463 protein-coding genes, 1 other RNA gene, 7 pseudogenes and 4 riboswitches (1 of these 475 cut by a window edge) are annotated in these 461,373 nt (G+C 38.9%); of the genes and pseudogenes, 344 read left to right on the forward strand and 127 right to left on the reverse strand.

The genetic code is table 11. The annotated features are described in order from the left end of the window. The 3 genes in view from AC6BKE_RS15020 to AC6BKE_RS15030 are tightly spaced (at most 25 nt apart) and all read left to right on the forward strand, a layout consistent with a single transcriptional unit that may run on beyond the window. On the forward strand, positions 1–1,172 hold the 3' portion of the coding sequence (locus tag AC6BKE_RS15020) for a spore germination protein (protein ID WP_499857126.1). The gene continues 223 nt to the left of window position 1, outside the view; 1,172 of the gene's 1,395 nt are visible here — the last part of the coding sequence; its start codon lies off the left edge, out of view; its stop codon occupies positions 1,170–1,172. Between the two features lie 25 nt (positions 1,173–1,197). Then, positions 1,198–2,286 (forward strand): GerAB/ArcD/ProY family transporter, encoded by a 1,089-nt coding sequence (locus tag AC6BKE_RS15025; protein ID WP_499857127.1) that lies wholly within the window; start codon positions 1,198–1,200, stop codon positions 2,284–2,286. Continuing rightward, positions 2,283–3,392, forward strand: a complete 1,110-nt coding sequence (locus AC6BKE_RS15030) for a Ger(x)C family spore germination protein (protein ID WP_036118653.1) — start codon at positions 2,283–2,285, stop codon at positions 3,390–3,392. The genes AC6BKE_RS15025 and AC6BKE_RS15030 overlap by 4 nt, the downstream gene beginning before the upstream one ends. Positions 3,393–3,427: 35 nt before the next feature. Here AC6BKE_RS15030 and pgeF read toward each other — a convergent pair whose 3' ends face one another. Then, on the reverse strand, positions 3,428–4,192 hold the full coding sequence (gene pgeF / locus AC6BKE_RS15035) for a peptidoglycan editing factor PgeF (RefSeq protein WP_271912818.1): 765 nt from the start codon (positions 4,190–4,192) through the stop codon (positions 3,428–3,430). Positions 4,193–4,354: 162 nt separating this feature from the next. On the opposite strand from pgeF, the gene AC6BKE_RS15040 reads away from it, so the two are divergent. Beyond that, positions 4,355–4,981, forward strand: a complete 627-nt coding sequence (locus tag AC6BKE_RS15040) for a transmembrane-type terpene cyclase (protein ID WP_271912819.1) — start codon at positions 4,355–4,357, stop codon at positions 4,979–4,981. A gap of 231 nt (positions 4,982–5,212) precedes the next feature. Beyond that, entirely contained in the window at positions 5,213–5,821 is a 609-nt protein-coding gene (gene safA, locus AC6BKE_RS15045; protein WP_342535479.1) for a SafA/ExsA family spore coat assembly protein, read from the forward strand. 383 nt (positions 5,822–6,204) lie between these two features. On the opposite strand, the gene AC6BKE_RS15050 is transcribed toward safA, so the two are convergent. Then, entirely contained in the window at positions 6,205–7,161 is a 957-nt protein-coding gene (locus AC6BKE_RS15050) for a TRM11 family SAM-dependent methyltransferase (protein WP_445668805.1), read from the reverse strand. 421 nt (positions 7,162–7,582) lie between these two features. Between AC6BKE_RS15050 and AC6BKE_RS15055 the strand changes: the two genes are divergently transcribed. Together AC6BKE_RS15055 and AC6BKE_RS15060 are read left to right on the forward strand one after the other, a co-directional pair. Beyond that, entirely contained in the window at positions 7,583–8,563 is a 981-nt protein-coding gene (locus AC6BKE_RS15055) for a VanW family protein (protein WP_340810791.1), read from the forward strand. Positions 8,564–8,665: 102 nt separating this feature from the next. Beyond that, entirely contained in the window at positions 8,666–9,490 is an 825-nt protein-coding gene (locus tag AC6BKE_RS15060; RefSeq protein ID WP_058844608.1) for a methyl-accepting chemotaxis protein, read from the forward strand. A 53-nt stretch (positions 9,491–9,543) separates the two neighbouring features. Here the strand turns inward: AC6BKE_RS15060 and AC6BKE_RS15065 are convergent, their stop codons facing one another. The 4 genes from AC6BKE_RS15065 to AC6BKE_RS15080 form a co-directional block, all read right to left on the reverse strand. After that, on the reverse strand, positions 9,544–10,161 hold the full coding sequence (locus AC6BKE_RS15065; RefSeq protein WP_499857130.1) for an HAD-IA family hydrolase: 618 nt from the start codon (positions 10,159–10,161) through the stop codon (positions 9,544–9,546). Positions 10,162–10,739: 578 nt separating this feature from the next. Continuing rightward, complete coding sequence (locus AC6BKE_RS15070; RefSeq protein ID WP_499857132.1) at positions 10,740–12,125, reverse strand: DHA2 family efflux MFS transporter permease subunit; 1,386 nt, start codon at positions 12,123–12,125, stop codon at positions 10,740–10,742. Positions 12,126–12,487: 362 nt separating this feature from the next. Then, complete coding sequence (locus AC6BKE_RS15075; RefSeq protein WP_342544900.1) at positions 12,488–13,264, reverse strand: YibE/F family protein; 777 nt, start codon at positions 13,262–13,264, stop codon at positions 12,488–12,490. After that, positions 13,261–14,331 (reverse strand): YibE/F family protein, encoded by a 1,071-nt coding sequence (locus AC6BKE_RS15080; RefSeq protein ID WP_180957774.1) that lies wholly within the window; start codon positions 14,329–14,331, stop codon positions 13,261–13,263. Before AC6BKE_RS15080 ends, AC6BKE_RS15075 begins: the two co-directional genes overlap by 4 nt. 417 nt (positions 14,332–14,748) lie before the next feature. Further along, positions 14,749–14,874: riboswitch (FMN riboswitch) on the forward strand. A 115-nt stretch (positions 14,875–14,989) separates the two neighbouring features. Beyond that, positions 14,990–15,115, forward strand: a riboswitch (FMN riboswitch). 224 nt (positions 15,116–15,339) lie between these two features. On the opposite strand from AC6BKE_RS15080, the gene ribE reads away from it, so the two are divergent. The 10 genes and pseudogenes from ribE to AC6BKE_RS15130 all read left to right on the forward strand — a co-directional run bounded on the left by ribE (position 15,340) and on the right by AC6BKE_RS15130 (position 23,592). Continuing rightward, a complete protein-coding gene (gene ribE / locus AC6BKE_RS15085) occupies positions 15,340–15,978 on the forward strand; it encodes a riboflavin synthase (protein ID WP_499857133.1) in 639 nt (212 codons plus the stop codon). 25 nt (positions 15,979–16,003) lie between these two features. Beyond that, positions 16,004–16,630, forward strand: a pseudogene (gene ribB / locus AC6BKE_RS15090) (3,4-dihydroxy-2-butanone-4-phosphate synthase); the annotation flags it as partial. A gap of 18 nt (positions 16,631–16,648) precedes the next feature. Beyond that, the gene (gene ribH, locus AC6BKE_RS15095; protein WP_036118550.1) at positions 16,649–17,116 is read left to right on the forward strand and encodes a 6,7-dimethyl-8-ribityllumazine synthase; all 468 of its coding nucleotides are present in this window, start codon (positions 16,649–16,651) and stop codon (positions 17,114–17,116) included. 134 nt (positions 17,117–17,250) lie between these two features. Further along, the gene (locus tag AC6BKE_RS15100) at positions 17,251–18,693 is read left to right on the forward strand and encodes a spore germination protein (protein ID WP_080717029.1); all 1,443 of its coding nucleotides are present in this window, start codon (positions 17,251–17,253) and stop codon (positions 18,691–18,693) included. Positions 18,694–19,015: 322 nt separating this feature from the next. Beyond that, on the forward strand, positions 19,016–20,323 hold the full coding sequence (locus tag AC6BKE_RS15105; RefSeq protein ID WP_036118547.1) for an ATP-binding protein: 1,308 nt from the start codon (positions 19,016–19,018) through the stop codon (positions 20,321–20,323). Positions 20,324–20,419: 96 nt separating this feature from the next. Continuing rightward, positions 20,420–20,968 (forward strand): histidine phosphatase family protein, encoded by a 549-nt coding sequence (locus AC6BKE_RS15110; protein ID WP_342503990.1) that lies wholly within the window; start codon positions 20,420–20,422, stop codon positions 20,966–20,968. Positions 20,969–20,981: 13 nt separating this feature from the next. Next, positions 20,982–21,827 (forward strand): GNAT family N-acetyltransferase, encoded by an 846-nt coding sequence (locus AC6BKE_RS15115; protein WP_499857135.1) that lies wholly within the window; start codon positions 20,982–20,984, stop codon positions 21,825–21,827. A gap of 70 nt (positions 21,828–21,897) precedes the next feature. Beyond that, the gene (locus AC6BKE_RS15120) at positions 21,898–22,122 is read left to right on the forward strand and encodes a DUF2829 domain-containing protein (protein WP_036118538.1); all 225 of its coding nucleotides are present in this window, start codon (positions 21,898–21,900) and stop codon (positions 22,120–22,122) included. Between the two features lie 54 nt (positions 22,123–22,176). After that, on the forward strand, positions 22,177–22,932 hold the full coding sequence (locus AC6BKE_RS15125) for a 3-oxoacyl-ACP reductase (protein WP_330493888.1): 756 nt from the start codon (positions 22,177–22,179) through the stop codon (positions 22,930–22,932). Between the two features lie 150 nt (positions 22,933–23,082). After that, a complete protein-coding gene (locus tag AC6BKE_RS15130; protein ID WP_058845069.1) occupies positions 23,083–23,592 on the forward strand; it encodes a QueT transporter family protein in 510 nt (169 codons plus the stop codon). 554 nt (positions 23,593–24,146) lie between these two features. Here the strand turns inward: AC6BKE_RS15130 and AC6BKE_RS15135 are convergent. The 4 genes from AC6BKE_RS15135 to AC6BKE_RS15150 form a co-directional block, all read right to left on the reverse strand. Then, complete coding sequence (locus AC6BKE_RS15135; protein ID WP_499857138.1) at positions 24,147–27,266, reverse strand: stalk domain-containing protein; 3,120 nt, start codon at positions 27,264–27,266, stop codon at positions 24,147–24,149. 416 nt (positions 27,267–27,682) lie between these two features. After that, complete coding sequence (locus AC6BKE_RS15140; RefSeq protein ID WP_342545252.1) at positions 27,683–28,804, reverse strand: TldD/PmbA family protein; 1,122 nt, start codon at positions 28,802–28,804, stop codon at positions 27,683–27,685. Positions 28,805–28,808: 4 nt separating this feature from the next. Beyond that, the gene (locus tag AC6BKE_RS15145) at positions 28,809–28,928 is read right to left on the reverse strand and encodes a PmbA/TldA family metallopeptidase (RefSeq protein ID WP_499858311.1); all 120 of its coding nucleotides are present in this window, start codon (positions 28,926–28,928) and stop codon (positions 28,809–28,811) included. Between the two features lie 67 nt (positions 28,929–28,995). After that, on the reverse strand, positions 28,996–30,369 hold the full coding sequence (locus AC6BKE_RS15150; protein ID WP_499857140.1) for a TldD/PmbA family protein: 1,374 nt from the start codon (positions 30,367–30,369) through the stop codon (positions 28,996–28,998). Positions 30,370–30,546: 177 nt separating this feature from the next. Here AC6BKE_RS15150 and AC6BKE_RS15155 point away from each other — a divergent pair, with 177 nt between their 5' ends. The 4 genes from AC6BKE_RS15155 to AC6BKE_RS15170 all read left to right on the forward strand — a co-directional run bounded on the left by AC6BKE_RS15155 (position 30,547) and on the right by AC6BKE_RS15170 (position 34,573). Continuing rightward, a complete protein-coding gene (locus tag AC6BKE_RS15155) occupies positions 30,547–30,771 on the forward strand; it encodes a transcriptional regulator SplA domain-containing protein (protein WP_036118524.1) in 225 nt (74 codons plus the stop codon). A 12-nt stretch (positions 30,772–30,783) separates the two neighbouring features. After that, entirely contained in the window at positions 30,784–31,812 is a 1,029-nt protein-coding gene (splB, locus tag AC6BKE_RS15160; RefSeq protein ID WP_058845073.1) for a spore photoproduct lyase, read from the forward strand. A gap of 495 nt (positions 31,813–32,307) precedes the next feature. Continuing rightward, positions 32,308–33,243 (forward strand): arginine deiminase family protein, encoded by a 936-nt coding sequence (locus AC6BKE_RS15165; RefSeq protein WP_036118518.1) that lies wholly within the window; start codon positions 32,308–32,310, stop codon positions 33,241–33,243. Positions 33,244–33,259: 16 nt separating this feature from the next. Further along, a complete protein-coding gene (locus tag AC6BKE_RS15170; protein WP_036118515.1) occupies positions 33,260–34,573 on the forward strand; it encodes an amino acid permease in 1,314 nt (437 codons plus the stop codon). Here AC6BKE_RS15170 and AC6BKE_RS15175 read toward each other — a convergent pair. Together AC6BKE_RS15175 and AC6BKE_RS15180 are read right to left on the reverse strand one after the other, a co-directional pair. Then, positions 34,520–35,326 carry a YqcI/YcgG family protein gene (locus AC6BKE_RS15175; RefSeq protein ID WP_089933212.1) on the reverse strand — a complete coding sequence of 269 codons (807 nt, stop codon included), beginning with the start codon at positions 35,324–35,326 and terminating at the stop codon, positions 34,520–34,522. The two genes, AC6BKE_RS15170 and AC6BKE_RS15175, sit on opposite strands and share 54 nt — an antisense overlap. Before the next feature lie 446 nt (positions 35,327–35,772). Further along, positions 35,773–36,210, reverse strand: coding sequence for a MarR family winged helix-turn-helix transcriptional regulator (locus AC6BKE_RS15180; RefSeq protein WP_036118507.1), 438 nt, complete (start codon positions 36,208–36,210; stop codon positions 35,773–35,775). Between the two features lie 120 nt (positions 36,211–36,330). Between AC6BKE_RS15180 and AC6BKE_RS15185 the strand changes: the two genes are divergently transcribed. Further along, positions 36,331–36,918, forward strand: a complete 588-nt coding sequence (locus AC6BKE_RS15185) for an NAD(P)H-dependent oxidoreductase (protein WP_036118504.1) — start codon at positions 36,331–36,333, stop codon at positions 36,916–36,918. A gap of 26 nt (positions 36,919–36,944) precedes the next feature. On the opposite strand, the gene AC6BKE_RS15190 is transcribed toward AC6BKE_RS15185, so the two are convergent. The 4 genes from AC6BKE_RS15190 to AC6BKE_RS15205 all read right to left on the reverse strand — a co-directional run bounded on the left by AC6BKE_RS15190 (position 36,945) and on the right by AC6BKE_RS15205 (position 42,038). Beyond that, positions 36,945–38,018 carry a sensor histidine kinase gene (locus AC6BKE_RS15190; RefSeq protein WP_499857143.1) on the reverse strand — a complete coding sequence of 358 codons (1,074 nt, stop codon included), beginning with the start codon at positions 38,016–38,018 and terminating at the stop codon, positions 36,945–36,947. After that, positions 38,015–38,692 carry a response regulator transcription factor gene (locus AC6BKE_RS15195; protein ID WP_089933202.1) on the reverse strand — a complete coding sequence of 226 codons (678 nt, stop codon included), beginning with the start codon at positions 38,690–38,692 and terminating at the stop codon, positions 38,015–38,017. The genes AC6BKE_RS15190 and AC6BKE_RS15195 overlap by 4 nt, the downstream gene beginning before the upstream one ends. Positions 38,693–38,706: 14 nt before the next feature. After that, a complete protein-coding gene (locus AC6BKE_RS15200) occupies positions 38,707–40,464 on the reverse strand; it encodes an ABC transporter ATP-binding protein (RefSeq protein WP_058845078.1) in 1,758 nt (585 codons plus the stop codon). A 389-nt stretch (positions 40,465–40,853) separates the two neighbouring features. Further along, the gene (locus AC6BKE_RS15205) at positions 40,854–42,038 is read right to left on the reverse strand and encodes an MFS transporter (RefSeq protein WP_058845079.1); all 1,185 of its coding nucleotides are present in this window, start codon (positions 42,036–42,038) and stop codon (positions 40,854–40,856) included. Between the two features lie 125 nt (positions 42,039–42,163). On the opposite strand from AC6BKE_RS15205, the gene AC6BKE_RS15210 reads away from it, so the two are divergent. Together AC6BKE_RS15210 and AC6BKE_RS15215 are read left to right on the forward strand one after the other, a co-directional pair. Continuing rightward, positions 42,164–43,042, forward strand: coding sequence for a LysR family transcriptional regulator (locus AC6BKE_RS15210; RefSeq protein ID WP_340810803.1), 879 nt, complete (start codon positions 42,164–42,166; stop codon positions 43,040–43,042). 198 nt (positions 43,043–43,240) lie between these two features. Then, positions 43,241–44,491, forward strand: a complete 1,251-nt coding sequence (locus AC6BKE_RS15215; RefSeq protein WP_101966311.1) for an MFS transporter — start codon at positions 43,241–43,243, stop codon at positions 44,489–44,491. A 52-nt stretch (positions 44,492–44,543) separates the two neighbouring features. Here AC6BKE_RS15215 and AC6BKE_RS15220 read toward each other — a convergent pair whose 3' ends face one another. Further along, positions 44,544–46,379 (reverse strand): multicopper oxidase family protein, encoded by a 1,836-nt coding sequence (locus AC6BKE_RS15220; RefSeq protein WP_499858313.1) that lies wholly within the window; start codon positions 46,377–46,379, stop codon positions 44,544–44,546. A gap of 312 nt (positions 46,380–46,691) precedes the next feature. Here AC6BKE_RS15220 and AC6BKE_RS15225 point away from each other — a divergent pair, with 312 nt between their 5' ends. The 7 genes from AC6BKE_RS15225 (at position 46,692) to AC6BKE_RS15255 (ending at position 53,202) form a co-directional block, all read left to right on the forward strand. Next, the gene (locus AC6BKE_RS15225; protein WP_499857145.1) at positions 46,692–48,116 is read left to right on the forward strand and encodes a tetratricopeptide repeat-containing diguanylate cyclase; all 1,425 of its coding nucleotides are present in this window, start codon (positions 46,692–46,694) and stop codon (positions 48,114–48,116) included. 274 nt (positions 48,117–48,390) lie between these two features. Then, positions 48,391–48,873, forward strand: a complete 483-nt coding sequence (locus AC6BKE_RS15230; RefSeq protein ID WP_036118471.1) for a cell wall elongation regulator TseB-like domain-containing protein — start codon at positions 48,391–48,393, stop codon at positions 48,871–48,873. Positions 48,874–48,889: 16 nt separating this feature from the next. After that, positions 48,890–50,083 (forward strand): pyridoxal phosphate-dependent aminotransferase, encoded by a 1,194-nt coding sequence (locus AC6BKE_RS15235; protein WP_036118468.1) that lies wholly within the window; start codon positions 48,890–48,892, stop codon positions 50,081–50,083. 28 nt (positions 50,084–50,111) lie between these two features. After that, positions 50,112–51,407, forward strand: a complete 1,296-nt coding sequence (asnS, locus tag AC6BKE_RS15240; protein ID WP_499857147.1) for an asparagine--tRNA ligase — start codon at positions 50,112–50,114, stop codon at positions 51,405–51,407. Positions 51,408–51,483: 76 nt separating this feature from the next. Next, a complete protein-coding gene (locus tag AC6BKE_RS15245) occupies positions 51,484–52,215 on the forward strand; it encodes a DnaD domain-containing protein (protein ID WP_036118461.1) in 732 nt (243 codons plus the stop codon). 13 nt (positions 52,216–52,228) lie between these two features. After that, positions 52,229–52,891, forward strand: coding sequence for an endonuclease III (gene nth / locus AC6BKE_RS15250; RefSeq protein ID WP_036118459.1), 663 nt, complete (start codon positions 52,229–52,231; stop codon positions 52,889–52,891). Beyond that, entirely contained in the window at positions 52,888–53,202 is a 315-nt protein-coding gene (locus AC6BKE_RS15255; protein WP_036118455.1) for a YpoC family protein, read from the forward strand. Before nth ends, AC6BKE_RS15255 begins: the two co-directional genes overlap by 4 nt. Before the next feature lie 182 nt (positions 53,203–53,384). Here the strand turns inward: AC6BKE_RS15255 and AC6BKE_RS15260 are convergent, their stop codons facing one another. After that, positions 53,385–56,033, reverse strand: coding sequence for a penicillin-binding protein 1A (locus tag AC6BKE_RS15260; protein ID WP_089933188.1), 2,649 nt, complete (start codon positions 56,031–56,033; stop codon positions 53,385–53,387). Between the two features lie 2 nt (positions 56,034–56,035). After that, positions 56,036–56,680 (reverse strand): Holliday junction resolvase RecU, encoded by a 645-nt coding sequence (recU, locus tag AC6BKE_RS15265; protein ID WP_058845086.1) that lies wholly within the window; start codon positions 56,678–56,680, stop codon positions 56,036–56,038. A gap of 379 nt (positions 56,681–57,059) precedes the next feature. Between recU and AC6BKE_RS15270 the strand changes: the two genes are divergently transcribed. The 30 genes from AC6BKE_RS15270 (at position 57,060) to AC6BKE_RS15415 (ending at position 88,538) form a co-directional block, all read left to right on the forward strand. Then, the gene (locus AC6BKE_RS15270) at positions 57,060–57,254 is read left to right on the forward strand and encodes a hypothetical protein (protein WP_036118439.1); all 195 of its coding nucleotides are present in this window, start codon (positions 57,060–57,062) and stop codon (positions 57,252–57,254) included. A 217-nt stretch (positions 57,255–57,471) separates the two neighbouring features. Then, positions 57,472–57,849, forward strand: coding sequence for a YppE family protein (locus AC6BKE_RS15275; protein WP_230593757.1), 378 nt, complete (start codon positions 57,472–57,474; stop codon positions 57,847–57,849). After that, on the forward strand, positions 57,824–60,088 hold the full coding sequence (locus AC6BKE_RS15280; protein WP_089933185.1) for a DEAD/DEAH box helicase: 2,265 nt from the start codon (positions 57,824–57,826) through the stop codon (positions 60,086–60,088). The genes AC6BKE_RS15275 and AC6BKE_RS15280 overlap by 26 nt, the downstream gene beginning before the upstream one ends. Before the next feature lie 123 nt (positions 60,089–60,211). Next, positions 60,212–61,786 carry a helix-turn-helix domain-containing protein gene (locus tag AC6BKE_RS15285; protein ID WP_499857150.1) on the forward strand — a complete coding sequence of 525 codons (1,575 nt, stop codon included), beginning with the start codon at positions 60,212–60,214 and terminating at the stop codon, positions 61,784–61,786. 98 nt (positions 61,787–61,884) lie between these two features. Beyond that, positions 61,885–62,853 (forward strand): ABC transporter substrate-binding protein, encoded by a 969-nt coding sequence (locus tag AC6BKE_RS15290; protein ID WP_271912849.1) that lies wholly within the window; start codon positions 61,885–61,887, stop codon positions 62,851–62,853. A 29-nt stretch (positions 62,854–62,882) separates the two neighbouring features. Next, positions 62,883–63,941: a serine hydrolase domain-containing protein gene (locus AC6BKE_RS15295; RefSeq protein ID WP_499857152.1), complete on the forward strand. Its 1,059-nt coding sequence runs from the start codon at positions 62,883–62,885 to the stop codon at positions 63,939–63,941. A gap of 209 nt (positions 63,942–64,150) precedes the next feature. Then, positions 64,151–65,401 carry a ribonuclease H-like domain-containing protein gene (locus AC6BKE_RS15300; protein ID WP_036118422.1) on the forward strand — a complete coding sequence of 417 codons (1,251 nt, stop codon included), beginning with the start codon at positions 64,151–64,153 and terminating at the stop codon, positions 65,399–65,401. A 121-nt stretch (positions 65,402–65,522) separates the two neighbouring features. After that, positions 65,523–65,819, forward strand: coding sequence for a cell division regulator GpsB (gene gpsB / locus AC6BKE_RS15305; protein ID WP_036118417.1), 297 nt, complete (start codon positions 65,523–65,525; stop codon positions 65,817–65,819). Between the two features lie 61 nt (positions 65,820–65,880). Further along, positions 65,881–66,260, forward strand: an RNA gene (gene rnpB / locus AC6BKE_RS15310) — RNase P RNA component class B. Between the two features lie 404 nt (positions 66,261–66,664). Next, positions 66,665–68,410 carry a putative bifunctional diguanylate cyclase/phosphodiesterase gene (locus AC6BKE_RS15315; RefSeq protein WP_036118414.1) on the forward strand — a complete coding sequence of 582 codons (1,746 nt, stop codon included), beginning with the start codon at positions 66,665–66,667 and terminating at the stop codon, positions 68,408–68,410. Positions 68,411–68,413: 3 nt separating this feature from the next. Beyond that, positions 68,414–69,550, forward strand: a complete 1,137-nt coding sequence (locus AC6BKE_RS15320; protein WP_036118413.1) for a THUMP domain-containing class I SAM-dependent RNA methyltransferase — start codon at positions 68,414–68,416, stop codon at positions 69,548–69,550. Positions 69,551–69,635: 85 nt separating this feature from the next. After that, positions 69,636–71,543, forward strand: coding sequence for an ATP-dependent DNA helicase (locus AC6BKE_RS15325; protein WP_058845093.1), 1,908 nt, complete (start codon positions 69,636–69,638; stop codon positions 71,541–71,543). A gap of 227 nt (positions 71,544–71,770) precedes the next feature. Continuing rightward, positions 71,771–73,231, forward strand: coding sequence for a sensor histidine kinase (locus tag AC6BKE_RS15330; RefSeq protein ID WP_051891581.1), 1,461 nt, complete (start codon positions 71,771–71,773; stop codon positions 73,229–73,231). Next, positions 73,224–73,802, forward strand: a complete 579-nt coding sequence (locus tag AC6BKE_RS15335; RefSeq protein WP_036118407.1) for an ANTAR domain-containing response regulator — start codon at positions 73,224–73,226, stop codon at positions 73,800–73,802. Before AC6BKE_RS15330 ends, AC6BKE_RS15335 begins: the two co-directional genes overlap by 8 nt. An 83-nt stretch (positions 73,803–73,885) precedes the next feature. Next, positions 73,886–75,130 (forward strand): ethanolamine utilization protein EutH, encoded by a 1,245-nt coding sequence (gene eutH / locus AC6BKE_RS15340; RefSeq protein WP_036118404.1) that lies wholly within the window; start codon positions 73,886–73,888, stop codon positions 75,128–75,130. A 26-nt stretch (positions 75,131–75,156) separates the two neighbouring features. Next, positions 75,157–75,498 (forward strand): ethanolamine utilization microcompartment protein EutS, encoded by a 342-nt coding sequence (gene eutS / locus AC6BKE_RS15345; RefSeq protein WP_036118401.1) that lies wholly within the window; start codon positions 75,157–75,159, stop codon positions 75,496–75,498. 10 nt (positions 75,499–75,508) lie between these two features. Next, positions 75,509–76,009, forward strand: a complete 501-nt coding sequence (locus AC6BKE_RS15350) for a EutP/PduV family microcompartment system protein (protein WP_036118397.1) — start codon at positions 75,509–75,511, stop codon at positions 76,007–76,009. A 17-nt stretch (positions 76,010–76,026) separates the two neighbouring features. Beyond that, positions 76,027–77,448 (forward strand): ethanolamine ammonia-lyase reactivating factor EutA, encoded by a 1,422-nt coding sequence (locus tag AC6BKE_RS15355; RefSeq protein ID WP_036118394.1) that lies wholly within the window; start codon positions 76,027–76,029, stop codon positions 77,446–77,448. Positions 77,449–77,453: 5 nt separating this feature from the next. Continuing rightward, on the forward strand, positions 77,454–78,824 hold the full coding sequence (locus tag AC6BKE_RS15360; protein ID WP_051891580.1) for an ethanolamine ammonia-lyase subunit EutB: 1,371 nt from the start codon (positions 77,454–77,456) through the stop codon (positions 78,822–78,824). Positions 78,825–78,833: 9 nt separating this feature from the next. Next, positions 78,834–79,844 carry an ethanolamine ammonia-lyase subunit EutC gene (gene eutC / locus AC6BKE_RS15365; RefSeq protein WP_499857157.1) on the forward strand — a complete coding sequence of 337 codons (1,011 nt, stop codon included), beginning with the start codon at positions 78,834–78,836 and terminating at the stop codon, positions 79,842–79,844. An 11-nt stretch (positions 79,845–79,855) separates the two neighbouring features. Next, a complete protein-coding gene (eutL, locus tag AC6BKE_RS15370) occupies positions 79,856–80,506 on the forward strand; it encodes an ethanolamine utilization microcompartment protein EutL (RefSeq protein ID WP_036118375.1) in 651 nt (216 codons plus the stop codon). 15 nt (positions 80,507–80,521) lie between these two features. After that, a complete protein-coding gene (locus AC6BKE_RS15375; protein ID WP_051891579.1) occupies positions 80,522–82,012 on the forward strand; it encodes an aldehyde dehydrogenase family protein in 1,491 nt (496 codons plus the stop codon). 16 nt (positions 82,013–82,028) lie between these two features. Further along, positions 82,029–82,307 (forward strand): BMC domain-containing protein, encoded by a 279-nt coding sequence (locus tag AC6BKE_RS15380; protein ID WP_004269321.1) that lies wholly within the window; start codon positions 82,029–82,031, stop codon positions 82,305–82,307. 202 nt (positions 82,308–82,509) lie between these two features. Beyond that, a complete protein-coding gene (locus AC6BKE_RS15385) occupies positions 82,510–83,100 on the forward strand; it encodes a phosphate propanoyltransferase (protein ID WP_058845096.1) in 591 nt (196 codons plus the stop codon). Positions 83,101–83,112: 12 nt separating this feature from the next. Beyond that, entirely contained in the window at positions 83,113–83,982 is an 870-nt protein-coding gene (locus AC6BKE_RS15390) for a phosphate propanoyltransferase (protein ID WP_058845097.1), read from the forward strand. Positions 83,983–84,018: 36 nt separating this feature from the next. Next, complete coding sequence (locus AC6BKE_RS15395) at positions 84,019–84,303, forward strand: EutN/CcmL family microcompartment protein (protein WP_036118365.1); 285 nt, start codon at positions 84,019–84,021, stop codon at positions 84,301–84,303. Continuing rightward, a complete protein-coding gene (locus tag AC6BKE_RS15400) occupies positions 84,296–84,664 on the forward strand; it encodes a BMC domain-containing protein (protein ID WP_058845098.1) in 369 nt (122 codons plus the stop codon). The genes AC6BKE_RS15395 and AC6BKE_RS15400 overlap by 8 nt, the downstream gene beginning before the upstream one ends. After that, positions 84,664–85,611: a malate dehydrogenase gene (gene mdh, locus AC6BKE_RS15405; protein WP_058845099.1), complete on the forward strand. Its 948-nt coding sequence runs from the start codon at positions 84,664–84,666 to the stop codon at positions 85,609–85,611. Before AC6BKE_RS15400 ends, mdh begins: the two co-directional genes overlap by 1 nt. 260 nt (positions 85,612–85,871) lie before the next feature. After that, positions 85,872–86,966, forward strand: coding sequence for a helix-turn-helix transcriptional regulator (locus AC6BKE_RS15410; protein ID WP_271912863.1), 1,095 nt, complete (start codon positions 85,872–85,874; stop codon positions 86,964–86,966). Positions 86,967–87,041: 75 nt separating this feature from the next. Then, complete coding sequence (locus AC6BKE_RS15415) at positions 87,042–88,538, forward strand: carboxypeptidase M32 (RefSeq protein WP_340833918.1); 1,497 nt, start codon at positions 87,042–87,044, stop codon at positions 88,536–88,538. A 53-nt stretch (positions 88,539–88,591) separates the two neighbouring features. Here AC6BKE_RS15415 and AC6BKE_RS15420 read toward each other — a convergent pair whose 3' ends face one another. The 4 genes from AC6BKE_RS15420 to AC6BKE_RS15435 form a co-directional block, all read right to left on the reverse strand. After that, complete coding sequence (locus AC6BKE_RS15420) at positions 88,592–90,253, reverse strand: b(o/a)3-type cytochrome-c oxidase subunit 1 (RefSeq protein WP_058845107.1); 1,662 nt, start codon at positions 90,251–90,253, stop codon at positions 88,592–88,594. Next, positions 90,240–90,731 carry a cupredoxin domain-containing protein gene (locus AC6BKE_RS15425; RefSeq protein WP_036118325.1) on the reverse strand — a complete coding sequence of 164 codons (492 nt, stop codon included), beginning with the start codon at positions 90,729–90,731 and terminating at the stop codon, positions 90,240–90,242. The genes AC6BKE_RS15420 and AC6BKE_RS15425 overlap by 14 nt, the downstream gene beginning before the upstream one ends. 24 nt (positions 90,732–90,755) lie before the next feature. Continuing rightward, positions 90,756–90,881, reverse strand: coding sequence for a hypothetical protein (locus AC6BKE_RS15430; RefSeq protein ID WP_255358839.1), 126 nt, complete (start codon positions 90,879–90,881; stop codon positions 90,756–90,758). 300 nt (positions 90,882–91,181) lie between these two features. After that, a complete protein-coding gene (locus AC6BKE_RS15435) occupies positions 91,182–91,640 on the reverse strand; it encodes a chemotaxis protein CheX (protein WP_036118321.1) in 459 nt (152 codons plus the stop codon). A 418-nt stretch (positions 91,641–92,058) separates the two neighbouring features. On the opposite strand from AC6BKE_RS15435, the gene pcp reads away from it, so the two are divergent. The 5 genes from pcp (at position 92,059) to tnpA (AC6BKE_RS15460) (ending at position 95,600) form a co-directional block, all read left to right on the forward strand. After that, positions 92,059–92,673: a pyroglutamyl-peptidase I gene (gene pcp / locus AC6BKE_RS15440; RefSeq protein WP_499857162.1), complete on the forward strand. Its 615-nt coding sequence runs from the start codon at positions 92,059–92,061 to the stop codon at positions 92,671–92,673. Continuing rightward, positions 92,657–93,352 (forward strand): 5-oxoprolinase subunit PxpB, encoded by a 696-nt coding sequence (gene pxpB / locus AC6BKE_RS15445; protein WP_340833919.1) that lies wholly within the window; start codon positions 92,657–92,659, stop codon positions 93,350–93,352. Before pcp ends, pxpB begins: the two co-directional genes overlap by 17 nt. Positions 93,353–93,355: 3 nt before the next feature. Continuing rightward, the gene (locus tag AC6BKE_RS15450; RefSeq protein ID WP_058845110.1) at positions 93,356–94,228 is read left to right on the forward strand and encodes a 5-oxoprolinase subunit C family protein; all 873 of its coding nucleotides are present in this window, start codon (positions 93,356–93,358) and stop codon (positions 94,226–94,228) included. Then, complete coding sequence (locus AC6BKE_RS15455; RefSeq protein ID WP_499857165.1) at positions 94,219–94,950, forward strand: 5-oxoprolinase subunit PxpA; 732 nt, start codon at positions 94,219–94,221, stop codon at positions 94,948–94,950. Before AC6BKE_RS15450 ends, AC6BKE_RS15455 begins: the two co-directional genes overlap by 10 nt. Before the next feature lie 176 nt (positions 94,951–95,126). Continuing rightward, on the forward strand, positions 95,127–95,600 hold the full coding sequence (gene tnpA, locus AC6BKE_RS15460; RefSeq protein ID WP_036129052.1) for an IS200/IS605 family transposase: 474 nt from the start codon (positions 95,127–95,129) through the stop codon (positions 95,598–95,600). Between the two features lie 245 nt (positions 95,601–95,845). On the opposite strand, the gene AC6BKE_RS15465 is transcribed toward tnpA (AC6BKE_RS15460), so the two are convergent. From AC6BKE_RS15465 to AC6BKE_RS15490, 6 genes are all read right to left on the reverse strand, one after another. Next, complete coding sequence (locus tag AC6BKE_RS15465) at positions 95,846–96,400, reverse strand: phosphatase PAP2 family protein (RefSeq protein WP_058845111.1); 555 nt, start codon at positions 96,398–96,400, stop codon at positions 95,846–95,848. A 7-nt stretch (positions 96,401–96,407) separates the two neighbouring features. Next, positions 96,408–97,367, reverse strand: a complete 960-nt coding sequence (locus AC6BKE_RS15470) for an LCP family protein (RefSeq protein ID WP_338653553.1) — start codon at positions 97,365–97,367, stop codon at positions 96,408–96,410. Between the two features lie 19 nt (positions 97,368–97,386). After that, positions 97,387–98,034 (reverse strand): helix-turn-helix domain-containing protein, encoded by a 648-nt coding sequence (locus AC6BKE_RS15475; RefSeq protein ID WP_036118291.1) that lies wholly within the window; start codon positions 98,032–98,034, stop codon positions 97,387–97,389. A gap of 99 nt (positions 98,035–98,133) precedes the next feature. Beyond that, positions 98,134–98,754 carry a sporulation membrane protein YtaF gene (gene ytaF, locus AC6BKE_RS15480; RefSeq protein ID WP_499857168.1) on the reverse strand — a complete coding sequence of 207 codons (621 nt, stop codon included), beginning with the start codon at positions 98,752–98,754 and terminating at the stop codon, positions 98,134–98,136. A 636-nt stretch (positions 98,755–99,390) separates the two neighbouring features. Beyond that, positions 99,391–99,711: a DUF4183 domain-containing protein gene (locus AC6BKE_RS15485; protein WP_036118284.1), complete on the reverse strand. Its 321-nt coding sequence runs from the start codon at positions 99,709–99,711 to the stop codon at positions 99,391–99,393. Positions 99,712–99,735: 24 nt separating this feature from the next. Next, on the reverse strand, positions 99,736–100,020 hold the full coding sequence (locus AC6BKE_RS15490; protein ID WP_230593753.1) for a DUF4183 domain-containing protein: 285 nt from the start codon (positions 100,018–100,020) through the stop codon (positions 99,736–99,738). Positions 100,021–100,421: 401 nt separating this feature from the next. Between AC6BKE_RS15490 and AC6BKE_RS15495 the strand changes: the two genes are divergently transcribed. The 5 genes from AC6BKE_RS15495 to menE all read left to right on the forward strand — a co-directional run bounded on the left by AC6BKE_RS15495 (position 100,422) and on the right by menE (position 108,565). Further along, complete coding sequence (locus AC6BKE_RS15495; RefSeq protein WP_499857171.1) at positions 100,422–104,033, forward strand: dynamin family protein; 3,612 nt, start codon at positions 100,422–100,424, stop codon at positions 104,031–104,033. Between the two features lie 10 nt (positions 104,034–104,043). Further along, positions 104,044–104,853, forward strand: coding sequence for a sulfurtransferase (locus tag AC6BKE_RS15500; RefSeq protein ID WP_340810819.1), 810 nt, complete (start codon positions 104,044–104,046; stop codon positions 104,851–104,853). 386 nt (positions 104,854–105,239) lie between these two features. After that, entirely contained in the window at positions 105,240–105,371 is a 132-nt protein-coding gene (locus tag AC6BKE_RS15505) for a hypothetical protein (protein ID WP_342535501.1), read from the forward strand. Positions 105,372–105,454: 83 nt separating this feature from the next. Next, on the forward strand, positions 105,455–107,029 hold the full coding sequence (locus AC6BKE_RS15510; RefSeq protein ID WP_499858314.1) for an acyl-CoA dehydrogenase family protein: 1,575 nt from the start codon (positions 105,455–105,457) through the stop codon (positions 107,027–107,029). Positions 107,030–107,062: 33 nt separating this feature from the next. Beyond that, positions 107,063–108,565, forward strand: coding sequence for an o-succinylbenzoate--CoA ligase (gene menE / locus AC6BKE_RS15515; protein WP_249646000.1), 1,503 nt, complete (start codon positions 107,063–107,065; stop codon positions 108,563–108,565). Positions 108,566–108,583: 18 nt separating this feature from the next. Here menE and AC6BKE_RS15520 read toward each other — a convergent pair whose 3' ends face one another. Further along, positions 108,584–109,195, reverse strand: a complete 612-nt coding sequence (locus AC6BKE_RS15520; protein WP_499857174.1) for a TetR/AcrR family transcriptional regulator — start codon at positions 109,193–109,195, stop codon at positions 108,584–108,586. Positions 109,196–109,587: 392 nt separating this feature from the next. Here AC6BKE_RS15520 and AC6BKE_RS15525 point away from each other — a divergent pair, with 392 nt between their 5' ends. From AC6BKE_RS15525 to AC6BKE_RS15540, 4 genes are all read left to right on the forward strand, one after another. Further along, the gene (locus AC6BKE_RS15525; RefSeq protein ID WP_058844659.1) at positions 109,588–110,421 is read left to right on the forward strand and encodes an MBL fold metallo-hydrolase; all 834 of its coding nucleotides are present in this window, start codon (positions 109,588–109,590) and stop codon (positions 110,419–110,421) included. A 410-nt stretch (positions 110,422–110,831) separates the two neighbouring features. Further along, positions 110,832–112,034 (forward strand): NAD(P)-dependent malic enzyme, encoded by a 1,203-nt coding sequence (locus tag AC6BKE_RS15530; protein WP_342503973.1) that lies wholly within the window; start codon positions 110,832–110,834, stop codon positions 112,032–112,034. 191 nt (positions 112,035–112,225) lie between these two features. Continuing rightward, positions 112,226–112,699, forward strand: coding sequence for an IS200/IS605 family transposase (gene tnpA / locus AC6BKE_RS15535; RefSeq protein ID WP_036129052.1), 474 nt, complete (start codon positions 112,226–112,228; stop codon positions 112,697–112,699). 313 nt (positions 112,700–113,012) lie between these two features. Further along, positions 113,013–114,761 carry a methyl-accepting chemotaxis protein gene (locus tag AC6BKE_RS15540; RefSeq protein WP_036118264.1) on the forward strand — a complete coding sequence of 583 codons (1,749 nt, stop codon included), beginning with the start codon at positions 113,013–113,015 and terminating at the stop codon, positions 114,759–114,761. A gap of 39 nt (positions 114,762–114,800) precedes the next feature. On the opposite strand, the gene AC6BKE_RS15545 is transcribed toward AC6BKE_RS15540, so the two are convergent. The 3 genes from AC6BKE_RS15545 to gdhA form a co-directional block, all read right to left on the reverse strand. After that, positions 114,801–115,454, reverse strand: a complete 654-nt coding sequence (locus AC6BKE_RS15545; RefSeq protein ID WP_036118261.1) for a Yip1 family protein — start codon at positions 115,452–115,454, stop codon at positions 114,801–114,803. A gap of 125 nt (positions 115,455–115,579) precedes the next feature. Further along, the gene (locus AC6BKE_RS15550) at positions 115,580–116,266 is read right to left on the reverse strand and encodes a phosphoribosylaminoimidazolesuccinocarboxamide synthase (RefSeq protein WP_340808760.1); all 687 of its coding nucleotides are present in this window, start codon (positions 116,264–116,266) and stop codon (positions 115,580–115,582) included. Between the two features lie 215 nt (positions 116,267–116,481). Further along, positions 116,482–117,855, reverse strand: coding sequence for an NADP-specific glutamate dehydrogenase (gene gdhA, locus AC6BKE_RS15555; RefSeq protein WP_036118256.1), 1,374 nt, complete (start codon positions 117,853–117,855; stop codon positions 116,482–116,484). 175 nt (positions 117,856–118,030) lie between these two features. On the opposite strand from gdhA, the gene AC6BKE_RS15560 reads away from it, so the two are divergent. Further along, positions 118,031–118,504 (forward strand): YaiI/YqxD family protein, encoded by a 474-nt coding sequence (locus tag AC6BKE_RS15560; RefSeq protein ID WP_036118254.1) that lies wholly within the window; start codon positions 118,031–118,033, stop codon positions 118,502–118,504. After that, a complete protein-coding gene (dsdA, locus tag AC6BKE_RS15565; protein ID WP_342544942.1) occupies positions 118,494–119,822 on the forward strand; it encodes a D-serine ammonia-lyase in 1,329 nt (442 codons plus the stop codon). The genes AC6BKE_RS15560 and dsdA overlap by 11 nt, the downstream gene beginning before the upstream one ends. A 286-nt stretch (positions 119,823–120,108) precedes the next feature. On the opposite strand, the gene AC6BKE_RS15570 is transcribed toward dsdA, so the two are convergent. Further along, positions 120,109–121,278, reverse strand: coding sequence for a pyridoxal-phosphate-dependent aminotransferase family protein (locus tag AC6BKE_RS15570; protein ID WP_499857180.1), 1,170 nt, complete (start codon positions 121,276–121,278; stop codon positions 120,109–120,111). Positions 121,279–121,416: 138 nt separating this feature from the next. On the opposite strand from AC6BKE_RS15570, the gene AC6BKE_RS15575 reads away from it, so the two are divergent. The 3 genes from AC6BKE_RS15575 to AC6BKE_RS15585 all read left to right on the forward strand — a co-directional run bounded on the left by AC6BKE_RS15575 (position 121,417) and on the right by AC6BKE_RS15585 (position 122,041). Then, positions 121,417–121,653 carry a hypothetical protein gene (locus tag AC6BKE_RS15575; RefSeq protein WP_499857183.1) on the forward strand — a complete coding sequence of 79 codons (237 nt, stop codon included), beginning with the start codon at positions 121,417–121,419 and terminating at the stop codon, positions 121,651–121,653. A gap of 14 nt (positions 121,654–121,667) precedes the next feature. Then, the gene (locus tag AC6BKE_RS15580) at positions 121,668–121,751 is read left to right on the forward strand and encodes a hypothetical protein (protein ID WP_499858315.1); all 84 of its coding nucleotides are present in this window, start codon (positions 121,668–121,670) and stop codon (positions 121,749–121,751) included. Between the two features lie 71 nt (positions 121,752–121,822). Continuing rightward, positions 121,823–122,041, forward strand: coding sequence for a hypothetical protein (locus AC6BKE_RS15585; protein WP_499857185.1), 219 nt, complete (start codon positions 121,823–121,825; stop codon positions 122,039–122,041). Positions 122,042–122,395: 354 nt separating this feature from the next. Here AC6BKE_RS15585 and AC6BKE_RS15590 read toward each other — a convergent pair whose 3' ends face one another. After that, positions 122,396–123,658 (reverse strand): hypothetical protein, encoded by a 1,263-nt coding sequence (locus AC6BKE_RS15590; protein ID WP_499857186.1) that lies wholly within the window; start codon positions 123,656–123,658, stop codon positions 122,396–122,398. 107 nt (positions 123,659–123,765) lie between these two features. Here AC6BKE_RS15590 and AC6BKE_RS15595 point away from each other — a divergent pair, with 107 nt between their 5' ends. Beyond that, positions 123,766–123,987, forward strand: coding sequence for a DUF3658 domain-containing protein (locus AC6BKE_RS15595; protein ID WP_499857189.1), 222 nt, complete (start codon positions 123,766–123,768; stop codon positions 123,985–123,987). Positions 123,988–124,014: 27 nt separating this feature from the next. Here AC6BKE_RS15595 and AC6BKE_RS15600 read toward each other — a convergent pair whose 3' ends face one another. Continuing rightward, entirely contained in the window at positions 124,015–124,512 is a 498-nt protein-coding gene (locus AC6BKE_RS15600; protein ID WP_230593752.1) for a hypothetical protein, read from the reverse strand. A gap of 342 nt (positions 124,513–124,854) precedes the next feature. Beyond that, entirely contained in the window at positions 124,855–125,481 is a 627-nt protein-coding gene (locus AC6BKE_RS15605) for a nitroreductase family protein (protein WP_036118238.1), read from the reverse strand. Positions 125,482–125,697: 216 nt separating this feature from the next. On the opposite strand from AC6BKE_RS15605, the gene AC6BKE_RS15610 reads away from it, so the two are divergent. After that, positions 125,698–127,728 (forward strand): methyl-accepting chemotaxis protein, encoded by a 2,031-nt coding sequence (locus tag AC6BKE_RS15610; protein WP_499857192.1) that lies wholly within the window; start codon positions 125,698–125,700, stop codon positions 127,726–127,728. A gap of 37 nt (positions 127,729–127,765) precedes the next feature. On the opposite strand, the gene AC6BKE_RS15615 is transcribed toward AC6BKE_RS15610, so the two are convergent. After that, entirely contained in the window at positions 127,766–128,866 is a 1,101-nt protein-coding gene (locus tag AC6BKE_RS15615; RefSeq protein ID WP_257982916.1) for a ferredoxin reductase family protein, read from the reverse strand. 294 nt (positions 128,867–129,160) lie between these two features. Between AC6BKE_RS15615 and AC6BKE_RS15620 the strand changes: the two genes are divergently transcribed. Then, complete coding sequence (locus AC6BKE_RS15620) at positions 129,161–129,649, forward strand: metal-dependent hydrolase (protein ID WP_101966840.1); 489 nt, start codon at positions 129,161–129,163, stop codon at positions 129,647–129,649. 42 nt (positions 129,650–129,691) lie between these two features. Here AC6BKE_RS15620 and AC6BKE_RS15625 read toward each other — a convergent pair whose 3' ends face one another. After that, the gene (locus AC6BKE_RS15625) at positions 129,692–130,513 is read right to left on the reverse strand and encodes a squalene/phytoene synthase family protein (protein ID WP_089932545.1); all 822 of its coding nucleotides are present in this window, start codon (positions 130,511–130,513) and stop codon (positions 129,692–129,694) included. 229 nt (positions 130,514–130,742) lie between these two features. On the opposite strand from AC6BKE_RS15625, the gene AC6BKE_RS15630 reads away from it, so the two are divergent. Then, a complete protein-coding gene (locus tag AC6BKE_RS15630; RefSeq protein ID WP_036118224.1) occupies positions 130,743–131,477 on the forward strand; it encodes an SDR family NAD(P)-dependent oxidoreductase in 735 nt (244 codons plus the stop codon). Positions 131,478–131,892: 415 nt separating this feature from the next. After that, positions 131,893–132,729, forward strand: a complete 837-nt coding sequence (coaW, locus tag AC6BKE_RS15635) for a type II pantothenate kinase (protein WP_036118221.1) — start codon at positions 131,893–131,895, stop codon at positions 132,727–132,729. A gap of 68 nt (positions 132,730–132,797) precedes the next feature. Here coaW and AC6BKE_RS15640 read toward each other — a convergent pair whose 3' ends face one another. Together AC6BKE_RS15640 and AC6BKE_RS15645 are read right to left on the reverse strand one after the other, a co-directional pair. Continuing rightward, a complete protein-coding gene (locus tag AC6BKE_RS15640; RefSeq protein ID WP_058844673.1) occupies positions 132,798–133,439 on the reverse strand; it encodes a DUF3885 domain-containing protein in 642 nt (213 codons plus the stop codon). A 95-nt stretch (positions 133,440–133,534) separates the two neighbouring features. Next, positions 133,535–133,744: a hypothetical protein gene (locus AC6BKE_RS15645; RefSeq protein ID WP_101966839.1), complete on the reverse strand. Its 210-nt coding sequence runs from the start codon at positions 133,742–133,744 to the stop codon at positions 133,535–133,537. A 315-nt stretch (positions 133,745–134,059) separates the two neighbouring features. On the opposite strand from AC6BKE_RS15645, the gene AC6BKE_RS15650 reads away from it, so the two are divergent. The 3 genes from AC6BKE_RS15650 (at position 134,060) to AC6BKE_RS15660 (ending at position 134,840) form a co-directional block, all read left to right on the forward strand. Next, entirely contained in the window at positions 134,060–134,284 is a 225-nt protein-coding gene (locus tag AC6BKE_RS15650) for a hypothetical protein (RefSeq protein ID WP_004269369.1), read from the forward strand. A 14-nt stretch (positions 134,285–134,298) separates the two neighbouring features. Next, entirely contained in the window at positions 134,299–134,430 is a 132-nt protein-coding gene (locus AC6BKE_RS15655) for a hypothetical protein (protein ID WP_255358822.1), read from the forward strand. A gap of 83 nt (positions 134,431–134,513) precedes the next feature. Beyond that, positions 134,514–134,840, forward strand: coding sequence for a DUF3889 domain-containing protein (locus AC6BKE_RS15660; RefSeq protein ID WP_036118210.1), 327 nt, complete (start codon positions 134,514–134,516; stop codon positions 134,838–134,840). A 34-nt stretch (positions 134,841–134,874) separates the two neighbouring features. Here the strand turns inward: AC6BKE_RS15660 and AC6BKE_RS15665 are convergent, their stop codons facing one another. Further along, positions 134,875–135,429, reverse strand: a complete 555-nt coding sequence (locus tag AC6BKE_RS15665; RefSeq protein ID WP_499857198.1) for a DJ-1/PfpI family protein — start codon at positions 135,427–135,429, stop codon at positions 134,875–134,877. 168 nt (positions 135,430–135,597) lie between these two features. Between AC6BKE_RS15665 and AC6BKE_RS15670 the strand changes: the two genes are divergently transcribed. From AC6BKE_RS15670 to AC6BKE_RS15700, 7 genes and pseudogenes are all read left to right on the forward strand, one after another. Continuing rightward, complete coding sequence (locus AC6BKE_RS15670; protein ID WP_036118202.1) at positions 135,598–135,996, forward strand: MarR family winged helix-turn-helix transcriptional regulator; 399 nt, start codon at positions 135,598–135,600, stop codon at positions 135,994–135,996. A gap of 5 nt (positions 135,997–136,001) precedes the next feature. Then, positions 136,002–137,192, forward strand: a complete 1,191-nt coding sequence (locus tag AC6BKE_RS15675) for an MFS transporter (protein ID WP_499857201.1) — start codon at positions 136,002–136,004, stop codon at positions 137,190–137,192. Between the two features lie 530 nt (positions 137,193–137,722). Next, a complete protein-coding gene (locus AC6BKE_RS15680; RefSeq protein ID WP_036118196.1) occupies positions 137,723–138,418 on the forward strand; it encodes a response regulator transcription factor in 696 nt (231 codons plus the stop codon). Then, positions 138,396–140,456 carry a sensor histidine kinase gene (locus AC6BKE_RS15685; protein ID WP_089932544.1) on the forward strand — a complete coding sequence of 687 codons (2,061 nt, stop codon included), beginning with the start codon at positions 138,396–138,398 and terminating at the stop codon, positions 140,454–140,456. Before AC6BKE_RS15680 ends, AC6BKE_RS15685 begins: the two co-directional genes overlap by 23 nt. A 189-nt stretch (positions 140,457–140,645) precedes the next feature. Next, positions 140,646–140,951, forward strand: a pseudogene (locus tag AC6BKE_RS15690) (IS5/IS1182 family transposase); the annotation flags it as partial. Between the two features lie 99 nt (positions 140,952–141,050). Further along, positions 141,051–141,815 (forward strand): SDR family oxidoreductase, encoded by a 765-nt coding sequence (locus tag AC6BKE_RS15695; protein ID WP_499857204.1) that lies wholly within the window; start codon positions 141,051–141,053, stop codon positions 141,813–141,815. 772 nt (positions 141,816–142,587) lie between these two features. Next, positions 142,588–143,841: an S-layer homology domain-containing protein gene (locus tag AC6BKE_RS15700; protein ID WP_499857206.1), complete on the forward strand. Its 1,254-nt coding sequence runs from the start codon at positions 142,588–142,590 to the stop codon at positions 143,839–143,841. A gap of 184 nt (positions 143,842–144,025) precedes the next feature. Here the strand turns inward: AC6BKE_RS15700 and AC6BKE_RS15705 are convergent, their stop codons facing one another. The 4 genes from AC6BKE_RS15705 to AC6BKE_RS15720 form a co-directional block, all read right to left on the reverse strand. Continuing rightward, the gene (locus AC6BKE_RS15705; protein ID WP_036127795.1) at positions 144,026–144,769 is read right to left on the reverse strand and encodes an amino acid ABC transporter ATP-binding protein; all 744 of its coding nucleotides are present in this window, start codon (positions 144,767–144,769) and stop codon (positions 144,026–144,028) included. Between the two features lie 11 nt (positions 144,770–144,780). Continuing rightward, positions 144,781–145,437, reverse strand: coding sequence for an amino acid ABC transporter permease (locus AC6BKE_RS15710; protein ID WP_036127793.1), 657 nt, complete (start codon positions 145,435–145,437; stop codon positions 144,781–144,783). 67 nt (positions 145,438–145,504) lie between these two features. Beyond that, positions 145,505–146,302: an amino acid ABC transporter substrate-binding protein gene (locus tag AC6BKE_RS15715; RefSeq protein WP_271912904.1), complete on the reverse strand. Its 798-nt coding sequence runs from the start codon at positions 146,300–146,302 to the stop codon at positions 145,505–145,507. Positions 146,303–146,544: 242 nt separating this feature from the next. Continuing rightward, positions 146,545–146,937, reverse strand: coding sequence for a ribonuclease HI family protein (locus tag AC6BKE_RS15720; RefSeq protein WP_271912905.1), 393 nt, complete (start codon positions 146,935–146,937; stop codon positions 146,545–146,547). A gap of 160 nt (positions 146,938–147,097) precedes the next feature. Here AC6BKE_RS15720 and AC6BKE_RS15725 point away from each other — a divergent pair, with 160 nt between their 5' ends. Continuing rightward, positions 147,098–147,289 carry a zinc-finger domain-containing protein gene (locus tag AC6BKE_RS15725; protein ID WP_036127782.1) on the forward strand — a complete coding sequence of 64 codons (192 nt, stop codon included), beginning with the start codon at positions 147,098–147,100 and terminating at the stop codon, positions 147,287–147,289. A 74-nt stretch (positions 147,290–147,363) separates the two neighbouring features. On the opposite strand, the gene AC6BKE_RS15730 is transcribed toward AC6BKE_RS15725, so the two are convergent. Next, the gene (locus AC6BKE_RS15730) at positions 147,364–148,347 is read right to left on the reverse strand and encodes an SEC-C domain-containing protein (RefSeq protein WP_058844684.1); all 984 of its coding nucleotides are present in this window, start codon (positions 148,345–148,347) and stop codon (positions 147,364–147,366) included. Positions 148,348–148,574: 227 nt separating this feature from the next. Next, positions 148,575–150,389: an oligoendopeptidase F gene (gene pepF / locus AC6BKE_RS15735; protein ID WP_340808767.1), complete on the reverse strand. Its 1,815-nt coding sequence runs from the start codon at positions 150,387–150,389 to the stop codon at positions 148,575–148,577. Positions 150,390–150,605: 216 nt separating this feature from the next. On the opposite strand from pepF, the gene AC6BKE_RS15740 reads away from it, so the two are divergent. Both AC6BKE_RS15740 and AC6BKE_RS15745 read left to right on the forward strand, forming a co-directional pair. After that, positions 150,606–151,046, forward strand: coding sequence for a Dps family protein (locus tag AC6BKE_RS15740; protein ID WP_036122990.1), 441 nt, complete (start codon positions 150,606–150,608; stop codon positions 151,044–151,046). Between the two features lie 191 nt (positions 151,047–151,237). Next, positions 151,238–151,675 carry a general stress protein gene (locus AC6BKE_RS15745; RefSeq protein WP_101966836.1) on the forward strand — a complete coding sequence of 146 codons (438 nt, stop codon included), beginning with the start codon at positions 151,238–151,240 and terminating at the stop codon, positions 151,673–151,675. 100 nt (positions 151,676–151,775) lie between these two features. Here the strand turns inward: AC6BKE_RS15745 and AC6BKE_RS15750 are convergent, their stop codons facing one another. Both AC6BKE_RS15750 and AC6BKE_RS15755 read right to left on the reverse strand, forming a co-directional pair. Then, positions 151,776–152,144, reverse strand: a complete 369-nt coding sequence (locus AC6BKE_RS15750) for a hypothetical protein (RefSeq protein WP_036122996.1) — start codon at positions 152,142–152,144, stop codon at positions 151,776–151,778. A gap of 162 nt (positions 152,145–152,306) precedes the next feature. Next, positions 152,307–153,206, reverse strand: coding sequence for a DMT family transporter (locus AC6BKE_RS15755; RefSeq protein WP_036122999.1), 900 nt, complete (start codon positions 153,204–153,206; stop codon positions 152,307–152,309). A 134-nt stretch (positions 153,207–153,340) separates the two neighbouring features. Here AC6BKE_RS15755 and AC6BKE_RS15760 point away from each other — a divergent pair, with 134 nt between their 5' ends. From AC6BKE_RS15760 to AC6BKE_RS15770, 3 genes are all read left to right on the forward strand, one after another. Next, a complete protein-coding gene (locus AC6BKE_RS15760) occupies positions 153,341–154,219 on the forward strand; it encodes a LysR family transcriptional regulator (protein ID WP_036123002.1) in 879 nt (292 codons plus the stop codon). A gap of 74 nt (positions 154,220–154,293) precedes the next feature. After that, positions 154,294–154,968, forward strand: a complete 675-nt coding sequence (locus AC6BKE_RS15765; RefSeq protein WP_141903010.1) for a phosphopantothenoylcysteine decarboxylase domain-containing protein — start codon at positions 154,294–154,296, stop codon at positions 154,966–154,968. A 210-nt stretch (positions 154,969–155,178) separates the two neighbouring features. Further along, a riboswitch (SAM riboswitch) is annotated at positions 155,179–155,275 on the forward strand. A 69-nt stretch (positions 155,276–155,344) separates the two neighbouring features. Beyond that, positions 155,345–155,500, forward strand: coding sequence for a YezD family protein (locus AC6BKE_RS15770; RefSeq protein ID WP_080717081.1), 156 nt, complete (start codon positions 155,345–155,347; stop codon positions 155,498–155,500). Positions 155,501–155,582: 82 nt separating this feature from the next. Here AC6BKE_RS15770 and AC6BKE_RS15775 read toward each other — a convergent pair whose 3' ends face one another. Then, positions 155,583–156,068 (reverse strand): flavin reductase family protein, encoded by a 486-nt coding sequence (locus AC6BKE_RS15775; RefSeq protein ID WP_036123007.1) that lies wholly within the window; start codon positions 156,066–156,068, stop codon positions 155,583–155,585. 158 nt (positions 156,069–156,226) lie between these two features. Here AC6BKE_RS15775 and AC6BKE_RS15780 point away from each other — a divergent pair, with 158 nt between their 5' ends. Beyond that, on the forward strand, positions 156,227–157,012 hold the full coding sequence (locus AC6BKE_RS15780) for a VOC family protein (RefSeq protein ID WP_036123010.1): 786 nt from the start codon (positions 156,227–156,229) through the stop codon (positions 157,010–157,012). 104 nt (positions 157,013–157,116) lie between these two features. Here the strand turns inward: AC6BKE_RS15780 and AC6BKE_RS15785 are convergent, their stop codons facing one another. After that, positions 157,117–157,317, reverse strand: coding sequence for a cold-shock protein (locus AC6BKE_RS15785; protein ID WP_004269397.1), 201 nt, complete (start codon positions 157,315–157,317; stop codon positions 157,117–157,119). 212 nt (positions 157,318–157,529) lie between these two features. Here AC6BKE_RS15785 and AC6BKE_RS15790 point away from each other — a divergent pair, with 212 nt between their 5' ends. The 7 genes from AC6BKE_RS15790 to AC6BKE_RS15820 all read left to right on the forward strand — a co-directional run bounded on the left by AC6BKE_RS15790 (position 157,530) and on the right by AC6BKE_RS15820 (position 168,155). Further along, positions 157,530–159,209 carry a formate--tetrahydrofolate ligase gene (locus AC6BKE_RS15790; RefSeq protein ID WP_089932530.1) on the forward strand — a complete coding sequence of 560 codons (1,680 nt, stop codon included), beginning with the start codon at positions 157,530–157,532 and terminating at the stop codon, positions 159,207–159,209. A 490-nt stretch (positions 159,210–159,699) separates the two neighbouring features. Further along, complete coding sequence (locus AC6BKE_RS15795; RefSeq protein ID WP_089932528.1) at positions 159,700–161,736, forward strand: hydantoinase/oxoprolinase family protein; 2,037 nt, start codon at positions 159,700–159,702, stop codon at positions 161,734–161,736. Between the two features lie 3 nt (positions 161,737–161,739). Then, positions 161,740–163,416, forward strand: coding sequence for a hydantoinase B/oxoprolinase family protein (locus AC6BKE_RS15800; RefSeq protein WP_058844691.1), 1,677 nt, complete (start codon positions 161,740–161,742; stop codon positions 163,414–163,416). Positions 163,417–163,427: 11 nt separating this feature from the next. Then, on the forward strand, positions 163,428–164,180 hold the full coding sequence (locus AC6BKE_RS15805; RefSeq protein ID WP_036123024.1) for an IclR family transcriptional regulator: 753 nt from the start codon (positions 163,428–163,430) through the stop codon (positions 164,178–164,180). A gap of 22 nt (positions 164,181–164,202) precedes the next feature. Continuing rightward, on the forward strand, positions 164,203–165,777 hold the full coding sequence (locus AC6BKE_RS15810; protein ID WP_036123027.1) for an OPT/YSL family transporter: 1,575 nt from the start codon (positions 164,203–164,205) through the stop codon (positions 165,775–165,777). Positions 165,778–165,791: 14 nt separating this feature from the next. Next, positions 165,792–166,835 carry an S-methyl thiohydantoin desulfurase domain-containing protein gene (locus AC6BKE_RS15815; protein ID WP_330493839.1) on the forward strand — a complete coding sequence of 348 codons (1,044 nt, stop codon included), beginning with the start codon at positions 165,792–165,794 and terminating at the stop codon, positions 166,833–166,835. A 705-nt stretch (positions 166,836–167,540) separates the two neighbouring features. Then, on the forward strand, positions 167,541–168,155 hold the full coding sequence (locus tag AC6BKE_RS15820) for an HD domain-containing protein (protein WP_036121558.1): 615 nt from the start codon (positions 167,541–167,543) through the stop codon (positions 168,153–168,155). Positions 168,156–168,174: 19 nt separating this feature from the next. Here the strand turns inward: AC6BKE_RS15820 and AC6BKE_RS15825 are convergent, their stop codons facing one another. Continuing rightward, positions 168,175–168,504 (reverse strand): hypothetical protein, encoded by a 330-nt coding sequence (locus tag AC6BKE_RS15825; RefSeq protein WP_058844693.1) that lies wholly within the window; start codon positions 168,502–168,504, stop codon positions 168,175–168,177. A 784-nt stretch (positions 168,505–169,288) separates the two neighbouring features. On the opposite strand from AC6BKE_RS15825, the gene AC6BKE_RS15830 reads away from it, so the two are divergent. The 12 genes from AC6BKE_RS15830 (at position 169,289) to AC6BKE_RS15885 (ending at position 183,607) form a co-directional block, all read left to right on the forward strand. After that, positions 169,289–171,175, forward strand: a complete 1,887-nt coding sequence (locus tag AC6BKE_RS15830) for an ABC-F family ATP-binding cassette domain-containing protein (RefSeq protein WP_058844694.1) — start codon at positions 169,289–169,291, stop codon at positions 171,173–171,175. 12 nt (positions 171,176–171,187) lie between these two features. After that, positions 171,188–172,315 (forward strand): conserved virulence factor C family protein, encoded by a 1,128-nt coding sequence (locus AC6BKE_RS15835; RefSeq protein ID WP_058844695.1) that lies wholly within the window; start codon positions 171,188–171,190, stop codon positions 172,313–172,315. Between the two features lie 383 nt (positions 172,316–172,698). After that, complete coding sequence (locus tag AC6BKE_RS15840; protein WP_036121552.1) at positions 172,699–173,931, forward strand: M20 family metallopeptidase; 1,233 nt, start codon at positions 172,699–172,701, stop codon at positions 173,929–173,931. Further along, the gene (locus AC6BKE_RS15845; protein ID WP_058844696.1) at positions 173,928–175,016 is read left to right on the forward strand and encodes a tartrate dehydrogenase; all 1,089 of its coding nucleotides are present in this window, start codon (positions 173,928–173,930) and stop codon (positions 175,014–175,016) included. The genes AC6BKE_RS15840 and AC6BKE_RS15845 overlap by 4 nt, the downstream gene beginning before the upstream one ends. Before the next feature lies 1 nt (position 175,017). Further along, on the forward strand, positions 175,018–175,764 hold the full coding sequence (locus AC6BKE_RS15850) for an SDR family NAD(P)-dependent oxidoreductase (RefSeq protein ID WP_036127354.1): 747 nt from the start codon (positions 175,018–175,020) through the stop codon (positions 175,762–175,764). Between the two features lie 10 nt (positions 175,765–175,774). Beyond that, entirely contained in the window at positions 175,775–177,229 is a 1,455-nt protein-coding gene (locus tag AC6BKE_RS15855; RefSeq protein WP_058844697.1) for an aldehyde dehydrogenase family protein, read from the forward strand. A gap of 15 nt (positions 177,230–177,244) precedes the next feature. Then, a complete protein-coding gene (locus AC6BKE_RS15860; protein WP_036123040.1) occupies positions 177,245–178,279 on the forward strand; it encodes an ABC transporter ATP-binding protein in 1,035 nt (344 codons plus the stop codon). Then, complete coding sequence (locus AC6BKE_RS15865; protein WP_036123042.1) at positions 178,248–179,225, forward strand: ABC transporter ATP-binding protein; 978 nt, start codon at positions 178,248–178,250, stop codon at positions 179,223–179,225. The genes AC6BKE_RS15860 and AC6BKE_RS15865 overlap by 32 nt, the downstream gene beginning before the upstream one ends. A 39-nt stretch (positions 179,226–179,264) precedes the next feature. Continuing rightward, the gene (locus tag AC6BKE_RS15870; RefSeq protein ID WP_036123045.1) at positions 179,265–180,227 is read left to right on the forward strand and encodes a P1 family peptidase; all 963 of its coding nucleotides are present in this window, start codon (positions 179,265–179,267) and stop codon (positions 180,225–180,227) included. Positions 180,228–180,252: 25 nt separating this feature from the next. After that, a complete protein-coding gene (locus tag AC6BKE_RS15875; RefSeq protein ID WP_058844698.1) occupies positions 180,253–181,809 on the forward strand; it encodes an ABC transporter substrate-binding protein in 1,557 nt (518 codons plus the stop codon). Positions 181,810–181,825: 16 nt separating this feature from the next. Further along, positions 181,826–182,767, forward strand: a complete 942-nt coding sequence (locus AC6BKE_RS15880) for an ABC transporter permease (RefSeq protein WP_036123050.1) — start codon at positions 181,826–181,828, stop codon at positions 182,765–182,767. A 12-nt stretch (positions 182,768–182,779) separates the two neighbouring features. Further along, entirely contained in the window at positions 182,780–183,607 is an 828-nt protein-coding gene (locus AC6BKE_RS15885) for an ABC transporter permease (RefSeq protein ID WP_249646014.1), read from the forward strand. On the opposite strand, the gene AC6BKE_RS15890 is transcribed toward AC6BKE_RS15885, so the two are convergent. Beyond that, on the reverse strand, positions 183,596–185,233 hold the full coding sequence (locus tag AC6BKE_RS15890) for a PucR family transcriptional regulator (protein ID WP_058844699.1): 1,638 nt from the start codon (positions 185,231–185,233) through the stop codon (positions 183,596–183,598). The two genes, AC6BKE_RS15885 and AC6BKE_RS15890, sit on opposite strands and share 12 nt — an antisense overlap. Before the next feature lie 139 nt (positions 185,234–185,372). On the opposite strand from AC6BKE_RS15890, the gene AC6BKE_RS15895 reads away from it, so the two are divergent. Continuing rightward, positions 185,373–186,728 carry an aspartate aminotransferase family protein gene (locus AC6BKE_RS15895; RefSeq protein WP_249646016.1) on the forward strand — a complete coding sequence of 452 codons (1,356 nt, stop codon included), beginning with the start codon at positions 185,373–185,375 and terminating at the stop codon, positions 186,726–186,728. Between the two features lie 42 nt (positions 186,729–186,770). Here the strand turns inward: AC6BKE_RS15895 and AC6BKE_RS15900 are convergent, their stop codons facing one another. Then, the gene (locus AC6BKE_RS15900; RefSeq protein WP_271912938.1) at positions 186,771–187,223 is read right to left on the reverse strand and encodes a MarR family winged helix-turn-helix transcriptional regulator; all 453 of its coding nucleotides are present in this window, start codon (positions 187,221–187,223) and stop codon (positions 186,771–186,773) included. Positions 187,224–187,347: 124 nt separating this feature from the next. Between AC6BKE_RS15900 and AC6BKE_RS15905 the strand changes: the two genes are divergently transcribed. Beyond that, positions 187,348–187,779 carry a GNAT family N-acetyltransferase gene (locus AC6BKE_RS15905; protein WP_058844702.1) on the forward strand — a complete coding sequence of 144 codons (432 nt, stop codon included), beginning with the start codon at positions 187,348–187,350 and terminating at the stop codon, positions 187,777–187,779. Between the two features lie 241 nt (positions 187,780–188,020). Here the strand turns inward: AC6BKE_RS15905 and AC6BKE_RS15910 are convergent, their stop codons facing one another. The 6 genes from AC6BKE_RS15910 to AC6BKE_RS15935 all read right to left on the reverse strand — a co-directional run bounded on the left by AC6BKE_RS15910 (position 188,021) and on the right by AC6BKE_RS15935 (position 193,592). Further along, the gene (locus AC6BKE_RS15910) at positions 188,021–188,410 is read right to left on the reverse strand and encodes an RDD family protein (protein WP_499857228.1); all 390 of its coding nucleotides are present in this window, start codon (positions 188,408–188,410) and stop codon (positions 188,021–188,023) included. A 63-nt stretch (positions 188,411–188,473) separates the two neighbouring features. Continuing rightward, complete coding sequence (locus AC6BKE_RS15915) at positions 188,474–189,436, reverse strand: carbohydrate kinase family protein (RefSeq protein ID WP_499857230.1); 963 nt, start codon at positions 189,434–189,436, stop codon at positions 188,474–188,476. After that, on the reverse strand, positions 189,433–190,320 hold the full coding sequence (locus AC6BKE_RS15920) for a DMT family transporter (protein ID WP_058844704.1): 888 nt from the start codon (positions 190,318–190,320) through the stop codon (positions 189,433–189,435). Before AC6BKE_RS15920 ends, AC6BKE_RS15915 begins: the two co-directional genes overlap by 4 nt. 63 nt (positions 190,321–190,383) lie before the next feature. Beyond that, positions 190,384–191,634, reverse strand: coding sequence for a glutamate-5-semialdehyde dehydrogenase (locus AC6BKE_RS15925; protein ID WP_101966826.1), 1,251 nt, complete (start codon positions 191,632–191,634; stop codon positions 190,384–190,386). Continuing rightward, complete coding sequence (gene proB / locus AC6BKE_RS15930) at positions 191,624–192,742, reverse strand: glutamate 5-kinase (protein WP_330493833.1); 1,119 nt, start codon at positions 192,740–192,742, stop codon at positions 191,624–191,626. Before proB ends, AC6BKE_RS15925 begins: the two co-directional genes overlap by 11 nt. 466 nt (positions 192,743–193,208) lie before the next feature. Beyond that, a complete protein-coding gene (locus AC6BKE_RS15935) occupies positions 193,209–193,592 on the reverse strand; it encodes a hypothetical protein (protein WP_036126554.1) in 384 nt (127 codons plus the stop codon). 215 nt (positions 193,593–193,807) lie between these two features. Between AC6BKE_RS15935 and AC6BKE_RS15940 the strand changes: the two genes are divergently transcribed. Together AC6BKE_RS15940 and AC6BKE_RS15945 are read left to right on the forward strand one after the other, a co-directional pair. Continuing rightward, positions 193,808–194,431, forward strand: coding sequence for a LysE family translocator (locus tag AC6BKE_RS15940; RefSeq protein ID WP_249646018.1), 624 nt, complete (start codon positions 193,808–193,810; stop codon positions 194,429–194,431). Positions 194,432–194,442: 11 nt separating this feature from the next. Continuing rightward, positions 194,443–195,234 (forward strand): DUF1835 domain-containing protein, encoded by a 792-nt coding sequence (locus tag AC6BKE_RS15945; RefSeq protein WP_499857235.1) that lies wholly within the window; start codon positions 194,443–194,445, stop codon positions 195,232–195,234. Between the two features lie 132 nt (positions 195,235–195,366). On the opposite strand, the gene AC6BKE_RS15950 is transcribed toward AC6BKE_RS15945, so the two are convergent. Together AC6BKE_RS15950 and AC6BKE_RS15955 are read right to left on the reverse strand one after the other, a co-directional pair. Next, a complete protein-coding gene (locus AC6BKE_RS15950) occupies positions 195,367–195,816 on the reverse strand; it encodes a DUF5412 family protein (protein WP_499857237.1) in 450 nt (149 codons plus the stop codon). A gap of 301 nt (positions 195,817–196,117) precedes the next feature. Next, positions 196,118–196,999 (reverse strand): LysR family transcriptional regulator, encoded by an 882-nt coding sequence (locus AC6BKE_RS15955; RefSeq protein ID WP_089932495.1) that lies wholly within the window; start codon positions 196,997–196,999, stop codon positions 196,118–196,120. 283 nt (positions 197,000–197,282) lie between these two features. Between AC6BKE_RS15955 and AC6BKE_RS15960 the strand changes: the two genes are divergently transcribed. Then, positions 197,283–198,035: an alpha/beta hydrolase gene (locus tag AC6BKE_RS15960; RefSeq protein WP_036129148.1), complete on the forward strand. Its 753-nt coding sequence runs from the start codon at positions 197,283–197,285 to the stop codon at positions 198,033–198,035. Positions 198,036–198,220: 185 nt separating this feature from the next. After that, entirely contained in the window at positions 198,221–199,561 is a 1,341-nt protein-coding gene (gene brnQ, locus AC6BKE_RS15965) for a branched-chain amino acid transport system II carrier protein (RefSeq protein WP_499857240.1), read from the forward strand. A 49-nt stretch (positions 199,562–199,610) separates the two neighbouring features. On the opposite strand, the gene AC6BKE_RS15970 is transcribed toward brnQ, so the two are convergent. Next, positions 199,611–200,369, reverse strand: a complete 759-nt coding sequence (locus AC6BKE_RS15970; protein WP_089932493.1) for an SDR family oxidoreductase — start codon at positions 200,367–200,369, stop codon at positions 199,611–199,613. Positions 200,370–200,522: 153 nt separating this feature from the next. Between AC6BKE_RS15970 and AC6BKE_RS15975 the strand changes: the two genes are divergently transcribed. The 10 genes from AC6BKE_RS15975 to AC6BKE_RS16020 all read left to right on the forward strand — a co-directional run bounded on the left by AC6BKE_RS15975 (position 200,523) and on the right by AC6BKE_RS16020 (position 211,454). Beyond that, positions 200,523–201,104 (forward strand): TetR/AcrR family transcriptional regulator, encoded by a 582-nt coding sequence (locus tag AC6BKE_RS15975; protein WP_499857242.1) that lies wholly within the window; start codon positions 200,523–200,525, stop codon positions 201,102–201,104. 796 nt (positions 201,105–201,900) lie between these two features. Then, positions 201,901–202,215: a PadR family transcriptional regulator gene (locus AC6BKE_RS15980; RefSeq protein ID WP_036129164.1), complete on the forward strand. Its 315-nt coding sequence runs from the start codon at positions 201,901–201,903 to the stop codon at positions 202,213–202,215. Position 202,216: 1 nt separating this feature from the next. Continuing rightward, positions 202,217–202,753 (forward strand): DUF2812 domain-containing protein, encoded by a 537-nt coding sequence (locus AC6BKE_RS15985; protein WP_499857244.1) that lies wholly within the window; start codon positions 202,217–202,219, stop codon positions 202,751–202,753. A gap of 76 nt (positions 202,754–202,829) precedes the next feature. Next, positions 202,830–203,360: a DUF2812 domain-containing protein gene (locus AC6BKE_RS15990; RefSeq protein ID WP_036129170.1), complete on the forward strand. Its 531-nt coding sequence runs from the start codon at positions 202,830–202,832 to the stop codon at positions 203,358–203,360. 13 nt (positions 203,361–203,373) lie between these two features. Further along, positions 203,374–204,279, forward strand: a complete 906-nt coding sequence (locus tag AC6BKE_RS15995; protein ID WP_141903045.1) for an ATP-binding cassette domain-containing protein — start codon at positions 203,374–203,376, stop codon at positions 204,277–204,279. Beyond that, positions 204,263–205,507 (forward strand): ABC transporter permease, encoded by a 1,245-nt coding sequence (locus tag AC6BKE_RS16000; protein ID WP_499857247.1) that lies wholly within the window; start codon positions 204,263–204,265, stop codon positions 205,505–205,507. Before AC6BKE_RS15995 ends, AC6BKE_RS16000 begins: the two co-directional genes overlap by 17 nt. 469 nt (positions 205,508–205,976) lie before the next feature. Then, complete coding sequence (locus AC6BKE_RS16005) at positions 205,977–207,146, forward strand: toxic anion resistance protein (RefSeq protein WP_036129184.1); 1,170 nt, start codon at positions 205,977–205,979, stop codon at positions 207,144–207,146. A gap of 232 nt (positions 207,147–207,378) precedes the next feature. Next, entirely contained in the window at positions 207,379–207,915 is a 537-nt protein-coding gene (locus AC6BKE_RS16010) for a hypothetical protein (protein WP_036129188.1), read from the forward strand. 135 nt (positions 207,916–208,050) lie between these two features. After that, positions 208,051–208,959: an EamA family transporter RarD gene (gene rarD, locus AC6BKE_RS16015; RefSeq protein WP_058844716.1), complete on the forward strand. Its 909-nt coding sequence runs from the start codon at positions 208,051–208,053 to the stop codon at positions 208,957–208,959. Between the two features lie 590 nt (positions 208,960–209,549). Next, positions 209,550–211,454 carry an endonuclease MutS2 gene (locus AC6BKE_RS16020; protein ID WP_499857250.1) on the forward strand — a complete coding sequence of 635 codons (1,905 nt, stop codon included), beginning with the start codon at positions 209,550–209,552 and terminating at the stop codon, positions 211,452–211,454. 38 nt (positions 211,455–211,492) lie between these two features. Here AC6BKE_RS16020 and AC6BKE_RS16025 read toward each other — a convergent pair whose 3' ends face one another. Then, a complete protein-coding gene (locus AC6BKE_RS16025; protein WP_058844718.1) occupies positions 211,493–212,743 on the reverse strand; it encodes a helix-turn-helix domain-containing protein in 1,251 nt (416 codons plus the stop codon). Positions 212,744–212,866: 123 nt separating this feature from the next. On the opposite strand from AC6BKE_RS16025, the gene AC6BKE_RS16030 reads away from it, so the two are divergent. Continuing rightward, a complete protein-coding gene (locus AC6BKE_RS16030) occupies positions 212,867–214,162 on the forward strand; it encodes an MFS transporter (RefSeq protein ID WP_036129204.1) in 1,296 nt (431 codons plus the stop codon). A gap of 78 nt (positions 214,163–214,240) precedes the next feature. Here AC6BKE_RS16030 and AC6BKE_RS16035 read toward each other — a convergent pair whose 3' ends face one another. The 4 genes from AC6BKE_RS16035 to AC6BKE_RS16050 form a co-directional block, all read right to left on the reverse strand. Next, positions 214,241–214,957, reverse strand: a complete 717-nt coding sequence (locus AC6BKE_RS16035; protein ID WP_058844719.1) for a LutC/YkgG family protein — start codon at positions 214,955–214,957, stop codon at positions 214,241–214,243. After that, on the reverse strand, positions 214,954–216,384 hold the full coding sequence (locus AC6BKE_RS16040) for a LutB/LldF family L-lactate oxidation iron-sulfur protein (protein ID WP_036129209.1): 1,431 nt from the start codon (positions 216,382–216,384) through the stop codon (positions 214,954–214,956). Before AC6BKE_RS16040 ends, AC6BKE_RS16035 begins: the two co-directional genes overlap by 4 nt. 15 nt (positions 216,385–216,399) lie before the next feature. Beyond that, positions 216,400–217,116, reverse strand: a complete 717-nt coding sequence (locus AC6BKE_RS16045; RefSeq protein ID WP_058844720.1) for a (Fe-S)-binding protein — start codon at positions 217,114–217,116, stop codon at positions 216,400–216,402. 145 nt (positions 217,117–217,261) lie between these two features. After that, positions 217,262–217,990 carry a FadR/GntR family transcriptional regulator gene (locus AC6BKE_RS16050; protein WP_036129236.1) on the reverse strand — a complete coding sequence of 243 codons (729 nt, stop codon included), beginning with the start codon at positions 217,988–217,990 and terminating at the stop codon, positions 217,262–217,264. Between the two features lie 499 nt (positions 217,991–218,489). Between AC6BKE_RS16050 and AC6BKE_RS16055 the strand changes: the two genes are divergently transcribed. From AC6BKE_RS16055 to AC6BKE_RS16065, 3 genes are read left to right on the forward strand one after another with little or no spacing between them, the layout of a single operon-like run. Further along, positions 218,490–219,200, forward strand: a complete 711-nt coding sequence (locus AC6BKE_RS16055) for a cytochrome c biogenesis CcdA family protein (protein WP_058844721.1) — start codon at positions 218,490–218,492, stop codon at positions 219,198–219,200. 51 nt (positions 219,201–219,251) lie between these two features. Beyond that, the gene (locus AC6BKE_RS16060) at positions 219,252–219,620 is read left to right on the forward strand and encodes a response regulator (RefSeq protein WP_036129242.1); all 369 of its coding nucleotides are present in this window, start codon (positions 219,252–219,254) and stop codon (positions 219,618–219,620) included. Positions 219,621–219,643: 23 nt separating this feature from the next. Beyond that, a complete protein-coding gene (locus AC6BKE_RS16065; protein ID WP_036129247.1) occupies positions 219,644–220,138 on the forward strand; it encodes a CcdC family protein in 495 nt (164 codons plus the stop codon). A 360-nt stretch (positions 220,139–220,498) separates the two neighbouring features. On the opposite strand, the gene AC6BKE_RS16070 is transcribed toward AC6BKE_RS16065, so the two are convergent. Then, positions 220,499–220,927 carry a DUF2621 domain-containing protein gene (locus AC6BKE_RS16070; RefSeq protein ID WP_141903346.1) on the reverse strand — a complete coding sequence of 143 codons (429 nt, stop codon included), beginning with the start codon at positions 220,925–220,927 and terminating at the stop codon, positions 220,499–220,501. 122 nt (positions 220,928–221,049) lie between these two features. On the opposite strand from AC6BKE_RS16070, the gene AC6BKE_RS16075 reads away from it, so the two are divergent. The 7 genes from AC6BKE_RS16075 to AC6BKE_RS16105 all read left to right on the forward strand — a co-directional run bounded on the left by AC6BKE_RS16075 (position 221,050) and on the right by AC6BKE_RS16105 (position 224,520). Continuing rightward, positions 221,050–221,265 carry a DUF1659 domain-containing protein gene (locus tag AC6BKE_RS16075; protein WP_499857255.1) on the forward strand — a complete coding sequence of 72 codons (216 nt, stop codon included), beginning with the start codon at positions 221,050–221,052 and terminating at the stop codon, positions 221,263–221,265. A gap of 13 nt (positions 221,266–221,278) precedes the next feature. Then, a complete protein-coding gene (locus tag AC6BKE_RS16080) occupies positions 221,279–221,503 on the forward strand; it encodes a DUF2922 domain-containing protein (RefSeq protein WP_141903056.1) in 225 nt (74 codons plus the stop codon). A 66-nt stretch (positions 221,504–221,569) separates the two neighbouring features. Further along, positions 221,570–221,692: a YvrJ family protein gene (locus AC6BKE_RS16085; RefSeq protein WP_080717186.1), complete on the forward strand. Its 123-nt coding sequence runs from the start codon at positions 221,570–221,572 to the stop codon at positions 221,690–221,692. Between the two features lie 104 nt (positions 221,693–221,796). Beyond that, positions 221,797–222,405, forward strand: coding sequence for an SCO family protein (locus tag AC6BKE_RS16090; RefSeq protein WP_036129262.1), 609 nt, complete (start codon positions 221,797–221,799; stop codon positions 222,403–222,405). Between the two features lie 114 nt (positions 222,406–222,519). After that, positions 222,520–223,035: an RNA polymerase sigma factor gene (locus tag AC6BKE_RS16095; protein ID WP_036129265.1), complete on the forward strand. Its 516-nt coding sequence runs from the start codon at positions 222,520–222,522 to the stop codon at positions 223,033–223,035. Continuing rightward, complete coding sequence (locus AC6BKE_RS16100) at positions 223,028–223,915, forward strand: hypothetical protein (RefSeq protein ID WP_058844043.1); 888 nt, start codon at positions 223,028–223,030, stop codon at positions 223,913–223,915. Before AC6BKE_RS16095 ends, AC6BKE_RS16100 begins: the two co-directional genes overlap by 8 nt. A 68-nt stretch (positions 223,916–223,983) precedes the next feature. Beyond that, positions 223,984–224,520: a DUF1572 family protein gene (locus AC6BKE_RS16105; RefSeq protein WP_036129271.1), complete on the forward strand. Its 537-nt coding sequence runs from the start codon at positions 223,984–223,986 to the stop codon at positions 224,518–224,520. A 41-nt stretch (positions 224,521–224,561) separates the two neighbouring features. Here AC6BKE_RS16105 and AC6BKE_RS16110 read toward each other — a convergent pair whose 3' ends face one another. Then, positions 224,562–225,116 (reverse strand): hypothetical protein, encoded by a 555-nt coding sequence (locus AC6BKE_RS16110; RefSeq protein WP_036129275.1) that lies wholly within the window; start codon positions 225,114–225,116, stop codon positions 224,562–224,564. Between the two features lie 103 nt (positions 225,117–225,219). Here AC6BKE_RS16110 and AC6BKE_RS16115 point away from each other — a divergent pair, with 103 nt between their 5' ends. The 3 genes from AC6BKE_RS16115 to AC6BKE_RS16125 all read left to right on the forward strand — a co-directional run bounded on the left by AC6BKE_RS16115 (position 225,220) and on the right by AC6BKE_RS16125 (position 230,052). Further along, a complete protein-coding gene (locus AC6BKE_RS16115) occupies positions 225,220–226,053 on the forward strand; it encodes a hypothetical protein (RefSeq protein WP_058844045.1) in 834 nt (277 codons plus the stop codon). Between the two features lie 155 nt (positions 226,054–226,208). Then, a complete protein-coding gene (locus AC6BKE_RS16120) occupies positions 226,209–227,888 on the forward strand; it encodes a methyl-accepting chemotaxis protein (protein ID WP_249646024.1) in 1,680 nt (559 codons plus the stop codon). A 202-nt stretch (positions 227,889–228,090) separates the two neighbouring features. After that, positions 228,091–230,052, forward strand: a complete 1,962-nt coding sequence (locus tag AC6BKE_RS16125) for a methyl-accepting chemotaxis protein (RefSeq protein ID WP_036129282.1) — start codon at positions 228,091–228,093, stop codon at positions 230,050–230,052. A 612-nt stretch (positions 230,053–230,664) separates the two neighbouring features. Here the strand turns inward: AC6BKE_RS16125 and AC6BKE_RS16130 are convergent. Then, entirely contained in the window at positions 230,665–232,059 is a 1,395-nt protein-coding gene (locus AC6BKE_RS16130) for an alanine/glycine:cation symporter family protein (protein WP_499857261.1), read from the reverse strand. A 240-nt stretch (positions 232,060–232,299) separates the two neighbouring features. Between AC6BKE_RS16130 and AC6BKE_RS16135 the strand changes: the two genes are divergently transcribed. The 12 genes from AC6BKE_RS16135 (at position 232,300) to AC6BKE_RS16190 (ending at position 244,673) form a co-directional block, all read left to right on the forward strand. Further along, entirely contained in the window at positions 232,300–232,998 is a 699-nt protein-coding gene (locus tag AC6BKE_RS16135) for an aspartate/glutamate racemase family protein (RefSeq protein WP_058844955.1), read from the forward strand. A 1-nt stretch (position 232,999) separates the two neighbouring features. Then, the gene (locus AC6BKE_RS16140; RefSeq protein ID WP_499857263.1) at positions 233,000–234,058 is read left to right on the forward strand and encodes a DmpA family aminopeptidase; all 1,059 of its coding nucleotides are present in this window, start codon (positions 233,000–233,002) and stop codon (positions 234,056–234,058) included. Positions 234,059–234,441: 383 nt separating this feature from the next. After that, positions 234,442–235,056 carry a M15 family metallopeptidase gene (locus AC6BKE_RS16145; protein WP_499857265.1) on the forward strand — a complete coding sequence of 205 codons (615 nt, stop codon included), beginning with the start codon at positions 234,442–234,444 and terminating at the stop codon, positions 235,054–235,056. Next, positions 235,053–235,847 (forward strand): M55 family metallopeptidase, encoded by a 795-nt coding sequence (locus AC6BKE_RS16150; protein WP_058844953.1) that lies wholly within the window; start codon positions 235,053–235,055, stop codon positions 235,845–235,847. Before AC6BKE_RS16145 ends, AC6BKE_RS16150 begins: the two co-directional genes overlap by 4 nt. A gap of 447 nt (positions 235,848–236,294) precedes the next feature. Then, complete coding sequence (locus tag AC6BKE_RS16155; RefSeq protein ID WP_499857268.1) at positions 236,295–238,118, forward strand: peptide ABC transporter substrate-binding protein; 1,824 nt, start codon at positions 236,295–236,297, stop codon at positions 238,116–238,118. An 81-nt stretch (positions 238,119–238,199) separates the two neighbouring features. After that, the gene (locus AC6BKE_RS16160; RefSeq protein WP_342503945.1) at positions 238,200–239,144 is read left to right on the forward strand and encodes an ABC transporter permease; all 945 of its coding nucleotides are present in this window, start codon (positions 238,200–238,202) and stop codon (positions 239,142–239,144) included. Further along, positions 239,144–240,118: an ABC transporter permease gene (locus AC6BKE_RS16165; protein WP_499857270.1), complete on the forward strand. Its 975-nt coding sequence runs from the start codon at positions 239,144–239,146 to the stop codon at positions 240,116–240,118. The genes AC6BKE_RS16160 and AC6BKE_RS16165 overlap by 1 nt, the downstream gene beginning before the upstream one ends. 13 nt (positions 240,119–240,131) lie before the next feature. Next, positions 240,132–241,187: an ABC transporter ATP-binding protein gene (locus AC6BKE_RS16170; RefSeq protein WP_499857271.1), complete on the forward strand. Its 1,056-nt coding sequence runs from the start codon at positions 240,132–240,134 to the stop codon at positions 241,185–241,187. Further along, entirely contained in the window at positions 241,177–242,124 is a 948-nt protein-coding gene (locus tag AC6BKE_RS16175; protein ID WP_499857273.1) for an ATP-binding cassette domain-containing protein, read from the forward strand. The genes AC6BKE_RS16170 and AC6BKE_RS16175 overlap by 11 nt, the downstream gene beginning before the upstream one ends. Beyond that, positions 242,121–243,053: a S66 peptidase family protein gene (locus AC6BKE_RS16180; RefSeq protein WP_330494048.1), complete on the forward strand. Its 933-nt coding sequence runs from the start codon at positions 242,121–242,123 to the stop codon at positions 243,051–243,053. The genes AC6BKE_RS16175 and AC6BKE_RS16180 overlap by 4 nt, the downstream gene beginning before the upstream one ends. Before the next feature lie 7 nt (positions 243,054–243,060). After that, positions 243,061–243,846: a serine hydrolase gene (locus AC6BKE_RS16185; RefSeq protein ID WP_036116855.1), complete on the forward strand. Its 786-nt coding sequence runs from the start codon at positions 243,061–243,063 to the stop codon at positions 243,844–243,846. Beyond that, positions 243,843–244,673 carry a C40 family peptidase gene (locus AC6BKE_RS16190; RefSeq protein WP_058844947.1) on the forward strand — a complete coding sequence of 277 codons (831 nt, stop codon included), beginning with the start codon at positions 243,843–243,845 and terminating at the stop codon, positions 244,671–244,673. Before AC6BKE_RS16185 ends, AC6BKE_RS16190 begins: the two co-directional genes overlap by 4 nt. 50 nt (positions 244,674–244,723) lie before the next feature. Here the strand turns inward: AC6BKE_RS16190 and AC6BKE_RS16195 are convergent, their stop codons facing one another. The 3 genes from AC6BKE_RS16195 to AC6BKE_RS16205 all read right to left on the reverse strand — a co-directional run bounded on the left by AC6BKE_RS16195 (position 244,724) and on the right by AC6BKE_RS16205 (position 247,584). Further along, positions 244,724–245,161 carry a hypothetical protein gene (locus AC6BKE_RS16195; RefSeq protein WP_058844946.1) on the reverse strand — a complete coding sequence of 146 codons (438 nt, stop codon included), beginning with the start codon at positions 245,159–245,161 and terminating at the stop codon, positions 244,724–244,726. A gap of 118 nt (positions 245,162–245,279) precedes the next feature. Continuing rightward, complete coding sequence (locus AC6BKE_RS16200; protein ID WP_230593731.1) at positions 245,280–246,005, reverse strand: glucosaminidase domain-containing protein; 726 nt, start codon at positions 246,003–246,005, stop codon at positions 245,280–245,282. A 199-nt stretch (positions 246,006–246,204) separates the two neighbouring features. Then, positions 246,205–247,584, reverse strand: coding sequence for a hypothetical protein (locus AC6BKE_RS16205; RefSeq protein WP_499857277.1), 1,380 nt, complete (start codon positions 247,582–247,584; stop codon positions 246,205–246,207). 144 nt (positions 247,585–247,728) lie between these two features. Between AC6BKE_RS16205 and AC6BKE_RS16210 the strand changes: the two genes are divergently transcribed. From AC6BKE_RS16210 to AC6BKE_RS16255, 10 genes are all read left to right on the forward strand, one after another. After that, on the forward strand, positions 247,729–248,787 hold the full coding sequence (locus tag AC6BKE_RS16210; RefSeq protein WP_340810871.1) for an AAA family ATPase: 1,059 nt from the start codon (positions 247,729–247,731) through the stop codon (positions 248,785–248,787). Positions 248,788–248,790: 3 nt separating this feature from the next. Next, positions 248,791–250,587 carry a vWA domain-containing protein gene (locus tag AC6BKE_RS16215; protein ID WP_499857280.1) on the forward strand — a complete coding sequence of 599 codons (1,797 nt, stop codon included), beginning with the start codon at positions 248,791–248,793 and terminating at the stop codon, positions 250,585–250,587. Between the two features lie 97 nt (positions 250,588–250,684). Further along, the gene (locus AC6BKE_RS16220) at positions 250,685–251,641 is read left to right on the forward strand and encodes an ABC transporter ATP-binding protein (protein WP_036116868.1); all 957 of its coding nucleotides are present in this window, start codon (positions 250,685–250,687) and stop codon (positions 251,639–251,641) included. Then, positions 251,634–253,151, forward strand: a complete 1,518-nt coding sequence (gene opuFB / locus AC6BKE_RS16225; RefSeq protein ID WP_499857282.1) for an osmoprotectant update ABC transporter permease/substrate-binding subunit OpuFB — start codon at positions 251,634–251,636, stop codon at positions 253,149–253,151. Before AC6BKE_RS16220 ends, opuFB begins: the two co-directional genes overlap by 8 nt. A 77-nt stretch (positions 253,152–253,228) precedes the next feature. Continuing rightward, entirely contained in the window at positions 253,229–253,363 is a 135-nt protein-coding gene (locus AC6BKE_RS16230) for a hypothetical protein (RefSeq protein WP_499857284.1), read from the forward strand. 417 nt (positions 253,364–253,780) lie between these two features. Further along, positions 253,781–254,104, forward strand: coding sequence for a DMT family transporter (locus AC6BKE_RS16235; RefSeq protein ID WP_499857286.1), 324 nt, complete (start codon positions 253,781–253,783; stop codon positions 254,102–254,104). A 13-nt stretch (positions 254,105–254,117) separates the two neighbouring features. Next, a complete protein-coding gene (locus tag AC6BKE_RS16240) occupies positions 254,118–254,468 on the forward strand; it encodes a DMT family transporter (RefSeq protein ID WP_036116874.1) in 351 nt (116 codons plus the stop codon). Between the two features lie 305 nt (positions 254,469–254,773). Then, positions 254,774–255,433 carry an HAD family hydrolase gene (locus AC6BKE_RS16245; protein ID WP_499857288.1) on the forward strand — a complete coding sequence of 220 codons (660 nt, stop codon included), beginning with the start codon at positions 254,774–254,776 and terminating at the stop codon, positions 255,431–255,433. A 150-nt stretch (positions 255,434–255,583) separates the two neighbouring features. Beyond that, complete coding sequence (locus AC6BKE_RS16250) at positions 255,584–256,015, forward strand: hypothetical protein (protein ID WP_036116879.1); 432 nt, start codon at positions 255,584–255,586, stop codon at positions 256,013–256,015. Between the two features lie 97 nt (positions 256,016–256,112). Further along, on the forward strand, positions 256,113–258,287 hold the full coding sequence (locus tag AC6BKE_RS16255; RefSeq protein WP_499857292.1) for a YheC/YheD family protein: 2,175 nt from the start codon (positions 256,113–256,115) through the stop codon (positions 258,285–258,287). Positions 258,288–258,475: 188 nt separating this feature from the next. Here the strand turns inward: AC6BKE_RS16255 and AC6BKE_RS16260 are convergent, their stop codons facing one another. Beyond that, positions 258,476–259,687, reverse strand: a complete 1,212-nt coding sequence (locus AC6BKE_RS16260) for an ATP-grasp domain-containing protein (protein WP_036116881.1) — start codon at positions 259,685–259,687, stop codon at positions 258,476–258,478. A gap of 140 nt (positions 259,688–259,827) precedes the next feature. Here AC6BKE_RS16260 and AC6BKE_RS16265 point away from each other — a divergent pair, with 140 nt between their 5' ends. After that, positions 259,828–261,222, forward strand: coding sequence for a Mur ligase family protein (locus AC6BKE_RS16265; protein WP_036116883.1), 1,395 nt, complete (start codon positions 259,828–259,830; stop codon positions 261,220–261,222). Positions 261,223–261,368: 146 nt separating this feature from the next. Next, positions 261,369–262,757, forward strand: a complete 1,389-nt coding sequence (locus tag AC6BKE_RS16270; RefSeq protein WP_036116886.1) for a Mur ligase family protein — start codon at positions 261,369–261,371, stop codon at positions 262,755–262,757. Between the two features lie 42 nt (positions 262,758–262,799). On the opposite strand, the gene AC6BKE_RS16275 is transcribed toward AC6BKE_RS16270, so the two are convergent. The 3 genes from AC6BKE_RS16275 to AC6BKE_RS16285 form a co-directional block, all read right to left on the reverse strand. After that, positions 262,800–264,155 (reverse strand): C40 family peptidase, encoded by a 1,356-nt coding sequence (locus AC6BKE_RS16275; protein ID WP_058844939.1) that lies wholly within the window; start codon positions 264,153–264,155, stop codon positions 262,800–262,802. A gap of 242 nt (positions 264,156–264,397) precedes the next feature. Further along, entirely contained in the window at positions 264,398–264,763 is a 366-nt protein-coding gene (locus tag AC6BKE_RS16280) for a VOC family protein (RefSeq protein WP_036117818.1), read from the reverse strand. Positions 264,764–265,179: 416 nt separating this feature from the next. After that, positions 265,180–266,403 (reverse strand): hypothetical protein, encoded by a 1,224-nt coding sequence (locus tag AC6BKE_RS16285; RefSeq protein WP_499857295.1) that lies wholly within the window; start codon positions 266,401–266,403, stop codon positions 265,180–265,182. A 398-nt stretch (positions 266,404–266,801) separates the two neighbouring features. Next, positions 266,802–266,993: riboswitch (cobalamin riboswitch) on the forward strand. 30 nt (positions 266,994–267,023) lie between these two features. On the opposite strand from AC6BKE_RS16285, the gene AC6BKE_RS16290 reads away from it, so the two are divergent. The 9 genes from AC6BKE_RS16290 (at position 267,024) to AC6BKE_RS16330 (ending at position 274,529) form a co-directional block, all read left to right on the forward strand. Continuing rightward, complete coding sequence (locus AC6BKE_RS16290; RefSeq protein WP_338653742.1) at positions 267,024–267,146, forward strand: hypothetical protein; 123 nt, start codon at positions 267,024–267,026, stop codon at positions 267,144–267,146. Positions 267,147–267,209: 63 nt separating this feature from the next. Further along, complete coding sequence (locus AC6BKE_RS16295; protein ID WP_170829809.1) at positions 267,210–267,386, forward strand: hypothetical protein; 177 nt, start codon at positions 267,210–267,212, stop codon at positions 267,384–267,386. A gap of 87 nt (positions 267,387–267,473) precedes the next feature. Then, complete coding sequence (locus AC6BKE_RS16300; protein WP_231745154.1) at positions 267,474–268,118, forward strand: TetR/AcrR family transcriptional regulator; 645 nt, start codon at positions 267,474–267,476, stop codon at positions 268,116–268,118. Between the two features lie 16 nt (positions 268,119–268,134). After that, entirely contained in the window at positions 268,135–269,154 is a 1,020-nt protein-coding gene (locus AC6BKE_RS16305; RefSeq protein ID WP_342545015.1) for a 2,3-butanediol dehydrogenase, read from the forward strand. Positions 269,155–269,345: 191 nt separating this feature from the next. After that, entirely contained in the window at positions 269,346–270,707 is a 1,362-nt protein-coding gene (locus AC6BKE_RS16310) for a PepSY-associated TM helix domain-containing protein (RefSeq protein ID WP_499857298.1), read from the forward strand. Positions 270,708–270,885: 178 nt separating this feature from the next. Then, on the forward strand, positions 270,886–272,364 hold the full coding sequence (locus AC6BKE_RS16315) for a sensor histidine kinase (protein WP_036117805.1): 1,479 nt from the start codon (positions 270,886–270,888) through the stop codon (positions 272,362–272,364). After that, positions 272,342–273,028, forward strand: coding sequence for a response regulator transcription factor (locus AC6BKE_RS16320; protein WP_499857299.1), 687 nt, complete (start codon positions 272,342–272,344; stop codon positions 273,026–273,028). Before AC6BKE_RS16315 ends, AC6BKE_RS16320 begins: the two co-directional genes overlap by 23 nt. Before the next feature lie 144 nt (positions 273,029–273,172). Then, complete coding sequence (locus AC6BKE_RS16325; RefSeq protein ID WP_082673785.1) at positions 273,173–273,883, forward strand: ankyrin repeat domain-containing protein; 711 nt, start codon at positions 273,173–273,175, stop codon at positions 273,881–273,883. A 181-nt stretch (positions 273,884–274,064) separates the two neighbouring features. Further along, positions 274,065–274,529, forward strand: a complete 465-nt coding sequence (locus AC6BKE_RS16330; RefSeq protein ID WP_499857300.1) for a hypothetical protein — start codon at positions 274,065–274,067, stop codon at positions 274,527–274,529. A 162-nt stretch (positions 274,530–274,691) separates the two neighbouring features. Here AC6BKE_RS16330 and AC6BKE_RS16335 read toward each other — a convergent pair whose 3' ends face one another. The 5 genes from AC6BKE_RS16335 to AC6BKE_RS16355 form a co-directional block, all read right to left on the reverse strand. Then, positions 274,692–275,297 carry a response regulator transcription factor gene (locus tag AC6BKE_RS16335; RefSeq protein WP_058845269.1) on the reverse strand — a complete coding sequence of 202 codons (606 nt, stop codon included), beginning with the start codon at positions 275,295–275,297 and terminating at the stop codon, positions 274,692–274,694. Beyond that, positions 275,294–276,286 (reverse strand): sensor histidine kinase, encoded by a 993-nt coding sequence (locus AC6BKE_RS16340; RefSeq protein WP_499857302.1) that lies wholly within the window; start codon positions 276,284–276,286, stop codon positions 275,294–275,296. The genes AC6BKE_RS16335 and AC6BKE_RS16340 overlap by 4 nt, the downstream gene beginning before the upstream one ends. Positions 276,287–276,377: 91 nt before the next feature. After that, positions 276,378–277,547 (reverse strand): DUF418 domain-containing protein, encoded by a 1,170-nt coding sequence (locus tag AC6BKE_RS16345; RefSeq protein WP_499857304.1) that lies wholly within the window; start codon positions 277,545–277,547, stop codon positions 276,378–276,380. A 153-nt stretch (positions 277,548–277,700) separates the two neighbouring features. Then, on the reverse strand, positions 277,701–278,408 hold the full coding sequence (locus AC6BKE_RS16350; protein ID WP_082673783.1) for a class I SAM-dependent methyltransferase: 708 nt from the start codon (positions 278,406–278,408) through the stop codon (positions 277,701–277,703). Positions 278,409–278,857: 449 nt separating this feature from the next. Then, complete coding sequence (locus AC6BKE_RS16355; RefSeq protein ID WP_330494060.1) at positions 278,858–279,907, reverse strand: NAD(P)/FAD-dependent oxidoreductase; 1,050 nt, start codon at positions 279,905–279,907, stop codon at positions 278,858–278,860. A gap of 447 nt (positions 279,908–280,354) precedes the next feature. Here AC6BKE_RS16355 and AC6BKE_RS16360 point away from each other — a divergent pair, with 447 nt between their 5' ends. The 6 genes from AC6BKE_RS16360 to AC6BKE_RS16385 all read left to right on the forward strand — a co-directional run bounded on the left by AC6BKE_RS16360 (position 280,355) and on the right by AC6BKE_RS16385 (position 288,432). Continuing rightward, the gene (locus tag AC6BKE_RS16360; RefSeq protein WP_499857305.1) at positions 280,355–281,296 is read left to right on the forward strand and encodes an NERD domain-containing protein; all 942 of its coding nucleotides are present in this window, start codon (positions 280,355–280,357) and stop codon (positions 281,294–281,296) included. Between the two features lie 1,517 nt (positions 281,297–282,813). Then, on the forward strand, positions 282,814–283,230 hold the full coding sequence (locus tag AC6BKE_RS16365) for a MarR family winged helix-turn-helix transcriptional regulator (RefSeq protein WP_338653760.1): 417 nt from the start codon (positions 282,814–282,816) through the stop codon (positions 283,228–283,230). Between the two features lie 14 nt (positions 283,231–283,244). Continuing rightward, on the forward strand, positions 283,245–284,444 hold the full coding sequence (locus tag AC6BKE_RS16370) for an MFS transporter (RefSeq protein ID WP_271913012.1): 1,200 nt from the start codon (positions 283,245–283,247) through the stop codon (positions 284,442–284,444). A 163-nt stretch (positions 284,445–284,607) separates the two neighbouring features. Further along, on the forward strand, positions 284,608–285,477 hold the full coding sequence (efeO, locus tag AC6BKE_RS16375; protein ID WP_036117171.1) for an iron uptake system protein EfeO: 870 nt from the start codon (positions 284,608–284,610) through the stop codon (positions 285,475–285,477). Positions 285,478–285,482: 5 nt separating this feature from the next. Then, a complete protein-coding gene (efeB, locus tag AC6BKE_RS16380) occupies positions 285,483–286,742 on the forward strand; it encodes an iron uptake transporter deferrochelatase/peroxidase subunit (RefSeq protein WP_036117173.1) in 1,260 nt (419 codons plus the stop codon). Further along, the gene (locus AC6BKE_RS16385) at positions 286,717–288,432 is read left to right on the forward strand and encodes an FTR1 family iron permease (RefSeq protein ID WP_036117175.1); all 1,716 of its coding nucleotides are present in this window, start codon (positions 286,717–286,719) and stop codon (positions 288,430–288,432) included. Before efeB ends, AC6BKE_RS16385 begins: the two co-directional genes overlap by 26 nt. A 35-nt stretch (positions 288,433–288,467) precedes the next feature. Here the strand turns inward: AC6BKE_RS16385 and AC6BKE_RS16390 are convergent, their stop codons facing one another. Next, a complete protein-coding gene (locus AC6BKE_RS16390; RefSeq protein ID WP_155273166.1) occupies positions 288,468–289,358 on the reverse strand; it encodes a pentapeptide repeat-containing protein in 891 nt (296 codons plus the stop codon). Positions 289,359–289,471: 113 nt separating this feature from the next. Between AC6BKE_RS16390 and AC6BKE_RS16395 the strand changes: the two genes are divergently transcribed. The 4 genes from AC6BKE_RS16395 (at position 289,472) to AC6BKE_RS16410 (ending at position 295,124) form a co-directional block, all read left to right on the forward strand. Further along, positions 289,472–291,076, forward strand: coding sequence for a PucR family transcriptional regulator (locus AC6BKE_RS16395; protein ID WP_036117176.1), 1,605 nt, complete (start codon positions 289,472–289,474; stop codon positions 291,074–291,076). A gap of 136 nt (positions 291,077–291,212) precedes the next feature. Beyond that, entirely contained in the window at positions 291,213–292,481 is a 1,269-nt protein-coding gene (locus AC6BKE_RS16400) for a cytosine permease (RefSeq protein ID WP_499857308.1), read from the forward strand. Continuing rightward, complete coding sequence (locus tag AC6BKE_RS16405; protein ID WP_036117181.1) at positions 292,478–293,581, forward strand: S-methyl thiohydantoin desulfurase family protein; 1,104 nt, start codon at positions 292,478–292,480, stop codon at positions 293,579–293,581. The genes AC6BKE_RS16400 and AC6BKE_RS16405 overlap by 4 nt, the downstream gene beginning before the upstream one ends. Then, entirely contained in the window at positions 293,574–295,124 is a 1,551-nt protein-coding gene (locus AC6BKE_RS16410; protein ID WP_330494062.1) for a hydantoinase/oxoprolinase N-terminal domain-containing protein, read from the forward strand. Before AC6BKE_RS16405 ends, AC6BKE_RS16410 begins: the two co-directional genes overlap by 8 nt. 17 nt (positions 295,125–295,141) lie before the next feature. Here AC6BKE_RS16410 and AC6BKE_RS16415 read toward each other — a convergent pair. Then, positions 295,142–295,576 (reverse strand): annotated as a pseudogene (locus AC6BKE_RS16415) (HAD family hydrolase); the annotation flags it as partial. A 497-nt stretch (positions 295,577–296,073) separates the two neighbouring features. Here AC6BKE_RS16415 and AC6BKE_RS16420 point away from each other — a divergent pair. From AC6BKE_RS16420 to AC6BKE_RS16435, 4 genes are all read left to right on the forward strand, one after another. Next, on the forward strand, positions 296,074–296,469 hold the full coding sequence (locus AC6BKE_RS16420; RefSeq protein ID WP_051891561.1) for a hypothetical protein: 396 nt from the start codon (positions 296,074–296,076) through the stop codon (positions 296,467–296,469). A gap of 230 nt (positions 296,470–296,699) precedes the next feature. After that, positions 296,700–297,482 carry a hypothetical protein gene (locus AC6BKE_RS16425; RefSeq protein ID WP_036117185.1) on the forward strand — a complete coding sequence of 261 codons (783 nt, stop codon included), beginning with the start codon at positions 296,700–296,702 and terminating at the stop codon, positions 297,480–297,482. A gap of 41 nt (positions 297,483–297,523) precedes the next feature. Further along, entirely contained in the window at positions 297,524–298,939 is a 1,416-nt protein-coding gene (locus AC6BKE_RS16430) for a hypothetical protein (protein WP_340808799.1), read from the forward strand. Between the two features lie 6 nt (positions 298,940–298,945). Continuing rightward, positions 298,946–299,581, forward strand: a complete 636-nt coding sequence (locus tag AC6BKE_RS16435; protein ID WP_089932440.1) for an ABC transporter ATP-binding protein — start codon at positions 298,946–298,948, stop codon at positions 299,579–299,581. Between the two features lie 337 nt (positions 299,582–299,918). Here the strand turns inward: AC6BKE_RS16435 and AC6BKE_RS16440 are convergent, their stop codons facing one another. Next, positions 299,919–300,140, reverse strand: a complete 222-nt coding sequence (locus tag AC6BKE_RS16440) for a hypothetical protein (protein WP_036117191.1) — start codon at positions 300,138–300,140, stop codon at positions 299,919–299,921. A 282-nt stretch (positions 300,141–300,422) separates the two neighbouring features. Between AC6BKE_RS16440 and AC6BKE_RS16445 the strand changes: the two genes are divergently transcribed. The 11 genes from AC6BKE_RS16445 to ptsP all read left to right on the forward strand — a co-directional run bounded on the left by AC6BKE_RS16445 (position 300,423) and on the right by ptsP (position 311,157). After that, on the forward strand, positions 300,423–301,208 hold the full coding sequence (locus AC6BKE_RS16445; protein ID WP_499857310.1) for a hypothetical protein: 786 nt from the start codon (positions 300,423–300,425) through the stop codon (positions 301,206–301,208). Further along, positions 301,205–301,561 (forward strand): GntR family transcriptional regulator, encoded by a 357-nt coding sequence (locus AC6BKE_RS16450; protein WP_036117195.1) that lies wholly within the window; start codon positions 301,205–301,207, stop codon positions 301,559–301,561. Before AC6BKE_RS16445 ends, AC6BKE_RS16450 begins: the two co-directional genes overlap by 4 nt. A 10-nt stretch (positions 301,562–301,571) precedes the next feature. After that, entirely contained in the window at positions 301,572–302,264 is a 693-nt protein-coding gene (locus AC6BKE_RS16455; protein WP_036117197.1) for an ABC transporter ATP-binding protein, read from the forward strand. A gap of 193 nt (positions 302,265–302,457) precedes the next feature. Then, complete coding sequence (locus tag AC6BKE_RS16460; protein WP_036117199.1) at positions 302,458–303,378, forward strand: ABC transporter ATP-binding protein; 921 nt, start codon at positions 302,458–302,460, stop codon at positions 303,376–303,378. Further along, positions 303,356–304,297 (forward strand): ABC transporter permease, encoded by a 942-nt coding sequence (locus AC6BKE_RS16465; RefSeq protein ID WP_342545031.1) that lies wholly within the window; start codon positions 303,356–303,358, stop codon positions 304,295–304,297. Before AC6BKE_RS16460 ends, AC6BKE_RS16465 begins: the two co-directional genes overlap by 23 nt. A 177-nt stretch (positions 304,298–304,474) precedes the next feature. Next, on the forward strand, positions 304,475–306,421 hold the full coding sequence (gene nagE, locus AC6BKE_RS16470) for an N-acetylglucosamine-specific PTS transporter subunit IIBC (RefSeq protein ID WP_340808802.1): 1,947 nt from the start codon (positions 304,475–304,477) through the stop codon (positions 306,419–306,421). A gap of 100 nt (positions 306,422–306,521) precedes the next feature. Continuing rightward, positions 306,522–307,673, forward strand: a complete 1,152-nt coding sequence (nagA, locus tag AC6BKE_RS16475; protein ID WP_499857313.1) for an N-acetylglucosamine-6-phosphate deacetylase — start codon at positions 306,522–306,524, stop codon at positions 307,671–307,673. A 72-nt stretch (positions 307,674–307,745) separates the two neighbouring features. After that, a complete protein-coding gene (locus tag AC6BKE_RS16480; protein ID WP_058843733.1) occupies positions 307,746–308,456 on the forward strand; it encodes a sugar isomerase domain-containing protein in 711 nt (236 codons plus the stop codon). A gap of 24 nt (positions 308,457–308,480) precedes the next feature. Continuing rightward, positions 308,481–309,182, forward strand: coding sequence for a glucosamine-6-phosphate deaminase (locus tag AC6BKE_RS16485; protein WP_342503918.1), 702 nt, complete (start codon positions 308,481–308,483; stop codon positions 309,180–309,182). Continuing rightward, positions 309,182–309,448, forward strand: a complete 267-nt coding sequence (locus AC6BKE_RS16490; protein ID WP_036117208.1) for an HPr family phosphocarrier protein — start codon at positions 309,182–309,184, stop codon at positions 309,446–309,448. The genes AC6BKE_RS16485 and AC6BKE_RS16490 overlap by 1 nt, the downstream gene beginning before the upstream one ends. Then, entirely contained in the window at positions 309,445–311,157 is a 1,713-nt protein-coding gene (gene ptsP, locus AC6BKE_RS16495; RefSeq protein ID WP_499857314.1) for a phosphoenolpyruvate--protein phosphotransferase, read from the forward strand. The genes AC6BKE_RS16490 and ptsP overlap by 4 nt, the downstream gene beginning before the upstream one ends. Before the next feature lie 302 nt (positions 311,158–311,459). On the opposite strand, the gene AC6BKE_RS16500 is transcribed toward ptsP, so the two are convergent. After that, the gene (locus AC6BKE_RS16500) at positions 311,460–312,227 is read right to left on the reverse strand and encodes a sporulation protein (RefSeq protein ID WP_036117212.1); all 768 of its coding nucleotides are present in this window, start codon (positions 312,225–312,227) and stop codon (positions 311,460–311,462) included. Between the two features lie 230 nt (positions 312,228–312,457). Here AC6BKE_RS16500 and AC6BKE_RS16505 point away from each other — a divergent pair, with 230 nt between their 5' ends. Together AC6BKE_RS16505 and AC6BKE_RS16510 are read left to right on the forward strand one after the other, a co-directional pair. Continuing rightward, positions 312,458–313,192, forward strand: a complete 735-nt coding sequence (locus tag AC6BKE_RS16505; protein ID WP_499857315.1) for an urease accessory protein UreH domain-containing protein — start codon at positions 312,458–312,460, stop codon at positions 313,190–313,192. 258 nt (positions 313,193–313,450) lie between these two features. Next, positions 313,451–313,891, forward strand: coding sequence for a PH domain-containing protein (locus AC6BKE_RS16510; RefSeq protein WP_089932432.1), 441 nt, complete (start codon positions 313,451–313,453; stop codon positions 313,889–313,891). 50 nt (positions 313,892–313,941) lie between these two features. Here the strand turns inward: AC6BKE_RS16510 and nhaC are convergent, their stop codons facing one another. Next, entirely contained in the window at positions 313,942–315,324 is a 1,383-nt protein-coding gene (gene nhaC, locus AC6BKE_RS16515) for a Na+/H+ antiporter NhaC (RefSeq protein ID WP_089932430.1), read from the reverse strand. Between the two features lie 528 nt (positions 315,325–315,852). Between nhaC and AC6BKE_RS16520 the strand changes: the two genes are divergently transcribed. The 7 genes from AC6BKE_RS16520 (at position 315,853) to AC6BKE_RS16550 (ending at position 321,494) form a co-directional block, all read left to right on the forward strand. After that, entirely contained in the window at positions 315,853–316,473 is a 621-nt protein-coding gene (locus AC6BKE_RS16520) for a DUF47 domain-containing protein (protein WP_004229078.1), read from the forward strand. Positions 316,474–316,488: 15 nt separating this feature from the next. Beyond that, on the forward strand, positions 316,489–317,505 hold the full coding sequence (locus AC6BKE_RS16525; protein ID WP_058843727.1) for an inorganic phosphate transporter: 1,017 nt from the start codon (positions 316,489–316,491) through the stop codon (positions 317,503–317,505). Between the two features lie 115 nt (positions 317,506–317,620). Next, on the forward strand, positions 317,621–317,974 hold the full coding sequence (locus AC6BKE_RS16530; RefSeq protein WP_499857317.1) for a hypothetical protein: 354 nt from the start codon (positions 317,621–317,623) through the stop codon (positions 317,972–317,974). A 76-nt stretch (positions 317,975–318,050) separates the two neighbouring features. Further along, positions 318,051–318,749: a response regulator transcription factor gene (locus tag AC6BKE_RS16535; protein ID WP_499857318.1), complete on the forward strand. Its 699-nt coding sequence runs from the start codon at positions 318,051–318,053 to the stop codon at positions 318,747–318,749. Then, complete coding sequence (locus AC6BKE_RS16540; RefSeq protein ID WP_499857320.1) at positions 318,746–320,248, forward strand: HAMP domain-containing sensor histidine kinase; 1,503 nt, start codon at positions 318,746–318,748, stop codon at positions 320,246–320,248. The genes AC6BKE_RS16535 and AC6BKE_RS16540 overlap by 4 nt, the downstream gene beginning before the upstream one ends. Next, positions 320,193–321,263, forward strand: a complete 1,071-nt coding sequence (locus AC6BKE_RS16545; RefSeq protein WP_036117258.1) for a LolA family protein — start codon at positions 320,193–320,195, stop codon at positions 321,261–321,263. Before AC6BKE_RS16540 ends, AC6BKE_RS16545 begins: the two co-directional genes overlap by 56 nt. 9 nt (positions 321,264–321,272) lie before the next feature. Beyond that, positions 321,273–321,494 carry a hypothetical protein gene (locus AC6BKE_RS16550; protein ID WP_036117260.1) on the forward strand — a complete coding sequence of 74 codons (222 nt, stop codon included), beginning with the start codon at positions 321,273–321,275 and terminating at the stop codon, positions 321,492–321,494. 410 nt (positions 321,495–321,904) lie between these two features. On the opposite strand, the gene AC6BKE_RS16555 is transcribed toward AC6BKE_RS16550, so the two are convergent. Further along, positions 321,905–322,261 (reverse strand): DUF4260 domain-containing protein, encoded by a 357-nt coding sequence (locus AC6BKE_RS16555; protein WP_230593744.1) that lies wholly within the window; start codon positions 322,259–322,261, stop codon positions 321,905–321,907. Beyond that, positions 322,258–322,686 (reverse strand): MerR family transcriptional regulator, encoded by a 429-nt coding sequence (locus AC6BKE_RS16560; RefSeq protein ID WP_499857321.1) that lies wholly within the window; start codon positions 322,684–322,686, stop codon positions 322,258–322,260. The genes AC6BKE_RS16555 and AC6BKE_RS16560 overlap by 4 nt, the downstream gene beginning before the upstream one ends. A 124-nt stretch (positions 322,687–322,810) precedes the next feature. Here AC6BKE_RS16560 and AC6BKE_RS16565 point away from each other — a divergent pair, with 124 nt between their 5' ends. The 3 genes from AC6BKE_RS16565 (at position 322,811) to AC6BKE_RS16575 (ending at position 326,171) form a co-directional block, all read left to right on the forward strand. Then, on the forward strand, positions 322,811–323,317 hold the full coding sequence (locus tag AC6BKE_RS16565) for a sigma-70 family RNA polymerase sigma factor (RefSeq protein WP_141903131.1): 507 nt from the start codon (positions 322,811–322,813) through the stop codon (positions 323,315–323,317). Then, positions 323,310–324,500 carry a hypothetical protein gene (locus tag AC6BKE_RS16570; protein WP_499857323.1) on the forward strand — a complete coding sequence of 397 codons (1,191 nt, stop codon included), beginning with the start codon at positions 323,310–323,312 and terminating at the stop codon, positions 324,498–324,500. The genes AC6BKE_RS16565 and AC6BKE_RS16570 overlap by 8 nt, the downstream gene beginning before the upstream one ends. A gap of 222 nt (positions 324,501–324,722) precedes the next feature. Further along, entirely contained in the window at positions 324,723–326,171 is a 1,449-nt protein-coding gene (locus AC6BKE_RS16575; RefSeq protein WP_036117270.1) for a tetratricopeptide repeat-containing diguanylate cyclase, read from the forward strand. A gap of 53 nt (positions 326,172–326,224) precedes the next feature. Here AC6BKE_RS16575 and AC6BKE_RS16580 read toward each other — a convergent pair whose 3' ends face one another. Further along, positions 326,225–326,773: a GNAT family N-acetyltransferase gene (locus tag AC6BKE_RS16580; RefSeq protein ID WP_036117273.1), complete on the reverse strand. Its 549-nt coding sequence runs from the start codon at positions 326,771–326,773 to the stop codon at positions 326,225–326,227. 188 nt (positions 326,774–326,961) lie between these two features. Between AC6BKE_RS16580 and AC6BKE_RS16585 the strand changes: the two genes are divergently transcribed. The 9 genes from AC6BKE_RS16585 to AC6BKE_RS16625 all read left to right on the forward strand — a co-directional run bounded on the left by AC6BKE_RS16585 (position 326,962) and on the right by AC6BKE_RS16625 (position 335,133). Then, positions 326,962–327,432 carry a DUF2975 domain-containing protein gene (locus tag AC6BKE_RS16585; protein WP_036117275.1) on the forward strand — a complete coding sequence of 157 codons (471 nt, stop codon included), beginning with the start codon at positions 326,962–326,964 and terminating at the stop codon, positions 327,430–327,432. A 10-nt stretch (positions 327,433–327,442) separates the two neighbouring features. Further along, positions 327,443–327,664 (forward strand): helix-turn-helix domain-containing protein, encoded by a 222-nt coding sequence (locus AC6BKE_RS16590; RefSeq protein ID WP_036117277.1) that lies wholly within the window; start codon positions 327,443–327,445, stop codon positions 327,662–327,664. Between the two features lie 119 nt (positions 327,665–327,783). Beyond that, complete coding sequence (locus AC6BKE_RS16595) at positions 327,784–328,434, forward strand: TetR/AcrR family transcriptional regulator (RefSeq protein ID WP_058843719.1); 651 nt, start codon at positions 327,784–327,786, stop codon at positions 328,432–328,434. Between the two features lie 59 nt (positions 328,435–328,493). Continuing rightward, complete coding sequence (locus tag AC6BKE_RS16600; RefSeq protein WP_499857325.1) at positions 328,494–330,812, forward strand: ABC transporter permease; 2,319 nt, start codon at positions 328,494–328,496, stop codon at positions 330,810–330,812. Positions 330,813–330,818: 6 nt separating this feature from the next. Beyond that, complete coding sequence (locus AC6BKE_RS16605) at positions 330,819–331,574, forward strand: ABC transporter ATP-binding protein (RefSeq protein WP_089932414.1); 756 nt, start codon at positions 330,819–330,821, stop codon at positions 331,572–331,574. Between the two features lie 105 nt (positions 331,575–331,679). Next, positions 331,680–332,198: a sigma-70 family RNA polymerase sigma factor gene (locus AC6BKE_RS16610; RefSeq protein ID WP_036117292.1), complete on the forward strand. Its 519-nt coding sequence runs from the start codon at positions 331,680–331,682 to the stop codon at positions 332,196–332,198. After that, positions 332,185–332,847, forward strand: coding sequence for a TIGR04104 family putative zinc finger protein (locus tag AC6BKE_RS16615; protein ID WP_036117294.1), 663 nt, complete (start codon positions 332,185–332,187; stop codon positions 332,845–332,847). Before AC6BKE_RS16610 ends, AC6BKE_RS16615 begins: the two co-directional genes overlap by 14 nt. 141 nt (positions 332,848–332,988) lie before the next feature. Further along, on the forward strand, positions 332,989–333,540 hold the full coding sequence (locus AC6BKE_RS16620) for a biotin transporter BioY (protein ID WP_036117296.1): 552 nt from the start codon (positions 332,989–332,991) through the stop codon (positions 333,538–333,540). A gap of 18 nt (positions 333,541–333,558) precedes the next feature. Beyond that, positions 333,559–335,133: an amidohydrolase gene (locus AC6BKE_RS16625; RefSeq protein WP_499857328.1), complete on the forward strand. Its 1,575-nt coding sequence runs from the start codon at positions 333,559–333,561 to the stop codon at positions 335,131–335,133. A 24-nt stretch (positions 335,134–335,157) separates the two neighbouring features. Here the strand turns inward: AC6BKE_RS16625 and AC6BKE_RS16630 are convergent, their stop codons facing one another. After that, positions 335,158–335,367: a hypothetical protein gene (locus tag AC6BKE_RS16630; protein WP_036117306.1), complete on the reverse strand. Its 210-nt coding sequence runs from the start codon at positions 335,365–335,367 to the stop codon at positions 335,158–335,160. Between the two features lie 224 nt (positions 335,368–335,591). Between AC6BKE_RS16630 and AC6BKE_RS16635 the strand changes: the two genes are divergently transcribed. From AC6BKE_RS16635 to AC6BKE_RS16660, 6 genes are all read left to right on the forward strand, one after another. Next, positions 335,592–337,361 carry a glycerophosphoryl diester phosphodiesterase membrane domain-containing protein gene (locus AC6BKE_RS16635; RefSeq protein WP_036117309.1) on the forward strand — a complete coding sequence of 590 codons (1,770 nt, stop codon included), beginning with the start codon at positions 335,592–335,594 and terminating at the stop codon, positions 337,359–337,361. Positions 337,362–337,857: 496 nt separating this feature from the next. Next, positions 337,858–338,808 (forward strand): stalk domain-containing protein, encoded by a 951-nt coding sequence (locus AC6BKE_RS16640; RefSeq protein WP_058844959.1) that lies wholly within the window; start codon positions 337,858–337,860, stop codon positions 338,806–338,808. 107 nt (positions 338,809–338,915) lie between these two features. Then, a complete protein-coding gene (locus AC6BKE_RS16645) occupies positions 338,916–339,449 on the forward strand; it encodes a cysteine hydrolase family protein (protein ID WP_499857330.1) in 534 nt (177 codons plus the stop codon). Continuing rightward, the gene (locus AC6BKE_RS16650) at positions 339,439–339,984 is read left to right on the forward strand and encodes a GNAT family N-acetyltransferase (RefSeq protein ID WP_271913064.1); all 546 of its coding nucleotides are present in this window, start codon (positions 339,439–339,441) and stop codon (positions 339,982–339,984) included. The genes AC6BKE_RS16645 and AC6BKE_RS16650 overlap by 11 nt, the downstream gene beginning before the upstream one ends. Before the next feature lie 16 nt (positions 339,985–340,000). Further along, positions 340,001–340,906: a DMT family transporter gene (locus tag AC6BKE_RS16655; RefSeq protein ID WP_340834004.1), complete on the forward strand. Its 906-nt coding sequence runs from the start codon at positions 340,001–340,003 to the stop codon at positions 340,904–340,906. 612 nt (positions 340,907–341,518) lie between these two features. Next, positions 341,519–341,947, forward strand: a complete 429-nt coding sequence (locus AC6BKE_RS16660) for a hypothetical protein (protein WP_499857331.1) — start codon at positions 341,519–341,521, stop codon at positions 341,945–341,947. Positions 341,948–342,149: 202 nt separating this feature from the next. Here AC6BKE_RS16660 and AC6BKE_RS16665 read toward each other — a convergent pair whose 3' ends face one another. Beyond that, on the reverse strand, positions 342,150–342,338 hold the full coding sequence (locus tag AC6BKE_RS16665; RefSeq protein WP_499857333.1) for a hypothetical protein: 189 nt from the start codon (positions 342,336–342,338) through the stop codon (positions 342,150–342,152). A gap of 229 nt (positions 342,339–342,567) precedes the next feature. Between AC6BKE_RS16665 and AC6BKE_RS16670 the strand changes: the two genes are divergently transcribed. Then, entirely contained in the window at positions 342,568–342,753 is a 186-nt protein-coding gene (locus tag AC6BKE_RS16670; protein ID WP_499857334.1) for a hypothetical protein, read from the forward strand. A gap of 372 nt (positions 342,754–343,125) precedes the next feature. Here AC6BKE_RS16670 and AC6BKE_RS16675 read toward each other — a convergent pair whose 3' ends face one another. Next, positions 343,126–343,617, reverse strand: a complete 492-nt coding sequence (locus tag AC6BKE_RS16675) for a DinB family protein (protein ID WP_499857335.1) — start codon at positions 343,615–343,617, stop codon at positions 343,126–343,128. A gap of 272 nt (positions 343,618–343,889) precedes the next feature. Here AC6BKE_RS16675 and AC6BKE_RS16680 point away from each other — a divergent pair, with 272 nt between their 5' ends. From AC6BKE_RS16680 to AC6BKE_RS16695, 4 genes are all read left to right on the forward strand, one after another. Continuing rightward, on the forward strand, positions 343,890–344,339 hold the full coding sequence (locus tag AC6BKE_RS16680; RefSeq protein ID WP_499857336.1) for a hypothetical protein: 450 nt from the start codon (positions 343,890–343,892) through the stop codon (positions 344,337–344,339). A 33-nt stretch (positions 344,340–344,372) separates the two neighbouring features. Further along, positions 344,373–344,666, forward strand: a complete 294-nt coding sequence (locus AC6BKE_RS16685) for a hypothetical protein (protein ID WP_342503901.1) — start codon at positions 344,373–344,375, stop codon at positions 344,664–344,666. Positions 344,667–344,719: 53 nt separating this feature from the next. After that, complete coding sequence (locus AC6BKE_RS16690; protein WP_340810925.1) at positions 344,720–344,953, forward strand: hypothetical protein; 234 nt, start codon at positions 344,720–344,722, stop codon at positions 344,951–344,953. A 515-nt stretch (positions 344,954–345,468) separates the two neighbouring features. Beyond that, on the forward strand, positions 345,469–345,663 hold the full coding sequence (locus AC6BKE_RS16695; RefSeq protein ID WP_089932390.1) for a hypothetical protein: 195 nt from the start codon (positions 345,469–345,471) through the stop codon (positions 345,661–345,663). A gap of 137 nt (positions 345,664–345,800) precedes the next feature. On the opposite strand, the gene fumC is transcribed toward AC6BKE_RS16695, so the two are convergent. After that, positions 345,801–347,192 (reverse strand): class II fumarate hydratase, encoded by a 1,392-nt coding sequence (fumC, locus tag AC6BKE_RS16700; RefSeq protein WP_058844968.1) that lies wholly within the window; start codon positions 347,190–347,192, stop codon positions 345,801–345,803. 282 nt (positions 347,193–347,474) lie between these two features. Next, positions 347,475–347,690, reverse strand: coding sequence for a hypothetical protein (locus tag AC6BKE_RS16705; RefSeq protein ID WP_141903153.1), 216 nt, complete (start codon positions 347,688–347,690; stop codon positions 347,475–347,477). 604 nt (positions 347,691–348,294) lie between these two features. Between AC6BKE_RS16705 and AC6BKE_RS16710 the strand changes: the two genes are divergently transcribed. Next, positions 348,295–349,023 (forward strand): AAA family ATPase, encoded by a 729-nt coding sequence (locus AC6BKE_RS16710; protein ID WP_036127582.1) that lies wholly within the window; start codon positions 348,295–348,297, stop codon positions 349,021–349,023. After that, the gene (locus AC6BKE_RS16715; RefSeq protein ID WP_340808821.1) at positions 349,020–350,243 is read left to right on the forward strand and encodes a GNAT family N-acetyltransferase; all 1,224 of its coding nucleotides are present in this window, start codon (positions 349,020–349,022) and stop codon (positions 350,241–350,243) included. The genes AC6BKE_RS16710 and AC6BKE_RS16715 overlap by 4 nt, the downstream gene beginning before the upstream one ends. Positions 350,244–350,283: 40 nt before the next feature. Here the strand turns inward: AC6BKE_RS16715 and pdxR are convergent, their stop codons facing one another. Next, on the reverse strand, positions 350,284–351,672 hold the full coding sequence (gene pdxR / locus AC6BKE_RS16720; protein WP_089932380.1) for a MocR-like pyridoxine biosynthesis transcription factor PdxR: 1,389 nt from the start codon (positions 351,670–351,672) through the stop codon (positions 350,284–350,286). Positions 351,673–351,783: 111 nt separating this feature from the next. Here pdxR and AC6BKE_RS16725 point away from each other — a divergent pair, with 111 nt between their 5' ends. Beyond that, complete coding sequence (locus AC6BKE_RS16725; RefSeq protein ID WP_340809792.1) at positions 351,784–352,224, forward strand: GNAT family N-acetyltransferase; 441 nt, start codon at positions 351,784–351,786, stop codon at positions 352,222–352,224. Between the two features lie 115 nt (positions 352,225–352,339). On the opposite strand, the gene AC6BKE_RS16730 is transcribed toward AC6BKE_RS16725, so the two are convergent. Next, entirely contained in the window at positions 352,340–353,032 is a 693-nt protein-coding gene (locus AC6BKE_RS16730; RefSeq protein ID WP_271913074.1) for a class I SAM-dependent methyltransferase, read from the reverse strand. A gap of 70 nt (positions 353,033–353,102) precedes the next feature. Between AC6BKE_RS16730 and AC6BKE_RS16735 the strand changes: the two genes are divergently transcribed. From AC6BKE_RS16735 to AC6BKE_RS16760, 6 genes are all read left to right on the forward strand, one after another. Further along, positions 353,103–353,282 (forward strand): hypothetical protein, encoded by a 180-nt coding sequence (locus tag AC6BKE_RS16735; RefSeq protein ID WP_271913075.1) that lies wholly within the window; start codon positions 353,103–353,105, stop codon positions 353,280–353,282. 169 nt (positions 353,283–353,451) lie between these two features. Then, a complete protein-coding gene (locus AC6BKE_RS16740; protein ID WP_036127572.1) occupies positions 353,452–353,637 on the forward strand; it encodes a helix-hairpin-helix domain-containing protein in 186 nt (61 codons plus the stop codon). Then, entirely contained in the window at positions 353,630–353,797 is a 168-nt protein-coding gene (locus tag AC6BKE_RS16745; protein WP_170829807.1) for a hypothetical protein, read from the forward strand. The genes AC6BKE_RS16740 and AC6BKE_RS16745 overlap by 8 nt, the downstream gene beginning before the upstream one ends. Before the next feature lie 8 nt (positions 353,798–353,805). Next, positions 353,806–354,438 (forward strand): hypothetical protein, encoded by a 633-nt coding sequence (locus AC6BKE_RS16750; protein WP_058844974.1) that lies wholly within the window; start codon positions 353,806–353,808, stop codon positions 354,436–354,438. 98 nt (positions 354,439–354,536) lie between these two features. Continuing rightward, a complete protein-coding gene (locus AC6BKE_RS16755) occupies positions 354,537–355,526 on the forward strand; it encodes a helix-turn-helix transcriptional regulator (RefSeq protein WP_499857341.1) in 990 nt (329 codons plus the stop codon). A gap of 45 nt (positions 355,527–355,571) precedes the next feature. After that, complete coding sequence (locus tag AC6BKE_RS16760; protein WP_499857343.1) at positions 355,572–356,201, forward strand: type 1 glutamine amidotransferase family protein; 630 nt, start codon at positions 355,572–355,574, stop codon at positions 356,199–356,201. Positions 356,202–356,266: 65 nt separating this feature from the next. On the opposite strand, the gene AC6BKE_RS16765 is transcribed toward AC6BKE_RS16760, so the two are convergent. Then, positions 356,267–356,767 (reverse strand): DUF1648 domain-containing protein, encoded by a 501-nt coding sequence (locus AC6BKE_RS16765; RefSeq protein ID WP_271913078.1) that lies wholly within the window; start codon positions 356,765–356,767, stop codon positions 356,267–356,269. 91 nt (positions 356,768–356,858) lie between these two features. Between AC6BKE_RS16765 and AC6BKE_RS16770 the strand changes: the two genes are divergently transcribed. Then, complete coding sequence (locus AC6BKE_RS16770; RefSeq protein ID WP_058844977.1) at positions 356,859–357,599, forward strand: sulfite exporter TauE/SafE family protein; 741 nt, start codon at positions 356,859–356,861, stop codon at positions 357,597–357,599. A 21-nt stretch (positions 357,600–357,620) separates the two neighbouring features. Then, on the forward strand, positions 357,621–358,547 hold the full coding sequence (locus AC6BKE_RS16775) for a PD-(D/E)XK nuclease family protein (protein WP_499858316.1): 927 nt from the start codon (positions 357,621–357,623) through the stop codon (positions 358,545–358,547). Positions 358,548–358,624: 77 nt separating this feature from the next. Here the strand turns inward: AC6BKE_RS16775 and AC6BKE_RS16780 are convergent, their stop codons facing one another. After that, on the reverse strand, positions 358,625–358,852 hold the full coding sequence (locus AC6BKE_RS16780; protein WP_499857344.1) for a DUF3923 family protein: 228 nt from the start codon (positions 358,850–358,852) through the stop codon (positions 358,625–358,627). A gap of 360 nt (positions 358,853–359,212) precedes the next feature. Between AC6BKE_RS16780 and AC6BKE_RS16785 the strand changes: the two genes are divergently transcribed. From AC6BKE_RS16785 to AC6BKE_RS16805, 5 genes and pseudogenes are all read left to right on the forward strand, one after another. Next, entirely contained in the window at positions 359,213–359,866 is a 654-nt protein-coding gene (locus AC6BKE_RS16785) for a hypothetical protein (RefSeq protein ID WP_499857346.1), read from the forward strand. Between the two features lie 22 nt (positions 359,867–359,888). Then, positions 359,889–360,368: a hypothetical protein gene (locus AC6BKE_RS16790; protein ID WP_499857347.1), complete on the forward strand. Its 480-nt coding sequence runs from the start codon at positions 359,889–359,891 to the stop codon at positions 360,366–360,368. A gap of 209 nt (positions 360,369–360,577) precedes the next feature. Beyond that, entirely contained in the window at positions 360,578–360,703 is a 126-nt protein-coding gene (locus tag AC6BKE_RS16795; protein WP_268987993.1) for a hypothetical protein, read from the forward strand. A 443-nt stretch (positions 360,704–361,146) separates the two neighbouring features. Continuing rightward, positions 361,147–362,307: an MFS transporter gene (locus AC6BKE_RS16800; RefSeq protein WP_499857349.1), complete on the forward strand. Its 1,161-nt coding sequence runs from the start codon at positions 361,147–361,149 to the stop codon at positions 362,305–362,307. A 155-nt stretch (positions 362,308–362,462) separates the two neighbouring features. Further along, positions 362,463–363,122, forward strand: a pseudogene (locus AC6BKE_RS16805) (MBL fold metallo-hydrolase). Between the two features lie 35 nt (positions 363,123–363,157). Here AC6BKE_RS16805 and AC6BKE_RS16810 read toward each other — a convergent pair. From AC6BKE_RS16810 to AC6BKE_RS16820, 3 genes are all read right to left on the reverse strand, one after another. Then, entirely contained in the window at positions 363,158–364,324 is a 1,167-nt protein-coding gene (locus tag AC6BKE_RS16810) for a Ger(x)C family spore germination protein (protein WP_499857351.1), read from the reverse strand. 136 nt (positions 364,325–364,460) lie between these two features. Next, positions 364,461–364,706: a YkuS family protein gene (locus AC6BKE_RS16815; protein WP_036127519.1), complete on the reverse strand. Its 246-nt coding sequence runs from the start codon at positions 364,704–364,706 to the stop codon at positions 364,461–364,463. A gap of 82 nt (positions 364,707–364,788) precedes the next feature. Then, positions 364,789–365,766 (reverse strand): dimethylarginine dimethylaminohydrolase family protein, encoded by a 978-nt coding sequence (locus AC6BKE_RS16820; protein ID WP_499857353.1) that lies wholly within the window; start codon positions 365,764–365,766, stop codon positions 364,789–364,791. A gap of 117 nt (positions 365,767–365,883) precedes the next feature. Here AC6BKE_RS16820 and AC6BKE_RS16825 point away from each other — a divergent pair, with 117 nt between their 5' ends. Beyond that, a complete protein-coding gene (locus tag AC6BKE_RS16825) occupies positions 365,884–366,081 on the forward strand; it encodes a Fragile-X-F protein (protein WP_036127503.1) in 198 nt (65 codons plus the stop codon). Positions 366,082–366,534: 453 nt separating this feature from the next. On the opposite strand, the gene AC6BKE_RS16830 is transcribed toward AC6BKE_RS16825, so the two are convergent. Then, a complete protein-coding gene (locus AC6BKE_RS16830) occupies positions 366,535–367,110 on the reverse strand; it encodes an LOG family protein (RefSeq protein ID WP_271913091.1) in 576 nt (191 codons plus the stop codon). Between the two features lie 224 nt (positions 367,111–367,334). On the opposite strand from AC6BKE_RS16830, the gene AC6BKE_RS16835 reads away from it, so the two are divergent. Both AC6BKE_RS16835 and AC6BKE_RS16840 read left to right on the forward strand, forming a co-directional pair. Then, the gene (locus AC6BKE_RS16835; RefSeq protein WP_036127510.1) at positions 367,335–367,652 is read left to right on the forward strand and encodes a MazG nucleotide pyrophosphohydrolase domain-containing protein; all 318 of its coding nucleotides are present in this window, start codon (positions 367,335–367,337) and stop codon (positions 367,650–367,652) included. Positions 367,653–367,662: 10 nt separating this feature from the next. After that, positions 367,663–368,106, forward strand: a complete 444-nt coding sequence (locus AC6BKE_RS16840; protein WP_082673767.1) for a GNAT family N-acetyltransferase — start codon at positions 367,663–367,665, stop codon at positions 368,104–368,106. A gap of 28 nt (positions 368,107–368,134) precedes the next feature. Here AC6BKE_RS16840 and AC6BKE_RS16845 read toward each other — a convergent pair whose 3' ends face one another. After that, positions 368,135–368,587 (reverse strand): NUDIX domain-containing protein, encoded by a 453-nt coding sequence (locus AC6BKE_RS16845; protein ID WP_499857355.1) that lies wholly within the window; start codon positions 368,585–368,587, stop codon positions 368,135–368,137. 95 nt (positions 368,588–368,682) lie between these two features. On the opposite strand from AC6BKE_RS16845, the gene AC6BKE_RS16850 reads away from it, so the two are divergent. After that, on the forward strand, positions 368,683–369,180 hold the full coding sequence (locus tag AC6BKE_RS16850; protein ID WP_230593953.1) for a hypothetical protein: 498 nt from the start codon (positions 368,683–368,685) through the stop codon (positions 369,178–369,180). An 80-nt stretch (positions 369,181–369,260) separates the two neighbouring features. On the opposite strand, the gene AC6BKE_RS16855 is transcribed toward AC6BKE_RS16850, so the two are convergent. Both AC6BKE_RS16855 and AC6BKE_RS16860 read right to left on the reverse strand, forming a co-directional pair. Continuing rightward, complete coding sequence (locus AC6BKE_RS16855; RefSeq protein ID WP_499858317.1) at positions 369,261–370,433, reverse strand: multidrug effflux MFS transporter; 1,173 nt, start codon at positions 370,431–370,433, stop codon at positions 369,261–369,263. 542 nt (positions 370,434–370,975) lie between these two features. After that, the gene (locus AC6BKE_RS16860; RefSeq protein ID WP_089932353.1) at positions 370,976–371,209 is read right to left on the reverse strand and encodes a hypothetical protein; all 234 of its coding nucleotides are present in this window, start codon (positions 371,207–371,209) and stop codon (positions 370,976–370,978) included. Positions 371,210–371,778: 569 nt separating this feature from the next. Between AC6BKE_RS16860 and AC6BKE_RS16865 the strand changes: the two genes are divergently transcribed. From AC6BKE_RS16865 to AC6BKE_RS16875, 3 genes are all read left to right on the forward strand, one after another. After that, on the forward strand, positions 371,779–373,017 hold the full coding sequence (locus tag AC6BKE_RS16865) for a hypothetical protein (RefSeq protein WP_089932351.1): 1,239 nt from the start codon (positions 371,779–371,781) through the stop codon (positions 373,015–373,017). 178 nt (positions 373,018–373,195) lie between these two features. After that, positions 373,196–374,017 carry a DUF2785 domain-containing protein gene (locus tag AC6BKE_RS16870; RefSeq protein WP_089932349.1) on the forward strand — a complete coding sequence of 274 codons (822 nt, stop codon included), beginning with the start codon at positions 373,196–373,198 and terminating at the stop codon, positions 374,015–374,017. Between the two features lie 14 nt (positions 374,018–374,031). Further along, entirely contained in the window at positions 374,032–375,141 is a 1,110-nt protein-coding gene (locus AC6BKE_RS16875; protein WP_499857358.1) for a HesA/MoeB/ThiF family protein, read from the forward strand. 135 nt (positions 375,142–375,276) lie between these two features. Here the strand turns inward: AC6BKE_RS16875 and AC6BKE_RS16880 are convergent, their stop codons facing one another. Next, on the reverse strand, positions 375,277–375,396 hold the full coding sequence (locus AC6BKE_RS16880; protein ID WP_371327979.1) for a transposase: 120 nt from the start codon (positions 375,394–375,396) through the stop codon (positions 375,277–375,279). 561 nt (positions 375,397–375,957) lie between these two features. Here AC6BKE_RS16880 and AC6BKE_RS16885 point away from each other — a divergent pair. The 12 genes from AC6BKE_RS16885 (at position 375,958) to AC6BKE_RS16940 (ending at position 384,298) form a co-directional block, all read left to right on the forward strand. Then, a complete protein-coding gene (locus AC6BKE_RS16885) occupies positions 375,958–376,491 on the forward strand; it encodes a GNAT family N-acetyltransferase (RefSeq protein WP_499857359.1) in 534 nt (177 codons plus the stop codon). Positions 376,492–376,649: 158 nt separating this feature from the next. Next, the gene (locus AC6BKE_RS16890; protein WP_271913097.1) at positions 376,650–376,856 is read left to right on the forward strand and encodes a hypothetical protein; all 207 of its coding nucleotides are present in this window, start codon (positions 376,650–376,652) and stop codon (positions 376,854–376,856) included. A 243-nt stretch (positions 376,857–377,099) separates the two neighbouring features. Continuing rightward, complete coding sequence (locus AC6BKE_RS16895) at positions 377,100–377,321, forward strand: methyltransferase domain-containing protein (protein ID WP_499858318.1); 222 nt, start codon at positions 377,100–377,102, stop codon at positions 377,319–377,321. A 636-nt stretch (positions 377,322–377,957) separates the two neighbouring features. Further along, positions 377,958–378,356 (forward strand): hypothetical protein, encoded by a 399-nt coding sequence (locus tag AC6BKE_RS16900; RefSeq protein ID WP_036127472.1) that lies wholly within the window; start codon positions 377,958–377,960, stop codon positions 378,354–378,356. A gap of 85 nt (positions 378,357–378,441) precedes the next feature. Further along, positions 378,442–379,251, forward strand: coding sequence for a hypothetical protein (locus AC6BKE_RS16905; protein WP_499857360.1), 810 nt, complete (start codon positions 378,442–378,444; stop codon positions 379,249–379,251). 12 nt (positions 379,252–379,263) lie between these two features. Next, positions 379,264–379,998, forward strand: coding sequence for a hypothetical protein (locus AC6BKE_RS16910; protein ID WP_036127466.1), 735 nt, complete (start codon positions 379,264–379,266; stop codon positions 379,996–379,998). Positions 379,999–380,010: 12 nt separating this feature from the next. After that, a complete protein-coding gene (locus tag AC6BKE_RS16915) occupies positions 380,011–380,637 on the forward strand; it encodes an ABC transporter ATP-binding protein (RefSeq protein ID WP_340810936.1) in 627 nt (208 codons plus the stop codon). Then, complete coding sequence (locus AC6BKE_RS16920; RefSeq protein ID WP_036127458.1) at positions 380,630–381,160, forward strand: hypothetical protein; 531 nt, start codon at positions 380,630–380,632, stop codon at positions 381,158–381,160. Before AC6BKE_RS16915 ends, AC6BKE_RS16920 begins: the two co-directional genes overlap by 8 nt. A 136-nt stretch (positions 381,161–381,296) precedes the next feature. Beyond that, a complete protein-coding gene (locus tag AC6BKE_RS16925; protein WP_499857362.1) occupies positions 381,297–381,725 on the forward strand; it encodes an accessory gene regulator B family protein in 429 nt (142 codons plus the stop codon). A gap of 129 nt (positions 381,726–381,854) precedes the next feature. Continuing rightward, complete coding sequence (locus tag AC6BKE_RS16930; protein WP_499857364.1) at positions 381,855–382,001, forward strand: cyclic lactone autoinducer peptide; 147 nt, start codon at positions 381,855–381,857, stop codon at positions 381,999–382,001. Positions 382,002–382,044: 43 nt separating this feature from the next. Then, complete coding sequence (locus tag AC6BKE_RS16935; RefSeq protein WP_036127453.1) at positions 382,045–383,358, forward strand: sensor histidine kinase; 1,314 nt, start codon at positions 382,045–382,047, stop codon at positions 383,356–383,358. A gap of 190 nt (positions 383,359–383,548) precedes the next feature. Then, positions 383,549–384,298 (forward strand): LytR/AlgR family response regulator transcription factor, encoded by a 750-nt coding sequence (locus AC6BKE_RS16940; protein ID WP_036127449.1) that lies wholly within the window; start codon positions 383,549–383,551, stop codon positions 384,296–384,298. 185 nt (positions 384,299–384,483) lie between these two features. Here AC6BKE_RS16940 and AC6BKE_RS16945 read toward each other — a convergent pair whose 3' ends face one another. Beyond that, positions 384,484–384,882 carry a glucosamine 6-phosphate synthetase gene (locus tag AC6BKE_RS16945; protein WP_499857366.1) on the reverse strand — a complete coding sequence of 133 codons (399 nt, stop codon included), beginning with the start codon at positions 384,880–384,882 and terminating at the stop codon, positions 384,484–384,486. Between the two features lie 192 nt (positions 384,883–385,074). Between AC6BKE_RS16945 and nagZ the strand changes: the two genes are divergently transcribed. From nagZ to AC6BKE_RS17010, 13 genes are all read left to right on the forward strand, one after another. Next, positions 385,075–386,760: a beta-N-acetylhexosaminidase gene (nagZ, locus tag AC6BKE_RS16950; protein ID WP_036127443.1), complete on the forward strand. Its 1,686-nt coding sequence runs from the start codon at positions 385,075–385,077 to the stop codon at positions 386,758–386,760. A gap of 67 nt (positions 386,761–386,827) precedes the next feature. After that, positions 386,828–388,264, forward strand: a complete 1,437-nt coding sequence (locus AC6BKE_RS16955; RefSeq protein WP_499857368.1) for an AcpB/EbpR/MafR family transcriptional regulator — start codon at positions 386,828–386,830, stop codon at positions 388,262–388,264. A 195-nt stretch (positions 388,265–388,459) separates the two neighbouring features. After that, the gene (gene deoD / locus AC6BKE_RS16960) at positions 388,460–389,167 is read left to right on the forward strand and encodes a purine-nucleoside phosphorylase (RefSeq protein ID WP_249645794.1); all 708 of its coding nucleotides are present in this window, start codon (positions 388,460–388,462) and stop codon (positions 389,165–389,167) included. Between the two features lie 35 nt (positions 389,168–389,202). Continuing rightward, on the forward strand, positions 389,203–390,498 hold the full coding sequence (locus AC6BKE_RS16965; RefSeq protein ID WP_499857370.1) for a purine/pyrimidine permease: 1,296 nt from the start codon (positions 389,203–389,205) through the stop codon (positions 390,496–390,498). Positions 390,499–390,524: 26 nt separating this feature from the next. Next, a complete protein-coding gene (locus tag AC6BKE_RS16970; protein ID WP_499857372.1) occupies positions 390,525–391,706 on the forward strand; it encodes a NupC/NupG family nucleoside CNT transporter in 1,182 nt (393 codons plus the stop codon). A gap of 549 nt (positions 391,707–392,255) precedes the next feature. Continuing rightward, entirely contained in the window at positions 392,256–394,079 is a 1,824-nt protein-coding gene (locus AC6BKE_RS16975; RefSeq protein ID WP_499857374.1) for an IucA/IucC family protein, read from the forward strand. After that, the gene (locus tag AC6BKE_RS16980) at positions 394,051–395,802 is read left to right on the forward strand and encodes an IucA/IucC family protein (protein WP_089932331.1); all 1,752 of its coding nucleotides are present in this window, start codon (positions 394,051–394,053) and stop codon (positions 395,800–395,802) included. Before AC6BKE_RS16975 ends, AC6BKE_RS16980 begins: the two co-directional genes overlap by 29 nt. 2 nt (positions 395,803–395,804) lie before the next feature. Beyond that, positions 395,805–397,037 carry an AMP-binding protein gene (locus tag AC6BKE_RS16985; protein ID WP_499857375.1) on the forward strand — a complete coding sequence of 411 codons (1,233 nt, stop codon included), beginning with the start codon at positions 395,805–395,807 and terminating at the stop codon, positions 397,035–397,037. Continuing rightward, on the forward strand, positions 397,034–397,291 hold the full coding sequence (gene asbD, locus AC6BKE_RS16990; RefSeq protein ID WP_036127419.1) for a petrobactin biosynthesis protein AsbD: 258 nt from the start codon (positions 397,034–397,036) through the stop codon (positions 397,289–397,291). Before AC6BKE_RS16985 ends, asbD begins: the two co-directional genes overlap by 4 nt. Positions 397,292–397,304: 13 nt before the next feature. Then, positions 397,305–398,273 carry a DUF6005 family protein gene (locus tag AC6BKE_RS16995; protein WP_089932327.1) on the forward strand — a complete coding sequence of 323 codons (969 nt, stop codon included), beginning with the start codon at positions 397,305–397,307 and terminating at the stop codon, positions 398,271–398,273. Continuing rightward, positions 398,270–399,094 carry a sugar phosphate isomerase/epimerase family protein gene (locus AC6BKE_RS17000; protein ID WP_499857377.1) on the forward strand — a complete coding sequence of 275 codons (825 nt, stop codon included), beginning with the start codon at positions 398,270–398,272 and terminating at the stop codon, positions 399,092–399,094. Before AC6BKE_RS16995 ends, AC6BKE_RS17000 begins: the two co-directional genes overlap by 4 nt. A gap of 317 nt (positions 399,095–399,411) precedes the next feature. Next, positions 399,412–399,918, forward strand: a complete 507-nt coding sequence (locus AC6BKE_RS17005) for a helix-turn-helix domain-containing protein (protein WP_180957841.1) — start codon at positions 399,412–399,414, stop codon at positions 399,916–399,918. Next, positions 399,903–400,757 (forward strand): IS3 family transposase, encoded by an 855-nt coding sequence (locus tag AC6BKE_RS17010; RefSeq protein ID WP_499856447.1) that lies wholly within the window; start codon positions 399,903–399,905, stop codon positions 400,755–400,757. The genes AC6BKE_RS17005 and AC6BKE_RS17010 overlap by 16 nt, the downstream gene beginning before the upstream one ends. A gap of 429 nt (positions 400,758–401,186) precedes the next feature. On the opposite strand, the pseudogene AC6BKE_RS17015 reads toward AC6BKE_RS17010, so the two are convergent. Next, a pseudogene (locus AC6BKE_RS17015) lies at positions 401,187–401,393 on the reverse strand (hypothetical protein); the annotation flags it as partial. A gap of 180 nt (positions 401,394–401,573) precedes the next feature. Then, positions 401,574–402,686 (reverse strand): TolB-like translocation protein, encoded by a 1,113-nt coding sequence (locus AC6BKE_RS17020; RefSeq protein WP_499857378.1) that lies wholly within the window; start codon positions 402,684–402,686, stop codon positions 401,574–401,576. Between the two features lie 365 nt (positions 402,687–403,051). On the opposite strand from AC6BKE_RS17020, the gene AC6BKE_RS17025 reads away from it, so the two are divergent. Further along, complete coding sequence (locus tag AC6BKE_RS17025) at positions 403,052–405,181, forward strand: type IA DNA topoisomerase (RefSeq protein WP_499857380.1); 2,130 nt, start codon at positions 403,052–403,054, stop codon at positions 405,179–405,181. Positions 405,182–405,327: 146 nt separating this feature from the next. On the opposite strand, the gene AC6BKE_RS17030 is transcribed toward AC6BKE_RS17025, so the two are convergent. Then, positions 405,328–406,275: a helix-turn-helix transcriptional regulator gene (locus AC6BKE_RS17030; RefSeq protein ID WP_499857381.1), complete on the reverse strand. Its 948-nt coding sequence runs from the start codon at positions 406,273–406,275 to the stop codon at positions 405,328–405,330. A gap of 111 nt (positions 406,276–406,386) precedes the next feature. Between AC6BKE_RS17030 and AC6BKE_RS17035 the strand changes: the two genes are divergently transcribed. Continuing rightward, positions 406,387–406,845, forward strand: a complete 459-nt coding sequence (locus AC6BKE_RS17035; protein WP_499857383.1) for a VOC family protein — start codon at positions 406,387–406,389, stop codon at positions 406,843–406,845. A gap of 43 nt (positions 406,846–406,888) precedes the next feature. Here the strand turns inward: AC6BKE_RS17035 and AC6BKE_RS17040 are convergent, their stop codons facing one another. Then, positions 406,889–407,500, reverse strand: coding sequence for a TetR/AcrR family transcriptional regulator (locus tag AC6BKE_RS17040; protein WP_036117321.1), 612 nt, complete (start codon positions 407,498–407,500; stop codon positions 406,889–406,891). Positions 407,501–407,703: 203 nt separating this feature from the next. Between AC6BKE_RS17040 and AC6BKE_RS17045 the strand changes: the two genes are divergently transcribed. From AC6BKE_RS17045 to AC6BKE_RS17110, 14 genes are all read left to right on the forward strand, one after another. After that, positions 407,704–408,456 carry a glucose 1-dehydrogenase gene (locus AC6BKE_RS17045; RefSeq protein WP_036117323.1) on the forward strand — a complete coding sequence of 251 codons (753 nt, stop codon included), beginning with the start codon at positions 407,704–407,706 and terminating at the stop codon, positions 408,454–408,456. A gap of 115 nt (positions 408,457–408,571) precedes the next feature. Continuing rightward, positions 408,572–409,033 (forward strand): hypothetical protein, encoded by a 462-nt coding sequence (locus tag AC6BKE_RS17050; RefSeq protein ID WP_499857385.1) that lies wholly within the window; start codon positions 408,572–408,574, stop codon positions 409,031–409,033. 379 nt (positions 409,034–409,412) lie between these two features. Continuing rightward, on the forward strand, positions 409,413–410,774 hold the full coding sequence (locus AC6BKE_RS17055) for an aspartate kinase (protein ID WP_036117325.1): 1,362 nt from the start codon (positions 409,413–409,415) through the stop codon (positions 410,772–410,774). 102 nt (positions 410,775–410,876) lie between these two features. Continuing rightward, the gene (locus AC6BKE_RS17060; protein ID WP_036117327.1) at positions 410,877–411,062 is read left to right on the forward strand and encodes a hypothetical protein; all 186 of its coding nucleotides are present in this window, start codon (positions 410,877–410,879) and stop codon (positions 411,060–411,062) included. A 203-nt stretch (positions 411,063–411,265) separates the two neighbouring features. After that, complete coding sequence (locus AC6BKE_RS17065; RefSeq protein ID WP_249645788.1) at positions 411,266–411,946, forward strand: adenosylcobinamide amidohydrolase; 681 nt, start codon at positions 411,266–411,268, stop codon at positions 411,944–411,946. Further along, the gene (gene cbiB, locus AC6BKE_RS17070) at positions 411,946–412,902 is read left to right on the forward strand and encodes an adenosylcobinamide-phosphate synthase CbiB (RefSeq protein ID WP_499857387.1); all 957 of its coding nucleotides are present in this window, start codon (positions 411,946–411,948) and stop codon (positions 412,900–412,902) included. The genes AC6BKE_RS17065 and cbiB overlap by 1 nt, the downstream gene beginning before the upstream one ends. Next, a complete protein-coding gene (locus AC6BKE_RS17075) occupies positions 412,889–413,983 on the forward strand; it encodes a pyridoxal phosphate-dependent aminotransferase (RefSeq protein WP_342545085.1) in 1,095 nt (364 codons plus the stop codon). The genes cbiB and AC6BKE_RS17075 overlap by 14 nt, the downstream gene beginning before the upstream one ends. Beyond that, positions 413,980–414,588 carry a histidine phosphatase family protein gene (locus AC6BKE_RS17080; protein WP_499857389.1) on the forward strand — a complete coding sequence of 203 codons (609 nt, stop codon included), beginning with the start codon at positions 413,980–413,982 and terminating at the stop codon, positions 414,586–414,588. Before AC6BKE_RS17075 ends, AC6BKE_RS17080 begins: the two co-directional genes overlap by 4 nt. Before the next feature lie 13 nt (positions 414,589–414,601). After that, positions 414,602–415,177 carry a bifunctional adenosylcobinamide kinase/adenosylcobinamide-phosphate guanylyltransferase gene (locus tag AC6BKE_RS17085; RefSeq protein ID WP_342545087.1) on the forward strand — a complete coding sequence of 192 codons (576 nt, stop codon included), beginning with the start codon at positions 414,602–414,604 and terminating at the stop codon, positions 415,175–415,177. A gap of 21 nt (positions 415,178–415,198) precedes the next feature. Then, a complete protein-coding gene (gene cobS / locus AC6BKE_RS17090) occupies positions 415,199–415,975 on the forward strand; it encodes an adenosylcobinamide-GDP ribazoletransferase (RefSeq protein WP_499857391.1) in 777 nt (258 codons plus the stop codon). Next, a complete protein-coding gene (locus AC6BKE_RS17095; RefSeq protein ID WP_089932309.1) occupies positions 415,948–416,544 on the forward strand; it encodes a histidine phosphatase family protein in 597 nt (198 codons plus the stop codon). The genes cobS and AC6BKE_RS17095 overlap by 28 nt, the downstream gene beginning before the upstream one ends. After that, positions 416,496–416,888 (forward strand): bifunctional adenosylcobinamide kinase/adenosylcobinamide-phosphate guanylyltransferase, encoded by a 393-nt coding sequence (locus AC6BKE_RS17100; RefSeq protein WP_036129029.1) that lies wholly within the window; start codon positions 416,496–416,498, stop codon positions 416,886–416,888. The genes AC6BKE_RS17095 and AC6BKE_RS17100 overlap by 49 nt, the downstream gene beginning before the upstream one ends. Before the next feature lie 32 nt (positions 416,889–416,920). Then, a complete protein-coding gene (locus AC6BKE_RS17105; protein WP_499857394.1) occupies positions 416,921–417,415 on the forward strand; it encodes an ECF transporter S component in 495 nt (164 codons plus the stop codon). After that, positions 417,412–418,095, forward strand: coding sequence for a hypothetical protein (locus AC6BKE_RS17110; RefSeq protein ID WP_231745128.1), 684 nt, complete (start codon positions 417,412–417,414; stop codon positions 418,093–418,095). The genes AC6BKE_RS17105 and AC6BKE_RS17110 overlap by 4 nt, the downstream gene beginning before the upstream one ends. A gap of 198 nt (positions 418,096–418,293) precedes the next feature. On the opposite strand, the pseudogene AC6BKE_RS17115 reads toward AC6BKE_RS17110, so the two are convergent. After that, a pseudogene (locus tag AC6BKE_RS17115) lies at positions 418,294–418,422 on the reverse strand (daunorubicin/doxorubicin resistance ABC transporter ATP-binding protein DrrA); the annotation flags it as partial. Between the two features lie 206 nt (positions 418,423–418,628). Here AC6BKE_RS17115 and AC6BKE_RS17120 point away from each other — a divergent pair. The 6 genes from AC6BKE_RS17120 to AC6BKE_RS17145 all read left to right on the forward strand — a co-directional run bounded on the left by AC6BKE_RS17120 (position 418,629) and on the right by AC6BKE_RS17145 (position 425,765). Beyond that, complete coding sequence (locus AC6BKE_RS17120; protein WP_499857398.1) at positions 418,629–420,362, forward strand: ABC transporter ATP-binding protein; 1,734 nt, start codon at positions 418,629–418,631, stop codon at positions 420,360–420,362. Then, positions 420,359–422,170 carry an ABC transporter ATP-binding protein gene (locus AC6BKE_RS17125; protein ID WP_058845019.1) on the forward strand — a complete coding sequence of 604 codons (1,812 nt, stop codon included), beginning with the start codon at positions 420,359–420,361 and terminating at the stop codon, positions 422,168–422,170. The genes AC6BKE_RS17120 and AC6BKE_RS17125 overlap by 4 nt, the downstream gene beginning before the upstream one ends. A 41-nt stretch (positions 422,171–422,211) precedes the next feature. Next, positions 422,212–422,631, forward strand: a complete 420-nt coding sequence (locus AC6BKE_RS17130; RefSeq protein ID WP_036129019.1) for a DUF1801 domain-containing protein — start codon at positions 422,212–422,214, stop codon at positions 422,629–422,631. A 485-nt stretch (positions 422,632–423,116) separates the two neighbouring features. Beyond that, positions 423,117–424,097 carry an alpha/beta hydrolase gene (locus tag AC6BKE_RS17135; protein ID WP_499857401.1) on the forward strand — a complete coding sequence of 327 codons (981 nt, stop codon included), beginning with the start codon at positions 423,117–423,119 and terminating at the stop codon, positions 424,095–424,097. A gap of 1 nt (position 424,098) precedes the next feature. After that, positions 424,099–424,770, forward strand: coding sequence for a response regulator transcription factor (locus tag AC6BKE_RS17140; protein WP_342535597.1), 672 nt, complete (start codon positions 424,099–424,101; stop codon positions 424,768–424,770). Continuing rightward, on the forward strand, positions 424,767–425,765 hold the full coding sequence (locus AC6BKE_RS17145; RefSeq protein ID WP_499857403.1) for a sensor histidine kinase: 999 nt from the start codon (positions 424,767–424,769) through the stop codon (positions 425,763–425,765). The genes AC6BKE_RS17140 and AC6BKE_RS17145 overlap by 4 nt, the downstream gene beginning before the upstream one ends. Before the next feature lie 33 nt (positions 425,766–425,798). On the opposite strand, the gene AC6BKE_RS17150 is transcribed toward AC6BKE_RS17145, so the two are convergent. Next, the gene (locus tag AC6BKE_RS17150; RefSeq protein ID WP_101966597.1) at positions 425,799–426,668 is read right to left on the reverse strand and encodes a DMT family transporter; all 870 of its coding nucleotides are present in this window, start codon (positions 426,666–426,668) and stop codon (positions 425,799–425,801) included. 151 nt (positions 426,669–426,819) lie between these two features. Here AC6BKE_RS17150 and AC6BKE_RS17155 point away from each other — a divergent pair, with 151 nt between their 5' ends. Continuing rightward, entirely contained in the window at positions 426,820–427,380 is a 561-nt protein-coding gene (locus AC6BKE_RS17155) for an XRE family transcriptional regulator (protein WP_036128998.1), read from the forward strand. A 38-nt stretch (positions 427,381–427,418) separates the two neighbouring features. On the opposite strand, the gene AC6BKE_RS17160 is transcribed toward AC6BKE_RS17155, so the two are convergent. Further along, positions 427,419–428,276 (reverse strand): LysR family transcriptional regulator, encoded by an 858-nt coding sequence (locus AC6BKE_RS17160; protein WP_036129007.1) that lies wholly within the window; start codon positions 428,274–428,276, stop codon positions 427,419–427,421. Positions 428,277–428,420: 144 nt separating this feature from the next. Between AC6BKE_RS17160 and AC6BKE_RS17165 the strand changes: the two genes are divergently transcribed. The 5 genes from AC6BKE_RS17165 (at position 428,421) to AC6BKE_RS17185 (ending at position 432,551) form a co-directional block, all read left to right on the forward strand. Then, entirely contained in the window at positions 428,421–429,629 is a 1,209-nt protein-coding gene (locus AC6BKE_RS17165; RefSeq protein WP_036128996.1) for an MFS transporter, read from the forward strand. 29 nt (positions 429,630–429,658) lie between these two features. Continuing rightward, positions 429,659–430,039, forward strand: a complete 381-nt coding sequence (locus AC6BKE_RS17170) for an SRPBCC family protein (RefSeq protein ID WP_342535601.1) — start codon at positions 429,659–429,661, stop codon at positions 430,037–430,039. A 109-nt stretch (positions 430,040–430,148) separates the two neighbouring features. Then, positions 430,149–430,871 (forward strand): toast rack family protein, encoded by a 723-nt coding sequence (locus tag AC6BKE_RS17175; RefSeq protein WP_230594005.1) that lies wholly within the window; start codon positions 430,149–430,151, stop codon positions 430,869–430,871. A gap of 400 nt (positions 430,872–431,271) precedes the next feature. Further along, positions 431,272–431,796 (forward strand): tubby C-terminal domain-like protein, encoded by a 525-nt coding sequence (locus tag AC6BKE_RS17180; RefSeq protein WP_036128993.1) that lies wholly within the window; start codon positions 431,272–431,274, stop codon positions 431,794–431,796. A gap of 26 nt (positions 431,797–431,822) precedes the next feature. Beyond that, positions 431,823–432,551 (forward strand): alpha/beta hydrolase, encoded by a 729-nt coding sequence (locus AC6BKE_RS17185; protein ID WP_231745129.1) that lies wholly within the window; start codon positions 431,823–431,825, stop codon positions 432,549–432,551. A 196-nt stretch (positions 432,552–432,747) separates the two neighbouring features. On the opposite strand, the gene AC6BKE_RS17190 is transcribed toward AC6BKE_RS17185, so the two are convergent. Beyond that, a complete protein-coding gene (locus AC6BKE_RS17190) occupies positions 432,748–433,218 on the reverse strand; it encodes a hypothetical protein (protein WP_036129003.1) in 471 nt (156 codons plus the stop codon). Positions 433,219–434,278: 1,060 nt separating this feature from the next. On the opposite strand from AC6BKE_RS17190, the gene AC6BKE_RS17195 reads away from it, so the two are divergent. The 3 genes from AC6BKE_RS17195 (at position 434,279) to AC6BKE_RS17205 (ending at position 436,493) form a co-directional block, all read left to right on the forward strand. Beyond that, the gene (locus AC6BKE_RS17195; RefSeq protein ID WP_230594003.1) at positions 434,279–434,677 is read left to right on the forward strand and encodes a hypothetical protein; all 399 of its coding nucleotides are present in this window, start codon (positions 434,279–434,281) and stop codon (positions 434,675–434,677) included. A 215-nt stretch (positions 434,678–434,892) separates the two neighbouring features. Then, positions 434,893–435,438 carry a histidine phosphatase family protein gene (locus AC6BKE_RS17200; protein ID WP_089932291.1) on the forward strand — a complete coding sequence of 182 codons (546 nt, stop codon included), beginning with the start codon at positions 434,893–434,895 and terminating at the stop codon, positions 435,436–435,438. A 488-nt stretch (positions 435,439–435,926) separates the two neighbouring features. Further along, positions 435,927–436,493, forward strand: coding sequence for a hypothetical protein (locus AC6BKE_RS17205; protein ID WP_089932289.1), 567 nt, complete (start codon positions 435,927–435,929; stop codon positions 436,491–436,493). An 860-nt stretch (positions 436,494–437,353) separates the two neighbouring features. Here the strand turns inward: AC6BKE_RS17205 and AC6BKE_RS17210 are convergent. From AC6BKE_RS17210 to AC6BKE_RS17220, 3 genes are read right to left on the reverse strand one after another with little or no spacing between them, the layout of a single operon-like run. After that, positions 437,354–439,825 (reverse strand): ABC transporter permease, encoded by a 2,472-nt coding sequence (locus AC6BKE_RS17210; RefSeq protein WP_499857407.1) that lies wholly within the window; start codon positions 439,823–439,825, stop codon positions 437,354–437,356. Next, on the reverse strand, positions 439,825–440,553 hold the full coding sequence (locus AC6BKE_RS17215; protein ID WP_445299961.1) for an ABC transporter ATP-binding protein: 729 nt from the start codon (positions 440,551–440,553) through the stop codon (positions 439,825–439,827). The genes AC6BKE_RS17210 and AC6BKE_RS17215 overlap by 1 nt, the downstream gene beginning before the upstream one ends. Before the next feature lie 52 nt (positions 440,554–440,605). Then, positions 440,606–441,220 carry a sigma-70 family RNA polymerase sigma factor gene (locus AC6BKE_RS17220; RefSeq protein WP_283778132.1) on the reverse strand — a complete coding sequence of 205 codons (615 nt, stop codon included), beginning with the start codon at positions 441,218–441,220 and terminating at the stop codon, positions 440,606–440,608. Between the two features lie 106 nt (positions 441,221–441,326). Between AC6BKE_RS17220 and AC6BKE_RS17225 the strand changes: the two are divergent. The 6 genes and pseudogenes from AC6BKE_RS17225 to AC6BKE_RS17250 all read left to right on the forward strand — a co-directional run. Further along, positions 441,327–441,566, forward strand: a pseudogene (locus AC6BKE_RS17225) (DoxX-like family protein); the annotation flags it as partial. A 149-nt stretch (positions 441,567–441,715) separates the two neighbouring features. Continuing rightward, positions 441,716–442,153, forward strand: coding sequence for a hypothetical protein (locus tag AC6BKE_RS17230; protein ID WP_036128969.1), 438 nt, complete (start codon positions 441,716–441,718; stop codon positions 442,151–442,153). A gap of 162 nt (positions 442,154–442,315) precedes the next feature. Beyond that, positions 442,316–443,998 carry a methyl-accepting chemotaxis protein gene (locus AC6BKE_RS17235; RefSeq protein WP_499857409.1) on the forward strand — a complete coding sequence of 561 codons (1,683 nt, stop codon included), beginning with the start codon at positions 442,316–442,318 and terminating at the stop codon, positions 443,996–443,998. Positions 443,999–444,069: 71 nt separating this feature from the next. Then, positions 444,070–445,026, forward strand: coding sequence for a hypothetical protein (locus AC6BKE_RS17240; protein ID WP_499857410.1), 957 nt, complete (start codon positions 444,070–444,072; stop codon positions 445,024–445,026). 608 nt (positions 445,027–445,634) lie between these two features. Further along, positions 445,635–447,164 carry a right-handed parallel beta-helix repeat-containing protein gene (locus AC6BKE_RS17245; RefSeq protein ID WP_499857412.1) on the forward strand — a complete coding sequence of 510 codons (1,530 nt, stop codon included), beginning with the start codon at positions 445,635–445,637 and terminating at the stop codon, positions 447,162–447,164. A gap of 458 nt (positions 447,165–447,622) precedes the next feature. Then, positions 447,623–447,814, forward strand: coding sequence for a hypothetical protein (locus tag AC6BKE_RS17250; protein ID WP_036128950.1), 192 nt, complete (start codon positions 447,623–447,625; stop codon positions 447,812–447,814). Positions 447,815–447,876: 62 nt separating this feature from the next. Here AC6BKE_RS17250 and aac(6') read toward each other — a convergent pair whose 3' ends face one another. Beyond that, positions 447,877–448,311 carry an aminoglycoside 6'-N-acetyltransferase gene (aac(6'), locus tag AC6BKE_RS17255; RefSeq protein ID WP_499857414.1) on the reverse strand — a complete coding sequence of 145 codons (435 nt, stop codon included), beginning with the start codon at positions 448,309–448,311 and terminating at the stop codon, positions 447,877–447,879. A gap of 122 nt (positions 448,312–448,433) precedes the next feature. Here aac(6') and AC6BKE_RS17260 point away from each other — a divergent pair, with 122 nt between their 5' ends. From AC6BKE_RS17260 to AC6BKE_RS17270, 3 genes are read left to right on the forward strand one after another with little or no spacing between them, the layout of a single operon-like run. Further along, the gene (locus AC6BKE_RS17260; RefSeq protein WP_499857415.1) at positions 448,434–449,030 is read left to right on the forward strand and encodes a class I SAM-dependent methyltransferase; all 597 of its coding nucleotides are present in this window, start codon (positions 448,434–448,436) and stop codon (positions 449,028–449,030) included. 26 nt (positions 449,031–449,056) lie between these two features. Beyond that, complete coding sequence (locus tag AC6BKE_RS17265; RefSeq protein ID WP_036128944.1) at positions 449,057–449,632, forward strand: DNA-3-methyladenine glycosylase I; 576 nt, start codon at positions 449,057–449,059, stop codon at positions 449,630–449,632. After that, positions 449,622–450,308: a DUF1963 domain-containing protein gene (locus AC6BKE_RS17270; RefSeq protein WP_340808874.1), complete on the forward strand. Its 687-nt coding sequence runs from the start codon at positions 449,622–449,624 to the stop codon at positions 450,306–450,308. Before AC6BKE_RS17265 ends, AC6BKE_RS17270 begins: the two co-directional genes overlap by 11 nt. Here AC6BKE_RS17270 and AC6BKE_RS17275 read toward each other — a convergent pair. Next, a complete protein-coding gene (locus tag AC6BKE_RS17275; RefSeq protein WP_036128940.1) occupies positions 450,302–450,610 on the reverse strand; it encodes a hypothetical protein in 309 nt (102 codons plus the stop codon). The genes AC6BKE_RS17270 and AC6BKE_RS17275 overlap by 7 nt on opposite strands. Positions 450,611–450,682: 72 nt before the next feature. Here AC6BKE_RS17275 and AC6BKE_RS17280 point away from each other — a divergent pair, with 72 nt between their 5' ends. Together AC6BKE_RS17280 and AC6BKE_RS17285 are read left to right on the forward strand one after the other, a co-directional pair. Next, complete coding sequence (locus AC6BKE_RS17280; protein WP_170829805.1) at positions 450,683–450,886, forward strand: hypothetical protein; 204 nt, start codon at positions 450,683–450,685, stop codon at positions 450,884–450,886. 161 nt (positions 450,887–451,047) lie between these two features. Continuing rightward, on the forward strand, positions 451,048–451,347 hold the full coding sequence (locus AC6BKE_RS17285; RefSeq protein ID WP_036128937.1) for a hypothetical protein: 300 nt from the start codon (positions 451,048–451,050) through the stop codon (positions 451,345–451,347). Between the two features lie 116 nt (positions 451,348–451,463). On the opposite strand, the gene AC6BKE_RS17290 is transcribed toward AC6BKE_RS17285, so the two are convergent. Continuing rightward, positions 451,464–451,988, reverse strand: a complete 525-nt coding sequence (locus AC6BKE_RS17290; protein ID WP_036128935.1) for a hypothetical protein — start codon at positions 451,986–451,988, stop codon at positions 451,464–451,466. 237 nt (positions 451,989–452,225) lie between these two features. Between AC6BKE_RS17290 and AC6BKE_RS17295 the strand changes: the two genes are divergently transcribed. The 4 genes from AC6BKE_RS17295 (at position 452,226) to AC6BKE_RS17310 (ending at position 453,814) form a co-directional block, all read left to right on the forward strand. Further along, positions 452,226–452,612 (forward strand): hypothetical protein, encoded by a 387-nt coding sequence (locus AC6BKE_RS17295; RefSeq protein WP_036128933.1) that lies wholly within the window; start codon positions 452,226–452,228, stop codon positions 452,610–452,612. Positions 452,613–452,699: 87 nt separating this feature from the next. After that, positions 452,700–453,320, forward strand: a complete 621-nt coding sequence (locus tag AC6BKE_RS17300; RefSeq protein WP_101966603.1) for an NAD(P)-dependent oxidoreductase — start codon at positions 452,700–452,702, stop codon at positions 453,318–453,320. Between the two features lie 15 nt (positions 453,321–453,335). Beyond that, complete coding sequence (locus AC6BKE_RS17305; RefSeq protein ID WP_036128929.1) at positions 453,336–453,518, forward strand: hypothetical protein; 183 nt, start codon at positions 453,336–453,338, stop codon at positions 453,516–453,518. A gap of 140 nt (positions 453,519–453,658) precedes the next feature. Then, complete coding sequence (locus AC6BKE_RS17310; protein WP_170829804.1) at positions 453,659–453,814, forward strand: hypothetical protein; 156 nt, start codon at positions 453,659–453,661, stop codon at positions 453,812–453,814. Between the two features lie 193 nt (positions 453,815–454,007). Here AC6BKE_RS17310 and AC6BKE_RS17315 read toward each other — a convergent pair whose 3' ends face one another. Then, positions 454,008–454,208: a hypothetical protein gene (locus AC6BKE_RS17315; protein WP_036128927.1), complete on the reverse strand. Its 201-nt coding sequence runs from the start codon at positions 454,206–454,208 to the stop codon at positions 454,008–454,010. A 144-nt stretch (positions 454,209–454,352) separates the two neighbouring features. Here AC6BKE_RS17315 and AC6BKE_RS17320 point away from each other — a divergent pair, with 144 nt between their 5' ends. The 4 genes from AC6BKE_RS17320 to AC6BKE_RS17335 all read left to right on the forward strand — a co-directional run bounded on the left by AC6BKE_RS17320 (position 454,353) and on the right by AC6BKE_RS17335 (position 457,319). Further along, on the forward strand, positions 454,353–454,688 hold the full coding sequence (locus AC6BKE_RS17320) for a hypothetical protein (protein WP_036128925.1): 336 nt from the start codon (positions 454,353–454,355) through the stop codon (positions 454,686–454,688). Continuing rightward, complete coding sequence (locus tag AC6BKE_RS17325; protein ID WP_499857417.1) at positions 454,672–455,310, forward strand: O-methyltransferase; 639 nt, start codon at positions 454,672–454,674, stop codon at positions 455,308–455,310. Before AC6BKE_RS17320 ends, AC6BKE_RS17325 begins: the two co-directional genes overlap by 17 nt. Before the next feature lie 60 nt (positions 455,311–455,370). Further along, the gene (locus tag AC6BKE_RS17330) at positions 455,371–455,928 is read left to right on the forward strand and encodes an isochorismatase family protein (RefSeq protein ID WP_271913169.1); all 558 of its coding nucleotides are present in this window, start codon (positions 455,371–455,373) and stop codon (positions 455,926–455,928) included. Between the two features lie 506 nt (positions 455,929–456,434). Then, complete coding sequence (locus tag AC6BKE_RS17335) at positions 456,435–457,319, forward strand: AraC family transcriptional regulator (RefSeq protein WP_036128919.1); 885 nt, start codon at positions 456,435–456,437, stop codon at positions 457,317–457,319. A 12-nt stretch (positions 457,320–457,331) separates the two neighbouring features. Here AC6BKE_RS17335 and csaA read toward each other — a convergent pair whose 3' ends face one another. Together csaA and AC6BKE_RS17345 are read right to left on the reverse strand one after the other, a co-directional pair. Continuing rightward, complete coding sequence (gene csaA, locus AC6BKE_RS17340) at positions 457,332–457,664, reverse strand: chaperone CsaA (protein ID WP_340808876.1); 333 nt, start codon at positions 457,662–457,664, stop codon at positions 457,332–457,334. Positions 457,665–457,753: 89 nt separating this feature from the next. Further along, positions 457,754–457,930, reverse strand: coding sequence for a hypothetical protein (locus tag AC6BKE_RS17345; protein ID WP_036128914.1), 177 nt, complete (start codon positions 457,928–457,930; stop codon positions 457,754–457,756). Positions 457,931–458,170: 240 nt separating this feature from the next. Between AC6BKE_RS17345 and AC6BKE_RS17350 the strand changes: the two genes are divergently transcribed. From AC6BKE_RS17350 to AC6BKE_RS17370, 5 genes are all read left to right on the forward strand, one after another. After that, positions 458,171–458,455, forward strand: coding sequence for a DUF5316 domain-containing protein (locus tag AC6BKE_RS17350; RefSeq protein ID WP_271913176.1), 285 nt, complete (start codon positions 458,171–458,173; stop codon positions 458,453–458,455). A 714-nt stretch (positions 458,456–459,169) separates the two neighbouring features. Then, a complete protein-coding gene (locus tag AC6BKE_RS17355; RefSeq protein WP_230593831.1) occupies positions 459,170–459,379 on the forward strand; it encodes a hypothetical protein in 210 nt (69 codons plus the stop codon). 105 nt (positions 459,380–459,484) lie between these two features. After that, complete coding sequence (locus tag AC6BKE_RS17360) at positions 459,485–459,793, forward strand: hypothetical protein (protein ID WP_036122729.1); 309 nt, start codon at positions 459,485–459,487, stop codon at positions 459,791–459,793. A gap of 103 nt (positions 459,794–459,896) precedes the next feature. Next, complete coding sequence (locus AC6BKE_RS17365) at positions 459,897–460,316, forward strand: hypothetical protein (protein ID WP_051891658.1); 420 nt, start codon at positions 459,897–459,899, stop codon at positions 460,314–460,316. 103 nt (positions 460,317–460,419) lie between these two features. Then, on the forward strand, positions 460,420–461,241 hold the full coding sequence (locus tag AC6BKE_RS17370; RefSeq protein ID WP_499857420.1) for a DnaD domain protein: 822 nt from the start codon (positions 460,420–460,422) through the stop codon (positions 461,239–461,241). Positions 461,242–461,373 lie beyond the last annotated feature (132 nt).

Consider the following 461,373-nt stretch of genomic DNA (forward strand, 5'->3'; position numbering starts at 1 on the left):
TCCAGGGAGCCGTTAAAAAATTGAATGCTGGGCAAACCCTCCTTTTTTTTCATGAAACGAATGCGTTGTTAAGCGTGGATACGTATAGTGCACCGACAAGGGCCATTACAGATACTGAAACGGAGTCCACAGTAATCGGTCCACAGGATGCATTTACAGAATCATTAGAAACAAATATTTCATTGGTGAGAAGACGCATACAAAGCGCTATGCTTAAAAACGAAAACCGTGTTGTCGGGTCTGAAGCCAATATTAAAATCTCGATTATGTATATGGATAATATTGTGAGTCATAAAAATTTAGAGGATTTAAGAAATCGGATAGATCAAGTGGATTATCCATTATTTACGGATATATCTGTGCTGAAGCAATTAATTGAGGATAATCCGTTATCACCCTTTCCGCAATATTATATGACAGTTCGTCCAGATAGTATTTGCCGTTATCTCCTAGATGGTAGAATCGTCGTTTTTATGGATAATAGTCAGTTAGCAATTGTTTGTCCTACATCTTTTTTTGAAATGTTTGTGTCGATTGAAGATTATTACAACCGATGGACAACGGCAACTTTACTAAGGATGTTACGCTTTTTTGGTTTTTTCCTAACGATCATGATTACCCCAATGTATATATCAGCTCTAACCTTTCATCCAGAAATATTGCCCTATGAATTATTATTAGATCTTCAAGAGTCGAGGAGTAAAGTACCATTTCCACCGCTGATTGAAGTGCTATTTATCGAGCTGATTATTGAAGTGTTACGAGAAGCGGGTTCTCGAATGCCTGCCAAAGTCGGTCAAACAATTGGTATCGTAGGAGGTATTGTTATTGGGACCGCTGCTGTAGAAGCGGGGTTACTCAGTAATATTCTCATCGTGTTAGTTGCGACATCTGCCTTATTATCGTTCCTACCGCCGATTTTCTTAATGAGTAATACTAGCCGTTTTGTGCGCTATATTTTTATCTTATCAGCAGGACTCTTTGGCTTATTTGGCCAGATGCTCGCCTTTGCCTGGTTAATTCATCATTTATTAAGTTTAAAATCTTTAGGAACGCATTATATGACACCCGCTATTCCTAGAAAGCCAAGCGATTTATTGGATGGTGTCATCCGATTTCCAACTAAATACCTAAAAAGTAAATCAGGTCTTTCAAAAGCACAGAAAAAATAGAACTAGAAGAATGAGGTGGTCAACTTTGAGTACAACGAAAGGCAAAGTATTAAATCGCTATCATGTCATTTTTTTAGCTCAAAGTGTAATGCTTGGTACGGGTATCCTTTCACTACCTCAAAAATTAAGTTCTATGGGATATTCTCAAACATTTATGCCGCTTTTATATGGTCTGATAGCGACTCTTACACTGTTTGCAATGGTATGGCTGTGTTCGAAATTTCCTAATGATGATTTATTTAAGATGAACGAAATACTTTTAGGCAAATATATTGGGAAAGCTATCAATTTTTTCATCATTTTACAATGTACTGTTTTTAGTGCAGGGATTATAAGTAACTATATGCATTTAATACAAAGTACAGCGTTACAGGAACAAACGATTACATTACCTGTACTTTGCTTTTTACTTTTGCTTATTTACATCGTAAATGGCGGTATAAAATCAATTGCAAGATTTTGTATCATGACATTTTTTATTACGATTTGGATGTTCTATTTTACACGGTGGGCGATTGAAAAAGGGAGTGTAAGTCATCTTCTACCTCTCTTTAATTTTACGACTAAAGAGTTTTATGCAGCATTCAAGCAAGGCTATTTTTCATTTCTTGGATATGAATTAATTGTATTTTATTTTCCTTTTATCATTGATAAAAAGAAGGCTTTTCGTCATTCCTTATTAGGCGTTTGGATTAGTGTTTTTTTATGTTTTATCACAACGCTTATTAGTGTGATGTATTATTCGGAATGGCAATTGAAAAATGTAGAGTTTTCGGTGTTGAATTTATTTAAAGCAGGGGAATTTACCTTTATAGAGCGTATTGATATTATTGGCATTACACTTTGGGTATTTCTGATTTTAACTTCTATGACTGCTTATGTATGGTGTGCGAAACAAGGTGCCCATGCATTATTTCCGTTACCTAAAAAAAAGAAGAATTATTACTTATATATGATTACCTGTCTGATTTTTGTCATTATTAAAATGCCTGTTTCGCGAGAGGTTCAGGATAAATTATTTATGGCAAGTAACTATATAGGGTATATCTTAATTATTTGGCCACTATTTTTAATCATGATCTACTTATTTAGGAAAAAGCAGGTGCAAGTATGAAAACACGTCTATGTATACTCAGTTTGATTGTTTTAATTTTACTTGTGGGCTGTTCTCGAAAAGAACTAAAAGTGCCATTAGAGGATATTGGCATGGTTGATTCGATGGCATTTGATTACATTGATGAAAATGAGATGAGGCTTACAGTGGCTATTCCTCAATACTCTCCAGAGGCAGAGCAGGATACGCAAAATTTTTCCATTACGACAGATCTAGTGTCCAGTGGCATAGTCAAAATAGAAAAACAATCAGATAAAAAGATTGTTTTCAATCAATTACGTGTGGTATTAGTCAATGAGGATTTTGCACGAAAAGGAAATGTCAGAAAGATTATTCAGCATTTATATCGCAATGCAGAGGTGGGAAATAAAGTGCTCATCGCTGTTGTAAAAGATAACGCAGAAGCTATTCTAAAGGGAGATTATCCTGATAAACCTAATATTAACTTTTATTTAAATGATCTATTAGAACCTAGTATTAATACAGCCTTTAATCCAAACACCAATATCCATGATTTTATGTATACAATTACGAATCCAGTAATTGATACCATTTTACCTTATATTGAAAAGCGAGGAGATAAATTAGAGGTGGAAGGTGTTGCAATTTTCAAAGGAAATCATATGCATGAACTGATTAAACCAGAGGAAGCACTGGTGATTCAAGCTTTGAATGGACGGAAAAATCTTGCTCCGTTACACTTAGACTTAAACGCAGGGCATGGGGAAGAGAAACTCATGATTGATTTAATTGAGAGCAGTGTAAAAAAAGAGAGTAATCAAAACGTGAATTCACCAAAATTAACGATTTTCTTAACAATCAAGGGTACATTAAGCGAGTATAAGGGTAAAAGAGAATCTCATTTGTTTACAGTTGAAAGCATTAGTAATTTAGAAAAAGATGTGAATAAACAGCTTGAACAGGATATTGGTGATTTTTTAGAGCGATTAAATAAAGCAGAGGTGGACCCAGCTGGCTTAAGTGAGGAATTTAGAATGTACTATCATGGGAAATGGACGACGAAAAAAACGAGGGCGCTTATTAGTAAATTAGACGTTAAAGTCCATGTAGAAACGTCCATTATTAGTACAGGTACATTAAAATAAATGGAGGCCAATTCGTCAAGAATTGGCCTTTGCTATTAGGATGTTTTCCGCATAATAAAGCTTAAATGTCTTCCTGCCTGTTTGTCCTGACGGTAGGAAAAGCCATTTGGGCTAAGGAACGTACAAGTTTCATCAATTTGAATTTTGTCAGCTGGAATACCAGCAAGCTCACATTGTTTTTTTACTGTTTGCTGATTATCAATATGATATTTATTCGTTTCTGCATTGTAGTACATAAAGTCTTCCGCATAACCAAGGCTGTGAAACTTTTCGTAGACATCTGCGTCCACCTCAAACTTTTGCTGACTCAGTGCCATACCAATTTGGACATGAAAATCCTCTGGTCGACATTGTTCTTCATTCATCAGATGCTCAAACAATTTGGGCGTTATTTCTTTGACAGTTCCTTGCCAACCTGAATGAATAACGCCAACTAGTCCGTTCACAGCATTATAAAAAATAACGGGAACGCAATCAGCCGTAAAACTACATAATAATAAATTCGGCTCTATGGTATAAAGGGCATCGGTATTTTTAACTGCTGTATCGATTTGCTCAGCACCTCGCCCTTTATCAGCTAATGTGACTTTATGAAAGTTCGCACTATGTGTTTGCTCGGTGCAAATAAAATGCTGCAAATCACAGTTCAACGTAGCGGCTAAATGCTGCCGATTGTCGATGATAGCTTGAACATTATCACAAATATGCAAAGCCATATTGTTTTGCTCTAGTTCCATGTCATCTTTCAAGGTAGTCCCAGCGATAAATTGTTCATTATCCACATAAATTTTTGTTTTCATTCAATCACCTCGTTTTACTATATAAGATTACTTATGGAATGTATAGGTTGCATCTATTTGATATTTAGCTACCCCTTTACCCTTCTATTAAACTTTTAGACATAATGAATCGTTTTCCTCACATATAGTAGGAGGAATGCTATATAGGGGAGAGAGCGAACATTGACTGAACTAAACCTATTATTAATTTGCCAATTAGGAATGGGTCTGTTTTGGATAATTACATACATACTCGTGATTTATAAAGGGTGGCAAGATAAAAAATATGGAATGCCTATGGCCGCTATTTGTGCCAATATTTCATGGGAGTTTATCTTTGCTTTTATTTACCCACAAAATGATCTCCAACGATACATTACACTCATTTGGCTTGTATTGGATATCTTTATTTTAACGCAGTTTTTACGCTATGCGCCAAGTGAATATCGTAGGATACTTACTAAAAAAATATTGTATGGCTCCTTTTTGGTTACGTTTCTTTTCAGCATGTTGATGATTTTTGGCATCGTCTATGAGTTTCAGGATTTTGAAGGGAAGTACACAGCATTTTTCCAAAATCTTATGATGTCAGGGTTATTTATCGCTTTATTGTTGCAAAGAGGGAACTTAGCCGGTCAATCAATGGGAATTGCCGTCTGTAAAATGGTAGGTACATTGTTTGCTGCGGTTGGCTTTTATCTCTACTTCCGTACGCCATTGATTACCATTATTTCCATGGCAACGCTCTTTTATGATGGGCTCTATATTCTACTAATTTATCGATTAAAACGTAAACAATTAGCAAAATAGGCTATTTTGAGTCATTTTAAATAGCTGAATGTATTAGTAATGTATGCCAATTACAAAAAGATTGCAACTTGATGACAAAGCATATGATGAAAAATAGCGTAATAAAGGGTTTTGTTCGTTTGTGTTGTGTCGATGTCATACAATTGTAAAAATCCTTCCAAATATTTTGTGATGATTATGGCTCTGAAACTATTTACGATAATAGTAGAGCAAACAGGAAGGATGATGAACATGTTCAAAAAAATAAAAAAAGCAACACTCTCTTCAGTAATCGCAGCTTCATTATTAGTACCAGCAGCGGCAATGGCAGCCGAATCCTATACAGTGACATCTGGTGACACACTTTGGAAAATAGCGTTGAAAACTGAGACAGGCGTACAAGAATTAATAGATGCCAATCCACAGCTTGCCAATCCGAATCAAATTTCCCCTGGGCAAAAAATCAATATCCCTGTAAAGGAACAGGCCACGGTTGAGCAAGAGGTTGTTAAACTTGTTAATGCAGAACGCGCCAAAGCAGGTCTGCCAGCATTACAGGAAAATTGGGAGCTATCCCGAGTAGCCAAATATAAATCTCAAGATATGCATGATAAACAGTACTTTGACCATACAAGCCCAACATATGGTACACCTTTTACCATGATGAAAAACTTTGGTATTACGTACAAAGCTGCTGGTGAAAATATTGCAAAAGGTCAACGCTCAGCTCAAGAAGTTGTAACAGCTTGGATGAACAGTGCAGGACATCGTGCCAATATTCTCAATAAAAGCTATACCCATATCGGTGTAGGCTATGTGCAGGATGGTCATTATTGGACACAAATGTTTATTCAAAAATAAAATAGGACACTGTTCTGTACTTGAGCTTTTTTACAAGAGTTAAAAATGATAGAGCATCTACTGGCTCATTTGATAGCTAGTAGATGCTCTTTTTTACGTAAACTTTGAACGTCATTTCTGTTGCTTCGCGAGTAATCCTCTTTCTTCACGGGAATTCATCTTGCTTATAGACAATAAGGCGTGCTAATTAGTAGAAATAACTTTTCATGCGATACGGCTGAAAGTTAGTAATTAAAATTCCGATGATTTCTCTATAAATTAGAATGGACGAGGGTTTTCAGTTAAGATTCTATATTAAAAGTTGCACAACAATATATTAACCCTGTTCTAAAATTAGGACAGGGTTAACATTATTTTATTGTCCTTCACCATATAGGTGTTTCTCATTTACATAAAATAATTTGACGTAAAAAAGACTGTTTTTTAGCAATACATCGGTCAACTATCTCGAATCCAGCTTCTTCAATTAAGTCATCAATCGTATCAATTGTGGCAATAATAATTTTATCTGAAATTCGTCGGGCGTGCTTTAGTATCTCACTTTGTTCTTCCCTTGATGCGTGAGTAAATAAGTTATATGGTAAATCAACAATCGCTACATCATAGTGCTCCGTTACCTCTGAAATCGGTCCTAGTGTAATTTTACCTTCTAGTCCGAAATAAGTGATATTACTTCTGGAACCCTGACATACATGATAATTAATGTCTCGACCTTCAATATCAATTCCCATTGAAAGTCCCTCTATTATGACAGTTCCTATTCCACAACAGGGATCGATAGCACGTACATTTTCTATATGTGGAACTGCAATATTAGTAATAGCACGAGCAACTCTTGTGCTCAATGCGGTTGAATAATTGTGTGGCTTCTGTTTATGTTTAAGCCAAATGGGTTCACTTTTTGTATAGTTGCCAAAATACCAACGACCGTCTAACGTAATAATCCCCAAGATAATTTCTGGATTGTCTAAATCTGGTTCTCCGTTAATCGACAATCCAATTTCTCTTTCAATTTTACGACGCTCTGCATGGTTTATCTTATTAGTAGTATTTATGACCATTTTATTTAAACTAATTACTTTGTAAGTGTTTTCTCCTACATTGAAATGCTTAAGACGATCCTTTAATACGTCTAAATCATTCTCTTCATATAATATCTCAAGTCTCTCTTCAATAAATGGGCTACGGCTTGGATCAATTTTAACATCGCTAATTAAATAGTTTGAGTCAGAATCTTTTCCAAAAAATGAGCGCATCTCCATTCTACATAAATCATATTCATCAATATGATGAATATAAGTGTAGATATACTTATCACGTATTTTTAAATCATTAGTCAATTTATTTTTCTTCCTTTAAATTCCAGATTTTATTTATGGGAAATGTAGTTATAAGTAGTGTTTTAATATAAAACAAAATTTAGTCATTTATTTTAATCTAAAGAATCATTCTACTAAACTTTAGCCTTATTTGCCATTTTATTTCTTTGAGAAATAATGTTTTTAGGCTGTATAAATGATTCATGCGGAATAATCTTATCTAAATTAAGATAGCGAAGAGAAAATAGCTGCACCAAATAGTACTTACAATCCTCTATCGTCTAAAGGTTTATTCAATCATAAAATTTCACAGGTAATGGTGGCCTTCATATAGTGTGTTTTTGCAGTATTGACAAATAAAAATCATCAAAAAACAACACACTATGAGCAATCTACGAATAAGATGTCTCTGTAGTATGAAGATAGAGGTAGGTGTTCATGGTTGAGAAAGAAGTGGCTGGCTCTATGCGGCATTATCTGTACGCTTGGGCTAGTAGGATGTCAGGACAAAGCGGCAAACGATAACAAGCTAGAACAAGAAATTCAACAACATGAAGAAGCTCAGCAGTCTGTTACGTATGAACAAGAGCACCCAATTGAGCCTATTGTAGAGCTTATTGATCCCGTAACACAGCAGATGGTTCAAACAATCTCTCCTAAGGAATTTGGCTTTGACACAGATCCGCAAGCTTATTACCAGCAGCTAGAACAATTAGCAAAGGAATTGGCGAGAGGAACAGACACAATGACTGGCTATGATCAACGAATGGTGCTCGATCGATTGGGAGAAGAAGGGCAAGTAATCAAAGGAAGACCGCAAACTATTTTAAAAGAAAGCGAATTAGTAGAGCGAATTCTAGAGGCTTCAACGACGGGTGGTCAAGTGGAAATGCCGCTCTATGTAACAGAAAGTGGCTATTATTTAGAGGATCTTCCTTTATTAGAGGAAATCGTTGTTGCATCCTATACGACATATTTCAATAGCACAGATAGTGGAAGAAATAAAAACATCGAGCTGTCGGCTAGGGCGATCAATAATGTCATTGTAGGTAGTGGGGATTATTTTTCTTTTAATACGATTGTGGGTCCGAGGGATGAAGCGAATGGCTATCAACCTGCACCGGAAATTATTAATAAGAAGGTAGTCATGGGGATTGGCGGTGGAATCTGTCAAACGTCTTCAACACTGTTTAATGCTGTCGATCAAATTTCAATTAACTATGTGGAGCGTCATCACCATTCCTTAGATGTGGGGTATGTACCTAAAGGAAGAGATGCTACTGTTTCCTACGGCAGTTTAGACTTTAGGTTCCAAAACACGAATGATGTACCATTTTTAATAAAGGCTACCTATGGCAATGATTTTCTAACAATTGAAATCAGAACGGCAGCGAAATATGTAGAAAAATTGACAAAGTCATAATGGCATGACAAGACACCACTGGACGTTGGTGTCTTTTTTTAAGTGACATGATATAGTTAAATTGAGATATTTTACAAAAGCTTTGGGAGAAGGGGGAAGACAATGCATCCAAAACTACAGGCAGCGATTGATTCGATTGATTTATACCAAGCAACTTATCCAGAGGATGCTTGTGTCATCGTGGCAGATAGAGAGAAAGTTCTTGCCTATAAACCGGGGAAACGTGTTGATTTAAAAGTAGGGGTTGGTGAACCAGTACATAAATATCGAGGGACTGCAACGGAAATAGCCTTAAGCTCAGGCCGCTTTGTGAAAGAAGAGCGCGGGGCGGAAGGGTTTGGCATGGCATACATTGCCTCTGCACAGCCTATTTTTGACGGAGGTCAGGTAATTGGTGTAGTAAGTGCCATTATTTCCAATGAAAAAATGGATAGTATGCGCTTGTTGGCAACTGAGCTTTCAAGTGCTGTTGAAGAAATGACGACTACCAATGAAGGATTAGCTACTTCCAGTATGGATGTGTCCAATCGTTTAGAGGAATTATCGAACTTCTCGGAATCGATGGCAAGTGATATTAAGCAGATTAATGACATTGTGAATTTAGTAAAGGATTTGGCTATGAAATCCAAAATTCTCGGCTTGAATGCATCCATTGAAGCAGCACGTTCAGGTGAGCATGGTCGTGGCTTTGCCGTGGTTGCTTCAGAAATACAAAAAATGTCCCAAAGCAGTACAGAAAGTGCTGATAGCATTACAGTGCAACTAGAAAATATTAAACAATCCATCGATCAAGTCAATGCGTCAGCAAATCAAATTTCTGCGTTTACACAGCAATTTGCTGCGAGTATGCATGAATTAACAGATGCCTATAAAGGGGTTAATAGCACGGCAGAAAAGCTCATGCAGATTAGTGAGATGAAAGGATAATAATATAAAAAAAGGATAATAGACAGGTAACATGCTATTATCCTTCCCCATAATTAAATAATCTCTAAAATTTCCTGTGGTGTAGCGACCTTATATTCAGGATTTTCGTTTTGCACGACCTCTATGGCATCATAGCCCCATTCTACCCATACAATCGGGACACCTGCTTTCTTACAAGCCACGATATCCCTTTGTTCATCCCCAATATATAACACGTCAGCTGAGTTGACATTTGAGTCCTTTAAAAACTTTTTCATCACTTTATCCTTGCCAAAAATTCGATTGGAGCAAAGAACATCTGCTACACAGTGAATACCGTTCATTTTAAGAAATGCTAAAATATTTTCCTTAGAATTAGAGGAAATAATAATGATTTTATAGCCTCTCTTATCAATTTCCATCAGGACTTCCTTCATTCCATCAAAAAGATGAACATCATTTAATGATTGATGATACAATTTATAAAATTGCGGTAAAATCATGGGCAATTTATACATTGGGAAATCAAATAATTTACTGCGTTCAGAAATCGATAATTTTTTCAGTGTATCAATTTCCTTTAATTCGATGCCTTTAAATTTATATTTTTGCGCTAATGTATTCCATGCTGATGCAAACACTGCGGTTGAATCTGCCAGTGTTCCATCAAAATCAAAGATAATATGCTTCATTGCCAATTTTCTCCTTTTCCATCTCGTTGTAATTGACGTTTTATCTTAATTCAGCAAGTGTTTTTTGTACCAAAAGTGAAGCAGTACTTTAGAGAAAGAAAAATATTTGTGTTGTTTTCTCCAATGGGTGTTCAAATGCCCGCTAAAAAAGCTGAACTCAGGCTAAGAATGCCACATCTTGTGCCATATCTGAGTAATCATCATCATGTTAACCCGAAGCCTCGGCGGAAGTCACTGATTTTGAAGTTGACCTGCACGATGCAAGTCAGTTAACTGTCACAGGACGTGATGGTCTGAGGTTAACATTCTACTCATCAGCTCGAAAAAACGGGGCGCAAAGTTGATCTGCGCGAAAATGCAGAATCAGCGGCAATTACGTCAAAGGCGTAATTGATGTTTAAAGATATGACATAGGATGGGCGACCTAGTGTAGTGCATCATGAAACAACAACTATTTTGAGCGTACGTAAACATCTTATGGTAAATATTATCAGAAAATACTGCGATTGCAACGGAAATGACATAACAAAAGGAGGTGCCTTAAAATTCCTTCGAGACACCTCCCTTCTATACTAAAATTATTGAGTTTTTTTCAAAAAGAAAGAGAGTATGACATTGATGATTGCCAGAGCAAAACTGATTGCAAAGACAAATGCAGAGCCTGAAGCCGCCGCCTCTTGAGCATTAGTTGTACTGTCAGTTAAGAATTGCTGTTGCTTAGCTGAGAACAACGAGACCATTACAGCAATGCCTATGGCACCTGATACTTGTTGAGAGGTTTGTGTAATCGCAATACCATCAGGAAAATATTGTCTTGGCAAAGCATTGAGCGTATTCGTTTGGACAGAGGCTAATACCATACCAACCCCAAGCATCATGATGATATGTGTTAACACTAATGCCCAAGTAGCTGTTTCGGTACCATTTAAAGCATAAAGTCCATAGCCAATCACAACAAGTATGGTTCCGGGGGTAATGATTGCACGTGGTCCGTATTTATCGAAGTATTTACCGATGGTTGGTGCTAATAGGCAGTTTAGTAGACTACCAGGGAGCATCATTAAACCTGTTACAAAGGCCGATACCAAAAGTGCCGTTTGCATATAAATCGGGAGCACCACTAGCATAGACAGCATATTGAAGAAGGTAATCATATTCATCAGAAGACCCAATACGAACATTGGATACTGGAAAGCTCTCAAATTTAACATAGGATGGTCCATTTTTGATTGACGCAACACAAATAAACATAAGGCAATTACACCTAGTAAAATGGTGCTAAGTACGTTGATGCTTGTCCAACCCAATTCTCCACCGCTACTTACACCATAGACGATGCCACCAAAGCCAATCGTAGATAAGATAATAGACCATATATCTATAGCAAGCTGCTTTCTTTCATTCACATTGGGAATAAAGATAAAACCAAAAATGATCGAGAATAATAAGAAGGGGACAGTAACCCAAAATATCCAGTGCCAGGATAGCGTATCTAAAATCATCCCTGCTAATGTCGGGCCGAAAGCGGGTCCTGCTAAAATGACGAGACCCATCATCCCCATAGCACTACCACGTTTATTAGCTGGAAAAATCGTGAAAATCACATTTTGCGTTAATGGTAATATAATCGCTAAACCTGCAGCTTGAATAACACGTGCTATAAGTAAGACAGCAAAGATTGGTGCAACAGCGGCAAGTATGGTACCAATTATGGAAAAGAGTAAAGAGATTATAAACATTTGGCGAGTGGTAAATTTTTGCATTAAAATGCCTGTAACAGGTACTAAAATGCCTAATGTGAGAAAATAGCCTGTTGCTAGCCATTGGATAGTTGTGGCATCCACGCTGAAAAGTTGGCTAAGTTCCCCTAGTGCAATATTTAATGCTGTCTCACTAAATAGCCCTACAAAGCCGGCTACTAAGAGAGCAGCCATAATTGGACCTGTTTTTATTTCCTTATTCACTGTAAAAACTCCTTCAAAAATGTTCAACTTTCATAGAATATATAAAAACAGAATATTCGGAAAAATAAAGTTGCGATGCTTCTACTATTTCATGTTCTGCATTATAAAAAAGTCTATGAAGATATAATCGTGATGTCGATTATCAGCGATCATGATTCCTTTTAGCTAGTACACCTCCGCGATACTAACTGCTCTGTTTTTTACTATAGCAAAAAAAAATTCTCAAATGTAAGTACTAATTTGAGCGATTACTATACGATTTCATCATTTAGACACATTTTTTTGAGATAGCATTCATTTTTTGAAGGAGAGGAGGAGATTTGTCCAGACCTCTCACAAACGAGTGATAGGTCTGAACTCTTTTATGAGAGCTTTTCGGTTTTTTCACGTGTTCGAATTAAGTAATAGGCATTGACGGAGGAGGCGATCGGAATAATCAGTGCAATACCGATGCCAGCACAAAAAATAGTCGTCAATTCAGCACTAAAAACCTTGGAGTTGACGATTTCACCAATCGAATAGGAGAGATCTTTGAACCATATTAATAAGCTTAAATAGCCACCAAAGAAAGCGAAGAATAACGTATTCGTATCGGTTCCTAAAATATCTCTCCCGATATTTAAGCCGGATGTAAATAATTTCTTTCTACTAATCGAAGGGTTACGATAAAAAATCTCATGCATGGAAGTAGCAATGGAAATAGCGACATCCATAATTGCTCCAATCGTACTCATAATAATGACGGAGGCACCAATCTGCACAAAATCAACACCAATATAAAGGGAAAAGATGCTTATTTCTTCTGTTGATTCTTCACCAAATCCTTGAATCATCAACTTTTTCGTTACAAATGTAATAAAAAGAAGTAAGACAACAATCGTCACCATAGTGGAGATAAATGCTGTAATGGTTTTACTGTTTGTTTTATTGATATAGAAAAGGCTAATACAACTAATAATTGTACAGGCAACGAACGTTAAGATGATGGGGCTATTTTTAGGGTTGGTCATTAAAAAGATCGTCACAAAGAGCACACCGAAATTTAGGAATAAAGAAAGAAACGAACGTACACCTTGCTTCCCGCCAATTGCGACCATCAATAGACATAAAATAAAAGCTAATAACACAATTACATTCATTCTTGAACCCTCTTTCGATTAATGAAAAATAGAGCAGTATACTGACTGATCGGAATCGTGAGGACAACCCCAATACCACCTGCTAAGGCGCGAGCTAATTCTAAAGAAAGATTCAAGGACAGCGTGAGTCCTAAAGTAGAAGAATTTTTCAAATAGAGAATAACCATCGGTATGGAGCCACAAAGGTAGGCAAAGAACAAAATACTCGTAATGGTGCCCATAATATCTTTCCCGATTTCATGCCCTGAAGATTTAAGTGCCTTCACAGAAATAGTAGGGTCTTGTTCATATAAAGCAAAGATTGAAGAAGCCATCGTAATAGAGACATCCATGACAGCCCCAAGTGAGCCAATAAATAAGCCAGCCATAAAGACTGTACGATAGGGGCGTGTTAAAAATTGCATTTCTTCATAGCGAAGACCGTTTTCACCAGTTAACCACATCACGACAGAGCTAATGATGAGTGCCATAACGGTTCCTAAAAGTGTAGACACAATAGCTGCATACGTTTTCGTGTTCAAGCCGCTAATCAGTAACAACGAAATGATCGTAAATAGAAGAGCGCAAATACCACTGATGACTAACAAGCTCAGGTTACCATGTTTCACATATAAATCTAACGCGAATGATAAAATCAATGCATTGACAATTAAACTAATGATGGAAAACAAGCCTTGTCTTTTTCCTATAAGGAGTAAGACAAAAATAAAAATCCACGCAATCATGAGAAGGGTTTGATCTCGTTTTAAATCGAGAATGGTCCCAGTTAGCCCTGACTGTGATGCGTGATTATCTATGGAGACAAAGATTTCATTGCCCACACGGTATTCTTGATCGAAAGCTCCAGAGGCGGAATAGTCATTCGTCAAATGGATGGATTGCCCTTTATGTGGTCCATTTTGTATCACGGCTGTAATATGCTGTGTAAATAAATAATCATCATTATCATACATATCTGTCATTGGTTCTGATTCTGCTACATCAGCTTTTATCACCTCAGCAATCGGTCGATCATAAAATGATTCATTATGATGAACGAACACAATCGAAAGCACGCAGCAGAGCATTAATAAGGCATAGAAAATACCTTGCTTCAATGGGATGTTTTTAAAAAATAGCAAGTAAATGACCTCCAAAGTGCTGGACTGAATTGTCACTTGTAAAGGAACGTTTTAGTGAAAGGGAAGTTCCATGCACAGTTTAAATGTTATCAGTTTAATGATTTCGTTTACATTTATCAAGTCATTGTTATATTAAGCTGAAGACTCCCTTGCTGACGAGTGATTAAACACCTGATAACACCATCAAAAAACGCCGCCTCCTGTGGCAATAATATTGCATGTTGCCTCAATGCCTCAGGCGGACGTCACAAACGCGAAAAACCTGGATGCATTGTTGATCTGCTATAATTCTTTTTGAAAAATTTTTAAAAAGAAGGATGGATAATAGAATAAAATAGTGTTATCGTAATATTAGCTAAATAAAAAATCCTTCAGGGTAGGGTGAAATTCCCGATCGGCGGTGATGAAGTAATTCAAAGTCCGTGAGCGCAAGCTGATTTGGTGCAAATCCAAAACCGACAGTTATAGTCTGGATGGGAGAAGGGTAAAAATGCGAGCTTTTTAAATTGATTGTAATTTAGAAGGTTTATTTGCCTATGCATTTATTACACTACTTCCCACAAGCTTGTTGGGAAGTTTTTTATTTAGTGCCAATCGAATAGAAGATGTTCTTCGGGGTAGGGTGAAATTCCCAATCGGCGGTGATGAAGTAATTCAAAGTCCGTGAGCGCAAGCTGATTTGGTGCAAATCCAAAACCGACAGTTATAGTCTGGATGGGAGAAGAACAAATGAGATGACAGTCTATGGAAAAAATAGTTTTCAATTAGGCTTATTTGTTGATGTCTTATTACTCCCAAACCCCTTTGCTGAAAGGGGTTTTTGTTTTTTATCGATAGCTAGAGAAGGAGGAGACGGATAAAACTAGAGAAGTGACGGATAGACCTTCGAAACTGATGGATAAGACTTCAAAAGTGAAGGATAGAAACCTAAATCAATGAAAAGTAGGTGATGGAATGTTTACAGGGCTTGTAGAGGATATTGGCATTTTAAAAGCCATGCAAAGCGATAGGGACAGTATGAAAATAACAGTTCAATCAGCCAAAATAGCAGAAGATGTCAAGCTTGGAGATAGTATCGCGGTTAATGGTGTTTGTTTAACGGTGACATATTTTACGGAACAGATGCTTACGATGGATGTGATGCCTGAAACAGTCAACGCAACCAATTTACAGCAGCTCGTGGTAGGGGATTCCGTGAATTTAGAGCGTGCCATGCCTGCTAATGGGCGATTTGGCGGTCATTTTGTTGCTGGACATGTGGATGGGGTCGGTAAAATTTTGCGAAAACGTCCAGTAGCCAACGCAGTCTATATCGATATCGAATTGTCAGAGGAACTAACCAAATTTTGCATTCCAAAGGGTTCTATTACGATTGATGGCACAAGCTTAACCCTTTTCCATGTTGACACGAACAGTGTCACGATTTCACTAATTCCCCATACGTACAAAGAAACCGTATTAGGCATGAAGAAGGCTGGAGCGATTGTGAATATCGAAACAGATTTAGTTGGTAAATATATTGTACAGCACCTGAAAAAAGGGCAAGCAACACCAATCATTACGAGAGATTACTTAGCACAACATGGTTTTTAACAAACTGAACGAGGAGATGACAAAAGTGCTATATGCAATTGAAGAGGCCATTGAGGATTTAAAGCAAGGCAAAATGATTGTAGTGGTTGATGACGAGGATCGGGAAAATGAAGGAGATCTTCTGGCACTCGCTGAATTCATGACACCAGCAACTATAAACTTTATGGCAACCTATGGTAGAGGATTAATTTGTACACCGATTTCACAGCAGCTTGCACAACAGCTAGATTTACATCCGATGGTTCAGCACAATACGGATAATCACCAAACAGCGTTTACCGTAAGTATCGACCATGAGGATACAACGACAGGAATTAGTGCCTATGAACGAGCATTTACGATACAAAAAATGATTGAAAAGCAAGCAAAGCCGATTGAGTTTCGTCGACCTGGTCATGTTTTTCCGCTCATTGCCAAAGATAATGGTGTTTTAGAGCGAAGAGGGCATACGGAGGCGACTGTCGATTTGGCAAAGCTTTGTCATAGTGTGCCAGTGGGTGTTATTTGCGAGATCATGGGCGATGATGGTCATATGCTACGCTTTGAGGAATTGATAAAGTACGCAGCACAGCATGACTTGAAAATGATATCAATAGAGGCACTTGTAGCATACCGCAGTCAATTGCTGACAACTGAAAATAAAATTTCTATTTAAAAAGGAGAAAGAACAATGGGTCAAACATTTGAAGCACAATTAATTGGAACGGGTTTAAAAATTGCAGTTGTGGTAGGTCGATTTAATGAATTCATCACAAGCAAATTATTGGACGGTGCAATGGACGGCTTAACACGACATGGTGTTGATGAAGCGTCTATTGATGTTGCTTGGGTTCCAGGAGCTTTTGAAGTTCCTTTTATTGCGAAACAACTAGCAGAAACAAAGAACTATGATGCCATTATTGGTTTAGGTACGGTTATTCGCGGCTCCACAACACACTATGATTATGTTTGTAATGAGTCAGCAAAAGGTATTGCCAATGTATCGTTATCAACCAATGTACCTGTTATTTTCGGTATTGTGACGACGGAAAATATTGAGCAGGCGATTGAACGTGCTGGTACAAAATCTGGTAATAAAGGATACGATGCTGCCATGTCTGCCATTGAGATGGCTAATCTAAAGAAAATGATTGGATAATGACCAAATGTTTCTTTGAATATTTTGCACATCCATGGGAAAAATATGCTTAAGTGTATTTATTGAAGGTAATCGTTTTTCATAAATGTACTAATCTGGAGATGGCTCAGTAGGAGATGAGAAGTATTTCATCAATGGAACAAATGATCAATTTGAAAATGTTGAAATCACTATTTCAACGCTCTGCTGATGTGATTTTTCAACAATATAAATTTCAGCAATATACAGTACATTTGATAACTTGTGATGCAATGATCAACGAACAAATACTTCAGACGGTAGTTGTTCAGCGAGTCCAATCCTTATTAAGTGATGTCGCTGATGACATGTTAGAGGAACAAATCGACCAGCATTTACACATTCCCTATTTACAAAAGGTTTTAACGCAAGAGGATGCCATAACAAGAGTCTATAAAGGGCATGTATTATTGTATTTTGAAGAAAATCAATTACTATTTTCTAGTGATATTTCTAAAAAACCGAATCGAGAGCCCGGAGAAACATCGCTAGAATTAGTGGTCAAAGGGCCAAGAGATGACTTTATAGAAGATGTTTTTATTAATATTGCTTTATTAAGAAAGCGGTTGCCCACTAATTCTTTTAGTGTAGAAACATTAGAAATTGGGAGACGTTCCAAAACCACTGTAGCGGTACTCTATATGGATGACATTGTGAATTTAAATATGCTAGAACAAATCCGTCTACAATTACAAAAGATTGATACGGATATTGTTGTCAATGGTGATTTATTGATGGAAGCAATTGAACAAACAGCCAAAGTACTGCCCAGGCATGATTATACCGGGAGACCGGATTTTGCTATGCAGGCATTAATTAGGGGAAGAATACTAATAATGATTGATGGTGTTTCCTACGCATTGATCACACCTACGAATATAATGTTGCTCTTTAAATCGGGTGAGGATAATGATTTTCCTGTCATTGTCAGTTCAATGGAAAGATTGCTTCGTATTGTTGGGATATTAATTAGTATGCTAACACCAGGCTTTTGGCTTGCGCTGACTACGTATCATCAAGAACAACTTCCTTTTCTTCTTCTAGCAACAGTTGTTGAGTCGAGAACGGGACTGCCATTCCCAACGATTCTTGAAATACTAATGATGCTATTTATGTTTGAATTGTTTCGTGAAGCCAACTTACGTCTTCCGAGTGCAATTAGTGGATCAATTAGTGTTGTGGGAGGTTTAATTATCGGAGATGCAGCGATAAAAGCTGGCGTTACGAGCCCTTCAATGATTGTTGTCATTGCAATTTCGAGTATTGCGGCTTTTACATTGGTTAACCAATCATTTGTAACAGCCATGAGTATTTTTCGATTAATCATTATTATAGCCTCTGCCTTTTTTGGATTATTTGGTTTTTTTATTGCAGTATTTTTCATCATCTTATACGCAGCGAATATGCGTGTGCTAGGTGTACCCTATTTAAATTTTAGTGCACATTTGAAGAAGGAAAATCTAAAAAAATCATTATTAAGACTTTCATCAAAGGGCTACAGTAGACGACCTTCCTTTTTAAAGCCACAGGATCGAACACGTACTTCGAATAAAAAATAAACAAATTTCATTGAAGATCAGGTATTGTAGTAGGTACCTGATCTTTTTTGTGACTTTTGCTTTAGGAAGGTATTACATTAGCCTGTAGGATAGGAAATGAGACATAAAATGTTATTAGTTACCTTTTTAGTTTACTTTCTTGTAAAGGATTATTAAACTATTGGTTACGGTGTGTAATTTTAGTAGAGTTCAAGTAAAATGGATTTTCTGTTTTCATTTCTGTAGGATAATCAAGAAATGTTCACTTTACAAACAAAAAATAGAGTTAATTATTATATAATGATATTCCAGAATATTTATAGGTGAGGAAGTCCCGTTTTATATGAAAAATCGAAAAATAAAACTAATATTAATTCTATCAACGCTTTTATTATGTTTGTTTACAAGTTTAAACATCATTACATCCTATGTGAAAATTAAAAAGACCGTTGAAGAGTCAATTGCCAATCAAAGCTTAGAGGCTGCCAATTCCATTGCTTCTTCTATTGATACAGCTGCTTATCAGCAGTTTTTGAAGAATCCACAGAAGAATGATTATTATTGGGAAGTAAGAAGCTATTTAAATGATGCCAGAGTAAAACTAGGTGCATTGTTTGTTTATACGTTGAAGGTGGATAATCCAGAAGTATCAAGTGCGATGATTATGGGGCTGCCAAATGAACTGAAAAAAGGCTTTGATATAGGAGAGGTTTGTACTGTCCCAGCAAAGCAAGTGGCAAAAGCCTACAAAGGTGAAACCTATGTTACAGAGGTGATTCATGATTCTGTACATGGTTCTTATTTATCGGTTGGTACACCTATCAAAGATGAGAATGGTAAAATTATTGGGTATCTAGGCATTGATATCAGCGCAGACACATTAAATGGCATTAAGGGAAAAGTCATTGAAGACAATTTATTTATTTTTATTTTTAATGGTGTATTTATTTTAATTGTCATTGGTTCTTTTTTATTTTTACAACGATGGTATCAAAAAGAGGTAGCGAAAGAAGTCGGCGCTACAGAGGACACATATCAAGCAGAAATTAAAACTTTGATTACTTCGGTATCATCATTACGTCATGATTTCACTAATCATATTCAAGTGTTACATGGTCTTTTACAATTAGAAAAAACAGAGCAAGCAAAACAATATTTGTCTTCACTATCTAAAGAAGTTCAAGCGATTAAGTCTTTAAAATTAAATATTGACCACCCAGGTCTGTCCATCTTATTACAAACGAAAAAATTAACCGCTCAAAATCATAATATTGATATGGACTTTACCATTTCTCAAAATGACTTTAATAAGATTAAAACGACAGATTTAATCAAGATTCTATCCAATTTAATTGATAATGCCATTGATGCTGCGGTTGAATTACCTGAAGGACAACGTAAAATTATGATTTGCTGTACAGCTGATGAAGTACAGTATGAATTTAAAATTACTAATACAGGGCCAAATATTGTGGATGCTGACCACATATTTAAGCAAGGGTTTTCAACGAAAAGGCATGAGCAGGGTCGCATAAGAGGACAAGGGTTATTTATTGTGAAAGAAATTGTCCATAAATACAATGGTCATATTTCAATCGACTCATCGAAACATTTAGAAACAACTGCTATTGTCCATATTCCCATTAAATAACTGAAAATAGCTTCCTACAAATTGTAGGGAGCTTTTTTCTATTTGTTAGACATACATTACAAAATAGAAAGTGTTATGATGAAGGGGATGAAAAAAATGGAAAAGGATCTCCTGACGTTATTGAGAAAGGGTGGGCTTCATTTATATGCAAGGCATGGAACGGCCACAGTTGGTGTAGATCAGGCATATGGCACGTTTCACAGTTGCCGCTATCAAAGAAACCTATCAGAGCATGGTCGTAGGGAGGCTGTTTACTATGGTCAAATGCTGCGTTATTGGCAAATTCCCATCCTTTCGCCCATTACAGCAAGTCCGTTCTGTCGAACAAAGGAAACGGCTCTACTTGCATTTCCAACTAACGGTGTACAAATTGACCCTTTTTTGTTTGAGATCTTCATGTTAGGTGGCAATCTTACCAGTGCTGAGCAAACTAGCATTTTAACGACACTGACATCCAAGCTGGAAATAAAACCATCACAAGGCATGAATAATGTAATGATTGGTCATAGCTTTCCGAGAGACATGGGCCTTGGCATCCTTTCGAATATGGGGACGGTTGTCATCAAGCCTAAAGGTCCAGGGCGTGGGTATGATATCGTGAAAAAACTAACCTTAGAAGATTTAGCGACATTAGATTCCATTTGAGAAGAGGGAAAATATGAAGGTCAAAACAGTTGAACAATGCACATTAGAGGAAGTATTGAAAGCATGGAACAAAGGCTTCGAAGGCTATTTTGTGGATATCCATATGACGGCCGAAATGTTTTTACATCGACTGGTTGGGGAGGGGCTGTCTCCTAAACATTCCATTGTCATTTTTGACCAAGATGAACCGATTGCGATTGTTATGAACGGTTTCCGTATCATAAATGGCAAGAAAACAGCTTGGAACGGTGGTACAGGTATTTTCCCAGCCTATCGTGGTAAAGGCATCTCACGTTTATTAATAGAGGAAACCTTAGCTATCTATAAAAGAGAACATGTAGAAATCGCTACGCTGGAGGCAATTAAAGAAAATCAGGTAGCTATTGCTTTGTATGAAAAATATGGCTATGAGGTTGCTTCTTCATTATTATTTTTAAGTGGCGAATATGGAGCGAACGTAGAGCCTACAGCCGCCATTCACGTTGCAACCATTCGCCCTGAGCAGCTAGCATATCTCTCTTTTTATCAGGAAGATGTTCCTTGGCAGTGTGGCTGGCAGAGTGTGAAGCAGGGGGAAGCCAAGGTTTTCTATAATGACAACAATGAAGCCCTAGGCTATATGCTATACAAAACCGTGTGGAATGACAGCGGTGAGATGGAACGTATTCTACTCTATCAATTGGTGATCCTAGCAGAAAGTCATATAGATTTAATACCGCAATTTTTAGCCAGCGTCACAACACATAAAGTTCAGATAACGACAGTGAACTTTTTAGCAAGCAATCCAGCAACAAGCTATTTATTAAAGAATGGGCTTAAGGTGACAACAGAGCAGGTACAGATGACAAGGAGATTCTAGGCATGGTTGCCAACCTCCTAAAAATCCAGTATACTAATGCGATAAAGAATGGAAATAAAGGATGAATGAGATGACTTTTGAAGAAGTATTACCACGCTTAAAAGCAGGAGAAAAAGTAATTCGCAATGGCTGGGGTGGTGCTGAGCTATATGTGAAGCTGGTTGGTCAAAGCCAGCATGATGGCGAGACATTGAATCCTTATTTTTTAATTAACGTTCGTGGTGAGGGCTATACAATGTTCACACCTACAGTATGTGATCTATTAGCGGAAGATTGGATAATCGTAGAATCGTAATGAGTGAAGTCATCTCTTCTAGTGAGATGACTTCTTTCTGTAAGGAGACACAATATGAAGTTTGATGAATATAGAGAAAAGACGGTTTTTATTACGGGGGCCGCTTCAGGCATTGGACATGCTCAAGTTATTGCATTTTTAGAAAATGGAGCAACTGTTTTCGGATTGGATATAGAGGAGCAGGGGTTAATACAGTTACAGCAGCAATATCCTGATCGTTTTGCCTATAAGGTTGGCTCTGTAAGTAGCCAACAAGATGTGGAGCAGTCGTACAAAGAAGCTATTTCACTATTTGGGCAAATTGATATTTTATGTAATACTGCTGGGATTTTAGATGGTTTTGCGAAAACTTTGGATACAGACGAAGCGCTGTGGGATAAAATTATGAACACGAATGTGAAGGGCACGTTTTTTGTGACGAACACGATCTTACCACATATGGTAGAACGTGGCACTGGTACAATCGTCAATATGGCGTCGATTGCTGGACTTGTTGCTGGTGGTGGCGGTGCAGCCTACACAGCTTCTAAGCATGCCATTGTCGGTTATACGAAGCAGCTAGACTTAGATTATTGTCGAGCGGGTATTCGTGCGAATGCGATTGCGCCTGGAGCCATTCAAACACCGATGAATAAGGCTGATTTTGAAGGGGACGGGGAAATGGCTGAATGGGTAGCTGAAGAAACGCCAGCAGGTCGATGGGCACAGCCTTATGAGGTGGCGAATTTGACTTTATTTTTAGCAAGCTCGGCTGCCGATTATATTCATGGGGCAGTGATGCCGATTGATGGTGGTTGGCTGACAAAATAGCATTGTTCAATTCGATATTCTTCTGCTATAATACGCAGGTAAGCAAAAACGGCTTGCACTACGGCACTTCAGATAGGGCGTGAAGCTCTCTTCCTTTGGTCGTAGTTATTACTAAAATAGCAACTAGCTATTTTACAAAGGAGAATAAAATTGAATACATCTATTGTAAAAGATTCTAGCCGTGTTTCTGTAAGTGAACTTACAAAAACGGCACTTGTTGCAGCCCTTTACGTCGCTGTAACGGTTTTGTTGTCAGTCATTAGCTTTGGCGCTGTTCAGCTACGTTTGTCAGAAATGTTTAATTATCTGGCACTGTACAATAAGCGCTATGTGGTAGCGGTGACGATTGGCGTCATACTTGCAAACTTCATGTCACCAACATGGATTTTAGATGTGCCAATCGGTGGAATTGCGACCTTTCTTGTCCTATTACTTTGTAGAAGCGTCACAAAACATATGACAAATGACATTGCAAAAATGGTTGTTACTGCTTTGATTTTTGCTGTCTCCATGTTTACGGTGGCTGGTCAATTAACTATCCTTTACGATCTACCATTTTGGGCGACCTGGTTCACAGTGGGCGTTGGGGAATTATTGTCTATGACTGTTGGTGGACTGACTATTTACTTATTAAATAAAAAAATTGATTTATCTAAATAAATTCGATGAATAAAAAAGACATTATCATCGTAAGGGTGAGAGTATCAAGTTTAGAATAACTCTAACACTTCGGCTGAGTTATCCGTTTAAACTACCACTTTAGCTATTACTTCATCTACTTAATATAGTATTTTTCACTGAATATCAAAAAAGCCTCTTTGCCCGGATTCTGTCTAGCATTTTTCAGAACAAAATCCGGGCTTTTATTTATTTCCTCACGACCTAGCCAGATAGCAACAAGGCATCCCAAATCGCAAACCAATAGCTAACTCCCCATAAGCCGATTTTAGCTCACTTCCAAGCTACTTATGCCAAACAACATATCCAACTGCTAGAGCACAATTACCTTATTTCTATGATCCTTAAGCGGATAAGCGCATTTTACATATTATTAAACTGACTTTCACAACGACTTGATTGCTATCGATGCTTGTCAGACCAATCATTTGTGGGAGGGTCTAGAGACAATGTATTGCGCAGCACACAAAAAGAAAGGACTCCCGATGATCCATAAAGGAGCATTGGGAGTCCCTACTATAAAGAAATTCTTTGTCCTATTGATTAATTGGAGTGTCTTGGGACGGCTCAACATTGATATTATCAGGCTTTGCCAGAAGCTGCACCGAATTAATAGACGAGTTTGATAGTATATAATTTCCATTTACCACAGCTAAAACCTTAGCAACGTATTCTGTGGAGGAAGTGAGTGGGTTACCAAATGCATCCAATTCTATGCTTAGATCTTGACTTACATTGGAGAGCCCATTTTGATAAATTCTAGTACTATTATCATTATTCATTGCATTACTTTCTTTGAAACCATCTGCTGCATCTTTAGGTAACATAAACACTCTATACTCCGTTACGTTTTGTCCGTTTTTGACATCGAAGCTAATTTTAATATCGGAATATTTATTTTTGTCCCCTTGAACACTCAGTTTCACATTCTCCACCGCTACAGGTGCTGAATGATCCACTAAAGTAATAGCAGAAGATGCGAACGATAAGTTATACATTGCCTTGGAATTTCCATTACCTATGGACAATATATACACGCGATATTCTTGGCCATTTGTTATAAGTTTTCCATCCGTATCTTTACTACCAGTTCCCAAACTCATACTATATTGGCCTTTATTTATATCTGTATAATCAGTGACTTTAAGAGCTGCGTTCACATCAAAGCCATTTGCTTTTGATGCGGGTACGACAAGAATACGGTAATTACCTATATTGGATTCATCAGAAGGCTTCGAGAATGATATTTGTAAATCTCGACCATCTCCATAATCCCCAATATCGCTTACATTAATATTACTTACCGCCTGAACAGCTTTACTTTTACTAAGTGTAATCACAGGCGAAGCAGAGGATAGGGCATAAGTATTTGGAGTATTTCCATTGGCTACAGTTAGTACATAGACGCGATAGCTAGTTCCTTCCGTAATAAAATTACCGCGCACATCCCTAACTCCATCCAACGTTCTAGTTGCAGCTATATTCCCACCTTTGCCTTCTGTAATGTAATAATTGCTACTATTGGCTTGTGAAAGATTAAAGCTGCTGTAATAAGCTGTAGGTACGATTAGAATTCGATAATGATTGACATTTGCTTCATTAGAGGGCTTCGTGAACGTTACTTGCACATCACGCCCATCTCCATTATCAGCTATATCCGCCACATTCAGATTGGTTACAGCTTGCACATTAAAATTCTTATTTAGCGTAATCGTAGACGTCGGTGCAGATAGTGCATTGCTTCCTATTCCATTCGCTACAGTTAAAACATAGATACGGTAGCTAGTACCTTCTTTGATCGTATTACCGCGCACATCCCGAGTATTTTCAGCTAACGCCTGCTCATATGTGGACTTTCCAGATTTGTAGACAGTCGTGTAATTGTTGCTGGATACATTATTTGCTTCCGTCAGACTGAAGTTATTGTAATAAGCTGTAGGTACAACTAGAATCCGATAGTGACTAATAATTGACTCATCTACGGCCTTATTGAAAGAAACAAAGAGGTCACGCCCGTTGCCATAATCACTTACATCGCTTGCATTGAGATTCGATACTGCACCCGCATTGCTGCTAAATAGCGTAATCGTATTGGAGGCTGAAGACAACACGTTATTCGCTGAGTTATTTGCTACAGCCATAACGAATACACGATAGCTAACTCCATTCTGAATGGGATAACCATCAGTATCTCTTGCCCCTGAAGAGAGCACCTGCGTAATATTGTAGCCTGTCTTGTTCACTTGTGTGTAATAAGTGTTAGATAAACTGTTCGCCTTCGTCAATGTAAAGTTCGAATAGTTGTTAGCTCTTACAACAAAAATTCGGTAAGCGTTGATATTAGATTCATTGGACACATTATTGAAGCTAACTCTCAGGTCTCGACCATCCCCAAAGTCATTGACATCACTCACTTGTGTAATAATCGGAGTAGACATTGTATTTTGACTAAGTGTTACTGATGATGAGGCAGACGACAGTTTATTGCCTACTGAATTCGTATTACTTACAGACAGAACGACCGCTGTATAAGGTATGTTATTTCTAATGAACTCACCAGAGGTATCACGTGCTGAGGAAGACAAAGTTCCTACCAACGTACTGCCGTTACTTCCCGATTTATTCACTGTTGTATAGTAGCTGCTTGATAAATTATTCGCAGTAGTAAGACTAAAATTGCTAGCATCCTTGGTTTTTACGATAAACACACGATAATTGGAAATATTGTTATCATTCTGCGGACGAGTGAAGCTAACTGAGACATCGCGTCCATCGCCAAAATCGTTAATATCGTTAATCTTTACATTTGTTACCTCTGTAACAGAAGACAAATTGGTTAAGGTCATCTTCGGAGAAGAAGTCGATAAAACGCTAGAATAAGAACCTTTCCCAACAGCAAGTATACGAACCACATAAGGCTGATCATTTCTAATGTAGTCTCCGTCCACATCTCGTGAATTCTGCGATAAATTGATGGTACGGTTCGAACTTGAAGTAGTTACCACTGTATAATTAGAAGGGGAGACTTTCAAGGCAGATGCTAAATTAAAGCTTTTTGAAGCCTTCACAACCATAATGCGATAATGATCGACGTATGATTCTGTAGACGATCTGGAAAAGCTAACCTCCATGTCACGTCCATCTCCCTGATCATTAACATCGCGAACGGATACATGGCTCGCAGGAGCAATACTGATATTGCCTGGAATGTTTGGATTGCTTGGAGTGTCAGATTGAATCGTTACGGTCTGATTTACTGAGTTCCAGTCAACATCCTGACCAAGCGCTTCACTAACGAAGCGGACTGGTACCATTGTTCTGCCTCTTAAAATTTGTGCTGGTACATCAAGCGTAACTGACTTGCCATTAATAGTAGCTACCTTCGATTTCATCTTGAGCACTACTGTTGTATCTTCTTTATACCCTGTTACCGTTTGATTCTTTGAATCCCAATTTACACTGGCACCTAATGCCTCAAAGATTGCTCTAAGTGGCAGCATAACACGCCCTTGAATCATCGCTGGCGGTTGATCGGTCTTCAATTGAACCCCGTCCACAGTAATTGTGATGGCTTTTGCCGCTTGTGCGGTTGCCGGTTGCAGCAATAGCGGTACAATAAGCATTGCTGCGAAAAATAAAGTCCATATTTTTTTCATAAATTCCACCCTTCTTCATGCCATATGACTGACGCAGCATGACAATTAATTTAACGTATCAAAGGGATAAAAGTTTCATCCTTTTACCTCGTAAAGAAAATTTAACCATTTTAGGCTATATCGATGCTATTTTCTGATTCACTTACCGTAACAAAGATTGAGAATTTTGAGGGGAGGTACCCAACTATTCGGTGCAGGAGGATCGGTTAATAACGAGGATTATACTTAGAGTCTTTACGAAACAAAGGAAGCAACTCCCTTGCCCATAGTCGTTTCCACTAAAGGTTGTGGATTTCTATCATCAGTTTCATTTTGCCAACTGAATCAGAGGTGTTTGACGTGACTATAGACAATAGAATTGCCGAGAAATATCATATACTATGGCTTGAACTATAGAAGTGTTTACTTTTTAGTTTTTATTCCACTGTCACTGAAAGTTCCTTGACAAGTAGCGAAGAGGAGCCATAGCCTTTTGGCAGGAAGTAAAGCTCAGAGCTAGTTTCTTTGATATCTTTTAAGAACTCGAAAAAATTTCCGGCTATTGTCATTTGCTTAACAGGGGAGGCAATTTTTCCATTTTGAATATGAAACCCTTTTGCAGCGACTGAAAAATCACCTGTAACCGTATTCGTACCAGAGTGAAGCCCAGATAATTCAGTAATAAATACCCCGTTACTAACCGAGTGAATTAACTCATCAAGAGATTTCTCGCCAGTTGAAATATATAAAATTTGGGGCGCAATCGTTAACGTTCCTTTGTAAGAATCTTTATGGGCATGCCCTGTTGTTTCACAGTTATCCTTTTTAGCTGTTTTCCTGTTATGCAAAAGTGTTTGGAGTGTACCCTCTAAAATAATTTCCTGCTCTTTTGTTGCAACACCTTCACCATCAAAGTTTGCTCCAGACAATGCGGCAGGATGGAATGGCGTACTCAGCAATGTAACTGCTTCTGATGCCACTTTTTGTCCGACTTTTCCTTTTAATAGAGATTGATCTTTTTGAGCATTTTCAGCTGATAGTATTGGCATAAAAGTGTCTAATAAAGAGGCTGATGCATCAGAGCGGAAAACGATTGGATATTTTCCACCTGGAATCGATTTTTCACCTAAATTGGCAAGGGCTTCCTCAGCTGCTTCTTTTGCAATATCATCAACATGAAGAGAATGGAAATCACGTGTCATTTTCAAATAACGGCCTGTTTTCATTTCTTCACCCTCCTTTACAACTGTGGAGAGGAAAATCACTAAGCCGTTCTCTTTATGTGATAAGTCAAGATTTTTACTATTTACTAATGAACGTTCAGCTGTATATTCTTGCAGTAAACAATAATCAAGAGCAATGATGCGTGAATCGTATGCACGAATCTTTTCTTCGATGGAACGAAGAAGCTCTATTTTTTCTGGAATTCCGATAGTCTCTAATTCTTCATTGTAATATTCATAAGATGGGTATTCAGAGCTACCATCAAAAATAGCTATGCCCTCATCCTCATCAAGTATGTTTGCATTTGCTTTGGCGCTATTGATTAAAAAGGAAATCGAATCATCGTCTAACTTTTCCGTTGTAAAGTCCTCGTAGACTTAGACCTCCGTCTTCAGATGTTTCGTAGCTATCAATCTCGCCCTTGTAGAGCGTGCATCCAATAGATTTATTTAACCTCAGCTTCTATAAAGCCGGCTTCTAGCGCCTTGTCTAATAGTTTTTCTTGAAATTTAGCAATGTTCATCAATTATTCCCCCTTCGTTCCACCAACTGTTATTTCACTTACGCGTATCATTGGCTGACCTACATTGACAGGAAGGCTCCCGCTAAGTGAACCACACATACCTGCTCCATGGGCGAGATTATTACCTACTCGATCAACAAGCTGCAATGTTTTTGCGCCATTGCCTATGAGTGTCGCGCCACGTACAGGGCGTTCAATTTTTCCGTCTTTGATGATATAGGCCTCCATTACCGCAAAATTATAATCGCCAGTAGCAGGGGAAACTTGTCCACCTCCCATATATTTTGCATATATACCATACTCTGTCGATGAGATAATATCGGCTGGTGTCGATGTGCCTGGTGCGATATACGTATTTGTCATACGTGATGTAGGATTAAATCGATAGGATTGTCGACGAGAAGAGCCTGTGGGCTGAGCATTAAATTTATCGATTAAGTAGCCCTTTAAAATACCATTTTCAATTAAAACATTCTTCCTTGTTTTTTCTCCTTCATCATCAATATTTAGAGAGCCCCACTCGTTCGGTAGTGTGCCATCATCGATATATGTAACAATTTCAGGGGCGACTCTTTCACCGATACGATTGGCGAAGACTGAATTGTTTTTGGCAACAGCAGTTGCTTCTAAGCCATGTCCACAAGCCTCATGGAAAATGACACCACCAAATTCATTATCAATAATGACAGGGAATTTACCGCTTGGACATTCATCTGCGTGAAGCATTGTGACAGCGATACGTGTAGCTTCTCCTGCATAATGGTTAAGGTCTAGCTTTTCAATAAATTCAAAGCCTGCATGTGCACCTGGGCCATAGAATCCTGTTTGTACTTCAGTCCCTTCTGTAGCCGTAGCTTGCATACTAAGTCTACTGTGAACTCGCGTATCCTCTACAAATTTACCCTCTGAATTTGCGATCAGGACGTTTTGTTGCTCATCAAGATATCGAACTTTTACTTGGTGAATCCGAGGATCATAATGTCTTGCAATAGCGTCTGCTTGTCGCATGACCGCTGTTTTTCTTGTGTGCTCCACTGTACGAGGCATGTGGAGAATTTGATGAATAGGCGTGATGATTTCTTTGTGAAGAGGGTGAATGGTACCCGATCCACCACCTTTGATGGCTAGGGCTGCACGTTCTGCTGCTGCTAGTAAACCTTCCTCAGAAAAATCATTGGTGTAAGTATAGATGCTTTGAAGTCCTGAAAAAACACGGATGCCGATTCCAAAATCACGCCCAGAAATACTTTGTTCAATCTTGCCACTTTGTAAGACAAAGTCATTTACATATTTATCTTCAATAAAAATTTCAGAAAAATCCCCACCAGTTGCTAGCGCGGCTTCAAGTACATTTTCAATAATGGATTGTTTAATCATATATCTTCCTCCTTTTCTTGTTTGTACCAAATAGTTAAAAAATTCTGTATTATATTATTTTCTCAGATTTGAAGTTATGGTCACATAAAATTATGTATAGTACTTAAAAAATTTTTTTATGACATATTTCTCTAATCATTTCACCACACTAACGGAAAGAAAGAGGAAGGTGAAGAAATGCAACAACCATATAATGTCGGTGATATCGTTTATATTTTTTATCGGAATCCTCATATTCAGGATGTAGCGAATATACAGGAAGCCGCAGTAGTTTATCATCCAGAGCAACCAGAGGAGCTGGCTCTATTTTTATTTGAAACATATTATCCAATTTCAAATGATATGTTAATTTTTTCAAGCGAGATGGCGGCTGAGCAAGCCTATCATCAGTATTTTCATTGAGGGAGGGCTACTATGATCAAACCGTTTATCCCTCAGCTTGTCTATTTTGAGCCTGATGCGCTCCAGTATCCATTAGGTCAGGAGCTAAAAGAAAAATTTGAACAAATGGGGATTGAAATTCGCTATACGACTTCGCACAATCAAGTAAGAAATCTTCCTGGCGACAATGATTTTCAAAAGTATCGAGTAGCGAAATCGACATTAGTAGTAGGTATTCGAAAAACGTTAAAGTTTGATACATCTAAGCCCTCAGCAGAGTATGCGATTCCGTTTGCAACAGGCTGCATGGGGCATTGTCATTATTGTTATTTACAAACAACAATGGGCAGCAAACCTTATATTCGTACGTATGTGAATGTTGATGAAATTTTAGAGCAAGCAGATCTTTATATGGCAGAACGAGCTCCTGATATCACACGCTTTGAGGCATCCTGTACTTCAGATATTGTAGGGATTGATCATTTAACACATACGTTGAAGCGCGCTATTGAACATTTTGGACAAAGTGAGTTAGGCCAATTACGATTTGTGACGAAGTTCCATCACGTAGATCACCTATTGGATGCCAAACATAATGGTAAAACGAGGTTCCGCTTTAGCGTCAATGCTGATTATGTCATTAAACATTTTGAGCCAGGAACATCACCATTAGTGAAGCGTATAGAGGCTGCGGGGAAAGTGGCAAGGGCTGGATATCCGCTTGGATTTATTGTTGCCCCAATCTATCTTCATGAGGGCTGGCAGGAGGGCTACTATGAGATGTTTGAGCGTTTGGATGCGGAATTGCCAAAGGATGTACGTGACGACATCACATTTGAGTTTATTCAACATCGTTTTACAAAGCCTGCCAAACGCGTAATTGAAAAAAATTATCCCATGACGAAGCTAGAACTTGACGAAACAGTGAGAAGGTATAAATGGGGGAAATATGGGATTGGTAAATATATTTATCAAAAAGAAGAAGAGGAAGATATAAAGGAACACTTGTATGGCTATATGCAAAAATTCTTTCCTCAAGCAAAATTAGAATATTTTACATGACAATAAGAGGGAACAATGTGTTCTCTCTAACTTATTATTTGTGTATGTTAAATCATCTGATAAATCCAATAATGAAAAAATACCACATTGTCTCTGATTCACGGTAATTAATGACTAAATCATCTGTAGTATTCTTGTAAACTAAACGGCAGTTACAGGGTAAAGTTCATCGCCATTAGATAGTAATCAGGTCCAGAAAAAATTAAGATTAACTGTAAATCTGTGCTGGCTAGTCCTGTTTCTTCTGGTCTCTCTCCTTTGTTAAGCTATCCACTAATTCCATCAAGTCACCTGGAAGCCCCAACCACCATTATATCTCTCTTGCCATAACACTACGTTTTCACTATTTAACATGATGATAACGGAACTAAGTAAAAAAGATTGGTTGATGCCCTCTATATTTATTTAGAAAATCCTTCTTATTTATTGTGTTTGTATAATCTAAATGTCAATGGTAACGCTAACAGAGATTGAATAAGAAGGGGAGAGTACTGGATGGATTCATTTCAAGTAAATTGTTGGTCTGAATATGACGAACTGAAGGTTGTGATGCTTTGTGCACCTTCGATAGTAGATGTAACAGATAGCACAATAGCGGAGCAGGTTGGATGGAGTGATACAGTCAACCATAATAAGGCGATGGACAATTTCCTAGCACTCAAAACAATTTTAGAAAACGCTGGAGTAAAGGTTCTAGATTATGCAAATGAGCTAGCCCATGAGCAGCAATTGTTAAGTGAACAGCTTATAAATCGTTATTTTGTGCGTGATCTTGCCTGTGTCATTGGTAATCGACTTTTACCTGGAAGGGCTGGGAGCTCATTAAGGAGACCAGAATATCCTCTAGCCCATGCCCTTTTAGAGAAATGGTTTCCTCAACAATTTACGGCACAGTCGCAAGCACTTCATTCATTTGAGTGTGGTGATCTGTTGATTTTAAACAAGGATGCTGTGCTCATTAATCTCGGAATGAGAACGACATTAGAGGCCATCGACAAGATAAAAGAAAGCATTTTTCAAGAGGGATTTTCGGAAATTGCCGTTATTGATTTACCGAAAAGTAATGACACACTGCATTTAGATATGAATTGTAATGTTGTGAACGTTAATTTGGTCATCGCTAAAAGCTTTGTGCGCCTTTTTCCTGTACAGGTATTGACAGCACAAAGCAGCCGTTTCGACATGATTGAGCCATTTTTAAAGCGTCATGGTTTTGATGTTTACTGGCGTGACACCTATAAGACAATACCAGATATTAATTTCATCAACCTTAATCCAGAAACACTATTGATTAGCAAGCAGGCGACGAAACAGCAATTCTTGGCGCATCCACTTCTAAAGAAAAAGAACGTGCTTGAAGTCGACGTCACAGAGCTTGAAAAGGGTGGCGGTGGCATTCGTTGTATGACATTGCCATTGGTAAGAACGTAACGAAGGACTGATAAACATGACTTCTACTTCAAATAAAGGAAGGTTGTCTTGGTGGCAACTTTCGCTTCTCGGTATCGGTTGTACACTGGGAACAGGCTTTTTTCTTGGGACAAGTATGGCCATCCATAAAAGTGGACCGGCTGTGCTCATTCCTTTTTTGTTAGCAGCTATATGTACGTATATTGTGTATGAGGCACTTGTCAAAATGTCTGTGGAAAACCCTGATAAAGGCTCCTTCCGTACTTATGCCAAGCAGGCTTTTGGGCGATGGGCAGGATTTAGTAATGGCTGGGTGTACTTAATTTCCGAGCTATTAATCATGGGTAGCCAGCTGATGGCACTCGGTATATTTACGAAGTTTTGGTTCCCAGCGTTGCCACTCTGGGTTGCTGCATCGATTTATGCTGTCCTTGGCTTAGTCGTCATTCTTACTGGCATGAAGGGCTTTGAAAACTTTCAAAATATTTTTGGGGCATTAAAAGCCGCTGCGATTGTCATGTTTATTATCGTAGCGATCATCATCATCATAAGAGCTACACAATCAGCTCCAATCGAATCATTACAGTCAAATTATGAAGGATTTTTCTCACAAGGAATCAAAGGAATTTGGCTTGGCCTGCTCTATGCATTTTATGCCTATGGTGGAATTGAGGTGATGGGTTTAATGGTCATCGATTTAAAAAATCCAAAAGAGGCGCCAAAAGCAGGGAGAATTATGCTCATTGTCATTACTATTATTTTTATCATGGCTATTGCGCTTGCGTTGGCACTTGTTTCCTGGAAAGACTTTTCGATAGATGAAAGTCCTTTTATTACAGCGCTTCAAGGTTATCATATCCCTTTTGTGGCAGATATTTTTAACGGTGTTTTAATCATTGCTGGTTTTTCAACCATGGTTGCTTCGCTTTACGCGGTCATAACCATTCTCACTACACTTGCCGAGGATCATGATGCGCCTGCCATCTTAGCAAAAAAGGGGAAGATGAAAATTCCTTTTCCTGCCTTTTTATTTTTAACAAGTGGCTTAGTAATTACGATTGTCATTGGTTTTTTGATGCCCGAAAAAATCTTTGAATATTTGATAACGGCAGCAGGTTTAATGTTGATCTATAATTGGCTCTTTATTTTAATAACATATAGAAAGCTAATGGAGCTATCGAGGTGGGAGCAAATTAAGAACAGTCTTGGCATGTTGCTTATTGCTGTAACCGTGTCTGGTACTTTAGGCGAAAAAACGAGCAGACTCGGTTTTTGCGTGAGCCTGCTCTTTATTGTCCTAATCGGTGTGGCGACCTGGATCGTTGTGAAAAGGCAAAAAAACATTGCGTAATGTCCTATTTTCCTGTGACATCCGTAAAAAAGGGCATTCGGATGGACTATGATTGTCATCACTTAAAAAATATTGCTTCCATTCATAGCTATCCTCTTGACCATACCATTTTAAATCTGGATGCCCTGGAATCTCGTCATATTCTGCGATGCGCTGGCGGATAAGTTTTTTGATTTTTCGTCCAAATGCAGTAGCGTCGTTTATATCGTCAAATATCCAACGTGGCTGAATAGCCATTAGCAAAGTAGAAAAGTGACGACTCTTCCGCAATTGATGAGCTGGTGTTGCACAAGAAATAAAATAGGGTTCTCCATTAAAGCAAAACTCCCATTCATGATGGTCTGGATTTGTCGGTATTGCCTCAGGCCAATCCAACTCATCCATATTGGTTAAATTGTTTAAAATGGACCAAAATAATTGCTGGTAATCCGCCACCTTATAGCTATCAAGCATATCATGAGGGGTATGAAAGAACACCGTGAGCGTTGTATATTTTCCAAAAGATCTTGCTGTGTTCCCATATTCCTTTAAGCATTCAGCTAACATCTGAATCGATTGCTCCTCCCGTGGATCCCCTATAAAGCTATAGCGTAAATGGTTCGATAAAAACCCCATTCTGGCTGGTACACAAGGAAACGTATTCCCTTCATCGGCAATTGTGGCAGCAAAGTCAGTATAGGCTGACTGTTGCCACAACGGCAATGTCTCCAAATGTTCCTCAATCCACTTCCGATCAAACACGACTACTTCCACTGGAAACTCCTCCTTTTACTCACATTTATTCTATTAAAGAAAAAGCAAATGGGTTACGACTCTGTGCAGTGTGCAAGGATGTTCTTTTTAAGGAGATTTTTAAAGATTTAAGGTAAATCATCAATAATCAATTTTTAGTTAAGGGATTGCTTTGATTAAGGAAATAGCTAAAAATCATCGTTTTTTGCAGAGGTTTGGGCTGTTGCGAGCGCTTCGGGCAAAGGAAAGAACGATTTTGAAGCAAAAGAGAGCACTTCGAGCAAAGATATGAGTGGAATTGAGCCAAAAGAGAGCGCCTCGAGTAAAGGGATGAGCGGTGTTGAGTCCAGGGTGAGCGCTTTGAGTCAAAGAATGGGCAGTATGAGCCAAGAGAGCGCTTAAATCAACGTTAAGAGCGACTCTAACCTCAGAAAGAGTGATTCAAGCCGCTAACACACAATCGAGGCTTAGTCTTTTTGTTGAAAGACCTTTTGCTCAAGGATGGTTAGGGCATGCTGGATGTCCTTTAAATCATCCGATGTGGCATGCTGAATAAGCGCTAAAAAGCGTTCCTCAATACAGGCGAATGCCTCTGCCATCATTTTTTCACCTTCGGGTGACAGGCGTACATATTGCTTTCTTCGATCCTCTGTGTCGCTAAATTTTTCAATTAATTGGCGTTCTTGTAGTTTTCGTAATTCACGGCTTGTATTCGGTAAGGACATGTGCTGACATTCACTGATTTCGGTTGGTGTGACAGGTTGGCTTACTTTAATATATTCAAGAATTTTATAGTGAAGCGGTGTGATATTAGCTGTGGTTACATTTTGTGTGAGATCATGTGTCACTTGATGGATTGTGGCTGTGAATGATACAAACTGATGAAATAAAGTGCTTTTATTCAATGGGATCACCTCTACTGACAAGATAACAAATAACTTGTCCTAAAACAATTATCATTTGACAACTAAAAAGGGATGGTTTATTATTTTGTTATCAAATGATAAGTAATTGGAGGGCACATGATGAAAACGTTAATTATTTATACATATCCAAATCATAAAAGTTTAAATTATGCTTTTTTACAGGAAGTATTAAAGGGTTGTCAAGAGAATCCTGCCATCGAAGAAATACAGATACTAGATTTATATGAAGAGGAATTTGATCCACGTTTAATTTTCCATGAGCATAAACGACGTCGTGATATGTATCAGGATCCGAAATTGGAAAAATATCGACAACAGCTTTCCTGGGCGGATCAGCTTGTATTTGTTTATCCGATTTGGTGGGGAAGACCGCCAGCAATGTTGTTAGGTTATATTGATCAATTGTTTGCAGCTAACTTTGCTTATCGGGATACAAAGGGGTTATTTCCAGAGGGACTTTTAAAAGGGAAGTCGGTTGTTTGTGTGTCGACGATGAAGGGACCAACCAATTATCCGTTTTTATGGTTGAATAATGCGCATAAAATTTTAATGAAGAGAGCATTGTTTAAGTTTGTTGGGATGAAAAAAGTAAAGTTTTTTGAGTTTGGAAATATGGAAAGTAAAAAGGGGAAACAGCAGCAAAAATTGGATAAAGTATATCACTATTTTAGAAAAGTTGCTTACTAGTTAAAAATAACTCGTGCAGACCGCTTTTAGTCGTTTGCACGAGCTGATGTACTATCGATGGGCACTGTAACCAAAAAGCTTGTAAATTCAGCGAGCTTGCTCTCCACAGCAATAGTTCCATGGTGCATATCAATAATTTTTTTGACAATGGCTAATCCTAAGCCACTGCCACCATTAGCCGATGTTCGTGATTGATCAGCCTTATAAAACCTTTCAAAAATATGCATTTGTTGTTCTTCTGTTAGACCAATGCCAGAATCTTGAATAATGACAGAGATCGAATCTAATTGCTTCTTCATAGACAATGTGATGGTCCCTTTAGCAGGTGTAAATTTAATGCTATTCGTTAGCAAATTCATCCAGACTTGATTCATTAAATCCTCATCTGCTGTGATGCTTATATTGTCAAGATGGAGGTCAAAGTCAAGCTGTTTGGCTAGCCAATTCGGTTCAAGAGCTAGGACAACAGTGCGTAATTGTTTATCAAGCCGATAATTTTTAGGTTCAAAGGGATGGTGATGTGATTCTAAGGATGTTAGTTTGAGTAAGTTATCGCTGATTTTTGATAAACGATTACTTTCCAATTCAATAATGTCTAAATAATGCTGACGCTTTTCTTCGGGCAAATTAATATTTTTAAGTGCCTTCGCAAAGCCATTAATAGACGTTAAAGGTGACTGAATTTCATGAGAGACATTTGAAATAAACTCTTGACGCATTCTTTCAAGTTCACCTAATTCAACGGCCATATGATTGATGCCATGGATTAATTGTCCAAATTGGTCTTTTTCATCTGCTTTCAAGTCTAACTGGACATCAAAATCACCTTTTGCCATGCGACTTAATGCATCAACGATTTTATCCCAGTAGTTACGTTGTCGGTTCAGTCCAATTAAAAAGATAATTGCTGCAGAACAGGCAAAGAGTACAAATACACCAATTACCGTGCCTAATTGTAGCCAGAAACCATGGGGCTCTGTCCCTAATCGAGCATACAGCCAAGTGGTTGCGTGATAGGCAATAAAAGCAAATACAGTATTGGCAATGAGGAACAGGCAAAAGACCATTGCCAATCTTACAAGGAATCTTCGTTTTCTCATAACATTAATTCCAAACGATAGCCAAGACCACGAATAGTGCGAATGACAAAGCCACTCAGCTCTTGTGGAAAACGCTCGCGTATTCTTTTAATATGAACATCGATTGTTCGCTCATCTCCCTCATAGTCATAGCCCCATATTTCTTCAATTAATTGTTCTCTTGAAAAGGTTTTACCAACATAACTGGCTAGGGTAAATAAAAGCTCGAACTCCTTTAAGCGAAGTAGAATAGTCTGTCCATTCATATCTACTTCATGTGTATGGCGATTGAGTTTGACGTTACCTGCTTCGACAACCTGAGAGAGAGAAATGCGATATCTTTTTAAAATCGATTTTACACGCACGATTAGCTCGGCTGGCTCGAATGGCTTCACGAGATAATCATCTGTCCCTAAATGAAAGCCTTTGACCTTTTGAGAAGTTTCGCCCTTCGCTGTCAGCATCAGGATAGGGAGGTCTGTATCGAATGAACGTATTTCCTCACATAATGCCCAGCCATCCATATTGGGCATCATAATATCCATTATGACCATATCCACTTTTTCAGTGGCTAATTGGGACAGTGCATCCACACCGTCCATAGCCTCGATCACCTCTAAGCCTTCATTTTGTAGAAAGACTTTTACTAATTCTCGAATATGTGCATCATCATCCACCACTAATAGTTTTGTCATCTCAACAAACCCCTTTATTCATCCTCTTTAATACGTAATTGTTGCATCGCAAACTCACGGTACATAGCATGTGTTTCAAAGAGCGTTTCGTGTGTACCACATCCTGTAATATGCCCTTTCTCAATAAATAGTATTTGATCGGCATCTACTACTGTTGATAGACGGTGCGCAATAACCAATGTTGTGCGACCTTCCATTAAGTTGTCTAATGCTTTTTGTACATAAATTTCTGACTTACTATCTAAACTCGATGTTGCTTCATCTAACATTAATATTTGTGGATTACGTAAAAGCGCTCTTGCAATAGAGATACGTTGACGCTGTCCTCCTGAAAGCTTAATGCCTCGTTCTCCAACTTCTGTATCAAACTTATCTGGCAGCTCGTTAATAAATTGATCGGCATAGGCCATTTTGGCTACCTTTTCTAGCTCATCATCTTGCACATCTCGCTCAATACCATAGCAAATATTTTCTCGAATCGTTCCTGATAATAGGGCACTTTCCTGCGCCACATAGCCAATTTGACTGCGCCAAGAATGGAGTGAGAATGTTTCTATTGGTATATCTCCTAGCGTAATACTACCGCTCGTCGGCTGATAATATCTTTCTAACAGTGAAAATGTAGTTGTTTTACCACCACCACTTGGCCCGACGATGGCTGTTACTTTGCCTGGTTCAATCGTGAAGTTTATATCAGATAAAATAGGTTCTTCCCCATAAGAGAAATCGACATTTTTAACATAAATGGGTTGATTTACTTTTTCAACTGTTAAGCCTTCTTCAATATGTTCCTCTTCATGTTCAAGCAATGCACTAATACGTTCTGTTGCACCCATTGCTTTTTGCAGTTGAGTAAAGAACATTGTCAATTGCGTCATTGGCATAATGATTTGGATTAAATATAAAATAAATGCCACCATATCGCCAGCCGTCAGCTCCCCAGAGGAAACACGGACACCGCCATAGCCAATAATAGCTACAAGCACAGACATCAGCACAAATGAAATAAGCGGTGAAATCAATGCATGGATTTTTGCTTCTTTTAAGCCAAATGTAAAGAGATTAGAAATACCTTTTTTTCCACGCGCATATTCAATTTGTTCAGCATTGGAAGCCTTGACTAGACGTGTTTCGGGTAAAACTTGATTCAATACAGACGTAAATTTCGCTGTCTCATCTTGCATACCTTTTGAAATGACAAACATGCGTCGACCAAGCAACATTAAAATGACCATTGCCAGTGGTACAGCAATCAGCATCACTAACGTCATTTTCCAATCTAAAAATAACAGAATGATGATCGAACCAATAATCGAAATAACACCAGATAAACAATTTGCTAAATGCTCTGTAATCAGTTCTTTCACAACAGCTGTGTCATTTGTAACACGGCTCAAGGTTTCCCCTGTATCATGTTCATCATAATAGGGGATTGGTAAGTGTAGCAGTTTTCTCCATAATTGATCGCGTAATTTTGCTACAACATGATGACCAACTCGATTTAAATAGTAAATAGATAAGCCACTCGCAACAGCTTGTGCGATAAAGGCAATACCTAGCACAATGATTTGCCAATAATTAAGTGATTCTAAAGAAAAGCCATCCACTAATTGTTTTGTAAATAATGGAACAATAAAACCTACACCCGTTGTCGCTAAACTCATCACTAAAGCGATGACGAGTAGCCAAATCGGCGGCTCAGCCCGTTTTATTAATTGTATAAAGCGTCGCCAATCTTTTTGTTTTGTCGTATCTTTTGATGTCTCTTGCAAAGAAATAAGCCTCCTTCATTGTTCGAAAACAATGTTTTTCGTTTCTATGGCTTTACTATAGCATGCGATTATGAACTGAATATGAAATGAATCGTCATTAAAAAAGGTGATGTCACCATCATCTTTTGCTATTAGTCTGCGCATTCATCATGGTAGCAAGACTTCCCAAGCAAGCGATAGGTTCTAAGCTTTAGTTGAATTTGTAAAAGTTCCTCATAGCTTTTTAAATCAGTTTATAAAATTTCTTTAATCTATTCGATACGATAAATCAACATTTCCTTGGCGGTTTCGCTAATTTTCATATTTATGTAGATGCAATATGAATTGCAGAGGTACCCATTTAATGAAGGCCAACAAACGATTCAAAAATAAAAAGACGACCTACCTTGCTAGGAAGTCGTCTTTTTCATATGGATATGAGGTTGATTCTGATTGCCAATTTTTAGTTGAATTAGGACCATAGCTAGAACGATGATAATCATGCCAATAATCGCAACTGAAAAATTGCCTGTGAAGTCTCGTACTAGACCAACAAAAAATGGACCCAGGGCAGCGAATACGAAACCAACTGATTGTGTCATGGCTGCCAGGAAGCTTGCCTCGCTCATATCCTTGGCCTCATCGATAGGTAATGTTAATCCTAATGAGAATAGCCCACCTGCACCAATGCCAATCAACATACTACTTAACCAAGGATTATAAGAAAACAGTAGCATCAATAACCCAATTAATTCTAATGATGAACTGCTGATTAGCCATACAGCTCGATGCTGAAAACGATTATTTAAGATAGGCACTAAAAACGTGGCAGGCATTTGGGCGACGGTTAATAGTGTCAGCATCATGCCAGCATCGTGTTTGCTGTAGCCCATATTTTCAGCGATTGGTGGTAACCAAGCCATTATGGTATAAAACATGAAGGCCATTAAACCAAAAAAGCCTGTTAAAAGCCAAGCCTTTTGATTCGTTAGCATGTGCTTCACATTTATACCAGTACTAGATGGTTTAGCAGCGCCTGATTTTTGTTCGACTGGTTTCCACCAAAAGACTAAAGCAATCAGGGCAAGTATAGCCCATGAAGCGGCAGAAGCTTGCCATGAATGAAAGAGATTGCTCAATGGTATGGAAAGCCCTGAACCAAGTCCAGCGCCTACAACAAGTGCTAACGAGTAAAGACCGATTACACGAGACGGATTCGAAAACTTCTCCTTAATATAGCCCGATAATAAAGGACCCGCTATAGCAATACCAATGCCTGATAAAAAAGCCGTAACTAGCATCACCCAGGCAGAATAAGCAAAAAATCTTGCAGCTGTTGCTAGTCCAATAAGAATAAGGGAGTAAGCAATGGCTCTCTCAATGCTCCAACGATTGGCTAGTTGTATCGCAAAAGGAGCAAACAAGCCCATACATAGCACAGCTAAAGATGTTAATAAACTTGCAGTAGCCGCACTCATATGTAAAGATTCGCGGATGATGCCTAACAAAGGTGAGACCGAAGTAATCACAGGACGTAAATTAAATGAAGCTAAAATAATAGCGATAATGGGTATAATTGTTTGCTTTGCATTCATGTTATTTCAACTCCGATACAATTCATAGTAAGTTCAAATTGAAGTCTATACCAACCAAGATGATTGAACAATACTATTATTACTATTACAATAATAGATAAAAACTATGATTGGGTGTGATCGGTGTGGAAATACGTCATTTACACTATTTTATGGCAGTCTGTGAGGAGTTACATTTTACAAAAGCTGCTGAGAAACTTGGCATTTCTCAGCCAACATTAAGTCAGCAAATACGCGTGCTTGAGGACGAGTTAGGTATGCCATTGTTTGATCGGATTGGAAAAAAGATTGTTGTAACAGAGGCTGGCTCTCTATTATTTAGCTATGCTACGGAAATGCTCACAACATTACAAAATGTTAAAGATGCTATCAATGATTTACAGGAGCTGCAAAGAGGACAAATAAGTGTTGGCATTATGCCATCTGATTTAGATTATCGGATTACACAGCTTGTCATTGACTTTCATCAAAAATTTCCGAAAGTAAAATTGAAGATACTGGCTTCTATTGATATTATGCGGCAGGTTCTTGAAAATGAAGTGGATATTGGCATTGGGACGAATGTGGAGCCAGATGATCGTTTGGTAATCATTCCTTTACGTAGAGAGGAGTATGTGCTGACCGTTTCACAGGAGCACCCATTGGCGAATCAAACCGCTATCACCATTGCTGAATTGAAAGGCCTGCCTATGGTGATGTATCCAGAAGGCTTCTTTGGCAGAGAGATTGTAGAGGAGGCTGTAAAAAAACATGGTTTTCAGCTTCATTCTATTCTTGAAACAAGCTCTGTCACGTCGATTATGAATCTTGTCCGTGCCAATATTGGTGCGACAGTGCAACCATACCATCTAATCCAACAAATAAATGATCCTACTTTGTGTAGTATATGTATTTCAGATGGAGCACCTAGCCGTAGCTTGTCTATCATTTACCGAGTAGATCGCTATGTCAGCCAAGCAACAACAGCATTTATTAAACAAATTAAAGAATATTTCAAGGCTTGAAGCAAACGGTTAAGAAGATAAATTGCCAAATAAAGTTCCTTTTTTTGGTGAGATTACATATACTATTTATAAACCGACAGTCAGTCTAATTTGTGTAGGGCAAGATATGAAGCGTGTAAAGTTTCACTTGTGCCTACACTTTTTTTACACAAATAATGACCGACAGTCGGTCTAATAAATTGAAGAGGTGGTCATTAAATGGAAATAACAATAACAGAAAAGGGCTATTCGAAAGATTTTTTTATAATGGTAGTTGGGCAAATTATTTCTATTTTGGGCTCTGCACTTTTAAGATTTGCTTTGTCACTTTTTGTGTTAGATATGACAGGACGCGCAGATCTTTTCGCTTTGCTTTTTGCTATTTCATGCCTACCTATTTTACTTACGCCATTTGGTGGTGCTATAGCAGATCGATTCAATCGACGTAATTTAATGGTCCTATTTGATTTTATCAGTAGTGCTATTGTCTTTATTTTCTTTTTCGTGTTACTGACAGACAATCATTCCGTGTTATCGATAGGGTTTGTTATGGTACTGTTATCACTTGTCAGTGCAATGTATACACCAGCCGTAATGGCTAGTATCCCTATATTGGTTAGTGAACAGAAACTAGAACAAGCCAATGGCATTGTCAACGGAGTGCAGGCTTTGGCAGGTGTGACTGCACCTGTACTAGGGGGAATTTTATATGGTGTGCTCGGCCTAAAAATGCTGGTCATTGTAAGTGGTTTTTTATTCTTCTTTACAGCTATTGTAGAAATGTTTATGACGATTCCCTTTATAAAGCGAGACTACGATGGGCATTTGGTGCAAATATTAATGAAGGATATGAAAGAAGGCTTTACCTATGTCGTGAAGCAAACATTTATTTTAAAATGCACGCTACTAGCTGCTTTATTGAATTTATTATTGACACCGCTTTTTGTTGTGGGCGTGCCGATTATCCTTCGCGTCACAATGGAAAGTAGTGATGCATTATATGGAATAGGTATGGGTATCATTGATTTGGCAACCATTTTAGGAGCATTAACGATGGGCTATTTTGCACAAAAGCTTCGTATTCACAACCTCTACATTTGGGTGTTGCTGTCGGCATTATTAGTCATTCCTATGGCGATGGCTGTGTTGCCTCGAATGTTGCTAGTAGGCTATTATCCTTCATACGGCATCTTTATTGGGTGTGCCGTTGTGATTGCGATGATGATGACGATCATTTCCATTTACGTGATGACCCTTGTCCAAAAGCAAACACCAAATGATAAATTAGGGAAGGTCATGGCAATTATGATGGCAGTATCACAATGTATGGCTCCACTTGGGCAAATAGGGTATGGTATGTTGTTCGAGGTCTTTCAAGGTAGGATTTATATACCTGTTCTCATGATAGCTGTATGTGTACTATTGTTAGCGTTCATAACGAACAGAGTATGGCGATTTGAGACTAAATGATTTGTTATAACAAAGAAAACCACCTTTTTAATGGTAGTTTTCTTTGTAAAGCTTAAAATCTTCTCGCTCTATGACGCCTCTGCCTGTTAGTAGGAGCCTGCGTAGGCAAGAATGGGAAGAGAAGTGGTGGACTAAACTGTGCATTATTGCCTACATGGACAGCCAGCGATTCCTTTTCACTCGTAGGAGCCGCACTCTCTTCCTCCTGTGCTATGGCGTTTAATAGCGGTGCTGGAGACTCGTTATGATGTGTAGTATTGGTAGTTTCAGTAGGATTTGTTGTAGCAGTCGCTTCTTGATGTTGTGCTGGATGTTCGATGGCAGCATGTGGCTGCTGGACTGCATGGACGTCTTTCATGACGAGGATTGGCCGCATCATATCATGGTCCTCGTGCTCAAGGAAGTGACAATGCCACATATAATGACCAATATGATCTTTCCAATGCATAATAATTTTCGTTACCTTACCTGCATCAGCTTTCACTGTATCCTTCCAGCCTCGCTCATAGTCACGTGGCTCCTCAGGTGGCCCTGTGAATTCTATAATGCCTTCATTTTGATAAAGTTCCAGATTAAAGGGTCTTCGCTCCAAAATTTTAAATTGAATGAGATGTAAGTGAATAGGGTGAAGAAAAGGTGTAGCATTAATAAAATTCCATATTTCCACACTATCTAAAGATGGTTTTTCTGTTGCTGGGTCATGGTACATACGGTCATTTAATAATAACATAGGGCGTCCAAATTCATCAGTTGTAGCTGTCAAGGGCAGTTGTCTTTCAATATGTGCATGGTGTGTATGGAGATCCATCGTAACGGCTAGCCTTTCAGGAATATCACTTGTATCTTCACATTTTAAAGGTACTGTGACTCTAAACTGCATAATGACATTTGTGTGTTCATTACTGAAATCTGTATCCGCATTGATTAAGGTGATTTCCTGTCCCGCACAGTTTGAAAAATCGATAATCACATCTGTACGTTCTGCTGGCAACAACTCGACAGATTGGATCAGTTGGGGGGCGGATAAGAAACCGCCATCTGTACCAATTTGAAACATTGGCTGACCATTTGACAGGCTGATAACATAGCCCCTCCGATTGGAACCATTAAGAAAACGAAATCTATATTTACGTGGCTCTACATCTAAGTAAGGCCATAATTTTCCGTTCACTACGATTGTATTACCAACAAAACCAGGTGTAATAGAGGGGTGAACGGGGACTGGGAATGGTGGTTCATCAGGATAAAACAACGAACCATCCTCATTAAAGGATTTATCTTGTATTAAAACCGGATATTCGTAGTCTCCACATGGTAAATTAGCGCGTTCCTCAAGTGCATCTCTCAGTAAATAAAAGCCTGCTAATCCTGCATAGACATTTAAACGTGTTAAGGCCATTGCATGGTCATGATACCACATGGTAGTGCCAGGCTGATGATTTGTATATTCATGTATTTCCTTATTAAATTTTGGCCCAGTATGCCGATAGTCTCTTGTGTACCATGCTTCTGGATGACCATCACTCTCCCAATCCACATTGGCGCCATGTAAGTGAGTGACGGTTCTTACCTCTTGAGAATCGTTGGCGGCATGAAGTGTAAAATCTACGGGCAAAAAGTGCTGTAAGGGTAGCTGATTTTTATATTTCACATAAATGGTTTTGTCTTTAGTAGCTTCAATGGTCGGTCCTGGATAAAGCCCGTTATAGCCCCAAATGTATGTTTTGGGGAAATACTTATGAAAACGGTGCTCGCCTTCCATCATGACTAATTCGTAATAATCATTTTTTTGTTGCCCTCTACTATATTTGGGTTTAGCTGTCATTGGTTTTGGAAGTTCATCTACAAATTTTGGAATAGTTGCTGGATCAGAAGGGTTAATTTGCATACTCACAACATCACGTCCTTTTTCAATACTTAAAATGGCTAATTATTTCATCATATGGGTAAAAACAATAGGTAACGGGGACAATGATGGAGAAAAGTGTGTGAAGGCATAAAAATTTAACGACAACTATGAATGGAAAGCGATGATTCATTTTGAAGGTGTAGCACAAGAAAAAGATGGTTGGACCTAGTAAGAGATTTTGAAATGCAGGAAATAGTTGGTTATCTAATGAAAAGGGCGGACGGAGTGAATAAATATACCTTATAATTGAGAAAGCACAAAGTGTATAGGGCTTGGAGAAGTGGTGAAACGGTGAAATTAACATTAGAAGAGTTAAATAAAACGATTATGGAAATGCGCACGAAGGGGTTTTTAACGGAAGCACTAAAACTAGCGGATCAAGGTCTTTTAGTCGCATTAGAGAGCAAAAATTATGCATATGTATTGGATTTGTACTATCAAAAAATACTAGTTCACCATTCTTTAGGTGACACCTTAAGCATGGTCAGTCTTATGCATGATTATGAGGCGATTTGTCAAAAATATGGTTCTAGCAAAGATTTAATGCATTATCATTTAATCATGTCTTTAATCTATGACTTGGTAGGCATACGTGAAAAAACAGTAGAGATGACGAAGAAATCGATCGCCTATGCACAAGAGTTGCAGGACGCCATCATGCTTGTTCGGTGTCATAATAATTTATGTTATTTAGAGGTGGAGAAGGGCTGTACGAAGGAAGCACTTCAAGCAGGGCTTTTAGCTAGAACATATAATCAGTCCTTATCTAAGACAATGCCCGATCTTGCAAAATTACATGATATTCGTATTAATAATAATTTAGCAGATGTTTATATTTTAGAAGGGGATTTTAAAACGGGGAAGGCCTTGCTGGACAATACGTTATCCTCTGACATTATTCATCAGCATAAACGCGAAAAAGTAGCTGCGTTGTTTGGCTATGGCTTTTTATATGAAAAGCAGCAAAAGTTTGAAGAAGCCGTCCCCTATTATAAAAAGGCTGTAGAGCTTGCTAAATCCTACGGGGATAAACCGACAACGAAAAAAGTCATGCGTTTACTGTTAGATGTATTGTATCAATTGAATTGGCGGGATGAAATTTTTGATGTACAGCGTGAATATATTGATCTTACAGAAAAAATGAGTGTTGCGAATTTACTACAGCAAGTCATGAATTTGGAATTTAAGCGTCAAAAGGAGAAGCTTGAGAAAAAAGCCCATTATGATCCATTAACAGGCGTGTTAAATCGTCATTTTTTGGATCATGAGCTACATGAATGGTTAAACATAGCCGAAATGACGCAATCATATGTGTGTATTACGGTACTAGATATTGATCATTTTAAATTGTTTAATGATATGCATGGTCATCTGTTTGGGGATATGGCTTTACAGCTTTTAGCCAAGGGCTTGAAGAACTTTTTACAGAAGGAAGATGTGAAAATTATTCGGTATGGCGGAGATGAATTTATCCTTTGTATCAAGCATCAACAAAAGGACTATATCAAAACACTTGTCAACAACACGCATGCTTATTTACTCACTTTAAAGCTAGAACAAGAGCATCAAAGCTATCCGTTAAAGGTGAGTATGGGTGCTTGTGTCAACGATCAGCAAAATTATCAGTATAAAGAGTTGTTTGAGCGAGCAGATAGCTGTTTGTACGAAGCGAAAGATAATGGCCGTGCCAGCTATGTTCTGTGCGAACTATCATAAATTTACGCATTCCTATTTACTTGGTTGAATAGGAATTTTTCAATGGAAAAAAATTCGCTATACCAATCATTTGAAAACGTTATTCTAGCAACGTACAATATATGAAATTAGGAAACACGACAGTACAAAATTGTTGTATAATGTTGTGGTATGAGGAAAGAAAGCAGGTTGACAAAATGGAAAGCAAAATGAATGGTTATACAGTGATAGACATACACAAGCTTCAGCTATGTGTTATGCCAAAACAGCTCGATAGGAAACATAAGGTGAATAGATGAAAAACTGGTTAATTTTCATTTCTGTCTTTATTGTTTCATTGTCACTTGTCATTAGCATTTTAGTACTCTGGAAAGCCGAGGCTCCGTTCCGTTCAATTGAAGAGAAGGCTGAACAGTTGGCACTCGATGCCAAAGCCCTCGCAATTGTCTCGGAGTCCTACACATATAATGGCAAACATTCGTATGTTACTGTGTTCGGGGTAGACGAATACGGTGATAAAAAAGCTGTCTTTGTTCCAACGAATCTAGATGAGGATTCCATTCAGGAAGTGTTATTAGAAGATGGTATTACGGAAAAGCAAGCATTATCGGTTTTTAAAAATGAAGGAAATGTACAAAAAGTCCTCCACATGAAATTAGGTTATGAGGAACCTGGCGCTGTTTGGGAGATTACCTATCTAAACAACCATGATCAGCTCAACTATGTCTATATCATGTTTAAGGATGGCGACTGGTGGAAGCGCATTACGAATTTATAAGAGGAGTAGATCCCGGATGAAAAATTTATTAGCAACACGTGTAAAAACTTTAACACCATCTTCAACATTAGCTATTACTGCGAAAGCAAAAGCATTGAAAGAGCAAGGTATTGATGTTATTGGTCTTGGGGCTGGTGAACCAGACTTTAACACACCTCAAAATATTTTAAATGCAGCCATTGATTCAATGGAAAAAGGATTAACAAAATATACACCTGCTGGCGGACTTCCAGTTTTGAAAAAAGCTATTATTGATAAGCTTCAACGCGATAATAATCTTGCCTATCAATCAAATGAAGTCATTGTCGGCGTAGGGGCAAAGCATATTTTATATACGCTATTCCAAGTTATTTTAAACGAGGGCGATGAGGTTATCATTCCAATTCCTTATTGGGTGTCTTATCCAGAACAAGTGAAATTAGCTGGTGGCGTACCTGTATATGTTGAAGGTACACGTGAACAAAGCTATAAAATTACAGCGGATCAACTAAGAGCAGCTGTGACAGATAAAACGAAAGCTGTTATTATCAATTCACCTAGCAACCCATCAGGCATGATTTATTCTCGTGAGGAGCTAGCAGAGCTTGCAGCTGTTGCAGAAGAAAAAGATATTTTAATCGTGTCAGATGAAATTTATGAAAAGCTTGTATACAATGGTATTGAGCATTTTTCAATTGCACAACTTTCTGATGCAGTGAAAGCACGTACAATCGTTGTAAATGGTGTGGCAAAATCTCACTCTATGACAGGCTGGCGTATTGGGTATGCTGCAGGTGACGCAGACATTGTTAAAGCAATGACTGACCTTGCATCACATTCAACATCAAATGCGACAACAACAGCACAATATGCAACTGTGGAGGCGTATAATGGCCCTCAGGACGCAGTAGAAGAAATGCGTCAAGCATTTGAATCTCGTCTTGAAAAAATTTATCCACAGTTAAGTGCAATTCCTGGCTTCCATGTCTTAAAACCACAGGGTGCATTCTACTTATTACCAGACGTAGCAGAAGCTATGGCTCACACTGGCTATGATTCAGTAGATACATTCGCTGCGGATATTTTAACAGAAGCAAACGTAGCAGTGATTCCAGGCTCTGGCTTTGGTGCACCAACTACAATGCGATTATCCTATGCTACATCTTTAGAATTATTAGAAGAGGCAGTCCGTCGTATTGATGCATTTGTAAAATCAAAATGGCAAGACTAATCCCTCTAGTCGACTTTGGAGGATTTCTATGAAAAAAATTATGATTAAAGATATGCCACAGCATATCGGTGAAACAGTCAAAATTGGCGTTTGGTTAGCTAACAAACGTTCAAGCGGAAAAATCGCGTTCTTACAGCTACGTGATGGTTCTGGCTTTGTACAGGGCGTTGTCGTGAAAGAAGAAGTAGGCGAAGCAATTTTTGCTACGGCAAAAGGAATGACGCAAGAAACGTCTATGTACGTTACGGGCGAAGTGAAAGCTGACGAACGCTCAAGCTTTGGCTGTGAGCTTGCTGTAACAGGTATTGAGGTACTACATGCAGCAACAGATTTCCCAATTACACCAAAAGAACATGGTCCTGAATTTTTAATGGATAACCGTCATTTATGGCTACGCTCTCGTAAACAGCATGCCATAATGAAAATCCGTAACGAAATTATTCGTGCCACATATGAATTTTTCAACAATAATGGTTTTACAAAAATGGACCCACCAATTTTAACAGGATCTGCACCTGAAGGTACTTCAGAGCTATTCCATACAAAATATTTTGATGAAGATGCTTATCTATCTCAATCTGGTCAGCTTTACATGGAAGCGGCTGCAATGGCGTTAGGAAAAGTATTCTCATTCGGTCCAACTTTCCGTGCTGAAAAATCTAAAACACGTCGTCACCTAATCGAGTTTTGGATGATTGAGCCTGAGATGGCATTTGTAGAATTTGAAGAAAACTTAGAAGTACAAGAGCAATATGTAGCGCACATCGTACAATCCGTACTGGCAAACTGCAAATTAGAATTAGAGCGACTTGGCCGTGATACATCGACACTTGAAAACATCAAAGCGCCATTCCCTCGTATTTCGTATGATGATGCGATCAAACTTTTACATGAACAAGGCTTCGACGATATCGAATGGGGCGATGATTTTGGTGCGCCACATGAAACAGCTATTGCGAATTCATTTGACAAACCAGTATTTATTACTTGTTACCCAGTAGGCATTAAACCATTCTATATGCAACCACATCCAGAGCGTGATGATGTTGTCTTATGTGCTGATTTAATCGCACCAGAGGGTTACGGTGAAATTATTGGTGGTTCTGAGCGTATTCATGACTATGAATTATTAAAATCACGTTTGGAAGAGCATAATCTATCATTAGATGCTTATGCATGGTATTTAGAGCTTCGCAAACATGGTTCTATCCCACATTCAGGCTTTGGTCTTGGATTAGAGCGAACTGTAGCATGGATTTCTGGCACAGAGCATATCCGTGAAACGATTCCATTCCCACGTTTACTGAACCGCTTATATCCATAAGCTAATCAATTTAAAAGTCGCGTAGTGAAATATCTACGCGGCTTTTCTACTTACTAAAGAAGGAGTCTGGAGAAACATGAACGTAAATAATCATCGACTCCGTACATGGACTGAGCAGAGAATGATTCCCATTCCTCAGCTTTTTTTTCAGTTTTATAAGGAGTTAAATATGGAAGATGAAGAGGCACTCATTGTCATGCACTTATTAGCCTTTCATATGGAAGGGAATGATTTCCCAACACCTAATGATCTCAAAAATCGCCTCACAATGTCTGACCATGACATCACATCACGTTTACAACGCTTAATGCAAAAAGGTTTTCTTGAAATTTCACGCGATGTTGATGCGGGAGGCAAGCTATATGAAAAATATTCCGTGTACCCACTATGGGAGCGCATTGTGCAGATGATGGATATGAAAGAGCAGCAAAAAACGGCAGTGACACTTCGACAAGAAGAAGGCGAGCTATTCCGTCTATTTGAAGAGGAAATGGGGCGTCTTTTATCTCCTTTAGAGCTTGAAAAAATAGGATGTTGGCTTGATGAGGACAAGCATAGTCCAGCGCTCATTAAGGAAGCACTAAAGGAGGCTGTCTTTGCTGGGAAACTGAGTATTCGTTATATTGATCGCATTTTATTAGAGTGGAAAAAGAAAAATATTACGACACCACAAGCCGCACAAAAGCAAAGCGAGCAGTTCCGTGAGAAACAGACATTTAACAGAGCACCAGCGCGGACAGCTCAACAAGAAACAACGCAACCAACGAATAAAGTACCATTTTATAATTGGTTAGAGGAAAGAGAATAGGGGGGCATCTGGTTTGTTAACAAAAAAACAGTGGGAGCATTGTCTAGAAGAGATGGATCGAATGTTTCCAGATGCACATTGTGAGCTCGTGCATGACAATGCCTTTGAGCTGACGATTGCTACATTATTATCCGCACAATGTACAGATGTACTAGTCAATAAAGTAACGAAAACATTATTTCAAAAATATAAAACGCCAGAAGATTATTTAGCGGTATCCTTAGAGGAGTTACAGCAGGATATTCGTTCTATCGGTCTTTATCGTAATAAGGCAAAGAACATTCAGGCATTATGTCAACGATTGCTCACTGAGTATGGTGGTGAAATACCTGCAACACGTGAAGCACTTGTGACATTACCAGGCGTAGGGCGAAAAACAGCCAATGTCGTGCTTTCCGTTGCCTTTGATATTCCAGCACTTGCAGTAGATACGCATGTGGAGCGAGTTTCAAAACGGCTAGGGCTCTGTCGATGGAAAGATTCGGTGCTTGAAGTAGAAGAAACGATTATGAAAAAAACACCTATGGACAAATGGTCGAAAACACATCACCAGTTAATTTTCTTTGGACGTTATCATTGCAAGGCACAAAATCCCGGGTGTCATGCCTGCCCTTTACTCGCTGATTGTCGTGAAGGTCAAAAACGCTTAAAGAAAGGCTTGGTGAAGGAAGCGTGAACAATGAGGCTATCGCAAAAGATAAAGTAGATGCATGGTTTGCTCAATGGTCAACCTTGCAAGCAGCGATCCATACAGCCCACGATGCGAGAAACGGTACAGCTAAAGGGCTAATGGAACAAGCCATCGAGCTATTTGAACAACTTGTACAGGCAGCAGGCGATGAGGTGCTACCGATCAATGGTGTTGAAAGACTTTCCTTTATTAAAGCCAAGCCAGGCCAATACGCATGCTACCGTCAGCTAGATGAATTATTCAAAGAAACCAAAAAGCGCACAGCTCGATTGCGAATTCAAGCTAGCAAAAGCTAGGAGTCGATAGAGCACCAAGATGCGGATAAAGTGCAAGAAGTGGTGGATAGAAAGTCAAAAGTAGCGGATAGAATGAGCAAAGTGATGGATAGAGCGCCAGAATTGATCGATAGAGCACTAACAAAGTGTTAAGAACGAATTTAAAAAGCCGAGAAGCAAATTGCTGCTTCTCGGCTTTGTGTTTATTCTGAGCTTTGGTCTTCTTCTATTGGGTTGGTTGGTTCGGTAGGAGGGGTTGGCTGTTGATTGCCATCATTGTTACCACTGTTGCTACCGTTACCGTTATTACCTTGCCCATTGCCATTATTATTGTTGTTATTGCCATTGTCGTCATTCCCGTTGTCATTGTCTTCTTGACCAGGATCTGTTGGTAAATCGATTTCTGGCTCATCTGGGTCTTCTGTTTCTAAATCTTCCTCAGGCGTACTTGTGATTTGGAAGGTAGTTGTGCCAGGTTCACTGCGTGTGCCATCTACAATGGCTACGACAGAGATTGTGTAATTACCATCTTCAAGCGTGTTGCCAACAGTTAAGCCTTTGCTGTCTGTTGTACCAAGCGTTATTGATTCTCCGCCATCACGTTTGGCAGTTACTTCAAATGAAGTTGGTAATGGTTCATCTGTTTTTGGATCTAGGATCGCATCATGTTCCCAAGAGATATTAATAGACTGTGCTCCTAAATCTAGGCTTGCTGATACATTGTAAGGTGTAGATAATTCTGGAGCCTCGTACACACTCGACACCTCTGTTGGTTCAGTACCACGAACGAATAGTTCTGTTTGACGTAGTTCGCTAGGTGTATAATCACTTGCTAATTTAAGTGGTTTAGAGCCGACTTCAATCGTTGCTTCTACAACGGTATTTGGCTTTTTAAAGCTTGTATTTTCAACATTTGATGAAATATCTTGCATAATTGATTTAAATAAATTTTGTGGTAATCGACGTTCTTCCCACGTTGTAATTGGATCAAAGTGTTTTTCATAACCACTCCAGATAGCAATGGAGTAGTTTGTTGTGTAACCCGCAAACCATGAGTCTGGTACACTTGTATTTGGTAAATTATATTTGCTAAAATCTTCTGCTGAGTAGTTGGTTGTACCTGTTTTACCTGCGATATCTAAGCCAGGTACATTGGCAGCAGTACCAGATGCATCTGGTTTATTGCCAACTACATCACGTAGCATATCTGTCACCATATAAGCTGTGTAATCGCTCATAGCCACTTTAGGCTCAGGTGTGTAATTTTTAGATGTTTTACCGTCACGGTAGACGATTTTTGTAATGGCATGTGGATCTGTATAGACCCCGTTATTGCCGAAAGCAGCATAGGAAGCAGCCATTTGGATAGGGGAGATTGTAATGGCACCTCCACCAATCGCATCTGACTCATATAGATTTTCCGTTTCAATTCCTAAACGCCCTACAAATTCTTTTGCTTTGTCAGTACCAACTTCTTGTAATGCTTTGACAGCTGGTACGTTACGTGATGCATATAACGCTTTACGTGCCGTCATGGCCCCCATATATCTGCCATCCCAGTTTGTGATTGTTTGTTTTGAATTTGTATAGTTCATTGGTTCATCGACAAGTGTTTGACCTGTAGACCATTTTAAATATTCAATTGCTGGACCGTAGTCAACTAATGGTTTCATTGTGGAACCAGGTTGATTTTTTGTTAGGTCATCTGCATAGTTGAAACCACGCTCAGCACCGTAATGACGACCACCACCAACGGCTTGAATGGCACCAGTCTTTGTATCGATGACAGCTACACCTGACTGAATTTCTTCAGTAGGGAAATTACTGTCGTCGTTCATTACGTTTTCTACAACTTGTTGGGCATTCGGATCAAGTGTTGTATAAACTTTAATTCCTTCTGCCATCGCTGTTCCATCACCATTATTTTCTAATTCATTAATCACAATATCGAGGAAGGCATCATATTTCGAACCTGCAAATGATTGACGTGTTGCATCATCCGCTAGACCTGATTGGACTTCCATTTGTTTTGCTTCTTCCATCTCAGCTTTTGTAATTTTTCCATGTTGATGCATTAAGCCTAAAACCGTATTACGACGTTTTTTTGCAAGCTCAGGGTTTTTTAATGGATTATAAGCATTTGGTCGTTGGACTAATCCTGCTAATAATGCTTCTTCATCTAATGTTAAATCTTTTAATTCTTTACCATAGAAATATTGTGCTGCTGTTCCGAACCCGTAAATACGACCCGACATGAGCATTTTATTGAAGTACATTTCAAAAATCTCTTCTTTTGAATACTTACGTTCTAGTTGGAAGGCTAGCCAAGCTTCTTGTGCCTTACGCTTTAGTTTTTTCTCGTTTTGTAAAAATGAGTTTTTGACAACTTGCTGTGTCAGGGTAGACGCACCTTGTGCACCAAAGCCATCACGGAAGTTTGCCAAAATAGCACCGCCTAGACGATAAAAGTCCATGCCGTGGTGCTCAAAAAAGCGCACATCTTCCGTTGCGAGAATAGCATTGACCATATCTTCAGGTATATCTTCATACTTTATATATTTACGGTTTTCAGCACCGATTGTAGCAAATAGTTCACCGTTTTTATCGTAGAACTCTGAAGAAACAGGGTCCTTTAATAATTCTTCATCAAGCTCTGGAGCTGTGCTTGCATAGTAGGCAAACAATCCAGCGCCTCCAATGAAGCCCGCCACACCGATTGCTAAGAGTGTTAAGAAAATACGTTTAAACCACGTCTTAGCAGGTGAAGATGATGTTGTTTTTTTCTTACCTTTTTTATTTTTTTCAGCGAGAGCTTTTTGGTGCTCCCCACGTGTTCGACGACGTTCAGTCATTCTTATTTCTCCTCACTTTCAGACCTGAAGCATGTTGCATCGATCCATTGTTGGATAATGGGTAAATAATCGATACGTGGATAATAACTTGTAGGAATTTCATATGCCTCTTCTTCAATCGTTGAAAAGGGTATCGATTTACGATCGCCATTCTCCATTGCTTGCCAGGCCTTTTGTAAAACTTCGTAGGGCACAATAAAATATCGTTCAAAGGCAGAAAAGCGAACGATAATAAAAGCCATACCATTTTGTTCCGTCACTTGCTGCATATGGATCATTTGATGCTCATGAATATTTTTTAAGGGGAAGCTCGTTTTGGAAGCCGTTTCCTTTGCATCAAAATCTATATAATGCCCATTCCAAACACCATTGTAGTCGGTTGTAGAGGGTGTTCGAAAATATGCTTCACGAATAACAGCAGCACTTCGTGAAGGGTACTCTACTTTGACGATTTGCACAGGAACAGGTTTCTTATGAATGATAGCAAGTCGCCTTTTTATATAATAGTCGTTTGCTTCATTAATTTCATCTTCTAGAGTCTTGCCACGATTACTAAAAGACAAATCTTTGCTATTCCTTTTTTTTTCTGTTTTCTGTACAGACACATTCGGCGTATACAATTTTCCGTTTGGATAACGAATTGTCATTCAACTCACCCTTTATCATACTGCTTTTCTATACACTAGTTTACCATGTTTTAGCGGCTATTCTCTACCTCCATCAGTCATGTTATTGCTAATAGAATCGTAGAGAACAGATGGGAAGTAGAAACAAATTACGTCGAAAAATCACTAGCTTCTATTTTACTCGAATCGTCAAAATAACTGATTAATTTTAGTCATGAATTGGCTGAAAATATGTCCCTTTCAGATCTTTCATAGAAGACGTTTTTTTTAGGTTGAAGGTTCATTTTTAAAAATTTATCGAAAATCTTCTTCTTTCAGCTAACTTACGCTTATTTTGTCACGCTTGAAGGTAATTCTATACATACGAGGAATACTAAAGTAAAGCAAAGGAGGCGTTATATTGAACAAGTTAGAACAATTAGTTGCGCAGTTAGATCTGGTCAATCAATTACTTTTCACGAGAGTGTCCCTGGAAAACAATGCACATAGTTTGCACTTTTTTATGCAGCTTCAAGCGGTTAGCCAGAAAGTAAGCTTAGCAGAAAAGAACTGGCAAGTAAAGAATGCTTGTTCGCCTATTAGTAGTGAAAAATGATAGACTTTGGTACACTTATCTCATAAGCAATTGAACTAACACAATAGCATTAAAATTGATACATTATTTACCATGAAATAGCGGTGAATAAAGATCAAGAGCAGTGATATTTCCATAGTTGCTTTGTTGGACAAAATATACTCACCATGTATATGCAGTGACTACGAAATATATTTGCTTATGCGTAATTGATGAGAGATGAGGTGTAAAATTGTTAGTGATTCAGCAAACATCCCAATTAATAGATGAATGTGAACAATGTGTTTTACGATTCTGGCAAATGCGTGAGGAAGACCGGACACCTGATTTTTTCCAAGAGGTGAAACCACACGCTGATGAAATTCATCAACTATTGAAGGAATGGCAGCAAGAGGCCAATACATGGATTCAAAAAAATAAACCGAAATATATGCATACGCAGCAAATTGCTTCAGTGGTAGAATCGATGGAGCAATTTGTTGTGCAATCTTTTTATAAAGAAACTAGTAAAAAACGTTTTTTAGATGCGACCCATTCTACCTCCTATACTTTAAAAACCTTTGAACGATTACTAAAGGAGGAGGAATCGAATGCTATCGAAGAAACGAACGATTAGTGAGCTTTTACAGGAATGGAGATACGATGAAGAATTAAAAGAGCGTATTTTACATTGGCAAACACTAGAAAGTCGACCAGCCAAATATGCACCTTTCCCAGGAAATTTACACCCATCCCTAGTGAAAGCACTACAGGCAAGGGGTATCGAGCAACTATATACACACCAGCGAGAAGCCTTTGATTTGGCGCAGCATGGTACATCTTTTACAGCGGTTACGCCAACTGCTTCGGGTAAATCCTATTGCTATCATCTACCAGTGCTGCAAAAAATAATAGAAGATAAAAATGCGCGGGCCATTTATTTATTTCCAACAAAGGCATTAGCACAGGATCAAAAAAATGATTTAAATGAACTCATTGAGCAAAGTGGCGAGGAAATTTTAAGTTATACGTATGATGGAGATACGGCGCCAGGCATTCGCCAAAAAGTTCGAAAGGCAGGGCATATCGTTATGACGAACCCCGATATGCTGCATTCCGGAATTTTGCCACATCATACTAAATGGGTCTCACTCTTTGAAAATTTGCAGTATATCGTTATTGATGAATTGCATACATATAAAGGGGTATTTGGTTCGCATGTTGCCCACGTTATTCGAAGACTAAAGCGTATTTGTGAGTTTTATGGTAGTAAGCCGGTGTTTATTTGTACATCAGCTACCATTAAAAACCCGAAAGAACTTGCTGAGCTTCTGACGAATGAATCACATGCACTAATTGCTGATTCAGGCGCACCTGTTGGCAAAAAAACCTTCCTTTTTTATAATCCACCAATTATTCATAAAACATTTGGGGTGCGTAGAAGTGCCGTGTTAGAGGTTAGTGATTTAGCCAAAAGGTTGTACATAGCTGGCATTCAATCCATCATTTTTGCCAAAAGTCGAGTACGAGTCGAGATGATTGTCACATACTTAAAGGAGCTCACTCGCAATAAGCTACTCGATGAATCTGTGCGTGGCTATCGAGGTGGATACTTGCCCTCTGAGCGACGTGTCATCGAAAAAGGCTTGCGTGAGGGTACGATTCAAACAGTGGTTAGCACCAATGCATTAGAACTAGGTGTTGATATCGGTCAATTACAAGCTTGTATTATGACAGGTTACCCGGGAAATATTGCGAGTGCTTGGCAGCAAGCAGGACGTGCGGGAAGACGTCAGGATGAGGCATTGATTATATATGTTGCACAATCTTCTGCATTGGATCAGTATGTGGTCAATCATCCTTTGTTTTTGCTTGGTAGTACGCCAGAGGAAGCGCGTATCTATCCAGAAAATATGTTGATTTTAATGGATCATTTGAAATGTGCCGCCTTCGAGCTACCCTTTTCAATAGGCGATTCGTATGGAGAATATGACATACAGGAATTGTTGGATTACTTGGCGGAGGAAGGGGTTGTCTTTAAGACGAGTGACAAATGGCATTGGATGAGTGATCGTTTCCCTGCGCATGATATTAGCCTGCGTTCTGCGTCACAGGAAAATGTGGTCATAATTGATCTGTCCGTCCCTGCACAGACAAAGGTGATTGGAGAAATGGATCGTCATAGTGCCATGACCCTTTTACATGAAGAAGCCATTTACCTACACCAAGGTATTCAATTTCAAGTGGAGAAGCTCGATTGGGAAGAAAAAAAAGCCTTTGTACGTGAAGTAGATGTGGATTACTATACAGATGCCAATCTAGCAGTCGAAATGAAGGTGCTAGAGGAGGATCGTAGCCGTCCCTATGGAGGCGGTACAATTAGCTTTGGCGATGTTGGCTTAGTCGCACAAGCAACGATCTTTAAGAAAATCCGCTTCGGCACACATGACAATATCGGTTCAGGGCCTATCCACCTCCCGCCAGATGAAATGCATACAAGTGCTTCGTGGCTTTCGTTCAATAGGGTGTCTCAATGGTCAGAGGCAGAATTAACGGATGCTATGGTAGGAGCTGCTTATGCGATGAACGCTTTTATCCCGATTTTTATCCAGTGTGATAGTAGTGATGTAGCAGTTGTGCCGCAAGTAAAGGCATCACACAATGAGTTACCAACGTTCTTTGTTTATGATAAGTATCCAGGTGGGATCGGTTTAAGTGAGAGAGTATTTGCACTATGGGAAGAACTGTTAAACAAAACGCTACAACATGTATCGAGCTGTCCTTGTGAATCAGGTTGTCCGTCTTGTATTGGGGCGCAAGATAGTTTAGAGCAAGGGAAGAAAAGAGTGATAGATCTTCTTCGAATGTTAAATTAAATAAAAAGGGCTTAGGGAATAAGCAAGTTCGTTCCTCAAGCCCTTTTATATTTTATAAATAGTATCATCTTATTTGTTAAAACGAGGGTTACCTACTACGCTTGTGGGAAGGAGGAAGTCGATTTGCTATTCGACCAAATGACACATTTTCTTTTTCATTTTCTTGATATTAAAATTTTATCAAGCAAGACGAAACGGCATTATCAACAAAGACTTGAGAGCCATTGCTTACTGTTTACCACAAAGGGGACTGCTAATTTGGCTTTTGGAAATCACCAACACAGGCTGCTTAAAGATAGTGTCTACCTTTGCCCTGCTCAGAGCGAGCTTATCTTAAAGGTGGATTTAGAGAAGTTAACTACCGTTTACCTTATTACCTTTAATGCTCTCCCACAGATGGAGGCGAAGACTGATAGAGGAGAAGAGATAAATCTTGAACAAACAGAAGAAATCATCCGTCTTTGTAACAGTCTAATGGCATTGGTTGAGAATCCTATCAAAGAGGACATTTTATTAAGCCAAGCACATTTTTACTTGCTTTTACATACCATCACTCAGCATCGTAAAACCTCTAATAGAGACTTGCAACATATGTTAGAAAAAACAAAACAACATATGGAGTATCATTTTCAAGAAGCTATTCAAGTGAAAGATTTAGCCCAAATGATGAATATAAGTGCAAAATATTATATGGAACTATTTCGAAAACAGTTTGGTATTAGTGCCATCCAGTATTTAATGAATATAAGAATGGAAGCGTCTAAATGGCTTTTAATAAAAGGAGGTAAAACCCTTCGAGAAATTGCAAGTGAGGTTGGGTATAAAGACGAGTTTTACTTCAGTCGTCGATTCAAACAACAAATGGGTATGTCTCCCTCTCTATTTATGAAAAGTCGTAGAAAAAACATCGCTGTTTTAGATAGTTCTTTTTTTGGCTTGCTTGCACCACTACATTATATCCCCATTGCAGCACCGCTCCATCCAACATGGCGATTTCATTACTATAAGACTTTTGGCAATCATGTACCTATTCAGCTAGCTGTGGGCAGAACGCCAGCCGTTTTAAATGAAAATATCGCGTTACTTCTACAAGAAAATCTGCAATATGATTATATATTTTGCTTAGATAATGTGACGGATGAGCAGTTGACGATATTACAAAAGAGAGGCCATGTTTATCGACTTGCGTGGAGCAGTTTATCATGGCGTGAACAGTTGCTAGAGGTTGCAAAAATCCTAGATGCAGAGATGGAAGCAAGGAAATGGCTTATAGAATACGAACAAACTGTACAAGAGGCGGTTGCTAGCTTAGCGTACATTTGCCATGAGCGAAGTATGTTATTTTTGTTAGTGAGAGAGGATGAATGCTATCTGTATCAGGATAGAAGTATTCAAGAAGTTTTGCTGGAGGACCTAGGACTAAATGTGATGATCTCTGACACACAAGAACCTATTACAATTGGGCAATTATCTGAAATGAATCCAGATTTCATCATGGTACTTGTTTATGAAGACGAAGAATCGATGATGAAATGGGACGAGCTTCAATCAGATGAGCTGTGGCTTGAATTGAAATCAGTGCGAAATGATTCCGTCTATACACTTACTCATTTTCCATGGGTCGACTATGCTCCGTTGCCACATTTACTGATTGTAAAAGAAGTCATGCAATTGTTAACCGCAGATAGTTCATTATAAAATCCGCCTTTTCTACATGGACGCCAAAAGAACGCTTGTTTATTATTGATAATAGTTTTCATTCTCAATTGAGATTAGCGTAAAAGGAGGCGTTCTTGATGAAAAAAACTATGGTCATTTTAAGCATCATAGTATTAACTTTAACTTTATCTGCATGTACAAAAGATAAGGAAGAATCAACATCATCTGTCTTGCAAAAAAAGGAAAGTGAAGAACAGACAACAAAAATTACTTATTTAAATAATCATTACAGCGTTCCAGTAAAACCAGAGAAAATTCTCTTTTTAAATGCCTTTGAATCCATTGAGGATGCTGTGATTTTGGGCATAGAACCCTATGCAGCAAGTGCAATTGGTAGTGATGAGGAGCCATTCCCCAGTTTTTTTGGCGACGTTACGGCGAATACAATTCCTTTATTAACAACGAGTGGGGACAGTTTGGAGTACGTTTTGCAACTTGCACCAGATTTAATTATCAGTACAGATATGGAAGATCCAAAAGTTTTAGAACAGTTAGAGAAAATCGCACCAGTAATTCCAACCTCTCATTATGGACCAGATTGGCAGGAGAATCTTGAAATGCTAGCTGAGATTACTGGAAAGGCTGAAAAAGCAAAAACACTTATTGATAAATACCATCAGGATAAGCAAAATGCTATCCATTATCTCGATTCATTCCAAGACAAGGATATAGTAGCCATACGTATTCGAGGTGGCGAAATGATGATTTACCCTAAAGACGTATTTCTCAATGATGTACTATACGGTGAATTGAATCTCCCTGTGCCAGAAGCTATTAACAAGGTGAATCAGCAAACCGTTATTACTTTGGAGGGCCTCTATCAAGCCAATCCAGATTATATTTTTATCCAGTATGATCTTTATGAAAATGATATGGATGGAAGTATACTTGAGGAGCTTCAACAAAGCCCAGTTTGGAAAGGATTAAAGGCAGTCGAAAGCAATCAAGTTTTTATTAATGCCGTAGATCCATTGGTAATGGGTGGAGGGACATTGAATGGTCGAATTCGTATTTTAGAAGCAACTATGGAAGCATTAAGTAACTAAAATACGTAAAGGTGATAAGGAGCGATTGTGTGAAATTATCAGAGGAACTTGAGCAACTATTTATGTCAAAATTTGAACAAGGGCTTTTCTCAGGCAATATTTTAGTAGCGAAGGAAGGTAAACCTATTTATATAGGTACTTTTGGCTTATCAAATTACCATAGTGGCAAGAAGCTTTCCGAAAATTCCTTATTTGAGTTAGCTTCAGTAACGAAGCCTATGACAGCCATGGGCATTATGATTCTCGAGGAACAAGGGAAACTTAATTATGATGACGCTATCAAGAAATGGATTCCCTCATTTCCATACGAAACCATTACTTTACGACATGCATTAACACATACATCTGGATTGCCGGATTATATGGAATTATTCGAAAGCCACTGGGATCATCATTGTATTGCGACGAATAGAGATGTACTACGTTTACTAACGGAACATAGACCACCGCTCTATTTTGACTCAGGTGAAAAGTATCAATATAGTAATACAGGTTATGTTTGCCTGGCAATGATAATTGAAAAAGTATCAGATATGTCCTATGCCATGTTCATGTTACAGCATATATTTAAACCGTCAGCAATGCAACGAACAAGGGTCATGAATCGCAGGTATCATCCTGAAGATGTTGAGGATTTTGCTTTTGGCTATATCCGTGATGAGAATAGTGCATTAATCTCCTTGCCTGACGACCTTCCAGGTTATGAGTTTGTGAACTATTTAGACGGAATCCAAGGAGATGGAATGATTCATTCAACCATAATGGACTTACTTTCGTTGGATAGAGCACTAAAAAGGGGGGATTTGCTTTGTGCATCATCTCTTGAATTGGCTCTGTCCTCAATTGTGACAAAGGATGGTCAAAAGACACCATGTGGCTTTGGTTGGTTCATTGATCAATCACCAAAAACAGGGAAAAAGGTATTCCATAGTGGTGGTTGGCCAGGTTATACCACGATGTTATGCCGTTATATAGAGACTGATTACACCATTATTATCCTCAATAATGTAGAATGCCATACAGAAGATAACCTGCATGAAAGCGTATCAGATTGGTTACAGCAAATTGAAACATATATATTTCATTGAATGTGATACAGATAGAAACTCAGTGGGACTTTTTCCATTGAGTTTTTTTATCTTAATTCTGTGGATAGTATGCTATAGGTCGTGATAGTTTTAGGTTAACTTCTGCTCGTCAGTTTGAAAAACTAGACGAAATGACTTTGAATGAGTCTAACAATCATGGTAATCTTGCAAGAGAGTCTTATACTATAAGCAGAAAATGAGTGAAATGCATGTCTTACGAAAATAAAATACTACAAATGAAAAAAATGCTTGGTAAAAAACCAACAGCAGCTCAACAAAAGGTAGAAGAACCAGCTTATCAAAAGCCAACTAAGCCGAGCTATACCGAGCGCTGGGAAAAGGCGGGGCTTACGGTTGTAGAAAATGATTTTGGGATTGTGTTTAAGCGCCATGTGCAGTATCCGTTTTCTTATCAGCATGGTCATTATCAGCTACAGTCATTCTTTGATGCCTTGAAAAAATGGCAGGGTGCCGAGTTTGACCATCCTTATGCACTTGATTTACAGGAGCCTGTATTATTTTTTGATACGGAAACGACGGGCTTAAAAGGTGTTGGTACGCATATTTTTTTGCTTGGGTTTTTAGAGGTAGACGAAGAATGTTTTAAATTGACTCAATATATTCTTGCAGATCCTGCACATGAGGCAGCTTTCTTGTTTGAATCAAAGCTTTGGCAAAAATCAGCGACTGTGATTACCTACAATGGGAAAAGCTTTGATTGGCCGCAACTTGAAACGAGATGGACGCTCCATCAAAAAACATTACCAAAATTACGAGCGCAGCGACAGATTGATTTGTTGCATAGTTCGAAGCGTTTATGGAAAAATGATATGGAGCGCTTAAAATTAAAATCTGTGGAGGAAGAGAAACTTGGTTTTTCTCGTATAGGAGATATTCCAGGCCATCTTGCACCAATTATTTATTTAGATGCTGTGAAAAGTGGCATACCTGACGCTCTTATGAAGGTGCTGCTTCATAATGAGTGGGATTTACTGTCCCTCATCACACTTTATAGTCATTCAACGCAATTATTGTTTGAAGAGGAGCATGAGGAATCAGCAAAAACCTTCACCAATATTGGGAAATGGTATGGCGATTTAAAAGAAAGCACACAAAGCGTAAGGGTTTTAGAAAAGGTGACAATGCAATTTGATGCACTAGAAGCGGGGAATGCTCAATATTATTTAGCGTTACAGCATAAAAAGGGAAAACGTTATAATGAAGCTATTGACTCATTTGTAGCCTCTCTCCATTTTGTTGAACCAAGGACAAAGTTACATGCCCTTGAGCAGTTAGCCATACTTTATGAGCATCAAATGAAAGACTATGACCAGGCCCTTTATTATACGCAAGAAGGCATACGTCTTATTCAAAATCATGAGCAATGGAGAATAGAACAAAAACAAAAATGGGAAATTTCGTGGGAAAAGCGATTACACAGATTAGGAAATAAGAAATAATTTCCTGGGGAAGCGCAAGAAACGACAAGTTTAGCCTTACAATTGGTGTTTTCAGACGATATAATGTGATGAAGTATGCTATAATGTATTCGTGTATGTAGTGTGAGGAAGGGCGATGTGAATGGACATTAAATTAACGTCAAAAATGATCCTTGAAAAGGAATTTAAAAAGAACTTTAAAGGCTACAATGTAGAAGAAGTAGATTCTTTTCTTGATGAAATTATTCAAGATTATGAAACGTTTGAAAAAGCGGTGGCCCAACTACGTGAAGAAAATAGACAGTTAAAAGAAGAAATTGATAGTACCCCAAAGAGACAACCAGTTGCATCAGCAGCTGCTGGTACAACTAATTTTGATATTTTAAAACGTCTTTCTAATTTGGAAAAGCATGTATTTGGCAGCAAGCTATACGAATAATTTTTTATTAATTATATTGTATTTAACATAAAACTCTAGTATAATCTTTCGTATCATCATGAAATTCTGGTAATCGCTGCGGCGCTAGACGTCGTAGAGGAAAGTCCATGCTCACACGGTTCTGAGATGTCCGTAGTGTTCGTGCTTACTGAAAAAATAAGGTAAGGCAGCTGTTCAAGCTGACGGCGGAAGGAAAACCTAAGTCCTAGGATATGGTTGACACTTCCTGAAAGTGCCACAGTGACGAAGCTTGCTTGGAAACATGCAAGGTGGAACGAGGTAAACCCCACGAGTGAGAAACCCAAATTATGGTAGGGGCACTCTCTTGAAGGAATTGAACGGATAGAGGGACAGAGTATGCTCTGTAGATAGATGGTTACCACCTGATCGTACGAGGCGCAAGCTGTTTGAGTACTCAGGAACAAAACATGGCTTATGGAATTTTTTGATGCTTATCTACGAAATATCAAACGCTCTCCAATTCGGTGGAGAGCTTTTATTTTGAGTTCATGAGGAAAAAGTAACCTTGTTAATCAAGTCTTGGTATGCGCGATACGTTTGAAAATGGCGAATATATCGCTACCGCTTCTAAGTCATAACATCTGAAAACGGCTATCGCATCCACGTGATGTATTGCTCTTGATGGCATATTTTATCGGGTGTCTAAACACCCGTTGATCAAGATAAAGCCTCTGGCGAATGGCGCAGATTTTAGTAATTTGCAGAACATGTAAGTTCGAAAATATCTGGACACAATTAGCTGAGGCGGAATGGATTACATACCGGTTAACCTGACATAAATGCCCTTTGAGGGGGAGTATAGAGAGATAGGATGGAGCGGAAACATGAACGGAGTAAACAATTGGGAAAGTATGGATAAACTAAAGCTAATTTCTAAATATCCGACTACCTTAATACTTAAAATCTTCGAAAATGTATCTGAAGGTATCATGATTACAGATGAATTCAAAAAGATAGTAATGGTCAATCCTGCCTTTGAATTTGTTACAGGCTATACACGTGATGAGGTGGTTGGAAAAACGCCAGCCGTATTACAATCAGGTGTACATGAGTTGCCATTCTATTTAGAGATGTGGGAACAGATACGACAAGAAGGCATTTGGCAAGGTGAGATATGGAATCGTCGTAAAACTGGAGACGTATATCCTGAATGGTTAACAATTGTTTGTGTAACCAACGATGAGGGTGAGGTTACAAATTACTGTGGTATTTTCACAGATTTGTCTGAAAGAAAAATAGTAGAAAACGAATTAGAAAAGCGTTTGCTTACGGATTCATTAACAGATGTATCCAATCGTTTTGCCTATATTGAAAGAATGGATAATCTCTTAGAATCGACTTCTGCTATTTCTCATTCAGTGCAGCATGCGATCTATTTCTTAGATTTGGATCGATTTAAGCAAATTAATGATACATTAGGCCATGCTGTTGGAGATTTAATTTTGAAAGAAGTAGCAAATCGTCTAAAACAGCTACTAAAAAACAAAGACATTATTGCTAGATATGGTGGCGATGAATTCGTCATTACTTTAACCAATGTGAAAAATGTGAAAGAGGCTGCAAAATTTGCTGATCAAATTATTAGTTGTATTGAACAACCGATGATGATTAACGGTCAGGAAGTTTTTATGTCGACAAGTGTGGGTATTAGTGTTTATCCAGTAGATGGTAAAAATACAGAACAACTCATCAATTGTGCAGATCGAGCAATGACCTATTCCAAAAAGAATGAATTAAACGGCTATTCCTTTTATTTTGATGAACTACAAACAGACGCACAGCGCGTTTTATTGCTAGATTCAGAGCTAAGAAAAGCTATAGAAAACCGTGAATTTGAGCTGCATTTTCAGCCGAAGATTTCGATGGAAGATGAGCAAATTCAAGGCTTAGAGGCACTGGCTCGCTGGAATAGCGAGAGGTTAGGCTTTGTGTCACCTGCGGAGTTTATTTCCTATGCGGAGGATACGGGTTTAATCATTCCGTTAAGTGAGCTTATTATTGAAAAAGCATGTGAGGCAGTTATTCAAATGCAGCAACAGGGTTGGAAAATACCTGTTGCCATTAATATATCGAGTATACACTTTAAACAGCAGAATTTTTTAGAATCGATACAAGCCATATTAGAGCGCTATAATATGCCAGCTAATAATTTTGAAATAGAAGTGACGGAGCGAACGGTGATGAACAGTGCGAACGAGACGGTTAGTAAATTGGTTCGTTTGAAACAATTAGGCTTTAAAATCTCAATCGACGATTTTGGGACAGGCTATTCATCCCTAAGCTATTTAGTTCGCTTTCCATTAGATTGTTTAAAAATTGATCGAAGCTTTATTCAGCATATTGGCTCACTCGATGAAAAACAGGCAGTTGTAGATGCGATTATTCAAATGTCCCATCGCCTAAAAATGAAAGTTGTTGCTGAGGGTGTAGAACAGGCACAACAAGTGGATATACTACGTAAAATGAACTGTGATATTATCCAGGGCTATTATTACAGCAAACCATTACCATTAAACGATCTCATTGAGTTTATGGAGTTTTGGGAAATTGAGCATCAAGGAAGGAAATAAGTTATGGCAAACTATCAATTAGTAGCTACGTCAGCAATGGGCTTAGAGTCTATTGTGGCCCAAGAAGTAAAAGCTCTTGGCTATGAAACAACTGTTGAAAATGGCAAAGTATATTTTGAGGGCGATGAAACGGCTATCGCACGCACCAATTTATGGTTGCGTGTAGCGGATCGTGTCAAGATAGTCGTTGGACAATTCCCAGCAAAATCTTTTGAGCAATTATTCGAAAGTGTCAAAGCATTACCATGGGAAAAATATTTACCTGTGGATGCGGCTTTTCCGGTTTCAGGGAAATCTGTAAAATCGAAATTATTTAGTGTACCAGATTGCCAAGCAATTACCAAAAAAGCAATCGTTGAACGAATGAAACAGCATTATAAACGACTTGGCTTTTTAGATGAATCGGGTGCGACTTACAAAATTGAGGTTTCGATTTTAAAAGATGTGGCGACACTGACTATTGATACATCTGGCGCAGGCTTACATAAGCGTGGCTATCGTCAGGCACAAGGGGAGGCACCGTTAAAGGAAACGTTAGCGGCGGCACTTGTGCAAATTTCGAAGTGGAATCCAAATCGTCCGTTCGTTGACCCATTCTGTGGCTCTGGTACTATTACACTTGAAGCGGCAATGTTTGGACAAAATATTGCACCAGGGTATAACCGTGAATTTATTTCTGAGGATTGGCCTTGGATGAAAGCGGCCATCTGGGATCAAGTCCGTGATGAAGCGGAAAGTTTAGCCAATTATGATCAGCCATTAGAAATTATTGGTTCTGATATTGACCATCGTATGGTCAGCATTGCACAAGAAAACGCAATAGAAGCGGGCTTTGGTGAGTTAATCACGTTTAAGCAAATGCAAGCACGCGATTTTACAACACAGTTAACGGATGGTGTCATGATTGGGAACCCACCATATGGAGAACGTATTGGTGATGTAGAAGTCGTGGAGCAGGTAATCCGTGATGTCGGGAAAGTCATGAAAAACTATCCATCTTGGTCTGTGTATATGCTATCCTCCATGAAAAATTTTGAAGAATTATATGGACGCCAAGCGACGAAGAAACGAAAATTATTTAATGGTTTTATTGAAACAAATTATTATCAGTTCTGGGGTCAAAAGTCTAAAAGAGATTAACGAATAGTAACGGAAGATAAGATCTTTTCTTATCTTCCGTTTCGTCGCGTATAATAGCACCAGATAGTTAGAGGGGGAACATCAATTGCGTAAATCTTTACCATTTGCATTATCAAAGGACCGTTCATTTTTTGAATCATTAGGTGATTGGATGGGCGATGTCCTTTATGATGAATTACCTGAAAAAGGCTTTGAATGCCGTGATGAGCAAATTTTTATGGCTTATCAAATAGAGCAAGCACTGAAAGAAAAAAATATCCTCTTTGCAGAGGCAGGCGTAGGAACTGGGAAAACAATCGCTTATTTATTACCAGCCATCTCTTATGCACGCTACACAGGGAAGCCTGCGCTAATTGCTTGTGCAGATGAAACATTAATCGACCAACTCGTGAAAGAGGGGGGCGATATTTATAAACTCCAAAAAACGTTAGGGCTCGATATAGATGTTCGTCTTGCAAAATCGAGAGACCAATATTTATGCTTAAAACGCTTTGAGGAAGCAGAAAAAGTGGAGACTGATGAATGGATTGATGATATTGCTTTTTCCATCCCTGATGGTGTCTATGCGCAAGGCTCTATGATTGCTTTACAGCCATATGGAGAACGTAGTGACTATCCAACGGTTAGTGATGAGGATTGGCAAAAAGTGAATTACAATGCCATTATGCAATGTTCTGTTTGTGAGCTGCGTAATCGCTGTGGGCAAACGTTGCATCGCTCCCATTATCGTAAATCAACAGATCTTGTCATTTGTTCTCAGGATTTTTTAATGGAGCATTTGGCTACAAAGGAATCTCGTGAGCGTGAAGGTCAGCTTGCTTTACTGCCAGAGGTATCGATGATTGTGTTAGATGAAGGGCATTTATTGGAATATGCTGCGCAAAAGGCAATGACATATAAAGTTCAAGCAACTACCATCGTACAATTATTAGAGCGATTGATGGTAGATGGCGTACGCGAGCGTACACTGTATGCGATGGAAAAATTACAGGATGATCATGAGCTATTTTTTGATCAGCTTCGTGATGATATCGTTGCTTCAAATGAGGATCGTAAACGTATAAACAAATCGAAAGCATTGCTTGCTTATGGGAAGCAGCTAATAAATGATGTGGAAGTTTTGATGGAAGAATTCGTCTTTGAATCAGAAATGTATATGATTCCTGAATATGAGTTAAATATGGCGGAAGAATACTTAGAACAATATGAGGCTTCCTTACGTATTTTCATAGCACAGGGAGATGCGGTGGATTGGTTAGAGGAAACAGATGGCGAGGAAACGCTTGTCATTATGCCTCGTTTAATCACAGAAGTTTTAGCAGAAAAATTATTCTCTAAAAAGCTTCCAATCGTCTTTTCTTCTGCCACATTATCGGTCAATAAGGACTTTTCTTACATTGCCTACAGTTTAGGTATTCGCGATTACCAATCATTTTCTGTGCCTTCTCCATTCGACTATGAAGAAGTGATGAAAATTTATTTACATGAGCTTACGCAACGTGACAAAACAGCGCGTGTTCAGCAATTGCTGCGTGATAGCGAGCAAACATTGATTTTATTTAAATCAAAGCAAGCCATGCTAAATTTTAAGGCAGAATTGCCGATTATGGAGCGTATGTATGTAGCATTTGAAGGAGATCGAGAGCTATCCGCCATTGTTCGAGATTTCCAGCAGGGGACTATTAAAACATTATGCTCCTATCATTTATGGGAAGGCTTAGATTTACCTGAGGAAGCCTTAACACGTGTGATTATTTATGATTTACCATTTCCTCCACAGGATCCATTATTTGATGCGAAACGTACGTTTGCTGAAAATCCATTTGAAGAAGTGGAACTACCTTTCATGCAACTACGCTTGCAGCAAGGGATGGGTCGCTTAATCCGTACATCTAATGACCATGGAGATATTCATATTTTATTAAATGAAGAAGAACAAAAACAACGTGCAGCCTTTGAAAATATAGTAGCGGTTGTACCAGAAATAAAATAGAAAGAAGCGAGTTTGCCATAAAGGTAAGCTCGCTTTTTTAATATATTAAAATAACATTATGGGTATGGATATAATGTGGTGGTTTAAAAAACTGTTGAATATTTCTCTTTTAAGCTATATAGTTCTTTGTAATGCAACGAAATTTGGTGAAAGAAAATATTTTTTGTATTGAAAATAATTTCACAAAAGGTTTATAATAATGACAAGAATTTTTAAGAATAGTCAAATTGCTTGCTGACTATTCCTTGATAGGGGGCTTAAACCTGTCGAACATTCAATCATTGTGTAGAAAATATACAAATCTATCGGCAACGGATATTGACAAGTTAATAGAAATTGAAGCTACGCTAACGTATTATGCTGAGTTGACTGATTGTTATATGTTCATAGATTGCCTGCTGGAAAATTTACCGCATGCAATTGTTGTGGCAGAGGCATTCCCGAAAAAGGAAATTGGTTTATATGAAAAATCAGTTATCGGAAAATTCGTATTTGAAAGTTTTGAACCAGCTGTATTTGCTGCATTCAAACATCAAGAAAAATCTTCTATTTCCAGAGCGATTACGCAGGAAGGGATTACAGTAGAGCAAAATGTGATGCCTATTTTTAATGAGCAACAGCAAGTGATTGCTGTGTTGATTCAGGAAAAAATGGTGAAGATGCAAACAACACCGAAAGATGATTTTCAAAATATGCCTTTTGCTTTAATTGAGCATATTGTAGAACCGAATCCGCAACCGATACCCGTTGTTTCTGATTTACTTGTAGAGTCCATAATTCTCACCAATCATGAAAATAAAGTGATTTATAGCAATCCTGCTGGCTATCATTTTATTTCTGAGCTATCGGGATTAGAGAACTTTGACAATGTTGCATTGGATAAAATTTTACCTTTTTTACAAGAAGTCTATGATAAAGGCGATGATGTCTTTTTCTTAGAAATTACAATTGATCGTAAATCCTTTATTGTAAAGAAAATTCCGATTCGCAGTCAAAACGAGAAGGTCACTTTACTCATTATTCATGATCTAACAGAGCTTAAGCTGAAAGAAAATGAGTTAATGATGAAAACCTTTGCGATACGAGAAATTCACCACCGCGTGAAAAATAATCTTCAGACAGTGACAAGCTTATTACGCCTGCAAATGCGCAATGATCGGTCTGCTGCGAATGCAAGTGCTTTTCAAGAGGCATTAAATCGAATATATAGTATTTCATCTGTTTATGAGCTTATTTTAGAAAATGAAGATAACGCTGAAGAAAAAGTAGATGTTATCGCGTTAGCTAAAAAAATTGGTCATAAAATGATTGATACGTCCAATACAGCAACTATTCAACTAGCCTTTCAACATGATAATTTGCAGCTATTCTGTCATTCAAAAAAAGCGGTATCTCTCGCACTCATTATTTGCGAGCTCCTGCAAAATGCATTAAAGTATGCTTTTATCGGTCGTGATGAAGGAACCATTGATATTCAATTCATTCAGGAAGAGTCTACTATTTCACTCCATATTTCTGACAACGGCGTTGGAATGCAAGAGGTGAAGGCATCTTTTGGGATGGAGATTATCACAAGGCTTGTAGAGTATGATTTAGCTGGCTCATTTTCAATTATCCCTAGTGAAGAAGGTACACATACTCAAATTCAGTTTCCTGTAAGTGAGGAGGTATTTATCGTAAATGACTAGGAAAGTTATGATTGTCGAAGATGAATCACTGATTGCGATTGATTTGAAGTTTATGTTAGAAGACAATGGCTACGAAGTAGTAGCACAGGCGAGTAATGGGGAAACAGCCATTGAATTAGCCTTTTTACATAAACCGCAATTAATCTTAATGGACATTAAAATGCCTAAACTGGATGGGTTGAAGGCAAGTAAAATTATTGAACAACAGCTTGGTATACCCGTTCTTTTCATCTCAGCATACAGTGAAAAAGAATTGTTGCTATACATGAAGCAAGACAATATATTAGGCTATGTCATGAAACCGTTTTCTGAGAAAAATGTGTTGCCTGTGTTAGAGGTTGCTTTTCATCAAATTGATAAATTTAACCGACTCAATGGCGAGATCTTACATAAGCAAACACAATTGGAAAAACGAAAAATCATTGAACGAGCAAAGGGTTTGCTCATGCAGGCTGAAAACATTAGTGAGGACGAGGCTTACCGTAAGATTCGCAATGAAAGCATGCAAACACAACAGGAAATGGTACACATTGCACAGCAAATTATAAACACCTTACAAGTCAATAGTTGAAGCAAAGGCGCTTTAAAGAGATTTCTTCTTTAAAGTGCCTTTTTTTATATAAATTTAATAATGAAAAAGGGGTGATGAGTAAGATGGCAATGATAGGAACGATTATCGTTTATATTATTATGATTTGTGCTGTTTTAGGGGCAATCGGGGCTATCCGAGATGCTGAGTATGGGATTGGGAAAGAATTTATGAATGGGATTCATACCGTTGGGCATATTTTTGTCCCAGCAGCAGGGATCATGGCAGCTATACCTTACTTAACATGGTTTATTAGTCATTTTATTAGTCCGATTTTTGAGTTAATTGGTGCAGATCCTGCGATTGCAGCGACGACAATTTTAGCTTCAGACATGGGTGGTTACCAATTAGCCAATGCGTTAAAGGAGTCTTATGAGGGATGGGTAATGGCTCTTGTTGTTGGCTTTATGTCAGGTGCTACCATTGTATTCTCAATTCCAATGGGTCTTGCGATGTTAGATAAGCGTGATCATAAATATATGGCGCTAGGTATTATGGCTGGCGTATTAACAATTCCGATTGGTGCATTTATTTCGTCGATCATGATCGTGCTATTTAACACAGAAGTACGTGAAGTTATTAGTACAACAGAGGCACCTACATATGTGTTTGCCATTTCTGTTTTACAAATATTAATTAATTTACTACCGTTATTCATTTTCGTTATTTTAATCGCACTAGGCTTAAAGCTTATTCCGAACGGTATGATTGCAGGCTTCATGATATTCGGACGCGTGATGGATGCGGGGATTAAATTAGTATTAGTGTTCTCGATTGTAGAGATTTTCACAGGTATTTTTACAAAGATATTTGGTGCGTGGGGCTTCGATCCAATCATGGCTGATGAAATCGACCAATTCCGGGCATTAGAAACAGCTGGTTATATTGGAATTATGCTAGCGGGTGCGTTCCCAATGGTGTATTTAATTCGAAAATATGCTTCCAAACCACTTGAAGCGGCTGGTAAAAAATTAGGTTTATCATCTGTAGGAAGTGCGGGGATTTTAGCAACAATTGCTAATATTTTGGCGATGTTTACACTGATTCGCCATATGCCACCGAAGGATAAAGTAATTAACATCGCGTTTGGTGTATGTTCAGCCTTTTTATTAGGCGATCACTTATCATTCACAGCTAACTTCCAGCCAACCATTATTTTACCTGTAATCGCTGGGAAGTTTTTAGCTGGTGTTATTGCGATTATTTTTGCTTATAAGCTTTCTGTACCAACTGCATTAAGGCTGGAAATTGAGGATCGCAAGGCAGGCATTATTAAAGAAGGCGAATATTTAACAGATCAAAAATCTTAATTGATTAAAAAGTGAGGTGATGACGTGTGAGTGAAGAGAAAAAAAGATTTATTCAGGAGTTTGTGCCGGGTAAACAGCTAACATTGAGTCACCTTATAGCCAATCCTGATCCCGATATGTTTCAAAAGCTGGGTATCCAAGAATCGGGCGCACTGGGCATTATGACGTGTACCCCAAGTGAAACGGTGATTATCGCAGGAGATTTAGCGACAAAGGCTGCCAATGTCAGACTAGGATTTTTAGATCGTTTTACAGGTAGTCTCGTTATTGTTGGTAGTGTATCAGAGGTGGAAATGGCGATGTTAGAAATTAATCGTTTTTTATCTGAGGTATTAGGTTATACACCATCAAAAATAACAAAATCATAGGATGTGTCATATGAAAAATCGAGTAATGATAATAGGCGGTGTGCAGGCAGGAAAGTCAACATTGATGAATACGTTGTTGGGTAAAGAAAGCAGTGCCAATAAAACACAAGCACTCGTTTATGATGACTGGATTGTTGATACACCAGGTGAATATGTTGAAAATCCAATGTATTACAGGAATATTATGGCAACTTCATTGGAAGTAACCCATGTCATTTACTTGCAGGATGCCACCTCTGCAAGAAGTGTGTTCCCTCCGCAATTTAGCTTAGGGATTCCTAAAATACAGATTGGTGTTATTACCAAGATAGATGCCCCTAATGCCAATATGGAAAGGGCTATAGCCTTATTAAAAAATGTGATGACACATGGGCCCATCGTGAAAACCTCTTCCTGGCAAAAGTTAGGCATCGAGTTGATTGAACCATTGATTCAACTTACGACACAGGAAGAAATTCGTCAATTCGTCAAAGATCGCGATAGTCCGTATCTCATGTATTGCTCACAGTAGCGAGAGGGAGGTATAGGGTGAAAACTGAAAAAATATTTAGTGCAGGCATTGATATTGGGACAAGTACTACCAAAATGGTGGTCAGTAGTTTTCTGTTAAAGAATGTGGCTGGTGTGACACATGTGCCAAGGATTGAAATTATTGAGAAAACGGTGTTACATCAAAGTCCAATCATTAAAACACCTTTTATCAATCGAGACATCATCGATATGAAAAAAATTGAAGAATTTATTTTTCAGCAATATCAATTAGCACAAATCGCACCAACTGACATTTCAACAGGTGCCATTATTATTACAGGCGAATCGGCCACGAAGGAAAATGCAAGCGAGGTTGTCCATACCATTGCCGATGGTGCAGGTCATTTTTTAGTTGCTACCGCTGGTCCTGATTTAGAGGCCATCATTGCTGCTAAAGGGGCTGGTACCCTACAGCAATCAAAGAATTCAGCTAAGGTGATTGCCAATATTGATATTGGCGGAGGAACTGCCAATATTGCTGTGATGCAGTTTGGAGAAGTTATTGGTACATGTACCTTACATGTTGGTGGTAGATTGATTGAATTTAAGGATGGGAGGGTTCAATCAATTTCTCCGCCACTCATGCGACTAATGGAACAATGGGCTAATCCGTTAGCTGTCGGTGATGCGGCCGATGATGCTCGTGTTTCACAATGTATTGACGAAATGGTTGGAACACTTGCCATGATTCTTAGTGGACAGTGTACCGATGGAGAGCATCCATTATTACTAGGGCATTTACCGAACTGGCATAAACCAGTGGATGCCATCGTCTTTTCTGGTGGTGTAGCTTCCTGTATTTATGAAAATGAATGTACTCAGCGCCAATATGATGATATAGGCGAAAAATTAGCGAAAATGCTTATACAACATGAGCAACTACAATCGTTTTTATGGCTACGACCAGAAGAAACAGCACGTGCAACAGTCACTGGAGCGGGTACACAAACAACTGAAATTAGCGGGGCAACCATTCAGGTAGATGCCGAGGTGTTACCACTAAAAAATGTACCTGTTTTCAACTGCCATATGGAGTCAGCGAAAGATTTTAATACTACGGTGAAGACAGCCGTAGAGCGAGCAGATGATTTATTTTCCATCCAGGATAATCGTTCGCCTTTCGCACTCTATTTTAGCGAATTGCCGTATTTAAGCTTTCAGGATGTACATGCATTGTGCCAGGCTATTTTGCAACATTTGGCGACAAGATGCTCCAAGGACATACCAATTATCATAGTCATTCAATCAGATTACGCAAAGATTATTGGACAGACCATACAAGCCATTCATGCGACAGTACCAATTATTTGCATCGATCAAATTAAAGTGGAGACGGGCGATTATATCGACATTGGAGAGGCTCTGCCATCTGGCGTTGTTCCTGTTGTGGTGAAGACCCTTGCCTTCCACTCAAAGTAAGGAGGATGAATGTGAATCTATCGGTGATATTTGGTGGAGAAAAATATAATTTTAAATCATTAAAAGATGTAATGGCTAAGGCCAATGAAGAAAAATCAGGCGATCGGCTAGCTGGTATTGCAGCTGAGACGGTTCAACAACGAATCGCAGCTAAAGCTGTATTAAGTGAGCTTTTAGTCAAAGATATCCGAGAAAATCCATTAGTGCCGCAGGAAAATGATGAGGTTTCACGCATTATTGAGGGCGATATTAATGAGCAAATCTATGGAGAAATCAAAAACTGGAGCATCGAGCAGCTGCGTGAATATATTTTATCGAATGACACAGGGGATCGTGAATTAAAGCGATTAAGTAAAGGGATGAATTCAGAAATTATTGCTGCTGTCACAAAGCTCATGTCAAATCTAGATCTTGTTCATGCAGCCAATAAAGTAGAAATACTGTCAACGTGTAATATTACCATTGGGCAAAAAGGGACACTGTCCTCTCGCCTACAGCCAAACCATCCAACAGACAATATTGATGGCATCATCGCCTCACTAAAAGAAGGACTGTCTTATGGTATTGGAGATGCTGTTATCGGTATTAATCCTGTAGATGATTCAGTTGAAAGTGTCAAAAAGGTACTTACGGCTACAAAAGAATTTATCAATGACTGGTCCATCCCTACACAAAACTGTGTTCTAGCTCATATCACAACACAGATGAAAGCAATTAAGCAAGGCGCACCAGCAGATATGATTTTCCAAAGTATTGCTGGGACGGAAATTGCCAACCGTTCGTTCGGTATTTCTGCGGATTTAATAAGAGAAGCAGAGGAGCTCATTAAAAAGCAAGGAACGGGTACTGGCCCAAATTTATTCTACTTTGAAACGGGCCAAGGCTCAGAGCTATCGGCAGAGGCTCATATGGACATTGACCAAGTAACACTCGAATCTCGCAATTATGGATTTGCAAGACATTTTAATCCTTACATTGTGAACACAGTAGTGGGCTTTATCGGTCCAGAGTATTTATACAATAATAAACAAGTTATTCGAGCAGGTCTAGAAGATCATTTCATGGGCAAAATGCACGGTATTCCAATGGGTGTAGATATTTGTTATACCAACCATATTAAGGCGGACCAAAATGATGTTGAAGATTTAAGTGTGCTACTAACAGCAGCTGGCGTTAACTTTATTATTGCTGCGCCGATGGGTGATGATGTTATGCTCAACTATCAATCAATGAGCTTCCATGATGTGGCTACATTACTCCAAACATTTGGTAAAAAACCAGCACCAGAATATTTAGCATGGTTAGAGAAAATGGGCATTTATGAAAATGGTCGACTTTCAGCAAGAGCTGGCGATTTATCCATTTTTGAAAGGTAGGTGAGTCCAGTGAATGATCAATTAGTCTCTATGATTACACAGCTTGTTATGGAAAAGATGGAGAAAAGCACCGAGAGCCAAGTGCCTGAAACGGTAGCTACTCCAACAGAACAACCTCTTATTACGTTTTATGATACAGCAGCACATCAGGCAACAGAAACAACAACATCAAGAGCAACATCGCAGGAGCCATTAATTCAGCTGTATCAGCATGGAGCTCCACAGCAGGCGACGGTAGCTCCTACTGCTACTTTCGAACAACCCATCAATGTAGCTGTGTCGATTAATCCTTTTCAGTTTGAGGCAGATACGTTAACGGATAGTGTACAAGCCGCTAAAAAACATACACCTGCTCGAATTGGCGTTGGAAGAGCGGGGACAAGACCAAAAACAAAAACTTGGTTAAAATTCCGACTCGATCATGCTGCTGCAGTGGATGCCGTGTATGGTGAAGTGTCCGAGGGTCTTTTACAAAAGCTTGATGTCTTTCAGGTCACAACGAAAGTCACGGATAAAGAGGAATACATTACAAGACCTGACTTAGGTCGTCGTCTATCAGACGAATCAAAAGCGTTAATTCAGCAAAAATGTAAGCCGCAACCAAAAGTACAGATTATTATTTCGAATGGCTTAAGTGCTAGTGCGATTGAGGAAAATGTGCAAGATGTGTACTTAGCCCTTCAGCAAAGTCTTAGCAATTTAAATATTGATATCGGCACAACTTTCTATATTGATAAAGGGCGTGTTGCTTTAATGGATGAAATTGGTGAGCTGCTACAGGCAGAAGTGATTGTTTATCTCATTGGTGAACGTCCAGGGCTTGTATCTGCTGAATCGATGAGTGCGTATCTATGCTACAAGCCAAGAATCGGTACAGTGGAAGCGGAGCGTATGGTGATATCAAATATCCATAAAGGTGGTATCCCACCATTAGAAGCAGGTGCTTATCTAGGAACCATTGTAGAAAAAATCTTGCATTATCAGGCAAGTGGTGTAGAGCTTGTCGCAAAAGAAGGTTAGGGGGCTGAACCATGAATCCTCAAAAAATTATGGCGCAAATTTTAGCGATGCAAACCATTCCAAGAGTGAACAGTGAACTAGCAGAGCAGTTAGATTTGAAGCCATATCAACACAGCATTGGACTTGTCACACTGACAATCGACGATGTGGGTTATGTTGCCTTAGACGAGGCAACAAAAAAGGCAGATGTCGATGTTGTCTATGCGAAGAGTTTTTATGCGGGAGCGGCTCATGCATCTGGCCCATTGTCAGGTGAAGTAATTGGCATCATTGCGGGAAGCTCACCTGATGAAATTCGTAGTGGACTTGATGCCATTCAACAAAAAATTGAATTTGATACGTACTTTGAAGCCATTAATCATAATGACAATCACGCCCTGTTTGCCCATACCGTGGCAAGCTGTGGTACGTATCTTGCCGAGCTTGCAGATGTAAAGGTTGGCACACCACTTGCTTATTTAATCGCACCGCCATTAGAGGCAATGATTGGATTAGATGCAGCATTAAAAGCGGCAGATGTGGAGTTAAAGGTTTTCTTTGGCCCTCCGTCTGAAACCAATTTTGGTGGCGGCTTATTAAGTGGTAGTCAATCGTCATGTGAGGCTGCGGCAAATGCTTTCAGAGAAGCTATTGAAAATGTAGCTAGAAATCCAGTGATCTAGAAAGGAGGCGGCTTTATGGCCACATTAGACAAAGACTTATTAGCGATTCAGGAAATGAGAGATGCTGTAAAACATGCTAATACAGCACAGGCTGCCTACATGCAATTTTCACAGCAACAAGTAGACAACATTGTGAAGGCTGTTGCGGATGCTGCCTTTAAGGAAGCAGACCGTTTAGCAAAAATGGCGGTGCAAGAAACAGGGATGGGTATTCCCAACCATAAAAAGATGAAAAATGAAGTGGCTTCAAGAGATGTCTATGAGGATATCAAAGACTTAAAAACGGTTGGCATTGTGGGCTATGACCGCATGAAAAAAGTAGCCGAAATCGCTAGTCCTTTTGGCGTCATCGCAGGTATAGTGCCAACGACGAATCCAACCTCTACAGCCATCTTTAAAACACTTATTTCTTTAAAAACAAGAAATGGCTTAGTACTTAGTCCACATCCATATGCCGTGAAATGTACGAAAGAGGCTTTAGATATTTGTCGAGTAGCTGCTGAAAAAGCAGGTGCACCAGAAGGTTTACTACAATGTTTAACGATGTCTTCTATGGAGGCAACACAGCAGCTAATGAAGCATCCTGACATTCATTTAATTTTAGCGACTGGTGGCGGTGCATTGGTGAAGGCAGCGTATAGCTCTGGCAAACCTGCTTATGGTGTAGGGCCAGGGAATGTACCAGCTTACATCGAAAAATCGGCTAATCTTCAAAAATCTGTACGTCAATTAGTGCAAAGCAAATCGTTCGATAATGGCACAATCTGTGCAACAGAGCAAGCCATTATTGTGGATAAGGCAATTGCAGAGCAAGTGCAGACAGAATTAAAGAAAAATGGTGCTTATTTATTAAATGCTGAAGAAAAGGCCAAAATGGAGAAATTGATTTCGCCTGTTCCTGGAAAAGTAAATCCACAGATTGTTGGCAAATCAGCTACTTGCTTAGCAGATTCTGTTGGCATTACGGTACCAGACGATACAAAAGTACTCGTTGGATTGGAAACGATGATCGGTAAAAATATTCCGTTTTCTCTTGAAAAATTGTCACCAATCTTTGCCCTTTATGTAGTAGAAAACAGTACAGAAGCAAAGCAAGTCATGATTGACCTGTTAAATATTGGTGGACGCGGACACACATGCTCTATTCACACAGAAAATGCAGCATTAGCAGAGCAATTCTCCGTTGAATTACCAGTATCACGCATTGTGGTCAATACATTATCATCTATCGGTGCAGTAGGTGGCACAACGGGGCTAGCCCCATCCTTTACATTAGGCTGCGGTACATTTGGCGGCAATATTACGTCAGATAATATAACAGCAAGACATCTATTAAATATTAAACGTATGGCGTACGGTATTAAAGATGTTGAAGTGCCAAAACCAGAATTTGAAGTACTGTCCGTTGTCGAGTCGGTTGTAGCACAAGAACCTTCTTTAGATACGACAATGGTTCAGCAAATTGTCGATCAAGTATTAAAACAAATCACATTACAAAATAAATAATTTGGAGGAATGACAAATGAGTACAGCATTAGGAATGGTAGAAACAAAAGGTTTAGTAGGAGCAATTGAAGCAGCGGACGCAATGGTAAAGGCAGCAAGTGTTAATTTAGTAGGCAAAGTACATGTTGGTGGCGGTATCGTGACAGTTCTTGTACGCGGAGATGTGGGTGCGGTGAAAGCAGCAACAGATGCAGGTGCAGCAGCAGCACAACGTGTAGGAGAACTATTATCTGTGCATGTAATCCCACGTCCACACCACGAATTAGAAATGATTTTACCAAAAGCAGAAGCATAATTTATCTTCTTTCAGTAGGAGACGCTTATTGCTATAGATGGTGTGAGATAAATGCCAATATAGCTTCCATTTACAAAACACGTACTGGATAAGAAGCCATTATGCCAAGACGTAATGGATCAGCATGAGAGCTGACCTAACCGTAGGAAAGCTCTTATCTTGTCCAAGTCAAAACAATTTATGAAATATAGAGGTGGCTAACGTGATAACAGCGACAAAAACATTTCCAGTGGCCATTTCGGCTCGTCATATCCATCTTAGTGAAGCGGATTTACAAGCACTTTTTGGTCCAAATGCAACGTTAACAAAGGATTTTGACTTATCACAGCCAGGGCAATTTGCTGCCAAGGAGCGTGTCTCAATCGAAGGGCCAAAGGGCATTATTCATAATGTCCGTGTCCTTGGACCTGTAAGACCAGCAACCCAAGTGGAAGTCAGCCGCACAGATGCGATGAAGCTTGGGGTTACCCCTCCTTTAAGGCAATCAGGAAATATTGAAAACTCGGCAGGCATTAAAATATTTTATCAAGACAAAGTGTTGGAGATACAGCAGGGGGTCATTATTGCACAGGCACACATCCATATGACAGAACAAGATGCCAAAGAATTGGAAGTACACAATAATGAATTGGTTTCAGTGGAAGTCATCAGTGATCGACCTGTCACTTTCCGTGGTGTCGTTGTACGTGTTTCAAATGACTTTAGTTTAGAGATGCACATTGATACAGATGAAGCAAATGCAGGCTTTATCGAACAACAAGCACAAGGTAGATTAGTAAAAGTATCATCGTAAGGAGGAGGCAAGATGCAAGAAAATTTAGTGCAAAAAATTGTGGAAGAAGTTCTGCAACAAGTTTTAAAAAATCAATCTTCCTCTCCACATGACGGTAAAATTCCCGTTGGCGTATCCGCTCGCCATGTCCATCTTGCACAAGCAGAGGTGGAGCAACTTTTTGGTGAGAATTATGAGCTTACACCAAAGTTTGAGCTTTCACAGCCAGGACAATTTGCTGCGGAGGAAACCGTTGTCATCGCTGGTCCCAAAGGATCGATTGAGCGAGTTCGTATTCTGGGCCCAGCTCGCTCCTTGTCTCAAGTGGAAGTAAGCTGGACAGATGCAATGAAAATAGGATTGAAGCCCCCGTTAAGAGTTTCGGGTGATATTCAAGGCTCTAGCCCTGTTACATTGATTGGTCCAAAGGGGAGTGTTGTGTTAAATGAAGGACTCATTGTAGCACAGGCACATATCCATATGTCCCCTGCGGATAGTGCGAGATTCAATGTAGTAGATGGACAGTCTGTACAAATCAAGGTAGGGGGTATTCGCCCCATTATTTTATCGAATGTGATCGTCCGCGTATCAGAGCGTTATCGATTAGAAATGCATATTGATACAGATGAAGCAAATGCAGGGTTCATTCAACAAGGAACGTTTGCTGAAATGATCCATCATCAAGTAAGCGAGCCAGCCATACCTGAGAAAGAACAGTCACCAGCTATACAGAAAGTAGCGCAACCATCTGTCTATCATTATGACAAAAAGCTACTTTCACAAATAGAAGTGCTAGATATCGATGCACAAGAAATTGTGGTCCCGAAGAAAACGATTGTGACAGCACTGGCTTATGATAAATTACGAGAGTTAAATAAAACATTAACAATTCGTTCGGAGTAATAAGAAAATCTGTGTCGCATAAAGAGGGTGAAGTTCATGCAAATGGGAAGAGTGATAGGCAGTGTATGGGCAACACGCAAGGAGGAAGGGCTGAATGGTTTAAAGCTACTCATCATTCAACCAATTGACTCCAATCAACAGCCGATTCGCACAGAAATGGTGGCAGCTGATCGTATTGGTGCGGGTATTGGTGATGATGTACTCATTACAAGCGGTGGGTCATCACGCTATATTATGAAAGAAAATCCGTTACCAATCGATGCAGTGGTCATTGGTATTATTGATTCTACTGAAGTGATGAGAGGTGAGGACAATGAGTAGTGCAATTGGTATGATTGAGACCAAAGGATTAGTTGGTTCATATGAAGCGGCTGATGCGATGATTAAAGCGTCAGATGTGACAATCGTTAAACAAGAATTCGTCGATGGTGGTATTGTGACGATAGTCGTAAAGGGCGACGTAGGTTCTGTACAAGCAGCAGTGGAAGCTGGTAAGGCTGCTGCCATGCGTGTTGGTGAATTATTAGGTGCTCACGTCATTCCGAGACCTGATGAAGAAGTATTCCAAATGATTAAAGGACCAGAGGCACCAAAGAAAAAGCCTGCCACTACAACAGCATCAACACGTGCTAAAAAAACAGCAGACACAACATCACCGACAGATAATAGAGGTGACGCATAATGGCATTTCGTAAAAATAAAATTGCTGTGATTGGTGCAGGTCATACAGGTGCTACATTAAGTTTATTTTTAGCACAGAAAGAATTAGGCGATGTGGTGCTAGTAGATATTCCAGAAGCGGAGAACCCGACAAAAGGGAAAGCATTGGATTTACTACAAACAGGCCCTATCGAAAAATTCAATGTGTCGATTAAAGGGACAAGTCATTACGAAGATATTGCTGGTGCTGATATTGTGGTCATTACAGCAGGTATCCCTCGTAAACCAGGGATGAGCCGCGATGATTTAGTCACAACAAATGCAAAAATCATTCAACAAGTGTCAAGACAGATTAAACACTATGCACCCAACAGTATTGTCCTTGTGTTAAGTAATCCGGTTGATGCCATGACCTATGTGTGTCATAAGGAAACAGGCTTTGCCAAAAATCGGATTATCGGTCAGTCTGGTGTATTAGATACAGCCCGTTTCAATACATTTGTTGCACAAGAGCTACAAATTGCTCCAGAGGATGTATCAGGCTTTGTGTTAGGTGGACATGGTGATGAAATGGTGCCATTAATTCGCTATTCCTATGCAGGAGGCATTCCATTAGAAAAGCTAATTCCCCAGGATCGACTACAACAAATCGTTGAACGTACACGTAAGGGCGGCGGTGAGATTGTCGGATTGCTAGGCAATGGTAGTGCCTACTATGCACCAGCAGCAGCGTGTGCACAAATGGTAGAAATTATTATGAAAGATCAACGGAAAATTATCCCCTCTATTGCCCTATTAGAAGGAGAGTATGGCTACAACGATCTGTTTTTAGGTGTACCAACTATTTTAGGTGGCAATGGGATTGAATCTGTGATTGAATTGCACCTAACAACTGAAGAACAAGCAGCTCTCCAGCATTCAGCTGAGGCTGTGAAGCAAGTGATTGCTATTTGCCAAAACATTGAATAGGGTAAACAGACTCTGTTCTTTGATAGAAAGAAAGTATCCCCAACTTTCTTTCTTATTGCTCTTAATTAATGTTTGATTGGAAACCGAACATGACTTGAAAGCTAGTTAAAATCCCCCTAATAATATATAAAGCTCTTATTTGTAAGAGGATAAACTGTAGCAAGCTCAAAAGTTTGCTACAGTTTTTTTATTGCACATTCACAACTTATATCATAAAAACAATGATGCCTTCTACTATAATCAAAGTAGGAGGGATGTGGATGAACAACATCGTACAGGAGATGATTGATTGCATTGAAGGTCATCTCTTAGAAGGGTTTTCGTTAGAGCAATTAGGGAAGGAGATGGGCTATTCTCCTTATTATTGTTCTTTCAAATTTCATCAGATGACGGGGATGACGATTAAAAAATATATGTCATTACGAAAAATCTATCTTGCATCCTTGGTATTAAAAGAGACAGAGGAGAAAATTATTGATATTGCTTTCTGCTATGGTTTTTCATCTCAGGAATCCTTTTCAAGAGCATTTAAAAGGGTCTTTGGCATAAGCCCGTATGATTATAGGAGGTCTCCTCAGCCTATGCAAACATTTGTGAAGTTAAATTTAAATGATGAAAGAGGCTGGTTTATAATGGACATTTCTCAAAAATTGAAAATTAAGGAATTACAAGAAAAGATTTTTGAGCAATTTGATCAAGAGACTTTGAATGTATTAAATGGTCAGATGATGTATGAAGAATTTGCAAAACATCAATTAATGGGAAATAGTGATTATGTACCTTTCAATGAAGCCATGTGTACGAATCCGACTGCTAGCCCGATTTTCAGCGAGGAATTCAATCAAATCCGAGCGGCTGGGCATCAAGTGTCATTACAGGCATACGAGCAAATGACATTGAATCCTTTGAAGCCTCTATGGACAAAAGGCTATCAATGCATTGTGTTATGGTTTGGGGATGATATGTTTTGTCAGATGAATTTATTGACCATGCTTGCTTTTCTCGAACAACAAGGATATCAAGGCAAGGTCTATTTCCATATGGTCAAGGAAACGACCTATGATGTGGAGGAAACAGAGCTGGAGTTAGGAGGCTATCTAGAGGTCTATCAAGAAGTTTTCATGCACCATCGTTTTCCGAAGGCTACACTTTTACCCGTCATGTATCAGGGCATTCAATTATATTTTAACTATTTACAGGAAGAAAATGATATTACGACGTATATAAAAAAGCATCTTGAGCAGCCGCTAGGGGATTTAATGAAGCAATTATTTTCTCTCTTCCCTCACTATGGGTTAGGAGATAGTCAATATTTAAAAATAATAGAGAAAGTAAAAGACGAATATTCTGAATAAAAATACTAAAAAGTCCACAATATACAAAATTTTCGAAAATATGATAAACTTATAATGTAAAAGGAGGATGAATGCATGACAGTTCAACAATTTACAGACTATGTGAAGAAAATGCAGCATTATGAGGAAGCACTCAATGTCGTTTATTGGGATATGCGTACGGGTGCACCGAAAAAAGGTTTAGCACAACGTTCAGAGGTAATCGGTACATTATCTGCTTCTTTATTTGATATGCAAACAAGTGAAGAATTGGGGGAGCTTTTAGTAGCTTTAGAGTCACAAAAAGCTAATCTTGACTATGTAACATTACGTTTAGTGGAAGAAGTAAGAAAGAATTATGATCAAAACAAAAAAATTCCAGCTGACGAGTATAAAAAATACGTCATTCTTCAATCGAAGTCTGAAACTGCTTGGGAAGAAGCGAAGGCAAGTAATAATTTTGCATTATTCCTTCCATATTTAGAGGAAATCATTCAATGGCAGAAAAAATTCATTCACTATTGGGGAATTAAAAATGGATCTCCTTACAATACATTACTCGATTTATATGAACCAGATATGACGACTGATGTTTTAGATCAAGTATTTGGTGACCTACGTACATCCATTGTGGAACTTGTCCAAAAAATTGCCAATTCATCGAATAAACCAGATACAAGCATGTTATTTAAGCATTTCCCACGTGAAGCACAGCGTGAATTATCGTTAGAATTGCTTGCTCAGCTTGGTTATGATTTTGATGCAGGGCGCTTGGATGAAAGTGTGCACCCATTCATGATTGGCTTAAACTATGGAGATGCTCGGATTACCACTAAATATGATGAAAATGACTTCCGTTCTGCTATTTTTGGCACAATTCATGAGTGTGGTCATGCGATGTATGAGCAAAACATTGATGAAAAGCTTGCAGGTCTGCCATTGGCTACTGGTACTTCAATGGGTATTCATGAATCTCAATCATTATTTTATGAAAACTTTGTCGGCAGAAATGAAAAGTTCTGGGAGCATAACTACGAGCGTCTTCAGCATTTCTCACCAGCACAATTTGGCGATGTTGCATTAGGCGATTTTTTACGTGCCATCAATATGGTCGAACCATCTTTTATTCGTATTGAAGCGGACGAATTAACGTATCCACTACATATCATGATTCGCTATGAAATTGAACGTGATCTGTTCAATGGTGATTTACAGGCGAAGGATCTACCACAAGTTTGGAATGATAAATATGAGGAATATTTAGGCATTCGTCCTGAGTCTGATGCACAGGGAGTGCTACAAGATATGCATTGGTCAGGTGGCATGTTCGGTTATTTCCCATCCTATGCATTAGGAATGATTTATGCAGCACAATGGAAGCATGCGATGGATAAGGATATTCCTCATTTTGATGAGCTATTAGAAAAGGGAGAGCTACTGCCAATTCGAGAGTGGCTAACTGAGAAAGTTCATCAATATGGAGCATTGAAAAAGCCATTCGAATTGCTAAAAGAAGCGACAGGAGAAGGCTTAAATGCTAAATACTTAGCAGACTATTTACAAGATAAATATAGGAAGCTCTATCAACTATAATATAAAAAAAGCGATTTCTCATTTCTGAGAAATCGCTTTTTATGTCTAAATGCTTACCACAATTGATAGCCTTTGGAGCCAGCCGGTGAGTTCGAAATAATATCGATAATTGGCACTGTGTAAGCGAATAAAATTAACGCTACTAAAATAACAAGCCATACTTTGAAGTTTTCTAAAATAGCTGGTGTTGGGCCGCTAAGCTCATGTACATCACCAATAGGGAATTCTTCTTCACCTTTAGGTGCAAACCAAGCTAATTTCACGACGATATACATAATGACTAGAATCGCGATAAAGAGAATCGTTCCGCCTACAGCTTGTGCGATTTGATAAGGAATCCAATCATAGGCCTGTGAAGCACCACCATATTCTGAGTAATCTGAGCGACGAGGTGCACCGATAAGACCAGCAATATGCATCGCAGAAGACATAATCGTCATACCAGTAGCCCATAAGATACCAGCGAAATTACTAAGATTATTTAATGATTTCGTCAATGTACGACCTGTTAAATGTGGAATTAACCAGAAGGCCGCACCGAAGTAAGTTAAAACAACAGCTGTAGCAATTGTTAAATGGAAATGCCCTGTAACCCAAATGGTATTATGGATTAATTGGTTCATTTGATAGGAGGCATTGACAATACCACCTGCACCACCAGGAATAAATGCCACCATACCGATAAATGGAACGAAGAAACGAGCATCTTTCCATGGTAATTTTTTAAACCATCCGAACAGCCCTTTACCACCTAATTCACGACCACGTAACTCGAACATGGCAAACATCGAGAAGGCTGTCATAAGAGATGGGACAATTACAGCGAACGTTAATACAACTTGAATGAACTTCCATGTACCATCAATACCAGGCTCTGTTAACTGATGGTGAATCCCAACAGGAATAGAGAAGAGTAAGAACAGCATGAACGAAAGTCTTGCTAAAGAATCGGAGAAAATTTTTCCGCCAATTACTTTTGGAATAATCACGTACCAAACCATGTAGGCAGGTAATAGCCAGAAGTATACAAGTGCATGCCCGAAATACCAGAAGAGGGTACGGGATAATGCAACATCGACACGTTCAATTAAACCTAATGACCATGGTAACAGTTGAATTAATACAGAAGCTGCTACACCAAGTGTTGCCACGAACCACATTAAATTATTGACAACTACCATAAACGATAATAATGGGCTGCGTTGTCCGCTACCTTTATTTTCTTTGCGCCACTGTACATAACGTAAAATTTGACCTGCGCCGCCAACCCAAGAACCAACCACGACTAATGTAAGGCCTAAATAGAAAATCCAGTGTGCCTTTAGAGGTGCATAGAATGTATAAAGTACAGTTGCTTTATTCAATAAAACCATGGTTGCTGAAGCAGCTGTACCAATTGTCATTAACCAAAAACCGATCCAGCCAAGTCTACGTTGACTAGCAGTGAATGTACCAGATGTACGACTTACACTAGCAATTTGGAAGCCGTAAATAAAGAATGTAGTTAAAATAAGACCAAGTAATACACCGTGTACTGTTAAAACTTGATAATAGCCAATGCCTGCTGGTAATGTAAATTGACCAGAACGCACAAATACTTGTAATAAACCTGCAAGACCACCTAATAGCAATGAGATGAATGCCACATAAATATGTGCCATTGCTAGCTTTGCATCGCGACGATCTACTTTTGTCATCGAATTAGTGTGACTCATTTGAATCCACCACCTTTAGCATAGAGTGCATCATCGTATGTCCTGTACCACAATACTCATTACATACGATTAAAAACTCGCCTACTTTGTTAACTTCTGTTACGTATTCCGAAATATAACCAGGCTCAAGCATCATGTTGATATTCGTACCTGCCACCTCAAAACCGTGCATAACATCTTCGCTTGTTGCGATGAATTTCACCTTTGCACCAAGTGGTACCTCAATTTGTGGAGGATTATAATTGAATGCAGAAGCTACTACTACCACTTCATAATCCCAATCTTTTCCCTCGACCTTATGAACTCCTGGATTATCAAAAGGTGCTGTCTCTTTCACTTTCTCGTAATCTAGTGTTTTTTTACCATTGTTCGGATGGGAGCCTTGATGAAATGCCCCGATACCGAGAATGATCAGGAATGCAACTAAAGTAGCAACTCCGAACACAAGCCAATACTTCTCATACTTATGTATGTGCATATGTTTCTGTCCCTTCTTTATATATTAAAATCTTCCAATGAACAAATCGAAGCAGTACACCCAAAGTAAAATGATGATAATACCAACTCCAAAAACTGCATAGAGTGAACCTTTTAAATTTTCATCTGACTTCTTTTTGTTGTTTGCCATTTTTGCCCCTCCTACGCTTTTTATTGTTGTGTTTCTTACTGTCATCATATAAAAATCCATATCATTTTGATGTGAAAAAAATCACACTTCTACACGTATTATGTGAAGAAAGTGTGAAGAATTAAAAAAAGAAAAAAACAAGCCATCTCAAAAGTCATTGAGAGAGCTTGTTATCTTATTATATTTTGCTTAATTTTAATAAAAACAATAGATGGAGAAAGACTTGCACATTCCTTCCCGTTTTTTCTACCTATACATGAAGGCTGTAGGCTTTTGCATACAATGATCCATTCTAGTTTTTTATCCTTCTTCCTCGATGGTTAATAGAACTGTTAATGCACCAATGCTTGGAACCGAAACTGGGAGAACAAATGCTTTTTCAAAGCCGTATAACTTTGTATTGCCCACCATCACGGTTGGCGGAGTGATATCAATTTCTAAGCTTTCTTGCCCAACAGTTGTACATAAATTTCCTGCAATCATGTTACCAAATTCTCCAGTAAAGGACTCTAGCATTTCTCCCTCCAGTGGCATACCGAACATGGTACTCCCAATCCCGCTAAACACATCGGGGGATGAATCAATGATAACGCGACCCTTTACATCTCCAATTAAACCAATTAATACGCCCATTTGCTGCTGTTGAAAGGGTTCAGAAATAATACTAGGCGACTTTACTTCTATATCCATAGGAAGAATGGATTTTAAAGCGTGAATAGTCCCGTTTAAAATAGTTTGAAAGTACTTCGAATTACTCATCATTACCGCATCCTTTTTCCGACTTTTCTACATCTTACCATGTAAAAAGGGTAAGATGAAAGTATGTCTTGACGAATTAACGTGAAATTTATAATATAATAATGAGAATGATTTTCAAATTCAATGAGATGGTCTGAAAGCCTAATAAAAAAATACATAATTTATATGAAAAGGAGCGGTTAGCAATGACATTCGTATTGATTGGAGCAGCTGTAGTGATCTATATTGGTGTTGGGAAATACGTCATGAAACAGGCGACTGCACATTTGAAATAATTACAGCCAAAAGAGTATGGAGCATCAGCGCTTCATACTCTTTTTACTTGCCCAAATGAAGAGAAATATTTATTTTTTCAGAAAATTGTTGTAAAATAAAGCCAATCCTTTAGGGTTATACATAAAGAAATCAGGTGACTAACATGACAAAACTATTAGTAACAGGGTTTGAGCCATTTCTTCATTATAAAATAAATCCAACGATGCAAATTGTCGCAAATTTAGATGGAGAAACAATAGGAGACTATCGCATTGTTGGACGAATTCTCTCTGTAGATTTTCAGCAATCGGCGGAACAATTAAAGCAGTATCTAGAGGAAGTAAAGCCACAAATTATTATTTCTTTAGGATTAGCAGGAGGGCGTTTTAAAATAACGCCAGAGCGCATTGCCATTAATGTGAAAGATGGCGAGCCTGATAATAATGGCTACACGCCGGTCGATGAAAGCATTGATAATGATGGAGCGGATGCTTATTTAACGAATTTACCGATTCGCAATATGGTGAATCGCTTACAGGCAGCGGGGTATCCAGCAGAAATTTCAAATACTGCAGGTACGTACTTATGCAATAATATTATGTATGAAGGACTTGTTTATGCACAGCAACACGAAGGGGTTCGTGCTGGCTTTATTCATATTCCAGCATCATTTGACCTGGCCATCCAACATGGCAAAATTCCTGGCTGGCATATCCGAGATTTAATAGCTGCGGTAAAGCTTTGTATTGAGGAGAGCATACGTGCAACCAATCATTGAATTTCCTCATGCGATGTGGATTAGCCAACATACTATTCGCTTTGCATTCAAGGAGGAAATCTCCCACGCCAACTTTCAGGCAGTCCAAGCATTTAATCGGTTTCTGAAACAGCAGTTACAGCATAATCTCGTCGAAAGTGTTGCAAGCTATCATACTGTTACAGCCTATGTCAAACAGCCTCTAGATATCGGTTCATTGAGAGGGGATTGGCTAGAGATGCAAACTCTCACAGCAATGGCAGAAGGAACGAAGAAAATTTTAAGAATACCCATTTGCTATGATGAGGAATTTGCCTTAGATAAGCAGCGAGTCATGAACTATACAGGTTTATCATTTGAAGACTTTAAAACATTACACTTATCGAAAAGCTATTATGTTTATGTTATGGGCTTTTTACCAGGTTTTCCTTATTTAGGTGAATTAGATACTAAGTTGTGTGTACCACGCTTAAAGAAGCCACGAGCTACTGTTTCAGCTAGTTCTGTTGGTATAGGCGGTAGGCAAACAGGCATCTACCCTGTTGAGTCACCAGGTGGCTGGAATATTATCGGGAAAACTCCTCTAGATTTATTTAATGTTGATCGCCAAGAGCCATTTTTATTGGCTCTTGGCGATGAAGTTCAATTTTATGAAATAACTAAACAACAGTTTTGGGAAATGAAAAGCAAAGGAGTGTAGCGATTGAAGCCACTTCTGCTCGTCACCAAACAAGGTGTCTATGGTAGCCTACAGGACCAAGGTAGATTTGGCTATCGGGCATTTGGTATTCCGTTATCTGGACCGATGGACAAAGTATCGTTTCAAGCAGCACAGCTAATCTTAGAAAATCCTCATGACCAAACATCCTTTGAAATGTTTGTGGGTGGCTTTGAATTTGAGGCATTGGCAGATGGAGTCTATGTATTAACAGGTGGACATTGTACATGCTTGGTCAATAATACACCGATAGAGATGTGGAAAACTTTCCACTTAATGAATGGCGATCGGTTGGTGATTAAACATGTGAATCAAGGCGCGATTGTTTATTTGACACCTCTTGGCGGGTTTACTTCACAAGTTAAGCTTGGTAGTCGCTCAAACCTGTCACTTGGTCAACTAGGAACAAACATCACAAAAGGTAGCATTTTGTATGGGCAAGACTCAGCGCCATTCCATTATAATCGAGGTCTTTATGCGCCATATCGTCCAACTTTTGATCGTGCTATTTCAGTTAGAGTACTGAAAGGCCCTCATTTTCATTTATTTAGGGAAGAGAGTCAACGCCATTTTTTACAAAATGCTTTTCAATTTATTGGTGGTAATCGCATGGGCTATTACGTAAAGGGAACTGTTTTACAGCTGCAAGAAATGCAAGATATTTTGTCAGAGGCGACCCAGTTCGGCACCATTCAAGTGCCGCCAAGCGGTCATCCTATCATTTTAATGGCCGATGCCCAAACGGTAGGGGGTTATCCTATTATTGCGACGGTACATGAAGACGATTTACATAAAGTAGCTCAAATGCGTATGTTTAACACGATACGATTTGCACTGGAGGTAAGAGGATGCCAATAGATATTAACTGTGATTTAGCTGAATATGATGATGCTTTTCTAACAGGAAAAGAGGAAGAAATATTGGACTATGTCACATCCATTAATATAGCATGCGGCTATCATGCAGGGCATCATACGTTGATGCATCAAACTGTTCGCAGTGCCATTCGTAAAAATGTTCATATTGGTGCACATCCAGGCTATCCTGATCGAGAGGGCTTTGGTCGTCGAAACATGGCATTTAGCGCAGCAGAAATTTATGATATGATGGTCTATCAGATTGGCGCATTACAAGCCTTCGTTCAAATTGAAAAAGGCATGCTCCATCATATTAAGCCACATGGCGCACTCTATAATCAATGCGTAAATGATCGGGAAAAAGCGTCAGCTGTCGTCGATGCAGTCTATGATCTTAATCCACAGCTTATTTTATATTGTTTATCTGGTAGCCAAATCGTAGAGATTGCAAGAGGCAAGGGGCTTCAAGTATATGAGGAAGTTTTTTCGGATCGACGTTATAACGATGATGGCACTTTAGTGGATAGACAGGAGCCTAATGCCTTAATACAAACAGAGCAAGAAATGCTGATACATGTAAAAGGTATTTTAACGGCCAATGAAGTCTGGTCTGTGCAATCTAAAAAAATAAAAGTCGCTGCTCAAACTCTATGTATTCATGGAGATGGCCCCCGTGCGCTAGACTATGCAAAAAAAATTGCCGCGCTCAGACAGCAACTATAATAGTAAAATGGATGCCCTAAGGAGAGTGTAGGGCATCCATATTATTGTGTGCTTTGAAAACCCCCTGCTATGCAGGGGGTTCCGGAAAGCTTTTAGCTATGGACAATAAAAAAACTCCAAACGTACAATAAAGTCAGGTCTAGTCAACCGACTTCGTACGAAAGGAGCCACCATAAATGGATAATAAAAGTTTAGCACATACAACGTGGAATTGTAAGTATCATATCGTCTTTGCGCCAAAGTATAGAAGGCAGATTATTTATGGTCAAATTAAAGCAGATGTTGGAAGAATATTGCGCCAATTATGTGAAAGAAAAGATGTAGAAATCATAGAGGCAACAGCATGTCCTGACCATATTCATATGTTGGTAAGTATTCCTCCGAAATTGAGTGTATCTGCGTTCATGGGTTATTTAAAAGGGAAGAGTAGTCTAATGATTTTCGACCGACATGCAAATTTAAAGTATAAATACGGTAATCGTCAATTCTGGTGTCGAGGATACTATGTGGACACAGTCGGCCGAAATAAGAAAAAGATACAAGAGTATATAAAAAATCAATTACAAGAAGATATCCTGCAAGATCAAATGACGATGAAAGAATTCATTGACCCATTCACAGGAGAAGAGATCAAGAGAAAGAAAAAATAAGTAAGCCGCTTTAGCGGTTTGTGTGAAAACGGAGTGCGGTTGGCAGACCATTCAGAATGTCTTTAGACATGGGCCAGTACCCCAGCGTTTCACGCGCAGAGCAAACCACCAGTTATACTGGTGGTTCTGATTTAGATAGTTTGCAGCTTCAAACACAATAATTGCAGCGAGGTTTTTTTACGCAATGATGGTTGGGGCATATAAAAGTTCACATCCATTGCGAACTTTTTAAATCTAAAGACCTCTTACTTTGCATATATTTTCTTGCGTAGCAAGGTAGATTCAAAAAGACGACCTAGTAACATAACTATGTAAGTTACCCCTAATCCAATACATGCGCCTGCTAACACATCTAGAAAGTAGTGCACACCGATAAAAATTCTTGAAATGGCCATTAAGCAGGCCAGCAGGATGAGTACAGTGCCCATTTTTCTTCGTTTCCAAAACAAAGCGAATGCCAGGGCAAATGAACCAGCAGCATGATTACTTGGAAATGAAGGATCCAGAGTTGATTTTTCGAGTAATAATGTTACGCTATGATTGACAAATGGGCGAGGTCGAAAATACGCCATTTCTATAATTTTATCTATACCAAGTGTAAGAATAACAATCGTTAATGCATATAATACTATTTTTCTATTTTCCTGCTGATTTTGGGATTTTGAAAACCATAGCCATATAAATACCAGTCCAAATAGAATGGGCCCATACTTTGAAAACAAGAGGACAAGTTGATCTAAAATCGGATATTTTCCTGCAAACTGGTTTAGTAGTTTGAAAAGTTGATAATCTATATTCATATTCTCTCTAAGATGAAACTCCTTCTAATTTAGTCACTTGTACATTGTCCTCTGATGATAAAAACTCTTCTAATGCACTTTTGTTCTTTTCCAAATCAATATCTAGCACTGCGCCTACATTTACATGTTTGTTGTCAAAAGAACTGGCGACAGGAATTCGTAAAGTATCCACACCATTAGATTTCCCATCCATTAAACCTTTCCCAATAGCAAGAATGGTTTTATTGTCAATATTAGTATCGATATATGCCTCTGCAACACCAAGTATTTTGGGTAAATTTATTAAACTTTGAAAGCTAATTTGTTCTTTGACCTTTGTCATAACTTCCTGTTGGCGTTCAACTCGCCCGAAATCACTTAAACGATCGTGGCGGAATCGTACATAAGCTAATAACTGGTCACCGTGTAAAGTTTGTTCTCCAGGAAATAATGTCATACCAATTCCATATGACATTTCATAAGGGATATCAACTTCAATCCCATTTGGTGCTAGAAGATCCACAATTTTGGGGAATCCTTCAAAATCAACGATAGCGTAGTAATTGACATCAATATCAAAATTCTGCTTAATTGATTTCCTTACAAGTTCTGGGCCTCCAAAAGCAAATGCAGCGTTTATTTTATTCATCCCGTAATCTGGGATGTCAACATACGTATCTCTCATAATCGAAACGATTTTTACATTATTCGTAGTTTGATTATAGTGTGCAATCATTAAAGCATCAGATCTACCTTCGTCTCCTCTAGAGTCACTGCCTATCAATAGCACATTAATCTCACCAAATTGCGGGTCTACACCTTTGAATGGCTCAAAAGTCTCTTCATCTTCTTTATTGATATCGTCTTCTGCCATAGCCAATCCACTATTGTACTGATATATCCAATAAACAATCCCTATTGAGATGATCAATGCAAATGCTAAAAACGAATTTCTTAGCCATCTACGGCTCGTTTTACTATGTTTCATAAATTAATTAATCCACCTATCAGTTATTTTTTAACAAACCTTTTGCAGTAAGTTGTACAGCTATCGCATCGTCCAAATAACCAATAGGAAATAGATAATCCGGAATGACATCCACTGGAATAATAAAATACAATAATGTACTTCCAATTATTGTTAATTCAAATAGTGTACCCTTATTTGTTGTAAATTTTTCATATAACTCTTTCAACTTGCTAATAAATGGTCCAACGCTACCTACACTCTGAATCTTTTCGTTAAAACTCTTATGAATTGTATTTTTTCCTTCTTCTGTTTGAGCAAATAATCCATAATCGTCTAATTTTTTTTCAACATCTTGCACTGAAAATTGATTGTCATAAACATTAGAAGCCTTAAGAAAAGTCTGTATTGCATCAACAGAAGTATGAATATCTGATTGAGACTCTTCATGTCTCTGTTCGATAGGATACCCTGCAGCTTCAACAAGATTAATGAAAGGAATACCAAGACATTCAGCGAATTTTTCTAAATGTTGAGGTGTTGCCTTTCGTTTATTATTGATAATCCGTGAAATCGTAGCTGTATCGACCCCTGTAAGTTCACTAAACTTCCGCATGGATAATGAGCGTTCTTTTAGTAATTCTTTCAACAATAAACCTAGAGTAGTACTTTCTCTATTTTCTGCCATATTCGATTCTCCCTTCTGTTAGTTCCTTAATGATTGTCTAATGGAAAATTACCGTTGTACAGAAGTGTAATATTTTGTTGACAAAATGTCAACAAAATATTAATAAAATGCTGCAAAAGCAAGCAGTAACATCAACAAACCACTAATTACTGTGCCAAATTGCCCTATAGTAAATGAACTAACCTGAACATCAGCGACCTTACTTCCTAATTTGACTCCTGCCCAAACAGTAATAAAGCTCCCGATTGCAGCTGTTAACGAAATGACAACAGGTGAAAGTCCGAGTAGGCCAGCGCCCACACCATTTGTAAGTGCATTTGCTGATAATGCAATACCAAGAAGTATAGATTCTCCCCAGCCGATTTCATCAGACTTATTAAAATCAGCTTCCTCAGGGTTTTTAAAAATACTTTGCCCATTTTTGGGCTGTAACGCCTCTTTTGAAGGTTCATTTTTACGTGGTTTAGCTAAAAGAATGATGCGAATTCCAATGATAAATAACAATAAGGCTCCAAAGATTACAGGAAGCATACCTGGAAGAATAGTCGAGGGCCAAACCCCAAACGTAATGCCTCCCATACTCATAACAAAGCATATAATTGCTATTAATAAATTTTTCCCAAAACTAACATGTATCTTTCGAATCCCGTAAGAGAGCCCTACGCCTAAATTATCTATACTTGATGAAAGCGTAAAAGCTAAAATGATTAACCAAGTCACAGCTTACACCCCTTATTTTTTTATATCATATTATTTATGTTGACAATTGGTGCCTGTTTTCCTAAAATTGTTGACAAAAAAGCAACGGTTATGCCACTTAAAAAAACTCGTCCATTATTGAGTACCATTGTTTTGTTTCATGTACTTACAATGTATTAATTAAGTGTCCTTTGATTTTGGAATAAAAAAAAGACCCAATCTAAGCCTAATAGACAAAGAATCGGAGTTTTCGGTTTTCATTATTTTTTTACTTATTTTAACAGGGGAATCCAAACTACCACCTTGTACAATTTTCCGAACAGTTTTCATTTTTGTTAGAAGTATTGGTTCGAAGTCTATTGCCTGTAAATTTTTTCTTCAAGTGACTTAGATTTCTGTGAATCAATGGACAGAGCAGAAGTACCTGTTACATTAACATGACTATTGATAATGGAAAGTACCACCGATTTACGCCCTTTAGGGTCTTTATTTCATGGTGAAGCCTGTCTGTGCAATCTAAAAAATAAAAGTGGCTGCTTAAACTCTATGTATTCATGGAAATAGGCGTCATGAGCTAGACTATTGTAAGGTTCAGAGAGCTACTACAATTGTAAAATAGATGCCCTAAGAGAGTTTAGGGCATCTATATTAGTTAGGTTAGGTAGTTGTGACTAATTCAACTGCTTCAAGCACAATTGGTGTACCAGCAGAAAGTGATGCTGTAACAGTGTTGAATGTAACTTCAGTTGCAGAAACTGTATAAGCATCACCCTCCTGTAGAACGCCATTGATATATAAATTATAGTAGCCGTTTGTAACTACTGGAAATGCAGTTGCCGCTGTACCGCTATCATCTAAAAAAGTTGTAGCAGCGACTGTAGTACCATCTGTAATGGCAAGAGGTGCAGCTAAAACGTTAAAAAATCGTGTAGATGTACCTGTGACATTGACATGAATATTAATAATGGAAAGTGCCATATGATTCACCTCCTTTCTTGGATATTAATTTGTCATAAAGCCAAGCGATTCAATGATAATGGGTGTGCCTCTATACAAAGTGGCATTGTAGGGTACGATTGTTAAGGCGGCTGGTGTTATGGTGTAAATGCCACCTTCTTGCATCACCGCATTAATATAAAGATTGACGTAACCGTTTGGCGAGAAGAGGGTAAACTCTGTAATATTGTCAGCATTATCATTCCAGAAGAGAGTCGCTGGCAGCGTGACCCCATTTGTTAGATCAAGATCGGCTGTGACGATATAAAAATAGCGGTGGATAATCGGCAAAATAGTGCCCTCTGGAACGATAGGAGGAGGGACGATGGGCGTGCCGTTTGTTGCTTTGATACGGGGCCAGAAAAATCGATCCTCACAGTGACACGGACAACTTTTTTCTATGATTCGATGAGACTTAGGGTTCAGCATGTGCGATCACACTCCATTCTTAAAAAATAACCTTTGCCCCGAATACATTTACTATAAAATATGAAGAAAATAGCAAGAGAACTAGTTGACCATCTATCATTTGAGGAAGATTATTTCGGATCATCAACATTTTATGATGGGACTTATTAGGATAGAAACGTTGGCATACATGCTTTTTACCGTAAATTAGTGTTATACTTTGCTAGTTGAATAAGGTAGAATACTAATTATGAATAATTAACGAAAAAGGGGTAACTGGTTTCATGAAAGATTTTGAACAACAATTGGAGGAGCTATTAAAGCAAGCTTCTTTGCAATACATAATCTATCAGCATAATGGTGATACAGAACGCATGGATAAAACCTCTCTTTTTGCTCGAAAAATTCAGCAAAAAGAGTATGTGATTGGCTTTGCGGGTCATTTCTCTGCTGGGAAGTCGAGTATGATTAATGCGCTGTCTGGTGAAAACTTACTGGCATCTAGTCCAATTCCAACAAGTGCGAATATCGTAAAAGTGCATAAATCAGAGGAAGATTTCGCAATTGTCTATATGCACAATGAAAAGCCTGTGAAATTTGAGGCAGGCTATGATTTTAAAACAGTAAAAGAGCTTAGTAAGAATGGGGATTTAGTGTCACAAATCGAAATTGGGCACAGTGCCTCTACACTACCACTAGGCGTTACTGTCATGGATACGCCGGGAGTAGACTCCACAGATGATGCACACCGCATGTCAACGGAATCGGCGCTCCATATTGCAGATATCGTATTTTATACAATGGATTATAACCATGTGCAGTCGGAACTGAATTTCCAATTTACAAAGCAATTAATGAAATACAATCCAAACGTTTATTTAATTGTCAATATGATTGATAAGCATAAAGATAATGAATTGAGCTTTGAAGACTTTAAAGCAACGGTTCATCAATCCTTTGCCGCATGGGGCGTTGTGCCGAAGGGTGTATTTTTCACATCATTGAGAGAGCCTGAACATCCACATAATGATTTTGAGGTCGTAAAGAACATCGTGATGGACAGTATGAATGATTGGCAGGAGCAGCTTGTACAAACGGCAACGAATACATTGCGTTTACTGCAAAGTGAGCATGACCATTATTTAATGGAAGAAAGACAGGATCGTTTAACTATTGATGAAGAAATTTTAAGTGCGGACGACTGGGCACACCATCAAGATATTTTAGAGCAATACAATAAATTAAATCGTCAAGTTGAATTATTCTCAGTAGAGGCATGGAACGAAACATTTGAGGAGCAACGGAAGGAACTACTAGCCAATGCAGCCATCATGCCAGCTGATGTACGTGATCGCCTCCGCCTTTATTTAGAAAGTGTGCAGGAGGGCTTTAAAGTAGGGGGACTCTTTACAGCGAAGAAAAAAACAGAGGAAGAGCGTAACCGTCGTAAAGAGGATGCATATAGTGCCTATCAGAACGTCGTTCATGCACAAATTACTGGGCATTTAAAAGGACTTATGAAAAAAGCATTAAAAGATGTAGGTGCATTAAATGAAGAGCGTGCTTCCGCCATTGATGCCTATGTATTTGACTTACCTTTTTCATTGATTGAGCAGCAAGTTCAAACTGGTGCCCTGTTAACAGGTGATGCTGTGTTAAACTTCGCCAACCGTGTCGCGGAGGCAACGAAGCGCTACTTTATTCAGGAAACAGATAGCTGGAAAAATGCGCAAGCAACAACGCTTGAAGCTGTGGCAACAGAAACGGCTGCACCATCAAAATTAAAAATGGCGGGTATGCAAGACAAAGTGGATGCAATTAAGGCAGTGCTTGAAATCGAAGGCTATCAGCAATATAGTGCAAGCATTATGCATCAAGCGAGCAATGAAATCCGTAAAGTTGCGAATCAGCAGCTAGTCAATTGGGCACAGTCATTTAAGCAAGATTTAGCCGATATTCGTTTGTTTGATGAGTCCATGCTGAAGCCAAAAGAGCAGGTCATCGAACAAGAGGAAACGCAGCAAGCCATCAGTGCAACGACTCTTCCAATCGATGGTGTGATTAATCGCGCACTGCATACAGCCAATGCAGTCAAAGAGGTTCAAGGCTTTGCAGAAGTTGCCCATTACCTTGAAAATAAAGTGGAACGTTTACAGAAAAAAGATTTTACGATTGCTTTGTTTGGCGCATTTAGTGCAGGGAAATCATCCTTCTCCAATGCCTTAATGGGTGCAAAGGTGTTACCTGTATCACCAAACCCAACAACAGCAGCCATCAATAAAATTCGTCCAGTAACACCAGAGCATCCACATGAAACGGCCGATGTACAGCTTAAAACAGCCGAGCAAATGCTAGAGGATATTCAAGGCTCGTATGCGGCAATTGGCTTGTCTGTAGCTTCGTTGGAGGAAGCCTATAATCGTGCTGATGAAGGGCTTGCCGTTCAGTTAACGGATGAACGTTTAAATGTTCATAAGTCATTTATTCGTGCCTATAAGGAAGGCTATCCAATATTTAAATCTGAGCTTGGTACGATCATTCGTGTAGGCCGTGAAGAATTTGAAAAATTTGTGGCGCAAGAAAACAAATCATGCTTTGTTGATAATATTGATTTCTATTACGATAGCCCATTGACACGCATGGGTGTGACACTTGTTGACACACCAGGAGCGGACTCGATTAATGCTCGTCATACAGGTGTAGCCTTTGAATATATTCGCAATGCTGATGCCATCCTATTTATTACGTACTATAACCATGCCTTTGCTAAAGCTGACCGTGAGTTTTTAATTCAGCTTGGTCGTGTCAAGGATGCATTTGAACTTGATAAAATGTTCTTTATTGTAAATGCCATTGATTTAGCAACAACAGAAGAAGAACAGGAAGACGTAAAAGGCTATGTTCGTTCAGAGTTACAACGTTTTGGCATTCGTTTCCCACGACTGTATGGGGTATCGAGTCTTTTAGCATTAAAAGAAAAAGTAGAAGGTGCTGATTTAACATCTGGCATGCCACTATTCGAAAGCGACTTCCATACATTTTTAAATGATGAATTAAGTGCCTTAGCAGTACAGGCTCTTGCAGAAGAAGTCGATAAAACAGAGCAACGTTTAGCCGATTTAATCGCACAAACGGAGGAAAACTTAAAACGTAAAGATGAGCGTTTAGAGGAATTAACAACACTTGAACAACATATCCAATCGAAGTTCAGCGTGCTCAATACAAGCATGCTAGAGAGTGAAACAAAGCAAGAGCTTGATGAGCTCCTGTATTATGTTCTCCAACGTGTCTATTATCGTTATCCTGAGTTCTTTAAGGAAGGTTATAATCCTTCGACATTTGCTGCGATGCCAGCACAGCAAGCATTGGAGCATGCACTGAAGGAAGTGATGCAAAGCTTGCGTTTTGATTTTACACAAGAAATGCGTGTCACAAACTTCCGTTTATCACAGTTCATAGGCAAGAAAATGCAACAACGCTTCAAAGATGAGGTGCGTGAGCTGAAAGAGTTGAATAGAAGCTTCTCGTTCCTAACCTTTGAATCTTCAGAGCCAAATTTACTGGATTTTGAAGGGCCATTCACAGATATTTCAAAATATACTAGCGTAAAATCTCACTTCCGCAATCAAAAAGCTTTCTTTGAGAAGAATGAAAAAATAAAGTTGAGCGAGGCGCTGGAAGCTGTAACAAAACCAGATGCACAAGATTATTTAGATGCACAGAAAGTTTTTCTTATGACATGGGCCATTACGTTTATTGCAGAGGAAGCCGAAAAATTACGTTTATATATTTATCATCAAGCGCTTGAACAAATTGAGACAGAAAGACTTGCCTTACAAGAAGAGAGCCGTTTAGCTTCTTGGAAAGCAATTTACGCACAATTACAATACGCATGAGGTGATTTATATGGGAAGAGTATTCAAATCAGTGGATGAAATACAGTTTGATGGCGTCCGTTTTATCGATGCTCGCTTCGATCTTCTGGACAAAGAAGCTGGAAAAAAAGCATTTGAAGAAGGACATGCAACTGGTGCTATTTATATTGATTTAGAACAACAGTTATCCGATATGGACAGTAAGGACGGCCGTCACCCGATGCCGAGCAAAGAAAAGTTGACTTCCGTATTTCAAGAATTAGGTTTACGCTATGAAGATCAAATTGTTGTCTACGACCAGGGAGCAGCCCCGTTCGCTCCGCGCGCCTGGTGGATGCTGACATACGCTGGTTTCCCAAATGTAGTGATTGTCAATGGCGGTGCCCCTGAGCTAGAGGCAAAAATTCCGTTCACCAAGGATATTATAAAATATCCCCCAACGATCATAGAATTTGATTGGAAGGATGAACTATATGCGCCACGCCAAGCGGTAAAGGCAATAGTAGACGGCGAAGTACAAGCAACCTTGCTCGATGCACGTGCAGCTGAACGTTATCGTGGCGAAATGGAACCACTGGATAAGGTAGCAGGCCATATTCCAACCGCAAAAAACTTTGACTGGGAGCAATTAAAGACAGACGGCCAATTAAAAGCGAACGACGCATTACGCCAAAAAGTTACGCCTGATGAGCAGATTGTCGTCTACTGTGGTAGCGGCGTGACAGCCTCACCGTTATATGCAGTGCTAGCAGATGAAGGCTATGAAAACATCCAATTATATGTAGGCAGCTTCAGTGATTGGATTACCGCGTATGATGTGGAAAAAGGCACAAATGAATAATTAAATTGAAACGCTCACTTCGGTGGGCGTTTTTTTAGCGCTTAGAGAAGTGGATAGAATGCATAAATTGATGGATAGAACAGAAAAAGAGGTGGATAGAAAGCTTAAAGTAAAGGATAGGCTCCATCGAGGTGGATAGAATGTGCAAAGTGAAGGATAGAACAGAAAAAGAGGTGGATAGAAAGCTCAAAGTGAAGGATAGGCTCCATCGAAGTGGATAGAAAGCTCAAAGTGAAGGATAGGCTCCATCGAAGTGGATAGAATGTGCAAAGTGATGGATAGAACAGAAAAAGTAGTGGATAGAAAGCTCAAAGTGAAGGATAGGCTCCATCGAGGTGGATAGAATGTGCAAATTGATGGATAGAACAGAAAAAGAGGTGGATAGAATGTACAAAGTAATGGATAGAACAGAAAAAGTAGTGGATAGAACGTGCAAAGTGATGGATAAAACAGAAAAAGAGGTGGATAGACTGCTCGAAGTATCAGATAGCACGATTAAAATAGAAAAACGTACCTAGAGAATTAAAAATGAACACTGTTTACTTTTTAAATTTAAGATGATAAAATATTCTTAAAATTTAGAAAAGGAGTGTGTGTATTGGTGCATGTTGGAGAAAAAACATATAGTTTTCGAGAATTTATTGACAAAAGAGATGCTATGAATGATTTAGATAATCCTTTTTTATTACAAGTTTTGCAACAGTTTTGTCATGAAACATGGGATGAGATGCTACCGAGACTAGAGCCTTTTGTGGAAAAAGTATCATCGGACTGGCGTGCAATAGCTGCTGAAAGTGCACGTCCGGAAAATCAGCCTAAAATAAGACATTACAATGCATATAATGAGCGCATTGATCGCATTATTCGTTCAAACCAGATGCAACAAATGGAGAAAGACATATTTGGACAGGGTCTATTTTCTAAGGAACAGTTGAAAAATGAAGGGATCATTAAGCGCTTTTTTTTACATGGTAATGGAGAAGCTGGTATTACTTGTCCACTAGCATGTACAGACGGACTGGTTGCTTTAATCGATTATTTCAAGGAGGAGGTTCCTGATGAAGTAAAGCGTATATTTGAGCATGTGACAGAAGGCTATGAGGGACATTTTGGCATCGGTGCACAGTATATGTCAGAGATTCAAGGGGGATCAAACATTCCAGCGAATGTACTAATGGCTAAGCCTGAGGGCGATCATTATCGGTTATTTGGCAATAAATTTTTCTGCTCAGCGGTGCATGCCGATTATGCTGTAGTGACTGCGCGCATCGAGCACACTGATGATATTGCGGTGTTTATTGTACCTACTTGGCTTCAAGGGGATAAGGAAAAAGAGAAAAGAAATCATCACGTGATCAATCGTTTGAAATGGAAAATTGGTACTGCAGAGTTACCATCAGCAGAAATCGATTATCAAGGCGCTATTGCTTATCGCGTAGGCCCACAAAATAGAGGTGTTGCTCTTGCTGTTAGTATTGTTTTAACCCGCTCAAGGTTGGATATCGGATTTGCTAGTGGTGCTTTTTTAATGAGAGCAGCACAAGAAGCTAAGCTATACGCAAGCTTTAGATCAGTATTTGATCGGCGCATTGATGAATTTCCAATGGCTGCAGCACAGCTTGAGGATTTAGAATATGCTGCTAAACGTATTGTAGGCTCAGCCTTTTATATTTACCAAGCGTTTCTTCAAACACAACAAGAACCTAATACTCTTGAAGCGTTCGTTGTGCGTGAATTAATTTTATTGCAAAAAATTTATGCTTCTAAAGAAGCTGTAGATAAGCTAAGGTTGGCTATTTCTATTTTTGGTGGACATGGGGCGATTGAAGATTTTTCAGTCATTCCAAGATTGTTTAGAGATAGTCTAGTGAATGAATTATGGGAGGGGCCAAGAAATGTTTTATTATCTCAGATATATAGAGATCTTGTGAAGATGAGACCGCAAATTTCTATTTATGATTTAATTGCTAGTATTCTTGTAGATAGCTCGGAGAAGGAAGTAAAGCGGTTTGCAGAGCAAATCGAACAATTAATGCAGGTGAATTTAACCGCGTTACCAAACTTTGAAAATCGACAAGCAGCAAGGAAATGGGAACAAATCTGGGAAGAGATATTTACCTTATTCCAGGAGCAAACGATAAAGGATATAAAGGATTTACCAATTGCACTAGATTAATATGTGGACAAAAATTGTTTAGGGGTGACAATTATGAACATTAATATTGGTAAGTTATTACGGGATCGTGCAGTTTTAATGGGGGAGAAGGAGGCTTTTATTCACAAAGACAAGCGGTGGACATTTCAACAAATGAATGCGAGGGCCAATGGCTTTGCTCATTTTTTAAAGAAGCAAGGTTTTGCTAAAGGGGATCGTCTAGCGATTTTATCCAAAAACAATGAGGATTTCATTGCAGTGTTAATGGGAGCAGCGAAAATTGGTGTCATCACCGTTGTTTTAAATTGGCGTCTACAAGTGCCGGAGCTTCAATATATTGTGGAGAATAGTAAAGTAAAACTCATTGTTTATGATGTTGATTTTGCGTCAATGATGCAAGCATTACAAGTACAAGGTGTCAATACTGACATTCTATCACATGCAACTGTCCCTTCCTTGCAAGCTATTTTTGAAGAGAACAGTCAAGAACCTGTTTATGATGCAAGTAATGATGACGTAGCGCTTATTATGTATACATCGGGTACAACAGGTAAGCCAAAGGGAGCGATGATTTCCCATAATAATTTATTGGCTGCTGGGATGGGGTTATCGCAAACCATCGATTGGTGGGAGGATGATCGTTTTTTAATGGTGGCACCATTTTTTCACATAGGTGGCATCGCTCCGCTCATCACAAATATTCTGTGTGGTTGTACAATGGTACTCATGGAAGCGTTTGAGCCTATGGCAGCTTGGAAAATTGTCGAACAAGAAAAGATTACGACCATGATGACAGTACCAACAATGTTAGCATACTTATTAAAAACGTATGAGGTTGCTAACGCTGACTCATCTTCTATTCGTAACATTACCTGTGGTGCTTCATCTGTGCCTGTGCCACTTATTTTAGGATTTCGTCAACTAGGTATTCCGATTCAGCAGGTATATGGTATTACGGAATACACAGGGGCAGTAACAATGTGGAAGGAGCAGATGAATAAAGATAAGTATGATTCTATGGGAAAATCGATGATGCATGGTGAAATAGCCGTAGTTGATGTGAAATCAGGCGAAGTGTTACCTGCAGGTGAGGTAGGAGAAATCCGCTTACGTGGCCCACAAGTGTTTGTTGGCTATTTCGAAAATAGGGAAGCGACAAAGCAAGTATTAAAGAATGGTTGGTACCATACTGGAGATGTTGGTTATATAGATCGTGATGGCTACTTATATGTTGTTGATCGAATAAAAGATATGATTATTAGTGGCGGAGAAAATATTTATTCTGCAGAATTAGAATTAGCTCTTGCCAACCATCCAGCTGTTGCTGATGTAGCGGTGATTGGCATGCCGGATGAAAAGTGGGGCGAGATTCCAAAAGCTTATATAGTGGTAAAACCAAACATATCGATAACAGAAGCGGACATAATGGCGTTTTGTAAAGAAAATTTAGCTTCTTATAAAGCAGTGAAAGAAGTAGAGTTTGTTGAACAGCTTCCTCGCAATGCTGTTGGAAAATTACTCAAGCATCAGTTAAAGCAGGTAGTCAAACAACCATAAAAAAATAAAAGGCAGGTATTATTTTTCCTGCCTTTTTATTGTATGGACCAAAAGATTTGTTAGTTGCTTAATATGTTGCAAATTGGAGTCTGATGAACGACCAGGTAAATTTTTATAGGTAATTAATAGGCCATTTAACGATGCGAAAAAAAGTTGAACAGTATGTTTAAGATGGTCATCAGGGAGATGTTGTCTTAAAGCTTCTCTGAAAAGTGAAAATAACTCATCGATTATGTCATGTAGCTCTTGTGAGACATTGCCATGTTGTTCGTTTTCTAGCATGAAATAGGTCATCATATGATATAAATTATCGTGCATATACATGTATTCTATATATTTTGTTGCCAGTAATTCGAGTTGATGATCTTGTCCCTCGACGGTTTGGTGCAATACGTTTAAAAGGCTAGAGCTTTCAATTTTAAATGCCGTCATAAATAAATGTTGTTGGTCATCAAAATATTGATAGATTAGACCTGGAGAAACGTTTGCATGTTTAGCGATAGCCCGCATGCTCACCACAGCAAATGACTTTGAACTAAATAATTCGATAGCGGCATTAATAATATTTTCTCTATTGATCGTTTTCTTCTGTTGTCGTTTGGATACATGCTGAACCTCTTTTGTCTCCATAAGTATTGCTCCTTTACATTTTATATAAATAAGATTCTATAAAAAACATCAGATATTGACAATCAAATTACGTGATACTCAGTGTAATAAAATTGTATTTTTTAAGATAAATGGATTTTTTTGTGTTAACTGGGAGGTAAGCAAGTCCAGTTAACACGCAACTGTAAGAGTGTTAAAAACTTTTCATCATTGTTAGTTAGAAATTTTTACAAATGACTGGCAGGTAGTCATACATTGCTTTTGCTGACTGTCAATATATGTTTATTTCTTTATGTGTTAGCATTTCGGAAAACGTGTAAAGAAAAATTCCGTTGTTGTTACCTATTCGCAAAAATGACTCGCCATTCATTATATGCTACACTTTTTTGTACAAGGGGCAAAGGGGGAAGAGGATGTTTACACGTGAGAAAAGTATAGAGATTGAACAGCATCGTGATGTACGATGTGCACATGGTAAAGTAGCAGTTCAGGGGATTGGCATGAGTGTGTACAGTTTTTTTGTGGATGGGTTACTGATTGATACAGGCTCCTATTCGCTGTCGCAGGAATTCCAATCCTTTTTTAATGAAATACCGATAGAGCAATTGGCCTTAACGCATTCTCATGAGGATCATGTAGGCAATGCTGCATGGATTCAACACCATCATAAAAATGTACCTATCTATATACACCGAGATTCAGTCAGCATTTGTGCAGTGGATGGAGATTATCCGCTTTATCGTCAGGCACTGTGGGGGGAACGACCGGCGTTTGTTGCCCAAGCAATTGGCGATACTATTCAAACGAAATCAGCTACATGGGATGTCATTGAAACACCTGGGCATACAACAGATCATTTGTCGTTTTACAATCGGGAAACAGGTGCTATGTTTACAGGAGATTTGTTTATCCAGCCAAAGACGAAGGTTGTGCTTGATGAAGAAAACATCGTACATACCTTGGCGTCTTTGAGGAAAATAGTCAACTACGATTTCGATGTCGTCTATTGCTGTCATGCGGGCTTTATAGCAGATGGGCGAACAAAAATACAGGAAAAAATTGCTTATTTAGAAGACATGGAGGGAAAAGTAAAGCAATTGTTTATGCAAGGTTATACGATTGAAGAAATGACCAAAACAATTTTTCCTCGTGATTATCCGATTACGAAAGTATCTGGGGAACAATGGTCTTCCAAGCATATTATCACGGCTTTTATCCATCACTTTACGCAGGAGTCCTTAACATAAGGGCTCTTTTTTTGTTGGTTAGCTGTGACTTACATAAATACTTTGAGATACATAATAAAAAACTTTGTGAAAAAATGTGAATAAATTGTGACAAACTCAATTAAGACAATGGATGCGCTTACATAAGTTTGTGAAAAAATTCTCATTTACATAAGAAAAATACTATGTGAAAAGATGAACAGGTGAAAAGGCTACAGTTGTACATTTTATGCGACGTAATATAGAACATTAATTATCTCAAAATAATTGATTGTGAAGTGTTTAATTTGACAGAAAAATATATTCAAAGGCATTAAATACTGTATTTTTGAAGGATAAAATAAATTGACAGAAAATTTGTTGACTATGTTTTCACAAAGTATTATGATTCTGAAATATAATGAAAAACAAAGGGAAAAGGATGGGATGGAATGGACGTAATGAAAAAAGCATTAGAAATGCATGCACACTATAGCGGAAAATTAGAGGTTATTTCGAAGGTGCCAGTACAGGATTCTTATGATCTTAGTTTGGCTTATTCACCTGGAGTAGCAGCTCCATGTGTGGAAATTGAGAAAAACCCATCACTTGTCTATGACTATACGATGAAAGGCAATATGGTAGCTGTTGTTTCGGATGGCACGGCAGTTTTAGGCTTAGGGGATATTGGACCTAAAGCGGCATTACCAGTAATGGAAGGGAAGGCGATTTTACTAAAGCGTTTTGCCAATGTTGATGCTTTTCCAATCTGTTTAGATACGAAAAATACGGATGAAATCGTCAGTATTGTGAAGGCGCTTGCCCCGACATTTGGTGCTGTGAACTTAGAGGATATTTCAGCGCCTAGATGCTTTGAAATTGAAGATCGCCTACGTCAGGAATGTGATATTCCAGTATTTCATGACGATCAGCATGGAACAGCGATTGTTGTAGGAGCAGCCATGATTAATGCCAACCGTATTGTGAAGAAGGATGTTGCAACGATGAAGATTGTGATAAATGGTGCTGGTGCTGCGGGGATTGCGATTTTACGAATTCTTGTACAAATGGGCTACAAAAATATTTATATGTGCGATACAAAAGGCATTATTTATGAGGGACGTACAGAAGGGATGAATCCGATTAAAGAAGCAGTAGCTCATTTAACTAATCCAGAAAAACTGCATGGCACACTGGAAGATGCGCTAACAGGTGCGGATGTCTTTATTGGGGTTTCTGTCGCAAATTTATTAACAGAGGCACACATTGCATCCATGAATGAAAATCCAGTCGTCTTTGCCCTAGCCAATCCAAATCCTGAAATTACCTATGAAAATGCTAAAGCTTGGGGTGTGCGTATTATGGGCACGGGTCGTTCAGATTATCCAAATCAAATTAATAATGTTCTAGCATTCCCTGGTATTTTCCGTGGGGCCTTAGATGTGCGAGCAACGGATATTAATGAGACGATGAAATTAGCGGCAGTTGAAGCCATTGCTTCTCTTGTAAGTGACGCCGAATTAACAGAGGAATATATTGTACCGAAATCTTTAGATGAGCGTGTTGTGGCAATCGTTTCACGAGCTGTAAGTGGCGCTGCTGTTGAATCGGGCGTATCGGAACTATTCCAACAAAGTACAGCTCTATCTGTCTAGTGAATAACCCCTTTCTAAACAGATAAAGAAAAGTGATAAACTTTTCTTTATCTGTTTTTTTGTGTGCTTTGAAAACCCCCTGCTATGCAGGGGGTTCCGGAAAGCTTTTAGCTATGGACAATAAAAAAACTCCAAACGTACAATAAAGTCAGGTCTAGTCAACCGACTTCGTACGAAAGGAGCCACCATAAATGGATAATAAAAGTTTAGCACATACAACGTGGAATTGTAAGTATCATATCGTCTTTGCGCCAAAGTATAGAAGGCAGATTATTTATGGTCAAATTAAAGCAGATGTTGGAAGAATATTGCGCCAATTATGTGAAAGAAAAGATGTAGAAATCATAGAGGCAACAGCCTGTCCTGACCATATTCATATGTTGGTAAGTATTCCTCCGAAATTGAGTGTATCTGCGTTCATGGGTTATTTAAAAGGGAAGAGTAGTCTAATGATTTTCGACCGACATGCAAATTTAAAGTATAAATACGGTAATCGTCAATTCTGGTGTCGAGGATACTATGTGGACACAGTCGGCCGAAATAAGAAAAAGATACAAGAGTATATAAAAAATCAATTACAAGAAGATATCCTGCAAGATCAAATGACGATGAAAGAATTCATTGACCCATTCACAGGAGAAGAAATCAAGAGAAAGAAAAAATAAGTAAGCCGCTTTAGCGGTTTGTGTGAAAACGGAGTGCGGTTGGCAGACCATTCAGAATGTCTTTAGACATGGGCCAGTACCCCAGCGTTTCACGCGCAGAGCAAACCACCAGTTATACTGGTGGTTCTGATTTTGTGATTTAATGGCGAATATGCTCGAAAAATGTTGTTGTTTGATTTTTTATGTAATAAAATGAATATGAATAATGTAATAATTTACATTTTCTGTTTTAGAGGAATAACTGCTTAATTTTTCAATTTTATTGTGAAAATTAGGTCTAAAGTACATATAAAATGAAAGAGGTGTTGGCCATATGAAATCATTATTTCAATTTCGATCCATTAAGGCGAAGCTGATTGCTTTCTCTTTGCTGCTTTTATTGATTCCCCTTATTATTCTTGGCTTTTCAAGCTATCAACAAAGTAAAGCAAATTTAGAGACAGTAGGAAAAGAGAATTTACGAAACAGTGTAGAAATGACCATTGCCATGATTGAGCAATTCAATCAACAGGTAGAGGCAGGCAATCTATCCTTAGAGGAAGCGCAAGAAAAAGTAAAGATTGCGATTTTAGGTGAGAAGGATAGCGAAGGAAAACGACCGATTAATAAAGAGATTAAGCTAGGCGATAACGGCTATATATTCGTCGTAGACCAAAAAGGGAACTCCATCGCACACCCTAACATAGAGGGCTCTAATGTCTGGGATGAGCAGGATGATAGTGGCTTTAAATATATGCAAGAAATCATTGCCGTTGGGAATGATGGTGGTGGCTTTGTAAGCTATGAATGGGCATTACCAAATACAGATCAATTGGAAGAAAAGGGTGTTTATACAGAAACAGACCCTTATTGGGGATGGGTCATTGGTGCGAGTACTTATTTAATGGATTTCAATAAACCAGCAGAAAGTATTTTAAAATTAACAATCATTGTGATTGCTATTGCGGTTATTGTGGGCATATTTGTGATTTGGCAATATGCAAGTAGTATGGCAAAACCGATTAACCGAGTGGCTCAAGCTATGGAACAGTTTGCGCAGGGTGATTTATCTCAAGACAGCATATCTATTCGATCAAAGGATGAAATAGGCAAGCTGGCAAATGCAATGAATCAAATGCAACAGAAATTGAAGGATATGATTCATAATATCGCGCAAGCTTCTGATTTGATTAATACTTCTAGTAAAGAACTGACACAATCAGCAAATGAAGTGAATATGGGAGCGGAGCAAGTGGCGATTACGATGCATGAATTAGCATCAGGTGCAGAAGGACAAGCTCATCATTCGAATGAATTAACATCCTTGATGGAACGCTTCACGGCGGATTTACAGGAAACGAATCAGCATGGTGCTCATATTCATCAATCCTCTGTGGAAGTATTAGCATTAACCAATGAAGGAAGTCAGCTAATGACATCCTCCAATTCTCAAATGGTGAAGATTGATAGCATTGTGCAAAATGCGGTAGAGAAAGTGAAAAATTTAGATGCCCAAGCTCAGGAAATTTCAAAGCTGGTCGTTGTTATTAAAGATATAGCAGATCAAACGAACCTGCTGGCTTTGAATGCTGCCATTGAAGCGGCTAGAGCTGGTGAGCAGGGCAAAGGATTTGCAGTGGTGGCAGATGAAGTACGCAAGCTGGCAGAACAAGTAGCGTTTTCAGTTAACGACATTACATCAATTGTCACGAACATTCAGCAGGATTTTGATGTTGTCACAACCTCTTTAGAGGATGGTTATCAAGAGGTTAAAGAAGGAACGAATCAAATAAAAGCTACTAGCGAAACGTTTAATACAATTAGTTATTCCATCAATGATGTAGTAGAAAGTGTTAAACTAATTTCAACGAATTTATCGAAGGTTACAGAAGACGGCCGTAAAATGAACAACTCGATTCAGGAGATTGCTGCGGTAGCAGAGGAATCTGCTGCAGGTGTTGAGCAGACAACGGCTACAACGGAAGAGACAAGTAGCTCTATGGATGATATGGCAGGAAAATCTGCCCAATTATCAGAGTTAGCCTTACAATTGAAAGCGTTGATTGCCCAATTCAAACTATAGCCAAAAATCTCCCGCTCTCTTCAGAGAGGGGAGATTTTTTTAAATCATACCAACACCGATAATGCCGATGAGAATGATAAAGAAAAGAACAAACAATACAACGAAAAGAATAATTCCTGGAATAAAAATAGTGAAGAAGGCCATCCAGTTAGAGATTTGATGTGCTTCGGCAACAACACCTACTGAAATAACAAAAGACCAGATACTAACAACGATGGTTACTAAAATAGTTGGCCAAAAAATCCACGGCAATGAACCGATAAAGTTTGGGTCTAATAAAGAATCTGGGGAAGTTATTAACCAAATTAAATAAAGTGGGATTAGTACAATAAATGGAATGGCTGTAAGGCTCAATCCTTTAAATAAGTCCGAATAAGTACCAGTGCCTTTGAATAATTTACCAAATAGCCATGAAATGAGGGCGGAAAAAGCCGTACCAATAATCCCAGCGATTGGCGCAAAAATAACACATAATAAGGCTAAAATCCATGGTGAGAGATTAGGGAATAATTCCGAATCAATCAGCCCTGACATAAGAGAGCCGATATAACCAATAGACAAAACCAAAATGGCAAAGCCAATCGATTTTTCATTAATCATATAACGAGCTGCTTGTTTTGGATGCATCCAAACTGCTAAAAACGGATTTAGTTTAGGCCTCTCTTCTTTCGGTGTCTCCGTATAGTTTTCCATTAAACTACCTCCAAAATTATAGAATAATTGCTTATTACAATAGTTAATATACGAGTGGTGGAAGGAAAAGTTTCGTCAAAAATAAAAAAAGAGCCGCAGCCGACTCTTTTTCATAATTGCTTCTATTATTCAGCTAACATCATTTTTTCAAGCTCTAACGGTTCAATATATTCTTCGCCTTTGTAAGCACGCATATTACCGCCAGAAATTTCATCAATTAATAAAATATCATTTGTTTTAGCATCACGACCGAATTCTAATTTAATGTCATACAGTGTTAAGCCTTTTTTAGCAAGCTCTGCCGCCACAAATTTTGAAATTTCAATTGTACGTTGTTTTAAAATGGCGTATTCTTCGTGAGTTAACAGGTTTAACATAGCTAAAGCATCTTCAGAAATAGGGGGGTCTAAACGATCATCATCTTTAATCGTTACTTCCACAAAAGAGTCCAGCTCCTGTCCTTCCTTTACATAAGCACCATAACGGCGTAGGAATGAACCGACTGCCTTGAAGCGGCAAATGACTTCTAAACCTTTCCCAAAAACAGTTGCTGGTTTCACGGTCATAGTGGCATCCTCAAAGTTTGCGTCAACATAGTGCGTAGGTACACCTTGTTGATTTAATTTCGAATAGAAATAAGAAGTTAAGCGCAAAGCAGCTAAGCCCGCACCGTCAATCGTTAAACCAACAGTATTAGCACCTGGGTCAAACACACCATTTTCTCCTGTAACATCATCTTTAAATTTTAATAAATAATGGCCGTCTTCTAATTTGAACACATTTTTTGTTTTACCTGTATACAATAATTCCACAAAAAAACCTCCAATATTTCATAGTACTCCAAAATTATAACACGAATATTTCAAATGTTTAATAACAAAAACGTTCGTTTAAAACGTTTATTTATATGTTTTATAACGAAATTTCTAATAAAAAATAAGATGATAACGAATGTTCGTTACCATCTTGCGTGAAATTAAGAATATTCCAAATTCAAATGTTAGGAAACTGTTAAAAAAGAATGTTATTAATAGACACCTTCAGTAAGCATGCCATCTGCTACTTTGATAAAGCCAGCGATGTTTGCACCAACTACTAAGTTCCCTGGGAAGCCATATTTTTCAGCTGCTGCTTTACTGTCTGTATAAATATTTTTCATAATTTGGTGAAGTTTCGCATCTACTTCTTCAAATGACCAAAATACGCGACTTGAATCTTGTGCCATTTCAAGAGCAGATACAGCAACTCCACCAGCATTCGCCGCTTTTGCAGGACCAAATAAAACCCCTGCATTTAGGAATTCATTGATGGCTTCAAGGTCTGATGGCATATTTGCACCTTCACCAATTGCTTTAACACCATTTGAAATTAATGTACGAGCTGACTCTCCGTTAATTTCATTTTGCGTAGCACATGGTAGGGCAATGTCACAAGGAATTGTCCAAATACCTGTACAACCTTCTGTAAAAGTAGCATTTGGTCGGTAATTAACGTAAGTTGAAATACGGTCACCTTTAACTTCTTTGATTTCTTTAATAGCTTCTAGATCTAAGCCCTCTGGGTCAAAGATATAGCCTGAAGAATCCGAACAAGCAACCACTTTTGCACCATATTGTTGTGCTTTTTCAATCGCATAAGTAGAAACGTTACCAGAACCAGAAACAACTACTGTTTTTCCTTTGAATGAATCGTTCGCATCTTTTAGCATTTCATTAACAAAATAAACCGTGCCGTAACCTGTTGCTTCTTTACGTGCTAAAGAGCCACCATAGCCAGGCGTTTTACCCGTTAATACACCAGATTCATTTGCTTTTGTTAAACGTTTATATTGGCCCCATAAATAACCTACTTCACGAGCACCAACGCCAATATCACCAGCAGGAACATCGACATCTGGACCAATATGACGGTATAATTCAGTCATGAATGCTTGGCAGAAACGCATAATTTCTGAGTCTGATTTGCCTTTCGGATCGAAGTTTGAACCGCCTTTACCACCACCGATTGGTTGCCCTGTTAAAGCATTTTTAAAGATTTGCTCAAAGCCTAGGAACTTAATGATGGATTCATTCACGGAAGGGTGGAAACGAAGACCGCCTTTGTAAGGTCCCATTACATTGCTGTATTGAACGCGATAACCACGATTTACCTGTACTTGGTTGTGATCATCTTGCCATGCTACACGGAAAGAAATAATGCGATCTGGCTCCACGATACGAGATAAAATATTGGCCTTGATATATTCAGGATGCTGTGTGAATACAGGTACTAATGAGATGAAAATTTCTTCAGCTGCTTGTAAAAATTCCGCTTGATGACTGTTCTGTTGTTTAAGTTGCTCAAATACGCCATCTACGTATTCTTTTGCTAATTGCTCGTTGCTAACAGTTGTCATTGTCATAGTTAAAACCCCCATTTAGTTGATAGGTGTATCGTATATCTATTTTTCAAACTATTCAATAAAATACTTTTTAAGTTTGTGAAAAATTGAGCAAGAGAGGTTACGAAAATAATATATTAAAATAATTTTATTTAAAGTGATTTATCTAATTATGAGAAAGGAATGATGCTTTATTGTGAAGGTTCTAATTGACGCAGATGCTTGTCCAGTCGTGGATTTGGCGCTATCTATATCATCTGAATTTGAGATTGAAACTATCTTGTTTTGCGATACATCCCATCGGGTGGAACGTGATAATGTAATAACAATTATTGTACCCAAAGGTCCAGATTCAGTTGATTTTACGCTAGTGAACGCGCTTTCAAAACACGATATTGTTATAACACAGGATTACGGATTAGCTGCAATGGTTTTAGCAAGAGGAGGCTATCCAATTGATCAAAATGGACGAGAAATGTCTGATGAAAATATCGAACGTTTGCTCGATATGCGTCATGTTGGTCAAAAAATTAGACGGGCAGGAGGAAGAACAAAGGGACCTAAAAAAAGGACACAAGAAAACAATAATTCGTTTGAAATGAAATTTCGACAAATTTGTGAACGAGCAATTTTAGCTCATAAAATGGAGGAATCTACAGGTGAAAAATGAACGTAAACGCGAACTATTTCAGCAATATCCACAGCTAAAGGAAATAGCAAATAAGGGCACTGTATTGTGGGAAAATACAAATTGGATGGAAAAACCAGAAACAAGACTCTTTACTATGGCCGAAGTCGAGGATGCGGAAAACACACTACAACGATTTTCTTCTTATTTAAAAGTGGCATTTCCTGAGCTCGTAGAAAGTGATGGCCTAATTGAATCCACGATTCAGGAGATTCCAGCGATGAAAAAGGCACTTGAACAAAAATACGGTGTGTCTATACCAGGTCACCTGCTATTAAAATGCGATCATGCGCTACCCATCTCAGGCTCAATCAAAGCACGAGGTGGGATTTATGAAGTATTAAAACATGCAGAAAGGCTAGCGGTGGCAAGTGGAAGGCTCAAAGTAGAGGATGATTATGCACTTTTAGCAACAGAGGCATTCCAGTCGTTTTTCCAGCAATACACGATTGCAGTAGGCTCCACAGGAAATTTAGGTTTAAGTATCGGCATTATGGGCAAGAAGCTCGGCTTTAATGTCGTTGTACATATGTCGAGTGATGCCAAGGAATGGAAAAAAGCCTTGCTCCGAGAGAAGGGAGCTACTGTAATTGAATATGAGGCTGATTACAGTGTAGCCGTAGAACAGGGTCGACAAGAAGCTGAGCAAGATCCGATGTGTCATTTTATTGATGATGAAAATTCAAAGGATTTATTTGCAGGCTATGCAGTAGCCGCAAAACGATTAAAAGACCAGTTAGAAAAGACGAATATTACAGTCCATGAAGAGCAGCCATTGTTCGTCTATTTACCATGTGGTGTCGGTGGAGGACCAGGGGGGGTGGCCTATGGATTACGGGAAATATTCGGCGAGCATGTGCATATTTTCTTTGCTGAGCCAGTCGCCTCTCCTTGTATGACGATTGGTCTAATGACTGGTTTACATGATGCCATTAGTGTGGAGGATATTGGCCTTGACAATAAAACAGAAGCAGACGGTCTAGCTGTTGGTCGTGCATCCAAGTTTGTTGGCAAAGTGATGGAAACCTATATAAGTGGCTGCTATACAGTGTCAGATCAAGAATTATTTACATCATTAGGGTTAGCTATGGACAGCGAAGCATTGTTTTTAGAACCATCGGCAAATGCCGGAATGTTTGGCGCTATCCGCTTACTCCAAAAAGGTTCGTCCTATTTCGAAAAGCACAACCTCGTCAGCCACCTATCGCAAGCCACACATCTTGTGTGGGCAACAGGTGGCAGTATGGTCCCTGCCACAATGCGTGCCGCTTATTTGGCGAAGAGCAGGGAGTTGGATTAAAGGCAGTGCTTTGTTTTTATTGGGGGGATGATGGTAGTAGATTCGCTCCATTTTGATGGAGGAAGTGGGAATGCCTGTAAAATGTACTGGACCCGCTCAAGAGGAGAGTCAAGTGCTCAAGAAGTATACTGAACCGCTCAAAAAGAAGGTCACAATGCTCGCCAAGATGTTACCTCACTCAAAAAAGGAAAAGCCCTCACCAAGTATAACTAGAACACCGCTCACTGCAATTTCAAAATTAACTAAAAAAACAGGTGGAGAAATTTTTCTCCACCTGTTGGTTGTTTTAACGTTGCAATGCTTTGCGTTGTGCTGCTAGAAATACTTCGTGTGCAGCAAGGACGCCTGCTCCTTGCTCAAAATCGTAGGAGAAGTCTTGGAGGGCAGCTTCCATTAGGGAAACGGCTTGTAAAATGTCACTTGGGAAGCAATAGCCCATATGACCGAATCTGAAAATTTTCCCTTGTAGATGACCGAGCCCGCCAGCAAAATCTAGATGATAGTGCTGTTTCAGATGGGCTAAAAATTCGCCAAGATCGATTCCTTGAGGGGCCTTGATTGCTGTAATGGTTGGTGACGCGTATTGATCCTCTGTTAATAGCTCAATGTGTAAGGCTTTCATGGCGCTACGTACCATATTTTTCATAAGTTCATGACGAGCTACAGTTTGCGCAAAGCCGCCTTCCTGCTCAATCAGTTGACATACCTCGTGCAATCCATAGATTAGTGTGATGGCTGGGGTATTTGGCGTCATGCTCTTTTCGGCCCAGCTTCGATAGCTTAATAAGTTTAAATAGTAAGCGGGTGTTTGATTGTCCTCGATGACTTTCCAAGCTCTTTCGCTGACGCTGATAAGGGAAAGTCCTGGAGGTAGCATCATAGCCTTTTGAGAGCCTGTCACCAAAATGTCGATGCCCCAAGCATCCATTTCAGCAGGGGCACCACCAATACAGCTTACGCCATCTACAATAACAAGGGCATCTGTTTCGTCGCGGATTACCTGCGCTAAGTCAGCAACGGGGTTTATAATGCCTGTAGATGTTTCATTGTACGTAACAAAAACGGCTTTAACGTTGTGCAATGGCTGTAAAAATGCTCGTAGTTCCTCGGCTGTGCAAGCTTGTCCCCATTCTTTTTCAAGCTTATGTACATGGAAGCCATATTGCTCACAAATGGACACGAAATAGTCACCAAATGCTCCAACGGTAATGACCACAACTTCATCACCCGCAGTGACGGTATTGACTGCCGCAGCCTCCAAGGCAGCTGTTCCACCTGATGGCAAAAGTAAGATGTCCTGTGTCGTACCAAAAACAGGTTTTACTAATTCAATTGTTTCACGGTATAACGTTACAAATTCTTGACTCCGATGACTAAAAATATCCCGATTCATCGCCAACTGAACTTTTTTTGGTATCGGCGTTGGCCCTGGATGTCTTAAAATATTTTCATACACATTCATCAATCCCTTTCGTTGTGAATTCGAAATTTTCTAACTATAATAATACCATATTTATGATGATAGCTAGCTGCTATTTTAAAAAATGTTGGAAGAGATTAACATTAAGATGCAATAAAAAAGGGGACTGTACAGATGGAAACAATCATGCATTATCCATATATTTATTTTTTGTACAAACCAAATCAGGTATTGGTATATAAAATTCAAACATTTGAATATATCAAGCTAGCGGATGTGATGGAAAAGGGTGAATGGACGAGCTATGCACTGCAGCCATCTGAATCATTTACAGCTTTTCACCATGAACAACGTCAGCTGCAGGAGGGTTGGACGATGTTGTCCATGACAATCATTTTAAGAATACGATAAGAGAAATACAGGATATGCCAAGTCATCTACCCATCTATATTTGGTATGGACATAATGCAGAAGAACAATATGGGAGCAGGTTCAGTTTATTCAACTAATAGATAGTCTAGCTAAAGAGTTGGCTCGTGTAAAAGGAACAAGAAAACAGTTACAGGAGCAAATTGTTCGATTGGACTCTGAATGTGACAGCTATTTAGGTAATATTGGAGTATTTAGTGAGAAGGGTGATACAAAGCTAGTTATTAGATATGAAAAGAAGTTTGATATAAAATCAAATGAGTTTGAAGAGTTTGAAGAGTTTGAAGCTCAGCTAGAATCCATTAATGTAGAAAAGATTCAAAGGTTAAAACAGAAAGTAGAGCAAAAAAGGACCTTATTCAACAGTTGAAGAAGAATCAAAGTTTTATTAAGAAGAGAAGCTATAGTTATTATAAAAGGCAGCAGTTACTGACCATGAGCTTGAATATTTCTTTACTATGCTTAAACATGACGATGAAATTCAAGAGTTCAACAGCATTTTCAAAGAGAGTCCAATTGAAGTAGGGCTTCAACCGATACCACATAGAATCAAAGTGAGAAAAAATCATAAAGAAGCTAGGGTATCTTGGAATCAGCTTCTTTATGATTACGAACCTAGAGAACAATATGAAAGAGACATTCTGCATCAATAGATGGTCACAGAGGCCCTCAATTATATAAGAAGAAACACGCATATTCAGAAGATGATTATGCGTGTGTTTTTTTAGTTTTCCTTTTTGAACTTGGTAACTTTGGATTCTTCAATCCAACCTTCAATAATCTGCTCTTTTATTTGTGCTTCTAGCTTAATCCAATTGCCTCTTTTTTCTATAATATTTACTATTGTATTTTTAGGTATATTTAAATTAGAGCTGAAAGCTGAATGTCTTGAGGAACTCAATCGAACTTTTGAGGCTTCTCTTAAAATACCGATTCTGTTTATATTTTCATAGGAAGTTAATCTCTGTTCTTTGATATATTTTTTTGCTGATATGTAGCCTATAACATAGATACTATTATCAACAGAGTTTTGGATAGCGTTGATAATTTCGTAGTGATTTTCTATAAGGTAACTAATTGCCATAGAGAATAAAGGTAATAAAATGAGATTTACTAAAGACTTTAAAGCATCAGTACCATAAGATACTAAAACATCTCTTACAAAATCTTTAAATAGAGATTTTTTTTCGTTTTGCTGACTTTGCATGTCGTTAAAAATTCTCTTTACATCTTCCTCAGTTAAAGGTTGATTGTTATTGACTGAATAAGGAGTTTCATCTTCTCTGACTAAGGATGAATTAAAATTTCTATATTCCTCATAGGCTTCTTCAATGTCTTGAAGTTGTCTAGAAACTAATTCTTGAACTTCAAAAAAGTGTTTGGCATTTGCCCCAAAATGTTTGAAAGCCCCCATTGAAGAACTTTGAAAGGAAGCCCCTATTTTATTAACAGCACTGAATGTATCTGATAAATCCAAAGCTGATAAGGAAGAAGCTATGGCTTTATTAGACTGATAGAAAGTATCCCATGTAGGACTTTGAAAGGAAGCTCTTATTTTATTAGCACTGAATGTATCTGATAAATCCAAAGCTGATAAGGAAGAAGCTATGGCTTTATCAGACTGATAGAAAGTATCCCATGCAGGACTTTGAAAGGAAGCTCCTATTTTATTAACAGCACTGAATGTATCTGATAAATCCAAAGCTGATAAGGAAGAAGCTATGGCTTTATCAGACTGATAGAAAGTATCCCATGCAGGACTTTGAAAGGAAGCTCCTATTTTATTAACAGCACTGAATGTATCTGATAAATCCAAAGCTGATAAGGAAGAAGTTATGGCTCTATTATACTGATAGTCAGTACCCATAGCAGGACTTTGAAGAGAAATTTTAAAGTTATCGAAATCTCTAAAGGTATTGTTTTTGTAAATCATACTTTGTTCTATATTTTTTAAATCATTTCTAGTAGCATTGAGTCTTTTAATCAATCAAATCCCACCTTCCTAATATTATTCATATAATAACTAAAAGACTGAATTAATACAATTGAAGAGTTTTTTTACAAAAGTTTTTTTGACTAGATTCATTGATATCGATGCTAGGACAACTTCATCATGAACAAGGAAGTATCGATTTTATACAAACAGGCGTATTCCTTTCAGAGCTACTTGTAAGAATGGAAGAACCACCAAATATCTTCTTTTTAGAGTATAGAATTCGAACTTTAGTCTATAGTGGGGAGTTTGAATTAAAGGGGATTCCTAAATCCATGCGACATTATCAGGTGAGATTACGTCAAAAAACCTCTTTAGCCTGAAGGCATAAAGAGGTTTAACAAGTTGTATTAAGCGGCAACGAATGGTTTGTTCATACGCATTAAACCGTAAATGGCAAAGAATAATCCGCCCGTAATAACCGTTAAAATTGTGTATAGTACAGCCTTACCTGTTTCGCCACACCAGCGATAGAATAGACGATACATGAAATAAATTGAAAAGCCTACCATACCTAGAGAAGCGAGTATGCCGAGAAATGGAATAAACGAAACGATGAACATGCCCGCATAAATAAGCGTATTTTTTAACGCTGTGGCACGTACCGTTTCCCGATTATCCCCACCAGCAGTCAGTAGGAAAAGACTGTATACATTAATAATAGGAATCCAAGCGATATAGGCTACATCTCCAAAACCATTTGTTTTAGACGTCATAAAATAAATGAGTGCACTAATAATGTAGGCGATTAAACCAAGAACAAGAGCTGCTAAAATAAGTATTATAAACAGACCACCCATAGCTGCATCCCAATCATTAGAGTAATAAGAACTATCGTAATTATACATCAGTGAAACCTCCCTTCATTTGAAAATACCAACTAATCATAACAAGCCTAGCCTGTTTAAGCTACAACGAATTTAATGTAATATTTAGTAGAAATCGCACGAATGTACTAGAATATAATTTATTTTTAAGTCTTTGATGATGATTTTTTGAGTAATAAATACAAAAAAAGCAAAAAATATCATTGTGAAAATTATTGTGCTAGTTTTGGAGAATCATTTTTAGTGTTTTTCATTTGCTTTATACAAAACATTACTATCCTATGATGATAGAAGGTCAGAACATGCCATCGAATTCTAAAAAAAGCCATCCTACTAAAATATAGGGTGGCATTTTTGCTTGGATTAAATGAATTTAGCGATATGCTCTAGCTCAATACGAGAAGAATTATATGCAGGAGCTGCTGCTTTACCAATCGCAATTAAAATGACGGGTACGATATGGTCTTCTAATGCAAAGTGTTGAGCGAAGGCTTCTTTATTAAATCCGCCCATTGGGACTGTATCATAGCCCATGTCTTTTGCTAAAAGCATAATTTGCATAGAAATTAGACCAGCATCAAATGTAACGATATTCTTTAACACTTCTTGTGGAAGCTGAGAATATAAGTTTATCGAGTTATTGATCATTAAATCTTTGGTTGCTTCATCAATATAACCAAGATCAAAGTTTTTCGTATAAACAGCCTCGGCATTTTCGTACATTTTTGTATCGCCTAAAACGGCAATAATCGCTGAGGATGTTTCGATTTGTTCTTGATTGTTTGCGATGGCACGTAATTCTTTTTTGATTGCCTCGTCTTGAATTACTAAAAAGCGCCAAGGTTGTAGGTTGCTAGATGATGGAGCAGAAGTCGCTTCTACAAGTAATTGTTCTAATTGCTCTTGTGGAATTTTATAGTTTTCGTCGTATTTACGAACAGATTTACGTTCATGCATAATTTTATTTAAAGAACTTTTTGTCACTGTCATAATTTTTTGTCTCCTTCATTATATGATGCGTTTTTTACTATACGATAAACGCATTCATTTTCCAAGTAAATTGCTCGAATTAAAGAGTCTTGAAAACAGGATTTATTATCTGCCTATCATTTAAAAAGTTACAAAAAAAATATATTTTTATAGAGGTAATCCATTTATACTAGAAGGTAAATAGAGCAAAAATAACAGGTATGGAGTGACAGACAGATGAAAAAACTATTGGGAAATTTAAAGCTTATGGCAAAAATAGGGATACTTATTCCTATTATTATTGTTTTTCTAGGTGGTATGTCCTTCCTTAATTATTTGAGTGCATCACATGAACTTGAAAGCTCTATTGAAAATGAAATGTCTTTACTGGCAGATGATGTAACGGGCTCTGTTGAGAGCAAATTACATGCGCATATTCAGTTGATTTATAGTGCAAAGACAACGATAGAATCAGCTGACAGTATGATGACGAGAGAGCAATTTATTCGCTATGTACAGCAGCTATTGCCATACAATAAGGAAACTTATGGTATGGGGTTATGGCTAGAGGAGGATGTGGCAAAGGGGGAAATTTTTGGCCCGTATGCCTATAAAGAAGGAGAAAAAATTGTCTCTACGGATACGTATGAAGATCCAGCCTATCATTTTCATGAGCAGGAATGGTACCGCAACAGCATCCACTCGAATAGCATTGTCCATACAACACCTTATTTTGATGAGGCCTTAGGAGAAATGTTTATTTCATTTGGCACACAAATTGTGAAAGATTCTAAGCCAGTGGGGGTTATTACAGGGGATTATGTGTTAGATTCTATCCAATCCATTGTCTCTGATGTGCAAATTCGACAGAGTGGCTATGCCTTTTTAATAGATGATAGTGGGAATTTTTTAACGCATCCTGATGTAGATAAAGTAAATAAAGAGACGATTCAGCAATTTTTAAATATTCCTGTTGAGCAGCTAGCTGAGCAGAAAAAGCTAATACAGACAACGATTGATGGGAATGACTTTACGCTACAATATCAGCAAATTCAGAACATGCCGTGGAAATTGGTTTTACTTGTTCCTACAGATGAGCTTTACAGTGAGGTACAGGCGATGCTTCAGCAGCAAATCGTGATTAGTGTGGTGCTTATTGCCCTGATCACCATCATTATTTATTTCCTTGCTCGCTATATACGTACGGAAGTGAAAACGATGAATACATATTTAGGCTACCTTGCTACGGGTGATTTAACGAAACAAATGGCCATTCATACAAAGGATGAATTTGGTGAAATGGCACAGTACTATAATGAGTCTGTGGAAGGGTTAGGGTCTATGATACAGCGCATTGTTGCTGAAACGGAGACAGTTGCCTCCACTGCCGAAGAATTAACAGCCAGTGTACAAGAGGTCAGTAAAACCGTCACGGAAGTAGCTGTTTCTATGCAAAATGTGGCTGAAAATACGAGTTCACAGCAGCAGGTGAGTAGTCAATTAACAGGTGTCACAACACAATTAGGTGATGACATGAAGACTGCCATGGACGATTTACAAGAGGCAGTGCAACAGTCGGTAACAACCTCTCATCTAGCTACAGGGGGCTCGCAAAAAATACGGGCTTTTGTGGATGACATTGTCCAGCTTCATGCACAGGTAGACAGCAGTGCTAATCTGGTGAGTAGCCTGAAGGTGCAATCCGCTCAAATTGAGCAAATGAGTCAGCTTATTTCTGCTATTACTGACCAAACCAATTTATTATCTCTCAATGCGGCTATAGAGGCGGCACGAGCAGGCGAGGCAGGAAAAGGTTTTGCCGTTGTAGCTGGTGAGGTTAAAGCACTTGCTGAACAGACAAGTAGAGCCTCTTTAGACATTGCGAAGGTCGTGCTGACGATTCAGGACCAAATGAATGAGGCGGTGGACATGATGGAGCAAAGTCGAAAAATTGCTCACCAAGGTATTGGTTCTGTCCAGCAAGCAGGTACTACCTTTGATACGATTGCTAGTGCCATTGAAGGGCTCCAGATGACGATACGAGAAACGAGTAATACAACAGCAGATGCTTTTAAAAACTTGCAGGAAGTGACAGCACAAGTGCAGATGATTAACCAACAGGCGATGGCAACAAATGATTATACATTAAATGTTTCGGCCATCACTGAGGAACAAGCCTCCACCATGAATGAAATGGCTGTAGCCTCTGAGCAGTTAGCACAGCTTGCTCAAAATTTGCAGGAAGAAACAGCTGAATTTACTGTCTAATAGTAGGGCGTACATCGATAGGAAGATGTACGCCTTTTTAGGATCTAAATGAAAAAGCTTCCCACTCCACGCTTTTTGTAGGCAGAGCCGATTTGAATTGTTTAATCATTTTTGGGGGTCCACAAATAAAAACACTTGTTTCAGCAGATAGTGACAGCTGATGGAAGGATAGCTTTTCTTCATGAGCTGTATTAATAAAGGTGACAGTGAAATGATCGTTCATTCGAGCATAGCTCTGTAGAAAATCTTTGTAGATGGCATTGTCTTGACCATGGAAGGAATAATACAAGTCAATTTTCTTATCAGGCTTTGTTTGTAAATAGGCAAGAAAAGGTGTAATGCCCATGCCACCAGCAATCCAAATTTGCTGATTGGCCACTCGATCAAAGTCAAAATGACCATATGGCCCAGCTATGGCAACTGGTGTATTGAATTGAAGATCGTTGTAGAGCTGTTTCGTATAATCTCCAATGGCTTTGATTGTTACCGTGATTTGTTCGCCATTACCACCAGTAATAGAGAAGGGGTGTGGCGCTTTTTCGATACCCTCTTGAAAAATTTTTAAAAAGAGAAATTGTCCTGGTCGATAGTCGAGTTTTTTTGTGAGTGTCAGCTCAACTTCAATCACATGGGCGTTCAGCCTTTGAATGGCTGAAACATGACCTGTATATGGAAAGAACATATCTTGATACATTGTCAACATATACAGAGCAGACATAAAACCAATCGTTGTTGTCAGTGCTGTGAAAATGCCTAAAGGAGAAGGTTGTAATAAATCATATTGGCTAGAAAAATAAGCATGATAAATACCGAAAGTATAAGGTACAAGTAGTAAACGATGTAGCCAGCGCCAATGCTCATACTTTAAAAACTTTGCAATGAACGCTAGGACAATCAGGGCAATAAAGCCATATTGGGCAAGCTCACCAAGGTCTTTAGCGAAGTCTTTTAGTGAGGTTTCTTGTATGACTGCCTCATCAGTAATCATTTTTTGCAACTGACCATGCAAGAGGATGAATCCAAGTGAAAGGATTGCGAGTAATTTATGATAAAAATAAACATGCTCAAGACTAGAAAACCAACGCTCTAACAGTTTCATTCTGGTAGCCAATAAGAACACAAGAAATAAACTAGTCATGGCTAAGCCTCCAATGAGATGGCTTAGTATGTTCAATGGATGGATGGGCTCCATAGGTGTAGCGACATACCAAAGAAAAGCACTAGTGCCCATTATGCAAAAGATAAAAAGTAGTCCTTTATAAGCTCTCATATATAACCTCCATCCCTATTTTTATCCATATTCTATATCGCTATACAAATAATGAGTTGAAAAATATTTTCGAGCGTACGTTCGGAATGTACGTTCCCTTTCGGGCGGAATTATGGTACAGTAAGAAGGAAAAAATAGAGAGAGAAGGAGTGGAAGTAATTTATGCAAGGGAACACCCATATTGTTGGGGGCATCACAGCAAGTCTCGCCTTTGCACAGTTTTCAAATGATAACCCACTTGTCTTAGTAGGGGCAGGTGTTATCGGTGCATTACTTCCAGATATATGTCATAGAGGTAGTAAAATCGGTCGAACATTTCCCATCCTCGCGAAGCTGGTTAATACAGTGTTTGGACATCGTTCCTTTACACATAGTTTGCTTTTCCTATTGTTCGTTATGGTGGCGTTACATACTTTAGTTCCTTACAAAGCAATTTCCATTGGGATTATTATAGGGATGGCTAGTCATATCCTGCTTGATATGTGTACAAAAAAGGGCGTTAAACTATTTTTCCCAGCGACTGTATCCATTCGTTTTCCACTTACAACGAAAACGGGTAGCAAGGTGGAAGGGATCGTACTTATGTTGCTTTCGATGCTGTCCATCTATTTGAGCTATGAATTGATTGTCAAATTTATAGATTCGATATAAATTAAGAAGAGCCCCAGTATTGGTTTACTGGGGCTTTTGATGTTAGTCAGCTTGTACCTCTTCCACAGTCTGCTCTACTTCGGCGCGCGTCATTTTTTCTCGACCTTCTTGCATCGCCTTCAACGTTTTGTGGGCTAAGGCAAGTGGTAGGCGGCAAAACAGCAGAATGGTACGTTTATTAATATCTTTCATATAGAGGTCTGCTTTGGCTAAATTTTCTTCAGCATAGACAAACAAATCTTCGCGTGTCCAGCCATCAGGCACGAAGTTGACACCACGTTCATCTAAATCCTCATGCTGATTACGTAAGATGTTGACAGCCTGGAGTCCACGACCATAGCCTATTGCTAGCTCACGATCAGTTTGAACGTTGGCACCCCACGCCCAAAGCTCAGACAGCATCGTCCCTACAAGCCCTGCCACGTAGTATGTATAATCATCCAAATCCTCGCGTGTATGCACCTGCCAATTGGCCTTTGCCCATTTGGCCATACCAAAAGCCATTTCGCTTGTGGAAGCCTGAACAATTTTTCGCGATTCCTCAGGACAAAATGTTAGCCAATCTGCTAATCGAAGGGATACTTCTGGCAGTTGATCGGCATAAGGTGCTAATAATGCTTGATAAGCTTCTTTATTAAATGTGTCCTTTAATAATTCACTTGTTGCGGACAATAAATTAAATTTCACATCATTCGAAAGCTGTTCATGATCTTCAATTTCATCAATGGCACGCATGGCTAAATAGGCAGCAGCCACCGATATCTTTAAATCATTTTTTAAAAAAGTAATAGGTATATAAAACGTGCGGCTTGTATCTTTTAAAACCTGCATCGCTTCTTTGTAAAGTCTTTTTTGTTCGTTCACTTGTATTCCTCCGTTCAAATGGTTCCATATCTATAGTATATCGTATCGTAAAAAAAGGGAAAGATAAAACAGATTGTTCATATTTAGAGAGATATTCTTTGAAAACGATTACTACAAATGATATAGTTTAATAATAAACTATTTAAATCTATACTTTTATGGTGGTCAATAAGAGTGGATTTATACTAGTATAGCTACATCAATTTCAAATGAGAGGAAGTTTAATGAAATGGGACGTTTAAATAATAAAATTGCTATGATTACAGGCGGCGCTTCTGGTATGGGTGCAGCGATGGCTAAACTGTTTGCACAAGAAGGTGCTACAGTAATTGCAGCTGATATTAATGAAGAAAACTTAGCAAAAATTTCTGAGCTAGAAAATGTAGAGGGAATGAAATTAGATGTTTCCTCTGACGAAAACTGGGCAGATGTAACAAAAGCAATTGTTGAAAAATATGGTCGCATTGATATTTTAATTAATAATGCGGGTATTTCATCAGAAAAAGGACCCGATCAAATTACACAGGCAGACTGGTCAATTATGCATAATATCAATGCATTTGGACCATTTCTTGGCATTAAACATGCTGCGCACTATATGAAAGAAGCAGGCAAAGGCTCCATTGTTAATACATCGTCTTACACAGCGATTATTGGGGCAGGCTTTAATGCCTATACAGCCTCTAAAGGTTCTTTACGTGCGATTGCTCGTGCAGCAGCTTCAGAGCTTGGTGCTTTCAATGTCCGTGTGAACACGGTATTCCCTGGTGTCATCGAAACACCAATGACAGCCAAATTATCAGAAGCAAAAGAGGCAATGGATATGTTAGTAAGAGCTACACCAATGGGGCGTCTTGGTCAACCAGAGGAAGTAGCAAATGCTATTTTATTTTTAGCATCAGACGAGGCTTCTTACATTACGGGTGCCGAGCTTGTCATTGATGGTGGCTATTCAGCACGCTAGTTAAATATAGTAATTGAAAAGTGGAAATGCCTGTTCAAGCAGTGCATTTTCACTTTTTTTGTTTTTTTAGTAGAATGATGATAAAGCTTTAGAAATTCGTCAAAAAACAGCTATTGATTAGATAAATTTTGATATTTTTCGTGATTTTTTCAAGAAAGTGTACGAAGTTATTGCACAATCATTTCAACAGCGTTAAAGTTTAGAAAGGGCAAAATGTCATTACACGATTTGGGGGACTGTACTGAGCGTTTAGCTTTTGTACGAACAAAATCAGGAGTCAGGATTTTGGCATACATAACTCCTTGCAAAATCCTGGATACCAAAGAGGGCATGAATTTGATGAATTGCCTGAATCATAGCGTAAACCGTCATCATAGTATGAGAAAATTACGTAATAAAAACAAAGGAGAATTGTATGCCAAAGGCTATAGGTATTGATGCAGGCGGCACATTGACAAAGGTTGCTTATTTAGATCAAGACAATGAACTTGTGTTAACAACCTTTCCGTCGAATGATTTGCAATCTGTCACAAAATGGATTATTGATCATCCAGATATTGAGGATATTGGTGTTACGGGGGGACGTACAGAGCAATTACTTGATGTCATTAAAACAATGAAATCGATTCATTATATAGTGGAATTTGAAGCTACATTAAAGGGTGTCCGATTTTTGCTTAATAAAGAAGGCTACTTTTTTGAGCGCAGTATGATTACCAATATTGGGACAGGTACGTCCATTCATTATATGGAAGGTAATACACATATTCGCGTTGGTGGGACAGGCGTTGGTGGTGGGACACTAATTGGTTTGTCAGCGCTTACAACGGGCATTACAGATTACAATGAAATCCGTGAAATGGCTGCCAATGGCAATCGTGAAGGAATCGATTTATTGGTCAAGGATATTTATCAAGGCATGGATACACCGATTGACGGTCATTTAACGGCTAGTAATTTTGGGAAAGTAGGCATTACAAAGTCGATAAAGCATCCTGCTGAGGATATTATTGCGACCGTTCAAGGACTAGTAGGCGAAGTCATTACAACACTCAGCATTCAATATGCGGAGGAAAAAAATGCACAGCATATCGTTTATATTGGCTCCACATTAAGCAATAATGATCATCTTACCCGAGTGATTGCAAATTATACACGCACGAAAAAGCATACACCTGTCTTTATTAATGACCATGGCTTTTCTGGTGCTGTCGGAGCATTACTTAATATTACAGAATATACAATTGTCTAACGATTTAAGGACATAACATATTGTATGACAACTAGTTATGTCCTTTGTTATTCAACTACAATAAGAAGTTATTTAAACACTTTATCTATTTTGTCTTTATCATAATCTAATATCCAGTCATTGTATGTATAATAAATGTCTCGTATAGATTCAGGTGAGGTAGCAAGTAAATCACAGCCTCTATCATCGTAAACGTGAAAAATGGTTTTCTTTTTGATATTTAAAAAATATATCCTATGAAAAATACTTGGTTGGATTCCTAAATCTTGATTACATACTGCTTTTAACAATGGAATGTACTTCAAATCAGATGTTTTACATGCAAGTGTAAACCTATGTGTTTTATATTTTCCGTCCTCATCATCTTCGGGGAAAATAGAAGACATTTCTGTATGCTTCAATTTATATAAGACTGATTTATCATAGATATATGGAGAAAAAATTCTCGCTTTGTGCTGATAGGTTTTTCTACCTCCAAGATCATTGATATCTACTACCATAAAAATTTCCTCGTCTTGTAAATGTAGTGCTTCAAACAGCGTGACAGCCCTTTTATAAACCTCCTGTATATAAAGACGATCTTCATAATCGTATTCTCTAGCTCGCTCTACCCCTAGTTCGAATCGTATGCCAATTTCCCAGTTATAAAACAAAGGTGGTCTAAGAAGTAAGGAAGGAAAATTTTCATTCATATAGTCATTTAAAAGCATATTTGCACCTCAACTTTATTTTTAAAATTTTACCTTTAACAAACCGCCAGAATAATAGTCAAAGAAGAAAATGACTCTACCCATTAATTTAGAAATTATATTTCCCTTTCGTTACTGCATTGGGATAGATGATTAATTTGCCAGTTAACATTTACAAATCCAATATTACTAATATAAGCATTTATCAATTTTGTTTTACTTGAACCTATTCTACCATTTAAAAATTGAGCTAGGAAAGTATTGATAACTCCTCCGAAGCTACTATTAACAGCTTCCATGCTACTAACGATTTTTACATAATCCATTCATAACACCATCATTTAATCCAAACGCTTGTAAATACATAACCATGAGAAATCTCACCATTGGGATTTTTAAGATAATCAATTGGTGTCGAAGAATTAATCAGTATTATATACCATTCGTCATAACTCATTCCTGTTGTAGTTTTAAACCTTACTTCTCCTTTTGTTTTCCTATATTATACATAATATTCCAATTATTCGATATATATTTAACATCAAATTGATCATGTTCATTTTTTTTACAAATAGCGAAGAAACTTACCTACATGAAAACATCTCGAACTGAACAAATTAGGTAGTAGGAGGTGAAGCTACGTGGGAAAGCGTAATAATCGAAACAACAGTAAAACCATGAATATGAGAACACATAATCCTTTTGGCACTTACAAAAGCAAGGACCTCGATCGAAGTAATAGCAATAATAACAACCCAAATGATAACTTGAATGAAGAGTTCGCGGCAGAATTTGATGCAAAGGCTAAAAATAAAAACAATAAAACGAATCATGATAAAAACCAACAGTCGAATAAAACAAAATAGTGGAGGTACAAATCATGGCAAAAAAGAATAAGACAAGCTTTAAAAAGAAAAAGAAGGAAGATACACACAAAAAGAATGATCGTGAGGAATATTCAGCAGAATTTAATCAGGTCATTCATAATAATCCCCAACAGCCAAAGCAATAAACACAAGCTGCTCCAAAGTCTTTTGGAGCTCTTATTTTTTACTGTTTGTGCTGCTTTATACAGTCAAAAAGGGAGTGATTCAAGTGAGAAAATTTTATTTACTTGGGCTTCTTTTTGTTTCTCTAGCTATGTTTATACAAATACCAGTGGTTGCCAATGCACAACAAGAAACACCAGCTTATGCAAAATGGGGACAGCTGGCTATCAAAGAGGTAAAGGCGAAATATCCTACGGCTAAAATTGTGGATTATTTGCATGAGGGCAAGGAAGTACAGGGGGCATCAACCATTGAGAAATTTAAGCTTTGGCTCAAGCAGCCTGACAAGGAATTTGGTGTTCATGTCAGAATCAGCTACCAAACGACAACGCAGGAAGTAGAAAAAATTGAATTTCAAGAAAGTACTTCATAAAATAAGGATGCCCTATTTTAGGCATCCTTGTTCTTTAACCCTCTAGCTTTTGAATAAATGCACGCATTAAGCCTGGTAAATCAGGCCATGCATGCCCACTTATTAAATTACCATCTGTGTGAAGGTTGGCATCAATGTAAGTTGCTCCTGCCACCTGCACCTCAGGCTTGCAGGCAATATAGGCTGTTAGCTCACGCCCTTTTAGCACTTCAGGAATGGTCGCGAAAATTTGCGCTGCATGACAAACGGCTGCAATTGGTTTATTCGTTTCAAAGAAGTGGCTTACTAGTGCTGGGACATGCTCATTCAAACGAATGTATTCAGGTGCACGTCCACCAGGAATAATGAGCCCATCGAATTGTGTTGGGTCAATAGCACCAAAAGCAGCGTGGGCCTCTAATCCATAAGCAGGACGCTCGATATATGTATCGACACCCTCTACAAAGTCGTGTAATACGGTTTGTAATTTCTTAGCGGATGGTGCTGCAATTGTGACATCATACCCTGCTTCAAGACAACGATAATAAGGATAAAAAATCTCTAAAGCCTCTACTGCATCTCCTGCGAGTATTAAAACCTTTTTCCCCATGCTTCCATCTCCTTTACATTGTAAATCTACTAAGTTTTATTCGACACTTGCAAAAAATTTCCTGCTTACAGTAGGGTTACCTTTCCAAATTCCTTGCTTTACAAAGAAAAAAATGAAGCGTATAGTATTTATTTAACTAGGTAAATAAATTCGCAGGAGGTAAACAATATGAATCCAATATTTCATGCTTTATTCCAAAAAAGTCGGTATTTAACGAACTGCTTAAATGAAGTATTAAAGCAACATCATTTATATAGCTCCCAATGGGCCATTTTATATTGCTTACATAAAAACGGGCCAATGACCTTAACACAAATTTGGAAATATTTAAATGTGGAAGCGCCCAGTATTACAAGAGCTATTACACGACTAGAAACATTGGGCTGGGTCCAACGATTAGATGGAGAGGATAAGCGAGAAAAAATTGTGACTCTTTCCGCTCTAGGGGAGGAGCGCTTACCAGCGATCACCGTAACCATATTAGCATTTGAGGAAGAAATGGTGGGCTCTTTAACTGTTGAGGAGCAGCAGCAATTTCTGAAGTTATTGGAAAAAATGAAAGGTTGATGGACATGCAGCAAGAAGAAAATACACAAATATGGACGAAGCGTTTCATTAGCCTCTTTTTAACGAATATCTCTGTATTTTTTGTTTTTTATGGACTTGTAACGACTTTACCACTCTATGCGATTGGTGAACTACATCAGACAGATAAGGAAGCGGGCCTATTATTGTCAGGCTTTTTATTGTCAGCTATTATTGTACGCCCGTTTTCAGGTAAGTTATTAGATGTTTTTGGCAAGAAAAAACTGTTAGTCCTATCTATAGTGGGCTATTTTATCTGTACCGTTTTATATTTATTTATTCATCCGTTTGGACTTTTACTTGGTCTTCGCTTTATTCAAGGGATTTTCTTTAGTATTATCACAACAGCTGCAGGATCTTTAGCGGCTGATATCGTTCCTGCTAAACGAAAAGGGGCAGGGCTAGGCTACTTTACGATGTCTACGAATCTAGCTGTCGTCATTGGACCATTTATCGGCTTATTATTAATTCAATATAGTACCTTTAATGTCTTATTCATAGTCATGAGTATATGTATTCTAGCAGGAGGAATTTTAGCATTAACGGTCAATACAGATGATTTACCGAAGCCAGTGCATGAAGGAAAACTAACTTTTAAATTGAATGATTTATTTGAGCGTAAGGCGCTTCCTGTTGCAGCAATTGCCAGCCTCGTCGCTTTTTCGTATGCCAGTGTGCTATCCTTTTTATCGGTCTATGCACAGCAAAAGGAATTAATGGCTGTAGCTAGTCTCTTTTATGCAGTATTTGCAGCGGCAATGCTCATTACACGTCCATATACAGGAAAACTTTACGATACGAAGGGACCGCAATTTGTCATTATTCCTGGCATTATTTCCTTTGCCATCGGTCTAGTCATGCTAGCATTTGTTGAAGGACCAATGTTATTTTTAAGTGCTGCTATTTTTATAGGCTTTGGCTATGGAGCTGTAACGACTAGCTTGCAAGCATTAGCAGTTCAATCCACTGCCATTCAACGAAGCGGCTATGCAACAGCAACCTATTTTACGATGTTTGACCTGGGTATCGCACTAGGTTCGTATATTTTAGGAATGGTAGCTGTACAGGCAGGCTATGCTTCTGTCTATTTATCGGGGGCAGGCTTACTGGGGGTTGTCTTTATTATTTATCTATTACGCCTTGCAAGGATGAAACCGAAAAAAGTAGTGCATATATAGTCAAACAGTTGGGGTTGTGCCCAACTGTTTTTATAATTGTCCCAGCCTCATCAAAATAAATTTTGTTCATTTATAAGAAAGATACGATTTATAAAAAGTTTTAATGAGCTCTTTTTCAAAATGAGTATTACTTTTGTCCTTTTTAAATCTAACGAAAACTACTTTTTGTTTACTTATCTTTAATAATGTTGACAATTGTCGGAAATTCTAATCGATTTCTTAAAACGCAGTACTGGTATTGGATTCATGATAAAAATTATATAATAGACGATTAAAGGAGAGCCACCCAAGCATGCTCTCCATTTTTATATTCTTATTTCTTTATCCTAGTCCAACATTAAAGCCTGCAGCTTAACTAAATTTTTCATTTCAAGCTTTTGTATTTAGCATAAAGAATGCATAGAGAAAAACACTAAGAAAATCTTAAGAATTGATGTCGGAGTTTGTTAAGATTTAATTAGTATTATATCCTTATACGAATCCTATAGGGGTGATGACATGAACCTAAAGCGGTGGAGGAGTGAATGTAGTTGAACATTTTGATTTGTGATGATGATAAAGAAATTGTTAGGGCGATTAGCATTTATTTAGAAAATGAGGGCTATCATGTATTCAAAGCTTACAATGGTATAGAGGCAATCGATCTTATTCGGGATCACGTTATTCATCTTATTATTATGGATATTATGATGCCAAAAATGGATGGGATTACGGCGACGATGAAGATTAGGCAAGATAATATGATTCCGTTAATAATGCTTTCTGCTAAATCGGAGGATTATGACAAAATACTCGGATTAAATATTGGAGCAGATGATTATATGGCTAAGCCGTTTAATCCATTAGAACTTGTGGCTAGAGTGAAATCACAGCTAAGAAGGTATACGACATTTGGGAGCCTCGAGATGAGCAGTTCTGTATTTCAAACGGGCGGGCTTGTGATTGATGATGAACAAAAAGTCATTACTGTTGATAAACAAGAGGTTCATTTAACACCAGTGCAATATAAAATCTTAAAGCTTCTGACAGCCAATGCTGGTAGGGTGTTCACGATTGAAGAGATTTATGAAAAGGTATGGAATGTCAGGGCTATTAATCCTGAAAATACGGTTTCGGTTCATATTCGAAAGATTCGAGAAAAAATTGAAATTAATCCAAAAGAGCCAAAGTATTTAAAAGTTGTATGGGGAGTTGGGTATAAGGTTGAGAAAGTTGAGAAGTATTAGTCATGCACTTATAACGAAAATAGTTGTGTTTCTAATTGCCATCGCTTGTTTAATTGGTATAGCGAGGGTAATGATCAACATGGAATTTAATGGAATTCACCTTAGTAGTTTAAATCAAGATAATTATTTTGAAAGCCGAGCATTCGCTGATGAAAGTTACAGCATTATGGCTCCTTTAGCGCAATTAATCGGGAAATATAAAAGTGAAGAATATATTTTAAGTGGTAAAACACTAACAGAAGAGGATAATAGAAGAATCGAAGAGGAATTATATTATGATTTTCGTAATTCTTACAGATATAATTCGAATTTGAGTGAAGAGGAAAATAAGCATATCTATCAAGAAAAATATGCAAATGACATTGCTAGAACAAAAGATGAAAGCATAAATGAACAGGTAAGAAATTTTTATCAGTTACGTAGTACGTTAGAAGCTTATGAAGGAATTGTGTTTTATGCGAGTGACGGTGAACATGAATTTTCCAATAGTGATCTCAAGAAGAAAGAGCAATTTAAATCCTTTGATGCATATATGCTATTTGAGGATTACCAACAAAAGCTTTATCCAAATGAAATGAAAGAAAGTCAATACTTGGGTTACATTACACACGAAGTTGACACGTTGAACCCACAGACAGATGTTATGTATGTGGCGTTTAAAGATTCTTTCTTACAACAAAAAATGGCGGAATGGGAAAAAGATAAAGAGAATGCCCAAAGTTTTCTGAATGAATTCATGGTATTTTTAGCAGGGTTTATTTTATCTTTTGTTTATTTAATCATAGTTATTGGAAGAAGGTCATTTAAAGATAAAGAAATTCATTTCCATGTCATAGATAAACTCTATAATGATTTCAATATTGTGCTAGTTGGTTGCTTAACAGCGATGTGGATCACCATGATTGTTGAAGTGTTCCATGATATGTACATGTTCTTCACCGTGCCTATTTTTATCATTGCCTTACTATTGATTTTATCGCTCGTAAAGCATATTAAAAATAGATCGTTATTTCAGCATACACTGCTCTATCAAGTTTTCAAAAAGCTATTTATTTGGGTGAAACATGTTTTTGACAGTGGTAGTACAGGCGTGAAAATTGTACTACTAGTCATTGGCTATCCATTAGTTGTAGCGGCAACATTTTTTATATTTCCCATTACGATAGGTGTAGCTGCCTGGTTGGCGATGCGAAAGGTGAAGTCATTTAATCGCATTAAAGAGGGCGTAGAGCAAATTAAGAATGGGGATCTTCATCATCGAATTGAAGTCGATGGAAAAGGGGAGTTTAGTCAACTTGCAGAAAATATTAATCGTATTACAGATGGGTTAAAAAAGGCAGTGGATAGTGAAATCAAGAGTGAGCGTTTAAAAACAGAGCTTATTACGAATGTTTCGCATGATATCAGAACGCCTTTAACATCAATTATTACGTATGTCGATTTATTAAAATTAGAAAACGATCCTGAAATGATTGCTGAATATGTAGACGTGTTAGATCAAAAGTCGAAAAGACTCCAGCACTTAACGGATGATTTATTTGAAGCGGCTAAAGCATCAAGTGGTAGTATACCTGTCCAGTTAGAACGGATTGATATCGTATCATTACTAACACAAGGAATCGGAGAAATGGATGAAAAAATTGAAGCCTCGTCATTAGATTTTAAGTTAGCCCATCCAACAGAAAAGGTGTATGTGAAGGCTGATGGTAAACTTCTATGGCGTTCCATCGAAAACTTATTCTCGAATATTTTTAAATACGCACAGCCTACATCAAGGGTATATATTAGTGTTGAAGATTTAGGGAATGAAATACTTGTGACATTTAAAAATATTTCAGCATACGAATTAAATATCTCAGTCGATGAGCTAATGGAACGTTTTAAACGAGGAGATGAATCGAGATCAAGTCAAGGTAGCGGATTAGGGTTATCGATTGCTGAAAGCCTTATTCACATCCAGAACGGCAAGTTCTTAGTTCAAGTAGATGGCGATTTATTTAAGGTCATGATTTATCTACCGAAATTTCCAAATGAATAATGTCCTATTCCTTTATGACTGTAGACAAACTCAACGAATTTTGAGTTTGCTTACAGTCTTTTTTCTTTTACAATGAAATAAAGTAAAGCCGTTGATTTCCACTACGGGCGGATGCTTTCCGCGAGCGGGGTCGAGCTGCTTCCCTCGCTTCGTTACTGTCGCTTCGCTTTCGTACAGAAAACATCCGCTCAGTCCATTTTCTATCGTATATTAAAAGAGATTATGCATCAGGGACTCCTCCAAGTAGACCATCTATTTATGGATTCTACGCATGTGAAAGCGAGTGCGAATAAACGGAAGTATGATAAAAAGGTCGTGCGAAAAGAAACACGTGCTTATGAAGAGAAGCTTCAATTAGAGTTAAATATGGATCGTGAAGAACAAGGAAAAAAGCCCTTTCCCCCAGAGAAGTTTGAAAAGGAAAAATGGAAAGAAATAAAGGAAAGCACGACAGATCCTGAAAGTGGCTATTACGTGAAGGGTGAACGAACGAAACACCTCCTTGAAACCGAATAAGAGAGCAACATTTCAAATGATGTTCCTTGATATAATTCTCTATGTAATATAACTATGTTTGAACAAGGAGATGGAAGCATGAGTAAGTTAACAGGGAAAATCGCTTTAGTTACAGGATCAAGTCGAGGAATTGGCCGCAGTATTGCACTGCGTCTGGCACAAGAGGGAGCCTTTGTCGTCGTCCATTACGGGAAAAGACGTAATGAGGCAGAAGCAGTTGTTCACCAGATCAAACAAAGTGGAGGAAATGCTTGCGTGATTGGTGCTGACCTTAGTACCTTAGATGGTATTCAAAATTTATTTACTACTTTGGATGATACTATTCGGGAATATATGGGCGGTGGCGGATTCGATATTCTTGTCAACAATGCTGGAATTGGTCAAATTATCAGTTTAGAAGAGACGACGGAAGAATCATTTGATGAGGTAATGAAGATTAATGTTAAAGCACCACTTTTTGTTACTCAGCAAGCTTTGCCACGTTTAAAAGATGGAGGACGTATTATTAATATTTCATCTTTTGTGACTCGTGCAGCCTCGCCAAGTGTCTTTACGTACAGTATATCCAAAGGTGCTATCGACACATTTACGCGACTTCTAGCCAAACAGCTAGGGAGCCGTAATATTACGGTAAACGCCATCCAGCCTGGAATTATTAATACAGAAATGAATGCTGATACTTTGGAAAACCTGGAAGGACAAAAATATGCTGCTGGTCTTTCAATTTTCAACAGATGGGGTGAACCCGAGGATGTGGCAGATATTGCCGCCTTTCTTGCTTCCTCAGACAGCCGTTGGGTAACAGGTCAGTTGCTTGATGCAAGTGGAGGATCTCATCTATAACAAATTTATAAGGAACTTCAAATGAAGTGACTCCAAAAAGTTAGACACATATTTTAAGCAGTTACTGAGGAATGAACTCTGTATTGGGCAGGTCTCATTCCTTTTTGCGATAAATTTCTCAACACGTATTGTTTCTGTACTTGCATTGTTATTTACTTTTGCACAAAAAAGTAAACCGCCCCTGCCTCGCCAGCATGTGAGAGGGTTTACTTTCATCACTTGGCAAATCGCCTTTGAAGCGATTCGTATTTATTAATATACATGGATAAACGTTTTTTTTAATATTGTAAATTTAATAACTCTGGATAGAAACAACGAGTAAAAGAGTTCAGCTATTTAAGAAGTATATTTAAAAATGCTTATTAGTTAAATGAAAGAGGAGCCCTCATTGATATATAAGAACATTGTCAATATAACAATTCTTTTTCAATAGCTTAATTTCAAAGCTTTCAATATCCCCTCTGATTACGTTACTTATCTTTAATACCACCGAACTTATTATATTTTTTCTAATCAAGATTGTTTAATTTTAAAAATTATGAAAGCATAGTAGTAATTTAAATAATGGGAAGAACCCGCTTCAAAAATCACTATTTGTCGTAACTATTTTGTTATGGCTACTTGATGGTGTTTTGAAGCGGGTTCTTTCATTTTATTAAAATCTTTTTCAGGAATGAGGGGACTAACTAATGACCTTCGGGAGTTTGATAGATCCTCTAAAAATAGTAAAATTAGAGTATACAAGAATCTAATTCATTTGGAGGGAATAAATATGAAACGTGGTACTTTTAGAAAGAACTCAAACAAATTATTACTTGCGACTTTAGCTCTAGCTGTGGCGACTCCCGTGTATGCTATATCTGCTACTTATACTGTTGCAGAAGCGGCAACGAAAACGACATTTAAAGATGTCCCTAAATCGCATTGGGCATATGAGTCAATTAAACAAGTAGCAGAAAAAGGGCTTGTGGCAGGCTACAGTGACGGTACATACAAACCATCTGCACAGGTAACACGAGCAGAGTTTGCAACATTCCTATCACGCGTATACGACGGAAACGACCGTACACCATCTAAATTTTCAGATGTTGGAGCTTCACATTGGGCAAATGACGCTATTCAAGAAGGACTAGCAGTTGGATTCATTAAAGCTAGTGATTTCTCAAATAACAAATTTGAACCAAACAAAGCAATGACTCGCGGTGAAATGTCTCGTTGGTTAGCAAATGGTTTAGCACATGCGAACGCTGATTATGGTAAAGCGATTGAAGAAATGGCAAATTCAAGCCTTACAATTATTCCGATCCCAGAATTTTATGGTGGAGGGGTTAATAAGAAGGATCTTCCGTATATCGGGGTAGCACTTGGTACTGGATTACTTTCAGGTTATGAGGATTTCACATTCAAGCCAAATGGCAATACAACACGTGCCGAGGTAGCAACCATCCTTATCCGCTTCATGGATGCAATGAAGAAAGCACCTTCCGACTTCACAGGGTTAAAAGAACTTCGTGAGGTTTCTGAAACAGGAACAAACATTTTAACTATTTCTAACTTCAAGAAATCAAAATATGGTGGATATGAAGATATTCTTGGTAAACCTCATACGTATTTAAATAACACAGGTGTCGCTACAATTGAACATGCCATTTTTGTAGATACAACAGGCACTAAACCAAAAGGTATTTTTAAAGATATGTTTGTTAATGAAAAAGGTGAAGATAAAATTCTACTGAATAAAGGGATTTATGCAATCTACTATGAATACACATTCAAGCCAAGTAGAGACGTAAGTGTTCAAAGTGTTAGCAATGGATCTAATCTGCACTTTGCTTCAAACCTATTGGTAGATAAAAGTAAAATTGCGCTGTTTAATTTATCATCCCCAAAAAGTACATCTAAAAATGAATTTTTAAAGGGTGAAACATATCGCTATTGGGCATCTAACGGAGTATTGCCTAAACCTGGTGAAATGTTTGGTAGCAGAACAGATGATGATAGCATGTTCTATTATGAACTGAAATAGGAGTTGATAATTTAATTGAAACTATTAAAAAAAGGTACGATTGTGATCGTATCTTTCTATAGGTCTTTGCATGGCGGTAGGGAAATATAGGGATTTTAAAAAACTTAACGAGTTTATAAACAATTTATTTCGAAGCATACACAAGGAAGAAAAATAAAAAGTAGAGCGACATAAACACGCTCTACTAAAGATTCTTCTGTAAAAATGCCTTGGTGCGGTCGTTTTGTGGGTTTGTAAAAAAGTTGTCTGGATGATTAGATTCAATGATCTGACCATCATCCATAAAGACGACTTTGTTCGCTACCTCACGCGCAAAGCCCATTTCATGTGTGACGACAATCATCGTCATGTGGTCTTCAGCTAAGCTTTTCATGACCTTTAAGACTTCTCCTGTCAGTTCAGGGTCTAGGGCAGAGGTTGGTTCGTCAAATAATAAAATTTGAGGATTCATCATCAAGGCACGGGCAATGGCTACACGCTGCTTTTGACCCCCAGATAGATTGGCAGGATAGGCCTTTGCTTTGTCGGCAAGTCCAATTTTCTGCAGTAAATCCTGACAGCGGCTCGTAATAGCCTCCGCTGATTCTGTTTTTAATAAGCTCGGCGCCATTTCGAGGTTTTGCTGGACTGTTAAGTGGGGAAACAGATTGAAGTGTTGAAAGACCATCCCCATTTTAGCTGTTATCGCTTTGATGTGCTGTGGCTTAGCATATTGACCGTTTTGAACAAGAAAATCGCCATCAATCACTATACTGCCACCTTCAATTTCTTCTAAATGTATTAAGCTGCGAAGCATGGTACTTTTCCCAGATCCAGACGGGCCGATGACAGCAATGACATCGTTTTTCTCCACTGTAAATGTAATTTGTTTCAGCACTTCCACCTGATCAAAAGATTTCTTTAAGTTTGTTACTTGCATCAATGCCATATGTGTCACCTCTATTCAAATGTAAAACGTTTTTCAAGCCATTTAAAGAACATCGTCAAGACAAGCGTCATAACTAAATAAATAGCACCCGCGATAAAGAACGGCGTAATCGTGAAGTCACGATTTACGGCTGTTTGCGCAAAATGGAGTAATTCAGGCACAGCTACTGCATAGAGTAGGGCTGTATCCTTAATAAGTGTAACGGATTCATTTGATAATGCGGGTAATGCGACGCGGAACATTTGTGGCAAAATTACACGCGTCGTCGTTTGCCACTTGGATAAGCCAAGTACCTGAGCTGCCTCATATTGTCCTTTATCAATGGCAAGAAGACCGCCACGGAATATTTCTGCAAAGTAGGCAGCATAATTTAAAATAAAGCCAAGGCAAGCGGCCACAAAACGATCAAGTACTAAGTATTCACCGATTACTGGCAGCATAGGTAAACCAAAGCAAATTAATAATAATTGTAGTAATAGTGGTGTACCACGCATGATATAAATATACGTATGTGCAAGCCAAGAGATTGGTTGAATGCGACTTTTTACTGCGAGTGTTAGTAAAAAGCCTAATGGAATCGAAACCAGAATAGCGATGAAAAACAGTAACACTGTCGTTTTCGCACCTTCTAGCATCGGCCATATCATAGTTTGCCAGTAATCCGCCATAAAGATGTCCCTCCAAAAAGAGTAAGAGTTTCACAAAGGAAACTCTTACAAATGATGTGTCCTGTCATTACTTTAATACTTTGTCTTCACCGAACCATTTGGTAGAAATTTCAGCAGCTGTACCATCTTCGTTCATTTTGTCTAATGCGGCTTGTAATTTTTCCAGTAGGGCTTCATTGCCTGGTTTCACGCCAATTCCATACTGTTCTGGTGCAAGTGATTCCTCTAATAATTTAAATGTATCAGGCTCCTGTGTCATATAATATTCTGCAACAACCGCATCGATAACAACGGCATCAACACGACCTGTTTTTAAGTCGGATAAAGCTAAAACATTATCCGCAAACTCTGTAATTTTTTTCACTTCTTTATGAATTGGATGCCCGTTTAGTGCATCTGCCGCAGAAGAAAGAGATTGAATACCTACTTCTTGTCCAGCTAAATCACTTAGTTTCAAAATCTTTGAATCTGCTTTTGTCATGACAACTTGAGCGTTTTCAAGATAAGGCTTTGTAAATAGTACTTTTTCTTTACGCTCATCTGTAATGGTATAACCGTTCCAAATTAAATCAATTCGCCCACTTAGTAATTCTGCCTCTTTTGTTTTCCAATCGATTGGTTGAAATTCTGCTTCGACGCCCATATGCTCAGCTGCCGCACGGGCTAAATCGATATCGAACCCAACGATGTTGTTCTTGTCATCACGGAAGCCCATTGGCGCAAATTTATCGTCAATGCCAATAATCATTTTTTCTACATCAGCAGCTTTTTCATCTTTCTTTGCTGCATTTTCTTTCGATGTACCACACGCTGCTAAAACGATCACAGCTGTCAGCATCATGAATAAAGTCAATACTCGTTTCATTTTGTTTCCCCCTATAATCTATCGCTTTCGTTTGCTAAACTACTAATGTGTTAAAGGATATCATCGTGATCTAACAATGTCAATATCGTTTTGGATTAATCAGAAAGTTAGCTGCATTTCCTAGCATTTTTTGAATGAAGCTTATTTTCATAAAAAGTTTGAATAGGGGGAATAGTAAACAACGGAAGAAAAGGGGAAAAGAAAACGAGACTGTACATGATGGACAGTCCCATGAAATAGGATTAAGTATTTTTACTTTGAATTGCTTTTCGAGCCAAAGCATCGGCAGCTTTATTTTGTGAGTCGGGCACCCATTTAATAAAGAATAAATCAAAGCTAGTGGCTAGTGCTAAAGCTTTTTCAAGATAAGGTTTAAATGCCTCGTTTTTAACATATTCTTTTTCCATAGAAGCGACAACGATTTTAGAATCCGAGCGTACGGATACTAGTGTTGAGCCTAGCTTTTGTGCTTCTTCAAGACCGCGAACTAGTGCAGTGAATTCAGCGATATGATTATTTGTTTCGCCAATATACTCACTAATTTGGATATGATGGCCTTCACCTTTAATAAATAGCCCGATCCCACTTGGACCAGGATTTCCTGCACTGGCAGCGTCTATATAAACTTCTAACATACCATCCCTACTTTGCAATGTGACTTCTCTATAATTGTACAACAAGGATCAGAATCATAGTCTGTAAAAAATGGAACAAACAAAATAGTTGCTTGTTCAAATTGAACGCTTCATAATAATAAGAAGTGAATTTTGGACGTGAAAGGAGCGGGGGCTCAACATGGATAAAGTGACGGTTATGAGGGATATTGACGAACTGCATGATACGTATTGTGCGGATTGCTTGGTGATTAAGCAATTACGTAAAGAACGTGGTAAACCAGGAGCTCACCGTTTCTGTATTGAGGCGTGTTCAGTTGGAGAAAAGTTACAGTTTTTGGGAGAAGAGCTTTTGAAAGTGTATAGTAAATAAAATACGAACCTCATGAGAAAAAGCTACATTGATTAGCAATCCGCTGGTCAATGTAGCTTCTTTCATTATTACTTTTATTTTGTTTCAGCATAACTGCTTAGGTCTTGATAATATTTTGTCAGAGACGAAGCAGAAATATCAAAAGTTGCAGCAATTTCCTTTACGGTCATGGATAGGGACTCGAATAGCTCTTTTTCCTGACCATAACGAATCGCACCAGCTGCAATAGCCGCTTCTTTGCGAGCAGTCGGTTGTCCTTCGATTAAATAGTCCTCTAAAAGTTCAAGCATCGGAGCTGATTCACGCTCATTTTGCTCTAAGAAATCTTTTACTTGTGTCAGGACATTGCTTTCGAAGTTTGAAAACTCCTCACCTTTATAGCCATTCGATACTAATAGTTCCCAGAATGTTAGATGCTCTTCTTTTAAGAATGAGCTTACCTTCTTCTCGGATGCCTCATAGTTTTTCTTAAATTCTTCAAATACTTTTGCATGATCCTCAGGGAAGAAAATTAGGGTAGACACAGCTAAATAATGTGTCGATTTCTTCGTTCCATCTGGTAAGATAAAGGCAAATACATGCATACCTTCAGGAATCGGTTTATTATTTTCACGACGAATAGAAAGCTCTTCATTCGTAAGTAAATGATTAGCCTTGAAATATTTTTCCTCAACAACAGACACCGTACCAATAAATAAAGCCGGCTGAGACCAGTCTTCAAGTACCTTGACAGTAGATGGTCTTACTGCCTTTTTCTTCGTTTTCTTTAAATAACTTTTCCAAATAGATGGTTCTTGATGGAAGAAAAAGTCGTCTAAAGCGATTGCTTCAATGAGCTCACGCTGTAGCACACTCTCTAATTTAGGCTGCCATGTGCCGACATGCTCAATATATGCACGAACATCTTTACGTTCGGGATATTCTAAGTAAAAAGTTTGTAGCACACGCTCTAATTCTTCGATTTGTACTGTTTCCACTGTTACTTGCTGTTTGCCTTCACAACATTTTTTATATTTTTTGCCGCTACCGCATGGGCATGGATCATTACGTTTTACCATAATTAGAACACTTCCTTTAATAATTGTTAATCGTATATTGCTAAATAATTTGCGTACTCTTAATAATAACGGTACTTTTGTATGAAGAAAAATGATTGTCTATTTTGAAATATCTAAAAAATGTAGAGGGACGCCCTGATTCTATTATATGTACGTATTTTTCCACTTAGAACTAAAAAAAGAAAACGATCTGCACCTTTAGCATGCAGGACCGTTTTCTTGCTAGATTATTGCTGAACCGCTTCAATTTCCAAAGTTAGGCGTTCAAGCTCATCAATCAAATGACCGATATAGGCAATCGTATCACGAAGCGGTTGGTCTGTTGTAATATCGACACCAGCCATTTGTGCTAACTCTACTGGTGATTTTGTGCCACCAGCCTGTAAGACAGCTAACCATTCTTCAACAGCTGTGTCACCCTCTTTTAAAATACGTTGAGACACTTGTGTAGAGATAGTTAACCCAGCACTATATGTGTATGGGTAAAGACCCATATAATAGTGAGGTTGACGCATCCATGTAAGTTCTGCACCTTCAGAAATGTCGACTGTATCACCCCAGAAATCTTCTAGCACAGAGCGTTTTAATTGATTTAAAATTGTTGCATTAACAGCTTCACCAGCATCAATTAATTCATACACTTTACGTTGATAGGCTGCTTCTAGTAAATGAGTGACAAAGTTATGATAATACGTTTTCGACACAATATTTGAAATCACCCAACGTTTAAACCGTAAATCATCGTTATGTGTTAGTAAATAATTCGCTAACAGCATTTCATTCATTGTTGATGGTGCTTCAATAAAGTATAGAGAAGGTCGGCTATTAAGATAAGATTGATGTTCATGCGTATTCGCAAAATGCCCTGCATGACCAAGCTCATGAATAAGAGTAAAGACTTCATTCATGCGTTCGTTCCATGACATTAAAATATAAGGATGGCTACCATACGGACTTGAGCAAAATGCCCCTGTAGATTTTCCTTTGTTTGGTGCATAGTCAATCCAACGTTCATTGAAGGCTCTATCCATTAAATGATTATAGTCTTCCCCCATAACAGCTAATGCTTTTTCAACATATTCTTTCGCCTCAGCCATCGATAATTTTGGATCATAATCAGAATCAAGCGCTATTTTTAAATCTGCAAATGTCATTTTATCGATATCGTTCGCTTTTTGAATTAAAGCTGCATAACGACGCATATGTGGGGCAAGCTCTGTCGTAATTAAATCAATTTGACGATTATAGAGCGAACGATCGACGTCCTGATCAAAGAGTAAATAATCAATGACCGAGTTAAAGCCTCGTAGGTCTGCCATTGTTTTTTCCTGCTGAATATGCGTGTTATACACTTGTGCTGTTGTATGCTGGTAATCGCGTAGCTTGCTTGAAAAGGCTTTAAAGGCAGCGCGGCGTATTTCTGTATTCGCTTCAAACTCCCAGTCATTTTCGTAAAGGACGAAGCTAAGTGGATGCTTTTCACCATTGGCTTCAAATTGACCAAAGTTCATGTCTACTAATTTCGTCGTATTGTATATTTCATATGGTGCATCGAATGTAGCACTAAATGCGGCCAATGCTTTTTCGACTTCAGGATGTAGCTGGTGAGGCTTTTGCTTTAACAGTTCCTCTAGATAACGTTTGTAAAGAGGGCTTGATGCTGCCGCTTCTTGTAAAATAGCTTCATCCAACGCTAGTAACTCACTGCGCACGAAGGAGAGAGCACTGCTTACCTTTCCAATAGCTGTAGCAAATTTTGCAGCCCGCATTTGCGCTCCATCATTTGTACGATCTGTTTCAAGGTTTAAGCTGGCATACGTGCCAATCGGAACAAACCTTTTTTGTAGCTCTTCAAAGGCAGATAGCACGTCAATAACTTTTTGTGCATCTGTAATCGTTCCTTGGTATTGCTGCTCGAAGCTAAGTGCGTCTTCCACCAATTGTGCTAAAGTAGGTTCAAAATCAGCATCATGGCTCAATAAATCTGTTAAATCCCAAGTTTCTTCTACTGCTACATCTTTTCGTAATGGTAAAACTTCCATTCATAGACACCCCTTTACATGTAAGTGATTTCATTATAACGAAACTATTTCGGAAAGTGAAATAATTTCATAGAATAGTTGCAATATTCTTAATGTAGATCGTTTGTCGAAGACATGTTTGAAATATTGTCGGGCGGGAACAATAGATGTATAGCCGACATCATTTGTTACACATATTAAAGGCTAGAACAAGACATATTGGAGGAGAAAGTGATTATGACACAAAACTTAAACAAACAATTAAATAAGCTAGTGGCTACATGGTCTGTACTTTATACAAAGCTGCACAATTATCATTGGTATGTGACAGGACACTCATTCTTTACACTGCATGCAAAATTTGAAGAGTTGTATAATGAAACAACCTTGAATTTAGATGAAATTGCAGAGCGTATTCTTTCAAAGGATGGCAAGCCAGTCGCAACATTAAAAGAACATCTAGAGCTTTCCTATGTAGAGGAGGCGGCAGGAAATGAGACGACAGAGGAAATGGTCGCTACGATAATTTCGGATTTCCAAAAGCTCATGAAAGCATTAAATGCCACAATGGAGCTAGCAGCAGAAGAAGGGGACGATCGTACAGAGGATCTACTTAACGCCATGTACCAATCTCTTGAAAAGCATACATGGATGTTAAAAGCCTTTCTTGACAAGTAAAAACGACAGTTACAGCATGTTGGAGATATTAAGTACTCTGGCATGCTTTTTTTCTGCAATTAATGCTTGATGTCAAAGCCATAACATGTATTAAGGGTTCATAACAATTATGACAGTTTGGTAAAAAGCGTTTGCTTGTGTACAGCAAGGGTAATTATCTAGTAAGCCATATAAATTAGGAGGAATTGAACATGATGAATGAACAAAACCCACAAATTGAGGTGGCCCATACGAGGGATGAAATGCTTCACATTTTAGAAAGTATGCGGTTAGAAGGTTATCAACAAGATGATATTCATATTATTGCGAAAGATTCCGAACAGTTTGAGGATGTAAAATGGGATGCTGATGTCCAAACACATGAGGCTGGTAATTGGGTGGACCAATTTAAGTCTTGGTTTACAGGTGACTCGGCTGTGACAGAGGGCTTAAAACGATTTAATCTATCAGAGGGACAAATCGCTTATTATGCACATCTTGTGGAGCAAGGTAGTATCGTCTTATATGCGGAACGTGAGGATGATGTAGATCCGCTACAAGCACATTCTGAGACAGTTGCCGAGCAAGAGGCACGTTTAAAACAGCAAGAGCGTATGATAGAGGCAGAGCAATATAGAAGGTTTTTATAATGATCAAACCAGTGAGATATGGCTCTGGCTTGCTGGTTAAAATATAGACAAAGTCGTTTTATTCGACTTTGTCTATTATTTTATTTAATATTGTTGTCCTTTAAATCCCATATCTATATTTAGCAATGTTATCCTTCGCATTTAAAATCGAAAGTATCGGGTCACTTGTAGGCTTTTCAAATGGCTGCTTAAACAGGTTATGAGGCATAGTATGTAAATGGCTAGCTTCTTTATTGTCATGGCTTTGTTTAGTTTCCATCAGGAGTACTCTTTGTCCATTTGGTTTAACAAGATATTGACGCACATAGCCATTTTCGTGTCTGATTTCAATTTTCGATTTGTTCTTTTTGGCGTCTTCCTCTTCACTGCCATCCACATATTTGAGTAAATCCAATAGGTTTTCTGTTTTAATAGGTTGATTGACCTTAGCTGGTAAATAGTATGATGCATTTCGGGGTTGAATTTGCATAGATGACTCTCCTCCAATTAGTTTCTGTAAAAAATAGACTGTATAGTAAACTATTTTACATGTAGTGATGCTATAAATTCAATACATAGTAGAAAAGGAAGCTTGAGATATAACTCTCAGCTTCCTTTTTCATTCGTAAATGAAGTGACATGACACACTATTTTATTGTATGACTTTTTCCTGTGCTTCTTTTTTAATAAAACGTAACGCATGAAAGTGCTCTAATTGAGCCACTAAATTACCAATAAGGATAAAGCTACCGCCAATCACTAATTTCACTGTTAAACTTTCACCAATAAACATCATGGCAAACATGGCTGCAAAAATTGGTTCTAATGAAAAAATAAGTCCTGTATGTGTAGCAGAAGTATACTGTTGTGCAACAGTTTGCCCAACAAAGCAAAATGCACTACAAATGATACCGAGCCCTAAAATAGCCAGCCAGGATGACATTGAATTTGGCAATGTCGGTGTTTCAAATATAAATGTTAAGACAAGGGCATAGATACCAGCAAAGCCGAGCTGATAAATTCCGTATGAAATGGATTCAACATTTCGTGTAAATGAGCTATTCAGTAGTAAATAAATGGAATAGCATAGTGCTGCAATGGCTACTAATAAATCCCCTTTATGGAAGGTGAATGAGCCATGTGCTGTTAAGACTGTAATACCAATCATCGTGCAAATGACCGCAAAGCTAACGGCTCTCGATGGTAATTTTTTTTCAATGAAACTGCTGAAAATCGGCACTAATACTACGGTGAGGCTTAAAATAAAGCCTGCATTTGAGGCAGAAGTAGACTGTAAACCAAATAAACTTAACGCGAACACAATGAATAATAAAAATCCTTGAATAGCCGCATATTTTAATGTTTTACCATTTACTTTGATCATCCGTTTATAAAAAATAAGTCCTGCTACGAAAAATGCAATGATACAACGCAATGCCACCACATTATAAACTGCCAATGTTTCAAGCCCCATGACCATAAAGGTATAAGATAGTCCCCAAAACATTGTGACAATAACCATCAATACATTTGCTTTTCCTTGGATACTCATTATGTTCACCTACCATCTGTGTACTAAAACAGTTTTTATACTAAAATTTACTATATATCTTGTATTGTGATTAGTAAAACGAATGTTTATAATGAATAGGATTAAAAAAATTCATGTATATAGAGGGATGACGGATGAGCTTAGTTAAATATGAGATTTTAACAAAGGTGGCAGAGGTAGCAAGCTTTACAAAAGCAGCGGATGCACTAGGACTAACGCAGTCTGCTGTGAGCCATGCCGTGTCTAGTTTAGAAAAAGAATTTGGCTTTGCTCTCATTCATCGAAGTCGTGCAGGTGTAACACTGACGAGTGAGGGGCAGACCATGCTAAGGGCGATGCGTCAGGTTCTGGATGCCCAGGAATTATTGCAGCAGGAAGCGGCCCATATACTGGGTGTAACACGCGGGAAAGTTCGAATTGGCGTTATTTCAAGTATTTCCTCGAATTGGATGCCAGAAATTGTTCGTATTATGGATCATCAATTTCCAGGGATACAAGTAGAGTTACGAGAGGGAGATTATTACGAAATTGAACAATGGCTGCTAAGTGGGGAAGTCGAAGTAGGATTCTTGAATGGTCAAAAATCAGAGCAATATCAATTTATGGAATTACAACAAGACCCTTTATTATGTATTGTTTCAGATAAAAGCCCTTTATTTCATAAGACAGAAATTGATATTGTTGACCTAGAAGATATGCCTTTTATCATGACTTCCTATAAAGGGACAAATGATGTAAAGGTACTGTTGGAGCAATATCATGTAAAGCCCCATATTCGCTTTGAGCTTTCTGAGGAGGTAGGGATTCTTTCAATGATTTCCCATCATTTGGGCATTAGTATTTTGCCTCAATTGGTCATTCAACATTTACCATCAACGTTAAAAGCAATCCCGCTAAAGCAAGGAGGCTACCGTACCATTGGAATTGCGATGAAGCACCATGCTTCCCCTGTTACCAAGAAATTTGCGGAAATATTAAGTGCTTGGTTAAAAGAGCAAAATAGTACGCTATGATTGTGGCTATTGAAGCACATCCTTACATTACGTTAAAATAGTATTTGTATATATTGTAGAAAATAGGTGAGTGTATGGGGACATTACAAGGCAAAACCGTACTCATTACAAGTGGGGGAACACTTGAAAAATGGGATCGTGTACGAGGGCACACGAATTTATCAAAAGGGACAATGGGCTGTTATTTAGCAGAGGCCGCATTGGCTAAGGGTGCGAATGTAATATATATGCATGGCTACTTTGCACAGCTTCCAGCAAACCACGACAAAATGACATTGGTAAAATTTGAAGGTATTGAGGATTTAGGAGAAAAGGTACGTCATGCGGTTCAGCTACAACAAGTCGATATTGTCATTATGGCTGCTGCTGGCTCCGATTGGGTTATTGACAAGGTCTATGATCAATCCGGTAATTTAATGGAGGAAGCGGGGAAAATGCCTTCTGACGAACCACCTATTATCCATTTTAAAAAGGCACCAAAAGTATTAGGGCAAATCAAGGGCTGGCAACCGAATGTAACGCTAGTAGGCTTTAAGCTAGAAGCTACAAATGATGAGGATTTTTTACTCGCTCGTGCAAGACTGCGTATGGAAGCCGCGCATGCTCAATTTATGGTTGCAAATAGCTCGCAGTCTTTATATGGCGGGGATGAGCCTCATTGGATCGTGCCTGCTGAGGGACAACCAATTAAGGTGATGGGCAAGCAACAGACAGCGCAAACTTTAATGGAATGTTTACATGGGGAATAACGTGATGAACTGTGGAGAAGGTCATACTTCTACACAGTTTTTTTCTTTGCCATTGTGGTTAGATAGACTGACATAGCATACAATACGATAGGATTATGAGTGAATTGTAACAGAGAGGATGCTATTACAAAGTATTCAACTAGGTTTTCTAATATTTTATATTGACATTCGGATAACAGAATTATAGAATTATTTTCAAGAAACGCAGTACTCTTATCAAGAGAGGTGGAGGGACTTGGCCCCATGAAGCCTCGGCAACCGAGAAGATAGGTGCCAAATCCAACAGATGGTGTCTGAGAGATAGGAGGGGCTATCAATCGGTTTGATGCGTTGGCCTCTTTTGTACAACTAGGAGAAGAAAGAGGGGGTGTATCGTATGGCTCAATCGGCAAAGGTAGATGATAAAAAATTAGAGGCAATTGCTAAGGCAATTCAAAATCTTGAATTTGGTGAAGTGAATATTACGATTCAAGATGGTGTGATTGTGCAAATTAATAGGCTTGAAAAGCAGAGATTTCCACAGAAGAAATAATGCTCATTTCAGTTGAACGATGTGAAAAGGCCACTAATAAGCATGGTTTCCATTGCTTACAAGTGGCTCTTTTTTATGGAAATTAGCTATAAAAGCTTTTTGGAATTGGACCGATATGACGACGATGATAGAGAAGGGGTTCTTTTTGAGAATTTGTAATGTCTAGCACTTGCCCAATAAAAATAGTATGATCGCCTGCATCTATTTGCTGAAATGATTTACATTGTAAAATAGCTGCTGTATCATGTAAAATCGGTAGCCCAAAAGTAGAAGTAGACCATTTAGCTTGAGCAAAGCGATCCGGGACTTTACTTGCAAATAATGTACATAAATGCTCTTGATTACTCGCTAAAATATTGACAGCGAATTTTTCCGCACCCATAAAGTAAGAATGGAGCTGAGATTTTTTATCAAGTGACCATAAAATAAGTAGTGGGTCAATGGAAACAGATGCAAAAGAATTGACTGTTAAGCCAATTGGATTCGTTTCATGACATGCTGTCACAACCGTTACACCTGTAGGATAGTTACCTAATGCCAATTTAAAAGCAGCTACTTGATCTGTCATTCAAATCACCTCTTTATAGTTAGTCATAAATTAGTTAACGGAGTTAGTAGGTAAATTGCACTTTTTTTCATACCATATAGTAACTCCTTTTCTTAAGTAAATTTTAAATCAATTAAACATCCAGGTAAAGCTAATGGGGGAAAGAAAGGGGAATTGCCATGACTTTATATTTTGATCATCTGGTACATCAAGTAGAATCACCAGAAAATATAAAGGTTTTCTTCAATAAACGAAATGTCCGTACAGTGAACGGTGGTCAACACACGATGTGGGGGACTTATAATACGCTAAGCTATTTTGGCTTAAGCTATATTGAACAAATCGCTATTTATGATCGTGATTTATTTGAGCAAGCGGCTTTGTACCCTTATTCCCTACATTATACGTTTAAACGTGATCGTGAGCGCCAAGGATTTTCACGAATTGCCTTGCGCACCAAAAATATTGAAGACGAGGGTCAACGATTGCGTGCATTGGGCTTTGAAGTATATGGTCCCGATGCTTGTAGCCGAACAAGACCAGATGGCACGACACTAGAATGGAAGCTATTGCATTTTGGCATGCCCAATCTTTCATTGGATTTTCCATTCTTAATTGAATGGGCAGATGAAGATGAGGAACGTTTGGCACAATTAAAAGCTAGTGGTGCAATCGATGAAAACCAAGCCATCACAATGGAATCTATTCAGTTTTTTGTCAAGGATGTGGAGGAGACGGTTCAGCTTTGGCAAAAGGTATTGCAGCTACCCGATTCTGAGCAGCATGAGCAATTTGTGTCACTACAGCTACCAAATATGCGCTTGGATTTTTATGAGGAGGCGGCAGCATCTGCCATGACGCTAGGGCATTTAAAAGAAGGACCCATCGGTGTAACATTGAAAGATCCACACCGAACAAAGGAAACATTAGTTTGTCCAGGTGCTTTTTATTGGATTAATAGATAAATTAAAAATCCACTTCAATTGTTGAAGTGGATTTTTATGTGCAAACATGTCAAAAAGCGGATTGAGCACTATTCATCTACCTCATCCACTTTCAATTTTGGAGCTTATAATTTTACAACATTTGATGCCTGGGGTCCTCGATTGCCTTCCACAACATCAAATGACACCTTCTGACCTTCTTCAAGTGTACGGAAGCCTTCCTCCTGGATGCCCGTAAAATGTACAAATACATCTTCTCCATCATCACATTCAATAAAGCCATAACCCTTTTCATTATTGAACCACTTTACGATCCCCTGTTGCATAAGCATTCGCCTCCAATGCGCTTGAATGTAAAATAAAGTTAACTAAGTTGTGCTATCATTGAGAAAATGTGAAAAATTGCATTTTCTCTTAGAACATACATGAATTGAACAAAGATGTCAATTGATTGTCGAAATGCTTGTGTATCTGGCTTTCTTTTTTTTCACAATTAAGACTATAATGGAAATGAACAACATAGAAAGTAGGATGCCAAATGACAACGAAAAATCAACCATTATCAGATTTAGAAATCGCTAGTCAAGCAGTAATCAAACCGATTACGGAAATTGCCAATGCTGCGGGTATTCCAGAGGATGCTCTTGAGCAGTATGGACGCTACAAAGCAAAAATTGATCCTTTAAAAATTACAGCTCAGGGTGAGGACGCAAAGGTTGTGCTAGTTTCAGCTATTAGTCCGACACCAGCAGGTGAAGGGAAGTCGACGGTTACTGTAGGACTAGCAGATGCTCTTCATCAATTAAATAAGAAAGTAATGGTCGCTTTACGTGAACCGTCATTGGGTCCAGTTATGGGCGTAAAAGGCGGGGCAACTGGCGGCGGCTACGCACAGGTTGTACCAATGGAGGATATTAATTTACATTTCACTGGCGACCTTCATGCGATTACAACAGCCAACAATGCTTTATCCGCATTCATTGATAATCATATCCATCAAGGAAATGCATTAAACATTGATCCACGACGCATTATTTGGAAGCGTGTGATGGACTTAAATGATCGTGCCCTTCGTAAAGTGGTTGTGGGATTAGGTGGCCCTGTTCAGGGCATGCCGCGCGAGGACGGCTTTGATATTACAGTGGCCTCCGAAATTATGGCGGTGTTCTGTTTAGCGACAAGTATTGAGGATTTACGTGAACGCATAGCTAGCATTGTGGTTGGCTATACATTTGAGCGTGAGCCTGTCTTTGTACGTGATTTACAAGTAGAAGGTGCCTTAACATTATTATTGAAAGATGCCTTCAAGCCAAACTTAGTTCAAACATTAGAAGGCACTCCAGCTATTATACATGGTGGTCCATTTGCTAATATTGCCCACGGCTGTAATTCCATTATGGCGACACAAACTGCTCGCAAGCTAGCGGACATTGTCGTAACAGAAGCGGGCTTTGGCTCCGATTTAGGTGCTGAAAAATTTATGAATATTAAAGCACGTAAAGCGGGCTTTAAACCAAGTGCAGTCGTTATCGTAGCAACGATTCGTGCCTTAAAAATGCATGGTGGTGTACCGAAAACGGCACTTGTTGACGAAAATGTGAATGCCCTGCTACAAGGAATTGAAAACTTAGCTAAGCATGTTGATACGGTACGTACATTTGGTGTTGAACCGATTATTGCGTTAAATCGTTTTATTACAGACTCAGAGGCGGAGCTAGAGGCTGTTCTGAACTGGTGTCAGGAAAATCAAGTTCGTATTGCCCGTACAAATGTCTGGGAAGAGGGCGGGAAAGGCGGATTAGCACTAGCTGAACAAGTATTAGCTGTGCTTGAAGAAGAAAACAACTTCTCTCCTTTATATGATGTAACGGAGTCCATTGAAGAAAAAGTGCGTACGATTGTGCAAAAGGTATATGGCGGAAAAGATGTACAATTCACGGATCAAGCCAAAAAACAAATTGCTCAAATCGAAAAATTCGGCTGGGACTCTCTGCCAGTTTGTATGGCGAAAACACAGTATTCTTTATCCGACCAACCAAGTTTACTCGGCCGACCAGAAGGCTTTACGATCACAATTCGTGAAGTTATTCCAAAGCTTGGTGCAGGCTTCCTAGTTTGTCTGACAGGCGATATTATGACCATGCCAGGACTACCTAAAACTCCAGCTGCCCTTCGCATGAATGTTGATAATGAAGGCCATGCAGTAGGATTATTCTAATATCTTCTTTAAAGCTGCCCAACTTAAATGGGCAGCTTTTTTTAATGGATAAAGGGGAAAACTTGGTTCCTAGATGCTCTCTGCATAATTTGGAAGAGAGCTACTATTTATTTTCCGCACGACTCATCGTCTATTTACAATTCAAGGATGGCATAAATGTGAAATTTTAGTTGATTTCTTCATCTACTACATGAGTGAAAGTTCATAAAAGTTAATTTTTTTAAAAAATTTTAAGATTCTAGTGAAAATTAGGATCTTTTTTATGTTGCAAAAAAATCATGAGAACTTTCCTTATATAAATGTTTTTGGTATTTTTTATTAATAGTTCTCTGATTTTGGAAATATAGAGCGGATTTTTACAACGCAGATTAATTGTCAAATGAATTTTTATTTAAAAAATACATTGAATTTTCTTTTTCTTTTAAATATAATTTACTTAATTCTAATTCGGAACACTGTTCCGATAATAGGAACATGGAGGGATGCAGTCTTGAAAATCGCAACAGATATTGGCGGTACTTTTACCGACTTAGTTTTCACAGATGAAAAAGGAAATCTTCATTTTGATAAGGGACATACAACACCTGGTCACTTTGAGGATGGCATATTAAATGTATTAGGACGACATGTTACAGAAGAATCTCTGATTGAATCATTTATTCATGGTTCAACGGTTATTATCAATACATTAACGGAAAGAAAAGGGGGCGTAGTTGGGTTAATTACAACTAAAGGCTTCCGTGACGTCATAGAAATTGCACGTGGGAATCGACCGGACTTATATAACTTTAAATATAAAAAGCCACAACCATTTGTAGAACGTTACTTACGACAGGAAATGGATGAACGCATCGATTTTAAAGGAAATATTATGAAAGCGCTTAACACCGAAGAAGTCGATGAAATCGTTCGTAAATTTAAAAAATTGGGTGTTGAGGCGATTGCCATTTCATTCATTCACGGCTATAAAAACCCTATTCATGAACAACAGCTAAAAGAGGAAATTTTAAAAATTTGGCCTGAGGTGTATATCACACTTTCAAGTGAAACCATTAAAGAATATCGTGAGTATGAAAGAACGAATACAACGGTGTTGAATTCTTATGTAAAGCCGATTGCCCATGCCTATTTAAAAAGCTTAAAAGAAAAATTAAGTACGATCGGTATTACAGACCATTTAAAAATTATGCAATCAAATGGTGGGACGACAAGCTTTGATAAAGCAATGGAGCTACCTATCAATTTAGTGGAATCTGGTCCTGTTGCGGGGATGTTTGGGGCAGCCAAATTAGGGCAGCTACTCAATGAATCGAATATTATTGCGTTCGATGTTGGTGGGACGACGGCAAAATGCTCCCTTATTACAGATGGCAAAGTAAATGTGACAACAGATTACTATATCGAAAGAAATGAAAAATTTGCGGGTTATCCAATTAAAACGCCTGTAGTGGATATTGTTGAAATCGGTAATGGCGGTGGCTCCATCGCACGTGTGGATCCATTTGGCTCGTTAAAGGTTGGTCCAGATTCTGCTGGTGCAAACCCAGGGCCAGTGGCATATGGCTTAGGCAATACACAGCCGACAATTACCGATGCAAATGTGTATTTAGGAAGATTATCATTAGAAAACTTTGATAATCCAGTATCCATTGACAAAGTAGAGGAGGCTCTAGTGGAAGCAATTGCGAAACCGTTTAATGTAACGGCAGAAGAAGCGGCTCAAGGTATTTTAGATATTGCGAACTCTAATATGTTAAATGCACTGAAGTTGATTTCGATTCGTAAAGGCTATGATCCAGAAGACTTCACAATGGTAGCATTCGGTGGTGGTGGCCCACTACATGCGATTAACCTAGCAGAAGAATTAGGTATGAAAAAAGTGATTATTCCATATGGTTCTTCCGTCTTTTCAGCATTAGGTATGATGATGACAGAATACCGACAAGATTATATTCAAACAAGTTTAATGGGCTTTGATGCCAACCATCTTGCGGCAATTCAAGAAAATATTGATCAGGCGATTGCCAATGCCTATGCGGATGCCCCTTTATCAAAGGATCATTATTATTTTGAGATTAATTATGATTTACGATACAAAGGACAAGAGCATGCAGTGAAATTGAACGCATCGACTAGCACGATTACAGAAGAGGGGCTACGCGAATTAGCGGAGGCTTTCCATGTTAAACATAAACAAGAGTTTTCATTTGATTTACCAGCTACGCCCATTGAGTTAGTCAATTTACATCTTACAATCTACGGAAAAGATGAGGCAGTTCAGTTTAAGGAACTAGACTTCTCACAGGTCGACGCTTCCACATGTATCAAAGCACAGCGTAATTTATATGTGAAGGGAACAGGTTGGGTAGAGGTCAATGTCTACGATCAACAAAAGCTCGTACCAGGTTATGTCATTGCAGGTCCTGCTATTGTGGAAAATCCAACATCTACGGTCGTAATCAATGACAAGCAATCCATTGAAATTGATAAATATGGCAATTTGATTGTAGAGATGGAGGGGAAATAAAACATGAAAAAAGACGTTTTTGCAGTAGAAATTATTCAAGATTCATTGCTAGCCATAGGGGACGAAATGTTTGTGGCTCTAGCACGTTCATCCATGAGCCCAGTTATTTATGAAGTATTAGACTACGCTTGTGGTTTAACGGATGCCAAAGGTAATTTAATTAGCCAAGGGAATGGTGTCACAAGCTTTATTGGGATGCTAAGTCCAATGGTGCAACGTGTTATTGAAAAATTCGATAATGGAAAGTTGCATGAAGGCGATGTCATTATTATTAACGACCCATATGTTGGGGGTGGATCGCATTTATCGGATGTGGGCTTAGTATTACCGATTTTTTATAAAGGTGAAATTATTGCTTACTCTGCCAATAAAGCACACTGGACAGAGGTAGGAGGGATGGACCCAGGTTCGTTTACAAGTAATTCTAATGAAATCTATCAGGAAGGTTTACAGCTACCGGGTGTCAAACTTTATCATAAAGGGGAGTTGAACGAGGCGGTCTATGAAATTATAGCAACGAACGTTCGTTTACCAGAGCTTTCAATTGGCGATATGTTTGCACAAGTGGCAGCCTTAAAAACAGGTGAAAAACGCATTGCAGAGCTTTGTCAGAAGTTTGGTGCTGAATCGGTGAAATTGTCCATTCAAAGATTATTGGACAAGGGGGAGAAAATTGTAGAGCTTGAGCTTCAACATTTACCAAAAGGTGAATTTTATGCGGAAGACTTTATTGAAGGGGATCCATTAAAGGGCGGACCCTATCCAATTAAAGTGAAAGTAACGATTAGTGATGAAGAATTTATTTGTGATTTTAGAGGCTCGCATCCTGCGGTCAATGTGCCAGTGAACTGTTCACAATTTGGTTTAATGGCAAGTGTGCGCGTTATGTTCTTAGCTTTACTTGGCGATATTGATGTAATTAACGAGGGTGTCTTTAAACGCTTAACGATTATCACAGATGAAAATTCGATTGTTTCCGCTAAACGTCCACATCCTGTATCCATGAACTTTGAGGCGCGTATTGGGGCTGCGGATTTAATTTGGAAAGCTCTTGCACCGCATTTGCCAGAAAGATTATCGGCAGGGCATTTACAGTCCGTTTGTACATTTATCTTAACAGGTAAAAACCCTGAAAATGATGAGTCGTTCCTAATTGTTGAACCATCTGTTGGTGGTTGGGGAGCAGCAAATGATGAGGATGGTCAAAGTGGGCAATACTGCATGGGAGATGGTGAAACCTATAACCTTCCTGTGGAAATTGCAGAAACAAAATACGGTATTCAAATTGACGAATATAGTTTAAACTGCGATGGTGCTGGTGTCGGTCAATTTAGGGGTGGCTTAGGTGTACGTCGTGTCTATACAGTCAATCATGATGGTCAAAAGGTTTCTGTGAACCTAGGCAGACATCAATTTGCGCCATTCGGTTTAAATGGTGGTGGGGAAGGCTCTCACAACTATTTAATCGTTCATAAAAAGGATGGAACGAAGGTTGGACCAGTAGGTGTACTTGCCAATTATGAATTGCAAAAAGGAGACCGTATTGAGCTTGTTACAGCAACTGGCGGTGGTTACGGCAATCCATTAGAAAGAAGCACGGAAGCCATTGAACGTGATTTATTAAATGAATATATTTCTGAAGAAGTGGCGAGAAAGCAATACGCTTATCTAAACGCTTAAGGGAGAAATAAATGACTGTCAAGACATTAAAAAACTCATTGGATATACTAGAATGCTTTGCTACGACAGAAAACGCATTAGGTGTTCGTGAAATTTCACGCATGATGAAGTTGCCGACAAGTGTTGTGCAAAGAACCATTAATACATTTACAGAAGCGGGTTATTTAATACAGGATGAATACACTAAAAAATATAAATTAGGTTACAAAATGTACCTTTTTTATGATGTGCTATCGAATTCAAAAGACCCACACTCGACCATTTATGAATTAATGCAAAATCTTGCTAGTGAAATGAATGAATCAGTATTTCTTACTTATATGGACAATGAATATGGTGTCACAACAAAAATAGCCGAAAGCAATAAAAATGTAAAGTATGCGGTGTCTTTAGGAACGAAGACACCCCTTTACATCGGTGCCTCCTGTAAGGTGATGTTTGCCTATTTAGAGGAGAACAGACAGCTCGAATTAATAGCCTTCTTTCAAGAGGAACAATCGAAAGAAGAACATAAGTCCTACCTTGAATCATTAAAGGGAGAGCTGCAGCAAATCCGTCGCAACAACTGGTGTGGAACGGTTGGGGAGTATAATGAACATGCATTTGGCATCAGTGTACCATTATTTAACTATAAAAAAGAAATCATCGCATCTCTTACAATTTCTGGTTTGGTATATGATTTAAATGATCAAAGGGAGAAATATATGCTTGAACAGTTAGTGAAAGTAGCTCAGCAAATACAATCACACATTTCAAAACTATAACAACAATAGGGGAGCTGTCACTATGAATAATAAAGTATTACATCCTAGGGCTTTAGAGCCTGTAACGTTACTAATGATCGTCTTAACATCTGTCGTTGGGGCTATTATTGGGATTCAACTGATTACAACTTTAGGGATTTCTGCTAATACATCGATCGTTGGGGCAATATTTGCGATGATTCTCGGAAGAATACCAATAGGAAAGCTCATTGCATTCAAATCCGTGCACAGACAAAATATTATTCAAACGGCGATTTCATCGGCTACATTTAGTGCAGCAAGTAGCTTAATGCTGCCAATCGGTATTCCATACGTTTTAGGTTATGAAAATTTAGTTTTACCATTATTTATCGGTGTTATTTTAGCGATGTTTGTTGATGCTTTATTATTATATAAATTTTTTGATACAAAGATTTTCCCGGCAGCAGGTACTTGGCCACCAGGGATTGCAACTGCTGAAGCTATTAAAGCTGGCGATAAAGGCGGTAAAAATGCAAAGGTATTAGTTGGTGGTGTATTAATCGGTATCGTGGGAGCTGTTCTTAAAATTCCAATGTCAGCTTTTGGGGTGGCGTTCATCGGCAATATTTGGGCGCTGACGATGTTTGGAATTGGTCTTTTACTAAGAGGCTATTCTGTTCAATTATTTAATGTTGATTTAAATGCCTATTATATTCCACATGGTATTATGATTGGTGCCGGAATTGTGGCTCTTTTCCAAGTAGCATTTACATTAATGAATAAACGCTCTGCTAAAAAGTCAGAAGAGTTAAGCTATTCAAAAGATGCTAAAGAAATTCGCCAAGGTTTTGGTGTAGGGTTTATTGCTTATTTAGTCATTGCATTATTAATCGCCCTTTTAGGCGGAATAATTACACATATGTCATTCGGTATGTTAATAGGCTTTATCATTTTCGCAACAATCGCAGCATTTGTCCATGAGCTAATCGTTGGTATTGCAGCGATGCATGCAGGTTGGTTCCCAGCATTTGCAGTGGCATTTATTACACTAATTGTTGGTATTTTAATAGGTTTCCCAGCACCAGCACTTGCTTTATTAGCAGGCTATAGTGCCGCTACGGGGGTAGCATTTGCCGATATGGGCTATGATTTGAAAACAGGTTTCATTTTACGTGGAAATGGTAGTGACCCAGCTTTAGAAAAAGAAGGACGCAAGCAGCAAATGATTGCGGGTATGTTAGCCTTCTCGATTTCAGCAGTAGTTGTTCTACTTTCCTATAAATCTTATTTTGCACAAGGTTTAGTAGCACCTGTGAATCATGTCTATGCAGCGACAATTCAATCAGGTGTTACAGGCGATGTAGCGAAACAATTAATGATTTGGGCGATTCCTGGTGCATTGATTCAATTAATAGGTGGTTCAAAACGACAAATGGGTATCCTGTTTGCTACTGGTTTATTACTGATTAACCCGATTGCTGGTTGGGCTGTATTAGTGGGTATCTTGCTTCGTGTTATTTTCACGTATATGACGAAAGGCAAGAGAGAATCTGAAATGACGGTCTTTGCAGCGGGTGTCATTGCTGGAGATGCGTTGTATAGCTTCTTCTCTTCTATTCTAAAAATAGGGAAATAGAAAGGAGTAAGGAAATGGCAAAAGTATTATCATATGAGGATGGGATTGCTGCAGTTTATGGAGGAGCAATCCTTGGTGGTGGCGGAGGTGGTCTCCTAGAGGAAGGGCTCAAGCTAGTGGAGGAAATCTTTGCTGCTGGGACACCTCAATTAATGGATATCTCTGAATTAAATCATGAGGACTTAGTGGCATGTGTAGCAATGGTCGGCGCACCATCAGCAGCCGATCAATACATTTCTAGCGAGCAGCTTTGTTGGAGCTACCATAGTATGAATCACTATTGCGATCAACGTCTGAAGGGCATCATTACGAATGAAAATGGTGCCAATACGACGATTAATGGCTGGTTACAGTCGGTCCTATTAAATGTCCCAGTCGTTGACGCTCCTTGTAATGGTCGAGCACATCCGACAGGTATTATGGGTTCTTTAAATCTACATGAACAACCAAATTATCAATCCGTACAATTTTACGCAGGAGGAAAAGCTCATTTTGCAGTTCAAGGCTTTGTGGAAGGAACTTTACACAATACGGCAAAAACAGCACGTCAAGCCTCTATTTTAGCGGGTGGGCTTGTAGGCGTAACAAGAAATCCAGTGACGATTGACTATCTACAGAAGCATGGTGCACCAAATGCCATCACAATGGCCATTGAGCTTGGCTATGGCTTTTTAAAGGGACAAACTTTTGAAGAAAAATTAGCTCATGTTTTACAGCAATTGAATGGGGTACACATCGTTTCAGGTGCAGTAAAGAAATATTCATTAACGAAGGAAAATGGCTTTGATGTTGGGAAATTAGCAGTTGGTGATTATCACCTAACTTTCTGGAATGAATATATGACGTTATCGAAGGAAGGACAGGTGCAATCGAAATTTCCAGATCTCATTATGACATTCGATATCGAAAAAATGATTCCTGTGCCAAGCGCAAGTATTCAAGAGGGGATGCATGTAGCAGTTATCCACGTAGACCAAGCTAATTTGAAATTAAGTTCAACGATGCAAAATGAAGCCCTTTTACAGGAAATTGATGCAATCATTCAAGACGTACTGTAAAGAAAAAAGACAAAACAGTAAAAGCTGCCATCATCTACTTGATTGTAAGATGGGCAGCTTTTATTTGTCCTTCAGCGGGAGGGTCATACTTTTTATCAAAATTGTTCCTACTTCCTTTATCGCTTCATACATTTATGGCTTACATGTTTTTCATTCTAATGAGCACAACTCATTGAACATGGTGTTCACAAGCTGTAAACAAGGATCGTGCACGATTTTCATTAATGGGAGGAGCTACGTTCATACATACTCAAATAATTGACTAGAAGAAGGTAACAACCATTAATAAAAAACAATTCACTTTTGCTACATCTAGTGAAATCCTTTTGGTCATGCATCAAACTAACTTGTTGTTCATATTTTTTGGCATGTACATATGGCTATGCGGGTTAAACAAAGAATTTCTAAGGGAAAGTGTTCACTTTTATTTGTTTAGATGATTGGTTTTCAATACGCACGTCATCTTTAAAACAGGTTATTCAATTGTAAGCCCGCTGAAGTTGATGTTCCATTTGTCAAACACATAGCTGTTGTACACGACTAAAAAAATATGAGATACAGAACAAATAGATTGTTCTGTACGTTTATCATATAATATTCAGAAAAATTTGTCAATTGAAATGGTGTTGTTTTTTTATTTTACTACATTACCTTTTACTCGAAAAAGTACAGTATAATCTTATAGGAAAGGAATGAGAGTACATGATGGATCATTTAATGAATAAAGTACGTGAAGTATATGCACAATTTGATGCTAGTCATGATTTTCAACATATTGAACGCGTTTATCAAAACGCATTAGCTATCTTACATACCGAGCCTACAGCAGATGTTGAGGTGGTCAAAATAGCGGTGCTTTTGCATGATGTTAGTGACAAAAAGTATACTGATAGCAAGGAACAGGAAGAACAGCTTATTGCAGAGTTACCTGTTAGCGAGGAAAAAAAGCGGCATATTCGAGACTGTATCGCACAAGTGTCGTTTAATGGTGGAAATGAGCTAGAAGCAACCTCATTGGAAGCAAAAATTGTTCGAGATGCTGATCGTTTAGATGCGATTGGGGCTATTGGCATCGCTAGAACATTTGCTTACGGTGGAGCAAAAGGTCGCAAGCTATATGATAAGGACGAAGACGCACGTACAAATATGTCTGAGTCAGAATATCGTCAAAAAAATACTGCATCTGTTACGCATTTTTATGAGAAATTACTACTACTAAAAGATTTAATGGTGACAGAAAAGGGCAAGCAAATGGCCTTAGAGCGTCATCAATTTATGGAAAGCTTTTTAAAGCAATTACAGCACGAAATCGGTCAATAGCACAAAGAACCGCCTTTCATTAGAAGGGCGGTTCTTGTTCATTCGGGTATTTCTTTCGTAACACCAAAATTGTGAAGAATGCGTTCAGTATGACAAAATAAAAGACTTCTATCGCAAATAGCATTTTTGTTTTCACATCAATGGCCGTATCATTTTCTGTGACAGCATCGAATTGGCTAATAGCAAAAGCAAATTGCAGCAAGAATATACCACAAGCTAATGATAGGAAATTGAGTAAGGTAAATATAATTTTCCCCTTCAGTACACTGCTGTTTTTTACATTTTTTTCTAAAATAAACACAGTGTTGGCAATATATAAAACTAAATTTATGACGACTGCAAGCTCCATAAAAAATTCCCCTTAAAAAATAGGATAGTTGTTGTTGACATAACCCTTTTATTGTAATGAATTATTTGAAATTTTCTTAATAAAATCGGCCGTACTTGATAGACAATGTATTTTTGATCCGATGGGAAACCAGAAATAAAACCTTTATTTTTTATGATTATATCCATGGCATATTTGTCTTTTATAAAGATTCTCACTTGTCGATCATCATTTTCACTAAAAATATATAAAAAAAGCACCTACCATCAAAGTAGGTAGAACGACAATGAGTCGGGAAATTTTCATCATGTTACTCTTCTAAAAATGGATTGGAATATTATGTTACACTAATGTTTTTGGTATCTCAAACGGTAATTTTTACCATTGTAGTACATCAGCATAAAAATGCAATGAGTGGCTATAAAGGGCCTTATACATTTTAGCGTGATAGATTAGAGGAATCCATGGAAAATAGATGATCTTACTAACGTAAATGCTTCTCAAATAATAATCAGGTCTTCTGGGGAAGTGCGCCAATTGCTGAAAGCCGAAAGTATGTAGGAAAGCTCTAATATGAAAATCAGTTATTCCTATTCTAAACCACAGGACATAGAACAAGGAATCATCAAGCTTTGTCAGCTTATGCACACGAATTTACAGGACATTCACCCATCGTAAGTACGGGTTGTTGTTCTTTGTTTACCTGTCAAATGATGTTATGATGAATAATGGATATCAATAATCGTCTACATAAAAATCGTGTGGGCATGAACAATACCTAACATGAAAGAGATGGAATAGTGGAATGAGTCATTTAATCGTACAAAATTTAACCAAAACGGTGGGCGATAAAACGCTTTTTCAAAATATTGAATTTACCATTTATGAAGGAGAGCGAGCAGGCTTAATCGGTATTAATGGAACGGGCAAATCAACCCTGTTATCCATTTTAGCTGGAGATATAGAAGCAGACATGATAACAGTCGATCGTCCGAATAAATACCGTGTTGCCTATTTGGCACAGGAGCCGACATTTAATGCTGGAGAAACGGTTTTACAGGCTGTCTTTGCAGGCGATTCACCGATTTTACAACTCAATCGCCAATATGAAGATACAGTAGCTGCACTAGCTGTCAACCCAACATCCGAAAGTTTACAAAAGACATTGTTTAGTCTGCAACAGCGCATGGATGAAGAGCAGGCATGGGATGTTAATGCCCTTGCAAAAACGGCATTAACGAAGCTAGGCATCGAAACATTCGATAAAGAGGTGTTAACGCTATCAGGTGGTCAGCAAAAACGAGTTGCCTTAGCCAAAGTGTTAATTGAGCCTGCAGATCTTTATTTATTGGATGAGCCTACCAACCATTTAGATGTGGAGTCAACGGAGTGGCTTCAAGAAATGGTGCTACGTCTAAAGGGTGCAGTCATTTTCATCACCCATGATCGTTATTTCCTCGATGAATTATCGACACATATTTACGAGCTTGCAGATCAAACGTTGTATCGTCATACAGGAAATTATGGTGATTATTTAGAGTCACGTGCTATTCGTGAGGAAATGAAGGCTGCCTCTGCGCAAAAGGATCGCAACCGTTATCGTTCAGAGTTGAAATGGATTCGTCGTGGTGCGAAGGCACGTTCAACTAAGCAAAAAGCGCGTATTCAACGCTTTGAAAAGCTGGAGGATAACCTAGAACGCAAATCAGAGGATGTTTCATTGGAATTGGGCCTTGCAACTACACGCCTTGGTCGAAAAGTGCTAGAGGCTGAAAATATTTCGAAAGCCTTCGGACAGCAAAAAATTCTTGAACACTTTTCATTTTTACTACAGCAGGGGGACCGAATCGGCATTATTGGTGCGAATGGTGTAGGAAAATCAACTTTATTGAACATGTTGGCAGGGGAGCTAACACCCGATCAAGGTGAAATTCTTGTAGGGTCAACAGTGAAGCTTGCACATTTCAAGCAAACATTGCCGAAAATGAATGAAAATGAGCGTATGATTGAATATATACGTGAGGCTTCTAATGATATTACCGATGCAGAGGGCGTTCGCTATTCAGCGGCTCAAATGTTAGAGCGCTTTTTATTCCCGCTGCACGCACATGGTACACCAATTGGAAAATTATCTGGTGGTGAGCGCAAACGTCTTCATTTATTACGTTTATTAATGGAACAACCAAATGTTTTATTACTTGATGAGCCAACCAATGACCTGGATATTGAAACATTGGGTGTGTTAGAGGATTTCATTGAGCATTTCCCTGGCGTTGTCATCACGATTTCCCATGACCGTTTCTTCCTAGACCGAATTGCGAAAAAGTTATGGATATTGGATGGACAAGGACAGGTAGAGGAAACGCTGGATCTATACAGTGAGTATTTAGAGAAGCGCGAGCAGGCAGCTACTGTCAAAGCAGAGGCGCCAAAAGTCGAAAAGGCGAAGACCGAAAAGCCAAAATCAGACAAGAAAAAGCTATCGTTTAAAGAGCAAAAGGAATGGGAAACGATTGCAGATGACATTGAAAAGACGGAAACAGCCATTATGGAGACCGAAGACGGAATCGCGAATGCGGGCTCAGATTTTACAAAATTACAGGAATTAACAGCCAAGTTGGATGAGCTAAATGCTCACTATGAGCATCTGATTGAAAGATGGTCTTATTTAGATGAAATTGTCAACGGATAAGGAGCGATAGACATGAAAATTATTACAATTGAACCGACGCCAAGTCCCAATTCGATGAAGATTGTCGTTGATACAGAGCTACCGTTCGGGAAAAGCTATAATTTTACAAAGGATAATAAAGACGAGGCAACTGGCGAGGCTGCAGCCATTTTAGCTATTGAAGGGGTAAAGGGCGTTTACCACGTAGCCGATTTCTTTGCTGTTGAGCGTAATGCCAAATATGTATGGGAAGGTATTCTCGCAAGCATTCGTCAAGTGTTAGGGGAAGATGTACAAACACAAGATAAAACCGTTGTAGCCAATGAATTTTATGGTGAGGTTTATGTGCATGTACAGTTTTACAAGCAAGTGCCACTACAAGTAAAAGTTTTTGATAATCAGCGCGAACATCGTGTTAGCTGTGGTGACCGCTTTGTTGATGCCTTTAATCAAATTATTGAATCAGCAGTAGATGAAAACTATATTTTCCAACGCAAATGGATTGATTATGGTGTACGCTATGGCGAGCTTGAGGAAATAGCAGAAACAGTCAAGCAGGAGATCGATGTCACGTATTCTGCGGAGCGTGTAGCAGAAATTGTCACAGCTATTAATAATGATGATGAAAAAGCGGTGATTAAAACAGCTAAAATAAAAGTGACAGTGAAGCAGTTCAATCAACCAGAATGGGAGAAACGCTTCCAGTTGCTCGATCAAATGGCTGATCCAGAGCTAGATGATTTACCATTACTTGATTTAGCCTTACAGGATGAACAGATGTCCATTCGTCGACTAGCGACTGTCTACTTAGGCATGATTGAAGATGTGGCTGTTGTGCCTTATTTAGAAAGAGCCTTACAGGATAAAAGTGCAGCGGTACGTCGAACAGCAGGCGACTGTATGAGTGATCTTGGCCTTGTAGAATTTGAAGAAGCCATGCAGCAAGCCTTACAGGATAAAAACAAATTGGTTCGCTGGCGTGCAGCGATGTATTTATATGAGGTCGGCACGGAGCAATCTTTACCAGCACTAAAAGCGGCTGAGGATGATAAAGAATTCGAAGTGAAATTACAAGTGAAAATGGCTATTGCTCGTATCGAACAAGGTGAGGAAGCAAAAGGCTCGGTCTGGAAGCAAATGACCGAATCCCGTCAACAATAAACAGGAAAAAACCAGCAGCTGCTGGTTTTTTTCGTTTTAGGAGGGGATAGGGTGGTTCGCTCTCAAATAAAAGAAAAGGTCGCTCATAAGTAGCGTGAGGCTCAGCTCTAAAAGGAGAACAAGTCTTTCAAAAGTAGGATGCACCGACTCACTCACTATAAAATCAAGCACCCCAAAATCGAACCATAAACTCTTCTTTATTCAAAAAATCTATCAAAAATTCACGTAAAACAGAATAATTTGTCGTTTTCTAGCGTTTTATTGCTAAACAAAAAGTTAAGGTCATTCTAGGAATCATTAACATATTGTCTAGTTTCATAGAGAAAGGACAATGATAAAATAACATAAATTCAGAATATTCTCTAAAAATAGGGGGCCTTTGCATGACAGTAACTAGTTTGAAAGCAACGAAATCGTATGTGCGTGATCGGGAGGCGGTCATTGCATTAACACAGAAGCTTGTGCGAATTGAAAGCGTTTACCGTGAGAACGATCCGAAGGGTAATGAGCAAGAGGTGGCAACTTTTGTAGCCTCTTATTTACGAGATATTGGCATCGAAACGCATGTAGAGGAAGTTGTGCCAGGGCGACCGAATGTAATTGGCATTATTGATTCGGGCAAGCCTGGGAAAACATTACTTTTCGAAGGACATACAGATGTCGTGACAGAGGGCAATCGAGAGGCTTGGGCTTATGATCCATTTGGAGCAGAGATTGTGGATGGGCGTATGTATGGCAGGGGAACGAATGATACAAAGGGGAATCTGGCTTGTATGATTACGGCTTGCCAGTCATTGCTGCTAGATCGAGAGGAGTTTACTGGCAAGATTATTTTATGTATTCCTTGTGATGAAGAGGGGCTAATGCTTGGCATTAAGCATTTTATTAAAAATGGCTGGGCTGATGGAGTGGATGGCGCGATTATCTGTGAGCCACAGGAAAATAATGTATGTATTGCACAGCGTGGGGCCATACGTTTACAAGTAGATATTTTCGGTAAAATGGCGCATGGTGCTATTTCGTGGAGCGGTATAAATCCAAACTGGCGCATGGCGCGTTTTATCGTAGAACTTGAAAAATTGGAAAAAGAGGAGCAAGCACGATTAGGGCGTGATCCGATGCTGAATTGGCCATCTATCACACCAACGATTTTACGTGCGCCGGTTAAAGGTGATGCACAAATCAATGTCATTCCAGATCATTGTATGACGACGCTCGACATCCGCACGGTGCCTGCTCAGGATCATGGTGAGCTATTAGGCAAAATCGAGACCATTATTAAACGGTTACAAGCAGATGACCCTGATTTTAAAGTCGAACTAACGGTGCTTGATAATCGGCCGGCTACTGCAACGGCTAAGGAAGATCCTGTGGTACAGGCTATTTATGAGGCGGTGGCAGAGGTGACGGAGAAAGAACCGAAATATAATGGTGTTCCGGGTGCGACAGATGGTACGTTTCTTCATGTTCATGGCATCCCGATTGTGACGGTCGGTGCTGGAGATCGCGAAATCCCTCATCAAATCAATGAATATGTAGAGCTTGAAGAATTAGCAGAAACAACGGCTATTTACCGTTTAGCAGCATTAAAATTTTTGGCGGGTGATGAACAATGACGTCAATAAAAATGGCCGTCATACCAGGGGATGGCATAGGAAAAGAGGTAATGCAGGAAGCATTAAAGGTGCTGACATGTTTGCAGGAACAGGACAGTTCCTTACACATTGAAACGACCATTTTTCCTTGGAGCTCTGATTATTATGTGCAGCACGGCTGTATGATGCCCGAGAATGCATTGGAAACACTTCAAACATATGATGCGATTTTATTTGGTGCAATTGGCGATGCTCGTGTGCCAGATGATGTCACGGTTTGGCAATTAATTATGCCTATTCGGAAACATTTCCAGCAGTATGTGAATTTCCGTCCTATTAAATCGTTGCCAGGGATAGCATCTCCTTTAACGAATGGTAAAGACATTGACTTTGTCATCTTCCGTGAAAATGCGGAGGGCGAATATTCGGATAGTGGTGGTCGACTGTATCAGCAGCAGCCACAGGAAATGACCATTCAAAATACCATTATGACGCGGATTGGCATTGAAAAAATTGTCCGAGCTGCCTGTAATTATGCCAAGCAACATGGTAAAACCAATATCACCAGTGCGACAAAATCGAATGCCATTATTCATTCGATGAAATTTTGGGATGAACAGACAAAAAAAACGGTGGCACAAAGCTCATCAGACCTACAGTTGAAATCCATTTATATTGATGCTTTGGTAGCCTATTTTGTCGAACGTCCACAGGATTTCGAGGTGGTTGTGGCGTCCAATTTATTCGGCGATATTTTATCCGATTTAGGCTCAGCTATTGTCGGGGGACTTGGTCTGTCTCCATCGGCAAACCTGAATCCAGAAAAGGATTTTCCATCGATGTTTGAGCCTGTTCATGGGTCTGCACCAGATATTGCTGGTAAGGGCATTGCTAACCCCATTGCACAAATTTGGTCGCTTGCCTTACTTCTTGGACATCAAGGTAGAAGCGATTTAGAACAGCTCATTGTTAAGGCGATTACAACAGTGCTACAGGAAGGTATCGTAAAGACAGCAGATATTGGTGGACAAGCGACAACGGCACAAATGGGCGATGCAATTTGTCAGGAAATCATTAATAGGACTTTAACAGCAGGAGGTGTTTAGGATGGCAATCGAGCAAAAGGTGGTCGTAGTTACAGGTGCAGGAGGCGGTATGGGAAAAGCGATTATTCAAGAGCAGCTAAAGCAGGGTAATCAGGTTGTAGGGCTTGATTTATCAATAGATGCACTATCAGATATCGCCCATGATTCATTACAATGTGTTGAAGTCAATGTATTGCAGGAGGAACGTGTTCAAAGCATTTGCCAACAGGTTTTTGACAAGTATGGCAGAATAGATGGCCTTGTCAATGCACTAGGAATTGCCCAGTCAGCGACACCGATTGAGCAGGTCACGATGGATGAGTGGAACCGTTTAATGGATGTCAATGTAAAAAGCTTGTTTATCACGACAAAAGCAGTTGTTCCTTTTATGAAAAAACAGCAAGGGGGCTCCATTATTACAATAGCCTCTATTTCTGCCGTGCGTCCTAGACCAGGCTTACAGGCTTATATTGCCTCAAAGGGGGCGGCAGAAAGCTTTACAAGAGGGCTTGCAATTGAACTTGCATCAAGCCAAATTCGCGTTAATACGATTCATCCAGGCCCAGCTGACACACAAATGCTTGGTCAATTTGCTGCACAGGATGCTGATATAGAGCAAACGAAGCAAAATGTGTTTGTGCAGTCTGTCCCACTTGGGCGCTTAGTACAGCCAGCGGATATAGCAGGGGCAGTCAGCTATTTATTGTCTGATGCGGCAAGTATGGTCACTGGAACGACATTGCATGTAGATGGTGGTCGTGGATTATAGGAGGGGTACGATGAGAAAAATTCCTATGTTAATTAATGGGGAGTGGGTTCATGGTGAAGAAGAGACACACCTAGAAGTTAAAAATCCCTCGACAGGGGAAGTGATTGCACAAATTAGCAATGCAAGTAAAGCGCATGTGGAACAAGCAGTACATTCAGCCCGTCTAGCGTTTGAAGGACAAGACTGGCGTCAATGGAAGGCCTATGAACGGGGGCAGTTATTAATTGAATTTGCCCATTATATTCGACAGCATGCAGAGGAATGGAGTTTACTAGAATGTCGAGACGTAGGAAAGCCCTTATCACAGGCAAGAGCAGATATTGAAGCAGCGGCTCGCTATTTTGAATTTTATGGTGGTGCAGCGGATAAGGTGATGGGGGATACCATTCCGATTGAGGATGGACTATTAAATGCGGTAGTGCTAGAGCCAGTTGGCATTACGGTACATATTGTGCCATGGAATTATCCGATTCAAATTACGGCAAGAAGTGTCGCAGCGGCTATAGCAACTGGTAATGCTGTGATTGTGAAAAGTGCAGAGGATACACCCCTGACAACACATGCCATCGCTGAATGGTTTGCCAATAAAGTGCCGAAAGGGATTTTCCAGCATATTACAGGGTTGGGGCGAGAGGTTGGGCTCTATTTAACGTCACATCCTGATATTAATCATATTACGTTTACGGGTTCTGTGCCGACAGGGATAGCGGTGATGAAGGCAGCAGCAGAAAATGTTGTGCCTGTGACATTAGAGCTTGGAGGAAAATCGCCTAATATTGTGTTTGCAGATGCCGATATGGAGCAAGCATTAGAGGGGGTTGTACGTGCCATTATTCAAAATGCCGGTCAAACTTGCTCTGCAGGGGCACGTTTACTCATTGAAGAAAGTATTAAAGATACATTCATTGCACAACTAGCACAAAAATTTCAAGCGATACAAGTTGGACCTGGGGAAGCGGATATGGATATGGGACCGCTATTAAATGAACGCCAATATACGAAAATCACGGCATTATTACAACAAGCAAAGACAGATGGCTATGTGATTACGGGTGGCGAACCAGTGACGATAAAAGGCTATGAAAAGGGCTTTTATGTACAGCCAACTATACTGGATGGCGTTGATCCAAATGATCCATTAGCGCAGGAAGAAATTTTCGGCCCTGTCTTAACCGTCCTGCCATTTTCCAGCGCAGACGAGGCTATTGCATTAGCCAATAGCACTGACTACGGCTTAGTTGCTGGTGTTTGGTCACAGCATATTGATACGGCTCATTATGTGGCAAGTCGTGTGCAGGCTGGCCAAGTATTTGTCAATAATTATGGGGCTGCTGGAGGTATTCAAATGCCATTTGGCGGCTATAAAAAAAGCGGAATTGGTCGAGAGAAGGGCTTTGTTGCACTGCGAAACTATACGCAAATGAAAAACATCGCTATACGCTATGCACCACCTAATCAACAGTGAGATGGAGGGACGCATATGGAACAGCCAAAAGAAAAAGAAGTGCTTTTAGAGGTCAATCAATTATCCATCCAATTCCAGTTGAAAAATGGCAAAGAGGCGAAGGTTGTTGAAGATGTAAACTTTACTATTCATAAAGGAGAAACCGTTGCACTGGTAGGTGAATCAGGAAGCGGCAAAAGTATCACATCCTTAGCGATTATGCGTTTACTGCCCATACCACCAGGTGAAATTACAGCAGGTTCCATTGCCTTAAACGGTAAAAATCTACTCGCCTATAAACAGAAAGAGATGAGCCGTATTCGTGGTAATGAAATTAGTATGATTTTTCAAGAGCCTATGACCTCTTTAGATCCCGTCTTTACGATTGGCAATCAAATGATTGAGGGCATTCGCAGACATCAAAAGGTATCGAGAAAAGAGGCATGGAAGAAAGCATTACTACTTTTACAGGAGGTAGGGATTGCCAATGCAGAAAAGGTGATTGCTGAATATCCTCATCAACTATCAGGGGGAATGCGGCAACGTGTCATGATTGCTATTGCGATGTCTAATAATCCGCAGCTATTGATTGCAGATGAACCAACCACAGCACTGGATGTGACGGTACAGGCACAAATTTTAAAGCTGATGCTGAAAATGAAGAAAGAGCATCAGTCGGCCATCTTATTTATTACACATGATATGAGTGTTGTTGCAGAAACAGCCGATCGTGTCATGGTGATGTATGCAGGGCAAATTGTCGAGGAAGCTCCAGTGAGAGAGCTCTTTTTAAATCCGCAGCATCCTTATACAACTGCTCTCTTAAAAACGATGCCTAGCCTTGATTCAGATGTCAAAAGGCTGCCGTCGATCCCTGGCACCGTACCACCAGCGTATGCATTGCCTGATGGCTGTCGCTTTGCCCCACGCTGTCCACATGCGATGGCACATTGTCATGTGGAGCAACCGGCTATCCATTACATTCAAGAGGCACATAAAGTACGCTGTCATTTATTCACAGAGAAAGGGGAGCTGGCTCATGATGGAGAAAGAAGTTTTGCTGGAAATTAATCATTTAAAAGCCTACTTTCCTGTGAAACGCAAATCGATGAAGGAAGAAAAAAAGGTCATCAAGGCGGTTGACGATATTTCAATAGAGATTTTTAGAGGAGAAACATTGGGCATTGTAGGAGAATCAGGCTCAGGCAAATCAACCTTTGGGCGAACGATTTTAAAGCTCGTTGAACCAACAGCAGGGGAAGTATTGTATAAAGGGCAGCCAATCCAGCATTTAAAGGGCAGTAAGCTACAAAGTTATCGCAATCAAATGCAAATGATTTTTCAAGATCCCTTTTCCTCCCTTAATCCTCGGATGCGGGTCGGCTCTATTATCGAGGAACCGATGAAACTGCAATTAACATTGACGAAGGAACAACGAAAAGAGCGTGTGAAGGAGCTCTTACAAAAGGTAGGGCTACCTGAGGATGCCATGCATAAGTTTCCGCATGAATTTTCTGGTGGGCAGCGACAACGAATTGGTATTGCCCGAGCATTAGCGATACACCCAGAATTCATTATTGCTGATGAGCCGGTATCTGCTCTGGATGTGTCGGTGCAATCGCAAGTTCTTAATCTCATGATGGATTTACAAGATGAATTTCAATTAACCTATTTATTTATTTCACATGACTTAAGTGTTGTGAAGCATATTAGTGACCGTGTGGCAGTGCTGTATTTAGGAAGAGTTGTGGAGATTGGGACAAAGAAGGAGCTCTACGCCAATCCATTACATCCCTACACACAAGCATTGCTATCTGCTATACCAGTCGTTAATTTTGATGAGCCGAAACAAGAAATACTTTTACAAGGTGAATTACCAAGTCCAATGAATCCACCTGTTGGCTGTGTCTTTCATACCCGTTGTCCATTTGTGATGGAAAGATGTCATCAGGAAAGACCGATGCTTCAACATGAAAATAATCATCAACGAGTGGCTTGCTTTTTATATGATAAATAATCAGAAAATTAAATTTATTTTGGAGTGGAGGTGTTGCAGATGTTTGGCAATATAACGGATGTGCCAGGTGTCAAAGTCGGACATCGTGAAAATAAGGAAGGGATTACAGGCTGCACGGTGCTATTAGTAGGAAGTGGGGCGGTGTGTGGAGTGGATGTTCGAGGCTCTGCACCAGGCACTCGTGAAACAGATGCATTAGACCCTATTAATGAAATTGATCGAGTCCACGCCATCTGTTTAGCTGGGGGCAGCGCCTTCGGATTAGATGCTGCCACAGGTGTCATGCAATTTTTAGCCGAGCAAGGAATTGGCGTTGATGCAGGTGTGGCAAAAATACCGATTGTGCCGAGTGCTGTTCTCTTTGACTTATTTATCGGTGATCCTCATGCTCGACCTACTGCGCAAATGGGCTATGAAGCGGCACAAGCAGCACAAGTTGGCCCATTTACCAATGGCAATATAGGTGCTGGCTATGGCGCAACTATTGGCAAACTAGCAGGACCTAATTTTGCGATGAAGGGTGGGCTTGGTAGTGCTTCCTATGCGGGGAAAGATGGTCTCGTAGCAGGAGCCATCGTGGCAGTGAATGCCGTGGGAGATATCAAGGACCCTGCTACACGGCAAATTTTAGCAGGAGCCAGAGATGCGCATTCTGGTCAGTGGGTGGATTGCTGTGCCTATTTAGAGCAGCATGCACAATCAGAGGCATTAGCTGGCACTAATACAACGATCGGTGTGGTAGCAGTGAATGCCAAGTTAACGAAGGCAGAGGCTAAAAAAATTGCACAGCTTACGCAAAATGCTTTAGCACGAACGATTTATCCCGTTCATACCATGCTGGATGGCGATACGATTTTTGTGCTAGGGACAGGCGATCAACCTTATGCACTTGATTATCTAGGACATTTAGCAACAAAGGTAATGGAGGAAGCCATTCTCGCTGGCATTAAAGGCGCTGATAAATTGGCAGATGTTGAAAGCTATACAAGCATTCAAAGATAGGCATATGGGAAAAGGGGGAACGACTATGCAATGGAAAAAAAGAGGACTGATGCTCGTGACATTGTTATTAGCAATTATCATGACAGCATGTTCAGGTGATGGAAAGAAAAATACGACAGGTTCAAGTTCTACAGATGGTCAAACGGTAGCCGATGTTCCACAGGAAATCGTTGTACGTGTCAATGACGATCCAGATTTTTTAGATCCACATAAGGCTACAGCGTCTATTTCCTATCAAATGATACTTAATCTGTTTGAGGGGCTTATGGCACCTGAAACGGATGGTTCCTTGAAAGAGGGGCTTGCAGAGAGCTACGACATCTCGGAGGATGGTTTAACGTATACGTTTAAAATACGCCAGGGTGTGAAGTTTCATAATGGTGATGATTTAACGATGGAGGATATCCAATATTCCTTTGACCGTTTAATGGGGAAAAATGGTGGGGAGAAAATGTCTAATAACTTTGATAATGTGGCATCTACAGAGGCACCTGATGCGACTACATTTATTATCAAGTTAAAAGAGCCGAACTCTAATTTCTTGTATTCATTAACAGCAAGACAATCAGCTATTATTCCTAAAAGTAATGATGGTAAGCATAATGAAAACCCAATTGGGACAGGACCATTTGCCTTTGTAAAATACGCACCTGGCACCAATTTAGAGCTCAAGAAAAATGAGCAGTATTGGCAGGAAGGATTGCCTTATTTGAATAAAGTAACCTTTGCCTTTCAATCAGATGATCAGGCAGCCATTATGAGCTTGATGGCGAATGAGGTAGATTTAACGAGTGTTCCTTGGCATCGTGTTGGTGAGGTAGAGGGTAGCTATAATTTATCCCATCAAAATAATAACTCATCATTAATCGTTACTTTTAACGAAACAAAGGCACCTTTCGATAATGTGAAGGTTCGTCAAGCGATCAATTACGCCATTAGTAAATCCGATATTATTGATTCTGTATTTGCGGGCTATGCTGTTCCTCTAGGATCTAATATGAGTCCAGCAATGGGAGACTTCCAAAAGAAGGGCTTAGAAAGCATGTATGAACGAGATGTGGAAAAAGCGAAAACCTTATTAGCGGAAGCGGGTTATCCTGATGGCTTTAAAACAAAAATAACGGTGTCTTCACATAATGATATTTACTCAAATATTGCCCAAATTGTAGTGGCTAATTTGCAGGAAATTGGCATTGATGTAGAAATTGAAGTAGTTGAATGGGGTATCTGGCTAGATCGTGTGTACTTTGGTCGCGACTATGAGATGACAACGATTGATTTAACAGGTCGTGCATCTGCCTTTGAAATTTTGAATGACTATATCTCCACAAATGATAGTGAAAACTTCTTCCTGTTTAAAAACGAAGAATACGACAAAATTATGGCTGATGTCTTGAAGGAAACTGATCAAGCTAAACAAATCGACTACTACCATCGTGCACAGGAAATTTTAGCAGAGCAAGCTACTGCGGTTTACATTGCTGATTATCAAATCGTGTGGGGTACTGACAAACAAGTGACGGGGCTTAAGAGTTATCCATTCTGGTTCCATGATATGTCTGAGGTTAAGTTTTCAAACTAGAAAGGGATGAATGCTTATGATGTATATCCTACGTCGAATCATCCTGTTAATAATCACCATCCTTCTAGTATCCATCATTACATTTGGCGTTTTTCAAATATTACCTGGTGATCCGGTTCGCACGATGTTAGGGACGGAGGCGGATCCCACACAAATTGAAAATTTACGATCTGAGCTCGGCTTGGATCGTCCTCTTTATGAACAATATGTAGATTGGATGAAGGGCTTATTGACAGGGCAATTAGGGAATTCCATTCGATTTTCCATGCCAGTAAAAGAATTATTATTTGATCGACTTCCTGTCACCATGTCATTAGCAGGGCTTACCCTTATTATGGTCTTAATCATTTCCTTACCTTTAGGGATGTTTGCTGCAAGAAGACAAAATAAATTAAGTGATGTGTCATTATCCACTATGACGCAAATTGGGATGGCAGTACCATCCTTTTGGCTAGGGATGATGCTTATTCTTTACATTGGCTTACAGTTTAGCTTCTTTAAAATTAGTGGCTATATTCCTTGGACCCAAAGTATAGCAGGAGCACTTAGCACGCTTATTCTTCCAGCTTTAACGATTGCCATTCCACAAATTGCGGTGAATTTCCGTTATGTCCGTACAGCTATTCTAGAACAAGTCCAACTCGATTATGTCCGTACAATTCGCAGTAAAGGGATGTCTGAACAAAATGTAATGTATAAGCATGTATTAAAAAATTCGATGATCCCGATTTTAACGGTTTTTGGTTTGATCATGGCAGAGGTAGTAGCAGGAACGATTATTGTGGAGCAGGTGTTTTCCTTGCCAGGTATCGGTCAGCTACTAATTACGGCTATTAGTAATCGTGATTTTCCACTTGTGCAGGGGATTGTCATGTATATTACAGTAGCTGTCGTCATGATTAATTTTATCGTTGATGTTTTATATTCTGTGTTGGACCCTAGAATTCGATTACGTTAAGAGGTGGCTACCATGAAACAACTACAGCGCTATACTAAAAAAATCAATTTAGTCATTGGTCTCCTCGTTATTGTCGGCTTTTTGCTCGTCATGCTTGTTAGTTTCTTTTATACACCACATGATGTCAATGCGATGAATATACCTGAAAAATTGCGTGGACCTGGTGGTGCCTATATGTTTGGAACAGATGAATTCGGGCGTGATATTTTTAGCCGCATTATGAAGGGGACACAAACAGCCTTTGCTGTGGGTCTATTAACCGTGGCAATTGGAACGGTGTTTGGCATTCTTATCGGTGGTATTGCGGGCTATATTGGTGGCTGGATCGATGAAATCTTTATGCGGACGATGGACGCTTTAATGGCTTTTCCAGGCATTATTTTAGCCTTAATGCTTGTAGCAGTATTCGGTCCAGGGATTACAAATACCGCTATAGCGCTTGGCATTATCGCTATTCCAGCTATTGCAAGGATTGCACGTAGTGGCTTTGTGCAGCAACGTGACTCGGAATATGTACTGGCAGCGAAATTAATCGGGGTCAAGCCTTATAGCATTATGTTCCGCCATATTTTACCGAACATTTCGTCGCAAATTATTGTGGCTGCAACCGTGACATTTGCGACGGCGATGTTAGCCGAGGCAGCACTAAGCTATTTAGGGCTTGGAGTACAACCACCAAACCCTAGCTGGGGCAGAATGTTAAAAGATTCACAAGCCTATTTAATCGGTGCCCCTTGGTATACGTATGCGCCAGGAGGAGCCATTACCATTCTTGTTCTTGGTTTATATATGCTCAGTAATGCTTTACGAGATTTTATGGACCCACGTTCAAAATCGTAACACATCAGGTGCTGTTTTTTGTAAGAGTTCATATGCCTTAACAGCCATTTCAATATTGAGGCGATGGGGAGCTTGTAAAAAATCAGCACCTAATATACTTTCTAGCCGTTCAATTCGTTTATAGAGTGTTTGACGGACGATAAACAGCTGTTCTGCTGTATCATTTTTAGCCCCGTTACAGGCCAAATAAACAGCTAATGTTTGAAATAAATCAAGGCTACTTTTTTGATCTAATAACAATATCTCTTGTAAATAATCTTTCACAAATTGTAGGAGAGCTGTCTGATCCTGCTGTAATAATAATCGATAGACACCTAGATCCTTATAGTAGATGGAGCTAGCCAATTGCTGATGTTGCATTTGAATGGCCGATTTCGCCTCTTTATAGCCAAGATGAACACTTTCAATCGACTGATAGACATTGCTAATGCCACAGCTAAGGATAAGCTGTTCAAAAAACTGTGCTGCTTTTCTCGCTATAATCTGTGAAATGGCTTGATCGAAGGAATCACGATTGTCTTTCATATAATCTGCGGCAATAAAAAAGGCTAAAATAATAATCTCATGCTGTCGTACCGAAACAGTAGGGAAAAATCCGAGCTTTTTTAAAATTGAGCGAATATACATGGCATTTTGGAGCTGTATTTCCTGCCACTCTTCTTCAGACACTGTATTAGCTTTATCATGAAGATTGAATACGACGACTCGGTAAAATAAATTACGACTCTCGATTGGCAAATAGCTTTGATAGTATGGTATATCAACGGGCTGTCCTTGAATTAAGGCAAGGATAAATTCATCCTCACGGCTTTGCTGTCGCTCCTGCAGCATGCGATTACGCATTAAAATATGGGCTATTGACATCGTAGCCCGTTCTAGATTCAACAAGGTGTAATCACTCGGCTTTGGCAGTCCAGAATGCATACATAAATAGCCCCAAACTTGTCCAAGTCCATTCACAGGGATGATGACAAAATGATCCTTATCAATGGATAAAAGGTGCAGAGGCTCTTGTATTTCTAACTGCTGACAATGCTCCTCCATAACACGCAAGTATTTTTTAGCCTCCACAGGATAATAAAAGCTTTTTGTATCTTCTGAGACAAATAAAAAGGGCGCATCCGTATCTTGGTGGAGAACTTGTAATATTTTTAAAATTCCATTTGGCATTAACGATAATTCCATAAATGTTTTGGAGAGTGTATCTAGCTGTGTTAGTGCCTGCTGGTGTTGATTAATTATGTACGTGTGTAAATCTTGCGTAATATCGATAAATCGTACAATGTCTTCAAAAATAATAATTGGGAAATGATGGGCGTTCGCCATAGCAATCAATTCTACAGGGACATGATCGAAATAGTCTCCAATTTCTATACAAAGACCAGCAGCTTCATTGCGAATAAGGTTTTGTAAGTAGGCGATTTGTGTTTCACGTTCGAGCTGTAAACCAACACCAGTAGTTAAAATCAATTCACCACCATTAATTAATGTATCAAAATCTTTGATTTCTAATATATGTGTCCATAAAACTTGGCGATCAAGACCATGCTGCCCAGCGATAAGCTTCGCTGATTCAAAATGCTTGCGCTTGAGGACATCACGTACGAGTAGAGGATGTTTCGCCATCAATTAGCACCTGCCCTTCGAATGTACAATGTCTATTTCATTATGTTAGAGAAATCAGAAAATTTCAATATTAACTAGTTTAATAGGGAAAATGGTGATAGATAAAAAGACATCGATGATCACGATTGGAGGTCATGATATGGAGCAGAACGATCAATTCACACATGATTTACAGCAAAAAGACCATGAAAATGTTTGGCATCATATGTCTATGTACAATGACAATGCGCCCCCTATTATTGAACAGGGAGAAGGAGCATGGATTACCGATAGTTTAGGCAACCGCTTTTTAGATGGCATGTCAGGCTTATGGGCAGTGAACGTAGGCTATGGCCGTGAGCGTCTTGCTAAAGTTGCGTATGAGCAACTGAAAAAGCTATGCTATGCCCCTTTAACCCAAAGTCATGAACCGGCCATCAGACTCGCTGAAAAAATGAACAGCTTACTAGAAGATGACTATATGATGTTTTATTCCAATAGCAGTTCGGACGCGAATGAAGTAGCCTTTAAGCTAATACGTCAATACCATCAACAAAATGGGGAAGGAACTCGTTATAAAATCATTGCTCGTTATCGAGGTTATCATGGCAGTTCACTGGGGGCATTGGCAGCCACAGGACAGGCCTTACGTAAATATAAATATGAACCCTTAACACCAGGCTTTTTGCATGTTGCCCCACCTGATCATTATCGTCGACCAAAAGGGCAGCCCGTGGAGGCGTATAGTTTAGCATGTGCTCGTGAAATCGAGGAAAAGATCATTTGGGAGCAAAAAGAAACAATAGCGGCCGTTATTATGGAGCCACTGATTACTGGTGGTGGCGTTCTTATTCCACACCCTACTTATGTTAAGGAAGTCGAGCGCATTTGTAGACGACATGGGGTATTACTTATCATTGATGAAGTCATATGTGGCTTTGGACGAACAGGGATGCTATTTGGTCATCAGCATTTTGACATTCGACCAGATGTCATTACTATGGGAAAGGGGTTAACAAGTGCCTACCTACCGTTATCCATCACGGCTGTACGCAAAGACATTTATGAAAAATTTAAAGAGATGGACGGCTATAGTCATTTTCGGCATATTAATACGTTTGGTGGTAATCCAGCAGCCTGTGCAGTGGCTTTAGAAAATATAAAAATCATAGAAGAAGAAGGGCTCGTACAGCGCGCAAGAGATTTGGGTATACAATTGCTACATGATTTGCAAGACTTATTGGAGCTACCCTTTGTTGGAGATATACGAGGGCTTGGGTTGCTCATAGGCATCGAGCTTGTCGAAGATAAACCATCACAAGCACCCGCAAAGCCAGAGCGAATAGCGAAAATTATAGCTGATTGTCAAGCAAACGGGTTAATTGTTGGGAGAAATGGCGAAACAGTAGAGGGCTATCATCATATCATTATATTAAGTCCGCCACTTTGCTGTACTGATGAAGATCTTGATTTTATGGTAGCCGTGTTAAAAAGAGTATTGGCAGCCAATGTTTAGTACGTGGCGATTCCAAACATGTGGAAATACAAGGAATCGCCTTTAATAGTGTCGTTTATGCCCCTTTTTTACATCCTCCCAGTCAATCTCGATGTTATGCAAAACACGCGTTAGTAGATTGTGGATGCTGTCAATCTCTCCAGTGGAAAAACCTGCAAGTGCACGAGCATTGGAATATTCGCCCTCTCGTTTCAAGAAAGGATAAATCTCTAAGCTTTTTGCTGTTGGGAAGAGCAATTTATTTTTTTTATTTCCTTGTTCAATACGCTTTTCAATAAAGCCCTTGGTCTCTAATTTTTGAATAGCCCGCGAAGCAGTCGTACGATCCACCTTTAATAGCTCTGCAACCTTTTCTTGAATGATACCAGGATTTTCACAAATTCGGATGACATATAAATATTGTCCCTTTGTTAAATCCAACTCCTTAAATTCAATATTACTAATTGAGTCTAATGCCCGTGCAATAGCACCTATTTCACGTAAAATTTCTTTCATGGTCGATCCTCCTGAAATTTTTATTGTATTTGCAATAAAAATTATTCTATACTAATAGTATCATCTTCGAAGTGAAATTGCACCTAGTGAAGATGGTCAATAGGAGAAACTAGGAGGAATATTCATGAGCATAAAAAAAGTGACAACTGAAGAAGAATTACAAACAGCGTTCGATTTTCGTCGACATGTTTTTATTGAAGAACAACAAGTACCTGAGGTAGAAGAGTACGATGAATTTGATTCGCTCGATGCACCATGTGATCATATTCTTGTGTATTACAAGGAGCAACCTGTTGGAACAGGCAGGCTTCGCATTGTGGAGGGCTATGGCAAACTAGAACGTATTTGTATATTGGAACAATACCGTAAATTTGGCCTGGGGAAAGAAATCATTATGGGCTTAGAGCAAATCGCACGAGACAAAGGTTTAACAAAAGTAAAGCTGAATGCCCAGTCCTATGCAGAAGGTTTTTATGAAAAATTAGGCTACCAGCGTGAAGGCGAAGAATTCATGGATTGTGGCATCCCACATATTTTAATGAAAAAATATTGGTAGTGGACGAAATCGTCTTTTCAATAACCTTCCTCATTAGTGCTAGATTTTGTCACTTAGTATTCGTTTGCAGAGAGAAGGCGAAAGATCTGTTTTCGATAAAGTATACAATTCAATGGCACTACTTATGTTTAGCTGCCATTAGAAAAGGCTCCTCCTTAGCTAAGGGGAGCCATTTTTTTACACGACGGATTCTAGTTTCAATTAAAAACTACCTTCATAAAGAAAGTTGGGCAGCTTTCAATTATTTTTCTTTGACAATCGTACCTGCGAAATTGTCATGAGGTAGACGTTGTCCATGCTGTTGCTCAAAGGTCTGGCGATTTTTTAGATAATCAAACGTACTGAGGGTGTCTCGATAAGCCATTCGTTTAATTATTTGACCGTCTGATAGTGGATGGCCATCTTCATTTTCAAGTGCCAGTTTCATTGCTTTGTAGCCAATGGTTTGTCCATTTTGACGGAGCTGTGCATATTCTAGTGTCCATAGCACGGCTGTTGGCGTAACGAGCGCATGAACGACTTCGTTTTTCACTTTTTTTCGTAGGAAATATTCAACACCCAACGTGACTGCGGTTGATATTGCTGTATCGATTAAAAATGCTGCTGTTCGTCTTTTTGTGATCGACTCCATGTATGTCCTCCTTTATTACTCTGTCACTAGTACATACGAAACATAAGGACAAGAAGTTTCGCGTTAATCTTGATTTATTTCCAATGGCAATACGGGATAAGAGGGAATGGCCCCATGCTTCGTTGTCGAAATCCCTGCATAACGGTTTGCAAAAGTGAGCAGGGACATCGCATGCTGTTCGCAATAGGTTTCAACATCAGCTACTGCTAGTTGATGTTGAAGGAATTTACTTAAAACTGCCCCAATAAATGCATCTCCAGCCCCTGTCGTATCGACAGTTTGTACCTCCTTAGCAGGAGCCTTTACATGAAGCTTTTTCGTATATAAAGTAGCCCCAGCAGCGCCATGTGTAATGATGATGACTGCTACATGCCCCTGAAATAATGCTTGGACGGCCGCCTGTACCTCCTCTACTGCTGTTAAAAACAATAGCTCCTCCTCTGAAAGCTTCACAATATGTGCTTTAGGTAGAAAGGCGAGGATGGTTGCCCGACACGCAGTCTCATCCTGCCATAAAGGTAAGCGCACATTCGGATCAAAGGAAACAAGACTACCTGCTTGATGTGCCTGTTCAATAAAAGCAAGATGTGCTTGCTTCATAGGGCTTTCCACAAGATTAACAGAGCAAAAATGAACGATATCTTGTGCAGTGAGTAATTGTAAGGGGAGATAGTCTTGCTTGTACAATAAGTCCGCAGCATGTCGGCGATAAAATTGAAAATCACGCTCACCGTAACCATTTAATGAGACAAAAGCAAGACTTGTTTCTCCATTAGCTGTTTGGCGAATGTACTGCGTGTCTACACCTGTTTGCTGTAACGTTTTTATTAGGAAATCGCCAAAGGCATCCTGACCGACCTGTGTTAGAAGAGCTGCCTGCTGACCCAGCTTTGCACAGACCGCTGCTACATTTGCAGGTGCACCACCCGCATGTTTAGTAAAGTGCTCGATATCGGCAAGGGAGCCATGCTGCTCTGTTGGCGTAAAATCAATTAGTAATTCCCCTATAGTAAAGAGCTTGCTCATGAGGATGCCTCCTGTGGCAGCCGCTTTTTCTTCGGAATGTAAACTGTATAGAAAATACCTCCGAAAATAAGCAGGATACCTAACGTTTGCATAATGCTTGGCATAAAATCAAGCAATAGCATATCCAGTAAAATCGCGACAACAGGGTCAACGAACACTAATACGGATACAAGAATGGTCGTAAGATTGCGAATACTATCAAAAAATAAATAGTAAACAAATCCTGTATGAATAAAGCCTGTGCCCAAAATATAAAACCAATTGGAAGTGGTTAATCCCTCAAACAAGGAGAAGTCGATGAAAGGCAGTAGTATGACGATACCAACCGTTGTTTGAATATAGGTTAACGCATAGGAGCTAAGCTTCGTAATGGTTTTGCTTGTTAGCATGGTGAGGGCATAAAATACCGCTGACAGTAATGCCCACACAAAACCAGATTGCATAAACTCTGAGAAAGACACAAAGTTATGGAGACCAATGATGAAAATACTACCAATAAAGCAAGTGATGGTTGCTACAAGTGCTTGAATGGTCATTTTTTCCTTTAAAAAGATAGCGCCTAAAATTAAGACAAAAATAGGGGCTAAATTATAGATGGAAATGGCAATCGAAATCGACATTTCTTCAAAGGCTTTAAATAAAAATACCCAGTTTAAAACGATAAAGACGCCACAAATAATTGTTTGGAGAATTTCCTTCTTATCCCAAACCTCTGATTTATGACCCCCTGTAATAAGCCACATGCCTCCTAGAAAGAGGGTGGCACAAATGCATCGAACAAAGACAAGCTCTGTAGCAGGAACACCAGTATGAACCGTAAAAAAGCCTATGGAACCAAACAGTGCCATGGAGACGGTTAGTTTAATCATTGCGGAGATGTTCATACGACACCTTCTTTCTATTTTTTGTAAAATTATTGAAGCAAATAAGTAACGGGCGGCTTCCTTTTATTCACGAATTTGGCCGTTGCCATATATGAAATATTTAGTTGAAGTTAACGCTGGCAAGCCCATTGGCCCACGAGCATGTAGTTTTTGCGTACTAATGCCAATTTCTGCACCATAGCCAAATTCAAAGCCATCCGTGAAGCGGGTAGAGGCATTATGATAAACAGCCGCTGCATCGACATTATTTAAAAATGTTTCTGCGACCAATTGATCTTCTGTAATGATCGCTTCAGAATGATGTGTGCCAAAGCGATGAATATGCTCAATTGCTTCATAGACATTTTCCACCAATTTAACACTTATTGTTAAATCAAGATATTCCATCGCATAGTCTTCCTCCGTAGCTGGAAGAGCAGCCTCAAATAGCTGACATACTTGTTCATCACCGATGATGGTCACACCTGCGTCATGTAGTGCTGTTAACAGTTGCATACCATGAGACTTAAACCAAATAGGATGAATGAGTAAGCTTTCTGCTGCATTGCAAACAGAAGGGCGCTGCGTTTTAGCATTTAGGCAAATTTTTTCTGCTTTTATGTAATCCGCCATTTGATCTACGTAAATGTGACAGTTGCCCGCACCTGTTTCAAGTACAGGGACAGTTGCTTCCTTCACAACTAAATCAATAAGCGCTTTGCCGCCACGAGGAATTAATACATCTAAGTACTCTTTTAAATGAAATAATTCTTTCACCGTTTCACGACTTGTATCCTCAATTAATTGCACAGCCTCTATAGGAATAGATGTTTTAGCAAGTGCACGGTGGATACTTGCCACTAGGGCGGTATTTGAAAATTTAGCTGAGGAGCTGCCACGTAAAATGACGGCATTGCCCGTTTTCAGAGAGAGAGTCGCTGCATCTACTGTGACATTTGGGCGTGCCTCATAAATCATACCAATGACCCCAAGCGGTACAATCCGCTTTTCGATGTGTAAGCCATTCTCTTTATCAATCTGCTCAATAACTGTGCCTACTGGATCTTGTAGGGAGACAAGTAAATGAATGGCATCGGCCATTGCCATTATACGTTCTTCATTGAGCATCATTCGATCTAGTGTAGAAGCAGGCAAGCTCTGTTTCTCACCCAGTGCTAAATCTTTGGCATTTTCAGCCATAATAGTATGCTGGTCAATGATTAACTGTTCTGCAATTTTTGTTAGCGCCTCATTCTTTTCACAGGTCGTTTTAATATTTAATATGTAGCTGGCAGCCTTTGCCCGTTGTCCTTTTCCTTGAATTTCACTTGTCATTCGTCATTCCTCCCTCATTCGTTTGAATTTTCAGCCATTTATCTCTGTGTATCACCTCAATAGGGCATTTCGACAATGTATCCGTCCGTTTTCCCATTGCTACAGTTAACTCTAGGGAAGAGTACAGTACTTCGCCACGTCCTAATAAACCTTGTTCACTATAAACTTCTACAACATCCCCATTGTCAAAATCACCTTCTACACGATATACGCCAGCGGGTAATAAGCTTTTGCCATTGTCCATTAACGCCTTTTCAGCACCACTATCTATAAAAATTTTACCAGAAACTTCCGTAAGTGCAATCCACTGTTTATGATTTGTTAAAATCGCAAGTTCATCATGCTCGACATAGGTGCCATCCCCATGGCCTGCTAAAATAGCAAGTAGTTTATGTGCACCTTGACCTGTTCCGATAAATACTTTCACACCTGCACGTAGCGCTGTTCGGGCTGCCAATAGCTTAGATGCCATGCCACCCGTGCCAACCTTTGAACCTGTACCATCAGCAAAGCTTAACATGTCATCGGTAATAGCTGTTAACCGATCAATACGTTCCGCCTGCGGATTTTTAGCAGGATTGGCATTATATAAGCCATTGATGTCTGTTAAAATGATGAGCTGATCTGCATGGACAAGACCACTTACAAGTGCGGACAGCATATCATTATCCCCAAATGTCAATTCACTAATAGATACTGTATCGTTTTCATTAATAATTGGTAGCATGGAACGTTCTAATAATTCCTCGAAAGTAGCATAGGCATTTTTATAGCATTCTTTTTTAGAAAAATCTGTGCGTGTCAGTAAAATTTGAGCAGGCGTTATATCGTAAATGCTAAATAAGGCACTGTATGTTTGGATCAGTAAGCTCTGTCCAACAGCTGCCGCGGCCTGTTTTCCTTTTACCGTTACAGGACGAGCAGGGTAGCCAAGTTGTTTAAAACCAGCGGCTACTGCACCCGATGATACAAGCAAAACTTCATGACCCTGCTTCTTTAATTCGGCGATTGCCTGCACATGATCCATTAAACGAACTTTATCGATTTCGCCTTTTGCATTTGTTAAAGAGCTACTGCCAATCTTCACAACAATCCTTTTTCTCTCCATCACACTACCTCCAGTTGTCTTATGTTCGTCATTGCTTTGTTAAATAGAGCAATGACGTTTCATCTTTGACACCAAAATTTTGCTGAATCAAGATAAAAAAAGCCTTTTCATCCTAAAAATTAGGACGAAAAGACTTGCCTTCCGTGGTACCACCTACATTGAACATCATGCGACATTCCACTTTTCTCATAACGCTAGAGACTGCGCCTAGTTTGGCCAGGACGTTTTACGAAGTAGGTTCATCAGTCTTTCTTGTACAATGCCTTACAGCCGATGGGCATTGCTCTCTTTTCAAGCAGTGGCTAACTACTAGTCTCCGTTCGTTTTCTCATCATGGAGTTGGTAACTATTGACTAAAGAATGCACTACTTCCTAAAGTCTGTCAAGTTGAATAGTGAAATTACTTGAAAGTTTTGATAAATTAAGAAGGAGAGATTCAAAAATGCTAAAGAGGCAACCTATTCGATTATTTAAACCACCAAATGGCAATGAACAGGGGAAGCATAGCCAAAACAATGACAAAAAAACTCCAAATAACTTGTTTACCTGTTGACATATTTCTTGGTTTAATACTCATTTGTTCATAAAGCTGGTTAATGGCACGTTGCTCTTTCGAATAAAGCATTGCTTGAAATTCTTCGTAATCTTGAATATAGCTGGAGGGGGGACGTGGACTAAAGCGTAAATTTCGAATGGAGTCCGTAATCTCTTGATCGCCCATCCAATAGGTGATCACTGGAGCGAGACCTGCGTTTTGTGCGGCCTTGACGTCAATGTCATGTGATTTCATTTTATAGTAAATCTGTCCATGCTCATCCTCATACTGCGTAACAATATCACTTACTGCCATTAACAATCACCTCTTATGGAAGTTATCTATTTTTTCATGAGTTTCTACTATTATAATGGATTAGGGGAGAAAAGTACCGCATGAAAGAGCAGAATTTGTGAAATGAAAATTTGTGAAAAATTTTTGATAAAGTCATAAACTTACTTCTAATGAGTACAACGTCATGTAGTATAATGTAAATAGTTTTTTAAAAGAAGTTGAAAGAAGGGAAAGTTTTGGAAATTTCAACATTATTCGCGTTTTTAGGGGCTGCTATTATTTTAACCATTATGCCAGGGCCAGATAATTTATTTGTACTTGCCCAAAGCATTACACAAGATAAAAAGGCTGGTATTGCTACATCCCTTGGTCTATGTACAGGGCTCCTTGTCCATATTAGTGCAGCAGTACTTGGTATATCTGCGATTATTTATCAATCCACAATCATTTTTTCAATTGTCAAATTTGCAGGAGCAGCCTATCTATTATATTTAGCTTGGCAATCATTTCGAGCCAAGGGAGATCCATTTACCTTACAGCAACAAAATACACAAGCTTATATTACATTATATAAAAAAGGCATTTTAATGAATATTTTAAATCCAAAAGTATCATTATTTTTCTTAGCGTTATTACCACAGTTTGTGAATCCCGCACAGGGACATGTTGCGTTTCAAATGCTTATTTTGGGTATAGTATTTTTAGTGCAAGCACTCGTATTATTTTCGTTATTTAGTATATTTGCAGGGAAAGTCAGAAAACTCATTATTGGTCAACCTGCAATTGCGAAGCGATTAAATATGATTCAAGGTATCCTCTTCACATTTATCGGGATACAAATTGCCATCAGCAAACAGTAGGAGGAATGGTCATGGCTATTTTACATATTACCTTTAGCTTAGCAACGCAGGGCTCCCTGAAGTTTGCAATTCGTCAGCATCATTTGCAGCGTAATGAAAGGGTTTTAAGTGTCCATGATGATTTCTCAATTGGACCACTTCAACATTTAGAAGAACGTAAAACTTGGTTAAACACTCATATTTTTAAGGATAATGAAGATCAGCAATTGTATGATGATATGTATGAGAACTGGATGAAAAAAATCGCAAGTTTACCTTGTGATTTGGATGTATGGATTTGGTATAGTCAAAACACACACGAACAAATTGGCCTGCGCTGTGTGATGAGTGAGTTGATTCATAAATGTAGTATGGTTTATGGAATTGATACAACTGAGGGTTTGAAACGATTGCAGCCTAATATGAGTATTCGTCATACAGGGGAACTTTCCTCCAATATGCTCATGAAGCTTCGTCCTGAGGCCAAACGATTTTCTGTCCAAGCATGCCAACAACTCGCGAAGGAATGGGAAGATATCAAAAAACAGCCAAGTACGTTGCGATTGTGGAAAAATGAGCTAGTGCATGTAGAGGAAGATGCGCTGGATGCACTCATTATGGCTAGTGCAAAAGAGTTGCAGATCCAGTACAAGGAAGAATGGCTGATGCCTACACATATTTTGGCTCAAACATTTGGGGCAATTGATCATTATGTCGGGGATGAATTTGTAGAGTATCGCTTAAGGACCCTCGTCGAGCAAGGATTATTTGAGATTCAAGGTGATATAACGGACATCTTTTCATATCAGGTTAAAGTACGTTAGGATATGGAAAATAACAACACAACTAAATGAACGAGCAATAAAAAAGATCAGGAGCGCAAAGCCTGATCTTTTCTATTGCTCCAAATTCATGAAGCAGTTGTTCTATGCATAACAGGATATTTAAGTCTCTATCTAGTTATACGAAGTGCTTTCATGTTGATAGCACGTTACATATTCATCTTTCATTAACAAACTTTGACAAGCCAAACCATTTTCGTGATAAATCTCTTTATCCACATTTAATTCTATACTTCTATTTGAATTTGTATACTTAGACTCATGATTAACAATAGATAATTTAACCTCGTCTAGCCATTCCATTGAAAATTGACTGTTTGCAGCTGCATAATAGATGGTTTTGATTGTATGATTCTCGTTATTTGAAATTTCTACCCATACATTGACACCACTACTTGGACCTGCACCACCATAGGGTTCATAATAAGCGTTCGCTGTGTATTTTCCAGAAGGGGATGATACAGATTCGGGTCCTTTTTGCATCAGTTTTTTATCTATAGTTCTAAATGTAAAAAAGTATTGGATAGATATAAATAGGCCAAAAAACAGGACTAAACCCGCCACAAATGCTGTTAATGTTTTTTAGGGAAATGATTCCGCTTAAAAAAGAAAATGATTAATTTGCTAACAAAAATGAAAAATAATAGCAATGTAAATTAAAATACAAAGAAGCCAATCGTGTTAAGGTATAAATGCAAATTATTACCTCCTTAGTATGATGAACAGGTTAATAGATTGTATAGTTGTAATTAGAAATTTAACATGTTTTTCTACAGTTATCGTTAAAAATCTTTATGTTCAAACCAAAAATCAAAATAAAGCGAGTAACATTGACACCGAGGTGATGTTGTTACTCGCTCTTTTTCTATTTTTTTTCATAAAAATCGAAGACAAACTGTTTAAATTGGCGTGCAGAGGGGGGAAGATAGCGATTGTCAATCCAAGCCATGCCGATAATTCGTTCACATACCATATCCTCAACATGGATTTTAACGATTTTCTTCGGATTTAAATCCTCATCATCTGGAAGTAAGGAAACGCCCAGCCCCGCACCTACAAAACCAGCAATGGTCGATACTTCGTCCCCTTCATAAGAAATTTTAGGCTTTATGCCAGCAGCATTTAACAACCGATCAGCAGAGCGGCGCAGTGCATAGCCCTTTTTCATGAGCACAAAGTTTTCATGCTCCAGCTCTTTCATTTTAATGCTTTTACGATGTGCAAGCGGATGGTCAATCGGCACCATAATAAAAAGCTCATCTCGCCATAATTCCTTCCAACATACTGGCGGCTCTGTATCAATGGCTGCCAATAAGCAAAGGTCTAATTCACCAGCCAACAATTGTTTTAATTGTGAGTGAGAGTAGTTTTGCGTGAAATGAAAACGAATATGGGGGTGTTTCTGACGAAAAGCACGAATCAAGTCTGGTACGATACTCGTTCCAAGCGTATGTAAAAAACCGAGTGATACATCGCCGAGCTCTGGATTATTAAGCTCTTGTAATTCTAAAACAGCCTTTTCATATTCTTTGCGCATTCGCAGTACACGATATAAAAACAGTTCACCATATCGGTTAAGCATAATTGAGCGCCCTTGTCTGTCGAAAAGCGGTACACCTAATTCTTCTTCCAGCTTTGAAATAGAACGACTAAGTGCTGGTTGTGAAATCGCTAATGCTTCAGCAGCTCGTGTCATATGCTCTAACTTTGCCACGGTTACAAAATATTCTAATTGTTGCCACTCCATTTTTTCACCTCTTTTCTCGTTATTTTTAAGTTATCTGCATTATAACGGGAAACAGAGTGGAAGTATAGGTTGCAAATTATTTTTAAAAGGACGTTGCATTTTATTAGCAGAATGGAAAAGTTAAGTAGCAAAAGTGTGATAGCACAGCGGTTAAGTTGACATCATTCATGCATGGTACACATTGATTTGATAAAAACTATAAATTATACATTATGAATAAAGGGTGGTAAGATAGACACATAAAATACACAATTATAAATTTCCGTGAAGGGGATATCATAAAATGAAGTTAACTAAGCCACAACCTCTAACTATTGAGGGAGGCAAAAAAGCCGTACTATTACTGCATGGATTCACAGGTAGCACAAAAGATGTGAAAAAACTAGGAGAATTTTTATCTCAACGAGGTTATACCGTTCATGCACCAATTTATAGTGGGCATGGTGTAGAACCAGAAGCATTATTAGAAACAAAACCAGAGGACTGGTGGAACGATGTAGTGGAAGGATATAACTTCCTCCAAGAGAATGGCTATGAAGAAATCGCTGTTGTTGGGATTTCACTTGGTGGCGTCTTCTCATTAAAAGTAGCAGAGACGTTTCCAGTGAAAGCGTGTGTAGCGATGTGTGCACCAATTACACGTGATAATTCAAAAGGCTTATTTACACGTTTGTACCATTATGCTCGTTTATATAAACACTTTGAAAATAAATCAAAAGATCAAATCATTTCAGAATTACATGAATTACGCATTACACCAAAAGATTCTTTGGATGGCGTAACACGTTTAACAACTGAAACTCGTGAAGAATTATCAACGATCAAAGCACCAACACTTGTGTTACAAGGTTCACTAGATGATGACCTATACCAAGAAAGCGCACCTTTCATTTTAAATACAGTAGAAACAGACGACAAAGAAATCATTTGGTATGAAAATTCTGGTCACATTATTACATTAGATAAAGAACGTGATAAAGTGTATGAAGATGTTTATAAATTTTTAGATCATATTGAATGGTCAGTTGCAAACTAAGGAGGGGCTGTCAGCAGGCAGCTCTTTTTTTGTTCAATCAAATGAACTTTGTAGCATTCATCTAGATAAACGAAAAAACTATTGTAATTATAATAAATGCTTGATAACATGATGAAATTATAGTGAAAAATCATTCGATTAAAATAATTTGCTATGGTCTAAAACTTCTAAGGAGCACATCAATTATGCAACAAAAAATACCTTTTTCAACCTATGCAGTCATCGGAACAATGTTATTTGGACTGTATTTTGGAGCAGGGAACCTCATTTTTCCTATTCAAATGGGTCAATTTGCCGGGACTAATTTTTGGTTTGGGTTAATCGGATTTTTAGTTACTGCCATCGGGCTACCATTCCTCGGAATTTTAGCGATTGGTTTATCAGGTAGTAATGGTTTACGTGATTTAGCGAACCGTGTTCATCCTATATTTGGCATTGTTTTTTCATTGGCACTGTATTTAACAATCGGTCCGTTTTTTGCCATTCCACGTACAGCAACCGTACCATTTGTTGTAGGCTTTGAGCCATACATTCAACCACAACATGCAACGCTGCTACTAGCAGTATTTAGCTTTGTATTTTTTGCCGTTGTCTATTATTTCTCTTTAAATCCAGCAAAAATTATGGATTACATCGGTAAATATTTAACGCCTGCTTTTTTAGTCGTCTTATTTATTATAATTATCACAAGCATCACCAAACCAATGGGTGATTTCCAGCAGCCAGTCGGTGATTATTTGGATGCTGCTTTTATGACGGGCTTTAAAGAGGGTTATAATACGATGGATGCCCTAGCATCGCTGGCATTCGGGATTGTTGTCATCAATGCTATTAAAAGTGCAGGAATTACAGATCGCAAGGAAATAGCCAAGGCTACATGGACATCGGGTATTTTTGCGATGGCTTTAATGACACTTATTTACGGCTTAATTACGTATATGGGAGCTTCTAGTATTGATGCTGTTGGTACTTTTGACAATGGTGGTTTAATTTTTGCCGCAGTAGCAGATCACTATTTTGGCTCTTTTGGGGCCATTTTATTGGCGCTTATTATTGTCCTTGCTTGTTTAAAGACAAGTATAGGGTTAATTACGTCCTGTAGTGAATTTTTCCACGAAGTGTTTCCAAAAATCAGCTATAAATGGTTTGTGTTTTTACTTTGTCTTGTGTCCTTTACGATTGCAAACTTCGGCTTAAACAATATCATCCAATTTGCGATCCCTGTTTTAATGTTCTTATATCCACTAGCCATTGTATTAATTTTGCTTGCTCTTTGCTCATCCTTCTTTAAGAATAAGCAAACAGTTTATGCCATTGCGATGATTTTTACATTTTTCATCAGTTTAATTGATGGCTATAAAGCCTTGGTGGAAAGTGTGCCAGGAGCGAACTTAGGCGTTTTGGACGCAGTGGAGAAGCTGTATTCAACGATCCTTCCTTTTTATGACATCGGATTAGGTTGGATACTACCAGCTCTTGTAGGAGCAGTGATTGGGAGCTTGTTCCCGTCTAGAAAAGTCATATAAATGAATAACCACGCACAGACATGATTCACTGTGCGTGGTTTTTTATGGCTTAATAAGCTGTCCAGCCACCATCCACCGCAATCACTTGTCCATTCACAAAGCTTGCTTCGTCTGAACCAAGAAAAATAGCTAATTGTGCGATTTCTTCTGGTTGACCAGCACGAGGATTAATCGATAGTCCAAGTGATTGGCGTGCAGCACCCGTTTCACTCATACTAGTCATAGAAGAGGCGATATTAGTCATAACTGCTCCTGGTGCAATCCCATTACAACGAATATTTTTATCAGCATACATAAACGCTGTATTTTTTGTTAAACCGACAACGGCATGCTTCGAAGCTGTATAGGCTGCCCCTGCGCGTGCCCCGTATAAGCCACCAGCAGAAATATTATTCACAAAGACACCATGCCCTTGCGCAAGGAAAATTTCTGTAGCCATACGCATAGAGCGCATAACGGCTGTAGTATTCACGGCGAATACTCGATCCCAACGTTCATCAGAAATTTCACCAACTGGCTCCATCCCATCCATAATGCCCGCATTGTTCACTAAAATATCTAATTGACCGTAGTTCGTGTTCGTTTCGTCAAATAAACGTTGTAAGTCTTCTGTTGATGCGACATTTGTTTGAATGGCAAATGCTGTACCCCCAGCTGCTTGAATACCGTCCACAACTGCTTGGGCACCCTCTAAATTTAAGTCTGAAACGACAACCTTAGCGCCCTCTTTTGCATATCCTTCAGCAATGGCTTTCCCCATGCCTGAAGCTGCACCTGTCACAATGGCTACTTTACCTTCTAATCTCATCTCAAAGACCTCCTCATGTATGTCGATAGTTATTGAACATCTGTTCATTAAAATCATATAATAAATATGAAAGCGATTTCAATATGCAAATTATCATGATGTGTTGAGTATTCAACACTTTTGGAAAAACTGTTGAATAAGGAGCTGAAAAAATTGCGTACAACCGATTTACGGATTATTAAAACGAAACAAGCCCTGCACAACGCCTTATTGACCTTGCTCAGCCAAAAGCCATTGGAGCAAATATCGATTGCAGAAATTTGTAGAGAGGCGAAGATTAATCGAGGAACATTCTATTTACATTACGAGCAAAAAGAGGGGCTCTTTGAAGAATACTTTCAGGAAATTATGGAGGATTTATATCAATCCTATGAAGAACCCTACCGTGCCGTCCCAACCTTGGACACCTATCAACTCGATCCAACAACCATTCGGATTTTTCATCATATTGAACGCTTTAAAATGTTTTATCGTATCGTATTTTCTAAAAATGTCCCGTTGACCTACTATTACATGCTATTTGACGGGATTTATTCACTGTTAAAGCGAGACATTACTACACACCATGAGCATCAAATAGCGGACCATATTTCGATCGACTATTATAGTGCCTATCAAGCAAACGCCATCATCGGACTCATCATCCAATGGTATCGCGGCGATTTTAGCGACAGTGTAACAGTTCTAAACCAGCAACTAGCTTCGATTTTAAAAAATGTTCGGAGTGAAGGGTAGGGAGACAAGCGTAGGATAGAACCCGAAAAGAGATGGATAGCCTGTTGAAAGTGTAGGATAGGAAAGGAAAAGCGGTGGATAGAACGCTCGAAGTGAAGGATAGGGAGAGCAGCGCAGGATAGAACAAAAAAAGCGAAGGATAGCCTGTTGAAAGTGTAGGATAGGAAAGGAAAAGCGGTGGATAGAATGCTCGAAGTGAAGGATAGGGAGAGAAGTGTAGGATAGAACAAGAAAAGCGAAGGATAGCCTGCTGAAAGTGTAGGATAGGAAAGGAAAAGCGGTGGATAGAACGCTCGAAGTGAAGGGTAGAGCGAAGCGGTGGATAGAACCCGAAAAGAGATGGATAGCCCTGCTGAAAGTGTAGGTTAGGAAAGGAAAAGCGGTGGATAGAATGCTAAAAATGAAGGATAGAGAGAGAAGTGTAGGATGACCGGAAAAGCAGAGGATACTCCGCTCAAAACGAAGGATTTGCTTATCTCTTTCAAAGTGATAAAGCGATGGGCTACGTTGCTAGTAGCCCATCGCATATTTGAATTATGGAATTGGAGCAGGTTTCAGAGCGACAACGATTGTCACAAGGATGATGAGCTGTATAGCCCTTTTCACTTATCAATTGTAGAGCAGCTTCGATAATTCGTTGTGCAGTTCCTTTCGTGCAAGTAATTACTTACATGCTAACGAAGTATATTTTTATTTGCAACATAATGGAAGAGTATTGACAACTATATCGACTGCTGATATATTTTAATTATATCGACTGACGATATATTGATGGGCGATATAAGGGGGGATTTAGATGACACAGGAACATCCGCCATTAACAGAGGGCGTTTATTATATTTTATTAGCATTATACGAGGCTAGGCATGGCTATGGCATTATGCAATTAGTGGAGGAAATGAGCAATGGGCGAGTGCGTTTAGGCGCAGGTACCATTTATGGTGCGATTAAAACATTGCTAGAACGAGGCTGGATAGAGGCGCTTGATGAAGATGGGAGAAAGAAAGAATATATCATTACCGCTACTGGAAAAACGGTCATTGAATATGAAATTTTGAGATTAAGGGAACTTTTTGACAATGGTATCCGTATAACGAAAGGAGTTGAATAATATGCATAAATATCGCTTGATGATTAATCCCTATGCAATAGAGAAGTGGGTTAATGACATGGCTTGTCAGGGCTGGCATTTAAAAAAATTCACATGGATTCGGTTTACGTTTGAACGAGGAGAACCAGGTCGCTATATTTATCGCCACGATGAATTGGAGCGATTTGGCAGTCACTATGAAGAGGACTACCTGGAATTTCTTCAATCCTCTGGCATTGAACAGGTTGATCGCTCTGGCAATTTTGTGTTTTTTAGAAAAGTAGCACAGGAAGGTCCATTTGAGCTCTATACAGATAAAAAAACCAAAATTGGCAACTTGTCAAAAAAGATGTCACTGTTGTTTTCCCTTATTCTACTTAATTTGTTCATTGGTATCATCGGTTTAATGGGCGATTTTTCGGAGCAAACGACTGACTGGGTTGGTTTCACATTGAATACGTTGAATCTAGTTGTTGTCGTATTATTCTCTCTCCCACTCTATAAGCTTATGCGTGTACGTAATCGATTAAAGAGAGAATTAAATGTATTTTCAGATTAACAAGCGAGCATTATTTTCCGGGAAATCAGAAAATAATGAAAATTTAAGCATGACTTCATAGTAGAGGTGAGATTAGATGAAAAAAAGGATGTATCGTTTTTTTATGGATTACGAAAAGGAAGAACGATGGGTCAATGATATGGCGGATCGGGGGTGGAATCTAAAAAAAACAGTGGCAGGTTACTTTGTATTTGAAAAAGGCACACCAGAACTATATATTTATCGAAATGAATTTGTGAATAGAAAATCAAAGGATTATTTTGAGTTTCTAGACGCGATGAATATTGAGTGTGTGTCCAAATTTGGTGGATGGGCCTATTATCGAAAACTAAAATCAGAGGGACCCTTTGAAATATTTACAGATACCACTTCCAAATTTAACTATATAAAATCAATGAATCGCTTTTTTATACTCGTGTTACTGTTAAATTTAATGACTGGTATTTATAATATAGCGCTAGGTTTATGGGAATCTGCTGCAGGACTAGTGAATACTAGTGTAGGATGCATGAGCTTGATCGTAGCCTTACTGCTGGTCATTCCTATTGTGAAAAATGAAAACCGCAAAAAGGGCTTAAAACAAGACTTACATATATTTGAAGGATAAGGAGGATGACAACATGACATTACAGTTACAGCGTGTTACAAAGAAGTACAAGGATTTTACAGCTGTGGATGATTTGAATTTTACCATTGAAAAAGGTGAAATTTTTGGTCTGATTGGACAAAACGGTGCAGGGAAGACAACGACATTCCGAATGATTTTAGATTTACAGGAAACGACGGCGGGTACAATTACTTGGAGTGGTCAGCCAGTCAATGCCATTAACCGAGATATCCTTGGCTATTTACCCGAGGAGCGGGGTATTTTCCCAACGATGAAGGTAGAGGAGCAGTTGTACTTTTTTGGTGAGCTACGTGGTATGAAAAAAGCAGCGCTAAAAAAAGAAATAGATTTTTGGATTCAACGCTTTGAACTGGAAGAAAAACGTAAAGATAAGGCAGAAACATTATCAAAGGGGAACCAGCAAAAGGTTCAGCTCATTGCAAGCTTTATCCATAAACCAGCGTTTTTAATTTTAGATGAACCATTTAGTGGACTAGATCCCGTTAATAAAGATTTACTGAAGGATGCGATTTTACTATTAAAAGAGCAGGGTACGACCATTTTATTCTCCAGTCACCAAATGGATAATGTCGAGGAGCTTTGTGATCATTTGTGCTTATTAAAACGAGGTGTCTCTTTATTTTCTGGAAGCTTACTAGATTTAAAGAAACAATATGGTAAAACAAAGCTTGCAGTTCGTACGGATTGGTCGACGACACAGCTATTGGCACTAGAAGGCGTCAAGGATGTGCGTGTAGAGAAGGAGCAAACGGTTCTTACATTAGCAGACGAAAGCTTTGCCCAAAGTATTTTTGAGCAGCTGTCCAATGGGAAATATATTGAAAAATTCAGCTTGGATTATTTATCGTTAGATGAAATCTTTAAAGACAAGGTAGGTGGCCATGTTGTCGAAGTTTAGTTTACTAATGAAGCAATTATATAAATCTAAAATCAAGTCCAAATCGTTTATCTTAATGACCTGTTTATATGTCCTTGTCATGTCTGTAGCTGTATTCTGGTCAGAAATTAAAGAGCTATTTACGGGTGATGATGAAGCACAGCAAATCGCCATTATTAATGAAACTTCTGCAGATTTAAGTGGAATCTTTGTCTCCAATGGGGATATGGCCTTTATTCAGGATGAACAGGATGTTTCAAAACTTGAAAAAAAAGTAAAGGATGGCAAGCTTGATGCGATTGTGACGATTAACGATCAAGATGGTCAGCTACAAGCAGAAATAGCGACGTTCACACCATTGAAATTGAACGATCAATCCACATTGTCATCCTTATTGCAGTATGCTGGTCAGCATTATGCCGTACAGCAATTATCGTTATCACCTGAGCAAGCAGCACAAATTATGGCAGCTCAAACAACGATTTCAACGAAAAACTTAAATGAGGAATCAGCAGGTGGGAAAAGTGAGGAAGAAAAGCAATCAGGGTTAGTTGTTTCCTATGCTGTCGGCATTTTAATCTATTTCTTCATTTCTACATTCCTATCGATGATTACGACTGAAATTGCCTCTGAAAAAGGCTCACGAGCAATGGAAATGCTCCTAGTAAGTGTCAAACCAGCGACACATTTTAAAGCGAAAATTGCTGGTGTATTATTGCTGGCTTTAACACAGATGGGTATTATTGCAGCAGTTTTCCTCATCTATGCGAAATTTATTAAAGGTGGCATGGTATGGGATGCGGCTGCTAGCATTATCAAGGAGTTATCTATTGGCTATGTAATCTATGCTATCGTATTCCTGTTGTTAACGGTCATTCTGTATTTAATCATTGGTGCATTGTTTGGTTCATTGGTATCAAAGGTAGAAGAAGCGGGTCAAGTTTTAATGCCAGCGATGATTATTACGATCATTGGCTTCTATGTCATGCTTACAGGCATGGGGAATCCGGATACATTAATCATTAAAATTTTCTCTTATATCCCGTTAACTTCTGGTATGATCATGCCAATGCGAATTGGTGCTACAGATATCGGAGGTATTGTTCCACTATTATCCTTAGGTATTTTAATCGCAACGATTGTTGTCGTGTACCTATTTAGTTTAACGTTCTATAAACGCAGTGTATTGACATATAGCTCTGGCGGTGTCATTCAAAAAATTAAAACGGTATTAAAGGTAACAACATAACACAAGACCAAAAGCAGCTACATGGATGATGTAGCTGTTTTTTTGGTCATTAGATGCCATTGCTAGCAAACAATGCAAAGGAATTTACGGAATCAGTCGAATTTTGTATAGAAAGAAGCTATAATTTAAAAAAGGGGTGAGACTATGTTAACTAAATCAGAGGTGGACGCGCTTCTTGCCCTAAAGCCAAAGTGTCGTTTAACAACACCTGAGGAAAAAGCTCAGTTCTTTCAAAAACTTCAACAGCGATGTCCCATCAATAAAGAAATGGAAGACATTCTCCTTCATCGTGCCCAGATAGAGGTTTTTATTCATAATGCTCACCCTAACCAATATAGCTTACAATATAGGCTTCACCAGAATGACTATAATGTAACAAACTCGTATTTTTTCATACTGTAGGAAATGAAACTTTTTTACATGGTAATCGTAAGTAATTAGTAGAGATAAATTGCAGGGGGTAAAACGTATGTCTGAATTCAACAATGATCTTTTAAAATCCAAGGACCCATTCGCTTCAGAAAATCCTTTATTACAGCCAAATCCACTAGTTCAACAGGCATCTGAGCAAAAGCCGGTACTTGTGTCAGAGCAGGAGTTATCGCAAATTGCACAAAATCAGCTGGTGTTAAAGCAAGATCCTGAGGTTCATGCACTGGCACAAAAAATTGATGTGAAAGATCAAATTGCTATGCTTGAGCTTGGTAAAGAAACAGCAAGTGGCATTTCTACCTTTTCAGATAAAATGCTCGCAACGATGAAAGCCAGTAAGCTGGAAGAGTCGAGTGTGCTATTAAATAATCTTAATAAAATTATGGATAAGTTCGATCCACAAGATTTTGCGGAAGAGAAAAAGGGCGGTTTCATCTCCAAGCTCTTTAATAAAGGGAAAGAGCAATTGGAAAGGTTCTTATCTAAATATGACAGCATGAACAAAGAAGTAGATGTTATTTTTCGTGAAATTCAAAAGTATGAAGGTGAAATGAAGCGTAATACCATCGACCTTGAAAATCTGTATGACCAAAATTTAAACTACTTCCAGTCATTAAGTAAATTTGTTGCAGCGATTGAAGTAAAAACAGAAGAGGTTCGCGCATCATTACCTGCACTTGAGCAAAAGGCACAAACAGGTGATCAACTGGCAGCAATGGAATATGAAACAATGCTACGCGCTGTAGAATTATTAGAGCAACGTCGCTATGATTTAGAAATGGCACAGCAAGTATCATTCCAATCAGCACCTCAAATTCGCTTAATGCAGCAGGGGAATAACCATTTAATTGGTAAGATTAACTCTGCCTTTGTGACGACGATTCCCATCTTTAAACAAGGGTTAATTCATGCAGTCACATTGAAACGCCAAAAGCTAATTTCCGATTCGATGGTTGAACTGGACCGTCGTACAAACGAAATGCTTGTTCGCAATGCTGAAAATATTAGTAAAAACAGTGTGAATATCGCACGTCAAGCTGGTAGCCCAAGCATTAAAATCGAAACGATTGAAACAACATGGCAAACGATTATGGCTGGTATTCAAGAAACGAAGCAAATACAAGCAGAAACAGCTAGAAACCGTGAAGAAGGTCGTAAACGAATTGAACGTTTGCAATTGGAATATGAAAAACTGAAAAAAATGTAAGTCTAAAGCTTCCTGCAATCATTTGGCAGGAAGCTTTTTCTATGCCATGTATGACGTGACTCTGTCTCAAATGGAAGTATTACGCCAAGTGAAAATTGTTTTTTGACAAAAAGCAAAATACTGATTATGATAAAATTAAATGAGAATGATTATCAAATGAAAAAGGAAGCGGATAAATGTTACTTCAAGCAATAGGATTACATGAATTGATTCGTGGAGGAGTGAAAAACGAATGCCAAATAAACTAAAGCCCTCTACATTGTCGTATGAGCCTTTTAAAGATGGCACGATTGCTCTCTATACGACAGATAGCTTAATGATCGTTCCACAAAGCCGCTATTTAGAACTGTTGCATATGGAAGAACTGTACAATACTATGCATACAGATTTAGATAACAAGCAAACAAGTTTAGAACGAGAACGAAAAATGCTAAAAAAACAAAATGCTCAGCTTACAGAGGATTTGCAAAAGGTCAAGCAGCAAAATATGGTGCTACAGAAAAAGGTAACCGAATACAATTGTGTGATAGAGGAGATGAAGGTGCTCCGCCAACAAAATACGGAGCTACTGATTGAATTAAGTAAATATACAGCTATGTCTAGAGAGTCACTGACGGGTCCTTTGAAGTCGATGATTCGAGATATGCGTGAACAAGGGGTTGGAATTAAAGAAATCCATATTCGCATCAAACGCCAGATCAATCCAGATATTAGCTATAGCACCGTGCGAAGATACATTTCCGAGCTAGAATCTGAGCCAAAAGGCTAACAGCTATTGTCAGGCACTTGAAATTTGGCATTTACAGTTGCCGCACAAAGTCCTATAATGGGTCTATTCTTTAACTAGTTTAAGAGTATGTGAAGTCGTTCATCGATTTCAATAAGAGTAGGAGCGTTATTGGCCATGTCAAATGAGAAAAAAGGGGTTTTGGCTGCTATTTTAGCCTATGCCTTTTGGGGAGCATTCCCTTTATATTGGAAACTACTTGAACATGTACCAAGTATGGAAATTTTATTATCCCGTGTCATTTGGTCTTTTGTCTTTACGGTACTGGCTGTCATCGTCTTTCGAATGCGGAAGGATCTTGTTGCAGATTTAAAATATTTATGGTCTCATCAAAAGCATTTTTGGCAGCTTGCGGGTGCATCCTTTGTTATTTCAATGAACTGGTATTTGTATATTTGGGCAGTCACACATAACCATTTAATTGAAACGAGCTTAGGCTATTATATTAATCCGCTCTTGTCTGTTATTTTTGGGGTGATTTTCTTTAAAGAATCGCTAAGTCGTGCACAATGGGTAGCGACGGGAATTGCTTTTATTGCGGTAATTATTTTAACGATTAATTATGGCTCTGTGCCATGGGTAGCATTGTTGATCGCGCTATCTTTCGCTATTTACGGTGTACTGAAAAAGAAAATTACACTGGACCCTACAAGGGGATTAGCGATTGAAACATTATTGATTTTACCGTTTGCATTAGGCTATTACATTTATCTGTTTACAACCCATCAAGCCTCATTTTTACATGTCGATGTCAAAACAGACATTTTGATGATCTTCAGTGGGTTAGTCACAGCTGTGCCGCTTATTTTATTTGCGAAGGGCGCACAAAATATTCCTTTATATTTACTAGGCTTTATTCAATATGTGGCGCCAACCATTGTCTTGATTTTAGGCATCGTGCTATACAAAGAGCCGTTTAGTCAAGTAGAGTTCCTCGCATTCAGCATTATTTGGGCGGCTTTACTGCTATTCTCAGGGTCTAAAATCATAGAAACAAGGAAGGCCCATCATAAATCCGTTTCGTAAAAGACTTGTAGAGTTTCTACAGGTCTTTTTTTGTGATGGAATTATGACGTCCACGATAACAATAATGGAGAAGTAGAAAAAGAGGTGTTTTAAATTGGAGGAAGTTTTCCTTTTCAACCTTTACTTCCATGCTAGCATATAGTAAAATGTCAATAATTAGATAACAATGATAATTTAATGCGAGGTGCATGTTTGTGAGTGCGGTAGGTTCTAACTAGGTAAAAATTGAATGAAATAAAGGCTATGACGACAGGGGATATATGTCATGAACACACCCCTTAATTTGTCATGGATTTATTTCAAAAACCTATGTAGATACCTACAATACTTTATGAAGCGTGGCACACATGCTTGGAACTTCAATTAGATGAGGTTTTATTTGTGATGCTAAAAAACTCGCCTTTTAAAGATGAAGCTGTGGGGAATCCTCACAGCTTTTTTATGTTGCTGTACCCATATGCTTTTGTGCCGAAAGTGAAGCGTCCATTACTTAGAGACGCAATTGCTATGTTCAAAAACCATCATTGCTATCTAATATTGGGTAGGTATCTTCATGTATGATAAAACATCACAATGAGGAGCATAAACAAATGAATAGTACGACTCTTGATAAATTACAATATGATGAATTAAAAGATATTGTTAAATCCTACTGTGTTAGCGGATTAGGAAAACAACTTTTAGATAAATTAATGCCCAGCTCAAGCTTAAAGGTAGTCAAAACGCGCTTGAATGAAACAACAGAGGCTCGTGCGATTTTAGATGCAGAGGGTCATGTACCCTTTTTAGGGGTATCGAATATAGAGCATTTGATGACGAAGCTTGAAAAGGGCATGATTTTAGATCCAAGTGAGCTAGTCAGTATGTCAGACTTTTTACGAGGCTGTCGTAACATCAAAAAATTCATGCTGGATAAGGAATTTTTTGCACCAGTTCTTTCATCTTATGCCCATTCCATGGCTGAATTTAAAAGCGTTGAAGAAGAAATTAATTTTGCAATCAAAGCCAATCGTGTGGATTCGGCTGCTAGTCGCGAATTAAAGCGTATTCGCCATCATATGGAGACGACAGAGGAAAAAATGAAAGAACGCTTAACGAAATTTTTGAATAACAGTGCCAATAAAACATACATTCAGGAGTTTTTTATTAGTCAAAAAGATGATCGTTATACGATTCCGATAAAGGCTTCTTATAAAAACCATGTACAGGGGACAGTAGTGGAAATTTCCTCAAAAGGGGCAACCGTTTTTATGGAGCCGAGTGTAGTGGCTAAATTAAATGTGGAATTGGCGACCTTAAAAGCCGAGGAAGCGGTAGAGGAGTATCAAATTTTAGCCACTTTATCTGGGCTTTTAATGGAACATCTACAAGCCATCCATATTAACATGGAGTTAATTAGCCAGTATGATATGGTCTTTGCCAAGGCAAAGTTCAGTAGACAAATTGGTGGTATGGAGCCACGTATTAATGATTATGGCTTTATCCAATTAATCAATGGCAAGCATCCTTTACTACCAGGAAATGCAGTACCTCTACAGTTTTCTATCGCGAGGGACTACCGTAGCTTAATTATCACAGGACCAAATGCTGGAGGGAAAACGGTCGTGTTGAAAACAATTGGTCTCTTAACATTAGCTACGATGTCAGGCTTTCATATCGTGGCGGATAAAGGAACTGAAATGGCGATATTTGATCATATCTTTGTTGATATTGGCGACAATCAAAGTATAGAAAATGCCTTAAGTACGTTTTCGTCCCATATGAAAAATCTGTCCGACATTATGAGGGCAGCAAATAATCATACACTTTTACTGTTCGATGAAATAGGCAGTGGAACAGAACCAAATGAAGGAGCTGCACTGGCAATTGCAATGCTAGAGGAATTTTACCAGATGGGCTGTATCACCGTAGCGACAACACATTATGGCGAAATTAAACGATTTTCAGAGATGCATCCTGATTTTATGAATGCGGCAATGCGCTTTAATAGTGAAACACTAGAGCCTTTGTATCAATTACTAATTGGCACGTCTGGAGAGAGTAATGCCCTATGGATTTCTAAAAAAATGAATGTCCGTGAAACGGTTTTACAAAGGGCAAAGGATTATTTGAATAATAAGGATTATCAGCTAATGCTTGTTCAAGACAGCAAAATTCGTAAGCCACAAGCAGAGAAAACGAGCATGGGGGCGACATATGCCTTTGCCAAAGGCGACCGTGTAAAATTATTGGATTATGATGATGTAGGCATTGTCTACGAAGAAATGAATCCATACAATAATGTCAGCGTATTCTATAAGAGGCAAATGCTAGAGGTGCATGTCAAACGACTTACCTTGGAATTACCAGCAGAGGAGCTATATCCTGAGGGGTATGATCTCGAGACATTATTTGTAGACTATCATGAACGCAAGCTTCAGCATGATATCCAACGAGGCTCCAAAAAGGCGTTGCGTAAAATCCATAAACAAATGAAGAACGATCGTCAGCAGTAAAAATAAGGGATTGCACGAGGCTGTGCAATCCCTTTATTTTAGGATATGGAATCAATTTGTGCCTTAATCGTCCGATAGACTTCCTCAATTTTGTGTTTATAGGGTAAATCAACTAATTCCAGTGAATCCGTGTAGGCCATTTTCGCAATGTCATAGGCTGTTGTCAGCTCCCCAAAATGGGCATAGCAAAGGGCTTTATAGGAAAAGCACTCATTTAAAGCTAGGATGTCATACGGATGGCTAATAAAGATCGGTTTTTTTGTAAAGTGTTCAAATGCGGCCTTCGCTTCCTCATAATGACCAAGTAAATAGCAGGACTTTCCTTTTTCAGCATAATAATAGTTTGCATCCAAAATTTCAAAATCTTCATGTATGAGCTCATTAAAACGCTCTATTTCTATCAGAGCCTGCTCATAATTAAGTTTGTAATTATTATAATAATGTGCTCGTAAAATAAAAATTAAAGCATCTACTTGAACACGTTCGGCAAATGCCCGATACTGTTCCAACTTCATAAACATATGCTCCGCTTGTTCAAAGTCATGGTCAATCATGGCACAATACGCACCAATACGATACATATCATCAATTTTATAGAACAGTTGGTTTTTATGTGCGTTGGCAATTGTCTCGTTTATTAACTTTTTCCCTTCCTCATGCTCCCCAATGGCAAGCTGTAAAACGCTTGAATAATAAGTCATTAACAGGGCATCCCGTGAATCAAGCTGATAGTCCTCTTGTTCAATGATTTCTTTTGCCTGTAAAATACAGCTATAAGCCAATTTATATTGACGTTTTTCAGCGAAAATGGTCATTTGTAGAACGAAGGTTTTAAACCAATGGCTCAGTAAATTAATTTCTTTAAAGATGATACGTGCTTGTTGAAGTGGGGATTCCCATGTCGTTAATCCCGCTTCATACTGTGCATCAGCGTAAATATACAATAAACGGCCTGCTTCATAACTAAGCGGAAGCCCCTCTATAGACGGCCTAATCAAATCTACAATTTTTTGATGATGGTCTGCATCACCACGTTTTACTTCTGCAAATAAAATTTCAACCTGCTCTAAAAGCTGGCGAATGGAGGATGAGGTTACTTCTTCCAGTAACTCACTAGCCTTTACACCTAAACGCTCAGCAATATAGTCAAGGCTTTCCATTGAAGGCTTGGCCTTATCATTTTCTATTTGACTTAGCATTCCTTTTGTTAGACGATCACCAGCAAGTGCTTCTAATGTTAATTTTTGTTCTTTCCTTAATTTGCGAATGCGTGTGCCTAAAGAGTCCATTACCTCGCCTCCTTTTGTTTAATTATATTAAACTTTTTATTGCGTGAAAAGGGGGAGCTGTGGTATATTTTGTTTAATATAATTAAACTTTTTAATTTAGTTAAAAAATGGAGGGATTTATGGATGAATGAAGCGGATAAATTAAAGAAGGCGACCTACCATTTGTGGACATTCACGGCAAGCAAAATGATTGCCATGCTAGGAGCAAATGTCATGGCGTTTGGCTTCAGCTTGTATATTTTAGCGATGACAGGATCGGCGATGAGCTTTGCAACGAATATGATTTGTTCTGTACTACCACGTGCACTTGTAGCCCCTTTAGCAGGCTATGTTGCGGATAACTTTTCGAAAAAACGAACGATTTTAATCGCACAGGCAGGGACTATTTTGACCGTAGGGGGTTTGCTGCTCTATACAGAAACAGTAGGAATGTCTGTTTATGCCATTTACATAGCTACTGTTTTTAATACGATTTGCTCAGCATTTTCTGGTGTAACGTTCTCATCTGCCATTGCAACGCTAGTCAATCCAGAGCGTTTACAGCGTGCGATGTCCTTTAATCAATTGTCGATGTCTGTGGCTGCGATTGGGGGACCAGTCATCGGTGGTATGATGTATGGATTTTTTAACATGGATGTATTTTTAATGGTCAATATGGTGGCCTATACGATTGCCTTTTGTTTAGAGGCTACGATGGATTTTAATCTTTATAGTACAAGAGGGGCAGATGTGATAAAAGAAAAGATGTGGGATGGACTGAAAAATGGGTTTCATTACATCAAGCAACGTACAGTTATTAAAACCATTATGTGGGTGGCATTATGGATTAATTTGTTCTTTTCTGCTATCGCTGTAGGGGGAACATACATTATTATTGAATTGCTAAAAGTAAAATCCATGCATTTTGGTTTTATTGAGGCTTCAGGAGCAGCGGGTATGCTTGTGGCATCCCTTTATTTCGCAACAAGACCAGAAGTGAAGGTGCCGTTACGCTTTTCGAAAATGAGCTTATTGCTATTGGCTGGAAGTGTTGCCTTAGCAATTATCCCATTACTCACAAGCTTTTCCTATATAGCCATCATCATCTTTTATTTAATCATCTACTTTATTTTCGCAATTTTCGAAATGGGCATTAATATGCCGATTGGGGTGTATATGCAAAAAATTATTGCAGAGGAGTATCGTGGGCGTGTCTTTGGCTTAATGGAGACAATGGCGATGTCCATGATGCCAATTGGTATGGTGGTCTATGGAATGTTATATGATACATTACCAGCAACTATTATTTTACCAGTAACAAGCATCATTATTATTATCCTTTCGCTAGCACTGCTACGTCCATCTATCTTGAAGGAAGCACATCCAGAGTATTATGAAAAAGAAAACTCAAGTGAAAACGTTCCAAATACAACAACATAGCTCGAGGAATTGAAAACCCAAACGATCAAAAACACTTCAGCGTTTTGTAGATCGTTTGGGTTTTTTGATGAAGCCATTTCAACGATCTTCAATAACCAAATAAGTAGCTTGAATAGGGCCATGTACACCAACGATGAGAATCATTTCAATATCTGCTGAGTTGCTGGGACCTGTTATAAAGTTAATGCAGGAAGGAATGTTGTCACCACGACGGATTTTTTCGCTAATCCAACGTGCTGCTTGTGTCATACGAGGGACAATCGTACTTTTTGGGATTAAAATAATCGATTTTTCTGGTAAAAAGCTAACGCTTCTCCCTCGATTCTTACTACTAAAAAGCACAGCAGTTCCTGATTCCGCCAAAGTCATTTCACTTATCGTAATGCCAATATTTGCTTTTTCTGCTTGCCTAATATTTTCCTCAGGTTGCTGTGCATTCCATTCATAGAGTTCGATATTGGCTTGTGGCCATTGTTCGGTCATTAGTGGAGATAGTCCATAATCTTTCCATCTTTCGTCCTTCCATGTAATGACGGACTGACCACCATAATGGTCAACAATAGCTTGTAAATCCTGGGGAAGTGTGGACGTACTAGATATTTTAATATCCGTATGAATGTTAGCACATTGCTTGATTAAAACCTCTACTAATTCATCCTGTGTCCCCTCCTTGAGCACACGATCTTGTGGCTGATACTGCCAAGTTGGGCGTGGAAGTTCTGTTTTAGGAGAACGGCCAAGCTGTTTAGCAATGTTAGCTAAAAAGCTCTCTCGGTGTTGAATCATACTTGTCATTCATGCTTGCCTCCTTTTGTACGCTGCTTCATCCAATCTCGGAAACTATCTTTATTTGGTGCTGGGAAATCCCTTGCTTCAGTCCAAGCCTTTAATGGGCCTGGCCCCTTTGAAATGGTATGGTCCTTCGTAAAAGGGGACATAGCTGGAGCAGCTATTTTTGTTGCCATTTTATAGAGAGTAGGGGAGGAAGCCCCTAAACCGAAAGCCTTCATTAAAAGCTTTTCAGACACAGGTGCTTTGCCTTCATTCTCTACAATAACTTGACGATGTCGATGAATCAGCTGATGTAAAGGAATTTTAACAGGGCATGCATCCGTGCAAGCACCACACAATGTAGAAGCGTATGGCAGTTCTTTAAAATCATCATAGCCTCCTAATAACGGAGACAGGACAACCCCAACAGGACCAGAATAGATAGAGCCATACGTATGCCCGCCAACATGTCGATAGACTGGACAAGCATTGACACAGGCAGCACAGCGAATGCATTGTAAAATAGGTTGAAATTCGCCACCTAAAATCGCAGAGCGCCCATTATCAACTATGACTAAATGGAATTCCTCAGGTCCATCCGTTTCGCCCTCGCCTTTAATCCCTGTTAGTGTGGTAATATAGCTTGTTAGCTTTTGACCAACCGCACTTCTAGTTAGTAAGCTAACAAGGACCTCCATATCTTCAAATGTAGGAACAATTCTTTCCATCCCCATGACTGTGATTTGCGTTTTCGGCAGCGCTGTTACTAAATCCGCGTTGCCCTCATTTGTGACGAGTGTAATCGAACCACTTTCTGCGATAGCAAAGTTGCAGCCTGTAATACCGATATCTGCGGTTAAATATTCCTGTCTTAATTTTTCCCGCACATAGAGAGCAAGCTCCTCAGGCTTCTCGGTTTGACGATAGCCTTGTTTTTCTTTAAAAACATCGCGAATTTGTTCCTTATTTTTATGCAAGGCTGGCGCCACAATATGGGATGGCGGCTCGTGATCTGCGACCTGCAAAATATATTCGCCTAAGTCTGTCTCAATCACTTCACAACCAAGCGCCTCTAAAGCCGTGTTTAAGTTAATTTCTTCTGTCACCATGGATTTTGACTTCACAATTTTTGTCGCATTCTTTTGTTTCGCAATACTTTGAATGTACGCTGTTGCTTCTTGTGCGGTTTGGGCAAAGAAAACATGTCCACCTCTTTTAGCAACATTTTCACTTAATTGATAGAGGTAATAATCTAAATTAGCTAAAACATGCTTGCGAATTTCCTCACCATGCGAGCGCCATTCTTCCCAATGTCCCAATTCTCTTGTTTGTTGAAGGCGGCGTGTTTGGAAACGTTCTTGGGCACTCGAAACAGCATGACGCATAAATTGATTTTCCAGCTCTTTCGTTACACGTTGATGAAAGCGATCATCACTTGTTTTCATAGCCATTCTAATTTCCCCCTCTTAACGGCAGTTTAAGACTTCTGCAATATGCATCACTTTAATCGGCTTGCCTTGACGGTGAATGCGGCCACCAATATTCATTAAACAGCCAGCATCTGCCCCAATTAAAATATTTGCCCCTGTTTCTTCCACATTGTGTACTTTTTCATTGACCATTTCTCCAGAAATATTGCCCATTTTGACTGAGAATGTACCACCAAACCCACAGCATCGATCTTTGCCAGGGAGGTCCACATAGTGTAAGCCCTTGACATTTTTTAATAATTGAAAAGGTGCATCTGTTACACCAAGCAATCGTGTCATATGACAGGATGTGTGATAAGTAGCTTTGCCTTCTAAATGAGCTCCGACATCGTTTATCTTTAAAACGTTGACAATAAACTCTGTAAATTCATAGGTTTTATCTGCTAATGCTTGTGCCTTTGTTGCCCAGATCGGGTCTTCTTTAAAAACCTCAGGATATTCTTTTAACATATAAGCACAAGAACCTGAGGGGGAGACGACGTATTCAGCATGCTCAAAGGCTGTAATCATTTTTTTCATCGCATTTTTCGATTCCTTCACATAGCCGCTATTGTAGGCAGGCTGACCACAGCAAATTTGATCCTCTGGAAAATCAATCTCACAGCCAAGTCTCTCTAACACCTCAACAACGGCTTTCCCTACATCCCCTTGAAACAAATCCACTAGGCAAGTGGCAAATAGTGTGACTTTCATCTTTATCGCTCCTTTTAAAAAAACAACTGGTCATCTGATGACTTATCAATGATTTTATCATACAACAAATTTTACAGAGAATAAAACTATTTTTCATGAATTTTCGGAAAATAAAAAAACTACCTAGTGAGTGCTAGGCAGTTTACTATGATTGAGACTCAGTTGTTTCAAAATATTGTAAGAGCACTTTTTCAACATTGCTTAAATGAGACGCCATGGCATGTTTGGCTAGCTCCTCATTTTGTTGTTTAATTGCGAGGAAGATTTGCATATGTTCGTCATATAATTGTTCACTCGTTGTTTTCTGGGAGTACAACCATATTCGTCGCGTTTCTTTCATCGTGTCTATCATTAGGCCAGAAATTTGATCTAAGATTGTAGCGAGTAGAGGGTTTTGTGAGGCAGTGGAAATAGCTGCATGGAATTGATAATCTACTTTTTCACCGAGTTCACCATCCCCATGTGCTTGCTTCATGTTCTCTAAAATTTGTAACATCGCTTGTACATCCTGTTCTGAACGATGGATTGCTGCACTTGCTGCTGCTCCTACTTCAATTATTTTACGCACCTCTAATAAATGCGCAATATCCTGTTTATTTGTTAACATGGCAGTGGATAAAGGAAAATCAAGTTGCTTGGCTGGTACACTTTTGACAAAAGTTCCAGAGCCTTGCTTGATTTCAATTAACCCCATAGCTTTTAATGCAGAAAGCGCTTCTCGAACGGCGGATCGACTCACTTGTAATTGTTCGGCAAGCTGTTCTACAGAGTCCAGTCGATCGCCTGGTTTTAGGACACCAGCCCTGATTTTTTCATGCAGGATTTCGGATACTTCTTCATAAATCTTTTTTGGTTTAATTTTTCTTAATTTCAAGGGCTACACCTCTTTTTTTCGATCCATTGCACATCGGTTATCAATATTATACATGAAAAGTAGTCATATACTCATGGTTAACATGAACACTTTGTGGAGTAGGGGATACTTGTCGAAATGTAAGATAATAATATTGTTAATGTTACCTTATAATATGGTCATCTGATGACTTGGTGTTATGATGAATCTGTTCGTCTGAATAGTTTCTTACAATAATTATGAGGGTTTCACTACTAAAGCCTCTTTCAACAATAACGGCAAGCAATCGACAATGTCAAGGCTAGAGGAAAGGAGTGAGCGATAACCTCTATAATAGGGTAGAAGAATGGCGGATTATGTTGACAGAAAATCAAGAGGAGGGCATAATGCAGAAGGAGCTTGATGGAACTTCTTAAAAACCTCATTATTTTGCCATGAAACGTTCACAAACAGAAAGGACGCTTTTTAGCCTTTTTTTTGGTACGATGAATGCAGTAACTGTAAGGAGCGATTAAAAAATATGGGATCTGATATTAACGTATTTTTAGCTTTTGGTGCAGGGTTTTTAAGTTTTATTTCACCATGTACTCTTCCACTATATCCAGCATTTTTATCGTACATAACGGGTATGACACTAGATGAGCTAAAATCAGAAAAAGGCATGCTTCAAAAACGTGCCATTTTCCACACATTATTCTTTTTACTAGGATTTTCAATTATCTTTATCATTATTGGACTAAGCGCTTCATTTGCGGCAGAGTTTTTCCTAAATTATCAAACTTTATTACGACAGGTTGGCGCTATTTTAATTGTAGTATTCGGTTTAATGATTGTCGGATTATTGCAAGTAGACTTCTTAATGAAGGATCGAAAGTTCCAATTTAAAAATAGACCGTCTGGCTATTTTGGATCTGTCTTAATTGGTATTGCCTTTGCGGCAGGTTGGACACCATGTACGGGACCAATCCTTGCGTCTATTATTATGTTAGCTAGTACAAATCCTGGTGCGGGCTTTAGCTATATGCTTGCGTATTATTTAGGATTTGCGATTCCATTCTTCGTGCTATCTTTCTTTATTTCACGTATGACGTGGATTCGTACACACAGCCAAAAAATTGTGAAAATCGGTGGTTATGTCATGATTGCCGTGGGGATTTTATTATTCTTTGACGGCTTAACGTATATTACCCGCGTTTTACAGCCTATTTTCGGTGGATTTACAGGCTTTTAATTTGTTAAACTAAAAGGCATACCGAACTTTAACGCGGAGGGAGATGAACATGTGCCTACAGTTTTAGTAGTGGATGATACGCTATTCATGCGTGTTGCAATCAGTAATATGTTTTCAGAATGGGGTTATGAGGTAGTCGGTAAAGCAGCAAATGGCAAAGAAGCTGTGGCGATGTATCGTGATTTACAACCAGATTTAGTCACAATGGATGTAACGATGCCCGTTATGACCGGTATTGCGGCAGTAAAAAAAATCGTCCCAGAATTTCCAAATGCAAAAATTATTATGGTGACAGCATTAGGTCAGCAAAAATTAATCGTAGAAGCGATTGAAAGCGGCGCCAAGGATTTTATTACAAAACCTTTCGAGCCAGAAAGATTAAAGGCTGTCGCCGATCAATTACTTGGTCAAAATTGCTAATTAGACATTAGAGGAGGATTTTTATGTTGAGCAGTATCCCTTCTCACTATTATGTTATAGGGTCAACTATCATGGCCATTCTTATGGGCGGCTTTGTGATGATTATACGAATGAGAGCTTCCAAAAAGCCGACAAATGAGAAGAAAATTATTATCCCACCAATTGCCATGTCTTCTGGTGCACTCATGTTTTTATTTGAGCAATTCCGCGTGCCAGCCATGCAAATTTTAGAAGCAGCCGCGGTGGGCATGTTGTTCTCGACAATCTTAATTGCTACTTCGAAATTTGAAGTAAAGGGACGAGACATCTATTTAAAACGTTCCAAAGCCTTCGTTTTTATTTTATTCGGTCTGTTAATATTCCGAGTCGTAGCGAAAATGATTTTAAGTAGTTCCATCGATGTAGGTGAATTAGCAGGTATGTTCTGGATACTAGCCTTCGCCATGCTATTACCTTGGCGAATCGCTATGCTGATCCAGTTTAAAAGAGTCAAAAAAACAATCCCAAAACTACACTAGTGCAGAAGCTAGTGTAGTTTTTTTGTGCTTGAACAGCAAAAGTGTGGATAGAAGCTTAAAAGTAGAGGATAGAATTTTGAAGCGTGGATAGAAGCTCAGAAGTGGTGGATAAAACAGCAAAAGTAGCGGATAGAATGAGGAAAGCGAAGGATAGCTTTGCGAAAGAAGAGGATAGAATTTTGAAGCGTGGATAGAAGCTCAGAAGTGGTGGATAAAATAGCAAAAGTAGCGGATAGGATGAGGAAAGCGAAGGATAGCTTTGCGAAAGAAGAGGATAGAACCAGAAAAGCAGCGGATAGCCACGAACACCCACATTATAAATAAGAAAAAACGCTGCACATAGCTTCGTGCAGCGTTTTTTTAATCAAATAAATGTTCGTAGGGGGCGATGTCAATGTGCATTTGTTCTAATTTTTTGCGTAAAAATTTGTGATCGCGTTTTGGTGTGGCCTGGATATATCCACGAATAATAAGGTCATTATTGATGGCAGCAGCTTTTTCTTCTAATGCGAGCTCGCCAATTTTTCCTGCAATTTTTTCCTTTGCTACTTGTCTAAAGAGCTCAGGTACAGGGCTTACTAGCTCATAGAGTAAGTCTTTTTCAGCTTGTCCCCATAAGTGAATCGTTCTATCTAAATAATATTCTTGCCAATCTAAATCTGATTTTCCATCTTGTTTAGGGAGTGCCTTTAAAAATTTTCGGAACATGAAGAATCCGCCAATAGCCATCAATGAAATGAGGACGACAACCCAAAATAAAATAAACCATAAAAACCAACCTTGTAACAAATCGTTCACCTCTTTGCCTTCTCTCATTCTATTATAAGAGCTTCCGAAAAAAAATTCATCCTATAATGTCCCTTTTTTAGCAATTCGCCATTATATAGTGTGCAGAAAGGAGGTGAGACTCGATGGTAGACGTTCACTTTTTAAATGCAACACTGCGCCTTAAGTATGTGACGGGCTATGATGAACAAAATGAACCAATATTCATCACAAAATCATATCGAAATATTAGCCCCTCGCATAATGCGGACGACTTAGTAGCGGTTGCACATGTCATTGCTAGTCTTTCATCACAGACACTGGCTAGTATTGTCAAGAAAGAAACAAACGAGTTATCTTAAGGAGGAATCAAACATGACACAAGTTTTAGAGTTACTCTTTGCAACGACTGATGGGAAAACGACAACACTTACAATTGATGCACCAAAGCCGCATATCACAGCGGCTGAAATACAGCAGGCTATGACATCGATCATAGGTAAAAATGTCTTTGCTGGACAGACTGGTGCTTTATCTTCCATCAAGGGTGCACGCATGGTAGATCGCCAAGTAACAGAATTTGATGTAGCAACAGAATAATTCAAAACTGGTCTTTGCAATGAAACCGCAAAGACCTGTTTTACTGTAGGAGAGAGGGGGAGACAAATGGAACCGTGGCTGAACATGATATCCGATATCGGTTTTCCGATTTTAGTGTCATTTTATTTATTGCACCGTGTGGAAGTAAAGCTCGATGCGATTCATGCGGCGCTCGTTTCGTTAAAATGAAATTTATTTCACAAAGATGTACGAAAGCTGTCACGTAGAAGTTCTTGTCAACGTTTACAACCTACGGTAGGATGAGGGTAGTGTAGGTTAGGGAGAGTGTTGACATGAAACGTAAGTTAATAGGGCTAGTTCTACTTTTAGCCTGTGCATCTGTGCTTGGCGCATGTGGAAATTCAAAATTTAAAGCAGACTACAGCCTCGAAATACCCGATTTTGAACATATTAATCAACGTGGTGAAACCGTTTCGCTCGAAAGTTTAAAAGGTAAGCCTTGGATCGGTATGTATATTTTCACGAACTGTATATCGATTTGCCCGCCGATGTCATTGAACATGGCACAAGTGCAGGAAAAGCTCCAGAAAAAAGGAGTAGAGGATTATCACATCGTTGCCTTTTCAGTAGATCCAGACGTTGATAAACCAGAAGTGTTAGCTAATTATATCAGTAAATACAATGTGCCAGATGAATCTAAGTGGAATCTTCTGACAGGCTATTCACAAAAATATATTGAACAGTTTGCAGTGAAAAATACAAAGATATTAGTGAAAAACGACCCTAACAGTGACCAAGTCATTCATGGCAATCAATTTTTCTTAGTGGACAAAGATGGTGTAATGGTCAAAATGTATAATGGCTTTGCTGAAAATATTGAAGATGTACCAATTGATACGATAGCTTCCGATATCGAAACATATATTGATGAAAATTTATAAAGAAGCAATAAACCGTCTCGAATTTTAGAGGCGGTTTTTTTATGTCATTTTAAGCTGGAAAAATAATCTTTTTCTGGTTGGGAATCGTTTATAGTGTGGAAGGAGGGAAATTACATGTCAGATAACGAAAAATTAGAGCAGCTAATGGCTATACACACGGAGCAAATGCTTCGAATTGCTTATTACTATACGAAGGATTTACAAATAGCCGAAGATATTGTGCAGGACGTATTTATTAAATTTTATCATCAAAAGGATTATGAAGAGAGAGGGGAGATGAAAGCATATCTTGCCCGCATGACAATCAATAAATGTAAGGATTACTTAAAAAGCTGGGCATACAGAAAAATTACAATGCAGCATAGATTTTTTACAAAGCAAAAAATGGTCTTACAGGACACACTGATTCGTCAAGATGAGCAAGCCTTACTAGATGAAGCGATTTTACGCTTACCAATCAAGCAACGCGAAGCAATCGTTTATTTTTATTTAGAGGAGATGACGATTAAAGAGATTGCGGAACTACTTACAATTCCTGAAGGTACTGTGAAATCTCGTTTAAAGAAGGGGAAGGAGCTATTAAAAATAGATTTGCAACATATTGAATGGGAGGTACTTTTCCATGGATAAGCATACAATGCAGGCGTTACAAGATGTTTCAGCACATAAAGAAGCAATCATACATAAGGTTCGCCAACAAATTCAGCAAGAGCCTTATCCGTCCAAACCAAAGTGGACGTATCGTGCAGTTACCATCATGATGACATGCTCTATTTTATTTTTCATTGCCTGGCAAGCAGCCAAACCGTCTAATCAACTGACGACACAGGTAATGAATGAAGAAGAAAAACCTCCTTTTACGGATTTGTTTCAAACAGAAGTGGAAGGAACAGATACAACATACAGTCAGTTTTTCCCGCTAGCCAATTTTTTAAGTCAGGCAAAAAATATCAAATATTATGCACCACTTCAGGGTTTCGCGGCTATGCAATCAGTAGCAACCTCACTGGGCAATGTCGTTCATCTTACTACACCGGAAGAGTTGCCATTTCAACCAAATATTCAGGAGGTCTATGCGGTATCATCCAAAATGGATGATGGCAGTCAACAAACGCAATTTCAATTTAGCTATAAAGAAAAATCCTCCACTGGCAGGGATCTACAATACATTAATTTCTCAGTGACAAATGTAGATCGTAATCCCTTATCAACATATATTAAATCGAAAGATATTGAGGAAACTTTAGGGATTAAAGTTTCAAATGTAGGTTTAAATTTTATGAATCCTTTATATTATCGGGAGATGACACCAGATCGAGGTTTTGTTTACATTTACTATAATTACGATGAAACAGATAAGCGGATCTTTCAAATGACTACAAATGCCAATGAATTTTATACGTACTATAACGGCTATGTCTATCATATTGGTTATCAATTAGATGGCGACCCACAAGAAGTCCAAGAAAAAATGGCGACCATCGTAAGAGCGTTTATTCTTGGCGATTAGTAAAGCACAGATGAGACAATCCCTTTGAACTATTATAGAATGATAGAAAAGAGGGGATGGGTACAATCATGACAATCGCACACACTTATTTACAAGTTGTTCAAAAAAGATTTAACAATGTGAAAGAGCAAGGGGATAAGGCGCTTGCCCAATTAGAAGAGGCACAGTTACATTGGGCGTATAATGAGGAATCCAATAGTATCGCAGTTATTGTGAAGCATGTTAGTGGCAATATGATTTCACGCTGGACAGATTTTTTAACGACGGATGGTGAGAAGTCTACGCGTAATCGAGATGATGAGTTTATGGATAGTCTTCACACGAAAGAGGCCATGCTCGTAGCTTGGGAAAAGGGTTGGCAAGTGTTTTTAGACGCCTTAGCGAGTTTAACAGAATCTGATTTGCAGCGATATGTCACAATTAGAGGAGAGCAGCTAGCAGTCATTGATGCCATTGAAAGACAGATGGCGCATTATGCACAGCATGTCGGTCAAATTATTTATATTGCGAAACAAGTTAAGGGCTCTGCTTGGCAAACGCTTAGTATTCCAAAAGGACAGTCACAGGCTTTTACAGAATCCATGCTAGATAAACAGCAACGTTAACTAAAGAAAGATCGTAGCCAATAACATGTGCTACGATCTTTTTATGTTAAATATAGCTTGTACATGGTCGTTTCTGCATCAATAGCTTGGGCGAGTTCGAATGCTTCCTGCTGGTTTCTTTGATTCGTGATGATCTCATAGAAAAAGCGAATAAGAAACATGAGATTTGCGTTACCTTCTATATAATCATCGGGTGCTAAATAGGAGTGACAGCCACTTTCTAAAAAGGCTGTCGCTAGCTGTTGCCAGCCTAATGTACAGCCGGCTGCTATCACCTTGACATCCTGTAGCTGACAATAGGATAGGACATCCTGTCGTTCAAAGTAGATACTTTTAGGTTCATTGTCTTCATATACATCTTCGCCTAACTCGGGTAAACAAAAGCGTCCCTCATTACCGTGGAAGTTTAAAATAAGATAGTCCATTTTGCTTGGCAGATCCTCTCCAGACAAGACATCAATCAAATCATTTGGTCTTCCGATTAAATGAATTGTCACCCGTGCATCAAAGGATTCTAGTGCCGCTCTGATGGCCATGGATTCGAAATCACAATCAGGTCCAATGACTAAATGTACGTATAATGCTGGTTTACTCATATTTGCTTCACCTCTATTATTAGTATAGATGAAACTTATTGGGAGTGTAAACCGTATATTACAATAATTACTATATATAAAAGTCTGTAAAGGAGGCGTAGGGATGCACAAGGGAGGCCATATTTATACACTGTTACTAGGCATTATTCTTAGTATAAGTACACTTCTACTTTTCAGTTACAATGAAAGGCAGCGAGAGGAGCTAGTATCCCTGCATCATAGTGAATTTCAAACAATTCAAGAGGCTTGGTATTTGTCTGGAAGTGATAGCAAGGAGCAATATTTGTATCCATTAAAGCAAGTGTTCTACATCAACCGTTATGAGGTGAAAGACAAGGAACATCTCCAACAAGCATTACAGTCCCCAAAAAATCCGGTTAGTCGACCAGCTAATGCTACTACGGTAAGCGACTTATATATACGTCTTTATAATGGCAAGGAAATGGCCGTGAAGGTGATTAGCAAGGATGAACGATTATTCCTAATGGATCAGAAAACGATGCAGTATTATGAACTAAAGGCACAAGATATGGTGGATTATTTTCATTTGTTGAATGAAGAAAGTAGAATGCCGTTTCTATTATTTATTGTGTATACAATTATATTTTTCAGTCTAGCCTTTATGCTAGCAAAAAAACTTACAGGGGCTAAATCGATAGAAAAAGAAACGGCTCCTCCCATATATTTAAACAAAGCGAAGAGCAAGAGACCGTTAGCAGATTTTATTTTTCCAGCCGCCTTGCCATTCGTTATTACATTTTCTTTGCAGATCTATGGGGCTCAGCATAGCTTATTGTTACTAAGTGCCATTATGCTTACTTCAGGCATTCGAGAATATGTTGAAAAAAGAGGGCTTTTTCTTAAAATGGTTCTGTTACTCCCACTCTTTTGGGTTTACCTCTACGGTTTCCAAATGCTTTCTACCTATTTAAACTAGCGATATAGTGGATATTATTGTCAATAGATTGAGCGTGGAGTTCTTATTTTTGTTAAATTTTAGCGATAATTCATGAGGATGGATACATATTATATAGGTTAATAGGTTTAGGTAGGCTATACTCAATATGATTATAGTAGAATTGAGGGAATCATATGAGACTAACTGTGGAACGAAAACTACAAATTGCTTTTGGCATTGTACTCGTCTTCCTACTGCTTATTTCAGGTATTGCATTATACTACTTGAATCATAATAATCAGACTCTAGCAGAAATTGAAGACAAGACAGAATTTATTCATTTATATCAAGATATCTCGTTCCAAACAGTTCGAGCAAATGCAGCTATTCGTGGGTATATATTATATGGCAAGGAAGAAATGCTTAACAACCACCATGAAATCCGCGAGACCTTACATACGTCGATTAATCGTCTCCAAGAAAAAGGCGATAGCAATGAAGAGTTTAAGCAGTTTTTACAGCAACTAGCCGATTGGGAAAAGGCGATAGATGGGCAGATAGTGCCACTTTATCAACGGGGAGATCATCAACAAGCCCAACAGCAAGCATTGCCAATTTTAGGTGAAGGTTCTCTGAAGTTAGTTGTCTTTGGTAAGACGATGGCAACGGCTCAACAGGAAGAGATGCAAGCTCATATTGAAGCAACCAAGCAAGAAGGAGAAAGAAGCGGGGTAGAAATTACAATACTAGCCGTTATTTCTTTGATTGTTAGTATCATCATTGCCACAGTATTTGGGAGACGAATCGCTAAAAACATTCAGCAAACTGTAATAGAAATGGATAAATTCTCTGAAGGGAATTTGCACACGCATTTACAATTTAAAACCAAGGATGAATTCGCCCATTTGGCCGAGTCCTTTAATAGTATGTCACAAAAGCTTCGACTGATGATGAAACAAGTAGGCAACTCCTCCGAACAAGTTGCAGCCACATCAGAACAACTGACGGCTAGTAGCATGGAGGTTACACAGGCGACAGAAGTGGTGACGGCATCTATTCACGATATTGCACAAGGAATTGACCAGCAGGACACTTTAACAAGCGATGTACGGAATTTATCAGCTCATATTTTAAAGAAAATGAATGATATTTCTACAAGTATCCATAACGTGAATCATGCAACCGTCGAAACGAAAAATATGGCGAGTATAGGGCGTTCTTCTGTGCATGATGTGACGGAACAAATGAATGAAATTTCTGCCAATACAAGCGAGTTAAATACCCGTGTGCAAGATTTAGATGACAATACAGCGGCGATTGTAAAAGCCGTGAATGTCATTAAAAGTATTGCGACACAAACCAATTTACTGGCAATCAATGCCTCGATTGAAGCGGCAAGAAGCGGCGAACATGGCAAAGGCTTTGCGGTTGTTGCAGAGGAAGTACGTAAGCTAGCAGATGAGTCCAATCTTGCAGCAGGGGACATTGAAAAAGTAGTGGCACAAATTACCGATAGCACGAGAGTCATTGAAGAGGATATGGTCAATAGCAATGATTCGGTCCATGTAGGACGTGAAAAGGTCAATGTGGCAAGAGATAATTTTATACAGATTGATGATGCCATTAATGATGTACAAGCACAAACTGAGATAGTGACAACAGCCATTCGGACTATTCATCAGGATGTAGAAAAGTTAGTCAAAGAAATTGATTATATTAGTGAAGTCTCAATGAAATCGAGTCGCCATGTACAAAGTGTTGCAGCCTCTTCAGAAGAACAAAATGCAGCAATGGAGGAGGTAGCAGCCTCCTCTACACATCTAGCGAAAATGGCGATAGATTTGCAAGAGTCTATACAGTCATTTAAATACTAAGGAAACACTACCTCTGTATATTTACAGGGGTTTTCTAGTTGTCTGCAAAGCCTGAATAATAAGAAATTCAAAAATATGTTTGAAAAATAATATTTCATCCGATAAAAGCTTTGGGAGAAATGTGAAGCAGATAAAGAGAGGGAAATACTGTGGAAAATAGCTTGCTATTTTTTCACGACAAGAATCAAAAGGAGATTGATATATGAAGAAACTATTTAGCAGTTTTAAGGGCAAGCTTTATACTTTATTTGCGCTAGTATTACTAATTCCTGTCATTTCTGTTGGGAGTTTATCTTATTTATCTGCAAAAGACTCAATAGAAGAAGAAATATTATTTAGTGCCAATGAAAGTGTGGGCATTTTAAATAAGCTTATTGATAAAACCATTAGCGAAAAAATGGATGATATCAATGTATTTAGCAGTGAATTAGATGCAGGAAAATATCAGCAATCCCAAGCCTCTATTGAGACGAATTTGCATCAGTATGTAGAGCTAAATCCAGATGTGCTAAGTATTTATATTGGCATGAACGATGGCTCCTTTACACAAGAGCCAAAATTAAATGATGCAGACTATAATCCACTAGATCGAGATTGGTATAAAGAGGCAACAGCCCTCAAAGGAGAAACGTTAATCACAAATCCTTATAAAGATGCAGGAACTGGCGATATGGTTGTGACAGTTGCCAAACAGATTAAGGATCATGCTGGGGTTGTGGCTATTGATATTAAACTGACAGACCTTCAAAAAATTGCAGATTCCATTCGAATCGGGAAAAATGGTTATCCTTCTATTTTTGGTGAAGAAAATATGGTTATCTCACACCCTACGCTTGAAGCTGGAGGAAAACTAAAAGAAAGCTTCCTCGATCAAATGTACGAAAATCCTTCTGGTACCTATAAATATGTCTTTGACGGTGATAACCGAATCCTGTTCTATACAACAAATGAACTGACTGATTGGAAAATCACAGGGACCATTTTTGCCAAAGAAATTGATGAATCGGCATCTAAAATTTTATACCATACGATTTTAGTGCTGATTGCGGCTATTGTTATTAGTACGATTGTCTTTTATTTTGTTATGAGGGCTGTGTTAAAGCCAATTAAAGCTTTAAAGGATAGTGCTGTGACGATCAGTAAAGGCGATTTGACAGAAACGGTGACGGTTACGTCGAAAGATGAGATTGGCCAATTAGGACAAGCCTTTAATGATATGCAAGAAAGCTTACGGACACTTATTCAAAAAATTGAGCAAAATGCAGAGGAAGTGGCTTCGTCAGCAGAGGAGCTAACAGCCAACGCGAATCAAACAAGCATTGCAACGGAAAAAGTGGCGATTTCTATTCAGGATGTTGCCTCAAGTGCTGATTCGCAAACGATCAGTGCCAATAAAAATGCAGAATCACTGCATGAGCTTTCAACAGCTATTTTGCATATTGCCGAAATATCCTCTGCTGTGACAGACCTTTCGCAGCATGCAACATCACAAGCAGATGAGGGTGGACAAGCTGTGCAGAATACGAAGGATCAAATGCAATCCATTCATTTATCTGTAGCAGATTCCAATGCGAAAATCCAAACCTTGCATGAACGATCTCAGCAAATTACGTCCATCTTAGATGTCATTACGAGCATTGCCGATCAAACGAACTTACTTGCATTAAATGCAGCTATTGAGGCGGCAAGAGCAGGTGAGCATGGTAAAGGCTTTGCCGTTGTGGCAGATGAGGTTCGCAAGCTAGCAGAACAATCACAAGAATCGGCCAAACAAATATTTGAGCTTATTCGAGGTATTCAGCAAGAGACGGAGCAATCTGTCAGTATTATGGCGAAGGTAACGGAGGATGTGCAAAGTGGTCTGCATATTTCGGATGAAGCCATTGCAAAATTCCAAGTCATTATGGCAAGCATGAATGAAATTACACCTAAAATGGAGGAAGTCTCTTCAGCCTCTGAGCAAATGTCAGCAGGCGTCCAAGAGGTGGCAGCCGTAACAGAAGATTTGGCATTCTCTGCAAAAGGCAATGCTTCTGCATCCGAGGATGTAGCGGCATCAACAGAGGAACAATTAGCCTCAATGGAAGAAATCAATGCCTCGGCACAAGCACTCGCACATATGGCGGATGAATTAAAGCAACTGATTAGTCAATTTAAATATTAAAGCACAAACGCCACTCCTATCAAAAGGAGTGGCTTTTCATAGTGTTGAAAAACAAAACCATCCATAGAATTTATGTGAAAGGTGAAAAAGGATTTCCGTTGCAGGCTACTTGCTTTCCTGTGGCCGAGCGCCGAGCCGCTTCCTCCGCTACCGCTCCGTTTAGAGGCTCGCCTGTCTCGCTATTCCCACGGGAGTCAAGTAGCCTTCCACTCCAATCCATAAAATAAAAATGTTCACTTTTTAGCAAAAAAGTGAACATACTCACTACTCTTTTATGGAGGGGTGTTGTCACACATCACTTCTCCACATTGAAAGTAAGAAGCTATCCTCTCTTATACTATAAATAATGGGCTATTTTGTTCAGGAAAAGACACTTTGGCAGAATGGTTGATTGGAGTGGAGCCAGTGTCACTCCTAGGGGATTTAGCGTCACAGAGGAGACCCTGGAGCGAACGCAGTGAGTGAAGCGGCTCATCGGACGCCCCCTGGAAAGGACGCTGGCGGAACGGAAATCAACCCCTCGCCTTACAAAATTGCTTATTATGCCGTTGACATTACCTTTTTTCAACAACATGAAACGCCACTCCTATCAAAAGGAGTGGCGTTAGCTGTTTATCGATCTTCTTCCCAACAATCTGTATTTTTTAAGGTTGGAATTGATTTTGCATAAAAGACAGGATTTTTACCAGCTTTACGTTGCTGTGTAAAGTCGTCTAATACAAGGAAGGCAATTTTACCGAGAATAATAATAATGGCTATATTGATGAGCGCCATTAGACCCATAAATAGGTCAGCTAAATTCCATACAAGCTGTACCTGAGCTACAGAGCCAAACATGACCATAGCTAACACTAATATACGATAGCTAAACATCCAACCTTTATGCGCATCCATAAACTCAATATTGGATTCACCATAATAATAGTTTCCAATGATCGAACTGAAGGCAAAGAAGATGATGGCGATAGCAATAAAGTAAGGAGCCCAGTCCCCAACTTGGACAGCTAAAGAATTTTGCGTCAAGATAATGCCGTCACTTTCGCCTTTATCATATAAGCCAGCTAAAATAATGATAAAGGCAGTCGCTGTACAAATCATGATCGTATCAAAAAAGACACCTAAGCTTTGTACCAGCCCTTGTTTGGCAGGGTGTGAGGTATTGGCAGTTGCCGCCGCATTAGGTACACTCCCCATACCAGCCTCGTTGGAAAATAAACCACGACGGACACCTTGCATAATAGCCGCCCCAATTGCACCACCAGCAGCTTCCTGTAGGCCAAATGCATGTGTGAAAATTAAGTTAAAAACATGCGGGATTTCCGAGAAATTTGTCACTACAACAAAAAGGGCTACAAGTAAATAGAAAATCGCCATGACAGGTACAAGAATTTGCGTCACCTTCACAATTCTATGAACACCGCCAAAAATAATTAAGGCTGTTAAGGCGACAAGTATTATCCCAATGATCGCTGGTTTGATATCAAATGCTTCTCCAACTGACGTGGCAATTGTATTGGACTGTACAGCATTAAAAATAAACCCAAAGCTAAATGTTAATAAAATACTAAAAATAATTCCTAGCTTTCGTTGACCTAACGCTTTTTCCATGTAGTAGGCAGGTCCACCCCGGAAGGTATTACCATCCTTCACTTTATAAACCTGTGCTAAGGTACTTTCAATGAAGGCAGTAGCCATCCCTAAAATAGCGATGATCCACATCCAAAAAACAGCACCTGGCCCTCCTACACCAATGGCTAAGGCAACACCTGTAATATTCCCTGTGCCGACACGTGAAGCAGCACTAATAGTAAAAGCCTGGAACGGTGATACACCTGATTCGCCATCTCTTTTTTCTACAATTAAACGAAACATTTCAGGAAACAGACGAATTTGTACAAACTTCGTACCAAATGAAAAATATAGTCCTGCTACGATCAGTAAAATAATTAGGATATATGTCCATAAAACATTATTTCCACTATTTACAATACTTGAAATCCATTCCATAAGTTGTCCTCCTTTCACAATACGCTTTAGTCTACACTGTTTTTTTATAATAAATCAACATTTCTAAAATAATGGAAATAATCGTAATATTTTGCGATTTTAAAATATTTAAATGGATAGAGTTGCTTTAAATACTATTTTTCTGTCATATTCGATAGGGAGATAAAGCATTAAATTTGGAAAATTCTCTTATTTCATTGCGAGTTATGCGTATAATAATAGAAAAGGAGTGTGATGTTGATGAAAACAATCGGCTTAATTGGTGGGATGAGCTGGGAATCCTCCGCTGCCTATTACAGGCTCATGAATGAGCAGGTCAAACAGCGACTAGGAGGCTTACATTCTGCCAAATGTATTTTATATAGTGTGGATTTCCAACAAATTGAGCATTTTCAAGCGAAAGGAGAGTGGGACAAAGCGGGGAATGTTCTGGCACAAGCAGCGCAATCACTTGAGCGTGCAGGTGCAGATTTCGTTATTATTTGTACGAATACGATGCATAAGGTCATTGATATTATAGAGGCAGCGATTACCATCCCGATTTTACATATTGCGGATGCAACAGCTAGACAAATTAAAGAGGCAGGTCTACAGAAAATAGCCCTTCTTGGCACGAAGTATACGATGGAGCAGGCGTTTTATAAAGCAAGAGTGGAGGGCTTTGGTATTGAGGTTATTGTGCCAGACAGCCACGAACGAATGGAAGTAAATCGGATTATTTATGAAGAACTGTGTTTAGGTATCATTAAGCAAGACGCCAAATCGTACTATATCCAAGTTGTTGAGGAGCTTGTGCAAGCGGGGGCACAAGGAGTGATTTTAGGCTGTACGGAGATTGGTTTATTGATTCAGCAGGAGGATATTAGTGTGCCAGTGTTTGATACAGCAGCCATTCATGCACAAACTGCGGTGTCCATGGCGATTCAGGAGGAGTTGTAATATGCCAGGCAAGGTACGACAAATGGGCATCAAGATTGGCAAGTTACCAGTTGGACCAAAAAACTGTATGACCGATGTAGCGGGAGTTCAGGTGGGACATGTCACATTGGATGAGCCATTAGATCAGGACGGTGCTTATGCGTGTACAGGAGTCACAGCCATTTTACCGCATGGTGGTAATTTATTTCAGCAAAAGGTAACGGCGGCAAGCTATGTGTTAAATGGTTTCGGAAAAACAACGGGACTTGTGCAAGTCAATGAGCTTGGTGTGATCGAATCACCTATTATGTTAACGAATACCTTTGGCGTGCCAGCCGTTACACAAGGAACATTAAGCTATATGTTGGACTTGAATGAAGATATTGGGCTCATAACAGGAACGATTAATCTTGTGGTAGGCGAATGTAATGATAGTTATTTAAATTCGATTCGAGCGTGTCCCGTGACACCAGAACATGCAATAGCAGCCATTCGTCAAGCCTCTACGGATATAGTACAGGAAGGAGCCGTTGGAGCAGGGAAAGGTATGATGTGTTTTGGCTATAAAGGGGGGATTGGTTCGTCTTCTCGCCTTGTTAAAGTTGAACAACAGGAAATTAGCTATACAGTTGGCTGTCTAGTTCTCAGTAATTTTGGCCAAAGCACTGAGTTTTTAGCCGAGCGTTACAACGCTTCCAATAGGCAAAGCCAATCAACATTATCTCCTACGGATGGTTCAATACTTATTATTCTTGCAACGGATGCCCCGTTGAGTAGCCGCCAATTGCTGCGCGTCATTAAACGCTGTGGTATCGGTCTCGGTCGGACAGGTAGTCACTTTTCACATGGTAGTGGGGATGTAGTCATTGGTTTTACAACGGCACACAGTATTCCTCATACGACAGATCAGCTGATGGAAACAAGAACACAGCTACGTGAGGATCATCCCGTCATGAATCAGTTGTTTGTCGCCGCAGCTGAAGCGACAGAAGAAGCGATACTCAATTCATTATCTCAGGCCCAGACTACAACGGGGCGCAATGGCCATACAGTGGAAGCTTACGCTTTTCATAAGGCATAACGATTAAAGCTATTGAGACATCATCCATGTTTCGATAGCTTTTTTTGTACTTCGTTAGCATGAGCGAGCAATGCGATGAATAAAATCCTTAACTAGAGGACAAAAGTGATTTTTCGACAGTGTTTTGCTGGAATATGAATCATTATAGGAGAAAAACTATTATATTGTAATTATTCCTTTTTTATCTAGTCAATGCTAGAGAGATATGATAACATTCATTTTAAAAAAACTGAATTATCTAAAAAATAAGGAGGTGTGCCAATATCATCAACCTATTTCAACCAATAGCGGCAGCTGTAAATAGGAATCCACCTCTATCTCCGTTTGTTCGTGAAAACGGTGAGCCGCTTATCCGGGTCACAGCTACACATCCGAGACTATTCATGGAGCCTATCTACTATCAGCAACAGATTCCTGATAGTTTGCAAGTTATTTATGTGCGAGAAGGGGTCTATAAGCGTTTGCAGCAGGCGTTAACGTTATTACCACAGGAATATAGTCTCTTACTTTATGATGGGTATCGTCCGTTTCAAGTACAGCAGTATTTGTTTACCCATTTTTCAAAGCAATTAGCACAACAAATGCCACAGGCAACACCACAGGAGCTTGTGCAGGCTATGAAAAAATATGTAGCTTTGCCAAGTGAAGAATTCGCCCATTTAGCCCCACATTTAACAGGTGGTGCAATTGATGTCACGCTGGCTGATGTCCACGGTAAAGCATTGGATCTTGGTACAGCTTTTGACGAAATGCATGAAAAATCTGCGACACGTTATTTTGAACAGCACTTGAAGGGAAATCCGCTGGCCTGTCAGCATCGGCGTCTGCTGTACAACTGCTTGTCACTTGCTGGATTCACGAATTATGCAGAGGAATGGTGGCATTACGATTATCACAATGTGGCATGGGCAAGACGTGTGCAAGCGCAGGTAGCCCATTATGGAGCAGTACACGCAACAATACAAAATCATAATGTAAAGGAGTTGCGATTTCTATGAAGGTTTATATTAGCGCAGATATTGAAGGGATTACAGGTACAACATCATGGAGTGAGACCGAGTTAAACGCACCGGACTATCTGTTTTTCCAAAGACAAATGACACGAGAAGTAGAAGCAGCCATTGAAGGAGCGATAGCAGGAGGCGCCACAGAAATTTTATTAAAGGATGCCCACGATTCTGCTCGCAATCTCGACATTTCCAATTTACCAATCAATTGTAAAGTCATCCGTGGCTGGACATACGATCCAATGTGTATGGTGGCAGGTCTCGATCAAAGCTTTGACCGTGCCATTTTTATTGGCTACCACAGTAAAGGAGGAAGTGAGCGCAATCCACTTGCCCATACACTTTGCACATATGCCGACGTCAAAATTAATGGTCATTATGCAAGCGAATTTTTAATCAATACGTATGCGGCGGCTTTACATGATGTTCCTGTATCCTTCGTTAGTGGGGATGTGGGGCTAACAGAGGAAATACAGGCCTTGAATGAACATATGATTACATTTGCCACAAAGGAAGGCATCGGAAATGCAACGATTAGTGTCAGCCCACAGCTAACCATTATGGAAACCAAACGTCTGGTAGAGTCTGCAATGAAAGTGCCACGTGCTGATTTGCAGGTAGCGTTACCAGAACGCTTTGTGGTGGAGATTATTTATCGAGACCATACACGAGCTTATCGCAATTCTTTCTATCCAAATGCCACATTCAAACCACATAATACCGTAGAGTTTATCACCGATGATTTTTATGAGGTGCTTCGTATTTTACAATTTTTAACATGATGCTACTGAGCTTGCTTTATCAATGAATGATCAATAGTGATAGCTTCGTTCCAAAATAGGAATAGAGTGCTCATCCAGGAAAATACTTACAAAGTGCTCATCGAAGCGATGAGCTCGCTCAGAAAGAGGAGAGGCGCTCACCCGAGTGAAGAATTTGCTCAGTAAAGCGCTTGCCCCGATCACAACAAGGCAAAATCGCTCATTCCAGCGAAGCCACCACTCAAAGATGTAGTCAAAAAGCAGTGGGACACGCTGTCCAATATGTTTGATTTGATAGAACCTACAAATTTATCTCATTACCGTGACAACGAGCATGGAATCGTTGTGCATTTCATCGATAGTGGGTCGATTTAGAAGGACCTAGCTTATGTTTGAAAGATCCTATTGAAGGTGCATCCGTCCTTGCAATAGGATTTTCATTATAAAAAGATGATTAGGGGGATGCTTGTGAGAAAGTCTTGGTTGCTGTTCATATGTCTGGTCGTATTGTTTTGTGTAGCCTGCAATGATGAATCATCGAGTGAAAAGGCATCGGAATATCGTGTTGTGTATTCGGGAGAAATTAAAACGTTAAATTATTTAAAGACGTCTGAAACAAATGAATTTGCGGTGGCCGCAAATATGGTGGATGGACTCATAGAATACGATCAATATGGAGTCGTTCAGCCAGGATTGGCGAAGGAATGGTCTGCTAATGAGGATGCTACTGTTTGGACGTTCAAGCTACGTGATGATGCTAAATGGGTCACACATGAGGGGAAGGACTATGCAGATGTTGTGGCACAAGACTTTGTGGATGGCTTACATTATGTGCTTGATGCTAAAAATGAATCATCGACGTCTTGGATTGCGACGGTCGTAAAAAATGGGGAGGCCTTCTATAACGGCGAGTTGGCTGATTTCAAGGAGGTTGGCATAAAGGCGCTAGATGAACATACAGTAGAATATACTTTAGAAGCCCCGACACCCTATTTCCTTTCTATGTTGAACTATGTTTGTTTCTTCCCGGTGAATGGCAAGTTCATTGCCGAGAAAGGGAAGGATTTTGGTACGACGCGTGAAAATTTCCTTTATAATGGCGCTTATCTTTTAGATAAATTTGAACCGCAAAATGAGCGTGTTCTTGTGAAAAATGAGTCGTATTGGGATAAAGACAAGGTGCTGATTGATCGCATTCGCTATAAATACAATAAAGAAGCGGCAACAGTGGCACCAGAGCTGTTTTTACGTGGAGAAATTGATTCTGCTAGTATTCCAACCTCTATTATTGATGAATGGTTTAAAGACGAGAAGAAAAAATCCCAGGTTCGTCAAACACAAAATAACTTCTATACCTACTTCTATGCACTTAACTTTAATCCACAATTTGACGCCCAATATGAGCCAGATAACTGGAAGGTTGCAGTCAATAATAAAGATTTCCGTAAATCCTTATTCCATGCACTGGATCGGGTGTCCGCAATGCTGACGGTTGAGCCTTATAATCCAGCAGATTTGCTGAGCAATACTATTACACCGAAAAACTTTGTCGATGTAGAAGGGGTGGATTATACCCAATTAGCGCCACTTACGACCATTTCCAATGAAGATTCCTTCAATAAAGAGCTCGCTCTAGAGTACAAAGAAAAAGCGAAATCAGCATTAGCAGGTAAAGCCACGTTCCCTGTAAAAGTATTAATGCCCTATAATGCAGGCAGTCCAGATTGGGCCAATCGTTCTCAAGTAGTGGAACAGCAGATTGAAAAATTACTAGGGACAGATTATGTCGACATTATTGTAGAGGCTGGTCCATCGACAGGCTTCTTATCAGAGGTGCGTCGTCCTGGCAAGTTTGCGCTTTTAGAAGCGAACTGGGGTCCTGACTTTGCAGATCCCTCTACGTATACAGATCCATTCACGGTGGACGGTACTTACAATAAACCAGAATTAGCAGAAGGCTATAAAGAGACAAATGGCAAAACGACGTACCAAAACCTTGTGGATCAAGCGAAAGAAACGATTGATGCCGCAAAACGCTATGAGCTATTTGCAAAGGCAGAGGCCTTTTTAATTGATGAAGCCTTTGTGATCCCTTATTCAGTAGGGGGGAGTGGCTATGTGGCGTCTAAATTAAATCCATTTGAGGCGCAATATTCGCCATTCGGTGTAACGGCAGAGAAATTTAAAGGACAGCAAGTGCTGGAGAAGCCAATGAGTAATGAAGAATTTAAAAAGGCGCTCGCGCAGTGGGAGCAAGAACGTGCGGAAGCGTTAGCGAATGCTGAAAAGTAGTATGGCTTCGTAGAGGAAAAGGAGATACCGAAAGAATAGTCGGCATCTCCTTTAGTCTTTTGGATAAAGGAGGATAGCGCCATGTTGCAGTATATAGGAAAACGTCTCTTACAATCCGTGTTCACCCTTTTTATTATCATCACGATCGTCTTTTCATTATTACGATTAATGCCGGAGGAAGGATATTTAGGAGCGGCAGCCGATAAAATGTCACCGGCTCAGCAAGAAGTTTATTTAACAAATCTTGGCTTGCGTGATCCATTGCTTGTTCAGCTAGGAAATTTTTATAAAAATTTGTTGCAAGGGGATTTAGGCAAATCGGTCACTTATCGTACGGATGTACCGGTTGTGACGATTATTGCGGATAAAATTATGTATTCTCTGCTCTTTGGTTTGGGGGCAGTAGCTTTATCGCTACTCATTGGTGTGCCGTTAGGGATTTTGATGGCCTATCGTAAGGGGCGTTGGCTAGATCGGCTAGGGACAGGCTATATCGTCTTTATCGTTGCTGTCCCAGCAGCAGTCTACTACTTAGTCATTCAAATGTATATTACGGAACTCTTTCAATTACCGATGCTGTTTGATGCGTACAGGCCGATTACTTGGATTTTGCCACTTACCTCCATGGCGTTGGCGCCGACAGCCTCCTATGCGATGTGGATGCGACGATATATGGTAGATGAACTGAACAAGGACTATATTAAGCTAGCAAGGGCGAAGGGTGTGAAGGAGCGGACATTGATGTTCCAGCATGTACTGCGAAATGCCTTTATTCCAATGGCACAATACTTACCTGCCACCATTCTATTTACGATTACAGGCTCTATTTATATCGAATCGCTCTATTCCATTCCAGGGATGGGGGGCTTACTCGTGGATGCCATTCAGCGTCAGGATAATACGATTGTGCAAGGCTTAGTGCTAGTATTCTCTTCTCTTGGCATCATCGGACTTATTTTAGGGGACATTGCCATGGCACTTGTCGATCCACGCATTAAATTAGGCAAGGGAGGGGGTGTGCGCTAATGGGTATGTATACAGATGAAATCAATAATATTTCGAATAAGTCCCGTCAAACATTGTTTGAATTTGCTGAAGTTGACGCAAGACAGGCAGAGGAAGCTGGCTATTCCAATTACTCTTATTGGCGGTCTACATGGCAATCCTTTTTAAAAAATAGACTAGCTGTTTTTTTATTAGTGGGAGTGATTATTATTGTCAGCTTCACCATTCTCCAGCCTTATTTACCAGCGCAAAAATCACCAACTGAAATTTACTTGGATGAACAAACAGGGATGCAGGCACGCAATATTACCCCCAATGCAGAGTTTTGGTTTGGCACGAATTCCATTGGTCAGGATTTATGGTCTCGTATTTGGGCGGGCACAAGAACATCTCTCTTTATTGGCTGTGTCGTAGCCTTGGTAGAGGCAGTAGTCGGTATTACAATCGGTACACTGTGGGGCTTTTCACGAAAATTAGAAGCATCGATAACGCAGCTATATAATGTTGTCGATAATATCCCCACAACCATTGTGCTCATTTTAATGTCTTATATTTTACGCCCAAGTATTTCGACGATCATTATAGCTATGTGTATAACGGGATGGGTGGAAATGGCGAGATTTATTCGCAATCAAATTGTTATTTTACGTGACCGTGAATACAACCTAGCCTCAAAATGTTTAGGCACTCCTGATTACCGTATTATCTTAAAAAATTTATTACCTTATTTAATTTCAGTGATTATGTTGCGTCTGAGCCTCGCTATTCCCTTTGCGATAGGAGCCGAAGTATTTCTAACATATATCGGTTTAGGGCTACCAATCAGCGAGCCGTCCTTAGGAAATTTAATTAATGAAGGACGCGTACTCATGATGTCACCAGATTTACGTTATCAGCTGATTTTCCCAAGTATTGTGTTAAGTGTCATCACGATAGCATTCTATATTATTGGTAATTCTTTTGCAGATGCAGCAGATCCGAAAAACCATGTGTAAGGAGAGGAAATAAGTGACATTGAAAAAATCGCGCATATTAGTCATACAAAATTTAGTCATTCAGTTTACGCTACGGGGTCGTGTCTTAACAGCTATCCGCGATATTTCACTCGACCTTTACAAGGGAGAAAGCTTAGCCATTGTTGGTGAATCAGGTTCGGGAAAATCGGTGCTGATGAAATCCATTATGGGCTTGCTAGATAAAAATGGCAGCATTCAGCAAGGACGAATCATTTACAATGCACAGGATGTAACTCAGTTTACAACAGAGCAAGAATGGTTGCGTATTCGAGGTAAGGAAATTGCGATGGTAACGCAGGACCCAATGACATCGTTGAATCCGCTCAAAACCATTGGGAAGCAAATTGAGGAATGTGTCGTCATGCATCAAGGCTTAAGAGGCAAGGAAGCCTATGAAGAAACATTAAAGTTGCTAACAGATGTAGGTATTACAGATGTGAAAAAACGCTATAAGCAATACCCACATGAATTTTCGGGAGGCATGCGCCAACGTATTGTCATCGCTATTGCGATTGCCTGTAAACCGAATATTTTAATTTGTGATGAACCAACAACCGCTTTAGATGTGACCATTCAAGCTCAGATATTACAACTATTAAAGAATCTTCAGCAGAAATATGGCTTATCGATTATCTATATTACGCATGATTTAGGCGTTGTTGCAAAGGTGGCTGATCGTATTGCCGTGATGTATGCGGGCGATGTCATTGAGGTCGGGGAAACGCATGAAATTTTCTTTAATAGTAAGCATCCTTATACGTGGGCACTTATTTCCTCCTTACCTCAGCTTGGCTCAAAGGGGGAACAATTATATTCAATTAAGGGCACGCCACCGAATCTTTTTCAGGAAATAAAGGGTGATGCCTTTGCACCACGCAATCCATATGCATTAAAAATTGACTTTGTGGAGCGTCCACCTTTTTTTCAGGTTAGTGACACTCACTATGCGCGCACATGGTTATTAGATCCACTTGCACCAAAAGTAGAGCCGCCAGCCGCTTTACAAGCATTTTTTGTAGAGGGGAGGCAGTATGCTAATGACCGATAAAGAAGTGCTAGTAGAAGTGCAAAATGTATCCGTCGTATTTGGTAAAGGGAAACATAAATTTACAGCGATTGATGATGTCAGCTTTCATATTTTTAAAGGTGAAACATTTGGCATTGTAGGTGAATCAGGATCTGGGAAAACAACGATTGGTCGGGCTATTATGCGCATTAATGAGGTGACAGAAGGACAAATTTTGTATCATGGCAAAAGTATACAGGGCAAAATTTCGAAAGAGTGGGATAGAGAAATTACGCAGAAAATCCAAATGATTTTTCAGGACCCGATGGCCTCCCTCAATGAGCGAGCAAAAGTAGATTATATTATTTCCGAAGGATTATACTCTTCAAAGAAATATAAGGATGAGGCAGACCGTCAGCAAAAGGTTCGCAATGCTTTATTAAATGTAGGCTTGCTGCCAGAGTTCTCTAGCCGCTTTCCTCATGAGTTTTCAGGAGGACAACGGCAGCGTATTGGCATTGCTCGTGCTTTAGTGATGGACCCCGAGTTTATTATTGCAGATGAGCCTATCTCTGCCCTAGATGTGTCCATTCGAGCACAAGTATTGAATTTATTAACTAGTCTGCAACAGCGTAATCATTTAACGTATTTATTTATTGCCCATGATTTATCAATTGTCCGTTTTATTACCGATCGGACAGCGGTCATTTATAAAGGGAAAATGGTTGAGCTGGCAGACACAGAAAAGCTATTTGCCCATCCGCTGCATCCTTATACAAAGGCACTGTTATCTGCAGTACCAGAGCCGAATCCTTATAAGGAACGAGGGAAAATCGTCGAAGTGTATGATCCGTCACAGCATCTTTATGAGGAAAATCCTCCTTCATTTGTTGAAGTAGAGGAAGGTCATTTTATTTTGGCCAATGAAGAGGAACTAACGCATTATCGTACTTCACTGAAAATGGAGGGAAAAACATGATTCGTCCAAAGGCATTGAAAAAAGGTGACACTATTGGTCTTATTAGTGCTTCTGGGGCAACACCACCAGAAAAGCTGCAGCCTGCTATTGCGAGTATTGAGAAGCTAGGGCTCAAGGTGGTCGTTGGGGAGACCTGTCACGCAAGGCATGGTTATTTAGCAGGTGCTGATGATGTGCGGGCGGCAGATGTCCATCGCATGTTTGGTGATCCGACTATTGACGGCATTTTTTGTATACGTGGAGGCTATGGGGCGACGAAGATTTTAGCACAATTAGATTTTGAGCTGATTCGAGCAAATCCTAAAGTATTTGCAGGCTATAGTGATGTGACTGCCTTACATATAGCCTTTCAACAGCTATGTGGCTTTGTTACGTATCATACCCCGATGCCATCCACGGAATTTATTAGACAGGAAATGGACGACTACACATGGCAATCCTTCAGGCAGCAGATTATGGACAATGACAAAACGTCGTTCTACTTAGAAAATCCCTCTAACCAACCCATGTCAACACTTGTCAGCGGGAATGCTACAGGTCAGCTAATTGGTGGTAATTTAACATTGATTACAGCGTCACTTGGCACACCCTATGAAATTGATACAAGAGGTAAAATTCTGTTTTTAGAAGATGTCGATGAAACGCAACAACGGGTCGATCGTATGTTGACACAATTAAAACTGGCGGGGAAGTTCGATGACGCGGCAGGTATTTTGTTAGGAGCATGGACTAATTGTGGGCCTGAAAATCTGCAAAGGCCAGAGCATAGCTTATCACTACACATGATTTTCCAAGAAATACTAGTGCCTCTAGGTAAGCCAATTATAGCCGAAATGGCATGTGGTCATTGCTTACCAACGATGTCGCTGCCTTTAGGAAGAACGATCTCAATGGATGCGGACAACCAGCGAATCCATGTGATTGAGTAGGTATTATATGGAGCAGATTATTGAAAAAATGGTTCAGGAATCCCCTTACAACGTACATCTATTTGTTCATAATCTCACAACCAATCAATTGCTTACGAGTCATCAGCTAGAGACTGCATTTTCTAGTGCCAGTGTCATAAAAGTTCCAATTCTAATAGCCTTGCTCTCATATATAGAGCATAACAAATTATCACTTGATACTACGCTGCCGATTTCACCAGACGATTGGGTGGGTTTTAGCGTGATAAGTGAGCAACGGCTTACCCAAAGCACTTTATATGACCTTCTTGTATGGATGATTATTACGAGTGATAATACAGCTACGAATGTCTTAATTGATGAAGTAGGGATGAGCTTTTTGAATGACTATTTTCGGCATATTGGGTTACAGGACACGGTGTTACAGCGAAAAATGATGGATGTAGAACGGCTAGCTCAGGGCATAGACAATCGCACGTCAGCACGGGATATGGCGCATCTTTTTACGCGTATCTATCGGCAAGAGCTACTAACAGCCCCTTACAGTCAACTGGTCATTGATATCTTAAGCCGTCAGCGTGTGCACGACTCCTTAAAGCGTTATCTTGTGGAGGATGTGAAGCTGGCACATAAAACAGGCGGGCTTGATACGGTCGATCATGATGTCGGGATTGTTTATAGTAGCACAATCGATTATAGTATCGGTGTTTTTATGACAAACGTGATGGATAATGAGCAGGCTCGCCAACTAATCGGTCGTCTATCAAAGGTTGTTTATGCGCAGTTGGTGGAGGGAAAGGAGGGACACAGTTGAAGGCTATCGTGACAGCAATGGTTGCCAATTTACAGGCCAAGCCAGATGCAGCTTCTGAATTAGTCGATGAGGTACTTTATGGGATGACAGTAGATATTGTCAAAGAGGTGAATGAAGCTTGGGTATATGTCCAAACAGCCTATCGCTATGAAGGCTATTGTCAGAAGACAGATTTACTGTTAGATGCAGCAATCGCCTCCACGTGGCAACGGGAAGCACAGCATGTCATTCGTCAAAGCTTTGCAGATGTTTTGCAGCAACCACGTATCCAAAGTACCAAACGACTCACGCTTGTAAAGGGCTCGTTCGTCAAAGTCATGTCTTTAAAGGATGTACCAGAAGAATGGTCGGCCATTCAACTCGTATCGGGACAAACAGGATATGTTCGGACAAAATGGCTGCAGCCGAAAATTTCAGTTCAGGCATTATCGGAGGCACAGTTTCGAGAAAACGTTGTGGAAACGGCACTTAGCTATTTAACAGCACCCTATCGATGGGGTGGTAAATCGCCTTTAGGGATTGATTGCTCTGGCTTATGTTCAATGGCCTATCTGTTCAATGGCGTTTATATTTTTCGAGATGCCAAAATAGTAGAGGGCTTTCCGATTGTCAAAATAGACCAAGACCAGATGCAAAAGGGTGATTTAATCTATTTCCCTGGTCATATTGCTTTATATATGGGCGATCAGCTTTATATCCACTCATCACTAGGAGGCAATGAAGTGACCATTAATAGTCTAGATGAAAAACATCCGCTCTTTCGACAGGATTTAGCTACGACGATAGTAGCAGTAGGTACTTTTTTTCAGGAGAAGCCAAATATTTAGGCTTCTCTTTGAGTTTTTATAAGAGAAAAATCGATGGCATGTCTGTCCAATCAACAATGAGATTTAAGTCGATCCAGTTTTTTTAAGGACATCCCAATTTTGGTGATAACTAATGTACTAACATTCACAAGCAGTAACGCTATTAGCTGCCACACACCGATAAAAAAAGTAATCATACATAAATCAAAGGCTGCTTCACCTGGGGGCATGTCTGGATAGGGCTCTAATTGCCAATAATGCAACACAAAATAACAGGCTAAAGCTGTTCCTTGACCGACATAGATAAAGATCCAATGGATAGAGGATGCTATTTTGAGTCGACAACACCAAAGCGCTAAATTTAGCAAAAGGATAAGTAGCGGAAACAGCAACAGTTGAAACATACTTTCAGCTATGGTCGTAATGAAAAATAGGTTATAGCTTAGCTGAATGACTGGCAAAAGGATTAAGTTGACGGTGATAACACTGAGCAGTTGTATGCGCGTCATGATATGTCTACCCTTTCCGTATTTTTACATAAAGACGTTTTGACAAAAGAAAGGGTTTCGTCCACTATAAGAAACCCTCCATACGCTTGTTTGTTGGCTGAGTACGGAGGGTTTTGGATTAATAATGATAGATATTAAGTTGTTGGCCTGCTTCAAGGCGATCTGATCGCAGTTGATTCCATTGTTTAATCGATGTCACCTTTACATTATAGACCTCTGCAATCTTCATAAGTGAATCCCCATCAGCCACCGTAATCGTTTTCTTATCTTTCACAGGGGTGTCATATTGTTGTAGATCATATTTTGCAATTAGTGCATTTAATTTTTCACTGTATGATGAATCAGTAGCATAGGAGCCTGTTAAAAACGCCGTCGCATCTGTATAGACCTTTGTGTTGCTTTTGAAAACGCCCGCGTAAAAATCCTTGTTCCATGAAACGCCATTACGCATTAACTTTACATAATCTTGCATGGATGCCTCATAGGAAGGGTATTTGCGGAAGGCAGCCATGATTGTGGAAAGATTACCTGAACCATCATCCTCTGATGTTTCGAGTGTTACGGAATCATTTTGGTAGCTGCCTTTCATGCCAAATAAATTATAATTGGGTGCAGAACCTAGTCCACTTTGACCATGCTCACTTTCTAGAATCGCTTGGGCAATCATGACGGATGCGTATAGGTCATTATCAGCACCAAGGTCCCGAGCAGTTTCGGCGATTTCACCAATAAACTCCTCCACACTTGGGCCATTATCAATGACGACAGGCTCTTCTCTGTCAGTCGTATTCAATAACTGTGTTACCATATAAAACGAAATACAAATAACAACAATGGTAATCATAAGTCCTTTAAAAAAGTTTAGCACGTATTTCATTGTAGCTGGATGTTGGTCGTGACCACATCTCCCTCCCTTCTATTAAAAGTTTAGCTATCTCCCATTATTACAGAGAGTTTAAAAGAAATAAAGAGCAGTCTAAATAAATAGATTTCATCATTAATAGAACGCTACCAGTGCTAATTAGTTCCTCGTTATTGCTCACTTATACTTTAAAATTTTGGGACATAAATTGTTTGAATCTCTCAAAATATTGCTCGGAGGCTTCCCATTGTCTAGTGTTCATATAAGATAGCTCTTGAAGACCATAATAATGAGGAGGCTGATAATAACGGGAAACATAGGATTGATTTTCAAGTGTATAAAAATAATACGCTTCGTCAGGCGTCTGAATTTCAATGCGAGCATGTATCCTATCACCATCCTCATCCAGATAGGCTTGACGGAAACTATAGCATTTGGAACCATCCCAGAAACCATCATGGTCTTCTTCTAATTCTTGGATTGCTGACTGCTGGAAAATTTGTCGTACATATTGTATCTCGATAGTATGCAAGTAAAGCTCTGCTACATTGATGCACGTTAAAAGCATGAGCCAGTGATCGTGAATATCCACTAAATGCGCCTGCGATGATTCTGTAATATCCCACCATTCAGCTTCTTCCTCTAGTGTTTTTCTCAAGAGGGAGACGGATTGATCCTCATTAAGCCAAATAAAATAGTGATACTGAGAAGTCTTCATATAAACACTATCATTGCGTTTGTCCCCATCAGCATCGGTATGTGCGCACTGGATCATGAAATAAACATCCTGTTCCGTCAAATCAAAAGAAGGCTTGTCTGGTGTCATCAAAATACATGTAGTCAGTTTCAGTATGTTTTCCGCATTAATCGAATGGTGCGTGAAATAAACAGAAGATGCTATCGTCCTTTGAGGAACACTTGTAAAATGAGTGAGTGCGGAACGTCCTTCTTTAAAAATTTGCACCAGTGAAGCGAATGAAAAGCCGACCTCATCTTCATCTTCATCCTCGTCTAAAAATACTTCATCGATTAATATGTCCTGAATACGAATGGGGAGTTCTTGAAAAATACCGTCTCCGTGCCAAATATTTACGATACACTGAAGCGACCTCTGGCCATTTACATTGATGCGATACTCGTCATCCTGAACTAATGTTGCTGCTTGAAGATTGCCGTTAACAATAGCTTCTCCATGATTGTATGAGCCACATAAAATATTCTCGACCGTCAGATTTCCATGTACATAGATTTCCTGACCACCGACCGCTATATTTTTAGCCATTAAATTGCCCATCACCATCAGCCCAATTGCACCATCTGTTTCTAAATTGTATAGGTTGTCAACGGTTAAATGGCCATTGATGAAAATAAGAATGGTTTTATCTTGCTGTGGAAAAGGCATACCCCAATCCAAATCAAGAGAGGGAAGTGTCAAATCGCCCTCATAGTACGCTACTAGATCATCCTCACTAAAATCCTTGTAAAACTTTGCCCACCAAGAGTCTGCTGGAAATCTATCAGCTAGTTGGGAAATCGCCATGAATTGATAGACATTGTGCATACGTCACGACCTCTCTATTGCTTTTTTTTATCTTCTCACAGTGAGTAATTGACAGTCAATTTCATAGATTGGTAGAGACAAGCACAATTTAATAGAAAATGGTATTATGAACCTTTAAAATGATTAGTTGAAAGGAAGTTTTGATTGAATACGATTTTTAGTGTTACACAAAAACAACTATACGATTTTCTACTGAATGTAGCGACGATACGACCTGTCTTTATTTGGGGAGCACCTGGCATAGGGAAATCAGCGATTGTTGAAAATTTTGCTAGCGAATTAGGCTTGCCCTGTGTTTCGTTATTGGGCAGTCAGCTAGCACCCGAGGATATCATTGGAGTTCCGCAAATTAAGGATGGCTACAGTGTTTTTTGTCCACCCAAAATGATTGCGCGCAATGAGCCTTATTGCCTTTTTTTAGATGAATTAAATGCTTGCTCACAGGAAGTACAAAAAGCTTTTTATAGTCTCATTCATGAACGCAGAATTGGAGAGTTTACGTTGCCAGAGGGCACGATTGTCATTGGCGCAGGCAATCGTGCTCAGGATAATGCGATTGTTAAACCGATGTCCTCAGCATTAATCAATCGTATGGTCCATGTTCAGCTAAGGGCATCGCACAAAGATTGGCTTGAATGGGCCTATGCACATGAAATACATCCCTATGTGATTGAGTATATTCAAATGCGTCCCGACCATTTATGGAGCGAACCGCCGAAAACAGAGGAACCATTCTCTACACCACGTTCATGGCATATGCTAAGTGATTGCTTGTATGCATACGGCAATAGCTTGCCAGAACAAACAATCGATCTATTAGCAAGCAGCTGCCTATCTGCACATATTGCCAGTCAATTTAAAGCCTTTATCAAACAAGTGCAAAGTAAATATGATCTAGCCAAAATTATCAATGGTGAATTGCGTTGGCCAGATCAACCGGAAGAAAGAGATTTGCTTTATTTCATGGCGCAATCCTTCCGTGCGCAGTTACTGAAGGAGCTTCCAAACGAGCATACGACATTGAAGGGGAATCAACGACAATTAGCCTTTCGTGCCAAAGATTTGATCAAGGACTTAGCGTCCATTAGCTTAGAAATTGCACAGATGGTTGTGTCAGAGCAAAAGGGTGAAGCTTTACCCGCTTGGTTTATGCTGGAGGTTATTCGGGATTTACCACGTTTAGTAGCCAAAAAGGACGGTTAACATATGGCCAAAAAAAAGAAAGCATCACAGCAGGAGCAGAAAAATGAGAAAGCGATCGCGCGTGGGCATGAGATTGTCAGTACACATCCCTTGTTCGAGGCGTTATGTCATGCTGTGTACATGCAATATGAAAGTATGTCACAAAAGGATTGGGCTTACGTCACAAGCGCGGGTGTCATCTGTGTTAATCAAGATAAAAAAGGACAGCCCAACGAATGGGCCTATGTCATAGCGCATTGTTTGCTACACCTTGGCTTACATCATCATCAACCAAAAGAGCAGCAGGAACTGTGGAATATCGCCTGTGACTGCTATATTACAAAGTTTTTAGCAGAGCTAAAATTTGGTCAAGCACCTAAAGAAATGAGTAATCCGCTTTTTGAAGCTTTTAGCTCGGAGGAAAAATTGTATGACAGATTTTTACGCGAAGGTGTGCCAGACGATTTGAAAGGCTATAGTACAATGCCAGGACAAGTGGATTTTATTATTTCACAAAATAAAACGAATGTTCTTTATAGAGGAGCTAGCAATTACGCTGCGTTATTTGCAGAAGGTTTATCGAAAGCAGTGCAAAGCGCCATTCGTGTAGCAGGTGGGGTAGAAACCACATTTGGAGGAACAACGAGGGTAACACAAGCACAACGCGCAAAGGCTTGGTTTATGAGCTCATATCCCTTATTCGGTGCTTTAGCTGCGGATTTTACGATAATTGAAGACCCACTTGTTTGTACAAGAATGGATATCTCTGTTGCCGCCATCGCAGTGGAAACGAAGGAGATTTATTTGAATACGGCTGTAGGGATGACCGATGAGGAAATGCGCTTTTTAATGGCACACGAACTGCTGCATGCGGGATTAAGCCATGCTACGCGCAGACAAGGACGTGATCCCTATCTATGGAATGTTGCTTGTGATTATGTCATCAATGGCTGGCTCATCGATATGAAAATTGGCGAGATGCCAGCATTTGGTGGGCTATATGATCCAGCCTTAAAAGGGCTCTCGGCAGAATCTATTTATGATCGCATTGTTACGGATATCAGGATGTATCGCAAATTAAGAACCTTTCGAGGGCAAGGCACAGTAGATATGATTGAAACGAACCCACCAGACTTTTGGGAAGGTAAGGCAGGTGTGGATTTGGATGCTTTTTATAGAAGAGCATTGAGTCAAGGATTAAGCTATCATATGGCACAGGAGAGAGGATACTTACCACAAGGACTCATTGAGGAAATTCGTAGTCTAGCACAGCCACCTATTGCTTGGGATGTGGCCTTAGCCAAATGGTTTGATCGGATGTTTCAACCGATAGAGAAAGTGAGAACATATGCCCGTCCAAGTAGAAGGCAAGCATCGACACCTGATATAGCTAGACCAAGATGGGTTCATCAAAGCGGAGAGGAAGATGGGCGTACTTTCGCAGTCCTTATTGATACCTCAGGCTCTATGGATCGTCTCTTACTAGGAAAAGCACTCGGCACAATCGCGAGCTATAGTATTGCCAGAGATGTTCCCCTTGTACGAGTGATATTTTGTGATGCCGTTGCCTATGATGCAGGCTATCTAGCACCTGAAGAGCTATTGTCTAAAGTGAAAGTAAGAGGCAGAGGAGGCACGGTGCTACAGCCTGGTGTCCGTTTACTAGAAGAAGCGCAGGATTTTCCAAAGGATGGTCCTATCCTTATTATTACGGATGGTCAATGTGATCGTTTAACCATAAAAAGAGAGCACGCCTTCGTATTGCCACAAGGGGCCAAGCTACCGTTTGTGCCAAAAGGCGAAGTATTTAGAATGAAATAGCCAAACCTACCTGCACATGTTTGAAAGAACTGTTGTTGGTGAAATATAGAAGTGAACTTATTCTCATTTCATTCGCAAATTTAAAAGGAGATGACAGATGATTACATTTGACAATGTCTCAAAAAAATATGATAACGACCATACAGCTGTCAAAGCTCTAAATGTCGAAATTAAAAAGGGTGAATTTTTTGTCATTATCGGCCCTAGTGGATGTGGCAAAACTACTTTATTGAAGATGATTAATCGATTAATTCCATTAACAGAAGGAACGATTTGGATCAATGGTAAAAGAATCAGTGACTATAATATCCATGAGTTACGTTGGAGTATCGGTTATGTATTACAGCAGATCGCCCTGTTTCCACATATGACGATTGAAGAAAATATTGCGATTGTGCCAGAATTGAAACATTGGCATAAAACAAAAATTCAAAAGCGTGTGGAGGAACTGCTGGAGATGGTTGGGCTTGAACCAGAAAAATATCGCCAGCGTAAGCCACAGGAGTTATCAGGTGGCGAACAACAAAGAGTGGGCGTTATTCGTGCCTTAGCGGCTGACCCATCGATTATCTTAATGGATGAGCCGTTCAGTGCCTTAGACCCCATCAGTCGTACAAAACTCCAGGATGATTTACTGGAGATGCAACGTACGATAAGGAAAACCATTGTATTTGTCTCACATGATATGCAGGAGGCACTGAAGTTAGGGGATCGCCTCTGTATTATGAAAGATGGCGAAATTGTCCAAATAGGTACGCCACAAGAATTGATACAAAACCCTGCCAATGACTTTGTACAACAGTTTATTGGTAGCAAGCATCAGGTAGAGCATGCGTTTACTATCCATGCCATCATGCAACCAATCATGACAACAAGCGAGTTCCAGGATACGATACTTGTGGATGCTTCACTTGCGACAATTTTTGACAAGCTAGCCCAGCATGACTTATTAGGTGTCGAGGAGGATGGCAAGCTCATCGGTATGGTGACAAGAGCCTCTATGCTGCACTATTTAGCAAAGGATTCAAAGGAAAGAGGTCTTGCGCATGACTAATGTGATGGAGATGTTTCAAGAACGGAAGGCACAACTGCTAGCGGCATTGCTAGAACATATCCAACTATCCTTCATCGCTTTATTTTTTGCTGTTCTCATTGCCATTCCTCTAGGTATCTATTTAACCAATAAAAAGAAAATAGCTGAAAGTATCATCGGCATCAGTGCCGTTTTGCAAACGATTCCTTCTTTAGCTTTACTGGGCTTATTAATACCTCTATTTGGTATTGGGAAAGTTCCCGCCATTATTGCGTTAGTCGTCTATGCGCTATTGCCTATTTTGCGAAACACCTATACGGGCATTAATGAAGTCGATCCATCATTAAAGGAAGCGGCATTAGCCATGGGGATGAATAGAACGAAGCGTTTATTGAAAGTAGAATTACCACTGGCCATGCCTGTCATGATGGCAGGTATTCGAACAGCGATGGTGTTAATTGTGGGGACCGCCACATTAGCTGCTTTAATTGGAGCTGGAGGATTAGGAGACATCATTTTACTTGGAATTGACCGTAATAATACAGCCCTCATTTTAATAGGAGCTATACCGGCAGCCATGTTAGCATTGATTTTTGATGTGTTGCTCAAAAAATTAGAATCCCTGTCCTTTAAAAAAACATTGACTACATTGAGTCTCGTTAGTTTGACGGCATTCATCATTATTTTCTTCCCGCTATTTAGTAATAAACCACAAGATGAAATCGTGATAGCAGGAAAGCTAGGCTCTGAACCTGAGATACTCATCAATATGTATAAATTATTGATTGAACAGGAAACGGACTTAACTGTGCAGCTAAAGCCAGGGCTTGGTAAAACCTCGTTTGTATTCAATGCGTTAAAATCGGGGAGTATTGATATTTACCCTGAATTTACGGGCACAGCTATTACGGAATTTTTAAAAGAGGAAGCGATCAATCATAACCAAGAGGATGTCTACCATCAGGCAAAAGATGGCATGCTGGCGCAATTTGATATGGTCATGCTAAGCCCCATGAACTATAACAATACGTATGCATTGGCCGTATCACAGGATTTGGCGGAGACGTATCAATTGCAAAAAATTTCTGATCTGCAAGCGATAGAGCAGAAGGTGAAGGCAGGCTTTACATTAGAATTTAATGACCGTGAAGATGGCTATGTTGGCATTCAAAAACGTTATGGGATTGTGTTTCCAACACTTGCAACGATGGAGCCAAAGCTTCGCTATCAGGCGATACAATCGGGCGATATCAATTTACTGGATGCCTATTCAACGGATAGTGAAATTCGTCAATACAAGCTACATGTATTGGAGGACGATCAAGCATTGTTTCCACCCTATCAAGGAGCACCATTGCTAAGAAAAGAAACGCTAACAAACTATCCAGAGATTGAAAAGGCATTAAATCAACTAGCAAACCACATTACAGACGATGAAATGCGAGAAATGAATTATCAAGTAAATGTGGAAGGAAAGCTCGCAGCAGACGTAGCAAAAGCATTTTTAGTAGAGACAGGATTATTAAAATAAAAGCCAGGCCCTCTAGCATTAGAGGGTTTTATTTTTATCGATAATTATTGATAGGGATAAAAAAGGAAGGAAAGGGGATGCTGATTTTTGGCTTGACGATGCTTGTGATTCTTTTGGTAGGAACAATGAAGGTATCAGAACAATTAGTAGCCAAGGGGAGTGTGGCGGCTTCTATTCATTTTAAAGGGTTGGAAATGCTGTTGTCCGATTAGGTAGGCAAGGATATGCATTATGCAAAAAAGATGTCATGACCCTTTTATTTACTGCTACAATATACATAGCTATTGTCTTATTGATTATTGTCTAATTTACAAAAGGTATCCTATTTTCGTTAGCTAATAGTGAAAAAATAGCAAGAATTGCATACTGTGTGATCGTGTTGAGCTTGATAGCTAATGCATTCCATACCTATTTCCCCTATCTGATGATGCAACAGCTTAGGAAGTGAGAACATAACCATAATGATTCGCTTAGATTGTATGCAAGCGGATCGTAAAATGCAGCTAGGTGATGGTCAATCTCTCTAATTTAAAAACGGGTAAGGTAATGCGGTTTGTAAAGCGCAATCTATTGGAGTATGTAGAGGAAGAAGATGACAGATAGAAGTGAACTAGAAAGGATCTTCAAGAATGATGGTTTTTAGTTTTTTATTGATCGCCATTGTAGCAGAGGTTTTTGCAAGCTCCATGCTAAAGCGCACAGAAGGTTTCACGCGCATTTGGCCATCTGTTGGTGTGGTGGTTGGCTACGCAGCGGCATTTTATTGTTTAGCCTTGACATTACAGGTTATCCCTATCGGCACAGCCTATGCCATATGGGCAGGTTTAGGGACAGCGTTAACGGCTATTGTCGGGGTTGTCCTTTATAAGGAACGATTTAATCGCAAGAAGGTCATAGGGATACTATGTATTATTTTGGGTGTCGTAGTACTCAATCTTGCAGGTGGACATTAGGAGGCTGAACAGCATGAAGGGCTATTTATTTTTAACATTATCGATTATAAGTGAGGTTTTTGCGACAACTATGCTCAAGCTTTCTGAAGGCTTCACCGTGCTGGGTCCCTCTTTAGCGGTGGCACTTGGCTATGGCATTTCATTTTATAGCTTATCCTTATGCCTAAAAACATTGCCATTAAGCCTAGCCTACGCTATTTGGTCAGGTGTTGGGACAGCTTTAACCGTTCTCGTAGGTATGATTATTTGGCACGACATGTTTAATCTCTACTCGGCACTTGGCATAGCCCTCATCATTGGCGGCGTGATTTTGTTAAATCAAGGGGATAAACGTGACAAGGTGATGGATAGTTTGCAGGAGTAGATGGATAGAGTTGCGAAAGTGATGGATTGTAGAAAAAGAAGGATAGAGTTGCAAAAAAGGTGGATAGAACAGCAAAAGCGGTGGATAGAAATACAAAAGCAACGGATAGAACAACAAAAGTGATGGATAGAGTTATCAAAGTACTGGATAGCAGGAAAAGAAGGATAGAGTTGCAAAAAAGGTGGATAGAACAGCGAAAGCGGTGGATAGAAATGCAAAAGCAACGGATAGAACAGTAAAAGCAGAGGATAACATGCTGTATAGAAGTACGATAGCGTTGGATTAGTTCAAAGGGGGAAAGTAGGATGTTGAAAGCGATTATTTTTGATTTTGATGGTACGATTATTGATACAGAAACCGCGTGGTATACCGTTTTCAAGGAGGCCTATGCTCATTATGGTGTTGCGTTATCGTTGGAAATGTATGCAAAATGCCTTGGTACAAATCTTCAAGCCTTTAATCCTTATACATATCTTGTTACACATCATCACATCAAATTAGATGTGGAGGCATTTCGAGCATCTATTCAACAAAGTCATGCACAATTAATGGAAAAGGAAACGCTCAGACCGGGTATATTAACACTGCTGCAGCAAGCAAAGGAAGCGGGTTTACAAATTGGTCTTGCTAGTAGCTCGAGTCGTCAATGGATTGATCAGTATGTTGATAAGCTTGGCATTCAAGATTTTTTTGATTGCTATTGTACCGCGGACACCGTGACAAATGTTAAGCCTGATCCAGAGCTATACTTGCAGGCGCTTAAACAATTAGGTGTAAAGGGCAAGGAAGCGATAGCGATTGAGGATTCACCGAATGGCGCACAAGCAGCTGTGGCGGCGGGCCTTTATACAGTGGTTATCCCAAATGCTATTACGACGCAATTACCATTCGGCACAGGGCATCATACAATGGATACATTAGAACCGAATAATGTGCAAGAACTGCTGACATGTTTCTCTCAATGATCTCATGAAGAAAGCCTCTCCATTCTATGGTAGAGGTTTTTTTAGTTTCTGTGTGAAAAAGTCGTCATATTTTTTGTCGCTACATATTATAACGAGAGGGCAACTTACATGGACCAACAGACATATTCAAACTAGAGAGGGGGCTACAATTTGAACAGTGAGAAGAAAAGAAATCACTTTTTATGCGAAGCTTTAAGTGATTTGAAGGATCTTCAGGATATTATGATGAATTTTCATTCTAAATATTTCGGTCAGCTACTTGTCAAAATAGTCGGTAGTGATACGATTCCATTTTTTTTAATTACACATAGTGGCGCTCATTTAAGGTTAATGGATACAGTGAAACAATTTGAAACGGAGTATTTCCGTATCGAGGCGATTGATAAAGAGCGTTGCCGTGGCACAGTGTCGTTGTTGCGCGCTTTTGATTATGAAGGAAATGATACTAATTCGATTGCTGACGTGGTGAGGTTAGAAAAAACAAGTACGCACAAATCGATTGAACTTAGTGGGATATCGGCGATTCAGCTCTTAAAGCCAGACATGTTGAAGGGGAAATTTATCATTGAGCCTAAATGGTAGCGCCATATTAAACTACTAAAGCTAGAGCATCTGTCTATATGTGAGGGATACAAAGTGAATGTAATAGAGAGAGAATCTAATGAAAGGAAGTTTAACTATGACGATTATTGGTATGCTGCATCATCGACTTGATCCAACTACAGTTCTCAAGTCATATGCCTATGCAGCAGTTGCGAAAGCAGAAGGGGCACAGTTTTTTTACTTCACCCCTAAAAGTGTTGACTTTGCCAAACGCTCCATTCAAGCAAAGATCTATGAGAATGGCGAGTGGCAGGAAAAAACGATGCCCTTTCCTGATGTGATCTATAATGCGGGGAGCCCAGAGAAATTATCTGTTTCCAAAGATATTATCGATCGTTTAAAAGAAGAGATTCCATTTACGACCCATTCGATAGGGAATAAATGGAATGTCATGAAGCGATTGAAGGAAGCAAAGGAATTTGAACAGTATTTGATTCCATCGGAAATTGTAAAGGATGTCGATTTATTTCACAAGTTCGTTAATTATTATAAACGGGTTGTCTTCAAGCCGATTGATGGACGTAAGGGGAAGGGCATTTATTTTATTACGAAGGCGGGAACTAAGCATTTCGAGGTTCGAAAGGATAGCACCAATACGGTTTATTCAAAGCCTCAATTAGATGCATTGATAAAGGAGCAGCTTGCGTCTGGTACGTTTATTATGCAGCCCTATATTCAATCGGTCACAAAGTCGGGTCAGGTTTATGATTTCCGTTTGCATGTTCAGAAAAATGGAGAAGGCAAATGGGTAGTGACGACAGTGTACCCACGAATTGCACCAAATGGTTCCATCATACCGAATATTAATAATGGGGGCTATACGAATTATTTAGATCCATTTTTAGAACAGGAATTTAAGGAAGAGGCTTATAATATTCGGCGAATGCTGGAGCATTTCTCCTTAGCGCTAGCTCATCACCTGGATGAAATTCAAATGGTGAAGTTTGGGGAAGTGATTGATGAAATTGGGATTGATGTTGGCCTAGATCAGCAGCAAAAAATTTGGATGTATGAGGTCAATTGGCGACCAGGCTGTCCTCCTGCCTTTTACTTGGAGCTAGATGTGGTCATTCATTCCATCCGCTATGCGATGTATCTTGCGAAAAATCAAAAACCTCTAAAAAAGAAAATTGTCCAACAAAAAAGTAAGCAACAGGCTGACAAGAAAAACTTGCCGATTATTGCCATTACGGGAAGTGCAGGCAAAACAACAACAAAGGCATTTGTCGGCTCGATTTTATCGAAAAAGTGGAATGTTTTTGAGTCGAAGGATTATTGGAATACGACTGAGCATACGAAAAAGCATAAGGAAGAAATCAATGATACACATCAGGCTGTCGTATTAGAGTATGGTATGGCCTACCCAGGTATTATTACCAACCACTGTAGTATAATTCAGCCGAATATTAGTATTGTAACGAATATTGGCTTAGCGCATGTGGGGAACTTTGATGGGGATGTAAGAGGCGTTGCCAAGGCGAAATCCGAATTGATTCATGGTATGGATCAGCAGGGCTTACTCATTGTCAATCAAGATGATGACAATTCCAGATACTTAGAGACAGAGCAATTTAAAGGGAAAATCTTGACGGTGGGTATTAAAAAAGAAGCCGATTATCGTGCCTATGATTTGCAGTATAAGGATATTGGCATGTCCTTTAAAATGAAGCTACATGGGGAAGAAATCGAAATGTATATTCCAATTTTAGGGGAACATCATGTTTACAATGCGCTCAATGCAGTGGCAGTGGCAGATCTTTTAGGGTTCACGCCCTTTGAAATTCAGGCGGGGCTCAACTTTAAAAAACCACCAAGACGTTTAACGATCTATAACTTGCGTGATGATATTACGGTCATTGATGATACGGTTCACTCTCATCCACAAGGGGTTCGAGCTGCGATTGATGTACTAACGAATATCGCGAAGGAACGGAAAGTAGCGATTATTGGACAAATGCGAGAGCTCGGCGTCTTGAGGGAGGAAGAATATAAAAAGGTTGGGGAGTACATTTACGAGGTAGGCATTGATGAATTCATTACCTATGGCTTTAGGACGGAAGAAATGAGCAATGCCGCCATTGCGAAGGGCATGGACCCATCCAAGGTACATCATTTTATCAATAAAGACGAATTGCATGTCCTACTAGAAACATTGGTAGAGCCTCATGATACCATTCTTGTAAAAGGTGCTAGTAAAACGAATATGTTTGAAACTGTGAAATTTTTAGACGAAACGTTTAAGGAAGAATGAAGTATGCTCTGATGTAATTGCGGCTGACGCTTCGCTTCCGTGCAGATACAATAATGCGTCCAACTTCATATTGAATAATGAACAGACCTGCATCGTGCAGGTCTCTCTTTCATGATATCTGTCAAATCAAGATAAAAAAGCCCGAGTAACTGTCCACTGGCAAGCGGCAATTATTCGGGATATTTTTTTCAAACTCTCAAAATAAATTTAATTTCTTTTGCTGCATTTGTTGCATGATTTCTAGCTTCCCTCAATGTTGACCCTTCTGCAATTACATAAGCATAACGATGTCCCATCGATAAAGGTGGCATTAGCAGTGTCCCTTTTCTCGGTTTGACATACACTTCTACGACACCTGTTGATCTTGTCGCTCTTGCCTTGCCAATCACCTTCTCTAAAATGCCTTTACTTTCCACAATAACATATTTTGTATAAACAAATTTTTTATGTCTTGGCTCGAGATTAGGCTGTTCACCAAGTAATAGTTTCAATGTTTCTTCCACTAAACTAAATCCTAGTGCTGCCTGTAGCATATTGTTCATGGCACCACCAGAAATCCGTGGATTGATTTCGATAAGCTTCCATCCATTTTGCGTTAATCGAAGCTCTAAATGGAGTGCTCCATTTTCGATATCAAAGGCCTTCACAATGGAATGGAGTACCTCTTCGATTCCTGATTGGATGTCTTGCGGAGCTTTCACTAAAACACCGTAGCCTGTAATAATAAATCGTTTTCCTTGCGTAATTTCCTGTTCAATAATGCCAATGACATGTGGTTGTTGTTGGTACACAACCGCTTCTACTAAATATTGTGGACCATCCAAATATTCTTCAATCATGATGGATTCGTAGGGATTTTTACTGCGTAATGCTTTGAGGTGATGATTAAGTTGCTCTGCATCTGTTGCTAATAATACATCTTTTGAACCTGTTGATTTTGGTGATTTTACGATTAATGGGAAGGTCAAATTTTTAGCAATAGGTTCCTGGGGCTTCAGAAGCGAAAACTTTGGTGAGTATGGTTGGTCTTTTAAAAAATTTCTTGTTTTCTCTTTATCCTCCATCATTTCAATAGCAGTGGAGGATGCATAGTTATGACAAAATTCATCACATAGCATAGAAGCAACATGGACAAATGGATCAACAAAACTAACGATACTTTTAATCTCTAATCCGGTTTTCCCTAGTTTATCAATTTCCTCTTTCATTCTCTCTATATTCAAAGTATCAATGAGTATCATTTTGTGGATGTCGGGGTAGGCACGTCGCTGCTGAAGTTGTTTTTCATTATTTGTGAAAAGTACTGTGAAGTAGCCTAGTTTTTCTGCTGCTCTTGTTGCTTCACGACTAGACCCGGATTTGTTTGTACCGATAAATACAATGGCTTTCAGGTATATCACTCCTTCTATTGGTACTTAGATACTTAATCACCTTTATATATATGCAGTGAAATAGTTTTCTTCTAGTTATGTATCTTGTCTACATCCAAGCAACTTTTAAGAGGTTACATATACTAGAAAAGAAAGGAGGGAGAAAAGATATGAAGCCTCTTTCGGTGAAAAATTTAGCAATGATTACGGCAGGCTATCTAGTGCAAGGGTCAGAGGATGTACTGATTCAGCATGGGGCTTATCGATTAAAACAAGTGAAAAAGTCCAATACGGCACTATTTACAAGTAAACGTATTGTGAATTGGAAAAGTCTTGAGCCGCTTTCTCCTCTAGTGCTAGTGACCGATAGAGCTTATCGGCCAAATGACATTCCAAACCAAGTCATTATGATACAGGTAGCGAATGCAGAAGAGGCCTATTGGAAATTTGTTCATTTTTATCGCAATCAGTTTCATATTCCGATTGTAGCGATTACAGGTACTTCAGGTAAAACAACGACAAAAGAGATGATTAAACATCTTCTTTCTGCTGATCGGAAAGTGACAGCAACGACATTAAGCAGTAATTCTAGAACCGCTTCATTGCAATATTTATTGGGCATTGAGGAAGAAACAGAGGCAGCCGTCTTTGAAACAGCAGTTGGCTCGCCAGGAGATGTCACGAATGCGGGAAAATATTTTAAACCGACCATAGGGATTATTACTAATATCGGAGCTCACCACTTAAACTATTGCAAAACATTAGAAGGCTATATACAAGCAAAGGGAGAAATGCTAGATATCATTCACCCCAAAGGTACATTAATTATTAATGCGGAAGATAGCAATACGCAGAAGCTAGATATTTCTAGATTCCGTGGTCGTTTGCTTAAAGTAGGGAAGCATGAGTCCTGTGATTTTCGAGCAAGTCATATCCACTACTATCAAAAAGGGATGAAATTCGTTCTTCAGCACAATAAAAAAAACTATGACATTCTTGTGCCAGGATTTGGAGAACACCAGGTCTATAATGCGCTTGCTGCCATCGCAGCCGTCTATGACATGGGAATGCCCATTCCAGTCGCAGCCAAACTACTCCAATCATTCCGTCAATTGAAAAAACAATTACAACTTTTTGAGGGCATCAATCATTCCATGCTATTGGATGATACCTGGAGTATTACAACCACTTCCTTGGAGGCAGCCTTAAAAGTGTTGAATGAGCTAGGAGATGGCAAGAAAAAGATTGCTGTCATTGGTACGATTACCGACTTAGGTTCATGGGGTTATATTATTCACGAGCAAGCGGGGGAATTAATAAAACGCATTGGCGTGGATGTCTTGATTACCATAGGGGAGCATGCAAGGATTATGGCTGATCATGCAGTCAAGTTAGGATTTAGCGAGTCTGTCTATACATTTAAAAATAGTACACTCGTCTATCCGTTATTGCAGAAGATTGTCGATGACAATACGATTGTGCTCATAAAGGGAGATATGTATAGCAAACAGATTTCTAAACTAGCAGCGGAGCTAAAGCTGAAACCTACCCCACCTGCTGATTAGTCAGCTTCTTTCTATATAGGATATTGACTGTGCCACATAGAAGAACATTCTAATAAGGTATAGTAATTGATCAGAATATAACACGCTGAATCAAGAGAAGGAGTAAGTCATATACAAGATTGATAAAGAGAGGAGGCGCAGTACACTTGCAACCCATTAGTGTGCAAAAACTTAGAACCGTTCTACAAGGAAAGCTCATTCATGGATCAGAACAATGGTCTGTGCAGCAGGCCATTTACTATAATCGGCATGACCTAACAAAAAGTCATTCCCTCATGTTTGTTAGTCGAAACGATAAAATCAACTGGCAAGAGGTTGATCGGAAGGGACCGTCTTTAATCATCTCCGATAAACCGTCTACAGAATTGAAAAGCGCTTTAGCTAATACAACCGTTTTACAAGTGAAAAGTGTTGCACAGGCCTACTGGACATTTATCGAGTATTATCGTGGTCTTTTTCAAATTCCTGTTGTGGCTTTAACAGGAACTTGTGGTAAAACAACGACAAAAGAGATGCTAAAACATATCGCTAGTAAGCATTGGCAAGTGCAGGCATCCGTTAGCAGTAAAAACGAGCCAAGGCAATCATTGCCTTATTTAACGGGGATTGAAGAAAAAACACAAGCCGCTATCTTTGAATTAGGTTTAGGCAACACAGGGAATATTAAACATCAGTGTATGATCTATCAACCGACTATTGGTATTATTACAAATATTGGTGTGCATCATTTAGATGGCTGTCTCAACCTAGAAGGCTATATAAAGGCCAAGGCAGAAATTGTGGAAGGCATTAAGGAAGATGGTACGTTAATTATTAATGCCGATGATACCAACATCAAAAAAATTTCGCTGAAAAAGTTTAAGGGGAAAATTATTAAGTTTGGTTTACATGAGACGGCAGATTTTAAAGCGTCGAATGTAGAGTTTGCCAATACGGGCATGAAGTTTACTTTAGAAGTAGATGCTATCACGTACAATGTATTTGTCCCTGGCTATGGTGAGCATCAAGTCTATAATGCATTAGCCGCGATTGCAGCTTGTCGTGAAATGGGGCTGACAATTCGTCAGGCTATAGCTGGGTTACGAACGTTTAAACAGATGGCAAGACATTTAGAATTTACGACAGGGCTTGGTGACAGTACGATTATTGATGATACGTGGACAAATAACCCGACATCTGTAGAGGCAGCTCTAAAAGTGCTAGATACGGTAGGAAAAGAGAAGAAAGTCATTCTCGTTCTAGGGGATATTAAACGATTAGGTAATTTTGAAGAAAAATACCATCGCGAAATTGGCTCCATGGTAGCAGAAAGAAAGATTGATACATTAATTACCATCGGCAAAAGGGCGGAAAAGATTGCCGATCAAGCTCAAAAAGATGGAACCAGCGCAGAGGTTCATACGTTTAAAGAGGTAACAGGCGTTTTAGAATTATTGAAACCAAAGCTCGATGCAGACACAATTGTCCTAATAAAAGGACCGATGTCGAGTAGATCAATGATTGAATTTGCCAATACGCTTAAAAACTCATCCTAGCAAAAAAGGGTGTCTCAACATCATTGAGACACCCAACCATTCTTATTTTAAAACACGTCGAGCTGTTACAAAATTCTTTTGTGCCCAAGTGGAAGAAATGTTTTGTTTCACAATACCATTAGTAGTCATACTAATATATTGATTATTTCCTAAATAAATACCAGTTTGCGTGATATCTTGTCCACCATTATTCGTTGAGAAGAACAGTAAATCACCTTTTTGAAGCTGTGATTTTTGGATACGTGTCCCTACTAAAGCTTGCTTACTTGCTAGCTTATCCTTTAAATCAATACCATGCTTTTTAAAGACATAGTACGTAAAACCAGCACTTGTAAAAGTCAGTGCACTTTCGTTGTACGTATAGCCGAATTTTGCTTTGCTTGTTAACCCGGTAGCTGTTGCAATAATTTGATTGGCTGAAGTACTAGCTGAAGGTGCACTTACACTGGGAGATGAGTTGGAATCAGAGAAAACGCGCTTCGCTGTAATATAATGTTCAGTATAATAATCTACAAATAACACTCTTGTCATCACACCGTCTGAATTAGGAATGATGATTCGATGATCGCCCGCATAAATCCCTACAAGCGAAGGTGTCTTAGAGCCTTTAACACTATTAAAGAAGACTAAATCGCCCTTTCTCAAATTAGCACGAGCCACTGTTGATCCTTGGTTCATTAAATTGCTTAACGTAGTAGCGCCGAGTGTCACGCCACTTTTACGATAGATGAAATCAACAAATGCTGGAGCTGTGAAGCGTAGGCTTGACTCGCTTGTTGAAGTGCCAATCGTTACTTTGTTTTTATACGTCAGGGCATTCTCTACAATTTTATCGCCTTTTGTTGCAGGATTGGCTGATAGTAGGGTAGGCAATACTCTACGTGCAGATACATAGTTTTCTGTATAATACGGCTTACTGTTTAAATCAGAAATGACAATATTTTGTTTGGAATCAGCCATGTGGATGATTTTATTGTCACCGATATACATGCCGACATGATCGGGGTCAGTCCCTGTTTTTTTACTTTTAAAGAACACTAAATCGCCTTTTTGTAATTGGTTCCTTGCTACATATGTCCCTTGCTGAATCATATAATTTTCATTATATGTCCCAAGGTCTACACCATTTTTCTCAAAGATGTACATTAAAAATGAAGCACAAGAAAATTTATATGGATATGTAGACTTGTAAACCGAATTGCTATATGTCGCTTGACCCATTAAGCTTTTCCCTGTCTGAATGAGTTGATCTGCTTTCGCTGCAACAGCCTGTGCGTTGTTTTGAGCATTTGTTGTAGCAGCCTCGACCTGTATCGGCTGGATGGCTGTGTGCACCATTCCGAATGAACTGAAGCCAATTGTTAAGGCAAGTGTTGTAGATAAAAATCGTTTATTCATGTTGTTATAACCTCCTGAAGCATCTAGTAGAATTTCTCCTGTATAGCTTTGCCATGGAAATAATCGTAGCATGAAAATAGAGGGCTTCCGGGAGGTAAATGTTACCAGGGTAACTAGAGGGAGGGCTTCAACACTTGCTATAAAAGGCTTTATCAAGGGAATTTACAGTTTTATTACAAATGTTTCAGCAAGATGTAATATGGAACAGTCCCATGAAAAAACTGCCCTAATAGCAGGGCAGTTTATCTTAATTTTTGAATCATTTCGACGCGATTACCAAACGGATCTCGAAATTCAAATCGCTCATAATGAGGGATTGGCACAGAATCCAGTATGTCTATTTGATGTTCTGCTAGTTTCCTCTTCCAGTACTCAATATCTTCTACTTGATACGCAATATGCGCCTTTGTTGTCAAGCGATCAAAGCCATCTTCCGTGCCCACATGAACCTCCTGCTGACCAAGCTGTAACCAGAATCCGCCTCGTCCCTTCAGCGACTCAGGCTTCTCCAATTCCTGCAAACCTAAAACCTGACAATAAAAAGCTTTCCCCTGCTCCTCTGATCCTTGTGGAATGGTAATTTGCACATGATGTAAACCGATAATCATCTCATAATGCCCCCTTTTTCTTTAAGTATAGTTTAATTTTTGAATATTTAAAATGTTGGCGGATAGCCAATTAAAAGTAGCGGTTTGATTATTTACAGCAAAGAGCAAAGTATAAAAATGTATATATACACTCAAACAAAATATACTTAGTGATAGGATATCTGTTGGCGACTGTGGTGGGAGGTTTATTTAAAACTAGAGAGTTTAGGGTTATTGAAAAAATGGATGAAAATATATAAGTTGGAATTATTAGGATTATGATATGAAGGAGATTACTTAAATTTAAGAGGGATAAGATATATTAATGAACATTTTAACAAGCAGGAAGAAATATTTATTAAGTATGACCTTTAGTTAAACTTATTATAAAAGAGCGGCAAATCTAAAAGAGGTTAACCGCTCTCTTTATAGTGAAATTAATTATCGTTTTTTATTTGAAATTGAACTGGACTTTCTTTTGCATCAGTAATCATAGATTGATAATGATTTTGCAATGTAGAATTTTTAAATTGGTCATATATTTTTTGATACAAGTCTTTACTAACCCTTGAGTTTTTAGACATATTAGTTAGCAGCTCTTCCTCATTTTTAGGGTTTTTTAATACTTCTAAAAAATAGGAAATTAAGAAATGATATTTTAGGTTTTTTCTAAGTTTCTTAGCAAATTTTTTATTAGTTTTCTTTTTTCTACTATATGTCATTGACTTTCTTTTACAAATAGCTTTGAAAAAGTACTCACAATAGAGATATTCAATAAAAAATTTTCTTCTGATTTTGTAGCGATAGGAATTATCTTTTAAAACCCGTTGTCTAAGAAATTGTTGTTCTATAGTAGCGTAGCCTCTAGCATATCTTTTTAATTTATTAAAACCAGTATATTTATTATTGAATGAAATGTTAGGGAAATGAATATGTCTTTCGGTTGAAAATTTTGAACAAACAAAATCCCTATAGATTGTTGGATATGGTTTATTACGTAAGAACATGTTTTTATCTTCCATGAAAAGTACAAAGCTTAATAAATCTATCTTTTTATCAAGTTCATTGTAAATACTTTTGTTATTATTATTTGTTCTTTGGATACCATCATGAGATAAACAAATTTTTAAATGGTTAACTGCATCTTGGAAATTGTAGAAATCAAAAAAACTAATTGCAACTTTAGAGTATTGGTATAAAGCGAATATAAGAATAATAAAAATGATTAAATGTTCTTGATTTAGGTTAATCCATTTATTTTGGTAAAGTGATGTTGAAAATTTAGTGTTTAAAAATATTATAGTTATGCAACAGAATATCCAAATATATGTTTTGTTTAAAAAAATCCAAGCAAAACTATAATAAAAGAGTAAGTGATACAAACCAAGTTCTTTTTCTAAATCATTGTCTTTGTCGTGTAAAAAAATTATTCCACCAGCTAAAATTACTATTAGAATGAATAAAAACAAACTGTGATTTCCTGAGAAAAAAATTATCACTATGAACAAGCTAATATATAGAATTAATATATTCTTAAGCCTAAAGGTTTTATCTCTCACGTCATTAGTTATACCAAAGAAAATTATGCCTAAACCAACAATGAAAGTGATTAGTACATCTAAATCTAATTCTACAATTGCTTTCTTTATGTCAATAAACACAAGGACACCTCTTTTGTTTAAAATACTTTATAGAGTATATCAACAAAATGGAACCTTTAATAGTAATTCTTTACATTAATTAAAATTAGATTTTAATGATTGGTTACAGTTGAATTTAATAGATATGTGCTAAGTATTGTTTTAATGTCTTAATCTTTTATAAATCAGTAGATTTACTCCAGTTAACTTGTATAGGATTATTAGTGGACTTTCGATAGTCACCATTTCACTGGGGTTTAATTAATTTATCTTTTACTTCGGTGAAAATTATGTACCAGAATATTAGAGATTGAGGAGTATCCTTCTTTTTTGTTTGTAAGATAATGAAAAAGGTATAAAGAGTTTACTAAAATAGCTGAGTTAACATTAAAAATTGACACTATGGTATAATAATAAAAACGGAATAATAGGATAGAGGTACAAATCAGATTTTAGGATTTGTTTAAAAGGGAAGATCGGTGTAATTCCGACGCTGTCCCGCAACTGTAAATGGGAGCACTTTTCAAAAGGCCACTGTTACGTGTCGTAATGGGAAGGTGAAAGGTGTGATGAACATAAGCCAGGAGACCTGCCTTTATCTAGTACAGCCAAAAAACCTACGCGGATAGGGGGTGTTGAGTGTGACTAGAGAAATTCTCCTGCATGCTCATAGTACGATGACTGCTAAAAAGGTAGCTTCTATGTTTAATAGAAAGCTTATTTCCAACTGGCAATCACCGTATTATGTCATGTATTTGTCATAGTAGACATCTTTCTAATAAGAGAAAGATGTCTTTTTTATGTAAAACATTAAAGGAGCGGTCCACATGAATCCACAAGTTGTTGAGTATTATGAGAGCCTATTAAAAATTGAAATTATGCAAGAGCCTTATGCTGCAAAGCCTCTAAAGGAGCTTGTTGAACAATATGTTGGGCATGATGCTGCACATGAGCAATCCATTTTAGCAGCGTATACCAATGTTTTAAAAGAATTACTTGGATAGAATGGTTTTGGCTACTTCGTTTTTCGAAGTAGCCATTTTTAATAAGCGCATACTTTGACAATTAGTACGAGGAGGCGTAAAATTTCGTTGAACAATTGTTTTGAACGTTTGTTCAAAAAAGAGGTGAGTACAGTCGATCAGAAAGAGAACGTATCAAAAGAAAAAAATAAAGAGGTAAAGGATCAAATTTTACAGGCCGCGAAGTCGTTGTTTTCGTCCAGAGGCTATGATGGGACGACGGTGAGACAAATTTGTGATGAGGCAAATGTGTCACTTGCGCTTGTTTCCTATCATTTTGGTGGCAAAGAAAATGTATTTAATGCATTGTTTGAACCGCTACGCCACACCTTTATGAATGCCCATTATGATATCCATGATTCACTTGGTGCACTTCGTAGCTTTTGCCGAAACTTTGTGCTTTATCGCATTCATGAGCATGAATTAATTGATATTTTACAGCAAGAGATTGTTATGAATAGTCCTAGGTTAGAGATGCTTAAAGATGTTTTTTTACCTTCCTGGGAGCAACTTCGGACGATTTTATTAGCTTGTCAGGAGCAGCAGACCATTCGCTTTGAGTCGCTTGATGTTGCGCTGAACTTTATTATGGGGACGTTAATGTACTCCTTGAACAATCCATTTTTAAATCGTTCTTCCTTACAATCAACACCTGAACAAATTGCAGAACATGCAGTCAACTTTGTGTTATACGGTCTTCAAACTAAATCATAAAAAGAAGGTAATTCTAATGAAAGCAGCAAAATTTTACGGTATTCAAGATATTCGAGTAGAGGAAGCACAATTGCCAGCACTAGAACCAGGCATGGTAAAAGTAAAAGTCGCATTTGCAGGAATTTGTGGTAGTGATTTACATGAATATGTAGGGGGTGCCTATGCATTTCGTACACAACCTGTATTAGGTCATGAATTTGCAGGTGTTGTTGTAGAGGTCGCAGCAGGTGTTACTCAAATAAAAATAGGGGATCGTGTAGCAGTGGAGCCACCGATTCCTTGTGGAAAATGTAATAATTGTCGACGTGGGTATACTAACTTATGTAAACGTGGACAATCCTATGGTTATACGATTTCAGGTGGATTTGCTGAATATGCTATTGTGCAGGAAGAAAATATTCACCACCTTCCGGATGACATGAGCCTAGAGCTAGGCGCACTTGTTGAACCTACAGCAGTAGCCGTTCATGCAGTGCGTCAAAGTCAATTAAAGCTGGGCGATACAGCAGCTATTTTTGGCGCAGGTCCTATTGGTTTATTAGTCTTACAGGCTGTGAAGGCAGCGGGGGCAAGTGAAATTTTTGTCGTGGAGGTTTCTGATGAACGACGCCAAAAAGCACTTGAATTAGGCGCAACCTATGTCATCAATCCAATTGACACAGATGCTGTCACGTTTATTCGTGAAAAAACAAAGGGTGGGGTGGATGTTGCGTATGATGCAGCAGGTGTGCAGGCAACGTTTACAAGTGGTGTCAATGCGGTACATCCAGGCGGCGAATTTAAAATCGTTAGCGTCTGGGAAAGACCAGTAGAATTTAATCCAAATGCGGTCGTTTCTCCGGAAGTGAAAATTAGTGGCTCCTTTGCTTATGTTAATATTTTCCCCGAAGTAATTCGTCTACTCGCTCGTGGGGTCATTGATGGTCAAGCTGTTATTACAAGCCAAATCGCTTTAGAGGATATTGTGGAAAAAGGTTTTGAAGCATTAACGAAAGACCGTAGTCAATGTAAAATTCTTGTCAATATGAATCTATAAATCTTACTGAAAATCGGTAGCCAAACTTGCGTTAAAACAGGTTTGGCTATCATTATTTTTGGTCTATTAAATAGCATAATACCAATTGGATTACATTTATTTGTCATAAAACTGTCTTTAGGACTTCATTCATATTTCACTTTTACTTTATATAATAAATTTGCTATTTATAAATAGAATGGAGATCAAATATGAAAAATCTGCTTTATTCAAGGTTTTGGCGATTGCATTTTTTCGCAGCACTTTTTATTACACCATTACTGCTGTCTCTCACATTAAGCGGGATTGGCTATTTATTTTTCACAGATGTAGAAAATCGATTATATGATGATTACTTCTTTGGCGAAAGCCATAAAGAAGAGGTTTTAACGATTGATGAAGCCGTGGAAAAAGCGGAAGCGGCATTTGCAGGCTACTCCACTACGAAAGTTATTATGCTGGAAGAGCCTTATAATACGCGTTTAACTTTATCAAATGGCAAAGAACAGAAGTACGTATTTTTAGATGATCACAATCAAATGGTTGGTAGTCAGGATGCGAATTATACATTTTCTAATATTATGAGAAATACACACAGCTCCCTATTTATTGGCGGTACTTTTGTCAATTATTTAGTGGAACTAGCGGCATGCTGGACGATCTTTTTATTATTGTCAGGACTTTATATGACATTTAAAGGAAATCTTTTGAAGAAGCCAAAGGCAGAGAATAAACGACAAAAAAGTAAGAGATTGCATGCACTCGTTGGGACAATCATTACAATTCCAATGGTGCTGTTTATTTCTACAGGGCTATTATGGTCTGCTTTTCAAGGGTCGATTCTTGTGAATATAGCTTCAGAAAGTCCAACTTTTGGTTACCCATTATTACAGCAAAAGCCACCAACATCGGATGTCTCTGAAATTCCTTGGGCCACTCGACAATTAGAGGCGCCTATATCAGAAGGTGAACATGCGCAGCATCATGGAGGCGGAGCTGTCCGTTATACAAATAACAGCCAAATTTCGATTGCTGATCTTGAAAAAGAAATCAATGTCATGAATATCACAAAACCTTATTCGATTATTTACCCGTCAAATGAGGAGGGCGTATATACAGTGGCGAAGGCGAGTAATTCAGGTGTAACAGGTCTGGATGTGAAGCCTTCAGCAGAAGCAACGATGTATTTCGATCAATATAGTGGGAAGTTTATCGATCAAGTAAATTATGCTGATTATGGCATGTTGGCTAAATTCTTTACATGGGGCATTCCTTTACATGAAGGTCACTTATTTGGCTGGCCTAATAAGATTCTAAACTTAGTGGTTTGTCTAGCCTTTTTAGCCGTCATTATGTGGGGCATTCGCACATGGATTTTACGTAGAAAAAAAGGGGAGCTTTCTGCACCACCGCAAATTTCTCATAAAATGTCCATGCCGTTTATCATTTTCCTTGTTATTTTAGGCATTATAATGCCGTTATTTGGCGCCTCCTTGATCGCTGTCGTATTGATGGAGCTCATCATTATAGGCTGGCAAACAAAGAAGAAGTTAAGAGCAGAAGAAACTAAATAATGCGAATGGATACGGTACAACAGGATTGTGCCGTATCTTTTTTGTTTATTTCGTTTATATGAACGCAATACTATACTGAAGCTGCAAAAATGTTTATAGATTTTTCAGCCCAATTTTATAAAGTTTTAAGATTTGTATGGTACATTGCTAGTAGTTTCAGCTTATTGGGGGAGTGTAGATGTCAATTAAAACGAGGTTTTTGCTATCTTATGTGGGTGTTATTATCATTGCTATCACGCTTTTACTTGCAGCCGTTTTTCTTTTTTCCTTTGCGATTACGGGTGATATCAAAGCAATAGAGCATTTTTATAAAAAATCCTATGTACAAAAGCCTTTGACGACGGTAGAAGAAAACGCTTTTCTAGATTTAAAATTACTAGCTAAAAATAATCCCCAGCAGCTTTTAGATCTCGAACAGCTAGAAAAAATCAATGCACCTTCGATTGAGATTGTGGTACGAAAAGATCATCAAATTGTTTATTCAACGCAGAAAGAGCATGAACAATTATTACTTCAAAGCTTACCTGGCTTTGAAGCGACCAATATTAATTCGCGTGATACCATCATGATTAATCAAGCCTTTTATACGTATGTAAAATTTGATTTTTATTTTCCAGATAAAACCGAGGGAAGTATTTTCGTTTTAAGAGAGGTTAGTTCTCATGCGGAAGTAACGCGTGAACTGTTGCCCATTCTTTTAGGAATCTTATTTGTACTATTTATGATGATTATTGGCTTATTAAATTATTTAGTTTCAAGAAGTATTATTAATCCAATCTCAGCTTTAAAGGATGGGGCTGAACGCATTAAATCGGGCGACTTAGATTTTGAAATTACGTCTCATTCCAATGATGAAATTGGTCAGTTGAATCGATCGTTTGAGGAAATGAGAGTTAAGCTAAAAGAATCAATCCAGCTTCAGCTTCAATATGAGGAAAATCGGAAAGAGCTATTATCGAATATTTCCCATGATTTAAAAACGCCTATGACTTCTATTATCGGCTATGTAGAGGGCATTAAAGATGGCGTGGCGAATACAGAGGAGAAGATGGATAAATATTTAACAACCATCTATACAAAAGCAAAGGATATGGATGTATTAATTGATGAGCTGTTCTTATTTTCTAAATTGGATTTAAAAAAGGTTCCATTCCAAATGGAAAGCGTCAATCTCCAGCAATATATGCATGATTATGTAGAGGATGCGAGCTTTGATTTTATTGCACGAGACATTCATTTACAATATATATCAGCAGGTTCTCCTCTTTTGGCCATGGCTGATCGTGATAAATTAAGACGTGTCCTGTCAAATTTACTAAGCAATAGTGAGAAATATATGGATAAATCCTATAAGCAAATTATTATTTCGTTGCACGAGCGAACTGAGGATGCGATTATTCAGGTAACAGATAATGGTACGGGCATTGATCCTGCTGCGTTACCTCATATTTTTGATCGTTTTTACCGTGCGGAGCCTTCCCGTAATTCGCAAACAGGGGGCAGTGGCTTAGGGTTAGCGATTGCGAAACAAATCGTCCTTGAAATGGGCGGCGACATTTGGGCGAAGAGTGAATTAACGAAGGGAACGAGCATATTCATTTCATTGAAAAAGGCTGAGGAGAAGGGGAGTCATCATGAAAAAAATTCTGTTAATTGAAGATGAAGTGAGCATAGCAGAGCTCCAACGAGATTATTTAGAGATTAATGGTTTTTCAGTAGATATCCAGCATAACGGAGACGATGGCCTGAAGCAGGCACTAAAAGGTGATTATGCTTTAATCATTTTGGATATTATGCTGCCTGGGATGAATGGCTTTGATATTTGTAAACAAGTTCGAGCAGTGCACAATATGCCCATTTTATTTGTTTCAGCCAAAAAAGAGGATATTGATAAAATTCGTGGCCTTGGTCTAGGGGCAGATGATTATATTACGAAGCCCTTTAGTCCAAGTGAGCTAGTAGCAAGAGTCAAGGCACATTTAGCCAGGTATGAGCGCCTCGCTACGAATCAGCAAGCAAACCATACGATGTCCATTCATGGCATTACGATCGATACATCTGCTAGAAAGGTTTTTGTCAATGGGGATGAAATTGCCTTTACAACAAAGGAATTTGATTTACTCGTTTTTTTTGTTAAACACCCAAATCAAGTATTAAGTAAAGAGCAGTTATATGAGCGAAACTGGGGTTATGAATCAGCTGCAGATGTTTCGACCGTTACCGTTCATATTCGCAAGCTACGTGAAAAAATTGAACGTGATCCCGCACAGCCAAAGTTTTTGGAAACGGTATGGGGAGCAGGCTATCGTTTCAATGTTTAAGAGCAAAATATCTCGTCCATGTGGCGAGGTATTTTTTTGGCAAATTTTTAGACTTTTTTAAGAAATGGTTAATGGAATATTTAGCATTACCACTTACACTAAAATAAGGAAGACAGCAATAAATCAGAGAGTGTGGTGCAAGGGGTGAAAAAAATACAAACGGTTATGATCGCATTATCATTTTTGCTTCAAGGATGTGCCTCCAACGAATCAGAGGCAATACAGCTTGATAAAGGGGAGAGTGAAGTGGTGAAATCAAATTGGAAGAGTGAACTGTTTAAAGCAGCCGAAATGGGAGATATGGAAGCGTTACAACGTGCTTTGGATCAAAAGGTTGATATCAATGTCCAAGATTCAAATAGCAGAACAGCTTTGATGATTGCAACCTATAATCAGAATGTCGAGGCAGCACAATTATTAATAAATGCTGGGGCCGATGTCAATATACAGGACAATAGGCAAAATACGCCCTTTCTTTATGCTGGAGCAGAAGGCTATCTGGATATATTAAAGATGACGATTCAGGCTGGTGCTGATCCTACTATTTTGAACCGATATGGAGGAACCGCATTAATCCCAGCTGCAGAGCATGGTTATGTGGAGGTCATCGAGGAGTTGTTGCGTAACAGCGACATCGACGTCAATCATGTGAATCATTTAGGATGGACAGCGCTGATGGAGGCGATTGTGTTAAATAACGGCAATCCAACACAGCAAACGGTAATTCAGTTATTGATTGAGCATGGTGCTGATGTGAATATTCCGGATCAAAATAATGTGACACCATTACAACATGCGAGACAGCGAGGATTTAACGAGATTGAACAAATCCTGATTGCAGCGGGAGCGAAGTAATGCAAACTGTAGGGATTTTTTTGAAAGCCCATTACAAATTTTGTAGTGGGCTTGGAAACATTAATTCAGTATACGTATTACCAATTGGAGTTGCAGTTTCAGTACGTCTTTTTTTACACCAACACGGCTATATTTATTAGGATACAGCGATAACGAAGATTTTAAAAAAGGTGGCATAAGAGTGGCGAAAAACAGGCGGATTTTTTGTGCTTTACTTGGACTATTGTTTACGCAAACGGCTTGTAGCAACGGTGTAAGAGTTGATTATGAAGAGGAATTTGTAATTTCGGAAACCGCGCAATTAGAAAATGTAAGAGTACTAGAACTGGACACTAATGACGAAGATAATCAAAAGGTACTTAACGTATTTAGAGGAGACTTAAAAGATGGCGTTTATGCTTATGACGAGAATAAGCATAAAACCTATATCTTGATAAATGCCAATACTAGGAATTATGCTGATTATTCGTTTAAATTAGATAAGGAAAATAAAATTCTAACACTTTTCTATACAACTACAGAAGGAAGTGTTACAAATAAAAAAACGCTATTCCTTATAGAAAGTAAAAACAAGCATCCACTTGAGGAAATAAAATTGATTAACAACGGAAATGATGATGGTTTTATAGGAGTGTATACTAATTAAAGAAGGTCTGACATCATTTATAATTATCCATTGATTGTGTGGCTAAAAATAGCCCCACTTCAAATCAACAATTGCGTGAAGTGGGTAAACTATTAATAATCAAGCGAAGTATCTTATTTTAAAATGGTGAAAATCTCGTCACGGCTGTGGCGAGATTTTTTGTTATAGCCAGCCTTTGTCACTTGCTATCTGAGCAGCCTGCTGTCTTGATTCCACTTGCAGCTTTTGAATAGAGGTAGATAAATAATTGCGAATGGTACCCTTTGTTAAAAACAATTGCTTGCTGATTTCATTTGTGGTCAAACCCTCTTTGACAAGCTGTAGTACTGCAATTTCTCGTTCGTTTAAAGGGTTTTGCTCCTTCATAAACAAGGTAGCGGCTAGATCCTTACTAACCACCTTTTCTCCCTGCATGATTTTTCGAATGGTAGCGATTAAATAATCGATCGGTTCATCTTTCAATAGATAGCCGTGTACCTCGCAATCCATAGCCTTTTGTAAATAGCCAGGCCGAGCAAAAGTTGTGACAATCATCACTTTACACGGTAGGTTAGCCTGTTTAATTTTTTCAGCTAGCTCTAGCCCAGACAGATGGGGCATTTCAATATCTACGAGGCAAACATCTGGTAGCTCCTGTTGGATGTAGTCCCATGCTTTTAGCCCATCTGCCACCTCGGCTATGACTTCAATATCTGGTTCAAACGATAAGAGCGATGTTAAGGCACCGCGTAGCATTTGTTGGTCCTCCGCTAGTAATACACGTATCATGATGTGGGCTCCTTTCCGTCTTGAATTGGTAGCGTAAGAGTTACGCTCGTGCCTGTAGGTGTATGGCTGTTAATCGTGGCATAACCTTGTAGGATATGCATTCTTTCCTTCATCGAATGGATGCCATTGCCAAATCCTTTTTGCTGTAAGCCTATGCCATCATCTTTCATGATTAGCGTGTATTGTCCCGTGTGATATTGAATGATGATGTGGCATTTTTTTGCCTGACTGTGCTTGAGTATATTGGTCGTAGCCTCTCTTACACATAATGCAAGCATCGTTTCCTCCACACTAGAAAGAACAATTTGAGGGCATTGATTGTGAAGGCTTGTTGTGATATTTGCACTTTGTAAAAGCTGTTTGCAATGCACTAGCTCCGTCTGTAACGAAATGAAATTCATATCAGATACTAGCTCACGCACTTGTTTTAAGGCTTTACGTGTAGTGGCTAATATATCATCCAATTCTTGCTTCACCCTTGAAGGATCTCGGTCAATTAGTTTTGTCGTTAGTTCCGTTCTAATCTTAATCATTGTGAGTGTATGACCAATTGTATCGTGAAGGTCTCTAGCAATACGCTGTCGTTCTTCCTGCTGAACAAGCTGCATATTGACGTCTGCCAATTCAGCTTGCAGATTTTTCGACTTTTCCACAAAGTAAATAAGAATTGGCAATACTAGCTGAAACATCATGATAGGTACTAACACCTGTGATTCCTTCTGTAAAAAGGAGTTTGTCGCCAGATACATGACCGTCAAAAACATGATCGCGATGGCTAATATTCCACAGCCGATATGCCATTTTGATTTCGCCCGTCCAAGTAAATCGGCAAAGGTAAAGCCAAAAATAAGCATAAAGGGCTCTATATAAATGCTTAGTATAGTGATGACGATGAAGCCTACTAATGATGCGACAAGGAGTCTCCCATTTTTATGCCATAAAGCATTATAGAAAGCTCCTAAGTATAAAAGGAGCAATGTTATTTTCATAGCTAGAGGAAGTGATCCAGACCATAGTACTATTGTGATGAGAAAAATCACAGAAGCTACATCGATGATTAAATAATGCTTTATTTGTTCTCTAGGATATATTTTTATTGCCTACACCTTCCTTTGTTGCAAATTGTTGCGTCATTGCTCGAATGGATTTTTGACGAATCCATTCCATAGGACCCAATTGAAAATGCTGTAACCAAATAGACGCTATGACCAGTTGTAGGAATGACAAAGTTAGCCAAATGCAAATGACGATCACGCTATTGACATGCCCTCCTAAGCCAAGGCCCCAACCATAAAAAATAAATGATGCAAGTATGTTTTGAAGGACATAACAGCTTAAAGACATTTTACCGACTTGTGCAAAACGTTGCCAAAGCCAATTGAACCTCTTATATTCTACCAGTTTCCCTAAAATTCCAATATAGCCAATCGATAGAATAGGGGCACATAAATAGCGAACAGGAAAATCAAAAAGTCCCCCTGGTATAAAGATAAGTAAATTGAGGGGAATGCCAATGTATATACCAATCGTAAACAGCTTTTGGCGTACATGCCGTCCTCTATCTGTTTGTGAAAATACATCGTTGCGCATAAGCTTCACACCAAGTAAAAATAAAAAGATATTCATAGGGATAATGAAAATAGCTTCTGATCGATAGAATAAAAAATTTATCAGACGATGCTGTACTTGTGCTAGCCATGAGCCGTTTTCATACAATGTGGCAACGCTCTCCATTCCATTTAAGGAAACACCAACACCTTGTAATGTACTGATAAAAATAAGGAGGATTAGTAGGACATGGAGGCTGCCAAAAAGATAGAAAGCCCATGTCATGGCTTTGTTACTTAATCGGATGAGAAAGGCAACGATGAAGGCTGTAGCAGCATAGCTCATTAAAATATCATATTCCATGACAAGGGTATAATGAAGCAGTCCCTCTAGCCCCAAAAAGACGATTGTCCAAAGGTAGACCCCAGGCCAAGCACTGCCTCTGCGTAAGGCTTGCTGATATTTTAATTGTAAACCTACCCCAAACATAATCGTTAACAAGCCTAGTAGCTTACCGTTGACGAAAAATAAAACTACCATTCGTAAAAAATCCTGGAAGGACCACCAACCAGAGTAGTTGCTTGTTGTGATATACGATAAATCACCTAAATAAGCAAAAATCCAAATATTGGTGCCGAGCGTTCCTAAAACGGCGAAGCCTCTTAACATATCGATAAAGGGAAGTCTTTGTTGCATTTGCATATGTTCAATCACTCTTTCTGTATTTTCTTACCTTCAGGATAAGAAAATACGAAGAAAAAACCTATTCACACCAGTCAAAGGAATTTTATGACAGGTGTCATAAAGTGATTGGGACCACATAAAAAACCAGCAACGCTTTGGGTGCTGGTTCGTTTATTTCGTACAAGTATAGATGCGATAGTCTAAAAATGGCTGGTATTTTTCGTTCATGGCAAGATGCTGATCCATGACCTCATAAAACTTGGATTCAATCGCTGCGGAAACATCAAATTCAGGCTTGGAGGAGATGGATTGATTTTTTTGTATGCGAATATCGTGAAAACCAGCCTGTTGCAGTAGCTTTACCCAATCCTTTTTCATCAGGAGGGACTTGAATCCGTAAAATTGTTGGATGTCGTCTGCTAGCTCAGGGGGGAGAGTTGTAGGTTTGGTGAATTCAATAGCAATGAAGCGTCCACTTTTCTTCAATAAACGATAAATTTCTTGCAAAGCCTGTTGCTGATTTACAAAGGCTAGTACTGATTCAGCTAGAATCAAGTCAAATGATTCATTTGGTAACGAAGTTTTTTCAATTGAGCCTTGCAATAGACGGACGGGTAAACGTGCTTTTTGCATTCGTTTCTGCGCCTTTTTGATCATGACGGGGTGAATATCGATGCCTGTGACACTAGCTTGATAGGCAGTCGCCAAATAAGCAGCCGTTTGTCCTGTACCACACCCTACATCTAAAATATCGGCGCCTGGCGTAATATTCTCTGTTGAAAAGAGAGCCTTTGATAGATTAATTCCTCCTGGATGCGCCCCTCCAATGCCGAATTGAGCTAAAAAGGCAAGATAATGTGAGCCTTGAATGCGTATCACCTTCTTTTTTCTTATAGTATGACAGGGAAACTAGTCTTGTTCCCTCAAACATCTTGAGTGGGCAAGAGAATATTTTTACAGCCTTCTTCAAAAGTCTATTTCACTACTAAAATTCCCACATATACTAGTTAGAAGCTTTCAGACAGGAGGTGTATAAATGCCATATTTTCAGCCGAATGCTAGAAGGGGTCCCTATCCGCCAAGCAATAGACAATATTTTGGCCCACCTTTTCGAGGTAGAATGGTGCAACCTTACTATTCTCCCTATCAACAACAACAAGGATCCAGATTAGGCAGTTTGCCAGATCATTTAAATACGATTATGGGGCATGCTGGGACGATTACAAATGGAGTCAATATGTTGAGGCAGATGGGATCGTTACTAAGTTTATTTAGATAAAGCTAGAAACCCTCTTAAGAAAATATCTTAAGAGGGTTCATGTTCGTGCTTAATCGGCTTGGACAAGTTGTTTTTCAATAATCGAGCGATTCTTTTCTTTAAATAGCTCATTATGAGACGATACCATGCCATGACGATAGGCTGTTGGCTCCAAATACGTTTTAATGGAGTTGACCGCATTGGCTGCATCTTGGAATGTTCCTAGTAGCAAGTGGATTTTTCCTTCAAATGATAAAATATCACCAGCCGCAAAAATACCTGGCTGTGCCGTTTCACCTGTTGCTTTCCCTTCAAAATAATAATCATCCTTTTTGGGAATAGCAATGGCTTCATCAAATGCGAGAGATGCCTCACGGTTATAGCCATGACTAACGATCACCTCATCGATTTGACGGGTATAACTTTGCTGCGTTTTCGTATTTTCACATGTTACTAATTGAATAGCCGTTTTATCAGCATTCGCTGACAGCTTTGTAATCGTCGTATTGCACTCTATATTTACTCCCGCATCAAGTGCTTCCTGTACCGTTGCTTCATGCGCTGATAAATTCTCTTTACGGTAAACGAGGGTCACGCTTTTAGCAATTGGGCTTAACTCAACAGCCCAATCGATGGCTGCATTACCACCACCAGAAATCATAATATCTTTGTCGACAAAACGTTTATAGGATTGAACGGTATAATGTAAATTTGACATTTCATATTTTTCAGCGCCCTCAAGCGTCAGTTTTTGAGGGTTAATAATACCACCACCTACAGCTAGCAGCACCGTTTTAGAATAATGCTTTTCACCAGCTGCTGTATGGATAATAAAAACATCATTCTGGCGTTCAATCAAATCTACTTTTGTATCTGTCAAAATGGTAGGATCAAATGTTTTGGCTTGCTCGATTAATTGTTTGACAAATTGCTCGCCTAAAACAGGAGGATGTCCGCCAATATCCCAAATCAGCTTTTCAGGATAAAGTAATACTTTTCCACCAAGCTGTGATTGACTCTCAATCAATTTTGTTTTTAATCCACGCAGACCGCTGTAGAAGGCACTATATAAGCCAGCAGGGCCGCCACCAATAATTGTCACATCATATACATGTTGCATTTTTATTGCCACATCCTTAAAAAATAGTAAAAAGTAATTGACAAATTCTTATCAGAAACTAGACTAAATCTAGTGATAATGATTATCATTTTAAGCTGTGAATAGCATAGCATGGAAAGATGTAAAAAGAAAGAGAGGCTCCGATTTGCAGGATGCGCTAGTGACTGCTGCTGTCTCTATAACAGATGGTGTAGCCTTTGGTTCGCGCTACTAATATTGCCACTTTTCAGTGGAGCAAGCTTGCTGATATGGTTATGTCGGCACACTTCTTGTATTTATTGAATGACTAGAAAAGTGTTAGCAAATGTTAGTTGCTGCTCGAAAGAACAGACTTTTGATCTAATAAAAACTGTGAAAAATTAATTTTACAACATCGACCTTTCAAGTTTTTGAGAACCTCATTTGTTGTGGTTCTTTTTTTATATAATCAGGGCAGGAGGTGAATACATGATTCTATTAGCACGGCAACCATCAGATTCGCAGAAAATACTGGAGGCGATGCTACAAAGATTGCCTCAGACACACAAGGAATACGCGTATGTACGAGAGCGTTTAGGACGTGTCAAAGCAGGGCTCGCTGGTGAACAGCGTGTCGATGCAGAATGGCTTGAGCTGGACTTACCAACCCCACATTATTTTCTCCATGATTTTCAAACAATGAATGACTTCGGTTCAACACATCAAATGGACACCATCTTTCTCTGTCCCCATTTTTTACTGATCCTAGAAATCAAAAATATAACAGGCATTCTCTCATATGATGCTTCATACGCTCAACTAACACGCACGACCATAGAGGGTACGGTCGAAGGGATGGTTGATCCATTTCTTCAACTGGAGCGGCATGTGGCCTGGATGAAAAAATTATTACAGCGTGAACGTTTTCATTTACCAATTGTGCATGCAGTTGTACTGGCAACGAGAAATGGAATTTTAACAAAGGGGTTTGAGGGGCAGCCTATATTTCATGTGACGGGGCTGCGTTCTTGTATCCAAAGATGGACAGAGATGTATCAACCCGTAAAGGCAGAAGCCCTCTTACCCTTTGCGACACGTTTATTGTCGATGCACACAAGGTTAAAAAAAGAGATGACTGTGCCTTTTAAGGAAATGATGAAAGGCGTAGTATGTCCTCATTGTGGGAATGGACAGCGATTACAGTATCACTATAGAAAATGGACTTGCCCTCGCTGTGGATTGGTGGATCACAATGCATTAAATCGAACATTGGAGGACTACCGATTACTAGTCGGACCACAGCTGACCAATCGAAGCTTTCGAGAATTCTTCGCCATTGAATCCCCAAACCTAGCGTACAAGTTGTTGCAGCAACTACCTTTGAAAGCGGAGGGTGAAAAAAAGCATAGGAAGTACTGGATTATAGATTAAGGATTTAAAAGCCCAGCAACCATTCAAGCGGTCTGACTGTGTTGCTTGGTGGATAGAACGCGCAGAGTGATGGATAAAGCGAAGAAGGAGGAGGATACGCGTGAGGATGGTGGATAGGAAAAGAAAAGTGTTGGATAGAACAGAGAAAGTAGTGGATAGAACGCGCAGAGTGGTGGATAGAGCGGAGAAAGTAGAGGATACGCATGAAATTGGTGGATAGGAAAAGAAAAGTGTTGGATAAATTTGAGAAAGTAGCGGATAGAACGCGCAGAGTGATGGATAGAGTGGAGAAAGAGGAGGATACGCATGAGGATGGTGGATAGGAGAGGGAAAGTGTTGGATAGAACAGAGAAAGTAGCGGATAGAACGCGCAGAGTGGTGGATAGAGCGGAGAAAGAGGAGGATACGCGTGAGGATGGTGGATAGGAAAAGAAAAGTGTTGGATAAATTAGAGAAAGTAGCGGATAGAACGCGCAGAGTGGTGGATAGAGCGGAGAAAGTAGAGGATACGCATGAAATTGGTGGATAGGAAAAGAAAAGTGTTGGATAAATTAGAGAAAGTAGCGGATAGAATGCGTAGAGTGATGGATAGAGCGAAGAAAGAGGAGGATACGCGTGAGGATGGTGGATAGGAAAAGAAAAGTGTTGGATAGAACAGAGAAAGTAGTGGATAGAACGCGCAGAGTGGTGGATAGAGCGGAGAAAGTAGAGGATACGCATGAAATTGGTGGATAGGAAAAGAAAAGTGTTGGATAAATTAGAGAAAGTAGCGGATAGAACGCGCAGAGTGATGGATAGAGTGGAGAAAGAGGAGGATACGCATGAGGATGGTGGATAGGAGAGGGAAAGTGTTGGATAGAACAGAGAAAGTAGCGGATAGAACGCGCAGAGTGGTGGATAGAGCGGAGAAAGAGGAGGATACGCGTGAGGATGGTGGATAGGAAAAGAAAAGTGTTGGATAAATTAGAGAAAGTAGCGGATAGAACGCGCAGAGTGGTGGATAGAGCGGAGAAAGTAGAGGATACGCATGAAATTGGTGGATAGGAAAAGAAAAGTGTTGGATAAATTAGAGAAAGTAGCGGATAGAATGCGTAGAGTGATGGATAGAGCGAAGAAAGAGGAGGATACGCGTGAGGATGGTGGATAGGAAAAGAAAAGTGTTGGATAAATTAGAGAAAGGAGTGGATAGAACGCGCGAAGTGGTGGATAGAGCGGAGAAAGTAGAGGATATGCATGAGGATGGTGGATAGGAAAAGAAAAGTGTTGGATAGAACAGAGAAAGTAGTGGATAGAACGCGCGAAGTGATGGATAGAGTGGAGAAAGAGGAGGATATGCGTGAAGTTTTTGCATAGAACAAAGAAGCGTATACGCTTGCTTCAATTGGACAGGATAGAACTCACAAAAAGAGCGCTATAACCTGTCTTTCGGAGCAAGGGTTCGCTTATTTCCTACTAGACAAATGGATTTTTTAAGTATATAGTTAGCTAGGCTAACTAATTTAAAAGGAAGTGATAGTGTGACAATTGAACAGGAATTTTTTAATCAGTACCGCTTAATGTATAGGCCATTTATTAATCAGCTGAATGTGCAGCTTGAACCCTATCAGTTATATAGCTCGCAGTGGGCAGTGCTTCGTTTCTTGAAGGATAAGGGGCCGCATTCTTTTGTAGATATTGCTAACTTCATGTCTATAGAGAAGCCAAGTGTCACGAAGCTTGTACATAAATTGGTGGAGCTAGGCTATGTGGAAACGATGACGGGCAAGGATAAGCGTGAAAAACTGGTACATCTATCAAAGCATGGGGAAGAGCTTGTGCTGGAAATAAAGTCGCATCTAAATCCGTTTTTTGAGCAGGCATTGGCAGGTGTGCCGAAGCAAGATATTGACATTGCGACACAGGTTTTAGCAAGAATTTGTATGAATATCAATTAGTAGGAGAGAGTAACGTGGAAGCAACTAGAAAGAAACTATGGACAAAGGATTTTTTAATTGTCTCACTTATTAATTTTACCATTACGTTAATCTTTTATTTATTAATGGTGACCATCGCGGCTTATGCTGTGGAGCATTTTAATGCTTCTACAAGTACAGCGGGGCTGGTATCGAGTATTTTTATTATTGGAACATTGTTAGGGCGGCTTGGTACAGGGCGTATTATTGGTGATTGGGGTAGCAAAAAAACATTGTTTTGTGGCTTGCTGTTATTTATGTTATCCACGATGTCTTATTTTGTAGCAGGCAATTTACCGCTGCTTATGGTTAATCGTTTAATACAAGGGATTGCTCTTGGAATTGCTAGTACAGCAACGGGAACCATTATTGCACAAATTCTACCGCCGGAACGACGTGGCGAAGGGATTGGTTATTATAGCTTAAGTGCGATTTTAGCGACAGCTATTGGTCCATTCATTGGCATTTTATTAACACAATTATTTGAGGATTATCGCATGATCTTTGCAGTCGATTCGGTTTTAGCTATTATTTGCTTTTTTATGTACTTCATAGTGACCGTACCAGATGCACCGAAAAAAGCGACGGATACAGCTGTGAAGGCAGGCTTTAAGGTGACAAACTTTATTGAAATGCGTGCGGTGCCGATTGCCTTTGTGGCACTTGTTATTGGCTTTGCCTACTCAGGTGTCATGTCCTTTATGACGTTTTATGCAAAAGAGCTACATTTAGTATCAGCAGGAAGCTATTTCTTTATTATTTATGCCATTGTCATTTTGGCTACCCGCCCATTTACAGGGAAATTATTAGATACGCGAGGGGCTAATATTATTATCTATCCTTGCTTAGTGCTTTTTGCAATTGGCATGTATGCCTTTAGTTCAGCGACAACAACGATCGCCTTTTTAATCGCTGCTGCCTGTATCGGGGTTGGCTATGGAAACTTCAACTCCGTTGCGCAGGCGATTGCTATTAAAGTGACACCGAATGAGCGTTTAGGACTTGCGACATCCACGTATTTTATATTTTATGATTTAGGTTTAGGTATTGGGCCTTATTTCTTAGGGCTATTTGTTCCTTCTATGGGCTACAGTGCGATCTTCTTTGCTATGGTCTTTGTCATTTTTGTATCGATTGTGCTTTATTATTTCTTACATGGAAAACATGAAAATTTGAAACAAGCAAAAATCTTGTAGATTAGAATCATTATATTGTAGAAAAAACGTTATTTTTCTAGTTGTGTATACAGATCAACTGAAAAATGACGTTTTTTTCTATTTCAAAAAATAGTTGTTGCAATAGATGATGATAATCATTATCATCACAAATATAAAACTAATTCGGAAGTAGGTACTAAGTATGAAAAACAGATCATTTTTGTCGGTATTAGTAGCAGGGGGCATTTTAATGGCTGGCTGTGGCAATACAGAAGAAGCTAAAAAAGAGGACAAGCCGGCAACAGAACAGGCAGAGCAAGCGACACAAGAGGTGGATTTATCTGCTGAACTATCAGCCTATCAGCAATTTGCTTTAGAGCAAATGGATCAATTTTTACTGGACACAGAAAAATTCGTGAATTTATTCAAGGCGGGCGATATTGAAGGCGCTAAAGCAGCGTATGCGCCAGCACGTATGTATTTTGAGCGCTCAGAGCCAATCGCAGAAAGCTTTGGTGATCTTGACCCTCGCATCGATGGACGTTTAGCGGATATTCAAGAAGAAGGAAAAGGCGAGGAAGAATGGTCAGGCTATCATAAGCTTGAGTATGCACTATGGGAAGAAAATACAACTAAAGGTTATGAGGCTGTAGCAGATCAACTGCTTGCGGATGCGAAGGAATTACATGCACTAGTGCAAACGGTGGAAGTGACACCTGATTTAATGATTACTGGTGCGGTAGATTTATTAAATGAAGTTTCAACATCTAAAATTACTGGTGAGGAAGAAATTTACTCACATACAGACCTGTATGATTTTAAAGCGAATATTGAAGGCGCAGAAAAAATCTTTGAAATTTTACGTTCAAAATTAGAAGCGAAAGATTCAACACTAGTGTCAACACTTGATGAAAAATTTAAAGCGGTGGACGATTTATTAGCGCAGCATGCAACGGCTGATGGTGGTTATGTATCCTATGAGGAATTAACGGAAGACAATACGAAAGCACTTGCGGCAGCGGTGAATCAGCTTGGTGAACCATTAAGTCAAATGGGGATCATTTTGGAGTGAAAAAAATGACAACGTCCAATGAAGAAAAATTGATTAATAAAAAAATTTCTAGACGTGATATGTTGAAGCTGACAAGCATCGGTGTGGCAGGTGTTGCCATCGGTGCCTCCGGTTTGGGTGGTGTCATGAAAGCGATGGGCTATGATGTTTTTGAGACAGCAGCAGATAGCACGACGGCTAGCAATAAGATCAATTTCTATGGCGAGCACCAGTCGGGTATCGTGACACCTGTTCAAACGAATATTTATTTTGCTTCTTTAGATGTGTTAGTGACATCGAAGAAGGAACTACAAGAGTTGTTCCAGCAATGGACACCTCTTGTTGTGCGTTTAATGAATGGTGAATTAATGGTCGATGTTTCGACGAATACGAGAGTACCAACAGGTGATACAGGAGAGGCAGAGGGCTTAGATGCAGCCAATTTATCGATTACTATCGGTGTAGGTCCTTCGCTATTCGATAAACTGGGAATGCAGCATGTAAAACCAGCGGAGCTAAAGGATTTACCACATTTCCCTAAAGATCAGCTACAGAAGGAATATACAGGTGGTGATCTGTGTATTCAAGCCTGTGCAGATGATCCACAGGTGGCATTCCATGCAGTGCGCAATTTAGTACGAGCTGCTTCTGGTAAAGTAGAGATTAAATGGTCACAGGCTGGCTTTAACTCGTTTCCAGCTGGTGGAGGGACACCTCGAAATCTCTTTGCCTTCAAGGATGGTACGGTGAATCCAGCCATTACGGATGAAAAAGACTTAAATAAGATTGTGTGGGTGGATAAAGGCTGGCTAAAGGGCGGCTCTTATTTAATCGCACGAAAAGTTCAAATGCATCTTGAAACATGGGATCGCACATCATTGAAAGATCAAGAGGCTACATTTGGTCGTTATCGTGACAGTGGTGCACCATTTGGCAAAACAAAGGAATTTGATGATTTTGATGTAGAGGCAAAGGATGACAAGGGCAATTATATTATGCCTGATACGTCACATGTTCATTTAGCACGTAAATCGGGTGCACGTGTTTTACGACGTTCTTACTCGTATGCATCGGGTGTCATGTCGAATACAGGAACCCATGATGCAGGGCTAATCTTTATTTCTTTTCAAAAAGACCCAGCCCAATTTACAACAATCCAAAATAGCTTAGGGCGTATGGATAAAATGAATGAATACATTACCCATCGAGGCAGTGCCGTGTTTGCTTGCTTCCCTGGTGTACAAAAGGGGAGTTATTTAGGTGAAGCACTTTTTAACGCGCTGTAGTATTATCATTGCCTTAATCCTAACTTTAGCTCTACCTGTGCAGGCAGCGCAATCTTATAGCCATTTATATATTGCGATTAGTGATGCACTGATGAATACGAAGCAGGATAAAGAGACGGAGGCCAAGCAGGCGCTCGAACAATTTGCTGCGGACTGGGCTAAAGTTTCTTCAGAGCAGAAAGATGCCAAAGCAAAGGTCGATGAAATGCTTGCGCAGGCTACTGAAGCAACATCCAAAGACGAGCGTTTAGAGGCGTTGTCGGCACTGTCGAATGCATTACGTGCCCTAGAAAAACTTGAAAATCCAGTGGACGAAGCGGCACAGCGAGCAGAGTTTGGGCAAAAGTTTAAGCCGATCATGGCAGACTTCGAAAAAGCTTTAGCCAGTGGGGACATTCAGGCTATTGATGAAGCCTACAAAGATTTTAATAGCAAATGGAATAAAAATGAGCGCCCTGTGCGTGAGCAAAGCATTGCGATGTATGGGCAAATCGAAACACAAATGGCGTTTCTACGTATCGCCATTTCGGCAGAGGAGCCAGATATAGCCCTTATGCAATCTCAATTTGAGGATTTGCAGCAAACGATTGAGGATTTTGTGGCTGGTAACGAAACAGCTGAAGTGGTTGAAGGGGACTATTCGTTAGCGACATTGATTGCTTATATCGATGAGGCAAAGGACTTTGTTGATGCTGGTGATTATCAGGCGGCTTCTGATAAAATACGTGAGTTTATTACCATTTGGCCAAGTGTAGAGATTGAAATTTCCACACGTAATGGCAGTCTTTATACGAAAATCGAAAGTGATATGCCGATTATCGCAAGTGATTTATTAAAATCCAACGTCGATCAGCAAGCAATCACAAAAAAATTAGATACTTTCCGTACTGAAATCGAACTGATTCAAGGGGATTCAGATTATACAATTTGGGATGCTGCATTAATTTTGCTGCGTGAGGGACTAGAGGCGTTACTGATTATTTTAGCCTTAGTATCATTCCTCAATAAATCAGGACAGAATAAGATGCGCAAATGGATTTATGTTGGAGCGTTTGTCGGCGTTCTATTATCAGCCATTGCTGCCATCCTCATGTCCACGATTTTGAATTCAGCAACAATTGATACGAATCGAGAATTAATGGAAGGTTATGTTGGGCTAGTTGCAGCAGCGATGATGATCGGTGTTGGTATTTGGCTGCATAGTAAATCAAGTGTAGTCAGCTGGAATCGTTATATTTCGAAACAAATGGGCAATGCCATTTCCAGTGGTTCTATTTTTGCGATGGCTGCCATTAGTTTCTTATCGGTCTTCCGTGAAGGAGCCGAAACACTAGTCTTTTACGCGGGTATTGCACCGAAAATGGAGACTTCGCAATTTATTCTTGGGATTGTTGTAGCACTGCTTATACTTGCTGTACTGGCTATTGTATTATTTAAAGCAAGTGGCAAAATTCCCATTCATAAATTTTTTGCTGTCGCAACGGTGCTTATTTATGTATTAGCCTTTAAAATTATTGGTGTCAGTCTGCATACATTGCAGCTCACGGATAATCTGTCCACGACGATTGTTGATGGCTTACCTGTCATTAGCCTGATTGGCTTCTATCCAACAGCGGAAACCATCATTGGGCAGGCAATCTTACTTGTGTTAGTAGCAGCTACTATAATCTATAAAAAGAAACGAGCCTAACGATAAAGGGTAGATGAGCGTACGTAAACCGCCATCTACCTTTTTGATTGCCAATGGGCAGGTCGTTTCAGATAGGAAGGCAATTTAGTAGAGCGGTCACCTTGTGCGGCGTTCATTTGCATTTGTGTTAAAAACAGACTTGTCGAAAGGTCAGCCCCACGTAAATTGGCATCACGTAAATCAGCCCCGATGAAATCTACTGCTTGTAAATTAGCATCTTGAAGATTGGCTGCGATTAAATAGCTACCCCTTAGATCAGTCGCTCGTAAATCCTTGCCTTTTAAATTTTTGCCCATCCAATCCGCTCCACGCTGATTCAAATGTCGCGTGATTTTGCCTTTCAGCCTCTGTTGACGAATTTGTTCGCTTGTTTGTAGTAATAGCGCATTGACAGGCATACGAATAGCCATCATATCGAGTGCTAATAAGGCATCGGCATCAAGTGATTTTGCTTGTTGTAGCTGCTCCAATTGCGTTAGAAGCTGCTCATCAAGCGTGCTGTTCACCTGATAGGATAAGGCCTCAGCTACATAAGCAAGCATTTCGTAAAGCTGTTCCATGATTGGGAAAACCCGAAACAACTTGTCAGCATGCTCACGGGATTGTCGCCAATCTTGTCCATGAAACGTGACCTGTGACACTTGCTGCCCAGCACCCAAGCAATCAAAAACCGTACAGCCTTTAAAGCCTGTGTCTTGTAGCTTGCTATGGATATGACAGCTATAGTCATCCTGTAAATTAGGGCATGGGGAGCCAGCTGGTTTATTGATGGCAAAGTCACTGGAAGCAACGATATTTAAAGCGGTACAGCATAAGCCGAAATAGCTTTGGCAATCCGCCTGTAAGCTTTCACGGATTTTTTGCCAACAGAGGTAGCTCTTTTTGTCTGATGTGACATCCTCATTGTCCTCTCTTACCTCATTCATATAGTTAATAGTTTATTATTAAAGACAGACTAGCAGTTAAAATAAGGATAAAACTGTATTTTGAAAGATCGTAGGGGATATGGTATTCTTCTTCAAAAGAGTTGTGAAGAAAAGTGGTGGTGAAGCATGGGGTAACGGTCAATGAATTATTACAATTGCCATCCTTTCGGGGGGCAGAGGTGCTAACAGGTCGAAATAATTTACATCGTACGGTATCTTCCTTATCTGTATTAGAGGTATCCAATGTTGATTTTTATTCTAAAATTATTAATCGTGTGCAAGAGGAATGGTATGCAGAAGAGATTGTCATTAGCTCTTTTTACTCCATACGAGATAGTGTGGAGCAGCAATGCGAAACGATTCAGCATTTACATGATTTAGGAGAGCTTGGTCTTATTTTATATTATGTCGGTATTGTCTTGCCCGATATTCCAAAGGAAGTGCTTGACTTAGCGGAGGCGCAAGGATTTATTATCATTTGTATGCCAAGAAATGATTATTCACTGCGTTATAACGAGGTAATTTATGAGGTAATGGAGGCAATTGTTAGCAATCAAGGTGTGAATGATCATTTTGTGAAAGAAACGTTGGAAAAGGTATCCTTACTGCCAGAGCATTTAAGAAGTGTTGAAATTACGCTGAAAATGCTCTCAGATCGTTTGAAAGCCAATATTGTGCTCACAAATAATCATTTTGATATTGTGAATCAAGTGATGTGGCCACGAAATTCATCATTAGATGTAGCGAACGTTATTGAAGAATGCTCGCAGGCCAACTTCCAGCACGAAACAGGAAAGCTAGAGCTAGAAAGAAGTGATGTCTCCTGTGTCGTTGACTATAAAAGAGTGCATCAGAAAAATGGCGAGCCCCTCTTTTTATTCTTAATTAAAGAAAATACAAAACTGCCTGCCAAAACGATTGAAAAAGTAAGTGAGGTTGTGCAAGTAGCCATTAATTTATGGGGGGACAAGCATGATGAGGTAAGTGAGTATGCCTTAGTGAAAGCCATTATTAATGATGAAAGTGAAAAAATGAGAAGATTAGCGAATCTCCTTCATATAGATGTTTCCGCCATTCAAATGATGTGGCTCGTCTACATGCATGATTTAGCGGACGAAAAAAGAATTCGCGATGAATTAGAAGAGCAGCTGTCCAAGTATTACCAAACAAGAGTGATACAATGCATTGATCATTGTATAATTGTGTTACTAGGGAATTGTTTGTATAAACATCATGAATTTGAAATTGCCACTGAATTTAACGATACTACAAGCTATACTGCTCAAATAGCGGAAATTGTTTATGCGCCCAAAATGAGAAATACAAAGTCTGTTCGTCAAATGTATCAATTGGTCAATCAGGTGGGGGACAAGGCCCATACCATTTATCCAATGCAAAAGCTGTTTACGGCAGCGGAAGTACGCTCCATGAAAAGGGCGATGGATGTCAGTATACAGGGAGAAGAAATGATTGAAGAGTATTTGTCTGTCATTGAACCTATCTTGCGCGATCATGATTCCTTACAGACCTTAATTACCTTTTTATTAGACGCAAATGCTAGTGTGGAGCGCTGTGCAGAGCTACTTTATATTCATAAAAATACAGTGAAATATCGCATTAAAAAAATTAGTGAGTTGATTGGCACAGATGTCACAGTATACGCAGAATTTTACGATGTGTATATGGCTTGTATGCTGTATCGATTAATTAATGATTGATTAGAATAATCTGAAATTTTGTCATTTTGAACAAAATTTCAGATTATTTTTTTCATTTACGCAAAAGACGTGAAACCACCCTTTCTTTTATAATGAAGAACATTAACCAATCAAGCAATAACAAGGAGGGAGTCATATGCAAAACGAAAACAAAGGTCAATCATGGTATAGCTTAGGCATTATTTGGGCGGGTGCCATGATTTGTATTCCCAGTTTATTAGTAGGTAACGCACTCATAACAAATATGAGTCTATCAAAGGCACTTGCTGTCGCTTTTGTAGGCTACGCGATTGTCGTATTCATTATGATTTTACAAGGAATGCAAAGCAGTGATTTAGGAAAACCAACTGTTCATGTGGCAGGGCAAGTGTTTGGTAAAAAAGGCTCTCGTACTATTTTATCCATTATTTTAGCCATTGCTTGCTTAGGCTGGTTTGGTATTCAGGCCAATGTTTGTGGCGTTGCCTTAGCGAATTTACTAGCAATCTATCATTTGAATATACCTATTCCGCTTGCTTCATTGATAAGTGGTATGGTGATGGTCGTATCCGCTCTTTATGGAATGAAAGTGTTACGTGTATTAAGCTATATCGCCGTACCATTACTTGTCATCATTTGCCTTTACGGTTTAGGGCAAACATTAACGGGCGATCAGCTACAGCTTATTCGAGACTATCAGCCACAGGGGAATATGAACTTTATGGATGGTTTAGCTGTAACGATTGGATCTTTTGCTTTAGGGGCTGTCATAGCGGGAGATTATTCGCAATTTTCCAAAAAACGTTCAGATGTAGTCAAGGCTGCTGCATTTGGCATTATTCCAGCTGGTGTACTAATGATTGCAGTAGGAGCCATCTTAACGATTGCCTATCAGACAAGTGATATTACAGCTGTCTTTCTGCATATCGCAACACCGTTTATTGGCGGGGTTGGCTTGATTTTAGCGACATGGAAAACGAATTTGGTCAATGCCATTTCTGGCGGTATCGCTTTAATTAATGTGTTCGATGTTGCCAAAAACAAAGAGCGCTTAGCGATTGGGGTTGCAGGAACAATTGGCACAATTTTAGCGGTAGTTGGGATATTAAATTATTTTACACCTATTATGTCGATCTTATCGGCCATGATTCCACCTGTTGCAGGGGTGATGATTGCCTCCTATTGGGTGATTCATAAAGGCAAAGCAGCTAGCTGGCATGAGGTGGAAGGGGTCAATCGATTAGGCGTATTTTCTTGGTTAGTAGGGGCTATGATTGCCTGTATGCCAGTGGTATTCTCTTTATTCCCTGAGTTGCCATCACTGCCAAATCAACCGATGATTGGCATTATTATTTCATTCGTTATTTATTATATTGGGTATCGTCTATCCATACAAAAAACGGTCATACTGGAGGAACATAGATGAGATATTTAGATCAAGCAGCTATTGAACATATTGCCATTGGTGCAGCATTTCTAGGAACAGGTGGAGGCGGAGATCCATACATTGGGAAACTTATGGCGCTTTCTGCCATCGAAAAAAATGGGCCTGTGAAGTTGTATTCGGTGGATGAAATTGGGGATGATGACTTTTTCATTCCAGCAGCGATGATGGGTGCACCTTCCGTGTTAGTAGAAAAATTTCCACGTGGGGATGAATTTGTCAAGGTATTCCAAAAGCTTGCTCAATATTTAGGAAAAGAAAAAATTGCAGGCACTTATCCAATGGAAGCGGGCGGCGTCAATTCGATGATTCCGATTGTAGTAGCTGCACAGCTTGGATTACCGCTGATTGATTGCGACGGGATGGGTCGTGCATTCCCGGAATTACAAATGGTGACCTTTAACCTAGATGGAATTTCGGCAACCCCAATGGCCATCACAGATGAAAAAGGGAATATTGGTATTTTTGAAACCATTGATAATAAATGGACGGAGCGTCTCGCCCGAACTGCAACGGTAGAGATGGGCGCAAGTTCATTAGTGAGCTTGTATCCTACGACCGGTGCACAAATTAAGAAAAGTGGTGTTCATCATATTGTGACGCTTTCTGAAAAAATCGGTGAAATTATTGCCTCTAAAGATCAAGAGGTGAACGATAAGCTAGAAAATCTTTTAACGCTTGTAGAGGGCTATGAGCTATTCCAAGGAAAAATAGTAGATGTTATTCGTGAAACAAAAGGTGGCTTTAATCTAGGTAAAATGAATCTTGAAGGGATTGATTCCTATAAAAACGATCAAATGAAGGTTCATTTCCAAAATGAAAACTTATTAGCAGAGAAAAACGAGCAGGTTGTTGCGATGACGCCAGACTTAATTTGTTTGGTGGATTATGAAACATTATTGCCTGTTACAACAGAAAGCTTAAAATATGGTAAACGTGTGCGTGTGATTGGCTTACCAGCACATGAAAAGTGGCGTACAGCAAAAGGCATTGAAACAGCAGGACCAAGATACTTTGGCTATAATTATGATTACATGCCAATTGAGGAAATGGTGAAAAAGGAGGTAGCAAAACATGTATAAAATTGGAATTGATGTAGGCGGAACAAATACGGATGCCATCCTTTTAGATCATAATAGTCAACTTATTTACAGTGTGAAATCACCAACAAGCTTAGATATTAAAACGGGTATTGAAAAGTCCTTGCAACAATTACTCAAGGGTGCAAATATTGATAAAGCAAAAATAACACATGCAATGTTAGGGACAACCCAATGTACAAATGCCATTGTTGAACGTAAAAAGCTAGCAAAAGTCGGTGTTATTCGGTTAGGCTATCCAGCAACGGCATCAGTACTTCCTTATACAGCTTGGCCAGCGGATATGATTGATCAATTGTCGGGTCATTATGCGATTGCACATGGTGGCTATGAATACGATGGTCAATTATTAAGTGCTCTTAATCAAGAAGAAATTAAAAAACTATTAGAGGAATGGCACGACCAAGTAGAATCGATTGCAATTGTTGGTGTCTTTTCTTCTATTAAAAACGATCAAGAATTACAGGTTCGTGAATGGATTCAAGAGGTCTATGGCGAGGAATTTCCTATTTCCTGCTCCTCATTAATTGGTTCTGTCGGGCTAATTGAACGTGAAAATGCAACGATCCTCAATGCGGCATTATGTAAGGTCATTGAGACAACAACACAGGGCTTTGTCCAGGCGCTTCAAACGGAAGGTATTTTTAATGTAGACGTTTATTTATGTCAGAATGACGGTACGTTAATGTCCATCGATTATGCAAAACAATTCCCAATTTTAACGATTGCCTGTGGGCCAACAAACAGTATTCGTGGAGCGTCGTATTTATCCCAAATTCAAAATACAATGGTGCTGGACGTTGGGGGAACGACTTCAGATATAGGCGTATTACAGGATGGATTCCCACGAGAATCTTCAGTTGCTGTGGAAGTAGGAGACATTCGGACAAACTTTAGGATGCCAGATATTATTTCAGTTGGTCTTGGCGGTGGTAGTATTGTTCGTGTGAACGGTGACAAAATTACCGTTGGACCAGATAGTGTAGGCTATCAAATTAGTGAGGAGGCACTTGTCTTTGGTGGCTCGACTTTAACAACCACGGATATCGCTGTCCGTCTAGGCTTAGCAGAAGTAGGCGACCCCACTTTAGTCGCACATATAGATGAAGCATTTGCCAAAGCCGTTCAAGAAGAAATTTCTTCCTTACTGGAACAGGCCATTGATAAGATGAAAACCTCCTCAGAGGATGTGTCACTGGTCTTAGTAGGCGGTGGGGGTATTATCGTGCCAGAGCAGATTCGAGGCGTTTCCACTATTGTGAAAAATGAATATGGTGGTGTGGCGAATGCCATCGGTGCCTCTATTGCGCAAATTAGCGGTCAATATGAGCAAATTTATATTTATGCCAAGGAACCTCGCGAGGAATCATTAAAGGATGCCCAAAGTAAAGCGGTGAAACAAGCAGTATTAGCAGGAGCCATTAAAGAGACGATTGAGCTGGTAGAAGTAGAAGAAACACCACTAGCCTATCATCCAGAAAATGCAACAAGATTAAAGGTAAAAGTAGTAGGGAAAATGGTCTAACACATAAAGGAAGAGTCCTAATCAAACAGGGCTCTTCCTTTTGCTAATGGATCAAACGAATGAATCTCTGCATAGGGTCTGATGTCAGTATCATTTTTGTGCCTATATGGATTGAACCATATACCCTTGATCTTTGCATGCTGACAGCCGCCGATATCCTTTTCTAAGTCATCTCCAACGAATAATGCATCTTCTGGTTGCACTTGAAGCTTGTTTAAGGCAAGTTCAAAAATGCGCTTGTCAGGCTTGCTGTAGCCCACTTCCTCAGAAATAATGAGGAGATCGAAACAGCTAGTTAAATGAGTGTGCATGATTTTTGCTTTTTGTCTCTGAGACGACCCGTTTGTGATAATGCCAACTTGTACATGCTTTTTGATAGAATGGATAATATTCAACGTATTTTGATTGATAGAAAAACAACAAGGAAACTGTCGATTCCAAAAGTCTTCGATTCAGTAATGTATCGTCTAAATCAAATAGCATCGCTTTCAACTAGCTGTGAATTTGTAAAAATTTATTAAAAATCATTTCAGCTTCGTAGATTTCTGAAAGTGAAATAGTTTTTTGAAGTTGCTATAAAGATTGTGAAGAAAGATATTGAAACGAACCAAAGCAGATTTGCTGAATAAGGTTACACAAAAGTTTTTAAACTTTCCCTCTAAAATTTTCAAGATATTGTTAGGCAGTAAATAAATGTCTCAAGTTGTAACCTCCAAAATATAATATTGTAAAAAATATGGAATAATGGTATATTCAAATAGTAATGGGTTTTTTATGCAGATGAGAGGTGAATATATTTCCTTTATAATGAGGAAAATTCCATTACATTAAGATATTTAATTTACTATTTTCTCAAAAGTTTTATCCTTTACTCATTCTAGAGATTGAAAATTTACCGAGTTATAGTTGAATTAAGTGGAAAAACTATTAGTTGGAGGGAGAAGTTAAGATGAAAAAAAATAGCAAAGTAATAGCGGGAGTACTTTCCTTGGGTCTTTTAACAACTGGCGTGTTAAACGTACAAGCTCTTACAGAGCCCCGTAACATCAATGCGTCTGTTCCTGGTTTAAATCAATCATCAGCTGATGGATATCAACAGAAATCTATCTCAGATAAGGATGGATATTTATTTATTGATTCTATCTCTAACGAGAGTAAACTAGATGCAAGAGCAGAGACGGCAAAACTTACAAATACGGGTCCTTGGGTACGTTTATCTCATGTTAATAAGGGCTATCTATTAGAAAATTCAATTAAAAAAGATAAATATATACAAGCAAGATTCAGTTCTGATGTAACATCATTTTTACCTATCACCGTTACTGGAACATTCCAAGGTAACTAATTCACGGATTTTGTCAACCTGTTTAAACAGATTTAAAGACCATGAGGATTTTAAATCCACATGGTCTTTGTTAATAAGTAAACTTTATTTTTTTATTTTACTCCTTTCATTAATTACTATTTAATCTATCTTTTTTAGAGTTGATACTATTAATTAGGGAAACTAGAATTTTGTAAAGTTACCGTTATTTTAGATGTTTGTTATTTTAAGTCGAAGAATAGGAGAGAGAGATGTTAAAACAACAAATAGGGGTTGAATTTAAGCAAATACTTACGTTTAATAGAGTTCTAACTTGGTTTCTTATTATTATTTTACCCGTATGGATACAATATTTAATAATCCATGAAGGCTATTCCTTCACTGACAATATTGATCTCTATGGGCGTTTGCTCAATGGTATTGGAGCAATGATTTTTCCAATTTTAGTATTATTCGTTTTTGCAGATACAATCATTCATGAGAGAAATAATAATTATTTAACATATACCAAAATAAGAATAGATTTTAATATCTATTTGAACGCTAAAATCATAGTAAATGCACTTCTTTCATTTGGGGTTTCATTTTTGTATGCGTTTTTACCATTCCTCTTTGCTCAATATATAAACCCCCAATTTGCATTCATCACTAATATTGGAGATAGTGGGAATATGCCTGGTACGGTAACATTCGATCAACTCTTAGTTTACGGACCTTTTATGTATGGATTTATATACTCCCTCTGGGTAGGTATCAATGGAGTTTTATATGCTACTTTACCTTTAATCTTATGCTTGATCTTAGATAATTCCTTTGTTGCTTTATCGATACCATTTGTATGGTATCAAGCAATGAGCTTTGTTTCTGCTGTGTTAGGTATTTCGAAGTTTGCACCATTATATACAGTTTTTCCGTACTCTATAATGCAACAAGACTTATGGACTGTATTTGTACCATTTATGTTTTTATTAATAATTGTGATTGTGAGTTATGTATATCTTAAGAGAAGGAATTCGACAGAATGGTTATTTTGAGAAGTCTTATCAATGAGTTGCTGCAGTTAAGGTGGAATGTGTTGGGTTTCGTTATTTTTATTTATTGTTTTGGAATAAGAAGAACAATTATTGAAAGTTATGCACCTGTTAATGCTTGGGATCTACTAATAATATTATTAAGTGATGTTAACTTAATTATTTATTTCGTTTTACCATTCCTCTTATATTTCTATGTAACTTTTTTAGTAAAAGGCTTTGAATATCATATATTGATCAGATTAGGCTCATATAAAAAGTGGGTACTCATGGCTTCTAAGAAAATTTTATTGTATTTAGCTTTGACGATTATAGTTTGGCTATTAGTGGCATTCATCATGAGTATAGGGCTTCCCTTTGCAAGTGAATGGAGTTCTGGAAGTAAATTATTTGAACCTACTGCCATTATGAGACAGTATTTTGATCTCCCTCTTCTTGCTCTTTTATATCAAATAGTTATGTTCGTTATTACGACATTTATTATTTTAATGTCGGTTACTACTATATATGTCTTTCTTCAGTCATGGAGATGGATAAGTTTTGTTGTTACGGTTCTATATATATTTTCTTTTGTATCCTGGAAACTTTTCCCTGATTATTTAGCGAAATTGTCTTTATCAAACTATGTTGTTATGTTCCAAACATTAAATCTTTGGAATAACACATTAACTCTCCCTTTAATAGCAATTGTTTCTCTTGGATTAATCTATTTAGCCGTGCAATTTAAAGATGGAAAACAAATAGTCAGCTTTACTTCTTTTCAGACGGGCATAGTAGTATACCTTTTTGTATTAGTATTAGGAACTTACTTTATGGCAGATACCCGAAGTAATACTGTAATTGATCTATTTCTCCTTAATTTTTTCGGTACATCATCTGAGGGTTATACTTTTTTGTCGTATTTGTATTACATAGTAATTTTCTTCGGCTTTTTATATTTGGCACAAATCTATTTAGCAAGTGAGTTTTCTGAGTTGAGCTACTACAAAATTATTCGCTACAACTCTATGTTTAAATGGATGGGCGAATGGTTGCGTAATATTTTATTAATGGCAATATTGTATTTGTTTTTTATATTTATATTGACTTTAACAGTGGCATATTTTAAGGGCATTGAATTTTCCTTTCGAGTGACAGTAGTGGAAGATATGAAATTTACTTCTTTGCTATATCACTTTTTTATCAATGGCTTTCTACAAATAAGCATTTACATTCTGCTGTCGATTACATTACAAATAGTTTCAAAGAGCAGTTCAACCAATTTGGTTACTATAGGCATCTTTATCGCATTATTATTCCCTGGTTATAAATACATTCCAGTGGGTTTAAATGGGTACAGCCATTTGATATATGGCACATCACCAATGATCGTATCATTGTATTTGATCCTTATAGTATTAGTTGAAGGGGTATGTATATTTTATTTACTTAACAAAAAATATATATTTGAGGGAGTATGACTATATATGAGCCTTATTGAAGTAAGAAATGTCAAAAAGTCCTATAAGGGCTTAACTATATTTCAAGATATAGATTTAACTATTGAAAAGGGGAAAATATATGGAATTGTAGGTCCTAACGGTTCTGGGAAATCTGTATTATTTAAGTTGATTTGTGGATTTGTTAGACCCGATCATGGTGAAATAGTAATCAGGGGAGAATATTTACATAAGGATATAACTTTTCCTAAGAACTTTGGAGTCATAATTGATAGGCCAGGATATTTAGGAAATAAAACGGGTTTTGAAAATCTAAAATCTCTGGCTATGATACAGAATAAAATTGATGATGAGCAAATCATTAAAACAATGGAATTAGTTGGACTTCAGCCCACAGCTGAACAGAAAGTACGGAAGTATTCACTAGGCATGAAGCAAAAGCTAGCTTTAGCACAAGCATTTATGGAAAATCAAGAAGTATTAATATTAGATGAACCATTTAATGCTTTAGATTTTGAAAGTGTAGAAAACTTACGTAGCCTCTTACTTAATTATAAAAAGGAAGGGAAAACAATTATTATGACCAGTCATAATCAAGAGGATATCGATCTTCTTTGTGATGAAGTTTATAGAATAAATAAATTTAAGTTAGAGAAGTTATAAAAGTAATATTATTAACAATTTAACTCAGAAGCTATAATTAGAAGGATCAACTTCTAAAAGCTATAAGTGAATAGAGGACCTTTCTCAAATAGCAATTGATTATAAGTGTCCAAAACATGATGAAGATTTTTACAGACTATGGTATTTTAATAAATTGAAGAAGCATTAGAAGCTCATTTAATTGATTAAATATTCTTATAAAAATTCCATACTTAGTTAGAAAGATTAACTCCATTTTGATCATTTTTTTCAAAATGGAGTTTTTGCATTTGCTGATAAATAAAGGATGAAGGAAATTTTTAAATCAAAAGCAATACTAGCTCCATATCCTTTCTTATTACTCATTAAGAGTGCTTCGTTTATGCTTTTCAGTAATAATTTTCTTATTGAGGATTTGCACCTTATCTACCATAAGCAAGCGCATATCTTCCACAATATACTTTGCTAGCTCTTCGTCCGATATATCATCTCCATTAAGATCAAGACGGAATTCCTGCCCTTGTATGCCACCTCCATTTGTAAACTCAATTTCAAAGTCAAAGACAACTCTTTTCTCCATTCATATACCACCTTATCTCTTAGAATGCTATCAATATATTCTGTTTTTCACATGCGAATACCTTCTTTCGAGAAGCAGCGTTTTGAAAAGAAGTGTTTCTGCATGCACAAATGAGCCCCGTTCATTCAATCAAATATTCATTCATATTGCAAAAGAATAAAGGAATGGAAGGCTTTTTAAAAGGACAGACCTAAAGAAAAAGTTTTTTCCTTTTTCTTGTATTTGCCACTTGAAAATTAAAAAGTCATAGTGTACTATTTGACTAGTACACTATGACATGAGGTGTTGAGGTTGAAAAGTTTTGCAGGGCTTTTAAAAAAAGAATGGGTACTTTACCGATCATGGTTTCTAGTGGGGATATTTATTGGTCTCATGTTATCTTGGATCGTTCCCTATGTATTACATCAATATGTTGATCTCTTTGCGCATGAGAATCAACTAGCATTTGCCTTTACGATGCTCGTCCTTGCTCTAGGCGGATTTTATTCTGTCTTACAATTTTTAGCGACGCTGCGTTTGGATATTAAAGCAAAGGAGAGCTGGCTACATTCAACAAGCTCTATCACGAAGCTTATCGGTGCAAAGTTGGTTTGCTCGTTAATAGGCTATGTCCTCTTCAATACACTTTTTACGAGTATAGCCATCTACAATATTAAAGATGAACTGATTGTAAGTACTGGACAAATTTTATTGACTTTGATATTAGTTGTTATTGTGTTAATGATTTTCCAATTAATGCTATTTATCCTTCTTTTATTCTTTTTAGCTTTTTATTTGCAGTTGAAGCGCGTAATAGGACGTTTTTCGATTGTGCTGACAATGGCTGCATTTTATTTAACGACAGCTGGTTGGGTGCGAATGACGGAAAGTGAGCTGTACCAAACGATCTTCCTCCGTGGAGAAGTTTCGCTTCGCCATATCGAACAGTACTTACCAAAAGGGAAAGAGATGACAATGGAATGGATGCTAGGCTCGTTTTATGTTGTCGAAGAAGTGGCAATGACATTATTCATGCTACTGCTCTTTTTAGCAGCATCCAAATGGCTTGAAAAGGTGGTATTACGATGACAATGGATTTTTCACGTGATAAACCGATTTATAGCCAGCTTGTCGATCGAATTTGTGGGGACATATTGAAGGGAAAGTTACGGCTGGGAGATCGACTGCCGTCCGTTCGAGAATATGCAGTTGAAACAGGTGTGAATGTCAATACGGTGCAACGTGTCTATAAGGAGTTAGAGGCGATGAAGATAACGGAAACCAAACGAGGTCAGGGTACATTTATTACAAGCAATGAGGAACGCATTGAATTATTACGAGAAGAAATGAAAAATCAGCTAGCTGAAAACTTTTTAACATCGATTGAGGCATTAGGCTTTTCAAAGGAAGAAATGCTTGATGTTTTGAAAAATAAAGCGTGAGGTGAAGGGTATGTTAGAGCTATCAAATGTGTCTTTTCAATATAAGAAACAGCCGATTTTACAGGATATATCCTTTTCCTTCCCGATTGGACAAATCATTGGGCTTGTAGGGGAAAATGGAAGTGGTAAATCTACGCTAATGAAAGTATTAGCGGGTTTATTACGACCTTCTGCCGGTAAAGTCACACTGAATGGCAAGCCTGTCACACGTAGAAGTGCGGACCAAATTGCTTATTTACCCGATACTGATTTGTTTTTTGAGTATTATACGGGCGAACAGCTATTCCAGTATTATGCCTCTCAATTTGAAGATTTTTCCTATGATAAGGCCTGTATCGTCGCACAATTTTTACAGGTGGATAAAAATACGAAGCTACGTCAATTATCAAAGGGTAATCGTGGTCGGATGAAAATGGCTGCTACGCTTGGTCGAGAGGTTCCTTTTTATGTCATGGATGAGCCATTTGCTGGGCTTGATCCCATTGTGAGAGAACAGCTGATTAAGGGCTTAATTCAATTTACAGATATCGAAAATCAAACGATTTTGCTATCAACACATGAATTATATGAGGTAGAACCTATTTTAGATCAAATTATTTTATTGCAGGCGGGGTCCATCACGGCTTATGAAGAAGTTGAAACCTTACGCGATGTGGCGAATAAGGACGCAGTCGAGTGGATGAAGGGATTTTATCGTCTTTGAGTACAAGATACCGACCTCTCAAAGTGAAGAAAGGATCGTCAGTAAGCATTTTTAGCAGTGTTGCTTCAATAGCATCCACTGATTGAGGATATAGTCGCTGGCAGATGTCATAGATTTTGATCGTGGAAGAAGTACCATCAAAATCTGGACGCCATTATGCCAAGGCGAAATGGATAAGAAAGGGTGAAAAAATATGACAGAACCAATTGTACAATTGCAAAATTTATCGAAAACAATTCGAGGCAAGCAATTAATTCAACAGTTAAACATTGATTTATATCCAGGGCAGATTACAGGATTTTTAGGACCGAATGGAGCGGGGAAAACAACAACCATACGAATGATGACCGGGCTGATGCATCCAACAGAGGGCAATGTCATTATTGATGGACTTTCCCTACAAGAGCATTATGAGGAAGCCATTAGTAAGGTTGGCGTAATTGTCGAAAATCCAGAGATGTATAAATTTATGTCAGGCTATAAAAATTTACTCCATTTTGCACGTATGCATAAAAATGTGACGAAAGAACGAATTCAAGAGGTCGTTCAACAGGTGGGTCTTGAAAACCGTATACATGAAAAGGTTTCTACGTATTCACTAGGTATGCGCCAACGACTAGGATTAGCGCAGGCGCTGCTACATCGACCGAAGTTTTTAATTTTAGATGAACCAACAAATGGCTTAGACCCTGCTGGTATTCGTGAGTTCCGTATGTACCTGCGCAAGATTGCTTCGGAAGATGGCGTATCCGTTTTTGTATCGAGTCATTTATTATCTGAAATTGAGTTAATGTGTGATCGCGTGGCAGTGATCCAAAATGGGCAACTTATTGACCTCCGTGATATTCATAATGAAAGCTCATCCTTTTATTATGTGGAGGCACAGCCAAAAGAACAGCTGTCTGCTCATTTTGAACAGCATGATTACCATTTCGTTGCTGAAAATGATGGCTATGTAGTGGAAATGAAGAAAGAGGATGTACCTGCATTGACGACTCAATTAGTGCAAGCGGGTATGCAACTATTTGCTGTACAGCCACATCAAAAAACATTAGAGGATCAATTCTTAGAAATGACTGGAGGCGGACAAATTGCTGAAGCTAATTCAAAATGAGTGGATGAAATTATGGCATAAAAAGGGAACCTGGGCAATGGTGGCGATGCTCATTCTTGTTATTCTTGTTCCTGGTGCTATCATGAAATATTATGAAGTAAAATCAACAGATGAAGGCTCCTGGCAGGAGCTTGAGCAGCAAGCAATCCAAGCGAACAAGGAGATGCTTGCAAGTGATGATTTAATGGAGGAAGATAAGGCCCGTTATGAAGAGCAAATCGCTATTTCTGAATATCGTTTAGCCAATGATGCGCCTAGTCAAAAGGATAATAGTCTTGCGAGCTTTATGTCCTTTACAAGTGGTATGCTCACACTTGTTACGTTATTTACGGTTATTACAGCGGCTAGTATTGTGTCGAGCGAATTTTCAACGGGTACGATTAAAATGCTGTTAACACGTCCGATGTCTCGAGCAAAAGTGTTAACGTCTAAACTACTGTCAACCTTCCTATTTGGTTTATTCTTATATGCTGTGAATGTGGTGGTAAGTGCTCTTGTGGGCTTGATCTTGTTTGGTATGGGAACAGGTGTCGAATTAGAAATCGTCAATGGTCAAGTAGTTGAAAAGGCTGTATGGGGGGATTTAGCGTATCATTATCTACTTTCTAGTGGTGATTTTGTTATGTCTACATTATTTGCCTTTTTAGTAGGTTCGGTGTTCCGTTCAAGCTCATTAGCGATTGGTTTAACGATGTTCCTCTCCTTTACAGGTGGCATGATTGTTATGTTCTTGAGTAGATACGACATTGTCAAATACATTTGGCTCACGCATTCAGATTTAACACAGTATGAACATGGTGGTGGCTCCATGATTGCGGATGTTACGATGCCTTTCTCTTTAACTGTGCTTGCTGTTTATGCATTCTTGTTCCTTGTGATTAGTTATACAACCTTTATGAAACGTGATATAACTGCATAATCTAAAATAAGAACTGTGCCCTAATTGAATTAGGGTGCGGTTTTTTTATTGGGCAACACGAAATATTAAAAAAGTATTTATTTTTTTTTGAATTGCGCCTATAATAATAGCAACTTAGTGAAAACGCTTTTTTTTTACTAAAGTGGTCTAGACAACTATACCAAAGGGGGATAAATAATGTTTGCTTTCTTACAAAAAATCGGTAAGTCTCTCATGTTTCCAATCGCTACATTACCAGCAGCAGCATTACTATTGCGTTTAGGTTCAGGGGATATGCTTGGAGCCGTACCGAATGAAGCAATCCAGTACATTGCTAGTATTATGGCCGCTTCGGGCAATGCTATACTTGGCAATTTACCAATCATTTTTGCGATTGGGATTGCGATGGGATTTGCACATGATAGCAGTGGGGGCGCAGCACTTGCAGGTGCGATTGCTCATCTTGTATTAGTGGCCGTTTTAGGAACTGTTAATGAAGAATTAAATATGGGTGTGTTTGGTGGTATTATTGCCGGTATTACGGCAGGCTTATTATATAACAAATATTATAATGTGAAATTTCCAGAATGGTTATCATTCTTTGGCGGACGGCGCTTTGTACCGATTATTACGTCCATTACCATGGCGATTTTAGCTAGTATTTTAGCGATTGTGTGGGGACCAATTCAAGGTGGTATTGATTCTGTCGGCAATTGGATGATTGGCGCAGGATCACTTGGTGTTGGAATGTATGGTTTCTTCAACCGTCTATTAATTCCAGTTGGTTTACACCATGTCATTAACACGGTCATTTGGTTTGATTTTGGTGAATTTACGAATGCTGCGGGCGAAGTGGTGAAAGGGGACATCCACCGTTTCTTAGCGGGAGACCCATCAGCTGGACATTTCCAAGCTGGTTTCTTCCCAATCATGATGTTTGGTTTACCAGCAGCATGTTTGGCGATGTACTTTGCAGCGAAAAAAGAAAAACGTCCTGTCGTTGGTGGGATGTTCTTTTCCATCGCTTTGACAGCTTTTTTAACAGGTGTTACAGAACCGATTGAGTTTTCATTTATGTTCTTATCACCAGTTCTATATGGTATTCATGCTGTACTAACAGGTATAGCACTCGCTGTGGCCTATATCGTTGGATTCCGTGATGGCTTTGGATTCTCGGCAGGTTTAATTGACTATTTATTAAACTTAGGTCTAGCAGATAAACCATTGCTCTTACTGCCTTTAGGCTTAGGCTTTGGTGCGATTTACTTTGTTGTATTCTATTTCTTAATCAAAAAATTAGACTTAAAAACACCTGGACGTGAAGACGACGAGGAAGAGGATGGAGAAGCAAATGCTGCCATTTCTGACGATGTTGATTTACGTGCCTACTATACAATTGAAGCATTAGGTGGAAAAGAAAATATTCAGCAAGTGGATTACTGTACAACTCGCTTACGACTGTCTGTACAGGATGCCAATGTTGTAGATGAAAAAACATTGAAGCAAACAGGTGCACGAGGGGTAATGCGCATTAGTAAAACGAATGTTCAAGTGATTATTGGTACATCTGTTGAGTTTTTAGCAGAGGCTATCAAAGATCGTTTGAAAAAAGGCAATCCAGCACCTACAAATACACAAGTGCCAACAGCACAGTCTGTAGTGCAAGAAGCAGTCAAAAATGAAACAACGAACTTCCATGATTTTGAAATGCCCATGACAGGTGATTTATTGCCATTATCAGAAGTGCCAGATGAGGCATTTTCGGCAGGGTTGATGGGTCCTGGGTTTGGTATTCGTCCAATGGATGGCACAGTTTATGCACCGTTTGATGGGGAAGTGGTGATGATTTTCCCAACGAAGCATGCGATTGGCTTGAAATCAGATGCAGGTCTGGAAGTATTAATTCATGTTGGTTTAGATACAGTCAAACTTGATGGTAAAGGCTTTGACCTGTTTGTCACGGATGGTCAAAAAATTCAGCGTGGAGATATGCTTTTAAAGGCTGATATCAATCAGATTAAAGACCAAGTACCTTCTGTGATCACACCAGTTGTTTTCACAAGTTTAATGGGTCAAGAGATTACACTCGGAAAATCTGGCTATCAACGAGCGGGCTCTACCAATATTATTGCAATGAAAAAGTAACAACAAATAGGGCTGTTTGCAAAAGCTACACATAGGCAATAGGAAATGGCAAATGGACACCTTTTCAACAGCCCTTGTTCAAGAAGAGGAGATGTTTTTCTTGAGTTTAATAATTCGGAACATCACAGTGGTCAACGCAAATGGTCGAGATGAGCAAGTGGATGTGTGGATGAAGGATGGCAAAATTGCACAAATTGCTACACAGCTCAATGTCAATCATGTGGAACAGCTAGATGGTTCAGGGAAATTTTTATTGCCTGGATTTATTGATATGCATATTCATGGGTCCGCTCAAATGGATACAATGGATGCCTCAGATGAGGGACTTCATATAATGGCACAATCGTTACTAAAAGAAGGTACGACAAGCTTTTTAGCAACCACTATGACACAAAGCTATGACAAAATTGAGCGGGCCATTGCCAATGTGGCACAGTTCCAGCCACAGTCAGATGAGGCGGAAATATTGGGGCTTCATATTGAAGGACCATTTGTTTCAAAAGAGCGGGCGGGAGCACAACCTCTTGACTATATTGTCCCGCTTGATATGGCTATATGGACAAAATGGCAGGAATTAAGTGGCCATAAAATTAAGCAAATTACGCTAGCACCAGAAGAACCGAATGGCATGTCAGCAGTGCAAAGCATTTCTGCAAGCGGTGTCATCGTATCGATTGGTCATTCAGATGCAACATTTGAGCAAATGCAAGAAGCGGTTCAATTAGGTGCTTCACAGGGGACACATTTATACAATCAAATGCGTCCATTCCATCATCGTGACCCAGGTGTCGTTGGTGGCGTCTTGTTGCTAGATGCCATCAAGGCTGAACTCATTGTTGATTTTATTCATATGCATGAAGGGGCAGTGGAAATGGCCTATCGGTTAAAGGGAGCAGATGGTGTTATATTAATTACCGATGCGATGCGCGCAAAGGGTATGCCATATGGAGCGTATGATTTAGGCGGTCAAATGGTTCATGTGACTGAAGCGGGCGCTCATTTATCAAACGGTGCTTTAGCGGGTAGTATTTTAAAAATGGATCAAGCTCTACGAAATATGCGTCATATTACGAAATGTACAATGGAGGAGCTTGTGAAAATGTCAAGCTTCAATGCTGCTCAGCAATTGAAATTAACCAATAAAGGGCAGCTTGTGCAAGGCTATGATGCAGATGCTGTGATTATGGATGAACATTTAAAGCTTTATCAAACAATTAAGGCAGGCAAGGTCTTATATGATGCCATGCAATAGGCGATGACCGTTAACGTCAGAAGGCATGCAAACATCTAGCATGGAACGATCGAAATGAAAAGGTGATAGAACATGAATACCTATTTTCAACAAGTCAATCGATATTTAACAATGGTGGCACAGCAGGAAAGTGAACAAATTAGACATGTTGCCCAGCAAATTGTTGAACGTCTCACAAAGGGAGGCATTATCCAGCTGTTCGGCTCTGGTCATTCCATGTTATTAGCACAGGAATGCTATTACAGAGCGGGCGGCTTAGTGCCTGTTAAACCGATACACATTGAATCGTTAATGCTGCATCAGGGTGCACGGCAATCCTCGCAAAATGAAAAAAAACAGGCATTTTTAGCCTCATACAAGGATCAGCTACAGTTTGATGACCACGATGTTTGTATCATCATTTCGACATCTGCCAATAATCCAGCACCAATTGATATGGCTATCTACGCTAAGGAAGCGGGTGCTTTCACCATATCCCTGCAATCACTGGAGTATCAGCAACAGCCATCACGACATCCATCAGGCAAGCGTTTAGAGCATGTGGTCGATGAAGTATTGAATACGCATGTTCCATTAGGGGATGGTGTGTTAACTGTTAATCAGTTGCAATATGCACCTGTGTCCACCGTCTTAGGTGCGACATTATTAAATGCTTTATTCGCACAAATTATTGAGCTAATGCATGAACAGGGTGCAAATATACCAGTGTTTGGTAGCAATAATCTAGGTAAAAATAATAACGATGCGCTCATTGATCAATATGGTCAGCGTATTCATTTTTAAGGCACGAATGAAGGAGGATGAACGGTGAGATTAAAAAGATTTTCCTCAATTGATGATTTATATGCACAAGCCGTGACAACAATCGTTGAAGCTAAAAATAATGGGGCGACAACTTTTGGATTGGCTACTGGTGGAACAATGGAACCGTTATATGCTAAAATCTGCAAAACAGATCTCGATTTTTCACATTGCATTAGCTTTAATTTAGATGAATATGTGGGGCTTGAAGCAACTCACGAGCAAAGCTATGCCTATTATATGAACAAACATTTATTTCAGCAAAAACCATTTCGTGCATCCTATTTGCCAAATGGTCTAGCAGCAGATCCTTTAGTGGAGGTAGCTCGCTATGAAGCCTTACTGCAACAGTATCCCTTAGACTTCCAATTGCTTGGGATTGGTCAAAATGGTCATATCGGCTTTAATGAACCAGGCACGTCATTTGCTTCCTTGACGCATCTTGTCACATTGGAAGAATCTACTCGTCAAGCCAATGCTCGTTTCTTTTCATCCATTGATGAGGTGCCGACACAGGCATACACGATGGGGATTCAATCAATTATGCGTGCAAAGTGCATTTTGTTAATCGCAGTGGGAGAAACTAAGCGTGAGGTTTTAGAGCGCATGCTGGCATCTGATTATACAGAAGATGTTCCAGCAAGTGTGTTGTCCAAACACCCAAACGTTATCATTTTGACAGACTTACAAGAAGAGGAGAATATATAATGAAAACACAACAATTTACAGTAGTCGATCCTTTAGGAATTCATGCACGTCCAGCAAGCCAACTTGTGGCAAAAGCAACACCATTTACTTCATCAATTGAAGTGCGTACAGAAGAAAAAGCAGCTAATTTAAAATCCATTTTAGGTGTGATGGGATTAGCCTTGAAGCAAGGCTCACAATTTACACTTGTTGTAGATGGGGAAGATGAAGAGCAAGCATTAACAGCTTTAACGACACTCATAACAGAAATGGGGCTTGCACAATGACACAACTCACTGGTATTGCCGCTTCAGACGGCATTGCCATTGCCAAAGCATATCGTTTTGTCCAACCAGATTTAACATTCACGAAAACAACGGTTCAAGATATCGAGGCTGAGCAACAACGTTTAGCAGCCGCTCTTGCCAAAGCAGAGCAAGAGCTGGTGGTCATTCAACAGCAAACATTGAAAAAATTTAGTGCTGAAGAGGCTGCGATTTTTGAGGCGCATTTATTAGTGGTGAATGATCCAGAATTAATTGGGCCGATCAACCAAAAAATTGCAGATGAGGCGGTTAACGCAGAGTATGCCTTACATGAAGTATCGTCTATGTTTGTGGCATTATTTGAAGGTATGGACAACGAATACATGAGTGAGCGTGCATCCGATATTAAAGATGTGACAAACCGCATATTAGCACATTTGCTCGATGTACATATTCCAAATCCAAGCAGTATTAACGAACAGGTGATTATTGTTGCGAATGATTTGACCCCTTCAGAGACAGCCCAATTAGACCGTAATTATGTCCTTGGTTTTATTACGGATATCGGTGGTCGTACATCCCATTCAGCCATCATGGCACGCTCGTTAGAAATTCCAGCAGTCGTAGGGGCAGGGACGGCAACGACAACGATTCAAGATGGCGATTGGTTAATCGTCGATGGTTTATCTGGTCAAGTGCTTGTAAATCCAACAGCAGATGTCATTGCTAATTATCAAGAAAAGGCACAACATTATCGTACACAACAGGCGGAGTGGTCTACATTAGTAAACGAACAAACTGTGTCCAAGGATGGCGTACATGTTGAACTAGCTGCGAATATTGGATCACCAAGTGATTTGGACGGTGTGCTGCGTCATGGTGCTGAAGGAATTGGCCTGTATCGTACAGAGTTTTTATATATGGGTCGAGAAAACTTGCCATCAGAGGACGAACAATTCACCGCATACAAAACAGTCATTGAAGGAATGAAGGGTAAGCCAGTAGTTATTCGAACACTGGATATCGGTGGTGACAAACACTTACCATATTTGCCATTGCAAGAAGAAATGAACCCATTTCTCGGTCATCGTGCCATTCGTCTATGCTTAGAGCAACAAGAGCTATTCCGTACACAATTACGCGCTTTATTACGGGCTTCGGTATATGGTAACTTAAAAATTATGTTCCCAATGATTGCGACCATCCAAGAATTTCGGGAAGCAAAAGCCATTTTGCTGGAAGAAAAAGAAAAGCTTGTAGCGGCATGTATTGCTGTAAGCTCAGACATGGAAATCGGAATGATGGTTGAAATTCCAGCCACAGCAGTAATGGCAGACATCTTTGCGAAAGAAGTGGATTTCTTCTCCATTGGTACCAATGATTTAATTCAATATACAATGGCTGCGGATCGTATGAATGAAAAGGTTTCTTATTTATATCAACCGTATAACCCAGCCATTTTACGCTTAATTCAAATGGTTATCGAAGCTGCCCATAAAGAACAAAAATGGGTAGGGATGTGCGGTGAAATGGCAGGCGATGAGTTTGCTGTTCCACTATTGCTAGGATTAGGCTTAGATGAATTCTCCATGAGTGCTGCATCTATTTTAAAAACACGCTCCTTGCTGAAGCAATTATCTGCCACAGAAATGCAAGCTTTAGCAGCACAAGCCCTCCAATTAGCAACAGCCGAGGAAGTGCTGGAAAAAGTAAAGCAGGCTGTGAAATAAGATAGACCAAAACCCATCTACCTATACACAATTATGGTAGATGGGTTTATGTTGTTAAAAAATAACATTAAAAAACATTATAGCAAGGCTAGGGGTCGATTTCCGTTCCACCAGGGTCCTTTCCAGTGAGCACGTAGAAGTTATATTGCACTCTAATCAACCATGCTACCAAAATAATCGAGAAAGGATTAGACATAACATCAATAAAATAAGTAGTTTTTTACCTTTCACAATAGTTCTATTCGAAATAGAATTTAAATAAAAAGTAGCTGAAGATAAGCTTCAACTTCTTTTTTAGTGAATTATGCATGTTTTGAAATGATTTGCTGAAGCTTAGCTTGCAGTGTCGGTAAGTCATGCATCGTAATCGTTGTTCTGACATAGCGTTCATCCATATCTAATGCCTCTGCAAAAAAGCTACCAATGCCTCTTACCTTGCGATCAATTTGCATTAAAATTTCCGCTGAATGATTAGACTGGGAGAGGAAAACGATTTCCAGCTCATCTAAATGTCCTCTATATTGTCCAGTTGGTACAAATTCAAATTCCTGTACAAATGGATAGTAGCCACGGAAGCGGGAAGGGGCTTGTTCGCATTCAGCTTCCCGTAAACGGAAACCTAGGCCTTGAATTGTATCCAATATATGCCCTGCAAGCGTTGTTGGCTCCACACGAATATAATCCTTATCACTTGGATCGACAGCATTTTTAATATCGAGGCCCGTTTGAATCCAAACCTGTGTTTTACCAGCACTAATCGGTGTTTCAAATGGCAGTGTTATCGAAATAGGAAAGGCCTTTTCTTCACCAGCCGCCAGTGTGAAAGGCTCTGTTACTTTGACTTTTTGTAGAGCAGCAACCTCTGTATGTTTATGATCATTGGACTCGCGAATATAGGTCGTATTAACTGACAGATAAATAGCATCAACTTGTTGGTCAATTTGACCGCCACGCACGATGATTTCCCCCTGCATAACCTCTCCAGCGCGATAAGTATCCTTTGCCAATCTTGTATCCACTGTTGCTGCACCTATTCCAAAACTTGCTAATGCTTTATGAAAAAAAGACATCTTTCATTCCTCCTACTGACATGGTTAGCTATACATACGCTCGTGTTGAAAAAAGGTTTCAAGACTGGCAAATTTTTCGCTATACTAGTTGGAAAATGAAATTTTTAAATGCGTGTTGTTTTTGTAAGAATACTAAGGTAAGTAATGATTTCTGCACCGATTATTCATATTTAGCTTTTATACTAAATGAATGTAGGTCTTCCTAATGATGAAAGATAGAGGGTGTTGAAATGTATAGTGTGATGTCCACCATTAGTCAGTTTATTAGTGAGCCAATTACGCAATTATTACATGGCTATGAGCATTCTGCATGGATGATGGCCGTTCTGCTTGGCTTGATAGGTGCACTTGCTCCATGTCAAATAACAGGGAATATGAGTGCCATTACGTTTTATGGCAGTCGAACGCTTCATAGGAGCAGTATTTGGCAGGAGATTATGTTTTTTATGATGGGCAAAGTGGTTGTTTTTAGTGGGCTTGGACTGCTAGCTTGGCTGTTGGGTCAATCGTTTGAAACGAAGATGACGCTATATTTTCCAATCTTTCGTCAGGCAATCGGACCAATGCTGCTATTAACAGGATTCGTGCTAATCGGTTTAGTAAAATTCACCTTTCTGCAACGCTTGTCATCGAAATTACCACCTATAGTAAAAGAAGGGAAATTGGGTGCCTTTTTGATGGGTGCTAGTTTTTCGATTGCCTTTTGTCCGACCATGTTTGTCTTGTTCTTTGTGTGGCTCATGCCCGTTGTAGCAAGCACTTCCTATGGCTTCATCCTACCAAGTATTTTTGGCGTGGCAACGGCTGTACCGCTTATAATCATGCTCCTCTTGCTATATGTTTTTAATGCCAAACGTCTTATTGTAAGGACAAGCATGAAGATGGGGAGAAGTATGCAAATGATTGCTGGTTTATTATTACTATTAGTCGGCATGATAGACACGATTACATATTGGGGATTATAAGGATAAAGAGAACATAGCCGAGTGTTTTTGCTTGGAAACAATAAGGTAAATCGTCCGTGCCAAAGTGACATCTTACAATATACTCGATTTTTGCAGAGCTAGATTTTCGATTAAACATATACCCAATTTGGCAACGAAATTTAGTTTTTCACCATATCACGTCATCATCTTTGCGTATGCAGATGCTGGCAATATACCGATTAGTCTCTTCATGGTAATTACTAATAAGATGGTTGAGTGAAAGGGAGATGAATGGTTATGGTATATCCTGCAAAAGTAAACAAGGTTCCGGTTATATTGAGCTTCTTAATGGTCTGGCTCATGGCGGCTATGGCACTGTGGCTCTTCGCAACATCTTTAATGGTCATGATTATGTCTGTGTGTTTTATTCTTTCAGCAAGCGTCGTCTGGTGGTACGCCACATCTATTCAGTTTGTTTTTGATGAAGAATATCTATTAGTGAAAAGTGGACCATTTAAAAGTAAAATCCCGTACCAAGGCATCACAAAGATTGCTCCTACAACTGCCGAATTTACGGGTTATCAGATTTCTACAGCTGATAAGGGATTAGAACTTTTCTATCAAACGCCAGCTCAAGGGAGTGTAAAGATGTTGCCACAGGATAAATGGGCATTTCTTAGTGAGCTAACAAAGCGATGTCCCCATGTACAGATTCCACAAGCCCAACATTTCAAGTAATGCTAGATAAGTTAAAAAAGGTAGCTGATGTGTTGATCAGCTACCTTTTGTTATTGATCAAGCTTTGTTAACGTTTTGCCGCTCCAACCAAAAATAATCGTTAGAATGGGACCTAGTAAGCAGAAGAAGGTGAAGGGTAGATAATCCAGTGTGGAGATACCGAGGACACTTGTGATGAAAATACCACAAACACTCCAAGGGACTAGCGGATTGACGACCGTACCAGCATCCTCCATGACACGAGAAAGGTTTTTCGGCGCAAGACCTACCTTGGCAAATTGCGCTTTAAAGGCTTCACCAGTTAACAGAATGGATAAATACTGCTCACCGATTAATGTATTGACACCAATGCCCGTAATCGCAGCACCTGTTATAACGGAGCCAGCACTTTTAAATAAGCTTTCAACTTTCCCTAAAATACTTTGAATAATGCCGAGTGTAAATAATAATCCACCCATTGTTAAAGCAAGTAAGACAAGCGCGATTGTAAAGAGCATACTATTCATGCCACCACGCGTTAGCAAGGCATCTACTTCCTCATTACCAGTTTGAGAGACATAGCCATCAAAGAGAATTTTGAAAACATCTGCAGCTGGTAACGGGTCAAGCATATAGGAAAGACCTACACCGATAATGGATACGACTGCCAAAGTAATGACAGCAGGTGCTTTATAAAAGGTCATGATTACAAGGACAACAATTGGCAATAATGTATACCAATGAATCAATCCTGTCGACAGTAGTCCTTCTTTAAATAGCTCCACGGTCTCAAACGATGTTGAAGCACCAGATGGCGATAAAATAGCGTACAGCACAAAGGAAATGATGAAAGCAGGAATAGTGGTCCAGCCCATATTTTTAATATGCTCAAAAAGATCTACCCCAACCGTACCTGAAGCAAGATTGGTTGTATCCGATAAAGGAGACATTTTATCACCAAAGAAGGCACCAGAAACAATCGCTCCAGCCGTGATCGTTAATGAAATGTCCATCGCACCAGCAATGCCCATAAATGCCACACCAACTGTTGCCACCGTTGTTAACGAGCTCCCAACAGAGATGCCGACGATGCTACATATAAGGAAAACAATCGCAAAGAAAAAGTTCGGTGAAACGGTTAAAAAACCATAGTAGATGAGCGTTGGGATCGTTCCACCCATAATCCAGCTCGAAATTAAAATACCAATGAAGAAGAAAATAAAAACGGCACCAAGTCCAGCACTAGCACCAGCAATCATACCGCCTTCCAGGTCACGAAAGGATACTTTCTTCCATAACCCATAAGCCAGCAAAATGGCAATCACTAAAAAAATCGGGATGTGGGGTGCTGCTTTTAAATAGCCAATACTATAAGCCATTGTGATAATAATTAACAGTATAATAAAGAATGCCTCTATAAATCGAGGGTTACTCTTTGCTTCTATTCGAAACATGTGAATCCTCCTAATACGAATAAATACTTCTGCGCTTCAATGCGGTGAAGCCCAAAAGTATTATAGCACGCTAATATTTTTTGTCAATTGACTGAAAACAGAAGGCCCACATGTTTTCATGCATTTATTGTATAAGCAACTCTAAGGACGAGCATAACAAGAAGGAATACGTTTGCGCGTACGATAAAATACAAAAAATAACAATGAAATTCCAGCATTTTCATGTAAATTTCGTTTACAATTCCTTAACATTTCACATCATAAACAAATAAGCGAAAAAAAGTTTATTTCAAGTATTTTTATAAAAATAACAGAAAAAACGGTTATATTTAAAGAAAAAACGGTGATTTTTAATATTTGATTTCCAACGTTTGCAACTTGAAAAACAGCTTAAAAATAAATGTGGCAAAATTTATATTACATTTTTGTAAAATCAACATCTGCATGTTTAAAATTTTGTTGAATTGTGTAAATGTTTTGTTATGATGATTCAGAAATCGACAATATTTATTTCACAGGAGGAACAGGATGTTCAACTCAAATAAGCAAGATCCATTTTTTCAGTCATTATTAAAAATCGCAAAAAACGTGAATGAAGGTATTTATTATGCACATAATGCTCGCATTCAAGATATAGATGCGTTAAAAGAAATTGCCGATACAATGAAGCAATATGAAACAAGTGGCGATAAACTAATTCATGAACTTATTGTGATGCTAAATAAATCTTTTATGACGCCTATCGAGCGTGAGGATATTTTAGCATTAGCGAATAAGCTAGATGATGTGATTGACGGAATGGAGGGCTGTATTGCTCACTTCAATATGTACAACTTAACGGAAGTGACTGAGCCAATGCGCCAATTCCTCACATATATTGCAAAAAGCACAGATGAAATGGTACAAGCCATGGAACTGTTAAATAGTAAAAAGCTTGTAGAAATGCGTAAACATGCTATTCAAATTAAAGATAATGAACGTGAATGTGATGAAATTTTCCGTTCTTCCATGAAACAGTTATTTATCCAAGAAAAAGATCCAATGCGTCTGATTGTTTTCAAGGATATTTATGAGCAATTTGAAGATATTGCCGATAGCTGTCAAACAGTAGCTAATACAATTGAAACAATAATTATGCGTAATGCGTAAGATGGAGTGTACGAAATGGATACGATATTATTAATCACCATACTAGTCGTTATTTTCGCACTTGTGTTCGATTTTATTAACGGCTTCCATGATACAGCAAATGCCATTGCCACTTCTGTATCAACCCGTGCCTTAAAGCCACGTACTGCGGTTTACATGGCAGCGGTAATGAACTTCGTCGGAGCCATTACCTTCGTGGGGGTAGCGAAAGCATTAACAAAGGATATTGTGGACCCGTTTACTTTAAATGCCTATGACGGCGATATTACAGGTTCTGTAGTGATTTTAGCAGCTTTATTATCTGCCATCACATGGAACTTGTTAACATGGTACTTTGGGATTCCATCCAGTTCTTCTCATACATTAATTGGTTCTGTTGCAGGCGCAGCCATTGCCGCTGCAGGATTTGATATTTTGAACTATGCTGGGTTTATTAAAATTCTTCAAGCACTTATTTTTTCACCATTGCTAGCATTCGCAGCTGGTTTCCTAATGATGACAATATTGAAGATTATCTTCAAAGATATGAATTTATATCGCACAAATAAAGGCTTCCGTACCATGCAAATTGGGACAGCTGCCTTACAATCTTTTACACACGGAACAAATGATGCTCAAAAAGCGATGGGGATTATTACACTAGCTCTAATCGCGGGCGGCCTACACCATGGGGACGATATCCCATTCTGGGTACGTTTTGCAGCAGCAACAGCGATGGGTCTTGGTACATCTGTAGGTGGCTATAAAATCATCAAAACAGTTGGTGGTAAGATTATGAAAATCCGCCCAGTAAATGGAGTAGCGGCAGATTTAGCTTCTGCTTCCATCATCTTTGGTGCGACGTTGATCCACTTACCAGTATCTACAACACATGTTATTTCTTCATCCATCATGGGTGTAGGAACAGCGCACCGCGTCAAAGGCGTTAAATGGGGCATGGCACGCAAAATCGTCACAACTTGGGTCATCACAATGCCAATCTCAGCCGTTATGGCAGCCTTGATTTACTATTTTTTAAGTTTATTTTTCTAGTACGATAAGAGGAATGCACAGCAATTGTGCATTCTTTTTTTATTTGCGTAGATAAGTGAAGGATAGCGAGAGAAGAAAGCAGGATAAAGGAGAGGAAGTGGATAGGAAGAGCAAAGTGGAGGATAGAACGAGAAAAGCGGTGGATACAACGTTTAAAGTGGGGGATAGCGAGAGAAGAAAGCAGGATAGAGAAGAGGAAGCGGATAGGAAGAGCAAAGTGGAGGATAGAACGGGAAAAGTAGTGGATACAACGCTTAAAGTGGAGGATAGAGCGAGGAAAGTAGTGGATACAACGCTTAAAGTGAAGGATAGAGGAGAGGAAGTGGATAGGAAGAGCAAAGTGGAGGATAGAACGCTCAAAGCAGAGGATAGCCTGAACATAGCGGTGGATACAACGCGCAAAGTAAAGGTTACACCTAGTAGAATGTTGGGAACATTCCTACTTGTGCGAGGAGCGGATTCCCTCTAAGGTTAATTATAAAGAAAGTATAAACTTCGGAGAAAATCACTTTTTCCATAGTAAGGTGGAAATAGGAGGAGAACGAATGAAGGAAAAGTTACTACTGATTGAGGATGATGTCGCTATTGGTCGGATTGTCAAAGAGACGCTAGAGCAGGAGGGGTACGGTGTGGCGTGGGCGACTACGGGCCTTGAAGGGTTAGCAGATTTTCAGGCGGATTCCTTCGATTTAGTGTTGGTGGATTGGATGCTGCCAGAGATGGATGGGCTTGCGGTTTGTCAGAATATACGCTGGGAAAGTGATGTGCCGATCATCATGGTGAGTGCTCGTAAGGAAGAGGCGGATAAGGTGGAGGGCTTGCAGGGGGCAGATGATTATATTGCAAAGCCGTTTAGTTTAGAGGAGTTGAAGGCACGTGTGGCTTCCCATCTTAGGCGCTGGAAACGTTATAACAGGCTAGAGGAAGTAGAAGATCGGACTTCCTATGCCTTTGGATTAATGATTGATTGGCAACGAGCGATAGTGAGTGTTAATCAGCAAGAGCTAGCGTTAACCCAAAAAGAATTTGCTCTTTTCAGGCTACTTGCTAAAAATCCGAGTCAAACCTTCACAAAGGAGGAACTGTATCAGCATATTTGGCAGCAGGCGAGTATAGAGGACACACATACGGTCACAGTACATATCAAGGCATTGCGTGAAAAGCTCAATGATTCTGTGAAAAGCCCACATTTTATTCAAACTGTATGGGGCAAGGGATACCGTTTTATAGGTGAACCATTATGAAAATTAAAACATGGTTACTCCTTACATTTTTTCTTGTCATGGTGTTACCGATTGCAGGAGCATACAGCCTTTATGTATGGATAAATGCTTATTATCAAGATAAAAATGTTGCGGAATACTTTGATAAGTGGACTGAGCTGAATCAAATAAAAGCAACCATTGACAATCCAGCGCTCTATCAAAAAAACGCGGATTTACAAGAGTTAGAAGAGCTGACAAATGACCAGCTAGGGATTACCCTTTATACAAAATCTGGCTTTATTTTATATTCCTCCAATCCTTTGTTATCAGGCTATGTTGGAAAAGAGCGCATGTTTAAAGGATTATTTGATTTACAACAAACATACAACGCCTTTACCTATAAGGAGCCTGTCTATCAACGGGGCGATTTATTGGGTGTCTATGAAATTCAATTAGTTAGGGCAGATTGGGTAAAGGGTGTTGAAAATCGTTCATGGCTTGTTATAACAGGTTCCATTTTACTATTCCTTGCCATCTATTTAGCTGTCCTGTTCGTGCTTAATCGTAGACTAAATCGACCATTAAAAGAGCTGATGCAGCAAATGCGCATTTTTGCAAAAGGTGGCCATGTAGAAACAAATCTTAGCGCAAGGAAAGATGAAATTGGAGAATTAGCTCAAACATTTGTGGCCATGCAGAATGAAATTGAAAAGACAAGAGCTTCCTTAAAAGAGGAGCAGCTACAAAAAGAGTTGATGATTGCAAGTATTTCCCATGATTTAAAAACGCCCCTGACTGCCATTCAAGCCTATGCAGAATCTTTACAAAGCAGGGGGCTTACAGAACAGCAACAAGAGGAATATCAGCAGGTCATCGTAACGAAGGCTGATCGGATGAAGCATATGCTAGAGGATTTACTCATGTATACATTGCTCCAATCAACGAATTATGAATTAGAGCTGGTTGCTGTTGATGCTGCAGAATTTTTTGAGATGGCATTGTCTGACTATGAACCATTATGTGAGGAACAAGGATTTACTTTAAACGTTTTCTGCGATGTAGATGGGCTATATGCGGTTCACCCGAAACAATTACAGCGTGTGATTGATAATTTAATGAGCAATGCTTGGCGCTATGGTGAAATCGGTACATCTATTGGCTTAGCGGCCGTCAATGCTGGGAGTTATCCAGTATGGAGTTTTGATTTCCTGAAGTCAACCTTGGACAAGCAAGAAGGTGTATATATCATTGTACAAAATAGTGGTCAAGGCATTTTGCAGGAGGACATCACAAAATTATTCGAGCCCATGTATCAAGCAGATCGTGCAAGAACGAAGGCTGGAGAACGAGGGACAGGTCTAGGTTTAAATATTACAAAACAAATTATCGAAAAACATGGTGGTACAGTAGAGCTGTTTTCGCAGGAGAATATCGGAACAGCTGTAGTATGCTGGCTACCACCATTTAAAGGAGCAATTAAAAATGAAATGGAAAAAAACATGCCGAACAGCGGGCTTAATTGCTGTGATGACATTTAGCTTAGTGGGCTGTAATACGGAGGCATCGTATTCACCACAGGAAATTATTGAGCAAGCACTACAAGAATCCAAAGAACCACTAACTTATTATGGCGAATACACGTTAGATATGGGGGAGCTTGGTGGCAAAGCCCAAGTGAAAGAGTGGGTCAAGGATGGCAATAGACGTATGGAGATGACAGGTGACAATGGTGAACACGTCATCTCAGTCATGACTGATTCACAAGTGATAAGCTATGATGTTGCTGAAAATACAGCCTATAAAATGGCCTTTCCACAAGGCGGACTAGATGGGCTTCAATCACCTAGAGATCAAGTACAGCTTATTTTTAAGTTAATCAAGGATACACATGAGATTAAGATCGCAGGTGAGGAAAAGGTAGCTGGTAGAGACACGTATAAAATTGTAGCCAAAACGAAAAAAAGCGAATCGTTATTTGGGGATATCGAAGTATGGATTGACAAGAAAACATGGCTGACATTAAAAACGAAGACAGATAATGCAGGAAATCAAATGATCACGGAATTTACAAAGATGGAGGAGGGTAAAAAAATAGATGACCAACAATTTACACTAGATCTACCAAAGGATGTAACGATTGAAGAAATTAGTGGAGAGGATACTTCAGAATCTGTTTCGTTAGAAAGTGCCAAAGAAAAACTAGGAGCTTTTTTAGTAGTCCCACAAGAAAATGATCTAACGCTAGACAAGATTTCCATGGCTAAAGGATTAGAAGATCGACCTGAATATTCGTTTGACTATGGATTAGATGGGCAGCCAGCATTTTTTGTTACTATTTTCAAGGCAGATCCGAGTTTGGCAGAAATTGAGCCAATATTAAATGAAAAAGAGATGGTTATTCGAGGGCAAAAAGGAACTGTTATGGATGATGAAAATTTCCGTTCCATTTCTTGGCAGGAAAATGGCTATCAATACAATATCGTTGGGGAAAATCCAGCGTTAACGCTTGAGGATCTTTTAAGCTATGTGCAACAAATGACATTTGTTCAATGAGGTGATGCTATGAAAAGAGCAGAAGGGCTGAAATGTCTTGCATTGTTTTTATTTACCACTATTTTCTTATATGGAGTAGGGGAAACCTATGGAGTATCTTGGCTACAATTTCACTTTTTAGGTCAGTATGATGATGCAGGTTTTTATTTTAGTTTTACATCCCTGATTCCCATCGTGATTGGCCTATTTATGGTAGGGCTTTATGAATCCATCTTAAAACGTTTCATCTAAATAGAACAGTGGTAGGATCACAGATGGATGATCCTGCCTTTTTATGGTTTAATTTAAAAAAAGGAGGTTTTTGACGATGTCTACATTTATAGTTGGCGTACTCCAACAATTGACCTCACCCCTGTTGATGGTTGTATGCTTTTATTTTACGTTAACTTATTTTCATCATCTAAAGATAGGTGATGATAGGGGCATCAAGAACACAAAATGGGCAGCGGTGCTGTGCTTAGCGCTTGCTTTGATATTACCGTTTATTTACAACTTTCTTATCTTCATCATGAGGGGATAAAGTGATCCGTACATAGTAAATGTAGCAGGTTTATGATTTATAAATAGATGATCTATTAGTTTAAAAACAACCACTCTATACGGTCACCGAACCATGTAGAGTGGTTGTTTTTTTGTAATACTTACGTAATTTGCTGTAAATGTGTTTTCTGAAAGGCTTCCTCATATTTTAAACCGTAGCCAAGTGCGCGATCTAAGAAAATATGTGCGAGCCAAATTAAAGCAACCATCAGAAATATAGAGCTAGACATCATAAAGCCTATTACTAGAAGGAGGGCAGGCAATACAAAGCTATGCCCAATATTATAGAAAACAGCGCCTATTTTCGGATTGAGGAGATAGCCGATCATAGTGATGTCAGGGAGTAATAAAAACACCATAAAATACAGCCATGAAAAATCCAAGTGCCCATAGAAAAAGACGGTGATAATCAAGGCAATCACATATTCTAAAGAGATGATTTTACGTAATTTCATCATAAGCCACGACCTTCCAATAAATTTTGATACATCCCCTCAATGAGAGAGGCAATTTTTTCTTGATTTTTTTCATATTGTCCGTCAGCCATTAATGTTTTAGTCAATTGTAATGATTGCAGTGCGTGCTGATAGAAACGTAGTTGTTGCTCGATTTGTGTTATTTTGACTGAAAATAGCTGTACGGTTTCTTCATTACAAGCTGTGGAGATAGGCTTTTGTTCCAAGGTCAGTAAATGTTTAATTTCTTGTAAGGTAAAGCCGAGTTGACGTAAGACGATGATGAATTTCATTGTCTGCTCACATGCGGCATCATACACACGATAGCCATTGTCCTGTTTTCGGGGATGTAAAAGACCCTCTTTTTCGTAGTAACGGACTGTATCAGTTGTGAAGTGAAATTTTTCGGCGAATTGTTTAATTTTCATACGAGCACCTCCTAAATTAATCCTAACATTGGAGTATGCTCCAAGGTCAAGGTTCTTTTTGAATAATAGTTAAAAAAATGAAACGGTTATTTAGTGGCAGTCGTTTATAGTGTAAGAAGGGGAGGTGGACGGCATACTTGAAGAAATAATCGATGAACATGCAGAACATTTATTACGTCTCGCCTATTTTTACGTGAAAAACCGGCAAACAGCCGAGGATATTGTACAAGAGGTCTTTATTAAATTTTCTCAGCGTGGCTATGAGGAGCGAGGGCAGCTACGTGCTTATTTATCCACGTTAACGATTAATCAAAGCAAAGATTATTTAAAAAGCTGGCATTATAGGAAATTACTATTCCAAGAAAAACTATTTCCGCTACAGGGGAATAAACAGCGGGATGAGCTCGTTGCAGCAGAGGAACGATCTCAGATTGGGGCAGCCATTTTAAAATTGTCCTTAGCCTATCGTGAGCCCGTCATTCTTTATTATTTTGAAGAAATGAAGATTCGTGATATTGCTCAGCTACTAGGAATTGCAGAAAATACGGTGAAAACAAGGCTGAAACGGGCAAGAGAAGCATTAAAGCCCCATCTAAAGCAGGAGGAATGGGAGGTGCTAGGGCATGAATGATATACAGAAGGAATTAGTCAATGTAGCAGGGGATGTGACAGTGAGCAAAGAAAGAGTCAAAAAACATGTGTTACAACAGCCGACTAACAGAAAAAAATCTGTACGATTCACGCTATTAACGGTTGTGCTCACTCTTTGTGTTGTGGGTTTTATAATGATGCAGCTTTTAACGAATGAAACAAAGCAGACGACCGCCCTATTCCATGAAAGGCAACTGGAGCACTTTGAGCGTATTAGCCATATGATACGGTCAGGGCAAGAGCAGGCATATTATAAAGAGGAGGCGTATTTTTCATATGAAAAACTTGTTGCCTCCTACTATTTTGCGAAATCATTAGGGGTTACCTATTCTAAGAAAGAGTTAGAGGCAGAAAGAAAGAAACAGGTTGAGCAATTGGAAATGCTACAGCAATCGCCTGAATCTAAAGCTTTTTTTCTCGGACTAGAGCCGAAACAATATGTGAAAACATACCTTGAACCCCTTCTACCAATGTATACCGCTAGGACGAAGCTGTATGCGATATATCAAGAAAAATATCCAACCTTTTATGCTTATCAAGAGGTAGCCAATATTGATGCCAAACGGTATTTCCAAGCGCATTTTGCTGAGCAGGCAAGAACCTTTCAAAAGGAGCATAACATCGAAATACGTACCAGTGCACATGGCTCTTCAATGGTCGGCACAGTTGCGAAGGTCGAATCGAATGTTTTCTTATTTATAGAAGGAGTGATTCCTGAGGATCTTAATCATATGACGGAGGGACAGCTTGCGGAAAAATATGAACAAGCCGATTGGTATCCTGTGCTGGATGAATTTCCTGTCAAGCAAGGGGATTATATTACTTTCACTTCAATGGGAACAGGGAGCATTGAGGAAAACGGAGTCATAAGAAAATATGGTTTATTAACTAAATTGGAAAAACTAGAGCCAACCATTACAAAGGTGCTTGAGCTGGAAAATGAACAAGAAGTCGCTCAGTTTTTGCAGGATGTCCCATGGCAGCCAGCCAATAAGATAGCAAGACCTCCCGAGTATTCTTTTCAGGTTGATGGCGTGCGTATCGAAATGTGGAAGGGCTATGGTGGATCTCTTTATCTTCAAAAGGTAGGGAGTGGAGAAATCCAGCTGAATGCTAAAAGAGCAATGCAGTTAAAAGCGCTAATAGGTTTACAGGAATCTTAGCAAGTCTCTTTGAAAGAGGCTTGTTTTTTGTTGAGGAGAAAATTATAGTGAAAGTACCATGTTAAAATAACTTTTCATTACATCTAGGATAAAATACATAGAGATATTTGTTGTTAGGAATAATTGCTTAATGATGGGAAATTAAATGAGTCCAAAGAATTGTAATATTTTGTGTGCAAAGGTAGTATTAAAGAAGTAAGGGTGAAAATAAGGGGGAGCGGTATGAACACACAAGAATTTGAAGAATTATGGATTACGCTCAATGAATTATATAATGCTGATCGCTTTTTAGAATATATAGAAATAAGTAGTGCCGCAATCGAGAGTGCCATTGAGCTTGGAATGTATGATAAGGCTATCCTGCTATTGCGCTATAGTTGTGCTAGTTATTTTCAAACGGGTGATCTACAGCTTTCCATCAGTGTCCTTGAACAATATCGTGAGCTAACCTTTCAACATGGCAATGATATCGATTTAATTCAATACTACAATTTAGCCGCTATTTATTGGGGAACATTTGGTCATTTAAAGAAATCAGAAGAGTTAATGCTGAAGGGCTTAAAAATAGCTGAAACGATTCATCATGTGGAGAGTATGGGGAAAATTTACAATAACCTAAGTGATTTAGAAATTTCGATGGGCAACTATCGCACAGCCAAGGAATTTGCCCTAAAAAGTCTTTACTATTCGAATGCATTTGAAGTGAAGCATAAAGAGCCCTATACAGGGGTTATGTATCCTAAAACGAACCTAGCTGTTGCACTTATCTGGCTGGAAGAATTTGATGAAGCGAACGAACTCTTACTAGAATTGCTGGCAACGATTCAAGATCCGCCTTATTCGAAAGTACAACTAGAGGTATTCAATGCGTACGCCTTCCTATGTGAAAAACAAGGGCGTATCAGTGAAGCCATTGATTTATATCAAAAGACGAAACATTATGCTCTGCAAAACAATGACCTGTCCTTGCTGCAAATCATTTATAATTCTTTAGTGAAATTAATTGAGGCACAGGGCAATAAAATTGTGTTATGTGCTATACAAAAAGAATTTATAAATATTTTATTAGAAATTCAACGTGAAAACTATTCACATGTATTGTTTGAAATGGAATACAACGATCATAAGAAGCAATTTGAAAAAAATGCCTATATGGATCCGCTGACAAATATCTACAATCGACGCTATTTTGATGAACAGGCGAAAAAGATGGTTGAAAAAGCGGCCGAAAGTAATCAGCAACTAGCTTTAATGATGGTGGATTTAGACCATTTTAAAGAAATCAATGATATGAATGGACATTTAATTGGCGATGATGCGTTGACGAGTACAGCCAAAGCATTAAAGGACTATTTTGAACCGTTTGAGTCCATTGTTGCTCGTTTTGGTGGGGATGAATTTATTGTGCTAAGTCAGGTTAAGGAAGGGGAATCGGTGCAAATATTGGCTGATAATCTTTATCACGCATTAACGGCATTGTCTCTGGTAGTGAATAATGAAAAGGTTCATTTGGAATTTAGCATTGGAGTAAGTACCAATCAGCGAGGCAGCATTGTAAAAGTGGAAGAACTAATCCAACATGCAGATGAAGCGCTCTATAAGTCCAAGCGCAATGGTCGCAACCAAATTACGCACTATAATCATTATTCCGATGTGGGAAATGGTATATAAACGAGGGAGAGGCATATCTGCATAGGAAGTGCCTCTTTTGTGTAAGTTGTCAACTAATGGTTTGGATTGATTAAGCCATAATAAACAATATCTTCGAAAGCACCATTTTTATACACATGCTGTTTTAAGGTTCCCTCATAATGCATCCCGCATTTCTCCATGATTTTGCCGGATGCAGGATTGGATTGAAAATACTGAGCATAGACACGATGATACTTTTTCTCTTGAAACGCAAAGGCGATGATTGCTTGGGTTGCTTCTGTCCCATAGCCATTTCCCCAATAGGGCTCCCCAATCCAATAGGCGATTTCGCCCCTTTGATGTGGCTGCTGATTGGACAACCCTATCGCCCCATATAATTGTCCACTGTGTTTATCTGTTATAGCCCATTCGTAGAGGCGATTCTCCTCAAAGTTTTGTTGATGAGTGGCTATCCATGACAATGCACAATCTATTGTGTAGGGATAAGGTACGTTCAGTGTGCTTTTGTAAATGGCATAATTGTTACATAAAACACTTACCTCAGGTGCATCTGCTTCTGTAAAAGGGCGGAGTAATAAACGCTCAGTCTCCATTGTTTTTTCTGCTGCTCGGTAAATCATCGAATTCCTCCTTTGTCTTCAGCGATATTTTTTAAAGCTTGAGAAGATGAATCGATTATAGCACAATAAAAGGGAAAATAAACCAAATAACAGTTAAAAATACATCTTGAATCAGAATAAATATTTATTGAAAAACGATAAAAATTATGATAAATTGTACAGGAGAATAAATAAAAGAGGTGCGTCAGATGAAACGAGAAACGCTCTTTTTAAAGATAGCTGTTTTTCTAATGGGAATACCGGTTCTTGCCTTATGTCTATTGGTAGTTCCTCGTGTAGCGATAGGGGCAGCACAGCATTTTCCGAAAACAACCATTTTTGCTTTACTAGGTGTTTATGCAACGGCCATCGCCTATTTTGTTGCTCTGTATACGACGATTAAACTACTAAGCTATATCGATCAAAATATTGCGTTTTCAGAACGATCCGTGAAAGCTTTAATCAATATTAAATATTGTGCAATTATCATTAGTGGTGTATACGTGGTAGGCATGCCACTGATATACTATGTGGCGGAAGTAGATGATGCCCCTGGTCTTATTATTATCGGAATGGTTATTATTTTTGCTTCCTTTGTCGTGGCAGTCTTTGCTGCTGTGCTGCAAAAGCTTCTAAAAAATGCCATCGATATCAAATCAGAAAACGATTTAACGGTTTGAGGTGAATACTATGGCAATGATCATCAATATTGATGTAATGCTGGCAAAACGAAAAATGAGCGTAACAGAGCTTTCAGAAAAAGTGGGCATCACGATGGCAAACCTTTCTATTTTAAAAAACGGCAAGGCCAAAGCCATTCGTTTTTCAACGTTAGAGGCCATTTGTGAGGCATTGAATTGTCAGCCTGGCGATATTTTGGAATATCGAAAGAACGAGGACACGCAAAAATAAGAGTCTGCTTCATGCAGATTCTTTTTTTGTAGGAATTATTGCCAGTAATGGTCGTCCTATGATACGATAAAGAAAAGATATATCGACAGGCAGTCGGTCAAATGTAAGGGGTTGTGATTATGAGGGAAATGAAGAAGGCGGAAGAGCGTCGCAATGAAATATTAGATGCAGCAGACGAATTATTTACACAGAAGGGGTTTGACGGTACTAGCACCAGCAATATTCTTGAAAAAGTGGGCATTGCACGGGGCACGCTTTATTATCACTTTAAGTCTAAGGAAGATATTATGGATGCCCTCATTGAGCGTTATACAAGTACGATGCTTGCAAAGGCAAGAGCGATTGCAGAAGACAAAAGCATTGCTGTGAATGAGCGCATTCTACGTGTTGTGATGGCATTAAACATACAGCATGAAAATGGTGGTCAGGAGATTATGGAGCATGTGCATAAGCCACAAAATGCATTAATGCATCGAAAAATACAGCAGGTGGTGATGAATCAAGTGCCACCAATCCTTACGGCCATTATTCGTGATGGTATTGAACAGGGCGTTTATCATACTCCCTATCCATATGAGTGTATGGAAATGATTATCGCCTATACCAATGCTGTATTCGATGATGATTTAGTGCTGATGACAGATGAAGAACGAGCGGCACGCATTCCAGCATTTATCTTTAATGTCGAACGAATGCTTGGAGTGGAAAATGGTAGTTTGCTCTATATGATGCAAATGTTTGGCAAGGATGGCGAAGGTAGTACGACATAAATACGAATGAGGGTCTTATTGGGTTTGACGGTAGTTAAAAACTTCCAAAGAGGTGACCTATGTATTGGAAATTTGTGCGAAATGATGTGGCAAAGAGCAAGCTTATAGCAGGTATCACGATACTGTTTGTGGCAGCTGCTGCTATGCTTGTCACGCTCTCGGCAATGCTCATTGTCCATTTAACAAGTGCGATGGAAACGATGATGGAGCAAGCAGAAACGTCTCATTTTCTACAGATGCATGCAGGCAAAATTGATCAAGCACGACTCACTGAGTTTGCGGAACGTGATGAACGTGTAGACGAATTTCAGGTCAATGAATTTCTCAATGTAAATGGTGCCAAGATCCATATTGCTGGCACCACACTAGCGCATAGTGTACAGGACAATGGCTTTAGTACGCAAAGTGAGAAATTCGATTATTTACTGGACCTGGATGGTCATGTAATTGAAGTGGCGAATGGCGATATTTATGTGCCAATAGGCTATTGGAAGGATGGGACAGCTAAACTGGGTGACACCGTGATTGTTCAAGATAAGCACTTGACGATTGCAGGATTTTTACGAGATTCACAAATGAATGCTATGCTGGCCTCTTCAAAACGCTTTCTTGTCAGTGAACAGGACTATGCAGCCATCCAGGGAGCGGGCACGGTTGAATATTTGATTGAATTTCGGTTAAACGATTTGGCTGAATTAAAAGATTTTGAAGAAGCCTACACACGTGCAGGGTTAGAAGCGAATGGACCATCCATTACGTTGCCGCTCTTCAAAATGCTAAATGCACTATCGGATGGGCTAATGATTGCTGTCATTTTATTAATCAGCCTTCTTGTAGTATTCATTGCTTTTATGTGTATTCGTTTTACATTACTCACGAAGATGGAAGAGGATTATCGCGAAATTGGTGTCATGAAAGCGATTGGCATTCGAGTTGCGGATATTCAAAAGATGTATTTTGCCAAATATGCTGTGATCACGGTAATAGGCTGTATGCTAGGGTTTGCTAGCTCTTTCTTGCTTCGAAATAGGCTACTTGAAAATATCCGTTTGTTCATGGGGGAAACGGGCAATACCTCACTGATTTGGCTGTTCACCTTCATCGGGCTATTGCTCGTATTTATCGTGATAATGGGCTATGTACAATCTGTTCTGAAACAATTTCGCAAGCTATCAGCCACTCAGGCGTTGCGTTTTGGTACAACACAAGGAAAAACACAGCATACAAAATGGTTGAACCTCAGCTCAAATAAAAGACTTCCCATTAATCTCTTTCTTGGGGTGAAGGATGTCCTGTCACGGAAAAGGCTGTATGCCACTATGCTGGCCGTCTTACTCCTGGCAACATTTATCATCATCGTACCTCATAATTTACACAATACGATTGCCGCCAAAAGCTTTATGACGTATATGGGCATTGGCAATAGTGATATTCGAATAGATGTCCCACAAAGCAAGCAAACTGCCCAGCAGGTGGCAGCTGTCATTAAGACATTAGAACAAGACAAAGCAATCGAGCATTATAGTGTGTTGACGACAAAAAAGTTCGCGACAATGGCCGATGATGGCTCGGAAGCAAGCTTAAAAATAGAGCTGGGCGATCATACAATCTTCCCAGTAGAATATGCACATGGCAGGGCGCCAATTGCCCACAATGAAATCGCGCTTTCTGTGCTAAATGCTGAAGAGCTTCACAAAAAGGTTGGCGATGCTATGTCATTGATCATTCATGGTGAAGTGAAGGATTTGATTGTTAGCGGCATTTATTCTGATATTACGAATGGTGGCAAGACAGCAAAGGCAGCTTTCTTTGACCATTCTACAGAAAGTATGTGGAGTGTCATCTATGGAACGATGTCTAAGCCATCGCAGGTCGAGGAGAAGCGAAAGGAATATGCAGAAACATTTTCTTTTGCAAAGGTCTCAGGCATTGATGATTATATCAACCAAACCTTTAGCACGACCATCCATGCCATTGAAAAAGCATCTCGTGCAGCACTTGCCATAGCCCTCTTGCTGTGTTTGCTCGTCACGCTGTTATTTATGAACATGCTAATGGCGAAGGATCAAACATCTATCGCTATTATGAAGGCATTAGGCTTTACTAACAGAGATATCGCTACACAATATGCGGCTCGATCCGTGTTTGTTTTACTTTTGGCTATAACAATGGGGACGTTCCTCGCCAACACGCTAGGTGAGCTTGTGACAAGTACGGTTATCGCATCATTTGGTGCGGCTTCATTTAAGTTTACGATTCAACCTCTAGCGGCCTATGTTTTTTGCCCATTAGCGCTCACAAGCGTTGTTCTGCTAGCTACACTCATAGGTACGTCCAGGGCGGGGCATGTCAAAATGATGGACCATATAAAGGAGTAGAACCTTATGAAACTAGTGAGTGGTAAGCAAATAGCAAAGTCATTTCAGGTCGGCGATGAACAGTATAATGTGTTAATGAATATTTCCGTTACAATAAATAAAGGGGAGTTCGTTGCCATTATGGGGCCCTCTGGCTGTGGGAAATCGACACTCTTGTATGCACTTAGTGGGATGGACACTATCGATCATGGGCAAGTGATCTTTGATGGCATGGATTTAGCCTCACTTCGTGACAATGAGCTTGCGGATTTGCGCAGAACAAGAATGGGCTTTGTGTTTCAGCAGCCGACCTTTCTAAAAAACTTAAATATCCTTGATAATATTTTGTTACCTGCGATGCGTGATCAACGAAAAAATGTGAGCATCTTAACAGACAAAGCGCTGTCCATCATGGAAAAAATGGGAATTGCGGACTTAGCAAAGCGAGATTTGACACAAGTTTCTGGCGGACAATTGCAACGAGCAGGCATCTGTCGTGCATTGATTAGCGATCCTCTAATGATTTTTGGAGATGAACCAACAGGTGCTCTGAATTCAACATCTGCACAGGAAATCATGGATTTATTCACGGTCATCAATAGCGAGGGTACAACGATCATGCTTGTGACACATGACCCGAAAATTGCTGCCAGAACGGAGCGTATTCTCTTTATGTGTGATGGAGCCATCGTAAATGAGCTACGATTGCCCACCTTTACAGGCATAGATTTAGACGATAGAATGGCCAAAGTAGTGGCTACTATGCGAGAAATAGGTATTTAAATAGATGAGAATCCGTAATGATTAAAAAATTACGGATTTTTTTTGTGAAAATTGAATCGTAATAGCAGTGGCGTCCGTCAGTAGTGTAGAAAGAAGGTGAGAGCAATGATGGATATTGAACAGATAATCGAGGAGCATGGTGATTACTTGCTAAAGGTCGCCTATCTATATGTGAAAAATAAGACGACAGCAGAAGACATTGTGCAGGATGTGTTCATCGCCTTTTATCAAAAGCAGGAACAGTTTCGCCAGGAAGCATCATTGCGTACATATTTAGTGAAAATGACGGTTAATCGAAGTCATGATTATTTACGGAGTTGGAAAAGCAAACGGCTGACACTGTTTGAAAAGATTACAGGGCGCACGACAACGGTTACACCTGAAAAGGAGATGCTAGAGAAATCCGTCAAAAAAGAGCTAATGGAGGCATTGTTTACGTTATCAGTCACCTATCGAGAGGTCTTGATTTTGTATTATTTTGAGGAGATGACGACTGTGGAAATTGCCCAGCTCGTGCATTGTCCAGAAGCAACAATTCGTACAAGACTACAGCGAGCCCGTAAACAGCTGGCAGCAGCAATGGGTGACTTTGATTGGGAGGGGCTACGTCATGAATCAATTTAAAGAGGATTTGCTTAAGGAGCTACAGGATGTCAAGCTCTCACAACAGCGCAAGCAATTAATCGCTGACAAAGCGCGACGACAAGGGCAACGTAAAACAGGAGGGGAATGGACATATCGTCTCGTGCTGGCAACCTTTACTGTTTTCGTCATTGGTTTTAGCTATATTTTGACACAGCAAAAGGAACAGCGTACCACAGGACAGCAAGCAGCTAGTACATCATCAGATACATGGCACTGGTGGTCCCTTTTTGACTCCGATTATGTAAGAGGCATGTTATTGCTTGGTATATTTATCGGAGCAACTTTTATTGTCAAGCGTTTGTTAGTGAAAAAAGGATATGGCCTACCTGTTTGTATTGAATGTGGGGAGAGCTGGTCTGAGAAAGATGCACGTAAGTTGTATCGCAAAAATGGTGAAATTGTGTGCCCTCATTGTGGACAAAAACAATATCGCACAAAAAAATCCATTCAAATCAGTGGTGTGATGACGATGCCAGTGCCGTTATTGATTATGCTGCAGCATGTTTTCCAACATTTTGTTATCGGACTTATTTTCTTTTTAGTGGGCATGTTCTTTTATCATCATCAAATTGCGCCATATGTGTTTAAGCTGCAAGAAAAAGATCCAATGAATGAACCTTTATGGTAATCATTTTGAAAGGAAATTGCTATTGTAATCTAGCAATTTCTTTTTTTATTCGAAAATAGATTGACAACGGTTTTTATTTGCTTTATCTTTGTGTTAACTTATTTTAATTATTGGTTAACGCACAAGGGGAGGCTTTTTACATTGAAAAAAGGAAGTACATATCAATACGTGCTAGCAGCATTTGGGGCAGCGATTATCGCCGTTCTCGCACAAGTAACGATTCCACTACCACTTATTCCGATTACAGGACAAACTTTAGCGGTTGGAATTGTCGTAACCATTTTAGGGACAAGATTAGGGACGATATCTGTCCTGCTTTATATACTATTAGGCGCAGTAGGTTTACCTGTATTTAGCGGGATGTCAGGCGGACTCGGGATTTTAGTTGGTCCAACAGGCGGATATATCGTCGGTTTCCTTGTCACAGCGATTATTATGGGCTTATACTTAGATCAATTTGGTATTACATTTGTTCACGCTATTATTGCGAATATTATTGGCATGATCATCACATTAGCGTTCGGAACAGTGTGGTTAAAAATTGTAGCAGAATACACGTGGACAGCTGCCTTTATGGGTGGTGTTGCACCATTTATCGTAGTGGGGATCGTCAAAGCGGTACTTGCAGCGTGGATTGGTGTCATTGTCCGTCGTCGCTTAGAGAGCGCACATTTAATTGAAGCAACAGCATAGGACATGGGAGGAATTGTTTTGGCAACATTATGGACAGGTGGCAAGATTTACACGATGGCTCAGGTTGGTGAAACAGTGGAAGCAGTCCTTGTAGAAGATGGAAAAATTGTGGCGACAGGCTCAGTGGAGAGCTTGTCGCCACTAGCTGCTTCTATCCAACATTTACAAGGACATGTAATGTATCCAGGCTTTGTCGATAGTCACTTACATATTATTGGTTATGGTGAAAAGCTCAAGCATATTGATGTCTCCACAATTACAAGTAAAGAGGCATTACTCAAGAAGCTTCAAGAGCGAATGTCCAAGGCCACGGCACAGGAATGGGTCATTGCAATCGGGCTAAATGAAAACCAATTTGATGAACCGATTTTGCCGACATTAGCGGAGCTAGATGCCCTTGGAGAGGCCCATTTAATCATTAAACGGAGCTGTCATCATTTGATTTTAGCGAATTCCAAGGCACTTGCCTTTGCTGGCATTACCAATGATACACCTTCACCAGAGGGCGGTGTCATTGACAAAGTCGACGGTCAGCTCACAGGTGTACTAAAGGACGCAGCATTGTATTTAATTGTCAACCATATGCCGCATATTACACCTGCGTATATCGAGGATGCTTTGGCAAAAGCGGTGGCCTCGCTTCAATCCTATGGTTTAGTAGGAGGGCATTCTGAGGACTTAAGCTATTACGGACCACCAAGCCAACCGATTCTGGCTTATCGTAAAATCGTGGAGGCACAGCAATCCTTTAAAGTTCATTTATTACAGCATCATACGGTCTTTGAAGCGGTCGCAAAAATGGATTTAGCCTCATCACCATTTTTAGAGTTTGGCGCTATGAAAATTTTTATTGACGGAGCCTTTGGCGGTCGCACGGCGGCACTACGTCAACCGTATAGTGATGACTCTAACAATGCTGGGATGCTCATTCATACAACAGAGCAATTAACGACCTATGTTCAGCTTGCTCGTCAGTACGGACAAACTGTGGCCGTGCATACGATTGGAGATTTAGCAATAGCAACGATTTTAGACGTTTTTGCGGCCTATCCGCCGCAGGATGGTCAGTTTGATCGCGTGATTCACTGTAGTTTAGTCGATGATGAACTATTAGCCAAGCTAGCTATTTTACCTGTTGCGGTAGATATGCAGCCGCAATTTGTACAGGGAGAATATCAAGCAGAGTTATCGAGACTTGGAGAGGTGCGCGTTCAAGGCTTACATCCTTTAAAGTCGCTTCTTGACCGAGGGCTGATTGTGGCAGGGGGCAGTGACGCCCCGATTGAGGTTCCCAATCCGCTACAAGGCATTTACGCTGCTGTCACAAGAAGAAATATTGGCGAAAGCCATGAGGGCTATAATCCGCAGGAGAAAATTTCACGGTTTGAGGCCGTCCATCTGTATACCGTAGGAGCAGCCGAAATAATCGGTCAGTCACATAAGCGTGGCAAAATTGCAGCAGGCTATGCAGCCGATTTTACGGTTTTACAGGAGGATCTTTTTACTGTAGATATTGAACAACTACCACATATACAAGTAGCTTGTACGGTGGTGGATGGGAAGATGGTATATGAAAATCGCTGTGAAGGATAACCTTTGCAGCGATTTTTTCTCGGTCTATTGTTTGTCAGCCAAATTTTTTACTTGCTGCTCTAAGCTCGATACACGTTTTGTTAAGTCCTCTACTTGCTGTTGCATGGTTGGTGGAGGAGGCACAGGGACGGTTGACTTCATTTTTTTAATCATATGAATCATCACGAAAAAGATAGCTAGAAACATACATAAAAGAACAGTTGTACTAATGATATCGCCAAGAGTGAATTTCATGTTTGCGCTCCTTTCTCTAGTGGGTATCTAGTTATATACTGGATAGCAACATGAAAAGTTTCAAAAAAATGGAGAAAGTCACGATAAATACACAAATCTTCTCTTACTTTGATGCATAGGATACTTGAACAAATTGCTATTTTAGCGGCTTTCAGTACTGTGCTATAGCTATTTGAACATACGTTAGAAGAGAGCTATTCTAACAGCATGACAGGGGTGAGTACGTGCACAAGGCAGGACAAGTAATGCGACAGGCTGTCCACAATATTTATGCGTATCGGTTAGATTATGTACAAGTTTTCGCATTGATTAGAATTTTTCAGTTTTTATTGATAATCCCTGTAACCTCGATCGTCTTGAAGCTCATGCTCCGAGTAACAGGGTATACACATATTACTGAGCAAAATTGGCAAAGCTTTGTGGCGCATCCCTTTGTCATCATGATGATTTGTCTATTAATTTTGCTGTTTTTATTATTTGTTTATTATGAAATGGGCTTTCTCTTTCTTATGGCCTTTCATCAGCAAAGGGGGATGCGCTATCGCTTTCTTCCTTTATGGCAGCAATTGAATCGAAAGGTTATTTATTTTTTTAGTGTCCAAGTCTTATTTTTAATTGTCTATCTTGCCCTATTAATGCCATTAGCTTCCTTTATGCTACCACTCACCTTAACGCAATCCGTTTCTCTGCCACATTTTTTAACAGACGAAATAATGAGCAGTCGAGCTGGTAGGCTAGCATATGCTGCGGTGGCAAGTATCGTGGTGATGATCGGCATTCGTAGTATTTTAACGTTACCAATTTTTACAATCCAGCCCAACATCTCGATTCTACGTTCCTTTAAGCAAAGCTGGCATTTTTCTAAACGAGGTTTATTTGAACTGTTAGTATTATTAGCGATGCTTTTAACAGGTCATTTGCTAATGATGCTAGGAATAACGGTCATCAGTACGTTTCCGCTCTATTTAATAGAGCGCATAATGCCGAGCGCAGCATTGGTCACAGCGGGGCTTACACTTGCCTTGTTAGAAATGGTCTTTGTAGTGCTATTTAGTTTATTACAGGCTATGTTTTCACAAGTCATGGTTGCCATTACGTATAACACGCCAGTGCTAGGCAAAGTCAGAGTGGCTACCAAGAGACAGCGACGCTATAAGCCATTACTATTGATCAGTTTCATCGTTTTTATCGTATTAAGTATGATGAACATCAATTCTTTAGAGAAAAGTGTTTATGCCCCAGATACTAAAATTATTGCCCATCGAGGCTATGTTGCAGGTAATGTAGAAAATACGATTAGCGGGTTAGTAAATGCAGCGAATGCGGGGGCAGATTTAATTGAAATCGATATTCAGCAAACCGTAGATGGTGAATTTGTTGTCTTTCATGATCGAACATTAAGACGGCTAGCCGGTAAAAATGGTGTCATTGCGAATATGACCCTAAGTGAACTAAAGTCATTAACCATTCACCAAAATGGCTATAGCGATAAAATTGCATCTTTAGAGGATTGTATCGAAATTGCCAAAGCGTTAGATGTGGCGTTATTAATCGAATTAAAGGTGCACGGCCAAGAAACGGAAGATGTTTTACCTAAATTAGTTGAGAAGCTACGTCAATACAAGGTGCTGGATTCCTACTATGTGCAATCCGCTGATGTACAGAAAATGGCGCAATTAAAAAAATTGGTGCCCAATTTGCGAGTGGGCATTGTCTATGCACTCAACATCGGACCAATGGAGGAAAATGTTGATTTTATCGCATTAGAAGAATCCTGGGTAACCGAGCAGCTGATTGAGGAATTAAAGCAGCACCCAACTGACTTATTTGTTTGGACACTCAATGACGACCGTTCCTTGCAAACCTTTATTGAAAAAAACGTCAGCGGCGTCATCACCGACCACCCCGACGTCGCCCGCGAGCTAAGAGCACAACAAAGCGAACATCAATACTTCTTACAGCGCATCCTCAATCGACTGCGATTTATCTTTTGAGGGAAGCGAACTGAACGCCCGCGAGCGAAGTGAATACTCGCGGAAGGAAGGTGAATACTCGCGGAAGGAAGGTGAATACTCGCGGAAGGAGAGTGAATACTCGCGGAAGGAGAGTGAATACTCGCGGAAGGAGAGTGAATACTCGCGGAAGGAGAGTGAATACTCGCGGAAGGAGAGTGAATACTCGCGGAAGGAGAGTGAATACTCGCGGAAGGAGAGTGAATACTCGCGGAAGGCAAGCGAATACTCGCGGAAGGAGAGTGAATACTCGCGGAAGGCAAGCGAATACTCGCGGAAGGCAAGCGACAACCCGCGAAAGTAAAGCGAACACCCAGATGCCCTCAAATCAAAGCGAACAACATAAGCGCTTCATCATACGCAACCGTTCGATAGCAGTTTGACTTCGCTGAAAATAAAAAAATCGGTCAGATTGTAACCTTTTTCATGCAGAGGCGACTACTTCTATGAATTCGAGATATGAAGGAGATGCTTTTTTATGAAAATGACGAAAGTCGTACCATTTGCTATGTCAGCATTATTATTAGGGGGCGCGATTGGAGCTCCAACTGCATCAGCTAACGAAGGTGAGGCTGTGGTGACGAACGCAGAAACTACGGAGCAACAAGTGCAGCCGACTTTTATTAAAGTAACGGGTACAGTGGAAAATGTAGATGTTCGTGAAAACGGAACGTCCTATACAGTAATGGACGGTGACAATACGAACATTGTCATCGCTAATAAAGAGTCATTCATTTTCGATAATACAGGAAAAGAAGTCAAGCTTCAAAAAGGGGATAAGGTGTCGGCTTACTCTTATGCCAAAAAACCTATGCTTGCAATTTATCCACCGCAGTATAACCCAGAAGTAATTATTGTTGAAACAGAAGCAATGGGTAGCGTGGAAGTTGATTTCTTCGATAAAAATTTAATCGATACAGACAACAACTTAAAATTAAATGTTGGAGAAGATACTAAATTAGTAAGTGCTTCTGGTAAAGATGTAAAATTGGATGATTTAAAAGAGCAGCATTTAGCCGTGTTCTACACAATTGCTACGATGAGTATTCCTGCTCAAACACCACCTTCAAAAGTCATCGTGTTGGACACGATCGAGAAGGAAGAACCAATTGAAGTAGATCCAGAGCCAACTCCTGAACCAGCACCATCGAATCCAGCTGTTCAAGAAATCATCAAGAAAGACTTTTATGAAGTAGAAGGGACGAAAATGGTGCCACTACGATTAATCGCAGAAGAACTTGGCTTTAAAGTAGAAGTTACGCCAAAAGGTGCTATTATTTCGAAAGGTGCCGTTTCTTATACGATTACTCGCGGTCAAAAGGAATATGGCTACAATAAAGCGCTTCGCCAATTTAAAGTAGCGCCCGCTTTATTAGAAGCTGGCAAAACATATATACCTGTTGAATTAGCAGAAGAACTAATGAAATAATGACATTGAAGTATCTGGCAATTCGCTAGGTACTTCTTTTTTTATTTCCTTCTAATGGAAAATTCAGTACAATGAAAAAGAAAAGTCGAAGCATAAAGGAGAACGTTATGAAGCAAGCACTCATTATTATTGATATCCAAGAGGCTTTCTTTTTGGATAGCCAACAAAATCTATGGAATGATGAAACGATTATTAAAAATATCAATACGGTAATCACATGGGCACGTCATAACGAAGTCCCAATTATTTTTATTCAACATACAGAGGCCAATGATGTTGATTTTGCAAAGGGTCAGCCAGGGTGGGAGCTGTATCATGGACTGCTTAGACAGGCACAAGATAAAGTGATTCAAAAAACAACTTGGGATGCTTTTTATCAAACGGATCTTGCACAATATTTGAACGAACAGCACATTGATCAGTTGATTTTCGCAGGTGCTCAAACAGAGTTTTGTCTTGATACGACGATTCGCAGCGCTTTTAGTCATGGCTACCATCATAATATTTTAATCGAAGATGCACATAGCACCTTAAATAGTCAAGTACTCGCAGCACCTCAGATCATTCAGCATCACGAATCCGTATGGCGTAATCGCTTTGTAAAAATTCAGCCAGTTGAGGAGTTCCCAAATGCTCATTGACCAAAAAGCGTTTCATATAAAAGAGCTAGACTATATTATTCGCTGTGCACAACTTGAGGATGCTCAAGCTTTATCGGATTTGCGCCTACAATTGGACGGTGAAACAGAAAACTTCGACCGAGAGCAGGGGGAGGCATTCATCGATCAAGCGGGCTTCGAGCAGCTTATTCAGCAGGATACAGCAAGTCCGAAAAATCTGTGTTTAGTAGCGGTTGTAGGTGATCAAATCGTTGGGTACTCCAGATGTGAGGGATCTCCATTAAAGAGACTTGCCCATAAAGTAACATTTGGCATCGGTGTTAGGAAGGCTTTTTGGGGCTATGGCATTGGAAAAGCTCTACTACAAGTATCTATTGATTGGGCAGATGCCAATGGTGTACGGAAAATGGCATTAGAAGTGCTAGAAACGAATGAAAAAGCTATACAGCTCTATGAAAAATGGGGCTTTACAGTAGAAGGTATTTTGAAAAATGATAAATGCCTTGCAGATGGTAAGTACTATCACACAATCATAATGGGTAGATGGCAACCCTAGTTAAGAAGGAACAGATATGACCAATTTTATGTATATTTTTTGTTTAATTGTCTGGGGACTTAATTTTATTGCAGTAAAGATTCAAGGAACCCCAGTCAGTCTAGAATTATCTTTAACCTATCGTTTAGTTATAACTGCTTTTTTATTTGGCCTACTTGCTTGGTTGATGAAACCACAGGGGAAGCCGCAGCAGCACGATTTTCCATTTATTATCGTCTTTGGTATTTGTAATTTTGCCTTCAGTTATTTAGCTTTATACTATGCGACGATGTTGAGCTCCGCTGCGATTGTCACTTTAATTTTTTCATTAAAAGTAATTTTAACGCCCATTGCTCTTCGAATATTTCTTAAAGAACCATTACATCGTCGCGTTTTAATCGGTGGTATTTTAGGGGTAATCGGTGTTGGGGTATTAATCTATCCCACTTTACATAGTTTTTCAGGTTTGGCTGATTTAAAAGGGGTCCTAATTGCTTTACTCGGTACTGTTCTAACAGCAATCGGGGATGCAAGCTCTGCAAGAAATGCAAAGCGCCAGATTGACCCCATTTATGCCAATGCCATTGGTTTTACAGTCGGCAGTGTAGTCATGTGTGGTATTGTCTGGATACAAGGACAAAAAATCGTCTTGCCTACATCCATTACCTATTTATCAGCCCTACTGTATTTAACGATCATCGCATCATTTCTTGCCTGGCTATTTTATTTAAAGCTAGTAGAAAAAATTGGCGGAGCGAAGAGTGGCTACATGGTTGCGTTGTTCCCTGTGATTGGCGGGATTGCTTCTGTTGTCATAGGGGAATCTACGCTTAATCTGTATTTAATCATAGGCTGCCTTTCTAGCTGTATAGGAGCTGCAATTGCCTTAGGCTTTCAATTTAAGCCTTTTTTACGAGGAACGAAAACCTCCTCCCCTTCATAAAATAGAGAAGAACGCTTGAAAAGGGTGAGGACAAAATGTCATTCGTTCAATCGAGTACAATGGCAAGTAGCAGAGAAAAAGAAGAGGATCATTGGGACATTGACCGTTGGGAAAATGATGGTGGCAGAAGTTTGCAGACGTAAGGGGGGACGAAAATTTGTCTCCCTTATAATATGTTGAAACCTTTTTTCATGCTGCCCGTATGATTAAGTAGACAAGTTTTAATAGCAGATTTGAAAAAAGGGAGAAATATTTTTTGAACCATTGAACAAAACGATTATTATTCATTATTTATTTGATTGTTATTGCGGATGCATATTACACAACACTGTATATTGAACAAAAAACACCACCGCAATATCAAACCATCAAAGCATCAGCCTTTACAGTTAACATGGTACGGTAGCAAGCCTCACAAAAAGAAGCGGACAACCCGTCGCTTGAAGCCTATGTCCTTCAAGCCATTGCTTCAGAGAGTGACCTATGGCATGGTGACACAGGTAAGGAATTTAGAACATCGTACAAAAATGCACGTCTTTTTACGATACCAACAGCTACGTTGCTGACACCCTGTACATTTACAGGGTGTTTTTGATAAGGAGAATGAATGAAATGAGCATGGTAACCTACATAGGATTAAATTTTCAGGCTGCAATAAATGACGACGATATGGAAGATGAAGTTGAAATAACAGATTTGTTCCTTAGTAGCGAAGAGCGTCAAATGCTTCAGCATCAACATTTTACAACGCCATACCTATATGAGCTTGAAGCAAAAGGGAGTCCCATTTGGCAAATGCATAACGACAATAAAGTGCATTCGCCACATAACTACGAAAAATCCAAAAGCACATTTCTTCTTGTTTGTAACTTCCTGAAAAAACTTCTGCCAAAAGGTGATTATTGCGAAATCTACATTTGCTGGAAGGGGGAAGAAGGGGAGGATAGCGAAAAGAAATTCGAGCTCCTGTTAGACCAACTCTCAATCGACCAGCTCGAAATGAATGAAAAATACTTGATTACAATCAAAAATCAATTCTAATAAAGATTGAAGCGAAAAGCCTCACCCTTTATTAGAATTGTTTATTGGAAGTCGATCGGAATAAAATCGTCCCCGAAGAATGCTAGGATATTGCAAAGATACTCAAAGACATTCGTGAAACTCGTTTCTCAGATGGCTTGTCTTGTCTACATTGTGTTAGTATATCGGTATAGTTAGTTGCAAAAAGTTTATTTGTTTCGTATTATGAAAAAATCTCACATTTCAAGGTGTTTCGATTTACTGTGATATATTCCCCAGTTGATTTATTCATTACTTGTGACACTTTCTTGGTATGCGTTATCTCGCACCAATCATTTTGTACATCCACCAATATTTTTATTTCCACATCACTTTCTCCATATTTTAAACCACTATAAGATAATTTCGTCATGATCATCCTTCCTTTCTTAATCTTTAATATATTGTCAAATATGATATTTCAATCTACCTGTTTCTATTATACTGCACATTTATTGATTTATAAAAAAGCAACAATCTTTACGAAACCAGCCTAAAATAAAACGAGTATAGATATTATTAAACTGCCAGGGCAGTTTGGTTTAATAATCGTGCAATTGTTAGAATTTGGTATAATTATTTTGGAGGTGAACGTTTCATATATGATAGTATTTGTGTTCATTAGTATTTATTTAATGCCGATTTTAGCAATTATATTTTGTCTAAACCTTGTAGAAATAATAAAGAAAGTAAAAAAAGAACAACCAACTACTTCTAACACAGTTTGGTTAACAATCTCTTTTGCATTAATTGTATGGAGCATTGCTGTTACATCTTTTGGTGAATAATAGAAACGCTTTAGCCAAAGCAATCAACAGCTCTCCCTTAAAAATAAAATTTAACAACCATCCACGATTCTGCTAAAAGAATTGTGCCTTTTCTTTGGGGGAAGGGACAGATTGCTAAACGGATAGTAGTTTAAGGCGAGGGGAAAATAAATTTCAGTTAATCGTTCAAGTTGCATACAAATATAAAGTGTGATGAATATTAGTAACTCATTAGCTATAATTATTCCAGAAAAAAGCGCTATTTGTGAGTTGAAAAAAATCCCAATTTCTCAATTTGAACACTAGGAAATTGGGATTTTATTTGATATAACAGTCAGATTTGCTTTTAAATCGCTTTGTTGTATGCAATAGTCAAGCAATTTTAAGCATCGTTTATAAATAGGAGCGTTTAGCTGGCCGTGAACCTTGTAGTTTACGAAGTTGTACAATTTGTCCTGTATGATAAGCATCGTGCAAAAGGATATTTAGATATTGTTGCCAAACTGGAAGAGAAGGACTAGGTTGATCCAATTCTGCTTCTTGAAGGGATGCTAATGAAGATTGTAAGGCATCGTGTACGTGAAGTGTTCGCTTCACTGTTTCTTGCCAAGCATCCTCATCATTCGCTCCACCTTGGACAAACGTTTCATCATTATTTTGTGGAGCAACAAATGAGTTATCTTTATGTAAGCGAGAAAGTAAGCGCTCTTTAAAGGCTAGTAAATGGTTAGTATTTTCCCAAATCGTATTAGCGGCCTTTCCTTCTAGTTGCCAACATGCTTGTGCAGCAGTGAGATTCTTTAATGCTTCTGATAGTGGTGGATACCATTCTTCTTCGAAAAAAACTTGATTGACTCCATTTTGCAAGAGTTCCTTTTTACTCATTGAGATAGCCTCCTCTTTTGTAACCTTCTAAACATGACTTACTATTAATTTATCAAATTTTCCGAAAAGAGTATATAGGAGTGAAAATATACTAACAGGGACGTTAACTAAAGAGCATTGAGTTGCTTAGGCTCAGTGCAGGTTAGAAGAACAAGAAAGGCTATTGAATGACGTTCTGTTTTGTATCCGGATCTGATGGATTTGCTTAAGTATTTATTTATAATATAAGGGAAAAATACTTACAAAATTTACATTAGAGGTGGCGATAATTCTTGAGAAGGTTAGTCATACTAGTCATGGTGATTTTTGGATTATTTTTCCCGATACAATTGCTATTAGTAAAGGCGAGTATTCAACCAAAATTGGAAAAAGTAGATGTTTCATTTATTCAAGTAAAACGTTTAAACGGGGAAACTCGTTTGTTTAAGGAAAATGATGGATATGAGGAAGTGATTATCGATAAGATTGTTAACTGGATAAATACATCAAGCCCTTCCGAAGAAGCAAATGAGTTAGAGTTAAATCAAACTTCCATCATCTCGATAATGAAAATAAAACTAAAAAACGGAGACGTTGCAGTTATTGAACCAGCTTATAATTGTGTATCCCAAAACCAAGTAAAAACATGCACGATTGCAGATGGTGAGGTTATCTATACAAGTAATAATAAAAAGCTTCGATTGAAATCAGTAGAACTTTATGATTGGCTCTTAGTTGGCTGAAAATATGAAAGTGTTGGGGCACCAAAAGATGAGTTGCTTGAAGAAACTTTATATAGCAGGTATTTTTCCTATCTCGATGAAACTTACGCAGATTTTATCATGTGTCCAAAAATCGATAAAGTTGAAACAATAGATGGCAATACAAGGAGACATATTGTTCAGGCAAGTGCGTTAAATTATAGTGCACATCATGGTGATGTTCCCTTTGATAGAATCCATATAATGTTGACTGATACGCCAGAAAATGGAGTGAAAATAAATAAAGTGACAATACAAAAGGGGATTTCTGAAAAAGAAAGCGCTATACAATGTAGGCGAGCGAGCTAAAGGATGACAGTGTAGAGAAGTTGTATGAGAAATACTAGTAAGTTGGTGAATGGATGGAACAATTGATAAAGGAAATAATGTCTCAGAGTAGCCAATATAAAGTTCAAATTATTAAACGTAAGGATTGTCTCTATACTATAGAAGTATTTATGTGGCAAGAAGAGTATGGATATGAGTATTGGCGTCCAATAAAAAAAGATTTGACTTTGGTTGAAACGGAGGAAGGTGCAATAGCATTAGCCATTGAACATTTAAGCGTGTACTCTGGAGAACAATGCTTTTATTAATGTGCCCAATTTTGGATTGATGTTTTAGAATGCACTTGCTTCGGCAGGTGTTTTTTTCATTATCGATGCTCAGATATAATATGTTTAATAATACAAAAATGGTTAAATATTGTATAATGAAGTTAGGATATTTTGATATTAGTAGCTTGTAGAAAAGAGAAAGTGGTTGAGAAAATGAAGAATAAAAAAGGCATAGTTATTGCTAGTATTATATTATTATACTGTGTGATTTCAGTTATCTATACGCTTTTACTGGATGGAAAAATCAATTGGTCTCTATTATTTTTAGCAATATGTATGATTTATATTATAGAAGTTGCTATATCTAATAATAAATTACTTAAAAAGAAATTGACTAAGTAGGGCCAATACCAAAAGCTTAACAGGTTAAATCAGTTTTTACAGTTAAGTTACATCTGTTGGTAGGGCATCCATTCACATTCCAACGGTTTTATTATTCTCCATTTGCATTTAATACCTCATATTATCAGGTGAATAAGAAGGTGGGTATGCTATTGTTTAAAGAAGTTTCAAAGCTACAATTGGTACTATCTTTTTTGATGGCTTTTATTGGCTTCTCACAAGCATTTAACAACTGGGGAGAAAAGAGAATGTTATCTTTATTCTTTTTGATTGCTAGTATATTCGTTTTAATTGTTGCGAGTTTAGCTCTAATTTTTTATAGAAAACGGCAAATCATTAAAGAGTAATGATGGGCTTCAAAAAGAAAAAGATTGAAGCTTTTTAGCTCCAATCTTTTTTCTTGTGCAATCATACCGTATTTTCTAGCCGAGGCTCAAAATAGGGGACATGATCTAAAACATTGATATATCAACTTGCATTTATTTTATTTGACGTTTGGATAAATCATCGTTGCTGGGTCGACATATTCATCGAATTGCTCTTCTGTTAGTAAACCACTTGCGATAGCTGCTGCTTTTAAAGTAGTGCCTTCTTTGTGCGCTTTTTTCGCGATTTTTGCTGCGTTTTCATAACCAATGTATGGATTTAATGCCGTTACAAGCATTAATGAATTTTGTAAATTATGATCTAGTACTTCTGTGTTAGGCTCAATGCCTACAGCACAATGGTCGTTAAATGATTTCATTGTATCGGCTAATAGGCGAGTCGATTGTAAGAAGTTGTAAATAATAACGGGTTTAAAGACGTTTAGTTCAAAGTTCCCTTGAGAAGCGGCGAAGGCAATTGTCGCGTCATTGCCGACTACTTGTGTGACAACCATAGTCATAGCCTCACTTTGGGTAGGGTTTACTTTACCTGGCATAATCGATGAGCCTGGCTCGTTTTCAGGGATTGTGATTTCGCCAATACCAGAACGAGGGCCACTCGCAAGCCAGCGAACGTCATTAGCAATTTTCATTAAATCAGCTGCTAATGCTTTTAATGCACCATGAGCAACAACAGCTTCATCATGGCTTGTTAAGGCATGGAATTTATTCGCAGCCGATGTGAACTGTTTGCTTGTTAGTTCACTAATTTCTGCTGCTACACGATCACCAAATTCAGGATGAGCGTTGATACCAGTACCAACCGCTGTGCCACCAATCGCAAGCTCTTTCATATAGTCAATATTTTGGAGTATCATATGCTCGGATTTTGCTAGCATGGCTGCCCAGCCGCTAATTTCCTGACCCAATGTAAGAGGTGTCGCGTCCTGTAAATGCGTACGGCCAATTTTAATAATATCTTTAAATTGAGCTGCTTTGTCTTCTAACGTTGATTTTAATAGACGAAGTCGTGGTAATAAGTAATCTTCCACTTTTAACACAGCTGCAATATGCAATGCTGTTGGGAATGTATCATTTGAGCTTTGTGATTTATTGACATCATCATTTGGATGAACAATATCAGCTTCGCCAGCGTCCTTTAATAATTGGTTCGCACGGTGTGCAATGACCTCATTCACGTTCATGTTGGATTGTGTACCGCTACCTGTTTGCCAAACAACAAGTGGAAATTGATCGTCCCATTGACCATTTAAAATTTCATCTGCAGCCTGTACGATGGCATTCGTTTTAATATCAGAAAGTTTGCCTAGTTTGTTGTTCGCAATCGCAGCACTTTTCTTTAAAATAGCCATGGCTTGGACAAGCTCAATCGGCATTTGCTCTGTACCAATTTGGAAATTCTCTTTACTGCGCTGTGTTTGCGCACCCCAAATTTTATCAGCAGGTACTTTAATTTCACCCATTGTGTCTTTTTCAATACGATAATCCATGTTCAAACAGCTCCTTTATTATGTAAAACTCTTCTAATATACAGATAAAAACGGATACTCTTAGTCTGATGTAAGAATATCCGTTTGATACATGCTTATTCAAAAAAGAGGGGGATTCTGAATTAAGCAATTTGGAGAAAAGAAATAATCTACTGATAATGATAATTGTTATCAATTAAAAAGTCAACGGTTTTTCTTGAAGAAATTAATGATGAGAATAATTCGCAATCGTTATCTTTGGTTTTCCCGAATTTCTAAAGAAATAAACGGCGCTTTGAGGCGTTATCTCTTTTTCTTTCCGATTTCTTTCAACGGTTGTTTTTTAGGGATTTTTTCAAATAAAACCTTTACCTGAAAGTTATGGTCATCGATTTGAAGTACCTCTATCACCTTGGCTTTGCGCCCTTTAATTCGAATATCCTCTTCCACTGTAGGCAGTTTAACGAGCAATTGGCTTAAAACAGACGTCTTGTTTTCATAAAAATGAGTCACAAACATCGCTCTTCTCCTTCTAACATTTGATGTTACTCAATTTATGAGTGGGGCATAGTAGATAGAACTTTTGGTGAAGTGGTTGATTAGATTGGAGCTTCTTTAAGCGTTCATCAATTGAAGGGACTCGCTCACCGAGATTTCCAAATTGCTCATCATGTGAGAGAACCATGCTTCATAAAGCATTCCCCATAAGTAATCTCCCAAAATGTCTGCGCAATAAAATCATTGAAATGAGCCAATTGCTAGGAAAACCAATGATTGTTGCGGAGAAAGCGTGGTTCATTCTGAAATACTTCACCAACAAAAGGTTTTATTTTATTTGAAAATCAAAAATATGACATAATTCTACGTATGAGAATTGCAACTTTCGACATATCCTTTATTTATTTCTCGGGAAATATATCATAGGATTATGAAGGAATAGTAAGGATTTCGTAAGCTATTTCAGACAATGATTTGATTAGGGATTCAGATGGGTTCTTTTAGAGAAATATAATGTGTTTATGATTTGATTGACTATTCTTATTTTTCGTTTGACTCGTGAGATAGGTGTATTATGTTTCAGCTAGGGCGATGTTCGTTATAATAAGAGAAAGGAGGAAACGAGATGTATTTAAAATCATGTAAGGTATTACAGGACACGATTCCGAATAAACAAATGTATCCTTTTAATATCCCAAGCTTGCAGGATTTATATGAGCTGGAGTTTCCGACAAATGTAACGTTCTTTGTTGGAGAAAATGGGTCGGGGAAATCAACATTACTTGAAGCAATTGCAGATCGCTGCGATTTTAATACAGCGGGTGGTGGTCGCCAGAATTTATATGACGTACATAAGGCAGAGTCTTCACTGGGTGAATATATCCGCTTGTCGTGGATGCCGAAAATCTCGAATGGCTTTTTTCTACGATCAGAAACATTTTATCAATTTGCCAGTCATATTGATTTGTTAGAAGATCCAAGGAAATATAACGCTTTTGGTGGGAAGTCGTTGCACCACCAATCTCATGGTGAATCTTTTCTTGCATTATTTATGAATCGTTTTAATGGCAAAGCTATCTATTTATTGGATGAGCCTGAGGCAGCATTGTCTCCAACGAGGCAGCTAAGCCTGCTGAAAATTATCAAGGATCTAGAGCATGAAGCCCAATTTATTATTGCCACACACTCGCCCATTTTACTGGGCTATCCCAATGCTACAATATATAGTTTTGATGAAGGAGAGATTGAATCGATTCGCTATGAGGATACCATTCATTACATCGTCACTAAACGTTTTTTAGATGCACCGCAATCCATTTTACGTGAGTTATTTGATGAGGAGAGGGAATTATGAATCAACGAAAAGGCTTAGTCATGCGAGAAATTCGATTAGACGAAATGGCACAGTCCATTGATTTACTGAATTATGTATTTCAGATGTCTATGTCCATTCACAAGGATCGCCGTTTTGTAAATGCCAAGAGCAGGCAGTTTAATGAAGGGCATGCCATTGGTTGGTTTGATGGCAAACAGCTTGTATCCCAAATTTTAAGTCTACCTTTTGAGGTTAATGTACATGGCAAAATTTATGAAATGGGCGGCATCACAGCAGTTGGCACATACCCTGAGTATTCTGGGCATGGCTTAATGGAGAGCTTGATTATTGAAAGCCTGCAAAGTATGCGAAATGAAGGACAATGCATTTCCTATTTATTTCCATATTCTATCCCTTATTATCGCAAAAAGGGATGGGAAATTATGAGCGATATTGTAGAGTTTCAGGTGAAGGATACACAGCTTCCGCATTATGCGGGACTCAATGGGAAAATTCGTCGTGTTGATCCCAAACATGAGGATGTTGTAGATATTTACGCACGTTACGCACAGAAAACGCACGGGGTAATGGTGCGCAATAGTATTGCGTGGAATGAAAAATTTCAGGAGGATTTCTGGGAGGAGAAATTCATTGATAGCGATGTCCAACTACAGGCAGCAGTCTATTATGATGAAGACGATTTAGCGCAGGGCTATATGTTCTACCGTATAATGGAGGAAAATTATTATATTGATGAAATCGTTTATTTACAGGAAGAGGCTCGTAAAGGCTTATGGAACTTTGTCTCGGCACATAGCTCGATGGTTTATAATGTTTACGGGAAAACAACGGGAAATGAAGCTGTGGCCTTTTTATTAGAGGATAGCGAGATTATTCAAAAGGTCTCTCCTTATTTCATGGCGAGAATTGTCGATGTCAAAGAGTTTTTACTACGCTATCCCTTTGTCAGTCAGGATTTCGAGCTTCAGCTTGCTGTCAGTGATCGCGTTGTGGCGTGGAATAATGGTACATTCATCATCAAAATGAAAGATGGAAACCTGTCTGTGCAAAAGGTAAGTGAGACGTTAAACGATAATGCTGTTCATTTAACTGTGCAAACATTGGCTACGATGCTGTTAGGCTATAAACGCCCAAATTATTTAGAAAAAATTGAACGGCTACAGGGTCGTGCTGAGGAAATTGCGTTGCTTGAAGCCGTCCTACCAGTGGGTATCCCAACATTTATTGATTATTTTTAAGCCTTTTAGTGTGTGAGGGGGAGAGCCATAACGTTGACAGTTATGGCTGCCACGCCTCTTTTAGCCGTTCGACACCCAATTTGATTTCTTCCATTGTTAACTTACTAAATCCTAATTGTAGCAATGGGTCCTCACTTGTTTGATTAATAAAAAACGGGCTTGTTGGATAAACCTTCACACCATAAGTCTCGGCTCGCTGGATGAGCTGTTGTTCTGAAAGCGGAGACTTGACCTTCACTACTATATAAAGCCCCGATTGCTCGCCCAATACAGCTATTTGTGGACCAAATTGTCGTTGCAGCTCCTGAACAAGGTGCTGCATTTTTTGTTTATACGTCAAGCGCATTCGTTTAATATGACGTGTCCATTCCCCTTGTGCCATGAATTGGGCCATTGTCCGTTGATGAAGGGACGAGGCATTTTGTTCAAAATGAGCAAAGCGTTCTTTAAATGGCTGTACTAGCGTATTGGGTAAGACCATATAGCTTAATCGTACACCAGGTAAAAACGATTTTGAGAAGGTGCCGAGATAGATTACCTTTGAAGGGTCGATCGAGGCAAGGGCAGGAAATGGTTGTTGTGTATAGCGAAATTCGCCATCATAATCATCCTCAAGAATATAGCCATTGACTTGCTGCGCCCATTGAATTAAGGTTTGTCGCTGCTGAATGGTCATGGACACACCGTATGGGAAATGATGTGAAGGGGTGACATACAATAAGCGTGATTGACAATGTTTAAGTATATCAAGTTGTGCCCCTGTCTCCATTACTGGCAATGTCTCTATGACAAAACGATGTAACTGAAAGGCCTCACGCGCCCCATTATAGCCAGGGTCTTCTAAAAGAACACTTGGGAAATGGTCTTTTAATAAAAAGCCCACATACAGTAGCATTTGCTGTGTGCTACTGCCGATCATGATATTTTCGCTCGTTGTCGATACGCCTCTTGCTTGTAGTAAATACGGGACAAGCTGCTCCTTGAGCAAGGGATCTCCAAATAGCTCTCCATATTGATAGCATGATGGTTCCTGTAATACTTGATTGGCTAATTGACGCCATGTTTTCATAGGAAAATATGTCTGGTCAACAGCCCCAGCACGAAAATCTACAAGCAATGATGTTGTGTTGCTGGTTGGCTGTGATAGAACTGGCTGTTCCTGTTCCTGTTCCTGCAAGAAAACTGGCTCTAATGCATTGACGAAATAGCCTTTGCGTCCTTCTCCACGTATATATCCCTCAGCTACAAGCTGTTCGTAAGCAGTTAACGTTGTATTACGGCTAACCTGTAACGTTTCTGCTAATTTTCGAATGGAGGGCAGAGAATCGTTTGTTTGAAGTGTTCCTTGTGTAATGAGTATTTTCATTTGCTGATACACTTGTTTATATTTAGCCTCTTTTTCTGTTAATAGAAAGATAAAGTCATCCATATGATACCACCTTGACATGTTGAAATATTTGAAATTGTTTCTTTTGGAATGTCAGATTATTTACTACCATCATATAAGAAGGACAATGAAAAAGAAATGGGGAATCGAAACATGAAAATTTGTACAGTGACACAGGCGACCATTGAGGATGTTGTGCCTTTATTTAATGCCTATCGGGAATTTTATGGGCAATTGTCTGATATACAGAAAGCGGAGCAATTTATACGTGATCGAATAGAACGGGCAGAGTCCATTATTTTTCTTGCGTATCAGGAGGATGAGGCAGTAGGGTTCGCTCAATTATTTCCTCTCTTTTCATCCGTAGCCATGAAAAAAGCGTTTATCTTAAACGATTTATTTGTTGCCAAACAAGCCAGACAACAAGGGGTGGCACAGGCTTTAATGGAACAATGCTACGTCTACTGTAAGCAGGAAAATGCTCGTTACATGATGCTTGAAACTGCAACGGATAACATCAATGCACAGAAGCTCTATGAAAAGATGGGCATGACGATTGATAACAATGTCTATTATTATAGTATTTATTGGTAATTAAGCTGTATGGTTGCTTAAGCGTGGAGCTCGATTGGTTGGTGATGGGATTGCTCATAAAAGGACGAAAGTGCTAGACCTCGCCATGTCTAATTAGACATAGCGGGGCCTTGTGTTAGGCATGACTCATCCAGCCTGCGAAAAGACCAGAGGAGAAAAAGCGGGTAATGTTTTTGAATCCAGCTTCACTTAATAATTGTTGGATTTCTTGATCGGAAATGAAAGAGATATTCATGATGACTTTACCCATATTTTCTACTTTCTCTTTTGTGTAGCCAGCGTCTAAAAAGCCACTTTGCCAGATTTTGATACGATCTTGTAGTTCGTCACTTTCTCGGTCTCCATAGGCACAAGCAAGGACGAATGGTTTTCCGGGCTTTAATTGATCGTGAATGTTTTGTAGTAGATGTAGTTTTTCCTGACGATCTACAATGAAATGAAGGACGAGGATACAGCTGGCCGCATCGAATTTTGGCGTGGTTTGTGGCAAGCTCTCAATAGTTCCTTGTAGCAGTCGAACTCGGCTTTCTAATTCGAGTTGTACGGCCTTGTGTTGAGCGATTTGGAGCATTTCCTCAGCTGGGTCAATGCCTGTGAATGTCCACAGAGGGTTCGTTGGTCCCCATGCGGAAAGTTCATTGCCACCGCCAGCCCCCACAACTAGCAGGGATGCCTCTTGTTCACCTAAATGAGAACGGAAATAGGCTTGAGCCACGGCAAATAATGTGTCATAGGCAGGCACCGAAATACGAGTACTTTGCTCATATGTACGTGCCTTTTCTAATAAATGTGTTGATAGTTTATCCATCGATATAGCCTCCATTGCTTTATTATATATATTAAAGACCCTTATTGTCTGTAATTGAGTATAAATGAAAATGATTGAAAGGACAAAGAAATCGCTTTTTATAAAAGAGATTGGCGAAGCCTTTTGGTTTTCAAATGAGCAATTTCATGCAGGGCATCGTGTTTGGCTGAGCTATGTTGTGGGGACACTTTCCGTTCATGTGACCTTGTTAGCCGTGCTTATGACGGCATTTGCGGGCTATGTCATATGATAGATGAATGAACGGATGACAGGAGGCTTCATAGTATCGCGATTTTGGTAGCGGCAGGTTTTTCTATGTTTCCAATGCTATCATGATGACATTTTGACTTATTTGCATTTCTTGGCGGACGCTTGCATAATAGGGCAGAGAAGATTTTTTCGTGAAGGGACGTGCAAGCATGACAGAATGGCCTAAGGGAGTAGCAAAACCAGCAATTCGTGCATTACAGGCAGCGGGTTATACAGAATTGAAGCAGCTGGAAAAAGTGGACCTTACGACACTAGCTCATTTACATGGGATGGGACCAAAAGCGTTAGCGGCGATTGAAGCGGCTCTAAAGGAAGGTAGTGAGCCTCGTGAATAAGCTAACATTGTTTTTACTAGCTATGGTTGTCTACTATATTATCGTTGTATTCCTTATTAGCAAGCTGTTTATTATTCCAATCATGAAAGTGATGGCCTTGATCTTTTTTATAGGGGCAGGCTATATTTTTTCTCGTAAAATGCGTAGAAAATTACAGTAGGAGGCAATATGAAAATTGTAAATCTAACATTCTTTTATGGAGCAGTTATTATCTTAGCGATTACGCTGTCATTAGCAGGTGTTCGACTATCCATCTCACTCGGGATATTTGCGTTATTCGCAATAGGGGTAATTTATCGTCATATACATATTTTATATCGCACCAACAATATGGAGCAGGTGGATAAATGGGTGAAAAAACATAGAAAAGAACCCATCTTTGCTGCACTTTATGCTAATGCTTATGAGACGAAGGAAGAACAGATTCGTGCAGTTGATGCTATCATCGACTATTACAAGCAACCTGCCGTAAAGTATAATTATCAATTTATTAAAGCAATCATGGAAGAGAACTTAGGTGACGCGAAAGTAGCGGCAACAAAAATTGGCAAAGAACCTTTAGCTAGCTATGCACATTGTTATATCGCTGCACTCGAAGGCAGAACAGCTGACATGACAAGTGATAAGCTAACACAGCCGTGGATGCAACCCGCAATCGAAGCAGTCTATGCCTATACAGTAAAGGATCAAGCAAAATTTCGCCAATTTGCAGATGCGAGCATAGAACACGCTCGTGGCATACAGAAATATGGTCTTATACATAATTTCAAGCAACTAGAAGAAGATTTGGTCATTCAATAATAGTTGGGCTACTTGGTAACCAGTACATACGGTATCAAGTAGCCTGTTTTCGTGTAGCTTACAATAAATGAAAAAATGATTCTATGAGGTGACAATGATTGTCTAAAATTGATCATATGATGCAGATTCTATGGATGCTACATTCAGGCAGGAAAATTACCGCGAAAGAAATAGCTGAAAAATTAGAGATGAATATAAGGACAGTATACCGATATATTGACGCACTTTCTGCCAGTGGTGTACCGATTATAGCAGAAGCAGGTCATAACGGAGGGTATACCCTGTTGAATAATTTTATTAAAAGTCCTCTTCTATTTGAGATTGATGAGAAAGCGGCATTACTTCATGCTGCTATTTTTGCAAAAGAAGCTGGTTATTTTTTAGATGAGGCATTAAATAGTGCAACATCAAAGCTAACAAAATTTTCAAATCAAGAGCAAGATGAAATGATTAAGCAACATTTAGAAGGATTCGAAATTGTAAGTCCTAATGCTCAATCATCTATGGAGCCGATATTGAAAAAAATAGAGGAAAGTATAGTAAACGAAACATCTGTTGAAATGGAGTACCGTACAAATAATGAAGAACAACCTAAACATAGGTTGATTAACCCGTATGGCTTAGTTTATTGGAATAATAGCTGGTATGTCATTGCCTATTGTCATTTAAGGAAGGAGATCCGTAATTTTAAAGTAAGCCGCATTATCAATATGAACCAAACAGCCATTACCTTCCAGCGACCACAACCTTTCTCGGCAAGTGATTTTTTTATGAAAAGCATTCTACCACAAGTAGAAGATAAACGGGAACTTACGCCTTTTATCATTTGTGGTAAGACGGATGCGGTAGATGACATAAGTCAGCATTGGTTTTTAAGGCATCACCTCAAAGAACGGACCTCAAAGAAAGCGATATTTCTAGTAGAGGAAGAAGCGTTACATAGATATGTTCCCTATTTGCTATTACCATATGGAAAATCAATACAAATAGTAGAACCAATAAGCTTAAAGCAAAAAATGATTGACGTACTTTATGAGCTAATTAATTTTTATCAAGTTGAAAACTTTACTGACGGAGAATGTCAGTGAAGTTTTTTTATAATAAGCGTAATTCATTTAAAAGGAGTGGTTATTATGCATACAAGAAGAGTGTATCTTTATGTATTTAATACGATGTCAGACTGGGAAATAGGCTATTTAATTGCTGAACTGAATTCAGGAAGGTATTTTAAAAAAGGATTAGCGGCTTTTGAGGTAATTACGGTAGGTATTGATAGAAGCCCTGTTACTACGATGGGAGGAATTACAATACTTCCTACTATTTCCATTGATGAATGTCAATTGAATAGTACGGATGTCTTAATTCTTCCAGGAGGCAATACATGGCTTGAGTCTATACATGATCCTCTATTGAAGAAAGTATCCATAGCGTTGAACGAAGAAATTATCATAGCTGCAATATGTGGCGCAACTATGGGTCTCGCAAAGATTGGTTTGCTAGATTCAAGAAAACATACAAGCAACGATTTAGAATACTTGAAAATGTTTTGTCCACATTATATAGGGGATAAACATTTTGAGGAAGGCCCTGCTATAACGGATGGAAATTTAGTTACGGCATCAGGTACAGCCCCACTGGAATTTGCTGTTCATGTTTTGAGGCTACTTGACGTGTTTAGATCAGAAACATTACAGGCGTGGTTGAATCTTTATCAAACGCATGAAAAAAAATACTATTTTGAATTAATGTCTTCTATTGAATAATTAAGGTCTCAGTGGAGCATGTGTAACAACATGCTCCTAAATTTATTCTTATATAAAGAGGTACACTATCGCATTTTCTTTTCCAACAAAATGCCTCGTACGATGCCACCAATAAAGAGGATGCCTAACACGAAAAGAAATAGGTAGGCATGCCACTGCTGTAAAATACGCTCGTGACCTAGTGCCACTGTCAGGTCATTGAAAAGGGAATAAGTAAAATATAATAATATACTATTTTTTATGAGACAAAACGTCATAATGCCATTTTGTCGCTGTCTATGGGACAGGGGTGCTTTATTTTTGCGCATGACAGGGTAGGCAGCTTTCATTTCTAAATAATGTAAAAGTAAAAATAGCATAAGTGCGATAAAGGGTAAATAAAAGATCGCAATTTTCGGTCCAAACTGGGCTTGCTCATTCGTAAAGCTTTGTAAGACAGGAATCATTGCAGGGAGCTTTGAATATTGGATTAGAGTGGCGGTGATGCCAGCTCCAAAAATAGTGGCCGCTATAACAGTCAGCTGGTGACAAAAGCGCGGTGTGGGTGTTTTTTGTTGTGTATGCATCCTTGCCCCTCATTTCTCATCATTCAAAATGTTAATCTGTTATACTGTAACATAGAATGATTGCTTTTTGTGTTAGAGAAAGAAGGATACTATGGAATACTTGTTGTTTTTACTAATTGGCATCATTGGGAATGTCGTGGGCACATTAGTGGGTGGTGGCGGCTTAATTACCTTGCCTACCATGATGCTTATGGGCGTGCCCGTCCATTCGGCTATTGGCGCGAATAAAGTGTCCAATATGGTGAGTGCCTTTTCCAGTTTTTATACGATTTATAAACGAAAAGAATTAGCCTGGACAGAAATGCGTGCTGTCCTACTTGTATCCTTGATTGGAGGCACACTTGGTGGACTTTTCGCTTCGTTCATGAGCAGTCAAACATTGACGTTCATTGCCATTATGTTACTAGGCTTTGCACTCATCATGTCCTTTATGGGTGGAGCTGATTTTGGTGACAATGAATGCTTTACAATGAATCGAAAAAACGGTCCAATCCTTCTTGGGGTTGGTTTTTATGATGGTATGTTTGGCCCTGGCAGTAGCACATTAGCTCTCTATACATATGCACATGAGAAGATTTCCTATATCAAAGCAGTAGGGCTCTCACGGGTGGGGGTATTTGCCATGTGCTCAGGAGCGGCGATTACGTATATTGCGACGGGAAAAATTGAATGGCCATTAACACTTATTTTGATGATTGGCTCAACGATTGGTGCACAAATTGGGCTCGTGCTTGCGAGAAAAGTGAAAGCGAACCAAGTGAAGCTATTATTGCGGATCGTAACGATTGTGCTGATTGTACAGCTTCTTTATGATTTTATCCATCAGCTTTAGGAGGCGATTGTCCTGTTTGAAATAACACCATACCCAACCTTTTCGTGGTCACTCTCGCGTCATAAAACATTGACAAGCTGCGCTCGCAAATATGGCTATGAATATTATTTTTCACATAACGGCTGGCTCAGCTATAATGTAGAGCCTTACCATCAACAGGTGTATCGCTTAAAAAAGCTACAATCGATGCCTATTTTATTTGGGCAAATTGTCCACCGATATATTGAACAGGCCATTAATGATTATCTACAGACAGGGAAAGCTTCTACACTGGAGGAGCTGATGCAAGGGGCACGTGGACAGCTTAATGCAGCCTTTATTGATTCTACACGCCATGTGGAGTTTTGGAGGCAAAAGCCGAATAAATACTATATGATGCAGGAAATTTATTATTACGGCACACTTTCTTCTGAGCTTGTGCAGGACTATAAAGAACGTTTACAGCTTGTGTTTGACCATTTTTTGATGAGCGAAACATTCCAACAAATCACGGCACAAAAGGGCGCTCTCCGTATTGGGGAACCAGAGCAATTCCGCTCGATGAAAATAGACGGCATCCAAGTATTCGTCGTCATGGACTTTCATTATTATGATGAACGAGCAGATAAATGGATTATTGTTGACTGGAAAACGGGCGGGGAGTCTGATGATGACCGCCAGCAATTAGCGCTCTACGCCTACTATGTTCAGCAAAAATACCGTGTATCCTTGGAGCAAATTGAGGTCTATAACGAATATTTATTAACGGGAAAACGGAAGAAATATAGGTTTACTGCCTACGATATGGATAATATTTTGCATACATTTCAACGCAGTGTCTTAGCAATGAAAAAATACCAAGCCGATATTTTTGCCAATGAGCCTGTTGATTTCGAGGACTTTGAACAAACGCAAGAAAAATGGCATTGTCGAGGTTGTAATTTTAGAGAGTTGTGTGGGACAAGGTGAGAAAGAAAAAGAAGCGAGTGCTAAAATAGCCACTCGCTTCTTTTTATGTCATTTAGGGATGACAATCCAGCACTTCTTCAAGAGACCTTTGTGTTGCTTTTCCTAATAAAATAGAGAAAAATGAGCTGAATGAGCATAACAACTAGAAACACGATGCCCAAAATAATGAATGACACCATTTTAATGGCAGGAGTTTGCACCATCCCAGCAGCATCAACATTTCTTACCCCAATAAATACTGCGAGGGCAGAAAAAATCAATAACCATACAATATTTATAGCCCACCATATAATTTTCGTAAACAAAATGAACATCCTCTTCCTATTTATAATTTCCTTTTATGGTTTTATTATATTGTTTTTGGAAACACACTTTAGATGGTGTTACCTCTCCGCCTTGAGACGGATTGACTTATTACTCTTCGATTGGTGTGTAGAAGGTAAAACAATTTTTTCATTTGTCTAGAGCTAAAAAGGCTTTATTCCTTATTTAGGGTATATATGGTAAATTTGATATATGTAAATATTTAGGTATAAAAGTGAGAGAGAATATGTTACATAAGAAATCATCTAACCATCACTTAATGGGTATAGCACTGGTAACAAGTGAGGAGACTTCGCAATGCCCACACAATTTCAAAACACTTTCTGGAGAGGGGGGAGAAAATGATTAATAATAAAAGGGCGCTTATTCGTTCAATCGTAATTTTAGGTATATGTATGTGTCTTTTTTTCCCATATCCTTCTAATGAAGTGATGCATGCCCAATCTTCCTTTATGTCGTTTCCTATACAAACACAAGATGGCTATGTGTTGCTCGGCATCATTGGCTCGATTTTATTTATATTTGCGATGATTTTACTAGCTAGGAGCATAAACAAATATCACCTTACAACAATTGTTTCCGTAGTATTACTCTATTCATTTTTACCCCATTTTCTCATAATGGCGTATCAAGAAACCTTAGCTACTGGTATTATGGCCATTTCATACAAAGGGGATGGCAACTGTGATTTTGAGATGGTGAGCAAAGATTTAATGAATGGGGATTGTACCCTTATCTTACATAATCGAAGCAATGAAGCTGTGTCATTTGATTTAGTATTTTTAGATAGCCATTTCTCGAAAGAAGACGTGCGTATACCATCACTTATGAATATAGCAGGTCCATATCATGTGACAATCGAGGCCAATCGTGAAAAATTGATTCATCTGAAGAAATTACTCGATTTATCAAAAGTTCCCCATCCTATTTATGGTGGAGGTTCGTCCAATGTGCAGGTTAAATTATTGGATGGAAACAATGAAAGAACTTTATAAATAGTCAAGGAGGGGGAAAAGTATGAGTAAATTATCATGGTTTTACTATGCTACCAGCCTAATCATAACGGCTATCATTTTTAGTCTTATACATATTTTCACTGAACCAATTGTGATAGGAAGCTCCAATGGTATAAGTAATGGTAATCCAGGACTCTTTCCCTTAGTATTTTTCACACCGTTCTTCATTGTTTCCATTATGGGTACATATAAATTTGCCAATAGACTGGCTCTAAAAATGATGAAGACGATGCCATTTTACAGCATGATAGTGCTATCCTTTCTGTTTCCAAGTATTGTCTATTCATCGACTTTGAAAAAAGCACAAGAGCTAAGAGTGTTCGTGTTTGAACATAATCAGTTAGTTACGGAAATAGCTGAAATTCCATTGTTGAACACTTATTCCAATTCTATCTTTTTTACTGGATGGACCTTCCTTGCGCTACATTTTACAGTCATTTGGATCGCTTATGTATTAGCATTTCTAAAGCATAAAGGTTAAACAGTTAGCCACTCCAAACAGTTGCAACCTTAGCTGAACCAGATAGGATGGGTTGTGGATATTAATGCTTCTACATTACAGTTTACTCGTTATCATCACTACTCTAGCACTCTGTGTGGGAACACAATTTCCTAGTATAAAATTGATTCGTTCAACATATACAAATAGTAGAGAACGTATTCCTTTTGACATAATAGAGGAGGATGTAGATGAGTAAACAAATGTCTATGTTTGAGCTTTTGGGAACACCAAAGACCCTAGATGAAGCTATCAAAAGTGTGGAAAAGAAAAATGTAGTCGTACCTCGTAAGGTGGGCTATATTGTGCAGCGATAAAACATGCCGTGTAACAGTAAATTAAAACGCTGTATTTGCTTTTATGAGTTACTTGTATTAAATTATAATAAGCTATTCATAGATTTTTAGAGAGGAGGCAAAATGTGATGGAAACTGTTTTCAGAAGAACGGCCGTTGAAGTAAAGACATTTTTACAATTAGATGATTACTGTTCAAAGGGACCAGTCTGTGATTTTTTAGAAAAACACCATATAGAACTCAGTAACCGGAAGCTTTTTGCCTTTGTATGTCATTCGTGAAATACGTATTTTAAAAACGATACAAAGTAATGCTTAGACGCCGGTTTTATGGCGTCTTTTTTGTTGTGATAAAACTTAGAGAGGGTGAGCAAATTGCTGAAAAAACTAAGGCAATTAAGGGATGTTTCAGTGTTCCAAGCGCTTCTAATTTAGCAAAACAATTAGAAGCGAGGAATTTTAACTATGAAAAAACAACCCATTTTTACTACATCATTTCTTTTTCTATTTATAAGTAATTTTTTCATTTTTATAGGATTTGAAATGTTACTGCCTATCTTACCGGCCTATTTATTAAGTATAAACGCCACTCCTATGCAAGTAGGTTTGGTAACGACGGTATTTACACTAGGCGCCATTATAATAAGACCTTTTATAGGTTATTATTTAATCGATCATAAGCGAAAACATCTAGCTATTGGGGCGGGCATCATGTTGCTGATGATTACCATGTTATATCCTTTTCTTAGCACGATTTGGATTTTTTTATTGTTACGGTTTTTCCATGGAACAGCGTGGGGGATTTCTACTACAGCCAATAGTACAATGGCTGTAGATATCATTCCTAAAGCTAGATTAGGAGAAGGAATGGGTTATTTCTCGGTTTCAACAACAGTCGGAGCTATTGTTGCACCAAGTTTAGGTATCCTTATGTATAATTCCTTTTCCTTTCATACACTGATTTGGTCATCTGCATTACTCTGTTTATTTGCGGTTATAATGCTTCCATTTATTCATTCAGCTACACCTAAACAATTTGACAAGCAGCCATTTCGATTTATGGAAGCGATTTTTGAAAAAGATGTATGGTTTCAGTCTTTATTGACTGTAGTGACGACGCTTGGTTTTGGAGCCGTCATTACATTCTTAGTCCTTTTCGGAGAGCAAAAGGGATTAGATCAGATTTTTCTATTCTTTTTTATCAACGCAATTGTTTCCACTTTATTACGTCCATTTACAGGAAAATGGTTTGATAAAAATGGACCATGGTCTATTATCATTGTGTCAGCAACACTTGGTTTCTTATCACTAATTGTGTTGTCCTATACAACAAATAATCACACTCTTATTTTGGCAGCCATTTTATTCGGTGCAGGTTATGGGACCGTTATGCCATGTTTACAAACATGGACTGTTCAAAAAGTAAGTGAAGCCAAAAGCGGTGCAGCCAATGCTACTTTTCTTTCAAGCTTTGATGTTGGTGTTGGCGTTAGTGCATTTTTCTTAGGGATTTTAGCAGAATGGGTGAGTATAGCAATGATTTTCCGTCTTGTTAGCTTAAGCTTTCTTATTGTTGTCCTGTTAGTATACTACGATTACATTACCAATAAGAAAATGAACCAGTAATATAATAATAGGGACCAGTCTCAAATGTCTGGTCCTTTTACTATGATTCATTTCCTAATGATAAAAATAAAGGAAGAAAGCAGGGAATTCTGATTAAAAAACAGAAACTAGCTAAATGCCATAATTTATAAGAAACGGTGAAGGAGGCGCATGTTATGCAAATGGCGAACGGGATAGCAATGCTGGAACTCCATTATCAGGGCTTTGTGATTCATCCTACATTGGTGTGGGACCAGGACATGGCGGTGTTGATTGACACCGGTTTTCCTGGGCAAATGGAAGAGCTGCATGAGGCGATAGTATAGGTGGGTGTGTCGTTGAATCAGCTCAAAGCGATTATCTTAACGCATCAGGATGTGGATCATATCGGCTGTCTACCTGATTTATTACAGGTGTGTGGGCCACATGTTCAAGTATATGCACATGCTCTCGACAAGCCCTATATTCAAGAAGAGCTGCCGCTAGTAAAAGATGGACATTTAGAGAACCCTCCGAAGGGTAAGGTGGATGTGGTGCTGAGTGATGGTGAAGAACTACCATTTTGTGGCGGGATTCGTGTTATTCATACACCAGGGCATACACCAGGTCATATTAGCCTGTATTTAACACAGAGTAAAACATTGGTGGCGGGTGACGCGATGTATAGTGTAGACGGTTATATTGAGGGCGTTCATGAACCAACTGCATTGGACGTAGAAGAAGCTCGTCAGTCTTTACAGAAATGCCTAGATATCGACCTTGAAGCGGTGATTTGTTATCACGGAGGCATCAGTAGGGGAGCAGTCCTTGAACAAATGAAAAAAATATTGTCATGATAAAAAGACCACGCCAAGAAGGGTGGTCTCTTCCATTATTCGGCGATGGTCTCTTCAAATGTTTTACGGCCAGGGCTTACTTTATTAATATGAATATCGATTTTACGGATGGAATCCTTCGTTAATGGGATTTTGCCATCCTTTTCTAGTTTCTTCCATGCCTTTACATTATCGCGGTAGAGGTATTCTGATAAGCGAAAGACATCTGCATCCATTTTCAAGCCTTCCTCGAAGGTAGCCATAATTTCATCTTTGACTGCTTTTTCTACTTTTTTTCTTATTTGATCGGGTGTCAGCTTCCCTTTAAAGCCATTTAAAATTGTGTTGAATTTTAAATACACCTCAAATTGGACTTGATTGTTTTGGACGATTGGTTTGACATCGACATCTAACTTTTGAATATCGACAGTTAAGAAATCACTTTTCTCGTTATTTTCCAATTTAACAGTGATTTCCCCTTGTTTTGTTTCATCGTTCATCCATTCGATACCACGAGCAGTTTTGCCTTTAATATAGCCTTTAAAACTATCCTTTGAGAGGATACCGACACCTGCAAAAACGGTTTCTGTTTTGGTACCATCTATGGTTTCCCAGCTTTCATTGACAGTTACGTAAGGGATTTTCATTTCATGGTTTGGCTCATTTAAGCCAATCACTAGCTGTCGCAAATTAACAGGCTCTACAAAGGACTCCTGCTTAGCCGTATTTTTAGGATTACTTAATTTCGCGGCAGTCGGTGACTTCTCTAATAAAGGAGAAACTAATAAAACATCCTCGATTGGGTCTTGTGTACAGTAGACCCAAATATGATATCTCGTTTCACGAAAGCGTAAAAAAGTATCGATTACAGCAATGGCATGCTCATCCTTCATCGCATTCTCTGAGAAAAGAAGATAGGTCATATGCCCCCAAAATACTTCTTGGTCCATGGAACGATATAATTTGTAAATCGCTTCTTCTATTGTTTTTCCCTTCGCTTGACCAATTTCTGTAGGTGAGGCTTGAGGGTTAGATTGTTCTGTTTTCGCTACGTTGGCAAAGTTGATAATTTGTAAGTACACAGTATATTCATTATCCTTATAATCAACCCCAACACCTTGCACATAATACATTCGTTGAGGCTCTGTAACATCCCAGCAGCCTGACATGAGTAGTGTAGTCGTAAGCATTAAAATAACAATCGCAATATTTTTTTGACTCATATGTCTCCCTACTTTTTCTAGTTCATGTATAGTAGTTTGGACAAGAACACATGGTATTATAAGTATAGATTATGTAGGAATGACAAAAGAAAGTGCTATCCCCAGTCAATGTGACATGGTGACAGCACTTGTTGTTTTAGTGGAAATATTTTTCGACACGTTGAATGACGTCATTTGCTGACAAGCCATCCGCATCAATGACAGGGCCTGCCATGACAGGATCACTAATGCCCATCACGTCTCTGTCCTGACCTGTAATGATACAAGCATCACATTTTTTGGCATCCTCTTCATTGCGAAGCTGGATGACCTCATAGCCTTTTGCTTTTAAAGCATCCTCGATATTAGATAATGATTGTTCCACACCAATAATTCTAGACATTTTTTTGTCCACCTCCTATAAATAATGTGCCATTTCAGCTTGTTCATTATTCATATTATTTTTTAGGGGAGATGGATAATGTCTATGCATTTGTCCGTAATAGTGGTTGTGTACTACATCTAAAAGAACCACCAAAGCTTCGGGAGATGTTAAAATCAACGTATTCTACAGTGACACCTCTTTGTACTAATTGCTCGCCAATCCATGTAAATTCTTTATCTGTAATGTAAACCTCTTCATTGATAGGGAGACCGTTTGTTGCAAGTCGTGAGGCATCTTCTAGGGAAACATGAATTTTATCCCAATCCTTCAGCTGTTCGGGGATTCCCTCTAAGAAAGCATCCTCGCAGACAATCATCAGACCATCCCTTACCAAACTAAGTGCACAGTCTAGATGGAGAATCGTTGGATGAAGTGGAACCTCGACCACTGTAAAATCAAAATGACTGGCTAAATTACGCAGCCACTGCACGCCATTTTTATTGGAGGCTAGCCCTGAATTTCCTACGAAAATCGTTTTATCTAGCACTAACACATCGCCACCCTCTAAAAATGGGCCAGCCTCAGAATCCAGCCCGTCTGCGATATCAGGCTTTGGAATGGACACATAGAAACATTGGTTATCGTTTGCTTCCTGAGCTAAAAGATTACGCACTGGCAAGATTTCGTTCCGTCTATGAGGAAATCGAAGGGAGCCTTCAATTAAAAAATGACCGATAGTGAAAAAGGGATCACGAACAAAGAAATTGCTATAGCCATCCTCTTGTCCTAGCTCTTTTTCATAATCTGTTAAAAGTCGTGGCACCTGTACTTCCACACCATATTTTTCAAGTACCTTTTTAAAATTTGCTCGTTCTAATTCCCATTGCTGCTGTCTTTCTGGAAAGACCTCTTTGAAGTTTTTACTGAGCGTATCAACGCCCGCATAAATGGCTAGCGTTTCTTCTGTTAAAAATTCGTCATCTGTTGGATTGCCTGTAGCGGGAAAAGCAAACTCTGATTGAGCCATAACAACTCTTTTTAACGGAGCAAACTCACTTTTTACAAAAATATTCGTCATAGTACGACCTCCTGTTATATCATTTAGAGAAAATAGTGAAATTTTTTCCTGCGTTGTTCCATATCGTAAGGGATATAGTTACTACATAGTCAAGAAAGGTTGTAGGGTGGTGAAAAGATGGGCATTGCAGAAGTGTTGACCATTGTCTTTGTCGTTTTAAAGCTAACAGATGTGATTGCTTGGTCGTGGTGGGTCGTTTTATTACCAGCCATACTCTCATTCAGTTTGTATGTCATTGTGGTAGTAATAAAGCTTATGACGGTCCTTATTGCGGTAATCGCTGTTAAAAGGCGGGAAAAAAGGGTGGATCAATAAAACAAGGAGAAAATCGAACAAATTCGAAGATCACCTTATTCGTTGAAGTAGCTTGATTTCATAGTCAAAAATTATTGTACAGCGTTCCTCTGGATTCGCTAAAGAAAAAATGATAGAAGCATCTGTATGAGGGAATGAACTTCTTTTTCATTACGAGCTTATCTAATATCGAGATCAGTTACGCTGTTTCCGCTGGATCAGTATAATACGATTTTTCCCTCGTATCTGAAATTAATACAGTATTGACTTCAGATATAGCATCATACTAGTGGTCTACGATAAAATGATAGTAAATAGTAATCGGAAAATAACCAAGTCCATCTTCTTTTAAGAATCGCGGTCGCCTCCCAGTTCTTGCGCCAATATAAATTAATTTTGGAAGTGGGGGAATGATGTTGTCAAAAACTTCAAAGTGGTAAGATCAGCCCGCCTAGGGCCAACCTTACCACTTCACTATTTGCTTAATTCATAGGTTTTCACAGCCGGAGCAACAAAGCTTTCACATTTATCTAAAAGCGTTGCAGTGTCTTCAGCGACAATTAATGCTTCACGATTTTGAGCTTTTAAAAATTGTTCATTTTGCATATGGTCAAAAAATGAGATTAATAAATCAAAATAGCCTTCCATATTGAAAATCGCACAAGGCTTTTGAAGCAGCCCTATTTGATTCCAAGTAAACACTTCGAAAAATTCCTCTAAAGTACCAGGACCACCAGGAAGGGCAATAAAGCCATCAGCTAGCTCCATCATTTTACTTTTCCGTTCATGCATCGTGTTCACAACAATCAGCTCGGTTAAGTGCTGATGCGCAATTTCACGTTCTTCTAATAATGTAGGAATGACCCCTATAACCTTGCCACCTTCTTGTAGCACGGTATTCGCTACTGTAGCCATGATGCCAACTGAAGCACCACCATAAATAAGGGTAATTTGTCTTTTAGCTAATTCTTTTCCTAGTAGAATCGCACCTTCACGATAAGCATCAGAAGCGCCAAGACTTGATCCGCAAAATACAGCAACACTGTTCATAGTAGATTTCCTCCATAACTGATTAAATTCTTCTTGTACCGAAAGCAGTGTAAACGCCCGTTGAACTTAGGGAATAGCGTAAAAACGCCACGCCTTTAGTAATGACAGTCTCATGCTGTTCCCAAAGCCTCCCATGGGTAGCATAGATTTTAACAAGGGCTTTGGCTAAGGCACAAATAATAGTATAATTTATTTTGAAGAGGAAGGAAATGGAGGAAAAGGAATTGGAACTAAATGAATTTCAACGTTGGGTAAAGGATTATTATGAAGCACGAGGCTGGTCAGAGCTCAATATTTTTACACGTATTGGCTTCTTGGCAGAAGAAACTGGTGAGGTAGCGAGAGCCATTCGAGCGATCGAGATTGGTAGAGATCGACCAGATGAAAAAACACAATCCTATGAGGAACATAAACAAGAGCTTATTGAAGAGCTAGGGGATGTACTAGGCAATCTTATTGTCATTGCCAATCAATATGATATTCCATTAGAAGAAATATTTGCGGCTCATCAAGACAAGCTAGTAAAACGCTATCAGGACTAGGAGGAACTCGATGGAATATCAAGTTGAGGTTTTACATAAACAGCATGAAGCGTTTACGAATTTTTTAAGTGAAAAAATTCGCGCCTATAATAATGAACATTCCTCTTATCATCGTGCAAGTAGACAGCAGGGGGCAATCCAACCATTGCAATTGATAGTCACAGATTTACAGCAGCAATGGGTAGGTGGTATAACGGCTGAAGTCTACTGGGGATGGGTGGAAATACATAAGTTTTGGTTTAGTGAAGAGTATCGTGGAAAAGGAATTGGCACAAAGCTCCTAGCCAAGGCAGAGTTAGTAGCAAAGGAAATGGGTGCTACAAAAGCTCTGCTGACAACCTACGAGTTTCAAGCTCGCACATTTTATGAGGCACAAGGCTATCAAGTGGTAGGAGAAATTAAAGATTATCCACCAGGTAGTAGTTATTATACGATGGTGAAAAATCTAGTGTAAGAGCGGTCAATGAGGATAGAAGCCGGCTTTAATTGACATCTCCTAAATAAATCACTGTTTGTTGTCCTTGGATAAAGTGCTGTAGAGGGCGGATGAATGCTTTAGGATAAAATCTATAAGTGTGTAGTTCTTCTATAGGTATCCACTGTGTGCCGATTTGATGTTGATCTGGATTGGTTGGCTGACAAACTTGCCCATTGAATTGACATTGAAAATAATATTCTACCTGGTGGACATTTGCGTCAAAGGCGGCATGCTCATGATTTTTTCCAATATATTCTCGGATAAAAAGAAGCTCTCCAATCTGAACAGAGGAGCCGATTTCTTCGAGGCATTCTCTTTGCAGTGTTTTAGGGAATGTCTCACCATGCTCTTGTCCACCACCCGGGCAAAGATAAAAATAGCCCTCGTCATCTTGATTTTTTATTAGCAATATATTGCCATCAACGATAATGATGGCTTTTACAGAATTTCTAATCATAGGTATCTCCTTTGGATAGTTATTTTTCGTGGTCATGACTAAAATGCTTCATGAATGTCTACCTTAGTAAAAAGGGGAGATCAAGCGTGTATTCAATGTCCAATTTTAAACTACTTGTCGAAAAACAGGCTGAAATCGATACGATTTATCAGCGTTGTGATGATTTAATTGAGAAGACTGTTACACCGCAATTAGATGAAAAAGTAGAGCAGTTTTTAAAGATGGTCGAACAACATTTAACAAAGCAGGGCTTTAAGGTTACGAATACATCCACAGGTGTAATTGCCAATTATCAAGAAGCCGTCATTAATGTAGATAAACATTCCAAGCATTTGGAAGAATGCTTTTTTATCAATTTAAATAGCTATGCTGAGGATCAAGTATCCATTGTTTTGAACATCTCACCCACGATGCTACCGAAAATATCTAATCAACTCGATGGCTACACGGATATTATCGAGCAAATGACCGATAAGCTAAAGCAAGCCAAAAGTCTAGAAAAAGCCTGTACGAATCCAACATTTCTTTATAAAACGCAAAGCAATAAGGTTTTTCATTCGGCACAGGAAGTATTGGATTATTATTTTCAATAATGTCGTCAATAGGAGAAGCCACCTTAATTATTTAAGGTGGCTCATTTTTATGCTGACGATAAGATGCCCGCTTTCATCGATTATCGTATAAATTTTCTCCCACAAAGCCACATCGTCAGGGATAGACCTAAGAAATAGAGTGGCATTGTTAATAAAGAACCGTTGTGTAGCAAACTCATACCCGTTGTGATGGCACTGACTAATAGGTAATAGCCGAGACTAAAAATCGCGCCTGCTGTCCCAATAACATCCTGAAAGTCTACTAGTGCAAGACTTAGGCAATTAGGAAGTGCCATGCCAGAGCCGAGCAGTAGGACGAAAACGGTCAGCAAGATGCCGATTTCTACGAGTATTGCATGCAGTGGCATCAAACAAACGATAGTCAACAGCACAGCACCCAAAAGCATCACCAGACAGCCGAGGTGAATGATTTTTTGCGGTGGATGGTTGATGACCAGTCGTTTTGAAATCATGGCCCCTATGATAGAAGCCAATGCCACGATGATGCCAAGAAAACCGTATAGGCCTGGTGACATTTCAAAATGACCAATGAAGATAAAGGGTGCTTCGGCATAGTAGCTAAATAGTACACCATTGATGCCCCCAATCAGTAGTCCATAGACAAGAACGGTTGGCGAAGCAACAATGCGTTTGACGACAGGCCAAATCGCTATTCGTTGTCTTGCGGCTGGATCTGTTGTTTCAGGAAGTCTGTAATAAGCATACATGAACAACAAGATACTCATCACCACAAGGACAAAAAACACGGCTCGAAAGCCAAGTGCTTGATCGACCCAGCCACCAATCAACGGCCCTACCGCAGGGGTAAAGGCAATGACAGCTGAAATTTGTGCGAACATAGCATGTCGCTGGCTACCTGCTACGCTTTCACGCAAAATGGTCTGTGTAATAATGGAGCCAGTGGCAGCCCCAAACGCTTGAATAAATCGACTTGCAATTAGAAAAGGAATCGTCTCTGCGTAAACACAGAGCAAGCTCCCTATACCGTAAAAAAGGAGACCGGCTAACATGGCAGGTCGACGGCCAATGAAATCAGAAATCCATCCCCAGCAAAAAACACCTAATGCAAAGCCAATAAAATAGATGCTTAAAGTTAATTGGACAGCGCTATTGGATACACCAAGTGCAGCTGCAATATCCGGTAGAGATGGTGTGTATATCGTTTCACTAATTTGTGGAAATGCCACAAGAACAATCATTAATAATAAAGATGGTACTGCCTGTTTTTTCAACATATTGCCCTCCTACAAGCAAAATCTACTTTGTTCGTTACAAGTAGATAGCGTAGCTAGGGAAACGGCGGGACCATTATAAGTATACGTTCATAGGATGTCATGTTGAAAATCACCTTTATCTATACTCAGCAAAAATGGTATACCGAAAAATACGGAAGCTGAGCTGTAATGGATATGCATGTAGTAGGAGTGCATAGTCTGATTACTATTATAAGCTATTTTATAATACCTTTATAGTAATAATTGCTAATCTTATCAATTTTTAAGAGATAGAGCTAGTGTCAAAAAGGATTTTGAAGGTGGATTAGAGAAATGGTAATGGGTGGTAGAGGAGGAGAGGTGTGACATAAACCATATATTTTCTTCATAATAAAGCATAATCTTTCCAACCTTACACCCACAAGGGTTAAGTCAATTTAATTTAGTATACTATCATAGATATTAAACGATATATCAATTTTATTATTTATAATAAACAAGATTTTTAATCAAGCTTATAACCTAAGTTTATTATTATATCTTCCCACTGGTCCCTAATCTCATCTTCTAAAAAAAACGCTACTCCCTAATTTCTTATATATTCTCCCTTTACTCGGAAAAACCCCATTATTATGTAATGCTATTGCAGCATTTTGAACATCACTCAAAATACTTTTGATTCTTTCCTTTTTTAATTTTGTTAAGTACTCTTTATATCTCCTACTAACCTTTTTACATAATTCTGGTGCCCATTTTCTTACCGTTCTTAATGTTAATTGCTTTTCTTTTGCCAACTGGGTTAGGCCACTATGACTAATTTGGTATTTATATTATTTAAAAAATTCAATTAAATCATTTACAATCTCCGATATGTGTATTATTATGGAAAAAAAGTAGTTGATTGGTTGGTTAGGAACATATGAACATTATTTCCTATTTAATTCTCAATCTAGTTACACTACTACATGATTTATGGGTTGACATTACATATTGGAGGTGAAAAAGATGAAAAAAATTAAAGTTAAAGTATTACCAAAAGTAGGCCTTCCTGCTAACCGTGCAAATACATGATTTGAAGATGGATATTACATATTGGAGGTGAAAAAGATGAAAAAAATTAAAGTTAAAGTATTACCAAAAGTAGGTCTTCCTGCTAACCGTGCAAATACATGATTTGAAGATGGATATTACATATTGGAGGTGAAAAAGATGAAAAAAATTAAAGTTAAAGTATTACCAAAAGTAGGTCTTCCTGCTAACCGTGCTAACACATGATTTTTTAAAGAAAAGATCCACTCCTAAGGGTGGGTTTTTTCTTTAAAAGAAGAGGATTTATGAAAAATAGAAAGGGTGAAATAATGTAATGTACCAAAAGGAGATTAGTAAGGATACTATGGTTGAAGTACATACCATTGAAACATATCAGCGTGAAAATGATTCCATTACTATTCGACGTATTGGCACTTCAGACTACTTGTTATTAGATGAAATCGCTCTTAATATTTATCGAAGCTTTTCCTCAGACAAGTCAATAGATGAAGTCGCATTGATGCATAGTGCAAATGATTACGAGATAAATGACATTATAGAATTTGTTGAGGTGTTATTAAATGCGGGATATGTAAAAAGTATTGATGGAGTTCTTATATCGGAAAGTTTAATAGATAACCACCCTTTAAATGCTGAGCCTAGTAAAATCTTGAAGATATTATTTAGTAAGACTGCCTGGGCATTTTATCTATTTTCCGTGTTCGCTAATATATTTTTATTTTATTTTTCCGATAACTTACGCCCTAAGGGTTCGGATCTTTTTGTTAGTACCTCCGGAATTGCATCTATATGTATAATAATTTTAGGTACATGGATAGTTATCTTTTTTCATGAATACGGACATATATGTGCTGCTAAAAGCGTAGGAATTGGAGCTAAAGTTAAATGGGGATATAGACTAGTTTTCCTTGTACTTGAAACGGAAGTAACTGATATCTGGTCCGTATCCAGAAAGAAAAGATATGGTGTTTATTTAGCAGGATTAGCTTGGACAAGTATGTTGATATTATTATGTTTAGTAATGCAATTTTATTTTTCGAATGAAATAATACTTAAGATACTTAAATTTACGGTTTTGATGCAACTACAAACTACTGTATTTCAAACATTACTATTTTTACGTACAGATTTATACTATGTACTTACTAATTTCTTAGAAATAGATGATCTTAATGAATCAATGAAGCTTATTTTTAAAAATATATTCACCCTAAAATTCAATAAAATAAGTAGTATATTAAACAGCATGTCAAATAAAGAGAGGAAAATAACTAAAATTTACAGCTCTTTAAGTTTTATTGGGATTTTTGTTGCTCTCTATTTATTTTTGGTAATTGATCTACCTATTGCTTATTATACTGTCAAACAAACTCTTGAAAAAACTTTAAAAGATCCTTTGTTCTCTATGTCTTATTGGGATGGAATTGCAATGGGAACTTTTACACTTTGTCCATTAGTTATCTTAACAATATATTTAGCATTAGATTTAAGAAAAAAAATAAAAGAAAAGAAAAGAAAAGAATTAGGTCCTATTTTGAGAAACAGTATCTAATAAAATTTTCAGTTAAATTGATAGAATTTGTATTGATGCAACAATTGGAGGTATTATCATGGAGTTGAAAAAAGGATTTATTTTTGTGTTTTCTACTTTACTTTTAATTTCTTTCGTATTAGTAGCAGCCAGTGTCTCTCTTAGAACCATCCTTAATCAATAATAGGAAGTGAATAACATGAAATTGAAAAAAGAGCTTATTTTTTTAAAAAACAATGAATATAGCATACCCAAGAGTTCTAATGTTGAAAATCTTATCGAACAGATGTTAGATAAGATTGGGTCTGTTGATGGCGAATTAAGAGACGATCTTATTTATACGACATTTTCAAACTGGATACTAAATGATTACTTATCAGTAAACGTTCTTCAAAGATTATTAGATACCATATTGGATGAGCAGCATCTTTTTTATGGTATAGGGCAATCAAATTCAGATTCAGTTTTTACACGATCATTTTCAATGCTACTTATACCGCTTATTCTTATGGCGGATCAAAAAAAAAATTTTCTACATGACAAGGATATTTTAGAAATTAAGGAAAAAATTATACGTTACCTTCAATGTGAAAAAGATTTAAGAGGCTATGTTCCCGAGAAAGGTTGGGCACATGCATTAGCACATGCTGCTGATGCATTAAATGAGTTAGCTAAATATGATTTACCAATTGCTGAAAAACAACAGATTTTGGATGTCATTAAAAGTGTGATAAGTACAAAAACAATAAATTACACTAATTTAGAAGATGAAAGACTGATAACAGCTGTGATTACAATTTTGAAAAAAAATACTTTTAATATAGAGTTGCTTGAGAGTTGGGTTAATAGTTTTACGGATTGGGAAAAAACTGAAATTTGGCATGAGGAGTACAAAATTATATCTAATGTTAAAAATTTTTTAGGAAGTCTTTACTTTCGTTTAGAGCAAGAAGCTAATCAAAAATATGTGGCTGAAATTGTGAAAGATAAATTAATTAAAATGATGAAAGCCTATACATAAAGGAGTGAACTAATTTGAAACCGAAATTCAAAGATTTTTGTCCAGTTATTTCAATTGATTCACAAACTATTCAAATCGGAGATGAACCGAATAATGCCTATGAAATTACTGACCCAGATGGAATATTAATCAAAATCATACCTTTATTGAATGGTAAGTTGGATACAAAACAAATTTTCAACTTAATTGAAGAACGAACTTTTAGTTTTTTGGAGCTAGAAAATATTATTAAAACACTAGATGAAATTGGTCTAATCGAAGACAGTTCTATTGATAATCTTAAAGATTTAAATGACTGGCAACGTGTAAGATACAATAATAACCTTAATTATTTCAATGTATTTAGCAATACAAATAAAACTAAATCATCTTATCAAAAAAAGCTTTTAGAGACAAAGGTTTTGGTTCTGGGAATGGGTGGATTAGGTAGCAATCTTTTAATGCAATTATCCGGGTTAGGGATTGGACATATTAAGTTTCTCGATTGCGATGAGGTAGAATTAAAAAATTTGAACCGTCAAGTCCTATATTCGGAAAGATATATAGGACAGCCAAAAACTAAAGTAGGCTTTGAAAGATTAAGTGATTTTAATACAACCATTAATTATGAGATGATTGATAAAAGAATAAGTTCAGCTGAGGATTTAGAGAATATCATTACAAAGGACTTAGATTTTGTATTTTGTGCAGCTGATAACCCACCAATGTTGATAAACTCTTGGGTAAATGAACTTTGCGTTAAAAATAATGTTCCCTTTATTTCTGGAGGAGTAGGTTTAACTTGTGGAAGCTTCTACTCAGTTAAGCCAACAATATCACCTTGCTTAGAATGTTACTATACCTTTATTAAAGATCAGTTTGGACAAGTACTAGACGCTTATGATAATTCCAACAATGATTATAATGCAGCTATACTACCTAATATTAGTTTGGTAGCATCAATGATGACAACCGATTTCTTACGAATACATCTTCAAATAGCTGAACCGATTTCGTTAGGGAAAAAGGTAATAGTTAATTTCTTGACTTCAGAGACAACATTTGAAAATCCTTGGGTCAATAATAGTCAATGCGAGGTTTGTTCAATAGAAAAATCAATGGCTACCAATTTATTTCCTAAGTAATAAAAGGTTGGTTTAAAATTTAACAGAAAAAACTCCTTAAACGACCACCTGCTAAAGCAGGTGGATTTTGAAATGAATGTCCACGACTAAAGTCGTTTTTATTTAAGGGGGAAGCCCTTATAAAAGTTCGTGTGCTTAAGCACACTGAATATTGAAGATACCGTTCTTTTCTTCGAATTGATTGGCTATATAGTTTCTTATGATTTCTTCGGTAACCGTTCCAACAGTCGCACAAAAATACCCCCATGCCCACACGGAAAATAAACTATTAGAATGGCAACAGTTTTGGACAACTTTATTAAGGTGGCTAGATGGCTCTCTTAAAGCATAAGGGGCGCACAAGTTGCTTGATATGGAGCCTCTATGGGCTTGATTCGTTGAAAGGCTTAGTAATTGCTCCTTATCCTCTATAAAAAGTGTCCAACATTAATAAGATTACACCTAAAATATTTAATCCCCATACCTCCTTGTCAGCTAAATTATTTAAGCTAAAACTGATTTTTGGGTTGGTTTCTAAAGCTATTATTGTAAAGATAAATAAACTTACCAATATAAATAATATAATCAAATAATTTTCCAATATAATAAATATCTTACAATCAGAATATAACAACGCTAAATTATATCTAGAAAAATAAAAAGAAGGTATGAAAATTAATTCATACCTTGCTTTAAACTACTACATTGTTCATAAAAATTACTCCATTTTATCGAATTAATCCTATGATGTAAATATTCAACCATAAAATTTCCTAGAATAAAATAAAGCGTAAAGTTTCTAAACGGAAATTTTATGCTTTACGTCACAAGAAGGGAATGTTTCCAGTTTTAGAAACGGCAAGACTTAGGTTAAGAGAGCTAACTTTAGAGGATGTACCAGCCATTTTCCGCTGCTTTTTGAATGAGGCTGTAACACGCTATTATGGGCAGGAACTCTTTGTCGATACACAGCAGGCTAAACAGGCTATTAAGCAGTTTGCTAAAAACTTTGAACAAAAAAGAGGGATTCGTTGGGGCATTGAACGCAAAGATTCGAATGAAGTCATTGGTACGATTGGCTTCCATTTATGGTCGGCTGCGCATCATCGAGCAGAAATTGGCTATGAAATTCATCCCGATTACTGGCGACAAGGTTATATAAAAGAAGCCGTGCAAAAAGTGATAGCCTATGGCTTTCAGGACATGAACCTGAATCGCATTGGAGCTGTTGTCTTTTTAGAAAATGAAGCTTCCAGTCAACTATTGATGAAGCTAGGGTTCCAACAAGAAGGCATCCTAAGAGACTATATGTATCAAAATGGGCAAGCCTATGATACATTCATTTATTCTTTATTAAAAAAGGAAGAATAGTGCCAATTTTTATTTTAAAAGAATGATATTTAGTGAAAAAAAGGATGATAAATAATGATTTAGGCTGAGTTTCGATGCTGCTTTTTTCGGCTATAGTACTAATATGAACAACAATTCATTTGTTCGTGTAAAAAGTATGTGACGAGGGGCTGGGTGTTATGGAGCAATATAGCACAGCTTATTTTCAAAAGCTAGATTTACTAGCAAGCTTATACGCAGGGCATGCCGCTTTAAAGGATTCAATATCAACAGAGAAAGTCAACCAAATGGAGCGCTATCAACAAATCGAAGCGGCAATTGCCAAGCTAAATAATGAAATAAGACTGATTGAACGGACTATTTTAAAGTCCTCAAGAAATCGTTAATAGCAGCTCAACCCATGCGTGTACATGCATGGGTTTTTATCTGTAGAGGGGAGAAAACATTGCAACATGCATCGATGAATAGAAGATCTTATTGTTGTATAGTTAGAGATCATTTCTAAGACAGACAGAAAATTCATGGAAGGAAGCATTAACAACCCATATTCCTTTTCAACATGTGGCACAGGTGGTTGATATCTGCTGTGGAGGCGGCATCTATGCCAAGTCACTTATCAATACGAGGGTATCCTCTGTAACAGGAGGAGATTTTTCACAAGCCATGATAGAGGGGCAAAAGAAAATTGCCGAGCTTATTCACAATTTGTCCAAGGGGATACTTTAGCAGCAGGCCCTGCAGAAAATACTTATGTTGTTGTGCTTAAACGGGTATTGATACATTATCTAAAAGATCTCAACGCATTCTTTCAAGAGGCTTATCGTCTCTTACGGAACAAGATCGTACCCTAGAAGATTGCATTCTTCAAGGAGATACACATCCTATAAGAAGGTATTTCTTTGAAAGCTTTCCATCGCTCATTCAAAAGGAAGTGGTGCGTCGACATAGCAGTCAGGTAGTAATAGAAAGCTTAAAAGAAGTGGGTTTTCATGAAATTAAGGAAATCACACTCTGGGAACAAGACAGGTTCATACCAATAAGGAGCATTTGTAAGGAAGAACGAGACATAGTCTTTTGCATGAATTAAATGACGTATAATTATCGGCCCTTCTTGAGGATATAAAGAAGGCCATTACCATAGAAGGATCTATCTTTGAAAAGGATCGCTGGACAATTTGGATTGCTAGAAAAAAGAAATAAGATCCATTTACTACTATAAATAGTGAAGAAATGTAGAAATTTAAGAGAAAGGAGAATAATGATAGTACGCTTAAGATGTAAAAGTCTACTTATAAGAAAAAATGTGGAAAATAGACGAAAAATATATATAATTTTTAACAGATAGTATAGTAAATGGAAATACTGTGAATTGTAATCGCTATTGTTATAACTATAGGTGGTGAGGATGATGTAACCACTATTCTTCTAGTTGTTGTATTAATTTCCTTAGTCAGTGACAAACCTAAATTAAAGGAGAGGGCAAAATTATGTCAAAATTTAAACATGTATTAATGGTAAGTGCTTTATCACTAGGTTTTTTAGGAGCAATGAATGGAGAAGCGTTAGCAAAGGATCCACAAACATTTACAAATTTCACAGTTACATATTCTGGGGCTGAGAAGTTTGCTCCTTACTCAGTAAGACATTCTGATACTGACGCAATTGTTAATCTAGCAAACGACTCGGGTACTGCATGGATTACTGCGACAATGAAAAATTCTAATGATGTTTATCGAGGAGGAACAACTCTTCAACGAGGCGAAAGAAAAACGTTTGCAGCTGTAAACGCAGCAGTTAACCATCAGTACAAGTTAGGACTTCGAAAAACAAACGACACTGGTGGCGGTTCAGTGACAATTAGTGGTTCATGGGCGGCAAGTAACTAAGCCAGATTTAAATATCGTCCAACTAGAGATAACCTAGTTGGACGATATTTTATCTATTTATGTAATGGAGACAGGAGGTTGTTTTATGCCTAGTTTAAAAGTTAAAAGCAGATACATATTACTGAATGTCCTTTTTCTTGTTGGAGGACTAGCCTTATCGTGGGGCTTTGCCAGTCATTTTTTTGAGATTCTAACAATGGACTATAATGCGGAAGATTTAGTTGGTACAAAAGAAGAAATTAGACGTAATTTTATTTCCCAAATTTCAACGTGGGAAATATTTGTAGACTCTTCTATGTTTTATTTGATTAATTTTATTCCTGCCTTATTTATTTTAACGACTTTAGGTTTGTTTTCGGAGAAAAGGAGCTTATATGTTTTTGGAAGGAATCGCTATAAATCTTTAAAAAAGGCGATTTACAAAGATGTAATGCAATATGTGTTACTCTCAACAAGCATCGTTGTAGGCTCATTTCTTATTTTTTATTCAATTGGAGCCATATTTGTCTATCGAAGTATTGAGAATATAGGTGGTTTTGCATCAATGCTTCCTAAAGACTTTTATAGTAATCATCCCTATTTATTTTTTATTTTCATGACTTGCACCATATACTTGGCACTAGCATTTGTATTTAGCTTATTATCTTGTGCTTTAATACTATTAACAGATCGTGAATATAAAGTTATTTTATTAGTAGTAGTTATTTATTTTGTATATGGGAGAATTGGAAGTTATACAGGAAGTGTATGGTTTGATATTTTTGCAAGTTTCACGGCATTTAATACTTTATACACGACAGTGGAAGTTTTTCTGCCACTGATTCTATTATTCATTATTTCTTTATGTTTACTTGTAGTTGGTGTCAATAAAACTGTACGCAATATGGAATATTAGGAAGTGAGTTAGATGGAGGCAAAAGGAAAGCTAATCAAATATGGCGTGATTATTCTTTCTGCACTTACATTGGGGTATATCAATTTTAAACAAGGGTTTCAAAAGATCATTATCTACATGGATGACTATGATGTAATTTTACCGAAAGAGGCGGTATTTGATAGAATTTTTATCAATATCAATTTCTCAATGTACGAATATATGGAAGGGAATAGCCCGTTTCACTATATAGGACCATTTATGTTTTATTTATTGGCTATATTTTGGGGGGCATATCACTTTTTATTGTTAAAAAAAGGCTATTATCAATTCGTTTTCCTTCGAGCCCATACAAAAAAAGAAGCATTTAGATTTATTAAAGGATCGTATATAAAAAATAGTATCGTATTTATTTTTGTTTACTATGTTTCAATTTTCGGTTTTATTTATACAATAAATAGCTTGGAATTTCTAGATGTGCAAACACTCCTGTTAAAAATGATCTTTTTAGCCCTAACGAGTGTTCTATTAGTGATTGGCCTAACACAATTAATGTTTTGTATTTATTTAAAATTTAATGAGGTTATCGCATTATTTGTAATGTTTATAGGTATTCTTTGTCTATTTGCAATAAATCTAAATATCAATGGACTAAGTCTTGTTTTTATAGGAGAAGATCCTTTCTTTAAAAGTGGTATTACTTTAGGGGTGCTTATCATTGTTGTTTCAAAAATTATGCTAAGGAACGCAAAATATGAAATAGGGTAGGGAGTCAGCGTCATGATTGAAATAAAAAAAGTTTCTAAAAGTATAAAAGAACAAGCGATTTTAAAGAATATTACCATTACAGTTAAAGATGGTAATTGTATAGGTTTGGTTGGTCATAATGGTTCGGGCAAAACAATGCTGTTAAAGGCAGTTAGTGGTTTTACAAAAATTGATTCAGGAGAAATTTGGGTTGACGGTAAACAAATTGTTTTTGGTAAAGAATATATCAAAAATACAGGTATTATCCTTGAACAACCTCCGTTTATTACATATTTAACAGGCTTAGAAAATTTATTAATTTTAGCAAATATCCAAAAAAAGATTACGAAAGAGGACGTCATACAAACCTTAAAAAAAGTCGGATTAAGCGAAGCTCAAAATAAAAAGGTACGAAATTATTCATTAGGCATGAAACAACGATTAAGAATTGCACAAGCCATTATGGAAAATCCACAAATTCTGATTTTAGATGAACCGTTTAACGGGTTGGATAAGGAATCGGTAAAAGAAATTCAAGAGCTTTTGATTGAATATAAAAATAAAGGAACCACAATTTTATTAACAAGTCACGATGAACGTCATATTGATTACCTATGTGATCAAGTATACGAATTAGAACGAGGTGAACTAGTTGAATAAATTAAAGTATTGTCTTGTAGTTGGAACATTGTTATTAACCGCATGTGCACCGTATGGGGTGAAGGGAAATCCTCATAATACGTCAACAACTGAACAGACTTCTGATGATCAGACAGATGAATCACTTGCCAATCTGAAGACTTTCCCCATGACAATAGGGGAATTTGAACGTCATGTACAAAAATATGATGTTTCTAAGTTTCTGAGCGAAACAGAGACGGGTTATGAAACTGGTAAACAAATTATGATAATTGAATATAAAAACAATCACAGTAAAGAGAATGATAAATTAGGAAACATTAATATTTTGATTAACCAACCTGGAAAAAAACTAAGTGAGATAGAGGACGATGTACTGCGTTTATTTGAAGTACTATTTACATCGCTGAATGTTTCATATGAACCAGAACAGTTAATCACGAATATAAAAGCAAATCAAATCAAACTTTTAAGTTCCGAAGAAATTGAATTGGAGTTAACAAATTATGTTGATGATATCCAAGTAATTATTGAACCCAAGTAAATAAGCAGCTGTAGGGCAAAAAATTTATAAGCTGACCTAAGTGAAGCTTAAAAGTAATATTCAAAGTGGGTGAATGAATCACTAAGTACAATTATGCTATCGACAATTTAGAGTTAGATTAATATGGGGTGATTGATTGCAGTTCTTTGCCTATGAAGAAAAGCTGTTAAATAAATTTATAACAGATTCGATGGATTCGAAAGAGCAAGTAAAGTTGAAATTCGGATTTTATATCGTAGCAGATATTATTAAAAAAGGCTTAGTTGTTTATATTTTAGCGGCTTTACTAGGAGTATTTTTGAAAGTGTTAATTGTCCATTTTAGTTTTTTATTCCTCCGACAGGTGACTTACGGATGGCACAGTCGTACAAATAAAGGGTGCATTTTGGGAAGTGTGTTTGTATTTGTAATTTTCCCTTACTTTTTAAATCTTGTTGATTTGTCAGCAACTATGGTTTATGGAAGTAGCTTAATTGTCATTGCTTCAATTTATTTAATAGGACCTCTTGGAACACTGATAAATCCAATTCAAGATGAAAAAAACTTTTACAAAATAAGCTTCTAATACGATTATTTTTATTATTGATTCTCATGTTTGTCATTCCTCTAGGAGTGTTTCAGTACATTCTTGTTGGTGTAACTATTCAATTGACAACATTACTTATTCAAACTTTAAAAAATGGAGGTGTTACGTATGGCTAAATTTTTTATCAGAACTTTACGTAGTTTATTTTTATATTTAGGAGCTTTAGGAGCCTCTCAGATGTGTTTTGGTTATCTTCATGAAGTATCAGTACCAGAAGATTTAAAAGAAGATGGAATATTATGGAAATTGATCTAACCCCTTTTATACTTTATTATGTATAAAAGGGGGATTTTTCAAAATGTTGCACGAATGGACCATCAACCTTATTAATTTACCTATACAGTATGCTTTATTAATGGCCTCTTTTTATTACTTAGTAAATGAACGGCCATCATGGAAAAGAGTTTTATTCAGTTCACTAGTTATCTTTCTTCCATCAGTATTTCTATATCAAATGATATTTTGGAGCGGAATACTTTATCTACTAGTTGGAATGACTATCTTCTTTTTATGGGGGAATCCAAAAACAAAATGTCTGTTTTATTGGGGGATTGTTATTATTGTCGCTATAATTTCTGATCATTTGGCTACAATTATTATTTTCAATCTGTCATTTAAGGATGAATTATTTCAATTTTTTTTAAGAACAGTTGTATTTATCTGTATACATATTTTCATCATTTACCTATTGTCCTTACTAATTAAAAAGATATACTTCAAATTGCCGAAAAAAGAAATTTGGCTGATTAATGTGGCTATAGTATGTACTATTGGTGTTTTTTATTTTAATATTTTTCGTGTATTTAAGTATTCGAAAATTGAAGTATTAAGGTTTAATACAATTTTGTTAACAGTATATTTTATATTATTAATAGTCTTAATTGGGATTATCATTAGTATTTATCTAAAAAAATATGAGTTAACGGTTAAGGAAAAGGAACTTTCAAACTTTAGCGTTTATATTCAATCTTTAGAGCAAGTGAATAAAGATATGCAAAAGTTTCGACACGATTATTTAAACATTTTACTTAGTTTGAAAGGCTATATAGCGGATAAAGATTGGGAAGGTTTAGAAACCTACTTTGAACAGGGAATTTTAAAGTTTGAACAAAAAACATTGGAGAGTAATAAAATTCTAGCCCATTTAAACAATATCCAAAACCTTGCATTAAAAGGTTTAATTTTCAATAAGGTAAGTAGTGCTATTGAACAAAATTTGAAAGTATCACTAGAGGTTCCCAATCCGTTAAAGTTAGAGGAAGATTTGATTGATTTAACTCGAATTTTAGGTATTCTACTGGATAATGCAATCGAGAATTGTGTAGAAGATCGTCAAGAATTTATTCAACTGGCTGTAATAGAACAAAAGGATTCTACGCTTTTTGTTATTCGAAATAAAATGAATAAGAAAGTTATTGATATAAATAAACTTTTTTGGGAGGGGTATACCACTAAAGAGCAAGGTCATGGCTTAGGATTGAGTACCGTGAAAAAAATAGTAGATTCCTCGTCAGATATGTTACTAAATATAAGCGTAGAGGATAATTGGTTTAATGTAGAGTTGTTGATCTTGCGTCAGCAGAAGACTTCCTCCTTTAAAGGGAGGAGATGAATACTTGTTTTGCTTTTTCAGTGGGTCTTCAAGCCAAACACTAGCTGAAATAGGAGTACCGTTAAAAAGCGCATAATTTGAGGTAATGATGGGTGTTACCCACATCATCTCAGTAAACCATCATTATTAGCTCTATAAAATGTGCGTAGCTACCTTACTAACCTACGTAATGGATAAAAGGAGAGAAATTATGAAAGTGGCAATCTGCGAAGATAATGTAGTATTTGCAAAGCAAGTAGAATCCTATATTAATAATTATACGTTTATTGAGGAAAACGGTATTAAAGTAGTATTAAATACGGCATCTCCAGAAGAGTTAGCAAAGTTTATTCAAAAAGAACAGGTGGATTGTTTCTTTTTAGATATTGATTTCGGTACAGCTATAAACGGACTAGAATTAGCGAAGATCATTCGGGCAGCTCTACCTTTAGCAAGTATAATTTTCATTACTACACATAATGAAATGCTGCACTTAACATTTAAGTACCAAGTAGAAGCCCTTGATTTTATTATAAAAGACGAGGAAGAAGACTTACAGCATAGTATTATCAGCGCTCTAAATTCTGCTTTTACAAAATATCGAAATATAGGTGAACGACTTGACACCCACTATTTTCAAATTAAGGTAGGTGAATATGTAAAAAATATAAATTTAGATGATATTTTATATTTTAAAGCTGCAGATGTCCCTCATAAATTGACTTTATCGACAAAGCAAGGGTTTTATGAGTTCTACGCAAAATTGAATGAGATAGAAGAGAAGGAGGGTTTTGATGAAATATTTTTTCGCTGCCATCGTAGCTACTTGATTCAATTGAATAATGTCCTCGAAATAAATTGGAAGTCAAAGATGATTATTATGCTAAATGGCGACAAGTGTCCTATTTCATTCCGAAAAGTTAAACTTTTAAAGGAAAAATTAACAGCATTTAAGTCATGATAAATCTTTCTCAAAGAGCCGTTTCTCATTTCTAGTCAAAACGTAAGGCGGAACATGCATTTTCTTTATTAACCATTTGGATAATTATAAAAAATATCTATGAGACCGTCTGTATCTGTATGTTTCGTCACCGCCCTTCGTTACACAAAAAACCCTCATAGACTAGCTATAAGGGCATATATCCTTTATTCTTGAACAAGCGTCAGTAAAAATTGATCGCGTTCTGCTTCCTCTTGCATTTTACTATCAATAAGCATTGCACCAGATTGGACACGTGTGATGGCATTGTCTACAAGAAATTGCACATTGACCTTGGCTATTTCATTGTCAACGGGGCAATCCCCCTTGAACTCTACGACGTCCTGTCCCTTTTGTGTTTCAAAATAAACCCAATATGGATTTTCACAGGCAGCGGCAAAGGCACTTTCTAAAGTTTTTGTACTATTTTCATACGTATAGTTTTGTACATATGTAATATATTCATTGTTTGTAATATCCTTTTGTGGGCCATAAAAGTACCAAAATACCCCTAAAATACCGATAGGCACAATCCATAATATATTCCTTTTACTTAATTTCCCCATGCTTTGCTTCCCCCTTTATGTGAATATTTTAACATCTTCTTTTGCATTTTTGCTAGCTTACGATAATATTTTCTATAGAAGGCCGTGATTCTGTTCATAGCGTGAGCTTTGAATTCAAGTGGCAGTTATGATAACGTTAGTTGATAGATTTGTTTCGAAGTCGCCATTTTGTTTGGTGAAGGAGGTTTTTGCATGCATAAAAGAAGACGTGGTTTGCTCCTAGTTCTCGTGCTGATATTACTGGGTTTGTTCTTTTTTCTCGGCACAAAAATGCGGCCGGCCACACAAACGACAAGAAATTCTGAGCCATCCCCAGTCCAAGAGGAAGTATCTGAACAAGAGGGGGTGTCAGAAAATGTGGAGGTCATCCTACAGGACATAGCCAGTTTAGCACTAGAAGGAAGAGTCCCTTATGTGCCGTTTGCAGCAGGTGAGGCGGATCAACAAGTGGTTCATCAGCAATGGGGGGAGCCTCAGCAAGTAACGGAGTCAGTGAATGGACGATATGAAGCTTATCAGGATGTGACGATTGGCTTTCAAGGTTCACATGCTTTTGATATTCGTTCATTTAAAGAGGATATCAAGAAAATTCATTTAGCCGATATTAAAAATAAGCTAGGTGAACCCGATGAGGTTCGTTATTATCAGGATACAACGACCAATCAAATCATTCTTGTCTACCAAGTGAATGCCGACTATCAATTAAAATGGATTTTACCAAAACCGACTGACAGTGATCCTAATCCTGTCGTTCATCATATTTCGGTCTATACTGAATTAAAGCAACAAGCAGCTGATACGGTCAAGCAGATGACATTGGACGAAAAAATTGGTCAAATGATGTTTGCAGGTGTGTCAGGTACGACGCTTCAGCAGGACACAACAAGCCTCATTCAAGATGACAAAGTGGGTGGTTTGATTCTTTATGGTAATAATCTTGAAACCCCTCAGCAAACAGTCACATTGATGAATGACTTAATGGCTGCCAATACCAATAATCAGGTGCCCCTTTTCATAGGAACCGACCAAGAAGGTGGGAAGGTGGTTAGATTACCAGGGCCTTTAAAAAACTTCCCAACGAATAAAAGCATTGGGGATATCAATCAATCCCAATTGTCATTTAAAGTAGGTCAATTGCTAGGGGAACAATTAAAGGCATTTGGCTTTAACCTTGATTTTGCCCCTGTACTAGACGTCAATAGCAATCCGAATAATCCGATTATCGGAGATCGCTCGTTTTCGAATCATCCCGATATTGTCAGCAAATTAGGCATTCAGACAATGAAAGGGCTAGAGTCCAAGCAAGTAATTCCAGTAATCAAGCATTTCCCTGGGCACGGTGATACTTCCGTGGATTCCCATTTAGAATTGCCAAAGGTGACGAAAAGTTTGGCCGATTTAAAGCAACTGGAGCTTGTCCCCTTTAAAGATGCCATTGATAACGGTGCCGATGTGGTCATGGTTGCTCATATTTTATTACCAAAGATTGACCCACAATACCCTTCATCGATGTCGAAGGAAATTATCACAGGTATGTTAAGGGAGCAGCTAGGCTTCGATGGGGTTGTCATGACAGACGATATGACGATGAAAGCTATCACGAATCATTTTGCTATCGGTCAAGCGGCTGTAGATTCAATCAAGGCTGGCAGTGATATTATATTAATCGCCCATGAGTACACGAATGTCGCATCAGCCATAAAAGCTGTGAAGGCAGCCGTCCATGATGGAGACATAACAGAGGAGCGCATTAATGAGAGTGTCCGTCGAATCATGCAGCTAAAACAAAAGTATCAGCTTGTCAATCAACCCGTGACAGCAGTTGATATCAACAAGCTCAATACAGACATCGAAAACGTATTCAATATGTATAAATAAAGATGGAGAGGGACATACAGCAAGTAATGTATGTTCCTTTTTGTGAATGATGGATAAGGGTGAGAACGTGGATAAGGAATTCAAATTAGCTAGTCGATTATTAACGCTGTTAGATGCTGAACAAAGATGGTTTACTTTAGCGGAGGTTGAAAAAAGTTTACATGTTTCAGATAAAACCATCCGTAAGCTAGTAGAAGAAATCAATAGGCAATTGCCAGCAGCGATGACTATTGAAGTGTCTAGAGGAAAGGGAATCTTTCTACAACGCGATGGGCGAAGTACAACAGTTAGTGAAGTGGTTTCAAGCATGCTTAGACAAACAATCTTCTATCGACTAATGCATTTATTGTTTACAAATGGGCATCAATTCACCATGGAGGAGCTTGCAGAAGCTATGTTTATGAGTACCTCATCTTTGAAGAAATTGATTATGCAATTAAATAATCACGATTTGAAGCCATATAAGCTACGAATTACATACTCGACGCCAGCCGTAAAGGGAAATGAATTGAATATCCGTTATTTTTACTGGAAGTTATATGGTGATGCTTATGAGTTTACAGGATGGCCATTTACGAATAGTGACTGTGATTTTATCAATCAATCCATTACGAATATAGAGAATGAGAAGAACATTGTTTATTTTATCAATTCCAAACGGAAATTATCGTTTTTAATAGCGATTGTACTTGAAAGAGTGAGAAAAGGGAACTATGTCAAAATTGCTGAGGGTGATTATCTTTGGGAAAGTGGGATTTTCTATTTGCCAGTAAAAGAATTTGCGCTGGCACTGGAAGAAAGATTCTCTATAGAATTACCAAAAAATGAATTGTTTTTCATGCAATCCCTATTTAGCCTAAGCCAATATCATTATTATGAAGGGTCTGACATGACGCCGGAGAAAGAAATTGAATTGTACAAGAATAAAGAAGTCGATCAAATGGCGCAGCAGTTGTTAACAATATTGGCTAAGGCTTACCCCAATCTAGATAGGCAAGAGCGTTTTATCTTGGAAGTATATGAGTTTCTTGACAAGCTTTTAATCGATAACGCCATTCCTGAATGGTTGACGATTGCAAAAAGTAATTTAACAAACTATGTTCAAATCGAGTGTCAGCAGATTTATCAAGATATGCAGAACTGCATGCAAAAGTGGCAAAAAACATACCCTTCTGTCCTGTATAATGACTTTCATTTAACCAAACTCACCTTACTTGTTCGTTCAGGACTACGCTATAAAAGTAAACGAGCCTTCTTGGTCATTGGTGAGGAGTTTTCTATCCGTCATTATATAGCTAATTTGATAAAAAACGAAATTGGAGACCAACTCATTATTAATACTTCCATTATGAAGGGGCTAACCGATGAAATGGTGGAGCAGCATCACATTGATTTTGTCATAAGTAATTTTCCTGTTGCCTTAACGACAGTGCCCGTTGTTATTATTTCAACGATCCCTTCAAAAAGGGATTTAGATAATATTCGCCAAGAATTGCTTCAGTAATTTGGTCAATTATTTCCTGTACACTACGTAACAATCTGGTCTAGTTTGTTATGATAAAAAAATCTTATACTCATAGTAGTTTCTGAACCGATTTCTTTTAAGAGAAATTGGTTTGGAAACAGCTATGGGTTTTTTTGATGGCAAATGAAAACGTTTACCTTATGGAATTTGAGATAAATAGTTGGAGGGATAAAGATGAGTAGGCATTTAGGTGCAAAAAAGGGAGAAATAGCAGAGCGTGTGCTGCTTCCTGGAGATCCTTTGCGTGCAAGATTTGTAGCAGAGCATTTTCTAGAGAAGGCCTATTGCTATAACGAAGTAAGAGGGATGTATGGTTACACAGGAATGTACAAAGGTGTGCCGATTTCAGTTCAAGGTACTGGGATGGGCAATCCATCGATGAGTATATATGGTACGGAATTGGTCAACGATTATGGCGTTAAGAAACTGGTTCGTATCGGAACATGTGGTGCGATGCAAAAGGATATTAATATCCGTGATATTATATTAGCCCAAGCAGTGTCCTCAGATAGCAATTTGACGGAGAAAATATTCTACGGTAATAATTACGCACCAACAGCAGATTTTTCTTTATTAATAAAGGCGTATCAACAAGCACAAGACAAAAAAGTAAATGTCTTTGTTGGCAATATTTATAATTCTGATGAATTCTATCGTGAAACACTAGACAGGCTTCATAAGTTTATGGAATTCGGTGTGTTAGGTGTAGAAATGGAAAGTACATCCCTCTATACTTTAGCTGCTAAATACGGGGTAAAAGCATTATCTATTTTGACGGTAGGTAGTCAATTATTAACAAATGAAAGCTTATCTCACGAGGAAAGTGAAAAGTCCTTTTATGAAATGGTGGACATTGCACTTCAGACAATCATCGATGAGTAATGCAATAGTAATCGTAAGAAAAGGGGAAGACCGTAATGAAGGCAATATTGTCTGGATTACAGTGGATGGTATTTATGCTCGCTGGTGCTATCGCAGCGCCGATTGCTATCGCAGATGTATATAATCTAACACCTATTGAGACGTCTGGGCTAATCCAAAGTACGATTATTACTTTAGGGATAGCTGGTTTTTTACAAGGGCTGATTGGTCATAAATTACCAATCCATGAAGGGCCAGCTGGTTTATGGTGGAGCATTTTTACCATTTATGCGAGTTTGGTAGGGGTATTATATTCTTCTCACATGGCTGCCTTACAAGCTTTATGTGGAGGAATGATTATAAGTGGTATTTTATTTATCCTACTTTCAGCACTTAAGCTAATGGATAAAATTGCTTGTTTATTTACACCGACCATCACTTTTATCTATTTGCTTTTATTAATCTTTCAATTAAGTGGCTCCTTTATGAAAGGAATGATGGGTATTTCATCAAGCCACGCAACAGTAAATATTAAAGTATTTCTACTTAGTACGATGGTCATTTGTATCACCTTTTGGTTAGGCAACAATCGCTATACTATCCTGCGTCAATTTTCAATCATCATTAGTATATTGATAGGTTGGTTATTATTTGTGATTTTTGGTCAGACATCTGGGATTTCACAGGTAAATACACTAGTTAAGCTTCCTGAATTGTTCCCATTTGGAAGGCCGAGATTTGACAGTGGCACCATCACTACAGCATTTTTGTTAGCATTGCTATTAATAGTTAATGCGATTGCATCAATCCGTTTGATGGAGACAGTCATGAAACAAAAACAATCAAGGGATGATCGCCGTTATTTGCGTGCTGGATTTATGTCAGGGATTACACAACTAATTTGTGGAGGCCTGGGTGCGATCGGCTCAGTGCCAATTTCGGGGGCAGCAGGATATGTTGAACAAACAGGTATGAAGGAACGCAGGTCGTTTTTAATTGGGTGTTGCTGCGTTATCTGTATCTCCTTACTGCCACCCTTTATGAATATATTAGCGGGTATTCCAGCACCAATAGGCTATGCTGTAACATTCGTTATTTTTGTCAAGATGGTCGGAATCTCCTTGAAGGAATTGAAAACGGTTACGCACGAGGAACGAACGTATATCGTGAGTGGCGTGTCTCTTTTAGTTGGTGTTGGTTTAATGTTTATTCCTTCATCTGCGACAAGCCAATTATCTCCTATCGTGATTGCTATTTTAAACAATGGGTTAATTTGTGGAAGTTTTTTAGCGATTATTTTAGAACAAGGATTAATCTGGAAGGAAAAACATTCGAGTAAGTCTATATCTTAAACAGAGTAAAACACGGAGGGGACAAGATGCATTATTTAATTTCTATAGTAGGACTCATGCTAGTTCTATTATTAGCATGGGTTGCAAGTAATAATAAGAAAAAGATTAAATATCGCCCCATCATGGTGATGATTGCTATCCAACTTATTTTAGGCTTTCTTTTACTTAAAACGGGTATCGGGGAATTTCTAATTAAAGGTTTTGCTGATAGTTTTGCAAAATTACTTGAATACGCCAATGAAGGTACTAATTTTGTATTCGGTGGGATGGCCAATGAAGGTGCACATACATTTTTCCTTTATGTATTAATGCCAATTGTATTTATGTCAGCAATAATTGGAATATTGCAACATTATAAAATCCTCCCATTTATTATTAAGTATATTGGTTTAGTATTAAGTAAAATAAATGGGATGGGTAAACTAGAATCATATAATGCAGTTGCAGCAGCTATAGTAGGACAAAATGAAGTATTTATTTCCGTGAAAAATCAAATTGGATTTTTACCGAAACATCGTCTGTATACATTATGTGCTTCCGCGATGTCAACGGTATCTATGTCGATTGTCGGCTCCTATATGACGATGTTAGAGCCTAAGTATGTAGTGGCAGCATTAATATTAAACTTATTTGGCGGCTTTATCATAGCCTCCATCATTAACCCGTATGACGTAAAAGCCGAAGAGGATATAATTGAAGTACAAGAAGATGAAAAGCAAACCTTCTTTGAAATGCTAGGCGAATATATTATGGATGGGTTTAAGGTAGCCATCATCGTTGGGGTCATGTTAGTAGGTTTTGTTGGGTTGATTGCCTTGATTAATGGTTTATTTAGCGGTATATTCGGCATCTCGTTCCAAGACATCTTAGGCTATATCTTTGCTCCAATTGCCTTTGTCATGGGTGTACCTTGGCATGAAGCTGTCAATGCCGGAAGTATCATGGCGACAAAGCTTGTGGCAAATGAATTCGTTGCCATGCTGGATTTTGTTAAAATACAAGATAGTTTCAGTGAGCGCACAACAGCCATCGTATCTGTTTTCCTTATATCCTTCGCGAACTTTGGGTCCATTGGTACCATCGTGGGTGCGGTGAAAGGGTTAAATGAAAAGCAAGGGAATGTGGTTGCGCGCTTTGGATTAAAATTGCTATATGGTGCTTCACTTGTAAGTGTTCTATCAGCTATCATTATCGGCATTGTATTTTAAATAGGCTCATAAGATTTGAATGACTTAAGAGTATCTACACCATTTCCTATCACCTAAAATTGCTCAGTTACTTGGAAAAAGGGAGGGTAGATCTCTATAAATAAATATAATTTTTAACCCTTTCGTTGATAAGAAAGGGTTTTTGCATATTATGTAAAAGGCTAGGAACATTCATAACATATAGACCTTTCACATATGGCAAAATTCTTTTTATCTCCTTGTAATATTTCTCCCTCTCAAAGTACCATATATTAATAACCTCTTAATATCCTCCAAGAAAAGGCAACAGCTTCTACACTTTTACCTATTTCGATGGTTTAAATTGCCATATAGGTCTTTAGACAGTTGAGTCATTTCTGTCTTTCTTATAATATGTAATTATTGTTGAAAATGATAATCATTATCAATGTTTGTCAACAATTCAATTGTTTCCATTTACTTCTTATCATCTCATCAGTCTTTTTAATTTGGAAGACTCATTTTTTTAACAGTGAATGATAATAATTATCATTTGATAGGGAGAAGGCTCTGTGAAAGGATGGTTAATGAATGCAACAGATGGCTAAACAGATTGCAGAAAATGCAACGTTTCAAGCGTTTATGAATTGTTATATACGAGAGGTGAGTAGCGGACACTGGGTCAGAAAGGAGGAATGGATAAAAGAACAGCGACTATCTATCCTAATGACAGAGGAATATATATTAGAAATCGAGTTGCCATTACAAAACACACGTTTTGCATTTGGCATGGAATACAAATCTCTTGTTGGAAGGCATAAATTTGGTGTCTCGTTGAAGTATTGTACGAAACAAAACCAATGGCTTGTTGAAGATAAATTAACGATACTCATCACATTTATTCAGGAACTCCATTTTATGGCTAAGAAGGATGGATGTCATGAACTTTCCTCCCATTTTGATGAACTCATTCTTCGCATAATTGAGAGCTATCAAACGATGACAAATTATATTGAAAAGCGTCTGGAAAATAAGAAACAAAATGGAGCTAACGATACGTTTATTGAAGCTGAGCAATCTCTCTTACTTGGACATTGGCTCCATCCGACACCTAAAAGCAGACAAGGGATGTCAGATTGGCAGCAAACGAGTTTTGCTCCAGAGTTACAAGGTTCTTTCCAGCTTCACTATTTTCGTGTCGACCGTAAAAATGTGAAAGAGTCCTCTGTATTAGAAAAAAGTGCAAGTGAACTCATTTCTCAGTCTTTAACAACATCACAACCTGATTTTGTGATGTCAGAGAAGGATTGCCTCATTCCGATGCATCCGCTTCAAGCACAATGGCTTTTGCAGCAACCGCATGTAAAAAAAGCGCTTGCTGAAGGATGGATAAAATACGAAGGTGCACTTGGGGCACTTTATACAGCAACCTCCTCGATAAGAACGGTATATAGCACAAATGAAGAAATGATGTATAAGTTTTCAATTCCAGTCAAAATAACGAATTCATTGCGGGTGACTAGAACGCATGAATTAAAAGCTGGAATTGTTATGGCTCGGTTAATGAATAAGATTGATTTCTTACAGAACCATCCATCTTTTCGGATGATTGATGATCCAGCCTATATGACTGTAGAGTTCCCAAATCAGACGGAATCAGGGTTTGAGGTTATTTTTCGCTCAAATGTATTTCCTGAAGGACAGGATGAAGGAATCTGCATGATCGCTACGCTTTTGCAAGAGCCCCTACCAAAAGAAAAATCAAAATTATGTCAGCTCATCATGAAAATCGCTCAATCAGAATTCCGATCATTAGAGAGCGTAAGCTTAGATTGGTTTAAGGCTTATTGGAAATGTTCGATTGAATCGTTATTAAAATTATACGACGAGAATGGAATAGCTCTCGAAGCACACCAGCAAAATAGTTTGTTAAACATTTCTTCCAGTTATCCAACTACTTATTATTATCGTGATAACCAAGGTTATTACTTATCAAAAACATATAAAGAAGTACTTCTTTCAATAGAGCCTTCTTTACATGAAACAGAAGAGCTATTTTACGAAGATGCCCTTATTCATGATAGATTTACATATTATTTATTTATGAATCAATTGTTTCCCGTTATTTCCCGATTTGGAGCCGATCAGCTAATCGATGAAAAAATTCTTTTGAAGTGGTCTATCGATCAACTGCACTTATTAGAAAAAGAATTTACAGGTTTCGGGAAGGCATTTATTCGTAACATTCTAAAGCAAGAGGAGCTTGCGTTCAAAGCAAATTTATTAACAAGATTTCATGATGTAGATGAACTAGAAGCCGAGCTTGAACAAGCGGTATATACGAAAGTGCCAAATCCGTTCGTTGTTCAGTATGAGGAGGCAGAATATGAAGCAGCTACAGCCTTTAGTTACTAAACAAGAAGAGCTACGTGTAAGGCGGCAGCTTGTAGAAGCAATGATGTTTGAAGGACTAATCAAATATGAAGAAACGCCTCTAGATAAATGGTCTTCCATTTTTACTCTTGTTGGACAGAAATGTACCTATCGTTGTGAAGGGCGAAGAATGGCCTTTGATCGTATCCGAATAAAGGGCGATAGTATTTTTCTAGTAGGAAAAGATGAGACGTTACTAGAAGCTACGCTTGAGGATCTAGTAGATGAATTACTATCTACTCGTAAAGACAAAGTTCGTTTACTGGAAGAACTTCATTTAACGAGTAAGCTTTGTCAATGGAATGAGCGTCATCTCCAAATGCCCATGTCGAGAAGAAATTCGAGCTATGAAGAATTAGAATCAGAAATCATGGAAGGGCATCCCTATCATCCTTGTTTCAAATCTAGAACCGGTTTTACAATTGACGACCATAAAAACTATGGCCCTGAGGCAAAGCAATCATTTACCCTTCAATGGGTTGCGGTGAGAAGAAGCTACGTACGAATCACCGTTCTTGAGGAAGAGAGCTTTTGGAAAAGAGAGCTAGGACATTTTCTGTGGGAAGACCTTCTAGCAAAGCTTGCGATTTTCGGTGGAACATTTGACGACTATACGTTCCTCCCTGTTCATCCTTGGCAATGGCATAACCTGAAAATGGAACTAGCTGGATTAATTGAGCAAAAAGATTTAATCCCTCTAAATGTGAAAGGAGATTACTATAGGGCAACCCAATCAGTACGAACATTATGGAATGTTTCACATCCTGAAAAGGCGCAATTAAAATGTGCAATGAATATGGTGAATACTTCTTCCTTGCGAAAGTTACATTCTCATGCTGTTTGTGCCGCTCCTCCTATTTCATCATGGCTTAAACAGGTGATTCAATTAGATGCCTATTTACAAAAGGAAGCATCGCTTATTGTACTGGAGGAATATGCAGGTATTATTTTTGAACCGAATGCCAAAAAGCATAGTAGCAAACTAGAAGGTCAGCTTGGTACCATATGGCGAGAAAGTGTGCGCTTGTATATGAAGGATGAAGAGGAAGCGGTTCCTTTTACAGTACTAATGATGATGGAGAGAGATGGGCGTCCATTTATTGATGATTGGCTTTCCCGATATGGAGCAGAGGAGTGGGTAAAACGCTTGATCGAAGTGAGTGTTATTCCTGTGTGGCACTTGCTGGTCGCTCATGGTATTGCGCTGGAGGCACATGCACAAAACATGATTTTATTGCATCAAAATGGGTGGCCCACTCGGGTTGTACTGAGGGATTTCCATGACAGTATCGAATATATGGAAGAATTCATTGCAGACAGAAGCCTCGTTCCAGACTTTGCAACGATACACGAACGTTTTAAAGATGCACCTGTCGATCAGTATTATTGGATGTCTTCTCTAGAGGCTTTACGAGAGTTAATTATGGATACACTATTCGTATTTCATTTAAGTGAACTATCGTATTTGCTAGAGGAGCAGTATGACTTTGCAGAAACACATTTTTGGTGTCAAGTTAAGGACAGCTTACAGAAGCACTTGGAACGCTTTCCATCGTTATGTGCAAGACATGAACGGCTTCAGCATACTAGCACACAAATTTATGTTGAATCTTTGCTAACTAAGAAAGTTCAAAATCAAGAGGAAGGTAATTTTCGACATATCGTCAACAATACGTTGGCGCAAGCGGATAAAAAGGAGAAATGATGATGTTTTATGTCAATGATCAATTTTATGCAGTAGAAGATATTGAGAAGCAATTTGAAATATATGAAAGCTTACCTCATTTAAGGGAGTGTAACAATCGCAGACTAGCTATTTGTACGGATGATACTTTCCAATATATAGCTCTTTGTTTATACATTCGCGAAAAAGGGGGATCAGTTGTCCCCATCCATTCAGCAACGCCGAAAGAGGGAGCTGTGCGACTTGCTTCTTCAGCAGGTAGTCATCTGCTGTTGTTCCAATCGATTGATACTTTCATTGAACTATCAAATCATTGCAATAACCAAGAGGGCGTATTAGTTCAAATGAGCTCAGGCACAACAGGCGCTCCGAAATGTATTGAACGAACGTGGAGCTCTGTGGAAAAAGAGATTGAAAGTTATGTGACGATGTTACCTGTCGATTCATTGACAAATTCGGTTGTTGCTTGTCCAGTAACTCATTCCTATGGCTTCATTTGTGGTGTCTTGGCTTGCATAAGAAGGGGAGCAAAGCCAGTTATTATTACGAATAATAACCCTAAGTATATTTTGAAAAAGCTAAAAGAATATCCTCAACACATACTTTATGGGGCCCCAGCGTTACTTTATACATTAAGTCGATTATTACCGATGGGTGAACAATTTGATCGTGTCATGACGTCAGGAACTTTGATGCCGCATAGCTGGCTGACAACATTAAGGGAGAAATCTCGCCAAGTACTCCAGCAGTATGGCTGCTCTGAAGCAGGCTGTGTTGCGATTCACCCTAATGTGGAAGATCCGAAAGAAATGGGCTACCCCCTTCCTCATGTAAAGGTAACAGCCGGTGATAAACAAACACCGAGCGAAATCATTATTGAATTGTCTACACAAACGATTTATACGAAAGATCTTGGCTATATAGAAGATAATGTTTTGTCTTTTCTAGCAAGAATAGATGACACAATTAATGTATCAGGCTTGAATGTGTATCCGCAAGAAGTGGAAACCGTGTTAATGGATGACCCAAGAATAGTCGAAGCAGTTGTATATAAGAAACAAGATAGCCTATCAGGAGAGCGGGTATGTGCACTATATGTGTCTATTGAACCAATCGATAATATGGAGCTTCGAGAATGGTGCCGAAAATTTCTAGCTCCACATCAAGTTCCAATAGAGTTTTTGCCTGTTCAAGAAATTGAAAAGCTGCCTAATGGAAAAATAAGTAGAAAAAAACTCGGAGGCATACCAGTATGACGCGACAACAATTGATTCAGAGCATCTATGATATTATGGAAAATTCATTAGAGTTGCCGACACTGTCTTCTTTCAATGAAGATGCCCGATTAAATGAGGATTTGTATATGGATTCCATTATGGTCCTTCAACTGATTCTTCATATAGAGCTGGATCTTGGCATTGCCATCCCCGATGAGGTTCTTGTTCCTAAAGATTTCAAAACAGTAGGAACATTAGCAAGCTTTTTAGAAAAACAGCAAAAGGTAGAATAATCGGAGGCCAAAAATGATAAAAGTTCATTGTTTTGTAAGCTGTGTTTGTGAGGTTATTAAGAAAACGAAAGGTGTCGATCATAGGCCCTACTATTTTGGGGTATGGGACGCTGATTTTGATGTGCTTGATAATGGTGTGCTAACATACCATTCGGATCAAATCGATCATGATTTCTTTCAAACATGGTATGAAATGCTCTATGGCATCAAGCTTTACAAATGGTATGACGAAAAGCAGTCTAAACAAGAAAATATAAACAAATTGCTAGGGCTAGTAGAGAATAAATCGCCACATCAACATGTGATGGTGATGCTGGATTTATCGATGCTGCCAGAGCGAGAGAATAAATTTCATCAACGTCCATTCCCTCATTATGTGATGCTAGAATCGACCGAAAATGAAGAAGAGTGGTTTATGTATGACCCTGATTTTCGCTGGGAAGGAATTTTACCGAAGGAGCGAATTTTAGCTGCAATCCAAGAGCCAACTGTCAAAGGTGGCTATTACTTTGATTCTGAGACGATTATTGCTCCTACTACAGAGACGGTTGAAGCCTATTTTAATACATGCATCAAGCTTGATTGTAATCCGTTGACAGATGCCGTTACCGAAATTATGAAAAAGTCTATCGCAGGAAAAGAACGTCTGTCAAAACTACCGACGGCCTTAAAGCAATTGCCAGTTATCGCGATTAGAAAGTATGCATATGAGCATGCATTTGCATTTTTTTGGGAAGCACTTGGGCGAGAAGAGGAAGGCTTTGACACATGGTGTGATGAAATTGAGCGTCTAGTGACTGGCTATACAACGATTCAGTATCGAGCGATGAAGCTGGCGATGACGCAAGATTTGTTATTGGTGGAAAATATTTTTGTGAAGTTAGAAGAACAAAATCAGCTTGAGTTCAAAATCAAGCAAGGATTACAAGAATGTTTTCAAGCATGGTTAACATTACAGCACAAGAAAGAGGTCATGTTATGAAACTATCAATTTGTACAATCTCATTTCGGCACCATCTCCACTCGATGGAGCAATTAGCTCAATTTGCTAAAACACAAGGCTTTCAAGGAATCGAGCTCTGGGGCATTCATGCAAAGAACTTGGCAGATGAACCTCATTATGGAGCAGATTGGCTAAGCTCCTACGGTTTGGAAACGAGCATGCTTAGTGATTATTTGCCATTAGATGCACCCGTTTCGGAGATGATGGCTGAAACAGAAAGATTATCTGCTCTTGCCAAGCGCTGGGGAACAAATAAAATTCGTACATTTGTAGGAAAGCAAGGCAGCTCAGACACGAGTAAGAAAGAAAGGGCAGAACTTATTGTCAGACTTACAATGCTCTGTGATTATCTTGAGTCACAAGGACAAAACTTGCTGGTAGAAACTCATCCAAATACATTGACAGATAATCTACCTTCAACCATGCAGTTACTTGAAGAAACGAATCACTCAAGCCTACGAGTGAACTTTGACGTTTTACATATATGGGAATCAGGAATGAACCCGATTGTCGCCATGAAGCAACTACGTCCTTATATCTTACATTTTCACTTTAAAAATATTGCCTCACGTGTTCAACTAGATGTTTTTTCACCAAACAATGTGTATGCGGCAGCAGGCTCTAGGGAAGGAATGGTTCCTTTGTTTGAAGGTGCTATTGATTACGGTGAATTCCTAGCAGAAGCAGTTTCAACGATGGAGGTAGATGCATCATTGGAATGGTTTGGATCGAATGTGATGAGCGTATTAGCAAAAGATAGTCAAGAGGTTAAGAAGGCGTTGCAGTTGGTGCAAATATAGTGTAAGGCTGTTTATACTCAGTGAACTCAGTTGTACCCTAGAGTTGGATGGAATTACCTGAAGTTAAGCTGAAAATACTGGAGTCTGCACACAACTTAGTTCTGATGCAAGAAACATTTGTGAAAAAAGATGATGTCAACGGCAGAAAAAGCAAATTTGCAAGGTGAGAGGTTGATTTCCGTTCCGCCAGCGCCCTTTCCAGGGGGCGTCCGATGAGCCGCTTCACTCACTTACGCTCGCTCCAGGGTCTCATCTGTGACGCTATGAGCTGCACCCAAAATATTGGACTTAAAAATCTACTATAGGGGGTGCAGGTAGTGATTTCTGATGAACAAAAATTAGCCGCAGTTCTAGCTTACTTTGAAGAAAAAGAAAGTACGTATCAGATTGCCAATCGATTACAGAGGGATCGACAGTACATTCGATTATGGATTGAATTATATCGCTATCATGGCATCGAAGGAATTATTCGTCCTCAAGGGTTCACGAATTACGAAGATTCTTTTAAAATAAAAGTAATTCAACACCTGATAGAGACGGGCGATTCGCTCCTTCAGACCGCTGCGAAGTTTAATATTCCTTCCCGTGAAACCATTCGGAGATGGAAAAAACAATGGATGTCAACGGCTGGTGAGGTGCTCTATCAAGTAGAAAAGGAGCGCCAATCAATGCCAAAAAAACAACCACCTTCGTCCGATTTAAATGGAAAAACAACGGATGAGTTAAAAGCGGAAATTGAGTATTTACGGATGGAAAATGCCTATTTAAAAAAGTTGAAAGCCTTAGTTCAAGAAAAGGATGCCTTCAAATCCAAGAAAAAGTAAGAGCTGTCTATGAGCTAAGGTTGGATTTTCCTCTTCAAGCTCTATTAAAAGTCGCGAAACTTAAGAAAAGTACGTATTATTACCATCTCCAAAAATGGGTAAAACCAGATAAATATCAGGCGATCAAAGAACGAATTCAGACGCTTTTTCATTACCATAAGGGGCGTTATGGCTATCGTCGTATTTGTTTAGCCCTCCGAAATGAAGGGTTTTTCATCAACCATAAAACGGTCCAACGATTGATGCAAGAATTGGGCTTAAAAGGGACGGTACGCCCTAAAAAATACCGTTCGTATAAAGGGACAGTCGGCTATGTCGCAGAGAATATCATCCAACGTGATTTTGAAGCCACTGCACCCAATCAGAAATGGGTAACCGATGTAACGGAGTTTAAAATAAACGGTCAAAAAATCTATATATCCGCTGTATTAGATTTATTCAATCGAGAAATCGTTGGGTATGAGGTATCAAAATCACCTAATTTTGAGTTAGTTCAACAGTCTTTTAAGAAGGCGTTTACGTATACAAAGTTACCGAAAAAGAGTGGCTTAATCGTCCATTCTGATCAAGGATGGTTATATCAAATACCACGTTTTAAAGCGTTATTGGCAACACATGAAATCAAGCAAAGTATGTCACGGAAAGGAAATTGTTTAGATAATGCCGTGATAGAAAGCTTTTTTGGCATTATGAAATCAGAATTTCTATACGCAACAACGTTTAAGAACTACGAAGCATTCAAAAAAGCGTTAGTAGACTATATCCACTACTACAATCATGAACGGATAAAAATAAAACTCAACGGAAAAAGTCCAGTTGAGTTTCGAAGAGTTTCTTAAAAGTTCAAATTTTTGGGGTCAGTTCACTAATCCCCTAGGAGTGACGCTGGCTCCACTCCAATCAACCATTCTGCAAAGTGTCTTTACTTTTTTTCATAGTAATATAGCGATTAAATAGCCCATTATTTTTAGAGGGAATAAGCTCTTATTTTCAATGTGGGGAAGTGATGTGTGACAACACCTCTCCATAAAGAGTAGTGAAGACCTTCGCCTTATTTGAAAACCTTTGCTAAAAAGGTAATACTTTTGTAGGTTGGAGTGGAAGGCTACTTGACTCCCGTGGGATAACGAGACAGGCGAGCCTCTAAACGGAGCGATAACGGAGGAAGCGGCTCGGGACGCTCGCCCACAGGAAAGCAAGTAGCCTGCAACGGAAATCCATTTCTACCTTCCAATTGACTGTTTTGTTTTTCAACACTAAGAGGTTTATTAACTGTTATCAACAGTAAATAAACCTCTTTTACATGGATAAGAACTTCTCTGGACACTTTTGTAATTGGACTCTAGATATATGGGATCTAAGTTTATTGGTAAAAACAATTCAACAGTCGTCCCTTTTCTCTCTTGACTTGTAATTTTAATTACGCCTTTATACAATTTCATAATACTATTCGCAATGCTTAGTCCTGAACCAAAACCTTCTTTTTTACGCTATTTTTAATAAAATAATCTTAAGGAAAGACAGGGTTAATTTTTACTATACCATTTCCAGTTATAAGTGATTTTCTTTATTTTTCGGACTTTTAAGGGGAGAAATTGAGTTTTCACAAAACTTTAAAAGAATAAGGCCATTCCCGATTGGGAATGGCCAAATTTTTAATTAGAGAGTTCACTTTGGATAATTAATTTGCTTTTACGTTTTTCATCTGAAAGGTCTTGGTTAATAATATAGATATCATTGTCCGCAGAAAACCTGTAAACGTCAGGTGTCTCCAATTCGCTATTTTCAACCAGTAAATTGTTCTCTAGCTTAAATTTTATCAAATATTTATCGTTATAAGAAAAAAACACTTGATTATTAAAATCTGTGTAAAGAGCATTTACATTTAATACATCCGAAACAACTTCTTGCGTATGTTTATTAGAAATATTATAAAAAAGAAGCTTTCGTTTATCAACTTTAGATTCACTAGGGTCATTAAAGGTTAGATAAATAAGTTGTTGGTCATTTAGCATACTTGCCCAACCAATCAATTCATAATCAGTTTTTATTTCTTTGATTTCTTTACTTTTCACATCGTATAAATAGAGATAACCAACATTATTTTTTTTATCAGTAAATAATATTTTCCCATCTTTTGCAGATAAAAACATATTCATAAAAGTATAGGTATTTAAATCAAATATACTTTCAGTTTCATTTGTTTTTAGATTTTTTAACATAACTTTCGGCTTGCTTGTCCTACTATCTATTGATATCCAAGCAGCATAGTCTTCTACAAGTACAGGAAAAGCATTATTGATATTTGGATCATTTTCTTGTGTTAATGGTTGTATTTCATTCGTATTTAAATTCATTGAATATGCATTTTTCTGTGACCCAGTTTCATCAGAATCAACCCAGACTAACCAATTATCATTCAGTTCTAAACCTTGGACAGACGGCAATTCAAATTTACTGTTAAATATAGTTTTATATTTCTGAGTCTTTCTATTATATTGAATGATTTTATTATCTAGACCGGATGAACTCTTATGATCTGCACTCATAAAAATTGAGTTAGCGTTACCTCTAAAAGAAGTTATTCTAGAAAAAGGAACATCTACTGTTTTATTAAAATCTTCATCAACTATTTGATAGTTTTCAAGAGTCTCATTTTCTTCAGCATTGTTATTGTGTTCATTATTTTGAACTACTTTAGGAATAACTAGTAGAATGATAACTAAGCTGACAATTAATCCGAGTGCTACTAATGCTTTTTTTTTCAAAATAATCTCCCCAAATAAACCTAGTTATTTAATTTTGTTCTATTTTACCAAATCATTGCAGGGTTAGCACCATCAGCTTTATAAGATTTTGAATGATATATATTACATGTTTAAATGTATTAGCGTTAGTTAAATCACAGCCGCCTAATTCCGTCAAATATTCAAGAAGCTAAACGAAATCGATTGGCTTGCATCAACCATTTGAAGGGTCCTTTTAGTTCATAGATTTTAATAAGTGATATTTTTAATTGTTTAAAGTAAAATAGTAGTAAGGTATTCACCATCAACTCAACTAATCTGATTAGTTGAGTTTTATGTTTTTATAGAAAAGCTACGAAACTATTTTAAAGAAGATGTGATGATCAATGGGGAAAATCGCCATTTTGGCAGAGAAGCCATCTCAAGCAAGGGCTTATGCAGATGCATTTAAAATAAAGAAAAAAGAGAAAACATTTATTGAACTGGAACCTTGTTCAACTTTTCCTAATGGTGCAGTCATTACCTGGGCAGTGGGTCATCTTGTTGAATTAAAGGAACCAAAAGAATATCAGAAGGAATGGGAGAAATGGTCACTGGGATCATTACCGATCATTCCACAAAAATTTGAAGATAAAGTTGTCTCTAAAATGTATACACAATTTCATGCAGTCAAAAAAATCTTTAATGATCCGCAAGTAACCATGATTTATAATGGCTGCGATAGTGAACGTGAGGGTTCAAATATCTTCTACTCCCTTTTAAAAATGACGAAAGTCAATAAGCCTGTTAAACGATTATGGATCAATTCATTAGAGGTTGAGGAAATTCGAAAAGGTTTTAATCATATGCAAAGTAATGAGCGTGATTTGCTCATGTACCAAGAAGCAAAAACACGTCAAATTAGCGATTGGTTAGTAGGGATGAACTGTAGTCGCCTCTATACGCTACTTTTACAAAAAAAGGGCTTTAGGGGCAGTATCTCCATCGGACGTGTGCAATCACCAACCGTCTATTTAATTTATAAAAGACAGCAGGAAATCGAACATTTCAAGCCTGAAAAATTTTATGAAATTGAAGGGGTTTTCAAAGCACAAAATGGTGTATATAAAGGGAAGGCAAATTTAAAAACAAAAGAGCGTGCAGAGGCTGTGCAATTATTGCAACAGCATGGGATTGAACCGCTGGATACGGGTCTAATTACAAGTGTAACGAATAAAACGAAGCGGATCGCACCACCTAAACTACATGCGTTATCAACATTACAAGCTGCTGCCAATAAGCGTTGGAAATACAGTCCATCGCATGTGTTGAAACTTACGCAATCACTTTATGAGAAAAAGCTCGTTTCTTATCCACGTACTGATTCTCAGCTCATTACACATCATGAGTTTGCCTATTTAAATGACTCATTGGCCAACTATCAGCAGCTCGTGGGAAAGTCATTTCATGCAATCAACCGAGGGAATAACAAACGCTACGTCGATAGTGCCAACGTTGGGGAGCACTATGCTATTATCCCAACGAAAAAAGTGCCGACAGAAAAAGCGTTACAATCCATGAATGCGGATGAACGAAATATTTATTTTGAAATCGTCAATACGACACTCGCTATGTTTCACCAAGATTATCAATACGACGAAAAAACGATCATAACGAATGTCAAAAACGTTGCGTTTAAAACGGTAGGGAAAACAGAGCTTGTAAAAGGTTGGAAAGAATTGTTTTCAAATGAGAAAGAGTTGCAGGAGCGTGAAGAGTCGTTACCTGTTGTTTTCCAAGATGAGATGGTACAAAGTAAGGTTTCTATTTTAGAAGGCACGACAACGGCTCCTAAGCCTTATACAGAAGGTCAACTCATTACGATGATGAAAACATGTGGTAAATCGGTTGAGGATGAAGAGGAAATCGAGGTGCTGAAGTCGATTGAAGGTATTGGGACGGAAGCAACTCGTAGTGGCATTATCGAGACGATTAAAAAGCATGGATTTATTGAAGTACGAAAAAATATCGTGAGTATTACGCCTAAGGGTGCGCTTTTATGTCGATCAATTGAAGGAACATTACTGTCAAGTCCATCGATGACGGCAAAATGGGAAATTTATTTACATAAAATTGGTCATGGAGAAGGGTCAGCCAAACATTTTATTGAAAGCATAGGCAAGTTTATTAATCAATTAATAGCGGAAGTGCCTAAACAGTTAGAGTCACTTACAATTGAAGCGGAGCAGTTTAAACCAGCTGTTGTGAAAGATATTGTGATGTGTCCGACATGTAAAGTAGGAAAAATAGGTTTGCGTAAAAGTTTTTACGGTTGTTCGAATTATAAAAATGGTTGTAAGCAAACGTTTCCAGGAAGGCTATTAGGAAAAAAACTAACGGAGAAGAATATTCATGATTTATGTAAGATTGGTAAAACAGCTGTGATGAAAGGGTTTAAATCAAAGAATGGCAAACAATTTAATGCGTCACTCCGTTTGGTAGAAGGGAAAATTGAATTTGAGTTTAATGAAAAGTAAAGCGGGGGAGCTTTATGATCTATGGTGCAAAAAAACTGATCAATTGAATTCATTTTATAGCTTTTGCTAACGGTCTTATGTGTATCGAGCAATATAGACAGAAAACCCGAGCTAGTCAAATCATATAGTTCGGGATTTTTTATGGGCTAATGTGAGGTTAATTTTTGATAGTGATGAAGGAGATTCTCTACTTGGTCTTGGATTATTTGTTGTAATGCTTTGGGCTTCACGGAGATAATATGCTGACCATACCTCATAAAATAATTGCCGATGAATGTTTCTTCTCCTGGGTTGTAAAAGCCCTTAATTACAGTTTTATCACCCATTTCTAGTGTCATGGAAGGGTAATGTTCTTTATAAAAAATATCCTTTGCCTGTGCTGAAATTTCTACCTCAAATGCAATACGTTTCTTTGGTTGATCCATTTCTAATGACCGATTGATTAGTGCGTCTAGAGAAAAGTGCATGCTACTATCTATTATTTCAATGGACGTTATTTTATCACATCTGAAAACCTTCACCTTCTTCGTATCCACTTCTATGCCAGTTACATACCATTGCCCAAATTTAGCAGATATTTTGAAAAATTGAACATAGTAATCTTTTGGCTCATTATTTTTTTGATATTGAAATTGACAGCTATATTCATGAAGAATACTCATTAAAATCTTATCTAAAAAAAGACTAATATGATGATGTTGGTTAGCTTCAAATTGCAGGACTTTTTTCATTTGATGCATCTGTTCTACTTGATGTTTAGACAGACAGCTTTCAAATTTTTCATTTAATTGATTAACACTTAGATGAAAAGGTGTTGATTGGTAAGATTCTAATGTGAGCATAGCAAAGTACAAAGCATACACCTCATCCAATGTAAAAATAATAGGGGACAATAGCCTGTTTTTTAAGATGCCATACCGTCCATGTCTTCCATGCTCGGCAAAAATCGGCATGCCTAATTGCTCTAAAGAATGAACATCACGTAGCGCTGTACTTTTAGAAATGCTGTAGGTAGTCATTAAATCTGTTAAATTAAAAAATTCCCGACCATTTAAGTATCTGATCATATCATTAAGTCGTTCTGATTTTTTCATGGTCATCTCCTATAAAGGTGTCATGTTTTGATACCTTTATATTCTAAAATAAGGGTTAGGTAATATCAATGGAGTTATTATCTAACTATTTTATTAAGGGAGATTGATACGATGAGTGCCACACTTGAAGTCGCTATTTTTTTATCCATGAACGGAAAGGCAAAAGAAGCTGTCCAATTTTACAAAAAACATTTGAATGCGGAGGAACTGTTGCTTGTGACCTATGAGGATATGGCAAAACGTGACAAGACAATGCGTCTTACAGAAGAAAATAAACAGCATATAGCACATGCTGTTTTATTAATTGGCAAAACAAAGCTAATGCTAGCAGAAGCTACAATGGATGTTACGGAACACTATGTAGTAGGAAACCATTCCTCATTATGTATACAGAGTGCAGACCTAGAAGAAATGGAGCATTTTTACAAGAGCTTAACGTCAGATGAAAGAGTAAGAATCATTGTTCCGTTATCCAGTAATGTTTTTAGTAAAGCTTATGGTATTATCGAAGACCCGTTCGGCATTCAAATACAATTAATGTTTGATGAAAGATTACTAAATGGCGCATAGGTAAGTCCTTTGGGTATGGGCTTAACCTATACCCAAATCTTCTTTACTTTTCAAAGGGATTGTCAATATAAGGCCCTTTAATGGTAATACGCATGAGCTGGGTCGCCATAAATTTTGGTGTATACGGCATATCATGTTCCAACCACCAAACAATCACTTCAAGAAAGGCAGCGGCATAAAACCGTACAGCCATCTCACGGGGCACTGTTAGCTTTTGATCGTTAGGCTCCATAATTTGAATGCCACTTGAGACGAAATTGATAATAATGTTTTTCAAACCATCAGAGAAATAAGGGATATTCTTTTCCGTGAGATAAACCTTATAAAGCTTACTATTCAGCGCTATTTGTTCAAATAAATGCATAAATGTCTCGTGAGGCTGGTCATAATTTGGTAATAAATCAAAATCCTTTTTCTCCTCAAAGTTTGGACGAATACTACTGACAAGCTCATGCAAAGTTTCTTCTGAGCTTTGATAGAGGAGGTCCAGCTTATCACGGTAATGTAAATAAAAAGTGGCACGATTTAATGTGGCTCGTTGTGTAATATCTTGAACTGTAATCTTCTCATAGCCTTGTTCATCAATTAATTCCACCAGTGCATCTCTTAATAATTGGCGTGTTCGGATGACGCGGGGGTCCATTTTTTTCGACATTTTTAGGCTCCTTGTATCAAATTTTCTATTTAAACAACAGATTTATTGTGAATGTTGTGTAAGCATCATAACAGGTTTTTGTGTTGTTTGCCCTTTTTAAATAGCGAGTTATAATTATATTAACGACACGGTGTCGATAATACAACTAGTTGTTAACGTGTTCACGAATTGTTCATTCATATAGAAGGAAGGAAGTTTTTATTATGGGTCGTTTAAATGGGAAAGTAGCAATTATTACAGGAGCAGCAATGGGGATGGGTGCATCCGAAGCAAAATTATTCGCACAAGAAGGCGCAAAGGTAATTGCAACAGATGTGCAAATCGAGCCATTGCATAACTTAGTTAAAGAAATTAAAGAAAATGGTGGAGAGATTATGGGGCTTTCACATAATGTCACTTCAGAAGACGAGTGGAAAGCAGTAATTGCGGAGGCTGTAAAGGCTTACGGCAAAGTCGATATTCTTGTCAACAATGCAGGCGTTTCATCACCAAAAACGATGGCTGACATGGAAATGGCAGAATGGAATAAAATTATGGATATCAACCTGAATGGCTGTGTTATTGGTATGAAATACGTGATTCCTGAAATGCAAAAAGCGGGCGGCGGTTCAATCATTAATATTTCTTCCATTGGCGGAATCGTTGGGATGGCTGGTACAAGCCCCTATACAGCAGCAAAAGGTGCGCTGCGTGTACTTTCTAAATCGGCTGCTATCGAATACGGCAAAGACAAAATTCGCGTGAATTCTGTGCACCCAGGCATTATCGTCACACCGATGACAGCACCGACAATGGTAGAGGGAGGCGCACTACCATTCTATCAAACTTACACACAACTACCATACTTCGGTGAACCGGAAGATGTAGCCTATGGTGTAGTCTTCCTAGCATCTGACGAATCTCGTTTCATGACAGGCGCAGAGCTAGTCATCGATGGCGGCTGGACAGCCATGTAATCCAATAGCACAAGTAAAACTAGGCATCACATAACGTGAGCCTAGTTTTTTTATATAGAGGAAGGCGGCTACTCATGAAAGATTGTTGCATCCAAGCAATTGAGCGAGAACTTCGATGATTAATAGAATACTCGCGGAAGGAGGAGGAATACTCGTGGAAGGAGGAGGAATACTCGCGGAAGGAGGAGGAATACTCGCGGAAGGAAGAGGAATACTCGCGGAAGGAGGAGGAATACTCGCGGAAGGAGGAGGAATACTCGCGGAAGGAGGAGGAATACTCGCGGAAGGAGGAGGAATACTCGCGGAAGGAGGAGGAATACTCGCGGAAGGAGGAGGAATACTCGCGGAAGGAGGAGGAATACTCGCGGAAGGAGGAGGAATACTCGCGGAAGGAGGAGGAATACTCGCGGAAGGAGGAGGAATACTCGCGGAAGGAGGAGGAATACTCGCGGAAGGAGGAGGAATACTCGCGGAAGGAAGAGGAATACTCGCGGAAGGAAGAGGAATACTCGCGGAAGGAAGAGAAATACTCGCGGAAGGAAGAGGAATACTCGCGGAAGGGCAAGAAACTCTGTGAATGAGCGATAACGCCCTTGAAATCAAGCGTTAGAACTCTGCTCAAGTCGCCTTTTTTACATATAAAATAGCACAAACATAGTGGCTGTTTGTGCATATCATAGTTGGAGTAAGCGTTTTCTTCATTATATAGAAGAAAGTCAAAATGGAAAATTTCACGAATATGTGAATGTCACGAAAAAAAATTCATAAAAACCTTAACTATGTCATGCGAAATCCGTATAATAAATCAAACAGTACGAAAATTGTCCATATTTCTCGATAAATTGCGTGAATTTTTTAAATTGTATTGACGTAGGAAACGATAATTTGTACACTGTGTACATTCAATTGTTTTTTGGAGGAATACAATTAATTTGAAAAGTTAGGATTTGATAGATATGATCGTGTGTAAATTTGGTGGAACATCTGTAGCAAGTGCAGAACAAATTCAAAAAGTGGCAAACATTGTGAAATCTAATCCGGCACGTAAGATTGTTGCCGTTTCAGCACCAGGGAAACGTTCTGATGACGATATAAAAGTAACAGACCTATTAATACAATTAGCAAATGCAGCGTTACAACATGAGAATACGGAAGAAAAATTGCAAACTGTTGTGAATCGTTTTCGAGCGATTGCAGATGGTTTGGGATTAGACCATGCCATTTGTGACGTAATTGCGGAAGATTTACGTGAACGTGTACAAGGTGACAAAACGAACGTGGAATTATTCATCGATAGTATTAAAGCAGCAGGTGAAGATAATAATGCCAAGCTGATAGCAGCTTACTTTAATGCCATTGGTATGCCCGCACGCTACATTAGTCCAAAAGAAGGTTTAGTGGTCAATGATTTGCCTGAACGCACATTTGCTTTACCCGAAGCGTATGCTAATTTAGCCCCTTTAAAAGATACAAAAGAAATTATTGTGTTCCCAGGGTTCTTCGGTTACACTAAAGCGGGCGTATTGCGAACATTTGACCGCGGTGGCTCTGATATTACAGGTTCCATTTTAGCAGCAGCCGTTGAAGCGGAGCTGTACGAAAACTTTACGGATGTGGATTGTGTGTTCTCTGCGAATCCGAAAGTTGTCAATGATCCAGTGGAAATTAAAGAAATTACGTATCGCGAAATGCGCGAATTATCATATGCAGGCTTTTCAGTGTTCCATGATGAAGCGTTAATGCCTGTCTACAAGATTGGGGTGCCCGTTAACATAAAAAATACAAATAATCCATTAGCCCCAGGTACTCGTATCGTACCAAGCCGTCCTGCAACAGGTCGTCCCGTTACAGGAATCTCGGCAGACAGTGGCTTTTCAACTTTATATGTTTCTAAATATTTGATGAATCGTGAAGTAGGCTTTGGACGAAAGCTGCTCCAAATTTTAGAAGATGAGAATATTTCTTATGAACACACACCGTCTGGCTTAGACGATATTTCTGTCATCATGCGTTCAAATCAACTAACTCCAGAAAATGAAGCACGTATTATTAGTCGTGTGAAAGAAGAGCTACATGCTGAGTATGTAGAAATGCGTCACGGTTTTTCGATGATCGTGATTGTTGGCGAAGGGATGCGTCATAATACAGGTTTAGCTGCCCGTGCTGCCACAGCGATTTCAGAAACTGGCGCAAATATTGAAATGATCAATCAAGGTTCTTCTGAAGTCAGCCTCGTATTTGGGGTCCTTCAGGAATATGAAAACCGTATTTTACAAGCATTATATGAAGAGTTTTTTGCTCATGCGAAAGCAAAATGACACAATCATCACTAATCCAAGTGTTTCTTGCTTGGATTAGTGTTTTCTTTTTGCTTAGAATACGGTAAAATCGAGGGCGTACATAAGTTGGGAGGGTTTTTCGTGAAGAATTTAACAATTGGGATGCTTTTCTCCATCCTTGGGATACTTTTTGTCTGTTTAACGATTATGGATATTTTACCGTCATCGACCAAAACAATGAAAATTGTTTACATTGGCATTGGCTGGGTCTTTATTATTATAGGCTCTGTGATCCGCTTTAAAAATCTCAAACAAAAGCAACAATAACGCTTTGAAATTGGAATTGTGACAATAGCCAAAGTTATGATACAATTTCAAAGAAAATAAATAATTTGAGTATTATGAAGTTGTTATTCTGTACATACGTTCAGAAGGTTCAAATTTGAATAAAGAATCGACAGTACAAATTCTTCTTTGTAAGAATTTGTTTTTTTATGTTCCGTAACTATCTCGTGCGAGGAGGCGATGAAATGCCTATACTGACGAAAGACCATATTCAACTATTTGATCATTATGTTGCTCTTCAAACAGCTTCACCTATGAAGGTCGTATCCTCCGCCATGCATAATCCAGGCTTTGGACATTATACGCATCTCATGAATCGAACAGTACCCATTACTTATGATGAACGGCAACCCCATCAGGAATTACAGCAATTTTTGCAGGCACAGGGCTTTCCGCTCCACAACACTGTAGCCATGATGACGGCCGTTCAGGCCCAATTTGCGACCATTCGCGACTTTACATTTGAAGGCATCCAACTTGTCATTATGATTACTGCGGGGCTAGGTAATGCGGTCGATATTACACGTGCTTTTCATCGGGAGGAGCAGTATCATGCAGGGACGATTAATACATGGGTGCTCATCAACGGAAAGCTATCGGATGAAGCACTATTTCAGGCAATGATTTCAACAACAGAAGCCAAGGTGAAGGCGTTAGTGGATGAAGCTATTACAGACCCAACAACAGGTACGCAGGCTACAGGTACTTCTACCGATAGCTTGCTAATTGCCTCCACAGAAGAGGGGGACTACCATCAGTATGCAGGCCCCATTACGATGCTCGGCAAGGTCATTGGCTATGGCGTCTATGAAACGATGCGTGAGGCTGTAAGGAAATACAAAAAAGATAAAGAGGAGAGAGCTTGATGATTGCTATCGTAATTGCCTGTATCATAGGGCTCGTTTTCGATTTAGTAGTAGGAGACCCTCCAAAGCTTCCCCATCCTGTACGCTGGATTGGACATTTGATTCAATCGCAAACAGCTCTATGGAATAAGGGCAAATGGCGAAAGATGCGTGGGATGGTGATGGCACTTGCTGTTGTTGGGACGACCATGTTTATAGTGACATTGATTCTGCTCCTTAGTTATCAGGTAAGTATCATTTTTGGCATTCTAGTAGAAGGGCTTCTCATTGGGATTGGACTGGCACAGCGTAGCTTGAAGGAGGCGGCAATGGCTGTCTATGAGCCGCTTGTCAAAGGTGATTTTGCGGAAGCGCGTGTCAAGCTGTCGTGGATTGTTGGACGTGATACCGAGAAGCTGGATGAAGATGAAATTGTGCGTGGTGTGGTAGAAACGGTTTCTGAGAATACAAGCGATGGCGTGACAGCACCGCTCTTTTATGCCTTTTTATTTGGGGCAATTGGGTTATGGGGCTATAAGGCTGTCAATACATTAGATTCGATGGTCGGCTATAAAAATGAAAAATACAAAGACTTTGGCATGTTCTCTGCCAAGCTTGATGATGTGCTAAATTTTATTCCAAGTCGTATTACAGGCTTGCTAATTGTGCTTGGCACAAAAAATGAAACAAATTATTCGCTTGGCAAGCGTTTAAAGCGATGGGCACAGGATGCGAAAAAGCATCCAAGCCCAAACAGTGGCTATTTAGAGGCAGCGACGGCTGTGCAGCTCGGTGTACAGCTCGGTGGAAAAAATACATATAAGGGAGTTGTCTCTCATCGAGCAATTATGGGAGAAAAATTAGTTCCTTTAACAAAGGAGCATATTGCTACATCTATTCTTCATATGCGTATTGCCACAGTTCTCTTTACGCTTGTCATGCTAGCAGTGGAGGTGTTCATCTATGCCATTACCTAATCACGGAGCAAATCCGCATAATGTGTATCAGCAATTAGGCTTAACTATGCCTGAAGTAGTGTATGATTTTAGTGAAAATGTGAATGCCGCGGGACCGCCATCCTTTGTGGAGGCACGGTGGCGTACATTTTATCCGCTAATTCAACGTTATCCAGATCCTGATGGAGAGCCCTTTTTAACGAAGGTTGCAGCTTTTCATCAAGTGGCAAAGGATACGATTCTATTAGGTAACGGGGCATCAGAGCTTTTTAGTGTGCTAGCAAGACGCTATGCGAAAAAGCGTGTCATCATTGTGCATCCGACTTTTTCTGAATATGAGCGAACATTGCGTGCAGTGGGTGCTGATATTATGCCCGTTTTGGTGACAGACTTCATCGAGTACACATTACCTATGGAGCAGCTACAGCATGAAATGATGGAGGCAGACGCAGTTTATATTTGTACACCTAATAATCCGACGGGCGTCCTGCCGAAAAAAGAAGATTTACTTGCCTTAATAGAGCATGGAGCTGCCGTTAACTGTGAGCTTGTCATTGATGAAGCCTTTATGGATTGGGTAGATGAGGCGTATTCGCTAATTCATAATAGTACACAACAACCGCATGTCATTGTCGTACGTTCGATGACTAAAATGTATGCGATTCCAGGTTTACGTCTAGGTTATTTAGTTGCACATGCTTCCATTGTGAGCACTTTAAAGGACATGCTGCCTCATTGGAATTTAAATGCCTTTGCGCTTGTTATTGGTGCGAGCTGTTTAGATGAACAGCATTATTGTCAGCAAGCCATTAGCTATGCGACAGCGCAAAGAGAATGGCTGCATCGTTATTTACAAGAAAATGGCTGTCAAGTAACCAATAGCGTTACCAATTATGTGTGCTTCTCACTACCAAAAACACAGCAGGCAGATACCTTTTTCACCTATTGTCTAGCACAAGGTATTGTTCTGCGTCATACGAAAAATTTTCAAGGTTTACAGGGTGAATGGTTCCGTATTGGAATAAAAGATATTGCGGCCATGACTTCTTTACATAATTGTCTGCAAGCTTGGTTTAGCGCAAATAAGGGGAGAGAAAAGTGACAACTTTTTATCTAGTAAGACATGGGGAAACACAATGGAATCAAGAGCAACGACTACAGGGGTGGCTGGATTCACCATTAACAGAAAACGGTAGAGCAGCGGCTGAACGGCTACACAAGCAACTGCAACAGATCCCTTTTGCTGCTGCTTATTGTAGCTCAAGTGGTCGTGCGAGGGAGACGATGGCTATTCTCACAGCTAATCGCCAGCTGCCTATTGTCTATGAAGATGATTTACGAGAAATCTATTTAGGGGAATGGCAAGGTCATACCATTGAGGAGATAATGGCGACGAATAAGCTGGATTATGAGCTATATACAAACTATCCAGCACAGTTTGTTGCTACTCATACCGAAAGCTTCGGCGCTGTGACAGAAAGAGCGATGTTTACACTCAAAAAAATAGCAGCCCAATATCGGGATGAATCAATCCTTATTGTCTCTCATGCCGTCACCATTAAATGTATTATCAACGCTATTTTACAGCGTAGCATTAGTGAGCTGTGGACAGCGCCATATATTCATGGGACGAGTGTGACAGTGATTGAACGACAAGCTCAACAATGGCTTGTCCAAGATATCGGTAATTTGCATCATTTACAATAGGAGGTGCCTGAAAATGCCACTCATTTTTATTACAGGTGGTGTGCGTAGTGGTAAATCTCATTTTGCTGAGCAAGCAGCGATGCAGCAATATCAAACGCAGTTTAGTACTGCAAAACGTTTGATATATTTGGCTTCTGGTCTTGCTGTAGATCGTGAAATGGAGAAGCGGATTCATCGTCATCAGGCAGATCGACAGGCACAGCCTATCCAATGGCTGACGGTGGAGGCCCCATATGCGATAGCAGAGGTGTTTGAGACACTTCAAGATGGGGATGTGGTGCTGTGGGATTGCGTCACAACTTGGCTCACCAATGCTTTTTATGAAGGCTATGACAGTGGGACACCGTGTGTACAACGGCCTGGGTGTTTAGAAAATAAGCTACAGATTGTTAAACAGGCTATTCAGTCACTACTAAAGAAGAACATGACTTTTTTTGTTGTCTCCAATGAACTGTTTGATGAGCCACCTTATAATAGTGATGAAGTAGAATTATACCGACGAACACTCGGACAATTCCATCAATGGTTCGTTGCAATGGCACAGGAGGCCTATGAGATGAATGACGGTATTGTGAAGAGGTGGAAATAAATCGAGAAAGAGGGCAAGACGATGAAAAATTTTTGGCATAGCCTGCTATTGGCATTTCAATTTTTTACGGTTTTGCCAGTACATAAAGAGTTACCATTAACGAGGTTCACCATCACAGGCATGTTCGCTTGCTTACCGTGGATAGGGGCTTTGATGGGGACGACGGTGGCAGCCGTGCTGTATAGTCTCACGCAGTGGACCGCAAGCAGTGAAGTGATGCTAGCTTTTATTGTCATAGGGCTATTTGCTTTATGGACAGGTGGTTTACATTTAGATGGCTTTATCGATATGGGCGATGCCTATTTTTCTTATCGAGATCGAGAGAAACGATTGGAGATTTTAGATGATCCTCGTGTAGGGGCATTCGGGGTATTGTCTGTCGTGTTTTTATTAATGGGTAAATTTGTCATTCTACATGAGCTATTTGTACAGCAGCAATTCGCTTTATGGATGGTGTTATTTGTGCCATTTCTAACGAGGGTGGGTATGAGCTTTTATTTTATGTCACTCCACTGTTCAAAGGAAAAAGGTCTTGCCTATTTTTTTAAGTCTCATATTAATGCCAAGCTATTGCAAATATGGTTGCTGTTATCGCTCCTCTTAGCTATGACGGCTGTATTTGTCTTTACTGAGTTCTCTCTGCTGCCCATTGTATTAGTGATCGTTTTAGCCATTGCGCTTTTTATTTTTCGCCAATTTACGTTGCGTAATTTTGGTGGCGTATCAGGTGATTTACTAGGTGCATCGATTGAAGGGATGGAGGTTGTGCTATGGGTGACATTGTTACTGTGTGCTTAATGAGGCATGCACCAACGAAAGAAAATTTAGAAAAGCGCTATCTTGGTTGGACGGACGCACCATTAGCGGCGACAACCGAGCTTGCTGTTGTAGATGCGAATGTCGATAAGGTTTATGGCAGTGATTTACTACGCTGCCGAGAAACAGCGGCTCATTATTTTCCGAATGCAAGCTACCAGACAGAGCCACGCTTTCGTGAGACAAACTTTGGTGCGTTTGAAGGGCAAACTTATGAGGAGTTAAAAATGAATGCCCATTATTGTGCATGGCTTGACGATCCGATTCACACGCCCCCACCACAAGGCGAAGCGTTTGATGATTTTGTAACGCGTGTTGTAGACGGCTTCAACCATTTACCAAAGGATGAGGATCATTATTATTTAGTTGTTCATGGCGGGGTCATTCGTGCGTTACTCGTTGCTTTTGCCCCAACAGAGGAGCCTTTTTGGTCCTATCAAGTGCCACATGACAAACAATTTGTTTTAACGTTTTCAAGAAAGGCTTGGGAGGAGGGAGCAAGATGCATGTCTTTATCGGAGGCGCCTATAACGGCAAAACCGACTATGTGAAGGGTTTGTATGAACAGCATCAGATGGTAATGCTTGATGGCGAATTACCAGAGGTGGCACCAGCCTGTGATGTCCTCGTCATAAAAAATTTAGAAAAATGGCTCGTGACACAAAATTTGGAGGAAGATGAACAAGTGGTTCAAACGGTGCTAGCAACAGTACAGACATTGGAACAACAATGTAGATTAGTGCTCATTGTCACGGATATGGGGCGTGGTGTTGTGCCGATGGAAAAGCAAGCACGTCTACTAAGAGATTCATGTGGTCGTTTATACCAAGCTTTGTTCAAGGAAGCAGAGCAAGTTGTACGAATTTGGTATGGATTGGCTGAACAGCTGAAATAAGGTAAACACTCAGATAGAAAAGAGGAGAAGGCATGGAACGACAAAGATTAAGGAAATGGATATTGATGGCAATGGTAGCGGCCATTTGTGCTGTAGGGGCAATGATTAAAGTGCCAACATTTATTTCAACGGCGGCTCTAGACTCGGCTCCAGCCTTTTTAGGGGTTGTCTTTTTATCACCGCTACTAGCAGGTGTCGCTGGGCTGATCGGTCATTTTATTACAGCGCTCACGGCTGGATTTCCACTAGGTCCTCTACATCTACTAATTGCCGTAGAAATGTTGATGGTTGTCTGGATCTTTGGTGTGATGCATAAAAAAGGCATGCATTTTTGGAAATGGCCCGTTGCCCTAGTATTAAACGGCATTGTGGCGCCACTTCCGTTTTATTTTATTATTAGCCCAGCATTTTTCTGGGGAGCGTTAGGGAGTATTCTGATGGCAACGGTAATCAATTTAGTGATTGTCGCTGTGGTTATGCCCGTTTTGTCAAAGGTTTTTGTGCGTAAGGAAGGTCGTGTACAGTGAGAAATGCGATGAAAGTAGGTTCGTTGGTTGCGACAATGGATAATGCGGCAGCCATTGGGGAAAAACCTCAGGATATTGTGTCTGCATCCGATCAATTGACAGCCTATATGACGGCACGTGTATCGTTTTTAGAGCAGCTTGCCGCGCAGGCATTGCCCATCCAAATACTGCTTGCTAATTTTTCTGGTGATGCCGCATGGTCACGCTATGAGAAAGGCATTCAGCAAGTGTTTGAAGAGGCGGGTCTTACATGTCCAGCCATTGCAGGTAGTACAGAATCCAATATGCCCACACTGCAGTCAGGTTTAGCTATTACGATGCTAGGGGAGAGCCAACAGCGCTGTGCATTTGACCATGAACAGCTTAGCTGGTACACCTATGGCTTGCCACTTGTGGGCGAGGAAGTGTTGGCGCAGCCTGAAGATGTTGCACAGTTGCAGCCAATTTTTCAGGCATGGCGAGCGGAAATGGTTCAGCAAGTATGGCCCGTTGGATCAAAGGGGCTGCAAGGAGAATTCGCCCGTCTATTTAGGGGGCAGCGTGTTGAAAGTTCTATTGATTGTACAAAATCCGCAGGGCCCTGCACGGTCATTTTGCTAGGCATTGATCCTAATAAAGAGCAACAGGCACAAAAGCTTTTCCTGCAAAACTTCGAAAAACTACACATCACTACACTGTAACAGGGCTTGCTTCGAGCAATGGTCATCCTAAGTAAATGCAAGGAGCATGGCCAGGAAAACGCAGCTTTATTGGCATAACAATGGGAACGTCCACATCCGGGCGTTCCCTTGTTTTTTACAAAGCTTTTATTTTCAAGGTTTATGTCCTGCGCATATAAGCACGTAGTGTGAGAGGTGCCAAGATTGCCACCATCACTACACACCGTAGATGCTTCCAGCACGAACGTTCAAATCGACACCATCAACAGCACGATTATTTCCAAAAAGCTTAACCAAACCAGTGGCTTCAATTGCCCACTCGACATTCGTTGCTAGTGATGCTCCCATGGAATTTCCCCTTATATCTACAAACAGATCATACATGACATCAATGAACTGAATATTAACTGGCTAAAAATATGCTAGATAGCACCTAACTTAAATGATTGATAGGGTTGTAAATATTACGAGACCCGAAAAATTATTGCCAAATGGGAATGATTTTTAGTTATAATGAGGAAGGAATGGGATTTAAATAGAACGGAGACGAATGTATGCAGGTAGTTAAACAGTTAGGGCAGTATTTGGGGCCTTATAAATTTTTCACTTTGATTGCGCCGTTATTGATGGTGCTAGAGGTGACGATGGATTTAATTCAGCCAACCATCATGCAGCATATGATTGATACAGGGATTGTCAATGGGGATAATCGTTATGTATTGACTATGTTTGTCTGGATGCTTGGTAGCGCAGTGCTGGGGCTTATTGGTGGAGTCGGTTGCTCGTACTACAGCTCGAAGGCTGCGATTCATTTTGCATCGGATGTTCGACAGGCTCTTTATGAGAAGATGATGACGTATTCAGCCAAGGAGCGGGATGCGTTTACGACAGGGAAGCTGATTACGATTTTAACAAGTGATGTGGAAAGTATTCAGCGCGCGTTTATGATGACGCTACGTATTTTTGTGCGTGGGCCGTTGCTTTTTATCGGAGCAGTGATTATCGTGTTTGTGACAGCGCGTGAGCTTTTTTCCATCCTTCTCATTATCGTGCCATTGTTGATGATCGCCATGTATTTTTTTACGAAGTATTCAGGTGTGCTGTATCGTCGTGTTCAGGAGGCGATTGATGGGGTCAATACGAAGCTACAGGAAAATTTGGCGGGTATTCGTGTGGTCAAAGCGTTTCGTCGTGAGACACAGCAGGTGGCACAATTTGGAGAATTAAATGAGGCGCTGACAAAGCGTTTCATCACTGCAGAGCAAATCGTAGGGGTACTTGTGCCCTTTACGATGTTTATTGTCAATCTGGGCATTGTAGCTGCACTTTGGCTTGGGGCCATTAAGGTAGAGGCGGGTACTTTGAAAGTTGGGGTCATTCTGGCGTTTATCAACTATTTAACGATTATTTTAAATGGCTTAATGTCTTCTAGTATGGTGCTAATGCAAATTGCACGAGCATTGCCTTCAGGCGAACGGATTGTGGATATTTTAAATAAAGACATTGCGGTGAAGGAATCGGAACAGGCGATTTCTGCATCCATACAAGGTGCGATTGACTTCGATCAGGTGAGCTATCGATACTATGATACAGCAGAGGATGTCCTCAAAAAAATTTCGTTTTCTGTAAAGCCTGGGCAAACGGTAGGCATCATTGGAAAAACAGGTAGTGGCAAATCAACGCTAGTAAAGCTGCTTCCTCGCTTATTTGATCCAACAGATGGTGAAATTCGCCTAGATGGCAGACCACTCAAATCGTATGCCCTCGCAACATTACGTACGCATATCGGCTTTACCTCCCAAAAAGCGTTATTGTTTTCTGGAACGATTGAAGAAAATATTCGACTCGGCAAGGATGAAGCGACAGCCGAGGAAATACAACAGGCAATAGAGGCAGCCTGTGCGAGTGAATTTGTGGAGCGACTTGATAAAGGCTTAGCCCATGAATTGTCACAGGGAGCTACAAATTTATCGGGCGGGCAAAAGCAGCGCCTTGCTTTAAGTCGTGCATTTATTCGTAAGCCTGCCATTCTAGTGCTAGATGATACTACCTCCGCGCTCGATAGTGCGTCGGAGCAGCATGTGCAGCAGGCTATTGCCACACAGTATCAAGACACAACGACATTGATCGTAGCGTCGAAAATTGCCTCGATACAGCAGGCTGATATGATTTTGGTCTTAGAGGATGGCGATATTGTTGGGCAAGGAACCCATCAGCAGTTACTACAAGCCAATACGCATTATCAAGCCATTTATGCGTCGCAGCAAAAGGTTGGTGAACAGGAATGAGTCAAAATCAACCAAAGCAAATGAATTTTGGACGTGGCCCACGTATCGGAGGGCCATCTGAGAAGGCGAAGAATCAAAGAGCAACACTGTTCCGAATATGGCATTATGTCAAACAGCAAAAAGTAGGGATGTTTTTAGCCATCTTTTTTGTCGTTGCTTCTACCTTTTTAAGTCTAGCAGGGCCCTATTTGATTGGGCATATTATTGATGATTATATTATGAAAAAGGATATCGACGGCACGATCCGTTTAGGTATCGTCTTAGCTGTTATTTTTACAGTAGCATCTATTCTGACATGGCTGCAAACCTATGTCATGATTCATGTGGCGATGAAAACAATTCGGACATTGCGGCTGGAACTGTTTCATAAGCTTCAAACGCTCACATTACGATTTTTTGATCAGCGTGCACTTGGTGATTTAATGAGCCGTGTCACAAATGATATTGATAATTTAAATACTGCTCTTGCACAAAGTGTGACGCAAATCGTGTCATCTATTTTAACTGTCATTGGTGTCAGTATTGCGATGTTCACATTGAGCTGGCAGTTAGCCATTGTGACATTGATTATTATTCCGCTTATTGTGTTCACGACCAAGCAAATTATTAAGCGCAGTAGTAAAAATTATGCAGCAAGGCAACGGGATCTTGGCAGGCTGAACGGCTATATTGAGGAAATGATTACGGGTGCGGAGGTCCTCACGCTTTTTGGGAAGGAGCAGCAAACGATTGATACGTTTCATCAGCAAAACGAAAATCTGCGAAACTCCGCCCAACGTGCAGAAATTACCTCTGGCTTATTAGGACCGATTAATAACTTTATGAATAACTTGGGCTTAGCCGTCGTTATCGGAACGGGTGCCTTTTTAGCCGTGAAGAGCATCATTACAGTTGGGATCATTGCCGCCTTCGTGACGTATACACGGCAATTTTTCCGTCCGCTTAATCAGTTATCGAATCTGTTAAATACCTTTCAGTCGGCCATTGCTGGTGCAGAGCGTGTGTTTGAGATTCTAGATGAACCATCCGAGGTAGTAGATCAGCCTCATGCCATCGAGGCAGCATCGCTCAAAGGGGATGTTATTTTCCAGCAAGTATCTTTTAGCTATGAGCCAAATAAGCCTGTGTTAAAAAATATTCACTTCCATGCCAAGGCAGGAGAGACCATCGCTCTTGTTGGTCCAACAGGCTCAGGGAAAACGACGATTATTAATTTACTGACGCGTTTCTATGACGTGGATCAAGGGGAAATTTTGATTGATGGGCACAATATCGAACACTATCAAATGGCGACCATTCGCCAAAGAGTAGGCGTAGTTTTACAGGACACGTATTTGTTCTCTGGCACCATTCGTGAAAACATTCGCTTTGGGAAGCTAGATGCCACAGATGAAGAGGTCGTGGAAGCGGCGAAAATTGCGAATGCCCATCACTTTATTAAATATTTACCAGCCCAATACGATACACCTGTGCAGGCAGGTGGCGCTAATTTAAGTCAGGGACAACGCCAGCTCATCGCCATTGCTCGTGCTATTTTAGAGAATGCTGATATTTTAATTTTGGACGAAGCGACATCGAGTGTGGATACGCAAACAGAGGTCGATATTCAAAAAGGCTTACAGCATTTGATGCAGGGACGCACAAGCTTTGTCATAGCCCATCGTTTAAAAACAATCGAGAATGCCGATCAAATTCTCGTCATTCAACAGGGGGAAATTGTCGAGCAAGGTAATCACCAAACGTTAATGCAGCAGCAGGGCATTTATCGTCATCTCCAGCAAAAATTATTGTTAGAGCAGGTAGAATAGGGAATAATAAAGGTACATCTTCCAGAAAGCGAGGGATAGACATGTATGAATTAAAAATGAAAGAAACAGATGCAAGTGTCATTGAATTTATTGAAAATGTGGACCATCCACAAAAACGAGAAGACGCCTTTCGGTTATTGGACATTTTTACAGAGGTCACAGGCTATGAAGCCAAAATGTGGGGACCGAGTATTATCGGCTTTGGTAGCTATCATTACAAATACAAAACAGGCCATGAAGGGGATGCACCCCGTGTTGGCTATTCCCCACGCAAAGCAAAAATTAGCCTGTATTTTGCCCCAGGTGATGAGCGAGAGCAGCTATTACAGCACTTTGGCAAGCACACAACAGGGAAAGCCTGCGTGTATATTAATAAGCTTGCGGATGTGGATGAAGACATCCTAAAAGCCCTTATACAACAAACCATCGACTTTGTACAAAAAAACTATCCAGATGCTTAATACTAAGAAAACTGCCTATCTCAATGTAGGCAGTTTTTTTATGGAATCACGAAACGTATATTGCAAATGGTCTCAATTTAATGCCTTGGCTAAATCATTTGCAACGTATATATACAGGATACGTCTAAAAATACTAACAAAAAAGAGGGTGTAACATTATTGCGGCCTTCATTGTATTTAAATAAAAGGAAGTGGTAAGAGCAGTAATACTAGATATTACAGAGAAGTTAAAAAAAGTAAACAGATGATATTTAGAGATAGCTAGTCCAAATGCTTTAACAGTGTCCTATTATACTACTAATGATTTTACTATTGGAATAAAATGAATCGTTCAAAGCTATGCAGCCATCTGGTGCCGATATTCAATCGGGGTCAGATGGCTGAGTCATTTTAGGAAGTATGCAACTATAATTTTTCTCCAAAAATTAATTAGAAATTTATTTTTAATGTGTATCCTTGCAAGTATGAACGGAGAGGAGCTACGTATGAAGAAAATAAAGAAATTATTGGTATACATAGGAGCATTAATCATGCTTGGAATGGTGGTCGTTTGGATCTACCATTATCATTTAGTACAGAAGGAATCTGCTATTTTACAAAATAATGGCACACTAGTAGACGTCGACGGTCATCAAATTAATGTCTATCAGGAGGGAGTTGGCGAGGACACGTATGTATTTATGGCAGGCTCAGGTATTGCAGCCCCAGTGTATGAGTTAAAGGGGCTGTACCGTAAGTTTTCACAGCACCATCAAATAGCCGTAGTGGATCGAGCTGGCTATGGTTATAGTGATGTAGCCCATGATGCAAGAGACATTGAGACAATCCTAGCGCAAACACGAGAGGCTCTGATACAAAGTGGTCTTCAGCCTCCTTATATACTCGTACCACATTCCATTTCAGGGCTAGAAGCCATTTACTGGGCACAAAAATACCCCGAAGAAGTAAAGGGAATCATCGCGCTGGACATTGGTTTACCTAGTCAATATGTAAAGCATCCAATGGGAACCGTCGATAGATGGATGGTGAAGGGAATGAGTCTAGCAACTAGAATGGGTTTACACCGACTTCTGCCATCACAGGTCTATAATCCGCAAGTATTGAAAATGTCCTTTTTAACAGCAGAGGAAAAGAAAATGTATCAGGCATTGTCCTTTAGACAGTTTTTTAATAAGGATATGAAAAATGAGCTGTTACAGGTCTATGAAAATAGTTTACAATCAGAACAGCTTCCAAAGCCGCAAAACACGCCAATCTTGCTGATTGATGCCATTGCAGAGGACAATAAAGATTCGCAATATACGAAGCAGAAAAGGCAGGATTATGCAGACTTTGCACAGCAATTCACCTATGCACAGGTGGAAGAGGTCAGTGGCACACATAGTATTTATCTTTATCAACCCGATGAAATCTATCAACTAGCCATGATATTTATGAAAACGAATGCTGATAAGAAAGGTCGATAATATGAAAGGATTTACCATTTTAATTGTAGAAGACGATCAAATGATTGGGGATTTGCTACAAAAAATACTTCAGCGAGAAGGCTATGAAGCGATTTGGAAAACAGATGGTCGAGACATTATGTCACTCATTCAGCAAGTGGATTTAGTCATTATGGATATTATGCTGCCAGGAGAGGATGGCTATCAATTAAGCAAAAATATTAAACGATTAGGCTTAAATATCCCCATTATTTTTCTATCGGCACGAAATGATATTGATAGTAAGCTAGAGGGCTTAACGGTCGGGGAGGATTATTTGACAAAGCCATTTGACCCGCGTGAGCTTTTGCTTAGGATGCAAAAAATGTTGAGCCAGCAATATGGTATATTGACGCAAATCCAGCATTTATTTATTGATGGGGAGCGGCGTAAAGTGTTTAATCAAAATCTTCATGATGAAATTGCATTGACAGCGATAGAGCGGAAAATGTTCTTTTATTTATTTGACAATCGAGACAGAGTGTTAACAAAGGATCATTTTTTCGACTATCTTTGGCCACTGGATGAACGCAATCATAATATTCTCAATGTCCATATTAAAAAGATTCGAGCAAAGCTACATGATCCAGCAGGCAGCATTGTGCAAAATATTTATGGAGAAGGGTATCGTTTGAATACCTACATCAAAAAATGACCTTAAAAACGAAATACCGTACTTTATTATTTTTGGCGATTGCTAGTGTACCAATTGTGTTATTAAGCATTAGTGTGGCTATAGCTGTTGTTTATGACAAGGTCTTTAAATTGAAAAATGAAGGCATTCCGTTTCATGAATCCTTTGCCTATCCTATTATGCTCGTAGCGTTTGTGCTGTCATTAGGACTGTTAGCATTATTATTCTCAACAACTATCCATTCTTTATTGTCAAAAATCACGATGCTCAATAAAACGATACGGGAATTAGCTAGTAATGAGCGGATACCAAATACGTTAACAGTTAGTAGTGAGGATGAAATAGGACAGCTTATGCAGTCTGTCAATCTCTTAATTGAGCGGACGACTTACCGAGAATTAGAGTTAGCGCAGCAGCAGGAGCTCCAAAAAGAGCTGTTGCAAAAGTTACGACATGACATCCATACGCCCTTGACGGCCATACGTTTACAGTTATTTTTTCTAGAAGATCAATTACAAGGGCAGCCGAAATTGGTGGAATCCTTAAATGCACAAATCCACTATATAACGAATTTAACAAATGCATTTCAGTTACAAGCCTTTGATACAAGTGAAAATTCCTTTGTTGTCCAGGAGGAAATCCAGCTTGCACAGCTACTAGAAACGATGATGAAGAAGTGGCGTTATTTATATCGCATGCAAAACATAGCCCTGCATTTTCACCATGATGACCCACATGCTATTTGGATTAGCAATGAATTATGGCTACAACGTTTATTTGATAATGTCTTCCAAAATACATTAAAGCATGCCCAAGCAACGCAGCTAGAGGTTTCAATAAACAATGGTCAAGTGTTCATGTGTGATGATGGAGTTGGCTTCAAGCCTGATGCCGATTATGCAGGACTTGGGCTCAAAATTATACAGGACATTGCCAAAACATTGAACATCGACGTTTCATTACAATCAAACGACACGGGGACTTCCTTTGGCTTTGCCCAAAAGTCCCTGCAATAACAAAACAACGGCAGCCTTTGCCGTTGTTTTGTCTTAATGAGATTTTCGTTGTTGCAGTAAAAAGAGCGCAAGTCCTAGTAAAATGACGATAATGCCGATCCCTTGTTGAATAGAAATCATCTCATCTAAAATAAAATAAGCTAATATACATGTACCGATCGTTTCGCCTAAAATGCTCATCGAGATAACGGTTGTACTTAACCATTTCAATAGCCAATTAAAAATGGTTTGCCCAAAAATCGTTGCAATAACGGCTAATCCTACAAGAGACCACCAAGTGGATGCTGAATAGTCGAAGAACGATTCCTGCATAAAGAGGGCGTATACCGCTAAGAAGATGGAGCTGCTTCCATAGCCAATGATCGAATAAGGAACAAGTGATAAATCCTTGCGAACAGATTGTCCGATAAAAAAGTAGGCCGTAATAATACCTGCCGCTATAAAGGCAAGGATATCGCCATAAAGAGCTTGTCCACTAATCTGGAAATCCTGCCAGCCGATGATGAAACAACCGATAATGGCTACGCAACAGCCAACAATTGCTCCTTTAGAAAAACGTTCTTTAAATAAAAAATAGCTTCCCACTAAAGAGAATAAAGGTTGTAGCGTCACAATGACTGTTGAACTAGCCACCGATGTGTAGTTTAATGATTCAAACCATAAGACATAGTGACAGGCTAAAAATAATCCTGATAAAATGCCCAGTCCCCACTGTTTTTTGGAGAGGCTCGTCATTTCCTGTCGCAATCCCTTTTGCGCTAATAAAAAGGGGAGTAGCACTAGTAGCGCAAAAAATAATCGATAAAAGGCCGTAATGGCTGGTGGCGCATCGGCAAGCTTGACAAAAATAGCTGAAGTCGATAATGCAAAGACAGCAAAAAATAAAGAGATGTAATAAAACATGATGAACTCCTATGTATTTGTTTATAATAATAAACAAGATTAATAATATTGCCTAACCTATTATAGTGTAGTCTTCCTCAATAAAATAGGGTTTTTAGAATATCAGCACAAAACTAGAAAAATACACATTATGATAAAAAGGAGTCGTGCCATGCAGTATCATCAATTAGGACAAACCGTACTAAGTTATCGGAAGAAAAATGGTATGACCATTAGAGAGTTTGCAGATTACGCAGGCATTAGTACTTCTTTAATTAGTCAAATCGAACGTGGACAAGCGAATCCATCGTTAAGTGTGCTGGAGTTAATTGCAAAGGCTTTACATGTACCATTGTTTACACTTTTTATTCATGATATCGATACAAGTACACTTATTTCACGCAAGCACAACCGCAAAAAAATATATCGAGAAAACAAGGATCATATTGTCTATGATGTATTAACACCTGACTTTATGAAAGCTCGAATTGACATGCTCATGATGGAATTAAATCCACACGCAGTGACCACGGAAAGTCATTATTGTCACAATGATAAAGAAGAGATAGCAGTGATGATGAGGGGGCAAGGCTATGTAGAGCTAGAAGGAGAAGAGTATGAGCTATTGGAAGGGGATGTTGTGCGGATTCCGCCGAATGTTCGACATCGTTTCCTCAATAAAAGCAATGACAGCATCCACGTATTATTCGTTCTAACACCTTCATTAATATAGAATAAGCAAGGACTAGCGAAGCCTTGCTGTATTCGATACTATTCCGTTTCAAGCAAGGACTCTATTACCTGCTTTAATTGCATAATAGAGGAATGCTTGCTGTCGTTTTCATGATAAATAAAGACCGTTTCAATTACTTTATTGAGATCATCCATGTCATAAAAGTGCAGGTCAGGGCAATGATAAAGTGCCAATAATTTCGTATTTAAGACTGCAATCGTATGCTCAATTTCTAAAAAATCAAGAATACTACTAACGGATTTAATTTCTTTCATTGTGAAAGGAACTTGCTTCATTGTTAGCCATTGTGCCAATGCATGTGTATACATACAGCCTTTACTTAAGACGAGTAGTGTTACTGGCGTTCGTTGCTCAAAATCGATGACATGAGAAGGGCTTGAAATGACCTCAAATGTTTCTGACGCAATTAAATCATAGTTTAAATCGGCATACTGTTTAGTTGGATTACTAGTCAGTGCACAATCCAGCTCAGCATTATGTACTTTGTGATTTAAAGATGTACTTGATTCGACAGTGAAATCGACATCAATTGGACTATGACTCGTTTGGAGTTCGTTCATAATGGATGCACCATAAATTTTAATGGTTGTATGAGAAGTTCCAAAATGGAGGCTCGTTTGAGCAGGTCCGATCATTTGTAAAAATTTTTCATAGTTTTGGGCAACTTGTTTTAAAAATTGTAAATAATGGCTACCTACCTCCGTCAGCTTTAAACCTTGTGGTGTTCGTTTAAAGATCTCCTGTCCAATTTCACTTTCTATTTTTTTTACCTTTGAAGTTAAGGCAGATTGTGTATAATTGGTGATTTCAGCGGATTTACTTAAGTTTTGCCTTTCTAAAAGCTCTATTTTTAAGGCAATGTCTTCAATGTTCATGTTGTTCGTCACACACCTATTAAATTTTTTGATAGCTGCTATCATTTTCCTCCATTTTACGTATGCTATCAGTCAACGTAAACTCTAGGTAGCGACAAGGTATACTGCATAAATAAAGCGGTATCAACCTGATGGAGGGTTAACATGCATACATATTATCAATGGGTTATTTTACTAGTGGCTACACTGTCACAGACAGCTTCAACCTTTGTCACCTATGGGATGGGGCCAGTTGCCTCTTTTTATCAAATGGAATGGCACTTAACGTCCTTTCAAACTGGACTGATTGTTTCAGCCGTCAATATAGGGCCGATTTTCTCCATGCTGTTATTTGGCTACCTTATGGATAAAAAAGGAGAAAAGCGGATTATTGGATGGGGCTCCGTTATACTGGGACTGTCAGCCTTCCTGTTAATACCTGTGAACCATTATACGACATTGCTACTCGTATTAATAGTTGTTGGTATCTGGTATGGTAGTGCACAAACTGGCGGCAGTACCGCTATTGTGAAGTGGTTTCCAGATAAGCATCGTGGGCTTGCTATTGGTATTCGCCAGACAGGTATCCCCATTGGTGGGGCACTTTCTTCTATTGTACTAACGTATTTATATCAACAGCACCATCTGTCCACTGTGCATTTGGTACAGGGTTTAGTGGCGATAGGTGGGGGACTTTTATTTTTACTGCTGTATCATGAACCAAAACAGCACGTAACCGTTGCCGCAAATCCTATTTCCTTTAAAGAAAAGATGATGGCTATTCAACATAATCGAGCGCTCTATCCTCTATTTTTTGTCGGCATTGTCATGATGTCCTTACAAATGGTCATCATTGCTCATTTTATGAGCTATTTACATCAAGAGGGCGGCTATACATTAACAGAGGCAGGGAGCTATTTAAGTTTGATTTTGCTAGGAGGCATGCTAGGGAGAATTGTGCTTGCTTGGCTGGGTGACCGATATTTCGCTCATAAACGTGCGTCATTGTTAGTGCTTGTCATGGTTGCCACATTTATGATGATTGGCTGTTTGCCCTTTGTCATACATGGGAAGAGCTTGATGATTATTTTTTGTGGTGTGTTTGGTTTTTTAGCACTCGGCTGGTATTCCTTATATATTACCTGTGTCACCGAGCATTCTGATCCTCAAGCTGTGGGACTTACCGTGAGTGCAGCTTTAACGATTAATCAATTTTTTATTGTCTTAGCACCAACGTTGTATGGTTTTTTAGTTGCTGTTTTCTCAAGTCATCAAATAGCCTTGGATTTCATGGCCATGTTCATCATCATTGGGGCATTTCATTTATACCGAACATCCCAAAGTAGTCTATCGTTTGAAAATTCGGTAAAATAATGGAAAATAGAAAAAGGTGGTAATGGTGAATGACCAGTTCGATTTGGATTGATGCGAAAATAGATAGCGTGTGGCAAGCGATTACAGAGGAACAACTCCTCTCGCAATGGTATGCACCAGGCTCCACCTGGGATATCCCTCAACTAGCAGATGGTGAAAAGATAACGTTTACGTTAATGCCTAATGCGCATAATCAGCTATCTGAAAAGCTACCTATGCAGCTCACGATTCAGCACGTAAAAAAACATGAGGAGTTTTCCTTTTACTTAGAGGTGCCGGAAACGTTGATTGCCATTACGCTAGTACAACAGCACGAGGGGACAACTGTAAGCTTTAACTCACCAGGCTATGAGGCTTCGCTGGCTAATTTAAAGGCATTGCTGGAAGGGGGAGATATCCCTTATCAGTAGCGAACCCTACGTCTTAGGTCTTAGATAAATTTCGAGCGCAGGGTCGTATTTTAAAAGGTTGACTCCTATATAATGAAATTATTGGTAGATTATATGGTGGGAGGAAATCATGTTGAAAAAATTAGTTGGTTTAGGTGTCATAATGGGTACATCTGTATTGGTCTTATCGGGGTGTTTCTCCTTTATTCCAAACAACAAGATGCGAGAGGAAGCCATCTTGGTAGAAAAGGATAAAGTGAAAGCATTAGAGGTAGACATTGATCTAGGTGTTGGTGAACTGACAGTATCGAGCGGTGCGAAGGAATGGGTAGAGGGCAAGGCCGACTATAATATTAAAAAGCTAGCCCCACAGGTAGACTATGATGTCCACGGCGATACGGGAGAAGTGGATATTCAGCATAAAGGCTCTACAAAGCTAGGAATCTCAAATATTAAAAACACTTGGGCAATCCAACTGAATGACAGTATCCCGATGGATTTGACAGTTGAAACAGGCGCATCCCTTGCAAACCTAGATTTACAGGGGCTCCAGCTGGAAAAGCTTGATATTGATGCAGGTGTCGGTGATGTAACGGTTAATTTAGGTGGCGATTGGAAAAAGAGCTTTAAGACATCGATTGAAACGGGCGTCGGTCAAACAACCGTTATTTTACCATCAAAGGTTGGTGTCAAATTAACGACAGAGAAGGGCATCGGATCTTCAAATATAGAGGGTCTTGTATCCAAAGGCCAGGGTGTCTATGTCAACGAAGCCTATGATAAGGCAGATGTTGTGCTAGAGGTTCATTCGGAATTGGGTGTCGGAGATATTACCTTTAAATTAGATCAATAAAGGAAAATGTAGTAGGCTACTTAAAATACAGTAGTCTACTTTTTGTATGGCCAAAAAAATAAATAAAAGTGAAACCTTTTGCTTGGATAAAAGACTCTAAGTATGGAAGGAGGGGAAACAAGTATGGAACAAAGCCTTTGATCCAATAGCACAACATGTTGAAAAATTAATCATTACGCCTTATGTTTCCATTCCATCAGGAGGTGGGAGCGTTCAAATAGACGCTGATGGCAAAGAAACACATATCCCATTCAATCCATCAGCCTATAAAGAAGTGAAGTTCCAACCATTTACAGTAGAAGTACCCATACAATAATAGGAGCGTCAAATACATCCTTTGTATTTGGCGCTTATTTTATGGTAGCTTTAAGAAAGTTATTGTTTTGAAGGAGCGAAAGTCGTGAAAATTTATACATACAAGCAACCAGCAGCCATCGAGTCAACAGAGGCCATCCAAATTATCAATGAAGCGGGGGAGGTATCGTCCACTGTTCAACGTGTTTATTCCAATGCTCTAAAAAAAGCATTTGACCGCACAATGGACTATCGTTATTTTGTTCGCTTTGATGTCAATGATCGCAACGGTCGACCACTTTTTACGTGTAAAAAAGTATCCCGTCGTGGGCGCGTACATTTCAGAGGCAAGGATTTGGTGTCAGGCAAAGACTATATGATTGCCTATGATGGCTGGCAAATCATGATTCCTGATTTACTGATTACAAATGGTGAACAGCAAATCAAGCTCAACAAAGAAATGGAGGGCTGGTCTGTATTTACAGTGAATGAGCAGCCTATCGCACGTTGGCAAGCTACTTTCTGTGAGACGCATTTTGATATTACGCTAGAAATTGAAGACAGTAGTCCCATCCAGGAGGAAGCCTTTTTTATTGCGATAGGACAGGCAGTATTGTTTGTGGGGGCATAAACGAATTCGAGAAAGGGCTTGATTGTGTGCTGAAGATACTACCAGCGAAAGAAATTTATTTACAGGGAAATGAGCATGCCGTATTACTTTTACATTCTTTTACAAGTCATACAAGAGATATGAAGAAAGTAGCCACTTCATTACATGCACAAGGCTACACTTGCTATGCACCATTATACCGAGGACACGGTCATACCCCAGAACAGTTATTACACTATCAGGTAGACGACTGGTGGCAGGATGTAGTCAATGCCCACCAATTTTTATTGAATGAAGGCTATCAGAAAATTTCGGTCATTGGCTTATCCATCGGTGGCATTTTTACTTTAAAGCTTGCCCAATTCGAAAAGCTATCACAAATCATTGTCTTATCAGTACCAATTGATAAGGAGCCAGCGCAATTAAAACAAAGAATAATTGATTATGCTTACAATTATAAAACGATAGAGGGCAAATCAGCGTCTCAAATTTCACAGGAAATGGAGCCATTTCACCACATGGCGTTAGATGCTATGAGCGCATTTCAACAGTTTATCCAAGCAACGATGCAGCAGCTTGATAGAATTACCGTTCCTATCGCTATCTACTACGGTGAACGCGACGATGCATCGTATGCACAAAGCGCTGAAACGATTTATCAACATGTTCACTCTTCCACTAAGCAGAAGAGGGGCTTTAAAAACGCTAAACATTTGATGACATTAGGCCGGGATCAAGATGAAATCATACAGGAGATAATAGATTTTTTGGAATAAATGCTAATGGAGGAATGTTGCAGGACATACCAAAATGCCTTTTTGCCAAGCATCCTGAATATTTTTGAAAAATAATTCTATATTAAGGGGTTTTCAATAGAATACATAATTATTTTAAAAACATGTAATAGCTTTTGATAAAATTTGAAGGAAACCTAATTTTTGCGGGTTTCCTATTCTTATTAAGTAACAAATTTTACAATGTAACCACATTATTTTTAGACAGGATTAAATAGCAGTTATTTGATTCCCGCTTATAGTGTCCTACATGAAATTCATTCAGGTTTATTAAATCCTTGAAGTATTTTGGGACAGGGCAATTCCAATTGATATTTTCTATTTTTAGTGGAAAATTGTCTTCATTAGGATTGGGCGTATGAATATAGACTGAATCCAAACCACAATCTTCATCTACTAACTCAATCCACAATTGATATGGTTTTCCGAGTGTTTCAAGCTTTTCTAATAAACTGTTATGTAAGGCTATATAGGCTTTTATATGCGTTCTTCGTATTTTCAAACTGGTATTCCCCAATCCATAAAAATCAAGATGGGTGTGCCACAAATCAAACCAACCTTCTTTGCCAAAGTCTAAATCATATTGCTCTGCTACTGTTTCTTGCCATAAGTTACGGAAATAACGCTTTTTCCCACGAAACTTTTTCAAAATGATTGTTCCCCCATTTAAACATGTTTTTAACTTTTTGAACCCCTCTACACGAATGCTTGTTCTTGTGTTGATTATAGCAAGGATTCGAGCGTGCATCCAATATCAAAATTTTCCTTGAACAGAGCATTTTGAAAACCTGATGTGCAATTCATAACAATGAACAGAAACGATTCTGTCTGCTATGGTGACGATATTGTAATTGGTTCTGGTGATAGAGGTTTTATCAAAAAATTGCAAGACTGGGGAGACGAGCTGATTCAAAAAATGAAGTTTTAAATTATCATTATTTTTTCACTAGGCATTTTTAAAAATTGAAAAAACGGTTTCATGCTATTTCATCGTATTGACGGGACTTCGTATTGGGCCAAAACGTAATAGTTGTAGAATGGATTCATGTTCAGTTAATGGTGCACGCTAGTTGAAGAAATGGTAACTATAGTGTGTTCGATGTTTAGTTTATATAACAGAGTTTTGCGAAAATTATCGTTGTATGCTACATTCAAAATGCTCATATAACTTGTGCTGGTATCTTTAATAGTTAAAAACAGAGTAATGTTGCATAGTGCCTTCAATCATATTGGGGGCATTTAGGCGACACAGTTCCAAAAGGTTCCTATCAATTACTCGGCTACACAAATGTAGCTCTGCTCGTCATTCCAGAGGAAAATGTAGTAGCAGTAAGAATGTTCAACCGTTATGGTTCATCTGAAGGATACGATTATCTAAACGACATTCGGTCTTTTGGAGATACTGTTTATAAATGTTCCTTAAAGACAAGTACAACCCAATAATGGTAGGTGTTTCAGATTCGACGACAGCTCCCAAAAAAGGTTGGAAATTAATATTAGACTTTGGTAAATTAGAGCTTTTTTATTATTTTACTAAAGGGGGCATTAATTAAATAACAAGAAAGAGGTATCCATCTCATATGAGGTGATCTTTTTTATTTAAACGGTGTCAAGATGCAAGAGTTGTGGAACGGATTCTTATTCAACTAACGAAGCAGTTTAGTTGAATATGTAACTTTTGGTAGACAATTGGTGTCTATATAAAAGAGGTGGGTGGATTGAAAATAAAAAAATTATTCTATGGTTTGATCGCATTAGCTTTATTCATGATTACAGGATGCAATATTCAAGGAGGAACTACAACAGTATCAATTGACAGTATAGATGCCGAAGAAGTTTTAACATTAGATTCTGATGCTGATATTTTCCAGTATGATGGAGTTATCTACAAAACTAATATTGATTGGGTTGAAGAATTGTCTTTAACAAAAGATGTTCAAATCAGTGAAATAAAAACAAAAAATGATGCTAATACAGATTTTAGAGATGAGATGTCGAATAAACTTCCTGTTGGTACAAAGATTTTTTCTACCAAAGAACGAGGAGATATTTTAATTGTTGAATCTGAAGGACAAATCAAAAAATATCTTGCAATTGTTGAAGGGTAAGCAAAGTATCTTGTTCAACAAGCGTGGTGCGCTAATTGAATAGCTAGAATGATGTATCCATCTCATACGAAGTGGTCTTTTTTATTTATACATGGTCAAAACGTAAGAGTTGTGGCAACGGATTCTTGTTCAGCTAACGACTCGGATTGTGTTAGAAGGAAAATTAATGACAATCATAGAAACTTACTTATAACACCTAATTGGGAGGGGCATGTATGACAAAGGAAATTTATGTTGTGAGACATTGTGAAGCAAGGGGACAAGCTGCTGAAGCACAGCTAACAGAACAAGGAGAAAAACAAGCAGAATTATTAGTGAGGTTTTTTTCCAATAAAAAAATTGACCAAATAATTTCAAGCCCATTTTTACGTGCTATTCAATCAGTTGAGCCTATAAGCCAGAAAAAAAACTTAAAAATAGAAATAGATGAGCGTTTGTCAGAACGTATCCTTTCTACAACAGATTTACCTGATTGGTATGAAAAGCTGAAAGAAACATTTAATGATGCAGAGTTAAAATTTGAAGGAGGAGAATCAAGTCAAGAAGCAATGAATCGAATAGTAAATGTAGTAGATGACGTTTGTAAAAGTGAAATTGAAAACACATTGATAGTTACGCACGGTAATATCATGTCGTTATTGCTAAAAAATTTTAATAATGACTTTGACTTTGAATGTTGGAAAAATCTTCGTAATCCAGATGTTTTTCAATTATGCTTAACAGAAAATGAAGTAAATATAGAACGAATATGGCAAGGTTAAACGACAATAAAATAGTAGGTTTTATTTCGCTAATGGGGCCTTTAACTGGATAGCTAGAAAGATGTCCCTATCTCATAATTAGAATTTTCACCTTTTCATCCAATGTCATTCTCAATTGTTAGGATAAAACCAATAGATGCACCCAATCGTTAGGGAAAATCTAATGACTGAGGTGCATGTTTCTTTCTAAATTAAAGGATCTTTTGTTTTTGTTTCTCCAGTTGGATTCTTTCGTATTCCACCTCTAATTCTCTGTGTTTAATCAAATACTCTTTTTTTATTTGATACACCTTAATCACACTGAAAATCGCAATAATAAAGGCAAATACAAGCATTAATAATTGTATATTTGAGAAATACAAAAAAACACCTCACTTTCTTTATATATTATACATTTATCTGGATATTATGTATAATGAAGTTAATATTACATTATCCATTAATGTAATATTTTAACATAAATAAATAAAACAAGGAGGTTTGCTGTGATGAAGAAGCTTCAATTTTTTATTTGTGGTTTGATTGTTACGTTGATTGCTGCTACAATTTTTCCGAATTTTGCGAATGCTAATGAATTTGGACGTAAAGAAAGTGCTTTAGCCGAATCCATCTACTATAACTTGGCTACACAAACATTAGAGTTTGATGAAGAAGCTGCCCAGGAATTATATCATTTCTCAGATGAAGAATTAAATTATTACGAATCTCTCGAATCACTATCTCCTAATGAGGTTCATCATAAACTTTTAACCTTTGGGCTAGACATGGAAAATTACGATGGTACAATCCTTTATAAAGAGAATGAAGATGGAGAAGTAACACCATATGCTGTTATCGCATGGCTTGCCGGAATTGGTTTGGTTTCTTTCATAGGCTATTTCTTCTGGGACCGATACTTGACACATAAAGAAAAAATGAATTACATGAATAAATGCTTTGCACAGGGTGGCAACCCCATCATTGACTCAAGAGATGATGCTGGTTTAAATGGACAAACCAATGCGACGGAGGCTAGAAAAATCGGTGGTTATAATTTTGCTTGCCAAAAACCATAACCTTCAATGGAATGGGCAACTCGTCGAAAAAATGACGAAACGAATGTGAGAGCCCTTCAAAATCTGAATTTTGAACAGTAAAGACAACGAGGCTGGGACATAACTCATTTATTGAGAAAAAGCAAAAAATAAATGTTATTTTTGTGATTTATTAAAGTTTATGTGTTCTAATAACGCAAAAAAATGTTAGACCAAACTTGTAAATGGTCTAACATTTTTTCTTTTGTCCCAGCCTCGTTTTCATAGTGTTGAAAAACAAAACTATCAATAGCATTTTTGTGAAAGGTGAGAGGTGAGAGGTGAGAGGTGAAAGGTGAAAAAGGATTTCCGTTGCAGGCTACTTGCTTTTTCTTGTGGGCGAGCGCCGAGCCGCTTCGTGCAGGGGATCGCCTGTCTCACTATCCCACGGGAGTCAAGTAGCCTTCCACTTCAACCCACAAAAATGGTACCTTTTTAGCAAAGGTTTTCAACTAAAGTGAAAGTATTCATTACTCTTTATGGAAGGGTGTTGTCACTCATCACTTCTCCACATGGAAAATAAGAGCCTATCCTTTCTCTCATCATACAAATAATGGGCTATTTTGTTTACTACGGCTCGTATGAAAGATAAGGACAAGACACTTTTGCCACATGGTGATTGGAGTGGAGCCAGCGTCACTCCTAGGGGATTTAGCGTCACAGATGAGACCCTGGAGCGAAACGCAGTGAGTGAAGCGGCTCATCGGACGCCCCCTGGAAAGGACGCTGGCGGAGCGGAAATCACCCGCTCACCTTGCCAAAGGTTCTTTTTCTGCTATTGACATCACCTTTTTTCAACAACAATAACAACAGCCCTTCTGATATAGAAGGGCTGTTGTTATTTAGATTTCCACGATTTCATTCGCTAATTTTTGTCGGCTAATCCAATAGCCTTGGAGCGTAAAGACAATAAGTGTTGCTATTAAGAAGGCGCTGCTTGTGATGCCTAATGTTAAGTAGTCATAGGACATCGGAGAGCTTTCATCAATGAATCCCAGCATTCTTGTTAAAATAAGTCCAATAAACGTGCCGACAGTGAGGCCATATAGCACAAACGATAGGACTTGCGTCAAAATAAGTTTTATTAAACCATTTGGTGATAAGCCTATCAATCGCTGAATGACATAGTCACTACGTTTAGTATAAATGGTATGCAGTAATGTTTGCAGTACACCAAGGACAGTAGCGACAATTAATAGTACAAAGACGCCGACAAATAGGCTCCAACGTTGGAAGAACATTTCACGGGATTGCTCCATCATGGTCACTTTATCCGTAAATTTCAAGGCTGGCCAGCGCTCTTCTAAGAATGACAGGTCAGACAATGCTTGCTCAGGGTTAGTCGTTTCGACCATAATGTCTTCAATGATTGTGTGGTCCTGAGAAGTGAGGAAGGATGACCAATCCACGATTAATTCTGCGTAGTGAAGAGGTGCATCAATAATTCCTATAATTTGTAATTCACCTGTTGGCCGATCCTGCTGTGCAGCAACATCATAGGAGCCTATTGTAATACGATCACCAACCGATAAATGATGACGATTCGCCAAGCTTTTTGTCACTAACAGTCCATCCTGTAAAGGGCCCTCGATTTTTGGCAACTTCCCTAATTGTCCAAATTGCTCGATATCAATGGTTGTATAGTTCTCTGGTAGCCATTCATCGCCGAGTTGCAGGGCAATGTACGCATTATTACTTTGTGCATAAGCATACTGCACGCTTGGCAAGGCCTCCATTTCCTTAATAACTGCGGGTGTAAGGGTTGGATCATTTAATTCATTATTGATTTTTACAGCGGTTTCGTATTGTGATTCGGTGAAGGCTAGGTCATTATGCTGTAACGTTTTCATTAACGAGCTACCAAAGGTTAAAATGACCATTAATCCAATAATGCTGAGCACAATCGGCCTATTTTTGCGTACTTGTGGCATGACTTGCTGGCACGCTAAATAGGCTTCCTTGCCAAACACTGCACGAATCGGCTTTAATGCAACCTGAAGGAGGGCTGTAAACAGATAGGGGATGAATAACAGTAAAATCCCACAAATCAAGATCGTTCCGATTAAAATCAAGAGTGCTCCTTGATTGCTTCCTGTTCCTGTCAGTTGTGCTTGCAACAAAAACAAAACAGCGATAATTCCTCCAATGCCGACCATGATCGTTTTCCATTTGGTCCAACGAAGACGTAAATTTTCATTGTCTGTTGCGATTTGTAATGGCAATAATCTGGCACTTTTTGCTACTTGCCATTGTGTCATTACCTGAAGAATCAAGAAGCTCGAAAGTGCGATCACAATCACAAAAGGAAGAGGAAGCTCTGTTCTAGCATTTGGTAAATGTAAGAGGCTAATCAATTGTGGTAGCCAAATTTTTATTACCAGTAAGCTCATCGTTGTTCCGAGCATAACCCCAAAGCAAATAATAAGTGATAATTGTAGTTTGACAATGCGCCTAACTTGCTGCACTGATGCACCGAGAGCACGTAAAATCATCAGCTGTTCTTTAATTTTATAAAATAATAGCTGGAAAGTGGACAGTAATAAAACACTTGCAATGAGTAAAATAAAGACAGCTAGGACAATCATAAAAATCATTAAGCTTTGTAAATTTCTTTTAAACAAATCATAATCACTCATGACATCTACACGAAGAGTTTCATCAAGTTGCTTGATCTCTGTGCCAACTGCCTTAGCAAGGCCATCCTCTGTTTTAATAAGTGCAAACATACCAGTAGTTTGTGGCTGACTATTATTCATCCATGTTTTCACAATGGTATTTGGCAACAATATGATATTAGGGCTATCCGTACCTTTCATCGTTGGTAAAATTTCTCGGACAATAAAATTCTTCGTTTGAATATGAATGGTGTCTCCGACGTTCTTCTTGAAAATACGTGCCACATTTTCTGAAATAATGGCATCGTTCGGACCAAGATTCATCTCGAAATGATAGCGGCTTTTCACAAGGTCATCATTTTCTACGCCAACGGTATAAAAGGTTGTGCTTTTTTCTTGCTCAACCTTTGTGTGAGCTAAAGATACATTAGACACTTGGGTGACACCTGCTAGGCTGGAAAGTAACTCTATTTGTTGTGTCGTTAACAGCTGATGTTGATCTGGATTATAGCCGACCATTATATCCATTTCTCCGTACAAGGCTTGGATGTCAGCCTTCATTTGATTATGGGCGTTTAAAGCGTAGACACTCATCGTCATCACAAGGCAAATGGAGATGGTTATAATGCTAATACTCGTTAGGACATTTGCCCAAGCGGCACGAAAAAGTTTTAGGGCAACGGCACGCATTGTAAACATTATCGCTCCCCCCTCGTAGCCTGCTTAAATTTCATTAAAATACAATCCAAATCCTCTTCATTTCGCTGGTTTTGATAGGAGTCTACAATCGCACCGTCATGGAAGAACAACACCCGATTGGCATAGGTAGCAACATAAGGGTCATGAGTGACAAGTAAAATCGTTTGTTGACTCTTTTTTTGAAGCTCAACAAGCAACTCCAATATCTCATCCGTCGTATTGACGTCCAGCGCTCCTGTTGGCTCATCAGCTAGCAAAATAGGCGGATTTGCGATAATGGCACGAGCAATAGCAACCCGTTGCTTTTGTCCTCCTGATAGCTCATGTGGTCGATGCTTTGCCCAAGCGCCGATTTTCAGTTTTTCCATCATGTGCTGCACGCGCACTTTAATGTCCTTACTAGAAACATCATTTAAAATAAGGGGGAGTGCAATATTATCTTCCACGGATAAATCTTTTAACAGATGAAAGGATTGGAAGATAAAGCCGATATTTTCTTTACGAAATTGCGATGCTTTGGGCTCTTGATATATATCCTGAGCCTCCTGACCAAATAAAAATAATGCCCCGTCTGTTGGTTCATCAATCGCACTAATCATATTCAGTAGGGTGCTTTTACCAGAGCCGCTTGTCCCCATAATGGCCACCATCTCTCCTTGATAAATGGTGCAATGGATATTTTTTAAGGCGTTCACGGTGTGATGCTTTTGCTGATAAATTTTGGACATCCCTTCAACACGTAACACTTCCGTTAAACGTCCTTCAGGGATGGGTATTGCATTAATGACTTCTTTCAACGGATTGAACCCACTCATCAAGATATGCCCCCTTTAATTGTTGTCGTAATGCTTGCAAGCCACGGCGAATATGTGTTTTGACGGTGCCTTCAGGGCATTGTAAAATCGCTGCAATATCCTTGACGGAGTAGTCCTGATAAAATCGTAGCAATAACACCGTTTTATACTTTTCCTCAAGCTGGCAAAGAGCCTGCCATAAATCCAGCTCTTCCTCGATATATGTAGGAGATGTACTTTTTAAATCCTCTAAGGTTTGTGGTTCGACAAGCTGAACCTTCTTTTTCTTGGCTATATAGGTTTTACAGCAATTGATCATAATGCGGGTTAGCCAAGTGGTAAAATAGTGCGGCTCCTTTAATTGTGCTAAGCCCTCAAAGGCTCGAATAATCGTTTGCTGAAAAACTTCTACGGCGTCGTTTTCATTTTGTACATAGACATAGGCCATACGATAAAGCTTATGCTGCTCCAGCTCAATTAGCTGATAAAACGCTTGCTCATCGCCATGTTGGGCTAAGGCTACAAGAGATTGTTGCGTGGTTGTAATGAAAATCGCCTCCTTTTCAACTATTAGACTCGGCAAGTCGTCATTTCGATTCAAGTTTTTTATTTTTATGAAGAAACTTAATAAGCATACCCATTTAATAGAAGGTTAGCAATTTACTGCTATAATGATAGTGGTTTAATCGAAAAAAAGGAGTGAGTTTATGAGCAAAAAACCTATTTATGTTGAGATAGACATCCAGGCTCCTATAGAAAAAGCATGGGATTATACACAAAAACCACAGCTGCATGAGCAATGGGATTTACGTTTTACATCCATTACATATATACCGAAAAGAGCACCTGAGGAGTCACAGCGTTTTACCTATGAAACGAAGGTCATACCAGGTTTACAGGTTAGTGGCTGGGGAGAAAGCAAGGGGGAGCATCATAAAGAAAATGGCATCATTGACCGCTTCGCATCGGATGACGATATTGGGGATTCCTTTTTTACAAATTGATTATCATATTGAAAGAAATAAGGTAGATTGGCAGGAAATGACTAGTTCAAACGAGAAGGTCCTTATAGAGTCAACTAAAAAGGAGTGATGGTTTGCGTTTAACAAAAGGAATTACTGGTTTTGATGCCGAGCATTTAATCGAGCAGGATATGCGTACGTTTCAGTCGATGGTGTACCATTTAGTGACAAGTGAACAGCGAGCAAAAGTAAGACAATTTATCGATGAACCTCCCTTTGTCTACATGCAGGCAATGGTGGACTTAGATGGGGAGAAGCTGACAATTCTTCATCATCGATATATGCCCTATATTGCGTTTGCGAAGCAGAATGAGGAGCTTCCCTTTACATTTTTATCAAAGCCTCGGCTACACAAATATTTTCCCATGCGTAAATGCTTAGAAGCGACTACTCTTACGACATTACTATCAAAGGATCAGGCTTTACATAGCTTATCAGTGACGGAATGGCGGTACATCGCTTATTTTAATAGCCAAACGATTGGTGACGTTATGTTTAATGCTTGGGATTGATTGTAGTTCAATATACTCAAGACGAAAGATGCTATAAAAAACACTATATTGACCAAGTTATTTCTGGAAATCTAGTAAAAATTCCTAAAGCCACCAATCCTTCTTGTTAAATGGTAGATTACTATTTATGGAATAGATATGGAAAATAAGGAGTTTTTGCAGATGAAGTTCAAAACAATCAGTCGACGCATTGTTTTTTCCTTTAGTATTGTCATCGCCATCATGATAGGCTACATTGCGTACAATTATTATGCCATCACACAAAGCAACAATGCGACAGAACAAATTGTTCAGCAAGAATTACAATTATTAATTGCAGATTTTGAGCAAGCACAAACAATTGATTTAAGAATAGCGGCAGTTAGAGGCTATGTACTGTCTGGTAATGAAAAATATAAAGAGATTTTCCAAGATAATGTGGCGAAGGCAGCCGACAACGAGGAAAAACGATCAGCACTCACAACCTCAGGTGAATTCGGGAAATATGCGCAAATGGCAAAGGAATGGAATCGTTATATTGAACAACAAGTATTTGCAGTATATGACAAGGGTCAAACCGAACTTGCTATCCAAAATTTAACGAAAATGGATGACACGGCAACCGCGATTCGTGAGGGCTATGAAGGGTTAGCGGCGCAACGAAAGCAAGCCATTAATGAGGTAGGCACGGACATGATTGCTGCTGGTGAAAATAAACAGCTAATTGCGATTGTCGTAGGTATTTTCATTGTCCTGCTAGCCGTGATGATTGAACTACTAAGTGCCCGTGGTATTTCAAGACCCATTATTACATTAACAGAGCGTATGCAACGAATGACGAAGGGGGATTTAAGCGAGCCCCCTTTACCTATTCAATCAAAGGATGAAGTGGGCCAGTTGATGGAAGCGACCAACACAATGGCAGATATTTTAAATCAACTCTTGAAACATATTCAAACAGTGTCGGATGAGGTAGCGGCTCATAGTGAGGAGCTTTTGCAGTCAACCACAGAGGTAAAAGCAGGTACAGAACAAGTTGCCACTACTGTAACAGAAATCGCCAGTGGTACAGAACGACAGGCAAACCATGCAGCAGATGTCGCTTCCTCCATAAACGACTTTGCTGTCAAAGTAACGACTGTTCATGACGGCAGTAAAGACGTTCAACAATATTCGCAGGAAGTCAAAGCTTTAACAGAAGAAGGTAGAGATGCCATGACCTCTTCCACAAAGCAAATGGAAGCGATTCAGCAGATGGTAAAGAACGCGGTGGATCAGGTAACTGGTTTCAGTAAACAAACACAAGAAATTTCTAAGCTTGTAGCGGTCATTCAAAATATTGCGGCACAGACAAATTTATTAGCACTGAACGCAGCGATTGAAGCAGCCCGAGCTGGGGAACAAGGAAAGGGCTTTGCGGTGGTAGCCGACGAGGTTCGCGCATTAGCCGAGCAGGTGGCCTTCTCCGTTGATGATATTACAGCCATTGTAGGAGCCATTCAGGATGATTCGAGGACAGTGACCTCCTCATTAGAGCAAGGCTATGGGGAAGTAGAAAAAGGCACAGCGCAAATTGCCACGACCAATACAACATTCTATCGTATTGCAGATGCGATCGATGCCATTGCAGCAAGCATTGATGGGATGTCATCCGATTTGCACGGGGTTGTTCACAATACTGTCACGATTCACCAATCTGTCGATGATATTGCGGCTGTCTCTGAACAGTCAGCGGCAGGTATTCAGGAAACATCGGCAACCATTGAACAGGCTGCAAGCTCTATGGAGGAAATGAAACATAGTGCCGAGCATTTAGCAGAAATGGCCGAACAATTAAATGGCCTCATTCGTCGCTTCAAACTATAGAAAATTGCGCTTGATTTCAAACTTCCAACACATTTACGCTGTATACTATTGCATTGGAAGGTGGAATCATTTTGAGAAAATATTTACTTTTATTATTAATGAGTACTTTATTCATGGCACCAGTTGCCTATGCCCATACGATGGATAAAAGTACACTATTCACAGATGTCCCTGAAACAGCCTCCAATATTCAGGACATTATGGTATTACACAGTATCGGGCTTCTTGGGTACAATGGCAAAGATATGGCCTTAAACCCAACAGACAACTTATCACGCAAGGATTTTGCAGGCTGGGTAGGTGGCTTCTTTGGCCTAGCAGGATCGACTGTAGATGAGCTAGCACAAGCAGCACAAAAAGAGGATTACGTTTCTTCCTTAGAGGGGGACCTTACGTACAAAGAAATTAATACTGCCCTTTTTCATCATAAACTAGAGCTAGCGAATCCAGATGCAACCATGACAAAAGAGGAGTACATTGCGTTCTTAACAGAGAACCTAACATTTGATATGGGTGGTCATACGCTTATTCAAATGGGCGGCTTTGCAGAAGGACCAACAGGTACTATTGAAGATGTCGTAACAGGTGACGAAACAGGGCTCATCATTGGTGGTAAAACATACATGCTGTCAGGACACCCGCGCATCTTTGCTGATTCAACAGATGCCAAAAACTGGGTAGGTCAACAACTGGAACGCTCTATTTTCACAACAGCAGGAGATCATCATCATGGTCATGACGGTGGTCAAGAAGAAAGTCACGGGGATCATGCCGAAGGGCACGGCGACAGCCATGAACACGAAGCAGCAGCCTCGAATGAAGCTACTCTACAATATGTGCAAATTAGCTCCGCACAAGTAGCAAAAGAGGACGCCAAAGAAGTGCAGTCATCGAATGCAACGCCAAAAGAACAACAAACAGCCGCAGCAAATGACACAACATCCAACTCAAATACAGTATGGATGATTGCCATCCTAGTCGTGCTAGCAGCTATTTTCGCCTTTGTTTTTGTGAAACGAAAAAAATAAAGCAACTTATCGGAACCAGCAATGATCGAGGAAATTCGGTTATTGTTGGTTTTTTTTACAGGAAATGATTGCTATAATAAAGTAAAGTGCGGATAGTAAGCTAACATGATTTCATAGCATGATTCGCACCAAAAATATTGATGGAAATGCCGCTTGGACAGAACTATATTGGTTATTAATACCTATTTTTTATTTATAAACATTAATATTAAGGATATTTTGTTGAGAATTTATTTATTTTCGCAGTCACTCTCTGTAAGGAGAGTGTCGATTGAAATCTCCTGCCCCTCGTAACTGCCTGAGTGAATCCGTCACTTACTGCATAAAGAGTGTGCTATTCTTTAAAACTAAATAACCATCACAGATAAATAAAAAAGGTGAACAGCAACAGGTGGGGTCAGTTGACCTACAATCGCTGTTCATTTTTTATTCCCCAAAACCGTACACATTCATTAAAATGTCAAACCTTTCATGTGAATGCATGCATATTGCAGCAATTTTGCACAAAATTGAATAACCCTAAGCATGTTCGGTATATAAATAGGGTACGATCATTTTTTAGGCTAAGGAGTGTGCAAATGGCTGTACTTGTGGTGAAGAGGAGTATTATGCATCGGTATCAAAGTATCGGGCAGGCAATTGAAGAGGCAATGCCTGGTGATATGATTGAGATTCGGGATGGGATTTATGAGGAGAGCTTGGATATTTCCAAGCGGCTGACGTTGTATGGGGTTGGGAATGTGACCATCAAGGGTGGCGTTTTTATTCGCTATCAAACCCATGTGGATATGCGGAATTTACGGTTTCGGCAAGGTCAAGGGCTATATATCAAAGGGGATTTACAGTTAGAAAACTGTATTATTGAGGAGCAATTGATTCGGACACAGATGATGGTGAGCTATGGTAGTTTGCTGATGAAAAATTGTGCTGTGCTGGCGACATCGCTAAATCATTTTGGGCTGCGGGTGGCAAATGGTTCAAGTGTGATCCTCGTTGACACGACATTTGAGCATCATGTGAAGGCCCAAATCATTGCCCAAAATTGTGAGCTGACGTTGACGAATTGTCTGCTGCTGGAGGGGAAAAAGCATGGTATTTTTGCCATTCGTCATGTGAAGCTGGTGCTGGAGGACTGTGAGATTCATGGGCATGCCAAGGCACAAATTATTGCAGCAGCGAGTGAAATGGCTATGACGAATTGTCTGGTTCATCAGGGGCAAGGGGTAGGAATTCAGCTATTTGATGGCACAACTTTCCGGATGGATGGCTGTGAAATAAAAGAGCATCTCGATACGAATATGGTTGTCCACCGCAGTGAGCTAATGATCGCTGATTCAATCTTTTCAGATGGGCAAGGTCACGGTCTTTACCTTGGTGAAAAAACGGAAGCGAAGTTATATGATTGCCAATTTTATCGACATGTGAAGGCACAGATTCTGATTGAAAATAGCCAGGTAGAATTTCGTAAATGCCACATCCGAAATGGCATGGCTGTAGGTGTAGCGGTTGTCGATGAAGCAGATGTTTCGTTGACGGAATGTCAAATCCAAAATCATCAGCAATTCCATATCATTGTGGATGCCAGTGGACTTCAGCTTCGTCAATCTACCATTCAATTTGGACAATCGGGTGGTATTTATGGCAATGATCATGCCAAGATTATGATGCAACATACAATGATTCGAGAGCTGCAAAGCCATCACATCTATATAAACAATGCCCGTTTGTTTACACAGTATTGTACCTTTGAACAAATGCAAGGAAATGGTATTACTTGTATTGATGCCATTTTTGAAGTAGCCCATAGCTATTTTAAAGACGGTCAAGAAAGTCCTTATGCCATGATTTGGTCAGATCAATCAATGGGACGTATTGAACATTGTACGGTGGATGAGGCAGCTCGACCATTTTTAGCATTGTCCAATAAATCATTAATGGAGATGCGTCATACGGATATTCATGCAGTAAAGGCTCCGGCTGTGGTCCAGGAAAATAGTCAATTATTTGTGCAAGGGCAAGTTCATACAGGGACATGGCAAAAGGATGCAGCGTCCAAGGTTTCCTCAATTGAGGGTATGCAGGTGATGAAAGACCATAAGATAGAAATCACGAAACATGATATTAAAAAAATAATATAAAAGCCGATTATACAAATAAGATAAGTAGTTTCAATTTTGAAATTACTTTTTTTATGGAATGGAGAAAATAGGTTTTATTCATGTGAAAAGTGGGTAAAGGAATATGTTTGCACAGTTGAAAAACCTTGAGTTTGTGCAAAAGAACACGATAATTCGACAAAATGCATGATTATTTTTATAATAGAATAGATGTCATCCTGCGATTTCTGTAATATTTTGAATATTTTAATGGAAAAGCTATACAATTCCTTGTAAAAGTTATGATGAAAATAATAAAGTATAAATGAAATGTAAAAAAATTATTAAGTAATAATCGATAAGAGATTGATTATTTACGATGTTTTATCCTATAATTAGTAAAAATGGTTCATGTGATAAGAATAATTATACGTTATTTGAGAAATGTGTGTAATGATTTTACAATAATAAAATGACAGAGATATTGGGGTGATATGTGTATGTTTGGGCTGACAAAAGAAGAAATTATGTTGCTGCTAGAGGGGATTGAGTTAGCAGAAAAGCAAAAGAATGTGATTGCTGATATCTTACATTTAAACAATATGCGAATCGAACAACAACTCGCATTAATGATCCATTTAATCATAGATGAGCGCGAACGAAATATTTCCAACAATACATATCTAAACTAAAAAGTATCGAAAAATCACAGGTGAGCTACACAAAGCACCTGTGATTTTTTTGTCAGCCATTTTTATAATTTTTTTGTGAAGCAGATAATGCGATTGGTTTCTGTAAAACCGAGTTGTAGATGGACGCGTAAACTTTCTTCATTGTGCCATTCACAGTCACTAGCAAACGCTTGACAGCCTTTGTTCTTTGCCCATTGCTCACAGTGCGCTACAAGCTGTCTTGCATAGCCTTGCTGTCGATAATCTGCCATGACGAAAAGACCTTCTAAATAGCCTACGGGGCTAGAGTTAGTACCTTCTACATAATCCGTTCGCAATTGGCATTGAGCAAATCCAATGGCTTTAGCCTGGTCATAGGCTAGAAAAATAGCGGCGTTGTCTTCCTTTAAGAGCTGAGCCATCTGTTCGGCAAATGCCTCTAGTGAATGATTGGGCCAAAGCAGTAAGGCTAATGTGGCTGTTGCTAGAGCATCCGGTTGTGTTGCTTGCTTGATCATACAATCCCCCCTGGAAAAAAATGAAACGAAACGATTTTTAGCACGTACAAACTAGTAAGAGCTTCCACTAATGTTACATTTTCTATTTTAACACCAGTACTGAAAAAGGGGGAATCTACTGAATGTCACTCTTACAAACGTTAATTGAACAAGCGAAAAAACCTAATGGCTGGATTGGCTCATGGATGCTACGGATGATGAATATTGCCCATCGAGGTATGTATGCATGGCTCATTCGGCAAGGCGCCATCAATGATGGGGATCGTGTGTTAGACATTGGATGCGGGGGCGGAAAAACGCTTCAAATTCTATCCAATTTGAATCCAAATGGTATAATCTATGGTATAGATATTTCTGAGCAGGCAGTGAAGGAATCCATCAAGCTGAATGAAGCACGTGTCGCCAGTGGCAAAGTGGTGGTTAAAGAGGCGAGTGTGACAAGCATTCCATTCGAGGATCAATTTTTTGATGCCATTACAGCCTTTCAAACACATTATTTTTGGCCATCATTAGAACAGGATGTCAAGGAAGTATGGCGGGTGCTGAAAAACGGAGGAAAATTTATTATTATAGCAGAGCTATATAAAATGAATTACCATATGGAAGCTTATCAAACACCAGCTGCTATGAAGCAATTATTAGAACGTACAGGTTTTCAAACAGTCTATGTTACGGAAAAGTCGAGTAAAGGGTGGCTCTGTATGACAGCCATTAAGTAAGAGATACATAAAATGGAGGGAATAAAATGAAAAGATGTGATTGGGTCAAGTTAGATGAGCCTTTGTATGTGGCATACCATGACAAGGAGTGGGGAGTGCCAGTCTATGATGATCAGCATTTATTTGAAATGCTTTGTCTAGAGGGAGCACAGGCAGGGCTAAGCTGGTGGACGATTTTACAAAAGCGTGAAGGCTACCGTGAGGCATTTGATCAATTCGATGTGGAAAAAATTATACATTATACAGAGGACAAGCTACAGGCATTACAGCAAGACACACGAATCGTGCGCAATAAATTAAAAATTGCTAGTGTGGTGACAAATGCTAAAGCCTATCTACAAATCAAGGAAAAATACGGTTCATTCTCTGACTATATTTGGGGATTTGTTGATCACCAGCCATTGATGAATGAATGGGCATCTATAAAAGATGTACCTGTGACGACAGAAATTAGTGATCGTATGAGCAAGCAATTAAAGAAGGACGGCTTTAAATTTATCGGTAGCACGATTTGCTATTCCTTTATGCAGGCAGTTGGCATGGTGAATGATCATACAACGGACTGCTGCTGTCGCCAGAAGGAGCTAGCGCATGACAATTGAATATATTCGTGCGCAACTAGCAAAGCAGGCCACGATTTTTCAAACAGGTGGTATTCGACCGACACATGATTTATTGGAAAGCTGGATTGGCTATGTCGGCTGGTCTTTACCAGAGGAGGAACAACCACCATCTGGCTATCAGCCGCTTGCTACCTTCTTTTTAAAAGATCTACCCTATGTACCAGCAGCGCTAAAGCCTTTTCAATTAGTCACACTGTTTGTCGATGAACGTCTTTTGGATCATCTAATGGAGGATGATCTTAGTCCTTATTTTCATATTAGAACATACACGACATTGGAAGGTTTAGTAAAGCGTGAATGGCAGCATGATGGCATTCGTGCATTTCCTCTCCAACCAAAGCTTATTACGAATGACTATCCAGTATGGGATGGGGGAGGTATACCGCTTCAAATAGAAGAAGATATTTTGACCTTGGAGCATGAAGAGGAGCTAGAATATTTTGAGGATATCGTAGAAGACCTTTATCCGCTTCATAAAATCGGTGGCTACCCAAGCTTCTGTCAGAGTGGCTATGATTTTGGAGAGGATACACCATTTGTCCTTCAAATTGCCTCGGATGCGAAGGCACGATTGAACATTGTGGATCATGGCAATTTTTATTTTTTCTACAATCCAACAACGCAGACTTGGCGCGTCTATTGCGATTTCTACTGAAGGGAAGAGGGCTTGCCTTTTTCACGAACGGTCCAATCGATGATTCGGTTAATCAAGTATAAGCCGAGATACGCTCCTGTCAATAGAAAAAGAGGGTTTAAGAAAACCGCATGAATCGTTGTCATAAAAACCGCATCCTCAAGAATAATGTGCGTTATAGAAGTAGCAGCAATCGTGCTGAAAAGTATGGCAGCGATGATTCCTACTATGTTGAACAGCAGGCGAAAGATCGCCCATTTGAGCTGTAGATAAACCATAAGGCTCGGGATCACAATGGTGGTAGCCAGCATGAAAATGGTCATAACATCACATCCTTTCTTTCAGGATGCCCTTGTTCGCTTATGCATAAACATCATTGACGATAGGAGGAAAACATGTTGCGCTGGCAAGATGGAGAGGTGAAAAGAACAAAGAAGGTGAAAAGAGTGGAGCATAAAACGGTCGTAAAAAATGGCATTGGCTTTGGTTCAGTTTTAGCGATAACGATTTCATGGAGTGTCCATCATTCGATTATTTGGGCAATCATCCATGGCTGTTTTAGCTGGTTGTATGTTGTATACTATGCCATTACGCGCTAAGCTTGTCTGTCAAACTATCAACGAAGAGGTTGTTTGAATAAAAATAACTGAGGGTACATAAAAACAAATGTTCATAATTTTTGATTTGCCCGCATAAATAACAAAGTGCTCTTTTTCCAAGGCCAATTAAACTGTATGAACGTAGAAGAAAGGTTGATAGTATGACACATCAAGTAACGGCTTTAAGTAATGTTAATGGCAATGCTACGGGAGTGGAAGGTATTTTACAAAATGTAGCATTTATTTTATCAACGTTTACGATCCCCTGTCCGCTTCGAGAATATGCGATCAAGTGTGAAACTCGTAAACCCTTCCAACGTATAAAGAAGCTGAACACAACTCGCCTCATAGAATGTATTCAACGTTTTGAGCCACGAGCTGTTGTAGTAGATGTTGATTATCTTGGCGATGTCAATAGAGGAAAACTAGAGCCCATTGTCAAAGTGATTGTGAATGCATAATAGAAAAAAATGTATTCTGCCAGGTTTGAGTCAAATAACCTGGCAGAAGATCAAATTTGCTAGTAGTGGTAGGATTTATAGTATATGAATTGGTATCCAACAGGGCGTTCAAACATTTACGCTAGATTGGCACTTCTAATGGCGATAATTTGTTGGCAATCGATGATGAGTGGTGACGCGGCTGCACCGGCTACCTCAAAGAATGTTGCACAGCAAGTTTTAGGATCTAAGCTGATAAAATAAATACCCGCGAAGCTACCGCCACCTGCTAAAATAACATCTACGAAAGCCCCAGTAGACAGGCATTTTAATTGATGACAAATACAGCCTTTACAGTGGTGATCTTTAGCATGCTCCGCCTCGTAGTAATAATCTTCTTCATCACAGTATTTTTCCTCTTTTTTGCAATGGCAGTGCTTATGCTTTTGTTCCCGCTGACATGGCTCATTTTTTTGCCAACACTTGCATCCATCCTGTTTATGTTCCCATTTATATTGGTCATATTTATGCTTGCACTTGCATTCTTCTACTTTGTGCTCACATTTCTTCTGTAAATGACAATTACATTTTACATACTGTTCACAGCACTTTTCTTTTTTCTTATTCCAATTCATATAATGGCTAAATCTACTATCTTGCATCTTTTAATCTCCCTTTTTGTTAGTTTTTTAGTAATGGTAGCGCTAACCTTTACACTTATAATCTATGAAAGGATGAACGATACTTCTTGGTAATTGCCCCCTGCGACAGCTTAAAATTATTTTTTGAAAAATCAAGAGAGAGATAGCCATAGATAATTGTGATAACCCTAACAGTTTTCAGGAGAAAAGATTGCTAGACTTCCGCCTGTTAATTTCATGAAGAAATGGAGTGAATGTATGAAGAGAATACTGCAAATCTTCTTTCTTTTCATGTGCTTAATAGTAGTGATCTCATTGCTAATTGTACAAAGGCAGCCTTTAACCACAGCGACCAGTACGAATAGTCCAACTCCCTATGCAGAGGAGCTTGGCCAAAAATTACAGACTACAGATTTTACGAAAAAGGTGTTGCAGGCGATACGAGAGGTAGGCTACGCCCCTGATAGTACGGTTGGCTATTTAATAGACTCGCCAGAACATCAGGTCATCACGATTCAATTACACAATGGCGAAGAAATTGATGTAAGTACAGAAAGTGAGATTCAATCCATCATCGACGAGCTAGCCAGAAAAAACAATATCCCTCTATTTATGGTTAATGTCCAGCTAATAGAGGCTAAATGAGCTGAGAGGGAGGCACATGGGATAGTGTCTCCTTTTACATATAAAGGGAAATTAAAGCATGCTATAATAAGAAAAGAGGTGAGATCAATGAAAATCTTAGTATTAGGGGCGAGTGGACGTGTAGGTAGCCATCTAGTTGAGCTGGCATTAAAGGATCAGCACGAGGTCACTATATTGGTCCGTGATCCTGATAAAATACAGCAACATCATCAACAGCTGCGTGTTATTCAAGGAAATGTTTTAAATAGGCAGGATGTTGAGCAGGCAATGGTTAATGTGGGCGTGGTGGTCAGTGCATTAAATACAGATGGTCGCGATACATTATCGGCGAGTTTACCGTTGATACTTGAGGCGATGACACAACAACAGGTGAAAAGAATCATTACAATCGGAACAGCAGGGATTTTACAAAGTCGTGTTACACCGACGATTCTCCGCTATCAATCGACTGAATCTAAACAAAAATCCACGTTTGCCGCACAGGAGCACCAACATGTATTCGAACAATTACAGCAGTCTGATAGGGACTGGACGATTGTCTGTCCTACTTATCTACCTAAAGGAGCTTGGACAGGGAACTACCGAATCGAACGTGATTTCTTGCCAGAGGGTGGCACTCAAATTTCAGTAGCAGATACTGCAGACTTTGCCTATCAACAAATCTTTAGCGAGGAATTTTTGAAGACACGGGTAGGTATTGCGTATTAAAAAGGGGAATGAGAGATGAAAATTATTCATGCCATCATTGGTATGGTTATCATTGTCGTGGGACTTACATTCCTCAGTACAACGATTGAAGAGGCGTCTGTTAGAAATGTGATGCTGAAAATCTATGGCAGTATTCTAGTTTTTATGGGTACATTCTATCTCAAAAAAATTGCGAAATTTGGTAAGCAAATAGTCTAAATGAACTTATTGCTTTAACTTCTTTTCATACCAGCAGTCAATCCAATATTCAAAATGAGTGAAAAAATATACTGATATTTTCCTTTTTATAGAAGGTTTGCTATACTTTATGTCGAATATATCATTGAAGAGGTGATTGTATGGACAAAGAAATATCAAATAACTGTCAATATCCTCAACACCTAACAGGCCATGATGGAATCGAAACGACAGAATTATATGTCATCAAGATCACAAAGGAACAAGTCGATAGGTTGATTGAGGATATCGATCAAACATTAAAGGCGTCTACATGACGTCTTTTTTTAATGGCAAAAAGGCCACCTTCAGGGGAAAGTGACCTCAAAACAGGAGAGCTTTGGAAAGGCTAGATTTGCTTTACACTACTATACATATGAAAAAGTAATTTTGTTTGCTAGCCATTTGCCCGAGAAATAGATTAAAATTTCTTGAATTTCTAGCATACCACTGCCAGCATTATGTACAACCTCAGTCCTTTCGACATGAAAAGGAATAATTCAATGCCAAATAATCTCGTACGATTTTTGGCTGTCCTCCATTTTCAAGACATAGCTTACTAGCAATTTTAATTTCCTGCTGATTATAGTGAGATTGTGCCCCAATCAAAAATATGCCTGACAGTATCAATAAAGTACCGATTCCCAAAACATATTTTATAATCCTTTTCAATCAACTGACCTCCATTTCCACCTGCCTATTTTCTAGCATATGTTTGACTAGCAAAGCAATATGTTAATTGACATTTTGTATGCAAATGTATACAATTAGTTTAAATAAATGTATACATTTGTATACAAGAGGAGGATTTTTATAATGAGAGGTTCTGGATTTAGAGAACATATGCGAGAAGGACATCACCGTGGAGGACGTCATAGAGGCATGGATGGTACAGCACAGCGAGGAGCGAAAACATTCCGACGAGGCAAGGCCATTTCATTTTTAGAAATGCTACATGTTAAGCGAGCAACGATTAAACAGCAATTAGAGCAGCCTGAGTTTCAATCGATTCAGCAAATTTTGATAGGGGAATTAAAAGCGATTGACATGGTCATCCAAGAATTTAGCCAGTTATTTGACATTCAGGAAGGTGAAACAACGGAAGCAGCTGACAGTCGACAGGAGGAAAATGTGCATGAAACAAATGAATAACTATATTGATACGGTATTTTATCAGCAGGATACGCTGTTAGAGAATGTTATTTCCTCGATTGCAGAAAAAGGCATGCCTGCCATTTCCGTGTCACCATCTTCAGGGAAACTGCTGACGATGCTTGTATCGATTACAGGGGCTAAGGCTTTATTAGAAATCGGTGCGCTTGGTGGGTATAGTGGCATCTGTTTGGCAAGAGGATTGGATGCAGAGGGCTCATTGACTTCATTAGAGTTAGATGAAAGCTATGCACAGCTTGCTGCTAAAAATCTTGCCAAGGCAGGCTTTGAGAGGCAGGTTACCTATTTGACGGGCCCTGCATTAAACAGTCTGGAAAAGCTAGTAGCAGATGGACGACGTTTTGATTTGTTCTTTATTGATGCCGATAAGGATAATTATGAAAATTATGTAACGGCGTGCATCAAGCTAGCAAACCCTGGCGCATTAATTGTGACAGACAATGTCCTGGCAGGGGGCAGTGTAGTAGACCCTGAGGCTACACCAAAGCGTTATACAGCCATCATGAAAAAATTCAATGTGACGATCGCTAATCATCCACAGCTTGAGTCCATCCTTCTCCCAATTGGGGATGGCATAACCGTTTCCAAGGTTAAAAAATAGTATAACTAATTGACTATTAATGGTAAAATATTGTTAACAAACAATAAGGGAGAGATGCTTTTGAAGCAAGCACTAGTGGTGATTGATGCACAGCAAGAACTAATCGAGGGTAATCAGGATGAACAAGCCGTCTATCAGAAAAACGAATTACTGGAGACAATCAATGCCGTCATCCAGAAGGCCGCGGAAGCCCAGGCACATATTATTTTTGTTCGTGACCAAGATGTGGCAGGTGGCGAAGGGGAAGGCTTTCAAGTACATCCAGCGATCCAAGTTCCAACGACAGCTGTCTTCTTTGATAAACTGGCAACGAATGCTTTTTACAAAACAGGCTTACTGGACTATTTACAGACCCATGACATTAAACATTTAGTGATGATGGGCTGTAAAACCGAGCATTGTGTGGATACAGCAGTAAAAACAGCAACCGTTCATGGCTTTGATGTCACATTAGTGGCAGAAGGTCATTCCACTAACGGCTCCGACTGTTTATCACCAGAAGCTATTATTGCACATCATAACGACATTTTACATGGCCATTACAATGTGGATCATTTCTCACTTGTGCGCAACGCCGATGAAGCACTATTTAAACCAACACATAATAATTATCGCTAACAAAAAATGACCAAGAATCTAGGTTCTTGGTCATTTCATATTAGGATTGAAAATCGTCCTACCACAGTACATACGATGCTAAAACGTATCAAACATAGCCCCTGAATATTCAAAGACCCCCTTAAATAAAGCGCATAGTATGCTTGAAAAAGGATCGCTTGGCTATATTTAATAATAGTAGTAAATGGAATATACAGAAAATTTAAAAATTACATTGCATCATGAGTTCTTCTATTTATAAGGGTGTTTTACAAATATTGACATGTAAGCTATTGCTGGTCATAATGGATAGGGCCACCGTGCGAGCAGTGACCCTAAGTATCAAGTCAGGAGGTGTAAGGCTAAAAAATTAGCTTTACACTATTATATATATGAGAAAATAGCTTCGAAAGTTAGTTATTTGCCTGTTCGATAGATTATTTTTTGAAAGGCGACTAAATGGTGCATCAATTGTCGGATGTCGTATTGTTATGCCTGTTAAGGTAGTGATAAGGAAGGTGATGGATATGGATTCTTTAACAAGATTAAATGAGGCAGTAGCTTATATTGAAGCTCATCTAACAGAAGAAATAGACTTAAAAGAGGCTGCAAGAATAGCTTATTGCTCGGACTATCATTTTAAACGAATGTTTTCCTTTCTAGCAGGGGTATCGTTGTCCGAGTATATTCGTCGTAGGCGGTTGACACTTGCCGCTCTAGAACTGTCTCATTCCTCTAGGAGAATCCTTGATATTGCCATTTGTTATGGCTATCGCTCCGCAGATGCTTTTACAAGAGCCTTTCAGCAAATGCACGGCATCACACCATCCGAGGCGAGGCAAAGTGGTCAAATCTTAAAAGCCTTCCCCCGGATGACCTTCCAACTTACTATTAAAGGAGGTAGTGAAATGAATTACCGACTCGAGCAAAAAGAAGCATTTCACATTATCGGACTCATGAAAAGAGTACCAATTGTTTTTCAAGGAGAAAATCAAGCAATAACAGAGCTGGCTCGCTCTTTGACAATGGCGGACATTGAGCAACTGAAAAAGCTGTCCAATATCGAACCAAAGGGGATAATCCAAGCCTCCACCAACTTTTCAGAAGGGAGAATGGAAGAAAAGGGAGAACTCGACCATTATATTGGAGTAGCCACAACAGAAAAAGGTACCCACCACTTTACTGAGTTGGATGTACCTGCGTGTACGTGGGCCGTATTTGAAGCGGTCGGACCATTCCCGCAAACACTACAGGAAATGTGGGGCCGCATCTATGCCGAATGGTTCCCATCATCTGGCTATGAGCAAGTAGCTGGCCCTGAAATCGTACGCCATGCAAGCACCGATTTCTCCTCCCCAACATTTACAAGTGAAATATGGATCCCCATTTATAAAAAGGAGCCTTTTGCGTAATGCAAAGGCTCTTTACTGTATTTTTGTGCCATTTGGTACCTGCTGATCAGGTGTTAACAGGATCACATCGCCCTCTACAGGCACTCCACCAATAACTAATACCTCAGACTTAAAACCAGCCACACGGCGGGGAGGAAAATTAACAATTGCCACTACTTGCTTCCCAATCATTTGCGCCGGTGTATAACGCTTGGTAATTTGTGCAGAAGACTGTTTAATGCCAAGCTCTTCACCAAAATCAATGGTCATTTTAATCGCAGGAACACGCGCTTTTGGCAATTCCTCTGCCTCTAAAACCGTGCCAATTCGTATATCAAGTGCTATAAAATCTTCAATGGTAGCCATAATCATACTCCTTCTTCTTTTATGACAATGCTATCATTTAATAGAAAAATATTCAAAAAAAGAAGAGCACGTGCAGCGCTCTTCTCTCATTAACGACGATGCTCTACCAGGTCAATAGCTCCTAACACAATGTGTGCTAGCCCAAAACCAAAGAGGGTATTGGCCACCATTTTGTTAGAGCCATGCTTTTGCTTCATGGCATATCCAGCAGCAGTAACAGCCGACCCTAGGATAGTAGGGATTAAACCTTCACGAATTCCATTCATAAATTGATCCCTCCGTCGTATGATTCGGTGTGAATTTCACACCATACTTACTATGAACGTTTGGCGAGCATACTATACTAAGCATCAATCAAATAGCGTATCTTTGTACTAAAGGAAGAAAGCCTCCTGCAAAAAAACGTAATAGAATGGCCACTCTCATTTACATAATGTATGTAATTTTTGAAATTATTGAAACAAATAGGAGACATTAGCCGTATAATAAAATAAGGGGGGCTGAAAATGAAGTATGTAGGCATTGGCACGATATTATCGATTCTAGGCGTTGTATGTTCCATCTTCATATGGGGTACCGAGCAAGCGCATTTGCTCTCAGGGATACTAGGCGGAGTGTTCATCTTTGTCTCGATAGTCATGTCAGGAGCAATAGCGAGCGGAGATAGAATACGAGCCAATCTCGCTACAGAAACAAAAGAAGCTAGAAACGAACGCAATCGCATGATGACTAACGCGTCACTATTAGCCTTACCCAACATTATTGTAGCCATCTTCGCCTATTATCTCTGAAGCATCCATCAATCTGAACAAACACTCCATTCAAAGTAGTTCTATCGCTCAAAATAGTGGTTCGATTCACTTAGAGTAGTTCTATCAATCAAAAAAAGCGTTTTATCGATCAGTTTATGCATTTTATCCACTACATGTTGAATTCTATCCATCAAACTAGATGAACAATCCAATCATAGAAGTTTTATCAATCAAAAAAAGGTTTCTATCGCTCAATATATGCGTTTTATCCACTACATTTAGAGTTCTATCCATCAATTTGGATGAACAATCCACTTAGAGCAGTTCTATCGCTCGAAAAAAGAGTTTTATCAATCAAAATAAGTATTCTATCGCTCAATATATGTGTTTTATCCATCACATGTTGAATTCTATCCATCAATTTGGATGAACGCTCCGACCAGAGTAGTTCTATCGATCAAAAAAAGGTTTCTATCGATCAGTTTATGCGTTTTATCCACTACATTAAGAGTTCTATCCATCAATTTTAGATGAACAATCCAACCAGAGCAGTTCTATCAATCGAAAAAAGAGTTTTATCAATCAAAATAAGTATTCTATCGATTAATATATGCGTTTTATCCACCACATTTAGAATTCTATCCATCAATCTAGATGAACGCTCCAACCAGAGCAGTTCTATCGCTAGAAAAAAGCGTTCTATCCATCAAAATAAGAATCTATTCACCTCTAATAGAAAGGATGTCGCGTGCTATGGATGAAGAAAAAGATTATTACCCAGAAGCTTCTAGATACACACTTGCTGTTGTTCTTTTGACACTAATTATTTGGGGTATTTATGATTGGCGTAATGCACATGCAAATGGTTTTCAATTCCTGTTAATTAATGAAATTGTAATCACACTTGGGATCACGCGCTATATGTTGAAGAAGCGAGATCAAAGAAGGAAGCGCTCTCAATAATCGGTACATATAAAATTCATAAAACGTGTCACATCTACCCTAGGTGTGGCTTTTTTTATTGCATTTAATAGTGGATGAGTACATTTGTAATAGAGAGGTGGTACTATGCAATTAACAGATGGTACACGGACATTTGACACGGACATCATTGATGAGGCTGCCAGAAAGAAAGAGCGTGATGAGCAGGAGCGGGAGATGCTCAATGCCTTTGCACGTTATGCTTATCTTCGCTACAAGCAAATACGAGATAAAGTAAATCCACGCAAATGTAAATATATGTATATCCATCAAGTTCGCCAGCAAATAACATCACCTGCTAGGCTTCAACGTGTTTGTAAGCTTCTGACGATGACAGAGGAGGAAGTTCTGTACATTGTGGAATTTGTGCGAAAGTATTTGAAATATGTGAAGTAAACCTCATCGACTGATGGGGTTTTTTTACATAATTTCTAGGGAGAATTATTTTTCAACGACCTGCTCCATATAGTATGATGAACGTGGGTAAAGGAGTGAGAATTTGAGATTCATTAAATTTCTAGTAGTGATGATTATTTTCCTTGGCGTAGCTGGGTATGGTGTGTTACATTTCGGCACAAAATTTGCCTCTGAAAAAATCGTAGATACGTTGTCAACGGAATTAGAAAGCAGCGGACAAAAGGAAGAAATCAAAAATACCATTGAAAATGACCCTCAGTTGAAAGCCTATATGGAGGAAGCAAAAACGGTTGACAGCAGTACATTGCCGTTTACGACAAAAGAAGAGGCGACTAAAGTATTAATTCAAAAAGTGGGGATCACGGAGCTGAACGACATTCGTGTGAAATTGCAAGATGGCTCGATGACACAAGAGGAAGCACTGCAAATGGTTGAAGGAAAATTGTCGGATGAAGAGCTTGCTGCTTTAAAAGTAATCGTTTATCAAGAGCTTTATCAATAAAATTCGGACATGCTGTTGTGGCATGTTCTTTTTTTATGTCCCTTTTTCGAAAAATTCCCTTTATATAATAAGAAAGGGAATTTGACAGAAAGAGGGGATCATAATGATTTATAGAGTAGCCAAAAAGGAGAATTTCGTTGTCTTGGACAAGGGATTTTTAAATGATGATCAATTAAGCTGGAAGGCGAAGGGGCTGCTTGCTTATATGCTGTCCTTACCAGATGATTGGTCTTTTAGTCTTGCCGATTTAGCAACCCGCAGTAAATGTGGACGAGAAGCGACTGCACGAATTGTAGACGAACTGATACAGACGGGTTATCTTCAAAAAATTCAAGAGAGAACAAAAGATGGTAAGTTTCGTAAGGTGGAGTTTCTCGTATATGAAGCTCCAGCACTTGCTGCCATGCCGTCAACGGGAAATTCGTCAACGGTAGCACCACAAACGGAAAAGCCCACACTACTAAATAATGAATTACTAAATAATAAATTACTAAAAAATATAGATGATGATAAACAATCTGTACCCTCTGTCTATCACTTTTACGAGCAACAAGGCTTTGGTGCACAAACTGCCCATATTGGTGAGAGAATTCGTCATTGGCTCACTATTTTTACGGAGGAAATGGTTATACATGCGATGAAGCTAGCAGTGGAACACAATGTATTACGCTGGCGGTATGTAGAAAAGATCTTGCAAAATTGGTATAGCAAAAAAATAAAAAGCATGGAAGATATAGCCATCGAGCAGCAGCGATTTCAGGCACGTAAGCAACAGATGACACAGCAGCAAGTTAACAGACGTCAAGAAATCATTCCGAAGTGGTTTCATCAGCGTCATGAAGAGGAAGTACTATGTAATCAACAGCCAACAATGGATTTTGCAGCGGAACGTCAAAAAATTTTAGCATTATTAGAGAACGTATAATCGTCCGAATACCATAAAGGCTTGGTTGATGAAAAGTCATCATGATCCTGTAATATCAAATGAATCCTTGCCAACGCATCGTCAAAAGAACGTGGGTCATATTGGCGTGTCCAAACAATGGTTGAAAAGACC

The sequence above is a fragment of the Lysinibacillus sp. COL-1 genome (genome assembly GCF_059814265.1).

Bases quoted from the DNA above. Each gene is read 5' to 3' on its own strand.
- AC6BKE_RS15030 (WP_036118653.1), top strand. From the start codon at position 2,283: ATGAAAACACGTCTATGTATACTCAGTTTGATTGTTTTAATTTTACTT.
- pgeF (WP_271912818.1), bottom strand. From the start codon at position 4,192: ATGAAAACAAAAATTTATGTGGATAATGAACAATTTATCGCTGGGACT.
- safA (WP_342535479.1), top strand. From the start codon at position 5,213: ATGTTCAAAAAAATAAAAAAAGCAACACTCTCTTCAGTAATCGCAGCT.
- AC6BKE_RS15060 (WP_058844608.1), top strand. From the start codon at position 8,666: ATGCATCCAAAACTACAGGCAGCGATTGATTCGATTGATTTATACCAA.
- AC6BKE_RS15065 (WP_499857130.1), bottom strand. From the start codon at position 10,161: ATGAAGCATATTATCTTTGATTTTGATGGAACACTGGCAGATTCAACC.
- AC6BKE_RS15075 (WP_342544900.1), bottom strand. From the start codon at position 13,264: ATGAATGTAATTGTGTTATTAGCTTTTATTTTATGTCTATTGATGGTC.
- AC6BKE_RS15080 (WP_180957774.1), bottom strand. From the start codon at position 14,331: ATGCTCTGCTGCGTGCTTTCGATTGTGTTCGTTCATCATAATGAATCA.
- ribE (WP_499857133.1), top strand. From the start codon at position 15,340: ATGTTTACAGGGCTTGTAGAGGATATTGGCATTTTAAAAGCCATGCAA.
- ribH (WP_036118550.1), top strand. From the start codon at position 16,649: ATGGGTCAAACATTTGAAGCACAATTAATTGGAACGGGTTTAAAAATT.
- AC6BKE_RS15100 (WP_080717029.1), top strand. From the start codon at position 17,251: ATGGAACAAATGATCAATTTGAAAATGTTGAAATCACTATTTCAACGC.
- AC6BKE_RS15105 (WP_036118547.1), top strand. From the start codon at position 19,016: ATGAAAAATCGAAAAATAAAACTAATATTAATTCTATCAACGCTTTTA.
- AC6BKE_RS15110 (WP_342503990.1), top strand. From the start codon at position 20,420: ATGGAAAAGGATCTCCTGACGTTATTGAGAAAGGGTGGGCTTCATTTA.
- AC6BKE_RS15115 (WP_499857135.1), top strand. From the start codon at position 20,982: ATGAAGGTCAAAACAGTTGAACAATGCACATTAGAGGAAGTATTGAAA.
- AC6BKE_RS15120 (WP_036118538.1), top strand. From the start codon at position 21,898: ATGACTTTTGAAGAAGTATTACCACGCTTAAAAGCAGGAGAAAAAGTA.
- AC6BKE_RS15125 (WP_330493888.1), top strand. From the start codon at position 22,177: ATGAAGTTTGATGAATATAGAGAAAAGACGGTTTTTATTACGGGGGCC.
- AC6BKE_RS15135 (WP_499857138.1), bottom strand. From the start codon at position 27,266: ATGAAAAAAATATGGACTTTATTTTTCGCAGCAATGCTTATTGTACCG.
- AC6BKE_RS15150 (WP_499857140.1), bottom strand. From the start codon at position 30,369: ATGATTAAACAATCCATTATTGAAAATGTACTTGAAGCCGCGCTAGCA.
- AC6BKE_RS15155 (WP_036118524.1), top strand. From the start codon at position 30,547: ATGCAACAACCATATAATGTCGGTGATATCGTTTATATTTTTTATCGG.
- splB (WP_058845073.1), top strand. From the start codon at position 30,784: ATGATCAAACCGTTTATCCCTCAGCTTGTCTATTTTGAGCCTGATGCG.
- AC6BKE_RS15165 (WP_036118518.1), top strand. From the start codon at position 32,308: ATGGATTCATTTCAAGTAAATTGTTGGTCTGAATATGACGAACTGAAG.
- AC6BKE_RS15170 (WP_036118515.1), top strand. From the start codon at position 33,260: ATGACTTCTACTTCAAATAAAGGAAGGTTGTCTTGGTGGCAACTTTCG.
- AC6BKE_RS15185 (WP_036118504.1), top strand. From the start codon at position 36,331: ATGAAAACGTTAATTATTTATACATATCCAAATCATAAAAGTTTAAAT.
- AC6BKE_RS15190 (WP_499857143.1), bottom strand. From the start codon at position 38,018: ATGAGAAAACGAAGATTCCTTGTAAGATTGGCAATGGTCTTTTGCCTG.
- AC6BKE_RS15195 (WP_089933202.1), bottom strand. From the start codon at position 38,692: ATGACAAAACTATTAGTGGTGGATGATGATGCACATATTCGAGAATTA.
- AC6BKE_RS15205 (WP_058845079.1), bottom strand. From the start codon at position 42,038: ATGAATGCAAAGCAAACAATTATACCCATTATCGCTATTATTTTAGCT.
- AC6BKE_RS15215 (WP_101966311.1), top strand. From the start codon at position 43,241: ATGGAAATAACAATAACAGAAAAGGGCTATTCGAAAGATTTTTTTATA.
- AC6BKE_RS15220 (WP_499858313.1), bottom strand. From the start codon at position 46,379: ATGCAAATTAACCCTTCTGATCCAGCAACTATTCCAAAATTTGTAGAT.
- AC6BKE_RS15230 (WP_036118471.1), top strand. From the start codon at position 48,391: ATGAAAAACTGGTTAATTTTCATTTCTGTCTTTATTGTTTCATTGTCA.
- AC6BKE_RS15235 (WP_036118468.1), top strand. From the start codon at position 48,890: ATGAAAAATTTATTAGCAACACGTGTAAAAACTTTAACACCATCTTCA.
- asnS (WP_499857147.1), top strand. From the start codon at position 50,112: ATGAAAAAAATTATGATTAAAGATATGCCACAGCATATCGGTGAAACA.
- AC6BKE_RS15245 (WP_036118461.1), top strand. From the start codon at position 51,484: ATGAACGTAAATAATCATCGACTCCGTACATGGACTGAGCAGAGAATG.
- AC6BKE_RS15260 (WP_089933188.1), bottom strand. From the start codon at position 56,033: ATGACTGAACGTCGTCGAACACGTGGGGAGCACCAAAAAGCTCTCGCT.
- recU (WP_058845086.1), bottom strand. From the start codon at position 56,680: ATGACAATTCGTTATCCAAACGGAAAATTGTATACGCCGAATGTGTCT.
- AC6BKE_RS15280 (WP_089933185.1), top strand. From the start codon at position 57,824: ATGCTATCGAAGAAACGAACGATTAGTGAGCTTTTACAGGAATGGAGA.
- AC6BKE_RS15290 (WP_271912849.1), top strand. From the start codon at position 61,885: ATGAAAAAAACTATGGTCATTTTAAGCATCATAGTATTAACTTTAACT.
- AC6BKE_RS15300 (WP_036118422.1), top strand. From the start codon at position 64,151: ATGTCTTACGAAAATAAAATACTACAAATGAAAAAAATGCTTGGTAAA.
- gpsB (WP_036118417.1), top strand. From the start codon at position 65,523: ATGGACATTAAATTAACGTCAAAAATGATCCTTGAAAAGGAATTTAAA.
- AC6BKE_RS15315 (WP_036118414.1), top strand. From the start codon at position 66,665: ATGAACGGAGTAAACAATTGGGAAAGTATGGATAAACTAAAGCTAATT.
- AC6BKE_RS15320 (WP_036118413.1), top strand. From the start codon at position 68,414: ATGGCAAACTATCAATTAGTAGCTACGTCAGCAATGGGCTTAGAGTCT.
- AC6BKE_RS15335 (WP_036118407.1), top strand. From the start codon at position 73,224: ATGACTAGGAAAGTTATGATTGTCGAAGATGAATCACTGATTGCGATT.
- eutH (WP_036118404.1), top strand. From the start codon at position 73,886: ATGGCAATGATAGGAACGATTATCGTTTATATTATTATGATTTGTGCT.
- AC6BKE_RS15350 (WP_036118397.1), top strand. From the start codon at position 75,509: ATGAAAAATCGAGTAATGATAATAGGCGGTGTGCAGGCAGGAAAGTCA.
- AC6BKE_RS15360 (WP_051891580.1), top strand. From the start codon at position 77,454: ATGAATGTGAATCTATCGGTGATATTTGGTGGAGAAAAATATAATTTT.
- eutL (WP_036118375.1), top strand. From the start codon at position 79,856: ATGAATCCTCAAAAAATTATGGCGCAAATTTTAGCGATGCAAACCATT.
- AC6BKE_RS15375 (WP_051891579.1), top strand. From the start codon at position 80,522: ATGGCCACATTAGACAAAGACTTATTAGCGATTCAGGAAATGAGAGAT.
- AC6BKE_RS15380 (WP_004269321.1), top strand. From the start codon at position 82,029: ATGAGTACAGCATTAGGAATGGTAGAAACAAAAGGTTTAGTAGGAGCA.
- AC6BKE_RS15390 (WP_058845097.1), top strand. From the start codon at position 83,113: ATGCAAGAAAATTTAGTGCAAAAAATTGTGGAAGAAGTTCTGCAACAA.
- AC6BKE_RS15395 (WP_036118365.1), top strand. From the start codon at position 84,019: ATGCAAATGGGAAGAGTGATAGGCAGTGTATGGGCAACACGCAAGGAG.
- AC6BKE_RS15400 (WP_058845098.1), top strand. From the start codon at position 84,296: ATGAGTAGTGCAATTGGTATGATTGAGACCAAAGGATTAGTTGGTTCA.
- mdh (WP_058845099.1), top strand. From the start codon at position 84,664: ATGGCATTTCGTAAAAATAAAATTGCTGTGATTGGTGCAGGTCATACA.
- AC6BKE_RS15410 (WP_271912863.1), top strand. From the start codon at position 85,872: ATGAACAACATCGTACAGGAGATGATTGATTGCATTGAAGGTCATCTC.
- AC6BKE_RS15415 (WP_340833918.1), top strand. From the start codon at position 87,042: ATGACAGTTCAACAATTTACAGACTATGTGAAGAAAATGCAGCATTAT.
- AC6BKE_RS15420 (WP_058845107.1), bottom strand. From the start codon at position 90,253: ATGAGTCACACTAATTCGATGACAAAAGTAGATCGTCGCGATGCAAAG.
- AC6BKE_RS15425 (WP_036118325.1), bottom strand. From the start codon at position 90,731: ATGCACATACATAAGTATGAGAAGTATTGGCTTGTGTTCGGAGTTGCT.
- AC6BKE_RS15430 (WP_255358839.1), bottom strand. From the start codon at position 90,881: ATGGCAAACAACAAAAAGAAGTCAGATGAAAATTTAAAAGGTTCACTC.
- AC6BKE_RS15435 (WP_036118321.1), bottom strand. From the start codon at position 91,640: ATGAGTAATTCGAAGTACTTTCAAACTATTTTAAACGGGACTATTCAC.
- pcp (WP_499857162.1), top strand. From the start codon at position 92,059: ATGACAAAACTATTAGTAACAGGGTTTGAGCCATTTCTTCATTATAAA.
- AC6BKE_RS15455 (WP_499857165.1), top strand. From the start codon at position 94,219: ATGCCAATAGATATTAACTGTGATTTAGCTGAATATGATGATGCTTTT.
- tnpA (WP_036129052.1), top strand. From the start codon at position 95,127: ATGGATAATAAAAGTTTAGCACATACAACGTGGAATTGTAAGTATCAT.
- AC6BKE_RS15465 (WP_058845111.1), bottom strand. From the start codon at position 96,400: ATGAATATAGATTATCAACTTTTCAAACTACTAAACCAGTTTGCAGGA.
- AC6BKE_RS15470 (WP_338653553.1), bottom strand. From the start codon at position 97,367: ATGAAACATAGTAAAACGAGCCGTAGATGGCTAAGAAATTCGTTTTTA.
- AC6BKE_RS15475 (WP_036118291.1), bottom strand. From the start codon at position 98,034: ATGGCAGAAAATAGAGAAAGTACTACTCTAGGTTTATTGTTGAAAGAA.
- AC6BKE_RS15485 (WP_036118284.1), bottom strand. From the start codon at position 99,711: ATGGCACTTTCCATTATTAATATTCATGTCAATGTCACAGGTACATCT.
- AC6BKE_RS15495 (WP_499857171.1), top strand. From the start codon at position 100,422: ATGAAAGATTTTGAACAACAATTGGAGGAGCTATTAAAGCAAGCTTCT.
- AC6BKE_RS15500 (WP_340810819.1), top strand. From the start codon at position 104,044: ATGGGAAGAGTATTCAAATCAGTGGATGAAATACAGTTTGATGGCGTC.
- AC6BKE_RS15505 (WP_342535501.1), top strand. From the start codon at position 105,240: ATGTACAAAGTAATGGATAGAACAGAAAAAGTAGTGGATAGAACGTGC.
- menE (WP_249646000.1), top strand. From the start codon at position 107,063: ATGAACATTAATATTGGTAAGTTATTACGGGATCGTGCAGTTTTAATG.
- AC6BKE_RS15520 (WP_499857174.1), bottom strand. From the start codon at position 109,195: ATGGAGACAAAAGAGGTTCAGCATGTATCCAAACGACAACAGAAGAAA.
- AC6BKE_RS15525 (WP_058844659.1), top strand. From the start codon at position 109,588: ATGTTTACACGTGAGAAAAGTATAGAGATTGAACAGCATCGTGATGTA.
- AC6BKE_RS15530 (WP_342503973.1), top strand. From the start codon at position 110,832: ATGGACGTAATGAAAAAAGCATTAGAAATGCATGCACACTATAGCGGA.
- tnpA (WP_036129052.1), top strand. From the start codon at position 112,226: ATGGATAATAAAAGTTTAGCACATACAACGTGGAATTGTAAGTATCAT.
- AC6BKE_RS15540 (WP_036118264.1), top strand. From the start codon at position 113,013: ATGAAATCATTATTTCAATTTCGATCCATTAAGGCGAAGCTGATTGCT.
- AC6BKE_RS15545 (WP_036118261.1), bottom strand. From the start codon at position 115,454: ATGGAAAACTATACGGAGACACCGAAAGAAGAGAGGCCTAAACTAAAT.
- gdhA (WP_036118256.1), bottom strand. From the start codon at position 117,855: ATGACAATGACAACTGTTAGCAACGAGCAATTAGCAAAAGAATACGTA.
- AC6BKE_RS15575 (WP_499857183.1), top strand. From the start codon at position 121,417: ATGGAAACAATCATGCATTATCCATATATTTATTTTTTGTACAAACCA.
- AC6BKE_RS15580 (WP_499858315.1), top strand. From the start codon at position 121,668: ATGCCAAGTCATCTACCCATCTATATTTGGTATGGACATAATGCAGAA.
- AC6BKE_RS15595 (WP_499857189.1), top strand. From the start codon at position 123,766: ATGCTAGGACAACTTCATCATGAACAAGGAAGTATCGATTTTATACAA.
- AC6BKE_RS15600 (WP_230593752.1), bottom strand. From the start codon at position 124,512: ATGTATAATTACGATAGTTCTTATTACTCTAATGATTGGGATGCAGCT.
- AC6BKE_RS15605 (WP_036118238.1), bottom strand. From the start codon at position 125,481: ATGACAGTGACAAAAAGTTCTTTAAATAAAATTATGCATGAACGTAAA.
- AC6BKE_RS15610 (WP_499857192.1), top strand. From the start codon at position 125,698: ATGAAAAAACTATTGGGAAATTTAAAGCTTATGGCAAAAATAGGGATA.
- AC6BKE_RS15615 (WP_257982916.1), bottom strand. From the start codon at position 128,866: ATGACTAGTTTATTTCTTGTGTTCTTATTGGCTACCAGAATGAAACTG.
- AC6BKE_RS15620 (WP_101966840.1), top strand. From the start codon at position 129,161: ATGCAAGGGAACACCCATATTGTTGGGGGCATCACAGCAAGTCTCGCC.
- AC6BKE_RS15630 (WP_036118224.1), top strand. From the start codon at position 130,743: ATGGGACGTTTAAATAATAAAATTGCTATGATTACAGGCGGCGCTTCT.
- coaW (WP_036118221.1), top strand. From the start codon at position 131,893: ATGCCAAAGGCTATAGGTATTGATGCAGGCGGCACATTGACAAAGGTT.
- AC6BKE_RS15640 (WP_058844673.1), bottom strand. From the start codon at position 133,439: ATGCTTTTAAATGACTATATGAATGAAAATTTTCCTTCCTTACTTCTT.
- AC6BKE_RS15645 (WP_101966839.1), bottom strand. From the start codon at position 133,744: ATGGATTATGTAAAAATCGTTAGTAGCATGGAAGCTGTTAATAGTAGC.
- AC6BKE_RS15655 (WP_255358822.1), top strand. From the start codon at position 134,299: ATGGCAAAAAAGAATAAGACAAGCTTTAAAAAGAAAAAGAAGGAAGAT.
- AC6BKE_RS15665 (WP_499857198.1), bottom strand. From the start codon at position 135,429: ATGGGGAAAAAGGTTTTAATACTCGCAGGAGATGCAGTAGAGGCTTTA.
- AC6BKE_RS15670 (WP_036118202.1), top strand. From the start codon at position 135,598: ATGAATCCAATATTTCATGCTTTATTCCAAAAAAGTCGGTATTTAACG.
- AC6BKE_RS15675 (WP_499857201.1), top strand. From the start codon at position 136,002: ATGCAGCAAGAAGAAAATACACAAATATGGACGAAGCGTTTCATTAGC.
- AC6BKE_RS15695 (WP_499857204.1), top strand. From the start codon at position 141,051: ATGAGTAAGTTAACAGGGAAAATCGCTTTAGTTACAGGATCAAGTCGA.
- AC6BKE_RS15700 (WP_499857206.1), top strand. From the start codon at position 142,588: ATGAAACGTGGTACTTTTAGAAAGAACTCAAACAAATTATTACTTGCG.
- AC6BKE_RS15705 (WP_036127795.1), bottom strand. From the start codon at position 144,769: ATGGCATTGATGCAAGTAACAAACTTAAAGAAATCTTTTGATCAGGTG.
- AC6BKE_RS15710 (WP_036127793.1), bottom strand. From the start codon at position 145,437: ATGGCGGATTACTGGCAAACTATGATATGGCCGATGCTAGAAGGTGCG.
- AC6BKE_RS15715 (WP_271912904.1), bottom strand. From the start codon at position 146,302: ATGAAACGAGTATTGACTTTATTCATGATGCTGACAGCTGTGATCGTT.
- AC6BKE_RS15720 (WP_271912905.1), bottom strand. From the start codon at position 146,937: ATGTTAGAAGTTTATATAGACGCTGCCAGTGCAGGAAATCCTGGTCCA.
- AC6BKE_RS15725 (WP_036127782.1), top strand. From the start codon at position 147,098: ATGGATAAAGTGACGGTTATGAGGGATATTGACGAACTGCATGATACG.
- AC6BKE_RS15730 (WP_058844684.1), bottom strand. From the start codon at position 148,347: ATGGTAAAACGTAATGATCCATGCCCATGCGGTAGCGGCAAAAAATAT.
- pepF (WP_340808767.1), bottom strand. From the start codon at position 150,389: ATGGAAGTTTTACCATTACGAAAAGATGTAGCAGTAGAAGAAACTTGG.
- AC6BKE_RS15740 (WP_036122990.1), top strand. From the start codon at position 150,606: ATGACACAAAACTTAAACAAACAATTAAATAAGCTAGTGGCTACATGG.
- AC6BKE_RS15745 (WP_101966836.1), top strand. From the start codon at position 151,238: ATGATGAATGAACAAAACCCACAAATTGAGGTGGCCCATACGAGGGAT.
- AC6BKE_RS15750 (WP_036122996.1), bottom strand. From the start codon at position 152,144: ATGCAAATTCAACCCCGAAATGCATCATACTATTTACCAGCTAAGGTC.
- AC6BKE_RS15755 (WP_036122999.1), bottom strand. From the start codon at position 153,206: ATGAGTATCCAAGGAAAAGCAAATGTATTGATGGTTATTGTCACAATG.
- AC6BKE_RS15760 (WP_036123002.1), top strand. From the start codon at position 153,341: ATGAGCTTAGTTAAATATGAGATTTTAACAAAGGTGGCAGAGGTAGCA.
- AC6BKE_RS15765 (WP_141903010.1), top strand. From the start codon at position 154,294: ATGGGGACATTACAAGGCAAAACCGTACTCATTACAAGTGGGGGAACA.
- AC6BKE_RS15770 (WP_080717081.1), top strand. From the start codon at position 155,345: ATGGCTCAATCGGCAAAGGTAGATGATAAAAAATTAGAGGCAATTGCT.
- AC6BKE_RS15775 (WP_036123007.1), bottom strand. From the start codon at position 156,068: ATGACAGATCAAGTAGCTGCTTTTAAATTGGCATTAGGTAACTATCCT.
- AC6BKE_RS15780 (WP_036123010.1), top strand. From the start codon at position 156,227: ATGACTTTATATTTTGATCATCTGGTACATCAAGTAGAATCACCAGAA.
- AC6BKE_RS15785 (WP_004269397.1), bottom strand. From the start codon at position 157,317: ATGCAACAGGGGATCGTAAAGTGGTTCAATAATGAAAAGGGTTATGGC.
- AC6BKE_RS15790 (WP_089932530.1), top strand. From the start codon at position 157,530: ATGACAACGAAAAATCAACCATTATCAGATTTAGAAATCGCTAGTCAA.
- AC6BKE_RS15800 (WP_058844691.1), top strand. From the start codon at position 161,740: ATGAAAAAAGACGTTTTTGCAGTAGAAATTATTCAAGATTCATTGCTA.
- AC6BKE_RS15805 (WP_036123024.1), top strand. From the start codon at position 163,428: ATGACTGTCAAGACATTAAAAAACTCATTGGATATACTAGAATGCTTT.
- AC6BKE_RS15810 (WP_036123027.1), top strand. From the start codon at position 164,203: ATGAATAATAAAGTATTACATCCTAGGGCTTTAGAGCCTGTAACGTTA.
- AC6BKE_RS15815 (WP_330493839.1), top strand. From the start codon at position 165,792: ATGGCAAAAGTATTATCATATGAGGATGGGATTGCTGCAGTTTATGGA.
- AC6BKE_RS15820 (WP_036121558.1), top strand. From the start codon at position 167,541: ATGGATCATTTAATGAATAAAGTACGTGAAGTATATGCACAATTTGAT.
- AC6BKE_RS15825 (WP_058844693.1), bottom strand. From the start codon at position 168,504: ATGGAGCTTGCAGTCGTCATAAATTTAGTTTTATATATTGCCAACACT.
- AC6BKE_RS15830 (WP_058844694.1), top strand. From the start codon at position 169,289: ATGAGTCATTTAATCGTACAAAATTTAACCAAAACGGTGGGCGATAAA.
- AC6BKE_RS15835 (WP_058844695.1), top strand. From the start codon at position 171,188: ATGAAAATTATTACAATTGAACCGACGCCAAGTCCCAATTCGATGAAG.
- AC6BKE_RS15840 (WP_036121552.1), top strand. From the start codon at position 172,699: ATGACAGTAACTAGTTTGAAAGCAACGAAATCGTATGTGCGTGATCGG.
- AC6BKE_RS15845 (WP_058844696.1), top strand. From the start codon at position 173,928: ATGACGTCAATAAAAATGGCCGTCATACCAGGGGATGGCATAGGAAAA.
- AC6BKE_RS15850 (WP_036127354.1), top strand. From the start codon at position 175,018: ATGGCAATCGAGCAAAAGGTGGTCGTAGTTACAGGTGCAGGAGGCGGT.
- AC6BKE_RS15855 (WP_058844697.1), top strand. From the start codon at position 175,775: ATGAGAAAAATTCCTATGTTAATTAATGGGGAGTGGGTTCATGGTGAA.
- AC6BKE_RS15860 (WP_036123040.1), top strand. From the start codon at position 177,245: ATGGAACAGCCAAAAGAAAAAGAAGTGCTTTTAGAGGTCAATCAATTA.
- AC6BKE_RS15865 (WP_036123042.1), top strand. From the start codon at position 178,248: ATGATGGAGAAAGAAGTTTTGCTGGAAATTAATCATTTAAAAGCCTAC.
- AC6BKE_RS15870 (WP_036123045.1), top strand. From the start codon at position 179,265: ATGTTTGGCAATATAACGGATGTGCCAGGTGTCAAAGTCGGACATCGT.
- AC6BKE_RS15875 (WP_058844698.1), top strand. From the start codon at position 180,253: ATGCAATGGAAAAAAAGAGGACTGATGCTCGTGACATTGTTATTAGCA.
- AC6BKE_RS15880 (WP_036123050.1), top strand. From the start codon at position 181,826: ATGATGTATATCCTACGTCGAATCATCCTGTTAATAATCACCATCCTT.
- AC6BKE_RS15885 (WP_249646014.1), top strand. From the start codon at position 182,780: ATGAAACAACTACAGCGCTATACTAAAAAAATCAATTTAGTCATTGGT.
- AC6BKE_RS15890 (WP_058844699.1), bottom strand. From the start codon at position 185,233: ATGGCGAAACATCCTCTACTCGTACGTGATGTCCTCAAGCGCAAGCAT.
- AC6BKE_RS15895 (WP_249646016.1), top strand. From the start codon at position 185,373: ATGGAGCAGAACGATCAATTCACACATGATTTACAGCAAAAAGACCAT.
- AC6BKE_RS15900 (WP_271912938.1), bottom strand. From the start codon at position 187,223: ATGAAAGAAATTTTACGTGAAATAGGTGCTATTGCACGGGCATTAGAC.
- AC6BKE_RS15905 (WP_058844702.1), top strand. From the start codon at position 187,348: ATGAGCATAAAAAAAGTGACAACTGAAGAAGAATTACAAACAGCGTTC.
- AC6BKE_RS15910 (WP_499857228.1), bottom strand. From the start codon at position 188,410: ATGGAGTCGATCACAAAAAGACGAACAGCAGCATTTTTAATCGATACA.
- AC6BKE_RS15915 (WP_499857230.1), bottom strand. From the start codon at position 189,436: ATGAGCAAGCTCTTTACTATAGGGGAATTACTAATTGATTTTACGCCA.
- AC6BKE_RS15920 (WP_058844704.1), bottom strand. From the start codon at position 190,320: ATGAACATCTCCGCAATGATTAAACTAACCGTCTCCATGGCACTGTTT.
- AC6BKE_RS15925 (WP_101966826.1), bottom strand. From the start codon at position 191,634: ATGACAAGTGAAATTCAAGGAAAAGGACAACGGGCAAAGGCTGCCAGC.
- proB (WP_330493833.1), bottom strand. From the start codon at position 192,742: ATGGAGAGAAAAAGGATTGTTGTGAAGATTGGCAGTAGCTCTTTAACA.
- AC6BKE_RS15935 (WP_036126554.1), bottom strand. From the start codon at position 193,592: ATGGCAGTAAGTGATATTGTTACGCAGTATGAGGATGAGCATGGACAG.
- AC6BKE_RS15945 (WP_499857235.1), top strand. From the start codon at position 194,443: ATGGCTATTTTACATATTACCTTTAGCTTAGCAACGCAGGGCTCCCTG.
- AC6BKE_RS15955 (WP_089932495.1), bottom strand. From the start codon at position 196,999: ATGGAGTGGCAACAATTAGAATATTTTGTAACCGTGGCAAAGTTAGAG.
- AC6BKE_RS15960 (WP_036129148.1), top strand. From the start codon at position 197,283: ATGAAGTTAACTAAGCCACAACCTCTAACTATTGAGGGAGGCAAAAAA.
- brnQ (WP_499857240.1), top strand. From the start codon at position 198,221: ATGCAACAAAAAATACCTTTTTCAACCTATGCAGTCATCGGAACAATG.
- AC6BKE_RS15970 (WP_089932493.1), bottom strand. From the start codon at position 200,369: ATGAGATTAGAAGGTAAAGTAGCCATTGTGACAGGTGCAGCTTCAGGC.
- AC6BKE_RS15980 (WP_036129164.1), top strand. From the start codon at position 201,901: ATGACACAGGAACATCCGCCATTAACAGAGGGCGTTTATTATATTTTA.
- AC6BKE_RS15985 (WP_499857244.1), top strand. From the start codon at position 202,217: ATGCATAAATATCGCTTGATGATTAATCCCTATGCAATAGAGAAGTGG.
- AC6BKE_RS15990 (WP_036129170.1), top strand. From the start codon at position 202,830: ATGAAAAAAAGGATGTATCGTTTTTTTATGGATTACGAAAAGGAAGAA.
- AC6BKE_RS15995 (WP_141903045.1), top strand. From the start codon at position 203,374: ATGACATTACAGTTACAGCGTGTTACAAAGAAGTACAAGGATTTTACA.
- AC6BKE_RS16000 (WP_499857247.1), top strand. From the start codon at position 204,263: ATGTTGTCGAAGTTTAGTTTACTAATGAAGCAATTATATAAATCTAAA.
- AC6BKE_RS16005 (WP_036129184.1), top strand. From the start codon at position 205,977: ATGTCTGAATTCAACAATGATCTTTTAAAATCCAAGGACCCATTCGCT.
- AC6BKE_RS16010 (WP_036129188.1), top strand. From the start codon at position 207,379: ATGCCAAATAAACTAAAGCCCTCTACATTGTCGTATGAGCCTTTTAAA.
- rarD (WP_058844716.1), top strand. From the start codon at position 208,051: ATGTCAAATGAGAAAAAAGGGGTTTTGGCTGCTATTTTAGCCTATGCC.
- AC6BKE_RS16020 (WP_499857250.1), top strand. From the start codon at position 209,550: ATGAATAGTACGACTCTTGATAAATTACAATATGATGAATTAAAAGAT.
- AC6BKE_RS16025 (WP_058844718.1), bottom strand. From the start codon at position 212,743: ATGGACTCTTTAGGCACACGCATTCGCAAATTAAGGAAAGAACAAAAA.
- AC6BKE_RS16030 (WP_036129204.1), top strand. From the start codon at position 212,867: ATGAATGAAGCGGATAAATTAAAGAAGGCGACCTACCATTTGTGGACA.
- AC6BKE_RS16035 (WP_058844719.1), bottom strand. From the start codon at position 214,957: ATGACAAGTATGATTCAACACCGAGAGAGCTTTTTAGCTAACATTGCT.
- AC6BKE_RS16040 (WP_036129209.1), bottom strand. From the start codon at position 216,384: ATGGCTATGAAAACAAGTGATGATCGCTTTCATCAACGTGTAACGAAA.
- AC6BKE_RS16045 (WP_058844720.1), bottom strand. From the start codon at position 217,116: ATGAAAGTCACACTATTTGCCACTTGCCTAGTGGATTTGTTTCAAGGG.
- AC6BKE_RS16055 (WP_058844721.1), top strand. From the start codon at position 218,490: ATGGGATCTGATATTAACGTATTTTTAGCTTTTGGTGCAGGGTTTTTA.
- AC6BKE_RS16065 (WP_036129247.1), top strand. From the start codon at position 219,644: ATGTTGAGCAGTATCCCTTCTCACTATTATGTTATAGGGTCAACTATC.
- AC6BKE_RS16075 (WP_499857255.1), top strand. From the start codon at position 221,050: ATGGTAGACGTTCACTTTTTAAATGCAACACTGCGCCTTAAGTATGTG.
- AC6BKE_RS16080 (WP_141903056.1), top strand. From the start codon at position 221,279: ATGACACAAGTTTTAGAGTTACTCTTTGCAACGACTGATGGGAAAACG.
- AC6BKE_RS16085 (WP_080717186.1), top strand. From the start codon at position 221,570: ATGGAACCGTGGCTGAACATGATATCCGATATCGGTTTTCCGATTTTA.
- AC6BKE_RS16090 (WP_036129262.1), top strand. From the start codon at position 221,797: ATGAAACGTAAGTTAATAGGGCTAGTTCTACTTTTAGCCTGTGCATCT.
- AC6BKE_RS16095 (WP_036129265.1), top strand. From the start codon at position 222,520: ATGTCAGATAACGAAAAATTAGAGCAGCTAATGGCTATACACACGGAG.
- AC6BKE_RS16100 (WP_058844043.1), top strand. From the start codon at position 223,028: ATGGATAAGCATACAATGCAGGCGTTACAAGATGTTTCAGCACATAAA.
- AC6BKE_RS16105 (WP_036129271.1), top strand. From the start codon at position 223,984: ATGACAATCGCACACACTTATTTACAAGTTGTTCAAAAAAGATTTAAC.
- AC6BKE_RS16110 (WP_036129275.1), bottom strand. From the start codon at position 225,116: ATGAGTAAACCAGCATTATACGTACATTTAGTCATTGGACCTGATTGT.
- AC6BKE_RS16115 (WP_058844045.1), top strand. From the start codon at position 225,220: ATGCACAAGGGAGGCCATATTTATACACTGTTACTAGGCATTATTCTT.
- AC6BKE_RS16120 (WP_249646024.1), top strand. From the start codon at position 226,209: ATGAGACTAACTGTGGAACGAAAACTACAAATTGCTTTTGGCATTGTA.
- AC6BKE_RS16125 (WP_036129282.1), top strand. From the start codon at position 228,091: ATGAAGAAACTATTTAGCAGTTTTAAGGGCAAGCTTTATACTTTATTT.
- AC6BKE_RS16130 (WP_499857261.1), bottom strand. From the start codon at position 232,059: ATGGAATGGATTTCAAGTATTGTAAATAGTGGAAATAATGTTTTATGG.
- AC6BKE_RS16135 (WP_058844955.1), top strand. From the start codon at position 232,300: ATGAAAACAATCGGCTTAATTGGTGGGATGAGCTGGGAATCCTCCGCT.
- AC6BKE_RS16140 (WP_499857263.1), top strand. From the start codon at position 233,000: ATGCCAGGCAAGGTACGACAAATGGGCATCAAGATTGGCAAGTTACCA.
- AC6BKE_RS16145 (WP_499857265.1), top strand. From the start codon at position 234,442: ATGGAGCCTATCTACTATCAGCAACAGATTCCTGATAGTTTGCAAGTT.
- AC6BKE_RS16150 (WP_058844953.1), top strand. From the start codon at position 235,053: ATGAAGGTTTATATTAGCGCAGATATTGAAGGGATTACAGGTACAACA.
- AC6BKE_RS16160 (WP_342503945.1), top strand. From the start codon at position 238,200: ATGTTGCAGTATATAGGAAAACGTCTCTTACAATCCGTGTTCACCCTT.
- AC6BKE_RS16165 (WP_499857270.1), top strand. From the start codon at position 239,144: ATGGGTATGTATACAGATGAAATCAATAATATTTCGAATAAGTCCCGT.
- AC6BKE_RS16175 (WP_499857273.1), top strand. From the start codon at position 241,177: ATGACCGATAAAGAAGTGCTAGTAGAAGTGCAAAATGTATCCGTCGTA.
- AC6BKE_RS16180 (WP_330494048.1), top strand. From the start codon at position 242,121: ATGATTCGTCCAAAGGCATTGAAAAAAGGTGACACTATTGGTCTTATT.
- AC6BKE_RS16185 (WP_036116855.1), top strand. From the start codon at position 243,061: ATGGAGCAGATTATTGAAAAAATGGTTCAGGAATCCCCTTACAACGTA.
- AC6BKE_RS16195 (WP_058844946.1), bottom strand. From the start codon at position 245,161: ATGACGCGCATACAACTGCTCAGTGTTATCACCGTCAACTTAATCCTT.
- AC6BKE_RS16200 (WP_230593731.1), bottom strand. From the start codon at position 246,005: ATGATTACCATTGTTGTTATTTGTATTTCGTTTTATATGGTAACACAG.
- AC6BKE_RS16205 (WP_499857277.1), bottom strand. From the start codon at position 247,584: ATGCACAATGTCTATCAATTCATGGCGATTTCCCAACTAGCTGATAGA.
- AC6BKE_RS16215 (WP_499857280.1), top strand. From the start codon at position 248,791: ATGGCCAAAAAAAAGAAAGCATCACAGCAGGAGCAGAAAAATGAGAAA.
- AC6BKE_RS16220 (WP_036116868.1), top strand. From the start codon at position 250,685: ATGATTACATTTGACAATGTCTCAAAAAAATATGATAACGACCATACA.
- opuFB (WP_499857282.1), top strand. From the start codon at position 251,634: ATGACTAATGTGATGGAGATGTTTCAAGAACGGAAGGCACAACTGCTA.
- AC6BKE_RS16230 (WP_499857284.1), top strand. From the start codon at position 253,229: ATGCTGATTTTTGGCTTGACGATGCTTGTGATTCTTTTGGTAGGAACA.
- AC6BKE_RS16235 (WP_499857286.1), top strand. From the start codon at position 253,781: ATGATGGTTTTTAGTTTTTTATTGATCGCCATTGTAGCAGAGGTTTTT.
- AC6BKE_RS16240 (WP_036116874.1), top strand. From the start codon at position 254,118: ATGAAGGGCTATTTATTTTTAACATTATCGATTATAAGTGAGGTTTTT.
- AC6BKE_RS16245 (WP_499857288.1), top strand. From the start codon at position 254,774: ATGTTGAAAGCGATTATTTTTGATTTTGATGGTACGATTATTGATACA.
- AC6BKE_RS16255 (WP_499857292.1), top strand. From the start codon at position 256,113: ATGACGATTATTGGTATGCTGCATCATCGACTTGATCCAACTACAGTT.
- AC6BKE_RS16265 (WP_036116883.1), top strand. From the start codon at position 259,828: ATGAAGCCTCTTTCGGTGAAAAATTTAGCAATGATTACGGCAGGCTAT.
- AC6BKE_RS16275 (WP_058844939.1), bottom strand. From the start codon at position 264,155: ATGAATAAACGATTTTTATCTACAACACTTGCCTTAACAATTGGCTTC.
- AC6BKE_RS16280 (WP_036117818.1), bottom strand. From the start codon at position 264,763: ATGATTATCGGTTTACATCATGTGCAAATTACCATTCCACAAGGATCA.
- AC6BKE_RS16295 (WP_170829809.1), top strand. From the start codon at position 267,210: ATGAATCCACAAGTTGTTGAGTATTATGAGAGCCTATTAAAAATTGAA.
- AC6BKE_RS16305 (WP_342545015.1), top strand. From the start codon at position 268,135: ATGAAAGCAGCAAAATTTTACGGTATTCAAGATATTCGAGTAGAGGAA.
- AC6BKE_RS16310 (WP_499857298.1), top strand. From the start codon at position 269,346: ATGAAAAATCTGCTTTATTCAAGGTTTTGGCGATTGCATTTTTTCGCA.
- AC6BKE_RS16315 (WP_036117805.1), top strand. From the start codon at position 270,886: ATGTCAATTAAAACGAGGTTTTTGCTATCTTATGTGGGTGTTATTATC.
- AC6BKE_RS16320 (WP_499857299.1), top strand. From the start codon at position 272,342: ATGAAAAAAATTCTGTTAATTGAAGATGAAGTGAGCATAGCAGAGCTC.
- AC6BKE_RS16335 (WP_058845269.1), bottom strand. From the start codon at position 275,297: ATGATACGTGTATTACTAGCGGAGGACCAACAAATGCTACGCGGTGCC.
- AC6BKE_RS16340 (WP_499857302.1), bottom strand. From the start codon at position 276,286: ATGAAAATAACATTGCTCCTTTTATACTTAGGAGCTTTCTATAATGCT.
- AC6BKE_RS16345 (WP_499857304.1), bottom strand. From the start codon at position 277,547: ATGCAAATGCAACAAAGACTTCCCTTTATCGATATGTTAAGAGGCTTC.
- AC6BKE_RS16355 (WP_330494060.1), bottom strand. From the start codon at position 279,907: ATGCAACATGTATATGATGTGACAATTATTGGTGGCGGCCCTGCTGGC.
- AC6BKE_RS16360 (WP_499857305.1), top strand. From the start codon at position 280,355: ATGATTCTATTAGCACGGCAACCATCAGATTCGCAGAAAATACTGGAG.
- efeO (WP_036117171.1), top strand. From the start codon at position 284,608: ATGAAAAACAGATCATTTTTGTCGGTATTAGTAGCAGGGGGCATTTTA.
- efeB (WP_036117173.1), top strand. From the start codon at position 285,483: ATGACAACGTCCAATGAAGAAAAATTGATTAATAAAAAAATTTCTAGA.
- AC6BKE_RS16390 (WP_155273166.1), bottom strand. From the start codon at position 289,358: ATGAATGAGGTAAGAGAGGACAATGAGGATGTCACATCAGACAAAAAG.
- AC6BKE_RS16400 (WP_499857308.1), top strand. From the start codon at position 291,213: ATGCAAAACGAAAACAAAGGTCAATCATGGTATAGCTTAGGCATTATT.
- AC6BKE_RS16405 (WP_036117181.1), top strand. From the start codon at position 292,478: ATGAGATATTTAGATCAAGCAGCTATTGAACATATTGCCATTGGTGCA.
- AC6BKE_RS16410 (WP_330494062.1), top strand. From the start codon at position 293,574: ATGTATAAAATTGGAATTGATGTAGGCGGAACAAATACGGATGCCATC.
- AC6BKE_RS16420 (WP_051891561.1), top strand. From the start codon at position 296,074: ATGAAAAAAAATAGCAAAGTAATAGCGGGAGTACTTTCCTTGGGTCTT.
- AC6BKE_RS16425 (WP_036117185.1), top strand. From the start codon at position 296,700: ATGTTAAAACAACAAATAGGGGTTGAATTTAAGCAAATACTTACGTTT.
- AC6BKE_RS16435 (WP_089932440.1), top strand. From the start codon at position 298,946: ATGAGCCTTATTGAAGTAAGAAATGTCAAAAAGTCCTATAAGGGCTTA.
- AC6BKE_RS16440 (WP_036117191.1), bottom strand. From the start codon at position 300,140: ATGGAGAAAAGAGTTGTCTTTGACTTTGAAATTGAGTTTACAAATGGA.
- AC6BKE_RS16450 (WP_036117195.1), top strand. From the start codon at position 301,205: ATGACAATGGATTTTTCACGTGATAAACCGATTTATAGCCAGCTTGTC.
- AC6BKE_RS16455 (WP_036117197.1), top strand. From the start codon at position 301,572: ATGTTAGAGCTATCAAATGTGTCTTTTCAATATAAGAAACAGCCGATT.
- AC6BKE_RS16460 (WP_036117199.1), top strand. From the start codon at position 302,458: ATGACAGAACCAATTGTACAATTGCAAAATTTATCGAAAACAATTCGA.
- nagE (WP_340808802.1), top strand. From the start codon at position 304,475: ATGTTTGCTTTCTTACAAAAAATCGGTAAGTCTCTCATGTTTCCAATC.
- AC6BKE_RS16480 (WP_058843733.1), top strand. From the start codon at position 307,746: ATGAATACCTATTTTCAACAAGTCAATCGATATTTAACAATGGTGGCA.
- AC6BKE_RS16490 (WP_036117208.1), top strand. From the start codon at position 309,182: ATGAAAACACAACAATTTACAGTAGTCGATCCTTTAGGAATTCATGCA.
- ptsP (WP_499857314.1), top strand. From the start codon at position 309,445: ATGACACAACTCACTGGTATTGCCGCTTCAGACGGCATTGCCATTGCC.
- AC6BKE_RS16500 (WP_036117212.1), bottom strand. From the start codon at position 312,227: ATGTCTTTTTTTCATAAAGCATTAGCAAGTTTTGGAATAGGTGCAGCA.
- AC6BKE_RS16505 (WP_499857315.1), top strand. From the start codon at position 312,458: ATGTATAGTGTGATGTCCACCATTAGTCAGTTTATTAGTGAGCCAATT.
- AC6BKE_RS16510 (WP_089932432.1), top strand. From the start codon at position 313,451: ATGGTATATCCTGCAAAAGTAAACAAGGTTCCGGTTATATTGAGCTTC.
- nhaC (WP_089932430.1), bottom strand. From the start codon at position 315,324: ATGTTTCGAATAGAAGCAAAGAGTAACCCTCGATTTATAGAGGCATTC.
- AC6BKE_RS16520 (WP_004229078.1), top strand. From the start codon at position 315,853: ATGTTCAACTCAAATAAGCAAGATCCATTTTTTCAGTCATTATTAAAA.
- AC6BKE_RS16525 (WP_058843727.1), top strand. From the start codon at position 316,489: ATGGATACGATATTATTAATCACCATACTAGTCGTTATTTTCGCACTT.
- AC6BKE_RS16535 (WP_499857318.1), top strand. From the start codon at position 318,051: ATGAAGGAAAAGTTACTACTGATTGAGGATGATGTCGCTATTGGTCGG.
- AC6BKE_RS16540 (WP_499857320.1), top strand. From the start codon at position 318,746: ATGAAAATTAAAACATGGTTACTCCTTACATTTTTTCTTGTCATGGTG.
- AC6BKE_RS16545 (WP_036117258.1), top strand. From the start codon at position 320,193: ATGAAATGGAAAAAAACATGCCGAACAGCGGGCTTAATTGCTGTGATG.
- AC6BKE_RS16550 (WP_036117260.1), top strand. From the start codon at position 321,273: ATGAAAAGAGCAGAAGGGCTGAAATGTCTTGCATTGTTTTTATTTACC.
- AC6BKE_RS16555 (WP_230593744.1), bottom strand. From the start codon at position 322,261: ATGATGAAATTACGTAAAATCATCTCTTTAGAATATGTGATTGCCTTG.
- AC6BKE_RS16560 (WP_499857321.1), bottom strand. From the start codon at position 322,686: ATGAAAATTAAACAATTCGCCGAAAAATTTCACTTCACAACTGATACA.
- AC6BKE_RS16570 (WP_499857323.1), top strand. From the start codon at position 323,310: ATGAATGATATACAGAAGGAATTAGTCAATGTAGCAGGGGATGTGACA.
- AC6BKE_RS16575 (WP_036117270.1), top strand. From the start codon at position 324,723: ATGAACACACAAGAATTTGAAGAATTATGGATTACGCTCAATGAATTA.
- AC6BKE_RS16580 (WP_036117273.1), bottom strand. From the start codon at position 326,773: ATGATTTACCGAGCAGCAGAAAAAACAATGGAGACTGAGCGTTTATTA.
- AC6BKE_RS16585 (WP_036117275.1), top strand. From the start codon at position 326,962: ATGAAACGAGAAACGCTCTTTTTAAAGATAGCTGTTTTTCTAATGGGA.
- AC6BKE_RS16590 (WP_036117277.1), top strand. From the start codon at position 327,443: ATGGCAATGATCATCAATATTGATGTAATGCTGGCAAAACGAAAAATG.
- AC6BKE_RS16595 (WP_058843719.1), top strand. From the start codon at position 327,784: ATGAGGGAAATGAAGAAGGCGGAAGAGCGTCGCAATGAAATATTAGAT.
- AC6BKE_RS16600 (WP_499857325.1), top strand. From the start codon at position 328,494: ATGTATTGGAAATTTGTGCGAAATGATGTGGCAAAGAGCAAGCTTATA.
- AC6BKE_RS16605 (WP_089932414.1), top strand. From the start codon at position 330,819: ATGAAACTAGTGAGTGGTAAGCAAATAGCAAAGTCATTTCAGGTCGGC.
- AC6BKE_RS16610 (WP_036117292.1), top strand. From the start codon at position 331,680: ATGATGGATATTGAACAGATAATCGAGGAGCATGGTGATTACTTGCTA.
- AC6BKE_RS16615 (WP_036117294.1), top strand. From the start codon at position 332,185: ATGAATCAATTTAAAGAGGATTTGCTTAAGGAGCTACAGGATGTCAAG.
- AC6BKE_RS16630 (WP_036117306.1), bottom strand. From the start codon at position 335,367: ATGAAATTCACTCTTGGCGATATCATTAGTACAACTGTTCTTTTATGT.
- AC6BKE_RS16640 (WP_058844959.1), top strand. From the start codon at position 337,858: ATGAAAATGACGAAAGTCGTACCATTTGCTATGTCAGCATTATTATTA.
- AC6BKE_RS16645 (WP_499857330.1), top strand. From the start codon at position 338,916: ATGAAGCAAGCACTCATTATTATTGATATCCAAGAGGCTTTCTTTTTG.
- AC6BKE_RS16650 (WP_271913064.1), top strand. From the start codon at position 339,439: ATGCTCATTGACCAAAAAGCGTTTCATATAAAAGAGCTAGACTATATT.
- AC6BKE_RS16655 (WP_340834004.1), top strand. From the start codon at position 340,001: ATGACCAATTTTATGTATATTTTTTGTTTAATTGTCTGGGGACTTAAT.
- AC6BKE_RS16660 (WP_499857331.1), top strand. From the start codon at position 341,519: ATGAGCATGGTAACCTACATAGGATTAAATTTTCAGGCTGCAATAAAT.
- AC6BKE_RS16665 (WP_499857333.1), bottom strand. From the start codon at position 342,338: ATGACGAAATTATCTTATAGTGGTTTAAAATATGGAGAAAGTGATGTG.
- AC6BKE_RS16670 (WP_499857334.1), top strand. From the start codon at position 342,568: ATGATAGTATTTGTGTTCATTAGTATTTATTTAATGCCGATTTTAGCA.
- AC6BKE_RS16675 (WP_499857335.1), bottom strand. From the start codon at position 343,617: ATGAGTAAAAAGGAACTCTTGCAAAATGGAGTCAATCAAGTTTTTTTC.
- AC6BKE_RS16690 (WP_340810925.1), top strand. From the start codon at position 344,720: ATGGAACAATTGATAAAGGAAATAATGTCTCAGAGTAGCCAATATAAA.
- fumC (WP_058844968.1), bottom strand. From the start codon at position 347,192: ATGGATTATCGTATTGAAAAAGACACAATGGGTGAAATTAAAGTACCT.
- AC6BKE_RS16705 (WP_141903153.1), bottom strand. From the start codon at position 347,690: ATGTTTGTGACTCATTTTTATGAAAACAAGACGTCTGTTTTAAGCCAA.
- AC6BKE_RS16710 (WP_036127582.1), top strand. From the start codon at position 348,295: ATGTATTTAAAATCATGTAAGGTATTACAGGACACGATTCCGAATAAA.
- AC6BKE_RS16715 (WP_340808821.1), top strand. From the start codon at position 349,020: ATGAATCAACGAAAAGGCTTAGTCATGCGAGAAATTCGATTAGACGAA.
- pdxR (WP_089932380.1), bottom strand. From the start codon at position 351,672: ATGGATGACTTTATCTTTCTATTAACAGAAAAAGAGGCTAAATATAAA.
- AC6BKE_RS16725 (WP_340809792.1), top strand. From the start codon at position 351,784: ATGAAAATTTGTACAGTGACACAGGCGACCATTGAGGATGTTGTGCCT.
- AC6BKE_RS16730 (WP_271913074.1), bottom strand. From the start codon at position 353,032: ATGGATAAACTATCAACACATTTATTAGAAAAGGCACGTACATATGAG.
- AC6BKE_RS16735 (WP_271913075.1), top strand. From the start codon at position 353,103: ATGATTGAAAGGACAAAGAAATCGCTTTTTATAAAAGAGATTGGCGAA.
- AC6BKE_RS16740 (WP_036127572.1), top strand. From the start codon at position 353,452: ATGACAGAATGGCCTAAGGGAGTAGCAAAACCAGCAATTCGTGCATTA.
- AC6BKE_RS16750 (WP_058844974.1), top strand. From the start codon at position 353,806: ATGAAAATTGTAAATCTAACATTCTTTTATGGAGCAGTTATTATCTTA.
- AC6BKE_RS16760 (WP_499857343.1), top strand. From the start codon at position 355,572: ATGCATACAAGAAGAGTGTATCTTTATGTATTTAATACGATGTCAGAC.
- AC6BKE_RS16765 (WP_271913078.1), bottom strand. From the start codon at position 356,767: ATGCATACACAACAAAAAACACCCACACCGCGCTTTTGTCACCAGCTG.
- AC6BKE_RS16770 (WP_058844977.1), top strand. From the start codon at position 356,859: ATGGAATACTTGTTGTTTTTACTAATTGGCATCATTGGGAATGTCGTG.
- AC6BKE_RS16785 (WP_499857346.1), top strand. From the start codon at position 359,213: ATGATTAATAATAAAAGGGCGCTTATTCGTTCAATCGTAATTTTAGGT.
- AC6BKE_RS16790 (WP_499857347.1), top strand. From the start codon at position 359,889: ATGAGTAAATTATCATGGTTTTACTATGCTACCAGCCTAATCATAACG.
- AC6BKE_RS16795 (WP_268987993.1), top strand. From the start codon at position 360,578: ATGAGTAAACAAATGTCTATGTTTGAGCTTTTGGGAACACCAAAGACC.
- AC6BKE_RS16800 (WP_499857349.1), top strand. From the start codon at position 361,147: ATGAAAAAACAACCCATTTTTACTACATCATTTCTTTTTCTATTTATA.
- AC6BKE_RS16810 (WP_499857351.1), bottom strand. From the start codon at position 364,324: ATGAGTCAAAAAAATATTGCGATTGTTATTTTAATGCTTACGACTACA.
- AC6BKE_RS16815 (WP_036127519.1), bottom strand. From the start codon at position 364,706: ATGTCTAGAATTATTGGTGTGGAACAATCATTATCTAATATCGAGGAT.
- AC6BKE_RS16820 (WP_499857353.1), bottom strand. From the start codon at position 365,766: ATGACGAATATTTTTGTAAAAAGTGAGTTTGCTCCGTTAAAAAGAGTT.
- AC6BKE_RS16825 (WP_036127503.1), top strand. From the start codon at position 365,884: ATGGGCATTGCAGAAGTGTTGACCATTGTCTTTGTCGTTTTAAAGCTA.
- AC6BKE_RS16830 (WP_271913091.1), bottom strand. From the start codon at position 367,110: ATGAACAGTGTTGCTGTATTTTGCGGATCAAGTCTTGGCGCTTCTGAT.
- AC6BKE_RS16840 (WP_082673767.1), top strand. From the start codon at position 367,663: ATGGAATATCAAGTTGAGGTTTTACATAAACAGCATGAAGCGTTTACG.
- AC6BKE_RS16845 (WP_499857355.1), bottom strand. From the start codon at position 368,587: ATGATTAGAAATTCTGTAAAAGCCATCATTATCGTTGATGGCAATATA.
- AC6BKE_RS16850 (WP_230593953.1), top strand. From the start codon at position 368,683: ATGTCCAATTTTAAACTACTTGTCGAAAAACAGGCTGAAATCGATACG.
- AC6BKE_RS16865 (WP_089932351.1), top strand. From the start codon at position 371,779: ATGTACCAAAAGGAGATTAGTAAGGATACTATGGTTGAAGTACATACC.
- AC6BKE_RS16870 (WP_089932349.1), top strand. From the start codon at position 373,196: ATGAAATTGAAAAAAGAGCTTATTTTTTTAAAAAACAATGAATATAGC.
- AC6BKE_RS16885 (WP_499857359.1), top strand. From the start codon at position 375,958: ATGTTTCCAGTTTTAGAAACGGCAAGACTTAGGTTAAGAGAGCTAACT.
- AC6BKE_RS16890 (WP_271913097.1), top strand. From the start codon at position 376,650: ATGGAGCAATATAGCACAGCTTATTTTCAAAAGCTAGATTTACTAGCA.
- AC6BKE_RS16900 (WP_036127472.1), top strand. From the start codon at position 377,958: ATGTCAAAATTTAAACATGTATTAATGGTAAGTGCTTTATCACTAGGT.
- AC6BKE_RS16905 (WP_499857360.1), top strand. From the start codon at position 378,442: ATGCCTAGTTTAAAAGTTAAAAGCAGATACATATTACTGAATGTCCTT.
- AC6BKE_RS16910 (WP_036127466.1), top strand. From the start codon at position 379,264: ATGGAGGCAAAAGGAAAGCTAATCAAATATGGCGTGATTATTCTTTCT.
- AC6BKE_RS16915 (WP_340810936.1), top strand. From the start codon at position 380,011: ATGATTGAAATAAAAAAAGTTTCTAAAAGTATAAAAGAACAAGCGATT.
- AC6BKE_RS16930 (WP_499857364.1), top strand. From the start codon at position 381,855: ATGGCTAAATTTTTTATCAGAACTTTACGTAGTTTATTTTTATATTTA.
- AC6BKE_RS16935 (WP_036127453.1), top strand. From the start codon at position 382,045: ATGTTGCACGAATGGACCATCAACCTTATTAATTTACCTATACAGTAT.
- AC6BKE_RS16940 (WP_036127449.1), top strand. From the start codon at position 383,549: ATGAAAGTGGCAATCTGCGAAGATAATGTAGTATTTGCAAAGCAAGTA.
- AC6BKE_RS16945 (WP_499857366.1), bottom strand. From the start codon at position 384,882: ATGGGGAAATTAAGTAAAAGGAATATATTATGGATTGTGCCTATCGGT.
- nagZ (WP_036127443.1), top strand. From the start codon at position 385,075: ATGCATAAAAGAAGACGTGGTTTGCTCCTAGTTCTCGTGCTGATATTA.
- deoD (WP_249645794.1), top strand. From the start codon at position 388,460: ATGAGTAGGCATTTAGGTGCAAAAAAGGGAGAAATAGCAGAGCGTGTG.
- AC6BKE_RS16965 (WP_499857370.1), top strand. From the start codon at position 389,203: ATGAAGGCAATATTGTCTGGATTACAGTGGATGGTATTTATGCTCGCT.
- AC6BKE_RS16970 (WP_499857372.1), top strand. From the start codon at position 390,525: ATGCATTATTTAATTTCTATAGTAGGACTCATGCTAGTTCTATTATTA.
- AC6BKE_RS16975 (WP_499857374.1), top strand. From the start codon at position 392,256: ATGCAACAGATGGCTAAACAGATTGCAGAAAATGCAACGTTTCAAGCG.
- AC6BKE_RS16980 (WP_089932331.1), top strand. From the start codon at position 394,051: ATGAAGCAGCTACAGCCTTTAGTTACTAAACAAGAAGAGCTACGTGTA.
- AC6BKE_RS16985 (WP_499857375.1), top strand. From the start codon at position 395,805: ATGTTTTATGTCAATGATCAATTTTATGCAGTAGAAGATATTGAGAAG.
- asbD (WP_036127419.1), top strand. From the start codon at position 397,034: ATGACGCGACAACAATTGATTCAGAGCATCTATGATATTATGGAAAAT.
- AC6BKE_RS16995 (WP_089932327.1), top strand. From the start codon at position 397,305: ATGATAAAAGTTCATTGTTTTGTAAGCTGTGTTTGTGAGGTTATTAAG.
- AC6BKE_RS17000 (WP_499857377.1), top strand. From the start codon at position 398,270: ATGAAACTATCAATTTGTACAATCTCATTTCGGCACCATCTCCACTCG.
- AC6BKE_RS17025 (WP_499857380.1), top strand. From the start codon at position 403,052: ATGGGGAAAATCGCCATTTTGGCAGAGAAGCCATCTCAAGCAAGGGCT.
- AC6BKE_RS17030 (WP_499857381.1), bottom strand. From the start codon at position 406,275: ATGAAAAAATCAGAACGACTTAATGATATGATCAGATACTTAAATGGT.
- AC6BKE_RS17035 (WP_499857383.1), top strand. From the start codon at position 406,387: ATGAGTGCCACACTTGAAGTCGCTATTTTTTTATCCATGAACGGAAAG.
- AC6BKE_RS17040 (WP_036117321.1), bottom strand. From the start codon at position 407,500: ATGTCGAAAAAAATGGACCCCCGCGTCATCCGAACACGCCAATTATTA.
- AC6BKE_RS17045 (WP_036117323.1), top strand. From the start codon at position 407,704: ATGGGTCGTTTAAATGGGAAAGTAGCAATTATTACAGGAGCAGCAATG.
- AC6BKE_RS17050 (WP_499857385.1), top strand. From the start codon at position 408,572: ATGATTAATAGAATACTCGCGGAAGGAGGAGGAATACTCGTGGAAGGA.
- AC6BKE_RS17055 (WP_036117325.1), top strand. From the start codon at position 409,413: ATGATCGTGTGTAAATTTGGTGGAACATCTGTAGCAAGTGCAGAACAA.
- AC6BKE_RS17065 (WP_249645788.1), top strand. From the start codon at position 411,266: ATGCCTATACTGACGAAAGACCATATTCAACTATTTGATCATTATGTT.
- cbiB (WP_499857387.1), top strand. From the start codon at position 411,946: ATGATTGCTATCGTAATTGCCTGTATCATAGGGCTCGTTTTCGATTTA.
- AC6BKE_RS17075 (WP_342545085.1), top strand. From the start codon at position 412,889: ATGCCATTACCTAATCACGGAGCAAATCCGCATAATGTGTATCAGCAA.
- AC6BKE_RS17085 (WP_342545087.1), top strand. From the start codon at position 414,602: ATGCCACTCATTTTTATTACAGGTGGTGTGCGTAGTGGTAAATCTCAT.
- cobS (WP_499857391.1), top strand. From the start codon at position 415,199: ATGAAAAATTTTTGGCATAGCCTGCTATTGGCATTTCAATTTTTTACG.
- AC6BKE_RS17095 (WP_089932309.1), top strand. From the start codon at position 415,948: ATGGGTGACATTGTTACTGTGTGCTTAATGAGGCATGCACCAACGAAA.
- AC6BKE_RS17100 (WP_036129029.1), top strand. From the start codon at position 416,496: ATGCATGTCTTTATCGGAGGCGCCTATAACGGCAAAACCGACTATGTG.
- AC6BKE_RS17105 (WP_499857394.1), top strand. From the start codon at position 416,921: ATGGAACGACAAAGATTAAGGAAATGGATATTGATGGCAATGGTAGCG.
- AC6BKE_RS17120 (WP_499857398.1), top strand. From the start codon at position 418,629: ATGCAGGTAGTTAAACAGTTAGGGCAGTATTTGGGGCCTTATAAATTT.
- AC6BKE_RS17125 (WP_058845019.1), top strand. From the start codon at position 420,359: ATGAGTCAAAATCAACCAAAGCAAATGAATTTTGGACGTGGCCCACGT.
- AC6BKE_RS17130 (WP_036129019.1), top strand. From the start codon at position 422,212: ATGTATGAATTAAAAATGAAAGAAACAGATGCAAGTGTCATTGAATTT.
- AC6BKE_RS17135 (WP_499857401.1), top strand. From the start codon at position 423,117: ATGAAGAAAATAAAGAAATTATTGGTATACATAGGAGCATTAATCATG.
- AC6BKE_RS17140 (WP_342535597.1), top strand. From the start codon at position 424,099: ATGAAAGGATTTACCATTTTAATTGTAGAAGACGATCAAATGATTGGG.
- AC6BKE_RS17145 (WP_499857403.1), top strand. From the start codon at position 424,767: ATGACCTTAAAAACGAAATACCGTACTTTATTATTTTTGGCGATTGCT.
- AC6BKE_RS17150 (WP_101966597.1), bottom strand. From the start codon at position 426,668: ATGTTTTATTACATCTCTTTATTTTTTGCTGTCTTTGCATTATCGACT.
- AC6BKE_RS17155 (WP_036128998.1), top strand. From the start codon at position 426,820: ATGCAGTATCATCAATTAGGACAAACCGTACTAAGTTATCGGAAGAAA.
- AC6BKE_RS17160 (WP_036129007.1), bottom strand. From the start codon at position 428,276: ATGAACATTGAAGACATTGCCTTAAAAATAGAGCTTTTAGAAAGGCAA.
- AC6BKE_RS17165 (WP_036128996.1), top strand. From the start codon at position 428,421: ATGCATACATATTATCAATGGGTTATTTTACTAGTGGCTACACTGTCA.
- AC6BKE_RS17170 (WP_342535601.1), top strand. From the start codon at position 429,659: ATGACCAGTTCGATTTGGATTGATGCGAAAATAGATAGCGTGTGGCAA.
- AC6BKE_RS17175 (WP_230594005.1), top strand. From the start codon at position 430,149: ATGTTGAAAAAATTAGTTGGTTTAGGTGTCATAATGGGTACATCTGTA.
- AC6BKE_RS17200 (WP_089932291.1), top strand. From the start codon at position 434,893: ATGACAAAGGAAATTTATGTTGTGAGACATTGTGAAGCAAGGGGACAA.
- AC6BKE_RS17205 (WP_089932289.1), top strand. From the start codon at position 435,927: ATGAAGAAGCTTCAATTTTTTATTTGTGGTTTGATTGTTACGTTGATT.
- AC6BKE_RS17210 (WP_499857407.1), bottom strand. From the start codon at position 439,825: ATGTTTACAATGCGTGCCGTTGCCCTAAAACTTTTTCGTGCCGCTTGG.
- AC6BKE_RS17215 (WP_445299961.1), bottom strand. From the start codon at position 440,553: ATGTCCAAAATTTATCAGCAAAAGCATCACACCGTGAACGCCTTAAAA.
- AC6BKE_RS17235 (WP_499857409.1), top strand. From the start codon at position 442,316: ATGAAGTTCAAAACAATCAGTCGACGCATTGTTTTTTCCTTTAGTATT.
- AC6BKE_RS17245 (WP_499857412.1), top strand. From the start codon at position 445,635: ATGCATCGGTATCAAAGTATCGGGCAGGCAATTGAAGAGGCAATGCCT.
- AC6BKE_RS17250 (WP_036128950.1), top strand. From the start codon at position 447,623: ATGTTTGGGCTGACAAAAGAAGAAATTATGTTGCTGCTAGAGGGGATT.
- AC6BKE_RS17260 (WP_499857415.1), top strand. From the start codon at position 448,434: ATGTCACTCTTACAAACGTTAATTGAACAAGCGAAAAAACCTAATGGC.
- AC6BKE_RS17265 (WP_036128944.1), top strand. From the start codon at position 449,057: ATGAAAAGATGTGATTGGGTCAAGTTAGATGAGCCTTTGTATGTGGCA.
- AC6BKE_RS17270 (WP_340808874.1), top strand. From the start codon at position 449,622: ATGACAATTGAATATATTCGTGCGCAACTAGCAAAGCAGGCCACGATT.
- AC6BKE_RS17275 (WP_036128940.1), bottom strand. From the start codon at position 450,610: ATGACCATTTTCATGCTGGCTACCACCATTGTGATCCCGAGCCTTATG.
- AC6BKE_RS17280 (WP_170829805.1), top strand. From the start codon at position 450,683: ATGTTGCGCTGGCAAGATGGAGAGGTGAAAAGAACAAAGAAGGTGAAA.
- AC6BKE_RS17285 (WP_036128937.1), top strand. From the start codon at position 451,048: ATGACACATCAAGTAACGGCTTTAAGTAATGTTAATGGCAATGCTACG.
- AC6BKE_RS17290 (WP_036128935.1), bottom strand. From the start codon at position 451,988: ATGCAAGATAGTAGATTTAGCCATTATATGAATTGGAATAAGAAAAAA.
- AC6BKE_RS17295 (WP_036128933.1), top strand. From the start codon at position 452,226: ATGAAGAGAATACTGCAAATCTTCTTTCTTTTCATGTGCTTAATAGTA.
- AC6BKE_RS17300 (WP_101966603.1), top strand. From the start codon at position 452,700: ATGAAAATCTTAGTATTAGGGGCGAGTGGACGTGTAGGTAGCCATCTA.
- AC6BKE_RS17305 (WP_036128929.1), top strand. From the start codon at position 453,336: ATGAAAATTATTCATGCCATCATTGGTATGGTTATCATTGTCGTGGGA.
- AC6BKE_RS17310 (WP_170829804.1), top strand. From the start codon at position 453,659: ATGGACAAAGAAATATCAAATAACTGTCAATATCCTCAACACCTAACA.
- AC6BKE_RS17320 (WP_036128925.1), top strand. From the start codon at position 454,353: ATGAGAGGTTCTGGATTTAGAGAACATATGCGAGAAGGACATCACCGT.
- AC6BKE_RS17325 (WP_499857417.1), top strand. From the start codon at position 454,672: ATGAAACAAATGAATAACTATATTGATACGGTATTTTATCAGCAGGAT.
- AC6BKE_RS17335 (WP_036128919.1), top strand. From the start codon at position 456,435: ATGGATTCTTTAACAAGATTAAATGAGGCAGTAGCTTATATTGAAGCT.
- csaA (WP_340808876.1), bottom strand. From the start codon at position 457,664: ATGGCTACCATTGAAGATTTTATAGCACTTGATATACGAATTGGCACG.
- AC6BKE_RS17345 (WP_036128914.1), bottom strand. From the start codon at position 457,930: ATGAATGGAATTCGTGAAGGTTTAATCCCTACTATCCTAGGGTCGGCT.
- AC6BKE_RS17350 (WP_271913176.1), top strand. From the start codon at position 458,171: ATGAAGTATGTAGGCATTGGCACGATATTATCGATTCTAGGCGTTGTA.
- AC6BKE_RS17355 (WP_230593831.1), top strand. From the start codon at position 459,170: ATGGATGAAGAAAAAGATTATTACCCAGAAGCTTCTAGATACACACTT.
- AC6BKE_RS17360 (WP_036122729.1), top strand. From the start codon at position 459,485: ATGCAATTAACAGATGGTACACGGACATTTGACACGGACATCATTGAT.
- AC6BKE_RS17370 (WP_499857420.1), top strand. From the start codon at position 460,420: ATGATTTATAGAGTAGCCAAAAAGGAGAATTTCGTTGTCTTGGACAAG.